This window comes from Streptomyces sp. RLA012 (assembly GCF_056270325.1).
In genome coordinates this window covers 1,998,675-2,460,047 of sequence record NZ_JBWDPA010000002.1, presented here as the reverse complement: position 1 = coordinate 2,460,047, position 461,373 = coordinate 1,998,675, and the positions used below count along the sequence as shown (strand labels likewise).

Sequence of the window (461,373 nt, the reverse complement as noted above, 5' to 3'; positions counted from 1 at the left end):
CTCGCGGGGACCCACCGACGACTGCGCCTGGGCACCCGGCTGGCCCTCGGCATGGGCGTGCTGTCGCTGGTCGTGTTCGCGGTCGTCGGCACGGCCCTGACGACGTACATGCGGGACTACCTCGAACGCCAGCTCGGCGAGCAGATGAAGCTCGTCCAGGTCACCCAGTCCAAGGACGCCCAGATGCACGGCACCGTACAGCGCCGGCCGTACTACGGCTGGTTCACCGCCGTGTACGACGTCTCGGGCGGTACGGCGGTGCTGCGCAAGCCCGCCGACGTGCCCCCGGACACCGCCGAACTGGCCGCCGCCGCCCAGGCACTGCCGGACGAGGGCGACGCGCACCTCGTGCGCACCGCGCACTTCGCGGGCGGGGGCACGTACAAGCTACGCGCCTGCGAGGTCGAACCCGGGGTGGTCCTGGTCACCGCGGCGCCCATGCAGGACATGCAGGCCACCATGCGGCAGCTGATCACGGTCCAGGTCGTCACCTTCGCGCTCGCCCTGCTGGGGCTCGTCGTGATCGGCCGGGCGGTGCTGCGGCGCGGTCTGCAGCCCTTCAGCGACATGGCCCACACCGCACGCGGCATCACCTCGCACAACCTGACCGGCTCCGCGGGGCTGGAGGCGCGGGCCGGGGGAGGACGGGGCGGACCCGAGGTCGAGGAACTGCGCACCGCGTTCAACACCATGCTGGAACACATCGACGACGCGCTCGCCGTCCGCACCGAGGCCGAACAGCGGCTGCGCCGGTTCGTCGCGGACGCCTCGCACGAGCTGCGCACACCCCTGATGTCCGTACGCGGCTACGCGGACCTCTTCCAGTACGCGGCGGCCAACGAGCCCGAGGAACGTGAGAAACACCTGGCCCGGCTGCGCGCCGAGGCCGCCAGGATGGGCGTACTCCTCGACGACCTGCTCCTGCTGGCCCGGCTGGACGCCGCCGAGGTGGAGACACCGCTGCGGCTGGAGGACGCGGACCTGACGGAGCTGGCGCGGGAGGCGGCGGACGCCTTCCGCGCGGGCCGGCCCGACCACACACTGTCCGTGACGGCCGGCCCCGACCCGGTGCGTCTGCGGCTGGACCCGCTGCGCATCCGCCAGGTCCTCGACAACCTGCTCAGCAACGCCGCCGTGCACACTCCGGCGGGGACCAAGGTGCGCCTGGAGGTGTCGGTCTCCTCCGACACGACACTCGCGGGGCGGGTCGGCCCGTCCGGGACGGTGGTGGTGGAGGAGGAGCGGGTCGGCCGGTCCGGGACGGCGGTGGTGCGGGTCTGCGACTCCGGGCCCGGGATTCCGGCCGCCGACCGGGAGCGGGTCTTCGACCGCTTCTACCGCGTCGACAAGGCCCGCAGCCGCGACCGCGGCGGCAGCGGGCTGGGCCTCGCGGTCGCCCGCTCACTGGTCCGGGCGCACGGCGGCAGCATCGAAGTGACCAGCCGCCCCGGCTCGACGGCGTTCACGATCCGCCTCCCCCTCCCGCCCGCGATCCCCTGAAGCAGGCACCCCCTGAGGCAGGCACCCCCTGAGGCAGGCACCCCCTGAGGCAGGCACCCCCTGAGGCAGGCACCCCTTGGCGGCTGGTGGCCCCACAGCGCGGCCACGATCTCGCTCCTGCCGACCGGTTCGTCGGCCCGCGCCGGCAGCACCGGTCGTTACAGCCCGGCGCCCCGCCCCGCCCCGTCGGCCGTCCGGGCCCGCGCGTTAGCCTTGGCTGTGATCCGTTTCCCGTTGCCCGGCCAAGGCTCGTGATGAGCGTCGTCGACTCCTTTCCGCTCGGCGGCGCGACCACGCTCGCCGAACTCGCCCGGGATCCGCACCCGCGACTGGCGCTGCTGCGTGCGCGGGAGCCGGTGTCCTGGCTGTCCGAGCTGGACGGCTGGCTGGTGACCCGGCGCGACCTCGCGCTGAGCGTGATGCGGGACGCCGAGACCTTCACCGTCGACGACCCCCGGTTCTCCACCGCCCAGGTCGTCGGGCCGAGCATGCTGTCCCTGGACGGCGAGGAGCACGCCCGCCACCGTGAACCCTTCACCGCTCCCTTCCGCCCCCGGGAGGTGCGCGAGGGCTTCGCCTCGTTCATCGAGCGGGAGACCGACCGGCTGATCACCGCGCTGGCACCGGCGGGTGCCGTCGAACTGCGACGCGCCTTCGCCGGCCCGCTCGCGGTCGCCGTCGTGACCGAGGCACTCGGGCTGGCCGGCACCACCGCGGCCACGGTGCTCTCCTGGTACGACTCCATCGTGCGGTCGGTCTCGGACATCACCGCCGGACAGGAGGCGGGACCCGCCGGCGCCGCGGCCTACGCGCAGCTGCGGGCCGCCGTGGAAGCCACCGTCGCCGCCGGCGGGTCCTCGCTCCTCGCCTCCGCCGCCGGGCAGCTGGCGCCGCCCGAAGTGGCGTCCAACGCCGCGGTGCTGATGTTCGGCGGGATAGAGACCACCGAGGCGATGATCACCAACGCGCTGCTGCACCTGATGCGCCACCCCGACCAGCTCGCCCTCGTGCGCGCCGACCCCGACCTGCTGGACGGCGCGATCGAGGAATCGCTGCGCCTCGAACCCGGAGCGGCGGTCGTGGACCGCTACGCCACCCGGGACACCGTTCTCGGCCCGGCCACGATCCGCCGGGGTGACCTCGTCACCGTCTCCCTGACGGGCGCCAACCGCGACCCGGCCGTCTTCCCCGACCCCGACCGGTTCGACGTCCGACGCGCGAACGCCCGTCTCCAACTGGCCTTCGCGCACGGCCCGCACTACTGCCTCGCCGCGCACCTCGCCCGGCTGGAGACCCGTATCGCCCTCCAGCGCCTGCTGGAGCGTCTCCCCGCCCTGCGCCTCGACCCGGACCACCCCACCACCCCGCAGGGCCTGGTCTTCCGCAAGCCCCTCACCCTGCACGTGCTGTGGGACAGCCACGTCTGACCGCCGTCGGTGCGCGGGCGAGTGACCAACGGAGCCGGCGGGACCGCGCTTCCGCGCTCGCGGGAGGGCCGGATTTCTCCTCCAGCGGAACCGTTCCTAAGGACTGAGCGGGAGTGAGTCCTGTTGCCAGAACTCATGCTCAGCCGAACGCCCCGAACGGTGTTGGGCGTTCTGGTCCCCCGTGTTCGCTCCGCGTCCGGGCGGCACGGATCGTGTCCGTGGTCCGGGGATGCGGGGGCGGGGTCCCTCACACCCAGAGACCTCCGGTTCGGCCTGGACGGTCCGATGCCCCGCACGATCACTCTGGTCGTGCGGGGGCGGTGCCGCCCTCCCCCAGTGCCTCAAGGGCCTGGGAGGTACCCCCAGCCGGATCGGGTGTCCCTGGGCGCGCCTTCCGATCGCCACCGCTGCCGCGTCGTGGCGAGTCGTCCTACGGTTGCTGCTGGTAAGAGGCTTCTGCCAGTGCTGGGCGCCCCACCGAGAGGTGTAGGCCGGGTCCACGGCGATGATCGCGATGCCGGTCTGGTCGGCCATGGAGGTCAGCCGGGCGCGGAGCCTGCCGGTGGGCATGCCGGAGATGACCTGCCGGAACCACTTCCTGCGGCCGTGCTTCTCGCGGGTCTTGTCCGCGGCGAAGTCCAGGTCCTCGATCGCGATTGCCTTCACCCCGCACGACATGGTCCAGTGCAGGAGCCGGGTGAGGGCGTGGCGGACTTGGGCGTCGCGGTGGTCTCGTGTGCCGGCCAGGTCGTAGCAGAAACGGCGCGGGGCACCGATGGGGTTGCCGTGGACATCCAGGCGCCAGGCGGCGAGGTGGTCGGCGTTCATGTCCACGCCGATCACGCCGTCGGCGAGTGCGGCACGGATGGGGATGGCCGGGGTGGGCGGGATCTGCCAGGAGGCGGTGAGGTACCAGCGGTCCCGGCCCGCATCCAGGTGGATACGGTAGGCGACGGCACGGTTGGTCTCGACGCGGTCGGCCCACTCGGCGCCCCGGTGAGGGAACCTGGCCCTGCAGGCGAGGACGTACCGGCCGTGCCCGGCGTTCGCCAGATGCGCGAGCGGCGCGGGCAGCCTGATGCTCACCTCGCCCTCGGGGCTGACGCGGATCGTCTCGTTGCCGTAGCGCTTGCCGGATTCTCCGTCCGCCTGGCAGAACCAGCGTTCGGCCTCCCACCGCTGACGCCAGTGCGCCTCGGTGAGCCGGGTGGCCTGAAGGTGGTGCCGGGTGCGGGCCAGGTGCTTGCCGCCGCGCACGACATGCACGAGCCCGGCTTCGCGGTCGGCCCGCTCGGCGGCCAGCCGGTCTTCCAGCACGTGCAGGCGGCGCGCCTTGGCGTGCCACTCCTGCCGCGACCGGTAGCCGCCCGGCGCCCCTTTGGAGCCCTTCTGGCCGAGGGGCAGGGACAGCCGGTGAGCGAGGGTCCTGATGCCCGCTTCCAGGTTCTGGACGTGCGCGAGCTGACAGCGGCGGGCCAGCGCCCACTGGTCGTGCGACGCCTTGGTGATCGTCCCGGCCCAGCGTGACGACGACAGAGGCGTCAGCTCCCGCTTGCGGGCCGCCCACGTGTCAGCGGAATGTGCAGGCCGTCACGGCACCGCGCCGCAAGGTCCTTCGCAGCGAGCGCACCCAGATGCGCGCCGACCAGCCGCAGCACCTTCTCGTCCCCGGGCGTCAGGTGCTTGAGCCGTGTACGGATCGCGACACCGGCCGGAGCGGACGCGATGAACGGCTCCGTCAGCTGCCTCAGCCCGCCCACCCCTTCACCCCCGCCTGGTCCCACCCCAAGGAACCCTGTCACCGCATCTAACGAGCACCCCTCGCGAAGGTCACGCATTCGATGCAAGAACGTCAGTTCCCCCCTGGCGCCTGGCACGGCCACCGCCACCGGCACTCACTCCCGCTCACCAGAACATGCTTGAGCCCACTCCAGCGGCAGCAGCTCCAGACCCCCACGGCGACGCGCTCCTGCCGGAACTTGGGGAGCTCGGCGCTCAGCAGGGTTTGGCTCCGGCACTCCACACCATGATCGCCCCACGGGCGTCGATGACGGCCGCGGAGTCCTCCGGTACGGGTTCCTGCGCCGATCCTCCGGCCGATCCTCCGGATGAGACATGCTCGCTCTCCATGGGTTCTTGCCCTCGTTCCCTCCTCGACGGAGCCCGGTCGCCCGCCCGGGGGACCGTGCGCCTTGCCTGCCTCGTGCGTCTGGCGCAGGCTGGTCTGTATGGGTGTTCACGACGGCCCTACTCTCATTACTTCCGTGCAGCGGGCGTTCCGTCTGCTGGAGGCGGTGGGCGCGCACGAGAACGGCGTACCGGCGAAGCAGCTGGCGCGCGAGACCGGTCTGCCCCTGGCCACCGCCTATCACCTGCTGCGGACGATGGTCCACGACGGATACATACAAAAACTGGACGACGGCGGGTTCGTCCTGGGCGACAAGGTGCAGAGCCTGCACACCACGGGCCGCGGGCAGGCGCTGCTCAGCCGTGTCCGTCCCACGCTCGCCGCACTGCGGGACGATCTGGCGACCGCCGCCTACCTCACGTTCTACGAGGACGGCGAGATCCGGGTCGCCGAGATCGTCGACGGCCCCCGGGCGCCCCGGGTCGACCTCTGGGTGGGGTTCGAGGACGCGGGGCACGCCACCGCGCTGGGCAAGTGCGTGCTGCGGGAACTGGACGACGACTCCCGCAAGGACTACCTCTCCCGGCACCCCCTCGCCGGCCTCACCCCACGGACCATCACCAGCCCTCCGGAACTGCTCCGGCGGCTCGACTCCTCACCCGAGGCCCCGGCCGTCACGGACCTGGAGGAGTACGCCCTCGGCACGGTCTGTGTCGCCGTGCCCGTCTACAGCGGGGACACGCTCGGCTCGCTCGGTGTCTCCCTGTCGGCGAACCGGCTCCACCGACTGGAGGAGGTCGTGGAGCGGCTGATCCCGACCGCGGGTCGGGTGACCAGGAGCCTTTCGCTCACTATCTGAAAATCCTCTTCTTGTAACGCCCGCGGCGAACCCGTTTGCTGGATGAAACGGACATATCGGAAGTCCGTCCGGCATACAGGTGAGGACTGCGGACGAAACATGACTCAGGCTCAAGACCATTCCGGCGACCACGGGCCGATGTGGTCGTTGAGGTACCGAGTGGCCGGACCCGGGTGGTCGGCCCGTAGACGCGCCGCCGCGCAGGTGGCCGCCGGTGCGCCCGCCGTGCCTGTACTGATCGTTTTCGCCATCGTGCTCGTCGACCACTTCGGCGGAGCGGGAATGATCTGGCTGCCCCTGCTCGCGGCCGGACCCGCTCTCGCCGCCACCACCAGCGGGCCCCGCGGAGTCCTCTCCGTCGGTTTCCTGGCCACGGTGCTGGCCACGGTGCTGGGCGCCCGGGGCGGAGTCCCGGGCCGTGAGCTGTCGGCCGTGCTGTCCGCCCTGGTGGCCGTCACCCTGGCGAGCGGCCTGGCCAGCGCGCTGCGCGGGCGCCGCGAACGGGTCCTCGCGGCCGTCCGTTCGGTCGCGGAGGCCGCCCAGCACGCGCTGCTCAAGCCCGTACCGGCGACCGTCGGCCCGTTCCAGGCGGCCGTCCGCTACAGCGCCGCGGCGGCGGAGGCCCGGATCGGCGGGGATCTCTACGCGCTCCTGCCCACGCCGTACGGGGTCAGGCTGATCGTCGGCGATGTGCGCGGCAAGGGGCTGCCGGCCGTGGAGACCGCCGCCCTGGTACTCGGTGTCTTCCGCGAGGCCGCCTACGACGAGCCCGATCTCCTCGCCGTCGTCGGCAGGATCGAGCGGAGCCTGGCACGCAACCTCGGGGCCGACGACTTCGTCACCGCCGTGGTCGCCGGACACCCGCGGGCCGGCCATCTGGAGATGGTCAACTGCGGACACGCGCCTCCACTGCTGGTACGCGCCGGCGGAGACATCGACGTAGTGACGGTGGAACCCACCCACCCCGCCCCGCCCCTCGGGCTGCGCGCCCTGACGGGTGAGACTCCCACCCTCCAGGTGCTGCCCTTCACCGACGGTGATCAACTCCTGCTCTACACCGACGGGGTCACCGAGGCCCGCAACCACAGCCGCGAGTTCTACCCGCTCGCCGAAGGGCTGGCGCGCCACGTGTCCGACGAGCCGGCACGCACCCTCACCGCGCTCCACGACGAACTGCTGGCGCACGTGGGCGGGCGGCTCCACGACGACGCGGCGCTGCTCCTGCTCCGCAAACCGGCCGTCCCCGGGCCGGCGTCCGGTACCGGACACGGCAGCGGCCCCGGCGTCGGCTCCTCCTTGCGGGGCTCCTCCTTGTCCGGCTCCCGGTCCTCCGTCACGGGCGCGGCCGCGGGCATGGGCGTCTGCGCGGGCATGAGCCTGGGGACGGGCATGGGCATGAGCACGGGGATGTGCGCGGGCATGGGCCTGGTCGTGGGATGCCAGGCCGCAGACAAGGGCGGCGCAGCGTGGGGCGGCGCAGCGCGGGGCGCTCGGTCGGGCTCTGTGTTCAAGACCTGAGCAGCAGGTCCTGCTCCACCGGGGGTGTGCCGTCGTGCCAGGGCAGGGCCTAGATCGACGCGACCGCGCGGGAACTGTCCGGCCTGCCCGGCACGGTCCGGCTGGGGTGGTTTCCGAGTGCCGGAGCCGTCCTGCTGCCCCGGGCCCTGGTGGCGCTGCGCCGCACGGACCCCGGCCTGCACGTCGTCAGCGGCGAAGGCGGCACCCCGGCGCTGGTACGCGCCCTACGGGCCGGCAGCCTGGACCTCGCCCTCCTGGCGTCGGCACCGCCGTTCCGCCCGCCGGACGCCGAGTCGCCCCCGCCGGCACTGCAGACACTCACCGAACGCGCGCTGTGTCTGGCGCTGCCCGTCACCCACCCGCTCGCCCGCGGCGACTTCGTCGACGTGGCCGACCTGCGCGGACAGCGCTGGATCGCCGGTTCCTCCTCCGGCGAGGACCGGCTGCTGGGGGCATGGCCCGGCCTGGACGAACGGCCCGAGATCGCCCACACCGCCCGCGACCGGCCGGCCAAGCTGCACCTCGTCGCCGCCGGATGCGGACTGACCACCATCCCCTTTGCACTCGCCGCCGCCGCGCCACCGGGCGTACGCGTCCTGCCCGTGCGCGGTGGGCCCCAGGAGCAGCGGCGCCTGTTCCTGGCCCGCCTTCCCCGCCCGCCCGCCGAACCGGTCACCCGCGTGGCAGCCGCCCTCCGTGCCGCGGCTCTCGACCTCGACGCGCCGGCCCGGTGAGAGCGGTCCGGTGAGAGCGGCCCGGGGAGAGCGGTCCGATGAGGGCGGACCGATGAGAGCGGTCCGGCCGACGCGTCGGCTCCTGGCGAAGGGCCGTCAGTCGGAGCAGCAGCCGCTCGTCGCGCCCGCGGTGTCGAGTCGGCAGAAGCACGAGGCCTCGATGGGGACGTCCGCGAGCGCGGTGGCCACGATGAGCTGCTGGGCGACGATGCGGGCTTCCGCAGTCCTGCCGAGCCGCACAAGGCATTCGTGGAAGCCGTGCAGGGCCCAGACGTTTCCCGGATGCCGAGAGGACCTGGGCAGGGTGTCGTCGAGTCCGAGGTCGGCCCGGTAGACGGCCTCGGCCTCCTCGACCCGGCCCTGTTCCAGCAGGAGCGCCCCGTAGGCGTGACGGGTCGGCTGCATCCAGCCCCACGGTTCGTCGTAGGGCAGGTGGTCGTCGAGTTCGACGGAGCGTTCCAGGGAGGCGAACGCCAGGTCGTACTCGCCCTTGCGGTAGGCGAGTTCGCCGTCGAGCATGGCGGCGGCGATCGCCAGGATGTCCCGGCAGGTGTTGTTGAACAGCATCCGCGTCTCTGGAACCCGTGCGGCCGCGCGGCGGAACAGCTCTCGTTCGGCCTCGGCCCCGGCGGTCGCCCCGGTGGCGGAGTACGCCACGCCGCGCGCGTAGTGCCGCATCGCCGTGGTGACGCAGTACAACCGCGGGTCGGCGGGCGCGGGCAGCGCGAGGATCTCCGCCCACCGGCCGAACCGGATCAGTACGTGCACCCGCATGGCGAGGAAGCCCTCCAGCCAGTCGGCCATGGGCGGGCTCTCCACGCGCAGCAGTTCCTCGGGGACGGACGCCTCAAGCTGCGCGACCGCCTCCAGCGCCGTCCCGGACTGACCGAGGAACATCGCACCGTAGATCTTGAAGTGATGGTTGTGCGAGCGGTACAGCGTGTAGAAGTTCAGCGCGCCGGCCCGTCGCACGTACTTCTCGTCGGCCTTGATCGCGGCGTTGTTGGCCGACACGACCCGTCGGTAGTCCCCGCACAGCACATCGAGGTGCGAGGGCATGTGGTGCAGGTGTCCCGCGTCCGGTACCAGTCCCGGCAGCCGGTCGGCGACGGCGAGGGCCTCCTCCGGTGTCGACGACATCTCCATCAGGTGGATGTACATGTGCAGGACGCCCGGGTGACCTGCACCGGACCCGGTCAGCAACGCACGGTCGAGGACGGCCTTCGCCTCCAGGGTGCGCGCACCGGGGGCGGGCTCGCCCGTGCGCAGGTCCCACAGCTGCCACGGGGTGAGGTTCATCAGCGCGTCCGCGTAGAGCGTGGCCACGTCGAGGTCGTCGGGCGCGCGTTCGTACACGGCGCGCATGGCCTCGGCATAGGGCTCGTTCCACACGGAACAGTCCTGCACGGCGCGCGCGGCGGGGTAGCGCTCGCGCAGCGCCTCGATGAGCGCGCGCTCGGTCGGTGTGGCCCCCTCGCTCAGTGCGTGAGCCCGTTCGACGGCGGCATGCGTCCGTTCCACCGTGCGCCGCAGATCGACGTCGTCGAAGAACTCCCAGGGTTTGTTGTAGTTGGGGCCCAGGGCGTACGCGACACCCCAGTACGCCATGGCACAGTCGGGATCCGCGGCCGCCGCCGACTCGAAGCAGGTGACCGCCTCTTCGTGGTTGAACGCGTAACTCCACACCAGACCACGGTCGAACCAGCGCTGTGCTTCCGGAGAACGGGTCGACACGGGCCGGGTCGAGGTCCCGAGGTCGAAGTAGTCCATGAGCATCTCCTGAGGAGGCTTTTTCCTGATGACGCCGGGCACGGACCGTCACCCCCCAGTCTATTTCCGCTGTCCCCGGTCCATTTTCGCGATCTTGCGCACGGAATTTTCGCCCGCCCTGTAAGAACTGGGCCGCCGCGCGCATTGCTTGGTGAGAGAGCCGATACGAGGGGACGGCACGTGACACATGCCCAACATTTCCGGGACGTCTACGAGGAGTGCTACCCGCGCGTCCTCGCCTACACCACGAGCCTGGTGGGACGACAGGTAGGGGAGGACATCACCAGCGAGACGTTCACCGTTGCCTGGCGGCGGGTGCGGGACATTCCGCAACCCGCGCTGCCCTGGCTCCTGGGAGTGGCTCGCAACCTGGTGCGCGAACTGCGTCGCAGGGACAGCCACCAGTACGCCCTCGCCGCCGAGGAGGCACAGCGCATCAACAGCGGTGCCCGGACCGACGACGGCGATGTCGCGGTGGACGTGACCGACCGCGAAGCCGCGCTGCAGGCCCTGGCGAGCCTGTCCGACGCCGACCGGGAACTGCTGACACTGATCGCCTGGCACGGGCTGAGCGCCAAGCAGGCCGCACGGGTCCTGGGCTGCACCACCGCGACGCTGACCGTCCGGCTGCACCGGGCCCGCCGCCGTCTGGAGAAAGCCCTGGACGAGGTGTCCCTGGCGGAGACGGCGCCCGTACCGGAGGCGGTGTCCGTAGCGGAGACGGCACCCGTACCGGTGGCGGTGTCCGTACGAGAGCCGGTGTCCGTACCGGCCGCACAGGCCCCGCACCCCGCACCGCACTGATCGCAAAGGAGTACTCACATGAAGAACACCCACGAACGGTCCGGGCGGCCCGACGTCATGAAGGTGCTCGCGGGCGCCCGGCCCGACGAACTGGACCCGTCCCGGCTCGCGGGCTCCCCGCGCCAGCGCGAGGACCTGGCCCGCATCCTGGCCGGAGCGACGGAAAGCCGTGCGGCACACTCCCGGGTACCGCGCGGCCTCTGGGGCGGGATCCGGCCGCTCGGGACCGTGGCGGCCCTCGCAGCCGTCGCGGCGTCCGCGGTGGTCGTGACCACGCTCGACCGGCAGGACGCTTCGGGCGTGCGGGGCGCACAGCCGCAGTCCTCCGCCACCGCGTCGGGGTCGGGTTCGGCGGCGTCGGACGGCCGGGGTGACGTCCGCGTCGACGGCCGCCTCGAACTGCTCAGCGTGGCCAAGAAGGCGGAGACACCGGCCGCCGAAGGAACGTACTGGCAGACCACCACACGCGGGGAGGACGTGAACGTCGTCGGTGAGGCGGGACAGCTCTTCACCGTGCGCACCACGTCGACCGACGAGTGGTCGGTGGGGGTGCGCCCGGGAACCCAGAGCCTGATGGTCACCGGTCTGCACGGCCTGACCGCGCCGCGCACCGAGGCGGACGAGGCACGCTGGCGGGCCGCGGGCTCACCCGGCACGGTGCAGGCCCAGGTGACGGGAGCGGCCGGAGACGGCACGTTGGGGTACACGATGGGCACCCGGCAGCCGATGGTCATGCGGACGGACGCCAACGACAAGATCTACGCCCTCGGCCCGCGGAACATCACCTACCAGGATCTGCTCGAACTGCCCTCCACCAGCGGGAAGTTGCGCCAGCAGCTGGAGCGGCTGTACAAGGAGGACAACGGGGCCGACACCAGCGCCGGCCGCACGGCCTATGTGCTGCGCGTCGCGGCCGACCTCATCACGATGCCGGTGAAGCCCGGCGTACGGGCGGCCGCGTACCGGGTGATGGCCGAACTGCCCGGCGTCCGGGGGCTGGGGCGTGTCACCGATCCCCTGGGCCGTGAGGGCATCGGTTTCGCTTTCCCCGGCACGGCGCGGACACCGCTGGGGAGCGTGCAGCAGCGGCTGGTCGTGGACCCGGCCACCGGTGCGATGCTCAGCGAGCAGAGCGTGCTGGTCGAACCGTCCGCCAGGGCCCGGGAAGCGGGTCTCGACGCGGGCACGACGGTGAACTACTCGGCGACGACCCGGATGAGCTGGGGCGAGCACCAGATCACGGTGCCGGTGAACGCCGAGCACTGAGCCGGCCGCCCCCTCCAGGACGCGATGGCTGCGTGCTGCCCCGGCCCGTGGGGTGCGGGCCGGGGCAGCGGAGGTCAGCCGGTGGCCCTGACGGCCGATTCGATGAGGCGGGTGGTGGCGGTCGGGTGGCTGATCATGGGGACGTGGGAGGCGCCCGGCACCTCGACGACATGGGCGTTGGCACGCTTGTAGAAGAAGCGTTCCAGGGCGGGTGGGATGGCCTTGTCCTCGGTGGCGACCATGCCCCAGGAGGGGATGGTGCGCCAGGCGGCGGCCTGGGTGACGTCGGTGAGGGAGGAGGCGCTGAAGGGCCGCTGGGTGGCCTGCATGAGCCGGGTGGTGGCGAGGGGCAGGTCGGCGGCGAACGCGGACCGGAATGCGTCCGCCCGCAGATACAGGTCGGTTCCGGCGCTGCCGTCGGGGTTGGTGAAGGGGACTCCCTGGACGGAGTCGGCGATCAGGGAGCCGGGGTAGGTGCTGAGCAGGACACCGAGTTGCTCGCCCTCGGCGGGGGCGAACGCGGCGATGTAGACCAGCGCCTTGACGTCGGGGTTGCCGGCGGCGGCGTTGGTGATGACGGCGCCGCCGTAGGAGTGCCCGACCAGGACGATCGGGCCGCTGATCGACTTGAGGACACTGGCGATGTAGGGGGCGTCCGTGGGCAGGCCGCGCAGCGGGTTGGCCGGGGCGATGGTCTCGTAGCCGTCGTGCTGGAGTCTGCTGATGACGCCGTTCCAGCCGGAGGCGTCGGCGAAGCCGCCGTGCACCAGCACGATCGTCGGCTTGGCCCCGGGTGTGCTGTGGCCGGCGACCGCGGCCGTGGAGCTGCCCGGTGTGACGAAGGCTGCCGTCGCGGCAGCGGCTGCTCCGGTGGTGATCACTCTGCGGCGGGTGAACGTACGGCGGACGGGCATGCGGGAACTCCTGGGTGATGGGCTGGGATGGGTGACTCGTCCGGGCGTCCGGGCGTCCGGGCGTCCGGTCAGACGGGCGTCCGGTCAGACGGGCGGACGGGCGGACGGGCGGACGGGCGGACGGGCGGACGGGCGGACGGGCGGACGGGCCGCGCGGGCGAGGCGGCCGTGTGGCGCGGGAGCGCCCGCGGCTTCTACGACCGGCCGGTGCCGGCCTCGGCGGCCTGGGCGATGACGGCGGCCACCGTGGCCGGGCGGGAGACGTAGACGGCGTGGCTTCCCGGGGTCTCGGTGACGGTCATTCCGGCCCGCTCGGCCATGACACGCTGGACGGGCGGCGGGATCATCCGGTCGTCGGTGGCGATGAGGTACCACGACGGCTTGGTCCGCCAGGCCGGTTCGGAGACCGTTCCGCCGAGCGCGTCGAGGCCCCAGGGAACCTGGGAGTCGGCCAGGAACGCCGCCTCCGCCTCGGGCAGGTCGGCGGCGAAGGACGCCGCGAACTTGTCCCGGTCCAGGAACAGGAACCCGTCCTTGGGCGGCAGGATCGGCGGGACCGGTGCGCCGGGCGCCGGGTCGGCGACCAGAGTGCCGACCGACTCGCCCTTGTCGGGGGCGAACGCGGCGATGTAGGCGAGCGCGGCGACGCCCGGGTGGTGGCCCGCCTCGGTGATGACGGCACCGCCGTAGGAGTGGCCGACCAGAACCGCCGGGCCGTCGAGGCCGTCGAGGACCTGGTGGGTGACGGCGACGTCACCGGCCAGCGACAGGGTCGGGTTCTGCACGACGGCCACCCGGTAGCCGTCGGCGGTCAACTGCTCGTGGACGCCCTGCCATCCCGATCCGTCCACGAAACCGCCGTGCACGAGCACGATGTTCCTGATTGTCGACATGGTCACTCCTGACCTGGATGGACAGGCCCGACGCCTGTCCGGCGCGCCTCAGTCAAGTCGCGGGGGCGCGGCCCGGCCATGCAGAACAGCACGCAGAAGTTCCGCGCTCCGCGGCTTTCGGCGGGTCAGGGTGCGGCGGTCGCCCGGTCGCCGCAGCGGTGGTGCGCGTCGGCGTCGCCGATCGCCTCGTACATCTCCGCGGCACGTGTGTACGCGCGGCGGCTCTCGCCGCTGCGGCCCTCCTCGGCCAGCAGGTCCGCGAGATTCTCCAGGGCGTCGGCGTGCCAGGGGCTGGGATCGAGCTGCTCCCCGGGAGCGGTCGCCTCGGTGAGCGCCGCGATCGCCTCGGCACGACGGCCGAGAAGCGCCAGACACTTGCCGAGCGGGGCCAGTGTGTGCCGCCGGATGAACGCCGCGATGCCCGGTGTCATCCCTGATCCCTCGTCACTTGCCAGCGCGATCACTTCGAGGAAGCGTTGCAGCGCTTCCTCATGGCGCCCCAGGTCACGCAGGCAGAGGCCGAGGTTGATGAGGCTCGACCCGTAGGCGTCGATGTCACCGATGGCCTTGAACGTCTCCGCCGCCCGGGACGCCGACGCGGCGGCCTCGTCGAGCTGTCCGAGCAGGCGGTACCCCGGTACGGCGTAGTGGTGCGACCACGCGACCTGCGCCGTGGCGCCGCTCCGGGTGGCGAGGACCATCGCCTCGGCCGTGTACCGCAGGATGGCTTCCGGCTCGCGGGTCTGGATCCCGTGGACCCAGGCCACATAGTTCAACTGGGCCGCGTGCTGCACCGGATCACCAAGGGCGGCGGCGGCCTCCGCGCCGAGGGTGAAGACCTCGCGCCAGTGCGGCCAGAGCGCCCATCGGTCGGAGTACCAGTGCATCGACTCGGCGCAGTCGAGCACCGCGGCGTGCCGGCCGCTGCCCGCCGCGTGCCGTAACGCGCCCAGCCAACTGTCCACGTTGGCGCGCAGCCACTGGTCGGCCTCTTCCGGAGAGGACAGGGCGACGATGTCGGTATCGGCCCCGTCGGGACGGCCGTACGCGGGTTCGAACCACCGCCCGGCCGTCGTGGCCGTCCGCAGCAGCCACGACGTCGTCCTGTCGGTGAGCGCGTCGCGTTCGGCCGAGGTCTCCTCCTGCTGCAGCCGGTCGCGGCCGAAGAGCCGCACCAGGTCGTGGAACCGGTACCGGCCCGAGGCGCTGTCCTCCAGCAGGCCGAGGTCGACGAGTTCGTCGAGCGCGTTCCAGGCGTCCTCGATCGAGGTCCCGCCGGCAACCGCCGCCAGGGCCGCGTCGAAGTCCCGGCCGGGCACCACGGCCAGCCGGCGGAAGACCTGCCGCGCGGAAACCGCGAGCTGTTCGTACGACATCCCGAACGCATTGGCGATCTTGAGGTCACCGGCCCTGAACTGTTCGAGGCGGCGCTCCTCGTCCGACAGCCGGGCGGCGAGTTCGACGGCGCTCCAACCGGGCCGGCTCACCAGCCGGTTGCCGATGATCCGCAGCGCCAGGGGCAGCCCGCCGCACAGCTGCGCGAGCCGGGAGAGTGCCGGTTCCCCGTCCGAGGCGGAACGTTCGCCGACGATCGCGGTCAACAACTCCGTGGCCTCCGCCAACTGCAGGGGACCCAGGATGAGCCTGCGCACGCCCTCCAGACCGGCCAGCAACCGCCGGCTGGTGACCAGAACCCTGCCCGCGCCCCCTCCCGGCAACAGCGGGCGGACCTGCTCCTCGGACGCGGCGCTGTCAAGCACGACCAGCGCACGCCTGTCCCGCAGCAGCGAGCGGAACAAGGAGGCACGCCCCTGGGTGTCGGCCGGTATCAGCTGATCCGCGACACCGAGCGCACCCAGCAGCAGCCCCAAGGCGTCATCGACGGCGAGGGGTTGCTGGGACATGCCGAACAGATCGACGAAGAACACCCCGTCGGGGAAACTCGACCGCAGGGCGTGGGCAGCGCGGACGGCGAACGTGGTCTTGCCCAACCCGGCGGAGCCGGTGATGAGCCCCACCACGGCGACACCCGGCGAGTGCTCGGTGTGAACGAGATCGTCGATCCAGGCCAGTTCCGCGTCGCGGCCGGTGAAGTCGTCGACGGAGCGGGGCAGTTCACACAGTCCGGTCGGACGCGTCCAGTGATCCCGCAGGCGGCCGTCTCGCGCCAGTTCGATGAACTGCTTACGGGCGCCGCCCTCCAACGCGAGCGCGTCCGCCACAGCGGTGACGGTCCGGTGCTGGGGCCCCTTGCTCCGTCCGCGCTCCATGTCCGACAACGTTCGGGCACTGACCCCTGAGGCCTCGGCGAGTTGCTCCAAGGTCAGCCGCCCTGCGCGCCGATGACGGCGCAGCAACTCCGCGAGGTTCGGACGCTCGGCGATGAGGCCACTCCTTCTCGGCGACACATCAGGACTTGACCCGCTTCGATCGGCTGCCAGCCTACTCGGGAGGCCGAGGCACACGAGGTGTGCGAACGCGCCAGACGCCCCGGCCGGGGACCGCACGCGCCGGAGCGCCCACGGTTCGCCCGGGCAGGCGCGGCGGTCGCGCACGTCGAGGCTGGCCGCGAACCCGGGTCGAACACCCCGTCGTGGACGACGACCGCTACGTGCCTTGGCGGGATCGCTGTCATCCGCGTCGTTTCTGCTGCTGATGTGATCACTGACCACGCTGCAGCAGGACGATCCCCACTCGCTGCGGCATTTCGCCATCTCGCAGTCCGCGTCGGGCCACTGGCTGCCGTGGGGCAGGTTCCCCGAGGCCGTCCGAACGGGCCGGCACCAGGTCACCGCGGCCCATGGCGAAGCGAACATCTTCGACTACTTCTCCAAGCACCTCGACGAAGCGTCCTCCTTCACCGAGTCCATGAGCAACCTGTCACGTGCCGCCGCCCTCGACATCGCCGCCGTGCTGGACACGAAGGACGTCACCCTAGCCCTGGACATCGGCGGAGCCGGCGGTGACGTCATCCGGGCCATGATGAGGGCCAACCCCGAACTCAACGGCGGGGTTTTCGACCTGCCGCACATCGTCCCGGCCGCCGCCGAAGCCGCCAAGGCCGAGGGACTCGACGGGCGTTTCACCACCGCCGGCGGGGACTTCTTCGAGTCGGTTCCCGCAGCGGACCTCTACGTGCTGAAGTACATCCTGCACGACTGGGACGACGCCAACTGTGTCCGCATCCTTCAGACTGGGGAATCCGGTGGTTTCTTCACCTGGAAAGTGCCACCGGACCGCGCGGGAACAAGGAATTCGACGATCCTCATTCTCGCTGGTCAGGGGCACTCTCTGTGTTCCTGATCGGCTGCCGGACAGTCCAAGCCGTGAAAGCGCGAGGCTAGGGCGTCCACACGAACGCGTGCGTGCTGCCGTCCGCCGTGTCGCCGTACCCGGTGACCTGGCCCTGGTCGTTGATCGCACGCCCGGCGCTGTACGTCCCGTCGCTGAGCGTGCCCAGGTCCCTCATCGTCCCCGCGGACAGCGCCGGCGCCGTGGCCTCCGCGGCCCCTGCGACCTCAACAGGCGCCGTCAGCGCCCCGGCCAGGATGGCCACAGCGGCCAGACCACGTCTGCCCCGATATCGTCCAACCAACATGCCTTGCTCCTCCCCCTGGCCGGCCCGTTTGGCCGGCACGTCAAGCAATCACGAGGCTGGACGGGCTTTCAACCGGTTCCCGGCCAACAGTGCCGGGCCGCCAAGGACTCCTGACACATTGAGCTGCGGGCTCATGGGGAACGGCGTATCAGGTTCTTTGATGTTCCTGGAGGTGGCGACGACCGGGACGAAGGCGAGTACGCGAAGGCCGTGGGAGATCGAGGACGGTCCACGGGACCGGATCACACCACTGCCGCGCAGGTCGAGGGTGACCGCGGGTGTCCGGGACGCCCGCACCACTCTGTCTCGGGGCGGGGGATGCGGTCGAGTCCTGGGGTGGCCGGCCCCGCCGCACTTCGCTCGGGGCCGGGGCGCCCGGCGGATCAGTCCTCGGACAGGAGCCAGCCGATGTGCAGTTCTTCCGCACCCGGGCGGCATGTCCGCATGAGCTCGGCGCGCTCGGCATCGTTGGTCTGCTCGGGGTGCGCCGTCGCATCCGCCGGAAAATAGTAGCCATGGACATAGTAGCTATGTACTGTATTTGGCATGGGCAAGGTTTCACCGGGCCCCACGCCCGGCTTCCTGGTATGGCGGCTCGCCAACAAGTGGCGCGTCGCGGTCGATCGCGCGGTGGCTCCGCTGGGTCTCACCCACGCGCAGTACGTACTGGTCGCGTCGCTGCACGGCATGCAGCGCACCGGCGAGCGGCCCAGCCAGCGCCGACTCGCCGACCACACCGGCCTGGAGGCGCTGTACGTCTCGAAGCTGGCGCGCGCCCTGGAGTCGGCCGGTCTGATCGAGCGCACCCGCGACCCCCGCGACCCGCGCGCCGTACAGCTCGCCCTCACCGAGCAGGGCCAGGCCCTCACGCGGCAGGCCATCGGGGCGGTCCAGGAACTGCTTCAGCAGTTGCTGGAGCCGCTCGGCGGCCTCGACGCCCCGCGGACGCGCGCGTTCACCGACGAGCTGACGACCCTGCTCGACGCACCTCTCACTCCATCCGTACCGAACGACGAGAGCACTCAGGGGACAACACCATGACCACGACTGCATCCACCACCACCGAACCCGTCGCCGACGCCCGCGCCCTCGCCCTGGCCCACTACGCCGCCCGCGGCGTCCTGGAGCACGTCCTGGCCCGGCACGGCATCACGTTCCAGCAGCAGATCACCCTGCGCGCCGCCCTCACCGCCGACGCCCCGCAGACGCCGGACGATCTCGTCGCCCAGGTCCAGGGCTCCCTCAAGGCCGATCCGGCCGACATCCGCGTCACTCTCGACGAGTTGCTGGCCAAGCAGCTGCTCGTCGCGGACGGCGCGCACCTTCGGCCCACGGACGCAGGGCGCGAGCTGACGGCCGCCGTCGGCGCGGAGACCGCCCCCGTCAGCGCCCGCGTCTGGGGCGGGATACCCGCCGCGGACCTGGCCGTCGCCGGCCGCGTCCTCGCCCTGGTCACCGAGCGCGCCAACGCGGAGCTTGCGGCGCTGACCGCCTGACCGCGCGAGCGCGGCGTCGGCTTCACCTCGCTGCACGAGAACCTGGACACCACCACACCTGGCGGCAGGCTTCGTCTTCCACGTCTTCGCCGCCCCGGCGGAGTTCATCCGGGAACTCGTCGTCATCGGCACCAACGAGGGCCTGGCCGCCGCCCGCGCCCGTGGCCGGGTCGGCGGGCGCCCCAGCGTCGCCACCGAGGAAGTCATCCGCGCCGCCCGCGATCTGTTGCCCGACCCCGGTGGCTCGATCACCTCGATCGCGAAGCTACGGGGCGTCTCCCCGGGCACGCTCCACAACCACATCCCCGACCTCCGAGAGCTCCGGGCGGGTGCAGTGCCCCGCCGGCTCGAAGCCCCCACGAGGGCGAATCCGCAGATTGATCACGCTCCATACGGGCCCGGGCGCAGGGCGGCGGCCATCCACTCCCGGATTGCCGCCGCCCGGTCCGGGTCCGGGTCCGGCTTGGGCGTACCGTTGACCGTCGCCACCAGGGAGTGGTACCTGGTCAGCAGCTTCAGGCCGGTCGCCTTGGCCCGCCACTGCGCCGCCTTGCCGTTCCGGTCGAACTCGACGATGCCGCGCCGGGCCTTGTCGACGTCGTGCTGCCCTGTCATGGCGGCGACCAACTCGGCCGAGTCGACGGCCACACGCTCGGCGATGTCCCGGGCCTGCGGCGAATCCGCGGGCACGCCGGCCTGCTGGGAGGCCCGTGCCTCCACGAGAAGCTTCCGATGCCTCTCGACGCGGGCCATCATCTCCGGTGAAGCCATCAGCTTGCCCTGCCCGGTGCCGAAGGCGCGGTGGAAGAAGTCCCGCAGCCTCGCCGGACTCCACCTGCGCGCCTCGACGATCCGGATCAAAGACCTCACCCGGACCACCCATTGATCACGACTCGATACGCGCCCTGGCAGAGTCCTGCACGCGATCTTGAAAACTGTCTTCGCAGCGATGTGACCGTGGGTTCACATCCCACACCCACCGCAGATGAACGGCCCCTGACCAGCTAAACCGGTCGGGGGCCGTTCTCATGTGCGCTGTCGGTCAACCACCGTGGTTCCCCGTCAGTCACCGGTCGATCGGGCACGGCAGGGGCACGGGCACCTTCTGATCCGTAGCTCTGGCCGGATCGGTCGGCGACGGTCGTTCCGATCGCTGCCGGGCGGGGTCGTGTTGATGCTGCTGTGGCTGCCGGGGAGGCTATTTCTATCCCCGAAGTCCACGAACGAGGCAACGGTCCGGTCGGCTCATGGACTCATTTCCCCATGTAGGAGGTGTTCATGAGGGACGGCAAGCAGGTTCGGGACGAGGAGTTCCGGAGATTCATGACCGGCCACCGGCCGCGACTGATGCGTACTGCGTTTCTCCTCACGGGGGAGCGGCACGCCGCCGAGGACCTGGCCCAGTCGACGATGGAGCGGGTCTACGCGGCTTGGCGCAGGGTCGGCTCGGCCGACGACCCGGAGGCGTACGTCCGGCGCGTGATGATCAACGCGCATGCCCGCAGGCACAGAAGAAAGCTGAGGGAGTTCCTGGCACCGAGGGACGACTCGGACCTGGCCGACGAGGTGGCCGACACCGACGACCGGATGGCCCAGGCCGACGACCGCCGCGCTCTGCTCGAAGCGCTCGCCCAACTGCCCGCCCGGCAGCGGGAGGCGGTGGTCCTGCGTTATTGGGCGGACCTGACGGAGACGCAGACGGCAGAGGCGATGGGCTGCTCGGTCGGCACGGTCAAGAACAACGCGGCCAAGGGGATCACGAAGCTGCGCGCCATACCGGTACTGGGCGACGCGGTGTTGCAGAGGAGGCGGAAGTGACGAGTACGGACCTGGAGAACGACGACATGGCACAGAGAGAGATCACCCCCCTCCTCACGGACGCCGCGGACGAGTTCGAGGTCGGTGCAGCCCCCGTCCAGGCGGTCATACGGGCCGACAGCAGGCGCAGGGCGCGGCGGCGGACGGTGACGGCGGTCGCGGCAGTGGTGCTGGCGGGGTCGACGGGGCGCTGGCGGTGACCGGCCTGCCCGGCACGGGCGACTCCGCCTCGCACGCGAAGCCGGCCCCGGCGGACGAACGCCAAGTGGATGAACCGCAGATCTCGCACGTGGGCTTCGGTACCTACGGGGGCAAGCAGTGGGGCGTCAACGTGCAGGTGTGGGCAGCGCCGCGCGACAGGACCGAGGCCACCCGGCAGATGGAGGCCATGAACAATTGGGGGCTCACTCCGGCGACCACGGGCGGACCTTCTGACCTGGTCGGCAAGACGAGCTACTTCGTCATCCGCGGTTACGGTGACTCCAGCCCGCGGCTGGTGACGTTCGACACGGTCGGCGAGCTGCCCCGGCCGAAGGGAACCGACATCCGCGCCGTTCCCCAACCCCTCACCGAGGACGGGGACCCGCTGCGCCTGGTCGTCGGCACGGTCGCCAAACCGCGAAGCAGGTCGCCTGCCATTGGACGGACGGCAGCACCACCCTGGCCAACCGGGCTCCCGAGAACTCCGCTCAGCGCAACACGCAAGCCGTGATCCGGTCTGTCCACGGCTACCCCACCGCGAACTGGTTCGTCTGCGTGGCCCCGGGATCCACCACGTACAAGTCCGCGGAGGTGACGAAGTAACCAGATGCTGGGCCCCCGAAACGGATGGGCACAGCAACCTGCTGTGCCCATCCGTTTCGGTGTTCCGCCTCGGCAGCCCACTTTTCTCCGTGCTGACCACCCCTTCCGGATGGCGCCGCAGCGGAGAGGCTCTCGCAGATCAACGCCCGCGATCGAGGCCGCACCTCTCACGGCGGCGCCTCTCGCGGCGACTACTCAGAGCCAGTCCTTCCGCTTGAAGATGACGTACAAACTGGTGCAGACAATCGCCGTCAGGACGATCGCGAAGGGATATCCGAGTGCCCAGTGCAACTCCGGCATGCGCTCGAAGTTCATCCCGTAGATCATGCCGACCAGGGTCGGGGCGAAGAGGATGGCCGCCCAGGAGGAGATCTTCTTGACGTTGTCTACCTGGTGGCGCTGACCTGCGGTGATGCTGCTGGGAACGTCTCTGGCCCGGGCTGATCCGTCTTTCTGGGTCTTTCACGCTCGTGCCCGGTTACGCAGTCGATTCTCCCCACGCGCTCCCCAGAGCCGCTCGTACTCCCCAGATTCTCCCCAGAGAGTGGCCCCGCGCGTGGCCGGTGGGGCGTGCTGGAGAAGCTGCGTCGGCGGGTCCGGTGATCACAGGCGGTTACTGCCGAGGGTTGGGGCAGAAGCCGTCGGCAGTTGCTGCCACCCGTTTTGCGTGCCTCTCCATGATCTCCGGATGAGGCTGCCCATTCGTCAGGGCAGCAGGTGAACGGCCAGGACGGAGCCGTCCTGATGTATCGAGACGGGACCGTCCCACTTCTTGTCCCATGTGCCGGAAGGCCACGTGGAGCGCAGAGCGTAGACATCGCTGCGGTATTGCTCCAGGCGACCGCGGCTCAGGTGGCCGAAGAGATCGGCGTGGACTCCGGAGAGTGCCTCCACGCGTGTTCCGTTGAGTCGGAAGACGTGGTCGGTGCCGACGAACGGGATGCCGAGCAGAGTGTATTCGGCGTCCTGGACGCTGCTGGTGGCCGCGTGGGCGATGCCGGCGGAAAAGCGGCGGCTTCCCTGGCGGGTGGTGAGGTACGGGGCGGTGGAGTTCCCGTCGCCGGCGAAGGCGGTGAGCCCCGCGGCGGATGTGCGTGCAAGGACTCGCTGGAACCATCCAGTGATGGGACTGAACGTTCGTTTGACAGACCCCGGGCGCGAGCTGATCGAGAGCGGCCGGCTTTGTCGGCCTCGTGCGACCAGCGGGCTGGTGGCATGACCGGGGCCTGCTGCTCGCCGGACGACGGTACGCCGCCGATGTCGAGACCGGCACGACCCCGCTGCCCTGGCCGCCCCGCGCGCCCTTCCGGCATCGGAGGCACGCGGTGGCAGCTAGGAGGAGGCTGGGAGTGGAGGTGATGGCTTGTGACGCGCGAGGCCTCCCTGATGGTTGTCAATGGCGGCGGGACAGTGGTGCAGTGGAGCCGCGAGGCGGAGGAGCTGCTGGGGCGCACCGCAGCCGAGGTGGTGGGGCAGCCGGTCGACCGTGTGGTCGGCCGAACGGGGGCAGCCTCTACCCGCCGCGGGGTCCCGCAGCTGCGGGGGAATAGCGCAAGCGTGGACCTACGGGTACGGCCGCTGCTACGCGCTGATGGTTCGGTGGACTGGGCGGTGTTTCAGGGGCGGGCGGACGCGTCCGTCCCGTCGGCAGTCGGTGCGGCCATGCTGGGGGCGCTCTCTGCTCAATTGCCCATGGGCTTGCATGTCCTGGACCAGGAATTGCGCATTGTGCGGGCCACCGCCACCCCACCGATCCTGGGCGACGAGTCTCCCGAACAGCTCGTGGGCCGTCACCTCACCGACGTGTACAACCTGTCGGAGCCGGCCGGGAATGAGGCCATGCTCCGCACCGTGCTGGAAAGTGGCGCTCCCGCCCGCGAGCGCCTGGTGCGCGTGCGCCCCAGGCATGCCCCGGGGCCTGAATACGTGTTCTCGGTTTCGGCATTCCGGCTGGATGATCCGGACGGGCACGTCCTGGGAGTGCTGGCGGTGATTCTCGACGTCACTGCCCGTGAGAAGGCTCGCCGTCGCGTCGGTGTCCTCCGGACAGTGCGCGACCGGGTCGGCCACAGCCTGGACCTGGTGACCACCTGCCAGGAGCTGGTGGACTGCCTCGTGCCACGTTTCGCCGATCTGGCGGTGGTGGAGATGGTGGACTCCGTGGCGCGCGGGGAGGAACCCCCGCTGGCTCCCCTGGGGCGGGATGTGCCCCTCCGCTGTGTCGCTGCCCGCGGCGGCGGTGGCGATCGCCAGGCACAGGCGCATTCGGTCGGAGACCTGCGCAGCATGACGTATCCGACGCCTTATGCGCAGGCCTTGACCGATCTCGAGCCGCGCCTCGTCCTTCTGGATGCCGATGCGCCGTGGTTCGCAGCCGACCCCGCGCGTGCGCAGGCGATCCGCGAATCCGGTGCCCGGGTACTCCTCGCCGCGCCCCTGGTGCTGCGCGGGACAGTCCTCGGACTGCTGAGTCTGTACCGCACCAACGAGGCCGACCCGTACACCGCGGACGATGTCCAGCTCACCCTCGATCTGGCTTCTCATACTGCTTTGAGTATCGACGTCGCGCGGCGCTACACCCGCGAACACACCATCGCCCTGACCCTCCAGCGCCGCTTGCTGCCGTCACGCCCCTCCTCACAGACCGCAGTCGAAACCGCCTGTCTCGTGGCGCTTGGCGACCAGGGCGGAGGTGGCTGGTACGACACCTTCGATCTGCCCGGCGCCCGCACCGCGCTCGTAGTCGGTGATGTCACCGGGCAAGGCCTCCACGTCGCCACGACCATGGGGCAGCTACGGACGGTCTTGCACTCACTGGCCGCGCTCGACCTGGAGCCCGACGAACTGCTCGCACGACTCAACGACGCCGCACTGTTTCTCGCACAGGAACGTGCCGCTCGCCCACCCGGCGACCCTTTGCGCCGCGAAGAGCTCACCGCCCATTGCGTGTATGCGGTCTACGACCCCTTGGCCCGCGCTTGCACCATCGCCCGCGCCGGCCAGCCCCCGCCCGTGATCGCTCACCTCGACGGCTCGACCGAACGGCTCGACTCCAGCGGCGGACCCACGCTGGGCAGCGCTGCGGGGCCGCCCTTCGCCACCACCGGCGTCACCCTCTCCGAAGGCGACGTCCTCGCTCTCTGTACCCCTGCCATCCTTCCGGCGTCCGCCTCCGCACGTACACCGAACGCTCTCCTCCAGGCGCTTGAGGCACCTGACCGGCCGCTGCAGGACCTGTGCGACGAGGTTCTCTATCGCCTACAGGGCAACGCCGGCCCCGGCGACGCCATCCTCCTGCTCGCCCGCACCCGAACCTTCCCCGCCGATCACGTCGCCACCTGGCCTCTGGACCAGGACCCCACAGCGGCAGCCACAGCGCGCACCCACGCTCACAGGCGGCTCACCGACTGGGGCGTGGACGAGGAGGTGGCTTATGAGACCGAACTGATCGTCAGCGAGCTGGTCACCAACGCCGTCCGTTACGGCAGCGCACCGCTGAACCTGCGCCTGATCAAGGACCGCGCCCTCACCTGCGAGGTCCACGACACCGGCCTCGCCACACCGCGCCTGCGCCATGCGCGGACCATCGATGAAGGCGGACGCGGCCTGTTCATCGTCGCCCAGCTGGCCCAGAACTGGGGCACGCGGTACACGCCCGATGGCAAGACGGTCTGGGCGGAACAGGCGCTCCCCTCGGCGACGCCACACCCCGGGTGAGACAGTCCTGCCGTCGACCTCCGGAACACGCCCGGGCGAGCGGCGGGACTTCACCGCGTAGCGAGGGCTCGATGCCGATCTGGGCGGCGACGTAGGCGACCGGGCTCCCGGGGGTGGTCCGGGTGCTCCTCCGCGATGCGGACTCAGCCGCCGTCACGGTGGTTCCGTGGCCACGGTTGTGGCGCCCCCGGCTGCCCGGCCGCGGCTGCAAAGCATGGGTGCCCAGGCTGTTACGGCGGCCGCGAGGTCGTCTCCGCACGTCCTGCCGGGGCGAGGCCGGGCCGCGGTGGCGAGGACGACCCGGTCGGGACGGAGCAGAACGGCACCCGCGGTGCCCATCCAGTGGACCAGTGCGCTTGTGCCCGGATCGACACCAAGGTCGGGGCTGCCTGTGCCGGGCTCCGGTCGCCGGGTGTTTTGCAACTGGATGACGCGGGCGTCCAGCGCTCGTACCAGCGCGTACAGGGCCGGGCTGAGCGGCGCGGTGGCCAGGAGCGCGAAGTCTTCGCCGAGCAGGTCGTCCAGCGGGCGTGGGGTGCCGTCGGTGCCGGGGACCAGGGGCTGGGGGCACAGGGTCCCGGGGCGCGGGTGGCCGAGGCGGCGGCGGGAGCTGACCAGAGGGCCCGGCCTCAGCGGTGGGCTGACAACGGACAGCACGCGACCGGAGGCGCCCGGCAGGCGGGCGATGGCGGGCAGGAAGGCATTGCGGGCCAGTGCGGTGCCCGTTCCGCCCCCGGTCATGAGAGCGCCGACGCCCACGGCGGTGCGGATCAGCTGGCGTGCGTGGCGGTGGCGTTCGGCTTGGTAGCTGTTCAGCAGGGCCTCGTTCGCGCGGCCGGTGAGGACGCGGGCGAGCTTCCAGGCGAGGTTCTGGGCGTCGCGCATACCCGCGCCCATCCCTTGCCCGATGAAGGGCGGTGTGAGGTGGGCGGCGTCGCCGAGCAGGAAGACGCGGCCCTTGCGCCAGAGGTCGGCGACCTGAGCTCGGAAGGTGTACGAGGCGGTGCGCAGGACGTGCAGTTCGTCCTCGGAGATGCCCGGCGTCCAGGGGGCGATCAGCGCGAGCAGACGCTTGCGGTCGGCGAGCTCCTCCGGCTGCTCGCCCGCGCGCAGGCGGAACTCCCAGCGGTAGCGGTCCTCGCTGACGCGCATGTAGGTGGCCGCACGCTGTGGGTCGCATACCTGGTGGACGCCGTCCCAGGCGGGCAGCGGCCGGCGGCAGCGGATGTCGACGACCAGCCACTGCTGGGCGGTGGCGAGGTCCTGCATCCGGGAGCCGATGGAGGCGCGGACCAGGCTGTTGGCGCCGTCGCATCCCAGGACCGAGTCGGCCAGGAGCGTGTGGGAGACACCGGTGTCCTCGTCCCGGAAGGACACCTCCACCGGAGCGCCGCTGTGCGGGGGCGGAGTCACGGCGGTGACCTCGATGCCTCCGCGCAGCGTCACCAGGGGGTGGTTTGCGAGGTTGTCCCGAAGTAGCTGCTCAAGTTCGGGCTGGTCGAACATGTTGGCCTGGGGAAAGCCGTGCCGGCCGCACGGGTTGTCGCGCAGGAACTCGGCCAGCACCCGATGGGAGCCGTCCAGCAGCCGCATACCGCGGGCGGGGCGGCTGATTTCGCTGAACGTCTCATGGATGCCCACGGCCTGGAGGATGCGGTGCACCTCGTCGTCCAGGTGGACGGCGCGCGGCAGCGGATACGGGGCGCGGTGGCGCTCCAGGACCAGGGCGGGCACGCCGCGGCGGGCGAGGAGGGTGGCGGAGATCAGCCCGGTGGGCCCGGCACCGATCACCGCGACGGGCACGTGCTCGGGGGCGGTGGCGGTCACCTGCTCAGGGCTTTCATCAGGCCCAGCAGACGGGCGCAGTCGATTTCGTTGTCCTCGCGCAGCGCGGAGATCGCCTGGAGGAGCATGCCTGGCGAGGGGGCGGTGCCGAGGAAGTCCCGGGTGGCCGGCGGGCCCCACTGGGCCAGGCCGGAGGCGGACATGGCGTCCCAGCCGGGTTCCAGCGTGTTGTCGAAGAGGTCGCCGTCGGCGTAGTGCTCCAGCATGAAGCGGTCCGGGTCGCGCCAGTAGTCGAAGATCTGGCTGCCCTGGATGTGCCTGCCGATGCCCCAGGAGTGGCGGTAGCCGCGCTCGCGCAGGTACTCGCCGCCGGCCGCCAGCGTGTCCAGGTCGGCGACCTGATAGGCGGAGTGGACGTAGCCGGTGTCGGGGCCCAGGTGCATGGCCAGGGTGTGGTGGTCGGCGGGCTCGCTGCCGCGGTCGCAGCGGATGAAGGCCATGGTGGGGCCGCGGTCGCGCTGCCCATCCAGGTAGAGGAAGTCGCTGACGATCAGACCGAGGTGCTGCAGGTACCAGTCCAGGGCGCGCCGGAAGACCCGGGTGGACAACACGACGTGGCCCAGGCGCTGCACCTGGGAAGGTGCGCGGGGTGGGCGCTGGGTGGCGTTGACCCGGGCGGCTGCGGTAGTGGTGCCGGTGTTGAGGACCAGGGGCTGTTGCAGCGGCTGTGCGGGCTCCTCGGTGACGCCGTGGACGACGCGGACCGGGATGCCGGACGGGTCGAGCAGGTCCACCGCGCGGCCGCCGTACTCGGTGAGGGTCCGGACCTTGTGGCCGGTGGCGCGGGCCAGGCGGTCGAGGTCGGCGGCGTCGGCGGCCTGGAAGGCGGGGCCGATGAACCGGGAGGCGGGGCCGCGGCGGATCACCAGACAGTGGGTGCCGGCCATGGCGCCGCGGAGATAGAGGGTGTCGTCGGTACGGGCGGCGGTGGTCAGGCCGAAGTCGTGGGCGAAGGTCTCGGCGCGGTCCAGGTCGGGCTTGGTGAACTCCAGCCAGGCCAGATCGACCACCTTGATGACGGGCTGAGTCGCGCGGCCGGGGTGTTCCCCGCGCAGGGCGCCCTGTTCGCTGTGCAGGCCCTGGTGGGCGTCGGACGTGGGGACGGGGGTGGGTGTGGGGTCGTTCATGGCGGATTCCCTTCCGGTGGCTTCCGCAACAGGTGGCGGTGGTGGGGCGGGTGGCCGCGGTGCCCTGGAGGCGAGTGGGGTGGGGGTGGGGGAGCCCGGCCCGCCGACTGTGGCACGGGTCGGCGGGCCGGGCGTAGCGGCAGATGGCGGGTTCCTACCGGGCGAGCAGGGCGTCCAGCGCGGTGGTGAGTTCGGCGACCGGGTCGGAGGCCGGACCCTGGACGCGCCAGCCGATGAAGCGGTCCGGACGCACCAGGACGGCGCCTTGCGGGGTGTGCCCGCGTGCGGCGGTCCAGGTGGAGCGCAGGTCGCGGTAGTCGCCGTCGAGGTGGCCGACGCGGATCGCGTCCAGCGGCAGCCCGCTCTGGGCGGCGACCTTTTCGGCGGCTTCGCACCAGGCCTGGCCGTCCTCTCCGGCGATCAGCAGGAAGCGGCCGGGGCGGACCAGGCGGGTCAGGGCCACGCGGTTTCCGTCGAGGTCCTCCAGCCAGGCGTGGGGCAGCGGGTGTCCGGGGCGGGCGGCGGGCTTGTAGATGCGGATGGGGTCGGGGTTCTCGGGTGCGGGAGTGCCGTCGGGGACGACGGCGGCGGAGTCGTAGGTGTAGCCGAACTCGACGGCCAGTTCGTTGAACTCCGCGGACTGGGCGGCCACGGTGGCCAGGAAGGTGCGGCGGAAGTCGGTGTCGGCGGGGTCCTCGCTCCACAGGCGGCGGGCCTGCCGCCAGTTCTCCTCCTTGTCGGCCTGGGGCCCTCCGCCGAAGAGGGCGTTGATGGCGATGTGGTTCATGGCGTTTTCCAGCGAGCGCTGGACGTTGGTGGCGTCCGACGGGAGCCGCTCGGGCTCGTAGGTGTCCAGCAGGGCGTCGCCGGCATGGCCGTTCAGGACGGCGGCGATCTTCCAGGTGAGGTTCTGGACGTCGTGCATGGCGGAGGTCAGGCCGAGGCCGCCGGTGGGCGGGTGGCGGTGGGCGGCATCGCCGGCGATCAGGATGCGGCCGGCGCGGTAGCGGTCGGCGACCACTCCCTCCAGGGACCAGCGGGAGATCATGTGGACCGTCAGCTGGTCCTCGGTCAGCCCCAGCGCCGTGCGCAGGTCGGACAGTACGGATTCGTCGTCCAGCGCGCGGCCGTCCTCGGACCCGTAGTTGATGTGGAAGACCCACTCCTCGGACTCGGGGCCCCAGTGGTCGGGGCCCATGGGCACGAGGACGCCGGGGATGCCGAGGTCGGGCAGCCACAGCCAGCGGATCAGCACGTCGGGGTCGGTCGCCACCTGGGACAGGTCGGCGGAGATGTGGAAGGAGACCACGCGGGCGAGGTTGCGCACGCCCTCCTGGACGATGCCCACGGCGGGTCCGACGGTGCGGCCGCCGTCGCAGCCCAGCAGGTAACGGGCCTGCACCCGGTAGGTTTCGCCGGTGTCGAGGTCGGTGACGGTGGCGGTGACGCCCTCGTCGTCCTGGGCGAGTTCGGTCACCTCATGGTGGAACAGGACCCGGCCGGGCGCGAGTTCCTCGGCGCCGGCGCGCAGGACCGGCTCCAGGCGGATCTGGGGCAGGTTGGCCTGCCGCTCGGGGCTGGCCGCGAGCCACTCGGGGGAGTCGCCGCCAGCCCCCCATGCCTCCATCTTGGCGACGCGGCGGCCGTAGTCCTCGCCCTCGCCGGTCAGGCCGACGTACCAGGCGCTGTGGGACATCTGCTCGGCCGGGGTGGAGGCGGCGTAGATGGTGTCGGCCACGCCGGCGTCGCGCATGACCTCCATCGCGCGCTGGTTCAGGACGTGGGCCTTGGGCAGGATCGAGGTCTGCGGCCAGGCGGTGACCAGCAGGGACTCGACGCCAACGCGACTGAGCAGCATCGAGGCGGTCAGCCCCGCACCGCCGCCGCCGACGATGAGGACAGGGATTTCGATGTCGTACATGGGTACTCCGTGGGGTGTCGCGGCTCGGGGCCGGGGGGGGCAGGGGACGGCTCAGGCCGGGCGGGCGAACAGCGCGCGGGCGTTGTCCCGGTCGATGGCGTGGTGGCCGGCGGGGTCGAGGCCAGGTGGCGGTCGTACTCGCCGGTGAAGTGAGCGACGGGGAGTTCGGGTGCGAAGGGCCGGTCGGTTCGGTCGGTTCCGAAGAGCACCCGGTCGGGGTGGGCGAAGGCCGGCAGGCTGGGCAGCGCGCAGCGGCTGCCGGACGGAGCGGTGTCGAACCGGACGCCGCGCAGGTCCTCGAGGATCGCCTAGTCGCCTAGTCGCCTCGAACCTCGGCCGGCTGGTCTCGGCGCCCAGGGCGGTGATGATGCGGTGGGCGGCGTACGTGAGGAAACCGCCCTTCTTCGCGGCGGCCGGGAGCATGGACGCTGTGCTACTTCGGCCACCGCGTGGAGGCGCGAGGCGGCAGGTGCTGGCGGACGTCGATGCGGCTCATGGTGATGCTCCTTGGGTCCCAGGCGGCGGCTGCGCGGTCACGGCGACAGGTCGGCGTCGGCCACGGGGTGTGCGGTCGGCTAGCCGCCGACCAGAAGGACGAGATGGGCTGCGGCCAGGGCGCCCACGACGGCGGCCGGCAGGCAGCGGGCGGCCGGGTCGCCGCTGCGCAGGTGTACGACCACGGCTCCGGCCATGAGCAGGATCAGGCCCGCTGAGGCGGCGGCACCGAGCGCGGTGATCCGCAGGCCGGCCACCAGCCCGGACGCTGCCGCCACCTCCAGAGCGCCCAGCAGACGGTAATGGGTGGTGGTCATGCCGACGTGGGCTGCGGCCTGGCGCATCGCGGGACTGCCGCGAGCTTGGCCGCCCCCAACAGGAGGAAGATCCCGGCGAGGACGACGGCCAGGACGATGGTGGTGGTACTCATGGAGGTTCTCTCTGTGGGGACGGGATGGCTCGCTGCAATCCGGAAGCGGGTCGCCGCGGCCCAGGTCAGGTGGCGGGCTGAGGCGAGTACTGCCAGTTGAGGACGTACCGGTCGAGGGCTGCGGTGACCCGGCGCCGTACCGCCTCGTCGGCAGGGGCGGGCAGCACGACGCGGACACCGCCGTCGTGCGGTCGGCACACGATCCGTTCCGGGTCGCAGTCCGCGCCTTGGGCGGCCAGTTCGGCGTGGACCGCGCGGCGGGCGGCATCCAGGCGCAGGCCGAGCTTGTAGGGCTTGCCGACCGCGGTCAGCGGGACGGCGTCGATCACGAGCACCTCCCGCGGGGCGGCGGCACGCTCGGGGACCCGTTCGGCGGCCCAGGCGAGCAACTCGGCAGGGTCCATGCGGGCGCCGGGAGTGAGGGTGACGTAGGCGACGGGCACCTCGCCGGCGTGCGGGTCGGGGCGGCCGACCGCCGCGGCGGCGGTGACCTCGGGGTGGGAGAGGAGGGCGTCCTCGATCCCGGCGGGGTCGATGTTGTGGCCCCCGCGGATGATCAGGTCCTTGGCGCGGCCGGTGAGACAGATGAAGCCGTCGGCGTCGATGCGGGCCAGGTCGCCCGTCTCCAGCCAGCCGTCGCGGATCTTCCCGGCGGTCTCCAGGCGTGGCCCGTGGGCGGTGTGCTCGGTGACGTAGCCGGCGAAGACCACGGGGCCGCTGATGGCGAGCACCCCGGTGGCGCCCGGCGGCAGGTCGTGCCACTCGCCGGTGTCCGGGTCGATCCGCACGGTCTTGACCTGCTGGTAGGGCAGGCGCCGACCGATGGTGCCGGGCCGGGTGTGACCGGGCAGGCCGAGGGCGGAGGCGCAGGTCGCCTCGGTCAGCCCGTAGCCCTCGCACAGCGGGATGCCGGTGTGCTCCTCGAAGGACTGCCGTACGGCGGGCGGCAGCGGGGAGGCGCCGACGGCGGCGAACCGCATGCTGGAGATGTCCGCGTCGACGGGGACGCGGGCGAGGGCGGAGTACACGGTGGGTACGCCGGACATGGCGGCGATGCGGTAGTGCTCCACCAGCTTCCAGAACACCCCGAACAGTTCGGGCTCGCGGTAGCCCAGCGGTCCGGCCCACACCACCCGCTGGCCGCGCAGCAGCGGGCCGAGCAGGGTGACGATCAGGGCGTTGACGTGGAACAACGGCAGCGCGGCGAACATCACCGAGTCCGTGTCCAGTGGGATGCTCGCGGCCACCATCCAGGCATCGACGACCTCGTTGGCGTTCGTGTGCGCGGCGAGCTTTGGGGTGCCGGTGGTGCCGCCGGTGTGGAAGTAGGCAGCCAGGTCACCGGCGGCCGGGGGCTCGATGTCCACCAGCCGGTCGGCGGGATGGGACGCGGCCAGCTCCGCGAGGTACCCCACGCGTACGCCCTCGACCGGTTCCAGGACCGGGGCGGGGCCGTCGGCCGCGGTGGGGGCCAGGGCCAACAGCGCGTCCAGGCGCAGAGCGGAGGCGACCTCCCGGGCCGTGGCCCACACCTGCGGGTCCAGCTGCGGCCCGGCAGCGATGAGCACCCTCGCACCGCCGCGCCGCAGCAGCTGCTCGACGTGCTCGGCTGCCAGGCCCGGATTCACCGGGGCGGCGATGCCCGCGGCCTGCGCGGCCAGCAGGGCGGCGGGCAGCTCGGCGGTGTTCGGCGCGAGCAGGCCCACGGCGGCGCGGCGGGTGACGCCGAGAGAGCGCAGCAAGTTGGCGGTGCGATGCACCTGGTCGCGCAGCTGCGCGAAGGTCGCGGTGGCGGGGCTCAGGAAGCGCGCGGCATCGGGCAGCACCGTCAGGGCCGGGCGGTCGGGCACAGGCGGGCGGCGCGCAGCAGGGTGGCGTAGGCGGTGGCGGGCAGGCCGCGCTCGCGCAGCGGGACGGCCTCGATGGCGGGCAGGGCCGCGGGGCTGTCGTAGGGGGGCCACAGCAGGTCGGTGGGTGTGAGTGTCACCGGTGCGCCTTTGCAGGGTGAGGGATGGGGTGAGTGGCTGGCCCGGCACGGGGAGCCGGGCCGGCCGGTCCCGGGCGGGGGTCCCGGGAGTCTCAGTGGGCGCGCACCACTGTGCGCTGCTCGCCGAGGTCGAGGACGCCGTCGTCGGTTGCGATGCAGGCCGTGACGACGTCGCCGTCCTTGAGGTAGTCGGGGTTCTGCTGCTGGCGGGCGAAGAACTTCTGCCAGCGCTTGTGCGGGGGCAGCAGGGCGGCAAGCGTGGCAAGGAGCTTGCCCGGGGACTTGAGGGCGGTGCCGCCGGGGGTTCCGGTGAGCAGGACGTCACCGGCCTTCAGGGTCTGGAAGCGGGCCAGCAGGCTGAGGGCGCGCGCGGGCCGGACGATCATGTCCGTGGCGGTGTGGTCCTGCCGGGTGGCCCCGTTGACCTTCAACGTGAGCCGCAGGTCGGCCAGGCGGGCGAGGTCGTCGGCGTCGACCAGGAGCAGGCGGGGGCCGAGCGGGGTGAAGGTGGGGTAGGACTTGGACTCGTAGAACTGGGTCTTGGGCAGCTGCAGGTCGCGGGCGCTGACGTCGTCGGCAACGACCAGTGCGGCGACATATTTCTGCAGGGTGGAGTCGGTGACCTCGGTGCCGACGGGCAGGTCCGCGCCCATTACGAGGCCGATTTCGACCTCGTAGTCCAGGAACCGCACGTGCTGTGGACGCACGATGTCCTGGTAGGGGCCGCTGACGGACCCGGAGGCCTTGCGGAAGAACGCGGGCGGGACGGTGTCCGGGTCGAACCCGGAGTCCACTGCGTGGGAGCGGTAGTTGACCATCTGCGCCACCACCCGGCAGGGGGTGGTGACGGGCGACAGCAGCTCCCCTTCTCCAGCGGAAAGCCCGGCGTCGGGGTCGGCCGCGGCGCGGGCGGCCGCCTCCTGTACGGCGGAGCGGTCGGCGAGCAGGCCGGCGGTGGTGTCCGCATCAGTGGCGATGCGGTGCAGCCTCCCTGTGCCGCTCTCCACCCACCACCCGTCTGCGGTGCGGACGACCTGGATACTCATCGGCTCTCCCGAGTTCTGGACATCGTCGACCGAACTGCTCTCGCAAGCAGCCTCCGGTCACTAGTGATGGAAGCATCAGTCCAGATGGTTATCTCGTCAAGGGTTATTTCAATCACTGATGAAGCAGTCATCGTTGATCCAATGGGTAAAGTGTGGGGATGACTACCGACGGACAGGGCATGGCCAACAGCCGTGGGCCCAACCGCCTGGATCGGCGCAAGGCACGCACCCGGGCCGCGCTGGTCGCCGCCGCGCAGAGGCTTCTCGCCGAGCAGGGGCGGGCCGACGTGAGCATCCAGGAGATCACCGAGGCGGCGGACGTCGGCTTCGGCTCCTTCTACAACCACTTCACCAGCAAGGACGAGCTGTTCGACGCCGCCGTCGCTCTCTCCTTGGAGGAACATGGCGCTCTTCTGGACTCCGTCGTAGGAGACCTGAAGGACCCGGCCGAGGTCTTCTCCGCCAGCGTCCGCCTGACTGGCCGACTGCAGCGCACCCACCCGCAGATGGCCAGGATCCTCGTGCGCACCGGCATGCCGTACCTGACCTCCGAGAGCGGCTTGGCCCCGCAGGCGATGCGGGACCTGCAGGCCGCCGCCGACAACGGACGGCTGGACATCGACGACCCGCACACCGCCGTGGCCATGGCCGGTGGCGCCCTGCTCGGAGTACTGCACCTCCTGGAGACCCGCCCCGACCTCGATGCCGAGCGCGTCACCGATCAGCTGGCCGCCCGCCTACTGTGCATGTTCGGCCTGGCGCGCACCGAAGCACAGGAGATCGCCACGCGGCCCCTGCCCGCCCTGCCCGCGACCTGACCTGGGCGTTCGCGCCGGCCGCCTATGACGCCGAGGCCTCCCGGTCGTCGACCAGGTCGTCACCCGGCCCATGCCGTCGATGCTGCTGTACTTCTGGAACGACCCCGACAGCATGCGCTACCGCGACGCCTGCTTCAGCACCTGTCCCGGCGTCTGGCGGCACGGCGACTGGATCACCCTCACCTCCCACGGCTCATTGATCGTCCACGGCCGTTCCGACTCCACCCTGAACCGCAACGGCGTCCGCCTGGGCAGCGCCGACATTCAAGGTGTCGTCGAACGCCCACCGGAGATCACCGAGGCCCTCGTCATCGGCGTGGAAGAGCCTGACGGCGGCTACTGGATGCCCCTCTTCGTGGTCCTCGCCGACGGCGCCACCCTGGACGACACCCTCCGTGACAAGAGCCGCCACGCCATACGCACCGGTACCTCACCGTGCCACGTCCCCGACGAGAAAGGGCCACGCGCAGTGACCGAACAGCACTCCACTCGCGCCGACCGGCGGCATGACGGAGCTGCCGTTCCCCTGGTGGGCGGCGTTAGCGTGTTCACCCTGAGGCTGGCAGACTGAATTTGTGTTTCCGGTGATGGCCGCTGCTGGTCAGAATGCGTCATCGTCGCTTTCCGGCGCCGCCGTTGTGTCGGTCTGCGCATTGCTCTTCACCGTTGCCTCTTTTTGGTGGCTCAATGCCAGACAAGGGCGCCTGAAGGCTTGGGAGCCTCACTCCTTTGCAGCGATTTTCAACTACTCTCTGGTTCGCCTGCGGCTTCCGCTCGTCCTTCACAACACCGGCGCCAAGCCGATAGTTGTGCAGGATCTCAGGCTCACCTTCCCTGATGAGCCCGCCTCTCATCTACCACTCTTGTGGATGTCTTCGCCGTCTCGTCTCCAACCCGGGCCGGACGAGGAACTGAAGTTGCCGGCCGGATTCGTTGTGGCCGGCAGAGAAGCTCAACAACTTTTCACCGAGTTCGAGGCGCCGTTTCCTGGGCTCCTTCCGGAGGCTCGTGACTACAAGGTCCAAATTCAAGTGAGGGTTGGCCACCGCAAGGGGTGGCGCCCGCTTCTGACGTTCACGTTGAGAACCACCAACATCATTGATCCCGACCGGTACGCCGTCTACAACAACGCACCTCTTGAACTGACGAAGGAGGATCAGCAAAAGGCAGACGCTGCGCTCCTGCAGCTCTTGGACAAGCAGGAGAAGGACGCTTCCGCTCAGGGTGGGACCAAGCAGCGAGACTCTTCGAGCGACGATGGCAATGCCGGTACCGACCTGTAGGCCGGGAAGATGGTCCCGAGCTCAGCCGGGGCGAACGTGTCGGCAGCCCGCCTGCTGAGGTCGGAGCCCGGGCGGCGGGGGTGAAACGCACGACGGGTTTCCTCTCGAAGATCACGGACGGTTTGTGATCTTCGTAGCGGGCGTACATCCCGTCCGTCTGGCACTCTGCCGTCGGCTCACCCGTGCGGCTGGTAAGTCACACCGCCGCCAACGACCTCGCGCGGCTGCGAGGCCACATTGTCTTCGGGTGTGTCGCGGTGCTCAGCCGGCCTGGCACGGGCGCCGGGTTCCGGTGGCGCATGCCGTGCACCCGCAGTCCGGCAATGGCCGTGCCGCCAGGGCGAGCACGAAACGCTGCCCTCGCGTGGGGTGGCCGGAGGGATTCGGGGGCTTCGCGGCCACCTCGGCGACGAACTTGAGCTTGAGGTCCCCGATCTCGGCGACGTGCGGCTCGGTGTTGAGCGTGAACGGTTTCCTGGCCACGAGTGCAGCGTGAACGGCATCGTGGAGTTCATCGCGGAGATGGCGCCGATCTTCAAGCTCGGCAACCTCTTCGCCTTCCGCAAGCTGACGGATATGTACATCGCCGACTCGACAACCGGGACGTGAACTCGCCGGCAGTGCTCATTGGGATAGAGGTCGAGCTGGCCAGACCAAGGGCACCTGAGATGCCATGCCGTAGGTCAACCACCACTAGTACTCCAGCCGGACTTCTGTATTTCTCCTGGTCAACGGCCTGGCGGTGGGGAGTGTAGCGAGGGTTTGGCATGGGTGGGACGGTCTTGGGCCGACCGTCCCACCAACGAGTGCCCGCGCCGCATGCAGTGACAGTGCGACGAGCAGTCCGTTGTCGTGATCCACGATGTACCGACGAACACCTGGGACCTGGAACTCGAAGAACTCTTCCTGCAGACCGGAGCCCGCTTTTGCCGTGTAGAAGCCCGGCGGCGGATGCGGGACTACGTCCGCGGACTGCTCGGCCCGGTAGGCCGAAAGAACAGCTGGCAGCTCGCCGAATACGCCGGCCACGCCACCCCGCACGGCCTGCAGCACCTGCTCTCCCACAGCCGCTGGGACGCCGACGGCCTGCGCGACGACCTGCAGGCCTACGTGGCCGAACAACTCGGCTGTGTAGACGGGGTGTTGATCCTCGACGACACCGGCTTCGTGAAGAAGGGCACCACCTCCGCAGGGGTGCAACGCCAATACTCCGGCACGGCCGGACGGACAGAAAATTGCCAGATCGGTGTCTTCGCCGCCTACGCCACCACCCGCGGCCATGCCCTGATCGATCGCGAGCTCTACCTGCCCAAGTCCTGGACAGGCGACCGGGACCGCTGCCGAGCGGCCCGCATCCCCGACGAGCGCACCTTCGCCACCAAGGGCGAGCTGGCCCGCGACATGATCCTGCGCGCCCTGGCCTCTCCGCTCCCTGTCGCCTGGGTCACTGCGGATTCCGCCTACGGACAGGACTCGTGCTTCCGGCGTTTCCTGGAAGACACCAAGCTCTCCTACGTCGTTGCCGTCCCCAAGTCGCAGCAGGTGAACGGCCCGCGCATCGACCATCTCATCACCCAGGCCCCGCCCGAGGCATGGCAGCGTCTGTCGGCGGGGCCAGGAGCCAAGGGCGAACGGTTCTACGACTGGGCCGCCGCCCGTCTGCCCGCCGTGGCCGAGTCCGACGGCGGCGAGCCGACCCGGCAGCGGTGGATGCTGGCCCGCCGCAGCATCAGCAAGCCCGACGAGATCGCCTACTACCTCGCCTGAACCGTTCCGGGTTTGATCGAGGCTCGATCTTTTGGAAGGATCGAGTCCGTTATGGCGAAGCAATACCCGAAGGAGCTCAAGGAGCGGGCCGTGCGTCTGGTCCTGGAGACGCGTGATCAGTACAAGACGGAGTCCGCGGCGATCCGGTCGATCGGAGCGAAGCTCGACATCGGGCCGGAGTCCCTGCGGAACTGGGTGCGTCAGGCCGAGGTCGACGCCGGTGCCCGGACCGGGACCACGACCGGGGAATCCGCCCAGCTCAAGTCCCTCAGGAAAGAGGTCGCCGAGCTGAAGCGGGCGAACGAGATCTTGAAGGCTGCGGCGAGTTTCTTCGCGGCCGAGCTCGACCGGCCACACACACGCTCGTAGCGTTCATCGACGAGCACCGGGACCGCTTCGGCGGAGTCGAGCCGATCTGCAGGACGCTCACCGAGCACGACTGCAGCATCCACCCGTCCACCTATTACGCGTACAAGAAACGTCCCACGTCGGCCCGTGCCCTGCGAGACGCGGAACTGGCGCCGCTGATCGTCAGCATCTACCAGGACAACTACAGCGTCTACGGAGCCCGCAAGATCTGGGCCGAGCTCAAGCGCCAGGGCCATCAGGTGGCCCGGTGCACCGTCGAGCGGCTGATGAAGGCCGAGGGCCTGGTCGGGGCGGTGCGCGGCAAGAAGGTCGTCACCACCCAAGTGGCGGACAGGGAGGCCGAGCGGGCTCCGGACCGGCTCAGCAGGCAGTTCGTGGCCAGTGCTCCGAACCGGGTATGGGTCGCGGACTTCACCTACGTGGCCACCTGGTCCGGCACTGTCTACGTCGCCTTCGTCGTCGACACCTTCTCCCGCCGGATCGTCGGCTGGTCCGCAGCGACGAACAAGCAGACCCCGCTGGTGCTGTCCGCACTGGAAATGGGGCTGTGGCAGCGTGACCGGGCCGGAAACCCCGTCACCGCAAGGGAGTTGATCCACCACTCCGATGCCGGATCGCAGTACACCAGCTTCCGGCTCGCCACCCACCTGGCCGCCGAACAGATCGCCGCGTCCATCGGCACCGTCGGGGACGCCCTCGACAACGCCCTGATGGAATCGACCATCGGGCTCTACAAAACCGAGCTCATCAAGCCGCAGCGGCCCTGGAAAGCCCTGAGCAACGTCGAGTTGGCCACCGCTGAGTACGTCGATTGGTACAACCACCGTCGACTCCACGGTGAGATCGGCCACGTCCCACCCGCCGAATACGAAACCACCCACTACCAGAACACGCAAAAACAGCAGGTCACAGCCACAATCTAGAGTCTCTACCGAACCCGGAACGGTTCAGTCGACAATGCCCGGAGCCGCCGACGGGTGCTGATTCCCAGGCGGGACTACACCCGCACGGCCTTCGTCCGCTGGCTATACAGAGCAAGACCCATGCAGTCCATCGAATTCGTCAAGACGCCGGGCAGCATCTACCTCGGCGAGCGCCTTCGCCCCGGAGAGATAGGCGAGGCAGCCAGCTACCTCGGAAGCAAGGGCCTGGTCGACTTCATGGACTGGGGAGTCGGCACGCCGTTCGACCCGAGACTGACCGCGCAGGGCACCGACTGCGCAGAGAGTAGGAAAAGCGTGTCGGAATTCTTGACTCCACCTCCGGTCGCACCGGTGTTCAACCAGAACAATTACGGCGGCACGAACGTGCAGGGCATGCACATCACCCAGAACAACGGGGTGTCAGGCCCCGAGTTGGTCGCACTGGTCACGCAGTTGCGATCGCTGGAGCCGCGTGTCGCTGAAGCGCAGCGCCAGGAGTACACCGAGGCAGTGGCGACACTTGATGACCCCGGGCAGGACCCCGAGCAGCGTGCCACCGCTTGGCAGAGGATCAAGAGCGCGCTCATGCAAGCTGGCTCAAGTGTGGCCAGCGCGGAGTTGCTCCATCTCGGGGAACAGGTCGTCCACGCGATCAGCGGGTAATGCCGATGCCGCATCGCTTCATGAATATGCGACACATGAACATGCGGCTTCACCAGTCCCAAGGCCGGGGCAGACGGAGGCGGTCGCCGATGGGTTCGCCGCTCTTGGTCGCCCGGAGGAGGGACAGACCGAGCGGTCAGCGATCGTCCTGCGCCGTCGCCTAGCTAGTGGATGTGGCGCTTGGCGTGTGACCAGCCGAGGGTGTCGGCTTGCTCGCGACTGCCGGCCGGACCGGTCTCGCCACACTGCTCCATTGAGCCCTGGCCAGTGCGCACCCAGGTCGTGCAGACCCAGGCGTATGGGGAGAAGGGCCTGCCCGGGGTCGGGTTGACCGCGTAGGTGCGTTCGGGATGCTGCTCGTTGCTCGCCATGGCCTGCTCTTCTCTCCTCGGGCTCTGTCCTGATCCGGGCGTCGGGTGGCGGGCTCGACGAGGGGAACTCTGATGTCCGTTCTGGCTTCCGACAGTGTTTCGCCGCCGTCTGACCCGAGCCTACCGGTCGGCCCGTGGGAGAACATGAAGCCGCCCAATGCCGAGCCCGCCTTCACCATCCGCGACTCCCGCTGACTCGCCGATCGGTTCCGGAAAGCGCAACACCGTCAGACCATCTCAGGTCCCCGCAGTCTCGACCACGGTCTCGGGGTGCGGCACCTGGGTGGGACTTCGGAGATCACCTACAGTCACCGTCGGGCTGAACATTCCGGAGAACTGGCGATAGTTGAATATGCGAGCTCACCAGTACCAAGTCCCGTATCGGTGGGGAGATCCGCCGAGCAGGTGTGGGGTCACCCCCGAGCAGGGGGTGGTCGCTTTCAAGGGGCGCCATCAACGCTGGTGCATCCCTCCGCGAACCGCCGCTCCAGGTAGGGCTTGTAGGGGTCCAGCCTGCTGGGTCGGGGCTGGTTCTCGCGGATGGTGTCCTGCCAGCGTGCGGCGGTCGCGTATCGGAGCACGGTGTTGAGGCCCCAACCCAGGTGCCGGGCGATCACCCGGCGTGAGTGGCCTTGGGCAAGCAGCTCGTGGACTGAGGCTGATCCTTTGGAGTGGACACCCTGACAATGGATCTTGATGGTCCAAGGAGGGATGTCCAGGTGGGACGCAAGTCTCCGTATCCGGAGGAGTTCAGGAAGGACGCGGTCGCGCTCTACCGCACCGCGGGCGGCAAGCGCACATACGCGGCGGTGGCGGCGGACCTCGGCATCACCGCCGAGTCGCTGCGAACGTGGGTCCGCAAGGAAAACGAGTCCCAGGCACTGCCCGAGCGCCGCGAGGCCGGCGGGAGTCCGGCTGAGGAACTGGCCCGGTTGCGGGTGGAGAACGCCCGGCTGCTGAAGGCGGAGAAGGAGTGGCAGCTGGAGCGCGAGATCCTGCGCCGGGCAGCCGCCTGTTTCGCCCGGGAGGTGAAGTGAGCCCCCGCCGCTGGGACTTCATCTCCGAGAATCGCGCCGCCTTCGGCGTGAAGCAGATCTGCCGGGTCCTGGGGGTCTCCCGCTCCGGCTACTACCAGCACCGGGCCACTGCAGACGCCCGCGCCGAAGGAGCCGTCGAGGAAGAGCGAACGGTGTCGGAGATCCGACAGATCCATGCCGACCACCAGGGCGCCTATGGCGCCCCGCGCGTCCATGCCGAACTCCGCTCCCGCGGGAAAAAGATCAACCGCAAGCGCGTGAGCAGGCTGATGAGGATCAACCGCATCGTCGGACGGCACCTGCGGCGCAAGAAGCGCACGACCATTCAGGACAAGACGGCCCCGCCAGTGCCGGACCTGGTGATGCGTGACTTCACGGCGGACATGCTCAACACCAAGTGGTGCGGCGACATCACGTAGGTACTCGGCTGCGTCCCTCACATTCAGGAACGCTTTACCGACGGCGCCAGGCGCGTCCAGGGCGGTGGAGGGAGCGAGTAGCGGGCGAGCAGCCATGGGAGTCCTATAGAGGGGTGAGGGGCCACGGACGGGGAGAGCGTGAGGCTCCTACCAAACTTCTCGCCCCACACCCTGTACGTCTGGCGGCACCGGCGGCAAGGACCGCCGAGCTTCCGTATGGGACAACGCGGCCGCGTCATGTACCGGCTGGAAGCCCTCGACGTCTGGGTTCGAGAACAGGAGCACGCTGATTCGCGCGCCAACACGTCCCTGAGCCCGCTCAACACAGCACCACGGATGCGCTCGGACTACGACGCGAGCGCCTGAGGGGCCGTCTGCCCCACCTCCTTATCACCTACTGGAAGGAGCCGCTTGGCCGGCTACATCGAAGACCGCTGGCTCACGAAGAAGAAGGACCCTGTCACCGGCAAGCGGGCACGCACGGCCCGCTACGGCAAGGGTTCCCGGTACCGGGTCGCTGGTATCCCCGGGGTCCGGGACAAATCGTTCGATGTCCTCGAAGACGCCAAGGCGTGGCTACGCAGGGCGGGTACCGACAGCGAACGGGGTGAGTTCGTCGACCCGCGCGACGGATCGATCACGCTGGACGACTACGTGACACGCTTCTGGCAGGCGGGAGTCCGTGGCGCGCCAGGTACAGTCAAGCGCATCGACGAGCGGGTCCGTCTACACATCCGGCCGCATCTTGGCACGGTTTCCCTGCGTGACATCACGCCGGCGGTCTTGCGCGGGTATATCGCCGCGCTGGAGGGCGAATGCGCTCCGCGCTACGCACGGCAGATCCCGGGCGAGTCCGTGGTCACGCTCGCTCGGTGGCTTGGCCACTCGACCCCCACCATCACCCCCGACTTCTACGCCCACTTCATGCCCGAGGCCGGCGGAAAGGGGCGCAGTGCCATCGACGCACTCCTCAACCGAAGCGCCCGGGTCGTCACGGCCGGGTAGTGGGCACGCTACTTGGACGCCTACGAGAAGAGGGGCGCAGCATTTGCTGCGCCCCTCTTCGGCGTTCCCGTCCGGAAGTGCGGTTACCCTCCGTGATGTTCGGAGTCCGCCGTTGATGCTGATGCCCCAAGGTTCAGCAAGACCGTTGGCCCGCGGCGGGGAGAACCGGCCGACGCGGAGCACATCTCATTCTCCCCAGATTCTCCCCAGCGGCCCGAGAGCGGCCATGACACGTGTCCTCGATGCTTCGAGTCCGCAGGGCACGCGGTCGTGCGGCCGATTACTCAGAGCCAGTCCTTCCGCTTGAAGATGAGATACAAAGTGGTGCATACGACCGCCATCAGGACGATCGCGAAGGGGTATCCCATCGCCCAGTGCAACTCCGGCATGCGCTCGAAGTTCATCCCGTAGATCGTCCCGACCAGGGTCGGGGCGAACAGGATGGCCGCCCACGACGAGATCTTCTTGATCTCCTCGTTCTGTTCGAAGCCGGCCTCCGCCAGTGCGCGCATTTCGGCGTTCTGCTGTTGGGTGACCAGGGTCGCGTTGACGGTGAGGATGTCGGCGAGGGCCTGGCGGAAGCCGTCGACGCGTTCGCTGGTGTGGGTGACGTGGTCGGCGACGTCGCGGAGGTAACGCTGGAGTTCCTCGTCGGTGCCGTACTTGGCGAAACCCGCCATCAGGCCGTGCAGCATGCCGACCAGGGGCCGGGTGGCGCGCTGGAACTCGACCATTTCGCGGGAGAGTTCGTAGATACGGCGGGACACCTCGGGGTCGCCGCGGAAGACCTCGGTCTCGATCTCGTCGATGTCGTTCTGGACGCCGGACACGACGGGCACGTAGCCGTCGACGACGGAGTCGAGGATCGCGTAGAGAACGGCCTCCGGGCCGAGTTTCAGCAGCTCCGGGCTGTCCTCCAGACGGCTGCGCACCGCCGAGAGGTCCGGTGCCGCGCCGTGCCGGACGGTGATCAGGAAGTCGGGCCCCACGAACACGTGCAGCTCGCCGAAGTCGACCTCCTCCAGCGCGTCCAGGTACCGCGCGGCGCGCAGCACGACGAAGAGCGTGTCGCCGTAGCGCTCCAGCTTCGGTCGCTGGTGCGCCTCCAGCGCGTCCTCGACGGCGAGCGGATGCAGATCGAACTCGGCGGCCAGGGAGTGGAGTTCGGCCTCCGTGGGGCGGGCCAGGCCGATCCATGCCATGCCGGTCGGCTGGTCACGCAGCTCGCGGAAGGTGTCGGCGAGGGAGGCGGGGGTCGAGACGCGTACGCCGTCGCGGTACAGGGACGCCTGTACGACGCTGCCGACTTCGGCGGGTTCCGGCTCCGGCGGGTCGGGGCGCGGCGTCGACGGCTCCACGCCGGCCGTGGCCGGCGCATTCAGGGCACGTCGCCAGACGGACTTCCTGCCGTTCTTGGCGTCGGATCGGGGGCGTCGCTCGGACATTGCGGCTGCCTCCCAGGTCGTACGTACGTCTGTGTGATCGTGGAGGATCACAGGGGATCACGGGGCAGGATATACGGGTCAAATGTCGTGGGCGGGAAAGTGGGCGTACCGCCGGGGTGGACATTCCCCCAGAGGTTCCCAGGAATCGCGGACAGAGGCTGTCCGCAAGCCGCGTTAACGTGCGCGGCATGACGACGAGGACGAGCAGCGGCGAGGGCGACGGCGACAGCGGCGGTGGCACTGGCAGCGGTGGTGGCACTGGCAGTGCTGCGAAGACCGGTGCCGGTGGGCGTGCCGCCCGCCCCGCGGCACCGGTGCTCGACACCCGTGCCCTCAACCGCGCCACCCTCGCCCGCCAGCTCCTTCTGCGCCGCTCCGCCTCCCGCACCGCTGTCGACGCCGTCCGGCACCTCGTCGGCCTCCAGGCCCAGAACGTGCGGCCGCCGTACTACGCCCTCGCCGCCCGGCTGGAAGGGTTCCGGCCCGAGGAGCTGTCGACGGCCATGGCGGACCGTGCCGTCGTCCGCATCGTCACCCTGCGCTCCACCATCCACACTCACACCGCCGCCGACGCCCTCGCCCTGCGCCCGCTCGTGCAGGCCGCCCGCGACCGTGAGCTGAACTCCTTCCGCAAGGGGCTCGTGGGCGTCGACCTGGACCGGCTCGCCGCGATCGGCCGAGAGCTGGTGGAGACCGAGCCGCGCACCATGAAGCAGCTGCGTGCGGAACTGCTCGCCCACTGGCCGGACGCCGACCCGTTCGCCCTCTCGGTCGCCGCGCGCTGCCGGCTGCCGCTCGTCCAGGTCACCCCGCGCGGACTGTGGGGCCGCAGCGGCCAGGTCGCCCTGACCACGGCCGAACACTGGCTGGGCCGCCCCAGCGAACCGCCGCCGGACCCCGACGCGACCGTGCTGCGCCACCTCGGCGCGTTCGGCCCCGCCTCCGTCAAGGACACCCAGACCTGGGCGGGCCTGACCCGGCTGCGCGACACCTTCGAACGCCTCCGTCCGCGGCTGCTCACCTTCCGCGACGAGAACGGCGTCGAGCTCTTCGACCTCCCCGACGCACCCCGCCCCGACGCGGATACCCCGGCCCCGCCGCGGTTCCTGCCCGAGTTCGACAACCTGCTCCTCTCGCACGCCGACCGCTCCCGGGTGGTGCCCGCCGACCTCAAAGGGCGCACCTGGTCGGGCAACCAGGCGCACCGCACACTGCTGGTCGACGGCTTCCTGGCCGGGCTGTGGCAACAGGAGGGGGACGTCCTCACCGTCGAGCCCTTCGCGGGGCTCACCAAGGCCCAGCGCGACGAGGTCGTACGGGAGGCGGAGGGGCTGCTCCGCACAATGTCAGGAGCGTCGGCGTCGTACGACATCCGCTTCGGGACCGTAACCGGGTGAGGCAGGGCGCCCGCGCGCCCGTCCGGGGGCCTCAGTCCGCCCGGCCCGTCACCGCGACCGTCACCCCGAGCCCGATCATCGCGCAGCCGCCCGCGCCGCCGATCAGCGACATCCGGCGGGCATGGGGGTCCCCCCTGTTCGAGCGAAGCCGAGAACTTGGGGGAGGGCGAACCAGGAGCGGGCCGCGGACGCCGTCAGCCCCCACACCGTGTCGCTGACCAGCCCGATGCAGATCGGGATCAGGCCGAGCGTCAGCATCTGCACGGGGACCCGTCCGGCCGAGTGGTCCACGAACTGCGGCAGTACGGCGGCGAAGAACACCAGGCCCTTGGGGTTGGTGAGGCCGACCAGGGCGCCGTCCAGGACGGTCCGCAGATCACCGCGCGGCGCGGTCGTCGGGCCCCGGCGCAGCGCCGAGGCCTTCATCTCCTTGCGGTGCCGGAACGCCTGTACCCCCAGGAAGACCAGATAGACGGCGCCCGCCAGCTTCACCGTCAGGAAGACGACGGCCGAACGTTCGACCAGCGAGCCGATCCCGAAGGCGACCGCGGCCACCAGCAGATACGAGCCGAGGACATTGCCCAGTGCGGTCATCACCGCCGTGCGCCGGCCGTGTGCGAGGGCCCGCCCGATCACGAACAGCACACTCGGCCCGGGAATCACGATCACCAGCAGCGACATCGCCGCGAAGGCCAGGAACCGGTCGGTGGACACCATGCCCATCACCCCCCAATGATCGCCATTCAAACAGGGGCCCCGCGGTCCCGGACCCGGAACCGAGGTAATGCCCTCCTTCGGCGTGGCGACATGGATAGGGGGCGTTGCGGGCCGCTCGTGGAGGCCCGCAACGCCCCCTGGCTTTCACCTGAGGGGTGCTCAGGAGTCTGGAGAAACCTTCAGCACGGTGACTACGAGTTGACCTGGGTCGTCACCAGGTTCGAGAAGGTCGTCAGACGGGTGTAGACGCCCGGGTAGCCGGCCTCCGCACAGCCCTCGCCCCAGGACGTGATGCCCGCCAGGACGCCGCCGAGGAGCAGCGGGCCGCCGCTGTCGCCCTGGCAGGTGTCGACGCCGCCGGAGGTGTATCCGGCGCAGACCATGTCGCTGGCGACGAAGTCGGAGCCGTAGGAGCCGGCGCAGCTGGAGTTGGACACGATCGGGACGGTCGCGGTGCGCAGCTGGTTGGAGGAGCTGCCGTTCTCCGAGGTGGTGCCCCAGCCGATGATGCGGGCGGTGGCGCCGGTCGCGTACACGCTCGTGTCCGTGGAGGCGACGTACGACGCCGGGGTGTACGACATCGACGTGGACAGGGTCAGCACGGCCACGTCGTCACCGTTGGTGGCGTCCGTGTAGTCGGGGTTGATCCAGATCTTGCTGACCCTGCTGACGGTGCCGTTCGTACCGTTGAGGTACGTTCTGCCGCCGACGACGCGGACACTGCTGGTGGTCTCGCCGACCATGCAGTGGGCGGCGGTGACGACCTTCGTGGCCGAGACCAGGGTGCCGCCGCAGAACTGGTTCTGCGAGGCGTCCGTGATCTGCATCATGAACGGGTACGCGGTCGTGGTGGTCGTCGTGCCGCCGACGATCGGCTGGGGGGCGGCGACGGCGCCGGGTGCGCACAGGAGAGCGGTCGCGGCGGCGGCAGCGGTTGCCGTACAGAGGGCGGCGGTCTTCTTGGCGCGGTTGAGGCCGAACATGGATCTCCTCAGAAGTTGCCGGTGGGGGGACGCGCGGGTGTGGGGGGTGTCGCACGGCGTCTGTGGGTGGACGCCGTGTGCCCGAGCGAGCGGCACGACGCTCACGCTAGAAGGGCGGACGCTCCGCTTCCAAGAGGGGAACCCCCTAGGCGAGTTGCGACAGGGAAAACCCTTGCCCGAGGGGTGCGGGGTTTAGCGGGGGATTCTTCGGCTGCGGGGAACTTCGCGTGGTCACCCGCGTACCCGTACGTACCCCGCGCCCCGCTTCACCCGTTTCGGCGCCCCGCCGCCAGCCGCACGATGTCCACCCGCGACCGGATCCCCAGCTTCCGGTACACCCGTGTCAGCGTCGCCTCCACCGTCTTCACACTGATGAACAGCCGCGCGGCGATCTCCCGGTTGGTCGCGCCCTCCATGACGAGCGCGGCGACCTGACGCTCCGTCGCGGCGAGGCTGTCGAGCGCGGCGGGCGCCAGGGCCGCCGTGGCCGAGGCGGCCGGACCGGCCGCCGTCGCCGACTCCACCTGCCGCAGCCAGGGCAGCGCGCGGCACCGCCTGAACAGCCGGGTCGCCTCGTCGTACGAGGTCGGTCCCGGCCGGTGGGTGCGCAGCCCGGCGAGGGCGTACGCGGCACGGGCCTCCTCCAGGCCGTAGCCCAGTTTGCCGAGCCGGTCCTGCGCGGCCGTCAGCTGTCGTACGGCGGGCCCCTGTTCACCGCGCGCGGCCCGTACCAGCGCCTCCGCCCGGTCGAGCACGGCGAGCACGCTCTCGCGCCCGAGCCGCAGGGCCCGCGCCCGTGTGGCGTCGATGACGTCCTGCGCCTCGACCGGCTCGCCGATGCGTACCAGCGCCTCGGCGAGGTCGCCGTGCCAGCGGCCCCGGGCCGGGTCCGTGACCCCCAGCCGTTCCTCCAACTCCCGTACGCGCCGCAGGGATTGCACCACCGCCAGCGAGTTGCCCGCGACCAGCTGGGCGTGCCCGAGGGCGCCCAGGGCGCGCGAGAGATAGACCCAGTCGCCGTCCTCCTCGGCGCGGTCCACGGCCTCCCGGGCCAGTGCCAGCGCCCGGTCCACGTCGCCGCCCGCGGCCTCGGCGAGCGAGGTGAACATGGCGGTGGCGGCCTCGCCGATCCCCGTGTCGCGGGCCAGCCGCAGGCTCTCGCGGGCCAGGTCGAGCGCCCGCCCGCAGTGTCCGGAGCGCAGCTCGGTCTCGGCGAGCCCGCGCAGGAAGTGCACCTCGCTCTCGACCATCCCGCGCCGCCGCACCTCGCGCAGCAGCGCGGTGATCGTGGTGCGTGCCTCGGCGAGCTGGTCGCCCATGATCAGCCAGCGGAAGCGGGCGGCGCCGGCGCCGTTGTGGTCGCACGCCACCCGGGGGTCCTGCGGTTCGCGCATCGCGCGCTGGATGGTCGCGGGGGCGCCCGGGTGCCCCATCAGGGTCTCCATCTGGGCCTGGAAGCCCAGCGCGAGCAGTTCGGTGGGCCGGTCCCCGGCCCGGGCGGCGAGCTGGGCGGCGATGGCGGCCTCGTCGCGGCCCTTGGCCATCTCGCCCTCCACGAGCAGGGCCCGCCAGGCGAGTTGGTAGCGCACGAGCGCGAGCAGCCGTGGGTCGTCGCCCGCGTCCGCGAGCGCCTGCGGGAAGACGGCGTCGACCTCGGCCATGGCCTGCCCGGCGGCGTCGATGACGACCATCCAGGCGCGGACGCGCTCGGCCGGCGCGGTGACCCGGCCGAGCACCTCGCGGGCGATGTCCCGTGCGAGGTCCGACTCGCCGGCGGTCTGCGCGTCCTCGGCGGCCTGCAACCGTCGCTCGTCCGGGCCCGGCACGGTGTCCGGGGGCGTGTGCCGGGCCGCCAGCAGCCCGAGCCCCGCGGCGACCGAGGGCGCGCCGCGGTCCCGGGCCGCGGCCGCCGCCTCCCCGAGCCGGGCGGCGACCCGCGGGTCGGTGCCGGTGGTCGCCAGGGCGAGATGCCGGGCCCGCTCGATGGGATCGGAGGCCGCCGTGGAGAGCGCGGCGTGCGCGGCGCGCCGCTCCTGGGCGCTCGCCTCGGCGTACAGGGCGGCCGAGATCAGCGGATGCGCGAACCGGATGCCCGGTGTCTCACGTTCGGTCGCCAGCAGCCCGAGCGAGGCGGCGTGCGCGGTCTCCGCCTCGGCGTTCTCCCGTCCGGCGGCGTGCAGCAGCGCCAGCGTGGGGCGGGCTCCCGCACTGGCGACGAGCAGGGTGCGACGCGCCTCGGCGGAGAGTATCTCCAGGCGGCTGAGGACGAGCGCGCGCAGCGAGGTCGGCACCGGCAGCGGTTCGCCGGGGCTCGGCCGGGCCGGGTTCTCGGCGAGCGCGCGGCCGAGTTCCAGCGCGAAGAGCGGGTTGCCGCCGCTGGTGCGGTGGATGTCGCGGACGGTGGTGCGCGGCAGCCCGGTGTAGCCGCGGTGGCGGAGGAGTTCGGCGACCTGCGTGCGGGAGAGCGGGTTGAGCCGCACGGCCAGGGTGTCCGGAGGGGACGCGCGTAGATAGCGGTCGTGCTGTTGGTCCCGCGGTTCGGTCTCGGTGCGGACCGCGCACAGCATCCGTACGGGCATCTCACCGAGCCGGCGGGCGGCGAAGCCGAGCAGTTCGGCGCTGGCCGGGTCCAGCCACTGCAGGTCGTCGGCGACGATCAGGACGGGACCCTGGGCGGCCAGGGCGCGGAGCACGGAGAGGACCGCGAGCCGCAGGGCGAGGCCGTCCCTTTGCAGAGTTGATTCGCCACGGCCGGTGAGCGCGGATTCCAGTGCCGTGCGCTGGGGGGCGGGCAGCCGGTCGGAGACCTCGTCCACCACCAGGCCGAGGAGGTCGGCCAGGGCCAGGAAGGGCAGATGGGATTCGGACTCGGTCGCCCAGCAGCGCAACACGGTGTGTGCCGATTCGGCGGATTCCGCGGCCAACGCGCGCAGCACGGTGGACTTTCCTATTCCCGCGGGGCCGTGCACCAGCACACTGCCTCCGCCGGAGAGCTGCTCGCGGGCGCCCGCGAAGAGCTCGTCCCGGCCGATGACCAGGTCGGGGCGGGGTCTCGCAGGCTCCTTGAAGTCCCCTCGCACGGTCACCGCTCCCCTCGTATGTCGTGTCCGGGCCAATATTAGGCAACGACTCTTTGAATTTCGGAGTCTAGGGGTGGTGAGGGAAATAACAGGGAGTTCGCATAAGGCATTTCAGGGCGCGCTGGATTGAATGGAAATCGCCAGGAGAGGGTGCGGCGCGACCGGTGCCGGGGGGCGCGGAGCGCCGGGAGCCCGCTCGGCGCTACGGCAGTAGTCCCGCCCGCCGCGCGGCGACCACTGCCTCCAGGCGGGTGTGCGCGCCGAGCTTGCGCATGGCCGAACGCAGATACCCCTTGACCGTCTCCGGGCGAAGCCCCAACCGCTCGGCGGCGGCCCCGTTGGTCGCCCCGGCCGCGACGCACGCGAGAACGTCCACCTCCCGCGGGGCGAGGCCGACACCGGCCGCACGGGTGTCGGACGACGCCGCACCGGCCAGGCGTCCGCAGGCATCGAGGAGTTCGGCCCTGAGCGCCGGGTCGAGGATGCGTGGCGCCAGCGCCCGCAGCGCCCCGTGCGCCTCGCGCACCTCCTCCCACGCGGGCCCCCCGAGTGCCGGTCCGGGCCGCTGGGCGACGGCCAGCAGTCCCCGCGCCTCGTCCCGCGCCAGCAGCGCCTGCTCCACGTCCCGGGCCGCCGCCACGGCCGCACCGAGCGTGCGGTCACCCAGGGGCTGGGCCGTCCGCAGGGCGCCGTACAACACCCCGCGCACCCGACGGCGTACGACGACGGGTACCGCCAGCACGGAGCACAGCCCCTCCGTGGCGACCGCGACGTCGTACTCGTGGCTGATCTGCCGCGAGGTCGAGTAGTTCGTCACCGCGCACGGCCGGGCGAGGGCCACGGCCTTGCCGCCCAGACCGTTGCCCGACGTCACCGCGAGCGCGCTGAGGGCGGGTGTCGCCGTGCCGCTGAGTTCGCTGATGCGCATCTGCGCGCGCCCCTGCTCGACCAGGCCGCCGAAGGCGACCGGCAGCCCGGTGGCGCGCCGCAGCCGTACCAGCGCACCACGCATCTCCACCGCTTCGGCTGCGTCTGCTGTCACCTGATCGCCCCTTCGCCGCGGCGCACCCCCCGTTCGGGGGTGGTGAGACCTCCATCACGGAAGACACGATGGTATGCGGCCGCGCGGCAACCAGGAGGACACATGACGGTGACGAAGGGCGCGACGGACGAGTTCCGCGCCGCGCGGGACTTCCTGCTGGAGCACCGCGAGGACTACGCCACGGCGTACGAGGGCTTCGGCTGGCCCCGTCCGGAGTCCTTCAACTGGGCACTCGACTGGTTCGACGTCATCGCACGTGACAACGACCGCACCGCCCTGCACATCGTCGAGGAGGACGGCGAGCGCGCCGACTTCTCCTTCGCCGCCCTGTCCGAGCGCTCGAACCGCGTGGCCAACTGGCTGCGCGCGCAGGGCGTCCGCGCCGAGGACCGCATCCTCGTCATGCTCGGCAACCAGGTCGAACTGTGGGAGACGGCCCTCGCCGCGATGAAGCTGCGCGCCGTCGTCATCCCCGCGACCACCCTCCTCGCGCCCGCCGACCTGCGCGACCGGGTCGAACGCGGCCACGTCCGGCAGGTCCTCGTGCGCGCCGAGGACGTGGACAAGTTCGACGAGGTGCCCGGCAGCTACACCCGGATCACGGTCGGCGGCGCACGGCCGGGCTGGCAGTCCTACGAGGACGCGTACGCCGCCGACGCGGCCTTCGAACCGGACGGCGTCACCCACTCGGACGACCCGCTGATGCTCTACTTCACGTCCGGGACCACCGCCCGTCCCAAGCTGGTCGAGCACACCCACGCCTCCTATCCGATCGGCCATCTGGCGACGATGTACTGGATCGGGCTCAAGCCGGGCGATGTGCATCTGAACATCTCCTCGCCCGGCTGGGCCAAGCACGCCTGGTCCAACCTCTTCGCGCCGTGGAACGCGGAGGCGACCGTCTTCATCCACAACTACACGCGCTTCGACGCGGTCCGGCTGATGGCGGAGATGGACCGTGCGGGGGTCACCACCTTCTGCGCCCCGCCCACCGTGTGGCGGATGCTCATCCAGGCCGATCTGACCCAGTTGCGCACCCCGCCGCGCGAGGCCGTCGCCGCAGGGGAGCCCCTGAACCCCGAGGTCATCGAGCAGGTGCGGCGCGCCTGGGGCGTCACCATCCGGGACGGTTTCGGGCAGACCGAGACGGCCGTCCAGGTCTCCAACAGCCCGGGGCAGGAGCTCAAGACGGGTTCCATGGGCCGGCCCAGCCCGGGCTTCCGCGTCGAACTCCTCGACCCGGTGTCGGGCGCGCCGGGCGTCACGGAGGGGGAGATCGCGCTCGATCTGTCGGACCGACCGGTGGGCCTGATGACCGGCTACCACGGCGCCCCCGACCGTACGGCGGAGGCGATGGCGGGCGGTTACTACCGTACCGGCGACATCGGTGCGAGGGACGCGGACGGATACATCACCTACGTCGGTCGCGCCGACGACGTCTTCAAGGCCTCCGACTACAAGATCTCGCCCTTCGAGCTGGAGAGCGCGCTGCTGGAGCACGAGGCGGTGGCGGAGGCGGCCGTCGTCCCCGCCCCCGACGCACTGCGGCTCGCCGTCCCGAAGGCGTACGTCGTCCTCGCGGCGGGCCACGAACCGGGCCCCGACCTCGCGAAGGTGCTCTTCGAGCACTCCCGCACGGTCCTCGCGCCCTACAAGCGCATCCGCCGCCTGGAGTTCGGCGAGCTCCCCAAGACCGTCTCCGGCAAGATCCGCCGGATCGAGCTGCGCGAGGCCACGGCCGCGGGTTCGGACGCCGAGTACCGCGAGGAGGACTTCCGGTGAGTGATCCGGTGAGTGATTCGGTGGGTGTGCCAGTGAGTGTGCCGGTGAGCGAACTCTCCTACGCGCACGGCACCAGCGCGACGACCCTGCTCGGCGACACCGTCGGGGCCAACCTGGACCGGGCCGTCGAGGCCTGGCCGGATCGGGAGGCGCTGGTCGACGTGCCGTCCGGACGGCGCTGGACGTACGCCCGATTCGCCTCCGACGTGGACCGGTTGGCGTGCGCGCTGCTCGCCAGTGGGGTCGCGAAGGGCGACCGGGTGGGCATCTGGGCGATCAACTGCCCGGAATGGGTGCTCGTCCAGTACGCCACCGCCCGTATCGGCGCGATCATGGTGAACATCAACCCGGCCTACCGCACCCACGAGGTCGAGTACGTCCTCAAGCAGGCCGGCATCTCGGTGCTCTTCGCCTCCCTGAGCCACAGGACGAGCGACTACCGGGCGATGGTCGAGCAAGTGCGCCGCGCATGCCCGCAGTTGCGGGAGACGGTCTACATCGGCGACCCGAGCTGGGACGCCCTGGTGAGGCGCGCGAGCCCCGGTCCGCACGACGACCTCCGGACCCGCGGGAGCGAGCTGTCCTGCGACGACCCCATCAACATCCAGTACACCTCGGGGACGACGGGCTTCCCCAAGGGGGCGACCCTCTCCCACCACAACATCCTCAACAACGGCTATTTCGTGGGCGAGTCGATCGCCTACACCGAGCAGGACCGGATCTGTGTCCCGGTGCCCTTCTACCACTGCTTCGGCATGGTGATGGGCAATCTCGCCGCGACCTCGCACGGCGCGTGCCTGGTCGTCCCGGCACCGTCCTTCGACCCGGCGGCCACGCTCCGGGCGGTCCAGGACGAGCGCTGCACCTCGCTGTACGGCGTACCGACCATGTTCATCGCGGAGTTGAACCTCCCCGACTTCGCGACGTACGACCTGTCCTCGCTGCGGACCGGCATCATGGCGGGCTCGCCGTGCCCGGTCGAGGTGATGAAGCGGGTGATCGCCGAGATGCACATGGCGGAGGTCTCCATCTGTTACGGCATGACCGAGACCTCGCCCGTCTCGCTGCAGACCCGGCGCGACGACGACCTGGAGCACCGCACCGGCACCGTCGGCCGGGTGCTCCCGCACCTGGAGGTGAAGGTCGTCGACCCGGTGGACGGCGTGACCCGGCCGCGCGGCACCGCCGGAGAGCTGTGCACCCGGGGCTACAGCGTGATGCTGGGCTACTGGAACGAGCCGGAGAGGACCGCCGAGGCCGTCGACGCGGGGCGCTGGATGCACACCGGTGACCTCGCCGTGATGCGCGAGGACGGTTACGTCGAGATCGTCGGCCGTATCAAGGACATGATCATCCGGGGCGGCGAGAACATCTACCCGCGCGAGATCGAGGAGTTCCTCTACGCCCACCCGAAGGTCGCCGACGTCCAGGTGGTCGGGGTGCCGCACGAGCGCTACGGCGAGGAGGTGCTCGCCTGCGTCATCCCGCGAGACCCGGCCGACCCGCTGACACTGGAGGAACTGCGCGCCTTCTGCGAGGGCCGCCTGGCGCACTACAAGATTCCCAGCCGGCTGCAGGTCCTGGAGTCCTTCCCGATGACGGTGTCGGGGAAGGTACGGAAGATCGAACTGCGGGAGACGTACGCCGACCAGGTGTATTGACCCACAGGGTCGTTCGTCGTCGGACCGGTCGGGCCCTTCTCGCGTGCGCGGTCGGCGGCGTGTGCGAGGAGGGTCCGGCCCCTTCTCCGGATCACCCGCTTCTCCGGATCACCCGCTTCTCCGGATCACCCGGTCCCGTCGGGTCGGCCTCCGGTGGCGACGAGTTCGTCGGCGGGGCCGTTCACCGGCTGCGGGGTGCCCGTGAGGTCGAGGACGAAGAGTGGGACGCCGAGGGTTTCGGCGCGGGCACGGGCGTCGTCCGCGTAACCGGACAGGCAGAAGTAGACGCAGCCCGTCGACTCCGTCATGGCCGTCAGCCACAGGCATTCCACATCGCGCAGTGAGGCCGGGCGGACGGTCGGGTCGACCTGCGCCAGGATTCCCCGGGCCGCGAGTCCGATCCCCGACGGGGGCCGCTGGTCCGCCCTGCGGATGTCGCGGTAGCCGAGCCACCGCAGGTACAGCGCGGCCGCCGTCACGGCGTCCCGGGCGGTGCGGATGGTGACCGGCTGGAAGGCCGGGCGGGGTGTCGGGGCGGTACGGGGCAGCGGGAGACGGTCGGGGATCTCGGGGATCCCGTGGCTCGTGGGGGCGGTGGTGGGCTCCGGTGGTGTCCCGCCCGTGTCGAGTGCCCGGGTGTCGGGTGCGTCCCCGCCGGGCGCCGAGGTCTCGGCGGTGTGCGGCTCGGGGTCCACCGGGGCGACGGTGACCGGCGCGATCCGCGCGCGCAGGGGACGCCGTACCCCTCGTACCGGAATCCGCAGCACGGCTCCGCACGGGCAGCCCAGTTCCGGATGGGGCCACTGATCGGCGCGGCCGCAGGTGGCGCAGGGGACCGTGACCCACTCCTCGTCCCAGGTGCGGTGGGTGACGGGTGCGGGATCGGCGAGGCGGTCGAGCGGGGGTGTGACGGGGGTGCCGCACACGCACGGATACGACGGCGCGGCAAAGAGATGCTCGCGACGACAGGCCGGACACCGCACCGGCACGCTCTCGGCCATGGCCCACTCCAGGACGTCACGTCGGGACAGCGTGTCAATCGTCCTCCAGCGAGGGGGCCCGCGGCAGCGAAACGCTCCGACAAGCCCGCCCCCTTCCCCCTTGCGGACACCGCGCCGTGCCCACCCTTGACGCCCCTCGACGTGCCACCTACATTAATTTCAGATAGCAGAAGTTAGTTTCCGCAATGTGGAATATGTTGTGGAATGTGTGGACTATTGAATGTGTGGCGACAGCCGAAGCAGGAGTACTCCATGGCCCGTATGACCGCTGCCCGCGCGGCAGTCGAGATCCTCAAGCGTGAGGGCGTCAGCAACGCGTTCGGCGTCCCGGGTGCGGCGATCAACCCCTTCTACGCGGCCCTCAAGGCCTCCGGCGGGATCGGTCACACCCTCGCCCGGCACGTCGAGGGCGCCTCGCACATGGCGGAGGGCTACACCCGGACCCACCCGGGCAACATCGGCGTCTGCATCGGCACGTCGGGCCCCGCCGGTACCGACATGATCACCGGCCTCTACTCCGCCCTCGGCGACTCGATCCCGATCCTCTGCGTCACGGGCCAGGCCCCGACCGCCGTGATCCACAAAGAGGACTTCCAGGCCGTCGACATCGCCTCGATCGCGGGGCCGGTGACGAAGATGGCGGTCACCGTGCTGGAGGCGGCCCAGGTCCCCGGAGTCTTCCAGCAGGCCTTCCACCTCATGCGCTCCGGCCGTCCGGGCCCGGTCCTCATCGATCTGCCCGTCGACGTCCAGCTCACCGAGATCGAGTTCGACCCGGAGACGTACGAGCCGCTCCAGGCGTACAAGCCCGCCGCCACCCGTGCCCAGATCGAGAAGGCGCTCGGGCTGCTGAACGCGTCCGAGCGCCCCCTGATCGTCGCGGGCGGCGGTGTCATCAACGCCGACGCCTGTGAACTCCTCGTCGAATTCGCCGAGTTGACGGGCACTCCGGTCGTCCCGACCCTGATGGGCTGGGGCGTCCTCCCGGACGACCACGAGCTGAACGCGGGCATGGTGGGTCTGCAGACCTCGCACCGCTACGGCAACGCGACCTTCCTGGAGTCCGACTTCGTCCTCGGCATCGGCAACCGCTGGGCCAACCGTCACACCGGCCGGCTGGACGTCTACACGGCGGGCCGCACCTTCGTCCACGTCGACATCGAGCCCACCCAGATCGGCAGGATCTTCGCCCCCGACTACGGCATCGCCTCCGACGCCGGGGCCGCGCTGAAGCTGTTCGTCGAGGTGGCCGAGGAACTCAGGGCCGAGGGCAGGCTGCCGGACCGGTCCGCGTGGGCCGCGTCCACGCAGGAGCGCAGGGCGACCCTCCATCGCCGTACGCACTTCGACGACATCCCCATCAAGCCGCAGCGCGTCTACGAGGAGATGAACAAGGCCTTCGGCCCCGAGACCCGGTACGTCTCCACCATCGGACTCTCGCAGATCGCCGGCGCCCAGCTGCTGCACGTCCACCGGCCCCGGCACTGGATCAACTGCGGCCAGGCCGGCCCGCTCGGCTGGACGGTCCCGGCCGCGCTCGGCGTCGCCAAGGCCGACCCGGAGGCCTTCGTGGTGGCCCTCTCCGGCGACTACGACTTCCAGTTCATGATCGAGGAACTGGCCGTCGGCGCCCAGCACCGGATCCCGTACGTCCATGTCCTGGTCAACAACGCCTACCTGGGCCTGATCCGCCAGGCGCAGCGGGCCTTCGACATCGACTTCCAGGTCAAGCTGGAGTTCGAGAACATCAACTCGCCCGAGCTCGGCGTCTACGGCGTCGACCACGTCAAGGTCGTCGAGGGCCTCGGCTGCAAGGCGATCCGTGTCACCGACCCGGCCGAGCTGGGCGCCGCCTTCGAACAGGCCAGGAAGCTCGCCGCCGAGTACCGGGTGCCGGTCGTCGTCGAGGCGATCCTGGAGCGGGTCACCAACATCTCGATGTCCACCACGAACGACATCGGCAACGTCGTGGAGTTCGAGGAGATCGCGACCGAGCCGAGCCACGCGCCCACGTCCATCAGGACGCTGAAGTTCTGACGTACGCGTCCCGCACGTACCAGGGGCGGTCGCGTCCCGTACGTACCAGGGGCGGTTCACCGTTTGGTGAGCCGCCCCCGTGTTGTTCACCCGTTCCCCCGTACCCCCGTTACGGGGCCCGCCGCCCCCGTGCCGGCGGGCCCCGTGTGCCGAGAATGTGCCCGCACCCGGGGGGAGTTGAAGCCCCTGGGGCCGTGTTCAGAGCTTGATTTGAGGGTTGCGTAGGCGGCGTACGACCAGTGGAGTACGCCAGGTGGGTGGGTGCGGGCTCTCAGTCGGGCGGGGGCACGTATTCCGACAGCCCGGGCCAGTCGTCGGGGCCGCCGCCCTGCCAGTCGATGATGTCGCTCTCCTCGACCTCGATCTCGTCGAGGTCGACCTCGGCCCGCCGCAGGATCTCGACGACATCGTCGAGGTGATAGGCGACACCGAGCGTCTCGTCCCCCGCGGTGACCCGCCGCGACCCGTCCAGCGCCGGGGCGTGCACGACGATGCTGGGATAGTCCATGCCCCCAGGCTGCTGCGCCCCGACCGAATCCGCACCCCGGGGGGCGCACGGCGATGCGCCCTGGGGCGACGGAACCGGGGTGCGCCTTCCCTCAGGCCGAGAAGGGGGCATGGTTCCGGGTTCCGGGCGGCGCCACCGCTGGGGCGCGACAGGACAGGTGCCGGCGGTACCGCCACCCGGAGGTCTCAGAGCCGGGCGCCCGAGAGGCGCTCGACCGCCCGCAGCAGGGCCGAGTGGTCCAGTCCGCCGTCGCCCTGGGTGCGCAGCGAGGCGATGAGCTGGGCGGCCACGGCGCCGACCGGCAGCGCGGCGCCGACAGCGCGGGCGGCGTCCGTGACGATGCCCATGTCCTTGTGGTGCAGGTCGATACGGAAGCCCGGCTTGAAGTCGCGCTTCAGGAAGTTGTCCTTCTTGCGCGTCAGCACGGTCGAGCCCGCGAGGCCGCCGCCCAGGACGTCGAGCGCGGCCCTCAGGTCCACGCCGGACTTCTCCAGGAAGACCACGGCCTCGGCGCACGCCTGGATGTTCACGGCGACGATCAGCTGGTTCGCGGCCTTCACGGTCTGTCCGGAGCCGTGCGGGCCGCAGAGCACGATGGTCCTGCCGAGGGCCTCGAAGATCGGCGCGGCCTCGTCGAAGTCCGCCTGCTCGCCACCGACCATGATCGACAGTACGGCCTCGACGGCACCGGCCTCACCGCCGGAGACGGGGGCGTCGAGCACGCGGATGCCCTGGGCCGCGGCCGCCTTCGCGAGGTCCACGGAGGTTCGCGGCGTGATGGACGACATGTCGATCAGGAGGGCGCCGGACCTCGCGTTCTCCAGGACGCCGCCGGGGCCGTACGAGACGGCCTCGACCTGAGGGGAGGCGGGCACCATCGTGATGACGACGTCGGCGTCCCGCACGGCTTCGGCGATCGAGCCGGCGGCGGTGCCGCCGGCGGTGGCCAGCCGCTCCAGCTTGTCCTGCTCCAGCGTGCAGCCGGTGACGTCGTACCCGGCCTTGATCAGGTTCTCCGACATGGGGGAGCCCATGATGCCGAGCCCGATCCACGCGACCTTGGGGAGGTTGCTGCTCATGAGGGTGCCTCTCTCGTGTCCTGGTCAGCGGGCCGGTCGGGCCTCGGGCGGCAGCCAGGCGAAGGAGTCCGCGCTCGGGCGGTCGCCCGGCTTGTACTCCAGGCCGACCCGGCCCGCGTAACCGGCCTTGCGCAGCCGGTCGAGCAGGTCCTCCAGCGGGAGCGTGCCCGTGCCCGGGGCGCCGCGGCCGGGGTTGTCGGCGATCTGCACATGGCCGGTCCCGTCGGCGTACCGCTCGATCACCGACGGCAGGTCCTCGCCGTTCATGGACAAGTGGTACAGGTCCATGAGGAACTTGGCGTTGCCGAGCCCGGTCGCCTCGTTGACCCTGTCGACGACGGCGACACCCGCGGGCGCGGTCACCAGTGGGTAGAGCGGTGACTCGGGCTTGTTGAGCGTCTCGATCAGCAGGATCGCGCCGATCCGGTCGGCGGCCCGCGCCGCGAGGACCAGGTTCTCCAGTGCGAGCGCGTCCTGCTCGGCCGGGTCCACGCCCTCGACACGGTTGCCGTACAGGGCGTTGAGCGCCTCGCAGCCGAGCGAGTGCGCGAAGTCGGCGACCACGTCGATGTTGGCGCGGAACCTCTCCGACTCCACGCCGGGGATCGACAGTGCGCCCCGGTCGGGGCCCGGCAGCCGCCCCGCGTAGAAGTTCAGGCCCGTGAGCCGGACGCCCGCGCCCTCGATCGACTTCTCCAGCGCGTCGAGCTCGGACCGCTCGGGGGTGGGGGAGTCGACCCAGGGCCACCACAGCTCGACCGCGGTGAAGCCCGCCGCGGCGGCGGCCGCGGGGCGCTCCAGGAGCGGGAGTTCCGTGAAGAGGATCGACAGGTTGACGGTGAAGCGCTGCTCCGTGGCGGTGCCCCATTCAAGACCTGGCATCTGGCCCGACGCCCCCTTCGGTTCCGTATTGTGGAAGTTGATTTCTGCTTAATGGAAGACTGCCGTCGGGCCTCGAGCCGTGTCAAGAGGGGGCTGCCGGAAAAACGGCGCCGCGCAGTGGGTCTGTACGGTCTTCGGTGTAACTCCCGATCATGGAAGTAGCACCTGATGAGCGACATGACTGTCTCTGCCGAGGCGGTTGAAGAGGTCCGGCCGGTCGAGTTGTCGGCGGACGTGCTGGACGAGCAGTTGATCGGGCAGTTGGTCGACCGGGCCCGCGCGAGCGGGCTGCAGTTGACCGGCGAGGGCGGGCTGCTGCAGCAGCTGACCAAGCGCGTGCTGGAGTCCGCCCTGGAGGGCGAGATCACCGACCACCTCGGCTACGAGAAGCATGATCCGGCTGGCGCCGGCAGTGGCAACAGCCGCAACGGGGTCCGGTCCAAGACCGTGCTGACCGATGTGGGGCCGGTGGAGATCACGGTGCGCGTGACCGCGACGGCAGCTTCGAACCGCAGATCGTCAAGAAGCGCCAGCGGCGGCTGGCCGGCGTGGACGAGATGGTGCTGTCCCTGTCCGCTCGGGGTCTGACGCATGGTGACATCTCTGCGCACCTGGCCGAGGTCTACGGCGCGAGTGTGTCCAAGCAGACCATCTCCACCATCACCGACAAGGTCATGGACGGGATGGCGGAGTGGCAGAACCGGCCGCTGGACCCGGTCTACCCCGTGATCTTCATCGACTGCGTGCACGTGAAGGTCCGCGACGGGCAGGTGGCGAACCGGCCGATCTACGTTGCCCTCGCGGTGACCGTGGACGGCACCCGGGACATCCTCGGTCTGTGGGCCGGCGACGGCGGCGAGGGCGCCAAGTACTGGCTCCAGGTTCTGACCGAGATCAAGAACCGCGGCGTCGAGGACGTGTGCATGGTGGTCTGCGACGGCCTGAAGGGCCTGCCCGACTCCCAGGGCCATTGCGTGATCGAGATGTGTCCGGGTTCGTCACGTGAGTCCGAGGGCCCGCAGGGGCCGGCGGCAGTCGCGACTTGCGTGGCGGAGGGCGGCGGCGATGTTGGTCTGGCCGTCCTGGCGTAGAACGCTGATGGCGAGGTTGCGCAAGGAGGCCATTGCGCGGGGCAGGGTGCCGGTGCGGACCTTGGAGTCGTCCTCGCGGAAGGTGCGGTCCCGCACGTGGTGGAGGAGGTTCTCGATGCCCCAGTGGCCTCTGATCCAGGTGGCGAGTTCGGCGCAGGTGGCGTCGAAGACGCTCAGGCTCGTGATCAGGTAGACGCGCTCCATGGTCAGCTTGCCGGTGCTCAGATCGCGGCGCCAGCGCACGACTTGGATCGCCTGACGGGCCCCGGGGTAGTCGATATGGCGGAACACTGCGACCTTGAGCCGGCGGATCTCGTCGCGGTGATGGGCGCGGTCGCGGGTGCGGTGCCCGAGCGGGATCTCCTGCCAGGGCAGCCCTTTGACCTGGGCATACAGGCCGGGGTGGTTCTTCTTGACGACAGCCACGTAGTGGGCGCCACGGCCGGTCAGGTAGGCGCCGTGATCGTGCTGAGTGTGCAGGGCGTCGGCGGTCAGCACGGTGTTCTTCAGATCCAGGGTGTCCAGCAGGGGCTGGAAGGAGGGGATGTAGGGTCGGCCGCGCGGCGAGGTGCCAGCGTGAACTGGTCCTTTTCCGCGCGGCCTCCCTCCGAACTCACCGTGCGAGTTTCCCCGCAGTGAGCTCTCCGATGAGCATGTCCGTGATCATCATGCCGGTGTTCCGGGGTGGATGGAGTCGTGGCAGTCGCCGCAGACGATCAGGGTTTTGCGGCGCTTGTCGGCCATGAGCTTCTTCCAACCCGGTGTGGCGGTCCCCGCGCCGGTGAGATCGGCCAGTGTGCGGATTTGGTGGGTTTCCACTTCGCCTCGCTGATGGCAGAGCTCGCACTCGCTGCGGAGAAGTCGTCGGACGACTTCCCGATGACGGTGGGGTGTGGGGTTGGGGGCGCGGTCGTAGGGCACCGCGTTCTTGTTGCGCCGGAGGGGAATCCCTCCGAACCGGGCGACCAGTGGTTTCCTGCCCTGCCGCGGTTGCGTGGCCTCGAAGCACGTGCGGAGCCCGTATGGTGTCTCGGTCTTGACCCTGTGGCGGGTCGTCATCTTCGATACCGACGAGCGGTGCTTGGCGGCCAGGGTCCGCAGCATCGCGGTTCGCATGACCCATTCGAGCCGGTTCAGTTTGTAGACGTCTCCGGCGAGCAGGTAGTACTGGACGAGCCCTCGGTATTCGGCCCCGAATGTCGCGACGATGGTGTGGTCGCTCTCGTTGACCAGGTCGCGGCGGTGGGCGGGTTTGCCTCGCCGCATGTGCCGAGCGCACTTCGCCTTGATCACCGATCGCGGCACGTTCAGCTTGATGAAGCCGTCGGTCCATCTGCGGCCTCGGGCTCCCTTTCGGTGATCGTGGTGAGCGGTGATCTCGTAGCCGAGGAAGCGTGCCGCTTGTGAGCGGGCATGGGTGATCAGTGTCTTGTCGGGGGACAGTTCGAGCTTGAGTTCCTCGCGCAGAAATGTCGCCAGACGTGCCTTGATCTGCTCAGCCTCGGCTTTCGGCCCGGTGAAACCAAGGAGATGGTCGTCGGCGTAGCGGCAGTACCTCAGCCGCCGGTATCCCGAATCGTAGGGGTCTTTGCTGGGCAGCGTTCGCCGCCGTTTGCGCGCCTCCCGTACGACTGCGCGGTCGCCGCGTCGGCGTCCGCGCTCGATGATGCCGGACAGCTTGACGTAGGCCGAGTTGTGCCGCCGCTTTTCTCCTCGGGTGTGTTCGGGAATCAGTGTCTGTTCGATGAACATGTCCAACTTGTGCAGGTAGATCGAGGACAGCAAGGGCGAGAGGACGCCACCTTGCGGCGAGCCGGACAGCGTTGCGTGCCAGACCCAGTCCTCCATGTATCCGGCCGCGAGCATGTTGCGCACCAGCAGCAGGAACCGGTTGTCGTGGATCTTCTCCGACAGAATCGTGATCATGACCTCATGGTCGAAAGATCCGAAGCAGTCGGCGATGTCTCCCTCGATGAACCAGGTTGTCCCGGTCCACGTGTTGGCCACCTCGGTCAATGCCGTGTGGCAACCGCGTCCGGGACGGAAACCGTGAGAACGGTCGGAAAACGTCGGTTCGTAGTACGCCTCCAGTAATAGGCGCATCACCTCGCCGACCAGCTTGTCCGTCCATGACGGCAGGCCCAGGGGGCGCATCTTTCCATTCTTTTTGGGAATATGAGTGCGCCTCACCGGGCTGAATCGGAAGCGCTCGTGGCGCATCGCATCGATGATGCGATCGATCTTCCCGATGGACATGCCGTCTGCGGTTTCTCCCGAGACTCCGGGTGTCATCGCTCCGTGGTTGGAATAGATGCGCCCGTAAGCCAGCAGATACAGCTGCGGATTGAACATCTGTCGATACAGTTCCTCCAACGGCAGGCCACGCCGGCCGCGTTCACGTAGGACACCCAGCACCGTTTCAGCACTCTGCATTTCGCATACCTCCCAGGCATGTGTGTCCGATCATCTGTGCTCCTTCGCCCTGCGGACGGCTCTCCCGTCCTCCCTGGCCGGTCGCGACTCCGACGACTACTACGAGCACTCCGTCGCCCTGGACCTCGCGGTCCGTAGGCGATCCCACGTTCGTCCCTGTCGTACGTTTGCAGCGTGACGTAGGCGCCCCACTCATCCCCTTGAATGTCCTCACTGGACATCGCCCAGCGCTCCGGAAGTTGCGTCGCCAACGAAATAATCCGACGCAGAGCGCGGCACCGGTTTCAGAGATCTTTTCCGGTGGATGAAGAGTTGCATCACTGGAGATTGGGATTCAGGCAGTCTAGCTTTCGCCATATCACGCGGACTCCCCTGTGCACCGTTCCTGATCTCTGGACACGGCCGCAAGTTTCCATGGCATGCTCTTGTCCCCGTCGGCTTTCGCCTCAGGGTTAGCCATTGAGCCCAAGAACCTCCTTCCGAGTTCTTCCCGGCTGAGCCGGGGATACGACAGAGCGCCTCGTGGCGCACTTCGTTGCTCTTGGAGACGATCTGCCGCTGGGCCAGGACCACGCCTTGATGGTCCATCGCCGCCGGCAGCTGGATCGCCGTGGCGGTCTTGGTACGCGAGCCGCGCACCACCTTGCCGTCGACCGCGATTACCCGCCGCACCGGCTGCTTCCCCTCGGGCGAGGGTGGTGGCACCACTCTGGCCTGCAGATACGCACTGATCGCCGCGTCCAGCGCGTCGCCGTCGACGCGTTGCAGCAGACGCCGCACCGTGGCGGCGTGCGGCACGGGCCGCAGGCCGGTGAACGGGTCGATGCCGAAGCCGAGAGTGCCCAGGACGTGCTGCGGAGCATCCGCGATCCACTCACTGATCGCGATGAGCGAGCGGGCCCCGGTCAGCACCGCCGCGACGGCCGCGCACAGCAAAGCGACCGCCGGATACCTCCGCCCCCGCACATCACGGGGATCGGGCACCAGGCTCAGGAAACGACACAGGTCAACAGCATCGCTCGGGGCAAGGGAAGTGGTCTGGGAGCCCAGTTGTTCCATGGCGGAAGGGATGGGCGATGATGTTCGGGCAGGCACGGTCTCGCTCGGTTCTCATGGGTCTCGACAACCACATGATCACCAGCACCGTGCCTGCTCTGCTGCCCCGGCACCCCTGTCTCGCAACGGACATGACACCACGTCACTCACGAGACCGGCGAACCAGACGAATCCCGTTCACGCAATGCCCCTGGGAGGAGGGCGGTGCTGAGGATGTCGATGGCGTCGCGCTGGAGGCGGAGTCGGACGTGGGCGTAGACGGTGGCGGCCACGTCGATGTGGGCGTGGCCGAGGAGTTCCTTGATGACGACGAGGTCGACGCCCTGTTCCAACAGGAGGGTGGTCGCCGAGTGTCGAAGATCATGGAACCGGATACGGCGGAGCCTGGCCCGGCGGAGCAGGGCGGTGAAGTGCCGGGTGAGGGGCGGCTCCCTCAATCGGGGCTCCGTCGGGTCGGGTGAAGGCGTAGCCGCTGTCCTTCCAGCCCGCGCCCGCCGCTCACCGTTCCTGACGCTGGCGGTTGCGGTGTCGTTCGAGGGAGCGGGTTCTGGTCCACAATTCGAATTCTGGACAGCATCCGATGACGCGCGATCCCGGTGTCCTCCAGTAGCTTCTCCAGTGGCCGCACGATCTGCCCGCGTTTCGCGGGTCACCTGGGTGCGGGTCCGGGTCGGGTCCCGCAGTTCATGCACCAGCTGCGGCGGCACGAACGAGGGGCGGACCAGGCCATGGGTGCCGAGCTGGGCCAGCCAGGCGGCTTCGGAGATGTCGGTCTTGCAGCCGGGCAGGTTCTTGACCTGGCTGGCGTCGACCAGGATCACGTTCAGGTCCTCGGCCGGCAGGTAGTGGAATGATTTCCAGCAGTCCGAGGTCGCCTCGATCACGACGAGTGTGACCTCGGCGGCAAGAAGATGGTCCCGCAGGGCAAGGATCGCGCTCGTCGTCGAACCCCAGGTTGTGGTCTCCCCGGTGAAGGACCCCCGCCGCTTCGGGCTCGGGGTGCGCACCCATGCCTTGGCGTCCTTCTTGCTGATGCCCAGGCCGGCGCAGCGTTCATGCAGCACGTCCACGGCCTTGTCCCCTCCTTCACTGGACGGCCGAGCAGTACGCCGTTCCGGGAGGGCCAGGGGGAACAGGAAGTCTGACGTGCGTGCTCGCAGCAACACTCCACTGTTCCCGTGGACGGCCCTCGGCACCTTGCTGACCTGCGCGCTCACTGACGTCACAGAAGCCTCGGCTTCGGCCGGAACGAACCCCACGAGCGTCCCCGACCGGTACTGGTCCGCGTCACGGCGGACAGAAGCGCCTCCGGCGCGCGCCAAGGGATTTACCACGCCCCGGCGCGCACTGAAGGTGCGCTGAGTCGCTGAGCTGCGGTTCAGCAATTTTCGACCCGCAGGTCTTCAAGATCCAGAAGGTCATGAGCCAGGACGAGGGCGCCATCACCGAGCTGTTCAGGTTCGACACGACCGAGCCGTTCAGGTTCGACACGGTCGAGAAGTTCATCGACTTCCCCATGGACATGGTCGTCGACGCGTCAGCCCCGACGGCGGCACGGGCGGCACCTTCCGCACACGCCGACAAACTGGCAGCGCGACCTGTACGGGAACTTGAGGAGCGGTTCCTCGCCGAGGCCGTACTGCGGCTACGGCCGGTGGGAAAGACTGCGGCCGACGTCGCTGCCGCCGAGCAGATCCGGCTTGGCCAGCTCGCGGGCGAACGCCGACGACGTCGGTGCGGCGGCGGATCTTCTTGTCGAGCGCGGAGGCATGTGCTGGTCGGTTAGGGTCGCCTCGTGACGGGCGAACGGGCTCCGCCACCGTGAAATTGATCGGCCTGCGGTGCATTGTGGCTGTGGAGCAGTCGATCGATGCCTCCACGTTGTGCCCTGATGTGCCCTCGCGATGAGTGCTCGGGGTAAAGGTGCAGGTCAGAGACGTATTTTGGGGGGCGCAGTGCGATTGAGAGTGGAGTTCACAACCGAGCCCTTCGATCTCGAAGAGGCGCCCCCGCACGCGCTGGTCGCCCGCGAGGTCATCGAGGCGGCCGAGCTGGACGCCGTGGATGTCGGTCCCTTCGGCAACACCGCGGAGGGCGGCGCGGACGCGGTGCTCACCGCGGTCGACGCGCTGCTGCGCAAGGCTCTGGAGGCGGGCGCCACCAGGGTCTCGCTGCAGGTGAACGTGGTCGGGGAGGGCGGTAGGTGACCGGTATCGGGGACGACCCCTTCGTGACGGCGGTCAAGCCGCTGGTCGACGCCATGGGGGGCGAGATGGTGGCGCCCGACCAGGCAGGCCCCGACGATGTCGTGCTCTCCTGGGAGGGTGCGGACGTGGTCGCCGTACGTCTGCCGCAGTTGGCCGACTCGCTCGATCACATCCTGGCCGCCCTGGAGCGCAAACAGGGCAAGCCCCTGGCCGACCTCGACCGCAAGGCCAAGCAGGAGGTCGTACGGGTGCTGGAGGCCCGCGGCGCCTTCTCCGTGCGGCACGGGGTGGAGACGGTGGCGAGCGCGCTGGGCGTCAGCCGCTTCACCGTCTACAACTACCTGAACCGCGAGAAGCAGGCCTGAGCGCAGGGGCCGGTTGTTACCCCGATTTTTCAACAAAGTGTTGACGTGGTGTTTCCGGGGGCGTTAGCTGGCCCCAGCCCGTCCAGCACAAGGCCACGGAGGCTTCCCGTGACTTCGAGTACGACACCCGGCGGCCTCGCCCGGTTCAACGCCCTGGAGGAGCGCGCCGCCCACGCCGCCCTGCACGAGGTGTGCGCCTCGTCGGCCTGGGTGCGCGGCCTGCTCGCCCGGCGCCCGTACGCCGCCCCCGAGGCCCTCTTCGTCGCGAGCGACGCCGTCATGGCCGAGCTGACCGCCGCGGACCTGGCGGAGGCGATGGCCGGGCACCCCCCGATCGGGCGGCCGAAGCCGGGAGATCCGACCTCCTCCAGGGAACAGCGCGGCATGGCCGGCGCCTCCGCCGAGCTCAAGGCGGAGATGCTCGAACTGAACCTGGCGTACCAGGAGAGGTTCGGCCATGTCTTCCTCATCTGCGCCACCGGGAAGACCGCGGAGCAGATGCGGGACGCGGTCGAGGAACGGATCGGCAACTCGCCGGAGCGCGAGCGGGAGATCGTCCGCACCGAGCTGGGCAAGATCAACCGGATCCGTCTCGCCCGCATCGTCGAAGAGGCCTGCATCGTCGAAGAGGACTGAGAGCAGCAGCATGAGCACCAGCACCACCGCCTCCGTGTCCACCCACATCCTGGACACCAGCGTCGGCCGCCCCGCCGCGGGCGTCGCCGTCCGGCTCTCCGCACGCAGCGGCAGATCGGCCCATTACGGGCAAGGGGGAGACTGGCGGGAGCTCGGCGGCTCCGCGACCGACGCGGACGGGCGGTGCAAGGACCTGCCGGCGCTGCCGGAGGGGACCACCCACGTACGGCTGGACTTCGCCGTCGAGCCGTACTTCGAGAAGAAGCAAGCCGATGCGCAGCAGGACGCCCCCGCGAACCGGGACAGCGGGCGCGGTGTGTTCTTCCCGGAGGTGGCGATCACGTTCGCCGTCGTGCCGGGCGAGCACTACCACGTACCGCTGCTGCTCAACCCGTTCGGCTACTCCGTATACCGAGGGAGCTAGCTAAATGACCGTCAATTCCCGCCCTGCCCAGCCTGCCCACTCTGGCCGCCCTGTGATCCTGGGACAGAACCAGTACGGCAAGGCCGAGAACCGAGTCGTCAGGATCACGCGGGACGGCGCCACCCACCACATCAAGGACCTGAACGTCTCCGTGTCGCTCTCCGGTGACATGGAGGAGGTCCACTACTCCGGTTCCAACGCGAACGTCCTGCCGACGGACACCACCAAGAACACGGTGTACGCCTTCGCCAAGGAGTACGGCATCGAGTCCGCCGAGCGGTTCGGGATCCACCTCGCCCGGCACTTCGTGACCTCGCAGGAGCCGATCAGGACGGCGCGCATCCGTATCGAGGAGTACGCCTGGGAGCGCATCGAGACCTCCCAGGCGAACGCGAACTCCGAGTCCACCGGCGCCGACGACGCCAGGCACTCCTTCGTGCGCAGGGGCCAGGAGACCCGGGTCACCCAGATCACCTTCGACGGTGAGAAGTGGGAGGTCGTCTCCGGGCTGAAGGACCTGGTCGTGATGAACTCGACGAACTCCGAGTTCTGGGGTTACGCCAAGGACAAGTACACGACGCTCCCCGAGGCGTACGACCGCATCCTGGCCACCCAGGTCTCCGCCCGCTGGCGCTTCAACTGGACCGGCGACCAGCAGCGGATGCCCGACTGGGAGAAGTCCTACGACCAGGTCAGGAAGCACATGCTCCAGGCCTTCGCGGAGACCTACTCCCTGTCGTTGCAGCAGACTCTGTACCAGATGGGCGCGCGGATCATCGACAACCGGAGCGAGATCGACGAGGTCCGCTTCTCCCTCCCCAACAAGCACCACTTCCTCGTCGACCTCACGCCGTTCGGGCTGGAGAACGACAATGAGGTCTACTTCGCAGCCGACCGTCCCTACGGCCTGATCGAGGCCACCGTCCTGCGCGACGGCTGCGAGCCGCACATCCCGGTGGACCTCACCAACCTCTGAGGCCTGGGCGAAGGCCCCCCTCCTTCGGCACCCGTGGCGTCGACAGCCGCGGCACTCAAACCTCCCAGGGTCCTGCCGTGGCCCACCCCTCGAAACGAAGAAGGACGCACCATGGCAGCATCGGCAGAAACCCCGTCCCGGCTCCGGCGCACCGTCATCGAGAACTGCGCGATCGCGACGGTGGACGCGGCCGACACCGAGTACGCGTCGGGCCATGTCGTCGTCGCGGGCAACCGCGTCGAGTCCCTCGGCGCGGGCAGGGCTCCCGAGGGCCTGGCGAACGTCGTACGCCGGATCGACGCCACCGGCCATCTGGTGACCCCCGGTCTGATCAACACCCACCACCACTTCTACCAGTGGATCACCCGGGGTCTGGCCACCGACCACAACCTCTTCGACTGGCTCGTCGCGCTCTACCCGACCTGGGCGCGCATCGACGAGCGGATGGTCTCCGCGGCCGCGCGGGGCTCGCTCGCCATGATGGCCCGCGGCGGTGTCACCACCGCCATGGACCACCACTACGTCTTCCCGAAGGGTTCCGGCGACCTGTCCGGCGCCATCATCCGCGCCGCGCGTGAGACGGGCGTCCGCTTCACACTCGCCCGCGGCTCCATGGACCGCAGCGAGAAGGACGGCGGACTGCCGCCGGACTTCGCCGTCGAGACCCTCGAAGGCGCCCTCGCCGCCACCGAGGCGACCGTCGACGAGCACCACGACCCCTCCTTCGACGCCATGACCCAGGTGGCCGTCGCCCCCTGCTCCCCGTTCTCCGTCTCCACCGAACTCCTCCGGCAGGGCGCCGAGTTGGCCCGCCGCAAGGGCGTACGGCTGCACACGCACGGCTCCGAGACCGTCGAGGAGGAGCAGTTCTGCAAGGAACTGTTCGGCATGGGCCCGACCGACTACTTCGAGTCGACGGGGTGGCTCGGCGAGGACGTGTGGATGGCCCACTGCGTCCACATGAACGACTCCGACATCGCCGCCTTCGCCCGTACGAAGACGGGTGTCGCCCACTGTCCCTCCTCCAACGCCCGCCTGGCCGCGGGAATCGCCCGCGTCCCCGACATGCTCGCGGCCGGCGTCCCGGTCGGCCTCGGCGTCGACGGCACCGCCTCGAACGAGTCCGGCGAACTCCACACCGAACTGCGCAACGCCCTCCTCATCAACCGCCTCGGCGCCCACCGGGAAGCCGCCCTGAACGCCCGTCAGGCGCTGCGCCTGGGCACCTACGGCGGCGCCCAGGTCCTGGGCAGGGCGGCCGAGATCGGCTCCCTGGAGCCGGGCAAGCTGGCAGACCTCGTGCTGTGGAAGCTGGACACCCTGGCCCACGCCTCGATCGCCGACCCGGTGACCGCGCTGGTCTTCGGCGCGGCGGCCCCGGTCACACTCTCCCTCGTGAACGGCGAGCCGGTGGTCGAGAACGGCCGCCTGCTGCACGTGGACGAGGACGCCGTCGCCCGCACCACGCGGGAGGAGGCACAGCGCCTCGCGCGGATCGCCGCGCAGGCCTGACCCGCGGAAGAACTCCGGGGGACGGCCCTCGGCCGGCGGCCGTGGACCCGTGCGGGGTCCACGGCGGCCGTCTCCGGGGCGCGCATGGACGTGCGCGCCCCGGAACGGTCTCCGTCGGGCCGTCGGCTTCGAATTGCGCACGCATGTTCGGCAACTTAGGGTGCTCACGGTGTTGCACACAGTGGCATGGAGGAGCTGGTCATGACCGATCGAGCGAGTACCCGTAAGCAACCGCTTCCCCGTTTCGAGGAGGCCGAAGGGCTCGGACCGCAGGACGCGCAGTTCGTGCAGGACCTGGTCGCCGTGCTGGAGAAACACGGAAACCTCGACCGCTTCGGCCTGTGCCTGTTGCACGAGCACTTCCCGCTGGCGGCGGGAGAGGTCATGGTCGAGAGCAGTGACCCGCAGGCCCGCACGCTGCGGACCCGGGTGGAGAAGGCGGACCGGACCGAGCACGTCAAGCCGTCGCAGTGGCGGTTCCTGGCCGGCGTCGACCCCTCACGTGCTCACGAGTTCGAGGGGGGTCCGTACCAGGCGATCCTGCTGTGCACCCCTCTCACGGGCTGTCCCGCGGAGAAGTGATCCGGACACCCCGGTGGGCGCGGTGTGCCGTACTGGTGCTGCTGGCGCTCATCTGGTGGGGATCAGGGCCGACGGCGGAAGCGGTGGCCGCGACCGACGACTGCCATCCGGAGCAGTTGATGCGCGCCACGGTCGACACCTCGATCCGACTCGACTACCACAAGCGGGCCTTGGCCGTGGTGAGGGGGTCCGCAACGGTCAAGGTTCCGAGGGATTGGATCCACGCGGATGACCTGCTGCTGAGTGAGGACTCCGAGCCGTACCGGAGTGCGATGCGCTGTCTCCTGCGTGATCAGGGGAACGGCCTGTACCGCCGCGAAGACGAATGGCGCGCGAGCCATCCGAAGGCGACTGCGGAGGGCCACTGGGTCACGGCGCGGTACGAGACCCTGTCCTGGGTCCAGCATCGTCGGCGCGTGGAGGCGGGGCTGTGGGCCATCGATGTCGGCGCACGCAAGTGGACGCTGACCCTCAACCAGCCACTCGCGCTGAAGAACGCCCAATGGCGGCGGATCGAGACGGATGTGGGCGGGATCGATGTCCTCCATTTCTCGCCCACGCCGAAGTCAGTGCACAACGGGAAGCTGCTGTGGGGGGATCCCGCCGGGCCGCACCCGCCGATCCCACCGATCACGGTGCGGCTCAAGGTGCCGTGGCAGCGAGCCTGGGCGGCGAGCGCGACGAATGAACCATGGAAGATCATCAGCGACGCCGGTCAGGCAAGCCTGTGGTTGGGCGCCTCGGTGGTGATCACACTGGCTGCGCTGCGTGCCCGCAGTTACCCGTCGGGTGCGGTGACCACCGAGCTGGAGGCGGGCGCCGCGCGCTGGCTGTTGCGGTGGGGTCTGCTCAGCGGGGCCATCGGCCTGCTCGTGCTGCTGCTCTTCCAGCACTGGGGCGAAAAGCACTGGGTGGGAGTCATCGGTGTGCTCTCCGGCTGGGCACTCGTGTTCTTCGCCCGTCCACGGCGCTCCGTGCTGCTGGCCGCCTCAGTGGCGGCGATGGCAGGCGTGCTGCTGGAAGCGGCTCCTGGGCTTTTCGACCAGCCCTGGCGGCTTCCCTTGGCGAATCTGCCGCCCGCCTACGGCTTCACCGCGCTGGCGCTGGTGACGGCAGCCGTGCTGTGGCTGTGGCTGGCCGGGCTGGTGGCATGGGCTTGGCGGCTCGCCCGGGAGGGCGGAATGTCCTGGGCTTCCGCGACCCCATGGCGACTGCGTCGCACCGGGGCGGTACTGGCCCTGATCGCGGTGCTCGTGGTGGGCTGGTACGTGTGGTCCGGCGACCAGTCCTGGAAGCGCGTCACTTGGCTCAGTGACCAGACGTCAGCCGAATACGACCTGCAGCATCTTTCGGATATCGGTCATGGCCTGATCGCGTTCCCGCTCCAGATTCCCCTGTGGAGCTACACCCACACCTGGGTGCTGACCGGAATCGGGATCGCGGCACTGTTGCGTGCCAGGGCTCTGGCCCGGACGGAGCCCTGGATGGGGCCGGTCGGGGTCGGGCAGCTGCTGACGGCCGTCTTCTTCGCCGTAGTGGTGATGGCGAGGCAGGTCTCGATCTCGTACGCGGGTAACAGCGCGCTGGCCGGCCTGTGGCTGGCGCTGGGGGTCCTGGCGGTGTACGCCCTGCTGGCGGTGGGGCAACGGTGGGCGGTGCTGAGCCAGCCCCTGGAGGGGGGATCCTTGCGTTCGGCTGTCGGCGAGACCATCACCGAGGCACGCCACGACGAACTGACGGAGCGTGCGCGCCGCTACCGCGAACTGCACAACCAGCTGCACCAACTGGAGCAGGGGAAGAGCGACGGCGGGGCGACGCGGCGCGCCGTGGAGCAGGAACTCGACCAGCTGCACCGCTGGCGGCCGCCCCGCGGGGTGGCCGGCACGGCGCGGCCCTGGCTTCCCAGTCAGGTGACGGTCGTGGACGTCGCCCTGAGCTGGGGCCCCCATACGAACTGGTGGGACAACGCCCGACGTGCCGCATTCCTGGCGTTCTGCTTTGGCGTTCCCTTCAGCCTGGTTCTCGTCTGGATGACGAACGTGACACAGGAGTACTGGTGGATGAAGGTGTCGAAAGACTCCACGGGCATCCCGGACCTGCTGTGGGCGTTCATCGGCTGGCAGGTCACGTGGGCGGGTGTGGGACTGGTACTGGGGGCGCTGTGGCGCCTGCTTCCCGGACGCCAGGGTCCGGTGCGTGCCCTGAGTCTGGTGACCGCCTATGGCGTGCTCATCGGCCTGGCCACGCTGGGCAACCGCCTCACCGACCAGGAACTCGGTAGCGCGGCCACCTACGTCCTGATGATGATGTTGGTGCTGACCCTGACGAGTATGGCGATGGATGCCGACACCTTCCGATGCGAGCGCCACTTCTGGACGAGCAGGATCGGCATGCTGCTCTCGATCTACCAGATGCGCGGCTTCTCGACAGTGATCGGCTGGGTGCTCGTCCAGACGATCGCCGTCGTGTCTCTCCTGAACGCTTTCGGCAACATCAACCCCAGGGGGCATGGCTGACCGCACCTCGGGATACGCCTGCGCAGGCCCGGCCAGGCCTGCGCAGGACCGCCTCAGCCGATGTGGTAGCTGTCCCCGTACACCTTCCAGTCCAGCGGCGGAGCGAGATTCAGGTTCCGGTTCCGCAGGAACACCCGCTGCTCGGTGTCGACCCGAGTGGTGTCGGAGTGCGCCTCCTCCTGCTTCATCGCCCAGACACGGGCGTCGAGGAAGGCGTTGAGGTACGTCACCTCGTCGCCGCCCTGGGCGGGCGGCTTGGCCTTGGTCAGGGCCCGCCTGCGGATGTTGCTGAAGCTGGTGCTGTCGGTGCCGTCGCCGTGCATCACGATGGCGTCGTAGTAGGTGAACTGGCCGAGGACGCCGATGCCGTCGGTCTTGCCCTGCTTGACGGCCGGATTGAAGTAGACCCGGTCGCGCTCGTCGTTCTGGGCCTGCTGGAACGCCGCGTCCTGGGCGGCCTTGCGCCAGTCGGCGGGGAAGCCGGGGTCCAGGCCCTGGTGCGAGTCGCTGCCGTCGACCTCGCGCAGGGCGGGCAGGTACTTGGCGAGGACATTGCCCGGCTTGCGCTGGGCGTACAGCTCGACCAGGTCGAGCATGTCGCCGGTGCCCGAACAGAAGCCGATGATCCCGGCGGTGTAGCCGCGCCCGTCGCCGATGTCCTCGATGTACTTGTACTGCGCCTTCCAGTCCAGCGAGGAGTTCTCCGCGCTGGAGACCAGCTTCATGGCGATCTCCTTCTTCGCCGGGTCGTCGAGACCGCCGGACGCGGCGGTCGCGGACTCGGTCGCGAGGAGGGGGCCTGCCACGAGTGAGGCTCCGATCAGGGTGAGCAGTGTGCGCCGTGAGGTGTGTATGTGGGGGGTGTGCACGGTACCTCCGATGAGGGGAGTGTGGTGAGCACATACTGTTAGGAAAGTTTCCTACCAGAGATTCCGAGCCTCGTACACCCGTCAGTGCAAGGCGAGTTGGTGCTTGCTCCCCGCCGACCGGGCCCCGCTGGGCTACGTTCTGAGCGCACAGTCGTGGCCATGGGGGAGTGCGCGTCATGAACGAGTCGGGCCGTGTGGAGGCCTTCAGCGACGGTGTCTTCGCCATCGCCATCACGCTGCTGATCCTGGAGATCAAGGTCCCCGAGGTCGGCGAGCACGGCGGCCTGTGGCATGCGCTCGGCGCGCAGTGGCCGTCGTACGCCGCCTATGTCGTGAGCTTCCTGGTCATCGGCATCATGTGGATCAACCACCACCAGGTCTTCAGTTACGTCGCCCGGGTCGACCGCACGCTGATGTTCCTGAACCTGCTGTTGCTGATGGTGGTGGCCGCCGTGCCCTGGCCGACGGCGATGCTCGCGGAGTATCTGCGCGAGGACGGGGCGTCGCATGTCGCGGCCGCCGTGTACAGCCTGGTCATGGTCGGGATGGCGCTGTCCTTCCAGGCCCTGTGGTGGCACCTGACCCGCACGGGCCACCTCTTCGACACCCGCGTCGACGTCGAAGCCGCCCGCCGCACCCGTGTCCGGTTCGCCCTCGGCTGCCTCGCCTACCCGGCCACGGTCGGACTGGCCTATGTCTCGGCCACGCTGACCCTTTCCGCCCACGGTCTGATCGCCGTCTACTACGGCTTCAACCAGGTCCCGGTGCCCACCCGGAGCCCTGACGCGACCGCGCGGCCGACAGCCGGCCCGTGAAGAACGAGGTGGGTGCCACGTACGAACAGTGGGCGCGTGATCACGAGGAGGCGTGCGCGCAGACCTGACGACCGTCCCCGGGCGCCGACTTCACGTCGGACGCACGCTCAGCGTCGGACGCACGCTCAGCGTCGGACGCACGCTCAGCGTCGGACGCACGCTCAGCGTCGGACGCACGCTCAGCGTCGGGTGTGCGTGTCGCTCCGGACCCAGGCTCCGCCACAGCCGTGACCTCCGCCCCGGCCGTCCCCTCCGCAACGTGGCCGGATGAGACGCCCCGTGCCCGGGTCGCAGGATCGTCGCCGCCAGTGCCAGGGCCGCCACCGCGATCCCGGTGGCGACCGTGAACGCCAGCCGGTAGCCGTCCGCCGTGGCCGCCACGGTCCGCGCACCCCCGTCGACCAGCCGCTCCGTGCGGCTCGCCGCCAGTGTCGTGAGGACCGCGAGTCCCAGCGAACCGCCCACCACCTGCGTGGTGTTGAACAGCCCGGAGGCCAGCCCCGCGTCCTCCTCCCGGGCGCCCGCCATGGCGAGCCCCGTCGCCGCTGGAGCGTGACGGGCTCCTCACCCGTGCCGTCCACCCCACGGTCCCGCCCAAGGGCGAGTACGAACTCACCCCGGTGGCCCGTGAGTTGCACACGACCCTGCTGTCGCTGACGGACTGGGCCGAGCGGCACCGCGCCTCGATCGCCGGTCACGCGCGGCCTATGATGCTCAGCACCGCCCGGAGCTGCTGGACGCGTAGACCGTGTCACACGGGGCACACGGGGCACACGGGGCACACGGGGCACACGGGGCACACGGGCTCAGAGGCCGAGGAGACCCGGATCGTCGGCCAGCGCGCGGAAGTACTCACGCGGGTCCCCGACCAGTCTGCGCCGAAAATGGTTCAGCCACGACTTTCCCTTCTCCGGCGGTCTGTACGACGGCCGGAACGGATGCCACCCTACTGAGGGGTAGGCGGCTCCTCACGCGCGTCGAGGGGAGGCCAGCACATACCGCGCCCTCGTACGCGGCTCCGTGTGCTCGCCGACCTGCCAGCCCGCCTTCTCCAGCGTGGCCGCGCAGGCGCGCAGCGCCTCGGGATCCGGCTCCCGGACGGCGACGGCCTCCGGCTGCGGGGTCGCACGCACCCGGTAGCCGTCGCCCTGCGCGGCCGCCGGACGATGTCCCGCGGCCTCCAGGGCGAGCGCGGCGGCCTGCACCAGATGCGTACGCTCCCATCCGCACGGACGGTCCACGGCCCCGTCCGGATGGGTCATCCGCCGCAGCTCCAGCAGTCCCTGCCAGGCGCTGCGCACCTCGCGGGTACGGGAGGGGCCGCCGACGGCGTTCTCCTCACCGCCGATCCGCGCGGCGAACACGCCCGAGTCGGAGGCGGCCGGGGCAGGCTCAGGGGCGACGGTGGCCTCCGGAGCCTCACGTATGCGATGCCCGGCGGGTGTCAGGAAGTGGTCGTGCGGCGGACGCGGATGTCGGAAGGCGAGTCCCCGCTTCACCAGCGCGGCGAGCTGCGCGTCCGTCCCCTTCAGCCGCCCGGTCACGGGATCGGCCGCGTCGATGACACGCCGCTGTGCGGCGGTCGGCGGTCGGGTCATGGCGCCCCACTCCTTCGCGTGCTTCGGCTGTGGGCCGGTGGGGGCGGTCGCGCAGTTCCCCGCGCCTCCACAGGCCGCCCTCCACAGGCCGCCCTCCGCAGGTCGCCCTCCGCAGGTCGCTCTCGACAGATCGCCCTCGACCGGTCCACTCGAACACTACGAGGCGGGTCTGACATTCCAGCCGGCCACCACATGGCGGCGATGCTCGGTGCTCAGCCGGCTCACGGTCCCGGTGGCGAGCTGGAACAGCGCGCCCGCCGCGGCGGGCAGGCCCAGCCGCCGTGCGGTCAGCACCCGCAGGAAGTGCCCGTGGGAGAAGAGGACGACGATGCCCTCCGACTCGCCGAGCGCCGCGTCGATCTTGGCCAGCATCCGTTCCGCCCGTGCCCCGACCTCCTCGGGGCTCTCCCCGGGATGCTCCGGCGGCCCCGGCGCGACCCCGTCGTCGAACAGGAACCAGTCGGGCCGCGTCCGGTGGATCTCCACGGTCGTGACCCCTTCGTACCCGCCGTAGTCCCACTCGCACAGGTCGGGGTCGACGCGCGCCCCGTCGATGCCGGCCAGTCGCGCCGTCTCCCGCGCCCGCTGCATCGGGCTCACGAACGCCGCCGCGATGTGGTGCGAGGTGATCAGCGGGGCCAGCCGCTCGGCCTGCGCGCGGCCGTTCTCGGTCAGCGGGACGTCGGTCGATCCGGTGTGCCGCCCGGACAAGGACCACTCGGTCTCGCCGTGCCGCACGAGGAGCAGGTCACCCATCGCCGCGCCCTTCCTGTCCCGCCCGTCCCGCCCGTGCTGTCGTTCCCTCCGTACAGTGTCACTGACCCCGGCCGTTCGCAGGACGGGCTGCGCCAGACGGTCCCGCCGCCGCCCGTACCCGCCGCTGGCCGCTACTGCCGGTACCCGCTGAGGAACCGCCCGATCCGGCTGATCGCCGCGTCGAGGTCGTCGGCGTGCGGGAGGGTGAGGATGCGGAAGTGGTCGGGGCGGGGCCAGTTGAAGCCGGTGCCCTGGACGACCTGGATCTTCTCGCGCAGCAGCAGGTCCAGGACGAACTTCTCGTCGTCGTGGATCTTGTGGACCTTGGGGTCGAGGCGCGGGAACGCGTACAGCGAGCCCTTCGGCTTCACGCAGGACACGCCGGGAATCTCGTTGAGCTTCTCCCAGGCCACGGTGCGTTGTTCGTGCAACCGGCCGCCGGGAGCGGTCAGTTCGTGGATGGACTGGCGGCCGCCGAGCGCGGCCTGGATGGCGTACTGGGCGGGCGCGTTGGCGCACAGCCGCATGGAGGCCAGCATGGTCAGGCCCTCCACGTAGTTCTTGGCGTGCTGCTTCGGGCCGGTGATCACCAGCCAGCCCGAACGGAAGCCGGCCACCCGATAGGTCTTCGACAGGCCGCAGAAGGTCAGGACGACCAGGTCGGGGGCGAGTGCGGCGACCGAGTGGTGCACGGCGTCGTCGTACAGGATCCGGTCGTAGATCTCGTCGGCGAAGACCATCAGGCCGTGCCGGCGGGCGAGGTCGAGGATGCCCTCGATGATCTCCTTCGGGTAGACGGCGCCCGTGGGATTGTTGGGGTTGATGATGACCACGGCCTTGGTGCGGTCCGTGATCTTCGCGGCCATGTCGTCCAGATCCGGGTACCAGTCGGCCTGTTCGTCGCAGAGGTAGTGGACCGCCTTGCCGCCCGCGAGGGTCGTCACGGCCGTCCACAGCGGGAAGTCCGGGGCCGGGATGAGGATTTCGTCGCCGTCCTCGACCAACGCCTGTACGGCCATGGAGATCAGCTCGGAGATGCCGTTGCCGAGGAAGACGTCGTCGACGCCGACCTCCAGGCCCAGCGTCTGGTAGCGCCCCGCCACGGCCCGGCGGGCGGAGAGGATGCCGCGCGAGTCCGTGTAGCCGTGCGCCTGCGGAAGCATCCGGATCATGTCCTGGAGGATCTCCTCCGGCGCCTCGAAACCGAACAGCGCGGGGTTGCCGGTGTTCAGGCGCAGCACGCTGTGGCCCGCCGCCTCCAGTGCGTCGGCCTGCTCGATCACCGGGCCGCGGATCTCGTAACAGACCTCGCTGAGCTTGTTCGACTGCCGGAACTCCATGCGCTGCGCCCCTCCGGTATCTGGTGTTGCTTGGTTTTACCAAGCTTCTGCTTGGAAAGTCCAACAACATGTCTAGACTGCGTCGCATGTCACCTCGCCGAAGCTACGACCAGTACTGTTCCGCGGCCCGCGCGCTCGACGCCGTCGGTGACCGCTGGACCCTCCTGATCGTCCGCGAGCTGCTCGGCGGCCCGCGCCGCTACACCGATCTGCACGCGGATCTGCCGGGCGTGAGCACGGACGTCCTCGCCTCCCGGCTCAAGGACATGGAGCGCGACGGGCTGACGACCCGGCGCCGGCTGCCACCGCCGAGTCCCGCGTACGTCTACGAACTCACCGCTCGGGGCCGCGAGTTGCTGCCTGTGCTGCAGGCGCTCGGCGAATGGGGCGCGGCCTCGCTGGGTGAGCGCGGGGCCACGGACGCCGTACGGGCCCACTGGTTCGCGCTGCCGCTGCTGCGCGGCCTGGCGGGGGAGGGCGACGAAGGGCTGGTCGAAGTCCGGCTGGAGGAAGGGGAGTTCCATGTGTGGCTGGGCGCCGGGGAGGGGCCGGTCTACGGGGACGGGCCGGCCCCCCGGGAGCCGGACGTGCGGCTGCGCCTCGACACCGGGACGTGCACGGATGTGAGCCGCGGGACCTCGACCCTGGTGGACGCGGTGCGTGACGGACGGATCGAGGTCACGGGGGAGAGCACCCTCGCCAAGGTGCTGCGCGGGGACTGAGGCCCCCAAGGGGCTCCCGTAGCTGTAGCTGTAGCTGTAGCTGTAGCTGTAGCCGTAGCGCGCCGCTCGCGCCGGACACTTCCAGCGCGTTCGAAAACATTGCGGGCCGTCGACCGACGGCGGCAGGCTGCACGGCACGGGTGTCGAGAAGCGGACACTTCTCGACACCCCAGCACCTCACCGGACCGGAACCCGGACGGGGGACGAGGCCCGCCGTGCCGAGGGGGACACGGCGGGCCTTCGCCGTCGCGGGGGCCGGCAGGGGCTCAGGCGCCCGGCCGCACCCGGGGAGGCCGCCCCGACCCGCGGGTCAGCGCGTATCCGCCGATGCCCGCGAGCGCTGCCAGGATGCCGCCGATCGCGGTCCACACCCAGCGGTCCGACCACCAGCCGGAGGACCAGCCGTCGTCGGGCTCGATCGACGACAGGACCGCCGTCGAGGAGGTGGAGTCCCCGGACTTCTCGGCGCTCGTCGCGATCCCCGGCACCAGCGGCTTCGCCAGCGAACCGTCCACCGCCGCCGACCCCCCGATGTCCTTGGAGTCGACCTTCACCTCGGCGCCGACCGGCAGCCCCAGGTCCGAGGACTGCAGCCCGGTGACGGTCAGCCGGACGTAGTACGTGCCCGGCAGCGGGTCGTTGGCCCAGGTCTCCGACCAGGCACGGACGGTCCGCAGCGTGCAGGACAGCTGCACGGAGGCCGCGTCCTGGGCCGCCGTCCGCGTCTGCGCGCCGTACTGGCACGCCTGGCGGCGCCGCAGCCCGTCGTACACGTCGAGCTGCCAGGTCTGGCCGGCGTGCCGGGTGGCGGCCTCGGGCAGCTTCACCGTCGCCTTCACGGTGGGCCGCTGCCCGGCGTCCGCGGGGAACGACCAGTACAGGTAGTCGCCCGTGGACCCGCTGGCGGTGGCCCGCTCACCCTGCTCGATCTCGGTCGCCGTACGGAACGACGTACCGGCCTGGGTCGGCGCGGAACTGTCGTCCGACGGGCTCGCGGAGGGCGAGGAGTCGGCCGCGGCGGGTGCCGCGGCGACTCCGAGCAGCAGCAGGGCGGTGCTCAACACTTGTCCGATACGCATCAGTTGGTCCTCCAGACCGCGAACCGCCAACGCGAGATCCAGCCCCACAGCACACCCGCGAGGAAGCCGGTGAGCACGAGGGCGCCGAGCAGCCACCAGCCGCGTCCGAGGCCGAAGGAGGCCACGTCGCCGGACTGGTCCGGCCCGTCCACGACATCGACGGTGAGCTCCACCGGCATGCCCGGCGTGGTCTTCACGCCCGCGGCGGCCGAGAAGGAGTTGGACACCTGCAGGCACACGGTCTCGGCGGCGGCGTCCTCGTCGTCGCTCTCGGCCTTCGGATAGCGCAGACCGGTCGAGATGACATCGGTACGGCCGTTGCCCGCCGCCTCCCCGCGTACGATCTCACGTCCGTGCACGGTGACGGCGCGCAGCAGCACCCCGTAGTCCGGGTTGACCTCGCGGTCGGCCGCGACGCTCACCGAGGCGCGCAGTTCCTGCCCCGGCTCGACGTCCACGCGGTAGTAGCGGTGCTGCCCGAACTCCTCACGGTCGGTGTAGAGCCCGGACTTCAGCGTCGGGGCCTTCGCACAGGCGGCGGCACCCTCCACGGCGACCGGCGTCACCACCGGGTCGGCGGCCCGCTCCACCAACTGTCCGACACGGTCGGTGAGTTCTTCCTTGTGCTGGATCGAGGTGTACGTGCCGCCGGTCGCGTCCGCGATACAGCTGAGCTGGTCGCGGGTCTTGGCGTCGGGCACGAGACCGAGGGTGTCGATGGTGAGACCGATGCCCTTGGCGGCGATCTCGCGGGCCACCTCGCACGGGTCGAGCGGCTGGCAGGTGTCCTCGCCGTCGCTGATCAGCACGATGCGCCGGGTGCCGTCGCCGCCGTCGAGGTCGTCGGCCGCCTTGAGCAGCGCGGGACCGATCGGTGTCCAGCCGGTGGGCGTGAGGGTCGCGACCGCGGTCTTCGCCTCGGTGCGGTCCAGCGTGCCCACCGGGTACAGCTGTGCGGTGTCCTTGCAGCCCGTCTTGCGGTCGTTGCCGGGGTAGTTGGCGCCGAGAGTCCGTATGCCGAGCTGGACCTCCTCGGGTGTCGCGTCGAGCACCTCGTTGAACGCCTGCTTCGCCGCGGACATGCGCGACCCGCCGTCGATGTCGCGCGCCCGCATCGAACCGCTGACGTCCAGCACGAGTTCGACCTTGGGAGCGGCCTGCTCCGCCGTTTCGTCGGCGACCGCTCCGGTCGGGAAGGCGATCCCGGCCGTCAGGGCGGCGAGCAGGGCGCAGACGCCTGCCGCCAGCCGTTGTCTTGTGATCATCGCCGGATCCTATGGAGCAAAGGTGCCGGGCTTCAAAACGATCTACGAACTATTGGGTGGCGAACGGGTGGGGAAGCTGTGCCCAGATGTCCCCCGGAGCCTCCGGAGACAGCCGCATCAGGCTCAACGCCTTGGTCGGCAGCGGCTCGTCGAGCAGCACCGCCAGGTCCGGGGTGCGCGGCAGATCCCGTACGACGGTCCCCAGGGCCTCCCGCAGCACGGCCGACGAACCGGCCGTCGCCCCCAGTGCGCCGCCGATCAGCGAGCCGAACATCTTGCGGCGCAGGGTGGTCTCGTCGTCCGTGACGATCCGTCCGGACAGCGCCGGGGCCGGGATGCCGTGCCGGGCCAGCCGGGCCGGGCCGACGCGGATGTCGGCCAGGTCGCGGTAGACCAGCCGCACCGGGTCGCCGGTGGCGGACAGCACGACCAGCAGGTTCTGGCCGTGCGCCTCCAGGGCCACCCCCAGGTCGAGCAGCCGCAGACAGACGGTGAGCGTGAGCTTGGCGAACTGCGCGAACCAGGAAGGCGACCGGGGCAGTCCGCTGCTCGGCAGGGCGGCCACCGGCAGGACCCGCTCACCCGGGCGCGCGTACACGTCCGGGGCCTCGCGCAGCACCGCCGCCAGGTCGGGGGAGTGGGCCGTCACGGCCCCCAGAGTGCGGGTGACGTGCAGCAGACCGTCCGTGCGGGCCGCCATGTCCGCCGCGAACGCCGAGACCGTCGCCGACGTCTCGATCGAGTAGACCGAGATGTCCCGCACGGAGGACGTCAGCCGGGCACTCAGGGCGGTCTTCACATGCGCGCCGTCGGGGAGGGCAAGGGTGCGCAGCGACATCAACGGGTGTGCGGAGACGACCTCCTGGGGCGCCGTACGGAGTACGTGCGCCGTCTGCCAGGGGTGCACCGGGATCAGGAAACGGCCCTCGTCCCGCAGCCACTTGGGCCACTCGCCCCGGACCAGACAGTCGTCCACGCCCACCAGGCCGAGTTCCACGACCGGCCGGTGCTCCGGCCCGTAGGCGAGCTGCTCGGCTACCGAGAACCCGGGCCGGGAACGGCAGTTGGGGTGGTACGGATGCCCGTCGACCACCCGCTGCTCCCACTCCCAGCTGGTCACGGGCTCATGGTCGACAGCGGGCTGGTTCGCGCGCGACAGCGCCAACGAGGCGACGCTGTCGTCGAGTTCGACGGCGAAGTCGGTCGCGTGCGGTACGCCGAGGGCCGTCATGAGCCGCACCGGACGGTCGTACGCCGTCTCGTCCAGCCGGACCTCGGTGACATACGCGGCGGTCGCGTACGGATCCGGGCGCGGGCCGTGCAGCCGCCGCCCGTCGGTCAGGTGGAGCGTGAGACCGTCGCCGCCCGTCTCGCGGCGCGCGATCCAGGGCATCGGCTCGTACGCCAGGGCCCGCCACAGGCGGGTCAGCACGGCCGCCCGGGCGCCGGGGAGCCCGGCCGCGTACGGCGCCGAGAGGTCGGGGCGTACGGCGCTCAGCTCGTCGGCGAGCGCGGCCTCGGCCTCGGGCATGGGGGGACGGTGCACGGTCGGGCTCCTCGGGTACGGGGACTGTGCGTCGCGGTCGCCCGCGCCGACAGACATACTGATCACCAGTGCACCGTATGGAATGAATGGACCGCGTGGACTCCGTGCCCCCCATGCTCCCCCCGGCCGCCCCGGCCGCCCCGGCCGCCCCGGCCGCCCCGGCCGCCCCGGCCGCCCCGGCCGCCCCGGCCGCCCCGGCCGCCCCGGCCGCCCCGGACGCCCCGGCCGCCCCGGACGACAGCGGACACGCCCTTTCCAGGGACGACAGGGAAAGGGCCGCCGACGCCTACGCCGTCGCGCCGCTGCTCAACTGTCTGCTGCGGGAGGTGGCGCAGCCCGAGCCCGCCGAGGGATCCGGTGTCTTCCGGCTCCGGGCCAGTGGGCGGCTGCTGCGGGTGCGGGGCACCCGGCGGCCGGTGGCGCCCGAGGTGTACGGCGACGGGGCGTGGCACCGGTTCACCCACGCCGAGCTGGTCAAGTTCACCGCCGAGGAGCTGCGCGGCTTCACCGGCCTCTCCAACCCCGAGCTGCCCGCCGAGATGAGCGACAGCCGCGACGCGGTGGCGGCGCTGCTCGCCGCCCGGCTGCACGCGACCCCGCCCGCAGACCCGTACATGCGTTCGGAGCAGTCCCTGATCACCGGGCATCCGTACCACCCGGCGCCCAAGGCCCGCGGCGGCGGCCCCGTCGCCGGCTGGCTGCCGTACGCGCCCGAGGCGTACGCCCGCTTCCCGCTGGAACTGCTCGGGGTGCGCGAGGACGCGGTGGTCGAGGAGGGCGACACCTCGGCGCTCGACGACTTCGGGCCCTCCCCGGCGGGCTACCGGCTGCTCCCGGCCCACCCCTGGCAGCTCGACCTGACCGGCGCCCGCCCGGAGATCCGGGACGCCTTCGCGGACGGCCGGCTGATCCGGCTGGGCCGCACCGCGCGCCCGCTCTGGCCGACGGCCGCCATCCGCACGCTGTACGCCCCCGGGGACGACGTCTTCGTCAAGTTCAGCCTCGATGTGCGCATCACCAATGACATCCGCCGGCTGTGGCGCCACGACCTGCTGAAACTGCGCCGGACGGATGCCGCGACGGCCTCGGCCCTCGCGGCCACGACCACGGGTGCCGCCTGGCTGAGCGACCGTGGCTACCGCACCGCCGACTTCGCCTTCGAGGAACTCGCGGTCCTCGTCCGCGACGGCCTGCGCGAGCACGTCGTCCCCGGCGCGACCCCGCTCCTCGCGGCCGCCCTGGTGGAGGGCTTCGAGGGCAGCCCCCTCGACGGTCTGACCGACCCGTCCGCCTGGTGGACGGCGTATCTGCGCCAGGTCGTGCCCCCGGCCCTGGAGGCGTTCGCGCGGCACGGCGTCGTCCTGGAGGCGCACCTGCAGAACACGGTGGTGGCCGTGGACGCCGACGGCACGCCCGTGCAGGCGCTGTTCCGGGACGCGGAGGGCGTGAAGCTGCTCACGGACGTGGACCGGGCCGCCGGGTGGGAGCGGCTGGTGTACTGCCTGATCGTCAACAACGTGTCGGAACTCGCCGCCCTGCTCGCGGAGGACCACCCCGGCTGGGATCCATGGCCCGCCGTCCGCACCGAACTGGCCCACCACGGCCTGCCCGGGATCGCGCACGAGATCACGGAGCTGCTCGCCGCCCCCACCCTCCCCGGCAAGACGAACCTCCTGCTCCGCTGGACGGGCGCGGACGGCGCGGACGCCCGCTACCTCCCCCTGCCGAACCCACTGGCCCGCCGCGCCTAGTGCCGGGTTCCTCTTCGGTCGGGTAGTCGGGTATATGTCTTTGTGGCGGGGTGGCCGACGGTACTCGGGGGCGGGTGCTGAGTGATGGTTCTACGAACTGGGCCCGGGTGGGGCGAAGGTGAAGGCAGGGTCTCCTGCTCGCCGGAGGAGTGCGCCGGCGCCGCACCTGGCTCAAGGAGCCGCCCTCGCTCAACTCCCGTGCCGACCCCTGGATCTGGGGCAGACCCCCACCACCGACCCGCCGACCACGGAACCGATGGTGCGAGCAGAGCGCTCCTTGCAACGGGGTCGCCGCCATCGGCACGCCGACAGGGCGAGGAGAACAACGGGTGGACGACAAACGGGTGGGCGACAGGTGAAAGTGATGATTGATCGATCTGGCTCGGGCGGCGCCGCGCACACGTCGGCGCCTGCCTCCGGTAAACGACGGTACGATCATCGTCGGATTAGTCCGCTGGGTCGACGCGGGTTCCTCCGCTGTGGGGTCACTCCGTCCGTGCCCTGCTTTCCGGGCAGGCCAGGTGCATGGGCCAAGAGCGATGTCCGCGCTCTGACGAGCAGCTTGTGTATGGAAAGGGAGAATCGCTCCGATGGCCAATGAGGACGCCGTGTCCGAAGAGTCGGGCAGCGAGCGTGTGATTGCCAGCCGTTACCGTCTGCTGTCGCCCCTCGGCGCGGGCGGCATGGGCACCGTGTGGCGCGCCTACGACAAGGTGTTGCACCGCGAGGTTGCCATCAAGGAGGTCCGGGCGCCTGCCGGACTGGCGGCGCCCGACATCGAGCGGATGTACACGCGGCTGGAGCGTGAGGCGTGGGCTGCGGCCCGGGTGGCGCACCCGAACGTGGTGACCGTCTACGACGTGGCCATGGAGGAGGGCCGCCCGTGGATCGTCATGGAGTTGGTCCGCGGCCAGTCGCTGGCCGACCTGCTCAAGTCCGAGGGCCGGCTCTCCCCGCAGCGTGCCGCGTCCATCGGCCTTGAGGTGCTCGCCGCGCTCCACGCCGCCCACGAGACCGGCGTGCTGCACCGCGACGTGAAACCGGCCAATGTGCTGATAGCCAAGGACGGCCGGGTGGTGCTCACCGATTTCGGCATCGCCATGATCGAGGGCGATTCCGCCCTCACCATGACCGGTGAAGTCGTCGGATCGCCCGAGTTCCTCGCTCCGGAGCGGGCGTTGGGCCAGCGGTCCGGGCCCGCGTCGGACCTGTGGTCGCTCGGCGTGCTGCTGTACGCGGCCGTCGAGGCGCGCTCCCCGTTCCGCCAGAACACCCCGCTCAGCACCCTGCGGGCCATCGTGGACGCGGAGTTGCCGCCCGTTCGCCGGGCCGGCGCCCTCACCCCGGTCATCGAGGGACTGCTGCACAAGGATCCGGACCAACGCCTCACCGCCGAACAGGCGCAACAGGACCTGCGGCTCGTCCGCCAGGGCGGCACCCCCGACACGGGCGTCGCGCAGCCGTCTTCTGACTCCCCGACCGTTTCGGCACAGCCCACGACGCGCACGTCTCCCGCGGATCCTCGGGTGCAGCTGACGGTCACGCATTCGTTGGCGAAGGAGGCGGACGCGGATTCTTTGACGCTGGCGGTGGACGCGGATCCTGGGGTGCAGCCCACGGTTACGCATTCGTTGGCGAAGGAGGCGGACGCGGATTCTTTGACGCTGGCGGTGGACGCGGATCCTGGGGTGCAGCCCACGGTTACGCATTCGTTGGCGAAGGAGGCGGACGCGGATTCTTTGACGCTGGCGGTGGACGCGGATCCTGGGGTGCAGCCCACGGTCACGCATTCGTTGGCGAAGGAGGCGGACGCGGATTCTTTGACGCTGGCGGTGGACGCGGATCCTGCGGTGCAGCCCACCGTCACGCATTTCTCGGCGCCGGCGGCGGACGTAGGTCCCTCGGCGCAGCCGCCGGTCGCGGACCCCGCAGTGCCGGATCCGGTCGCCGCGGGAACACCCGCCTCTTCCGTCCCCCCGGTTTCCGCTCGGCGCAGCCGGAGCAGCATCGCCTTCGTCGCCGCGGGCGTGACCCTGTGCGTTCTGGCGCTGGCCGGGGTGGGCTATGCGCTCATGAATGACGGAGACGGAAACAAAGATCGGCAGAGCGCCGGCAACGCCACCACAAGCGCGGGTTCGGCCTCGAAGAACGCCGCGGGCGCCACCGCTGCGAGCACCGAGAACGACGGGCAAGAGGCCTCCGCCACCCTGGGGGTGAAGGTGACGGTGACGGGTTCGCACACGACGTACTCGGGACAGTGCCCGCCGCCGAGCGCGCAGGCGCCCACCTTCACGGCCACGTTCTCGGTGGACCGGCTCCCGGCCCAATTCTCCTACCGGTGGGTGTCCAAGGACGGCTCGGTGACCGATCCGCACTGGAGGACGCTGGTGTTCTCGGACGACGGAGGGCTCAACAAGCAGGACACGGTGAGCTTGACCACGTGGGCGGAAGCCGGAAAGCTCGAGAGCGAAATCGGCGTGGAGCTCAAAGAACCCTTGCAGGGCAAGTCCAACATGGTGCCTCTGTCGCTGACTTGCGAGGCCGGAACGAGCTGAAGCACGTCGTCCGGGCACCGACCGACGGCTCGGACCGCGTTGCCGAGGTCGCAACGGGCCGCCGCGGTAAGGGTTTCACCACTCTTCGCCGCATGTCGAGTGCGTGGATCGGGGCGGTTCTCGGTCCCGGCCGCGCGGCACCGTGCGCCGCGCGTCCCGGCCGTCCCGTGCCCGGAGTTCTCTCAAGCACGGCGAGAAGTCCAGGTCGCGGGCCCGCAACGCGGAACGGGACGAATTTGTCGCAGAGGTTGAACTAAACCAGGCCACGTTCACGTTTGAGTGAAAGCTCCGGCTCCGTGCCGGGTCAGCCGCAGCACGCGGCCTCTCTTTCGCAGTTGGATGTCGTTCATAAGGAGTATGAGTGCCATCGGTCATCTTGGGGCAAACGGGCCCCTTCACTGGTCAAAGCGTGGTCCTGAGCGCTGCTCCACTGACCTTCGGTCGCAAGAGCGACAACGACGTCGTGATCGTCAGCGCCAACGCCTCCCGTCTGCACGCCGAAATCATTGAGGAGGACGCCGGCTTCGTGGTCTACGACCGCAACAGCCGCAACGGTACCTTCGTCAACGACCAGCGCATCACACGGCATGCACTGCGCTCCGGCGACCTGATCCGGATCGGTGAGGAGACCTTCCTCTTCGAGTCGCAGGACGCCATGGAGACGATGATGGATCTCTCCCACCTCGACGCACCCCGGGTGAGCGCCTCCACGGACCCCGGCATTCTCAGGGTCACCATCACCGGCGGTGGCCCGGTGGGCCTCGCCTTCGCGCTGACGCTGGAGAACATGCTGCGCGGGCGGGTCTTCATCACGGTCTACGAAGGGCGGTGGACCAAGAAGGGCTCCACCGTCGTCTGGAAGGACGAGACCCAGGGAAACGTCCGTCGCCAACAGGTCGTGACCATCCAGAGCCGGCAGTACCTCGCTCTGCCCGAGGAGATACGGTCGGCGCTGTTCGACGACGCGGGCGACTATTCGGAAATGTGGCCTGTCGGACCGGACTCCGTGGAAGGCCTGCCTCCCCGCAACATCCGGATCGCCTACGTCGAGGACCGCCTGCTGGAACTGGCGAACAAGAGCGCCGCGATCCGGCTGGTGGCGGAGCGGTTCGACGTGTCGGAGCATCAGGGCCGGCTCTCGCAGGAACACGTCCTGGCGATCTGCGAGGGCGGACGGTCCCGCACGCGGGAGCACTACGGTGACCGCTTCGGCGCGGCCGACGCCTCGATCTACTCCCTTGACGGCGACCACCTGCAGGACGTGGTGCTGGGGCTCCGGGTGAAGTCCCCGCTCTCGGACCAGATGAGCGTCCTGCTGACCGTGTCGCAGAACAGGTTTCTGCTCAACTCGCTGCGCGGCGAAGGCTTCCTGAACATGCGGCTCACCCGCGAGGAGGCCCGAGACGTGATCGGCATCGACCCGGTCCGTCAGGTCTTCGAGGAGTGCATCGCGGCTCGCCCCTGCGTCATGAGCCGCGAAGAGGACCACGAGTTCCGCTGTCCCACGCACGGAACCCTCTTCCTGCCCGCCCTGCTGCGCAGTTCGCCCTTGTGGAAGCGGATCCGCGAGGGACTGAAGCTGTTCGGCGTGCCCGAGAACGACCTCACCGCGATCACGTCGTTCCGACTGGACATGGTGCAGCGCCCGCGGTTCACGGCGCAGCTGAGCCGCCCGACCTCGACGGGCCCCGGCACGTACGGCTTCCTGCTGGGCGACGCGGCCAACGCCATCCACTTCTGGCCGGGTCGCGGTCTCAACAGCGGTCTCGCCTCCGCCACTTCGCTCGCTCGCTCCCTCAGCCGCGCATGGCAGGGAAAGCCGCTGCGCGACGCCGACTTCATCCGGCACGAGGCGGCCATGTCCATGCTTCAGTACCGGCACAAGAGCCGGGCCTGGAACGCCATGGTCACCACCGACGAACAGGGCGTCACCCGCGCGATCAAGGACATCATCGCCCTCAGCATGGAACCGGCCCCCGGCGACGGCTCCGAGCCCGAGCACGCGTCCCTCGACGCCTTGCTGGAGCGCATGAGCGCGATACGCGAGCGCCTGGCACCCCGTCTCCCCGGTATGCCCACGGACGAGGAACTGCGCGACCACCTCTTGACGCTGGACCCGGCTACGCTCCGCACGCTCCAGGAAAGCGGCGCGTGGGACACCCTGATCGTCGGCGGCGAGGAGGCCGACATCGACCTCTTCTACCAGTCGGACTCACCGGTCTACGTCCCGCGCCCCGTCGACCCGCGGAACGACCTGGCGGCCCTCGTGCCGCAGGATTCCGTGCCCTCCAACCCGGCCTGAGGCCGGGCGGGCCCGCATCGAGTACGAAGGCAGTACGGCGCCTGCGCCCCTGTCCCGATCCTCCGCGGCGAGGAGAACACGGCTCCTCTTCTTCCCGAAGAAGAGGGCAGCCGTGTTCTCCTCGCCAGTTGTCACCCACGGTTACTATGCTCACTTCATGCCGGAGGCCGGAAGCAACCGGAGGTAGCCGGAGGTAGCCGGAAGTAAGGGGTGCACCGCCATGTCTGGGGTGGTCACGGATTATAAGGTCAAGAAGATGTATGGCCTGAGAAAATGCTGAACAAGGTTACTGCAACCCGCTATATCGCACCCCTGCGCGGGATCGCCGGTTTGGCTAACCGGTGATCCCACGCTATGTTGCCCCGCTCTTGCGTGCTGATGATCAGCGTGTACGGCTGGCCGCGGGGGTGGCCGGCGGGCTGGTGACGAGGCTCGTGCTGCGTTCGGGGCCCGCGGTCTGTGGGCGGCGAATGCCGGTTTCGTGGGCGAGGGTCTCGGAGAGACCGGCCAGCAGCGAACTCGGGGTGTGCGCGGACACGGTGACGGTCCAGGTGGGCCGGTCTGGGCCGGGACCGGTCCAGACGGTCCCGGTGGCCAGGTTCTGGCTCGGGTGCTGGGCGGTGAAGACATCGAACTGGACGCTTGCGTCCCCGGTGAGGGATGTCCAGCGGATCCATCGACCGTCGACGGTGTGCTTCCATCCGGCTTCGGAGAGGGGCTGCGTGGCCGCGGTGACCGTCTTCTCGTCCACCGGGGCGCCGATGGCCGCGTCCCAGCCGTCGCCGTCGGCGAGGTGATTCAGCAGCTCCTCCAACACTGGGGCGGGGGTGGCGCCGGTCGCGGTGAGGACCCCACATGCGGTCGGAGACGGACGTCTCGTAGGCGGCCACGGTCCACGCGGTCTTGTAGGCCGGGGTTTCGTGGACACGCTCGATGCGCAGGGTCTGGGACTCGTGGATGGCGTGCGTCGTCTCGTCCGACCAGGTCCGTTCCCTGTCAAGTTCTGCGTGGTGAACTGCCGTTCGCCTGTGCCAGTGGCCCAAGGTCCAGCTCCTCCCCTCCTGTCCACGGTCGCGCAGAGCTACTTGAGAAGCTGAAGATGCGGTCTACTGCAGCTGGCGAAGGCGAGCGAGGATGTACAGCCGCGACGGCGTCGCCAGCGCCTGGAGCGATGGCGCTTCGCGGCGGCTTCGGGAGTACCAGCCGGAGCAACGAGTTCTTCCCATCCGTGGGTGTTGTCAGTGCTCGTGGGGCCGGCCCGGTGCCGGCCCTCACCAGCATTGGAGTTGTGCTGCGGCGCTCGGGGCTCAGGCGCGGGGCTGCATGTACTCGAAGACAGAGCCGTCCGGGTGGCGGGCGACGATCCTGGTGCCGTTGGGTACTTCGTTGGGTGCTTCGAGGATCTCGGCGCCGGCCTTGCCGAGGGTGTCGAGAACGGGGGTCAGGGATTCGACGATGACGGTCGCGTTCTGCGAGACGTACTTCTCCAGCGGGCCGGAGTAGAGCAGGAAGGGTCCTACCAGTGCCACCTCCAGTTCGCGGTAGGGGAAGCGGCGGACTTCCGCGTCCCCGGCCAGGTCCTGGTAGAGAGGGATTGCGTCTTCGAGGTTCTCTACTTCGACGTTTGCGATCATTGCTCGGATGTTGCTGCTCACGGGGATCTTCCTGGCTCAGTTGGCGGTGAAGGCGGGGTAGTCGGTGTAGCCCTCGGTGTGACCGGCGTAGTAGGTGTCCCGGTCGCCGTCAGCCAGCGGGTGGCCCTGCGCGAAGCGCTCGACCAGGTCGGGGTTGGCGATGAAGGGGGCGCCGAAGGAGACCGCGTTGACGATCCCGTGGTCGAGGATCTCGTTGCCGAGGGCCTGGGTGAAGCCGAGGTTGGCGACGATGTTGCCCTGGTAGTGGGCGCGGTAGCGGGAGAAGAGGGCGATGCGCTCCTCGATGGTGCCGGGGGTGCCCAGGAGGTGCAGGTAGGCCAGGTTGCTGTCGTTGAGCTTCTTGAGCAGCTGGTCGTAGTCGGCGAGTGTCTCCTCATCCGCGGTGAACGCGGTTCCGCTGGTCCAGCCCGGGGACATTTTCACGCTGATGCGGTCGCTGCCCCACGCGTCACTGACGGCGTCGAGGATGTCGAGGAGGAACTGGGCCCGCTTCTCGCTGCTGCCTCCGTAGGCGTCGGTGCGCTGGTTGAGACGGGGGTTGAGGAACTGCGGGATCAAGTGGGATCCCTGGGCGTGGAGTTCCACGCCGTCGAAGCCGGCGCGGCGGGCGTTCTCGGCCGCATGGCGGTAGTCGGCGATGGTGTCGGCGATCTCAGCGGCGGTGTAGGCGCGCGGGGTGAGGGTGTCCTTCGGGCCGGAGGGGGTGAAGGACTTCTCGCCGGGGTTGATGGCCGAGGGTCCGGCGGGCAGGCGGCCGCCGAGGTGGTCGGGGTGGGAGGCCGCGCCGACGTGGCCGAACTGGGAGACGATCCGCCCGCCCGCCTCGTGGACGGCTTCGGTGACCTTCACCCAGCCGGCGGTCTGCGTGTCGGTGTAGATGCCGGGGACGTTGATGAAGCCGATCGCGCCGGGGCTGACCCAAGTTCCCTCGGTGACGATCAGGCCGGCGCCGGCGCGCTGCGCGTAGTAGGTCGCGTGCAGGTCGGTGGGGGCCAGCTCGGCGTTCTGAGCGCGGGCGCGGGTCATGGGGGCCATGACGACGCTGTTGGGGAGCTCCAGCGCGCCGAGGCGGACGGGCTGCAGCAGGGGCTGGGTGGTCATGAGCAACTTCCTTGTGCCGAGGGGCGGATGAGGAGGAGAGCGAGGAATGGGCGAGGGCCCGGCTCAGTCCTGTTTGAGGGCGTGGAGGCCGGAGAGTGGGCCGTCGAGCTGCATGAGGCGTCCGCCCTCGCGCAAGGAGCCGAGGTCGACGGGGGCGAAGCCGAAGGCGGCGGTGAGGTCCTTGACGGTCGTCTTGGCGTCGGCGTCGTCACCGGCGAGGAACAGCACCTGGCGTCCGGCCTGGTGGCGCGGGTCGGCGGCGATGTACTGGCCGTAGAGGGTGTTGAACGCCTTGACGACGCGGGCTCCGGGCAGCAGTGAGGCGACGTATTCGCTGCCGGTCAGCTCGCCCAGGTCGGCGATCTTCGTGTGCGGGGGCGGGGAGGCGAACTGGTTGGTGGCGTCGATGACGATGCGCCCGTCGAAGGGTGGCAGGCCGGCTACCGCGTCCGGGATCTGGGGCCAGCCGACCGCGAGCACGACGAGTTCCGCCGCGGCGGCTTCCTCTGGGGTGCCGGCGTGGGCGAGCGGTCCGAGTTCGTCGGCGAGCCCGGCCAGGGAGGCGGGGCCGTGGCTGTTGCTCAGTACGACCTGGTGGCCGTGGGCCACGGCGTGGCGGGCGATGGCCTGGGCGACGGTTCCGGCGCCGAGGGTTCCGATCTTCATGGCAGTGCCCTTCGTGGGGTTCAGGATGCGGGGCTGGTGAGCAGGACGGTTCCGCTCTTGCCGGGGCGGCGGACATGGTCGATGGCCTTCGCGAAGTCGGCGAGGTCGTAGCTGGCTGCGACCTCGAAGAGTTCCGGGGCGGTCGCGGCCAGACGGGCGGCGAAGGCGACGTCCTCGGCCCGTTCCTCAGGCGTGCGGGTCATCCACTGGCCGATGGACGCGCCCCGCACGGTCAGGGCCCGCGGGGTCAGCGCGAGCGACTCCAGCGGCGTGCTGCCGGAGCCGAGCTGTCCGTAGGTGATCAGCGTGCCGCCGTCGGCGAGCAGCCCGGCCAGCTCACCGGTCAGGGATCCGCCCACCGCGTCCAGTACGACCTGGGCACCCCGGCCGCCGGTCGCGTCCTGGACCTGAGTGCGCCAGTCCGCGTCGGCCGTCGAGATGGTCGGCAGTCCGGGGAAGCGCTGCCGCAAGGTCTGCGCCCCCGTGGCGCTGCGTACCAGATTGACCAGCGGGATGCCGTGCTTGAGCGCTGCGGCGCTGACCAGTTTTCCCACCGACGAACCGGCGGCCGTCTGCACCACCGCACCTGCCTGGCTGTGCTGGGCGTCCTCGACCGCCCGCAGCAAGGTGAGCAGGGTGAGCGGGTTGACCAGCATCAAGGCCGCGGTCTCGTCGCTGAGGCCCTCGGGCACCGGCACCACCAGATCGGTCGGCGCCGTGACGAGTTCGCTCCACGCGGCCGGCACCGGGAAGAACGCCACCCGCTGACCGGGCCGCAGATCCTGCACGCCCTCGCCGACGGTCTCGATGACGCCCATTCCCTCCACGCCGGGAATCCGTGGCGTGGCGAACCGCTGCCGCGGCCCACCCGGAAGGCCCTCCACTCCCGCCAGGTCGCCGGGGTGGATCGGCCGGGACAGCACCCGCACCTGCACCTGCCCGGCCGCGGGCGCAGCAGGGGCCGGCTGCTCGCTCAGGCGTAGTACCTGCCCGGCTTCTCCGTGCTGGTCGTAGGCGATGGCGCGCATGACGCTCCCCTTCCACGAACTATTGATGATGGGCATCATTGGAACTCCTGTTATGATGAGAGGCATCATCAAAAAGGTCAAATCGAGAGCGACGCGAGAGGACGGCCATGCCGCGGATCACCAAGGAGGACAAGGCCCGCAACCGGCAGAACATCCTCGAAGCGGCGGGCCGCATGTTTCGCTCGCAGGGCATCGACGCGGTCGGCATCGCCGAGCTGATGAAGGAAGCCGGACTCACCCACGGCGGCTTCTACAACCACTTCGCCTCCAAGAACGACCTGGCCGTGGAGGTGTGCGGCGCCTCCTTCGCCGCCTCGCTCGGGGGCCTGGCCCGGACGATCGAGGACGGTCCGGGCCAGGGCGGCTCTCCGCTGGAGCGGGTCGTGGCCGGGTACCTGTCCACCGCGCACCGTGACGCCCCGGACGGCGGCTGCCCCTCCGCCTCCCTGGTCACCGACGCCGGACGGCACAGCGAAGCCGTGCAGAGCGCGTACGCCGAAGGCGTCGAGGGTTATCTCACCGGCTTCGCCGCCGAGTTCCTGCGCGACGCCGAGGACAAGGGCCACGAGCTCGACCCGGGCGAGGCCCGCCACAGGGCCATCCGCCTGCTCAGCGAAATGGTCGGCGCGCTGATGCTCGCCCGCGCCGTAAGCCACGTCGAGCCCGAGCTCTCCGACGAGATCCTGCAGACCGGCCGAAGCCGCGCCCTCGACTGATGCGACTCAGGCCCGCTGCGGGACGTGGAGCTGAGGCGTTCGCGATAGACGGCCCGGCCCCGACGGGCGCAGGAATGGACACGCTCCCTACAAGGCTGTTCGGCCTGACCTGGTTGAGGGCTCTGCTCCTCCGCGCCGTCTTCGTCGAGCTTGATCGCGTCCGGGGCACGCACCGGACGTAGGCCCTCGCACGGAACGGAGGCGTTGAAGCTGTAGCGGCCCAGGACGTTGAAGGTTCTTGCCAACGGCTGTACCGATGTTCCTACCGACGCCAATTGCATCGGATGCGAATAGGCGACACCCATCCTGGAGGTTGGCCTGTGACCGTCTGGAAGCAGTCCCACCAGGGACGCTGACCTCGGAACCACGGTAGCGGCCTCTTCGGCGAACACCAACTCTCCAGCGCACTGGGCGAACAACGAGCAGACAGAATCACGGGAGACCAAGCGAGGGGAAGAGGATGAGTACTGTCGACGAGCAGGACCGGCTACTGCGTGAGCCGAGACGCGCTCTCGAACGAGCCCGGCGGGACCCGGCGACGTGGACCGACCTCGCGTTTCGCGCCCAGGACACCGACGAAGGCCGCGTGACCGACTGCAATAGGGCCACCCGCTTCGGGGTTCTGTGGGCACTGCAGTACGACCGCCGCTCCCAGGACCTACCGCTCTTGCGCTTTCTCCTCCAACAGCAGACCACTTACTACCGGGAGGCCGTCTCCTGGGGCCTGGCCCCCGACCTGACACTGGCGGGTTTCCTGGTCGCCGAGCACAGGCAGGTGGAGGATCTGTGGCTGCACTGGGATGCCAAGAACATCAGCTTCGATACCGCCCTGGGCTACCACCTCTATCACCTCCTCACCGGAGGCGTCGCCGCCACCATAGAAACGGTGCGAGCCGGCTCCCACCCTGACCGCGACCGCATCCTGGGCGACATCACTTCAGCCCGCCATACCGACGCTGCTGTCGAGGAGTGGCTGGATCAGCAACGCGCACGATTCCCTGCCGGGCCGGCCGACGAGGCATTGAAGGCGTGGGCCCACCACGCCGCCCGTCTCGGCGAGCGTGAGGCATCCCGCCTGTTCATGACCGAGTGGGCAGCCGGCGAGCCTCGAACCGACAGCGTGCTCAACACACTCCAGTTCCACCTCGCCCATCTCGGCTACGTTGACGAGGCCGTGGCCGTGCAGAAGGAAGCCATCGCGATCTGCGACAACTCGCCAGGATCAAGTCACATGGCCAGCAAGCTGCTGGGCTTGGTCAGGCTGGAGCGGCAGGCCGGACACTTCACAGAGGCGCGGCAATCCCTGCAGGCTGCCGGACAATCCCTCTCGGCACTCCAGGACTGGCCCTGGATGGGCATGTGGCAGTCGTTCGTCAAGGAGCACTTTCTCCTCGTTCTGGTCGCACCCGACGGGCACATGGGTCGGCTATTGCTGAACGAGGCTGACCAGTACCTACGAGACGCTCCTCAGAAATGGCTGAGCGGAGTACTGGACTCAGCGATCGCGGCAGCAGAACACCTCAACGACGAGGACATGCTCGGCCGATACCAGGCTCTGAGTGACCTCGCTCATCGCCAGCACGAGCAACCGCGGTCACCGGGATCGGCGGGGACCGTATGAAATCCCGGGCCAGGTCCGCGAGACGAAGGCGCCCCGTCGCGTCACCAGGACCCGGCGGACAAGACCGTCTCATCACAGTAACGATCAATCAAGGAGCGGGAGGACAACGATCATCGAGCAGTGCTCCTCGAGCACGTCGTCCTCCACGCAAAGGTCCAGCTCAATGGCTCAGGGAAAGACCAAGCTCAAGATAATCCAGCAACAGGTCGGCCACGACCACGCGTCCACCACCGCGATCTACACCTGTGTTTCCTCCGACTTCCGCACCCGCTCCCTGCGTCGTGTCCTGGACGCCACCATCGATGCCGCTCTGCGGCCGGGAAGAACCTCCTGATGCCACGCCAGATCAGCTACCGGTGGCGCCTGCGCGAGCTGATGGCCGCCCGAGGTATGTTCACCGTCGCCGAGCTCATGCCACACCTGACCGAACGCAGCATCACGCTGTCCTCCTCCCAGGTTCACCGTCTGGTCTCCGGAACCCCGGAACGGCTGTCCCTGCCGGTGCTGGCCACCCTCTGCGACATCCTCGACTGCACGCCCACCGATCTGATCGCCACCTCGGCCCAGAACCTCCCGGCCCGCCGCGTGACCGACGAGGAAGCACCGATCAACCTGGCCGCCCGGCGACCCACACGGGTCCGGCTGACGCCCGAGGGGTGAGCGGTGACGCCGGAGGAGTACGAGCGGTGGATGATCCGCGACTGCGCACGCTGCGGCCGTCGGGCCTCGAAGTCCGCCGAGTGGTCTGACGGTCCGATCTGCCGGACCTGCTACGAACGCGCGATGCGCGTCCACGGCCGCTGCCCCTGTTGCGACACCGACCGACTGCTACCCGGACGGGACACCGACGGCGCACCGACCTGCCGCGACTGCGCGGGCATCGCCCGCGACTTCTTCTGCGATCGCTGCGGCTTCGAAGGGCTCCTGCTTGGTGGGCGCCTCTGCGAACGGTGCACCCTCGCCGACACGCTCGTCCGCCTCCTCGACGACGGCACCGGCCGTGTCGCCCCGGAGTTCCTGCCGTTGATCAAGGTCCTGCTGGAGATGGACCGGCCTAAGAGCCGGGGTAACCGGGAAACGAGAGCGAACCGCCCGCTACGGCAAGGGGAAGCGATACAAGGTCGCCGGCATACCCGGGGTCCGGGACCGATCCTTCGACACCCTGGAGGACGCCAAGGCGTGGCTTCGTCGGGCAGCCACGGACGAGGAGCGGGGCGAGTTCGTGGACCCGCGCGACGGATCCATCACGCCGGCCGACTACATCGCGATGCACTGGGCGCCGGGCAGAGGCGGTGTTCCGAAGACCCAGGACAACCAGGAGCGGAGGGCGCCGCCTTCACATCATTCCGCACCTGGGGCAACTCCCCCTCAGGAACATCACGGCGGCGGATCTGCGAGCGTACATGGCCAAGTTGGAGTCAACCGTCTCCTCGGTCGACTACCAGCGCGGCACCCTGTCCGAACTCTCCTCAATTCTGGAGGCGGCCCTTGATGACAAGCGGCTCGCCGGGAACCCCATGCACGCGAAGTCCGTGCGGTGGCCCAAGGCGCCACAGGAGCGACGCGACGCTTGGCCGTTGGCGACGGCGATGCGAGTCCGCGACGTCATCAACCCGCGCAATCGGATAACCGTCGTCCTCGGTCTGGGATGCGGGCTTCGTCAGGGCGAGGTGTTCGGATTGAGCCCGGAGGACGTCGACTACGCGAGAGGAGTGATTCATGTCCGCCGCCAAGTCCAGGCGATCAAGGGGAGGCTGTACTTCGCCCTGCCGAAGGGGAAGAAGACCCGTGTCGTCGACATGCCCTCCTCGGTGGCCGAGGAGCTGAAGCGCCATGTCGAGGCGTTTCCGCCGGTGAAGGTAGAGCTCCCGTGGGGAAGGCCGGAGGCGGAGGGGCAGCGAAAGAAGTTCGCTCTGCTGCTCACTACACGATTCGGCAACGCCATTGCGGTGAACACGTGGAACACCTACACCTGGAAGCCCGCGTTGGCCAAGGCAGGAATCATCCCGCCGCGCGCCGAGGGGGCGAAGAACTGGCAGTGGGAGGCGGCGCCGAAGGACGGCTTCCACGTGCTGCGGCATACCTACGCCTCCATCATGCTGGAGGCGGGAGAGTCCGTAGTGACCGTGGCGCGGTGGCTCGGGCACTCCTCGCCAGCGATCACCCTCGGTTACTATGCTCACTTCATGCCGGAGGCCGGAAGCAAGGGCCGGACGGCCATTGACGGACTGTTGGGGAGGCAGGGGGATCTGCATGCCAGTGGAAACTCCCCAGATTCTCCCCAGGGCTGATGATGGATACTTCTCGCTGTTGCGCACGCCTGAGGTTGGGCGTGGATTGTAAGGCTAAAGAGACGAATGGCCTGAGAAAATGCTGAGAGAGGTCACTGCAACCCGCTACATCGCACCCCTGCGGGCCGGTGGTTCCGTGCCCGGAGTCGTCGAGGCCGATGACCTGGGGACGTACGTCGTGAAGTTCACGGGCTCCGCGCAGGGCCGCAAGGCGCTGGTCGCCGAGGTGATCGTCGGCGAGCTGGCGCGCGCCCTCGGGCTGCGGTTCCCCGAGCTGGTCCTCGTGCACTTCGACCCGGCGGTCGCCGCGCACGAGCCCCACCAGGAGGTCCAGGACCTGCTGCGCTCCAGCGCGGGCCTCAACCTCGGCATGGACTATCTGCCGGGCGCGAAGGACTTCACCCCGGAGATCGCCAAGACGTTCCCCGTCGACCCGCTGGAGGCGGGCAAGGTCATCTGGCTGGACGCCCTCACGGTCAACGTGGACCGCACGATGCACAGCTCGAACCTGATGGTCTGGCCGACGTTCGGCATCGCGCCCCCGCGGCTGTGGCTGATCGACCACGGCGCCGCCCTCGTCTTCCACCACCGCTGGGACGCGTCGGCACCGGAGAAGGCGTACGACTTCCGCAGTCACGCCCTCGGCGGCTACGCCCCGGACACCCGCGCGGCCGACGCCGAGCTCGCGCCCAAGGTGACGGAGGAGCTGCTGCGCGAGGTCACCGCCGAGGTGCCGGACGCCTGGCTCACGGAGGAGCCCGGCTTCGCTGCCCCGGACGAGGCGCGCGAGGCGTACGTCCGCTACCTCCTCGCCCGCGTGAAGGCGTCCGCGGACTGGCTCCCCACGGACTTCCCGAGCCGCGAACAGCTCGCCGCCGAGGACGCGGACCGCGCGGCGAAGACCCGGCAGGGCCGCCCGAACTGGCTCAAACGGGTCCCGGACCTGCACGGCAAACCGGCGGCGGAACAGGATTGGTCGGTGCACCTCGGATGACCACGATGCCTTTTGAGACCGGTGACGAGAAGGACGAGAACACCCACCGCGTCCAGATCGAGTACTGCACCCAGTGCCGCTGGCTGCCCCGCGCGGCCTGGCTGGCTCAGGAGCTGCTCACCACGTTCGAGACCGAGCTGACGGAGCTCGCGCTCAAGCCCGGCACCGGCGGCGTCTTCGTCGTCCGGGTGAACGACGAGGTCGTCTGGGACCGCCGCGAGCAGGGCTTCCCCGAGCCCACGGCGGTCAAGCGCCTCGTACGCGACCGAGTGGCCCCGGAGAAGTCCCTGGGCCACTCGGACAAGACGACGGACTGAGCGACGGACTGAGCGACGGACTCAGCGACGGACTGGGTCAGCCCGCGAGCTGCTCGTACGCGGGCAGGGTGAGGAAGTCCGCGTAGTCCTCGTCCAGCGCCACCTTCAGCAGCAGGTCGTGCGCCCGCTGCCAGTTGCCCGCCGCGAAGGCGTCCTCGCCGATCTCGGCGCGGATGTTCGCCAGCTCCTCGGCGGCGATCCTGCGGGCCAGCTCGGGGGTGGCCGTCTCGCCGTTCTCGAACACGACCCCCGCGTTGATCCACTGCCAGATCTGCGAGCGCGAGATCTCCGCCGTCGCCGCGTCCTCCATGAGGTTGAAGATGGCGACCGCGCCGAGGCCGCGCAGCCAGGCCTCGATGTACCGGATGCCGACCTGGACGGCGTTGACCAGACCGGCGTACGTCGGCCTGGCGTCCAGCGAGTCGACGGCGATCAGGTCGCCGGCCGCGACCGACACGTCCTCGCGCAGCCGGTCCTTCTGGTTCGGCCGGTCGCCGAGGACGGCGTCGAAGGAGGCCATCGCGATCGGGACCAGGTCCGGGTGGGCCACCCACGACCCGTCGAAACCGTCGCCCGCCTCGCGGTCCTTGTCGGCCTTGACCTTCTCGAACGCGACCTTGTTGACCTCCTCGTCGCGCCGGGACGGGATGAACGCGGCCATGCCGCCGATCGCGTGCGCGCCGCGCCGGTGGCAGGTGCGCACGAGGAGTTCGGTGTACGCGCGCATGAACGGGGCCGTCATCGTCACCGCGTTGCGGTCCGGCAGCACGAACTTCTGGCCGCCGTCACGGAAGTTCTTGACGATGGAGAAGAGGTAGTCCCAGCGGCCCGCGTTCAACCCCGAGGCGTGGTCGCGGAGTTCGTAGAGGATCTCCTCCATCTCGTACGCCGCCGTGATCGTCTCGATCAGGACGGTCGCGCGGACCGTGCCCTGCGGGATGCCGACGTAGTCCTGCGCGAACACGAAGACGTCGTTCCAGAGGCGGGCCTCCAGGTGCGACTCCGTCTTCGGGAGGTAGAAGTACGGGCCCTTGCCGAGGTCGAGCAGCCGCCGCGCGTTGTGGAAGAAGTACAGGCCGAAGTCGACGAGCGCGCCGGGGACGGGCGTGCCGTCCGCGTCGACGAGGTGCCGCTCGTTCAGGTGCCAGCCGCGCGGCCGCATGACGACGGTCGCGAGCTCGTCGTCCGCCTTCAGGGCGTACGACTTGCCGGACGCCGGGTCGGTGAAGTCGATGCGGCGGGTGTACGCGTCGATCAGGTTGAGCTGACCGGTGACCACGTTCTCCCAGGTGGGCGCGGAGGCGTCCTCGAAGTCCGCGAGCCAGATCTTCGCGCCCGAGTTGAGGGCGTTGATGGTCATCTTGCGGTCGGTGGGGCCGGTGATCTCGACGCGGCGGTCGTTCAGGGCGGCCGGAGCGGGAGCCACCTTCCAGGAGTCGTCCGCGCGGACGGCGGCGGTCTCCGGAAGGAAGTCGAGCGTGGAGGTGCGGGCGATCTCGGCGCGGCGCTCCGCACGGCGGGCGAGGAGCTCGTCACGCCGGGGCGTGAACAGCCGGTGCAGCTCGGCCACGAAGGCGAGGGCCGCGTCGGTGAGGACCTCTTCCTGCCGGGGCAGGGGCTCGGCGTCGACGATGGCCAGCGGGGACGGCGCTGGTGCGGACATGAACGGTCACTTCCTTCAGCGAACGTGGCACCGGGTGCCATACGACCCGGGTGGGGCGGTCAGCGCCTACCGGGCAACCGGGCGCTTCTGAGCAGTGGATACTAGTTTCCTCATGGTGGAAGTTCAATGATCTGTTGATGTCGAGATTCTCCGGGCCGAGGCAGGGTGGCGCCCAGTGCCACGCCGTTCACTCGAGGTGTCCCAGATCGTCCTCCGTGTCGATGTCGTACGGCTCCGCCACGTCACCGCACTCGACGAGCGTGATCGCGGCCTCGTGCTCCTTCAGATAGGCACGTGCCCCCCGGTCGCCGGTCGCAGTCGCCGCGATGGCGGTCCAGTGGGCGGCGCCGAAGAGGACGGGATGGCCGCGCACGCCGTCGTACGCGGCCGAGACCAGCGAGGTGTCGTCCTGGTACGCGGCGCGCACCCGGGCGACCGCCCGGGGCCCGATGCCGGGCTGGTCGACCAGCGAGACCAGCGCCGCCCGCGCGCCCGTGCCGGCGAGCGAGCCGAGCCCGGCCCGCAGCGACGAGCCCATGCCGCACTCCCACTCCGGGTTCTCCACGAGCACACACCCGTCGAGCCGCGCCCGCTCCCGTACGGCGTCGGCCCGCGCCCCCAGCACCACATGGACCCGCGTGCACCCGGCCGCGCGCAGCACCCCGACCGCGTGCTCCACGAGCGGCCGCCCCCGGTGTTCGAGCAGCGCCTTGGGCCGCCCGCCGAGCCGTCGGCCCCCGCCCGCCGCGAGGAGCAGCCCGGCGACCTGGTCTTCCCTGTGCGTCATACGTCCTGCATACCTGACCCGGCGTCGGTCGCACGGTTTTTCGGGGGGCTGAATTTCGGTCCGCGCTGTGGCGCCACCGCACCGGGTGGCGTTTACTGACCCGCGTCCCTCGGCGCCCGACCATCGCCACGGGAAGGGGATCGGCGGGTGAAGAACGGTGGTCGCACAACGATGTGCGAGGGGGGAGAGCTGTGTTGCGGAGCTTGGGGCAGAGGCCAGTGACCGGCAGCGACGAGGACCCGAGGGTGGCGGAACTGCGGACGGCCGTGTCCCGGCTGCGCCGTGAACTCGCCGCGCACCCGGCCGAGTTCCCCGACCGGGACATCGCCGAGGACGAGCTTGCCGCCCTCGCCGCGATGGCCGTCAGCGGCATCCCCGAGATACCGCGGCTGCGCCGCTCCCTGCTGCTGATCGCGGGCTCGATCGGCTCGGTCAGCGCACTGGCGAGGCGTCTGGCGGACGTACGCAGTGCGGTGGAGACGTTCGGCGAACCGCCCCGGCGGTAGTGCCCTGGCTGTGGCTGTGGCTGTGGCTGTGGCTGTGGCGGGCCCGGCCCGGGTGGGTGGCTCAGGCGATCCAGTGCGGGCGTCCCGCGTCCGCACCGGCCGTGGTGAGCCCGCCGTCCAGGGCGGTCGCGATCCGGCGTACGGCCTCTTCGAGCACCTCGGCCGACAGGGTGTAGGGGAAACGCAGACGGTGTTCATGGGTGCCGGGGTCGGCGCCGAAGCGGGCGCCGCCCTCGACGCGTACGCCCTGGTCGAGGGCCGCACGGGCCAGCGGTGAGGCGATCGGACGCCCCAGGTCGATCCACAGGGACAGCCCGTCGGGCGGCAACTGCCAAAGCCGGTCCGGGAGATGACGGGCCGGCGACTCGGCGAGCGCGTCCCGCCGGGCGCGCAGCCGCGGCAGCCGCTCGCGCAGCACCTCCTCCGTGCGCGCCGGCAGTCCGAGCCCGACCAACTGGTCCACGACCGAACCGCCCTTGTCCGCGGGCACCCGCGCGGTCGCGAGCTCCGTGATCAGCCGGGAGCCCGCCCGCACTCATCCGACGCGCAGCCCACCCCAGTGCGTCTTGCTCAACGACCCCACGGCCACGACCTGTTCGCCCATCCCGCGCGGCGCGAGCGAGGCGAACGGCGCGGCCCCGGGCACATCCAGCGCGATGTCCGTCAGCGTCTCGTCGATCACCAGCCAGGTGCCGGTCGCGCGCGCCGACTCCAGTACGGCCAGGCGCTGTTCGGGCGGCATCGGATGCCCCGTCGGATGGTGGAAGTCGGGGATCAGATACGCGAGCCGGGGCGCCGCCTGCCGCAGTGCGCGGTCGATCAGCCCCGGGTCCCAGCCGTCCGCCGCGACAGGCACGGGAGTGGTACGCCGTCCGACGCGGCGCATCGCGTCGAGCGCGTTCGGATACGACGGGTTCTCGACCAGGATCCGGTCACCGGGCCGTCCGAGCAGCCCGAGCGTCAGCGAGAGGGACTGCTGCGCCCCGCCCGTGATGAGGATCTGGTCCGGCAGCGTGGGCAGCCCGCGCCGGGTGAACCGCTCGGCGACGACGGCCCTCAACTCCGGTATCCCGTAGGGGCGAAAGCCGGGCGTCGAGGCCCGCCGGGCCAGCAGGACGCCCGCCTCCGCGAAGGCCTCCGCGAGCTCCGCCTCGGGCCCGCCGGGCGACGCGATGGCCAGGTCGATCACCCCGTCGTCGGCCGGGAAGGATGCCACATTGGCCGGGCTGACCCCGAGCGCCGAGGCCGGCTCACGCTCGGCGGGCAGCCGGACGTGCAGGGCGATCCGGCCGTCGAGGAGCAGCTTGCGTACACCGTCGGCCGGCGCGCGACACCCGGGACGGCCGTCGGAGTGGGGCACGGGAGAGCAAGGGGAAATCACCCCACCCCGGTGGCTGCGGAGGCCGACCCCCGCAATGTCCTGGGGCGGGCGCTCCGCCGCCCGGTGGCCCGTAGGGTCGCGGTCCTACGCCGGGTGCCGGCGCACGCCCGGGGTCAGGCTGCCGGGCCCGAGCTCGCCAGCGCCTGCGACAGTTCCGCGGCGACCTGCTGCAGTACGGGCACGATCTTCTCCGTGGCCGCGTCGGTGACACGGCCCGCGGGGCCGGAGATCGAGATGGCGGCGGAGGTGGGGGAGTCGGGAACGGAGACGGCGAGGCAGCGGACGCCGATCTCCTGCTCGTTGTCGTCGACCGCGTAGCCGAGCCGGCGCACCTCCTCCAGCGCGGTGAGGAAGCCGTCCGGCGTGGTGATCGTCTTCTCCGTCGCGGCGGGCATGCCGGTACGGGCGAGCAGCGCGCGCACCTCGTCCGCCGGGGTGTTCGCCAGCAGGGCCTTGCCCACGCCCGTGGAGTGCGGCAGCACCCGTCGGCCGACCTCGGTGAACATGCGCATCGAGTGCTTGGAGGGCACCTGTGCCACGTACACGATCTCGTCCCCGTCGAGCAGCGCCATGTTGGCGGTCTCGCCGGTCTCCTCGACCAGGCGCGCGAGATAGGGGCGGGCCCAGGTGCCGAGCAACCGGGACGCGGACTCGCCGAGACGGATCAGCCGGGGGCCGAGCGCGTACCGGCGGTTCGTCTGCTGACGGACATAGCCGCAGACCACCAGCGTGCGCATGAGCCGGTGGATGGTGGGCAGCGGAAGCCCGCTGCTCGCGGAGAGCTCACTCAGGCCGACCTCCCCGCCGGCGTCCGCCATGCGTTCGAGCAGATCGAAGGCGCGCTCCAAGGACTGGACACCACCGCTCGCGGCGGGTGACTTGGCGGCGTCGGTGGTGCTGGCGCTGGACGTCGGCACGGCACGGTCCTTTCAGGCTGACAGGCAGTGATGCAGCCTACCGGGCTGTTGATTCACTCCTTTGTGGTGCATGAATAAGTTCTGTCCAGTGGAATATTAATTCCATTGCGTGGAAATATCCAGAGGGGTGGGCGCGGAGGGAAAGTGGAGGGGTGGGCCCTTGACGGCGCGAGGGCTGGAGTGAAGACTCCTTCAACAGAACGTTGAATTCCGTTACGTGGAAGTTAACAGCGGCAGCGGGAGCCGACGGCGGCGGAGAGAGGGGTCCGGGTGTCCGGCATCGAACGGGTCGAACTGATGCTGCGCTCGACGCGTGTCATCACTCCCGAAGGGACACGCGCCGCCTCGGTCGCGGTCGCCGCGGGAAAGATCGCGGCCGTACTGGCGTACGACGCCGAGGTGCCCTCCGGGGCCCGTCTGGAGGACTTCGGCGACGACGTCCTGCTGCCCGGCCTCGTCGACACCCATGTGCACGTCAACGACCCCGGCCGCACGGAGTGGGAGGGCTTCTGGACCGCGACCCGCGCCGCCGCGGCGGGCGGCATCACCACGCTCGTCGACATGCCGCTCAACTCCCTGCCGCCCACGACGACGGTCGACCACCTCCGTACGAAACGGGAGGTCGCCCGCTCCAAGGCACACATCGACGTCGGCTTCTGGGGCGGCGCCCTGCCCGACAACGTCAAGGACCTGCGCCCGCTGCACGACGCGGGAGTCTTCGGCTTCAAGGCCTTCCTGTCGCCCTCCGGCGTGGACGAGTTCCCGGAGCTGGACCAGGAGCAACTGGCCCGGTCCCTCGCCGAGATCGCGGGATTCGACGGCCTGCTCATCGTGCACGCCGAGGACCCGCACCACCTGGCCGCCGCCCCGCACAAGGGCGGCCGGAAGTACGCCGACTTCCTCGCCTCGCGTCCGCGCCACGCCGAGGACACGGCCATCGCCCACCTCGTCGCCCAGGCCGAACGCCTCGACGCGCGCGTGCACGTGCTGCACCTGTCGTCCTCCGACGCGCTGCCCCTGATCGCCGAGGCGAAGCGGAAGGGCGTCCGCATCACGGTGGAGACCTGCCCCCACTACCTGACCCTGACGGCCGAGGAGGTGCCGGACGGGGCGAGCGAGTTCAAGTGCTGCCCGCCGATCCGCGAGGCCGCCAACCAGGACCTGCTGTGGCAGGCGCTGGCGGACGGCACGATCGACTGCGTCGTCACGGACCACTCGCCGTCCACGGCCGATCTGAAGACGGACGACTTCGCGACCGCCTGGGGCGGAATCTCCGGCCTCCAGCTGAGCCTGTCGGCGGTCTGGACGGAGGCCCGCAAGCGCGGTCACGGCCTGGAGGACGTGGTCCGCTGGATGTCCTCCCGTACGGCGCGGCTGGTCGGTCTCGACGGCCGCAAGGGTGCCATCGAGGCGGGCCACGACGCCGACTTCGCCGTCCTCGCGCCCGACGAGACGTTCACCGTGGACCCCGCCGCGCTGCAGCACCGCAACCGCGTCACGGCGTACGCGGGCAGGACACTCAGCGGGGTCGTGAAGTCCACCTGGCTGCGCGGCGAGCGCATCGTGGCCGGGGGAGAGTTCGGCGACCCGAGGGGCGAACTCCTCACCCGCCATCCGTAACCGCCCCGCCATCCGTAACCGCCCCGCCATCCGTAACCGCCCCGCCACCCGTACCCGCCCCGCCATCCGTACCCGCCAACCACCCGTAACAGCTGAGCCACCCGCGGCGGCCGACTCCAGAAAGGCAGAACCGATCACAGTGACGGCGATTCCCCGCTTCACCGGCGACGCGAACCCCTACGCGGGCGGCGACCCGTACGCGGACTACCGCACCGCCGACTTCCCCTTCACCCGGTACGCCGACCTCGCCGACCGGCGGCTCGGCGCCGGGGTCGTCGCCGCCAACGACGAGTTCTTCGCCGAGCGCGAGAACCTCCTCGTGCCCGGACGGGCCGAGTTCGACCCCGAGCACTTCGGGCACAAGGGCAAGATCATGGACGGCTGGGAGACACGGCGGCGCCGCGGCGCCTCGGCCGAGCACCCGTGGCCGACCGCCGAGGACCACGACTGGGCACTGGTACGCCTCGGCGCACCCGGCGTCGTACGCGGGGTCGTGGTCGACACGGCCCACTTCCGCGGCAACTACCCCCAGGCCGTGTCGGTCGAGGGCGCCGCGGTCCCCGGCTCCCCGTCGCCGGAGGCGCTGCTGGCGGACGAGGTGAAGTGGACGACGCTCGTGCCGCGCACACCGGTCGGCGGCCACGCCGCCAACGGCTTCACCGTCTCCGTCGAACAGCGCTTCACCCACCTGCGGGTCAACCAGCACCCCGACGGCGGCATCGCGCGCCTGCGGGCGTACGGCGAGGTGGTCGCGGACCCGAAGTGGCTGGAGGCCCTCGGTACCTTCGACGTGGTCGCCCTGGAGCACGGCGGCCGGGTCGAGGACGCGTCGGACCTCTTCTACTCGCCCGCCACGAACACCATCCAGCCGGGCCGCTCCCGCAAGATGGACGACGGCTGGGAGACGCGTCGCCGCCGCGACCAGGGCAACGACTGGATCCGCTATCACCTGGTCACCCAGTGCGAGATCCGCGCGATCGAGGTCGACACCGCGTACCTGAAGGGCAACAGCGCCGGTTGGGCGTCGGTGGCGGTACGGAACGGCGACGACGCCGAGTGGACCGAGATCCTCCCCCGCACACGACTCCAGCCCGACACCGACCACCGCTTCGTCCTCGCCGCGCCCGCCGTCGCGACGCACGCGCGCGTGGACATCTTCCCGGACGGAGGCATCTCCCGGCTGCGCCTGTTCGGCTCACCGACGCGGGAGGGGGCGGCGAGCCTGACGGCCAGGCATCAGGAGCTCGGCGGCTGAGCCGCGCTGCCGCCCGGGGCCGCGGCGGGAAAATCAGGCCTCGTCGTCGGCGGTGTCGCGGGGACGGCTGTCGCGCAGCTGCCGCCAGTGCGTGCGATACAGCACGTAGTACAGGGCGACGGCCACGGCACCCGCCTGCAGGCCCAGGCCCAGCCCCAGGAAGGAGTCCTTGCTCATGAGGCCGTTGGTCAGGTAGGCGAAGTTCATGCCGAAGAACCCGGTCAGGAACGACAGCGGCAGGAAGATCATCGAGACGATGGTGAGTCTGTTGATCACGACGTTCTGCTGATCGGCGACGAGAGACGCGTAGTTGTTCGCGGCTCGCAGGGCCGCTTCCCGCAGCGCCTCGATCTCCACGAGCACCAGCTGCACGGTGTGCTCGTGCAGGCGGTTCATCGCCTGTCGCTTCTCCGAGAGGGCGTGATCCGCCATCCGGCGACGCACGAGGATCTCCTGCGCGACCGCGGAGTAGGGCAGGAACGCGCGATGCAGGTGGGCCGCGCGCCGCCGCAGCTGGGCCAGCCGGTGGACCTGCTGCGGCTGCCGCTGGTCGAACATCGCCTCCTCCAGGTCCTCGACCTCCAGATGGGCCTGCGTGATGGCCCGGCGAAAGGACTCCAGGACGCCCTGCAGAAAGAGGAACAGCGTCGTCACGGCGTCAGGGGGCAGGTCCTGCGGCAACCGGTCGATGAAGTCCTCGATCAGCTCCACGGGCCCATGGTGCACCGTGACCAAGTGCCGATCGTCGGCAAGGACATGGATGTGCGTGACGTGGTTGCCGCAGACCACCGGCACGACGCCAATGGCCGTGCCTGCGTGGTACTCGCCCCTGACGTGCTCCTCCGCTCTGCCGAGCCACTCGAAGGCCGCGCCGTCCAGTCCGAGCCGACGGGAGAGCGGCTCGTCGTCGAGCGGGGCTGGGGCTTCCTCTCCCTGGCCGATTTCTCCTTGGTCGATGTCCACGATCACGAAACCGGAGCCCGCGAGACGCTCTCGGGCCTGCGCCAGCCCTGTGCGAGCGACGACGCCCTCCGGCATCGACACCACCGATACGATCATCGCCCCTCACCGTGGCTGACGTGCTGCGGGCAGGAAGATCAGCTTGCACGCACCGCAATGCCCGTAAATGTCCATAAATCTCCATCGGTACGTTACCGCCGAAGGCCCCGCGAGCAGCCGACCCGCGCCACTTCGGCCCGTCCTGGAACTCTGCCCTCCACCTCCCGCGTTCTCCCGGCGTGACTCTTCAGCAAGAAATCGTCGGCAACGCCATGCAGATGGCGGTCGTCAGCCTGCGCCCCGGCCAGACCGTGTACTGCGAGGCGGGGAAGTTCCTGTTCAAGACGACGAACGTGACCATGGAGACCCGGCTCTCCGGCCCGACGGGGGGCGGCGGACAGCAGCAGGGCGGCGGCACCGGTGGCGGGTCCGGCGGCATGGGCGGCATGCTGCGGCAGGCCATGGGGACGGCCATGCAGGTCGGCCAGCGCGCCCTCGCCGGCGAGTCGCTGGCGTTCCAGTACTTCACGTCGACCGGCGGCGAGGGCACCGTCGGCTTCGCGGGCGTCCTGCCCGGTGAGATGCGCGCGCTGGAACTGGACGGCACGCGCGCGTGGTTCGCGGAGAAGGACGCGTTCGTCGCCGCCGAGTCGACCGTCGACTTCGGCATCGCCTTCCAGGGCGGACGCACCGGACGCAGCGGCGGCGAGGGCTTCGTCCTGGAGAAGTTCACGGGCCGGGGCACCGTCATCATCGCCGGCGCCGGCAATTTCATCGACCTCGACCCCGCCGATTTCGGCGGCCGCATCGAGGTGGACACCGGCTGTGTCGTCGCCTTCGAGGAGGGCATCCAGTACGGAGTCCAGCGAGTCGGAGGCCTCAACCGGCAGGGCCTGATGAACGCCGTCTTCGGCGGTGAGGGGGTGTCCCTGGCCACCCTTGAGGGCAGCGGGCGCGTGATCCTGCAGTCCCTCACCATCGAGAGCCTCGCCAACGCCCTCAAGAAGGCCCAGGGCGGCGACAAGCAGGGCCCGACGGGCGGACTGTTCTCCACGAACGCGGGATGACCCGGTTCTGCACGAGCGCGGGACGCCCGGTCCCCGGGAGACCGATGAGTTGTGGGCGCCGGTGGGGTCTGCCCTGACGACAGCAGACTCCACCGAAGGAAGAAGGCACCCGTCATGGGCAAGCTCACGCTCACCGCTTCGTCACCCTCGACGGCGTCCACCAGGCCCCGGGCGGTCCCGAGGAGGACCCCAGCGGCGGTTTCGAGCAGGGCGGCTGGAGTGTCCCGTACGGGGACGAGGACTTCGGACGGTTCATGACCGACGTCTTCTCCCGCGTCGACGCCTTCCTGCTCGGCAGGCGCACGTACGAGATCTTCGCCGGCTACTGGCCGAAGATCACCGACCCCGCCGACCCCATCGCGGCCAAGCTCAACTCCCTGCCCAAGTACGTCGCCTCGCAGAGCCTCACCCAGGCCGACTGGAAGGGGACGACCGTCATCGGCGGCGACCTCGGCAAGGAGGTCACCGCGCTCAAGGAACGCACCGAACGCGAGCTCCAGGTCCACGGCAGCGGCGCCCTCGCCCAGTCGCTGCTCGCGCTCGACCTGGTCGACACCCTGCACCTGCTGACCTTCCCGGTCCTGCTCGGCGCCGGCCGCCGGCTCTTCGCCGAGGGAGCTGTCCCCACCGCGTTCCGGCACGTCGGGGGCGCCACCACCGCCTCGGGCGTGACCATCCACACGTACGAGCGAGAAGGCCGCCCGACGTACGGCAGCTACTAGGCCCTGTCGCCCGGCCACCCGCCGAACAAAACCGTGTAGCTCTCACGCACCCGCGCCGGTACGGTGATCGTCCCCTGTGAGAGCCGTCGCCGTCTCCACGCCTGACCGCACCCGCACGCCCGCTGGAGACCGCCCCCATGTCATCGATCGCCGTACCCGGCGCGCTCGCGCCCCGCCGTGCCTGGCTCACCGATCTGCCCGTGCTGCTCGTCGCGGTGGTGTGGGGAGCCAGCTATCTCGCGGCCAAGGACATCACCACCACGCGGACGGTGATCGCCGTCCTGGTGCTGCGCTTCGGGATCGTGCTGCCGGCGCTGGTGGCCGTGGGGTGGCGTTCGCTGCGTGCCCTGAGTCCCGCGCAGTGGCGCGGGGCCGCGGTGCTGGGGCTGATCCTGAGCGGGATCTTCCTCCTGGAGACGTACGGCGTCGTGCACACCTCGGCGACCAACGCGGGCCTCATCATCAGCCTCACCATGATCTTCACCCCGCTCGCCGAGGCGGCCGTCACCCGGGTCCGGCCCTCGCGCGACTTCCTCGCCGCGGCCGGGGTCTGTGTGCTCGGCGTCGTGCTGCTCACCCAGGGCGGCGGCTTCACCAGCCCCTCGCCCGGCGATCTGCTGATGCTGCTCGCGGCCCTCGCCCGTACCGTGCATGTGCTCGCCATGTCCCGCATCACGTCGGTCCGGGGCGCGGACGCGCTGTCGCTGACCACGGTCCAGCTGGGCGCCGCGGTCGCCGTGTTCGCGGTGCTCTCGACCGGCGCGGACGCCACGCTGTGGGGTACGGCGGCGGACTTCGGGGCGCGGGAGTGGGGAGGGCTGCTGTTCCTCGCCGCGTTCTGCACGCTCTTCGCGTTCTTCGTGCAGATGTGGGCCGTGCGCCGGACCTCGCCGTCCAGGGTCAGCCTGCTGCTCGGCACCGAACCACTGTGGGCCGCTGCCGCGGGAATCGCCCTCGGCGGGGAACGGCTCGGCGCGACAGGGCTGGTGGGGGGCGCTCTCGTGCTCGCGGGGACCGTGTGGGGGCGCCGGGCGGCAAGTTAACTCCCGGAAAATTCATCGGACTTGGCGGGAGAAATCATCTGCCTTGACATTGACATGCCATGGTCTACGCGCGTCATTCTATAGTCATGAGATTCCCCCCACGAACCACTCGTATCGGCGCCCTGGTCGCCCTCATGTCCGCCCTGCTCATCGGCGGCACCGCCGTGGTCCCCGCGAACGCGGCGGCCACCGCCGTGGGCAGCATCTGCTACGGCAGCCTGCCGTCGCAGGCGTACGACACGCTGGACCTGATCGCGTCCGGCGGTCCCTTCCCGTACTCGCAGGACGGGGCCGTCTTCCAGAACCGGGAGGGTGTGCTGCCCTCCCAGTCCACCGGGTACTACCACGAGTACACCGTCATCACGCCCGGAGCCTCGACGCGTGGCGCCAAGCGCATCGTGACCGGGAAGAAGACGCGTGAGGACTACTACACCTCGGACCACTACGTCACGTTCAAGCTGATCAACTTCAGCTGCTGATCCGATGGTGAACCGTACGACTGCTTCAGCTGTTTCAGCCGTTCCAACCGCTTGAACCGCTTGAACCGCTTTGCAGTAAGGCCTCGTCCCGCGGCTTCCCCCCATCTTTACGGGCCGCGGGGCGAGGTGTGTCCGGCCCGTGCCGTGGGTCCTCGCTGTGGAGCCGGGACGAAAGTCTGAAACGTCGCTACTTTCGTCGGTGATACCGGGCGCGGGGCGGTGGCGGCGGCCGCGGGTGCGTAGATTTGTCGACCGTGAGTAGTGACCATCCGGTGCCGGCGGCACCGGTTCTGCCCGGGCAGCGCTGGCTGTTGCCGTCGGCCGTGATCGCGGAGCTCGACCCCGAGCGGACGGAACGGGGTGGGCGGCCGCGGCGTACCGTGCGTGACTGGGTGGTCGACGTCGGATGCTTTCTGCTGGCCGTCGTCATCGGGGTGCTGGCCGCGGACACGGTGACCCGAGACGCCCACATCCCGCACGACCTCGCCGTCGTGGACCAGTTGCTCGGCGCGCTCGCCTGCGCCGCGGTCTGGCTGCGGCGCCGCTGGCCGCTGGGGCTGGCCGTGGCGATGATCCCCGTCGGCGTGCTCTCCAACACCGCGGGCGGCGCGGGCATGGTGGCCCTCTTCACGCTCGCCGTGCACCGGCCCTTCAAGTACGTGGGCTGGATCGCCGGCCTTCAGGTCGCGTTGCTGCCGGTCTTCTTCTGGCTGCGCCCCGATCCCGATCTGCCGTACATCGCCTCCGTCTCCCTCACCGGCCTGGTGACCGCGGCGGTCGTCGGCTGGGGCATGTTCGTACGGTCCAAGCGGCAGCTCATGCTCAGTCTGCGGGACCGGGCGCGGCGGGCCGAGACGGAGGCCGAGCTGCGGGCCGAGCAGGCGCAGCGGCTGGCGCGCGAGGCCATCGCGCGCGAGATGCACGATGTGCTCGCGCACCGGCTGACGCTGTTGAGTGTGCACGCGGGGGCGCTGGAGTTCCGGCCGGACGCGCCCCGTGAGGAGGTCGCGCGGGCCGCCGGGGTGATCCGGGAGAGCGCGCACGAGGCGTTGCAGGATCTGCGGGAGATCATCGGGGTGCTGCGGGCGGGCGACTCCGACGACGCGGGGCGGCCGCAGCCGACGCTCGCCGCGCTCGACGCGCTGGTCTGCGAGTCGCGCGAGGCGGGTATGAAGGTGGTCCTCGACCGGCGTGTCACCGATCCCGGCGCGGTGCCGGCCTCCGTGGGCCGGACCGCGTACCGCATAGCCCAGGAGGGGCTGACGAACGCCCGCAAGCACGCGCCGGGTGCCGAGGTCGCGGTCCGCGTGTCGGGCGGCCCGGGGGACGGTCTCACGGTGTCCGTGCGCAATCCGGCGCCACCGGGGGAGGTGCCGCATGTGCCCGGGTCCGGGCAGGGGTTGATCGGCCTGACCGAGCGGGCGGCTCTCGCGGGTGGGCGGCTGGAGCATGAGGGTGACGGGGGCGGGGGCTTTGAGGTGCGGGCGTGGCTGCCGTGGGGTGCGTGAGCGAGTGGGTGGGTCGGGGCCGTGCCGGTGCGTCGAGCCCGTCGCCGCCGGATCAGACGTGAGGTGGTAGAAGGAGCCGCTGCCAGATCCGGACGTACGCGACGGGCTTTCGACGCACCGGCACGGCCCCTTCCGTGCGTCCTCGGCTGCCGGTCGACAGTCGTTGCCGGGGAGCAGTCCGCGCGTACTTGGCTGTCGGTTGACAGTCGTTGCCGGGGAGTGGTCCGTGCGTACTCGGCTGTCGGTCGTGGGGGGTGTGTTCAGGGGGTACGCGGGATTACTCTCCGGCCCGCTGTTCCGTACACCCAGGTCGCTGTCTCTTCGATGAACTCTGTGGGGAAGCCGGTGCGGAAGGCGGTGGACTCCTCCAGCCTGGTCAGTAGGTGGCCGGGCAGGGTGAGTTCGGCCGCTCCGAGGTTCTCGCTGAGCTGGGTGACATGGCGGGCGCCCAGGATGGGGTGGACGGTGGGGAAGTGGGCCATGGTCCAGGCGATGGCGACCTGGGCGGGGGTCGCGCCGAGTTCGTCGGCCGCCGACTGGACGGTTTCGGCCACGGTTCGTTCGAGTTCCCCGATCGCCTCGGGGGAGAGGCGGGTCGCCGTGCCCGGTGTCACACCGCCCGGGCGTGTGTACTTGCCGGACAGGATGCCGTTCTGGAGTGGGCTCCAGGCGGCGACCGACATGCCGAACTCCTCCGCCATGGGGAGGAGTTCGCGCTCGGCATCGCGGCTGAGCAGGCTGTAGGGCACCTGGAGCGCGGCGAACGGGGACCAGCCCCGCCACTCGGCCAGGGTGTTGGCCCGCGACACCACCCAGGCGGGGGCGTCCGAGATGCCCACGTACAGGACCTTCCCGGACCGTACGGCGTCGTCGAGGGCGCGCATGGTCTCCTCGACGGGAGTGTTGCGGTCCCAGATGTGCACCCAGTAGACGTCGATGTAGTCGGTTCCGAGGCGCCGCAGACTCGTCTCCAGGGAGAGGGCCAGGTTCTTGCGGTGGTTCCCGGCGGCGTTCGGGTCGGTGCCGTCGCGGGAGACGGTGTACTTGGTGGAGAGGACGAAACGGTCGCGTCGGCCCTTGAGCAAGTCCCCCACGATCTCCTCGCTGGCTCCGCCGCGGTAGTTGACGGCGGTGTCCACCACGTTGCCGCCCGCCTCCGCGTACGCGTCGAGGATCCGTGCGCACTCCTCCCTGGGGGCTCCCACGCCGCCCTGCTCCCCGAACGTCATGGCACCGAGGAACAGCTCCGAGACGCGAAGGCCGGTCCTGCCCAAGAGCCGATAACGCACTGAACTCCTCCGAGAGCCGACTGCTGTGGCAACCGACCGTAGTCGTCGGCCGCGACGCAGGGGCGGTAATGAGTCGGCGCGCACCTACGGTAGGCACCATGAATGCGATCCGACTGCTCCTCGTCGACGACGACCCGCTGGTACGGGCCGGCCTGTCGTTCATGATGGGCGGAGCCGACGACATCGAGATCGTCGGTGAGGCCGCCGACGGCGGCGAGGTCGAGGCGCTCGTGGACCGCACCCGCCCGGACGTCGTCCTGATGGACATCCGGATGGCGGTGGTCGACGGGCTCACGGCCACCGAGCGGCTGCGCGGGCGCAAGGACGCTCCGCAGGTCGTGGTCCTCACCACGTTCCACGCCGACGACCAGGTGCTGCGGGCGCTGCGCGCGGGCGCCGCGGGGTTCGTGCTCAAGGACACTCCGCCGGTGGAGATCGTCGACGCGGTACGGCGGGTCGCGGCAGGTGATCCCGTGCTCTCGCCCGCCGTCGTCCGGCAGTTGATGGAGCACGCGGCCGGCGGGGCGCCGGGTGGCCGGCGTACGGCCGCCCGGGACCGGATCGGCGCGCTCAACGACCGCGAACGCGAGGTCGCCGTGGCCGTCGGCCGGGGTGCCTCCAACGCCGAGATCGCTGCCGATTTGTACATGAGCGTCGCCACCGTGAAGACACATGTCTCTCGTATCCTCGCCAAGCTCGATCTCAACAACCGTGTACAGATCGCCCTGTTGACGTACGACGCGGGACTTCTGGAAGAGGGGCACTGAGGGGGGCGCCCGTGCGTTGGAGGGGCGACGGGAAGGGGAAGCATGATCGATCTGGGTGACTACGGACCGGGGTTCACGAGTGACCCGTATCCGGTGTACGCGGAGCTGCGCGAGCGCGGTCCCGTCCACTGGGTGCGGATGCCGCCGCCCGACTCGTACGAGTGCTGGCTCGTCGTGGGGTACGAGGAGGCGCGCGCCGCGCTCGCCGACCCGCGGCTGTCCAAGGACAACAGCAAGAGAGGGGTCAGCCTGCTCGAAGCGGAGCTGATGGGCCGGTATGTGCTGATCTCCGATCCACCGGAGCACACCCGGCTGCGTTCCCTCGTCACGGGCGCGTTCACCATGCGGCGGGTGGAGGCGCTGCGCCCGCGGATCCAGCAGATCACCGACGAGTTACTGGAGGGGATGCTGCCGAAGGGACGCGCCGATCTCGTCGACTCCTTCGCCTATCCGCTGCCGATCACGGTCATCTGCGAGCTGCTGGGCGTCCCGGACATCGACCGGGCGGCCTTCCGTGCGATGTCGAACGAGATCGTGACACCCACGGACGGGGATTCGGAGCATATCGCGGTCCAGCAACTGGCCGCCTATCTGGATGAGTTGATCGAGGACAAGCGGTGTACGGCGCCCGCCGGCGATCTGCTCAGCGACCTGATCCGCACCCGGGCCGAGGACGGCGACCGGCTCTCCGGCGACGAGTTGCGGGGGATGGCGTTCATCCTGCTGGTCGCGGGGCACGAGACGACGGTCAACCTGATCACGAACGGTGTGCACACCCTGCTCACCCATCCCGACCAGCTCGCCGCCCTGCGGGCCGACATGACCCTCCTGGACGGCGCGGTGGAGGAGCTGCTGCGCTTCGAGGGACCGGTCGAGACGGCGACGTACCGCTATGCGGCGGAGCTGATGGAGATCGGTGGCAGCGTCATCGGGGTGGGTGACGCGGTGATCATCGGACTCGACGCCGCCAACCGTGACGCGGCGCACTGCCCGCATCCGGACCGCTTCGACATCCGCCGTGACCCGCCGGGTCATCTCGCCTTCGGTCACGGCATCCACTACTGCCTGGGCGCGCCCCTGGCCCGTCTCGAAGCCCGCGTAGCGCTGCGCTCGCTGCTGGAGAGATGTCCGGATCTCGCTCTCGACGGACCGCCCGGCGACTGGCTGTCGGGCATGCTGATGCGCGGCCTGCGCACCCTCCCCGTGCGCTGGTGAGGACCCGGTCCGGCGGTGCGGCTCCTCGGGTGAGGGGCCGCACCGCGGGGCTGCTTCGGGGTCAGTCGCCCGCGCCGGGGATCTCCGCCAGGTGGACCGGGCGTCGCTCCAGCCGCGACAGTTCGCAGGCCTCGGCGATGCGCAGCGCATGCAGGGCCTCGTGGCCGTCGCAGGGGTTCGCGCGTTCGCCGCGGACCACGTCCACGAAGGCGGCGAGCTCGGCCTCGTAGGCGGGGCCGAAGCGCTCCAGGAAGCCCGTCCACGGCTTGTCGGCGGGCGGCGGCCCGGCCGGTTCGGTGGAGCCGATCGGCGTACGGTCGTCGAGGCCGACGCCGATCTGGTCCAGCTCGCCGGCCAGCTCCATGCGGACGTCGTAGCCCGCGCCGTTCATCCGGGTCGACGTCGCCGTGGCCAGCGTGCCGTCGTCCAGGGTGAGGACGGCCGCGGCCGTGTCGATGTCGTGTGCCTCGCGGAACATCGCCGGTCCGGCGTCGGAGCCCATCGCGTACACCTCGACGACCTCGTGGCCGGTGACCCAGCGCAGCATGTCGAAGTCGTGCACGAGGCAGTCGCGGTAGAGGCCGCCGGAGAGCGGGAGGTACGCGGCCGGCGGCGGCGACTGGTCGGACGTCATGGCCCGCACGGTGTGCAGCCGTCCCAGTCGTCCCGAGCGCACCGCCTCGCGCGCCGCCGTGTAACCGGCGTCGAAGCGGCGCTGGAAGCCCAGCTGCAGGACCGTTCCGGCGGCGTCGACCTCGGCGAGCGCGGTCAGTGTGCCCGGCAGATCCAGGGCGATGGGCTTCTCGCAGAACACCGGGAGCCCCAGCCGCGCCGCCCGCCCGATGAGTTCGGCGTGGGCCGAGGTGGCCGCCGTGATGACGACGGCGTCCACACCCCAGGTGAAGATCTCGTCCACGCTGGGCGCCGCCGTGGCGCCCAGGCGGTCCGCGAGCTCATGAGCCCGGGCGGAGTCCGCGTCCGTGACGATCAGGGAGCCGACCTCGCGGTGGCGTTGGAGAGCGGTCGCGTGGAATGTGCCGATACGGCCCGTTCCGATGAGTCCGATGCGCATGGGAACAAACTGAGGGCCCACCAGGTGCCGTGTCAATGGTTTGTCCGGACAATCGAACTTCACAACTTCCCGTCAACATCTCCCGGAGCTACGCTCGGCGCGTGCCGAAACCAGATGTGGATCCGACCGTGTCGCTCCAGCTCAGCGTCGACCGCAGCAGTCCGGTCCCGCTGTACTTCCAGCTGTCCCAGCAGCTGGAGGCCGCGATCGAGCACGGGAATCTGACCCCGGGCAGTCTCCTCGGCAACGAGATCGAGCTCGCCGGGCGGCTCGGTCTGTCCCGGCCCACGGTCCGCCAGGCCATCCAGTCCCTCGTCGACAAGGGCCTGCTGGTACGGCGTCGTGGTGTCGGCACCCAGGTCGTGCACAGCCAGGTCAAGCGCCCCCTGGAGCTGAGCAGCCTCTACGACGACCTGGAGGCGGCCGGGCAGCGCCCCGCGACCCGGGTGCTCGTCAACGCCGTCGTGGCGGCGTCCGCCGAGGTCGCGGCCGCTCTGGGGGTGGCCGAGGGCAGCGACGTGCACCGCGTGGAGCGGCTGCGGCTCGCCCACGGGGAGCCGATGGCGTACCTGTGCAACTACCTGCCCCCAGGGCTGCTGGAGCTGGACAGCGCCCAGATGGAGGCCACCGGCCTGTACCGGCTGATGCGGGCCGCGGGCATCACGCTGCACAGCGCACGCCAGTCCGTGGGTGCCCGCGCGGCCACCAGGGAGGAGGGCGAGCGGCTCGGCGAGCCCGCCGGGGCTCCGCTGCTCACGATGCAGCGCACCACGTTCGACGACACCGGACGCGCAGTAGAGTTTGGGACTCATACGTATCGTGCGTCGCGCTACTCCTTCGAGTTCCAGCTCCTCGTGCGTCCGTGAACCTGCAGGTCAGGCCATGATCGGGCGCGGGATCGGCGTGGCCGAGGCTGAATCTCAATCGTAAGAATGTTCTGACAAAGCCATTGACTGGTGTGCGGACCCGGAGCTAGAACTCCCCTCAGCCGCAAAGGGGCGGCGGGAGAGAGGGTGGTCCCACCAATGCGTACAGCCCGAACAGCAGCAGCGCTGATAGCTGTGATCGCGCTTGCGGCCGGGTGCAGCAGCTCCGGCGGCAAGGACTCCGAGAACAAGGCGAGTGACAGCGGGAGCGGCGGCAAGGCCGCCAGTACACCCCGCCTGAAGATAGCCATGGTGACTCACTCCGGCGAGGGTGACACTTTCTGGGACATCGTGCAGAGCGGTGCCAAGCAGGCGGCCGGCAAGGACAATGTCGACTTCCTGTATTCGAACGACAAGGAAGCGAACGGGCAGGCCCAGCTCGTCCAGGCCGCGATCGACAAGAAGGTCGACGGCATCGTCGTCACCCTGGCCAAGCCCGAGGCCATGAAGGACGTCCTTGCCAAGGCCGAGCAGGCGGGCATTCCGGTGGTCACGATCAACTCCGGAGCGGAGTTCTCCAAGCAGTACGGGGCGCTCGCGCACTTCGGCCAGGACGAGTCGGTGGCCGGTGAGGCCATCGGTGAGGAACTCGACAAGCGCGGTCTGAAGAAGGCCGTCTGTGTCATCCACGAACAGGGCAACGTCTCGCTGGAGCAGCGCTGCGCGGGCGTGAAGAAGACCTTCAGCGGTTCGGTCGAGAACCTCAATGTCGACGGCACCAACGCCCCCGCCACCCAGTCCTCCATCGAGGCGAAGCTCCAGGCGACCAAGGGCATCGACGCCGTCGTCACCCTGGGCGCCCCGATCGCCGCCCTCGCGGTGAAGGCCAAGACGGGCGCGGGCAGCAAGGCCGAGATCGACACCTTCGACCTGAACGCCGAGGTGGTCAAGAGCCTCAAGGCCAAGGAGGTCGGCTTCGCCGTGGACCAGCAGCCCTACCTGCAGGGCTACGAGGCCATCGACATGCTGTGGCTCTACAAGACCAACGGCGACGTGCTCGGCGGCGGCAAGACGGTCCTGACCGGCCCGGCCATCGTCACCGAGAAGGACGTTCCGCAACTGGAGAAGTACACCGCGCGCGGGACCCGCTGATGGGGTGCACGATCCCAGTGTTCGATACTTGGGCGTTTGGGGCCGGCGAGATGCCGGCCCCCGGGGCCTACGGAACGGCCCGCCGGGCCGTTCCGCGGGCCCCGGCGCACCAAGGAGCACAGCAAGAAGGGCACGGCCTCGTGGCACGGACTCGGACCTGGGTAGGCATCGCGCTCGCAGGGGCGCTGGGGGCGTCCCTCGCGGGATGCAGCAGCACCGGCGGGAAGCGGGCCGAGGACGCCCGAGAGGCGGCGGAAGCCCAGGGCAGGGCGGCGGTGAACACGCCCAAGTGGACCTTCGCGATGATCACCCATTCGGGCGATGGCGACACCTTCTGGGACATCGTGCAGAACGGCGCCAAGCAGGCCGCGGTGAAGGACAACATCAACTTCCTGTACTCGCACAACGCCGAGGCGCAGCAGCAGGCGCAGCTCGTCGACGCGGCGGTGGACAAGAAGGTCGACGGAATCGTCGTCACGCTGGCCAAGCCCGACGCGATGAAGGCGGCCGTCACCCGCGCCGAGAAGGCCGGCATCCCCGTGATCACGGTGAACTCCGGCTCCGAGCAGTCCAAGGCGTTCGGCGCGCTCACCCATATCGGCCAGGACGAGACGATCGCCGGTGAGGCGGTCGGGGACGAGCTGAACAAGCGGGGCCGCAAGAAGGCCCTGTGCATCCTGCACGAGCAGGGCAACGTCGGCCACGAGCAGCGCTGCGCGGGTGTCAAGAAGACCTTCCACGGCACCGTGCAGAACCTCTACGTCCAGGGCACGAGCATGCCCGACGTGCAGTCCTCCATCGGTGCCAAGCTGCAGGCGGACAGGTCCATCGACACGGTCGTCACGCTCGGCGCCCCGTACGCGGACACCGCGGTGAAGGCGAAGGCCGACGCGGGCAGCAAGGCCGAGATCGACACCTTCGACCTGAACGCGAAGGTGGCCTCGGAGCTCAAGGACGGCACGCTCGGCTTCGCCGTCGACCAGCAGCCCTACCTCCAGGGGTACGAGGCCGTGGACCTGCTCTGGCTCTACAAGTACAACGCCGATGTCCTCGGCGGCGGCAGGCCGGTCCTCACCGGCCCGCAGATCATCACCAAGGAACAGGCCGCCGCCCTGGAGGAGTACACCAAGCGGGGGACCCGATGACCGCTACCGCACCTGCACCCGCGCCGTCGCCCGACACCAAGGTCGACGAGCGCCTCCTGAAGAGCTCACCGCTGCGCAGACTGATGGGCCGGCCCGAGCTCGGTTCCGTGGTCGGCGCGATCGCGGTCTTCCTCTTCTTCGCGATCTTCGCGGACAGTTTCGTCCGGGCCGCGAGCCTGAGCACGGTCCTGTACGCCTCGTCGACGATCGGCATCATGGCCGTACCGGTCGCGCTGCTGATGATCGGCGGCGAGTTCGACCTCTCCGCGGGCGTCATGGTGACCAGCTCCGCGCTGATCTCCTCGATGTTCAGCTACCAGATGACCGCGAACGTCTGGGTGGGCATCCTCATCTCGCTGGTCGTCACGCTGGCGATCGGCGTGTTCAACGGCGTCATGCTGACCCGTACGGACCCGCCGAGCTTCATCATCACGCTCGGCACCTTCCTGATGCTGACCGGTATGAACCTCGGCTTCACCAAGCTGATCAGCGGCACGGTCTCCACGAAGTCGATCGCCGACATGCAGGGCTTCTCGTCCGCCAAGGACGTCTTCGCCTCGACGATCACCATCGGCGGCGTCGACTACAAGATCACCATCCTGTGGTGGCTGGCCCTGGTCGTCATCGCCACCTGGATCCTGCTGCGTACCAAGTACGGCAACTGGATCTACGCCGTCGGCGGCGGCGAGCAGGCCGCCCGCGCGATCGGCGTCCCGGTCAACAAGACGAAGATCGGCCTCTACATGGGGGTCGCCTTCGGCGCCTGGATCTCCGGCCAGCACCTGCTGTTCTCGTTCGACGTCGTGCAGTCAGGCGAGGGCGTCGGCAACGAGCTGATCTACATCATCGCGGCCGTCATCGGCGGCTGTCTGATCACCGGCGGCTACGGTTCCGCGGTCGGCGCGGCGGTCGGCGCGCTGATCTTCGGCATGGTGAGCAAGGGCATCGTGTTCGCCGAGTGGAACCCGGACTGGTTCAAGTTCTTCCTCGGAGTGATGCTGCTCCTGGCGACCCTGCTCAACCACTGGGTCCGCAAGCGCGCGGAGGTGACGAAATGACGACGGACATGAAGAAGACGACCGGCGCGGCCTCCACGGAGCGCGCGGCACTCGTCGAGCTCGACGACGTCAGCAAGTACTACGGCAACATCCGCGCCCTCGAAGGCGTCTCGCTGGTGGTGCACGCGGGGGAGATCTCCTGTGTGCTCGGCGACAACGGCGCGGGCAAGTCCACCCTGATCAAGATCATCGCGGGTCTGCACCAGCACGACGCGGGCACCCTGCGCATCGAGGGCGAGGAGACCCGGCTCTCCAACCCGCGCGAGGCCCTGGACCGGGGCATCGCCACCGTCTACCAGGACCTCGCGGTCGTCCCGCTGATGCCGGTGTGGCGGAACTTCTTCCTCGGCTCCGAGCCGTCGAAGGGCGTGGGTCCCTTCAAGCGCATGGACGTCGACTTCATGCGCAGGACCACCCACGCGGAGCTGCTGCGCATGGGCATCGACCTGCGGGACGTCGACCAGCCCATCGGCACCCTCTCCGGCGGTGAGCGCCAGTGCGTGGCGATCGCCCGCGCCGTCTACTTCGGGGCCAAGGTCCTCGTCCTCGACGAGCCCACCGCGGCGCTCGGCGTGAAGCAGTCCGGTGTGGTCCTCAAGTACGTGGCCGCCGCGCGGGACGCCGGCCTCGGTGTCGTCCTCATCACCCACAACCCGCACCACGCGTACCTGGTGGGCAACCGTTTCGTCCTCCTGAAGCGCGGCGCCATGTTCGGCAGCCACACCCGCGAGGAGATCACCCTCGACGAGCTGACCCGCCAGATGGCGGGCGGCAGCGAACTCGACGACCTCCGCCATGAGCTGGAGCGCACCACGTGAGGCGGCCCCCGTGCCCCGCAAGGGGCGCGGGGCTGTGACATGTCCGGCTCCACCGTGTGGTCGCGACGAGCCCCACAGGACCCGCAGCTGACAGACGGCCCAAAGCTGCCCAGAAGTCCCCGGCGGAGCGCCACGCGGCAGCGTGAGGCAGAATCGGCCCGATGAGCACCTACCGCGACCTCGCACACCGCGGCTCCGCGCGGGCCACTGTCCTGCGGACCGTAGGGACGCGTGAACGCCGTTCCCACCTGACGGCCCCCCGTGTCCCCACGGTCGGCATCGACATCGGCGGCACGAAGGTGATGGCGGGCGTCGTCGACGCCGACGGCAACATCCTGGAGAAGCTCCGCGCCGAGACGCCGGACAAGTCCAAGAGCCCCAAGGTCGTCGAGGACACCATCGTGGAGCTGGTCCTGGACCTCTCCGACCGGCACGATGTGCACGCGGTCGGCATCGGCGCGGCCGGCTGGGTGGACGCCGAACGCAACCGCATCCTCTTCGCTCCCCACCTGTCCTGGCGCAACGAGCCCCTGCGGGACCGGCTCGCCGGACGGCTCGCCGTTCCCGTCCTGGTGGACAACGACGCCAACACCGCCGCCTGGGCCGAGTGGCGGTTCGGCGCGGGCCGCGGCGAGGACAACCTCGTCATGATCACGCTCGGCACCGGCATCGGCGGCGCACTCCTGGAGGACGGCCAGGTCAAGCGCGGCAAGTTCGGCGTCGCGGGCGAGTTCGGTCATATGCAGGTGGTCCCCGGCGGCCATCGCTGCGCGTGCGGCAACCGCGGCTGCTGGGAGCAGTACAGCTCCGGCAACGCGCTGGTCCGCGAGGCCCGCGAGCTCGCCGCCGCGGACTCCCCGGTCGCGTACGGGATCATCGAGCACGTCAAGGGCAACATCGGCGACATCACCGGCCCGATGATCACCGAGCTGGCCCGCGAGGGCGACGCCATGTGCATCGAGTTGCTCCAGGACATCGGCCAGTGGCTCGGCGTCGGCATCGCCAACCTGGCGGCGGCCCTCGACCCCTCCTGCTTCGTCATCGGGGGTGGCGTCAGCGCGGCCGACGACCTTCTCATCGGCCCGGCCCGCGACGCCTTCCGCCGCCATCTGACCGGCCGCGGCTACCGCCCCGAGGCCCGCATCGCCCGCGCCCAGCTCGGCCCCGAGGCCGGCATGGTCGGCGCCGCCGACCTCGCCCGTCTCGTCGCCCGCCGCTTCCGCCGTGCCAAGCGCCGCCGCGTGGAGCGCTACGAGCGGTACGAGCGCTTCACGGAGTCCCGTCGTACGACCCAGGGGACGCCGTGACGGCCTCGCTGCCGCGCCAGGCGGCGCCGCCGGACGAGCCCCGGCGGCCGCCGGAGGACCCGCGCCGCAAGTTCCGTCGGCGTGCCCTGACGCTGCTGATCATCGGGCTGCTCATCGGAGTCCCGGCCGGCTATCTGGTGATCTCCGCCAACCAGAGCCGCGACAGCGGAAAGCAGAAGGAGGAGAAGTACTCGGCGACCGGCCTCACCGCGGGCTGGCCGTCGCGCGTCCAGCGCCGTCTGTACCAGGTGCCGATCCCGCAGAAATCCACCGCCGTCGCCTACTACGAGACGAACAACTGGAAGACCAGCCGCCTGTACGTCCAGTTCGGCACCGACGGTCCGGGCCTGGAGAAGTTCCTCGCGGGCGTCGGCACCACCCGGGACACCCTGCGCAAGAACGACATCACCATCGGCTCCCGCGACCAGAAGGTGGTCGGCTGGGAGTTCACGGCCCCCGGTACGTGGTGGGGCCTCGTGCACGACCAGAAGGATCCGGCGCCCACCCAGGACATCGTCGTGAACTGGCCCCGGCCCGGGCACGCCATGGTCTACGTCGTCTCCCGCACGATCCCCTGACGACGGCACCGGCGCCGTACTCGTGCCGCACCGGCACCGCCGCCGGGACCGGTTGTCAGACCCCGCCCGTAGAGTCGAAGACAACTGATTCGACCGAAGGGCGGGAGGTGACCGGGCGTATGGGCGAGGGAGCCGTGAGCATCGACGGGGCCGTGCCGGTACGGCTTGCCGCCGTTTTCCTGCCCGCACCCCTGCCGCGCGAGGGGTGCGTCGCCTTCTGGGACCCGGACGGCGGCCCGCTGTCGTCCGGCGACGGCACCGAGAGCGCGTCGTCCGCCGAGCCGACCGAGCTGACGGTGGTACGACAGCACGGTTCCGGAGCGCGCCGGGGCACCGTCCCCGCGCTGACCCTCCCGATCGCCGAGGCCCTGCCGCTGCTCGCCGGGGCCCGCCGCGACCGCGCGGCGCATCCGGCCACGGCCTGCTGGGGCGCGGCCGCGCTGCACGCGCTGCGGCTCGTCGCGCGAGGCCGGCTGCTCCCGGGGCTCACCCCCGGGGGGCACGACGCCTGGCGCGCGGGCCCGCTGGACCCGGACGACATCGCCCACCTCCGGGCCGTGGCCGCCGCCCTCCCGTACGAAGGGCATGCCGTCCCGCTCCCCGGCAAGGGCCCCCTCCGGCTGCCCGACCCGGAAGCGCTGATGCGCTCCTTCCTGGACGCGGTCGCCGACACCCTGCCCCGCACCCCCGCCGCTCCCCACACCTCCGGGAAACCCTTCGCCGCCAGGGAGCCGCAGCGGCTGCCCGGAGCCCACGACTGGGCCGCCGAGGTCGCCGCCGGCATGGACGCGGGCGTACGGATCTCGCTGCGCCTGGACCTGTCCGCATACCAGCTCTTCGACGACGGCGAGGGCGCGCATCGCGCGGGCGCCGCCGTCGTCCAGGTGCACAGCCTCGCCGACCCCACCCTCGTCGTCGACGCCGCGGCCCTGTGGTCGGGCACTGCCGACGCCACCTTCGGGCCCCGCGCGCGCGTGGACGCCGCGCTCGCCGTGCGCCGCGCGGCCCGCGTCTGGCCGCCCCTGGACCGCCTGTCCGAACAGGACGTGCCCGACGTCCTCGCACTCTCCGAAGAGGAGCTCACCGACCTGCTCGGCATCGCCGCGACCCGCCTCGGCGGCGCCGGGGTCGCCGTGCACTGGCCCCGCGACCTCGCCCACGACCTGAGCGCCGCCGCGGTGGTGCGCCCCGCGCCCGGCTCCGCCACGGACGGCACCGGATTCTTCGAGAGTGAGGAACTCCTCCAGTTCCGCTGGCAGCTGGCCCTCGGCGGCGATCCGCTCACCGAGGCCGAGATGGACACTCTTGCCGAGGCCCACCGCCCGGTCGTCCGGCTGCGCGACCAGTGGGTGCTCGTCGACCCCGCCCTCGTCCGCAAGGCCCGCAAGCGGGAACTGGGCCTGCTCGACCCGGTCGACGCGCTGTCCGTATCGCTCACCGGCACCGCGGAGGTCGACGGCGAGACGGTCGAGGCGGTGCCGGTCGGCGCCCTCGCCGCCCTTCGCGACCGCCTCACGGCCGGGATCACCCCCGTCGAGCCGCCACCGGGCCTCCAGGCCCGCCTGCGGGACTACCAACTGCGAGGCCTCGCCTGGCTGGACCTCATGACCTCCCTCGGCCTCGGCGGCTGCCTCGCCGACGACATGGGCCTGGGCAAGACCATCACCCTCATTGCCCTGCATCTGCGCCGGGATCGCGGGGAACCCACCCTCGTCGTCTGCCCGGCCTCGCTGCTGGGCAACTGGCAGCGGGAGATCACCCGGTTCGCGCCCGGCGTCCCCGTCCGCCGCTTCCACGGCCCCGACCGCACCCTGGAGGACCTCGACGGCGGCTTCGTCCTCACCACCTACGGCACGATGCGCTCGGCCGCGCCACGCCTCGCCCAGCAGACCTGGGGCATGGTCGTCGCCGACGAGGCCCAGCACGTCAAGAACCCCTACTCGGCGACCGCGAAGGCCCTGCGCACCATCCCGTCCCCCGCGCGCGTGGCCCTCACCGGAACCCCCGTGGAGAACAACCTCTCCGAACTGTGGGCCCTGCTGGACTGGACGACCCCCGGTCTGCTCGGCCCCCTCAAATCCTTCCGCGCCCGCCACGCGCGCGCGGTGGAGAACGGCGAGGACGACGAGGCGGTCGCCCGTCTGGCCCGGCTGATCCGCCCCTTCCTGCTCCGCCGAAAGAAGTCCGACCCCGGGATCGTCCCCGAACTCCCGCCCAAGACGGAGACCGACCACCCGGTCCCGCTGACCCGCGAACAGGCCTCCCTCTACGAGGCCGTGGTCCGCGAGTCGATGCTCACGATCGAGACCGCGGAGGGCATCGCGCGCCGCGGCCTGGTCCTGAAACTCCTCACCTCCCTCAAGCAGATCTGCAACCACCCGGCGCTGTTCCTGAAGGAGGACGCCCGCGCGGCCGCCCACGGCCCCTCCGCCCGCTCCGGCAAACTCGCCCTGCTCGACGAGCTGTTGGACACGCTGCTGGCCGAGGACGGCTCGGCCCTGGTCTTCACCCAGTACGTGGGGATGGCCCGCCTGATCACCGCCCACCTCGCCGCGCGTGCCGTCCCGGTGGAGCTGCTGCACGGCGGCACCCCGGTCGCCGAGCGCGAACACATGGTGGACCGCTTCCAGAGCGGGGCGACCCCGATCCTGGTGCTGTCCCTCAAGGCCGCGGGCACCGGCCTGAACCTCACCAGGGCGGGCCACGTCGTCCACTTCGACCGCTGGTGGAACCCGGCCGTCGAGGAACAGGCCACCGACCGCGCCTACCGCATCGGCCAGACCCAGCCGGTCCAGGTCCACCGCCTCATCACCGAGGGCACGGTGGAGGACCGCATCGCCGAGATGCTCGAAGCGAAGCGGGCGCTCGCCGACGCCATCCTCGGCTCCGGCGAGGCCTCCCTGACCGAACTGACCGACCGCGAGCTGTCCGACCTGGTGTCCCTGCGGAGGTCGACATGAGCGGTCCCGACGAGGAGACACGGCCGGTGACGGGGAGCCCGGACGCGCCGGACGCCGAGCCGTCGCCTCCGGCGGGCGGAGCGCGCTCCGCCGACGAGGCGCGTCCCGCCGACGAGGCGCGCCGCGCGCTGAGAGCCGCGCGGGAGCGCGACCCGCGGAGTGCCGCCACCGAGGACGAGCCGGCTTCGCCGCCCAGGAGGGCCGCCTCCCCCGGGGCCCGACCGGGCGACGCGGCACGGGAGGCCTTGCGCCGCGCCGCCACAAGGGGGAGCGCCTCGGACGAGCGCGCCCAGGGCGCTGTCGAAGCCGTGCCGGATCCGCAGGCCGACGCGGCCGTCGAATCCGGAGCCGTACGGCCGCCGGATCCGGCAGGGGCGACCGGCACGGCCGATCCCGTCGAGGGGACCGCGGCCGACACGCGCCCCGGTGACATCGCCCGCGAGGCGCTGCGTGCCGCGCGCACGGAAGCCAGGCGGGCACGGACGGCCGCCGAGACCCGAGGGGTCGAGTCCGTACGCCGGTCGCCCGACGCCGCACACGGATCCGCCGACCCCGCGCCCGCGCAGACCGGTTCCCGGGCGGGGCGGGACCCCCGGAGCCGTGACCGGGGAACCGCGGCCCGTGACGTACGGGACCTGCTCGCCGGTGCCTTCGCGCTGCCCGACACCGCGACGCCGCGCGACACGACCGCCACCGGCAATGACACAGACACCCTCATTGGCACCGGCACCGGCACCGGCACCGGCACCGGCACCGACGTCGACGTCGACGTCGGCGCCGGGAGCGGAAGCCCCCGGGAGGCGCACCCGGACGCGGCGTCACCCCCGGCGCCCTCGGACTCGCCTCCCGCCCGGACCCGGCGCACACCCGGGGCACCCCTTGACCCGTATCCGGCGCAGCCCCGGCTCGGGGAACCGAGCACACTTCCGCCGCCCGGTGGCGTGCCGCGTTCCATGGGATCCCCACGGCGCGACGGCGAACTGCGCCGCACCTTCGAAGCCCTCCCCGCCCGCGCTTCGCACGCGGACACCTTCGCGGACACCTGGTGGGGCAACGCCTGGCTGAGCGCCCTGAAGGAGGGGGCCCTGGACGCGGCGCGGCTGGCGCGCGGACAGGCGTACGCCGACACGGGGCGCGTGGACGCCATCACGGTCACGCCGGGGCTGGTGCTGGCCTATGTGCACGGGAGCCGCCCGCGGCCGTATCGCGTACAGGTCAGGCTGCGGACGCTGGACGACGGCGACTGGGACCGTTTCCTGGACGCGGCAGCCGAGCGTCCCGGACACATCGCGGCCCTGCTCGACAAGGAGATGCCCAAGTCGCTCGCGGACTGCGGGGTCGACCTGCTCCCCGGCCCCGGCGACCTCGTACCGCAGTGCAGCTGTCCCGACTTCGGCCACCCCTGCAAACACGCGGCCGCCCTCTGCTACCAGACGGCACGCCTGCTGGACGAGGACCCCTTCGTGCTGCTCCTGCTGCGCGGCCGGGGCGAGCGCGAGCTGCTCGACGCGCTCTCCCGCCGCAACGCCACCCGTGCGGCCCGGGCAGCCCAGGAACAGCCGCCGGCGCCGCTGCCCGGCGTACGGGCCGGTGACGCGCTCGGGCGCCGGGCGCTGCCGCCGCTCCCCGCGCCGCTGCCCGTTCCCGCGCATCCCGAGCAGCCGCCGACCTATCCGGGTGCGCCGGGCGGCCCGGACCCGTTCGCGCTGGACCAGCTGGCCACGGACGCGGCGGCCCGCGCGCACGCGTTGCTGACCACGGGCCGCGACCCGGTCGCCGAGCTGACGCTCTGGCAGGACGCGGTGCGGCTCGCCGCTGTCCGTCCCGGTTCCGGCCTCACCGCCGCCACCCGCGCCCTCTACTCCTCGCTGGCCTCCGCCGCCGGCCGTACCCCCGCGGACCTGGCGCGCGCGGTCGCCGCCTGGCGGCAGGGCGGACTCGAAGGGCTCACGGTCCTGGAGGAGCCCTGGGACCCGCCGGCGGGTCGTTTCGACCGCGCCCGTCCTCTCCTGCTCGCCGCCGACCTGCCGGCCTTCCGCCCCTGGCGCAATCACCTCACCCACCCGCGCGGCCATGCCCAGCTCCGCCTGGGCCACGACGGCCTCTGGTACGCCTATGAATCGGAACCGGGTCAGGACGACTGGTGGCCCCGGGGCACCCCCGACCTCGACCCGGTGGGCACCCTCACAGGCCTCGGTGCCCCCGGCGAGCTCTGATGCGCCCCGCGTGGGCGGAGCCGCCGGTCGCCCGGTGCCGGCGGCCGGAGACAGCCTGACCACGCACGCGAGCCCCGTCCGCCGCCTTCGGCGTCCTCATTCGACGGCGGAGACGAGCGCCCACACCACGCAGCCGGGACCGCCGTCCCGTTCCCGGACCCCCCACTCCTGCGAGAGTGCCGCTACCAGGTACAGGCCTCGCCCGTGCATGTCATCGGCGGCAGCCTGGACCGGCGCGACGGGGGTGCCGCCCTCGCCCTGGTCCTCCACCTCGATACGGACCTCGTCCGCCTCCAGTCCGACGGAGCACTTCACCAGGGGACTTCGTGCGTGCCGTACCGCGTTGGTCACCAGTTCGCTGACCAGCAGGACCGCGGTCTCGCACGTGTCGTCGCAGCAACCCTGACGTCGGAGGTGGGCACGGACGTGGCGCCGAGCCTCACCTACGGAGGCTCCGTGCGCCGCGAGTTCGAAGGTCAAGTCCGCGGGGGAGGGAGCGCGTTGGCAAGTCGTATCGGTGATGGTCACGGATTCCTCATGATGGGGGGTGAGTGCCGCATGTGTCCCGTCCAGGGGCTGAACCCCACAAGCGCGGACGCCTCCCGGGCCGAGGCCCTGCGGCAGCGGCACACGTCGGCGCCGCACAGGGGACGTCCGATGGGGGACTTCGCGGAGAGACCCGGTGCCCAGGTCTGCGCGGCGGCAGGCTGCCGCGCTTGAGCGAACACGGTCACCAGGCCACTATGGTCGGCGTCATGGTCACGAAGCAAGATGCTCCGTGATAATTTCACGGAGACATGGCCAGGAAGTCGATATCACCAGGGAGTGGCACACTGCTCCTATGGATGCTGTGCAAGGAGGCGGGATGTGACCCCAGCTCAGTCCGCGGCCGGCGCCTCGACCGTCCGACTGATGGTCCTGGGCAGGCGGTTGCGCGATCTGCGGAAAAGCGCCGGGATGTCGTTCGACGAGGCCGCGGTCGTACTCGACGTCAATCCCCTGACGATCCGCCGGATGGAACTCGCCAAGGGCAAATGGAAGCTCCCGTACATCCAGACGCTGCTGGGGGTGTACGGAGTCCCCGCGGACGAGGCCAGGACCTTCCTCGCCCTGGCGAAGGAGGCCAACCAGCCGGGATGGTGGCACCGCCACCGGGACGCCATGCCCGCCTGGTTCAGCGCTTATGTGAGCCTGGAGGAAGAGGCGAGTCTCATCCGGGTCTACGAACCGCACTACGTCCCCGGACTGCTCCAGACCGAGGCCTACGCGCGGACCGTCCTGCGGGCCGGCCTCCACGGTGCGGACGAGGAGGCCGAGCGAAGAGTCGTCGTCCGTATGGAGCGCCAGAAACTGCTCAGCGGGCCCCAACCGCCCGAACTGTGGGTGGTGATGGATGAAACGGTGCTGCGCCGCCCCATGGTTTCGCCCGATGTCATGCGGATGCAGATCGACCGCCTCATCGAGGCGAGCGAGCTGTCGCACATCAAACTTCAGATCATGCCGTTCGCGCTGTGCGCGCACGAGGGCATGTACGGGCCGTTCCACATCTTCCGGTTCCCGCACGAGGAAATCTCGGACATCGCATACATCGAGAATCTCGTCGGCGCGGTATATCTCGACGAGTACGACGATGTGACGAATTATCAGGCGGCCCTGGACCGGATGTGCGCGCAGGCCCTACCAGTACAACGTACCGGGGAATTCCTCGGTAATATTCGCAAGGAGCTGTAGTCCCGTGAATCGCATACACAATGCTGTTCAGGAACTGGGGACGGAAGGCTGGCACATGCCGTGGAGCGGAAGCAACGGCGGCGCCTGCGTCGAAGTCAGGAAACTGTCCGACGGCCGTTTTGCAGTCCGTCAGTCCACCGATCCGGAAGGGCCGGCGCTGATCTTCACGCAGGTTGAGCTCGATGTCTTCGCCCAGGGCTGGGAGGCGGGGCAGGTCGGCCTGTTGGCCTCCTGACGACGCTCGGGTCTCGGCACAGGAATCGTTGGCGAAGCGCCATGGGGCGACTTCGTCCGCACCATACGCAGCGTTCTGCCGCAGGCAATCACGGCGCAGGCAATCAAGAGGAGTACGCGAGTGCCCGACGATACGACCTGGACAAATCGACCTCTGGGGTATGAACCCCCGCAGATCGATACGAGCGTTCCGCACTCGGCGCGGGTCTACGACTACATACTGGGCGGAAAGGACAACTATCCCCCGGACCGCGCAGCGGCGGAGCAGATGCTCACCGGCTGGCCCAGCCTGCAGATATCCATGCGTGAAAACCGTAAGTTCATGCACCGGGCCGTGCGTTACCTGGCCGAGCAGGGAATCGACCAGTTCCTGGACATCGGCACCGGAATTCCCACCTCCCCGAATCTTCACGAGGTTGCTCAGGGGGTCATTCCGGACGCCCGAGTCGTCTATGTCGACAACGATCCCATCGTCCTCGCGCACGCCGGAGCACGGCTTACCGGCACCCCTGACGGCCGCATCGCCTATATCCACGCCGACATGCACGACCCGGATGCGATCCTGCGCGCACCGGAGCTGACCGAGACCCTCGACCTCGACCGACCGGTCGCGCTGTCGATCATCGCGGTACTGCAGTTCGTCCTCGACGACCACAAGGCATACGACCTGGTCAACCGGTACCTGGAGCTGTTGGCGCCCGGTAGCTTCCTGGCGATGTCCACGGTCACCACCGATTCCAGCCCGAAGCCGATCGGCACCGTGGTCGCCGAGTACACCAAACGCGGCATGCCCGCCCGAAACCGCACCAGGGCCGAAGTCCAGCCTTTCTTCGACGGCCTGCGACTGGTCGAGCCGGGAGTGACACTTGTGCACCAATGGCGGCCCCTCCCCGGCACCGAGGGAGACGTCAAGGACTCGGACGTCGCCATGTACGGGGGCGTGGCACTGAAGGCATGACCTCGGTGTCCGAGGGCGCGCGTCCGACGACCAGGCGACGCAGTGTCCGTACCCGGCGGGGGGTGTTCCAGCCGAGTACGCCGACCACCCTCCCGTGGTGGCCGTACACGGCGGCGAAGTGGCCCTCGGCCGGGTCGCCTTGGACGATCCGCAGGTCCGCGTCGGGTGGGAAGACGCCGTACGCCTGGATCCTGGTGTCGTACTGGTCGGTCCAGAAGTAGGGCACGGGAGTGAACGGGGTGGCATCACCGAGCAGGTTGCCGACCGCGGCCGTGGCCTGTTCGGTGGCGTTCATCCGGTGTTCCAGTCGCATGCGGGTGCCGAAGTGCGGGTTGTGCCAGGAGGCGACGTCGCCGGCGGCGTAGACACCGGGTGCGGCCCGGCACAGCGCGTCGCACTCCACTCCGTTCCCCAGGCGCAGGCCCGAGCCGGTCAGCCAGCCGGTCGCGGGGGCGGATCCGAGGGCCAGGACGACGACGTCGGCCGGCAGCGTGGTGCCGTCACCGAGTTCCACCCCGGTCACCCGGCCGCCGGTACCGCGCAGGCGGCGTACCGGTGTCCCGCAGCGCAGGCGCGTGCCGTGGTCGCGGTGCAGGTCGGCGAGGAGCGCGCCGATGCGGTCGCCGAACGGGCGACGCACCGGGACGGCCTCCGGCTCGACCACGGTCACCTCCAGGCCCATGGTCCGGGCCGCCGCGGCGACCTCGGTGCCCAGGAATCCGGCGCCGACCACGGCCACCCGGGTTCCGGTGAGCAGTGCGGCGCGCAGGGCGAGAGCGTCGTCGAGCGTGCGCAGGACGTGGACCCCGGCCAGATCGCTGTCGGGAAGGTGCCGGGGGGTCACACCGGTGGCGATGATCAGACCGTCGAAGCCGATGCTCTCGCCGTTGTCCAGGCGCACCTGGCGGCCCGCCAGGTCGAGGGCGGTGGCACGCTGTCCGAGCCTCAGGTCGGCCTCCAGTCGCGCCAGGTCCCGCGGGAGGCGCAGGGTGGCCCGTTCGGGCTCCCAGGCGCCGGTGAGGATCTGCTTGGACAGCGGCGGCCGGTCGTACGGCGGACGCGGCTCCTCGCCGATCAGGGTGAGGTCGCCGTCCCAGCCTCGGCGGCGGAGGGTCTCGGCCGCGGTCAGGCCCGCGGCCGAGGCTCCGACGACGACGACCCGCTTCACCTCTTGTCCCCTTGCTTGTCCTGTTTCACGTGCTTCTCGTGTCCTTCCACCCAGATCGCCCGGGCCGGGCAGAGGACGGCGGCCTGCCGGACGTCGTCCGCCAGGTCCTCGGGCGGGTTCTCGGCGAGGAGGACGACGATGCCGTCCTCCTCGCGCTGGTCGAACACCTCCGGTACGGCCAGCACGCACTGGCCGGAGGCGACACACCTGTTCTGGTCGACGATTACCTTCATCGGATCTACCTTCATCGGATCTACCTTCATCGGATTCTCCGTTCCCGCGTGGTCCTTGGCCGCGGTCACCAGGTGACGGGCAGCTCGTAGACGCCGTGGACGAGCCCGTCGTGCTTGAACGGGATCTCGTCGAGGTCCACCGCCGGCCGCAGGGTCGGGATGCGGCGGTAGAGGGTGCTGTAGACGACCTGCAGCTCGACCCGGGCCAGCGGCTGGCCCAGGCACTGGTGCACGCCGAAGCCGAAGGCCACGTGATGGCGGGGGTTGCGGCCGACGTCGAGCAGGTCGGGGTCGCGGAAGGCGGCGGGATCGCGGTTGCCGATGTCGTTGGCCATGACGACGCCGTCGCCGGCGCGGATGGTCACCCCGCCGATCTCGATGTCCTCCAGGGCCACGCGGCGCCGTCCGCTGTGCGCGATGTTCAGGTAGCGCAGGAGTTCCTCGACCGCCGAGGCGACCACCTTCGGGTCGTCGCTCGCGCGCAGCCGGGCCAACTGGTCGGGATGCTGCAGCAGGGCCAGGGTGCCCAGCGCGATCATGTTCGCGGTGGTCTCGTGTCCGGCGACCAGCAGCAGGAGTCCTATGTCGGCCGCTTCACCGCGGGAGAGCTCACCGGCCCCGACCCGCGCGGCCAGCGTGGAGAACAGGTCGTCCGCCGGGTGGGCGAGCTTGTCGCCGATCAGCCGGTCCAGGTAGTCGAGCAGCCGCCGGGTGGCCGCCCGCCCCTGCTCCGGCGTGGTGGTGCGTTTGGTCAGCACCTTGCTGTTCGCCTGGAAGAAGGCGTGGTCGGTGTACGGGACGCCGAGCAGCTCGCAGATCACCAGCGAGGGCACCGGCAACGCGAACGCCTGGACCAGGTCCACCGGCTTCGGCCCGGCGAGCATGGCGTCGATCAGGTCGTCGACGATCTTCTGGATGGCCGGCCGCAGCGCCTCCACGTGCTTGATGGAGAAGGCCGCGGTGGCCATCCGGCGCAGCCGGGCGTGCTCCGGATCATCCATGGCGACGAAGCTCCGCGACTGCCTCCGGCGCTCCTTGTCGCCCGCGCCCCGATACGGGTAGTGCGGGCGAGTGCTGTCCGCGCTGATCCGCGGATCGGCCAGCAGCGCCCGCTGGTCCTCGTAGCGGGTGACCAGCCACGGGGTGCTGCCGTTCCACAGCCGGACCCGGCTGATCGGGGCTTCGGTCTGCAGGGTGTGCAGGGCGCGGGTCGAACGGGCAGCCGGCCGCTCGGGTCATGGGGTAGTCCGGTACCTCCGTCGACGGCGCGTCGGTGCCGGGTGTCGAGATGGTGCTCATGGTTCTCCGCCCTTTCCGGAAGTCCGATGCGGGAGGAGACATCGAAGAGCGGACCCGGGGGGTCAGACAGCCGATCCGCCGTCGCTGGTGCGGGGTCGCGGAGCCGCCCGGAGCATGCGCCGGACGATGGGCAGGGCCGTGTGCACGGCCTCGCCCAGCGCCCGCACCTCCTGCTCGGACAACGCGGCCAGCAGGTCGGCCACCCGGGCATCCCTCGCCCGGCGGCGCTCGGCCAGCAGCTCGCGCCCGGCATCCATGAGGGCGACGAGGCGGACCCGTCCGTCTTCGGGATCACTCACTCGCGTTGCCAGGCCCTGGGCTTCCAGCCGCTGGACCAAGACGGTCATCGACGGTTGGGCGATGCCCTCCGCCGCCGCCAGCGCGGTCATCCGGATCGGACCCTCGCGCTCCAGCCTGCCCAGCGTCGCGACCGTGGTCAGACTCATGCCCTGCCGGTCCGACATGAGATGGCCGACCATCCCGGTGGCCAGCTCGTCCAGAGCCGCGGCCACCTCCTGGGGGCTCCCTTCAGGTGTCTCATCCATACCACCATTTATATCACTTCTCTATATAGAAAGTCTATATATACTGCAGCAACGGCCGAGGCCTGCGATATCCAGGAGGCGGGTGTCCTCATGGTGCTGGCCGCCGGGGTGTCGGTCGTGCTGGCGCTGACCTCGGGTGGCGAACTCGCGGTGGTCAGGGTCAGAGGACCCGCCGGGAGGCTCCCGCGGAGGGAGGCGTACAGCGGCAGCGGGTATGTGATCGTGAATGAACTCGGCGCCGCACTGAATGGTCGAAGTTGTGCGTGAGGGCGTACAAGACCCTGGATGGGAACGGCTCTCTCAGGGTCCTTTTATACGATGCATGCGCGTCGTGCTTGACGTGCTTCGCGGACAGCGGTGTCCCGGATCACATCCCGGCCCGGTGGGCGGGGCACACCAAGGTGGGACGACCAAGAAGTGGTAGGTGAAACCGGACGTGGAGGATCTGCGTCCGGCGGCGGAAGCCTGGGGAGGTTTGGCGAGCGTAGCGACCCCCTCCCGTGAGAAATCGTGAGATGTGGGAGCGTGAGCGGGTGAGTGACACGAACGCCGAAACCCTGCAATACCGCTTTGACGGGCCAGAACACGCCCCGGTCCTGATCTTGGGACCGTCCCTCGGTACCACATGGCACATGTGGGACCGGCAGATCCCGGAGCTTTCGAAGAACTGGCGGATCTTCCGGTTCGACCTGCCGGGCCACGGCGGCGCCCCCGCCTACCCCTCGGGTTCGGTCACCGAACTCGCGGCCCGGCTGCTCGCCACGCTCGACGGGCTGGGCGTGCAGCGCTTCGGATACGCGGGCTGCGCGTTCGGCGGGGCCATCGGGATCGAGCTGGCGCTGCGCCACCCGGAGCGGATCGCCTCACTCGCGGTGATCGCCTCCTCGCCCCGCTTCGGCTCGGCCGACGAGTTCCGCCAGCGCGGTGTGATCGTACGGACCAACGGGCTGGACCCGATCGCCCGCAGCTCACCCGAGCGCTGGTTCACGAGCGGGTTCGCCGCCGCGCAGCCCGCGATCACCGAGTGGGCCGTGCAGATGGTGCGCACCACCGACCCCGGCTGCTACATCGCCGCCTGTGAGGCGCTCGCCGCCTTCGACGTACGCGCCGAACTGAGCCGGATCGGTGTCCCCACCCTCGTCCTCGTCGGCTCCGACGACCAGGTCACCGGGCCGGCCGAGGCCCGCACGCTGGTGGCCGGAATACCGGACGCCCGGCTCGCGGTCGTCCCCGGCGCCTCGCACCTGGTCCCCGTGGAGCAGCCCACCGCCGTCACCGACCTGCTGGTACGGCACTTCTCCACGGCCTGGCAGCCCGCGTACGACTCGACCACCGGTCAGATGGCCATCCCGGCGACCCCGGTCAAGCCGGTCCTCGCGGCGCCCCCGACGGTCGCTCCGGTCGCCGAGATCGCCCCGGCCGCGGCGCGGCCCGAGGGCCTGGGCAGGCCCGACCCGTACGACGCGGGGCTCAAGGTCCGCCGGGAGGTGCTCGGCGACGCGCACGTGGAACGGGCGCTGGCCTCGGCGGACGCCTTCTCCGGGGACTTCCAGGAGTTCATCACCCGGTACGCGTGGGGCGAGATCTGGGACCGGCCCGGCCTCGACCGCCGGGCGCGCAGCTGTGTCACGCTCACCGCGCTGGTCGCGGGCGGCCACCTCGACGAGCTCGCCTTCCACACCCGCGCAGCCCTGCGCAACGGCCTCACCCCGGTCGAGATCAAGGAGGTGCTCCTGCAGGCCGCCGTCTACTGCGGTGTGCCGGCCGCGAACAGCGCCTTCAAGGTGGCGCAGGCGGTCATCCGGGAGGAGACCACGCCCCAGGAGTGATCATCATCCTGGCAGTGGGAGCACCAGTCTCAGCAGCCCTCCGCGGCCCCGGCGAGGGCAGGATGGACCCATGAAGCTCACGAAGAAGTCGCACGCCTGCATCCGCCTGGAGAAGGACGGACGCACCCTCGTCATCGATCCGGGCACCTTCAGCGAGGAGGACGCGGCCGTCGGCGCGGACGCGATCCTGGTCACGCACGAGCATCTCGACCACTTCAACGAGGAGCGGCTGCGGGCGGGCCTGGAGTCCAACCCGGGCGCCGAGATCTGGACCCTGAAGTCGGTCGCGGAGCAGATCTCCGCCGCCTTCCCCGGCCGTGTGCACACCGTCGGCCACGGCGACACGTTCACCGCCGCGGGCTTCGACGTCCAGGTGCACGGCGAACTGCACGCCGTGATCCACCCGGACATCCCGCGCATCACCAACGTCGGCTACCTCGTCGACGGCGGCCGTGTCTTCCACCCGGGCGACGCCCTCACCGTCCCCGACCACCCGGTCGAGACGCTGATGCTCCCGGTCATGGCCCCCTGGAACAAGATCTCCGAGGTCATCGACTACGTCCGCGAGGTCAAGCCGCAGCGCGCGTACGACATCCACGACGCCCTTCTGACGGACCTCGCCCGCCCGATCTACGACCACCAGATCGGCACCCTGGGCGGCTCCGAGCACCTGCGGCTCACGCCGGGAGCGTCGGCGGAGATCTGAGCACCGGCACGGACGGACGCGGGGTACGGCCACGGCGACCCGTTGTCGTACCCGCCCGGTAGGTTGTGAAGCATGCGCATCGCGACCTGGAACGTGAACTCGATCACCGCCCGCCTGCCGAGGCTGCTGGCCTGGCTGGAGAGCAGCGGCACGGATGTGCTGTGCCTCCAGGAGGCCAAGGTCGCCGCCGAGCAGTTCCCCGTCGACGAGCTGCGCGAGCTGGGTTACGAGACGGCGGTGCACGCGACCGGGCGGTGGAACGGCGTGGCGGTGATCTCCCGCGTCGGCCTCGACGACGTGGTCAAGGGGCTGCCCGGCGACCCCGGTTACGAGGGCGTCGAGGAGCCCCGGGCCGTCTCCGCGACCTGCGGCCCGCTCCGCGTCTGGTCGGTGTACGTGCCCAACGGACGCGAGGTGGACCACCCGCACTACGCGTACAAACTCCAGTGGTTCGAGGCCCTCAGGGCCGCGGTCGCGGGCGACGCGGCGGGCAGCCGGCCGTTCGCCGTGCTGGGTGACTACAACGTGGCGCCGACGGACGACGACGTCTGGGACATCTCCCTCTTCGACGGTGCCACCCATGTCACCCCCGCCGAGCGCGCCGCCCTCACCGCGCTGCGCGAGGCAGGCCTGTCGGACGTGGTCCCGCGCCCCCTCAAGTACGACCACCCGTTCACGTACTGGGACTACCGTCAGCTCGGCTTCCCCAAGAACCGCGGTATGCGCATCGACCTGGTCTACGGCAACGAGACGTTCTCCAAGGCGGTCACCGACTCCTATGTGGACCGTGAGGAGCGCAAGGGCAAGGGGGCGTCGGACCATGCGCCGGTCGTGGTGGACCTCGATGTGTAGGGGCCCCGGCCGAGGCGCCGCCGAGGAGGCGGTTCCGCGCGCCTGTGGTGCGACCGGGAGTGCGAATGTCAGGCTGGGCTTATGAACATCCCTTTCCTGGGCAACTGGCGCAAGAAGCACGGTCTCGCCTTCGGCGTCGCGGTGTTCTCCGACGGCGGCCGCGACCCCGAGGGCGTCGCCGAACTCCTCTCCGAATGCGAGCTGCTGCGCTCGCAGGCATACCAGGCGGGCATCGAACTCGACGACTCCACGGCCTCGTTGGAGGCGCTGGACCAACTGCTGCCGCGCTGGCGCGACGACGAGGAGAGCCTGCCGTGGCTCGGCAACGACGCCGGTCTCTATCTCGGTTCGGTGATCGTGCGCACGGTCCCCGGCGCCGTCTGGGAGATCTGGCCCAACGGCCATCCCGTGGTGCGGCTGACCTCGGGCCGTGAGGTCGATGTCGTCGACTCCGGCCACACCTGGGCGTCCAGCGGAGCCCCGGAACTCTCGCAGCTGTACGCGGAGGTGTCGGAGGGATAGCCGGACCGTCGCGGTGGACCCTTATCTTCAAGAAACATCATAAATACGGCTAGTGCCCGAAAAGTGCGTGTCGAGTATCAAGTCCATCCATGCCCGGATAGTTTGCGGCTTCTGCGACACAGCTGAGAGTGGGTAGGGCCGGGCATGGCTGTCGATCCGTTGATCGAACTGCAGGGCGTGAACAAGTACTTCGGCGAGTTGCATGTCCTCCAGGACATCAACCTCACCGTCGGCAAGGGGGAGGTGGTCGTGGTCATCGGCCCCTCGGGGTCGGGAAAGTCGACCCTGTGCAGGACGATCAACCGGCTGGAGACCATCGAGTCCGGTTCGATCAGGCTCGACGGTCAGCCGCTGCCGGACGAGGGCAAGGCCCTCGCCACACTCCGCGCCGAGGTCGGGATGGTCTTCCAGTCCTTCAACCTCTTCGCCCACAAGACGGTCCTGCAGAACGTCTCACTGGCCCAGACGAAGGTCCGCCGCCGCAAGAAGGAGGAGGCCGACCGGCGCTCCCTCGAACTCCTGGACCGGGTGGGGCTCGTCTCCCAGGCCCCGAAGTACCCGGCGCAGCTCTCCGGCGGCCAGCAGCAGCGTGTGGCCATCGCCCGTGCCCTCGCCATGGACCCCAAGGCGCTGTTGTTCGACGAGCCGACCTCGGCGCTCGACCCGGAGATGATCAACGAGGTCCTGGAGGTCATGCAGCAGCTCGCGCGCGAGGGCATGACCATGGTCGTCGTCACCCACGAGATGGGCTTCGCGCGCTCCGCCGCCAACCGCGTGGTCTTCATGTCCGACGGCCGTGTCGTCGAGGACCGCAGCCCCGAGGAGTTCTTCACCAACCCGCGCAGCGACCGTGCCAAGGACTTCCTCTCCAAGATCCTCAAGCACTAGGCGGGGGAGTACCACCGTGATCCGTACGACAGGTACGCGCCTGGCCGTGCTCGCCCTCGTGTGCGTCGCCCTGCTGACGGCCGCCTGCGGCAAGGAGGGCAGCCCGCCCACCAAGGGACCCGCCACCGAAAAACTGCCCCGCTACCAAGTGGCACACGACTTCCGGCTCCCCTCCTCGCCCACCTGGGAAAGGGCCAGGAAGCGCGGCTATCTCACCATCGGCGTCAAGGAGGACCAGCCGTACCTGGGCGAGAAGGACCCGGCGAGCGGCACCTACTCCGGCTTCGACATCGAGATCGCCAAAATGATGTCGGCCTCGCTCGGCTTCGACCCGAGCACCGTCCGCTTCAAGACGATCGCCTCGGCCAACCGCGAAACCGCCCTGCAGAACGGTCAGATCGACTTCTACGTCGGCACCTACACCATCAACGACAAACGCAAGAAACTGGTCGGCTTCGCGGGCCCCTACTACCTGGCCGGTCAGTCGCTGCTCGTACGCAAGAACGAGAACGACATCCACGGCCCTCAGGACCTGGCCGGCAAACGCGTCTGCTCGGCGGCCGGATCGACGCCGTACCAGCGCATCCGGACCGACTACCCGAGGGCGAAGCTCGTCGCGTACGACACCTACTCGGTCTGCGTCGACAACCTGCTCACCTACCAGGTCGACGCCGTCACCACCGACGACGCGATCCTGATCGGCTACGCGGCGAAGGTGCCCGACGAACTCAAGGTCGTGGGCAAGCCGTTCTCGAAGGAGCCGTACGGCATCGGCGTCCCGCGCGGCGACAACGCGCTGCGGTTCGCGCTCGACGACGCGCTGCAGGCCCGCGAGAAGAACGGTGACTGGAAGAAGGCGTACGAGGCGACTCTCGGGCTCTCCGGAGTGCCCGCGCCCACCCCGCCGGCCATCGACCGCTACCCGGCGACCTGAGCGAGGCCGATGTGAACGTACTGACAGACAACTTCTCCACCTTCGTCCACGGATTCCTCGGCACGGTCGAACTCACCGTCTACGCCTCGGCCCTGGCTCTCGCCCTGGGCTTTCTGATGGCGTCGTTCCGGGTCGCGCCGGTCGGCTCCCTGCGGGCTTTCGGCACGGCGTGGGTGGCCGTCCTGCGCAACACCCCGCTCACCCTGCTGTTCTTCGCGGTGCTGCTCGGCCTGCCGCGGTTCGGACTCGTGCTGCCCTTCGAGGTGTTCGCGGTCCTGGCGCTCGGCTGCTACACCTCCGCGTTCATCTGCGAGGCGCTGCGCTCCGGCATCAACACGGTGCCCAAGGGACAGGGCGAGGCGGCCCGCAGCCTCGGCATGACCTTCGGCCAGACCCTGTCCCTGGTCGTCCTGCCGCAGGCCTTCCGCTCGGTGATCCCGCCGGTCGGTTCCACGCTCATCGCCCTCGCCAAGAACTCGGCGATCGCCGGGGCGTTCAGCGTCAACGAACTGCTCGGTACGTACAAGACGCTCAGCGAGCTCGGCTACAACATCGTCTGGACCTTCTTCTGGATCGCCGTGGGCTACCTGATCATCACCCTCACCATCAGCGCGATCTTCAACTTCCTCGAACAGCGCTGGGGAGTCGCCCGATGACCGCCACCGCCCCCGAATCCACCGCCCTGTACGACGTTCCCGGGCCCAGGACCCGGCAACGGCACCGGCTGTACGCGGTCGTGGCCACCGCCCTGATCCTCGCCCTGGTCGGCTGGATCCTCTATCTGCTGTTCGACACCGACCAGTTCACGTACACGAAGTGGATGCCCTTCGAGTACAAGGGCATCCAGGAACTGCTGCTGCGGGGCCTGGGCAACACGCTCAAGGCCTTCGCGCTGGCCGCGGTGCTCTCGCTGGCGCTGGGCACCGTGCTCGCGACGGGGCGCCTGTCCGACCACCGCCCGGTGCGCTGGATCTCCGCGCTGGTCGTCGAGTTCTTCCGTGCCATGCCCGTACTGGTGATGATCTTCTTCATCTTCGTGGCCCTGAAGGTGCAGCCGCTGCCCGCGCTGGTCGCGGGGCTCACGCTCTACAACGGCTCGGTGCTCGCCGAGGTCTTCCGCTCCGGCGTCAACTCCGTCGAACGCGGCCAGCGGGAGGCCGCGTTCGCGCTCGGCATGCGCAAGACCCAGGTCATGACGTACGTCCTCGTACCGCAGGCCGTGCGGGCCATGCTGCCCGCCATCATCAGCCAACTCGTGGTGGCCCTGAAGGACACCTCGCTCGGCTATCTCATCACCTATGAGGAGTTCCTCCACGCCGGGAAACTGATCGCCTCCAACCTCGACTACGATTTGCCGTTCATCCCCGTGGTGATGGTGATCTCGCCGATCTACATCGGGATGTGCATGCTGCTCTCCTGGTTCGCCCAGTGGGTGTCCCGGCGGGAGCAGCGAAGTCCCAAGACCGAGGCCGTGAACGTGGCACCGGCCGAACCAGGGACGCTGCTGCCGGGTGGGGGTCCCCCCACAGCCCCGCGACTGTAGGGGGAGCAGCAGCTCACAGGGCCAGGCCCGGCCGGCGGCAGCCGGAGATCACTGCTCGCGCAGGGGAACGGACACGTAGGACGGGTCGTTCGCCGGTGAGGAGAAGGTCAGCTGCGCGCCGGACGGGTTGTGCTCACGGCGGACGTGCGCAGGGCATGACGGTGACATGCCACGGGCCACTCCTCACTCGTGTCGACGGAGAAAGTGGCCAGGCGGTAACCTCGCCGCCTTACCGTAGGTAACCCGTGAGTAAGTTACGTGCGAGTAACGATTGTTGAATGATGATGAAACCTAGGACGAGCGAGGGGAGTCGTGGGCCGGCGCGGGGGTCGGCAGCGGGGTCCGGGCGGCCCGGGTCACATCCGCGACGAGTTCGACGACATCGGGGCCGTACGCCTGCGAGTTCACGACCTTCAGCAGCAGCACGAAGGAGTTCCCGCCGTGCTTGCGGGCCAGCCGCTCGTGGTTGCGGGCGAGATAGCGGGTCGCCGCCTGGTTGGTGATCGCCCGCTGCCCGCAGAAGAGGAAGACCGGCCGCGTTCCGCGGTCCTGGCCCGCGACCAGCCGGGCCAGCAGCACGTACTCGCCCTTCCCCGGATCCAGCCGGTAGTGCTCGCTGCCGATCTGGAACGCGCCGCGGTCCGGGCCCGGTTCGGCGTCGGTGTTCACATGGATGCCCGGGAGCAGCGAGTGCAGATGTGCCGCCATGCGCCGGTTGGACGACGGCCCGCCCACGCAGAACTCCGTCCGCTCGCCGAACCCCTGCTGGGCCGCGTCATGGGCGACGACCTGGGCGTGCGCGCCGCAGTCCTTGATCAGTGCGGCGAGTTCGAGCAGCGCGAACACGTCGAAGCGCATCACCGTGAGCTCCGGGCCGCCCGCCTCGCGGTTCACCACCAGGAGTGACTCGGAGTTGTCGGGCAGTCCGAAGAACGCCTGCTTGCGCCGGAGTCTGCGCTTCCAGAGGTAGGTACGGGCGACCCAGCCGAGTGCGGCGCTGATGGCGGCCGCGACCATGCCGAGGACGATGTTGCGCACGTCGTCATTCATGTGCGCGCATGGTAGCGGGAGTGCGGACCGGTGTTCGAGGGGGTCCTGACGGGAGGGCGGCGTTGAAGTTACGCTGCGCGGACGGCTGTTGACTGGAGGTAGGGATGCGTCGCCCTGTTGCGCGGAATCTGGCGGTCTTAGCGGTTTCGGCCGCGGTGGTGTCGGTCGGCGCGGCGGCGCCGCCGCCCACCGCCGCCACCGCGGCCACCCCGGCGAAGGTGCCGGTCGCCGTCGGCTACGGCGGCGCCGTGGCCAGCGTCGACGCGGACGCCACCGCCGCCGGGATCGAGGTCCTGAAGAAGGGCGGCAACGCGGTGGACGCGGCGGTCGCCACCGCCGCGGCCCTCGGCGTCACCGAGCCCTACTCCTCCGGTATCGGCGGGGGCGGCTACTTCGTCTACTACGACGCCAAGTCCCGTACGGTGCATACGATCGACGGCCGCGAGACGGCGCCGCTGACCGCCGACTCGGGGCTCTTCCTGGAGGACGGCCGGCCGCTCGCCTTCGCGGACGCCGTCACCAGCGGACTGGGCGTGGGCACGCCGGGCACACCCGCCACCTGGCAGACGGCACTGGACAGCTGGGGCAGCAAGCGGCTCGGGACGGTGCTGAAGCCCGCCGAGCGGATCGCGCGCGAGGGGTTCACGGTCGACGCGACCTTCCGCTCGCAGACCGAGTCCAACCAGGCCCGCTTCAAGAACTTCCCCGACACCGCGAAGCTGTTCCTGCCCGGCGGCTCGCTCCCGGCGGTCGGCGCCACCTTCACCAACCCCGATCTCGCGCGCACGTACGAGGAGTTGGGCAGGAGGGGCGTCGGCGCGATCTACCACGGCGAGCTCGGCAAGGACATCGTCGCCACCGTGAACAAGCCCCCGGTGGACCCGAGTTCGGGCTACAACGCCAGACCGGGCAAGCTGTCGGCGAGGGACCTGGCGGCGTACGGGGCGAAGAAGCAGGCGCCGACGAGGACGACGTACCGCGGACTCAAGGTCTACTCGATCGCCCCCTCCTCCTCCGGTGGCACCACGGTCGGAGAGGCCCTCAACATCCTGGAGCGGACCGACCTCGCCAAGGCGAGCGAGGCCCAGTACCTGCACCACTACATCGAGGCCGGCCGGATCGCGTTCGCGGACCGGGGGCGCTGGGTGGGCGACCCGGCGTTCGAGGACGTCCCCACGAAGGAACTCCTCTCGAAGAGGTACGCCGACTCGCGGGCCTGCCTGATCAAGGACGACGCCGTGCTGACCAGCCCGCTCGCGCCGGGCGACCCGCGCGACCCGGCGGCCTGCGCCACCGGCGGAACCGCCGCCCCGACGACGTACGAGGGCGAGAACACCACCCACCTCACGGTCGCCGACAAGTGGGGCAACGTCGTCTCCTACACGCTGACCATCGAGCAGACCGGCGGCAGCGGCATCACCGTCCCGGGCCGCGGGTTCCTCCTCAACAACGAGCTGACGGACTTCTCCTTCACCCCGGCGAACCCGGCCGTGCACGACCCGAACCTGCCGGGTCCGGGCAAGCGGCCGCGCTCGTCGATCTCACCGACGATCGTGCTGGACCGGCACAACGAGCCCGTGGTGGCGCTCGGTTCGCCCGGCGGAGCGTCCATCATCACGACGGTGCTGCAGACGCTGACGGAGTTCGTCGACCGGGGGCTTCCCCTGGTCGACGCCATCGCCACGCCGCGCGCCAGCCAGCGCAACGCGGCCCAGACCGAGCTCGAACCGGGCCTGTACGACAGCGCCCTGAGGGCCCAGCTGGAGGCCCTCGGCCACTCCTTCAAGGTGAACCCCGAGATCGGCGCGGCCACAGGCGTCCAGCGCCTGCCGAACGGCCAGTGGCTGGCGGCGGCCGAGAAGGTGCGGCGCGGGGGCGGGGCGGCGATGGTGGTACGACCGGCGTCGTGAGGTCGTAGGCGTATACCGCCGCAGGCCGGCGCGTGGCGCGGGCGCCGCGCGCCGGATCGGGTCCACCGGGGGCGCGCGGCGGGGCCGCGCGCGCGGCGCGTTCGCGTCAGCGTGCCGTCAGGATGCGGGGGCCCGCGTCCGTGATCGCCACCGTGTGCTCGGCGTGGGCCGCGCGGGAGCCGTCGTCGGTGCGCAGGGTCCAGCCGTCGGGGGCCGGGTGGTAGCCGTCCGTGCCGCCGCCGATGAGCATGGGCTCGATGGCCAGCACCATGCCGTGGCGGAGGGGCAGACCCCGGCCGGGGCGGCCCTCGTTCGGAACGGGCGGGTCCTCGTGCATACGACGGCCCACGCCGTGCCCGCCGAAGCCGTCCGGGATGCCGTACCCCGCCGATCGGCACACCGTGCCGACGGCGTGCGCGATGTCCCCGATGCGGTTGCCGACGACGGCCGCCTCGATGCCCGCCGCGAGGGCGCGCTCGGCGGTCTCCACCAGGCGTACGTCGGCGGCACGCGGCTCGCCCACGATGAAGCTGATCGCCGAGTCGCCGACCCAGCCGTCCAGTTCGGCGCCGAAGTCGATGGAGACCAGGTCGCCGTCCCGCAACCGGTAGCCGGTCGGGATGCCGTGCACGATCGCGTCGTTCACGGAGGCGCAGATGACCGCCGGGAACGGGGTGGGGGCGAAGGAGGGGCGATAGCCGAGGAAGGGCGAGCCTGCGCCCGCCTCGCGCAGCACCCGGTGCGCGACCTCGTCCAGTTCCAGCAGGGAGACGCCGATGCCGGCCGCTTCCCGTACCGCCGTGAGCGCCCGGCCCACGACCTGCCCCGCCTCGTACATCGCGTCGATCGACGTGTCCGTCTTGAGTTCCACCATGACAATTACTATACCGGTATTAGAATGGGGTCATGGTGCGTAACCCCCTGACCCCCGAAGAGCGCGAACGCGGCGAACGCCTCGGGCAGTTGCTGCGCGAGGCCCGCGGCGGCCGGAGCATGGTGGAGGTCGCGGCGACCGCCGGGATCTCCGCCGAGACCCTCCGCAAGATCGAGACCGGGCGGGCGCCCACCCCCGCCTTCTTCACGGTGGCGGCGCTGGCGAGAGCGCTCGGATTGTCCATGGACGAACTCGATCACAGGACCATGGGCGACCTGGGACACAGGACTCTGCGTCCAGTCCGAAAACTGCCTGTAGCCATTCCGTAACACGGAGGGTGTTTTCTACCGGACCGGAGTACTCCAGTCGGGCGGGGAGTTGTGTGATGGCTGTGGAACAACTCCCGGGACAGGTACGGGAGTTCGCGAGTTATCTGAGCGGGCTGATGAAACGGCTCGATCAGGACGGCGGTTGGTGCGGAGTCTTCTGGCAGCGCGACCCCGACGGGATGCGGGCCTGCCTGGACGGCTGGGAAGTACCGCCGTGGGACGTCGTGGAGGCGCTTCTCCATGACCTCGCCGCGGAGTACGGCGCCCAGATCGCCGGGCAGGAGGCCCGGCGGGCCCGGTCCCTGCACGGCGCCTCGCTCGCCGCGTACGACGCCCGGCCCGGTGGCCGGGACGCCCTCGGCGACCGTCTCGACGTCATGCTCCGCGAACAGCGCTACGCCGCGGAGCGCCAGGCCGAGTTGAACCGGCAGTTCCACGCGGCCGCCACCCAGGAGGAGGCCGACGCCGTCCGGCTCGACCTCGCCTGGGCCCACGACGACCACGAACGGGCCACGGCCCGCTGCACCGAACTCCGCCACCGCATGCAGGATCTGGACCGCCGCGCCCTGCGTACCCACGCGCCGGGCGCGCTCGACTTTTCGGGGGGTGCGGCCGGGGACGTCTTCCGGTCGAAGGAGCCGGCCGGGGGCGGTGGGCGCGAGGCCCGACGAGAGGCCGGGGAGCGAGCGCTTGAGGCAGGGGCCGAGGTGTCCGGAGCGGGGGCTCAGCACCGCGCGACGATCCCGGAGCGGACGGGCCCGCGCTCGCGCTTCGCGGACCCGGCGGCACCCGACCGCTCCGTGACCGCTCCCTCGGCCTCCCAGGGCTCGACAGCCGCCGCTGCCGCCTCCGGCGCCGCTGCCGCCCCCGTGGCACCTTCTGCGCCTTCTGCCCCTTCAGGGTCCTACGGCCCGGAGACCGCCCGTCCCGGCGCGTACGACCCGGCGGCCCAACGTCCCGGCGCGTACGACCAGGCCGGTGCCGGCTACGGGACGCGCGCCGGTGGTGACGCGGCCGCGCCCGTGCGCCTCGGCTCCGACGACGACGTCTTCGCGCCGGGCCGCCCCGGCTCCGGCGGCGACGCGTACGCCCCCGCCGACCTGTTCGACGATCCCCAGCCCCCGGCCCCTGCCCCCGCTCCTGCCTCCGCCCCTGCCCCCAAGCAACGCTCCAAGCGCCGCCCGCGCGGCAGCGCCCGCTTCGCCGGGATGGAGGCGCAGGCGGCCCCTGTGGCCGTCCCGGAGACGGCGCCGCCGCCCGTGCCCGCCCCGGCCGCGCCGACCGGCCGTACCCCCCGTGGCGCCCGTTTCGCGGGTGCCGCCGCGGAGCCGGCGCAGCCGCGGACGCAGGCCTTGGACGACGGCGCCCGGCGGGCCACCGCCGAGACCGTCCAGACGCTGATCCGGCTGCGCAGGGACGGCCGCAGCGGCGAGGCCCATGCCGTGCTCGTGGAGGCCGCGTACTGGCCCGCCGCCCGCTTCCCGCTGCTCGCCGCCGAACTGCACCGGGCGGGCCTCGACGCGGACTGGGCCAGCCTGCTGTGGGAGGCGGCCTCACTGCCCGCCGACCGGCTGGTCGGCGCCGCGGACGCGCTCGTCGCGGCCGGTCGCAGCGCAGACGGCCGCCAGATGCTGCGCCAGGGTGTCGTCCGCCCCGCGCCGGAGATCGGGACCGCCGTGCTGGCCCTGGCCGACGAGGGCCGCCGGCGTGAGATCCAGGCGCTGCTCGACGCGTACGTACGCGTCCGTACGCCGGAGGAGGCGGCCCGCAGTGTGGAGGCGGACCCGGCGCGTCTCGTGCCGTTGCTGCTGGCGGCAGCCAAGGGCGTCTCGGAGGAGCGCCACTGGGATCTGGTGCACGCCATCCGGGTGGCCGGTTTCACCGCCTGAGTCACCCGGGCAGTCTTTCCCGGACCCCCCGGCAGCTGTTCACCAGGTCAACCGCTCCCCCACAGGGGTGCGAAACGTGATCGACTCAGCGGGTTAACCCCGATGGTCTTGGCAAGGCTGTCCAGGGGGCTTACTTTCGAGCCTCTAAAGCCTTTGTCTACGGGCGTAGAAGCTCTCTGACGTCCCGTCGAAGGAGCAGCTCATGGCCAACGTCGTACGCGCCGCTCTGGTCCAGGCCACCTGGACCGGTGACACCGAATCCATGGTCGCCAAGCATGTGGAGCACGCCCGCGAGGCGGCCCGGCAGGGCGCCAAGGTGATCGGGTTCCAGGAAGTCTTCAACGCCCCCTATTTCTGCCAGGTCCAGGAGCCCGAGCACTACCGCTGGGCGGAGCCGGTCCCGGACGGGCCCACCGTCACTCGTATGCAGGAGCTCGCGCGCGAGACCGGCATGGTCGTCGTCGTGCCGGTGTTCGAGGTCGAGCAGTCCGGTTTCTACTTCAACACCGCGGCCGTGATCGACGCCGACGGCACCTTCCTCGGCAAGTACCGCAAGCACCACATCCCGCAGGTGAAGGGCTTCTGGGAGAAGTACTACTTCAAACCGGGCAACCTGGGCTGGCCGGTCTTCGACACCGCGGTGGGCAGGATCGGCGTGTACATCTGCTACGACCGGCACTTCCCCGAGGGCTGGCGGCAGCTCGGTCTGAACGGCGCCCAGCTCGTCTACAACCCCTCGGCGACCTCCCGCGGCCTCTCCGCCCATCTCTGGCAGCTGGAGCAGCCCGCCGCGGCCGTCGCCAACGAGTACTTCATCGCCGCGATCAACCGGGTCGGGCAGGAGGAGTACGGCGACAACGACTTCTACGGGACCTCGTACTTCGTCGACCCGCGCGGACAGTTCGTGGGGGAGACGGCCAGTGACAAGACCGAGGAACTGGTCGTCCGCGACCTCGACTTCGACCTGATCGAGGAGGTCCGCCGGCAGTGGGCGTTCTACCGCGACCGGCGGCCCGACGCCTACGAGGGGCTGGTGCAGCCGTGACCGACCTGTACGCACGGCACAAGGCCGTCCTGCCCGACTGGCTGGCCCTCTACTACGAGGACCCGATCGAGATCACCCACGGCGAGGGCCGCCATGTCTGGGACGCCGAGGGCAACAAGTACCTCGACTTCTTCGGCGGCATCCTGACGACGATGACCGCGCACGCCCTGCCCGAGGTGACGAAGGCCGTCAGCGAGCAGGCCGGGCGGATCATCCACACCTCGACGCTCTACCTCAACCGGCCGATGGTCGACCTCGCCGAGCGGATCGCCCAGCTGTCCGGCATCCCGGACGCCCGCGTCTTCTTCACCACCTCCGGCACCGAGGCCAACGACACGGCCCTGATGCTCGCCACCGCCCACCGGCAGAGCAACCAGATCCTGGCGATGCGCAACAGCTACCACGGCCGCTCCTTCAGCGCGGTCGGCATCACCGGCAACAAGGGCTGGTCGCCGACCTCCCTCTCGCCGCTCCAGACGCTGTACGTCCACGGCGGCGTCCGCACCCGCGGCCCGTACGCCGATCTCCGCGACGCCGAGTTCATCGCGGCCTGCGTCGAGGACCTGAAGGACCTGCTCGGCCACATCCGTCCGCCCGCCGCCCTGATCGCCGAACCCGTCCAGGGCGTCGGCGGCTTCACCGCGCCGCCCGACGGTCTGTACGCGGCCTTCCGCGAGGTCCTGGACCAGCACGGCATCCTCTGGATCGCGGACGAGGTGCAGACCGGCTGGGGCCGTACCGGCGAGCACTTCTGGGGCTGGCAGGCACACGCCGCGTCCGGCCCGCCGGACATGCTGACCTTCGCCAAGGGCATCGGCAACGGCATGTCCATCGGCGGTGTCGTCGCGCGCGCCGAGATCATGAACTGCCTCGACTCCAACTCCATCTCCACCTTCGGCGGTTCGCCGGTCACGATGGCGGCGGGGCTGGCGAATCTCTCGTACCTCCTCGAACACGACCTCCAGGGCAACGCCCGGCGCGTCGGCGGTCTGCTCATCGAGCGGCTGAGGGCGATCTCCGTGCCGCTCGACGGGGTACGGGAGGTCCGCGGGCGCGGCCTGATGATCGGCGTGGAGCTGGTCAAGCCCGGCACGGACGAGGCGAGCCCCGAGGCGGCCGCCGCCGTGCTCGAAGCGGCCCGCCGAGAAGGCCTGTTGATCGGCAAGGGCGGCGGTCACAACACCAGCGTGCTGCGCATCGCGCCACCGCTCTCCCTCACCGTCGCGGAGGCGGAGGAGGGCGCGGCGATCCTGGAGCGCGCGCTGCGGGGCTGCGTGTGATCCCCGGTCGGCCCGGCGCACGTCGTCCGGTGCGTGCCGGGCGGCGGGTGCCCGGCCGGGCGGCACACGCGGGCCCGGGTACCCGGTAGGACACCGAGCAAGGGAACGCGCCATGACCACCGCCACCGCCTGGGAACCCGCCCTGTCGGTACGCCAGGTCCTCGCCCTGGACCGGGTGCTCGCCGGAGAGCCCGAGGTGGTGGCCGGCGCGGGCCATCTCGACCGCGCCGTGCGCTGGGTGCACGTCGCCGAGGCCGCCGATGTGGGCGTCATGCTCAGCGGCGGCGAAATGGTGCTCACCACCGGGGTGTTGCTGGCCGGGAACCCGGACGCGCAGGCCGAGTACATCCGTTCGCTGCACCGCGCCGAGGCCGCCGCCGTGGTGCTCGGGCTGGGCCGGGCCTTCCCCGCGCCGCCGGACGTGATGCGCCGGGCCGCCGAGCGGTGCGGGCTGCCGATGGTCGTACTGCACCGCCCCTTCCCCTTCGCGGAGTTGACCGAAGAGGTCCAGTCCCGCCTCGTCCGCAGCAAGTTCGCGGCCGTCAGCCTCTCCGAGGCCGTACGGACGACGCTCACCGGGCTCATCACCTCGGGCGCGCCGCTGCAGCGGATGCTCGACGAGATCGCCGGGCACGCCGCCTGTCCGGTCGTCGTCACCAACCTCGCGCACCGGGTGCTCGCCACGGCGGGGGAGCGGTCCGCCGTCGACGATGTACTGCGCGACTGGGAGCGCATCGCCCGACAGGCGGGCGGCACCGAGGGCGACGGCTGGGTCCGCGCCGAACTGGGCGGCCGCGGCGAGCGCTGGGGCCGCATCGTGCTGTGCGGCTACCGCGGCGACGCCGCCACCGGACGGCTGCTCGCCGACCGCGCCGCCGAGGCCCTGGTCCTGCACCGGATGCTCGGCGGCTCCGCGCACACCTGGGAGGAGGAGTCCGCGCAGAGCCTGCTCATCGACCTGGTGAGCGGGGTCGTACCGGCCCGGCAACTGCTTCCGCGGGCCCGGGCGGCCGGACTGCCCGTCAACCGGCGGACCTTCGTGCCGCTGGTGGTGCGGGACGGCGATCCCGCCCAACTCGACCGGGTGCTACGGCTGTTGGGGCTTCCCGGGCTGGTCGCAGAGCTGGCCGACGGGTCCACCGCGGTGCTGCTCAGCCTGGCCCGCGACCAGGACGCGGAGGCGCTGGCCGCGCACTTCGCCGTACGGCTGCGGCACGAGAGCGGGGTCCGTACGACCGTGGCCGCCGCCCCGCCGCGTACCGCGTGGGACGACGTGCCCGGCGGTCTGCGCGAGGCGCTGCACGTCGCGGAGGCTGCCGCCGACACACCCGCCGACCAGGACCAGCCCGTGCTGGTACGGCTGCGGGACGTCCATCTGCGCGGGCTGATACGGCTGTTGCGCGACGATCCGCACGTCCAGTCCTTCGCCGAGCGGGAGTTGGACGGGCTGCTGTGCGGGGCGGACGCCGAGCCGGAGCTGCTGCCCGTGCTGCGGACCTACCTCGCGACCGGCCGCAACAAGTCCCGCACCGCACAGCTCCACCACGTCAGCAGGCCCGCGCTGTACCGACGTCTGGAGGCCATAGAGGGCCGTCTCGGCGTCGACCTCGACGACTTCGAGCAGGCCGCGTCCGTACACATCGCACTGCTCGCGCACGATGCGCAACAACGGTGAAACACAGGACGACTCAGGTGAAACATGGGACTACGTGGGGGTGACACCGTGGAACGGCACAGCGCTTCAGACGTGACACGGTGCACCTCAAACCCACCCTCAGGGCTTCCTAGGCTCCTCGCACACCGAGCGACCGGAGGTCCCGATGAGCAGAGTGATCCGCGCCGCCGTCTTCCAGACTGCCTGGACGGGCGACAAGGAGTCGATGATCCAGGTGCACGAGCAGGCGGCCCGCGACGCGGCCGCGCAGGGCGCACAGGTGCTGTGCTTCCAGGAGCTCTTCTACGGGCCCTATTTCTGCCAGGTCCAGGACAAGGCGTTCTACGAGTACGCCGAGCAGATCCCCGAAGGCCCGATCGTCCGGCGCTTCCAGGCGCTGGCCAAGGAGCTGGGCCTCGTCCTCGTACTGCCGATGTACGAGGAGGAGCAGCCCGGCGTCCTCTACAACACGGCCGCCGTGATCGACGCGGACGGCTCGTACCTCGGCAAGTACCGCAAGCACCACATCCCGCAGGTCGAGGGCTTCTGGGAGAAGTTCTACTTCCGTCCCGGCAACGTCGGCTGGCCGGTCTTCGACACCGCCGTCGGCAAGATCGGCGTCTACATCTGCTACGACCGGCACTTCCCGGAGGGCTGGCGTGCGCTGGGCCTCGCGGGCGCCGAGATCGTGTTCAACCCGTCGGCCACCTCGCGCGGGCTGTCCGCCTATCTGTGGCAGCTGGAGCAGCCGGCGGCGGCCGTCGCCAACGAGTACTTCGTGGCCGCCATCAACCGCGTGGGCGTGGAGGAGCTGGGCGACAACGACTTCTACGGAACGTCGTACTTCGTCGACCCGGAGGCCCAGTTCGTCGGGGAGGTGGCCGGCGACAAGGAGACCGAACTCGTGGTCCGCGACCTCGACATGGCCAAGCTGCGCGAGGTGCGCGACCGCTGGCAGTTCTACCGGGACCGCCGTCCCGAGGCGTACGAGCCGCTGACCGCGCCGTAGCCCCGGCGGCGCCCTGGAGTCCGCCGGGCTTCCCGCGCCCCCCGAAGGGGCGCGGGGCTGTGGCATCGCGCGGCCCCGCCGCGTGGGCGCGACCAGCCACGAGTGACCCGCAGTTTTCAGCGCACGGCAGGAGAGAGGGAGCATGAGCAGTCGTACCGTCATCCGTAATGGCCTCGTCATCACCGCGTCCGACGAGATGCACACCGATGTCCTGATCGCGGACGGCCGGGTCGTCGCCCTCGCCGCGACCGGCACCCCGACCGCCGAGTCGTGGACGGCCGAGCGGACCATCGACGCCACCGGCAAGTACGTCATCCCGGGCGGCGTCGACGCCCACACCCACATGGAGCTGCCCTTCGGCGGCACCTTCGCCTCGGACACCTTCGAGACGGGCACCCGGGCCGCGGCCTGGGGCGGCACCACCACCATCGTCGACTTCGCGGTGCAGAGCGTCGGCCACTCGCTGCGCGAAGGCCTCGACGCCTGGAACGCCAAGGCCGACGGCAACTGCGCCATCGACTACGCCTTCCACATGATCGTCTCCGACGTCAACCAGGAGACGCTCAAGGAGATGGACCTGCTGGTCCAGGAGGGCGTCACCTCCTTCAAGCAGTTCATGGCCTACCCCGGCGTCTTCTACAGCGACGACGGCCAGATCCTGCGCGCCATGCAGCGCTCCGCCGAGAACGGCGGCCTGATCATGATGCACGCCGAGAACGGCATCGCGATCGACGTCCTCGTGGAACAGGCGCTGGCGCGCGGCGAGACCGACCCGCGCTACCACGGGGAGGTCCGCAAGGCGCTGCTGGAGGCCGAGGCCACCCACCGGGCCATCAAGCTCGCGCAGGTCGCGGGCGCTCCGCTGTACGTCGTGCACGTCTCGGCGCAGGAGGCGGTCGCCGAGATCGCACGGGCGCGCGACGAGGGCCTGAACGTCTTCGGCGAGACCTGCCCGCAGTATCTGTTCCTGTCGACCGACAACCTCGCGGAACCGGACTTCGAGGGCTCGAAGTACGTGTGCAGCACGCCCCTTCGGCCCAAGGAGCACCAGGCCGCCCTGTGGCGGGGCCTGCGCACCAACGACCTCCAGGTCGTGTCGACGGACCACTGCCCCTTCTGCTTCGTGGGCCAGAAGGAGCTCGGCCGGGGCGACTTCTCGAAGATCCCCAACGGCCTCCCCGGCGTCGAGAACCGCATGGACCTGCTCCACCAGGCCGTCGTCGACGGGCACATCTCGCGCCGCCGCTGGATCGAGATCGCCTGCGCCACCCCGGCCCGGATGTTCGGCCTGTACCCGAAGAAGGGCACCATCGCGCCGGGCGCCGACGCCGACATCGTCATCTACGACCCGCGCGCCGAGCAGGTCATGTCGGTCGAGACCCACCACATGAACGTCGACTACTCGGCGTACGAGGGCAAGCGTGTCACCGGGCAGGTCGAGACCGTGCTCTCGCGCGGCGAACCGGTCATCACCGAGCGGGAGTTCACCGGACGCGCGGGTCACGGCGTCTACACCCCCCGCTCCACCTGTCAGTACCTTCTCTGAGCGACTAGGAGTGGCGCCATGGACTTCGGACTCGTCCTGCAGACCGACCCCCCGGCCTCCCGCGTCATCGACCTGATGAAGCGCGCCGAGGGCAACGGCTTCACCTACGGCTGGACCTTCGACTCGGCCGTGCTGTGGCAGGAACCCTTTGTGATCTACAGTCAGATCCTCGCGAACACCGAGAACTTGACGGTCGGCCCGATGGTCACCAACCCGGGCACCCGCACCTGGGAGGTCACCGCCTCCACCTTCGCGACGCTCAACGACATGTACGGCAACCGCACGGTGTGCGGCATCGGGCGCGGCGACTCGGCGATGCGTGTCGCCGGACGCAAGCCCAACACCCTCGCCCGGATCAGCGGCGCGATGAAGGTCATCCGCGCCCTCGGCCGTGGCGAGGAGGCCGATCTCGGCGGCACCGTCATCAAGTTCCCCTGGGTCAGGCCGGGTGCCGAACTCCCGGTCTGGATGGCCGCGTACGGTCCCAAGGCGCTGAAGATGACGGGCGAGGAGGCCGACGGTTTCATCCTCCAGCTCGCCGACCTGTACCTCACCGAGTACATGGTCAAGGCCGTGAAGGACGCGGCCGTCGAGGCGGGGCGCGACCCCTCCGAGGTGAAGATCTGCGTGGCCGCGCCCGCGTACATCACCGAGGACGACTCGCCGGAGGCACTCGCCCACGCGCGTGAGCAGTGCCGCTGGTTCGGCGGCATGGTCGGCAACCACGTCGCCGACCTGGTCTCCAAGTACGGCGAGCACTCCGCCGCCGTACCCGAGGAACTCACCGACTACATCAAGGCACGCGAGGGCTACGACTACTCCCACCACGGGCGCAGCGACAACCCCGACACCAAGTTCGTGCCGGACGAGATCGTCGACCGGTTCTGTCTGATCGGCACGGCCGAGCAGCACATCGAGAAGCTGAACGCGCTGCGCGAGCTGGGCGTCGACCAGTTCGCGGTGTACGACATGCACGACGCGCAGGAGACCGTGATCGACGTGTACGGGACGAAGGTCATCCCCGCCGTCAACGGTCACTGACACCGCAGTAATCACCGCTGGGACAGCGGCCGTCGAGGCCTTGTCCACTCTCCCCAGTACCCCCCTTCCCGCCGTCCCGGGAAGGGGACCGGGGCGCTCCCCGCGCACCCCCCCACGATGCCCGCACGGCCTTTCCCGTCACTCCTCACTTGATTGGCCTGCCCATGACCGAGACTGTCCCCAGCGAGGGCCCGCCCGTCGCTCAAGTCACGCTCGCCGACGGCCGGGTGGAGATCGCCCCCGACGCGCCCGCACCCAGCGGCCCCTACGCCAACGAGGACCTGCTGCCGGTCCCGGTGGAGAAGCGCACCTGGACCACGTACAACTTCTCGGCGCTCTGTGTCGCGCAAGAGGAGACACGAACATCGGCGTGGGGTGCTGACCTGCGGGTTCGTGGGAGTGCGCGCCGGACGAGAGGCGCAAGGTGCGGTTCGTCCGGGTTCAGCCTGTCGCTGTGGGCTGCTGTTGCGTCCGGTTGAGCCGGTTCCTGCGGCCTCGGCCCCCCTTTTCCGCGAGACAGCACCAGGGACTGACTGTCGTCCCGCTCCGTCGTATGCCTCCGAGGGCCCGGTGTCGAGCCCTCGGGAAGGTCACGTTCCCCCGCACGAGACTCCGCGAACCGAGGTGGCTTCGATGTCCTCCAATGCACCGTCAAGACCCGATGCCTTCACGATGCAGCAGACCTATCCCGATGGGCGAGTCGCCCTCGCCGAGGGGGTCGTCCTGGACGACGCCCGGTTCACCAACGACGACCTGGCGCCGGTGCCCGTCGAGATACGTACGTGGGGTGTCTACAACTATTTGAGTCTTTGGGTGGGGATGGCTCATAACATCCCGTCCTGGACCCTGGCCTCCGGGTTGGTCGCGCTCGGCATGGACTGGAAGCAGGCGGTCTTCACCATCGGGCTGGCCAACCTCATCGTGCTGGTGCCCATGCTGCTCACGGGGCATGCGGGGACGAAGTACGGGATCCCGTTCCCGGTGTTCGCGCGGGCGTCGTTCGGGCTGCGGGGTGCGAACCTGCCGGCGCTGATCCGGGCGGCGGTGGCGTGTGCCTGGTTCGGTATCCAGACCTGGATCGGCGGCGAGGGGATCTTCCTGCTGGCCGGGAAGCTCTTCGGCGGAGGTTGGCAGACCGCCGGTCATGTCGCCGGGCAGCCGTGGACGTTGTGGCTGTCGTTCGGTCTGTTCTGGGCGTTGGAGATCGCCGTCATCGCCCGAGGGATGGAGACCCTGCGGCGGTTCGAGAACTGGGCGGCGCCGTTCGTGATCGTGGGCGCGCTGGCGCTGCTGGTGTGGATCGCGGTGAAGGCGGGTGGGTTCGGTCCGCTGCTGTCGCAGCCGTCGGCGCTGGGGTGGGGGAGCGGCTTCTGGAAGGTGTTCTTCCCGTCCCTGATGGGCATGATCGGCTTCTGGTCCACGCTGTCGCTCAACATTCCGGACTTCACCCGCTTCGGCGGCAGCCAGCGCGCGCAGATCCGGGGCCAGGCGCTGGGGCTGCCGACGACGATGACGCTGTTCGCGCTGCTGTCGGTGCTGGTCACCTCGGGTTCACAGGCTGTTTATGGCGTGCCGATCTGGGACCCGATCGCGCTCGCCGCGAAGATGGACAGCGTTGCGGGGACGCTGTTCGCGCTGTTGGTGGTCCTGGTCGCGACCCTGTCGGTGAACATCGCGGCGAACGTCGTCAGTCCGGCGTACGACCTGGCGCATCTGGTGCCACGGTTCATCAACTTCCGGACCGGCGCGCTGATCACGGGTGTGGTGGGGATCGTCATCATGCCGTGGAAGCTGATCGCCAACCCGCATGTCTACATCTTCACCTGGCTGGGCGTCGTCGGCGGTCTGCTCGGCACCGTCGCGGGCATCCTCATCGCCGACTACTGGATCATCCGCCGCACCCACCTCGCCCTCGACGAGCTCTACCGCCCCGCCGGCCGCTACTGGTACACAGCCGGCTGGAACCTTCGCGCCCTCCTTGCCCTCCTCGTCGGTGGCGTCCTCGCCATCGGTGGCTCCTACTCCACCGTCGACGCCCACGGCACCGCACAGGGGCCCTTCCCTACCGACGGCCTCATCCCCTTCCTCAAGCCCCTCGCCGACTACGGCTGGGCCGTCGGCCTCGCCTCTTCCCTCCTCCTCTACACCCTCCTCAGCCTCGGGTCGCGGACCAGGGTCTGACAGCCCCCGCAGCCGCCCCTGCCTCGCGGCGCCTCGACGCGAGGCAGGGGCGGGCACGCCATCCGCAGGGCGAGGACCCGAGGTGATCTCCTGCGGCACGGGGAGCCGGCACCGGCCTTGCCGCAGTGACACCGGAGTGGGAAGCCTGTGCCAGGAGAATCTCCGTCACGGGGTGCCACAGGACGACTTCAGCAAGCTCACTGATCCTGATCACTGGCTTGGCTGGCTCGGCGATGATCCCGCGACCGCCGTCCGGAAGGGCATCGAAGAGTCCTTGCGCGCCCAGGTGGCAGACGCAGTGGTCGAGTGGGTCAAGATCCTTGAAACGCCCCGGTTTCTCACGGGTGGGCGTCGACATTCTGAGGACGAACAGGTCATGTTGGTCACCCGCGCGGCACTCGCCGCGCCGTTTGCGTTGTCCGTGCGCACAACGCAGCACGGGCGTTCCATCCTCCTGGGGGTGTTCTCCTGGGCGGCGGTGAACCTCTCAACGCCCCAAGTCCGCAAGGATCGGCACTGGTTTGACCTGGGCGTCGGGCTGGACTGGGCCGGTGAACGACTTCAAGGGCGGATCTACGAGATTGACGGTGCGGACGGCACCGCCGAGCGGTAGAGCGGCAATGCCACGCCGTACCGGCGGTCAGAGCGGATACCTGACGCCGTAGGCGCACTTGACGGGGAGGAGCGGTCCGAACCCTCAACTGGCGGGCGAATCCGGCCCTCCGTTCACCGCGCAACCAAGTAGGGAACGCGAGCAGCCCTGGGAATTTCAGGGCTCTGGCCGCAGTTCCGTGATGCTCTTGAGCGTTGTGGCCTGATCGGTTGCGGCGCGTGGGATCCGAGCGACTCTGGTTGATAGACAATCAGCATGACCTACTACGCAGACCTGACTCCGTACACGTACGACAGGGACAATTGGGACCCAGAAGCATCAGGCCGCTGGCGAGGTGTCCCGCTGCTGAACGTGGGCTGGCTCAGCCGCAGCGAGAACTACTCAAAAGGGGAGCCGCCTGCGGGGTTGGTAGACGTGCTGCAGCGTATGACTCAGACGCATCGGGCCCAGCAGACTCGCGGCTATCACTTCTGCCCTTGGTGTGCCTCGAGACTGTTCGGACCGCGTGGCGACTGCCCGCGGGGCAGTTCAGAGGTGCGCGTCATGGGGAACGACGTCGCCTACGCTGCTCCTGAACTGGTTGCTCACTATGTCGAAGCCCATAGCTACTTGCCGCCGACCGACTTCGTAGATGCTGTGCTGTCGCCCAGTGCCTTTTCCTGACGCCGGGACTCATGGCTGGGTGAGGATGCGGGTCCGGAGGAGTTCGAACGAGGCCCGGCCATACATGGCTCGCTTGAGCGTTTTCACCCTGTTTACGTGGCCTTCGACGACGCCTGAACTCCACGGGAGGGTGAGGCCGGCGGTGACGGCGTCGAGGTCCTGGCGGAGGGAGCCGGCGAAGCCCTGCATCGGCTTGGGGGCGTCCTGTTCGGCCTGGCGGATCCACTCCAGAAAGGTATCCGCGCCGGTGACGGACGAGGTCGGCGAACGTGCGGGCGAGGTCGCAGGCGCGGGTGATGTCCGGGCAGGCGAGCCGGACTTCCAGCAGGCGCTTGTCCTGGCTTTCTGTGAGGGTGTCGCGGGGCCGCATGATCCATGAGGTGATCTTGCGGGGGCTGGGGATGTCGGCCCGGACCGGTTCGGCGGTGCCCGCCCGCAGGGCGGCGAGGTGCTTGCGGACGACTTGGCGGCTGCCCTGGTAGCCGCGTTCGTGGATCTCCTGGAACAGGCGGGTGCCGCTGACCTGGCCCTGGGTCTCGGTGAAGCGGGCGTTGAGGTATGCCTTGAACGGCTCCAGCACGCCGTTGGGGCGGCGCTCGCGTGCGGAGGCCAGGAGTTCGTCGAGGTCGGTGTCGCGGAAGCGGCGTACGGTCTTGCGGTCGAGGTTCAGGCGGCGGGCGATGGCGCTGATCGTCCAGCCCTTCTCCACCAGGCGGTGGACGTCCTCAAATCGGTGACGGGTCCTTTCGATAATCTGGGTGCGGGGCAGTTCCGGCACCGGCAGTTCCATCGGGACCGGTTCCGGCACGGTCGGCTCCGCCTCCTGCTCGGTGTGTTTGCGCAGGCAGTCGCGGTGCTGGTGACAGGTCTTTTCCACCGCGGCGGACAGGTTCTGCAGCAGGTGCCAGCGATCTGCGACTTCGAGGGCGTCGGGGGCGGCCTCCTTGACCGCCTTCGTGTAGGCGGTGGCTCGGTCTCTGCAGATGATCTCCGCGCCGGGATGGTCCTTGAGTCAGGCCGCGAACGTCTCCGAGGTGCGGTCGGGTAGCACGTCGACGACCCGGCCGGCCTCGACGTCGACCAGCACGGTGCCGTAGGTGCAGCCCTTGCGGAAGGCGAACTCGTCGACCCCCAGCACCCGCGGGGCCCGGCCTTCAACCGGCGGCGCCGTCAGCAGCCTGAGCAGCCGGGTCCGGCCCTCGACCAGTCGCAGACAACGACACAGCCTGGCGGCCGGACGGCCGCCCAACTCCACCACGATCGACCGCAGCCACCCCGTCAGCCCGGTGCTTGAGCGGCGGTGCCGCTCGGTCAGGCCCGGCACCTGCTCGACGAACGTCTTCCGGGAGCACCTCTTCCGGTCGCAGAAGTACCGGCGCACCCGGAGCCGGACCACGACTGGCCGCGAGCCCAACGGTCTTTCGTCCAGGGTGCGTTGGTACGTGCTGTGCACGCGTCTCGCCTGCTTCCGGCAGTCCGGGCACCGGCCCGGCCGACCGGTGGACACCGCCTCCACCACCAGGGCGCCGGAGGAGTCGCTGACATGCTCCACTCGCACATCGATCCCGGGAAACAGCACATCCTCAACCGTCTTGCTCGCCACGGCAGGAAACACACTGCTGAAACGATCCCTCGTTCCCGCCCCTGACCTGGGGATTCACGGAACTGCGGACAGAGCCGAACCGGCTCTGGCTCTCGTTGTGTGGAGCGTGACGCTGCGTACACGACGTCGTGGGCAGCGCAAAACTGTTGATGTCGCCGGGAGCCGCCGATATCTAGTGGTCGCCGGACATCTGCGCAGTTCAGCGATGGTCTCGGTCGTTGAGACACGTGAGGCACGTCCTCATGCGGTCCGAGGCGAACCGTGGGCGAGGCCCAGGGCTATAGTCTGCGGCGAGAAGCGGGAGCGCGAGAGATCGCGTCGGGAGTGGGGGACTCATGACCTTCGACTACGGACGGGCCGTGGCCACCGCCGCACTGGCACTCGCAGCCTGTTTGGGCCTGGCGGCCTGCAACGACGGTTCCGGCTCGGCAGCGAGTGCGAGCGCCGCGGCTACGGCTGCCCGGAGTGCGTCGGGATCCGCAACGTCCTCGGCCTCGCCCACACCGACGGACTCGCAGGCGGTGACGGCATCCGTCAGCCCGACCGCGGTGGCGAGCACCTCTCCGGCTCCCACCGCCAAAGCGATGGCCGGCACCTCCCGGCCGACGGCAACGCCGAGTGCCGCCGCTGCCTTCCCTGCCGCATGTAAGAACCTGGCGGTCCACGCTGACGTGAAGTCTGCAGTGACCCAAACCTGGGAGCACGCCAAGAGGGTCAGCCACATCCAGCCGAAGCCCGGCAACTTCTACTACGGCAGCTGCGGCACCACGCTATATGCAGCCGTCCGCTTCGAAGCTGGTGCCGGCGCGACAGGCGACGACCGGGTCCAACTCCAGGACGAGGGCTCGGGCCTGCAGTTCTTCCGGTTCACCCCCAGCACCGGGTGGTGGTTCGTAGGCTCCGACGCCTATCCGGCCACCGATGATTGCTCGCGATTCGCGCCCGTCGCCCTGGCACGCCAGTGGAACTGCTCCTGAGCGGAGCCTCACCCAGCAGCCGAGCAGTGCAGCCCTGGCGGGGGTGCAGTTCTTCTTGACGGAGTCAGCCCAGGCGATCGCGACCTCGGGATGTTTGAGGCGGAGCCGGAGCATCGGCTGGCACTCGCCGCCGAACCGGTCCCGTCCCCGTACCTTCCGGCAGGCAGGCAGAACGTCTACCGGCCTGGATCGCCCAGTTCATGACGATGACCTACCCAGCCTGCACCGCTTCGCATCCCACCTCGAACGCGACCTCGACGCCGTCGTCGCTGGACTCACCCTCCCCTGGGACCCCGGCGTCCTCGAACGACACGTCAGCCGGATCAAGATGCCCAAGCGCCAGATGTTCGGCCGGGCCAGCTTCGCTCTGCTCCGCAGGCACGTCCGGCTGTACTCGTGAAGCAGAGCCGGATCCTCAACGAGTCCAAAGCCCTCCGGGAACCCTTCCAGGAACTCCCGCCGAGCCGGATCCGTCTCCGCTGAAGCCATCGCCCCCCAACAGCTCCAGAAGCTCGCTCCGCTGATCACTCGACAGCTGATCCGATCACCGGGGTCTTCGCCGCGGTGATCGACGGCACTACCAGCGTCCCGGACGCAGCCGCCGCGCTCATGTCACGGACACCGAAGCCCGAGCAGTACAGCGCCTGATCGCCATCCATGCAGGTCGCGCATATGTACGCACGACTCGAACGTGCGGCTACGACCGGGCCGCAACCGTCACAGCCTGGTGACCGCTCACCCGGCCGGCCGCCTCTTCCCGGCAGCCAGGCCCATGATCGCCCCTCCGAATCCACAGCAGGGGGAAGCTCTGATACTGACCACATTCCGGAGCGCAGTTGCGGCAGCCGTACCGGCGGCCACGCTCGTTGCCCCGGTCGCGGCGGCGACCGGGGCAGCAGCGGCAACGTGCGCCCGGCACACCACGGGCGTCTGCAAGGCCAACCCGCCGCATCCGCGCGGGGCACCGGCGAAGCGCAAGGACAGCACCTGGTCCTACAGCGCCCACGCCCGCGGCACCTGCTCGCACCACCGGGGCGTCAAGTACTGGTACCGGTAGATCCCAGTCCCCATGAAGCCCCCGGCCGTCTCTTGAGTTCTAGGGCGTGTATCGAAAGCGGATGGCGAGACCTGGAATTACGGGATGGGTCACGTGGCTGGGTCGTGTGGTCGGGCACCTGCCGCGAGAAGCACGGCGATCGTCTCGGGGTGGGGCCCGGTCGTCGCCCATTGAAGCGGCGAACGGCCCATGCCGTGATCTTCGTGGAGATTGGGATCGGCGCCGTGGGTGAGGAGTGCACGCACCGTTTCGGTATGGCCCCAGCATGCTGCCGCGCACAGGGGTGTGCCTTCCGCGCCGCGTCCGCTTTCGGTGTTGGGCAAGGCCCCGGCTGCCAGCAGACAGAGGACGTTGTCGGTGGCTCCGTGGACTGATGCCGCGTATAGAGGCGTGGTGCCCTCGGTGTTGCTTGTCTCCGGGCAGGCCCCGGCTCGCAGTAGTGCATTGATATGGGCGCTGTCGCCGAATGTCGCTGCCCCGACGAGACGCTCCGACAGTTTCTTTTGCCGCCGCCTGTTCACAATCGCTCAGACTAACGAGGAGGTGAGCGAAGGGCTCGGTCACAGCCACTCGTTGATGGCTGCAACCAGGACGGTCGCCTCGTAGCGGACCGCGAGTTTGTCGTACCTCGTGGCCACGGCGCGGCGGAGCCTGTCAACGCGATCAAGGCAGGTAGATCGTTCTATCCCTGTGCCGGGATCGTTTGATCGTCGTGTCGGAGGTCGGCGGGCTTGTTGATCCAGGCGGCCTCGGGGAGTTTCGGTGGTTCGGGTGCCCCGCGGACGAATCGTTCGGGGTGCTGGCGGTAGACGCTCGTGAGGACGTCGGCGCGCATCTCGCGGAGCTGGTCGGCGAGGCCGAAGTGCACGTCGAAGGGGGTATGCATGGCTATTCCGGAGTGCCGGTGGGCGAGGTTGTACCAGTCGAAGAAACCGGTGCACCAGGCGCGGGCGTCCTCGATGCAGCCGAACCGCCCGGGAAAGTCGTGCCGGTATTTGAGGGTCTTGTACTGACTCTCCGAGTACGGATTGTCGTTGGACGTCTTGGGCCGAGAGTGCGACTTGGTGACACCCAGGTTGTTCAGCATCTGCGCGACGTTGTGGGCGATCATCGGCGAACCGCGATCCGAGTGGATCGTCAACTTGCCTTGCCGGACGGGGTACTTGGCGATCGTCGAGGACAGGAACTGCTCGGCCAGCTCCTTGTTCTCCGAGGCGGCGACCATCCAGCCGACCGTGTAGCGGCTGTAGATGTCGATGATCGTGTAGAGGCAGAAATAGCTGCCCTTGACCGGGCCCTTCAGCTTCGTGATGTCCCACGACCACACCCGGTTGGGTGCGGTGGCGATCAGCTCGGGCTTCTTGCGCGGCGGATGCGTGGCCTGCCGGCGCCGTTCGCGGACCTCGCCGTGCTTGCGCAGGATCCGGTACATCGTCGCCTCCGAGCACAGGTAGATGCCGCGGTCCAGCAGCACCGCGCAGATCTCGGCAGGCGCCATGTCGACGAACTCGGCCGAGCGCAGCACGGCCAGGACCTTCGCCTCCTCCGTCTCTGTCAGAGCCCGCGGATGCCGCTTGCGCTCCCGCTTCTGCCGCACCGGAGCCGGGGACCTGCGGTGGTGCCGATACCAGGTCGCCCGGCTCAGGCCGAGCGCGGCGCACGCCTGCACCCGTCCCACCAGCAACGACAGCGATTCCAGGGCCTTGGCGCGGGCGGCCTCGAAGACCCCTCCCGCTGCCGTCACGGCTTCTCGCCCGTCGTCCCGTCGCTGCCCGTGGCGAGTTGATCCAGCAGCGCGGAGAGTTTTCCCTGCACCTCAATGACGGTGCGGGCCTTGCCCAACTCGCTGCGGAGCCTGGCATTTTCGGCTTCGAGCCGGGCGATCTCCTTCTCTCTGGGATCCGCCTTCGGCCGGCCCGCAGGGGCGGCGAGCGCCGCCTTCGCGCCGTTGTCCCGCTGCTGGCGCCAGTTCGTGATCAGCGACGAGTACAGACCCTCCCGCCGCAGCAGGGCACCCTTGCCCTGCTTGTCGAGCGTCTCGTACTCGGCCAGGATCCTCGCCTTGTACTCCGCCGAGTACCGCCGCTGCCCGGTCGACCGGGGTGTCACCTGCGGATCCGGGGCCCCGTGGTCGTTGGTGCCGGCCACTACGGGCACTCCTCCTTCTCCGCCCTCGACTCAATGAATCATCCAGTATGCCTGGCTTGAGTCACTTTGACAGAGAGGGCCGTGCTCTTCTTCCTGGCCGAGCTGTCCTTCCCGCGGAACTATGGTCTCGCCATACTGTTCGTCACGCCGATGGTGCTCCTGACGATCCACGGCTCCAGTTCCGTCCCGCTCGACGCCTCGGCGCTGTCCTGGGATCGCATCGCCACGACTCTCATCGGCTGCGTATTCGGTGTGTTGGGGGTGCTGGTTCTCCTGCCGTCCCCCAGCACCCACCTCCTCGCAGACTGCATCGCTCACTCCGTGAATCTCCAGCAGGCCCTCCTCACCGAGATACTGGCCACGCCTTCGGACGGGCATGCGCGCCTGTGCGCCCTCGTCCGACGGGACTTGGTGGAACTGGACATACTCACAGCGGAGGCGCTCGGAGAGGCACGTAGTGGCGATCAAGCCCGAGCATTGTGGCCTGTCGGCGTGTCTGTAAAACACCTGGGGTACCTGCTGCTCGCTTTGTCGGCGCTCAAGCCCGAGTGCTGGCCAGAAATGGGTCAGAGTGACCCGCGGCGGCGCGGGCTTGAGGAAGCGGCCGCCGCCTCCCTCAACGAGTTGTCAGCTCCGCGCCCCGATCTGCAGCCGATTCTCAACCGAGAACTGCAGATGGTGCGCTCTCTCCTCTTGCCCCACCTGGCATAGAGCTGCCGGTGAGAACGTGACGCCGCGCAGTGAGGAGCCCCCCTTTCGTCGCGAGGGTGGAGTTATCGACATGCGTGGTTCTGTTCGACTACGATCGGTGTCATGGCAGGTAAAACACCGGGGAAAAGCGGCGTCGCGGCGAAGAAAGAGGCTGCGTCGAAGGAATCGGACACACCGCGTCGTAGTACAGCGCGGCGTAGCCTCGTCACCCGAGACCTGCTGGAGAAGGCAACGCGCCTCTTTGCGGAGAAGGGGTACGAAACCACCACCCTCCAGGACGTTGCCGCAGCCGTCGGCGTTTCCCGTACAGCCCTCTACCACTATGTGACGAGCAAAGAAGAGCTGCTTGCCATGCTGGTCGAGCAGATGAGTCTCGGGTTGGCCGAGACTCTGGCGGCGTTGAAGGCTCGTACGGACCTCACGCCGGAGGGGAAGCTGCGCGAACTGACTGACAATCTGGTGCGGCAGAGGGCGGAGTCGCCGCAACAGTTCCGCGTCCACGATCAGACTGAGTCGGCACTGCCGGAACCGCTGCGCTCTCGCCACCGACAAGCACGACGAGACGTGCTGGCTGCCCTCTCCGGTGTGATCGAGGAGGGTATCGAGCGGGGGGAATTCAAACCGCTCGATCCGCGGGTCGCGGCGTTCAGCGTCCTTGGCATGTGCAACTGGGTGGCCTGGTGGTACCACCCGGGTCCGGACTACGACATCGATTCGGTGGCCCGCCAGATCAGCCAGTCCGCCATCGACATGGTTGCTGCCGACGATGCCCCGCGGGGACCGGCGGATTCAGCGAAGTCGGCGCTGGCCATGGCGCGCTCCAGTCTTGATGCGCTTGAGCGCCTCCTGCCCGGGGAGGGGTGACCGCCGCCTCTGGCGCCCTGCGCTTGCCCCTCCCGGGGGGTTCGATCCTGGGGTGACTTGGCGGGCGGCCCCTGTGCGGGGGCGTCCGTCCGCCGATGGCCCTCGGGGTCGCCTGGCTTTGTCGGTTGGCGAGGCGGGAACAGGGCCTGGGCATTGCGGCGGTTGATCGTCTCGGCCTGGCCGGAGGCATAGTGGGGAAATGCCTCCGGGAAGCCGTGTAGTAACGCCCGCTTCCTGTGGGGCGAACGGCCGATCGCTGCCGTACAGGGTTGAGTGCTGTGCGGGTCGTGTCGAAGACGTAGTCGGCCAGTGGTGCCGACGTGCCCGCCAGTAGCGGCATCGGTGGCGGGGCGGGTTGGATGAATACGACAGCCTCGCGGCGGTCGGGCTCGGCCCGGAGCGATTCAAAGTCAGGGTCTCCCAGATATCGGCTGTGGGCATTGGACAGAAACACCACACCGTCCGCGTCCAAGTCGTCCAGCGCATAGACCGGTTCGTCGACGACGGCGTCCGTGTCAGGCAGCGGAATGTCGGCGAACAAGCCGAAGCGATCTGGACGATCCTCGACCATCTCGGCCCCGTATTCGTCGACAGTGCGGGCCGGCACTCGGGTCTCCGCCTGGTCGCCGAGGTGGACCCCGGGTGCGGTGACCGACAGGGTGCCGGTGGCAGTGCCTTGCTCATCCACCATCGCCATGGCCTGCGCCGGGTTCCAGCACTGGAATCGTCCACCCGCCGGCGTCCAGGCCTCGGCCCTCCAAGGCGCGTGCCCATGTGGCCCGAACGTGGCCCGAACCATGTGCTGGTGGACGTCGATGCGCGCCGGAGTCCATCACCGCGGTCCTGTCGATATGTACCACTGCCGATGCGGGCGCTGACAAAGCAGCCCGGTGCCCGTCCTGCTCCCGCGTCCGGGCATGTCAGGACTTGGGTCACACGCTGAGGAGCAGCGCAGTGATGCACCGGCACCGGCCAGGGATCGGCGCGCACTAACCAAGTCATCATATGTGCTGAATTGTCAGTGCATAGGGCACTTGTCAAAGTCTCCACGTGGCGCCGACCTGCTTCGTGCATGTGATGCGACCTCAAGGTCTGGGGCCGCGGCCGGGCGGGTCCGTGTGGGGGCGTCCTGGACCCCGGTCCGCCGCCAGGGTGAGCTCCGACTCTTGACAATCTGACACGAGTGTCGAAAAATAGTCACCAAGGTCAATCAAAAGGGGAGCATCTCATGCCCGGACCGATTCGGATCGGCCTCGTCGTACCCAGCTCGAACGTCACTGTCGAGACCGAGATGCCGCAGCTGCTCGGTCGGCACCCTGAAGCGGCCTTCTCGTTCCATGCCAGTCGCATGCGCATGCACACGGTGTCGCCCGAGCAGCTGCGAGCGATGAACGCGCAGCGTGAACGCTGCATCTTGGAACTTGGTGACGCCGGAGTCGATGCCATCCTCTACGCCTGCTTGGTAGCGGTGATGGTGGGTGGGCCGGGAGAGCACGAGCGCGTGGAGTCGGCGATCGCCGAGCAACTCTCCACCGGCGGGGCCGGCGCCGCGGTGCTGTCCAGTGCCGGCGCGCTGTCGGAAGGCCTGAAGGCGTTGAATGTGCGCCGAATCGCGCTGGTCACCCCCTACACGCTCCCGTTGGCGAAGCAGGTGGTGGCCTACCTGGAGGCAGAGGGATTCGACGTCGCCGACTGGCGAGCTCTGGAAGTCGATGACAACGAACAGGTCGGCCGGATCTCGGGTGACCGCGTGATGGGTGCGGCACGGGATCTCGACCTGACCGGAGTCGATGCCCTGGTCATCTCGGCGTGCGTGCAGATGCCCTCGCTCGACCTTGTACAGGCCGCCGAGGACGAGTTCGGGATTCCCGTTCTCTCCGCTGCAACCGCCGGCACCTACACCCTGCTCCGGAAGCTCGGGCTGGCAGTCGACATACCTGCCGCAGGGAGGCTGCTGAGGGCGGACGCGCCCGTCGCCGGATGACTCGCCTCCGGGAACCGATCCGCCACTAGTACGAGGAGGTCAGACATGAACCAGCCCGAGCACCGGGTCAAGGGTGTCGACCACGCCGCATTCCCCACGTTCGATCCCGTTGCCACCGTGCACTTCTACCGTGACGTACTGAAGTTTCCGGTCGTTCACTCGATCTGCGCGGCCGGCTGGGGCCCCGAGCGGCATCCGGACTTCATCCACTTCTTCTTCGACATCGGCAACGACGACCGTATCGCCTTCTTCTACTACTTCGGATTCGAGCCCCCGGCCGGAGCCGGTGACGCGGGAGATGTCTACGCGAAGTTCGCCGATGACGTGCCCGAGTTCTTCATCAACTCCCGCCACCTGGCTATTCACGTCGACAACGAGCAGGATCTGCTCGAATATCGCCGCCGGCTCGACGAGTCGGACTGGCCGGTGGAGATGCAGGTCATGCACGAGACGATCGAGTCGATCTATACGCACGATCCGAATGGCTACATGGTCGAGATCACCCGTGCGCTGCGGCCGGTCACGCTGCAGGAGGACCTCGACGCACACCTCACCGTTGACGCCCTGGTCGACGTCGCCTCGGGACCCGAGCCGAGCATGGACAAACTACTCACTCGCAAGGCGGAGTTGATTGTTCAGCGCGCCGCGCAGTGGGAGGAGGTCCAGGTCGGTGCCGCGGAGGAGCTGACCCAGGGATGAGTACCTTCTACGTCCTCGATGTTCCGGAAAACACCACCATCCCGCAGGTCGCCGCGCAGGACCCGGCGGTGGAAGTGGAGAAGATCGGACCCTACTTCCGGATCACGTCTTTGGGCACGATCATCGTGGACCGCCGCGCCACTGGGTGTCGACACGCTGTGTGGTACAGCGCGGTGGCAGGGCTCGAGGACTCGCGCATTACCCAGCAGGACAAGGACGCACTGCGCGTGGAGGCACGATGAGCTCAACCGTCCGTCTGGGAGCCGGCCGTTACATCACTGCCCGTGAGATTCCGGACACGACTGTCTCTTCTCTGCATGAACTGACCACTGCAGACGGCGCGAAGGTGACGGGAGTGCTGCGCATGATTCCCGGTGCACGCACGGTCGTCTGTCTGATGCACCCCCGCCAGGACTTCACCCACCATGTTCTGGTGCCGGAGCTGCTGTCCAGGGGCGTGGCCGTGTGGACTCAGGGAACCCGCTCGGTCAACAACGACCTGAACCTCGTGCACGAGCAGGCTGTGCTCGACATGGCCGCAGGCCAGGTATTTCTGCGAACCGGCGGCTTTGATCACGTCGTGACCCTCGGGCACTCAGGCGGCGGCACGCTCGCCGCGCTGTACCACCAGCAGGCTGAGCTGCCTCCGGGCCAGCGCATTTCCCGAACGCCTGCCGGCCGCCCTGTGGATCTTGCCGGCGCCGACCTGCCGGCCCCGGACGCCGCCGTCTTCATGGCACCCCATCTGGGTCAAGGAGCACTGCTGCAGCGCCTGATCGACCCCTCGGTGACCGATGAGGCCGATCCCCTGTCCATCGACCCAGAACTCGATCCCTACAGCGCGGCCAACGGCTTCGCCGAGGCTCCTCAAAGCTCCGCCTACGCGGCCGAGTTCGTCGACCGGTACCAGGCCGCCCAGCGAGCCCGCATCGAACGTATCGACGCTCACGCTCACGAGCTGGCCGCTGAAGCCACGGCCGCACGCAAACGCTTCAAGCAGAGTGCGGACGTCGCCGACCGACGCCGGGCACTGGCGCCCAGGATCATCACTGTCTACCGCACCGATGCGGATCTGCGCAGTGTCGACCAGTCACTGGATGCCAATGCACGGCCCTACGGGTCGCTGTTCGGCAGCCGGCCGGACCTCATCAACTACGGACTCCTGGGATTCGGGCGCCTGTCCACACCGGAAGCCTGGCTGTCCACATGGTCCGCCGCGTCGACCAACGCAGACTTCCTTCGCTGCGCGCCCGGCGTCAGCGCGCCCACGCTGCTCGTCGAACTCACGGGTGACCAGGCGTCCTTCCCTCAAGATGCCGTGGCGATGATGAAGAGCTTCGGCTCAGGCGACGCCACGCACCGTAGCGTCCGCGGCCTGCATTTCGGCGGCCCGCTCTCTCCGGGTGAGCCGACGGGCAGCCGTCTGGCTGCTGAGGTGATCGGTGCGTGGATGGCCGAACGGTTCCCCCTCGCTGTTTGACGGGGCTGCCTGACCACCCTTGAGGGCTCCGACCGCGAGACCAGTGGTCGGAGTTCTTCGAGGTGCCTCCGCCGATGCGGTCATGGTGCACGTCGAGTCCGCCCTGCACCGGTTTGGCCGCTCAACGGCTCGTCGGTCACGGGTTGCGCCCTGGGAAGTGGTGTACGGGTTCGACCTGATCCAGGGGTTGGCTCCGGCATCGGGATGGTGCCCGCATGGATGAACGGCCACCGACTGATCTTCGAAGTGTCGAAGCCTCGAAGGAGATCAGCACGATGACCGCACCTGACAGTGTGTCCCTGCATGCCCTCGCGGAAGACAATTTCGCAGCGGCAAGTCCGGATCTGCTGCGTGCGATGGTGAAGACGTTCGCCGACGCGCTCATGTCCGCGGAGGCCGACACCCTCTGCAACGCTGAATACGGGCAGGTCAGCGATGAACGCGTCGACCATCGCAACGGCTACCGCCCACGCGAGTGGGACACCCGCGCAGGCACCGTCGAACTGGCCATCCCCAAGCTGCGCCAGGGCAGTTGCTTTCCGCACTGGCTCCTCGAACGACGCCGCCGGGCCGAGCAGGCCCTCATCAGCGTCGTCGCCACCGCCTACCTGCTCGGCGTGTCCACCCGCAGAGTCGAGAAGCTCGCCGAGTCCCTCGGCGTCACCCAGCTCTCGAAGTCCCAGGTCTCGGCGATGGCCCGGCATCTGGACGAGCAGGTCGCCGCGTTCCGCAACCGGCCCCTCGACCAAGGGCCTTACGCATTCGTCTGGGTCGACGCACTGACCCAGAAGGTCCACGAGGGCGGGCGCAGCATCAACGTCCACGCGCTGATCGCGGTCGGCGTGAACGCCGATGGACACGGCCCTCTCTGTCAAAGTGACTCAAGCCAGGCATACTGGATGATTCATTGAGTCGAGGGCGGAGAAGGAGGAGTGCCCGTAGTGGCCGGCACCAACGACCACGGGGCCCCGGATCCGCAGGTGACACCCCGGTCGACCGGGCAGCGGCGGTACTCGGCGGAGTACAAGGCGAGGATCCTGGCCGAGTACGAGACGCTCGACAAGCAGGGCAAGGGTGCCCTGCTGCGGCGGGAGGGTCTGTACTCGTCGCTGATCACGAACTGGCGCCAGCAGCGGGACAACGGCGCGAAGGCGGCGCTCGCCGCCCCTGCGGGCCGGCCGAAGGCGGATCCCAGAGAGAAGGAGATCGCCCGGCTCGAAGCCGAAAATGCCAGGCTCCGCAGCGAGTTGGGCAAGGCCCGCACCGTCATTGAGGTGCAGGGAAAACTCTCCGCGCTGCTGGATCAACTCGCCACGGGCAGCGACGGGACGACGGGCGAGAAGCCGTGACGGCAGCGGGAGGGGTCTTCGAGGCCGCCCGCGCCAAGGCCCTGGAATCGCTGTCGTTGCTGGTGGGACGGGTGCAGGCGTGCGCCGCGCTCGGCCTGAGCCGGGCGACCTGGTATCGGCACCACCGCAGGTCCCCGGCTCCGGTGCGGCAGAAGCGGGAGCGCAAGCGGCATCCGCGGGCTCTGACAGAGACGGAGGAGGCGAAGGTCCTGGCCGTGCTGCGCTCGGCCGAGTTCGTCGACATGGCGCCTGCCGAGATCTGCGCGGTGCTGCTGGACCGCGGCATCTACCTGTGCTCGGAGGCGACGATGTACCGGATCCTGCGCAAGCACGGCGAGGTCCGCGAACGGCGCCGGCAGGCCACGCATCCGCCGCGCAAGAAGCCCGAGCTGATCGCCACCGCACCCAACCGGGTGTGGTCGTGGGACATCACGAAGCTGAAGGGCCCGGTCAAGGGCAGCTATTTCTGCCTCTACACGATCATCGACATCTACAGCCGCTACACGGTCGGCTGGATGGTCGCCGCCTCGGAGAACAAGGAGCTGGCCGAGCAGTTCCTGTCCTCGACGATCGCCAAGTACCCCGTCCGGCAAGGCAAGTTGACGATCCACTCGGATCGCGGTTCGCCGATGATCGCCCACAACGTCGCGCAGATGCTGAACAACCTGGGTGTCACCAAGTCGCACTCTCGGCCCAAGACGTCCAACGACAATCCGTACTCGGAGAGTCAGTACAAGACCCTCAAATACCGGCACGACTTTCCCGGGCGGTTCGGCTGCATCGAGGACGCCCGCGCCTGGTGCACCGGTTTCTTCGACTGGTACAACCTCGCCCACCGGCACTCCGGAATAGCCATGCATACCCCCTTCGACGTGCACTTCGGCCTCGCCGACCAGCTCCGCGAGATGCGCGCCGACGTCCTCACGAGCGTCTACCGCCAGCACCCCGAACGATTCGTCCGCGGGGCACCCGAACCACCGAAACTCCCCGAGGCCGCCTGGATCAACAAGCCCGCCGACCTCCGACACGACGATCAAACGATCCCGGCACAGGGATAGAACGATCTACCTGCCTTGATCGCGTTGACAGGCTCCGCCGGATGAAGTCGACGGCGAGGACGGGCGGGGAAGGGCTGCCGGTCCAGAGCCCCTGGGTGATCCGGTAACCGCCCGGGTCGTCCTTCCGCCGAATGGCGTCCTCACCGTCACGAGCGCGAGCGGCCCACGTCAGCTGGGTTGATCTTGTGCTGGGTCCGGTCGCATCCGTGCTGGCCGGCCGAGTCGGAGCGGGCTCGGCCGGCTCGGAAGGGTTCAGTCGACGCCGAGTACCGCCTTGCCCCGCAGGCGGCCTGCTGCCATCTCCTTCAGCAGCGAGTCCGCGCCGGCCCAGTTGTCGCGGCGACCAATCTCGACCTGGAGTTTCCCCTGCGAAGCCAGGTCCAGTAGCGCGTTCATGTCCTGGGCGTCACGACTCCCGTCACCGTCGCCGTAGACGAAGTGGCGCAAGGTCAGAGAGGCGCCCCCCTGGACCTGCCGGAAGAAGTCCAGAGTGATGGGGCTGCCGCTGGCCTGACCGAACCAGAGGAACTGGCCGCCGGGGCGCAGCTTGTGGGCTGTCTTCGACCCCAGGTCGCCACCCACGGACTCCAGGACGATATCGAAGGCAGTGTCCTCGACGGCATCAATGTCGAGGGCGATCTTGGCGCCCAGCGCCGCCATGTGGTCGGTCGGCTGGCCCTGCGCGGCAACGGCGGTGATCTCGGCTCCTTCCGCGACAGCGAGCTGGATGAGGACCTGGCCGACTCCGCCTCCCACGCCCGTGGCAAGAATCCTGCGCCCCTTCAGAGGGCCGGCGAGGGCGAGGAGTCGCTGGGCGACCAGCCCGCCCAGGGGGAGCGCGGCCGCGGAGGCGGAGTCCACGTTGTCGGGGATGACCGCGAGGCGGTCCGCCGAGGCGGCGACGTACTCGGCGGCGCCTCCTCCTGAGGGCAGGTGGAGGGCCACCCGGCTGCCCTCCGACGGTCCGCTGCCGTCCACTGCGGCCTTCGCGACCACCCCGGCCGCGTCGATACCGGGGCGGAACGTGGTCGAAGGGTCGCTCAGGTACAAGAAGTCCGCCCGGTTGAGTGCGACGTCGGTCACCCGGATCAGCGCTTCGTGGCGCTGCGGGGTGGGGAGATCGACCTCCCCCAGCTCGGTGAGGGTCTCCGGGTTGCCGGTCGGGATGAGCGCGCGCATGAAAGTACCTTCCTGGGAAATGGTAGTGCGGCTACCGCTTCACCGTAACTCACGAAACGGTAGTGGAACAACCGGATCGGTCTGCAGTGTGACTGCCGGAGGATGGCCTCACCCGCCGCGAATCCCGGGGATCGGGGCGTGCTGCCCGGGTGGCGGGTCTGCTTTGGCGAGGATGGTGCGGGCGCCTGGCGCCGCGCGTCTGCACTCTGGTGGGCGGGACCGGACGGCCGCACCTCTCGGAAGAAGCGGTAGCATCACTACCGAATCCATCGTGCTGCCGAGGCGGGGCAACCACTACCGCCTCGGTGGGTGTCCCGATCAGGAGCCTGGATTGACCGCCACGTCACCGCGTGCACCGCGCAAAGATCAAGTTCGCAACCGGCGGCGGCTGCTCGATGCGGCCCGCCTGGCCTTCGCCGAGCAGGGGCCCGACCTGAGCATCGAGGCCATCGCCCGGACCGCGGGAGTGGGAGCAACCACCTTCTACCGGCACTTCGCGACCAAGGACGACCTTGTCCTCCAGCTGCTGGAGGACTTGGCGCGCGGCGCATGCCAGGTCGCGGAGGAGGCCGCTGCCATCGCCGACGACTGGGAGGCCTTCTGCGCGGTGTTCACCCGCGGGTGCGTACTCGATGACGCGGGGCTGCGGTTGTTCGACGCTCTGTGCAAGACGAGCCCGCAGGCGGCCGAGCGGGGGAGGACTCTCACCGCCTCCTTGATCACCCCGGTCGCCGACCGAGCCCGGCAAAGCGGCCGACTGCGCGGGGACGTCACCGCCGAAGACGTGGCGGCGTTCATGCGCATGGCCGACTCGGCCTCAACTCCCCGGCAGCGTGAGAGCGCGCACGAGGTGATGCTGGCCGGCCTGCGCACCCCGGCCGAGTAGCGGCATCCTGTTCCCGGCCTTCGGCGGAGGCCGCCTGGCGAGCCGGGCTGATTGCCGCCCGGTTCCTCGCTGGTGGTCGACTCCGGCCGACAACTGGGTGGCGTTGGATACGCGCGATGATCGCGGAGATCTGCCGCTTGCTGGATGAGGTGCCCGAGAGGGCGAGGTCTTCGACCGGCTCGCCAACGATCTTGATGCCGTTCCGTTGGGTGTACTGCTCGCAGCTGTAACGCTGTTGCTCGGGGCTCTGCATTTCCTCGCGCTCAGTGCTGAGGCGGATATAGATGATTGCCCGCTGGAGCGACTTGGAACTGGCAGGTACAGCCACGACGGGCACGTCCCCTTCAATGTGGCAGCAATGAAGGCGTGCGAATCTGATTCCGATAGATATATGTGTTCTATCAAGAGCGACATGGGTCGGCATGGCCCACAACACCGCTTCCTGGACCCTGGCCTCCGGCCTGATAGCCGTGGGCATGGACTGGAAGCAGGCCGTGCTCACCATCGCCCTGGCCAACCCGATCGTGCTCCTTCGGTGTCCGCGGCGCCAACCTGCCCGCCGTCGTACGGGCGTTGGTGGCGTGCGGCTGGTCCGGCATCCAGACCTGGATCGGCGGCGAGGCGATCTACTTCCTCGCCGGGAAGCTCTTCGGCGACGGATGGAAGAACGCCTCCGAGGTCGGCGGCCACGCCTGGACCATGTGGCTGCCGTTCGCGCTCTTCTGGGTGCTCCAGGTCGCCATCATCTACCGGGGCATGGAGACGATCCGCCGCTTCGAGAACTGGGCGGCGCCCTTCGTGCTCCTCGGCGCCGGCGTGATGCTGTGGTGGATGAGCGACAAGGCGGGCGGCTTCGGCCCGTTGCTCGACCAGCCCTCCAAGCTCGGCTGGGGCGGGGACTTCTGGAAGCTGTTCTGGCCCTCACTCATGGGCATGATCGGCTTCTGGTCCACGCTGTCGCTGAACATCCCCGACTTCACCCGGTACGGCAAGAGCCAGAAGGCGCAGACCTGGGGCCAGGCGCTCGGTCTGCCCACCACGATGACGCTCTTCGCGTTCCTGTCCGTCATGGTCACCTCGGGTTCGCAGGCCGTGTACGGCGAGGCCATCTGGGATCCGGTCCAGCTGGCCGCCAAGACGGACGACGTCGCCGGCATCCTCTTCGCGCTGGTCACCGTGCTGGTCGCGACCCTGTCCGTGAACATCGCGGCCAACCTGGTCTCGCCGGCCTTCGACTTCTCCGACATCGCACCGCGGAAGATCAACTTCCGCACCGGTGCGCTCGCCACCCGTGTCCTCGGCGTGCTGATCTTCCCCTGGGCGCTGTACTCCGACCCGCAGGGCTACATCTTCACCTGGCTCGGCCTCGTCGGCGGTCTGCTCGGCACGCTCGCGGGCATCCTCATCGCCGACTACTGGATCCTGCGCCGTACCAAGCCCGACCTCGCCGACCTGTACCGCACGGGCGGCCGCTACTGGTACGACGGCGGCTGGAACTGGCGGGCCGTCGTCGCCTTCCTCACTCAAGGGCAAGGACGAGGGCAAGGACGAGGGCAAGAACGAGGGCAAGAACGAGGGCGACAAGGAGAAGGCCGCCGTCCGACGCGCGGATGTCGGGGAACGGTCAGCCCTTCTGGCCGTTCCCCAACGTCGCCGCCGCGTCCTTGGCGGCCTTGATGGCACCCTTGTTGATTTCGTCCGTGCCGGGTGCCTTCTTCGTCTCGAAGTCACTGCCGTTGTAGGTGACGACCACCAGCGCGTTGGACGCGCGGACGATCACCACCCCCTCGCGGGTCTGCTGCTTGTTCTCGGTGGTGAGGTTCACGACGGAGTAGGCCGCGTCGCCCAGGCCGGGTACCGTTCCGCCGCCGCTCTTGTCCGTGACGCGCTCGGTATAGGCCTTCTGTGCCGCTTCGTCCGACCCCTTGATCTCGTACGAGACGTCGAGCCAGCGGTAGTCGAAGCCCTTGAGCGCGTTCCAGGAGCAGGTGCGGCGCACGGTCTTGTCGGTCGACGGGATCTCCTGGCCGGCCGTCTTGGCGCCCGGAACAAGGGAGGTGACCGTCTTCGTCGCCACGCCGGTGCAGGGTGCGGGAGCCGTGGTGTACGTCTTGGTCACCGCCGCCGTCGCCGCTCCCGTGGGAGTCTGCGTGGCCTGCTGGCCCGACTTGTGTTCCTTGGCGGCCGGAGTCGTGGCCGACGAACCGGACGACATGGCCCAGCCCGTACAGGCGAGTACGGCGACCGGCATCAGGCGCGCGGTGAGGGCGAGCGGCAGAGGAAGAGAACGCAAGGCCACTTCTCGTGGGGACGGTGCGGAGAGAGTCCGCACTGCGGACGGGACGCCAGTGTCACATGACTCCCTGTGGGGCGGAAGTGTGAACTCGCTCCGTGCCTGTGTGGTGACTGTCGCTCACCGGTCGGCCGTACACCGCGATCCGCCCCAAAGGAGTGCAAGGTGTCCTCCGGTTCGTCCCCGCCGGGTCACGCGGTCTCCTTCCTCGCGAGGGCGGGCAGCGCGCTCTCGATCCGGTCGACGGCGGCGAACGCGCCGTATGCGACGAGATGCACCAGGCAGTGGTCGGTATGGATGGGTTTACGCCAGGCTGTCACGTCCTCGTCGGTGATCCGGTACGGAGCGAGCGCGGCCAGCAGCGCGAGCCGCGCCCCGGGCCGCGAACGGTCGGGCAACCCGTCCCACGCGAGCGGCGGGTGCGCACCGTCCCACGCCCGGAGGGTCTCCCGTACGAGGATCCGGTCGGCCTCGTCGAGCAGGCCCGCCCCCGCGCCGGCGGCGGTCCGCAGCGCGGCATAGGCCGGGCCGACGGTGGTCCCCCGGGCCCAGTCCGGGCCGGGCCCGGGGGAGTCGAGTAGTTCCAGGCCCGCACCCGGCGCGGCGCGTCGGCGCACCGTAGCGGCGACGGACCGCCCGGCCAGACTCCGCACCGCCCGGAACCGCTGGGCCCCGTAGGGCAGCAGACTCTCGCTGAGCAGCGCCGACACCACGCTGTTGATGAAGTGGAAGGAGAGCGCGGTGCCGATGTAGGCGGGGGCGTGCGGGGCGGGGAAGGGGTAGGGCGTCAGCTCCGGCGCGCCCGGGGTCCGGGTCGCCCTGCCCCACGCCAGCACGCGCGCGTGGCCTTCGTCGGCGGGGGTCTCGCCGCGCGCCACCGTCTCCGCGAGCCGGTGGTCCCCGGTCGCGTGCAGCAGCATCGTGTGCGCGGCCACGCAGAAGGGACACCGGTTGGCGAGGGACACCCCGAGCGCCGCGAGCTCCTTCCCGGTTCGGCCGCCCTCGCCCGCGATCAGTGATTCGCGCATCAACGCCCAGGCGGGGGCCATGATTTCGGGAGCGGAGGAGAGCACGACGAAGGTGGGCGCCCGCTCGATACCGAAGTCGTCGGCGAGTTGGGCGTAGACGGCGGCGGTGGGGCCGGTGGCGGACGTGGGCGGGGGCGGGGTGGTGTAGCGGAAGGGGCTGGGCATGGGGCTCCTCCTGGTGGTGAGAGTTCGTGCGTCGACGGCCACGGGGGCGTTGGGCTGGGCGCCCGGCGCCGTGTCCCGTGTCCCGTGTCCCGTGTCCCGTGTCCCGTGTCCCGGGTGGCGGGTGGCGGGTGGCGGGTGCCGGGTGGCGGGTCACGTCGCAACAGTGGTCCGGAGCAGCCCCGCGGACGTCGTACGCCCGAAGGCAATCCCCGCTACGGCGCACAAGCCGGCGCGCGGCCCGATCTACTCCACCCGGAGTACGCCGGACCCCGTCCACAGGTCTGACGCGGCTGTCCGAACGGCCGTCTATCGTGCCGGACATGACGCTGGACCAGGTGGACCGCAGGCGCCTGGCCGACGTGACCCTCGCGGTCGTGGTCGGCGCCCTCGTCATGGCCGCGGCCGCGTTCGACGACGGCACGACCCCCGTCGACTACGCCCTGATCGCCGTGGGTTCCCTGGTCCTCGCGGGCTACCGCCGGGCCCCGCGCCCCGTACTGGCGGTCAGCACGGCCACCGCGACGGCGTACGTCCTGCACGCACACCCGGGCCCGCTGTCCGCCCTCCCCGTCCTGAGCGCCGTCCACACGGCGGCGCGAGCGGGGCACCGCAAGGTGGCGGCGCTTGCGAGCGCCGTGTACCTCGCGGGGTTCGTCGCCACCGGCCCGACGCGGCACGACATCGTCGAGCGCGCGCTCCTGCTGGCCGGCTGGTTCCTGTGCGCCGTGGTCACGGGCCTCGCCGACCGCAACTGGCAGGCCTATCTGCGCCAGACGGAACAGCGCGCGATGGAGGCGGAACGCACCCGCGAGGAAGCCGCCCTGCGCCGAGCGGGCGAGGAACGGCTGCGGATCGCCCGCGAGTTGCACGACTCGCTCACCCACAGCATCTCGATCGTCAAGCTCCAGGCGGGCGTCGCCGTCCACCTCGCCCGCAAGCGCGGCGAAGAGGTGCCGCCCGCGCTGCTCGCCATCCAGGAGGCGGGCGGCGAGGCCATGCGCGAGCTGCGGGCCACACTGGAGGTGCTGCGCACCGACGAGCCGACCGGCACCCCCGCGCTGCTCGTGGAGCGGGCCCGCGCGGCCGGTCTCGCCGTCGAACTGGCGGTCACCGGCGACGAACACCCGCTCACGGCGACGGTGGACCGCGCCGCGTACCGCATCGTCCAGGAAGCCCTGACGAACGCCGCACGCCACGCGGGCCCCGCCAAGGTGTCCGTGCAACTCACCTACAGGACGGACGAGTTGACGATATCCGTGGACGACGACGGCGAGGCCCGCCCCACCTGCCCGCCCACGTTCGGCATCGGGCTCACCGGCATGCGCGAACGCGTCGCGGCCCTCGGCGGCACCCTGCACGCCGCGCCACGCGCCGAGGGCGGCTTCTCGGTGCGCGCCCAACTGCCGCTGGGCATGGCCGAGGACAGGTCGTGATCAGGGTCGCGCTCATCGACGACCAGGCGCTGATGCGCGCCGGTTTCCGCGCCCTGCTGGACGCGGAGGACGGAATCGAGGTGGTGGGCGAGGCCGCCGACGGGGAGCGGGGTCTCGCGCTGGTGCGCGCGTCGATGCCGGACGTCGCCCTCATCGACGTACAGATGCCGGTGATGTCGGGCATCGAGGCGACCCGCCGCATCGCCGCCGATCCCCGGCTGGCCGCCGTACGCGTCGTCATCCTCACCAACTACGGCCTGGACGAGTACGTCTTCGAGGCTCTGCGGGCGGGCGCCGGCGGCTTTCTGCTCAAGGACACCGAGCCCGCCGACCTGCTGCAGGCCATCGAGGTCGTCGCGCACGGGGAGGCGCTGCTGTCCCCGTCCGTGACACGGACCCTGATCGGCGAGTTCGTGGCCCGGCCCCCGGACCGGGCCACCGCGCCGGGTCTGGAGTGCCTCACACGCCGCGAACGCGAGGTCACCGCGCTCGCGGCGCGGGGGCTGACCAACGAGGAGATCGCCGCGCACATGGTCGTCAGCCCCTTCACCGCCAAGACCCACATCAGCCGGGCGATGACGAAGCTGGGCGCCCGCGACCGGGCCCAACTGGTCGTGTTCGCCTACGAGTCGGGCTTGGTGACGGCGCGGGGGAGCGCGAACTGAGGGGCGGGCGCAGGTGCGGAGAGGTGCGGAGAGGTGCGGAGAGGTGTGGAGGCGGCGGAGGCCACGGAGGTGGTGAAGGCCACGGAGGCCATGGCGGCGGCGTGCGATGATCGCCGGGTGATCGCGAAACGTCCGAGGCCGTCCCGCGCCATCGTCCTCGCCGGTGTGCTGACGCTCGCCGCGAGCGGCTGCGGGTTCTTCACCGAACCGGATCACAGGCCCACGTCCCGGCCCTCGCCCGCCGTCGCGTACCAGCGGGCGGGCGAGTGCCCGCCGTCCGGTGTGCGCGTCGACACCGGACCCGTCGACGGGGCCATGGGGTTGCGGGCCATGACCCTCACCCTCACCAACTGCTCCGAGCGGCCCTACCAGGTGAACGGCTACCCCTCCGTCCGCGTCCTCGACAAGAAGGGCACCCCGCTCACGGGCGTGCGGACCGTCGAGGGGACGGACGAGGTGTTCATGGCGCCGGACGACCCCGGCGCCGAGCCGTTCACCCTCGTCCCCGGCGCGAGCGCGCAGGCAGCCCTCTACTGGCGGATGGCGGCCGAGGAAGGCACGTATCTCCGGATCGTCCCGCAGAAGGGACAACAGGCCCTGAACATACGCCCCCCGCAGCCCCTCGACATCGGCCCCGAGAACGCGCTCGGGACGACGGCCTGGGCGGACTTGGTGCCATAGTCGGGCCCGAGGCTGATCGCTCGGTGCAGCTCCGTACCACTGCCCACGGCTCCGTACAGCGAGGTGACACGGCATGTTCACGACCCGACCGACGCTCCAGGGCACCTTCGGGATGGTGTCCTCCACACACTGGCTCGCCTCGCAGTCGGCGATGGCCGTCCTGGAGGACGGCGGCAACGCGTACGACGCGGCTGTCGCCGCGGGCTTCGTCCTGCACGTCGTCGAGCCGCACCTCAACGGCCCCGCCGGCGAGGTCCCGATCATCCTCGCCCCGGCCGGCGGCGAGGTGCGGGTGCTGTGCGGACAGGGAGTCGCACCCGCCGGAGCGACGATCGCCCACTACAGGGGACTCGGTCTGGATCTCGTACCCGGCACCGGGCCGCTCGCCGCCGCCGTGCCCGGCGCCTTCGACGCGTGGATGCTGCTCCTGCGCGACCACGGAACGAAGTCCCTGGCCGACGTCCTGAAGTACGCCATCGGGTACGCGGCGGACGGGCACCCGCCCGTGGAGCGCGTCGGCGAGACCGTGGAGTCGGTGCGCGAGCTCTTCGAGACGGAGTGGACCTCGTCGGCCGAGGTGTATCTGCCCGGCGGGAGGGCCCCGCGCCCCGGCGAGCTGCTGCGCAACCCCGCCCTCGCCGCGACCTGGCGGCGACTGCTCGCCGAGGTCTCCGGGGAGACCGGCCGCGTGGCGCAGATCGAGGCCGCGCGGCGCGTCTGGCGCTCCGGCTTCATCGCTCAGGCCCTGGTACGGCAGGCACAGCGGCCCACCATGGACACCAGCGGAGAGCGCCACAAGGGCACCCTGACGGCCACCGACCTGGCCTCCTGGTCCGCGGGCTACGAGGCCCCGGCGACGTACGACTGGCGGGGCTGGACCGTGTGCAAGGCGGGCCCCTGGAGTCAGGGCCCGGTCCTTCTGCAGCAGCTCGCCCTGCTTCCGCCGGAGCTGCCGCGGTACGGCTCCGCGGCGTACGTCCATCTGCTCGTCGAGGGCTGCAAGCTGGCGATGGCCGACCGGGAGGCCTGGTACGGGGACGCGGCCGAGGTACCGCTCGACGAACTGCTGTCGGACGCGTACAACGCCGAGCGGCGCTCCCTCATCGGCCACCGGGCCTCGTACGAGCTGCGGCCCGGCAGTCCGGGGGGACACACGCCGAGAATGAGCGGGCACGCGCGCGTGGTGGCCAGCGGGGAGCAGGGCTTCGACGCTCTGGCGGCACCGGGCGCGGGCGAGCCCACCGTCGCCACCCTCGCCGGGGCGGCCGCGGAGCCCGAAGTGGCCCGGGACGGCGGAACCCGGGGCGACACCTGCCACCTGGACGTCGTCGACCGCTGGGGGAACATGGTCGCGGCCACTCCCAGCGGCGGCTGGCTGCAGTCCAACCCGGTCGTCCCCGAGCTGGGCTTCCCGCTCGGCACCCGCCTCCAGATGGCCTGGCTGGACGAGGGACTGCCCGACTCCCTCACACCGGGCCGCCGCCCCCGTACGACGCTGACGCCCTCGCTGGCGCTGCGCGACGGAGTCCCGGTCATGGCGTTCGGAACCCCGGGCGGCGATCAGCAGGACCAGTGGCAGACCCACTTCTTCCTGGCTGTGGCACTGCGCGCCGAGGTACGCGGCGGGCTCGACCTCCAGGGCGCGATCGACGCCCCGAACTGGCACAACGACAGCTTCCCCGGTTCGTTCCACCCGCGCGGCATGCGCCCCGGCAGTCTCACCGTCGAGTCCCGCACGGACGCGGCGGTCGTCGAGGAACTGCGCCGCCGCGGCCACGACGTCCAGGTCGGCGACGCCTGGTCCGAGGGGCGGCTGTGCGCCGTCGCCCGGGACCCGGAGACCGGCGTGCTGTCGGCGGCGGCGAACCCTCGGGGGATGCAGGGGTACGCGGTGGGACGGTGACCCGCGGGCGACGCGAGGGCACCCGAGCGGGTACCGATCCCCACGCCCCGGGAATTCACGGCGATTCCACCTGGAGTGCACCGGACGGGTGGGGATTGTCAGTGACGCGTGCTGTCATGGAGCCATGATCGAAGACATCGAAACCATCGACGAGTTTCTCGCGCACCGCACGTCCGACGTGGAAGAAGCGGTCCGGCAGGCGGCCGCCGCCGAGATCATGCCGCGCTTCCGGCAGTTGGCGGCGGACGAGATCGACGAGAAGAGCGGTCCGCACGACCTGGTCACGGACGCCGACCGCAAGGCCGAGGAGTACCTCACCGAGGCACTCGCCAAGCTGCTGCCCGGCTCGGTCGTGGTCGGCGAGGAGGCGGTGCACGCCAACCCGGCGACATACGAGGCGATCCAGGGCGAGGCCCCGGTCTGGATCGTCGACCCGGTCGACGGCACCCGTCAGTTCGTCCACGGCGACACCGGCTTCTGCACGCTCGTCGCGCTCGCGCTGGGCGGAGTCGTCCGGGCGTCCTGGACCTATGCCCCGGCCCGCGACCAGTTCGCCGTCGCCGTCCGCGGCCGGGGTGCCCGCCTGGACGGTGAGCCGCTGCGCTCGGGTTCGCCCACGCCCGGCCGCGACCTCGAAATAGCCACCTCCCACCCCGACTACACCACGGACGAGCAGAAGCGCGCTCTCCTCGCCCTGTACACCGAGGGCGTCCGGCCGCGTGCCTGCGGCTCGGCGGGGCTGGAGTATCTGGCCGTCGCCCGCGGCGAGTTGGACGCGACGGCCTTCTCCTGGGAAGCGGCCTGGGACCACGCGGCGGGGCTGCTGCTGGTCGAGGAGGCGGGCGGCGCCCACCTCACCCTCGCGGGCGAGCCGTTCCGCATCACCGGAGGCAACGCACTGCCGTTCACGGCGGCCCGGGACGAGGCCACGGCCCGCCGCGTGATGGGACTGCTGACCGCCGGAACGCCGTACGGATCCTGACGGTACCTGGCGCACCGTACGGATCGGATCCTGACGGTGCAGACGGTGCCGACGGGCTGTGGGGGTGTGACGGTGGCGAACGGTCGCCGAGGCGTGACGGTGTTGTACGGACCCTGACACCGCCGTCGCGCGTATGTACGGTCTGGTACCGCTGGTACCGCTGGTACCGCTGGTACCGCTGGTACCGCTGGTACCGCCGGCACCACCGGCGCGCTGTCCGAGCTGGACGGTTTGTCCCGAGGCCCCCGTTCCTGCGGCTCCGGCGGCTCCGGCGCCCGGTGCTGCCGACCGCCGGCGTCTGAGCGAGTGGGTGACCCCGGCCGCCGCGACGCCCCCGGCTACCAACCCCCCGCGCCGCCAAGGCTGTCAGTCCTCCGGCATATCCTGATGTCCAGTGGCCGTCGGCTGACAAAGGAGTCCGAAGGTGCCGTCGATGCTCGATGCGGTCGTAGTGGGTGCGGGGCCGAACGGACTGACGGCTGCCGTGGAGCTGGCCCGCCGGGGCTTCTCCGTGGCCGTGTTCGAGGCACGGGACACCGTGGGCGGCGGCGCCCGCACCGAAGAGCTGACGCTGCCCGGCTTCCGGCACGACCCCTGTTCCGCGGCCCATCCGCTGGGCATCAATTCGCCCGCCTTCCGCAGGATGCCCCTGGAGCGGTACGGCCTGGAGTGGCTGCACGCGAAGCTCCCCATGGCGCACCCGTTCCCCGACGGCACGGCGGCGGTGCTCGCGCGCTCGGTGGCGGAGACGGCGGCCTCGTTCGGCCCCCGCGACGCGGGTGCGTACCGCAGGCTCGTCGCCCCCTTCCTTCCCAAGTGGGACACACTGGCGCAGGACTTCATGTCCCTGCCCCTCACCGCGCTGCCCCGTGACCCGGTCACCCTGGCCCGCTTCGGCCTCGTCGGGCTGCCGCCCTCGACCTGGCTGATGCGCCGCTTCCGCGACGAGCGGGCCCAGGCGCTGTTCGCCGGACTCGTCGCGCACGTCATCGCCCCGCTCGACGGCATCGCCACCGGAGCCGTCGGCCTGGTCTTCGCGCTGGCCGCGCACGCCCGCGGCTGGCCCGTCGCGCGCGGCGGCTCCCAGTCGATCTCCGACGCGCTCACCGCGTACCTCAAGGACCTCGGCGGCACCGTCCACACCGACTACGAGGTCAAGCGTCTCGACGACCTGCCGCCCGCGCGCGCCTATGTCTTCGACACCTCACCCACCGCGCTGTCCCGGATCGCGGGCTTCGGGCGCTACTACGACGACTACCGGTACGGGGCGGCCGTCTTCAAGATCGACTACGCCCTGGACGGGCCGGTCCCCTGGACGGCCGAGGAGGCCCGCACCGCCGGGACCGTCCAGGTGGGCGCGAGTCGCGCCGAGATCGGCACCGCCCTGCGCGCGGCCTCGCGCGAGGGCCGGGCACCGGACGCCCCCTTCCTGATCACGGTGCAGCCCAGCGTCGTCGATCCCTCCCGGGCGCCCGAGGGCAAGCAGGTCTTCTGGGCGTACGGACATGTTCCGAACGGCTGGACGGGGGACCTGACGGACGCCGTCGAGCGGCAGCTGGAGCGGTTCGCGCCCGGCTTCCGCGACCGTGTGCTGGCCCGCGCCACCGCCGGCCCGCGCGAACTCGCCGCACGCAACGCCAACTACGTGGGCGGCGACATCGCCTGCGGCGCCGCCTCCGGACTCCAGCTCCTGCTGCGTCCCAAGCTCTCGCTGTCCCCGTACAGCACTCCGCACCCGGCCGTCTTCATCTGCTCCTCGGCCACCCCGCCGGGCCCCGGCGTGCACGGGATGTCGGGGCACAACGCGGCGAAGGCCGTGTGGCGGCGTCTGCGCCAGTCCTGACCAAGGTCTGACCAGAGGCGGCACCGGGGCCTGACCAGAGGCGGCACCGGGGCCTGGTCGGAGGCGGCACCGGGGTCTGACCGGGGGCGGCACCAGGGCCTGACCGGGGGCGGCGCGGGCCGTCACGTCCGTACCCCGTTTCACAGGGAGAAAGCGCTGTCACGCGTCTCGACAACGTCCCGCCCCGGCCCGATCATGCGATGGGGCCGTGGCATGACCGTGACAGGAGAGTCGACATGATCAAGCGCAGATCGGTGCTGGCCGCGGCGGGTGGTGCCTTGGTCGGCAGTGCGCTGGCCACGGGCACCGCCCGGGCCGACGCGACCATCGGGGTCAATCCCGGTACGACGTACGGAAGCTGGGAGGGCTGGGGCACCTCCCTCGCCTGGTGGGCCAATGTGTTCGGCGCCCGGGACGACTTCGCCGACATCTTCTTCACCACCAAGTCCGTCGCGTACGGCGGCAGGACGCTGCCGGGCCTCGGCCTGAACATCGCCCGCTACAACCTGGGCGCGTCCAGCTGGAACAGCGTGAGCGGCACGAGCATGGTCGCCTCCGCCAACATCCCCGCCTTCAAGCAGATCGAGGGGTTCTGGCAGGACTGGAACAACGAGGACCCCACGTCCTCCGCCTGGGACTGGACGGCCGACGCCAACCAGCGGGCGGCCCTGGTCAAGGCGACCCAGCGCGGCGCGGTCAGCGAGCTGTTCGCCAACTCGCCGATGTGGTGGATGTGCCTCAACCACAACCCGTCCGGCGCGTCGGGCGGCGGCAACAACCTGCAGTCCTGGAACTACCGCCAGCACGCCTCCCATCTGGCCGCGGTGGCCCTGTACGCGAAGAACAACTGGGGCGTGAGCTTCAGCTCCGTCGACGCGTTCAACGAACCCTCCTCCAGTTGGTGGACGGCGACGGGCACCCAGGAGGGCTGCCACATGGACGCCACCGTCCAGGCGGCCGTCCTCCCGTATCTGCGCAGCGAACTCGACAAGCGCGGTCTGACCGGCACCTTGATCTCCGCCTCCGACGAGACCAGTTACGACCTGGCCCGTACCACCTGGAACTCCTTCAGCTCGACCACGAAGGCCCAGGTCAACCGCGTCAACGTGCACGGCTACCAGGGCTCCGGCGGCCGCCGCGACCTCCTCTACACCGATGTCGTCAGCACGGCGGGCAAGCGGCTGTGGAACTCCGAGACCGGCGACTCCGACGCCACCGGACTCACCCTGGCGAGCAACCTATGTCTGGACTTCCGCTGGCTGCACCCGACCGCCTGGGTCTACTGGCAGGTGATGGACGCCAGCACCGGCTGGGCGATGATCGCCTACGACCAGAGCACCCTCCAGCCGACGACCGTCCAGACCAAGTACTACGTGATGGCCCAGTTCAGCCGGCACATCCGTCCCGGCATGACCATCATCGACACCGGTGTCGGATACGCGGCAGCGGCGTACGACGCGAGCGCGAAACGCCTGGTCATCGTGGCCGTCAACTCCGGTGCCGCGCAGAACCTCACCTTCGACCTGTCCAAGTTCAGCCAGGTCGCCGGGGGCAGCGGCGGACTCGTACGACGCTGGAACACCCTCACCTCCGGGAGCGGCGACCTCTACACCGCGCACTCGGACACCTATCTGAGCGGCAAGACGCTGAAGGCGGCCTTCTCCGCCGCGTCCGTACAGACCTTCGAGATCGACGGAGTGGTGATCTAGGGAGTGGTGATCTAAGGAGGGGTGATGTAACGAGGGGTGATGTAACGGTCGGCGGTCGAAGTGGCGGCCGGGGCACAATGCGGTGAAGAGCGAGACCGAAGACCGCATACGGGGAAGCCGAGGCCGTCATGACCACCATCACCCTGGTCCAGGGCGACATCACCCGACAGAGCGCCGACGCGATCGTCAACGCGGCGAACTCCTCGCTGCTCGGCGGGGGAGGAGTGGACGGGGCCATCCACCGCCGTGGCGGCCCCGCCATTCTCGACGACTGCCGCAAGCTCCGCGCCTCCCACTACGGCAAGGGCCTGCCCACGGGCCAGGCCGTCGCCACCACCGCGGGCGAGCTGGACGCACGGTGGGTGATCCACACCGTGGGCCCCGTCTTCAGCCGTGACGAGGACCGCTCGGAACTGCTCGCCTCCTGCTACCGGGAATCGCTGCGCGTGGCCGACCGGCTCGGCGCCCGCACGGTCGCGTTCCCGGCCGTGTCCGCCGGTATCTACGGGTGGCCGATGAACGACGCCGCCCGGGTCGCGGTGGAGACCGTACGGTCCACGGAGACGACGGTCGAGGAGGTCACGTTCGTCCTCTTCGACGAGCGGGCGTACGAGGCGTTCGCCGGGCAACTCCGCTGACCGGACCACGGGCCGGTGCGCCCCGTACGGCCCGAGCGTTCGATGCGGCCGTGCCGGATGCCCGGGCCCGTCCGGTCACCGTGGGTGAGGAATCCCGTGAACCGTGACTCATGCCCGTGATGACCGTATTCTCATGAATATCGGATTGTTTCCGAATTGATGGTTGTCTGAAGCGGGAGTGAGGCGAGGAGTGGCTCGGTCCGGCGTGGAACACAGGCGGATGGGCCGTGCGCCAGGCGGCACAGGGCCCGCCGGTTTCCGTGAGCGTTTTCTGCAGGGTGAGCCGGTGGAGAGAGGCGTGCGGACGCCGATCTTGAATTCGTGGCAGCGCTGCCGGTCCCTGGGCCTGTCGCCGGATCAGGCGGGCCTTCCCTTCCGGGACGACTTCGATCCGGACAGTCGGCTGGTCCGCGCGGCAGGGCCGGTGCTCGACCGGCTGCGGTCCGCGTTGGCGGGCAGCGCGATGAACATCTCCGTCGCGGACGCGAGCGGGACGGTTCTGATGCGTCGCTTCGGAGAGGCGTCCCTGGCCAGAAGCCTCCCGGCGTTCCAGCGGGTCCCGGGGTTCGTGTTCGCCGAGCGGGTCGCCGGTACCAACGGCATCGGTCTCGCTCTGGCGGAGCGGCGACTCATCAGGGTCTACGGTGCCGAGCACTTCGCCGAGCGTTCCCAGGCGAGCGCTTGCCGCGCGATTCCCGTCCGCGACCCTCTCAGCGGGCGCATGGAAGGCGTCCTGTGCCTCGGCTACCCCCGCAGAGCCGAGGATCCGGCGCTCGCCGTCGTGATACGCAAGGCGGCCGAAGCCATCGAGCGGCGGCTGCTGGAGCAGAGTTCGCGGCGTGAGCGGGCTCTGCTGCGGGCCTACCTGGACTGCGCCGCCGATGCCGGCTTCAGCCGGAGCGTCGGGGTGGACGAGCTGGCCCTTGAGCTGCACCCCCGTGACCGGGCGATCCTCACGGAGAAGGCCACCGAGCTGATCTCCGGTGCGCAGCTGGCCGCCGCCGACGTGTTGCTCCCCGACGGCCGGAGGGTGACGCTCGTGAGTCGTCCGATGACGAGCCCCTCCGGGGTGGAGGGCATCGCCATCGAGGCACTCCTGCCCGGCCCCTCGCCGCGACAGCTCCTCTCCGTCCCGAGCTGGTTCGCCGACCCGCTCGGTCGTACCGCCGAGACCGGCGCCATCCCGGTCGTCCCGTCGTCCGGGCACGCTCCCGTCGCCCAGGCATCCGGACATCTTTCCGTCGCCCCGCTGCCGGGGCGGCGCTCCGTCACCCCGCTGCCCGGCCACCTTCCCGAGGCCGCGACCGGCCAGGGCGCCGCGGTGGGCGAAGGTGCCATGACCGCCCGTACTGCCGGGGCTGCCAGGGCTGCCGGGACTGACAGGACTGACGAGACAGACGGGGCTGCCGGGACTGACAGGACTGACGAGACAGACGGGGCTGCCGGGACTGACAGGACTGACAGGACTGGCGGGGCAGGCGGCGCAGGTGGCGCGCCGGGCGACCGCCCCGACTCCCGGCCCCCGGCGCGAGGGCTTGTGCTGGTGGGGGAGCCGCGCGTGGGGACGTACGCCCTGGCCGCGCGCCGCCGTCTGGAGCTGCTGTCGGAGGCCAGCGCCCGTATAGGCACCACCCTGGACCTGCGCCGCACCGCCGAGGAACTCGCCGAGATGGCGGTCCCGCTGCTGGCCGACTTCGTCACGATCGACCTGCCCGAGGCCGTACTGCGCGGCCAGGAGGCCGCCGACCCCTGCAGCGACCTGTGCCGCACGGTGGTGCACGGCATCCGTGACGACCTTCCCTTCACCCCGGTCGGCAAGCGGCTCGAATTCGGCCCGACCACGCCTCAGCTGCGCTGTCTGACCAGCGGGCAGACAGTCCTGGAGCCGGACCTGAAGGCCGCCGCGGGATGGCTCGCCCAGGACCCCGAGCACACCGAGCGGCTGCTGGCCCACGTCCACTCCCTCATAGCGGTCCCCCTGGTCGCCCGTGGTGTCGTGCTGGGCATCGCCAGCTTCTACCGCTCGCGGGATCCCGCCCCCTTCGGGGACGACGACCGCTCGCTGGCCCAGGAGCTCGCCACCCGCGCCGCCCTGTCGATGGACAACGCCCGGCGCTACACACGCGAGCGCACCATGGTCCTGGCCCTGCAGCGCAGCCTGCTCCCGCAGGGTCTGCCCGATCAGGACGCCGTCGACATCGCCCATCGCTACCTGCCCGCCGAATCCGACGTGGGCGGTGACTGGTACGACGTCATTCCCCTGTCCGGCACCCGTATCGGCCTCTTCGTCGGCGACGTGGTCGGCCACGGCATGCTCTCCGCCGCCGTCATGGGCCAGCTGCGCACCGCCGCACGCAGCTTCGCCGAACTCGACTTCCCCCCGGACGAGGTCCTCACCCACCTCGACAACGTCGTGGCACGCCTGGACCGGGAGGAGTCCGGCGCCGACGGCGCCGGCATCATCGGCGCGACCTGCCTGTACGCCGTCTACGACCCGACCTCGCAGCAGTGCTCCCTGGCCCGCGCCGGTCACCCTCCGCCCGCGCTGGTCGATCCCGACGGCACCGTGTCCTTCCCCGACCTGCCCGCCGGGCCCCCGCTCGGCCTCGGCGGCCTGCCCTTCGAATCCGTGGAGATCCACCTTCCCGAGCACAGTCAGCTGATCCTCTACACCGACGGACTCATCGAGGACCGTCGGCGTGACGTCGACGTGGTGCTCGACCAACTGCGCGGCGCCCTGGCCCACCCCGAGCGCACACCCGAGGAGACCTGCCAGGCCGTCCTGGACGCCGTGGCACCCGCCCACCCGAGCGACGACATCGCACTGCTCGTCGCCCGCACCCATGTCCTGGACCCCCACCGGATCGCCACCTGGGACCTGGCCGCCGACCCGGCCCTCGTCGGCGAGGTCCGCGCCGCCGCCCTCCGCCGGCTGGCCGACTGGGGCCTCGACGAGGTCGCGTTCGCCATGGAGCTGGTGCTCAGCGAGCTGGTCACCAACGCCGTCCGCCACGGCGCCGGGCCCATCCGGGTACGGCTGCTGTACGACCGCACCCTGATCTGCGAGGTCTCCGACACCAGCAACACGGCCCCGCACCTGCGCCGGGCGGCCGTCACCGACGAGGGCGGCCGTGGCCTCTTCCTCGTCGCGCAGCTGACACAGGGCTGGGGTACCCGCTACACCTCGGAGGGCAAGGTCATCTGGGCCGAATGCGCGCTGGCCTGACCACGGGAACACGGGGGAGTGCCCTGGCGGCCCACTCACCCGTTGGGGTCACGCAGCAGCGCAAAATGCCTCAAATGCTGTGATTTGACCCGCTAGTATCCCTTATGAACGTCGGGAAGAACTCGCCAGGCCGACCTCCGGGAGATGTCCGTGCACGACGCTCCCGACCCCTCTGAGCAAGCGATCCCGCCCTTCGGAGCGGAGCCGCTGGTCCGTATCCGCGGTCTCGGCAAGCGGTTCGGCGGGACTCTCGCGCTCGCCGGGGTCGACCTCGACATCCATGCCGGCAGCGTCCTCGCCCTCCTCGGCCCCAACGGTGCCGGGAAGTCCACCCTCATCAAGGTGCTCGCCGGCGTCCACCGCGCCGACGCGGGGCGGATCACCGTGGCCGGGCATCCGCTCGGGACGCATGCCGCATCCCGCGGCATGTCCTTCATCCACCAGGACCTGGGCCTCGTCGAATGGATGACGGTCGCCGAGAACATCGCCCTGAGCACCGGGTACGCGCGGCGCGCCGGACTGATCTCCTGGCGGCGGACCCGGGAGCGCTGCACCGACGCCCTGCGGATCGTCGCCGGACATCTCGACCCCGACGCACCCATGGCCCGACTCGCCCCCGCCGAGCGCTCCCTGGTCGCCATCGCCCGGGCCCTGGCGGCACGGGCGAAGCTCATCGTCCTCGACGAGCCGACCGCCCGCCTCCCCGCCACGGACTGCGCCCGGCTCTTTCACGTACTGCACGACCTGCGCGACCGGGGGCACGGCATCCTCTACGTCAGCCATCGCCTGGACGAGGTGTACGAGGTCGCCGACACCTTCGCCGTCCTGCGCGACGGCCACCTCGTCAGCCACGGCCGGCTGGCGGGCCGCAGCCCCGCCCGGCTGGTGCACGACATCGTCGGCGAGGAACCGACCGGCTACCGCCCCGCCAGGGTCCCCGCCGCCGCCCCGCCCGTCCTGACCCTCGACGGTGTACGCACCACCGGCGCGGGACCGGTCGGCCTGGAACTCGGGGCCGGGGAAGTCCTGGGCCTGGTCGGCCTCTCGGGCGCCGGGCCCAGGGAACTGGGCCGAGCCCTCGCCGGCTCCCGGCCCCACCTCGACGGGCGGGCCCTCCTCGGCGGACGGCGGTACCGCCCCCACAAGGTCGCCGACGCCGTCGACCTCGGCGTCGGCTTCGTGGCCGGCGACAGACAGCGGGAGGGCTGCGCCGCCGAGCTGACCGTACGGGAGAACCTCCTGGCCAACCCCCGTGCGGGAGGACTGCCGGCGTTGCGCTGGATCAGCCCCCGACGCGAACGCGCCGAGACGGCCACGCTCATCGAACGGTTCTCGGTGCGTCCCCGCGACGGCGAGGCCCCCATCGCCACCCTGTCCGGCGGAAACCAGCAGAAGGTCATGATCGGCCGGTGGCTGCGGGTGGGCCTGCGCCTGCTGATCCTCGAAGAGCCGACCGCGAGTGTGGACATCGGTGCCAAGGCCACGATCTACCGCCTGCTCGACGAGGCGCTGGCCGACGGCCTCGCGGTACTGCTGATCTCCACCGACTTCGAGGAGGTCGCGGGTGTGTGCCGGCGCGCCCTGGTCTTCGTCCGCGGGGCCGTGACGGCCGAGTTGAGCGGTCCGGCCCTCACGGTCGCCGGGCTCACCCGGGCGGCCTCGGCGCTGCCCCCCGCCCCCACCGCGACGAACCCATGACCGCCTCGCCCTCCCCGTCCTCGCCCGGATCCCGACCACACCGACCGCACCGACCGGATCGACCGGATCGACCGCACCGACCGGGCCTGCTGAACCGATTCGGCCGCCCCAGCCGCCCCAGTCGACCGAGCCGCCCCAGCCGCCCCAGCCGCCCGCGGCGGCTGCGCGGTCCCGGCGGGCATTTCATCGGCAGTTACGGCCTGCTGGTCTTCACCGCCCTGCTCTTCCTGGTCTTCTCCCTCATCCTGCCGCGCACCTTCCCCACCCGGGACACCATCGACTCGATCCTGTCCAACCAGTCGATCCCGGCCGTCCTCGCGCTCGCCGCCATGGTCCCCATCGTGACGGGCGCGTTCGACCTCTCCATCGGCTACGGCCTGGGCCTGGCGCACGTCATGGTGATGCAGCTCGTCGTCAACAACGGGTGGCCCTGGCCGCTCGCCTGTCTCGCGGTGACGGTCGGAGGGGCGGCCGTGGGCGTCCTCAACGGTGTCGTCGTCGAGTACGGCCGGATCGACTCCTTCATCGCCACGCTCGGGACCGGCAGCATGCTGTACGCCGTGACCGGCTGGATCACCGACGGCGGCCGGATCGTCCCCGGCCCGCAAGGCCTCCCGGTCGCCTTCACCGACGTCTACGACTCCACCTTCCTCGGCCTTCCGCTCCCCGCCTTCTACGTACTCGCCCTCGTCGTCGCCCTCTGGCTGGTGCTGGAGCGGCTGCCGCTCGGCCGGTACCTGTACGTCGTCGGCTCCAACCCCCGCGCCGCCGACCTCGTCGGCATCCCGACCCGCAAGTACTCCGTCTACGCCTTCGCCGCGTCGGGGCTGATCGTCGGCTTCGCCGGGGTGCTGCTCGCGGCCCAGCAGCGGATCGGCAATCCGAGCGTCGGCCTCGACTACCTGCTACCCGCCTTCGCGGGTGCCCTCCTCGGCTCCACCGCGATCAAGCCCGGCCGCCCCAACGCCATGGGCACCCTCGTCGCCGTCGTCGTCCTCGCCGTCGGCCTCACCGGCATCGGCGAGCTGGGCGCCGACTTCTGGACGATCCCGCTGTTCTACGGCGGCACCCTGCTCCTCGCCGTCGGGCTGGCCGGCTACTCCGCCCGCCGCCGGCTGCGCATCGGTGCGGGCCCGGCCCGCGACGCGCCCGCCCCGCCGCCCTTCCCCCCGACGCGGGACGGCGGCACAGCGGGCACCGTTCCCTGACCCACGCCACGGGCACCACCTCCGTGACCCCGGCGGCATCCTCCCGCTCATCCCTCCGCGAGGAGCTTCCGTGCACCGCGACCGCAAGGCCACCCCCCGCGCCTTCAGAGCTCGGTTCGCCTGCACCGCCCTGCTGGCGGCGGCAACCGTCCTCGCAGGGTGCGAACGCGGTACGCCGAGCGGCCCGGGAGACTCCACCACGGGCCCCAGCGGCTGCCCCGCGGTCCAGGCCAGGGCCCGGGCAGCCGTCGGAGAGGCGGAGAAGACCGGCATCTCCTGGAACGGACCGACCACCGGCCCTACGGCGGTGTCCGGCAAGACCATCGTCTACGTCGCCCAGACCATGACCAATCCCGGAGTCGCGGGCGCCGCGAGCGCGGTGAGAGAGGCCGCGCGGGTCATCGGCTGGAACGTCCGGGTGATCGACGGCGGGGGCACCCCCACCGGCATCCGGGCAGCCATGAGCGGGGCCGTGGCACTCAAGCCCTCGGGCATCGTCATCGGCGGCTTCGACCCCGACTCGACCGCGCAGCTGGTCTCGCGGGCCAACGCGGAGCGCATCCCGCTCGTCGGCTGGCACGCGGTCGCCTCCCCCGGCCCCAGCCGGCGGCCCGAGCTCTTCACCAACGTCACCACCGAGGTCGCGGACGTGGCCCGACTCAGCGCCCAGTGGGTCATCTCGCGCTCCAACGGAAACGCCGGGGTCGTGGTCTTCACCGACGCCTCGATCCCCTTCGCCAAGAACAAGTCCGAGCTGATCCGGAAGGCACTCGCCACCTGCTCGGGCGTGCGGCTGCTGGCATACGAGAACATCCCGATCTCGGACGCGAGCAGCCGTATCCCCCAGGAGATCGCCTCCCTCCTCTCCCGCTTCCGGAGCGAGTGGACCTACTCCGTCGCCATCAACGACCTGTACTTCGCCGACGCCGCCCCCGCCTTCCGCGCGGCCGGCAAGGAGGGCTCCGGCCCGCCCTACAACATCGGCGCGGGCGACGGCGACCCCTCCGCCTTCCAGCGCATCGACAGCGAGCACTACCAGGCCGCCACCGTCCCCGAGCCGCTGTCCCTGCAGGGCTGGCAGATCATCGACGAGTTCAACCGCGCCTTCTCCGGCCGGCCCGCCAGCGGATATGTGGCCCCCGTCCACATCGCCACGGCCGCCAACAGCGCCGGGGCCACCGCCTGGAACCCCTCGGGCTACCAGGAGGCGTACCGGAAGATCTGGGGCAGGCAACAGCGCTGACTCAGCGCGCGGACGGTGACGCCGGAGCCGTCCGCCAAGCCGGGGAAGGGGAGTACTCGGTGAGCAGGAGCGCGATGTCGTCCGCCCTGTCGGCGGACTCGCGGGCCTCCCGCAGCAGCCCGTCGGCCAGGTCCTCCAGCCGGCCCCCGCCCAGATGGGCCAGTGAGGCCCGCAGCCGGTTCATGCAGGAGCCGATGTCCGAGCCGCGCCTCTCGATCAGTCCGTCCGTGTACAGGGCCAGGACCGATCCGGGCACGATGCGCAGCCGCGTCTCCGGATACTCGGCCGTTCTCACCACGCCGAGCAGCGGACCGCCGGGCACATCCAGGATCTCGGCGCTTCCGTCGGGCAGGAGCAGCAGGGGCGGGCAGTGGCCCGCGCGGACGATGCGCAGGATCCCCGAGCGGGGGTGGAAGCAGGCGTAGCAGCAGCTGGCGAGCGGGGTGGGGCCGAGGTCGAGGAGGAGCCGGTTGGTGCTGGCGACGACATCGCAGGGTTGGTGGCCGGCGGTGACGAACGCCCGTACCGCGCTGCGCAGTTGGCCCATGGCGGCCGCGGCGGGGACGTTGTGGCCCTCGACGTCCCCGACGATCAGCGCGACCTCTTCGCCCTCTTCGCCGGTGGGGATGACGTCGTACCAGTCCCCGCCGATGTCCATCCCCCGGGTGCCCGGAAGATAGCGCCCGGTGACGCGCAGGCCCGGCACCGAGGGCAGCCGGTGCGGCAGCAGCGCGTTCTGCAGACCGCGGGCGAGGGCGAACTCGGAGTCGTAGAGCCTGGCACGTTCGAGGGCCTGGGCGACCAGGCCTCCCAGCGCGGTGAGGAGCCCACGCTCCTCGCTGGGGAAATGATGGACGTCGTCGAAGCCGATCATGCAGGCACCGACCGGGTGGTTGGAGGCGATCAACGGCAGGAACGCCCAGGAGTTGCAGTCGCCGGTCGGGATCCCGGGGTAGGTGTCGAGGAGTTCCTGCCGTGACTCGACGAACAGCGGGGCCCCGGAGGTCAGCGCGTCCGTCACGGGCAGCCGGGCATGCAGCGGGGTGCCTTCGAACCGGGCGAGAAAGCGCTCCGAGTAGCCGCGCTGCGAAAGCATGCGCAGGCGCTGCTCCTCCACCACGGAGATGGCCAGCCTGTGGCCGCCGACAGCGGGCAACAGTTGGTCGGCGACGGCATCGCACACCTCGCGCGCGGTGACCGCCTCGGTGAGGGCGCTGCCCAACTGGAGCACACGGTAGAGGGCACCCAGGCGCGGGGCCACGGGCGCGGGCGACAGGGAGATGGGCGGGTCCTCCACCGGGACGGGCGTCCCGGGTCCGGTCCCGGCCAGAACCGGCTGCTTCACGGGTGCCACCCATCCCGTCATGCCCTGCGCGCCCGGGTGCAGGGAGAAGACGAGCCACTCGTCGGGCGGTCGGCGGACCAGGAAGGAGACCGGTTGCTGGGAGACCACGGCGGCCTGGAAACGGTCCTCGTAGACGGGATCGGCCAGCCAGGGCAGTACGTCCCAGGGGCGACGGCCGAGCAGTTCGTCCTGGCGGGCCCAGAGCAGACGCTCCAGGCTGTGGTTGGCATAGGTGAGACGCCCGTCCGGGGAGAGCGCGAAGAAGCCGTCCGCGAGCCGCTCGATCGCCGCCACCGCGGCCATACCGCTCCCGGAGTCGAGCACCGCGCCGACCAGATGGGACGAGGACTGCGAGGCGCCCGGGCCCTCGGGCACCCGGCCCCACAGCTCGACCATGTGGTCACCCGTGTCGCTGTCGCGGATGCGCAGGCAGTGCGCGAGCACTTGGCCCTCCTCGACCGCGGTACGGGCGGCGGACCGGAAGCCGGGCAGATCCGAGGGCTCGATCCTGTCCGCCAGGGTGGCCGCCTGTCCGTCGAACTCGCGGGGCGGGATCCTGAAGATCGCACACAGCTCGTCGTCCGCGGTGAGGGCTCCGGTGTCGAGGTTCCAGTCGAACAGGCCGACCCGTATCACCGGAGCGGACGGCAGGGGAACCACCACCGGATCGATCAGGTCCTCGCAGTCACCGAGCGCTTGGCGGGCGCTCAGCCCGGCAAGCACGGTGCCCAGACGGTCGGCCGCCGAGCGCAGCTGCCGGCGCTGCGCATTCGACAGCCCCGCCCCGTCCGGCCTGGGTGTCCACAGCACGGCCATGGCTCCGAAGGTCTGCTCGCCCGCTCTCACGGGCACCGAGGCGGAGCCGAAGGCGTAGGGGACGGCGACCGCGAGCTGGGGGAAGCGCCGCATGGTCTCCTCCGCGCCGGTCAGGTGGACCATGCGTCCGGTGCGGTACGCCTCCGCCACCGGGACACTGCTGTTGACCGGGATCCGGCGCCACCCGCCGAGCAGGGAGGGCGGCGTTCCGCACGCGCCGGTCAGTACCAGCGAGCGACGGTCGCGGGAGATCAGGAACACACTTCCGGCATGCGCTCCGGTCACTTCCATGGCATTGATCACGGCACGGACCAGGGCGTCGTCACGCTCGGGCGCCGCGCCGGCACTCGCGGCGCCGAGCGGGTTCGGGATCGTTGCCTCACCGTGGGCCAACACGCTACCTCGATCATCCGTGGAGCATTTTGTCTATTTTAAGGCGTCTTGCGACCTCTTATGGGTGGATGTTGGGTTTGATGCCGGATCGGACGTTCATCGGCCGCCGAAGGTTCTGGCGGTGGCGGTGACGGCCGGGCGGTGGTCGTCGCCGGAGTCGTGCAGCTCCACCTGGCCGAGCCCGCTGTGCGGGCGGGCGGTGGCGACGGCCGGTCCCGCGCGCACGGCCTGCAGATAACGCAGCCCGAGCGAGCCAGCGTGTCTCCCGGAGCCAGGGACAGCACCGCCCGTACGTCCGACGGCGGCGACGAACACCGTACGGCCGGTCCTGACCGTCCTGTCGACTCCCCGGACCACCCCGGCGGCGGGTGCCGGACGGTACAGGTGCACGTCGAGTTCCAGGGTGACCGGTGCTCGGGGCGTCATGGTGCCTGCCGTCAGGATGCCCGCGAGGTGATCGGCCCGCGCCGCCAGTACCGACGTCCGCAGCCGCCTCGTACCCGGTACATGCATCTCCGGTGTGATCGAGGCGGTCCCCCGCAGCTCATCGCCGACCCGCCTGATCGTGAACCCGAGTTCGCCGAGGATGTGCCGCCGACGTGCCTGGTCGCCGTTGACGCCCACCATGACGGCTCCTCCGGCTCGGAGAAGACCCCGCCGCCGACCGCGTCACCGGGCCACCCGATCACAACGACGGCGCCGCCACGGTGGTGGGCTTCGTACCGTCCGCGGCGACCGCTCGCCGGCCAGGCCCTAGTCGAGCCGCGACACCTGATAGTGGCTGATGCGCCAGCCCTCCTCCACGCGCCGCACCAGCACGCCGAGGTTGACGCCGAGAGTGGGACGGTCGGTGAACGAGAAGTCGACGCTCAGGTAACCGAGTACGAGGTCCTCGGCGAGGCGCCGGGTCTCAAGAATCCGGTACTCGGCCGCCAGGCCGATCGGCTGGGAGTCGTAGTACGCGGCGATGCCCGGCTTTCCGACGCTGTACGGGTGCAGTCCCTGGAAGATCGCGTCCTCGGTGAACTGGGCGGCGACCTGGTCCGGTTCGTGCCGGTCGACCGCGGCCTTCCACCGGTCGAGGACGCCCCGCAGGACCTCTTCGTTCTCCGTCGAACTGTTCATGGAAGTTCTCTCTCGTCGTGTTCCGTCGTCGTGTTCGGTCAGTGGCCGGCGTTCTGGCCGCCGTCGACGTGGAGGATCTCGCCGGTGACGAACGGAGCGTTCTCCAGGTAGATCACCGCGTCGACGATGTCGCTGAGTTCGCCCATCCGGCCGACCGGGTGCAGTCCGGCGAGCGCCTCGTGGGTCTCCTCGGGGTGCATGGGGGTCTTGATGATGCCCGGGGAGACGGCGTTGGTGCGGATGCCGCGCGTGGCGTACTCGATGGCGAGGGACTTGGTGGCGGACTGCAGGCCGCCCTTGGTCAGCGAGGCGAGTACGGAGGGGACGTTGGAGTTGGCGTGGTCGACCAGGCTGGTGGTGATGTTGACGATGTGTCCGCCGCCCTGGGCGAGCATGTTCTCGATGGCCAGCTGGGTGATGCGGAAGAAGCCGGCCAGGTTCACGCCGGTCGCCGCGGCGTAGTCGTCCTGGGTGTACTCGTGGAAGGGCTTGGCGAGGAAGATGCCCGCGTTGTTGACCAGGGTGTCGACACGACCGAACCGCTCGATGGCGGCGGCGATCACACGCTCGGCGGCAGCGGGGTCGGCGGCGTCGGCCTGAATGGTCAGGACGCCCGCGTCGTTGGAGGGGGCGATCGTGCGCGAGGTGGCGACGACGGCGTAGCCGAGCTTGCGATAGGCGTCGACGAGACCCGCGCCGATACCCTGCGAGGCGCCGGTGATGACCGCGACCTTCTGGTTCTGAGCGTTCATGATGATCTTCTCCTGGTTCGAAGGGACTGCTCGACCGGTTTCCGATGGTCACTGGACTGACTGTCCACTAGCCGACCGGTCGACTATCTGGAAGTTAGGTGAGTCCGTGAGGAGAAGTCAAAGGTCGGCGGGGTCCTGGACAGGACCGGCTTCCTAGCAGGTGAGAGGCGCAGCCTCCCAGCCCATGTCAGCGGGCCGGTGCCTCTTGCCGGTGCGGGTCGCCGTCGGGCAGCCAGGCGTCCGGGGCGTGGATGCCCAGGTCGCTCACGCCGGCGCAGAGGGCGTCGACGACGGCGAGCACCGCCGGGCGGTCCTCGCCCTCGCGCCGGACCAGGGACCAGGTCCAGTGGATCTCCGGCCCGGTGACCGGGCGCTGGACCAGGTCGGGCGGCAGCGGGGTGGTCTGGCCCTTGGGGGAGTTGATGATCGGGCGGTCGCTGTGGCGGACGTGATCGAAGAAGGCGGGCCCGGTGATGCCGCCGTCGGAGACGCGTACCGCTCGGGCCCCGGTGTCCTTGGCCAGCAGTTCGGCGTAGGCGTTCCAGGACGACCAGGACGTGGTGTCGTCGTCGACGAGGACGGCGGTGTCCCGGGCGGGCACCTCGCTCGTGTCCTCGCCGGTGGCCACGGCGTAGAGCCGGTCGGCGCCGATGAGCCGGGCGGACAGGCCGCGTCCCTCCAGGTCCTCGGTCCGCACCCAGCACACCGCGAGGTCCAGGCTGCCGTCGGCGACCCGGGCGGCCTGGGTGTGCGAGGGTGCGACCCACGCGTCGATGTGGAGCCGGGCCACCGCGGCGGTGCGGGCGGTCAGGTCCGGCGGGAGCCAGTTGACATAGCCCAGCCGTACCGATTCCGATCCGGCCAGCCTGCCGGCGCGCAGCTGTAGGTCGTCGGCCCGCTGGAGCAGGGCCCGGGTGTGGGGGAGCAGGGCCGAACCGGCCGCGGTGAGGGACACCGAACGGCGGTCGCGGTCGAACAGCCGTACCCCCAAGTCGCGTTCCAGCGCCTTGATCTGCTGCGACAGCGAAGGGCCCGCGATCAGTAGGCGCTCGGCGGCCCGGCCGAAGTTCAGCTCCTCGGCGACCGTGACGAAGTACCGCAGTTGGCGCAGCTCCACGCCCGTCATGCTACGTCGGTGCGAGGCCACGCCTCCCAGCAGGGAGGCAGCCAGTCGTGGCATTGCCCTCGGGGCGGGCGGAGGATGAGGGCATGGAAGTACGACGGCGGGCCGCCCCCCCTGTCTGAACGCGCCCCTGAAAGCACCTTTGAACGCGGTTGTGGACACATCCCTGAACGCAGTTCTGAACACACCGCTGAACACACCGCTGAACACACCCCTCACACCCGACGACCACCACCCGTGGCGCTCCGGTCCTGGCCGGACGTCCGACCGAGCGGAGCAGGACCATGCGAGAGTTCCTGGTCGAGATCACCACCACTGTTCCCGAAGGCACCAGCCAGGACGAGGTCGACCGGCGGCGCGCCGCCGAGGCCGACCGTGCCCGGGAACTGGCCGGCACCGGAAACCTGGCGCGGCTGTGGCGCCCGGTCGGCGAGATGCGCAGCATCGGCATCTGGCGGGCCGCCGACGAGGAGGAACTCCACGAGAAGGTGCTCGGCACGCTGCCGCTGCGCCCCTGGATGACTCTCACCGTCACCGCCCTGGAGTCCCACCCCAACGACCCGGGCCGGACCGACGCCGCACGGTGACCGCCGTCGTGGTCCTCATGGCGGTCGTGGCGGTCGTGCTGCGCATCCGCTTCCCGCACCACATGGTGGAAGGGCCACAGGCCGCCCGGGTACGCCGGTCTCCCCAGGTACGCCGGTCCTCCCGGGCGCGCCGGTCCGTACCGGCGGAAACCGTTCCGGACCCGGGCGGCCATCGATGCCTCTGACGCGGAGCCCGTCATGACCACACCGCAGGACCTGATGATCACCGCCCTGGACGTTGCGCCCAGCCGCCCTGTCGAGCAGGGCGACCTCTCGCTGGCCCTCGCGGGAGCCGAGCTGGTCGACCTCCTCGAAGCCCAGGCACTCACCCTGGAGGGCGACCGCATCGTGCCCGGCTCGCAGTGGACCCTGGGCGATCGTCTGCTGGACGGGGCGGTGGCGTCGCTCGTCCGGGAGGCGCCGTACGAGTCCGTCGAGGACTGGCTGTGGCGCCGGGGCCGTGGCCTGTCGACGGCCTATCACGCGCAGTTGGAGGCGGAAGGACACCTCACCCGGCCACGGCACCGCTGGGGTCCGCTCCGGACCGGCCGAACGGAGTGGGCGGACTCACCGGCACGTCGCCACGCCGCCGACCGCTGGACGTCGCGCGAGCCCGTCCTCATGGTCCTCGCGGCCGCCGTGGGCATCCACGACGAGCCGACCGAGGAGGTGACGGGCCTCGTCGACGAGGCGGTCGTGACCGTCCTGGCCGCCGTCCATGACGCGGTCACGGAACTGGAAGCCGTACGGCAGCGACGCGGCATCGAACAGGCGGCCTTCGACAACGTCTGGCGAGGCGAGTGACGAAAACGCGCAGTCGCATCGCCGCCGTGGGGAGTCCAGGCGGCGAAACCGTCTGATCGGGTGGTGTGGGAGTGCGGGGGCCGACAACGGCGCGAGGCCGTGCCGCGACGAGGCGTGAGTGAGCCTTTCCGGCGCCGGGGCGGGTCTGCTGGGGTGGGTGTATCGCCACGTTCACGCAAGCGGGTGGGTGACGGGGGAGCCTCCATGACCGAACAGCCCCGAGCGGACCCCTCACCCGTACCGGGCCCCGCTCCCACCCACAAGCCCGGCCGAGCCCCCGGCCCGAGCCCCGAACATGGCCCCGCGGCCGCCCCCGCCTCCATCCCGACCCACCGTTCCCACCCCCACGTCGAGTTCGCCGGTCTGCTGGAAGGGGAGTTCGCGCGGCGGTGGCCGGGGTGGGCTTCGGGGCTGGATGCCGTGCACCGTTACGCGATGATGCCGCCGGGCAAGCTCCTGCGGCCCTCGCTGGTCCTGCACACGGCGCTCACGGTGGGCGGGGAGCTGAGCGCGGTGCTGCCCGCCGCGGTCGGTATCGAGGGCGCGCACGTCGGCAGCCTGCTGCACGACGACATCATCGACCGGGATGCCGAGCGGCGCGGTCGCGCGGCCGTGCACACGGAGTTCGGGCCCGCCCAGGCCGTCGTCGCGGGCAATGCCCTGTTCTTCTCGTGGTTCGCGGCGCTGGCCGAGTGCCGTCGCCAAGGGGTACCCGCCGACCGTGTCGAACGCGCCATGGCCGTACAGGCCGAGGCCGGGGTCGCGATGTGCCGGGGCGCCTTCGACGAACTGGCGATGCGGGGCGACCTGGATCTGGCCGTCGGCGACTACGTGGCGATGGCCCGGGCGAAGACGGCCGTGCTGCTGGAGGCCGCCTGCCGGGTGGGCGCCATTCTCGGCGGCGGCGACACCCCGACGACGGACCTGCTCGGCGGCTTCGGCGACCACCTCGGGGTCTGCTTCCAGATCCGCGACGACGTACTGCCGTACGACCCGGTCACCGCGCGCGCCATGGGCAAGCCCGCCGACAGCGACGTCCGCAACCGCCGCCCCACGCTGCCCGTCCTGATCGCCCACCGGCGCGCGGACCCCGCGAGCCGCGCCGCGCTGCGTCACGCCCTGCTCGACGAGGCCGAACCGCCGGTCGCCCTGCGCCGGATCCGCGCCGTGCTGGAGCGGACCGGCGCGCTGGACGCCGCGCACGCGATGGCCGACGACTACGCCCGCAGGGCCCGCGAGCTCCTGACCCGCCTGCCCGCCACCGTCCAGGCCGCCCACGTCCGCGCCCTGGCATTCCTGACCCGGCCCGCTTCCTGAACGGCGCGCTGCTCGTGGTCCTCGGCGCGCTGATGCGCGTACCCGTGGTGCGGGAGGCCGAGGCACTACCCCGGCAGTGACTCGCCGAGGAGACGGAGCAGATCGCCGGTGGCGTCCAGCGCGCCGAGCGCGGGCAGGGCGCCGAGGACGAGGACGGCCACGCCGATGGGCCACAGGTTCGGCGGCGGGGCCGTCTGCAGGGCGGCGATCCGGCGGGTGACGGCGTGTTCGGAGAAGCTCATGGCGCAGCCCGGCCGTGCGCGCTGGGCGACGAGGGCGGCCCGGGCGAGGGCGCGGGCGGTGGTACGACGGTCCCCGACCGACCGCGCGGCCTCCTCGTCGGCCCAGCGCTCCACGAGGAAGGTGACGGTGGTGCGCACCGGCGCGAGCACCGGGTTGGCCGCGGCGGCCAGGGTCACGGCGGTCGACAGCACCGAGTGGCGGTGGGCGAGATGGGCCCGCTCATGGGCCAGCAGGACGCGGCGCTCCTCGGGTTCCAGCGCGCCCAGCATGGCCGCGGTGACCAGGATCCGGCCCGGTGTGCCGGGGATCGCGAAGGCCCGGGGCGTCGAGGACGCGGCGACGACGAGTTCGCTGTCGGGCGGGTGTCCCTCGCACAGCCGCCGCAGGACACGGCGGGTCGCGTAGTGGGCCCGCAGAGCGCGGACGAGCCGGTGGGCGATCAGCCAGAGCAGTGTGATCGCGGCGACGGCGATCGCCACCGGGACCGGTTCGGGCAGCCGCCGGCCGTCCTCGCCCGCCTCCGTGGCCACCTGCGGCGTCTCGTTGACCAGCGTGGCGGCGAGCAGCAGCAGCGCCCAGGTGGAGGCGACCGCGGTCAGTACGGCGGCGATGGTGAGGACCCGGGCGGCCAGCGCGGGGGAGACCCGGAGGCCCACCTGCGGCGCGACGGCCGTCAGCAGCAGCGGCAGGAAAAGGGGGATGTAGACGTCGATCCTCACATCCCGCTCCCCCTGAGGAGGTCACGCAGGGCCTCTTCCTCCTGGGGGCTCAGCCCGGTGACGAACTGCTGCAGCGCGGCGATCGGGTCCGGGCCGCGGTCCAGCGCCTCGTGCATGGCCTCGGCGGTCAGCTCGGCGGCGTTCTTGGCGGGCCGGTACGCACCGCGCCGCCCGTCGACGTCACGCAGGACCAGACCCTTGTCGTACAGGCGTTTGAGGATGGTGTGGACGGTGTTGTAGGCGAGGTTGCCGCCGATCTCACCCTGGATGTCGGCGGGGGTGAGGGCCTTGTCGGTGGCCCAGAGGGCGGCGAGTACTTCGCTCTCCAACTCACCGGCGCTGCGCCGTTCCGCTCTGCCGCCGGGGCCCGTGCCAGCCATGTTCGTCACCTTACAGCGCGTAGGGGTGAGGGAGGTGGTGAGGGCGTGCGCAGGGCGCCCCCCGACTGCGCCCCTTGGGCGGCACCTTCGTCCCGGTCGCGGTAATTTGACCATGTTTTGCATGACTTCCACCTTCACCCTACGTCTTGTAGGGTGAAGGACCCTACAAACTGTAGGGTGAAGGGTGGGCGATGGCCAAGACCGTGAACTCTCCGCTCGCCGGCGCCGATCGCCACAGCCGGCCCTCGACCGGGCGCGTCTGCCGACACCTGGACGGCCGGCGGTGGCCGGCCCTGGTCGCGGGCGCCTTCACCCTGGCCCAACTCGTCCTCGTACGACCGGGCATGGGACTCGGCTGGGACGAGACCGTCTACGTCAGCCAGATCGGCTCGGGCGCCCCCGCCGCCTTCTTCAGCGCGCCGCGCGCCCGCGGGGTCTCGCTGCTGGTGGCTCCGATCGCGTCCTGGTCGTCGTCCACCGCGCTGCTGCGTGTCTATCTGGCCGTGCTGTCCGGACTCGGCCTGTTCCTGGCACTGCGCGTCTGGCGCGGGCTGCTCCCCGTGCGGGTGCTGGCATCCGCGGGCGCCCTCTTCGCCACGCTCTGGGTGACCCTGTTCTACGGCCCGCAGGCGATGCCCAACTACTGGGTCGCGATCGGCGCGCTGGCCTGCGTCGGCTGCTTCCTGCGCGCCCAGGCGGACCGTTTCGACCGGGCGGCGCTGTGGGGCGTGGGCCTGAGCGCCGCGCTGATGGCGTGGATGCGGCCCACCGACGCGGTCTATGTGACCCTGCCGTTGCTCGTCCTCGTCGTCTGTGTACGCCGCCGGCGGCGCCCGAGGCTGCTGGTCGTGCTCCTCGCGGGGCTGCTGGCCGGCGGCGCAGAGTGGATCGTCGAGGCGTACGTCAGCTACGGCGGCCTCGCCCAGCGGCTCTCCGACGGCTCCAGGATCCAGGGCGGCCTGGGCTGGAACATCGCCATCGGCGACCAGCTGCGCAGCCTGGGCGGGCGTACCCTGTGCCGCCCCTGCACCGGCGCGCTGCCCGCCCCGCCGGTGATGCTGTGGTGGTTCGCGCTGCCCGTGGTGGCCGCCCTCGGCACGGTGATCGCCGTCAAGGCCCGCCGCGGGGCGGCCACCCTGCTGCTCCTGGCCTGCGCCACGACGGCGGGAATCCCGTACCTGTTCATGATCGGATACGCGGCGCCGCGCTTTCTGCTGCCCGTGTACGCCCTGCTGGCCATTCCGGTCGCCGACGCCCTCGTCCACCTGGTGACCGCGTCGAGCCGGGCCTGGCGGCCGCTGGCCGTCACCCTGGTGGCGGTCGGCCTCGTCGGGCATCTCGCGGTCCAGTTCGCGGTGCTGGAGCACACGGTGCACGGCGCCACCGTCTCCCGCCGGGACTGGGCCGAGACCGCGGCGGAGCTGCACCGGCTGGGCGTGCGGCCGCCCTGCATGCTGACCGGCTACGAGGGTGTCCCGGTCGCCTTCTACACCGGCTGCTCCTCCGTCGACACCAGCGGCCACAACGCCAACACCACCACCGGAGCCATCGTGCGGGCCGGGCAGCGGATACCGGTCGGCGTGCTCACCACACAGGGCGGCAGGCCGCCCGCGTACGCCCGTACGTGGGAACCGCACCGCGTCGGCCGGCTGATGGTGTACGTCGCGCCCGCCGTCCGGGGAGGCGCAGCGGCATGACCACCCGTCCGCCCGGCGCCCCCGCGACCGCTGTGAGCATGAGCAGGCGAGTCTCCCTGCACGCCGCGGTGACGCTCGTCGTGGTGGTCTGCGCGGTCTGTCTCGTACAGCGGCACTGGCCGGTGATCGAGACCGGCGCGGACCGGCTGGCCGTCGCCGACCGTGGCTGGCTGCTCGTGGCGGCCCTCGCCACCATGGCGACCTGGGTGTGTTCGGCTCTCGCCCAACAGGGGGCGGTGATCCGGCCGTTGCCCGCCGGGCGGCTGGTCGTGGTGCAGTTCGCGGCCTCCGCCGCCAACCATGTGCTGCCCGCGGGCCTCGGCGCGGGCGCGGTCAACCTGCGCTTCCTGACCCGGTGCGGTCTGCCGGTCGTCCGGTCGGCGACCGCGCTCGGGGTGAAGGCCACCGCGGGGGCCCTCTCGCGCGGCTTCCTGATCGCCGTGCTCGCGCTGACCTGTCCCGGCCTGCTCCGCCTTCCGCACATCTCCGCCACGCCGGTCGCGATCGCGGTCGCCGCCGTGGTCACGGGCGCGGTGCTCCTGCGGGGACCGCTGCGGCGCGTGCTGCGGGCCGTACTCGCGGACGTCCACGCCGTGCACGAAGTACCCGCGCGAGCGGCCGCGTTGTGGGGCGGCTCGCTGGCCTTCGCCGCGCTGCACGCCACCGTGGTCGTCGCGGTCGCCCAGGCCCTCGACCTGCCACTGCCACCGGCCCAGGTGGCACTGGCGTACCTCGCCGCGAGCAGCGCCGCCGTGCTGCTGCCCACCCCCGGCGGAATCGGCTCCCTGGACGCGGCGCTCGCCCTGGCCCTCACCCTGGCCGGAGCACCGGGCAGTGCGGCGGCGTCCGCGGTCCTCGGCTATCGACTGCTGACGGTGTGGCTGCCGTTGGTGCCGGGGCTGGTGGCACTGGGCGTGCTGCTGCGCCGTCGGGTGCTGTGAAGCCGCGGGGAAGCCTCAAGCCTCAAGCCGCGGGGACTTGGGGGATTCGGCATGGCATGGCGAGCAGCTCGAACTCCTCGGGCCGCAGAAACAGTTCACGCTCCTGCGGGCCGCACCGGCGCACGGCGACGCCGATGACGAGATCACCGAGCCGGATCGGCCCCCGCGACGGGACGGCGACGGCCCGTCGCCGCATGGGCCCGGGGCGGAGCCGTCGAGCGGCGATCCGTTGAACGCCGGGATCATCTCTGAGCGCCCTTCTCGGCGGCCGGGGTCGCGGCTGCGGCCGCAGCCCTGCGGGATCGGCGGAGCTCCGCTGCGAGGGGGATCAGCGACACGACGACGATCACGGCGATGATCGGGAGCAGATACCGGTCGACGTTCGGAATCGACGAGCCCAGTGCGTAGCCCGCGAGGGTCAGGCCCAGGCTCCAGACGAGACCGCCGACGACCTGCCACACGGTGAACGTGCGGACCGGGACCCGGAGGGCGCCCGCCATCGGGTTCAGCACCGTGCGCACCACCGGAACGAAGCGGGCCAGCACGATCGCCTTCGCGTGTCCGTACCGCTCCAGCAGCTCCTCGGCGCGCTCGGCGCCCGCGTGCAGCCGGGGCGAGCCGCCGCGGGCGAGCAGCGCGCCGCCCGCCTTGCGACCGATGAGGTAGCCGCACTGGGAACCGGCCAGCGCGCCCACGGCGGCGCAGACCAGGAGCGGCCCCAGGGAGAGCTTCAGGCCGCCGTGGCCCGACCCGGTGCAGAGCAGGCCGGCCGTGAACAGCAGGGAGTCACCGGGCAGGAAGAAGCCGATCAACAGCCCTGTCTCCGCGAACATCACCACACCGACGCCCAGCACACCGAAGGCGGCGAGCAGCGACTGGGCGCTGAGAACATTCACGGCGAGCTCCGACCCGAGATGTGCTCCGAGCGGTGAACCGAGCGGTGAACCGAGCGGTGAACCGAGCGGTGATCCGAGCTGTGATGCTGCGAACAAAGGTGCGGCCATCGTCGGGAGCCCTCTCATACTGGACGCGCGGGCGCAGTCGAGACGGCACCCGAGTGACTACAATCCTGTAGACGGTCTACTGAACTGTAGACGATACCGGGGTGAGGATCGTTCCCATGACCAGCGCGAAGGACGAACGCCGACCGGCGGGTGAGCTGGAGGCCTCCGTCATGGCCGCCCTCTGGGCAGCCGACGCTCCCCTTACTCCCGGCCGGGTGCAGACCGAGCTCGGCTCCGGCCTGGCCCGTACGACGGTGACGACCATCCTGTCCAGACTGCACGAGAAGGGGATGGTCGGCCGGGAGCGACAGGGGCGCGGCTTCGCCTACTTCCCCGTCCAGGACCCGCACGGACTCACCGCCCGGCGGATGCACACCGAGCTCGACCGGGACGAGGACCGCGGGACGGCGCTGGCCCGGTTCGTCGCCCAGCTCAGCCCGGACGACGAGCGTCTTCTGCGCGACCTGCTGGAATCGGGTGATCAACCGGAAACGGGTGAGCAATGACCGCTCTGCTGCTCATCCCGCTGCTGGTGCCCTTCGTGGTGCCGCCGCTCGCCCGGCGCTGTCTCGACCGCCTCGCGCCGGTCACCGCGCTGTGGTCGCTGACCCTCGCGGTCCTCGTGCTGGCCGGCGCCTCGGCCGCCGCGCTCGGCGCGCTGGTCCTCACCGGTCTGTTCAAGCTGCCGCTGCTGGCGGGCCTCGGTGACCTCGTCCATCCCCTGCGCACCCCGTCGGACATGGTCGTCCTGCCCCTGGCGGCGGCCGCCACCGGCCTGCTGACCGTCGGCGCCGCGACCCTCGTACGCTCCGTCCTGCGCCAGCTGCGCGCCTTCCGCACCGCGCGCACCGAGGCCGATCGCCGCCCCGCCGCGGGCGACCTGTGCGTGATCGAATCGCCCCACCCGGACGCGTACGCGCTGCCGGGCCGCCCGCACCGCATCGTCGTCACGACCGCGATGCTCCGCAGCCTTGGCCCCGCCGAGCGCGAGGCGCTGTTCGCCCATGAGCGGGCCCACAACGCGGGTGGCCACCACCGCTTCCTGCTCGCGGCCGAGCTCGCGGCGCACTGTCATCCCGGGCTGCGCCCGGTCCGCGCGGCCGTCGCGCTCGCCGCCGAGCGCGTCGCGGACGAGGCCGCCGCCGACGTGGTCGGGGACCGGCGGCTGACCGCCCGCGCCATCGCCCGTGCCGCCCTCGCCACCACGGCCGCCCGCTCCTCCCGCCCCGACTTCGCCCCCGCGGCGACCACCGGGCCCGTTCCGCAGCGGGTCGCGGCCCTGCTCGCGGTACCCGGGCACCGCCCCCGTACCGCCGTCTGGATCGCTCTCCTCCTCGCCGTCTGCGCGACCGTCTCGGCCGGTGCGGCGGTCACCGGCGTCCTCGACTTCCATCACGAGGTGGAGGTCGCCCAGGGTGAAGAGCCCCGCTGACCGTCACCGATCCGGCGGCGCGAGAGCGGCCCGGCGGTCGTACAGGAAGTCGTACGGGTACGCGCGCCGGACCCGGGTGGGCGGTGTCGAGCCCTTCGAGCTGCTTGCCGTCGAGGCGTACGGCGAGCGCCCCGAGGTTGTCGTGCAGCTGGGCGACGGTGCGGGTGCCGAGCACCGGCAGCAGCCCCTGGTGCAGCACCCGGGCGAGGGCGACCCGCGCGGGCGTCGGACCGGCCTCGGCCGCGCTCTCCGTGACGGTGTCCGGGGCCCGCCGACGGGAGGCGGAGAGCGGGGAAGAGGGGCGCTTGCCGGCCGGCAGACCGCGCGCGAGGGGGTTTCACGCCGTCACGGTGAGCCCGAGCGCCCGCGCCATGGGCAGGAGTTCGCGGTCCGGGGACCGCGCGGCGAGCGAGTACTCGATCCGCAGGCCGCAGTAGGCGCTCCAGCCACGGAGTTCGGCGATGGCCCGGGAGCGGGCGATCACCCAGGCCGGGGTGTTGCTCACCCGACGGCCAGCACCTTCCCGGACCGTACTAGGTCGTCGAGGGCCCGCAGTGTCTCCTCGGCGGCGGTGCACTCGTCCCAGGCGTGCACCCACAGCAGGTCCACGTGGTCGGTGGCCGGCCGGCGCAGTCTCTCCTCGACGCTGCGGCGCAGGTTCTTGCGGTGGCTGCCGCCGGAGTTCGGGTCGTTCCGGTCGGTGGGCAGCGTGAACTTCGTACCGAGGACGACCGTGTCGCGTTCGGCCGCGACCAGACGCCCGACGATCCGTTCGCTCGCGCCGTCGTTGTAGACGTCGGCGGTGCCGAGGAAGGTGCCGCCCGCCTCGCGCAGCCCGTCGACCGCCTCGCGCAGCTCGCCCGGCACCTTCGGCCCGCCCTCGGAGGCGAACTCCCGCCCCATGCCCAGCCGTTCGTACAACAGCGTGCAGAAGCGGCCGACCTGCTCGATCCAGCCGTCGACGTCCTCGACGCCGGACACGTCCACGCCGGTGACCGGGTGCCCCGGTGCCCCGGTGACCCGGTGACCCGGTGTGCCGAGAGCGAGTCCAGCCAGCGGTTCAGCGCGTCCCGACGGCCCTTCGTGACCAGGGACTCCGGATAGCTCTTGTACGTCGTGTGCGGGAAGAGCAGCGGGATCATGTCCTCGGGCGAGCGGATCGTCGTGACGGCTCGGCCCCGGCGCGCTGCACCGGCACCGGCACCCGCGCCCGCCGCTCCTGGAAGCGCCGGTCCAGCGCCTCGATCGTGTCCCGCGGATTCACGTGCGTCATCGCCGTCCCTGGCAGGTGCGCCTCCGGTCGTGGTAGACGTGCGTCCTGGCGAACTTTCCGCATGACGCCGCCGAGCCCGCCCCCGCAGCCGGACACCTCCCGGCCCCGCAGAGGCGGCCGGCCCACGCTGGAGCAGGCCGCCCAACTGGACCGGAGCGTCAGGGAAAAGGCCCTCGAACTGTTCCTGGAGCACGGCTCCCCGGCAAGGAGGCCGTCTTCCGCTCGGTGCTCGCGTGGGCGATGGGGCGCACGGACTGGCCCGTACCGGAGCCGGCCGAGCCCGAGCCGGCCGAGCCCGAGCCGGCCGAGCCCGAGCCGGCCGAGCCCGAGCCGGCCGAGCCCGAGCCCGACGACCTGGAAGCCGCGCTGACCGCGATCGCCGACGCGGCCCCGCGGCGCGCGCTCGACCCGTCGATGGTCAGGCTCGGGCAGATCGCGATCGCCCACGCGTCCCGCTTCCCCGAGATCGCCCACCTCGTCCCTCACCTGTCCGCTCGCGGAATCTTCGTTTACGCTCAGTGAGAGGGATGTTCTCCCTAGAGGAGAGTCCCGCATGTCCGTGTGTCACGACCACTGGATCGGCGGCAAGACCGTCAGCCTGCCCCTCACCCGACCCGCCGCCTGCTGCTCTGCCTAGTGCCCTCCGACTACCGCCCGACCTGCTGCCCCTGTCCATCACCCCTGTCCATCACCCCTGTCCCTGGGAGAACCCATGGAAGAGACCGACGAGTTGCGCGCCGCCCGCGCCGTGCGCCGGGCCGTGCTCGGCGACGCCTACGTCGACGGCGCGACCGCCGACCCCGACCAGGCCGGCCGGGAGTTCCAGGACTACGTCACGGCGACCGCGTGGGGTGTCTGGGCGCGGAGCGGTGCCCTCAGCCCCCGTGACCGGAGCCTGCTGGTGATGGCGATGACGGCGGCGCTGGGCCGGATGGACGAGTTCCGGGTACACGCGAGCAGTTCGCCGCGCACGGGTGTCACCGACGAGGAGATCGACGAACTGCTCTTCCAGATCTCCGCCTACTGCGGCGTCCCCGCCGCAGTGGCCGCACGGCGCGGCGTCAAGGCCGTACGGGCGGAGCGTGAGGGCGCATGACCGCCGAGGACGCCACCGTGACGGTCGGCTTCGTGGGCCTCGGCAACATGGGCGGGGCCCTGGCGGCGAACGTGGTCGGGGCCGGTCTCGGCCTCGTGGCCCACGACGCCGCGGGCCCCGGGCGCACACCCTCGGGCGCCACACACGCCGCCGACGTGACCCAGGTCGCCCGCCGGGCCGACGTGGTGGTGCTCAGCCTCCCCGACGGCACGGCGTCGCAGGACGTGGCGCGCGAACTCGCGGCCGCCATCGACCGCCGTACCACCCACGTCGTCGACACCTCGACGATCGGGGTGAGCGCCGCCCGGTCCGTCGCGGCGCTGCTCGCCGAGAGCGGTGTCGCGTACGTCGACGCGCCGGTCTCCGGCGGAGTGGCCGGTGCCCGGGCCCCCACCCTCTCCGTGATACGCCGGGAGCGACGAGGCCTGCGCCCGCGTCGAACCGGTCCTCGCCGCCCTGAGCGACCGCCGCCGACGGGTGGGCGACCGCCCGGGACTCGCCCAGGCACTGAAGCTGGCCAACAACTTCCTGGCGGCCACCACGCTCGCCGCGACGAGCGAGGCGATCGCCTTCGGGATGTCGGTGGGCCTCGACATGGCCACCATGCTGGAGGTGCTGGACGGGGCCGGCGGGCGGAGCGCCGCGACACACGACAAGTTCCCGAACCACGTCCTCACCGGCCGCTACGCCGCCGGTTTCACCAACACACTGATGACCAAGGACGTACAGCTCTACCTGCGCGCCGCCGCGGAGCAGGGCCGCCCGGCACCGATCGGGGCCGCCACGGGCTCGCTCTGGGAGAGCTTCGCCACGAAGGAACCCGGCGCCGACTTCACCCGCGTCTTCCCCTACGTCGAAGGAGCGTGACACCCTCGACGAGGTCTTGACCTCGGGCCCGGTGAGGTTGATGTCGGATTCTCGCCAGCCCCGGCCGCGTGCGTGTCCGATGCTGGAGCCATGCGGAACGCGATGCACACCGACACCGAGCGCTGTGTACGCGCCGTCCGGTCCAAGGACGCGCGCTTCGACGGATGGTTCTTCACAGCGGTCCTGACCACCCGGATCTACTGCCGGCCCAGCTGCCCTGTCGTACCGCCCAAGCCCGAGAACATGACGTTCTACCCCAGCGCGGCCGCTTGCCAGCAGGCCGGATTCCGGGCCTGCAAGCGGTGCCGCCCGGACACCAGCCCCGGCTCGCCCGAGTGGAACCAGCGCGCCGACCTGGTCGCCCGCGCCATGCGCCTGATCGGTGACGGCGTCGTGGACCGCGAGGGCGTACCGGGTCTGGCGGGCCGGCTCGGCTACAGCACCCGCCAGGTCGAACGGCAGCTGCTGGCCGAGCTGGGCGCGGGACCGCTCGCGCTCGCCCGGGCCCAGCGGGCCCAGACCGCGCGGCTGCTCATCGAGACCACCCCGCTCCCGATGGCGGAGATCGCCTTCGCCGCCGGGTTCGCCTCGATCCGCACCTTCAACGACACCGTGCGCGAGGTCTTCGCCCTCTCCCCGAGTGAGCTGCGCAGCCGCACGCCCAAGAAACAGGCGGCGGCCACACCCGGTGTGCTGTGCCTGCGGCTGCCCTTCCGCGCCCCCCTCAACCCCGACAACCTCTTCGGCCACCTCGCGGCGACCGCCGTACCCGGTGTCGAGGAGTGGCGCGACGGCGCGTACCGGCGCACCCTGCGCCTGCCGTACGGCCACGGCATCGTCGGGCTCACCCCGCTCGCCGACCACATCGCCTGCCGTCTCACCCTCAGCGACCTGCGCGACCTGCCCGTCGCCATCAGCCGCTGCCGCCGCATGCTCGACCTGGACGCCGACCCGGTGGCCGTCGACGACCAGCTGCGCACCGACCCGCTGCTCGCCCCGCTCGTCGACAAGGCGCCGGGCCGCCGGGTGCCGCGCACCGTCGACGAGGCGGAGTTCGCCGTACGGGCCGTGCTCGGCCAGCAGGTCTCCACGGCCGCCGCCCGCACCCACGCGGCCCGCCTGGTCACCGCGCACGGCGACCCCGTCGACGACCCCGAGGGCGGCCTCACCCACCTCTTCCCGTCCCCGGAGGCCCTCGCCGCGCTGGACCCGACATCGCTCGCGATGCCGAACACCCGACGCACCACCTTCACCACCCTCGTGCGCCAACTGGCCGACGGCAGCCTCCACTTGGGGGTGGAGAGCGACTGGGCGGAAGCCCGCGCCCGCCTCCTCGCCCTCCCCGGCTTCGGCCCCTGGACGGTCGACGTCATCGGTATGCGCGCCCTCGGCGACCCCGACGCGTTCCTCCCCACCGACCTCGGAATCCGGCGCGCGGCCCAGGAGTTGGGCCTGCCGTCGACCCCGGCCGCGCTCACGGCACGCGCGGCCGCGTGGCGCCCCTGGCGGGCGTACGCGGTCCAGTACCTGTGGGCGACGGACAGCCACCCGATCAACTTCCTCCCCGTATGAGCCCCCCATATGAGCCCCCCCCGCATGAGCCCCAGGACGCACAGTGAAACAACACACGGTCATCGACAGCCCCTACGGCCCCCTCACCCTCGTCGCCGACGACGGCGTTCTGCGCGGCCTCTACATGGCCGGGCAGCGCCACCGGCCGCCGGAGGAGACCTTCGGCGAGCGCGACGAGACACCGTTCGGTGCGGCGACGGACCAACTGCGTGCCTATTTCGCCGGCGAGCTCAAGGAGTTCGACCTGCCGCTGCGCCTCGACGGCACCGACTTCCAGCGCAGCGTCTGGGACCAGCTGTGCCGGATCCCCTACGGCGAGATCCGCTCGTACGGCGAACTCGCCGACGCCCTCGGCAATCCCAAGGCCTCCCGCGCGGTGGGCCTCGCCAACGGCAAGAACCCGATCGGCATCATCGTTCCCTGCCACCGCGTGGTCGGCGCGAACGGCAGCCTCACCGGATACGGCGGCGGCCTGGACCGCAAGCAGCGGCTGCTGGACTTCGAGAGCGGCACGGCTCTCTTCTAGCCGTCTGTCTTCTCTAGCCGTCTGTCTTCCAGTCGCCCAGCCTGTCCAGCAGTTTGGGCAGGGAGGTGCCGATCGGCTCCCGTACGACCTCCTCCGCCCGGTCGTCGTACGGCGTCGGCTCGGCGTTGACGATGATCAGCCGTGCCCCGTGGTCGGCGGCGAGACCCGCGAGTCCGGCGGCGGGCTGCACCTGCAGGCTGCTGCCGACCGCGATGAACACCTGACACGCCTTGGTGATCGCCATCGCTTCACCGAGCACCACCGGATCGAGCCGCTCCCCGAACATCACCGTCGCCGACTTCAGGATCCCGCCGCACTCCAGGCACGGCGGATCGTCCTCCCCGGCCTCGACCCGCGCGAGGGCGTCCTCCATGGGCACCCTCGCGTGACACTTCGTGCACACGACGGTACGTGCGGTGCCGTGCAGTTCGAGCACCTTGCGGGCCGGCATCCCGGCGAGCTGGTGCAGGCCGTCGACGTTCTGCGTGATCACCCGCACCGGCACCCCGGACCGCTCCAGCTCGGTCACCGCCCGGTGCGCCGCGTTCGGTTCGGCCCGCAGCGTCCGGTTCTTCCGCCGCATCTGCCACGAGCGGCGCCGGATCTCCGGGTCGCCCATGTAGTACTCGTACGTCACGAGCTTCTCGGCCTCCGGGTCGCGCCGCCACAGCCCGTTCGGCCCGCGATAGTCGGGGATGCCGGAGTCGGTGGAGATGCCTGCGCCACTGAGAAGGGCGACGAGGGGCTTTTTCATGCTGCCGAGGGTAGGTCGCGCCGAGCGGCACGGCGAATGGAATTCGGAGGGGGAGGATGCCGGAGAAACCGGGGAAGGACGCGACCTAGCCGACCCGGTGCCCGTTCTCCAGTTCCGCCGTGCCCGGGCCCTCGGCCAGCACGTCCAGGGCGGCGAGTACACGGCGGCCGAGCGCGCCCGGCAGGTGGTCGGGCAGTTCCTCGCGCGCGACCAGGCGCCAGGACAGCAACTCCTCCTCCTGCAGGCGGATCGCCTTGAGTTCCTGTTCGCTCAGGACCCCGCCGTCGTAGAGGTAGGCCACCAGCGGGGGGCGTGCCGTGCCGTGCACCCAGTCGACCGCGAGGAGGCGGCCCAGCGGGACGTCGAGGCCGATCTCCTCGGCGGTCTCGCGGCGGGCGCCCTGGCGCGGGGTCTCACCGTCGTCCGATTCGATGGTGCCGCCCGGAAGGGCCCAGCCCTCGCGGTAGTTCGGCTCGACGAGCAGGACGCGGCCGTCGCCGTCGCGGAAGAGGGCGGCGGCACCGGCGATGACACGGGGGAGGCCCGCGATGTATGCGGCGAAGTCTGGAGTGGTCATCCCCGAAGCGTAACGAGCCCGCGCGGCCGTTCCTCGGACATGCCGCCCGGCTCGACGGAGGGGGACGGCGGACGGCGGAGCGGAACTCGACGACCTCCAGCCGCTGTTGAGTTCCCGGCGCGACCGCCCGCCGGCCGCTCGGACCGCTCGCCCCCGCGGCATCCGTCCGGTCCTCCTCCGTCAGCCCTCGGCCACGGCCTCGGCCTCGGTTTGCGCCTGCGTCAGCGCGACCGTGCGCGCGGCCAGCTCACTGATCCGTACGCCGTCGAAACCGAACACGGCGCTGCGTACGGTGTCCTCCAGGGGGTCCTTCCACTGCGCGGGAATGGCCGCGGCCCCGCACAGGACCCCCGCCACCGAGCCCGCCGTAGCACCGTTCGAGTCGGTGTCCAGGCCGCCGCGGACGGTCAGGGTGATGGTCCGGGTGAAGTCGCCGTCGCCGTACAGGAGTCCGGCGGTGAGCACGGCGGCGTTCGGGATCGTATGGATCCAGCCGAGCCCGGCGGTCTCCTCGGACACCGTGGTGAGCGTGTCCTCCCAGGTCATCCGGGTCTCGTGCAGCGTGAGCACCCGGCGTACGGTGCGGGCCAGCCGACTGCTCGCCGGGATGACGGTCAGTGCCGTGTCCAGCGCGTGCCGGACCGTGGGGGCGGTGAACGCGGCCGAGATCAGCGCCGCGGCCCACATCGCGCCGTACACGCCGTTGCCGGAGTGGGACAGCACGGCGTCCCGGCGGGCGAGGGAGGCCGCCCGGCGCGGGGCACCCGGACAGGTCCAGCCGTAGACGTCGGCGCGGATCAGGGCGCCGATCCACTCCTGGTACGGATTCTCGTACGTCGCCGTCAGCGGCGGTTTGAGGCCGTTGGCGAGGTTGCGGTACGTGGCCCGCTCCGCGGTGAACGTCTGCAGATACGGCAGCCGCAGCAGCCACAGGTCGCCGACCTGCTCCGTGCTGAAGCCGAACCCGTGCGTCTCCAGCAGGTCCAGCCCGAGGATCGCGTAGTCGACGTCGTCGTCACGGCAACTTCCGTGAATACGACCGCGCACGCACTGCCGCCACTCGGGCCGCAGCTGGAACTCGTCGCTGTCGCCGGCACTGCTGCCGGTGGTGGCGGTGGAGGGTTCGGGAAAGTAGTCGGTGAGCGGCAGGGCGGCGGCCTGTCGCAGGTAGCGGTCGATGCGGTCCCGCGTCCAGTGGTCGCCCTGCTCGACCGGCTTGCCGAGCATGTTGCCCGAGATCCGGCCCAGCCAGCCCCCGAGGACGCGGTCCGCGAGCTCAGTGCCCACAGGGGTCATGGCTCCGGTTTACCCAATTCCGGGCCCGGCCGCGCGCTGTTGCGCCGTCCGGTCGGGGCATGACGGCGAGGCCGTCCTCCGGTTAAGGTCACAGCGGCGCGACTGCCTTGACGTGTGCAAGGCCGGAAAGCAAGGGGAATGCAAGGTGGCGGACTCTGCTGTGAAGTCGACACGTGCGGGCACCGGGCGCGTTCCGCGGGTACTGATCGCCGCGGACAAGTTCAAGGGCTCGCTGACCGCCGTGCAGGTCGCGGAGCGTGTCGCGGCCGGGCTGCGGCGGGTCGCGCCGGGCGTCGAGGTCGAGGCGCTGCCCGTGGCCGACGGCGGCGACGGGACCGTGGACGCGGCGGTCGCGGCCGGTTTCGAACGGCGTGAGGTACGGGTCGCCGGGCCGCTGGGCCACGAGCTCACCGCCGCGTTCGCGCTGCGCGGCGACACCGCGGTGGTGGAGATGGCGGAGGCGAGCGGGTTGCAGCGACTGCCCTCCGGGGCGTTCGCGCCGCTCACCTCGTCGACGTACGGGTCCGGGGAACTGTTGCGGGCCGCGCTGGACGCCGGGGCGCGGACGATCGTGTTCGGGGTGGGCGGGAGCGCCACGACGGACGGTGGGGCGGGGATGCTGTCCGCGCTCGGGGCGCGGTTCCTGGACGCGGAGGGGGAGCCGGTGGCTCCCGGCGGTGCGGCGCTGAGCGACTTGGCGACCGCGGATCTGTCCGGGCTGGACCCCCGGCTGGCCTCCGTGGACCTCGTTCTCGCCAGTGACGTGGACAACCCGCTCACCGGGCCGAAGGGTGCGCCCGCCGTGTACGGGCCGCAGAAGGGGGCGAGCCCCGACGACGTGGAGGCGCTCGACGCGGCCCTCGTCCACTTCGTCACCGTCCTGGAGAAGTCGTCGATCGGGCTCAGGGCGGTGGAGTACGCGCAGGCGCCGGGGGCGGGGGCCGCGGGCGGTATCGGTTACGGTGCGCTGGTCCTGGGCGCGCGTTTCCGTCCCGGCATCGAGGTCATGCTCGAAGTCCTCGGCTTCGGGCCCGCGCTGGACCGGGCCACTCTTGTGATCACCGGCGAGGGGTCGCTCGATGAGCAGACCCTGCACGGGAAGGCTCCGGCGGGGGTGGCGGCCGCGGCTCGTGCCGCCGGCAAGGAGGTCGTGGCGGTCTGCGGGCGCCTCGCTCTTCGCCCGGAGGCGCTCGGCAAGGCCGGTATCCGGCGGGCGTACCCCCTGACCGAGGTCGAGCCCGATATCGTCCGCTGCATCTCCGATGCCGGGCCGATCCTGGAAACGGTCGCGGAAAACATCGCCCGCGACTTCCTGACCTGACCCACCCCACTCTTGGGATGCGGCCTCCGCCCTGTCCTCAATCCCCGGACGGGCTGAATGACATGGGCCCGCACCCCGTCAGGGGCGCGGGGAACTGCGCGCCCAGCCCCCACCGTCCGTCAGGCCGAGCGAATCCGGGCAGGCGGATATTCGGGGCGCAGCCCCGGCCCGAGGGGCGCGGGGAACTGCGCGAGCAACCCCACCCACCCGCAGTCGAAACGGAGCCCACCAGGGTCGGTGGGCGGAGCTCCCCGCTACGCCGAAGGGCCCCGAACCGATATCCCGGTTCGGGGCCCTTCAGGCACATACAGACAGACGAACAAACAACACTTCAAACGCTACGGCAGCTGCGCGGCCCGCGCCTCACGCCGGTTGTCGCGGAAGTTGTTCACCCGACGAGCCGTGGCGAAGAGCGGAATCACCGCCCCCATGACGAGCTGCAGCGCACAGCCGGTCTGGAGGAGGAGCTGCCCGCTGGGGGCGTCGAAGGCCCACGCGGCCAGGAGTCCCATCGAGAGGACGATCCAGGAGAGCATCGCCACCGCGAGGCGCCCCCGCGGCTTCGGGTACTCCACCCGGCTCACCATCAGCCAGGCCGTACCGAGGATCGCCATCAGCGTCGCCGCGAAGGGAAGCTCCAGGAGCACGATCGAGACGACCGTCAGCGCTCCGAACGGCGACGGCATGCCCTGGAACGTACCGTCCTTCACCGTGACGCAGGAGAAGCGGGCGAGGCGAAGGACGACCGCGAGCAACACCACGATCGCGCCGACCGCGGCCACTCTCTGGTGCGCGTCGTCCGCGACCATGCCGTAGACGAGGACGAAGTACGCCGGCGCCAGACCGAAGCTGATCAGGTCCGACAGGTTGTCCAGCTCCGCGCCCATCGGGGAGGAGCGCAGCTTCCTCGCCACCAGGCCGTCGAAGAGGTCGAAGACCGCGGCGCAGAGCATCAGGATGACGGCCGTGGCGGCGCTGTGGCGCGCCATGCCGGACTCCTGGCTGCCGGTGAGGTGCGGGATCAGAATGCCCGTGGTGGTGAAGTACACCGCCATGAAGCCGCACGTGGCGTTGCCGAGGGTGAGGGTGTCCGCTATTGAGAGGCGGAGCGAGAGGGGCATCTCCTCCTCGTCGTCCACCTCGTCGGCCTCCGGCACCCAGCCGGCCTGTGTCTCAGGATCAATCACGGTCAATTCGAGTCACCCCAGCCACGGTCTTCTGACCGACCTCCACATCGGCCTCGACACCCTCGGGGAGGTAGATGTCGACGCGCGAGCCGAAGCGGATCAGACCGATCCGCTCGCCCTGCTCGACCTTCGTACCCTGAGGGATATAAGGAACGATACGACGGGCGACCGCGCCGGCGATCTGGATCATCTCGATGTCACCGAGCTCGGTGTCGAAGTGCCAGACAACGCGTTCGTTGTTCTCGCTCTCCTTGTTGAACGCCGGAACGAACCCACCGGGGATGTGCTCGACCGAGGCCACCGTGCCGGAGAGCGGGGCGCGGTTGACGTGGACGTTGAGCGGGCTCATGAAGATCGCGACGCGGGTGCGCCCGTCCTTCCACGGCATGATGCTCTGCACCACACCGTCGGCGGGCGAGATGACTCTGCCCTGGGCGATCTCACGCTCGGGGTCGCGGAAGAACCACAGCATGCCCGCCGCGAGCGCGGTGGCGGGTACGGCCACGGCCTTGGCGGCGCCGGAGTGGCGCGCCCTGGCCAGGCTGAGGGCTGCGGTGGCAACGGTCGGGAGGAGCCACGGCGATGCTCCGCGCGCAAGGCGTACGCCGACCAGGCTGTCGCGAGGTGCAGAGGTTTGGCTGTGGGGCATGGATGACCTTCGTAGCGGATGATGCCGCGCTGTAACGGGGGACGGCGGCTTTCCCGGGATCGTACCGGTCGTGGGCCGCAACTCGGCAAGCCAGGAAGCCGAGTCGGCAGCCGAAGAGTGCTGACGGGGTGTGATCTTCTTCTCGAAGAAAACACCCCGAAGCAGGACATCCAACCCTGGTTAACCCTGGAGTCGATACTCTTCGAGCAGTCGACGCCCGATGATCATTTTCTGGATTTCGGCGGTGCCTTCGCCGATCAGCAGCATCGGCGCCTCGCGGTAGAGACGCTCGATCTCGTACTCCTTGGAGAAGCCGTAGCCTCCGTGGATCCGGAAGGCGTCCTCGACCACTTCCTTGCAGTATTCGGAGGCGAGGTACTTCGCCATCCCCGCCTCAAGGTCGTTTCGTTCACCGGAGTCCTTTTTGCGTGCAGCATTCACCATCATTGCATGGGCCGCTTCGACCTTGGTAGCCATTTCGGCCAGCTTGAACTGGATGGCCTGGTGCTGCGCGATCGGTTTGCCGAACGTGTGACGCTGCTGGGCGTAGGAGACGCCCAGCTCAAATGCGCGCTGCGCGACACCGCAGCCGCGTGCCGCCACATTGACGCGGCCGACCTCGACTCCGTCCATCATTTGGTAAAACCCTCGGCCCGTGGTCCCGCCGAGTACCCGATTGGCCGGAATACGCAATCCGTCCATGATGAGCTCGGTCGTGTCGACGCCCTTGTAGCCCATCTTGTCGATCTTCCCGGGGATGGTGAGGCCGGGGCGGACCTCTCCGAAGCCGGGCTCCTTCTCGACCAGGAAGGTCGTCATCGACTTGTGGGGCGCCGTACCCTCGGGGTGTCCTTCGTCACTTCGTACGAGTACGGCCACCAGGTTCGACGAGCCGCCGTTCGTCAGCCACATCTTCTGACCGTTCAGGACGTACTCGTCGCCGTCCCTGACCGCCTTCGAGGTGATCGCGGAGACGTCCGAGCCGAGACCCGGCTCCGACATCGAGAACGCGCCGCGCACCTCGCCCAGCGCCATCCGGGGCAGGAAGTGGTCCTTCTGCTCCTGTGTGCCGTGCTGCTTGAGCATGTACGCCACGATGAAGTGCGTGTTGATGATGCCGGAGACCGACATCCAGCCACGGGCGATCTCCTCCACGCAGAGCGCGTAGGTGAGGAGGGACTCGCCCAGGCCCCCGTACTCCTCCGGGATCATCAGACCGAACAGACCCAGTTCCTTGAGGCCGTCGACGATCTGCTGGGGGTACTCGTCGCGGTGCTCCAGCTCGGTGGCGACCGGGAGGATCTCCTTGTCCACGAAGTCGCGGACGGTGGAGAGGATCTCCTGCTGGACGTCGGTGAGACCGGCGGTCTGGGCGAGTCGCGCCATGGCTACTTCTCCGTCTTCTTTTCCGCAGGTGCGGTCAGCTCCGGGCGGCCGGGCTGCTCGCCGCCGCGCTCCTTGATGTATGTCTCGGTCGGCACCATGACCTTGCGGCGGAACACGCACACCAGGGTGCCGTCCTGCTTGTAGCCCTTGGTCTCGACGTGCACGATCCCGCGGTCGCTCTTCGACTTCGAGGGCGTCTTGTCCAGGACCGTGGTCTCGCCGTAGATCGTGTCGCCGTGGAAGGTCGGTGCCACGTGCTTCAGCGACTCGATCTCCAGGTTGGCGATCGCCTTGCCGGAGACGTCCGGGACGGACATGCCGAGCAGCAGCGAGTAGATGTAGTTGCCCACGACGACGTTCCTGCCGAAGTCCGTCGTCCTCTCCGCATAGTTCGAGTCCATGTGGAGGGGGTGGTGGTTCATGGTCAGGAGACAGAAGAGGTGGTCGTCGTACTCCGTGACGGTCTTTCCGGGCCAGTGCTTGTAGACCGCGCCGACCTCGAACTCCTCGTACGTGCGTCCGAACTGCATGGGGCTCAGGCCTCCGGGGCTTCGAACTTGCTGGTGCGCTGCATGCCGGCCGCCCGGCCCTTGCCCGAGATGACCAGCGCCATCTTGCGACTGGCCTCGTCGATCATCTCGTCGCCGAGCATCGCGGAGCCCTTCCTGCCGCCCGCCTCGGACGTGTAGTACTCGTATGCGTCCAGGATCAGCTCGGCGTGGTCGAAGTCCTCCTGGGAGGGCGAGAAGATCTCGTTGGCGGCGGCGACCTGGTCCGGATGGAGCACCCACTTGCCGTCGAAGCCGAGCGCGGCGGCGCGCCGGGCGACCTCGCGGTAGCCCTCCTGGTTGCGGATCTGGAGGTAGGGGCCGTCGATCGCCTGCAGGTCGTGCGTACGGGCGGCCATCAGGATGCGCATCAGGATGTAGTGGTAGGCGTCCGCCGGGTAGCCCGGCGGCTGCTCGCCCACGACCAGCGACTTCATGTTGATGGAGGCCATGAAGTCGGCCGGGCCGAAGATGATGGTCTCTACACGCGGCGAGGCGGCGGCGATGTCGTCGACGTTGACGAGCCCCTTCGCGTTCTCGATCTGCGCCTCGATGCCGATCTTGCCGACCTCGAAGCCCATGGTCTTCTCGATCTGGGTCAGCAGGAGGTCGAGGGCGACGATCTGCTGGGCGTCCTGGACCTTCGGCAGCATGATGCAGTCGAGGTTCTGGCCGGCCCCCTCGACGACCGTGACGACATCGCGGTACGTCCAGTGCGTCGTCCAGTCGTTCACGCGTACGACCCGCGTCTTGCCCGTCCAGTCGCCCTCGTTGAGGAACTTCACGATGGTGTGCCGCGCCTCGGGCTTGGCGAGCGGGGCGCAGGCGTCCTCCAGGTCCAGGAAGACCTGGTCCGCGGGGAGGCCCTGGGCCTTCTCCAGGAAGCGGGGGTTCGAGCCGGGGACGGCCAGGCAGGAACGCCGCGGGCGAAGGCGGTTGACGGGCGTGGTCATGCGGGGACCTCCAGAGGGTCGAGCTTGTTTGCTTTCCGGATCTCGTCGACGATGCGGCCGATGATGCCGGTGATGTCGAAGTCCTTCGGAGTGAAGACCGCGGCCACTCCGGCGGCCAGTAGCTGCTCGGCGTCACCATTCGGGATGATGCCACCGGCGATCACCGGTATGTCTGTGGCACCGGCCACATGGAGGCGTTCCAGGACGTCCGGCACGAGCTGGGCGTGCGACCCGGAGAGGATGGACAGGCCCACCGCGTGCACGTCCTCGGCGACCGCCGCGTCCACGATCTGCTCGGGCGTGAGCCGGATGCCCTGGTAGACCACCTCGAACCCGGCGTCGCGGGCCCGCACGGCGATCTGCTCGGCGCCGTTGGAGTGCCCGTCCAGGCCCGGCTTGCCCACCAGGAAGCGGAGCTTGCCGACGCCGAGTTCGCGGGCGGTCCCCTCGACCTTGCGGCGCACCAGCGCCAGCGCGGTGCCCTCCGCGGCGGTGACGGCGACGGGCGCGGACGAGACACCGGTGGGGGCGCGGAACTCGCCGAACACCTCGCGCAGGGCCCCGGACCACTCGCCGGTCGTGACCCCGGCGCGGGCACACTCCAGGGTGGCCTCCATCAGGTTGCCGGTGCCCTTGGCGGCCTCCTTCAGCCGCTCCAGCGCCTTGCAGGGGCGCGGGTGATTGAACGGCGGCTGATAGCGGGTGTCGCGCCACTGCTGGAGCGCGGCGACGACGCGGGCCTCGACCGCCGGGTCGACCGTCTGGATCGCCGCGTCCAGGTCGGCGGTGAGCGGGTTCGGCTCGGTCGACTCGAAGATGTTGACGCCGACGATCTTGTCGGTGCCGCCCTCGATCCGGGCCCGGCGCTCGGCGTGCGAGGAGACGAGCTGCGACTTCAGATAGCCCGACTCGACGGCGGCCATCGCCCCGCCCATCTCGTCGATCCGGTCGATCTCGGCGAGCGACTCCTCGACCAACTGGGCGACCTTCGCCTCGATGACGTGCGAGCCCTCGAAGATGTCCTCGTACTCCAGCAGGTCGCTCTCGTGCGCCAGCACCTGCTGGATGCGCAGCGACCACTGCTGGTCCCAGGGCCGGGGCAGCCCCAGCGCCTCGTTCCAGGCGGGCAGCTGCACGGCACGCGCGCGTGCGTCCTTGGACAGAGTCACGGCCAGCATCTCCAGCACGATCCGCTGGACGTTGTTCTCCGGCTGGGCTTCGGTCAGGCCCAGGGAGTTGACCTGGACGCCGTACCGGAAACGCCGCTGCTTGGCGTCCTGGATGCCGTACCGCTCGCGCGTGATCTCGTCCCAGATACGCCCGAACGCGCGCATCTTGCACATCTCCTCGATGAAGCGGACGCCCGCGTTCACGAAGAAGGAGATACGCGCGACGACATCGCCGAACTTCTCGGCGGGGACCTGCCCGGAGTCCCGGACGGCGTCCAGCACGGCGATGGCCGTCGACATCGCGTACGCGATCTCCTGGACCGGGGTCGCCCCCGCCTCCTGGAGGTGGTACGAGCAGATGTTGATGGGGTTCCACTTGGGCATGTGGGAGACCGTGTACGCGATCATGTCCGTGGTCAGCCGGAGCGAGGGCACCGGCGGGAAGACATGGGTCCCCCGGGACAGGTACTCCTTGACGATGTCGTTCTGGGTCGTCCCCTGGAGCTTGGTGATGTCGGCGCCCTGCTCCTCGGCGACGACCTGATAGAGCGCCAGCAGCCACATGGCGGTGGCGTTGATGGTCATCGAGGTGTTCATCTGCTCCAGGGGGATGTCCTGGAACAGCCGGCGCATGTCACCGAGGTGCGAGACCGGTACCCCGACCCGGCCGACCTCGCCGCGGGCGAGGATGTGGTCGGGGTCGTAGCCGGTCTGCGTCGGCAGGTCGAAGGCCACGGAGAGGCCCGTCTGCCCCTTGGCGAGATTGCGCCGGTACAACTCGTTGGACGCCTCGGCGGTGGAGTGACCGGCGTACGTGCGCATGAGCCACGGCCGGTCCCTTTCTCGTCGCGTCTGGGCAGACGCGGGCTGGCGCTCTGTCATGGGTGAACCTCAGACGTTCCGGAAGCGGTTGATGGCATCGATGTGCTGGGCGCGCTTCTCCTCGTCGCGCACGCCCAGCCCCTCGCCGGGCGCCAGCGCGAGCACGCCGACCTTGCCCTGGTGGAGGTTGCGGTGCACGTCGTACGCGGCCTGCCCGGTCTCCTCCAGGGAGTACACCTTGGAGAGCGTCGGGTGGATCTTGCCCTTGGCGACCAGCCGGTTGGCCTCCCAGGCCTCGCGGTAGTTGGCGAAGTGCGAGCCGATGATGCGCTTCAGGGACATCCACAGGTAGCGGTTGTCGTACTCGTGGTTGTAGCCCGAGGTCGAGGCGCAGGTGACGATGGTGCCGCCCTTGCGGGTGACGTAGACGGAGGCGCCGAAGGTCTCGCGTCCGGGGTGCTCGAAGACGATGTCGACGTCCTCGCCGCCGGTCAGCTCACGGATGCGCTTCCCGAACCGCTTCCACTCCTTCGGGTCCTGGTTGTGCTCGTCCTTCCAGAACTTGAAGTCCTCGGCGTTGCGGTCGATGATCGCGTCGGCGCCCATCGCCCGGCAGATGCCCGCCTTCTGCTCGCTGCTCACGACACAGATGGGGTTGGCGCCACCGGCGAGCGCGAACTGCGTGGCGTACGAGCCGAGTCCACCGCTCGCGCCCCAGATGAGCACGTTGTCGCCCTGCTTCATCCCGGCGCCGTTGCGGGAGACCAGCTGGCGGTACGCGGTGGAGTTCACGAGCCCGGGGGCGGCGGCCTCCTCCCACGACAGATGGCCGGGCTTGGGCATCAGCTGGTTGGACTTCACGAGAGCCATCTCGGCGAGACCGCCGAAGTTGGTCTCGAAGCCCCAGATGCGCTGCTCGGGGTCGAGCATCGTGTCGTTGTGCCCGTCGCTGGACTCCAGCTCGACGGACAGGCAGTGCGCGACGACCTCGTCACCGGGCTTCCAGGCGTTGACGCCGGGGCCGGTGCGCAGGACGACGCCCGCGAGGTCGGAACCGATGATGTGGTACGGCAGGTCGTGGCGCTTGGTGAGCTCGCTGAGCTTGCCGTAGCGCTCCAGGAAACCGAAGGTCGCCATCGGCTCGAAGATCGAGGTCCAGACCGAGTTGTAGTTGACGGAGGAGGCCATGACGGCCACCAGGGCCTCGCCCGGGCCGAGCTCCGGCACCGGCACGTCGTCCAGGTGGATCGACTTGCGGGGGTCCTTGTCGCGGGTGGTGAGCCCGGCGAACATCTCCGTCTCGTCCTTGTGCACGGTGATCGCGCGGTACGAGTCGGGGAGCGGCAGAGCGGCGAAGTCGGCAGACGTGGCCGTCTGCGACTGAATCGCGTCCAGGATGTCCTTCATGGTGTTGCCTCCGGCGACGAGCGTCTTGAGGGGAGACGCTGAGGGTTACGTCGGTGCTGCTGCTGGGAGTGAGGGGTGTGCCGTCGGTTCGGCGGAGGGGGTGGTGCGGTGGCGGCGCCGGGTCGGCGCACGAGGGTGCCTGTGACGCAGGCGTCCGGGCGCGCTCGCCTGGGAGAGGCTTGCGGGGACAGCCGGCGTACGAAGGGTCTCTGCACGCCGGCCGCCCGGACAACATCAACGTATGGCACGCCGTGTCACCTCGCAAGGCACGGAGTGCCATGAGTTTCGCTCAGGTGAAATCTTTACGTAACACGTGAGCGATGATCGATCAGATCGACCGATGATCGATCAAAAACCGCTGCTCAGAGGCGGTATCGCGGGTCGCTTCGGGGGCCCGGTACGGCGGGCGGCGCAGCCGCGGAAGCGAACGCCGGGTGTCGGGTTCGGGGCACACGGGCGCCGGGTCGGCACCGGGAGGCGCGGGTGTGGGTGTGGGTGTTGTGGGATCGGGGCGGTGCGGGATCGGGGGGCGCTGCCCTACGACCGTTCCCGCAGCGCCTTCTCGATGGTCCGCATCACCTGGTCCAGGGGTGCGTCGACCCGAGCCACGGTCACCAGCACGTCCCCCTCCGTGAAGGAGGACGCCGGCGTCGACCGGGGCGTGGCGTCCCGCCCGGCCCCGATGCCCGTCCCGAACGTCTTCCGGACGATGGAGAAGGCGTGGTCCAGCTGCGCCTCGACGTCACCCTGGCCCCCGGCCCGCAGCCAGCGGCGTAGGACATGGTTGTGCGCCGTGACCACGGCGGACGCGGCGACCTCCGCGAGCAGCGGATCGTCGTTGGCGTCGTCGTCGTGCGCGTGCTCGTCGAAGTGGCCCAGGAGGTAGCGGGTGAAGAGCCGCTCGTACCGGGCCACGGAGGCGATCTCGGCCTCGCGCAGCGTCGGTACCTCACGCGTCAGCTTGTAGCGCGAGACGGAGATCTCGGGCTGGGCCGCGTACATCTTCATGACTTCCTTGATGCCGCGGCACACCGTGTCGAGCGGGTGCTCGTGCGCCGGCGCCGCGTTCAGGACCGCCTCGGCACGGATCAGGGTGTCGTCGTGATCGGGGAAGATCGCCTCTTCCTTGGAGCGGAAGTGGCGGAAGAACGTACGGCGGGCCACCCCGGCCCGGGCCGCGATCTCGTCGACGGTGGTCGCCTCGTACCCCTTGGTCGCGAACAGCTCCATGGCCGCGGCCGCCAGTTCCCGGCGCATCTTGAGCCGTTGGGCGGCGGCGCGACTGCCCGCGGCGCTCTCCGGTGCGTCGGGCGTGGCAGGTGTACGTGAGGACTTGGCGGGCTGGGACATGCCCCGAACGTACTGCATGTGCGCAGGGGAACGTGCATGTCCGGGGAACCCCCCGCCCGCCAGGGACGGGGGGTTGCCGGTCGGGTCGAGCAGTCCGCCCCAGTCGGCGCTGTCTCGCAACCGGTCGCCGGAACGCTCAGCGGCGGGCATGTTCGCGGAAGCCGCGGCCCGTCTTGCGGCCGAGGCAGCCCGCGGCCACCAGGTGCTCCAGGAGCGGCGCCGGGGCGAGCCCGGGGTCGCGGAACTCTCGGTGGAGCACCTTCTCGATGGCCAGGGAGACGTCCAGGCCGACCACGTCCAGGAGCTCGAAGGGCCCCATCGGGTACCCGCCGCCCAGCCTCATCGCCGCGTCGATGTCGTCGAGGGAGGCGTAGTGCTCCTGCACCATCTTGATCGCGTTGTTCAGGTACGGGAAGAGCAGCGCGTTCACGATGAATCCGGCGCGGTCCCCGCAGTCCACCGGGTGCTTGCGGATCTTCCCGCACAGCTCGCGGACCGTGGCGTGCACATCGTCCGCGGTCAGGACGGTCCGGACCACCTCGACGAGCTTCATCGCCGGGGCCGGGTTGAAGAAGTGCATGCCGATGACGTCCTGCGGGCGCGAGGTGGCGCGGGCGCAGGCGACGACGGGCAGCGAGGAGGTGGTCGTGGCGAGGATCGCGCCGGGCTTGCAGACCTTGTCGAACACCCCGAACAGCTGCTGCTTGACCTCCAGGTCCTCGGCGACCGCCTCCAGGGCGAGATCGACCTCGGCGAAGGCGTCGTACGAGCCCGCCGGGACGATCAGGTCCAGGGTGCCCGCGGCGGCCTCGGCGGTCATCCGGCCCTTGTCGACCGAGCGGGCCAGGGACTTGCCGATACGGGCCTTGGCGGCCCGGGCCTTCTCCTCGGTGCGGGCGGCGAGGACGACCTCGTACCCGGCCTTCGCGAAGACCTCGGCGATGCCCGACGCCATGGTCCCGGAGCCCGCGACACCGACGGAGCCGATCGTACGGCCGGGGAACTCGGGTCCGCCGGAAAGGGGAGTCAGGGCGTCCCGCACGACCGTCGCGCTGCCGGACGCCTCGTACGAGTAGAAGCCGCGCCCCGACTTCCTGCCGGTCAGGCCCGCCTCGCTGAGCTGCTTGAGGATGGGGGCGGGCGCGTGCAGCCGGTCACGGGACTCGGCGTACATGGCCTCCAGGACCGTACGGGCGGTGTCGACGCCGATCAGGTCGAGCAGCGCGAGCGGCCCCATGGGCAGTCCGCAGCCGAGCTTCATCGCGGCGTCGATGTCCTCGCGGGAGGCGTACTTGGCCTCGTACATCGCGGCGGCCTGGTTCAGGTAGCCGAACAGCAGCCCGTCGGCGACGAAGCCGGGGCGGTCGCCGACCGCGACGGGCTCCTTGCCGAGGTCGAGCGCGAGGTTGGTGACCGCGCTCACGGCCGTGGGCGCGGTCAGCACGGACGACACGACCTCGACCAGCTTCATCGCCGGGGCCGGGTTGAAGAAGTGCAGGCCCAGGACGCGCTCGGGGCGGGCCGAGTCGGCGGCCAGCCGGGTCACCGAGAGGGCGTTGGTGCCGGTGGCCAGGATGGTGTCCGGGCGCACGATGCCGTCCAGCGCGCGGAACACCTGCTGCTTGATGTCGTACGACTCCGGAGTCACCTCGATGACCAGGTCGGCGTCGGCCGCGGCCACGAGGTCGGTGAAGGTGCGGAAGCGGGCCAGGGCGTCGGCGCGCTCCTGCTCGGTGAGCCGCTCGCGCCGCACGGCACGGGCGGTGGAGGCTTCGAGGGCGCTGACGGCCTGAGTGGCCGCGGCCTCGCTGATGTCGATGCCGATGACGTCGCGGCCGGCCCGGACGAGGACCTCGGCGATGCCGGTGCCCATCGTGCCGAGGCCGACGACGGCGACGGTCCTGAGCGGGGACAGAGGGGTGTCGGACAGGGGAGTGGCCATCGCGGGACTCCAGGAAGAGGGTGACGACTGAGGAGCGCACGCAGGTACGCCGAGGGGGCGCACGGAGTGCGGAGAGTGCGGGTGTTGCCGGGCTGACGAGCGCACACGCCCGGTGCCGTCCGAACGGGGTGCCCGCGAGGGCGTGCCCGGTGAACGGTGAAGCCGACCGGCTCTGTCCCGGAGCCATGTCGTACTGAGGTACCTGAGGCACCGAACCGACTGCTCTCGCGGCGGCTGCGTCACCAGGCCACCGCAAGCAAGACACGAGTGGGTAACTCGCTCGTCTGAGCTTAACCCGCCAGTAACGAGCGCGCCAGCCCCCGAGTTTGTGATGTAGGTCCCGGAGCCACGGGAGCCGCGCCTAGGCTCGGCATCATGGACGAAGAGTTGCGATCACTCACGGAGCGTTTACGAAACGAGGCGGGAGCGTCGTCGGAGTACGAGCGACTCGTGGCGGCCGAGGACCCGGATGCGCTGGCCGACGCGCTGACCGCGGCCGGACAGCCCTTGTGGGCGCGGGAGTTGGTCGCCTTCCGGCTCGGGCTCGCCGGCGACCGGCGGGCCTTCGAGGCGCTCGTCCTGCTGCTCAACCACCGCGACCCGCAGCGCTGCGCGTCCGCGGCGTACGCGCTCGCCCGGCTCGGCGATCCCCGTACGGCCCGCGCGGCGGCCGCGCTCGCCACCAATGAACTGCGCGTCGCCTACGCGCTCCATCCGGTACGGCTCCTGGTCGAGCTGCGCGCTCCCGAGGCCGTACCGGCGCTGATCACCACGCTGCGGCGCAGACTGCGCCCGCACGACCCCTACCGCAGAGTCGCGCTCGCCTGTGTGGAGGGGCTCGGAGAGCTGGGCGACGCCCGCGCCAGACCCGTCCTGGACGAGGCGCTCGCTCATCCGGCCCTCGCCGAGGCGGCCGTACGCGCGCTGGCCCGACTGCCCGGGTGACACGGCGGGCGGCCGACGGGCCGCCTCCCGCAGCGCCTCGTCGACCGTGCTCACCGGTGTCGTCGCGCTCCGGACCCAGCCCTTCGAGCGTAGTCCGTGACGTCCGCGCGGGAGCGGTCGGAACCGGAAAGATGTTCCCGAGCTACCGGCGGGCCCCGGTGTCGGCGCCGGAGCGGGTGAGGATGCGGGCGTATCGGACCTCGGGCACCGCGACACCCTCCACCTCGAACGGCTCCTCGGCACCGTCGGGGCCGAACCCGGCCCGTTCGTAGAACCGACGCGCCCTCTCGTTCCCCTTGAGCACCCACAGCAGCATCCGCTCGTACCCGGCAGCGGCGCACCGGCCCGTCGAGGCGGTGAGGAGTGCGCGCCCCGCCCCGGCTCCGGCCCGGTCGGGATGGACGTAGATCGCGTACAACTCGGCCGCCCCGGTGTCGTCGGCCCGGACTTCGTCGTCCCGGTACGGACCGTGACAGGCCCAGCCGACCACCTCGCCGTCCCGCTCCGCGACCAGGTTCACGACCGTGCCGTCGCTCCGCTCGAAGTGCTCACGCCGTCGCTGCGCGTCCTGCTCCACACCGAGCGCGTCGAGGTACGACTGGGGAATCAGCCCCTTGTACGCGCTCTGCCAGCCGCGGACGCGGATCTCGGCCACCCGCTCGCAGTCCGGGAGGACCATCTCCCGGATCCGGACCGGCACCGCGCTCACTCGCCCACCACCGCGTACGCCTCGATCTCCATCAGGAACTCGGGGCGCACCAGCGCGGCGACCTGGACCGCCGACGCGGCCGGGAGGCGGTCCGCGGGTATGTGGGCGTCGCGGGCCGCACGGATCGCCGGCATATGAGCCATGTCCGTGACGAAGAAGGTGAGTTTGACGACGTCGTCGAAGGTCGCGCCGGCGGCGGCCAGACAGCGGCGCAGGTTCTCGAACACCTGGCGGGCCTGGGCCCCGGGGTCGCCCTCGCCGACCAGCTTGCCGTCCTCGTCCAGGGCGAGCTGCCCCGAGACCGCCACGAAGCGGCCCGTACCGAGGACGACATGCGAGTACGCGGCGGCGGGGGCGACCCCGTCGGGGGCGGGAATGCGGGTCAGCTCACTCATGCGTCCATGGTGGACCATGGGTCTGACAACGCCCCCGACGGGCCGTCAAGGCGTGTTCAGTACGTGTTCAGTACGTGCTCAGTACGTGCTCAGTACGTGCTCAGCGCGTGCTCAGCCGCGGAAGCCGAGCAGACCGTGCAGCGTCGCACCGTCCGAGGCCGCGTCTCCCGAGACCGCACCGGCCGAGGCGGTGGACAACGCCGCCTTCGCGCTCTGCGGCTCCGGGTCCGGCAGCTTCTTGCACACCGCGTCGGCCTCGCCACCGCCGTGCGGCACCTTGCCGTTGGTGAGATACGCCGCCAGGTACTTGTCCAGACAGGCGTTGCCGCTCAGCGTGATGCCGTGGTTCCCGCCGCCCTGTTCGACCACCAGGCTGGAGCCGCGCAGTTGGTGGTGGACCGTCACACCGCCCTCGTAGGGAGTGGCCGCGTCGTTCGTGGCCTGGAAGAGCAGGGTCGGCGGCAGCGCCTTGTTGGCGATGTTCACCGGCCGCAGCGTGTCCGTGGGCCAGAACGCGCACGGCGCGTTGTACCAGGCGTTGTTCCAGGCCATGAACGGCGCCTTGCCGTACACCGCCCAGTTGTCCTTGCGCCACTGGTTCCAGTCGCGCGGCCAGGACGCGTCCCGGCACTGCACCGCGGTGTAGATGCTGTAGCCGTTGTCGCCCGAGGCGTCGATCGCGGCGAAGTTCTCGTAGGCCGCGACGAGCGGGGCCGTCTTCTTGTCGTTCGCATAGGCCGCGAACGCCTGGGCGAGGGTGGGCCAGTAGCCGTTGTAGTAGCCGCCCGGGATGAAGGTGTCCTCCAGTTCGGAGGCGCCCACCTTCTTGCCCGCGGGGTTCTTGGCCAGGGCTCCCCGCATCGCGTACCACTTGGCCTCGACCTTGGCCGGGTCGGTGCCGAGCCGGTAGGTCGCGTTGTGCTTCGCGACCCACGCCATGAACGCCAGATGGCGGTCGTCGAAGGCGTAGTCCTGGCCGATGTTGTCGTCGTACCAGACGCCGGTGGGGTCGACGATGGAGTCGAGCACCAGGCGGCGCACGCGCTGCGGGTAGAGCTTCGCGTACACGGCGCCCAGGTAGGTGCCGTACGAGTAGCCGAAGTAGTTGATCTTCTTGGCGCCGAGCGCGCCGCGGATCGAGTCCATGTCCCGGACCGCGCTCACCGTGTCGATGTACGGCAGCAGGCTCGCGTACTTCTTTCCGCAGGCCTTCGCGAAGGCCTTGGCGCGGTCGAGGTTGGCCCTCTCGATCGCCGGGGTGCCGGGCACGGAGTCCGGCCGTACGGGATCGAAGTGGCCGGGCCTGCAGTCCAGGGCGGGCTTGCTCGCGCCGACATCGCGCGGGTCGAAGCCGATGACGTCGTACTGTGCCGCCACCGCCTTCGGCAGCGCGGAGGCGACGAATCCGGCCAGGGTGAGCCCGCTGCCGCCGGGGCCGCCCGGGTTCACCAGCAGCGGCCCCTGGTACGTCTTCGCGGTGTGCGGGACGCGCGAGAGGGCGAGGGTGATCCGCCGGCTGCGGGGGTTCGAGTGGTCCAGCGGTACCTGCAGGGACGCGCACTGGAGCGTCGGGTAGTCGCTGGTGGCGCACTTCTTCCAGGTGAGTTTCGCGGTGGTCCGGGTGGTGCGCGGTGCGGTCGCGGAACCGGCGCTCGCGTCGGCGGGGATCGACGTGATCATCCCGGCCAGCACGGCGACAGCACCGCACAGTGCAGCTGCGCGTTTCTTCACAAGCCCTCCCAGGGCGGAGGAATTTGAGCCGTGCACGCCACGGCCTTCGCCGTATCGTCCCGGAAAGGGGCCCCGGAAGAACGCGTTCTGGCAGGACTCGACCCGATTGACCGGAGGATCCGCTCGGATGCCGTGGTCAGAGCAGCGTGAGCTGCGTCGGCTCCGGGACCGCCGGCTCGGCTTCGGCGGGCGCGCCGATCCTGCGGGGCATGCCCGCGCGCGTGGGACCGATGCCGTACTCCTGGGCCAGCTCGTGGACCTGACGGGTGATCCGGCGCTGGTACCACTTCGGGGCGTACGCGCCCTCCGCGTACAGCCGCTCGTAACGCCGGACGAGATACGGGTGGTGGTGCTCCAGCCAGGCCATGAACCACTCCCGGGCGCCCGGCCGCAGATGCAGCACCAGCGGGGTCACCGAGGTCGCCCCGGAGACGGCGATCGCCCTGACGGTGGCGCGCAGTTGGGCCGGGCTGTCGCCCAGGAAGGGGATCACGGGGGCCATCAGGACCCCGCAGCCGATGCCGTGGTCCGTCAGGGTACGCACGACGTCCAGGCGGCGCTCGGGGGCCGGGGTGCCCGGCTCGACGGTGCGCCACAGCTCGGGGTCGGTGAAGCCCACGGAGACCGAGATCCCCACGTCGGTGACCTCGGAGGCCTGCTTCAGCAGATCGAGGTCGCGCAGGATCAGGGTGCCCTTCGTCAGGATCGAGAAGGGGTTCGCGTGGTCGCGCAGGGCCGCGATGATGCCCGGCATCAGCCGGTAGCGGCCCTCGGCCCGCTGGTAGCAGTCGACGTTGGTGCCCATGGCGATGTGTTCGCCCTGCCAGCGGCGTGAACCGAGCTGGCGGCGCAGCAGCTCCGGCGCGTTGACCTTCACCACGATCTGGGAGTCGAAGTCGAGTCCCGTGTCGAGGTCCAGATAGCTGTGGGTCTTGCGCGCGAAACAGTAGACGCAGGTACTGCTTCTCCCGCGGTGTCTTCTCGTGCCTGACGCGGGAGGCATGAGGCAGGGTCGTTTCAAAGTCCTGTTTGCGGGTGATCGTGCAGGTCAGGCGATGCCGCGTAGGTCGAGCGGCCTGTTGAAGGGGTCGTGGCCGCCGCGGTCCGGGCTTTAGGCCTGAGCTGGGAGTGCTTCACGTCGAGGTGCAGCTGACGGCGAGCGGTCCCCGCGTGATCGAGGTCAACGGTCGGCCGGCGGGGGACCTCGTACCACTCCTCGTCGAGCGGGCCACCGGCATCAACATCCCCCAGGCCCTGGCCACCCTCGCCACCGGCGAGACGCCCGACCTGAAGGCTGTCCCGCGCGGCAGCTGCCGCGATCGGTTTCCTCTACCCCCGGCACACGGGCCACATCCAGCGCCTCGATGTGCGCGGCTCCGTGCACGACCAACTGTGGCTGGAATGGCTGGTGTGGACACGGGGCGTCGGCGAACAGGTCAGCGCCCCGCCACGGGCCAGCATCGACGACAGCCTCGCCCACTGGGTCGTCACCGGCTCCACGATCGCCACGTGCGCCCGCCGCCTGGACCTGGTCGCCGACCACCTCACGGTTCATATCGCCAGCCCCGCGCACACCACGAGCTGCACACGATGATCCCTACCGTGCCCCTGTACCAGTCTCCCCAGGAGGGGATTTGATGGCCACCGGCGACGCCGATGGTGCGGCAACGGTTCCGCGTACGGCGGCGGCGGTCGCGGTCATCGCCCCGCACGCCGGCTCCCGGTTCCCCGACGCGCTGAGGCGCCGGGCACGGGAGGCCGTCGCGGTCACCCTCGCTCCCGGCACAAGGCCCCCCGCCTACAGGGACGTTGGGACCGGCGAGGCGTTTACGGACGTCATCGCGTACACCGGCGACCTGCCCCGCACCGTCGAGAAGCTGCTCACGGCCGGCGCGGATGCGGTGATGGCCGCGAGCCCGGTCGGCGTGGAGCTGGCCGAGCGGATCGCCTGGCAACTCCGCCTCCCCGGCAGCGGCAACCCTGCCTCGGCCCGTGTGCGCACCGACCACGGCATACAAGCAGAAATCCTGTCCCGGGCCGGAATCGCCGCGCCCCGCACGCTGCGTACCACCCTCCTCGCCGAGGCTCTGGCCTGGGCCGACGCCTGTCGGCCGGCCGCTTGTCGGCTGGCCACTGCCACGATCGGTGTGCCCGGGCAGTCCGTCCTGTGCTCCACCCGCAGGAGATCGCGACTGCCTGGCTGCGGATCCAGGAGGCCGCCTACCGCCACAGCGCCGATGCCGCCCTCGTCGTGCAGGAACGCGTGGAGGGGCGCCAGTACCTGGTCAACAGCATCACCCGGCCCGGTCCGGACGGCCCCAGCCACACGGTGACCGGCATCTGGGCCCACGCCCACACCCCGACAGGAGTCCTTGACCGAACCGACCTCCTGCACCGGCAGGACCTGCTGGCCCGCCGGCTGACCCTCTACACGCGCCGCGTTCTCCACACCCTGGGAGTGACCTCAGGGCCGACTCAGGCGCACATGGCGTTCGATCCTGAGCGCGGCCCGGTCCTGCTGTCCGGGACCGTCGTCACTGACCGGTCGCACGCCGATGAAACTGTCTGGACGATCACCGGCCACGACCCGATCGACGCAGCCCTTCAGATGAACGCTCCCTTAGAGGGCGTCGGCTTCGATCAGGTAGTAGGGCGAGCGGAGGGGAACCGCTTGTGTCCGGCGCAGTCCGGCGGCGGTGAGCAAGGTGTCGAACTGGGGGAGGTCCCGCTCCTGTCCTGTGGTGGCGAAGAGCATCGCCATGTCCATGAGTGCGGCAGCGGAACTCGCGCCGCTGTCGCTGACGAGCATCTCGATGATGAAGAGCCGGGCACCGGGACGCATGGCACTGCGGATGTTCGACAGGATCGAGCGGCATGACGTGTCGTCCCAGTCGTGCAGCACGTGCTTGAGGAGATAGATGTCGGAAGCGGGCACGGCCTCGAAGAAGTCGCCGGCGACGCCTGTGATGCGGCCTCCCAGTCCGCGTTTGCGTGCTTCGTCTTCCACGGTCGCCGCGACGTGGGCGAGTTCCAGGACCGAGCCGGTCAGTTGCGGATTCCGTTGCACCAACTCGCTCACGAAAGCGCCGTGCGCGCCGCCGACGTCGATGACGGTTTGTGCCGTGCCGACGTCGATGACGGCTGCGGCCTCGCGAATCACAGGTGCCGAGAGATCGGTCATCGCGGCACTGAACTTGCGCGCCTCCTCGGGGTTCTTGCCGAGGTACTCGAAGACATTCGACCCCAGCGCCTGAGCTGCCTGGTGGGAGCCCGCAGCCACCGCTTCGGGCAGGAGAACCGCGGGAAGCCAGAACGCGGGTCCGATGGCGGCTTGCGCGTAGTGCTTGAGGGAGGTGGGGGAATCAGCGTGCAGCACAGCGAGCATCGAGGTCGACGTGAAGGTCCCCTGGCCGGCGTCGTAGGAGAGTAGGCCCAGGGCTGCACCCGTCCGCAGCACCCGGTAGGTCATGTCCGGGTCGCTCGACTCCCTCAGGGCTATGTCGTGAGCGGAAAGCGGACCCCTGTCCAGGTGTTCGGCCACCGACAGGGAGGCGATCGCTCTGACGGCCTGGCTTCCCCATGCGGCCATGATCAGGTGATAGACCTGGGAAAAGTGGTCCTGCTCAGGCGTTCCGTGCTCTGGCATGCGTTGACTCCTCATCGATGTCGTCAAGTCCTCCCCGTGCCTTGCCGCGGGCCCGGCACGCTCGAGCCTTCGCTGCTGTCGCTCGTCGGCCGGTATCGCGGCTCGGGGTTCTTTCGTGTTCTGGTGGGCCGCGCAGTGAGCTGGTCCGCTCACGGCCCGCGTCCTGGCCATGCCCTGAAACGCTCACGTCCGGGAAGTAATCAGACTCGGTCCAGGCGGGCTGCCAGCCCAGGTCGCCGAGAAGGCCGGCGTGCCTGCGTGTCGTGCAGTCGGTCAGTGCACTCCGTGATCGTGCTGTCCAGTGCTCGAGCTTCGCGGATCGCCATCGCCCGTTCGGCAACATCCTGGTGTCGGCGGTTGAGCGCGAGCGCGTTTGGACCTGCCCCCCGCGGCGGCCTGAGTTGCCTCAGGCTTTCAGCGGGTGATCGAGACGGCGAAGGGTGTGAAGCCGCTGGACCGGATCACGTGGGGGACGAACAGGATCGCGGCCTCCGTGGCGCGGGCGGTTTCGATACCGCCGAGGTCGGTGATCCACTCCTGCTGCCAGCCGAGGTCGGAGAGAAGTCCCCGTACGACCTGTTTGGCCTCCGGGTCCGCGGCGGAGAGGAAGACGGTCGGCGTCTGGGTGAGCGTGGCGGGCGCGGTCATCACCGGGAAGAGCATGGTGTTGAGTGTCTTGACGACGCGCGTTTCGGGGAGGGCTTCCTGGAGTTGCTCGGCGAGGCTTGAGCCGGGGTAGATCAGGTCGGCGGGCAGTCCGTCCGGTCCGTCGACGGTGGCGTTGGAGACGTCGATGAGGATCTTGCCCTGCAGTTCCTCGCGCAGGGCGACGAGCGTCTCCAGCGAGCCGGCGCCCGGGGTGGCGTTGATGACGATCTGGGCTGTCCGGGCGGCGTCGGCGGCGGCGCCCGGCGCGCGGTCCACTGCCGTCACCTCGTGTCCTGCCCGGGTGAGGGCTGCGGCCAGGTTGCCGCCGACGCGGCCGTTTCCGAGAACTGCGATCGTGGTCATGTTGATCAGGTTCTTTCGTGTGTGCGGTTGTGGTGTGTGGTCAGCGGGAGAGCGTGGTGACGGCCTGGGCGTGGACGCCGGGCGCGGCGGCCAGGAAGCTCTCGCTCTGCGGGGTCCAGGGGCGGCCCTGGGCGTCGGAGATCTGTCCGCCGGCCTCGGTGACGAGCAGCGCCCCGGGCAGCAGGTCCGCGCGGGCCCCGGCGAACTGCCAGAAGGCGTCGAGCCGGCCGGCGGCCACGTTCACCAGGTGCAGGGTCGCGGGTACGGAGGTGCGCACGACGAGCGTGTCGAAGAGCATCGCGGTGATCGAGGACCCGATGCGGCGCACGACCTCATCGTTCTCGTCCGGCCGGGCCTGGCTGGTGGCCACGAGCCCCAGGCCCAGGTCCGTGGTCGGCGAGACGCGTAGCGGGCGGCCATCGAGGTGGGCGCCCCCGCCGGCGACCGCGGTGTACGTCTCCCCGGTCAGCGGCACATGGACCACGGTGAGCACCGGCTGGTTGTCGCGTACGAGGGTGGCGGTCACCGCCCACTCCGGCAGGGCGTGCAGGTGGTTGACGTTGCCCTCGGCCGGATCCACGACCCACCACTCGCCGGACGGCAGCGCCCCGCCGGCGAGCTCGTCCTCCACGAAACGGGCATCCGGGCGAAGGCGCGTGAGGGCGGGGCGCAGGATGTCGAGGGCCGTGTCGTCGTTGGCGGCGAGCGCGCTCATCAGCTCCTCGCGGGTCTGGTAGCGGACCACCTCGCCGAAGCGCTCGCGCAGCGCCGAACCGGCCGCGCGCACGGCGTTCGCGGTCTGGTCGAGCAGGTCGGCGTCGGAGGCGGCGACGTCAGTGGTCTGAAGCGTTTCGGACATGGTGGTACTCCCGTCTGAGAGGGGGATGGTGAGGCCGGTCTGGCCGAAATATGCGGTCCGTCCTGCGCGTTCGTCTCAACGGTAGGCAGCCCGGTTATTAACTTCAAATGCATGTCAAGCACGGCTAGGATTACTCGCGTGCAATTGGATTTGAATCTGCTCGCCGCGCTCGACGCGCTGCTGGAGGAGGGAAGTGTGGCCGGGGCGGCCGCGCGCCTGCACGTCACTCCCCCCGCGATGAGCCCGAGTCTGGGCCGAATCCGGCGCACGACCGGGGATCAGATCCTGGTGCGCACCGGCCGCACGATGACCCCGACGCCGTACGCGATCGCCGTCCGGGAGGAACACCTGAAGGCCGCTCGCTCCAACCTGCGCTTCCAAGACCGCCGCGTCGCCGGCCTGGAGGTCAAACTCGTCGATCCGACCGCGATCACTGGACCTCGACGTTCCACTTCGTCCGAACCTGGCCTGGCCACCGGACCCGGCGGCCAGGCCGTGTCGGCGAACGACCGGTTCGCGGCACGAGAGTGCCTTCGGCGGTCGCGTGCTCAGCGGTATGACAGGACGTTTCTGATCGGCTGGCCAGCGACGATCTCTCTTGCCTGCGGCTTGATCGACTTGTGTTCTGGAATGGTGATCGACTTTGGTCTTCACGCGTTCGCACCGCCGTCCGGCAGCGCGCGGTGGGGTTGGACTCGATGCGCTGTGTCGGGGAGCGGTGCCGCCTGGCTCGTGCCGGTTGACGACGGGTCGATCGCCCTCAGTTGCATCGTCTCGGCGACCGGCGGCGGCGGGAGCTGTTGGGGAGGCGGGCTCGGCTGGACGCTGAGGGCTCTGAGGCGGACGGTGTCCGCGAAGGCGTTGTGGGAAGGCGGCGTGAGCAGGGCGTCGGTGTGTGGGAGCGGTGGCGGCTGGGTGGGTACGGTCTGCCAGGTGGTCGAACGGCGTGGACGCCATCGGAAGTGAAGTGCCATCAGGCGGAACGTGAAGGCGGCGAGCGCGGCGACAGTGGCTGTGACAAGGTTCAGGGCTCCCGCCGTGTGCAGCGCGGCGGCCGTTCCCGCGCCGGTGATGGAGGGCATGGCGTACCGGTCGCTGTCCCAGCGCAGCATGGAGGGCAGTTCTCGCGCTACCGCGCTGGCGAGGATGCCGCCGCCCATGGCGGTGATCACGCCGAGTGCGGCTGAGGGGACGGCGTCCATGCCGTGCTGGAGTCCTTTGATCGTGCCGGTGACGCTGAACAGGCCGAGACCGACTGTGTCCAGGACGTCGAAGAGGTAGGGCGGGCGGGCAAGGGGCCTGCTGATGTAGACGATCAGTGCCGCGGCGACCGGTGCGATGGGGTAGCCGGGGTCGGTGAACGCGATGGACGGGACGTCGAGTACGAGATCCCTCAGCAGGCCGCCGCCGAGCCCGGCGGCTTCGGCGAGGACGACCGTTCCGAAGAAGTTGAAGTCCTTGCGTACGCCGAGAAGGCCGCCCGACAGCGCGAAGCCGAAGATGCCGAGCAGATCGAGTAAGTACTGTGCCGTGGCGGTCAGTTCGGGCATGACGAGAGGTGCTCATTTCGCTAGGGCGGGGGAGTTCGGCCGCGTCACTGCTGTCGGCGGCATTCGGATCGTCGGTGGATGCTGACTCAGCCTTCGCGGTGATCAGGATGGATCCGCCGGCCTGACGCTCGGTCCTGGTGCTCAAGGAAATGTCGTGGGCGCCGCAGGTCTGCCCGGCCTGGGCACGCTCGCCATTGCCGGTGTCGGCACCGGAGCCGACGCCGTCCTTGGTCTCCGGTGGTCGGATCGGAAACGGCCGGGCCGCCGGCCGGATTCGAGGAGGAGACCTTGGGCGGCGCGGCGTCCTTGTCTGTTCCCTGACAGGCGGTCATCAGCGTGACGCTTGCCGCGAGCGAGACGGAAATGAGCAACGCTCTTCGGCAGGCGCTGTTCATCACGTTCAATTCTCCCCGGACATAAGGCCGTTGAGTCGGTGGAGCTTCCTGGTTTCACAGTCGGCCGGTCGGGCGTCCCCGGCCTTGTCGCCGGGGACGCCCGACGGCGGTCCGCGCGGGCATGCGCCGGGTCGCCGCCCCTGGTGATCCAAGCGCGCAGCCACCGGCGTTCCTGACAACGGAGTAGCCAAGCCCATGGTTCAGCCCGCCGCGTTGGACGCAGTGGCGTCCGCGGGGGACGTTCCGAACAGCGTGTTGGCGAGGTCACGGGTGGCGTCGGCCCAGGGCGCGGATCCGAGCGAGGCCATGTCCACGTTGACCTCGGCGCGGCTGCCCTCGGCGTGGACCGTTTCCCCGTCCTCGGAGAGCACGCGGAACGCGTAGACCATGCTGCTCTTCCCGAGGTGCTGCAGCCGGAAGCACACGTTGACACGGACGACCCCGCGAACCGGGCTGCGGTACCGGAAGGTCTGCTCGCGCACGGCGTGCATCACGTCCGGATGTGTCGGCACACCCTCGACGAACGAATACCCCGCCCGTGCCCAGATCCGCACCTGAAGGCCGCTCGCTCCAACCTGCGCTTCCAAGACCGCCGCGTCGCCGGCCTGGAGGTCAAACTCGTCGATCCGACCGCGATCACTGGACCTCGACGTTCCACTTCGTCCGAACCTGGCCTGGCCACCGGACCCGGCGGCCAGGCCGTGTCGGCGAACGACCGGTTCGCGGCACGAGAGTGCGTTCGGCGGTCGCGTGCTCAGGGGTATGACAGGACAACTCTGATCGGCTGGCCAGCGACGATCTCTCTTGCCTGCGGCTTGATCGACTTGTGTTCTGGAATGGTGAGCGCGTACCGGTCATCAGCGACGGCGAATTCACGAGCTGATCCCTTGGCGGGACCAGGCGAGTGCGGTGGCGGAAAGCTTGCCGCGTGGTGCGGCGGCGTCCGCGGTCCCCAGGCATTGTCCGCCGTCGAACAGTCCCAGTTCGTAGTGCACGGTGTGCTCGTCGTGTCCGCTGACGGCGATCCCGATGTCGTAGGAGCGAGGGTGAAGGACTTCGCCGAGGTAGGTCACGCGGTAGCGCCAAGGGAGGTATCGGGGGAGCTTCCTGGCAGCGTCGTCTCCCAGCAGACGGTGTGCGTAAGACGCGATCGCCTCGTCGTACCAGCCCAGTTGGGCGATGTAGTTGACGTGCTGGTTGAGGTCGACGTCCCCGACGCGGCTGTGGACGGTGGCAGCGGCCAGGTAGTACTGCCGCTCGCGGCGACGCGGGTCGGGTTTCGACGCGACTGCTGCACTGGTTTGCGGCAGTTGCAGCTCCTCAAGATCGGCGCGCAATTCGTCCCGCAAGGTGATCGGCCCGGACTCGTCGGCGAGGACGATGGTGGCCTCAGCCGTGGCGACGAGGTGCCCGTCGACGAACATGCCTTGACCGTAGGTGTACGAGGTCCGTCCGATCGTGCGGATACCAGTGCCGATCCGGACGGTCGCGCCGACCTTGCCGAACGCCGTCTGCCGTTCGACACGCTGGCCGACAAACAGGATCCGGTACGGCTTGAACCCGCCGTCAGCCGTGAGCTTGTCGAAGCGCGAGAAGCGCAGACCAACCCGGGGATGCTCGAACAGACGCGACAATGCCACCGTGCTTGTCGTGCCGTCCGGTGAGAGGTCGCCGAACCGTTGCACCACCTGCTGGTGGTCAGGAAAGTCGTCCTCGGCCAGTAGCGCGGCGTTGGACTGTTCGTCGATGGTCAACGGTTGTTCCTTTGAGGATGGTCACCAGGTTATGGGCAGGGATCGCAGACCGTAGATCAGTGCACGGTGCTTGAAGGCGGGTCTGGCGGCGGGGTCGGCGAGGCGCAACCCGGGGAACCGCTGCAGCAATGCCGGAAGCGCCAGCTGTAGTTCGAGGCGAGCCAAAGTCGCGCCGAGGCAGTGGTGGATGCCGTGGCCGAAGGCAACATGCGGACAACGGCCACGGGTGACGTCAAGGTCGTCTCCGCCATCCAGCAGCGCCGGATCGCGGTTCGCCGCGGGCAGCGAGGTAACCACGTGTTCGCCACGCCGGACCAGGTGCCCGCCGATGGTGGTGTCCTCGACAGCTACCCGCACGAAGCCGGCGTGCAGGACCGAGGTGAAGCGCAGCAACTCCTCCACCGCGTCTTCGACCGCGCTCGGATCGTCGCGCACCAGCGCGAGCTGGTCGGGGTGGCGCAGCAATGCGAGCGTTCCGAGTGAGATCACGTTCGCAGTGGTCTCGTGGCCGGCGATCAGCAGCAGGTCCGCCAGGCCGACCAGCTCTTCGTCGGAAAGCGCGCCCGTGCCGTGCTCGCGGATCAAGAGACTCAACAGGTCGTCCCCTGGCTTTTCCCGATGCCGTGCCACCAGGGTGTGCATGTAAGCGTCAGCTTCGGCGTCCAACCGCAGCCGTTCCTGCGGGGACATGGTCGTGTCGAAGAACCGGTTGCTGCGCGCACCGAACTCGGCCCGGTCGGCGAACGGCACCCCGAGCAACTCGCAGATCACCAGTGAAGGCACCGGTAACGCGAACGCGGAAACCAGATCGACCGGCGGACCGGCGGCCTCCATCGCGTCCAGGTGCTCGTCGACGATCTCCTGGATCCGCGGGCCCAGCGCCTGGGCCCGCCGGACCGTGAACGTCGCCGTCAGCAGCCGCCGCAGACGGGTGTGCTCGGGTGGATCCAGCATCAGCAGCCGCCCGGCACGGCGTTGCTTCATCTCTTCGTCGTCCACGCCCTCGGCTGCCAAGCCGGGTGACGGGCCGATCGCGTCGAGTCGGAGCCGTTCGGCATCACTGTGCACGGCCCGGACATCGTCGTAGCGGCTGAAGAGGGTGGCCTCGTGCCCCAGCGGCGATCGCACCCGGTAGACCTCGCCGGAGTCACGCCGGCTCCGCACGCCCGGGGCGATGTCGAACCCGTTCCGCAGGGTGACCAGCTCGTGCAGGTCTGTCATGGCCTCATTGAACCTTATGCACGCACTGCGCGCAACACCGCGTTCAACGCCGCTCTCGTCATTTTGGTGGAGCGCCCGCACCGCTCGACTAAGCTGTCGCCATGCGTCAGCGGTGGAGTAGGCAGACCATCTTGGACACTGCCGTGGAGCTGATTTCCGGCTCCGAGAAGGACGAGTTGTTCAGCATGCGCAAGCTGGCCGCCGAGCTGGGTACCGACTCCTCCAGCCTGTACCGCCACTTCCGCAACCGCACCGAGCTGATGCTCGCGATCGTGGACCATGTGCTCGTCCAGGCCATGCACGGCTACCGGCGGCAGGGGACCTGGCGTGCGCGGCTCGTCGACCTGATCCTGCGCTCATGGGATGCGTACGCCGCGCTGCCGCAACTGGCAAAGGACGCCAGCCACTATCCGGGCACCGGGCCCGGCAGCCAGCTGGTGATCGAGGAGACCCTGCAGGCCCTCAGCGACGCCGGAGTGCCCGAGGAACTCATCCCCGAGTGGTACCACCGGCTGGTGACCTTGTCCGTGTCCCTGATCTCCGCGCACGCGGCCAGCCAATCCTCCAGCCTGACCGAGCAAAAGCGGAGACTGGAATCCTTCCGAGTGATCACTCTCGGCGCCGACCCGGCAGACTTTCCCGCGCTGGTTCACTACGCTCGCCGCATCGAACCCATCGGTTTCACCCGCGACAGCTTCCTCGCCACAGTGGAGCTGGCGCTGGACGCGGTGCCTGCACGCCAAGAACGAACCTGAACCTAGCGCTACAGCCCAGAAGGCCAGTGCTGAACCTCGCGGCTGGGCGGTGCTGCGCGCTCTGAGCGGCATCCTCATCGGGGAGGCCGGCGTTCACGGGCGCCCCGGCGGCAAGGCCACCTGGGGTCCACCCGCCACCGCCGCGTTGCGACGCCTCGTCGCAACGTCCGCCGGCCTGGTGAGCAGGGCCCGGCGGTCTACGTCACCGACGCGTGTCGCCCGGCGTAAGCAGACTATGGACTTAACTCCCTCTCCCCTCCGGCGATCTCGCTCACTCGGTCGACTCCTGGCCGATGAGCAGGTCGAGCAGGCTGGCGGGGGCGTTGTCGCCGAAGATGAGCTGGTGATTCTTGTCGGATTCGGCGGCGAACTGGGCACTGCGGGGAAAAAGGGCCTGCTCGTACTCCGCAAGGGCGGCTTCGACGTCGTCGGGATGTGCGGCGATGGCTGTGCCGAGTTCGGCGCCGTCGAACATGGCGAGGTTGGCGCCCTCCCCGGCGAACGGTGACATGAGGTGGGCGGCGTCGCCCAGCAGCGTCACTCCGGGAACGCGGTCCCAGCGGTGGCCGATCGGCAGGGCGCTGATCGGGCGCGGGGCGAGGGCTGTTTCCCCGTCAGTGATGAGTGCGGTGAGTTCAGGCGCCCATCCGGCGAATTCTGCCGCGACCTGGGCCGCCGCCGTTTCGGGACTGGCGAGGATGGCGGCGATCCAGTCCTGCGGCTTGTTGAGCGCGACGTAGGTGTGAAGAACGGCGTCGGCCTCTCGGTGGCCAAGGATCCCCTTGCCGGCTGTGACGGCGAACAGGGAACCGTCGCCGGCGGCCTTGGCCACTGCGGGGTGGCGCTGGTCGGCGTCGTACAGATAGGTCTCGATGAACGACGTGCCGACGTACTCGGGCTTCGCGTCGGACAGCAGCGGCCGGATCCTCGACCAAGCGCCGTCCGCGCCGACGAGGAGGCCGGTCGTCACGGTTGGCCCGTCGGCGAAAGGTCAGCTCGTGCCTGCCGTCTCCGAGGGGGCGGACACTGGTGACCTTGTGTCCCCACTGGATCATCTCGTCGGGCAGCGAGTTGATCAGGATCTGACGCAGGTCTCCGCGGAGCACCTCCGGGCGACCGCCTGTGCCGTCGTCGGGCTGGTCGAGCAGAACCGCGCCGTGCTGGTCGAGCACGCGCAGAGCCTCGCCGCCTTCGTGGATGATCGCGCGGAACTCGTCGGTGAGGCCGGCCGCTTCGAGGGCGAGCTGCCCGTTGTACTCGTGGAGGTCGAGCTGACCGCCCTGCGTGCGGGCGTCCGCCGATATCTCGGCTTCGTAGATGGTCGCGGGGGTGCCGTGCAGGTGCAGGACCCGTGCGAGGGTCAGGCCGCCGAGTCCGGCGCCGACGATCGTGACGGGAGTGGGCATGGTGGTTTCCCTTTCGCATGGACACCGCTCTACTGCGATACGGTGTTCGCAGTACCGGCCGCCACGATAACACTACTGCGAACAGTGAGCGCAGTAGTGGGGAGGGAAACCGATGGATGACGCTCACACGGTGATCTGGAACCGGCCGGAGCGGGCTGCGAAAGGCCCCGCGCCGTCACGCACGCGGGCGGAGATCACCAGCGCTGCTATCGCGATCGCCGACGCCGAGGGCATCGAGGCACTGTCCATGCGGCGCGTCGCCAAGGAACTGGGAACGGGCACGGCCTCGCTCTACCGCTACCTGGCGTCCAAGGACGACCTGCTTGACCTCATGCTCGATGCCGTAGCGGCCGAAGACGGCGGCCCGCCTGCCCCTACCGGCGACTGGCGCGGCGACCTGCGAGGCCTGGCCCATCGTTCCCGGGCCGCCTTCCACCGGCATCCCTGGATGGCCTCCCTCGCAGCAGGGCGCCCATCGCTTGGACCGAACTCCCTCGATGCCATCGAACACGCACTCGCCGCCCTCGATCCCCTCGGCTTCGATATCGACGTCATGATCACCGTCGTCGACACGCTGCAGGCCTTCGTCCGCGGCTACGCCATCGGCGAGCTCGCCCAGCAGGAAGCCGTCCGACGCTCCGGAGTCGGCATCCAGCAATGGATGGACGCCCACGCGCCCTACCTCGACAAAGTCGTCAAGAGCGGGCGCCATCCACTCCTCGCCCGGGTCATTCGTGATGCCGAGCTTCCCCACGCGGCCGACAGCGCCGAGCGCGGGTTCGAATTGGGACTCGAACGGCTCCTCGACGGATGGGAGGCCAACCTCCCGGTCCGGTCCTGACGATCCGGCAGCGTCACCTGGCGGGTCATCGGGGAACTCCACACCCCGACGATGGCCTCCGCGCGCCCAACCCCCGACACAACGCGATTCCTAGAAGCGCCCTCTGCCCGGGCAAGATCAAGAACCGCGCCAGAACGTCGCGCCGGTCCGCTTCACCCCCATCCATGGGGCGCCCGGCCAGTAACCGGCCGATACCGAACGCGAGGGATTCGGCGGTCTCTTCCACCTGCTTGTCGAACTTCGTCTGCGCCATGCCGTGCCCCGGCGGTGCGCTGGGTGCGGGTCAGCGGGTGATCGAGACGGCGAAGGGTGTGAAGCCGCTGGACCGGATCACGTGGGGGACGAACAGGATCGCGGCCTCCGTGGCGCGGGCGGTTTCGATACCGCCGAGGTCGGTGATCCACTCCTGCTGCCAGCCGAGGTCGGAGAGAAGTCCCCGTACGACCTGTTTGGCCTCCGGGTCCGCGGCGGAGAGGAAGACGGTCGGCGTCTGGGTGAGCGTGGCGGGCGCGGTCATCACCGGGAAGAGCATGGTGTTGAGTGTCTTGACGACGCGCGTTTCGGGGAGGGCTTCCTGGAGTTGCTCGGCGAGGCTTGAGCCGGGGTAGATCAGGTCGGCGGGCAGTCCGTCCGGTCCGTCGACGGTGGCGTTGGAGACGTCGATGAGGATCTTGCCCTGCAGTTCCTCGCGCAGGGCGACGAGCGTCTCCAGCGAGCCGGCGCCCGGGGTGGCGTTGATGACGATCTGGGCTGTCCGGGCGGCGTCGGCGGCGGCGCCCGGCGCGCGGTCCACTGCCGTCACCTCGTGTCCTGCCCGGGTGAGGGCTGCGGCCAGGTTGCCGCCGACGCGGCCGTTTCCGAGAACTGCGATCGTGGTCATGTTGATCAGGTTCTTTCGTGTGTGCGGTTGTGGTGTGTGGTCAGCGGGAGAGCGTGGTGACGGCCTGGGCGTGGACGCCGGGCGCGGCGGCCAGGAAGCTCTCGCTCTGCGGGGTCCAGGGGCGGCCCTGGGCGTCGGAGATCTGTCCGCCGGCCTCGGTGACGAGCAGCGCCCCGGGCAGCAGGTCCGCGCGGGCCCCGGCGAACTGCCAGAAGGCGTCGAGCGGGCCGGCGGCCACGTTCACCAGGTGCAGGGTCGCGGGTACGGAGGTGCGCACGACGAGCGTGTCGAAGAGCATCGCGGTGATCGAGGACCCGATGCGGCGCACGACCTCATCGTTCTCGTCCGGCCGGGCCTGGCTGGTGGCCACGAGCCCCAGGCCCAGGTCCGTGGTCGGCGAGACGCGTAGCGGGCGGCCATCGAGGTGGGCGCCCCCGCCGGCGACCGCGGTGTACGTCTCCCCGGTCAGCGGCACATGGACCACGGTGAGCACCGGCTGGTTGTCGCGTACGAGGGTGGCGGTCACCGCCCACTCCGGCAGGGCGTGCAGGTGGTTGACGTTGCCCTCGGCCGGATCCACGACCCACCACTCGCCGGACGGCAGCGCCCCGCCGGCGAGCTCGTCCTCCACGAAACGGGCATCCGGGCGAAGGCGCGTGAGGGCGGGGCGCAGGATGTCGAGGGCCGTGTCGTCGTTGCCGGCGAGCGCGCTCATCAGCTCCTCCCGCGTCTCGTAGGAGACCACCTCGCCGAAACGTTCCCGCAACGCCGACCCGGCCTCGCGCACGGCGCTCACGGTCTGGCTGAGCAGGTCGGCGTCGGAGGCGGTGACACCGGCGGCCTGAAGAAGAGTTTCGGACATGGCTGTACTCCCGTGTGCAGAAGGTGAGTTGAGGCTGCCGGTCCGAGCTGTTCGCTCCGTCCCGCGCTCTGCTCTCGAAGGTATAGAGGCAGCTGATTAACTACAACTGCATGTAAAGCACTGTTGGGATGACTCCCATGCAATTGAACCTGCTGTTTCCCCGGGCGGAGCCGATGCACGCCGAGGGGGCAGATTTTGACCTCGGAACTCCACTACGAGGTTCGCGCCCAGCGCGGCGCCGACGATCCCGAGGATCGGGGGTCCACAGACCGGTTCCCGCTAGCGATCCCAGCAGCGTCCCTTCGACTGCTTCGGCGGCCGTGAACCGGGGTCCGGGCTTCGCCGTCGGTCGGGCGAGGTGCGCACCGAGGCCGATCAGCAGTCCGGTGCCGGGTACCACCACGACCGGGCCGGCGATGAACCATCCCGGCGCCGGCGTCCGGGTGAACAGGGCCCCCAGGAACCAGCCGGCCAGGCCGAGCGGCATCATGGTCAGCGCCCGGATCCACCGGTTCGCCTGGCGACTGGGCGCGCCGCGACACAGGCGCCTGCGAGCAGCAGGCCGAGTACCAGCACACCGATCAACACCCCGCCGGCGGGGACGCCGATGAGGAGAGCGGCGACGGTCGACATGCTCAACGGCACAGCGTCGAGGGCGACCGGACGCCGGTCGAACTGCGTGCGGTCGACATGACCGGCGTCGAAGAAGGTGGTCGGCAGGTGCTTGCCCGCCTCGGGCCGGCGCTCCCAGGCGTCGTGGGTGTGGCCGAGACCGGGCACCAGTTCGTTCGTCGCGTTCACCGGCGGTGCGGAGAAGTCGAGTTCGCCACCGACGAGCAGAGTCTCGACCGCGCCGGGCTGGACCGTGCGGTACTCGGCGTTGCCGGGGCTGTCCGGCCAGACGCTGTGGAAGCCGGCTGCGCCGGGCCGTCCGGCTTGTGACGCGATCACGTCTGCGCGTCACACGGGCGACGAAGCAGCCGCCCGCCCCGGATGCCGGTTCGGATCATCGGCATTCATGTCGCGGGACGCAACAACCGGCGGGCCGACGGCAGGGAGACCGGCGCCGGCCCCGCCCAGGCCCGGAGGAGCTGGACGCGTGCTCGACGCCGTCGCCCCGACGAGGCCGGCACGGTGACGCGCGCGCCGGCTCGTGGAGAAGGAACTGGGCACCCGGGAGACGTCAGCGGGTGCGTTCGTAGTGACGGCGCGCTTTTGCGCGGTTGCCGCAGACGGCCATCGAGCACCAGCGGGCACGGTTGGCGCGGCTGCGGTCGAGCAGGAACAGGAATCCCGAAGTCACGCACCCGTACCGCTGTCACGAGCGACACCGGGCGCGGCGAGCTGTGTCCAGCAACCGCTGTGCGACGGTCAGTGGATGTCGTTGGTCGGTTCGCGGGAGTCGGGCGGTTCACGCCGGGGGTGGAGGTGGGTGCGCTGTCCGTCGTGGTCGAGGATGACGAGGATCTCTGCCGGACTGCCGTGTGCCTTGACGGCGTGCGGGATCATGGTGGAGAACTCGGCGGCCTGGCCGGTCTCGACCCGTACGGCGCGTTCGCCGAGGATCAGCGTGACGGTTCCGGACAGGACGGTGAACCATTCCCTGCCGGGGTGCACTCCGAGCTGATCGATCCCCGGTCCTTGTGCCTCGTCGGTGATGCGCATCTTGGCGACGCTGACACCGGCGGGCGCGGATCCGCGGCTCAGCAGCCAGGTGGTCAGCCCACGCTGTTCGTCACGCTCGGGCCTGATCACGACATCGTCGTCGTTGACGGTTTCCACCAGATGGTCGATCGAGGTTCCCAGAGCACGTGCCAGTGAGGTCAGCTGGTCGAGGCTGATGCGCTGGCGGCCGGTCTCGATGCGGCTCAGGCCGGAGGGACTCATCAGGGCGCGCTCGGCGAGGTTGTCCAGAGACCAGCCACGTGCCCGCCGCAGACTCCGGATGCGCATGCGGACCGTGCTGTCCAAGTCACTTTCTTGCATCATACGCAAGAGGGTATGTGATTCATGCAAGGCCGCGTTACGGTCGAAGCATGAACGCGAACCCCACCGAAACCAGCGCTTTTCACACGCACCAGGACCACGCCGGAGCCGACGCGGACACGGCCGCCATGGCCGAACTCCTGGAGCTGGACGCCGAGGTCCTGCAGCCCTACCTCGTGCAGCTGACCAGCTGGCTGGGCGAGCTGTCCGACCGGGAACCCGGTCACATCGTCGATCTGGGCAGCGGGACCGGCACCGGCGCCCTCGCCCTCACCCGGCACTTCACGCAGGCCGCCGTCACGGCGTTGGATCTTTCCCCCCAGCTGCTCCACCGACTGGCGAAGAAGGCATCCGCGCTGGGCCTCGCCGACCGGGTCCGGGGCATCCAGACGGATCTGAACGAGGGCTGGCCGCATCTGGAGACCAGCGACCTGGTCTGGGCGGCCGCCTCGCTGCACCACATGGCCGAACCCGACCGCGTGCTCGCCGGAGCGTTCGACAACCTGCGGCCGGGCGGCCTGCTGGCGGTCACCGAAATGGACTTCTTCCCCCGCTTCCTGCCCGACGACATCGGCGTGGGGCGTCCCGGTCTGGAGGCCCGCGTCCACGCCGCACTGAACCCGGGTCCGTCCGTCGACTGGACCGAACACCTGGCCCGCGCGGGATTCGTCCTGGAAGCCAAGCGGCCGTTCGCCGTCGATCTGCCCGCACCGCTTCCGCCGGCCACCGGCCGCTACGCGCAGATGTGCCTGCAAAAGCTGCGCTCCCACCTCGACGGCCACCTGACCGCCGACGACATGGCCGCACTCGACGCCGTCATCGACAGCGACGGCCCCCACAGCATCCTGCGGCGCGCCGACCTCACCGTCCGGACGACTCGCACCACGTGGGCCGCCCGCCGCCCATGATCCCGGGCACGGGGTGTCGGCGGCGATCCGGTCGACGGACAGCAGGGTGCCGTCGAGGATCACGAAGCCGTGGTTCGGGCGACACGCATCGCGTCCAGTGGGCGCGAGGCGGCCAGTACTTCGACGACCTCGCGTATGCAGGTACACGTTCGCGATGCCGATGCCGAACCCGGCGACGAGCTGGGCGTAGGTGTCACCGCACCGCAGATGAGCCAGGGCGGGGAGTGTGCCGCTGGGGGGCAGGACTCAGCAAACGCTGAGTCGCCGGCCGCGCCCGGTCGGTCGGTCCGGGTGAACAAAGTCTGGTCCATGGAAGATTCAGCGGAGGCGGGTCAGGTCTGGCGGACACGGTGGGAATGACATGCCTCCCGGACCAGGTCGCGGTGGACGTCCGTCACCGCCGCGCGGGGGCGTCGAGGAGACCGACGCCGCGCCGGCCGGCCGGGAGAGGGAGACGCTCACCGCGGGCATGGAGGCGCTGACGACGATCGTCCAGGGGCATGCATACTTCGTAGCGCGATATATACTCGGTGCATGACACGGCAGAACCCGTCATTGACGGAGCCGCAATACTTCATCCTTGCTGCGCTCATGGATGGACCTTTGCACGGTTACGGCATCATCAAGGCCGCCGAGCGGGCCACCGACGGGCGGCTCAGGATCGCTGTCGGCACTCTCTACGGCGCGCTGGAGCGGTTGGAGCGGGCCGGGCTCATGATCGCCGACCATGAGGAGATCGTGGACGGGCGGGCGCGACGCTACTACCGGCTCACCGAGAACGGCACCGCGGCGCTCGCCCGGGAGGCGCTGCGGATGCAGCATGCGGCGGCTGTCGTCATCAAACGCTCGCGGGATGCCGGAGCGGCCCCGGCATGAACCGCTTGCTGCTTGCGGCCTATCCCAAGTCCTACCGTTCCCGCCAGGGAGAGGAGTTGCTGGCCTGCCTGGCCGAGGCGTATCCCGGCCGTTCCTGGCCCCCGCCGCGGGAAGTCGGCGCCTTGGCGTGTGCCGGGGTGCAGGCCCGCGCCCGTGCTGTCGTCGACGACGCGGCTCGTCCATGGTGGCTGGAGGGCATCCATCTGGCCGCCCTGGCCCTCGCCGCCCTGGCGCTGGTTCCGTACCTACAGGACGTGTGGCACTGGGCACTGCACATCGACCCCGGACAGCAAGCCATTGCGTTCCACTTCTCCGGCTGGTTTCCGTGGGCCGGAGGTCCCACGCAGATACGGCTGCTGCCCTACGGGCTGCTCCCTCTGACCTGCCTGATCGCTCTGCTGCGGGGCAAAGCGTGGATCGCGCTGCCGGCCGCGGCAGCCATGATCTGGGCCGGCACCACGGCCCACGGCCGCACCCTCTTCGGCAGCGAGGGCAAGGCGGGCTTGAGCTACTACGGGTTGGGCGCCCCGCTGACGGCTCGTGACCTGGTGCTCTCGGGGACACTGAGCGCCGCGTGTGCCGTGTTGGCGCTCTGCCGTCCCAGCCGCCTGCGCCGCCACTCCTACCGCTGGCTGGCCCCTGTCGTGCTCGCCATGTTCATGGCCGGGGGCCTGCACATCATCTCCGTCAGTCCGGCTTTCCAGCGCGGGCTATTCGTCCTCGAAGCCGCCGCGCTGCTCGGCGCGTGGGTTGCAACGGCAGCAACCGGCGACCACCGGTGGCTGATACCCGTCGCGGCGGTCGCGATCGTCCGCACGGTGGCGATCGTCGCCCAGCCGGACGCGTTCATGCAGTCCCTTCCGCACATGGTCGTTCTCCTCCTGCTGATCGCGCCCCTACCCGCCCTGGCGATCACCGCCCAGTACCGACAGGGGCAGGCACTCCCCGAATAGGAGCAGACCCCGGTGGGCCGGCCGAGCCCAGCGGTCCGCGTCGTGCCACAAGACGTTCGTGACCTGACTCCCCTCGACGAAGAAGCAGAGCGATGACTTCATACGATTCTGCGGCCCTGCCCGCGCACCGTCCCGGGGCCTCAAGGCAGGCCCCCGCTGACCCCGGCCCGTCACGTGCGATACGGCCGTGGACGCCGGTGCTGCTCTACACCTTGGGATTTCTCGCGCTCTACCTGCTCGCCATCTGCACCCCGTGGGGGCAACGAGCTGAGAACGCCCTGTTCGGCTTCGGTTCGGAGGGCAGCGAAGACGCATGGATCTACCCCCTGTCAGGATCGGCCTACGGCTCGACGCCCCTGCCGCCGCTGGAATTGAGCGCCAAACCCACCCTGATGGTGGGCCTGGCCGTCATCATGGTCCTCACCCTGGTGCGGCGGCGCTGGTGGCCGGGGTGCGCAGCACTCGGCGTCGTCATTCTCACGACCGGAAGCAAGGAAGTGCTCAAATCGACCCTTCCCCGCCCCGATCTGGTGGGCGCGCCCGAGAATCTCCTTGATCAGGGTTTCCCCAGCGGGCACACTGCCATCCCCGCCTCGCTGACTCTCGCCGCCGTCCTCGTGGTTTCCCCCCGCATCCGCCCCTACGTGGCCACAGCCGGGGTGCTGTGGCTCGCCTGCATCGCCGCCGCCAGCGCGACGATGGGGGGCCACCGGCCCAGCGAAGTGCTGGGGGCCACACTGCTGGCCTGTGCCTGTTACAGCCTCGCAACCTGGCTGCTGCCGCCGGCCGCCGCGCCAGACGCCACGCGGAGCCCGCGCGCGCTGCCCGTCATCACCCTGACGCTGGCATTGGCCATCGCTCTCGTTTCCGGCGCACGGAGCGACACCCTCACAAGGTCACTGGCCTCCGCAGCGACGGCCTTCATATGCGCGGCCCTGGTCTGGAACGCCGTAGTCGGGCTGCCCGCACGCCGCACGCGCCCCGAACCGGGCTGACCACGCGGTCGGCTCTCACCTTCGACGGCCGACTCTCAGCGACCCGTCAGTAAGCCAACCATCCCGGATAAACCGCTCGTTTGACAGATCTCGACTGAGCCCCCGGACTGGGCGCCGAACATCCCAAGGAGTAGGAGCACACCATGAACTTACGCTCATCGGGCTCGAACACGGCCCCGCGCTCTACCCGTATGTGCTGCGCATGCTGGGCGTACCGCACGGAGACATCATCCAGAAGACCTGCTGCGGGCCTGGAACAAGCAGAACCTGGTCGACGACGACGAGAGGATGGCGGTGCGCCCGTGGATGTTCCTGGTCGCCCGCAACTACGTCATCGACGGGCATCGTACGAGGATGGCGCGGACGTTGGAGATTGGCGGCGCGACCTGGCTGACCGAGCAGGGTGCCGAAGTGGACGACATTGACCGGCTGTTGTCGACCATGGTGGTGCGGGACGTCCTGGAGATGCTGACCCCCGCACACCGTGAGGTGATCGGGGCGACGTTCTTCGAGGACCGAACAACCCAGCAGGCGGCCGACGCCCTGGGCGTCTCGCAGAGAACGGTCAAGTCCCGCATGTACAACGCCCTGCTGTCTGAGGACCGCCCTGGAGGAACGAGGAGTGCAGTGAGGTGAGGCTCGGCTGCGGGCCTTCGAACGTGGTGCGAATGACGATGGGCTCGGATATCCGGGCCGGATACCGAGAGGGGTGCCGACGCTTGGTGGCATCCCGCGAGACAGCCACGCTGACGATCCTCCCGCATGTCAGGAGCGCGTCAGCAAGGCGGCCGGGCATGGTGGGGATCAGAACCATGCCGGGGGCAATTATCAAGATTCAGCGAAGGGCCGGTTGTGGATTCTCAGAAGATCATCGTCGTCACCGGAGCGAGTGACGGCATTGGCGCGGCAGCCGCACGCCAACTGCACAGGAACGGTCACCGAGTCGTCGTCGTGGGCCGTTCCACTGAAAAGACGCAGGCGGTGGCGGCCGAACTCGGCACCGACCACTTCGTCGCTGACTTCGCCCGCCTCGACGAGGTCCGTCGGCTTGCCGCGGACCTCGACGCCGAGTACCCACGGATTGACGTGCTCGCCAACAACGCGGGTGGTCCCTTCGGGGACCCGACAAAGACCGTCGACGGATTCGAGAAGACTTTCCAGATCAACCACCTCGCACCGTTTCTGCTCACGACGCTGCTGATCGAGAAGTTGGTCGAGTCCCGGGCTTCCGTGATCCAAACCACGACCCTGCACGGTGGCAACGTCCGGAAGTTGGATCTCGATGACCTCAATTACGACCGCGCCGGTCTGCAGCCGATACGCGCGTACAATGCCGCGAAGCTCGAGAACGTGCTCTTCACCAAGGAGCTGCACCGCCGCTACTACGACCAGGGGCTGTCGGCCGCAGTGTTCTATCCCGGCATTATCGCGGGGACGAACTTCGGCTCCGAGACGACCAGCGCACTGTTCAAGTTCCTGACCAAGAACCGCCTCGCCAAAGCCTTGCTCGGCGGCACGCCCGAGGAAGGTGCCGATCAACTCGTCTGGCTCGCCGAGGGAAGCCCCGGCAATGACTGGGAATCTGGAGAGTTCTACGTCAAACGCAAGGCCGGTGCGCGCCTGAACAAGCTTGCTGGCGACGCCGAGCTCGCGCGTGGCCTATGGGATCGATCCGCACAGCTCATCGGCTGAACCGGGGACCACCACAAGGGCGCCGGACAAGGAGATACCGGTGGGGCGGATCGGGCAGGAGTTCAGTTCGGCCGGGGGCGGCGAGGCGGGGCAGGAAGTGAGGCGACGGTGCATACCAGCGCATTCTCACCGCCGCAGGCGGGATTGCCCCTGGGTCGCAAGGTCGAAGCGGCGCGGCTGGTGACACGGTCGCCTGCGCGTTCCGGACCGGCACGCGGTGGGTGCGCCTGTCGGAGAAATACGGCAAGTGGCGGGTGTGCGCGACAGCCTGCGCGTTCCTCGCCGGCGTGGACGGCTACCCACGCACAGAGCCTGGCGTACCCCCGTGAGTGAGCAGAACGGCGGGCAGGATCTCGTCGAGCCACGCCACGGACTCGTCCAGGGGGGGTGACCCCGGCCGGGTGCGTGCCGTTCAGTTCGCTCCCATCGGGCAGCTGCTGGACCGGGTCCAGGCGGTGGTCGCCGCCGGCGGTTCGGGGACCGCGCTCGCCACGCTCTCCCGCGGCCTGCCCATGGCGTTCGTGCCGCGCATCGCGAACCAGCCGATCGTGGCTGCCGCGGTCACGGACTTCGGAGCCGGTTTCGTCTCCGGTGAGGATTCCGTCGCCGTGACCTCGGTCGTACGGAGGTTGCTGCACGAGCAGGGCCCGCGAGCACGAGCTCAGGCGGCCTCCGAACGGCTGGGTCAGCGCCCCTCGCCCGACGAGGTGTGGTCGGCACTGCGGCATCGCGTCCACGCTTCCACTGTGCGCTAGGTGTATTGGGCGGATTCAAGTGGTCGTCGCAACACCTCGATCATGGAGGTGTCCGATGGGGCGGCCGGCAGGGTGGACGACGGCGGTGACGGGACGTCCGGCGATGCGGTCGCCGGGCAGACCGCCGGTCCGCCGGGACGTGGAGCGTGCCTTCTGGAAGAAGATCGCCGAGGGTTGACCAGTGAGGACGCGGCGATCGCCTGCGGCGTGTCGGGGCCAGTGGGAAGTCGGTGGTTCCGGGAACGTGGCGGCATGCCGTCAATCCAGCTCGGCCCGGTGTCGGACAGATATCTCTCCTTCGAAGAACGCGAAGAGATCTCTCTGCTGAAGGCCCAGGACACAGGGGTGCGGGAGATCGCCCGCAGGCTGCGCAGGCAGCCTTCGACGATCTCGCGGGAACTGCGGCGCAACGCCGCCACGCGCAACGGACAGCTCGCCTACCGTGCCTCGACCGCGCATTGGAAGGCCGAACTGGCCGCGCGACGGCCGAAGCCGTCCAAACTGGCCGTCAACGAGAGGCTGCACGAGTACGTCCAGGAACGCCTGGCCGGAGAGCTCCGCCGCCCGGACGGCACCACGGTGCCGGGACCCGCGGCGCCGCGGTGGAAGGGACGCAACAAGCCGAGGCGTCAGGACCGTCGTTGGGCCACGTCATGGAGCCCGCAGCAGATCTCCCACCGGCTGAGGGCCGACTTCCCCGATGATGAGTCCATGCGCATCTCGCACGAGGCGATCTACCAGGCCCTCTACATCCAGGGCCGCGGAGCGCTGAAACGCGAGCTCGTCGCCTGCCTGCGCACCGGCCGGGCACTGCGGGTTCCCCGGGCCCGCACCGCCGGCCGGGGCAAGAAGTTCGTCACCGAGCAGGTACTGATCAGCCAGAGGCCGGCCGAGGCGGAAGACCGGGCGGTCCCCGGCCACTGGGAGGGCGACCGTGCGACACGGAGTTGCACGAATTTGAGTGGACTGACCGATGGGAGAGGCGGCTGATGGTGGGGCCGTAGGTACAGTCACGGGTCCGTGTCCGTATGACCCGTCCCCGCCCTTGACGTGCGACGCCGGTAACGGCGTGGTGCGAAGCTCAGGGGAAAGCCCAAGGACTCCCGTTCCATCCGGAAGTCACCGGCAAGGGGAAGACCGGACGGGTGAAGTCACATGAACTCCCGATGATGCCTCGTGATCCCAAGCCCCGCCGATGGGAAGTTCCAGCGGGGTGCATGGCTGGCCGCTGAGAAGCGGCAGGCGCTGGCCGGCAGAGGTCACTCCGGCCAGGTGGACACCGCCGCCTCGGGGTAAAGGGAGCACCCACCCCGGTCGTATCTCATTCGTGTGGAACGTGGAAACCCCGTTGAGGTCCGGGCCGTCGTGGCCCGGTCGGCCGACTGCGAGGAAGGCTCAACTCCCCAGCGGGAACAGGATGGCCCAAGAAGCCAATGCCGGAAGCCGAAAGGAAACGGGAACCCGGGCACGATGACCGGCCTCTCCGCCGGTAGCCCCGCATAACCGTCCGGATACGGGTGTGCTGCCCGGACTCGAAAGGGTGCTGACGTGGGCCAGGTGAGCCTGTGCGGACTCACTGGACAAGGATGACGGAACCGAGGGGCAAGTTGGACACCATGACGGATGTCAACGGTCATTGAGATGCCCAGGTAGGTGGCCGTTGGAGGCCCAGGCTGGTGGCCATCAGAAACCCAGGCGTGTGGTCAGTGGTGTTCCCGGGGTGGGGTGTCGGCGTACACGTGAACGTGGCCCTGGCACGGATTCCGTGAAGTGGATCAGCTTCCCTGAGGATTCGTCACGGTCAGTGGTCGGCGACTCGCGGCGGTCAGCAGAGCCGTTGCGCGATGGCGTCCGGGACACGGCGGGCGGACAAGGTCGTACAGGGTGCTGTAGCTGCAGCTCATGGATGGTGCGAGCATCATGACCTGAGCGCTGACTGGCATCGTTGCTTTCCGGTGACCCAAGGCCGAGCGCCAGGCGCCGTGCCCGGCCGGACCAGTGGCGGCAGGCGGCCGGAACGCAATACAAGGAGTTGATGCGCGATCACCCTCGGCTTGCCGTCGCCTTCCTCGCGAATTCTGCTCTCCGGCCTGCCACGGAACCTCCGGCATTGTTCCTACGTAAAATTCCAGGCTGCAGCCGAATCCTTTTCCTGGCTGGTGGCTCTTATGGTCGAACGGCCGTGAGGCCGGCGTACTGGAGGAGGTTCGGTGACTGTAGTCGTTGTCAGCGTGGTGGCCGTTGCGGTGCTGGTGTGCAGTCGCATGGTGTTCCTGCGGCTGCGCAGGGGGGCGAGTCGGCGTGGCTAGCTCCATGGCACGGTCCTGGCCGGATGACCGGCTCATCGTGGCAGCGCAGGCCGGCGACGAGGCATCGATCGCCTTGCTGGTGTCGGGTGCATATCCGCATGTCCGGCGTTTCGCGTTCTCGCTGTGTGCGAGCAGTCAGGATGCTGAGGACGCGGCGCAGGACGCGATGATCGTCCTGTTCCGCAAGGTCGGAACGCTTCGAGCGACCGCCGCGCTCGCTTCGTGGATGTTCCGCATCGTGCGTAACGAGTGTCTGCGTCGTGCACGCGCTCTCGCGCGCGGTGGCGAGCCGCTCACCGAAGTGGCTGTTCCCTCGGCCGAGGACGACGTGCTGGGCAAGCTGGAGATCGAACGTGTGGCCGCTGCCGTCGCGTCGTTGCCCGATGACCAGCGTCGCGTGCTGATCATGCGAGACGTCCGGGGCCTGCCGGGCAAGACCGTTGCCCAGTCCCTCGGGCTGAGCACATCGGCGATGAAGTCACGGCTGCACCGCGCCCGCGCCGCCGTGCGCGAGCACCTGAACACCTTCCCCGACGAGAACGCCTCACGATGAACAGCATCCCCAACTCCGCATTGAGCCACGCCGAGCCCAAGATGGACGACGACGCGTTCGCAGCAGGCGCCACGGCTGCGGCGCCGTCGTTCGCCAGCAAGTCCCTGCCCGTTCATCTGGCGCGTGGAACCGTCGGCTTCGGGTCCATCGCTGCCTCGATCACACTGGCCCCGGTCATCGGCTGGGTCAGCTTGCTGCTCCTGCCCGTGGGCTTGGTCGCGTTGCGCGGCTGCCCGGCCTGCTGGGCGATCGGGCTGGTGCAGACGATGTCCCAGGGACGTCTGAGGCGGGAGTGCGCGGACGGGCGCTGCCAGCTGACCTCGACGCCACCTCCGTCGTAGGCGGCGCCCGCCGCTGTCCCGTGCCGCCGGCACTCGCGCGACTGGTGCCGTCCGCGTGCCACCCCCTGTTCCTCAGTCGATCGAGCACCGAGAGGCCCCTCATGACCCTTTCCTCACCCTCGTCCGCATCCCGAGGGGTGCTGCTGGTGCACGGCGCGTGGCACACCGGTAATGCCTGGGCCGGTGTCGCGGCCGGGCTGCGGGCACGTGGTGTCGCCGTGGCCGTCGCCGAACTGCACCGTGGATCGCTGGCAGCTGACATAGCCGCGGCCGAGACCGCACTGGACCAGATTCCCGAGGTCGGCCACGCCATCGCGTGCGGTCATTCCTACGGCGGTGCCGTCATCACCGGCCTTCCGCCGCGCAGGATCGACCACCTCGTGTACCTCGCCGCGATGATGCCCGACCGTGGCGAGACCGTCCTCGGCCTTCTTGCCAGTGCACCGTCCACCGATCTGAGGGCCAGCATGATCGGTGACCTCGCCGAAACCACCACCCTCGACCCGAAGACCGCGGGAGATCTACTCCATGCCCAACTGAGCGAAGAAGAACGCGCCCGCCACACCGCCGAACTCGTCCCCCAGGCGATGACCCCCGGCCACCAGCCGACAATCAGCGCCGCCTGGCACCAACTGCCCAGCACCTACGTTCTGTGCACCGAGGACCGCGTCATTCACCCAGAGCTGACACACCGATTCACCACACGCGCAACCCGCACACTCACCTGGCACAGCGACCACGGTGTCTTCGCGTCACACGAAGAAGAAACCGTCGAGCTACTCCACCAACTGGCCACCAGAAGCTGCCTCACCCCGGCCGATTAGCACGGCTTGTCGGCGTACACTTCAGCTCCTACGCCGACATGGGGGTCAGTTCAAGGGGACCACTCCCTTCCCGGCGAGGGCCTCGGCGAGGCGATGCGAGTCGCCGGAGGTGGTCACGAGGTGAGCGTGATGCATGAGACGGTCGGTGCTCGCGCCCGCGAGGGTCTTCGGCATGATCGTGTCGAAGCCCGAGGGATGAATGTTGCTGGTCACCGCGATGGACCGGCGCTCGTAGGCGGCATCGATGATGCGGTAGAACGCCTCGGCGGCGTCCTCGCCGACGGGCAGCAGGCCGATGTCGTCGATGACGATGAGGTCCGCGCGGCAGATCCGGGCGACGGTCCGTGCGGTGGACCCGTCGACCTTCGATTTGCCGATCGCGGCGCTCAGCGTCTCCAGGGTGAACCAGGACACCCGCAGGTCCTTCTCGATCGCGGCCTGGGCGAGTCCCTCAGTGAAATGACTTTTCCCTGTGCCGCTCGGGCCGGCGATCACCAGGTTCTCGGCGCGGCCGATCCATTCCAGGGTGGTCAGGACGAACGCACGCCGGCCGCCGCGGCCAGCCGGTGGCCGGCGGACCTGGATCTCGGTGGCGTCCAAACGCAACTCGACGCCTTCGGCCTGGGCGTGGGCAAACACATCCGTCAGAGTTCGAAGCCGCAGGCCGGGACGGTCCGCAACCGCGCACCCCCGCTCCGCCAGGAGCGTGCGCACCTCTCCGATCGCCCGGGTGACCGTGGAACGGTCGACACCGAACAGCAGCCCCAGCACAGAGTGCGGCAGGTCGTGCCGCAGGTGGATCAGTGTGGCCACCAACCGGTCGACGAAAGCCAGCTGATGGCGGGCACCGGCATCTTCAGCCCGCTTACGGGCCCCGCCTCGCGCAGCATGGCGCCGCCGACCGCCTCGCGGTCAGCGGCGCGCCGAAAGGATGACGCTCCCATAAACCTCGCGGGCAAGACCATCGTGCTGACGGGGGCGAGCTCGGGTCTGGGCGCCGAGGCCGCCCGCCTCCTCAGCGCCCAAGGCGCCGCACTGCACCTCGTGGGCCGCGACGAGAAACATCAAGGGCCATCGGCGAGGAACTGCACGCACCCACCTACACGGCCGACTTCACCAGCCTGTCCGAGACCCGCCGTCTGGCCGCGCAGCTGGCCCACGCCGCGGCGAACATCGACGTACTGGCCCTCAACGCCGGAGGCGTCATGCCCCCGAGCCTCACCGACGACGGGATCGACGCCACCTTCCAGGCCAACGCCCTGGCGCCGTGGCTGCTAATGACACAGCTGGCCGGGAAGCTCGGCACCGGCCGAGTCTTGCTGACCAACTCCCGGGCCCACAACAACGCCGTCCTCTCCCTGCACAACATCGCCGCCGGAGTGCTGCTACGCGAGTTTCACCGCCACAATCCGGGGGTGGACGCCGGCGACTTCCACCCCGGCCTCATCGCCTCAGACTTCGGCCGGTACATGGGCCGCACCGGCAGCCTCCTGAAGACCGCCACCCGCCAGCAGGCCCTTGACGGCACCTACTTCGTCCACGCCCGCCCCGCCAAGGGTTCTGCCCAGCTCCACAGCGAGGAACTCGGCACGGCTCTGTCGGAAGCCGCCGACCGCGCGACCGCATCCGCCTCGAACTCGGCGGGGTAGTGCTTCATGATCACGGCACGTCCATGCCCGCAACCGGTGGGCACGGGTGTTCTGTGCGCGGGCCGTCGAACGCCTGGGTGATGTCGGGGCGGCCGGCTGGCGGCGCTGGTGGTCGTGGAGGGCACCGAGGACGGCGCCGTACTGCTGGCGCTGCTCAAGGGGCCTCCAAGATTTCGTAGCGTCGGCAGATCGCCGGGCCTTCCTTGAACAGGTCGACGGGCTGACCCAGTGTTTCGCTCGGCGCACGGCCTCGCTGCACCGGACCCTGGAGGTGTGCGGTAGCCGGTGTCGCACCATGCCTTGGTCACTCGAGGGGTTGCGGCGGAGATCTCGGAGAGCCGGTGGATGCCGCAGAAGTACTGGCCGAAGTCGCCGCGGGTGTTCAGCGACAGCTCGCCACCGTAGACGTCCTGGTAGAACTCCAGCGCGTGCCGGGCGTCACCGGTGAAGCCGACGTACGGGTTGAGTCGCGAAGCCATGGAACCCTCCCTGAAAGGGGTGGGCATTCCGGGAGGGCAGACCGGAGATGTCCGCAGGATTCATCGGCGGTGGCGATGCCGGGTGGATCCTCATGTCGCCCGGATCGCGTCCGCCGGGGCCGTGCGCAGGGCCTGGCGGGTGGGGAGTTCGATGGTGAGGAAGGCGGTCGTCACGATCGTCGCCGCGACGGCGGGGAGCAGCCAGGCCGGGCCCGCCGGCCAGGGGCGGTCGAGGAAGCTTTGGCCGAGGAGGGCGAGAGGGAGGGCGGAGAGGAACAGGCCGGAGACGAGCGCCGCCGCGGCGATCACGGCCGCCTCGCGGCGCATCATCGCCCGGATCTGCCGCGGCGTCGTGCCGACCAGCCGCAGCGCGGCGATCTCTGTACGGCGCTGGGCCGTGGCCGCGACCAGCTTGTTGGCGATGCTGAGGAGGAGGTAGCCGAGGAGTACGACGATCGTCGCCAGGTTGATCCACACCTCCGGTGGAGTGTCCTGCTTGCCACCGAAGGCCGTTCCGGACGTGTTCTCCAGGACCAGGCCTGGGCGTGACGCCGTCAGATCGGCCAGCGCGCGCGCCGCCGCCGTGCCGTCCGTGCGGACGAGGAGACTCTGGGTGAGGCCCGAGGTGGTATGGCCCGCCGCGAGGTCCCCGGAGACGATCAGCGAGCCGAAGCCGAGGCCCCGGTCGTACACGGCCGCCACCCGCGCCTCGGTCCGCGTGCCGTCGCCGAGGACCAGCCGGATCCGCCGGCCGAGTCCGGCGTCCCGCGAACCCGCGACCTCGCTGCTCACGGCGACCGTGGCGCCGGTCAGGCCGGCCAGCCCGCCCTCCCGCACCCCGGGGTCGAGGACCCCGGCCGCGTCCGGCGTGGCGATCAGCGCCGGCACCGACTCCACATCGGGTTCGCCGAACATCTCGTACGGCCAGACGACAGTCGTCGAGCCGACGGGTGCGGCGGACCGCACTCCGGGCAGCTTGCGTACAGCGTCCCGCGTGCCGGCCGGCAGGCCACCGAGGGCCGGTGCGCTCAGCCGGTACTGGGCGAGTGTGCCGGTGCGGGTGTCCTGTGCGGTCGCCGCGAGGACGGTGGTCTGCGCGAGGGTGTAGGTCAGGACGAACACGACCGCCATTGCCAGCGGGCTGACCACTGAGGCGACCCGCAGCGCGTACGCCCGTACGTTGGCCAGGGCGAGCCAGGTGGGGGCGGGCGTCCCGGGCCGCAGCCGTCGTACGGCCCGCTCGCCGAGCGACCGGACGAGGGCCGGGCCGCACAGGGCCAGGCCGATCGCGGCGACGATCCCGGCGATGGAGGTGGCCGACGCGCCGATCACCGTACGGGTCAGCAGCGGGGTGACGGACAGAGCGCACGTGGCGGCGATCAGCAGAACTCCGGTGAGAGTACGGCCCTTCGACGGCTTGCGCGGTTCGCTGCGGGATTCGGCGACGGCCTCCGTCGCGGGCATCCGGGAGGTGCGCCAGGCCGCGCCCCGGGCGGAGATCTGCACTGTCAGCGCGAGCAGGAGGAGGGTGGCGACGGTGGGCAAGGGGCCGACGGTCAGGGGGAGTTCGGGGGGCAGGACACCGCGGTCGGCGAGCATGTCGTGGAAGCGGCCCGCGAGAAGGTAGCCGAGGGCCACTCCGGGGGCCAGGGCCACGGCGGCCACGACGGAGGACTGCGAGGCGGCCAGACGGCGGATCTGCCGCGGGGTCGCCCCGACCGCCCGCATCAGCGCCAGGTCGCGGCGCTGCCCGGCGATCGACACACCCAGCGCGCCCGCCGTGACGAACCCGGTGATCAGCAGCACGATCCCGCCGAGCGAACCGGCCAGCAGGACCAGCAGCGAGCGGGCCGTGCCGACGCCCGGCGCCACGGTCTCGCCGATGTCCGCGCCGGTGCGGACGGTCAGCCCGGTGCCGGCCACCCGGCCGCGCACCGCGTCGGCGACCCGCTCGTCGCTTCCGGGCGCGGTGCGCAGGCCGACCAGGTCGTATCGGCGCGCGCCGTCGCGACCCGCGAGCCGTACGGCCGTGGCATCGGCGAAATAGACGCCCGCTCCCGGTGCGTCGACCACCGCGGCGACGCGATACCGCACGGCGGGGCGGCCGCCCGCCACGACCTGGACCCGGTCCCCGGTGCGCAGCCCGGCTGCCGCCGGAACGGCGATCTCGTCCACCCCGGCCGGCGCGCGGCCGGTGACGCGCGGGCGGGCCAGCAGCTTGGTGGAGGACCAGCCGTGTCCGGTCGCCGCGGGGTCGTCGGCGGTCGGTACGACCCCTCCCCGGGCGTCGACCAGCGCGGCCGGGAAGCCGAGGTCGCCGACCACGGCCGTCACTCCGGGCAGGCCCGAGAGCCGGTCGACCAGCGATGACGGGACCCGGGCGCGCTCGGGGAGGGCGAGCGGCAGGTCGCCGTCCGGGTGGTACTCCTGGTCGGCCGCGACGACAATGTCCGCGCCGCCGAGCCGTCCCGGCGGCAGCTGCGAGCGCAGCCCGGACTCGGCCAGCACACCGGTGCCGGTGATCAGGGCGGCCCCGCCGAGTACCGCGCACACCACGGCGAGCAGCGCGGTGATCCGGTGCGCTGCCATACGCAGGGCGATCGGGAAGAGGGGAAGGCGGGAAGGGGTGCGGAAGTGCTCGGACATGGGTCAACGGTCTCCCAACGCGACGAGTCGCTCCGCCAGTTGGGGTGCGGTGGGGTGGTCGAGGGCCTCGACGACCCGGCCGTCGGCCATCACCAGCGCCTTGTGGGCGCGGGATGCGGCGGCCGGGTCGTGGGTCACCATCATCACCGTCTGGCCCAGTTCGTCGACCAGGGCGCGCAGCAGCTCCAGCACCTCGTGCGCGCTGCGCAGATCCAGCGCGCCGGTCGGCTCGTCGGCGAACACGACGGCCGGCCTGGCCGCCAAAGCCCGTACTACGGCGGCGCGTTGCTGCTGGCCGCCGGAGAGTTCGGCGGGGCGTCGGCCGAGCCGGCCGGCCAGGCCGACGCGCTCCACCAGCGCCGCGATCCACTCCCGGTCCGGGGCCCGGCCGGCGAGCCGCAGCGGCAGCGTGATGTTGTCCTCGACGGTGAGGGACGGGATAAGGTTGTAGGCCTGGAACACGAACCCGACGCGCTCGCGCCGCAGTTCGGTACGGCGGGTCTCGTTCAGGCCGGCGATCTCGTGTCCGTCGATGCGGACGCTGCCCGAGGTCGGCGAGTCCAGCCCGGCCGCGCAGTGCATCAGGGTGCTCTTGCCGGAGCCCGAGGGGCCCATCACGGCGAGGAAGGTGCCGGGCCGGACGGTCAGGGACACCTCATCGAGGGCCTTCACATCGCCCGGGTAGGTCTTGGTGAGGCGCTCCAGCGCGGTGGCGGGCGCGGTGGCGCGTACGGCGGTCGACGCGAGGTTCACCGGCTGCCGCCCTTCAGGCGGCGTACGACCAGGGCGATGGCCGCGAGTCCGGTGACCGCGCCGCAGGCGAGGTTCACGGCGACACCGACGGCGGAGTAGGAGGCGACCATGTTGGCGACTGCGCTGATCACCAGGACCAGCCAGAGGAGGACGCGGGTGACCTCGCCGCGGGTAACGGACGGGGTGGGGGCGTCGTGGTGCGAGTCGTGGACGCTGAGTCGGTGGGGGTCGATGGTCGCCATCGCGGGCTCCTTCGGCGGGGATTCGGCTGATGTCTCGGCCGGCGTCCCGGCTGATGTCTGCGACGCTACGGACCGTGCCCCCCTCGGCCGATCCCGCCAACAGCCGGATCGGAAGTACAGCCTGCTGTACTTACGGCGAAGCGGTCCTGCCCCTAAGGTCGTTGGCGCACATCAGAAGCGGAGTGAGCATGACGACCACCGAGCCCACCGGCACCGCGGACACCACTGACGCCGACCCCAGCGTCGAGCGTCCGCGGGAGATCGTCGTCCGGGCCCTGCGGGCCTCCGGTGCCGCGCTCGGGCAGCTTGTCGGTGGGCTCGGGCACGGCGGCGATGGCGCTGGGCGTGCTGGTGCTGGCGGCCCTCGCCGCGGTGACCACGCCGGCCGGCGCGGGCCTGCTGCTGGCGCCGGTCGTCGTCCGTGCCCTGCACGCGCTGGCCGAACGGGAGCGGGGGCGGCTGGCTCGCTGGGGGCCCGAGATCGTCGCCCCGGACCCGCCGCCGACGTCGCTGCGGGCCGCCCTCGCCGACCCCACCACCCGGCGCGAGCTGCGCTGGGCGCTGCGTCACGCCAGCCTCGGGTTCCTGCTGGGGCTGCTCGGGGTGTGGCTGCCGCTGGCAGCGTTCCGGACACCCTCTTTCCGCTCGTGTGGCCGTTCACGCCGGCGAACACGAGCGGTACGTCCTTCGGGTTCGGGGTGGCGCACACCTGGCCGGAGGCGCTGTCGGTGAGCCTGGTCGGCGTCGGCTGGATCGCCGTCATCCTGGGCCTGACACCCGGCATGGCGCGCCTTCAGGCCCGTGCCGGGCGGACGTTGCTGGCGGCCGGGCCGGACACCGACCTGTCCCTACGGGTGGCCGAGCTGACCGCGACCCGGGCCGCCGCGCTCGACGCCCACGCCACCGAACTGCGGCGCATCGAGCGGTCGTTGCACGATGGGACGCAGAACCGTGTGGTTACGGTGACGGTGCTGCTTGGCGCCGCCCGGCGGATGGTCGCCCGCGATCCGGAGCGCGCCGACGAACTCCTCGAACGCGCCCAGAGCGCCGCCGAGCAGGCGCTGGCCGAACTGCGCGCGGTCTCCCGCTCGATCCTCCCGCCGGTGCTGTCCGACCGGGGGCTGGCGGGGGCGTTGTCCGGTCTCGCCGCCGAGTGCGCGGTGCCGTGCCGGACGGACGTGGAGGCCCCGGAGCGGTGTGCGGCGTCCGTGGAGGCCACGGCGTACTTCGTGGTCGCGGAGGCGCTGACGAACATCGCCAAGCACAGCGGGGCGCGCGGGGCGGCGGTCACCGTGCGGGCGCGGGGCGGGCGGCTCAACCTGCGGATCGAGGACGACGGGCGGGGCGGCGCCGACGAGGAGGGCGGCTCCGGGCTGACCGGCATTCGCCGGAGGGTGGCGGCCCATGACGGTACGCTCCGCGTGACCAGCCCGGCGGGCGGGCCGACGGTGCTCGACGTGGACCTGCCCTGCGGCACGTGACGTTCCGCAAGGCGCGGGCCGGACCGCCGAACTGCCCTTTCCTACAGATGAGTTGGTTGCCGGTATGCGAATAGTGATCGCCGAGGACGACCCGTTGCTGCGCGAGGGGCTTGCCCTGCTGCTGGGCGCCGAGGGCCTCGACGTGGTGGCGAAGACCGGGACGGCCGAGGAGGTCCTGGACGCCATCGAGGAGCACAAGCCGGACGTCGCGATCCTCGACGTACGGATGCCGCCCACGCACACCGACGAGGGCATCCGCGCAGCGGTGGAGGCCCGGCGCCGCCGCCCCGACCTCGCCGTGCTCGTCCTGTCCGCGTACGTCGAGCAGAGCTTCGCCACCGAGTTGCTCACGGGCGGAGTGGGCGGACTCGGCTATCTGCTCAAGGAACGGGTCGGCCGGGTCGAGGAGTTCCTCGACGCGCTGCACCGGGTGGCGTCCGGCGGTACCGCCATCGACCCAGAAGTGGTCGCCCAGCTGTTCACCCGCTCCCGCCAGGACACCCGGCTGGAACGGCTCAGCCCACGCGAACGGGACGTCCTCGCCCTGATGGCCGAGGGCCTCGGCAACAGCGCGATCGCGGAGCGGCTGGTGGTCACGGACGGCGCGGTCCACAAGCACATCCGCAGCATTTTCGCCAAGCTCGACCTCTCCCCGGCGGACCAGGTGGACCGCCGGGTGGCAGCGGTCCTGCACTACCTGGAGGACGCGAGGCGACGGGGGTAGTTGTACTGACCCGAGAGGTTGGGGGACGCGGCTGGCGGGTGGTACCCCTTTCAGGGCGATGTGTCTTCGGTGGTGGTTGTAGTTGTGCAGCCACGCGGGGAACGCGTCGCGGCGATCCTGTTCACTGAGGGAGGGCCTGGCGTAGGCCCAAGCGTCAAGGAGGGTGCGGTTGAAGCGTTAGACCGTCCCGTTGGTCTGTGGGCGATAGGGTCGGGTGCGTTTGTGGGTGATCCCCGCATCGGCCAGCCTGATGGCCCAAGTACGTGAGCGGCAGCAGGAGCCGTTGTCGGTCAGGACGCGCTGGACGGTGGAGGGATTGAAGCCGAGCAGGTAGGCAATCCGAGCTGGGCCCCAGCGGCGCATAACGCGGACGTCGATGATGCGCGCTCATCCCGGTCGGTGTATGACGCGGGCTGACGTGCGGGCGGCTTGAGCGATCCGCCATCCCGGCAGGGCCGCTCTCCCGGTACCGGTCCGCCACCGTTTCGCCGTGGTGGGCGCGACCTGGAAGCGTTCAGCTGCACGACGAAGTGGGCATTGATCGTCGACCACACACTTGGCAGGGCGCAGGCGGCCAGTCTCGGTCCGGGGTGCGTTGCGGCGGACCATGCGGTCTTTCTGGTTCTGAGGATGACGATGGTCGGGGCGCGGGTGACGTACCGCGTCCCCGGCTGTGATCCGGGCGCTGACGAACGGTGAGGTTCGGGAGTGTCCGATGTTCAGCGATCACGAACCAGCGAGTCGCCGTAGCTGCCGAAAGCCTGGCCCAGCGGCCCGAGATGACCCCGGATGACCCCGAACCGCAGATCGCCGCGACCGCCCTGCTCGCACTATGGCCCATCCAGTTCCGGGCGCTCCGCAAGCACCTGAACCGCGCCCAGACCTTCGAGGAACTGCACGACGCGGTCAGTGCAGATGTCCAACGCGCGGCCCAACTCATCGCCACCGGATTTAACTCACTTGCCCCGGGCAGCGCAGTTAGCGAAACACCCGCCCGTCCCTGGGCCGCGGTGAGCGACAACGCCCACTACCCGAGCTCGTCGGGCGACGGCCCCGTCACCAACCTCTGTGGTTGGAACAGGTAGTACGGGGGGCGGCAAGGGGTGGTACAGCCTGCCGTACCCGGGGTTGGGGTGTGCGCGGCAGTGATCGGGGAGCTCGGCGCTGGTGTGCTTGAGGCATCGCAAGGGCGGCGCTCGGAAGGCCGCTCAGCCGCCGCCGAGCCACCGCTCGGCCTCCCCGAAGGGACTCCCCGGTGACGATCACCAGCCTCCCCCAGCAGGACTCGGCACCACGCCACTCCGCCATCCGCCGCCGCCCGCTCACCTGGTTCTTCGCGCTGGCCCTGGGACTGAGCTGGCTGGCCTGGACGCCGTACATCCTCTCCGAGAACGGTGTCGGCCTGTGGCACTGGACCTTCCCCGGCGGCGCGCTCGGCAGTCAGCTGTTCGGCGTCCTGCCCGGCGCCTACCTCGGCCCGATCGGCTCGGCGCTGCTGGTCACCGCCGTCACGGAGGGACGCGCCGGACTGCGGGCGTGGCGGGGCCGGATGACCAGGCTGAGGGTGAGCTGGCGCTGGTTCCTAGTCGTGGCGCTCTCGGTGCCGGCCGCGCTGACGATCACCAGCGCCGCGTTGACCAACCAGAATCCGGTGATTCCGCCGGTCACCGTGCTCGCCGCGTACGTCCCCGGGCTGATCATGCAGATGATCACCACGGGTCTGGCCGAGGAGCCGGGCTGGCGCGAGTTCGCGATGCCGCACATGCAGCGCCGCTTCGGTCCGCTGGTCGCCACCATGGTCGTGGGTGTGCTGTGGGGCTCCTGGCACCTGCCGCTGTTCCTCACCGAGTGGGGCGGCGGCCCGGACGCCGGCCCCTCCCGCCCGCTCGCCTTCATGGGGACGACGCTCGCGTTCAGCTTCGTGATGACCTGGGTGTTCAACCGCTCCCGGGAGAGCATGCCGCTGGTCATGCTCCTGCACACTAGCGTGAACAACTTCTTCTCCGTCGCGTGGTCGGACCTGTTCCCGTCGGCGGAGATCGAGACCACGACCTACGCCTTCCTGATCGCGTCGGCGCTGGCGGCGGCGGTGATCCTGGTGGCGACGCGGGGGCGGCTGGGGCTGCGCTGACAAGACACGGTGCCGACCGAAGCCCCCTCACCACGGGAGGCTTTTTCATGACCTCACCCTCATCAGCATCCTCATCGACATGGCGGCTCGGCGATCTGACCGTCAACCGCGTCGGCCTCGGCGCACTCCGCCTCACCGTGACGCCCCATCGGCCTCGGAGCCCCGGGCGACCGAGCCCGCTCGCTCCAAGTCCTGTAAGTGACCAGCCTGTTCGCACTCCCGGGGCCGCGCCGCGCTGGGTCGGCACGGCCCGTAGGCGGTTCAGCTCCGGAGGGTGGCAAGCCATTCGGTCAGCAGGTTGTTGACCTCGTCGGGGCGTTCCTGCTGGATCCAGTGGCCGCAGCCGTCCAGGAGGTGGGAGGCGGTCAGGGCGGGCAGGGTGGTGGGGTAGGCGTCGATGGCGTCGGCCATCCAGGTGGTGGAGGCGTTCAGGGCGCCGCCGATGAACAGGGCGGGCTGCTTGAGTGGGGCGCCGCGGTGCGGGGCGAGGTCCTCCCAGTCGCGGCAGCGGTTGAGGGCCCCGGTCAGCCCGGTGCGCTCGAACTCCCCGGCGTAGACGTCGAGGTCGTCTTCGGTCAGCCAGGCGGGCAGCGCACCGGCGGGGAAGCGGTCGCGCAGCCGGCCGCCGCGGGCGGCGAATCGCGGGTCGGGCTCGGCCCGGGCGGGCATGGTGTCGGCGGACAGGGCCGCGTAGAAGCCCGCGAGCCAGCCCCGCACGTCGGGCTCGATCTCCGCCTCGGCGCGGCCGGGCTCCTGGAAGTAGGAGACGTAGAACTCCTGCTCAGGGCCGCCGATCTGGCCGAAGATATCGGTGGGGCGGGGACCGCCGGGCGGCGCGTACGGGACGCTCAGCAGGCCGACGGCGCGGAAGACCTCGGGGTGGAGCAGAGCGGAGGCGGCGGCGATGTTGGAGCCCCGGCGTTCGTGATCCTGGACGGCACCCTCATGCCGATCGCCCAGGTCGCCGCCGACACCCCGTACTACTCCGGCCGGAGCCGCATAGCGCGTGTTCCGGATCAGGGGCAAGGCCCCTACCCTGGCCGCACCGCTCGTTCAGGCCCGGCGTTCGTGATGGCGGTGAGGGTGGTGGTGATCAGGTCGCGGAGCCAGCGGTGGGCAGCATCGCGATCGTGGCGGGCGTGCCAGGCGAGGACGAGGGGAATGGAGGGGGTGGGCTCCGGCAGGGGGTAGCTGCGTAGGCCCGTGGGGAGTCCGTGCGTGCCGAGCAGCGCCGGGGCGACGGTGATCAGGTCGTGGGTGGCCACCATGCGCAGTGCCAGGGACAGTGTCGGCACGGTGAACGCGACGGTCCTGCGCACGTTGTGGCTTTCGGTCAGGTCGGCGAGGCGGTCACGGGTGCGGCCACGCCGGGACACCACGACGTGCGGCACGGCGGTGAAACCCTCCCAGGTCGAGGGGGTGTACGGCAGGTCGTCGCGAGCGACGACGGCGAGGCTGTCGGTGAGTACGGTGGCCGTGCGCGTGTCGCCGTGCTGCGGGAACTCGTCGGAGATCTGCAGGTCGACGGCACCCTGGCGCAACTCGTCGACCGTCGTGGGGGACTCACCGAGCACGCGCAGGCAGACGCCGGGCGCGGCGGTGGACAGCGGAGCGGCAAGGCGCGGCAGCAGCGCGTCGGCCACGACATCGTTGCACCTCAACGTAAAGGTGCGCTCCAGCGTGCCCGGGTCGACCTCGGTGGTCGGTACGAGGACGGCCTGGGCACGGGTGACGATCGCATGCACCTCCTCGCGAATCTCCTCGGCGTACTGCGTGGGCAGCATCGCCCGCCCGGCGCGGACCAGGATCTCGTCGCCCGTCGCCCGTCGCCCGCCGGATCCGGCCCAGGGTGCGGCTCATGGCCGGTTGTGAGAGATGCAGGCGGTGGGCCGCGGCGCCGACGTTGCCCTCGTCGAGCAGCGCGTCCAGCGCGATGAGCAGGTTCAGATCCAAATGCATGAAGGTAATGCTAAAGATCAGAATCATGCATTTGAAGTTATCTCCCGTTGCTTCTTCACTGGATGCAGGCGCCGGACGGCGCCAGTGACGAGAGGAACGGGTCTTGCGTACTGTCATCGTCGGGGGCGGCCTGGTCGGGCTCACCACCGCGGCGTCTCTCCGGCTGATCGGCCATGACGTCACGGTCCTGGAACAGGCACCCGCCATACGTGCCGCCGGAGCGGGGATCGGCCTGTGGCCCAACGCCCTGCGCGAACTCGACCGCATCGGCGTGGGTGCCGCGGTGCGCCGCATGGGCCGCGAAGTCGACACCTGGTTCTACGACGCCGCCGGGCACCCGGTCCGCGCCGCCGCATTCGGGGCGCGCGAGCACCGCTTCCTGCTCGTACAGCGACCCGCGCTGAACAATCTGCTCGCCGACGCCGTCGGCCGGGACCGGATCCGCCTCGGCGCGCACGTGGCCGGGTACACCGAGAACGAGACGGAGATCGTCGTCCACCTGGCCGAAGGTGAAGAGCTCCGGGCGGATCTGCTGATCGGCGCGGACGGGGTGTACTCCCGCGTGCGCGCCCAACTCGTACCCGGCAGCGACGCCGCGGTGCACGCCGGGCACTACGCCTGGCGTGCGATGGTGCCCGCCGGGAACGAACGGCCCGAGGGCACCGTGCTCACGGTGGGACGGGACGGTACCCGCGGCGGGTACGGGCGCGTCGCGGAAGGCACGACGATGTGGATGATCAATCAGTTCGAGGCCGGTCCGCTCAGCGGCGGCAAGCGGGAGCGTGCCCTGCGGCGTGCCCGGAACCTCGCGGAGGGGGGCTGGCACGACGACCTGCTGGAGATGATCGCCGGCACTCCGGAAGAGGACATCCTGGAGAACCGGATCATGTTCGTGCCCCCGCTGCCGCACTGGACGAGCGCGCGGGTCGCGCTGATCGGAGACGCCGCGCACGGACTGTCCCCGCACATCTCCGCAGGCGGCACTCTCGGTATCGAGGACGCCGGTGTCCTGCGCGACTGCCTGGCCCACGAAAGCGACATGGCCAAGGCCCTTGCCCGGTACGAAGCCGCCCGCACCACCCGGTTCGACGGCGTCCGTGACCACGCCGCCGCCGTTGAACGGGCCTCCGATGCCGCCGAGTTCGCGCACCGGTATGCCACGTTCAGCCACTGGATGCTGACCACGGCCCCCGCCACCTGAGCCGGCGGGGCGGCCGACGTCATCGGCCCGCGCAACTGGACCGACTGGCCGCTGCCGGCCTTCACCGGGTTCGCCCCACCGACATCCTTGTCGTCGGCTCCTGGCCTCGCCACAGTCCGGCAGCACGACCGGCGCCGGATTTTCCGACGACTTGGGCTCCCCAAAGCTCTTTGCTCTCCCCTCACTCAGGCCGCACTTCCGCACCTGCTCATCTGGGCATCTGTGACCAACCAACCTTCCCTGGAGGGACGCACCATGACAGCCCATCCGCACTTACCCACGAAGGCCGGTGCCCTGTGATCGACTGGCTGGAGCTGGCCGAGTCGGCCATCGCCTCACCGTGGTTGTACGCCGTGCTCATCGCGGTCTCCTTCCTCGACTCCTTTCTCCCACTCATCCCGAGCGAACCCGTTGTGATCGTCGCAGGCGTCTATGCCGCCACCGGGCAGACCGACATCGTGTTCGTCGTGGCTGCCACGACGCTCGGCGCCCTTCTCGGCGATCTCGTCCCCTACGCAGTGGGGCGGCTGCTGGGGGTGCGCATACTCAAGCGCCTGCCGTCCGGCAGCAAACGCCGGGCGGCACACGACTGGTTCACCCGCGAACTCGACGCCCGCGGCGGCTTCATCCTGGTGACCACACGGTTCATCCCGGTGGGCCGATACCTGGCCACCCTGTCCACCGGGCTCGTCCGCTACCCGTTGGGCAAGTACCTCCTGTTCATCGCGTTCGCCACCGCCACCTGGAGCGCGTACACCGCACTCACCGGCTACTTCGGCGGTGAGCGCGTACACCGCACTCACCGGCTACTTCGGCGGTGTCGTTTTTCAGGAGAACACGCCGCTGGCCATCGCCGTCGGTGTCGGACTCGCCTTCGTGGTGACCGGCGTCATCGAAGGCCTACGCCGCATCCACCGCGGGAAGGCCGACGCGCCGAAAACAGCCCACGACCTCCAACCGGAAGGCGGGTCGGGATCGTGAATCCATGTCGACACACCCAGCCGCGCTTGAAGCCCGTCGAGGAGTGCCCTGCCGGAACGCTACTGGTCAGAGGCGTCGGGACTGGTGAACAGGTCCTGGAGGGTCTGGGTCGCCAGGTTGAGCAGCCAGGTGTGGGCGGGGTCGTTGTCGTAACGCTGGTGCCAGAGCAGATAGAGAGGTACGGGTGGCAGGTCGAATGGCAGCGGCAGCGTGATCAGGCCCAGCTGGTCGCGGGCGGAGCGGGTGACCGCGTCGGGGAGGGTGACCACGACGTCGGCGTCACGGGCGAGCTGCAGCGCGGTGTCCGTCGCGGGGGCGGAGACGATGACACGGCGCTCGTGGCCGAGGGCGGCGACGACCTCGTCGACCCGGTCGCGGAGGCTTCCACGCCGGGAGACGGTCACGTGATCGGCCGCCGCGTACCTCTCGACGGTCACCGGCCCTTCGGTGAGCGGATGACCCGCCCGGACAGCAAGGATGATCCTGTCCTGGCCGATGAGGCGGTGACGGATGTCGAGCTGGGACGGCGGTCCGGCACTGGAGGCCACATCGACCTCGCCGCGACGCAGCTCGGGGGTGTCGTGGCCGGGCTCGACCGTGAGACGCACCTTCACCTCCGGGGCCTGGCGGTGCACCGCGGCGACGAGGGCGGTCCCGCAGGCGGTGGTGAGGGCGTCGTGCAAGCGGACGGTGAACACCCGCTCCAGGCCTGCCAGGTCGAGGTCCGTATGGGCGGACAGCAACTGGTGAGCTTGCTGTACCAGAGCGTGGACCTCGGTGCGCATGGCCAGCGCACGGGGGGTGGGCGTCATGTGGCGTCCGGTGCGGACCAGGATCTGATCCCCGGTGGCTTTGCGGATACGGCCCAGCGAGCGGCTCATGGCCGGCGCGGTGACGTGCAGCCGGTCCGCGGCTCCAGCCACGCTGCCCTCCTCCAGCAACGCGTCCAGGGCAGTAAGCAGATTCAAATCCAGTTGCATGACAGTAACTATACAAATGAATATCATGCAACTGTCGTTAACAGTGGTGGCTTCTACCTACGAGACGCGGGGCCGAGAGGAACACCCAACACCGGCCCGCTACTACCGACTTCAGGGAGCACCCCATGGCCACAGCCATGCCTGGCCTCGGCGCCACGCTTCTGACCGCGGTGACCACTGTGGTGGAGGACGCCGGAGCCACCCTGCGGGAGCGCTACACACCCCACGCCCGGGGCGTGAGCCTGAAGGAGGTCGTCGAGGAGACCTGCGCGAACGACGACGCGGTCCTGTCCGTCCTGCGCCAGCCGCTGCTGGAGCTGCGTCCGGGGTCGCGGTGGGTGGAGGACGGTGCGACACGAGGTCGCTCCAATCAAGTGGGGGCAACCCTCAGAGAGCGAATACAAGGGTCGCCCCCCTGACAAGTGTCTGGATGTCAGTCCCCAGGTCCGCATGCGTCGCTGGTAATGGTGGGGTGTGAAGCCGGACTGGAAAGCCCAAGGTGTCCTGAACCGTCCGGGAAACACAGGTGAGGGGAAGACTGGGATGGGCGAGCACGTGCGAATCCCCGGCAATGCCTCGAAAACCCAACGGCCAGGAGACGGGACGTGGTACTGGCTGACAGGCCCTCGGCGTAGAGAAGCGCCAGGTGATCCCTCTGGACGTTCTTGGGGGGAGTCTGACACCACCGGGCCCGGGGTATAGGGGACGCCCTGCTCAGTCGAATCTTGAGGGAGCGGAACGTGGGAACCCCGATGTGGTCTGCCAAGCGGCAGTGGGTGGCCGTAAGGGAAGCCGATGCCATAGCGGGAACAGGATGGTCCAAGAAGCCAACGCCGACAGGCCGAAAGGCCAGGGGAAAATGTGGATGCCGACTCTGGGGCGCCACACATAACCCATCGGATACGGGCAGTTGCCCGGCCTGAAAGGGAGCTGACGTGGATCGGGTGGAACTTTGAAGAGCAGGTGGGGAGGGACCCGAACCGATGGGCAAGTTGGACGCCGCACCAGCCGCAATGGCCACCGTGGTGAACGGACCTGAGAAGCCGTATCTCAACCGACCTTGGAACGTGTGGATCGAACGGAGTTCCTGGTCGGGTGATCTTCCGGCGGTACGCGCATGAAGGCAGACACCTCACGATGCCAACGAGTCAAGCTGCGGCGACGAGTTCGGTGGGGAACGCGGTGTGTTCGTCGAACAGCTGGCGGTGTTGTAGGCAGTGGTAGAGCTGGCCGATCATGCGGTTGAAGAGGTTGCGCTGGGCGGCGGCGTGCCAGTCGCCGTGCTCGCGTCGTCGCCGGTAGTGGGCGTTGGCTCCGGCGGATGCCCGGAGTGAGGCGAAGGCCCAGAGGTAGCCGGCGTGATTGAGCCGGTCGTTCTTCACCCACCGCCGTGTGATGGACGACTTCTTGCCGGAGGCCCTGGTGATGGGCGAGGAGCCGGCGTATGCCTTCAGGCCGCGGGCGTCGGCGAAGCGGCTGTGGTCGTCCCCGATCTCAGGTTCGTTCCGCCCAGTCGATTCCGCAGTAGATCAAGGTAGTTCCCTCCCCGATGTGCAGGTCTTTACGCTGGTCACGAGCGCATGCGGGCCACGCGAGCGACCTAATCCCAGGCATCAACCGTCCTGCGGATGTGCCTCCACCTCACTAGCCGTTCGTGGCACCAGCGCACCCCACGGGCCTCGGTCTGCGCGGGAGCTCGGACGGCTCGGGCGTATCAAGAGGTCACCGTGCGGCGGGCTCGCACCACCAACACCAACGAGTGATCAAGCGGCGGGTGTTGACGCTCGACGACCCTGGACGGCGCCGCTCTGGCTGGAGGCATCAAGGCCCAGACCTGCACAGGTGTCCGTCCAGTGCCGACGAGCACCAACAGCCGTCGACAGGGGTGGCGGCCACGCTGCACCGTATGTCGCCGCTCTGCCTTGAGGCATCACACGCCAGGGCCTCTTGGGGCATCCGTACGGCGCCCACGTGACCGCCACCACCATGAGCACCAGGACCGTGCACGCTGTCTAAAGCGAGGCGTTGCCCGCCCGGCAGCCACGAGGTGTCACGGTCCGGCACTCGAACATCCCGGGAACCAACCGCTTCCTCGGAACGCCCTTAGCAACGGATTAGGGCCTCCTGGTAGCTCGGGGGTGCGATCCCATTCCGAGCGGTTCCCGGAGGCCCTGTTGTCGTTGTTGTACGCGCCCGACCCCGTTGCCTTCAACTCGCCCGCCGTGTCGTGCGATTGCCTCGCGCACGTGTACGGCAACGCGGCCGATCATCCCGATCGGGTGCGCCGGTATCCGTCGGACATGTCGGACGCTGAGTGGGCAGCCATCCGGCCGTTGTTGCCGGTGCCGGCCTGGCTTCAGGGGCGGGGCGGCCGGCCTGAGGGCAATTGTCACCGGCAGCTGCTGGACCAATGCCACGAAGTTAAGGCCCTGTTGGCGGTGTCAAGGCGTCAGGGAGAGTGATCTTGTATGTGCTTGGCGCGGTGCGGATGAGTCGGTCGTTGCGGGCCCAGTAGCAGAGTTGCGCGGTGAGGCTGCTGAGGGGGCGCCCCGAGGTGGGGAGCCCGAGATGCCGTGCGATGTCCCGGGTGTGCATGGCCTGGTTGGAGTTCGCGGCCAAGAGCTGGCAGACCTGGCCCCAACGGCCGGAGAGGGCCCGGCTCGGGTCCTGCGTGCTGGGCAGGGCTGGTGGGTGCACGGTGATCTCGATGGCGGTGATCGGTGTGCTGGCGCGTGGACGGCCGTCACGGTTCCAGATGTTGCAGCGGGAGGTTCCGCACTTGACGATGCGGGCGGACAGGCGCATCCGGCGCCCGGGGAGCAGCGCGTGCAGAACGCGGGTGCCGATGTGTCCCACCAGGTCGGAGGGGCTGCTCGGCCCTGAGGTCGCGGTCGTTGCGACCAGGCTGACCACCGTGTCGCGGGCGGCTTCCAGAGCGACGGTGAAGCCGGCTCGGTCGGGATCGCAGCCGGGCATTGTCTCCACCGCGGTCACCATGACCGAGCGCAGGGCTTGGTAGAGGGTGAGTAGTCCCCACATCTCCTGGTTGAGGCCCACCGGGTCCTTCGAACGTAGAACTCGGCCTTTGAGCAGGGTGTGACGTAGAGCCAGGTAGGTGATCTCGATCTCCCAGCGCTCGTGGTAGAGACGCACCAGGTGGTCGGCGGGATCGGTGCGGTGGTCGTTGAGGGTGGTCAGCAGGCGGTAGGTCCCGCCGAAGTCGCCGCCGTCGGCGGTGCGGGAGTGGATCTCGGCCTCGATCACCCGCAGCGGGAGGCCGCCGATCCGGGTCAGGTAGGAGCCGTCGGGCAGCAGCGCCAGCACCGGCGGTCGTCGGGTGCTGGTAGCACGTATCAGGAACTGAGTCCCCTGAGCTGCGATGTCTGCGAGCAGGTCGTTGCTGTCGATGGCGCGGTCCGCCAGGAGGAGCATGTCCGGGGTCAGGTGGCCGGTCAGGTCGTGGGCGTAGTCGGTCTCGCCCTTGGAGGCGGGGCCGAAGACCGCTGCGATCAGGCCGCGGGTGCCTGTTTCGCACAGGGTCATGAGCATCAGCCGGGGGTGGCCAGTCGGGCCGTAGCGGCGTTCGGTGCGGCCGAGCCAGGACCGGTTGCGCTCGTGGTCGGGAACGGACAGGCTCCCGCAGCCGTCGAAGGCGACCGTGCGCCAGCGGCGGTAGCGCACTCCCGGTGTGGACGGCTGGGCCAGCGGGCCGGCCAGCACGTCGAACAGCCGCTTGAGCGGGGCCACCCCGACCCGCCGACGCAGATCGCGAAGTGCCTTCTCCGAGGGCTGCGGCACCCGGGCGGCGAGTCCGGCTGCGAGTTTGCCCCACACCAGTCCGGTGCCCAGATGCTCGAACAGCCCGAGCGCGAGCACGAAGTACACCCCAACGCGAGAGGGGAGGCTCCGAAGTCGTCGCTCGCGCGCCCCGGTCTCGTCCAGTACCGCATCGACCAACTCGGGTGGGATGACCTGTGTTAACTCACCAATATGACCAGGCGCGAACACGTCATCGGTTCCGCCCATGACAGACTTGGCCACTGGGCCTCTGCTTTCTCAGGAAGATCTTGGTCGATCCCCTGGATAGCAGAGGTCCCTTCTGTCTCCCGCCACGCTTGACACCGCCAACAGGGCCTTAACTTCGTGGCATTGGCTGCTGGACGCGATCCGCTATCTGGTCGCGGGCGGGATCTCGTGGCGGGCGATGCCCGCGGACTTCCCCGACTGGGGCCGGGTTTACGCCTTTTCCGCCGCTGGCGCGAGCACGGGCTGATCGCAGAGTTCCACGACCGGCTGCGCGGGAAGGTCCGTGAGCGCGAGGGCCGCGAGGCCGAGCCCACGGCGGGGATCATCGACGCGCAGTCGGTGCGGGCTGCCGCGACGGTGCCGGCGCCGCCTCCCGCGGCTACGACGGCGGGAAGAAGGTTCCGGGCCGCAAGCGGCACATCGTGACCGACACGCTCGGTCTGCTCCTGGTCGTCGCGGTCACCGCGGCGAACATCGGCGACCGGGACGCCGCGGCGGGCCTGCTGACCCGGCTGCGCCGTCTGCACCGCGACATCACCCTCGTCTGGGCCGACGGCGGCTACACCGGCTCCCTCGTCGGCTGGTGCCGGGACAAACTTGCCCTGACGTTGGAGATCGTCAAGCGCACCGACGACATGGAGGGGTTCGTGGTGCTGCCGAGGCGGTGGGTGGCAGAGCGCACGTTCGCGTGGTTGATGAACTCACGCCGTCTGGCCCGGGACTACGAGACGCTGCCCGCCACCAGCGAGGCGATGATCCGCTGGTCGATGGTCACGCGGATGAGCCGGCGTCTGGGACGGCCACGGGCCGCCGGCCGGCACTGAATGCCCCGGACACCTCCAAGAGGAGCCAACCGCGCTCCGCCAGGCGCCGGGCTTTCGACCGCACCCCCTCGACCTTCGCCGGCGTCGCGCCAAGGCCCAGCTCCACCGCGATCTGCTTGGCTCGAAGCGGCCCGTGACCCGTGGATCGCTGCTGTTCCAGCACGCTCAGAATGCGCTGATAGTCCGGCGCCAGAACCGTCACCGGCAGCCCTTCCCGCCAGCGCGGCACCGTCGAGCCCGGCACCGGCGCGAGCGACGGCTCCGCTTCCTCCCCGGCCTCGGCCTGGGTCACGGCGGTGGTCTCGGCAGCCGAGGCTGCCAGGGCCTCGACCAGCTCTTCCCGCGCGATCACCCGCCGGTCCAGACCGATCTCGGCGGCCTCCAACACCTCAGCCAACCGGGCGACTTCCTCCCGCAGCCCTTCCACCCGCACACGGGCCGCTGTCTCCCGCTCCTCCAGCATTCCCAGCACCGACGCCATCGCGCACCCCTCGCTCACGGAGCGGAAACAAGACGCCGGATGCCTCTCTCATTCCCAGCCACACCATGCCTGACCAGCAGAAATCAAGCGATCACGTTCGGTTGGGATACGGCTTCTGAGCAAAACCGACCGAGTTCCACCGTTCGCTACACAGACCCGTGTCCGGCGGATCTTGTGACTGCCGCAGCCTTGGTTCGTTGGCATGCTCATGGGGCGCGGAGATCTCACAAATGAAGAATGGGCCCGGCTGAAGCCGCATCTGCCGAAGTCCGGTCAGCGCGGGGGCCGTTGGGAGAGTCATCGCAGGGTGATCAACGGGATTCTGTTCCGGCAGCGCACCGGGGTACCGTGGCGGGATCTGCCTGCGCGTTTCGGTCGGTGGAAGACCGTGTACGAGCGGCATCGGCGTTGGTCAGCGGATGGCACATGGGACAAGCTCTTCGCGGCTGTACTCGCCGATGCTGACGCGGAAGGCCGCATCGACTGGTCCATGGTGAGCGTGGACTCCACCTCCTGCCGGGCCCACCAACACGCTGCGGGAGCACGTAAGAAACCCCCGCGGCTTCCGGGAAAAGACACACGCCCCTGCAGCACCGCCCCGATGAGGGCCTGGGACGCTCACAGGGCGGCCTGACCTGCAAGATCCACCTTGCCGGTGAGGGCGGACGCCGCCCACTCGCCTTGCTGATCACCCCGGGGCAGTGGGGCGACGCTCCGCAGCTCATCCCGGTCATGGAGCGTGTCCGTGTCGCCCGCCGGGATGGCGGGCGACCGCGGACTCGGCCTGGCCACCTCGGCGGAGACAAGGCTTACTCATCCCGCCGCAACCGCCGCTACCTGCGGCGACGCCAGATCAAGCACACGATCCCCGAACCGAAGAACCAGCGGGCCAACCGACAGCACAAAGGCAGCAAGGGAGGTCGGCCCGCCGGCTTCGACAGGACGATCTACAAACGCAGGAACGAGGTGGAGCGGACGATCAATGCCCTTAAGGGCTTCCGGGCTGTGGCGACGAGGTTCGACAAACGCGCCTACGTCTTCTACGGCACCGTCACCGTTGCCTCGATCCGACTTTGGCTCCGGTCGTGACCCACCGGAGAGACCTAGTAGTACCCCTTCGCCCCGTCAGGCAGCTCCCTCACGATGTCCGCGTGCCCCGCGTGCCGTCCGGTCTCCTCGACGAGATGGATGAGCACCCAGCGGAGGCCGGCGTTGCCGGACCGGCAGTCGGGGTGGCGGCCGACGTCATCCAAAGCGGCCGCGGCCACGATCTCGTTGCTTCGAGCGCACTGGGCCTCGTACGACGCACACGCGCGGCCGGGAGTGCGCCCCATCGCTTCGAGGGAACCGGATGCGCACCACCGGCCGTCGTTCAGGCCCGGGTGTAGCCGCCGTCGACGAAGAGTTCGGCGCCGGTGACGAACGACGAGGCGGCCGAAGCCAGGAAGAGGGCGGCCTCGGCGATTTCCTCGGCGTCGGCCAGCCGCCCAAGTGGCACGACGGCCTCGGCGAACCGGTCGACGTCCGGCCCCGCGGCGCGCAGCAGGGCAGGGGTCCGCGTGGGTCCCGGGCTGAGGACGTTGACCCGGAATCGACGCTCTCGCGATTGCCGGGCCCAGTTGTGCACGAGGTTGCTCAACGCTGCCTTCGAGGCGCTGTAGACCTCGAGGTGCTCATTGGGGCGCACGCTGTTGCTTGAGCCGATGACCAGGATGGAGGCGTTCTCCGCCAGCAGCGGAAGCGCCTTCTGGACGGTGAATAGTGGGCCCTTGACGTTGACGGCGAGTGTCAGGTCGACGTTCGCCTCGGTGTGGGCGCCGAGCGCGGCGTCCGCGACGATTCCCGCGTTGGCCACCAGCACGTCGATGCGTCCGGCCTCCTCGCGGACTCGCGCGTAGAGCGCGTCCAGGTCGGCCAGGACCGAGACGTCGGATCGTACGCCGGTGGCCGCAGGACCCATCTCCTTGACTGCCGCTTCGAGGCGGTCGATGTCCCGGCCGGTCACGAAGACCCGTGCGCCCTCCCGGACGAAGCGGTGGGCGATGGCCAGCCCGATCCCGCTGGTCCCTCCGGTGATCACGGCCACCTTCTCCTGCAGCACGCCTGGCATGTCGAACCCCTTCAGTTGTGGAATGGATCGTCCATAACATAGCCAGTAATGGACGATCGAGTCAAGAATGGATAGGCTGAGACCATGCCGAGACCACGCGCATTCGACGAACGCCAAGTCCTGGAGCGGGCCCGGGAACAGTTCTGGGCGACCGGCTATGCAGGAACCCGGATGGACGACATCGCCCAGGCGACCGGCCTGGGCAAGGGCAGCCTGTACGGCGCATTCGGCGACAAGGGCAAGCTGTTCCACCGTGTGTTTGGCGACTGGTGCACCGCAGTCGTTGAGGTGGCCGAAGGGCGGCTGGCAGGTGGCCCGGACGCAGAGGCCTTGGTCCGGCTGTCGGGATACGTGCACCTAATGGCGGAGAACACCGCCTCCGACACCGAGCGCCGCGGGTGCCTGTTGGCCAAGGGCGCGGCGGAACTGGCCCAGCATGATCCGACGGTCGCCGGACGGTCGGCCGAGACCATGACGGCACTGCTGACCCTGCTGCGGACGGAGATCAGCGCCGCCCAGCGCCACGGCGACATCGATAGCGCTGCGGATCCGGAGCGGTTGGCGGCACTGCTGTTGACGGTGGTCCGCGGTATCGAGGCGGTAGGCAAGGCCGGCCTGGACCCGGAGACGCTGCGGAATATTGCAGACACCGCACTGGCGGTCCTGCCCATGCCCGAGGGGCAGAAACGCCTCGCAAGCGGGCGCAGTCCGGCCCGCGAGAACTAACTTGGTGCCATCACGGCCACATGATCCGCCGGACACGGCCTAGAGACAATGCTGTTGCGTTACGGGTCTGTCGGTTGGGGTCGTTTGATGAGGATGGCTTGGGCGCCGGTGCGGGTGGGCTGGGGCCAGGCGTGGTGTTCGGGCCGTTTGAGCCGGTAGTTGGACATCTTGCGTTTGACGACACGGGGCTGGCTGCGGAGTCGCCTGACGGGCAGGAGTCGTTCCAGGAGGTCCTCCTGGAGTAATCGCAGTGCTTTGACCAGGAGATCGACCCTGTTGCCCATTCGGCTACGCGGCGAGGCTGAGTTCGAGTCGGGCGAGGTGGCTGGTGTGGCGGCGGTCGAGTGGTTTGCCGTTCCACCAGGCGTTCAGGCGGATGAGGTTGAGGGCGACGGCGCTGTGGACGTGTTCGAGGTGGGTCTTGGCCAGGCCGCGGTAGCGGGCCCGGCGGCTGTCGGTGACGGCGAGGGCCTGTCGGATGGTGCCCTCGACGCCGGAGCGTAGGGCGTATGCGTCCTGCCAGTGCCGGTCGGCCTGCTCGGCGCGGGCGGTACGCAGGGCTTCGGTCAGCGGGCGCGGGTTCAAGGTGAGCTGGCGGAAGCCCCGGCGGCTGGTGGTGCACAACTCGCGGACCGGGCAGGGGCCGCAGGCCGGTTTGGTGAAAGCGACCACGATCATCGGATAGCCGTGCTGGGTGCACGGGCTCCAGGAAGAGCTGGTCTGCCCCTGGGGGCAGGTGACCTGCTGGTACTTCCAGTCGATGGTGAATGCGTCGGCCTGGAAGCCGGCGTTCTCGCGGGCCTGGCGGGACTGGTCGAGCAGAACCGGGGTGATCAGTGCGATGCCGTAGGTCTGGCGGGACTTCACGATCAGGTCGGCGCTGGGGTAGCCGGAGTCGAGGTAGTGCTCGCCCGGGAGCAGGCCGCGGCGCTGCAATTGCTGGTGGATGCCGTCCAGGGCCTTGGTGTCGGGGACGGTGGAGGCGGTGGTGGCCACGTTCGTGATCAGGTTCGGGGCGGTGCGCTCCTTTTCAGGCGCGCCCGTGCAGCTCTCGCTCACGTGCAGCTTGAACCCGTTCCAGAACGTGTCGCGCTTGGCGGACCAGCGGGTGTCGAGGTCGTAGGGGGAAGCGATGCGCAGATGGCCGGGCGGAAGCCCGTCACCACCCTCCTCGGTCCTGGTGCGCCGGGCCACGACCTCGCGCCCGCCCCGTGCGGTGGTGCGGGTGTAGTTCTGCAGCAGCACGGTGCGCAGGGTCTGCACCGCGGGCAGCTCTCGCAGCCAGGGTTCGGAGCGTGGATCGTAGACGGCGCTGAGCAGGGCGAAGCCGTCGCGGGCGTAGGTCAGCGCGAGCTGGTCGCGCTTGGTGGCGGAGGAAGGCATGCGCCAGGTGTCGATCCGGGTGTCGTAGCGGCGCGACCAGCCGGGCACGTCCAGCACGCCGGCGACCCAGTGCGGCGCGGCCACCGTCAACGCCTCCACCGCCGCCCGCACGCTCTCCCCTGCCAGCTCCAGGCGGTTCAGGTCCCGCACCGCGGAGACGATATGGGTGGAGTCGGTGCGCTGCTTGCCCCCGGCACCGGCCAGACCCTGCTCCGTCAGCCTGGCCAGCAGCAGGTCCAGGACCTTCTCCTCCAGATGGTGCTCGACCACCCGGGTACGGAACTGGGACAGCACGGTGAAGTCGAAGCCGGTGTCGGTCAGCTCCAACCCGAGCGCGTAGGCCCACGAAAGCCGGTCACGCACCGCCTCAGCGGCTTGGCGGTCCGTCAAGTTCTCCGCCATCTGGAACACCGTCACCAACGCGAGCCGACCCGGGGACCAGCCCGCCGCCCTGTCGCGCCAAAAGCCTCCGCGAACTCCTCGTCCGGGAACAGTTCCCCCAGCCGGTCGCGCACCGCCACCGGCAACGGCACCTGCCGCCCGTAGTTCTTCGCCCGTACCGCCCGCGCCACCACGGGATCCGGCTCCGGCCACGACCGCGGCTCCATCGACACGCCCATCCCACCCCACGACCGGGGACCAGGAAAGAACCGACCGCACCACCAACCCTGCCAGCACCACCAAGCCGCTGTCAGCCTTCAACTGCCAATAGGCAACAGGGTCCCGGAACGGTTCAAAGACCGTGCGCTACCTGGCTTGGAGGCTGTAGGATGGCAACGGTAGCTGATCTCAGGGCTGTTGGAGACTCTGCCCTGTCGGTTACTTGGCGTACGACTGCTTCCAGTGTGCCCGGTGGCGGGAATCTCCCTGGCCGTGGCCGTTCACGCCGCTCAGCGACAAGAGGGAAGTACCTTTGTTCCACAGTCCGAGGTGATCCCGGTGTACGGCGAGGATTTCGTGCCCCACCGCGAACTTCTCCGAGGGACGACTGAAGCGCGTGGTCGTCACGAACACGGCCACATCGGCCCGGAAGTGCACCTTGGCTCCCAGCAGATCGCGCAACTCCCGACTCGCGATGGTGCTGCTCGGTGCGTACCGTTTGCATTGGACGACCATGGTCCGCCCGTCCGGGAGACGCCCGAGAACGTCAGCACCGTTGTCGTGCGAACCACCCACCCGCCGGGTGATCGAGGTAGTGGTGGCGAACCGGCTGACCGCTCCCGCGCCTCTGTTCAGCGTCGGGCACTGGGCGTACTCGTGTGAGGCCGTCAAGGGTCTTGGTGGAGGCCGATGCGTGTCCCGGCTGGTGCATTGACGGGTCTCGTTGGTGTCTTGCTGGGGGCTTGGGCGGTCAGCGTCGTTGTCGCGTCCGACCGGTGGCGACAAGAGTCTCCTCAGGGACGCCACCGGAACCCGGGGATGCCCATGACGAGACACCGACGTACCAATCGGGTAGGAGGGCTGCGTCGCCCGGCCCTCCTACCCGATTGATACTCCGTCAGAGGAGCAGCTCAGGCGCAACTTCCGAGAAGCATCCCTGAAGTGTGGCTGCTGCTGGTGCGTCGGTTACGGGCGCTTCGCTGTGCGGTCGCGCAGCAGCAGCCACTGACTCGCGTCGGCGCCGCCTGAGCGCGCGGCCGGTCCGTGCAGCAGCACGGCGTAAGCCGTCCTCTCCGCCTTGCTGGGGGCTGCGCACTGGCCTGGCGCCTCCGGGGTCGGGAACGACCTCGTCATGCCTTTCCAGGCCTTGTCCGCGTTCGGAGTGCTGAGCATCGGCCCTCCTGGGCTCAATAGGGTCAGGCAGTGCAGTACAAACACGCGTGTGTGCACCCCCGATAGGGGTTCACCGTCCACTCGAAGGGGATGCGGGAGGCCCCCGGCACCCGGTTCACGATCGAGCGTGCCCGGATCTCGTGGAACGTGATGCCACGGAACTCAGGGGTGTCGAACGTACGGGTGGTCACCGCGTCCGCGCCGAACAGCGCGGCGTCCCGGGCGCGGTCCCGGGTGGGGTCCCCGGTGGGGTCCGCTGTGAGGTTGTCCCAGCGCATGACGCCTCCTCGATAGCACTGGCCACAGAATAGAACACATGTTCCCTTGATCGTGCGATCCGGTTTTCCGTGCACTTCGGAGCACCCCTTCCACGCCTTGACGGGGCTCCTTCCCGGCCCCCGCGGGGGTCTCGATTTGGGGGCTCGGGCCGCCTGGTGGTTGGCTGGCCGCACACCCCGAGACACCGAGTGCTGGAGGAAGTGCAATGGCGCAGGTCGAGGCCACGACGGAGCGGGTCATCGCGGCGGACGCGGAGGCGGTGTTCGACGCCCTGGCCGACTACAGCGGCACGCGCGCGAAGCTGCTGCCCGAGCACTTCAGCGAGTACGAGGTGCGCGAGGGGGGCGACGGCGAGGGCACCCTCGTCCACTGGAAGCTCCAGGCCACCAGCAAGCGCGTCCGTGACTGTCTGCTGGAGGTCACCGAGCCCACCGACGGCGAGCTCGTCGAGAAGGACCGCAACTCCTCCATGGTCACCACCTGGCGGGTCACCCCGGCCGGCGAGGGCAAGTCCCGCGTCGTCATCACCTCCGTCTGGAACGGTGCGGGCGGCATCGGCGGCTTCTTCGAGAAGACCTTCGCGCCCAAGGGCCTCGGCAGGATCTACGACCTGGTGCTCGACAAGCTCGCCACCGAGACGGAGAAGTAGCGCAGGCCCCCGGGCGCCCGGGAACGCCCCAAGAGGCAACTCCCCAGGGCGCGTTGTCTCCCTCACCGGTTCGAGTGGATCTCCTCGTGACGCGGCGGTACGCCGTAACTCGTCGCGCTTGCTCGCAGTTGTCGCGATAAGCGGGAATTGTGCGGTGGGCGCGACGAGGGGAGCGGTACGTGGGCGGGATCACTCTGGTGCAGGACGAACCGGCTGCCGCACCCCCGCAGCACACCCCTCCGACGGCACCCGGCGGCGCCGCGCCGAGCCCACGCCAGGTGCGCTGGGTCTTCTTCGGGCTCATGCTCGCCCTGCTGCTCGCCGCCCTGGAGCAGATGATCGTGGCCACCGCGCTCCCGAAGATCGTCGGTGAGCTGCACGGCCTGGACCGGATGTCCTGGGCGATCACCGCCTATCTGCTCACCTCCACCGTCGGCCTCCCGGTCTACGGCAAACTCGGCGACCTCTACGGCCGCAAAGGCGTCTTCCAGTTCGCCATCGTCGTCTTCGTGGTCGGCTCGGCGCTCGCCGGACGGGCGCAGACCATGGACCAGTTGATCGCCTTCCGGGCGATCCAGGGCGTCGGCGCGGGCGGCCTCATGATCGGCGTGCAGGCGATCATCGCGGACATCGTGCCGCCCCGTGCACGCGGCCGCTTCCTGGGCGTGATCGGCGCGGGGTTCGGTCTCGCCTCGGTCGCCGGGCCCCTCCTGGGGGGCTATTTCACCGACCACCTCTCCTGGAGGTGGTGCTTCTACATCAACGTGCCCTTCGGCCTGGTCACCCTGGCCGTCGTCACCGTCGTACTGAAGCTGCCCAGGCCCACCGCACGGGGGCGCGTCGACGTGCTCGGTGTGCTGCTGCTCGCCGCCGCGTCGACCTGCCTGGTCCTGCTGACCAGTTGGGGCGGCACCGAGTACGCCTGGGACTCACGGACGATCCTGGGTCTCGGCGCGGGCGCGCTCGTCGCGACCGCCCTCTTCCTCGTCGCCGAGCGCTTCGCCGCCGAACCCCTCATCCCCTTGCGGCTGTTCAAGGACGGCGTCTTCAACATCACCGCCCTGGTGGGTCTCGTCATCGGTGTCGCCCTGTTCGGAGCGGCCAGCTATCTGCCGACCTTCCTGCAGATGGTCGACGGCGCCAGCGCCACCGAGTCCGGACTCCTCATGCTGCCGATGATGGCCGGGATCGTCGGCGCCTCGGTCGTCTGCGGACAGCTCATCAGCCGCACGGGCCGCTACAAGGTCCACCCGGTCCTGGGCAGCGCCCTCTCGGTCCTCGGCATGTGGCTGCTGTCCCGCCTCGAAGCGGACACGCCCCGCCTGCAGTACAGCGTCTGGATGGCCGTCCTCGGCGCAGGCATCGGCATGGTGATGCCCGTCCTGGTCCTCGCCGTGCAGAACTCCGTGCCTCCCGCCGATCTCGGCACCGCGACCAGTGCCAACAACTACTTCCGGCAGATCGGCGGCAGCGTCGGCGCCGCCGTCTTCGGCACGCTGTTCGCCCACCGGCTCTCGGACGAGCTCACCGACCGCCTGCCCGCGCGCGCGGGCGCCGGCCTGCCGGACCCCGAGTCCCTCACCCCGCAGCTCGTCCACACGCTGCCCGCCCCCCTGCGCGACGACTACATCGGCGCCTACGCGGACGCCATGCCGCGGATCTTCCTCTACCTCGTACCGGTGCTCGCCCTAGGCCTACTGATCGCCTGCTTCCTCAAGGAGAAACCGCTGGTGTCCCACAACGCTCCCACCGCCGGCCCGGAGACCGCACAGGTGAACACCCCGATCCCGCAGGCCCGTTCGGGGTACGCCGCCGGGATCCCCGTCTGCGGCACCGTGCAGCACCCCGACGGGACCGTCGTGCCGCGTGCTGCGCTCACCCTCATCGACGTCGCGGGACAGCAGATCGGGCGGGGCGCCAGCGGTGAGGACGGGCGGTACGCGCTGTCCACGCCCGGATCGGGGTCGTACGTCCTGATCGCCGCGGCCGGCGGCCATCAGCCGCAGGCCGTCTCGGTGACCGTCGGCGAGCGCCCCGTGGAACTGGACGTCGTCCTCGGCGGCGCCGGACGCCTCGCCGGGAGCGTGCTGACCGCGGACGGCACCCCCGTGCGCGACGCCACCGTCACCCTCACCAACGTGCACGGGGAAGTCGTGGCCACCACCCGCAGCGGTCGCGAAGGGGGCTATGTCATCACGGAGCTGGTGGCGGGCGAGTACACCCTCGCCGCCAGCGCGCCCGCCTTCCGCCCGGCCGCCCTCCCCGTCAGCGTGCAGGCCGCCCGCGAGACCCGCCAGGACGTCGAACTCGCGGGCGGCGCCGTGCTGCGCGGCACCGTGCGGGCCGGCGGCGGACGGCCGGTGGAGGACGCGCGCGTGACGCTCCTGGACGCCGCGGGCAACGTGGTGGACACGCTCACCACCGGCCTGGACGGAACATTCCGGTTCGTCGACCTGTCCTCCGGCGAGTACACCGTCATCGCGGCGGGCTATCCGCCGGTCGCCACGGTGCTGCACATGGCCGGTGGCGGACGTACGGAGCGGGATCTGCAGCTGAGCCACGAGGACTGACCGCGTCAGCCCCGGATCGACGTGGATCGACGTGGATCGACGTGGATCGACGTGGATCGGTGTGGACCGACGTCGGCCGGCCGGGATCGACCTGGACCGGCGGAGATCGGCCGCCCGCCGCCGAAGCCTGTGGCGAGAGCCTCTGCCGGGACGGGACGTGCGCCGGAGCCGCCCGGGTGAGGTCAATTCCCGTATTGCCACACATCGCGACCGACCGCAGCCGTACGGTAGTGGAGGCGGCACAGATCTTGCGGAGCCGTGGGGAGAAAGGGCCTGGGGGATGGACCGTGGCATCGAAGTGGGCGCACCGCTCAGCCACGGAGCTGAGAACGGCGCGACGGCGCACACCGACGCCGGGCGGATCCCGCTGGCCGTGGTGATCGTCGACCGCGACGGCCTGGTGTCGCACTGGAGCACCGGCGCCCGTCGACTGTTCGGCGTGCCCAAGGAAGGCGCGGTGGGCCGCCCCGCCGTCGACCTGCTCCCGGTCTCCGGCGCGCTCCCCGAGCCGGACGAGGAGGCGCCCTACGGGGCGTACGCGGCGTACGACGGGCTCGGCCCCGACCTGGAGTCCTCCCTCGACGGACGGCTCTCCTACCCGGCCGCCGGGCGCGCCCGGCTCACGGTGCCCGACCGGGATCGCGACCGCATCGACGTCCTGTGGTGGGCGTACCCACTGGTCGGGCCCGGACACGAGCGGCTGCTCGTGCTCGCCGCCGACGCGGACGCGATGCGCCACGACGACGAGGTGGCCGTCGAGCGCATCGCCCCCGGCTTCGCGCTGCACACCGACTTCCCCGGTGCCGAGGAACTGGCCCGCAGACTGCCCGAGATCCTCCCCAGCATGAGTGTGGGCGAGGGCGCCCGCATCGTCGCGCAGGTCCTCGAACTGGGCTATCCCATCCTGGAGTTCAGCCAGAACGACCGGGTGCCGGTCACCCCCGACTGGGGCGTGCCCCGGCGCGCCGAGCGCAAGGCGCGCCGCGAGCGGGCGGCCCGCGCCGTGGCCTCCGGCGAGCCCCTGCCGCAGCAGTTCCAGGGCGAGGAGGGCGAGGACAGCGAGGATCTCGAATACGTCGCCGTCCGCGAGCGTCTGGAGTTCCTCAACGAGGTCAGCGGACGCATCGGCACCTCCCTCGACCTCGCACAGACCATCCTGGAGGTCAGCCGGGCCGTGGTGCCGCGCTTCACGGACGTGGCCGGCACCTATCTGCGCGAACAGGTCGTCGCCGGTGAGGGCTTCCCCGACGGTGTGCCCGACACGACCACCATGTGGCACCGCGTCGCCATCGAGCACACGGACGAGCCGGGGCGCTGGGACGACGTCGTACCGGTCGGCGAGGCCATGCCGTTCCCCGCGCACACCCCGTTCTTCCAGTGCATGACCAGCGGTCAGCCCGTCCTGGTGCCGCGCATCAGCGAGCAGATGGGGCACATGATCGCCGCGCAGTTCGAGAAGCGCGACATCAGGCCGCTGATCACCCACCGCTCCATGCTGGTGGTGCCCCTGAAGGCCCGCAATGTGGTCCTCGGGTTCATGATCCTGCTGCGCCACCCGGAGCGCGTCGAGTTCAACGACATGGACCGGGTCACCGGCGCCGAACTCGCCGCCCGCGCGGGCCTCGTCCTCGACAACGCGCGCATGTACACCTACCAGGAGAGCGTCGCCGAGACCCTCCAGGACAGCATGCTGCCGCACATAGCGCCCCGCATGGCCGGCTGCGACATCGCGACCCGCTATCTGCCCGGCACCCTGCTGGGACGCGTCGGCGGCGACTGGTTCGACTCGGTGAAGCTGCCCGGGTCCCGCACCGCCCTCGTCGTCGGCGACGTCATGGGGCACGGCCTCAACTCGGCCGCGATGATGGGGCAGTTGCGTACGGCGGTGCAGACGATGGCCGCGCTCGACCTGCCGCCCGCCCAACTGCTGCGCAACCTCGACGACCTGGCCCAGCGGCTCGGCGAGCACTACCTCGCGACCTGCCTGTACGCGGTCTACGACCCCATCGTCGGCGAACTGCACCTCGCCAACGCGGGTCATATCCCGCCCGTCCTGGTCCGCGCCGAGGACGGCCGCAGCGATCTGCTCGACCTGCCGACCGGTGCGCCCATCGGCGTCGGCGGCGTCCCCTTCGAGACGATACGCGTGCGCGTGGAACCCGGCGACCGGCTGGTGATGTGCACCGACGGCCTGGTCGAGGTGCGCGGCGAGGACATCGGTGTCGGCCTCGCCACCCTCTGCGAGTCCGCCGCCCACCCGGCCGCGTCCATGGACGACGCCTGCGACACGATCATCCGCGCGCTCAACACCCGCGGCGGCCGCAAGGACGACGTGGCCCTGCTGATGGCACGGCTCAACGGCATCGCACCCGAGGACGTCGCCGAATGGCGGCTCTCGCTCGACCCCGTCGAGGTGGGCCGGGCCCGCGCCGTGGTCCGCGAACAGCTCCACGACTGGGGCCTGGCCCGGCTGGCCGACCCCGCCGAGTCGATGGTCAGCGAGCTGGTGACCAATGCCGTACGGCACGCGCACAGCCGGCAGATCGAGCTGCGACTCGTACGCGGCGACACCCTGATGTGCGAGGTGGCCGACGACGACCACAACCTGCCCACGCTGCTCAGCGCCGGCCCCGGCGACGAGTTCGGCCGCGGTCTGCGCGTGGTCAGCACGCTGGCCCGCGAATGGGGCACGAGCCGCACAGGCGCCGGCAAGACCGTGTGGTTCGAGCTGACGCTGCCGAGGCGCTGACACGGCGCCAGGTCTCCGCGCCGGCCGACACACCGTCAGGCTGCCGGGTTTCCGGGGGCGCACGGGGCGCGTGTCGGCGTACACGGTTCGAAAGAGTCTCTGTGGGAACGCGCCGCACGCTTGTCGCTGCACGCCGGGCGCGATAGACCGATCTCGCCCGTCATCCTCGGCGGGCTGCGGTGGCGACCTGGGGAGCGGGCATGAGCGTGACGAGTCGGTACAGGGAGGCCTGGGAGGGCTTCTGGAGCGAGGCCCCCGAGGAACAGGGAGCCGTCTTCTGGGACGCGGACCCCGCACTGACCGCGGGCATCCATCTCGCCCTCTTCGAGCCGTATGTGACGGCGCACGACCTGCCCGTGGTGGACCTGGGCTGCGGCAACGGCACCCAGACCCGCTTCCTGGCCGACCGCTTCCCGCATGTCGTCGGCGCCGACCTCTCGGCCGCCGCGCTCGCACACGCCCGTCTCGCCGACCCGGCCGGCCAGGCGACGTACCGGATGATCGACGCGGCCGAGAAGACCGAGGCCCAGACCCTGCACGCGGAGCTCGGGGACGCCAACGTCTATATGCGGGGTGTGCTCCACCAGTGCGAACCGGGCGACCGCCAGCCGCTGGTGGACAGTCTCGCCACCCTGGTGGGGGAGCGTGGCCGGGCCTTCCTCGTCGAACTCTCGGAGGCCGCCCGGCCCGTCCTGATGGGCCTGGCCCAGAGCTCCGACGGCCCGCCGCCCAAGCTGGCACCGGTCTTCCGGCACGGCATCGCCCCCGGTGAGGTGTCCGACGACGCGGTCCCCGACTACCTCGGAGCCGCCGGCCTGACCGTTCTCGCGAGCGGTGAACTCCCGCTCGTCACCACCGAGCGCACAGCCGACGGCGCGCGGATCGAGCTGCCGTCGAAGTGGCTGGTGGCCGGGCGTACGGCCGGCTGACTGCGGAGACACGGGTACGGCGTCACCGGCCGATTCGGTGACGCCGTACCCCTTCATGGTGGTCGTTCGGTCAGCGGCCGGGCCAGCCGTCCAGATGGCGGTGGACCGCGACGGCGGGCTGGTCCGGGGTCTTGGGCGCGTTCGCCACGGCGTCGTGCAGGACGCCGGTGACCTCGGCGGCCAGCGAGTCGACCTTCGTCCTGAGGTCGGTGGCCGGGATCCCGGACCGGGACAGGTCGTCCAGCCTGCGGTGGATGTCCGCGAGCTTGCTCCGCGCGGTGTCGTCCAGGGCGAACGGACGGGCGGTGGAGACGACGAACTGGTAGGCACCGGCGAGGGTCTGGCAGCCGTCGCAGTGGTTGTTGGCCGCGTCGCTGAGGTTCACCGCGTTCAGCCGGGTGTGTTCGCCCGCTACGGTGACGATCTGGAAGGACAGCGCGACCGAGCGGCAGTGCGCGTCCACCGAGCAGCCGACGGAGACGGCGTTGGCCTGGTTGCGTACGCCGACTGCTTTCACCGTGCCGAGCTGACGCACACTGAAGGAGTCCTTGACCTGGGTCGGATGCGCCCGGTCGGCGTGACTGAAGGTGTGGTCCTCCGCGACGGCGGCGTTGCGTGTCACGGCGCCCGCCGCGGCCGTGGCGGCCTGGGCCGGGACGGCCGCGGCGATACCGGCCGCGCCGGCCGCGAACAGTCCTATGCGTACGGCCCGTTGGCTGAGCAACCGGCCGCCGGGGCGGGGCTTTCGATGCGTGTTCACATGGGTACTCACATGGGTCTCCTGCGGTGATGGTTCGGCGGGACGACGGCCACGGTGGTGCGGTGATCGCCGAGGGCGGTCACGGGGTGGCCGGGCTCGGTGCGCCGGTCGCGCTGACGGTGTCCGTCGGGGCCGGCGGATCCGTCGAGGGCGCCGGCGCGGACGTCGAGACGGACGGCGAGGGACCGGGCGCGTCGGACGGACCGGCGGGCGGGCCGACCGAGGCGGAACCCGTCGCGCTGGGACCGCCGACGGGCGTGGTCGGCTTCTTGGACGGATCGGCGCCGGGTGATGCGGAGGCCGTGGCGTCCGCGCTGGGCGAGGCCGACGCGCTCGGCGCCGCGGTGGCCGAGGAGCCGGGGGACGCGACGTCGGACGGCTGGGGCGCCGAGGTGTCGGACGGGGACGTGTGCGGCCGGGGTGCGGTGGCGGGCCGGGCGGGCGGCTCGGCCGTGGACACGCCGGGCTGGAGGATCGGTGCGATCGGCGGCCGTTTCGGCAGCGGCTCGGGCGTCACACCGGACACCCACGCATAGCTCAGCGAGCCGAGGCCCAGCAGCGCCAGCGCGCACAGGGCCACCCGCAGCCGGGGCTTGTCGGCCGTCGACCGGGTGGCGGCGCGGAAGAGCCGGCCACCCAGTTTGACCGACAGATAGATCACGCCCACCATCGGGCACAGCAGCATGAAGCAGCCGACCACGCCCATCAGGGCCGCGGCGATCTGACCGTCGGCGAAGGCGTCGCCGGTGCCGGTGATCTGGTCGGTGAGCGAGCGGACCATCGTCGCGACGATCCGCGGCAGGTTCCACAGCGCGTACCCGAGCTCGCCCACCAGCAGCGGCACCATGGTCAGCACCCAGGTGGTGATGATGGTGCGGGACGACTTCTTGAGGCCGACGACCTCGGCGCGGGCCGCCTTGCCGCGCCGGCCCGGCACCGTGCTCAGCAGGATCGGTTTGATCTTGCCGTAGAGGTCCGGGACCCCGGCCAGGTCGCCGAGGATGTAGTAGCCGTCCAGCCGTACGGCCGGCATCAGCTGCTCCAGGATCTCGAAGTGTCCGAGATAGACCGCGGCCAGGAAGAACTGCTGCCCGGTGGCGAAGTAGGCGCCCGCCATCGCGAGCATGAAGACGACGTTGAAGTACACCCCGCCCAGATCGGTGCGGAGCCGTCCGGCCCGGCCGATCCGGTAGATGTCCGTCACGTCGGTGTACATGGACGGCCAGATGAGGAAGAGCCCGCAGCCGATGCACCCCGGCCGGGCACCCCCGTATCTGCAGGCCGAGGCGTGGCCGAACTCGTGGAAGACGAGCGAGGCCACGGTCAGCGCGAACACGACGAGCATCAGCACCGGCTGGTCGAGGACCTGCAGCACGGGTTCCACCGCGCCGAAGAAGCCGAACAGCCAGACGTCCATGGCCACGGCCGCCGAGAGCATCAGCACGACCACCGTGGGGCGGTGCAGCCAGGCCAGCGAGCGGGCGATCCGGCCCGACCTGCGCTCGTTGAAGATGATCCGGTGCCCCTTGAGGGCGAGGAGCAGATCGGAGCGCGGCGCGGAGACCTCGTCCTCCTCCTTGCCCTCCGGCACGGTGACGCCGAGCGGGTCGAGTTTCTCCTCGACCAGGTAGCGCACGTTGTCGGCGCTCAGTTCACGGCCGTAGCGGGCGCTCACCCGGTGCGAGATGGTCTCGATGTCGTTCACACCGTCGATCGCGGAGGCGACCAGGTACAGCAGCCGTGACAGCTGCACGACCTGGCCGTCCCCGCGGCGCGCGATGTACTTGGGCTCGGTGAAGCCCGATCCCTGGTACTCCCCGTGCAGTTTGAGCCCGGAGCTGAGCCGAGGCACCGGCAGTACCTCGGCGCCGGCGCCGGCGCCGACGACCGGCACGCTCCCGGTGGCGAACTGCTCGTAGGTGACCGGGATTCCCCCCGGCCCCGGCACCGGGGACCCGGTGTCGTACAGCAACGCGGGCCCGTCCCCCAGTGCCGTCATTTCTGGTCCTTCCCCCCCAAGGGCGGACCGCGCCCGCCCCCGGGCGCGGTCCGCCGAACAGCCGTTGTGCGCGGCGGGTGTTACTGCGTGACGTTGATCGCCTGGTTGGCGCTGGACTCGGCCACCGACCAGCTGGAGTGGTCGTTGAGGGCGGCCGACTCGTTGTGGGCGTCGATGTTGGCGACGTGCTTGGTGACGTTGACCGTCTTGCCGAAGCTGAACTTCAGGCGGCCCAGGGCCTCACGGCCGGGGAGCAGCTCGGCGGACTCGGACTGCAGCTCGTTCATGTCCATGCTCATGGGATGTCCTTTCGGGACGTGGTTCGTTGATGCGGGTGTGGTGGTGGCACAGAGGCGGATGCGCGGGTGTGTCCGGTGACGCGGACGCGGGCGGGCATCCGATGACACGGAGGCGGGCGGGCCTCCGGGGCCGACTACTGGTGGACGTTGATGGCCTGTGCGGCGCTGGACGAGGCGTCCGACCAGCTGGAGTGGTCGTTGAGGGCGGCCGACTGGTTCGAGGCGTCGATGGTGGCGACGTGCTTGGTGACGTTGACCGTCTTGCCGAAGCTGAACTTCAGTCGACCGAGGGCCTCGCGACCCGGCAGCAGCTCGGCGGTCTCGGTGTCGAGTTCACGGTTGTCCATCATGATCAATTCCCCCTCAGGGATGGGCATTTCCGATCGGACAGGGGCAGGTTCCCCCCAGCTTCTGTCCAATCTGGTCGGACGTGCTGTCCAACGAGATTGGACAGTAGTAGCCCTGGAGCTCACCGCGCAAGCGGTTCGGGGAAAGACTTCTGGGGCTGTCGCGAAGCCCCCCGTAGAATCGATCCCGCTTGGAAGAGTTCCGCCCGGCGGCGAGCAGGAAGTGACCATCGGTGGCCAACGCACTGCAGCAGATCATCAGAGATCGCCTCGACCGCGAAGGCTGGTCCTACGGCGAGGTGGCGCGGCGGGGCGGCATTCCGCGCTCGACGGTCCACCACCTGGCCACGGCCGAGCGGGTGGTACGGATGCCGCAGCCCAGCACGCTCGAAGGGCTGTCCAAGGGACTTGGACTGTCGTTGGACACGGTGCGCCGGGCCGCCGCGGAGGCCTGTGGCATCCATGTCTACGCGGCCGACTCGACGTCCGCAGCCGCCGGGTCCGGCGCGGCGCCCGACCCCGAGGTGGACCTGCTGATCGCCAGTGTCCAGCAGCTCTCGGCCGACGACCGCCGCCATGTCGCCGCGCTCGTCGAGTCCCTGCTGGGCCGCGACGCGCGGCGCGGCTAGCCCCCCCCGGCCGGGGCGCGGTGCCCGTCGCGGGTGCCGTGTCGCGCGGTGGCGCGGAGGGCTGCGGAGGGCGGTGGTGCCCGCGTTGCTCGGCGGCATCGGCGCCCGCGTCTACGCGGCCGACCCGAAGTCGGCCCACGGGGGCCGGTGCGGCAGCGGGTGCGCGGGTGGACTCGCTCGTCGCCGGTGTCCCACGGCTCTCCGCCGGACGCCGGACGCCCTCGTCAAGGGGCGTTGACCTCGGTTCGGACCGTACGGCCGCCCTGCCGGCGGCGCCCCGCGGGCTTTGGCCCGGTCAAGGGCCGTACGGCGAAGACGCCCGTCCGAGTGCTCCGGTTCCGCTTCCCGGGCTTCCCGGTAAAAGAATCCAGAACGGCCGAAACCCCCAAGATCCACAGCTAGTCTCTCATTCTGCTCGGGGCACGTGAGCCGCACGACCCCTGTGTCACCCAGGGGGAGATGTGCTGTTCGTGCACGGAGGACCCACCACCGCAGTGGTCCGGGGCAGTTCGGGCGAGTCCGTCGTCCTGCTCTCCGGGGAGCTGCCCGGCATACTGACCGAGGGCGCGCTCACCGAACTCCTCGATCTGGCCGCGGCCGTCCTCACCGAGCAGGAGCTGACGCTCTTCCGGCGCTGTCTGGATGCCCTGGTGCGCGGCGAGGGCGGTACCCCGCGCCGCATCGAGCTCGACGGTGTCGTCCTCACCGTCTTCGAGGACTGACTCGACCTCGGCCGGCCCGTCGCGGTCATGATGCCGGGCATCCTCGCTCGTCGCCCCCGGCATCGTCTCGTGCTCCGAGTGGCGTGCCGAGCCCGCCTCCGCCGTCCCTCTCCCGCAGTTCGGCGCGGTGGCCGTGAACCCCTGAAGTAACGTGACGCGACATGGAGACAGCCTCTGACCTGTGCCGGAAGGGTGTGTCATGAAGATCCTCATCAGCGCCGACATGGAGGGCGCCACCGGGGTGACCTGGCCGGGCGACGTGTTGCCGGGGACACCGCAGTGGGAGCGGTGCCGGTCGATGTTCACCTCCGACGTCAACGCCGCCGTCCTCGGCTTCTTCGACGGCGGCGCCGACCAGGTGCTGATCAACGAGGCCCACTGGTCCATGCGGAACCTGCTGCTGGAGCGGCTCGACGAGCGGGCCGAGATGATCACCGGGCGCCACAAGACGCTGTCCATGGTGGAGGGCGTCCAGCACGGCGACATCGACGGCATCGCGTTCGTCGGCTACCACACGGGCGCCGGTACGGAGGGCGTCCTCGCCCACACCTACCTCGCCAACTCCCTCACCGGCGTGTGGGTGAACGACGTGCGCGCCAGCGAGGGACTGCTCAACTCCCATGTCGTAGCCGAGTACGGAGTACCCGTCGTGCTCGTCACCGGCGACGACCTGACCTGCGAGGACGCGCTCGGCTACGCGCCCGAGGCACTCAAGGTCGCCGTCAAGGACCATGTGTCGCGTTACGCGGCGGTCTGCCGTACGCCCGCCAGGACCGCCGCCGACATCCGGGCCGCGGCCAAGGCGGCGGCTGCCCTGGCGGTACGTCAGGAACCGCTGGTGGGCGGCCCGTTCACCGTGGCGCTGGAGTTCGACGCCGAGCACCTGTCGATGGCGGCCACCGTCGTGCCGGGTGTGCGGCGCGTCGGGGAGCGGAAGGTGCTGTACACCAGCGACACCATGTACGAGGGCATCCGTACCTTCAAGGCGGTCACCACGATCGTCTCGGCCGCGGTGGAGGAGCAGTATGGCTGACCAGCGGGTGGTGGAAGATCAGACGGCGGAAGATCAGACGGCGGAAGGTCGGACGGTGGAAGAGCAGAGGGTGGACGAGCAGGCCCTGGACGAGGTCGTGCGGTTCACCTCCGACCTCATCCGTGTCGACACCACCAACCGGGGCGGCGGCGACTGCCAGGAACGCCCCGCCGCCGAGTACGCCGCCGCACGGCTGGCCGAGGCGGGCCTCGAACCCACGCTCCTGGAGCGCACCAAGGGCCGTACGAACGTCGTCGCCCGCATCGAAGGCACCGATCCCTCCGCCGACGCGCTGCTGGTCCACGGGCATCTCGACGTGGTGCCGGCCCAGGCCGAGGACTGGAGCGTGCACCCGTTCTCCGGGGAGATCCGCGACGGGGTCGTCTGGGGGCGCGGCGCGGTCGACATGAAGAACATGGACGCGATGATCCTCGCGGTCGTACGCCTGTGGGCGCGCCTCGGCGTCCGGCCCCGGCGGGACCTGGTGATCGCGTTCACGGCCGACGAGGAGGCCAGCGCCGAGGACGGCTCCGGGTTCCTCGCCGACCATCATCCGGGGCTGTTCGAGGGCTGCACCGAGGGGATCGGTGAGTCCGGGGCGTTCACCTTCCACGACGGCGGCGGCCGGCAGCTCTACCCGATCGCGGCGGGGGAGCGCGGCACCGGCTGGCTCAAGCTCACCGCGCGGGGCCGGGCGGGCCACGGCTCCAAGGTGAACCGGGCCAACGCGGTGACCCGGCTGGCCGGGGCGATCGCGCGGATCGGCGCACACGAATGGCCCCTGCGGCTCACCCCGACCGTTCGCGCGGCACTCACCGAACTCGCCGCGCTGTACGGCATCGACGCGGACCTTGACGATGTCGACGGGCTGCTCGACAAGCTCGGCCCCGCCGCCGCGCTCGTCGAACCCACGGTCCGCAACAGCGCCAACCCGACCATGCTCAGCGCCGGTTACAAGATCAACGTGATTCCCGGGGAGGCCGTCGCGTATGTGGACGGCCGCTATCTGCCCGGCGGCGAGGAGGAGTTCCGTACCACCCTCGACCGGCTGACCGGCCCCGATGTGGAGTGGGAGTTCCACCACCGCGAGGTGGCCCTCCAGGCGCCGGTGGACTCGGCGACCTATGCCCATATGCGCGCCGCCGTCGAGGAGTTCGCGCCGGACGGGCATGTGGTGCCGTACTGCATGTCGGGCGGCACGGACGCCAAGCAGTTCTCCCGGCTCGGCATCACCGGCTACGGCTTCGCCCCGCTCAGGCTCCCCGAAGGTTTCGACTACCAGGCCCTCTTCCACGGCGTCGACGAACGCGTGCCCGTGGATGCGCTGCACTTCGGTGTTCGTGTCCTCGACCGCTTCCTGCGGACGACCCAGGGGTAGGGAGAGGGGATGCGGACCTTGGCGTACGGATCGTGGCCCTCACCCATCGACGCGGCACTCGCCGCCGCGCACGACGGGCATCCCGAGTTCGTGGGCTTCGTCGGCGACGAGGTGTGGTGGACCGAACCCCGGCCCGCGGAGGGCGGACGGCGCACGCTCGTACGGCGACGGGCCGACGGCACGGAGGAGTCGGTACTGCCGGCCCCGTGGAACGTCCGCAGCAGGGTCATCGAGTACGGCGGACAGCCATGGGCCGGCGAGATGCGCCCCGAGGGGCCGTTCGTGGTGTTCGTGAACTTCGCCGACCAGCGGCTCTACGCGTACGAGCCCGGCGCCGCGGAGCGAGAGCCGCGCCCCTTGACCCCCGTGTCCCCCGTGGGCGGCGGGCTGCGCTGGGTGGACCCGCAGGTGCACTCCGGCCGGGGCGAAGTGTGGTGCGTGCTGGAGGAGTTCACCGGGGACGGGCCCACCGACGTACGACGGGTCCTGGCCGCGGTGCCGCTGGACGGGTCGGCGGCGCAGCACCGGGAGGCGGTGCGTGAACTCACCGACGCCAGCCACCGTTTCGTCACCGGACCGCGTCTCTCGCCGGACGGCGGACGGGCGGCCTGGCTCGCCTGGGACCATCCGCGCATGCCGTGGGACGGCACCGAACTGATCCTCGCGGACGTCACCGATGACGGCACCCTGCGCGCCCCGCGGCCGGTCGCGGGCGGACCGGAGGAATCGATCGCCCAGGCGGACTGGGCCGCCGACGGCACCCTGTTCTACGCCAGTGACCGCACCGGCTGGTGGAACCTGTACCGGTTAGGGGAACAGACGCCCGTCTGCCCCCGGGAGGAGGAGTTCGGCGGGCCGCTGTGGAAGATCGGGTACCGCTGGTTCGCGCCGCTGGAGAACGGGCTCGTCGCCGTCGTGCACGGGCGGGGCGCCACCGCGCTCGGCGTCCTGGACCCGGAGAGCGGCGAGGTCGTCGACGCGGCCGGCCCCTGGACCGAGTTCGGCCCCACGCTCGCCGTGCACGGCAGCCGGATCGTGGGCGTCGCGGCCAGCCCCCGCAGCGCCTACGAGGTCGTCGAACTGGACGCCCGCACCGGCCGCGCCCGGGTGGTGGGCGCCGCCCATGCCGACCCGGTGGACCCCGCGCACTACCCGGAGCCGCAGATCCGCACCTTCACCGGCCCCGCCGGACGCGAGATCCACGCGCACATCTACCCGCCGCACCACCCCGACCACGGCTCACCCGGCGACGAGCTGCCGCCCTACGTCGTGTGGGCGCACGGCGGACCCACCGGCCGGGCGCCCCTCGTCCTCGACCTGGAGATCGCCTACTTCACCTCGCGCGGCCTCGGCGTCGTCGAGGTCAACTACGGCGGATCGGCGGGGCACGGGCGGGAGTACCGCAACCGGCTGCGCGAGCAGTGGGGCGTCGTCGACGTCGAGGACTGCGCGGCCGTCGCGCTCGCCCTCGCGGCGGAGGGCACCGCCGACCGGCGACGGCTCGCCATCCGCGGCGGCAGCGCGGGCGGCTGGACCACCGCCGCGTCCCTGACCAGCACCGACGTCTATGCCTGCGGTACGATTCTCTACCCGATCCTCGACCTCACCGGCTGGGGTTCGGGGGAGACCCACGATTTCGAGTCGCAGTACCTGGAGACGCTGATCGGACCGCTCGCCGAGGTGCCGGGCCGGTATGCGGAACGGTCGCCCGCCGAGCGCGCCGACCGCATCACCGCACCGTTCCTGCTCCTCCAGGGCCTGGACGACGTCATCTGTCCGCCCGCGCAGTGCGAGCGGTTCCTCGCCCGGCTGACCGGGCGCCGGGTGCCGCACGCCTACATCGCCTTCGAGGGCGAGGGGCACGGATTCCGCCGGGCCGACACCATGGTGCGGGTCCTGGAGTCCGAGCTCTCGCTGTACGCCCAGGTCTTCGGCCTGAATCCGCCCGGCATCCCCACCTTGGAACTGCGCAGGTGAGGCCCGTCGCGGCGACGACCGGGTCCGACCGCCCACCGACCACGACCGACCGTGGAGTCCGTACCGTGCAGCCCCTGACCCGTCCCGCCCGTCTCGCCCCCGGGGCCCGCGTCGCCGTCGTCGCGCCCAGCGGCCCCGTGGCCGAGGAGCGACTGGCAGCCGGCCTCGACATGCTGCGCGGCTGGGACCTCGACCCCGTCGTGGCCCCGCACGTCCTGGACCGGCACCCCGATGTCCCCTACCTCGCGGGCACCGACGCCGACCGGGCCGCCGACCTCCAGGCCGCCTGGTGCGACCCGGACGTGGCCGCGGTGCTGTGCGCCCGCGGCGGCTACGGCGCCCAGCGCATCGTCGACCTCCTCGACTGGGACGCGCTCCGGGCCGCCGGGCCCAAGGTGTTCCTCGGCTTCAGCGACATCACGGCGCTGCACGAGGCGTTCGCGAACCGCGCCGGCCTGGTGACGCTGCACGGGCCGATGGTCGCGGCCGTCGACTTCATCAAGAACGCGCGGGCACAGGAGCACCTCCGGGCGACGCTCTTCGAACCGGAGACGGTACGGGTGATCGCGTCCGGCGGCGCGGCCCCCCTCGTGCCGGGGCGCGCCGCGGGAGTCCTGCTCGGCGGGTGCCTGACCATGCTCGCCACGGAGCTGGGCACCGCGCACGCCCGGCGCTCCGCACGCGGAGGCCTGCTCTGCCTGGAGGACGTGGGCGAGGAGACATACCGCCTGGACCGTGTGCTCACCCAGCTCCTGCGGGCCGGCTGGCTGGACGGGGTCGCCGGGATCCTGCTCGGCTCCTGGGCGAGGTGCGCGCCCTACGAGCAGGTGCGGGCGCTGCTCACCGACCGGCTCGGCGGGCTCGGGGTGCCGATCGTCGAGGAGTTCGGGTTCGGCCACGGTGAGGGTGCGCTGACGATTCCCTTCGGGGTGCGGGCCGGGCTCGACGCGGACGCGGGGACCTTGACGCTGGACGAGCCCGCGCTCGCCTAGGGCATGATCCGCCGGACAGGCCCTTGGGTCTGTCGGCGGGGGCCGGGTCACCCGGAGGAACCGCCCGGCGCGCGGGGCGCCGACGCGCGATCCAGGCTGGTGGCATGAGTCCGAAGAGCTCCGAACGCTCCGGCAGCTCCGGCGCGAGCGGTGGTAAGAGCGGCGCCGGTAAGAGCGGTGGTGGCGGGAGCCGGGGTGAGTTGGTGACGCCCGCCAGGGTCACCGTCGCGGTGCTGGCCGTCCTCGGGCTGGTCTTCGTCTTCGAGAACACGAGGAGCACGAAGATCCGGCTGCTGATCCCCGAGGTGACCACGCCCTTGTGGATGGCTCTGCTGGCCACCGGGGTGATCGGCGCGCTGTGCGGGGCCTACGCCATGAAGCGGCGGCGGTGAGGAACGCGTACTGTGTCCGAATGCCTGAGAACGCCCCCGCCCACCTCGCAGAGGGCCCCCGCGTGGGCATACGGCACTTCACCTACGAGGACGGTGCCGAGTTCATCGCACGGGCCCGGGAGAGCAAGGCGCTGCACCAGCCCTGGCTGTTCCCGCCCCGCAGCGCCGACGCCTACGCCGCGTACGCCGGGCGGCTCATCGAGGACCGTACGAAGGCCGGGTTCCTGGTCTGCGAGCGGGACGGCGGAGCCATCGCGGGATTCATCAACATCAACAACATCGTCGAGGGCGGCTTCCTGAGCGGGGCACTCGGGTACGGCGCCTTCGCGCACGCCGCGGGGCGCGGGCTCATGGCCGAGGGGCTCGACCTCGTGGTCCGCCACGCCTTCGGCGCGATGCGGCTGCACCGGCTGGAGATCAACGCCCAGCCCGGGAACACGGCCTCGATCGCGCTCGCCCGGCGGTGCGGTTTCCGGCTGGAGGGGTTCTCGCCGGACTTCATCCACATCGACGGGGCATGGCGCGACCACGAGCGGTGGGCGATCACCTCGGAGATGCTCTCCGCCCGCTGAGCCCTCTCGGGGCGGGCCGCGCTTCCGGTCGCGCCGCCCACCGACACCGTCCTGGCCGCCTTTGCGCAATCCTGACTGGATCCTGATGGGCGGAGACCCTGGTCAGGTGGTCGATGTGGCTGTTCCATGGTCGTCGTGACGACGATCCGACGTGACGTACTGACGCTGCCGGTGGCGGAGTTGGGCCCGGACAACCCGCTGCCGCCGCTGCGGCCGCTCGACGAGACGCACCGTATCGACGACCGCGCTCGTGCGGATCTGCCCCGCGACATGGCGCGGCAGATCGGCTACGAACCGCTGCGCGGCATCCTGCCCGAGCGCATCCGGGACGGATACGACAGACGGCGCGAGCCAGGCGGGATCGACACGATCGTGCTGGAGAACGACCGCCTGCGGGCGGTGGTGCTGCCGGGCTACGGCGGCCGCGTGGTCTCGCTGTTCCACAAGCCGTCCCAGCGCGAACTCCTCTACCGCAACCCGGTGATGCAGCCCGCCTGCTTCGCGCTCAACGGAGCCTGGTTCTCCGGCGGCATCGAGTGGAACATCGGCGCGACGGGCCACACCACCCTGTCCTGCGCCCCCGTCCACGCGGCCCGGGTCCCCGCTCCCGACGGCGGCGAGATGCTCCGCCTGTGGGAGTGGGAACGGCTGCGCGACCTGCCCTTCCAGGTCGACCTGTGGCTGCCGGACGGCTCCGACTTCCTCTACGTCGGCGTCCGCGTCCGCAACCCGCACGAGAGGCCCGCGCCCGTGTACTGGTGGTCCAACATCGCCGTCCCCGAGGAACGCCGGGTGCTGGCCCCCGCGGACGAGGCCTGGCACTTCGGGTACGAGCGGCGGCTGCGCCGGGTGCCGGTACCGGAGTGCGAGGGGGTGGACCGTACGTATCCGTCGCGCGGTGTCTTCCCCGCCGACTACTTCTACGAGGTGCCCGACCGGCGGCGCCGCTGGATCGCCGCGCTCGACGAGGCGGGCGACGGGCTCGTGCAGACGTCCACCGACGTGCTGCGCGGCCGCAAGCTGTTCGTCTGGGGTTCCGGTCCGGGCGGACGGCGCTGGCAGGAGTGGCTCACCGAGCCCGGCACCGGCGGCTACTGCGAGATCCAGGCCGGGCTCGCCCGCACCCAGCTGGAGCATGTGCGGCTGGAGGCGGAGAGCGAGGTGTCGTGGCTGGAGGCCTACGGGCCGCTGGCGACGGACGCGGGGGCGGTACGCGGGGCGGACTGGGCGGCGGCGCGGGCGGAGGTGGAAGGCCGGCTGGCGGGCGTCCTGCCGAGGGGCGAGGTCGACGCGGCGTACGCGGCGTGGCTGCCGCAGGCCGATGCCGAGCCCGGTGAGGTACTGGCCGTCGGGTCCGGCTGGGGTGCGCTCGAAGTGCTGCGCGCCTCCTACAAGTTGCCGGGGACGCCGTTCGACGAGTCCACGCTCGGGGAGGCACAGGCGCCGTGGGTGGAGTTGCTGCGGACCGGTGCCTTTCCCGAGGCCCGGCGGGTCGGGCCGCCCGGTGAGACGCTGGTCGCCCCGCACTGGCGGGACATGCTGGAGACGGCGCCCGCCAAGCCGCTCACCGAGTACCACCTCGGTGTGGCCCAGTGGCACGCCGGAGACCTGGCTCAGGCCGTGCGCAGCTGGGAGCGGGCGCTCGGACTCGCCCCGTCGCTGTGGCCGTTGCTGCGTTGTCTGGCTGTCGCGGACCAGGAGGCCGGCAACCGGGAGCGGGCCGCCGACCGGTACGCCGAGGCCTTCGACGATCTGTGTCAGGAGCGGCGTGACGACGGTGCGGCCTGGACCGCGGCCATGGCCGCGCTCGGGCGGGAGGCCGTGGGGGCGCTGCTCGCGGTACGGCGTACCGCGGGTGCGCGGGCGGTGTGGGAGCGGTTGCGGCCCGTCACGCGTTCTCGGGGGCGGTTCCGGTTGATCGAGGTGGAGTTGCTGCTTGCGGAGGGGGATCGGGGCGGGGCGCGGGCCGTCTTCGACGAGGGCTTCGAGGTGGCCGACCTGCGGGAGGGGGCGGAGGTGATCGGTGACCTGTGGTCCCGCCTGACGGACGAGCCACTTCCGCACCGCTACGACTTCCGTATGCGACCGCCGGTGACCTGACCACACCCCGATCGGCCTCGTCCTCAGACGCCGGACGGGCTGAAGAGGGTGGGGCGGTCGTGTCGGGCTAGTGTGCGGTACCGCGGTCGACGTACTCGTACACCACCCCGTCCGGATGCATGGCGATCAGATTGCGCCCCGCCGGCGTACCCACCGGCCCCGCCAGAATCCGTGCCCCCAATGAGCTGAGCACCCGATGGGCCTCCTCGACGTCCTTGACGGCGATGGTCGCGGCGACCTTCCGCAGGACTTCCAGTTCGGCCTCGGGTCCACTCATCAGCAGGAAACATCCCACCGCGGCGACCGACACGCCGCCGCGCTCGAACCGCAGGGCCTGCCCGCCCGCCAGTCTCTCGTAGAAGGGGACCGAAGCCTCCAGGTCGTCGACGCAGATACGCAACGTGGCTCCCAGAATCTCCATGCGACGAGCCTAGTTGGGGCCGCCCGAGGACGAGATCTTTTCGGACGGATCGTTCACGACGGGCGGCGAATCCCCGGGGGGCGCGGGGTTCGTCCGGCGCTCCGGGTTTGGGCGCCCCGGCCCGGGGGACGCGGAAAGCCCGTACGAGGGCACAAGCTCGTACGAGCGATACCGCCGGGTGCCCGGATGGCTACTTTCCGTATCGGCATCCTCATCTGCTCGGCTGTCCGGAAGGATCGGCATGAATACCCCGCAAACCCGTCAACTCGTCGAGATCGCCCAGCAGTTGCGTGTCGACAGCGTGCGCGCGGCCGCTGCCGCAGGCTCCGGGCACCCCACGTCCTCGATGTCCGCCGCCGATCTGATGGCGGTCCTGCTGGCCAAACACCTGCGGTACGACTTCGAGCGCCCGCAGCATCCCGGCAACGACCGTTTCGTCCTCTCCAAGGGCCATGCGTCACCCCTCCTGTACGCCGCGTACAGGGCGGCGGGGGCGATCAGCGAGGCCGAGCTGCTCACCTTCCGCAAGCTCGACAGCCGGCTGGAAGGGCACCCGACGCCCCGGCGGCTGCCGTGGGTCGAGACGGCCACCGGCTCGCTCGGTCAGGGGCTGCCCGTGGGGGTCGGCATCGCGCTGGCCGGGAAGCGGCTGGACCGTACCGGATACCGGGTGTGGGTGCTGTGCGGCGACAGCGAACTCGCCGAGGGATCGGTCTGGGAGGGCGCCGAGCACGCCGGATACGAGCACTTCGACAACCTCGTCGCGATCATCGACGTCAACCGGCTGGGCCAGCGCGGGCCGACCCGGCACGGGCACGACCTGGACGCCTACGCGCGCCGGTTCCAGGCCTTCGGCTGGCACACCGTGGAGGTCGACGGACACGACGTCGACGCCATCGACCGCGCGTACGCCGAGGCCGAATCCGTCGCCGGACAGCCGACCGTGATCATCGCCCGCACCCTCAAGGGCAAGGGTGTCGAGTCCGTCCAGGACCGCGAGGGCCTGCACGGCAAACCGCTGCCGGACGCCGAGGAGGCCATCGCCGAGCTCGGCGGGGTGCGCAACCTGCACGTGGAGGTCCGACAACCGCCCCTGGCCAGGGTGTCGCACGCCCTCCGCTCCGGCCACCTCGAACTGCCCCGGTACGACACCGGGGACAAGGCCGCCACCCGCGACGCCTACGGGCAGGCGCTCGCCGCGCTCGGCACCGCCCGCGGTGACATCGTCGCCCTGGACGGCGAGGTGAGCGACTCGACCCGCGTCGAGTTCTTCGCCAAGGAACACCCCGACCGCTTCTTCGAGTGCTACATCGCCGAGCAGCAACTGGTCGCGACCGCGGTCGGCATGGCCGCGCGCGACTGGGTGCCGTACGCCTCCACGTTCGCGGCGTTCCTCACGCGGGCCCACGACTTCGTGCGGATGGCCGCGATCAGCGGCTCCGGCATCAACCTCGTCGGCTCGCACGCGGGCGTCTCGATCGGCCAGGACGGTCCCTCGCAGATGGCCCTGGAGGATCTCGCGATGTTCAGGGCGCTGTACGGCACGACCGTGCTGTACCCGTGCGACGCCAACCAGACGGCCAAACTCGTCGCCGCGATGGCGGACCGCGAGGGCATCCGCTATCTGCGTACCTCGCGCGGGGCCACCCCGGTGATCTACAGCCCCACCGAGGAGTTCCCGGTCGGCGGCAGCAAGGTGCTGCGCGCGAGTGACGAGGACCGGCTGACGCTCGTCGCCGCGGGCGTCACCGTGCACGAGGCGCTGGCCGCGGCCGAGTCGCTCGACCGTGAGGGCATCCGGGTCCGGGTCATCGACCTCTACTCGGTCAAGCCCGTCGACCACCGCACCCTGCGCGAGGCCGCCGAACAGACCGGCTGCCTCCTGACCGTCGAGGACCACCGCGCGGAGGGCGGCATCGGCGACGCGGTTCTCGACGCCTTCACCGACGGCCGCCCCGTGCCGCGTCTGGTCCGCCTGGCCGTCCGTACGATGCCGGGCTCGGCGACCCCCGCCGAGCAGTTGCACGCCGCGGGCATCGACGCCGAGTCGATCGCGGCGGCGGCACGACTTCTGGTGGAGACGGCGACCGTACGCTGATTCATTCTCGGAAGCTGATTCATTCTCAGAAATGGAATCGGCGCATGCTCGGACATGATTCGGCGCACGCCTATTGCGCGGAGTTCTCCCTCCGCGCAATGGGCGTGCAGTGAAAGTGATTACGGGAATGGCTTTACCAGCGGTACCAGCGGCCCCTGGTTCCCGCGCCGCTCGTTCCGCGTACCAGGAATCCCAGGAGCCACAGGACAATAACGACCAGCGCCACCCACCAGAGCAGCTTCACCGCGAATCCCGCACCGAAGAGAATCAGCGCCAGAAGCAGTACCAGCAGAATCGGAACCATGATGTGTACCTCCTGCTGTCCGGGTGTCCCGAAGCGGGCGGATCAGGCTTCCTTTCGGCAGAGAATTTCTCCGTGCAGGACGGAGAACCAGCCGTCCTCCCGCCGTCCCCACTCCCGCCACGCCGCCGACACGGCTTCCAGCTGGGCCGTGGTCGCGTGGCCGCCCTCCGTGGCGCGGTCCGCGTACGCCGAGGCCAGCGTGCGGTCGGCCCACAGGCCGCCCCACCACTCCCGTTCGCCCTCGGTGGAGAAGGTCCATGTGCTCGACGTCGCCGTGATGTCCTTGATGCCGGCCGCCAGTGCCCACGCCTTGAGACGGCGGCCGGCGGCGGGCTCACCGCCGTTGGCGCGGGCGACACGCACATACAGGTCCTGCCATTCGGCCATGCCCGGCACCTCGGGATACCAGGTCATCGCCGAGTAGTCCCCGTCGCGGGCGGCGATGAAGCCGCCCGGCCTGGTGACCCGGTACATCTCGCGCAGCGCCTGCACCGGGTCGCCCACGTGCTGCAGCACCTGATGGGCGTGGACGACGCAGAAGGTGTTGTCCGGGAACTCCAGCGCGTGTACGTCCGCGACCCCGAACTCGACATTGCCCAGGCCGCGTTCGACGGCCACGGCCCGGGCCTGGTCCAGGATCTCGGGCGCGTGGTCGACGGCGGTGACGTGCCCGTCGGGGACCAGTTCCGCGAGGTCGGCGGTGATGGTGCCGGGGCCGCAGCCGATGTCCAGGATCTTCATGTGGGGCTTCAGCGAGTCGAGCAGGTAGGCCGCCGAGTTGGCGGCGGTGCGCCAGGTGTGCGAGCGCAGTACGGACTCGTGGTGGCCGTGCGTGTAGACGGCGGTCTCCTGCGACTTCGACATGGCCGTTCCCCTGTTCGCTCATTCGTCTTCTCGTCGGGTGTCACCGTACGCTCGCATGTCGCATGATGAGACCCTCGTCTTGAATTGTGGACAGTCCCGGGTCGGCGTTCCGGGACAGCAGACCGCGTACGGCGTACGCGGCCGCCGTGCCCAGCGCCGCGCCCGCCAGGACGTCGCTCGGGAAGTGGGCGCCGGTGTAGACGCGGGACAGGGCCACCGCGGCGGCGAGCGGCACCACCGCGGTGCCCCAGCCGCGCGACTCCAGCGCCACGGCCGTGGCGAACGCGGCGGCCGAGGCGGAGTGGCCCGAAGGGAACGAGGTGGTGATGGGGTGGCGCTTCAGCCGGCGGGCCAGGGGAACCGGATCGAGGGCAGGGCGGGGGCGGCGCACCGTGCGCTTGCCCACGGTGTTGATCGTGGCGGAGGCGAGGGTGAGTGAGGCCAGGCCCCTTGCCGCGGCTCGGCGTGCGCCGGGGGTGCGGCTCGCCGTGAGGGTGGCCGCCGTGGCGAACCACAGCAGGCCGTGGTTCGCGCTGCGGCTCAGTTTCGGCAGGAAGCGGTCGCCGCCCGGCCAGTGCCGGGCGGCGACCGCTTCGAAGAGGCGGGCGTCCACGGCCAGGAGACGGTTGCGGAGTGCGTGGTGGCCGGGGGGCCGGGCGGTCAGGTCGACGTCTGGGGTGGCGGTCATGCGGTGCGCGTACCCGGCCGACGGGCATTCCACCTGGGGGGGGTGTGTCGGGTGCGCGTGGGTGGGGGCTGGGCGCGCAGTTCCCCGCGCCCCTCAAGGGCGCCGGCGCGCATCTTTCGGCCCGTCCGGCGATCGAGGACGAGGATATGGGTTTGCTCGTGCGCCCGGAGCCCCGGAGAATGCCTCCCCATGGGACATCTCGAAGCCGCACATCTTGAGTACTACCTCCCCGACGGGAGGGCGCTGCTCGGCGATGTGTCGTTTCGGGTGGGGGAAGGGGCCGTCGTCGCGCTCGTGGGACCCAACGGCGCGGGCAAGACCACCTTGCTGCGGCTGATCTCGGGGGAGCTGAAGCCGCACGGGGGGACCGTCACCGTGGGGGGCGGCCTGGGCGTGATGCGCCAGTTCGTGGGATCCGTGCGGGACGACACGACCGTACGGGAGCTGCTCGTCTCCGTGGCGTCGCCCCGCATACGGGAGGCCGCCAGGGCGGTGGACGCCGCCGAGCACGCGATGATGACCGTCGACGACGAAGCCGCCCAGCTCGGCTACGCGCAGGCGCTCTCCGACTGGGCCGAGGTCCGCGGATACGAGTCCGAGACGCTCTGGGACATGTGCACCACGGCCGCGCTCGGCGTCCCGTACGAGAAGGCGCAGTGGCGGCTGGTGCGGACCCTCTCCGGCGGCGAACAGAAGCGGCTCGTGCTGGAGGCGCTGCTGCGCGGCACCGACGAGGTGCTGCTCCTCGACGAGCCGGACAACTATCTCGACGTACCGGGGAAGCGCTGGTTGGAGGAGCGGCTCAAGGAGACCCGCAAGACCGTTCTCTTCGTGTCGCACGACCGGGAGCTGCTGTCCCGCGCCGCGGAGAAGATCGTCAGCGTCGAACCCAGCCCCACCGGCGCCGACGCCTGGGTGCACGGCGCCGGCTTCGCGACATACCACGAGGCGCGGCGGGAGCGGTTCGCCCGGTTCGAGGAGCTGCGCCGGCGCTGGGACGAGAAGCACGCGCAGTTGAAGAAGCTCGTGCTGAACCTGCGGCAGGCGGCTTCCATCAGCCATGAGTTGGCGTCCCGCTACCAGGCGGCGCAGACCCGGCTGCGGAAGTTCGAGGAGGCCGGCCCGCCTCCGGAGCCGCCGCGCGAGCAGGACATCAAGATGCGCCTGCACGGCGGGCGCACGGGCGTACGGGCCATCACCTGCAAGGGACTTGAGCTCACCGGGCTGATGAACCCCTTCGACCTGGAGGTCTTCTACGGCGAGCGGGTCGCCGTGCTCGGCTCCAACGGCTCCGGCAAGTCGCACTTCCTGCGCCTGCTCGCCGGCGACACCGTCGCGCACACGGGCGAGTGGAAGCTCGGCGCGCGCGTCGTGCCCGGACACTTCGCCCAGACGCACGCCCATCCGGAGCTGCAGGGCCGCGCGCTCCTCGACATCCTGTGGACCGAGCACTCCCAGGACCGTGGCGCCGCCATGTCCCGACTGCGCCGCTATGAGCTGACGGCCCAGGCCGAGCAGCGCTTCGAGAAGCTCTCCGGCGGCCAGCAGGCACGCTTCCAGATCCTGCTGCTGGAGCTGGAGGGATCCACGGCCCTGCTGCTGGACGAGCCGACCGACAACCTCGACCTGGAGTCGGCGGAGGCCCTTCAGGAGGGTCTGGAGGCGTACGAGGGGACGGTCCTCGCGGTCACCCACGACCGCTGGTTCGCCCGCTCCTTCGACCGCTATCTGGTCTTCGGCTCCGACGGCCGGATCCGCGAGACGGCGGAGCCGGTCTGGGACGAGCGGCGCGTGGAGCGGGCCCGCTAGGGCCTGTCCGGTGGACGAGGGGCGACCGGGAGTCCGGTCTTTCCGGGGCTTCCCGGAGGACCGGGAGCCCGGATGTTCGTAAAGTGGAGGGAGGACGGCGAGATCCATGGCCCCCTCCCCGCCGCCGCCCGGGCGTCGCACAGGGCAGCGCCCGCCCGGCGGGCACCCGGACCGCGCCGCAGGCCACGACGAGCGGGGTACCACCATGACCGGAGTCGACCCGGACCGGCTGGACGACCAGCAGCTGATGAAAGAGCTGGAGACGATCCACCGCACCCGCCACGACACGCTGCTCCACGGTTCGAACGACGCCCTGCGGACCCACAACATGCGCATGGCGCAGCTGGAGGGCGAGTACCTGCGCCGTCATCCACGCCGTCGGGTCGCGGCGGGCCGGACACGTGAGGGAGCCCGGGAGCGGGGCCTCGCGGCGGAATGACGGATCAACGGATCCGGAGGGATGAACCGGGCGCCGCCGCTCACGTCGAGGCGCCCCTGGCCGTGAAGATCGACCGGGCCACCTGGGACGGGCAGTTGGTACGGCTGCGGGCCGTTCGGTGCGTACGCCGGTGAGGTGGGTGAGGTGACGTGCGGGCCCGACGTCGACACCTCGGCCGGTCGACACCTCGGCCGGACCCGGACCCGGACGCGGTCGGCGGGACCAACTCGCCGGACCCGCGCACACGTTGCGGCCCGCCCCCGTCGGGCGTGCCCTCGCCACTGCGGGAGGCCGCGCCCGAGGAGGGGGCGAGCCGCCGGCGCGTCAGGCGCTCTGCCGGGCGAACGCCTCCAGCAGCGCCGTGTCGAACGCCTTGAGATCGGCCGGCTTGCGGCTGGTGACCAGCGTGCTGCGCCCCTGCTCGCAGACGTGCACCCGCTCGTCGACCCAGGTGCCGCCCGCGTTGCGGATGTCGGTGCGCAGACTCGGCCAGGACGTGAGGACGCGGTCCCGGACCACGCCCGCCTCGACGAGCATCCACGGGGCGTGACAGATCGCGGCGACCGGTCGGCCGCGCTCGAAGAAGTCGCGGACGAACGACACGGCGCGCCCGTCGAGGCGCAGTACGTCCGGGTTGGCGACGCCGCCCGGCAGGACGAGCCCGTCGAAGGAGTCGGCCGACACATCGGCGACGACCTCGTCGACGGGGAACGTGTCCGCCCTGTCGAGATGGTCGAAGGCCTGGACCCGGCCGGGCTTCGTGGACACGAGGACGGGCTCGCCACCCGCGTCCCTCACCGCCTGCCAGGGATCGGTGAGTTCGATCTGCTCGACGCCCTCGGGCGCCGTCAGGAACGCGATGCGCATGATTCCTTCCTCTCCTCTCCTCCGGGGGCCTGTCCATGCCCGCTCACGGCCCCCGTCGACCCGTACGACCTCCCGTGTCCGTCGACACGTACGACCTCACGGCGTGCCGCGTACGACCGACTCGGCCAGCTCGTGCACCGTGGTGTAGCGCGCCTTGTGCGGCAGCCGCTCCACGGAGGCGATCAGGGGGTCGGGCACGTGTTTGTCGCGCAGGACGCCGGCCAGCTCGCGGGGACCCGCGGGGAACGCGGTACGGCTCAGGAACCGAGCCAGTTCCAGGCGCACCGTCTCCACGGACGAGGGCGCGCGGTTCGGTGACACGGGTCCGCGCACGAGCTCCGGGTCGTCGTCGGCCGTCGGCTCGGGGTCGTGCCACTCCTCGGTCCGCGTGGGGTGCCCGGACCTGAGCAGACCCCGCAGCTCGTGTTTCATCTCTTCGTCCCGGTGGACGCTCAGCCGAGCGCTGCCTCGCTGCATGACTCTCTCCAGATGTTCGGGGCAGTGATCGCGTACCCGTGCACCCGGAGTCGACACGTCGCCGTGCAGGCCGGTCGGCCGGTAGGCCGGTAGGCCGGTAGGCCGGTAGGCCGGACGGACGGACCGGGGGAGGGGCCCGCGGGCGTTTGTCCCGCATGCGGCGGGGCAGACGCAGTTCCAGTGCTTCGGACAGGAGGCACGTCCGTGGGAGCGGGAATTCCTCGCCACGGGTGTGCCCGTTCGGCGCACCCGTGCGCTCCCACGGTGACCGTCCAACCCAAGGCACCTTCAAGGGAGTTGCGACGCACCATGCGAAACCAAGTGAGCGCGAAGCGCCACCCGCACAACGATGCTCCCGACACCACGGAGGCGTTCCGCAGGCTCGCCTCGCTCCCTCCCGGCCGGCCGCGCGCCATGCTCCGCGAGGAGATCGTCGAGGCCTGGCTCCCGATGGCGGACCGGCTCGCGGGCCGGTTCCGCAACCGCGGCGAGAACCTGGAGGATCTGCGCCAGGTCGCGGCGCTCGGCCTGGTCAAGGCCGTCGACCGGTACGACCCCGAGCTCGGCCACGCCTTCGAGAGCTATGCCGTGCCGACCGTGACCGGGGAGATCAAACGGCACTTCCGTGACCACATGTGGACCCTGCACGTGCCGCGCCGCGTCCAGGACCTGCGCAACCGGGTGCGGACCGCCGGCCAGGAACTGTCGCAGACCGTGTCGGGCCGCAGGCCCACCGTCGCCGAGATCGCCGAGCACGCCCGGATGAGCGAGGAGGACGTCAAGGCCGGCCTGGAGGCCCTGGAGAGCTTCACCGCGCTCTCCCTCGACGCCGAGGTCCCGGGCAGCGACGACGGCTACTCGCTCAGTGACACCCTCGGCTCGGCCGACCCGGCCCTCGACATCGTCATCGACCGCGAGGCCGTCAAGCCACGGTTGCGGGCGCTGCCCGAGCGGGAGCGCACCATCCTCTACATGCGGTTCTTCGGTGACATGACGCAGAGCCGTATCGCCGACGAGCTCGGCATCTCCCAGATGCATGTCTCGCGGCTCATCAGCCGGTGCTGCCATCGGCTGCGCGACCAGGTACTGCGCGATCAGGTACTGCGGGACGCGGCGTAGGCGCGGGCCGCCCGGGAGGGGTACCGAGGGTGCCCCGTCACGGCGCGCTCATCGCCAGGGCCGGGCCGCGCTCGCCGAGCTCGACCAGCTCGGCGCCGCGCCCCCGGCCCGTCGTCGACCAGGCCTGCGGGATCGTCATGCCCGTACTGGGCTGCGACGCGGACGCGGCCTTCGACGTTCTGCGCCGCATCTCGCAGGGGACCCGGCGCAAGCTGTCCGACGTCGCCTCCACCGTGGTGGACAAGCGCGGACGCGGCCTGGAGGGGGAGCTGGTCTCCCTGTCGAACTGAGTCGAACCGGCCGGCCGGGACGCTCACGGTGTCACCCGCCCGGGCGCCCGTGTCGCGCGAATGGTGTCCGGCCGCGCGCGCCCGGCGGCCGGGCGGGCTGTGATGGGATCGGGGGCGCGACGGCCGTGCCCCCTTCAGACAGTGCCTTGTCGAAGGAGCCCGCCCCATGCGCCGTACCGTCCGTGCCCTGTCCGCCACCGCCCTGGCCTGTGCCGCCCTGGGGGCGGTCGCCTCGGCCGCGTCCGCGGATCCGGGCGCGGAAGTCGAGCCGCGCTCCGTCGAACCCGGTGGTCTCGTCACCGTCTCCGTCACCTGTGACGCGACCGGCGGATCCCCGCCCGAGTCCCTCGACGCCCGCTCACAGGGCTTCGAGGGGGGCAAGGTCCAGCTGCGCCGCGTCACCGGCACCGGGGAGAAGACGGGGCGCGCCCCCTCCTACCGCGGTACGGCCCGGATCCCGTCCGGCGGGACCTTCGGCTCCGGAGGCGGAGCGACCGGCGCAAGCGGTGGGCAGCCCGTCGGCGGCTCCGAAGCCGGGGGCCGCGCATCCGAGTGGGGCGTCGACGGTGTGTGTCCCGTCGCCCAGGGGGGCCGGGAGCGAGCGTGGAACGCCTCGTACACCGTGTCCCGCGACACCGACACCGGCCCTAGCACTAGCACCGGCACCGGCGCCGGTCGTGACACGGGCAGCGGTATTCCTGGCACTGGGGCAGGCACCGGCACTGGGGCTGGCACCGGAGCCGGAGCCGGAGCTGGGGCTGGCACTGGAGCTGGAGCTGGGACTGGGGCTGGTCGTGACACGGGCGCCGGTTCTGACACGGGGACCGGTTATGACGGCGGTGCCGGTCGTGACACCGGTACCGGTGCTGACACGGGTACTGGTCGTGACACCGGCAGCGGTCGTGACACGGGGACCGGTTATGACGCCGGCACCGGTTATGACGCCGGCACCGGTTCCGACACAGGGACCGGTCATGACACCGGCAGTAGCCATGACCCGAGTACCGGCCGTGACAAGGACAGCGGTCACGACACCGGTACCGGTCATGACACGGGAACCGGCCGTGACACCGACGCCGGTGCCGACCATGACACCGATGAGCCCCCCGTCGGTGTCCAGCACGGCGTGCACGGTGGTGAGGGCGGTGCCTTCACCCAGTCCGTCCCGGCGCTGATCGCCGGAGGCGTCCTGATCGCGGGCGCGCTGGGCGCGGCCGCCCACCGGCTGCGTCACCGGGGCTCCTTCACCCACCGCTGACGTGGTGACGGGCGCGACCGGACCGGCCATGGCGGGGCGGGAGCGTGGGTAACGACAGGGCACGGCACCACGGACTGCGCGGAGGCACGGATGCGGCGGATGCTTCCGGAAGGGCACGGCCCGGTCCGCTACGGCCCGCCGCTTCCCGACCAGGGCCTGCCGGTGCTGCCGGAACTGCGCGCCGTGCTCGCCGACGCGGCGGGCCACGCCCACGCCGAGCCCTCCGGCGGTGGCCCCGCGCTCCTCGACGCCGCCTGCGGCTACTGGACCCGGCGGGGCCTGGCCGCCGACCGCGACCGGGTCGTCGCCGCCCCCGGCGCCCCGGCGCTGCTCCTCGCGCTGACCGGCGCGCTCGGCGGTGACGTCCTGGTGCCGCGCCCGTGCGCCGCCTGGTGGGCGCCGCAGGTCCGCCTGCTGGGCCGGTCCGTGTTCCATGTGGCGACGCCCGCGGAGTGCGGCGGCCTGCCGGATCCTTACGCCCTCCTGGAGACCGTCCGCCGGGTCCGTGCCGAGGGCGGCGAGCCGCGTCTGCTCGTGCTCTCCGTCGCCGACGACCCCACCGCGACCGTCGCACCGCCCGAGGTGGTGCACGAGACCGTGGAGGCCGCGGTGGGCGAGGGACTGCACGTGGTCAGCGACGAGACCTGGCGCGACACCCTGCACCGGCCGCACGACACCGTGCTGTTCAGCCCCGCCGAGATGCTCCCCGGCGAGGTCACCGTCGTCACGGACCTCGCCGGGGCCTTCCTGCCGCAGGGCTGGCCGGCCGCCGTCGCCCGCTTCCCGGACACCGACGAGGGACTCCTGCTGCGCGCCCGCGTCCTCGACGTGCTCACCGTGCTCGGCGCCCGGGTCGCCGAACCGGTCGCCGCGGCGGCCGCGTACGCGCTGGGCGAGCCGGACGCGGTCACCGAGCGCCTGACGGCCGCCGTACGCCTGCACGCGCGCGTGGCGCTCGCCGCGCACCGCGCGGTGGTCGGCTCCGGGGCCCTCGCGCGGCCGCCGCAGGCCGGGCGGCATCTGTACGCGGATCTGGGCCCGTTGCGGTCCGCGCTGACCGCGCTCGGGGTCGGCGACGCACAGGAACTGGAGGACTTCCTCACCACCCGGCTCGGTATGCCCGCGCCGGGCGGCCACCGCTTCGGGGACGACCTCGGGGCGCTGCGGGTGCGGTTGGGCACGGGCCCGCTGCTCGGCACCACCGACCGGGAGCGGGCGGAATGCCTCGTGTCACCCTCGCCGTTGGAACTGCCACAGGTGCAACGCGCGTTGACCCTGTTGGGGTCGGCCTTCGACGATCTCCGTGACGACGCTCAGCGATGGGAGCCTCCTCGATGACGCAGCAGTCCCAGTCGACCACGAGCACGAGTACGGCCACCAGCACCAGCACGTCCACGAGCACCGGCGCCAGTTCGTCCACGAGCACACAGGAAGCCGATGAGCCGGCGTCCTCCACGGCCCCGGTGGTGGGGCGTTCCTCGGCCGCCGTTCCCCTTCGCCCTCTCGCCGAGCCCCGTCCGCTCGGCGAGAGGCGTGCGTGGCCCCGGTCGTTCGCCGACCGGCTGACCGCACCGCTGCCGGGACTGCGGGCCTTCGCACGGTTCGCGCGCGAGGGAGCGCTGCGGCCGGGACCCGAGGGGCTCACCGACATCCCGCTGCTGCCCTTCGAGCCTGGGCCACTGCCGAAGGGGGACATACGTACCGTCGCCGTCTCCTGGGCGGGGCACGCGAGTTGGGTGATCCGGGCGGGCGGGCTCACCGTCCTCACCGATCCGGTCTGGTCCCGCAGGATCCTCGGCACCCCCGCCCGGATCACACCGGTCGGCGTGGCCTGGAGCGCGCTGCCGCGCGTCGACGCGGTCGTCATCAGCCACAACCATTACGACCACCTGGACGCGCCGACCCTGCGCCGGCTCCCGCGCGCCACACCGGTGTTCGTGCCGGCCGGGCTCGGGCGCTGGTTCCGGCGCCGCCGGTTCACCCGTGTCACCGAGCTGGACTGGTGGGAGGCGGTCGAACTCGACGGTGTGCGCTTCGACTTCGTCCCCGCGCACCACTGGTCCAAGCGCGGCCTCACCGACACCTGTCGCACGTTGTGGGGCGGCTGGATGCTGACGGCACCCGAAGGACAGCGGGTGTACTTCGCGGGGGACACGGGGTACGGGCACTGGTTCGCGGCCATCGGGCAGCGGTACCCGGGGATAGACCTGGCCCTGCTTCCCATCGGCGCGTACGGCCCCCGGTGGTGGCTGAGCGACGTCCACTGTGACCCGGAGGAGGCCGTTCGGGCCGCCGTTGACCTGGGGGCCCGCCGGATGGCGCCGATGCACTGGGGGACGTTCGTGCTGTCCGCGGAGCCGGTGCTGGAGCCCTTGACCCGGGTGAAGGTGGCTTGGGAGCGGGCGGGGTTGGAGAGAGGGGACCTGTGGGATCTGGCGGTGGGGGGTTCTCGGGTTCTGGGGTGAGGACGGGACGGTGGTGGGTGGTCGGGTGCGGGTCGGTCGTGGTTGCTCGCGCCCACACGGCGGACCCGCACAATGTCACAGCCCCGCGCCCCTAGCGGGGCGCGGTTCCGCGCACCCTCCGCCACACCCCCGGCGCCACACTGATCGCCAGCGTCAGCACGACCGCCGCCACCACTCCCTCCCACGGCTCGTCGAAGAGGGAGCCGCCGAGGATGCCGATGACCTGGTAGGTGGCCGCCCAGGCCAGGCAGGCGGGGATGTCGCCGCGGGCGAAGGTGCGCAGGGGCATCTTCGCCAGCAGACAGGCGAGCATCACCGGGATGCGGCCCGCCGGGACGAGGCGGGACAGGACGAGGACGGCGACGCCGTGGTCGTCCAACTTCTCCTGGGCCTGGGCGAGACGGTCCTCCGGGGCACGGACACGGATCGCCTCCAGCCAGCGCGAGCCGTTCTTGGAGCCCATGCCCCGCCGGCCCAGCCAGTAGAGCGCCACATCGCCCAGGAACGCCGCCAGCGAGCCCACCACGAAGACCACCAGCAGCGCGAACGGCGTCGTCTGGTGAAAGGCCACCACGGCCGCCGAACTGACCAGCGCACCCGTCGGCACCACCGGCACCAGCGCGCCGATCAGCACCAGCACGAACAGCGACGGATAGCCGATCGCCTGCTGGGTGGTCTCCGGCGTCACGGCCGCACCGGTGGCGGACAGGAACACCGCCGGGGCACTGCTCCTGGCGGACAGGACTATCACCGGGGTCGCGCCCGCGGCGGTCAGGGGTATCACCGCGCGACCTCCGGCCGTACGCTCTCGCCCTGGTCGAGCCGGTGCACCGCCACCTGGGGCGCACGCTCGGCGGCCAGGCGCACGAACTCATCGCCCGGCGCATGGAATTCATGGGGGCGCACGCCATCCATCCCGATGGGCCAGTACGTGCCGTAGTGCACCGGCACCGCGCTCCTCGGCATCAGCTGGGCCAGTGCCTCGGCGGCCCGGCCCGCGTCCAGGTGCCCCTCCCCGAGGAACGGCCCCCATCCGCCGACCGGCAGCAGTGCCACGTCGACCGGTCCGACCTCCTCGGCCATCGACTCGAACAGCCCGGTGTCCCCGGCGAAATAGGTCCGCGCCTCGCCCTCGACCACGAAGCCCAGCGCGGGGGAGCGGTGCGGTCCGACCGGCAGCCGGCGTCCGTCGTGCCGTGCCGACACCGTACGTACCACCAGGTCACCGACCTGAGTCCGGTCCCCGGGTGCCACCTCGACGAGCCGCAGATGGTCCAGCCCGCGCAGGGCGGGCACCACCCGCGGCGCCCCCGTGGGCACCAGCAGCAGCGTGCCCGGCGCGAGCCGCCGCAGGGAGGGCACATGCAGATGGTCGGCGTGCAGATGCGAGACCAGCGCCACGTCCGCGACCGCGGCTTCGGGAGGGGGCGGCGCCCCGCGCCTGCGCCGCAGGTGCGCGAGCCGGCGCGCGAAGAGCGGGTCGGTGAGGACGCGTGTACCGGAGTCCTCCAGCGTGCAAGTGGCGTGTCCCCACCAGGTGATCTCCACCGGCACTTCTTTGCCTCCTCCGTGCGACTCCCCCCGAGCCTACGTGCAGGAGTAGGGTCGGCGACGAAACCCGGAGGTGAGGGGGACGCCATGGGACACGCGCGCAGCGCCTCCGCCGTGCCGCCCCCCGAGTTCTCGGCTTCGCTCGCGCAAGGGGGACCTCCGTCGGTCCGCGTCACGGCCATCGCGAGCCTGACGCCCCTGGAGGAACTGGAGGCGGACCCCTTTCTCGTCGACTCCCGCAGCCAGCACGCGATGTGCGCCCGCTGGGCCGCCGAGCGCGGGTACGTCGTCACCCGCGAGCTCCTGGTCCGGGGACTGCGTCCCGACCACCGCACCCTGTGGGCGGACGTCGAGGCGGGACTCGTCGACCTGTTCGTCGCGCCGAGCCACCGGGTCCTGGAGCGCGCCCTCGCGTCCGTCGACGAGTTCACCGCCGAGTGCGCCCGCCGCGGCGTACGGATCGAGACGGTGGGCTGCGCGGAACCGTCGTACGACGCACAGATGAAGGCCCGGGTCCACCGCCGGCTGTCGATGCCGACCGCGGGGTACGACGGCCGCTGAACCGTGAATCCCGCCGCACCGTGATCCAGAACACGGGTACGGGGGGACACATCGGCCCGCTCGACCGTTGTGACAGGGTGGGAGGAGGCCTCGCGCACCGGGCGGGCCAGGACGTGAGGTGGACGGGGCGTGGGCGGCGGGCGTTGGCGGCGGATGCTCAGCGGAGTGTGGCGGAGCATCGCGGTGTGGGCCGTGTCCACGGTCACGATGCTCGTCCTCGCCGGTGCGCTGCCCGACTTCCAGCTGCAGGCGGGCGACGGGGAAAGCGCCACGCGGATCGCGGTCACGGCGGGGGTCGGCGCGGCCGTCTTCGGTCTGCTGTCGTCGCTCGTGTGGCCGTTGCTCGTACGCGCGCTGCTCCTGGTGCCCGCGCTCGTGCTCGGTCTGCTCGTCTTCTTCCTGAACGGGTCCTTGCTGCTGGTCGCCCTGCGCATCACCCCCTCCGGACAGGGCGAGGCCGGGCCCGAGACCGCCGTGGTCGTCGCCGCCGTGATGTCCGCGGTCGCCTCGGCCACCGGGGGTGCCCTCGCCGTCCGGGACGACGACGCCTACCGGCGACGGCTCTACCGCCTCGCCGACCGGCGCCGCAGACGCGGCGACGGGCAGGCCGGGCCCTCGACCCCCGCCGCCGTCTTCCTCCAGCTCGACGGCGTGGGTCACGACGTGCTGGAGGAGGCGGTCGGCAAGGGGCTCATGCCCACCGTCGCGCAGTGGCTCGACAGCCCTTCGCGGACCGGCAGCTTCATGAACGGCGGCCGCCCCGCCGAGAACGCCCGCCCCGCCAGGAGCGGCTGCCCCACCCACCGGCTCACCCCCTGGCGCACCGACTGGTCCAGTCAGACCGGCGCCAGCCAGCTCGGCATCCTGCACGGCAGCAACCACGACGTGCCGGCCTTCCGGTGGTACGAGAAGGACACGCACGAGGTCATGGTGTGCAACCGGCCCTCCAGCGCCGCCGAACTCCAGCGCCGGGCCATCGAGCACACCGGTGACGGGGGACTGCTCACCGTCGACGGCGCCAGCCGCGGCAACCTCTTCAGCGGCGGCGCCGACCAACTGGCCCTCGTCCTGTCCATGGCCGCGAGAAGGGGCCGGGAGAACCGCTCCCGCGCGGGCTACTTCGCGTACTTCAGCGACCCCGCCAACGCCGTCCGTACGGCCATGTCCTTCCTGGCCGAGGTCCTCCGCGAGATGGGCCAGTCCGGTTGGGCCCTGCTGAAGAAGCGGCGGCCACGCGTCGGGCGCGGCGGGCTGTACCCCCTGGTCCGCGCCTTCGCGACCGTCGTCGAGCGGGACGTCGTCGTCGCCGCGGTGATCGGCGACATGCTCGCCGGACGCAACGCGGTCTACGCGGACCTGGTGGCCTACGACGAGGTGGCGCACCACTCCGGGCCGCGCAGCCGGGACGCCGAGAAGGTCCTGCAGCGCCTCGACCGGTCCCTGGCCCTGATCGCCAAGGTCGCCGAGCACGCCCCACGGCCGTACCGGATCGTCGTACTGTCCGACCACGGCCAGAGCCCCGGCGAGACCTTCCTGACCCGCTACGGCCTCAGCCTCGGCAACCTGGTCCGGGCCGGCTGCGGCCTGCCCGTGCCGCGGAAGGCGCAGCACACGCACAGCGGCACCGAGGCACGGGCGGCGGTCCGGGCCGCGCTGCGCAGGCCCGTCGAGGAGCGCGGCGAGCGCCACCGCCCCTCGCGCCGCTCCGAGCCCATCGTGCTGGCCTCCGGCAACCTCGGCCTCGTCTCCTTCCCGGACGTGCCGCACCGGATGAGCCGCGAGGAGATAGACCGCCGCCACCCCGCGCTGCTGTCCACCCTCGCCAACCACCCCGGCGTCGGCTTCGTGCTGGTCCGCAGCGAGGAGTACGGCGGACTCGTGCTGGGCGCGAACGGCGCAGAGGTGCCGGTCGACAAGCTGGACGACACACACCCGGGGCCGCTCGCCGACTTCGGCCCCGGCGCCGCCGACGCCGTACGGCGTACGCACTCCTTCCCGCACGTCGCCGACATCATGGTCAATTCCTGGTACGACCCGAAGGAGGGCGAAGTCCTCGCCTTCGAGGAGCAGATCGGCTCGCACGGCGGACTCGGCGGGGCCCAGGCACGCCCCTTCCTGCTGTCGCCGGTGGCGCTGTCCGTGCCGGTCGAGGACGACGCCGGCCTCGTGGGCGCCGAGCAGGTGCACCGCGTACTGCGACGCTGGCTGCGCGAGTGCGACGGTCCCCAAGTGCCACTGGTGGCACCCGCGGACGAGCGGGCCGCCTGAGCCACCGGGGCCGGACCGGCGCGGCGCGGCGGAAAATGGGCTGCGGTCGACGCGCCTCGCGCACACACTGTTCGCATGGAGCACCGCGTGTCCGCGGGCCCTTGTCGACCCCGAGGATGTCGCGCGTGCAGGCAGTCGTCACTGTCACCCCCGCCCGTATACCGGAACTGCTGCTCGGCCTCGCGACCGTGCGGCCGGTCTTTCTCTGGGGCGCACCCGGCATCGGAAAGTCCTCCCTGGTGCGGGAGTTCGCCGAGTCCCTGGGACTGGAGTGTGTCAGCCTGCTCGGCACCCAGCTCGCGCCCGAGGACCTCATCGGGGTGCCGCAGATCCGCGACGGGCGGTCCGTGTTCTGCCCGCCGGAGGCGATCGCCCGCGACGAGCCGTACTGCCTCTTCCTGGACGAGCTGAACGCGGCGACCCCGGATGTGCAGAAGGCGTTCTATTCGCTGATCCTGGACCGCCGTATCGGCAACTACGAACTGCCGAAGGGCTCGATCGTGATCGGCGCGGGCAACCGCGCCACGGACAACGCGCTGGCCCGCCCGATCGCCTCCGCGCTGATCAACCGCCTCACGCATGTGCACCTGGAGGCCTCCTCCAAGGACTGGCTCGGCTGGGCCGCCGCCAACGGCATCCACCCCTGGGTCGTGGACCACCTCACCGACCGGCCCGACCACCTGTGGTCCAAGCCGCCGAAGACCGAGGAGCCGTTCTCCACGCCCCGCTCCTGGCACATGCTCTCCGACGCGCTGCACTCCTTCGGGCCGTCCCTCGACGAGCCGACCCTGAAGGTGATCGCGCACGGCACGCTGACGCCGACGCACGCCGTCGCGTTCTGCGGCTACGCCAAGATCGTGCGCAGCCAGTTCGGCATCGAGGCCATCGTCAAGGGCGACGCCCGCTGGCCGCACCGCCCCGAGGACCGCGACCTCCTGTACTACCTCGCCGAATCCTTCCGGGGCCGGCTCGTCAAGGAGCTGCCCGCCAGCAAGGAGCACCTCTCGGCAAGCGGGCAGCAGACCGCGTACCGCGCCAAGTCGCTGCTCGTGCAGCTCGCCGAGATCTCCGTGGAGGTCGCGCAGAGCGTCATCGCCCCCGACACCGACGGCAACCCCCTCCTGCCCGCCTGGTTCCTGGTCGAGGCGGCCCGCGACATGCCCCGGCTGGTGGAGGCGCGCCAGTGAGCCGTACCCCGAGCCGCAGTAAGGGACAGCCGAAGAAGGACCTGGCGGCGGAGGCGTTCGCGGAGGGGATGCGGCTGGTACGCGCCAACCGGGCGCTGGCCGCCATCGGCTTCAGCACCTGCCGCCAGGAGGACTGCCCCGACTCACCCCGCGACGGACTCGTCCGCGTCGACTCCAACGGAGTGCTGCACATCCACCCCACCCGCCGCGCCGAACCCGTGGAGTGGGCCTGGGCGGTCGCGCACGCCATCATCCACCTGGGCTTCGGCCATGTCCCGGCGGCGCCGAAGATGCGCGACCAGCCCGACCGCCACGACCTCGCCGCCCGCTGCGCCGTCGTCAACCGCTTCCTGCTCGGCTTCCCCATCGGCCTCACCCCCGAGGACCTGCCGCCGTCGTACCCCGACGGCGACGAGGAGCAGCTCGCCGCCCGCTGGCGGCGCGAGGGAATTCCGGCCCCGTACGAGCGCTGCGGTACGGCCGGCGGTGAACCGGACCAGCTGCTGGTGCCGTGGGACACCTGGAAGGGCGGCCAGGCCCCTGACTGGCAGCTCAACTTCGCGCACGCCCTGACCCGCACCGTGGCCACGGCGATGGACGTGGCCGGTGGCCGCCGCGGCTCGATGCGCGGCGGGCCCACCCGGCTGCAGCCGTGGGAGCGGGCGCTGAGCTGGTTCATCTCCTCCTACCCGCTGCTCGGCGGCATCGCGGCCGGCATCACCCTGGTCGCCGACGCCGAACTGGCCCGCGCGTACGACATCTCCGTCGCGGCCGTGAACGCGGAGGCCGGCGAGATCTACGTCAACCCGCTGCGCCGGTTCGAGGACGAGGAATGGCGCTTCGTCCTCGCCCACGAGATGCTGCACGCCGCCCTGCGCCACGGCGACCGCTGCGGCACCCGCGACCCGTACCTGTTCAACATCGCCGCCGACTACGTCATCAACGGCTGGCTGTGCGAGATGCAGGTCGGCACGATGCCCGAAGGGCTGCTGTACGACGCGGAGTTGAAGGATCTGTCGGCGGAGGAGGTGTACGACCGGATCGCGAGGGACCTGCGCCGGATGCGCCGGCTGTCCACCCTGCGCGGCAAGGGCGTGGGCGACATCCTCGGCGGCCCGCTCGGCTCCCCGCGCGACTATGTGGACCTGGACGAGTTCTACCGGCGTGGTCTGAGCCAGGGCTTCGACCTGCACGAGCAGCAGCAGCGCGGCTATCTGCCGGGCGGGCTGGTCGAGGAGATCCGCGCCCTCAACCACCCGCCGCTGCCCTGGGACGCCCGACTGGCCCGCTGGTTCGACGAGTTCGTGCCCCGCCCCGAGCCCGTACGGACCTACGCGCGCCCCTCGCGGCGCCAGGCCTCGACCCCCGACATCCCGCGAGCGGGGCGCTACTTCCCGCCCGAGGAGATCGCCCGCTGCACCTTCGGCGTCGTCCTCGACACCTCCGGCTCCATGGAACGCACGCTGCTCGGCAAGGCGCTGGGCGCCATCGCCTCGTACGCCGAGGCCCGGGACGTACCGGCCGCGCGGGTGGTGTTCTGTGACGCGGCGCCGCACGACGCGGGCTATCTTCCGGTCACCGAGATCGCCGGTCGGGTACGGGTGCACGGGCGCGGCGGTACGGTGCTGCAGCCCGGCATCGATCTGCTGCAGCGCGCGGACGACTTCCCGCCGGGCGCGCCGGTGCTGGTCATCACGGACGGCTGGTGCGACGTGCTGCGGGTGCGGCGCGAGCACGCCTATCTCATTCCGCAGGGCGCCCGGCTCCCCTTCACGGCGCGTGGACCGGTCTTCCGGGTGCGGTGAACGGCCTTCGCGGCAGCGGGGAACCTTCTTCGCGGTCCCGGTGAGCCGTCATTCTGGGTAAGTCGCGTGCGGGTGTGATCGGATGGGGCGCACGGACCCCGAAAACGGGACCTCATCGAAGGGATTCATCGTGGCAACCACGCGCACCGCACACACCGTGTGGGAAGGCAACCTGCTCGAGGGCAACGGCGTCGTCACCTTCGACTCCTCCGGCATCGGCCAGCAGCCGGTGACGTGGGCGTCGCGGGCGCAGGACGCCAACGGCAGGACCAGCCCCGAGGAGCTGATCGCCGCCGCCCACTCCAGCTGCTTCTCCATGGCGCTGTCGCACGCCCTCGCGGGCGCCGGCACCCCGCCCACCAAGCTCCTCACCAACGCCGACGTCACCTTCCAGCCCGGCGAGGGCATCACCGGCATCCACCTCACCGTCGAGGGCACGGTGCCGGGCCTCGACAACGACGGCTTCGTCGCGGCGGCCGAGGACGCGAAGAAGAACTGCCCGGTCAGCGCGGCGCTGACGGGTACGACGATCACCCTCTCGGCCAAGCTGGCCTGACGTCCGGGAGCAGTACGGCGCCGCGGTCCCCGCGCAGGGCCCGCGGCGCCGTCATGTCCGGGCCGCCTCGGCACGCCCCTCCCCTTGACACGCCCGCCCCATTGACAAGAACGCACTCAAGTTTTGTGCTTGGAGGTGGGCAGCGCCCTGGCGGAAGGGGACGGACATGGCACGTGCGGTCGGGATCGACCTCGGTACGACGAACTCGGTGGTGGCCCTGCTCGAAGGCGGCGACCCCACCGTGGTGACCAACGCGGAGGGCGCGCGCACCACCCCCTCCGTGGTGGCTTTCGCCAAGAACGGCGAGGTGCTCGTGGGCGAGGTCGCCAAGCGGCAGGCCGTGACGAACGTGGAGCGCACCGCGCGCTCGGTCAAGCGTCATATGGGCGACGCGAGCTGGCGTTTCCCGGAGAACGGCACCGTGGACGGCACCCGCTACCGCGCCCAGGAGCTGTCGGCGCGCGTGCTGCAGAAGCTGAAGCGGGACGCGGAGGCCTACCTCGGCGAGGACGTCACGGACGCCGTGATCACCGTGCCGGCCTACTTCGACGACGCCCAGCGCCAGGCCACCAAGGAGGCGGGCGAGATCGCGGGCCTGAAGGTGCTGCGGATCGTCAACGAGCCGACCGCCGCCGCGCTGGCGTACGGGCTCGACCGGGGCGAGGAGCAGACCGTCCTCGTCTTCGACCTGGGCGGCGGCACCTTCGACGTCTCGCTCCTGGAGATCGGCGACGGCGTCATCGAGGTCAAGGCCACCAACGGCGACACCCGGCTCGGCGGCGACGACTGGGACCAGCGGATCGTCGAACACCTCGCGCAGCGCTTCAAGAGCGCCCACGGCATCGACCTCGGGCACGACAAGATGGCGCTGCAGCGGCTGCGCGAGGGCGCCGAGAAGGCCAAGGTCGAACTGTCCAGCTCCACCGAGACCACCGTCAACCTGCCCTACGTCACCGCCACCGCCGACGGCCCCCTGCACCTCGAAGAGAGACTGACACGGGCCCAGTTCCAGGAGCTGACCGCCGACCTGCTCGACCGCTGCAAGCAGCCCTTCCACCAGGCGGTCAAGGACGCGGGCGTCAAGCTCGCCGTGATCGACCACGTCATCCTGGTCGGCGGTTCGACCCGGATGCCCGCGGTCACGGACCTGGTCAAGGAGCTCACCGGCAAGGAGCCGCACAAGGGCGTCAACCCGGACGAGGTCGTGGCGCTCGGCGCGGCTCTCCAGGCGGGTGTCATCCGGGGGGACGTGAAGGACGTCCTGCTTCTCGACGTCACCCCGCTGTCCCTCGGCATCGAGACCAAGGGCGGCATCATGACCAGGCTCATCGAGCGCAACACGACGATCCCGACCCGGCGCTCGGAGATCTTCACCACGGCCACCGACAACCAGCCGTCGGTCGGCATCCAGGTCTACCAGGGCGAACGCGAGATCGCCGCGTACAACAAGAAGCTCGGCGTCTTCGACCTCACCGGGCTGCCGCCCGCGCCGCGCGGGGTCCCGCAGATCGAGGTCGCCTTCGACATCGACGCCAACGGCATCATGCACGTCTCCGCGAAGGACCTCGCCACCGGGCGCGAGCAGAAGATGACCGTCACCGGCGGCTCCGCGCTGCCCAAGGACGACATCGACCGCATGATGCGCGAGGCCGAGCAGTACGCCGACGAGGACCGTGCGCGCCGTGAGGCCGCCGAGACCCGCAACCAGGCCGAGCAACTCGTCTACCAGACCGAGAAGTTCCTGCGCGACAACGACGAGCGCATCCCGCCCGGGACGAGGCCGGAGGTGGAGTCCGCGATCGCCGACCTCAAGCGCCTCCTGGCGGAATCCGACACCGACACCACCGCCCTGCGGACCGGAGTGGAGAAGCTGGCCGCCGTCAGCCAGCAGATGGGCCAGGCCATGTACGCACAGGCCCAGGAGGCACCCCGGGACGAGCCGGGCGCGGCCGAGCACGCGGCGGCGGCGGAGGGCGTGGTGGACGCCGAGATCGTGGACGAGGACGAGGGCGAGGACGGGGAGGCGAGGGGCGGCGAGGCGTAGCAGTCCCTTCATGGGCCCGGCCGGAGTGTGCCCGGTGGGCGCGGCAGGATCGCCCGCCGGGCTCAGTAGGAGTCCCGGACCTCCCGCAGGATCTCCTTCGTACGGGGCACCGAGGCGGCGTGGGCCGACATGTGGTCCAGTACCTCCAGATGCATGGCCACCTCGTGCCGGGAGTCGAGGTAGACCGCACCGGTCAGGTACTCGCTGTAGACCATGTCGGGCAGCTCGGGCTCGGCGAAGCGGAACAGGGCGAAGGAGGTGTACGTGCCCGGGTGCGGGCCGCTCGCGTACTCCGCGACCTGGACGGTGATGTCCTCGCTCTCCATCTCCCGCAGCAGCCGGTCCATCTGGTCCCGCATGACCTCGCCCCGGATGCTCACCGGCCGCCGCAGCGCGGTCTCGTCCATGATCACCCAGAGGTGCGGCCGGTGTCTTCGGCTCAGCAGCAGCTTCTGCCGGGTCATGCGCAGCGTCACATGCCGCTCGATGGCCTCGGGTCCCGTCTGCCCGACCGTCCCGGCCTCCAGCACGGCGCGCGCGTACTCCTCGGTCTGCAGCAGCCCGGGCACGAAGTGCGGCTCGTACGACCGGATCATCCGGGCGGCGCCCTCCAGGCTGACATGCATGCTGAACCAGTCCGGCAGCACATCGTGGAACCGCTGCCACCAGCCCGGCTGGTTCGCCTCCTCGGCCAGCGCCACGAAGGCGGCCACCTCGGTGTCCGCCACGCCGTACGTCGTCAGCAGCACCTGGAGGTACGGGATCTTGAGGGAGACCTCGGCCATCTCCATCCGCCGCACGGTCGCCGGGGCGACGCGCAGCACACGCGCGGCCTCCTCACGCCTGAGGCCCGTGGCCTCCCGCAATTCCTGCAACCGTCGCCCGAGCACCACCTGGCCCACGGTGGGCGCTGCCCGCCGCTCACTCACGCCACGCCCTCCCCAAGCGCCGAAGGCTCCACTCAAACGGATCGACGACGCTCCGTCAAGGCATCAGTGACTGAAGGTATTTGACCGTGGCCGGGTCCGCGGGCAGAAAGGTCTCGATGGCCAGCTCGGCGACCGTGACGTCCATGGGGGTGTTGAAGGTGGAGATGGAGGAGACGAAGGACAGGACGCGCCCGTCGTGCTCGATCCGCAGGGGCAGCGCGAAGTACGGGGTCACCGGTGCGTCGGCCGTCTCCCCGGCCGGCTCGGCGGCCACGTCCGGAACGGGGTACGCGGCCACCTCCTCGTACAGCTCGCGCAGCGGCTCGGAGCGGTCCAGGGCGATCTGCCGCTCCATCTGCGCGAGCAGGTGGTCCCGCCACTCGCGGTGGTTGCGGATGCGGGGCGCCAGGCCCTCCGGGTGGAGGGTCAGCCGCATCGCGTTCAGCGGCGGCACGAGCAGCGACTCGGGGACGCCCTCCAGGAGCATCGCGATGCCCCTGTTGGCGGCGAGCACGGTGTACGTGGCGTCGACCACCAGGGCCGGGTAGGGCTCGTAGCCCTGGATCAGCCACTCCACGCCCTGGCGCAGGGCGTCCATCGACGGGGCGTCGAGCGGGGTCTCCGGGTAGTGGGGCGCGTAGCCGGCCGCCAGGAGCAGCGCGTTGCGTTCCCGCACGGGGACGTCGAGGTGTTCGGCGAGCCGCAGCACCATCTCCTCGCTCGGACGGGAGCGGCCGGTCTCGATGAAGCTGATGTGCCGGGCCGAGGAGTCCGCGCGCAGCGCCAGCTCCAGCTGGCTGACCCGGCGGCGTTCTCGCCAGTCGCGCAGCAGGGGGCCGATGCCCTTGCCTGCGGGGTTGGTCGAGGGTCTGCTCGGACTGGACGCGACGATGGGCATACGCCGACCGTAACCGAGGAACGCCCCCGAACGAACGCCGGACGACCGGGGCTCTTGGGGGCGGAGCCCCCAGGGACGGGACGGGCGTCGGAGAGCCCTGGTCGGGGGAGTGTGGCAGGCTGAACAACAGCCCCCACCGCATCCCCACCGTACGAAGAACGGAGCGAGGTCATGCCCGTCGGACCCCTGTCGCAGAAGGAGATCGAGGAGCAGCTCGCGGAGCTGCCCGGCTGGTCGCTGGACGGCGACCGCCTCGCCCGCTCCTACCACCTCCTCCCACTTCGCCGCGACCGCGATGGTCGTACACATCGCCCAGGTGCAGGAGGAACTCGACCACCACTCCGACCTCACCCTCGGCTACAACACGATCTCCCTCACCGTGAACACCCACAGCGTCGGCGGCGCCGTCACCGAGCTCGACCTCAAGCTCGCCCGCAGGGTGGAGGCACTCGCTCCGGGACATGGCGCACACTGATCCGCATGCTCGACTACGACAAGGAAGCGGAGGAGTACGACGCCACCAGGGGCGGTGAGCCCAGAGCCGCCGCGGCCGCGGACGCCGTACTCGGCCTCGTCCCCGACGACGTACGGGCCCTGCTGGACGTCGCCTGCGGCACCGGAATCGTCACGCGCCGTCTCGCCGCCGCCCGCCCGGCACTCCGGGTGACGGGCGCGGACGCCGCGCAGGGCATGGCCCGGATGGCGGCGGCCCGGCTCCCGGGCGCGGTGATCCGCGCCGACAGCCGCCGACTGCCCTTCCCCGACACCTCGTTCGACGCCGTCACCAGCGTCTGGCTGCTCCATCTGGTCGACGGCACCGAGGACGTCCGCGCCGTCGTCGCCGAGTGCGCACGGGTGCTGCGCCCGGGCGGGGTGTACGTCACCACCGTCGACAAGGCCGCCGCGCACGACGTGGGCAGCGACATCGACGCCGTCCTCGCCGACCGCCCGCGCCGCCCCGCCCGGGACCGCGCCGAGGATGTCGAGGCGTACGCCGTGGAGCACGGCCTCACCCCGGCCGGGCGGGCCCGTTTCCGGGGCCACGGTCAGGGCCGCAGCCCGCGCAGCACCGTGGCGGACCTGCGCCGCGGCTGGTTCACCCGGATCGCCCCGGACGACCCGCTGGCCGAGCGTTTCGTCACGCTGCTCGAAGCGCTGCCCGATCAGGAAGTCCCGCGCCCCGACCCGCGGTTCACGCTCCGCGCGTTCAGGAAGATCCCCGCCGCACGAACTCCATGACCCAGTTGGTCACCCACGTCTTCTCCCCGTCCACGGAGAAGGCCTGCTCCCAGCGGGCCGTGGTCGGGGAGATCCCCGACCACACGAACCGCACCCGCACGTCCTTGCCGTCGTGCGTGTCGTCGCCGTGGAACTCACCGCGCCCGTCGGGCCCGAACCGCCCCACCACCGGCGGAAACAGCTTCCCGCTGCGGCTCGACGACCAGTTCAGCGACCACGCCCGCGCCGCGGGGTCGAAGAGCCGCAGGGTGAGCCCCTGCCAGCCCTGACCGGGCACCGTCATCTCGTCGATGTTCGCGGCCCCGTCGAACAGGCTCCAGCAGCGGTTCGTGGCCCCGAACTCCTCCCAGCCGCCGTCGGGGTCGAGGAAGTCGGTCAGACGCCTGTGGCGGACGTCCCACTCGCCGTGGAAGAAGTCGAAGTCGTGCGGGCTGCTCATGAGCGGTCTCCGGTCGTGCCCTCGGGGAGGGAGTCGGCAAGGTAGGCGTCGAGGTCGGGGGCGTCGGGCACGAGCATGTGCCGCACCCAGGCGTCGCGTTCGTGCAGGATCGGCGGCAGCTCCCAGACGCAACCGATCCAGGGGAGGTCGGGTGTGATGAAGTGCGTGGGGTCCCGGTCCGGGCAGCCCAGGACCGGCTGGCCCGCCGACGCGCCGCGGAAGTGCAGGACGTTGTCCCACACCCAGCTGTACGCGTTGAGGTAGGCGCCGTCGTCGCCGCCCCGGTGCAGTACGACGAAGGTCGCGGGCGGTGTGCCGTCGGGCTCCGGCAGCAGTTTCGGCAGCATCGCGTACGCCGCCGCCTCGACGTCGGGTGCGATACCGGCCGGGTCCGCGGTGACGTGGTAGCGCTTGATCCGTCGCCCCGCCACCTCGATGGGCGGCGGCACGGTCAGCAGTTTTTCCCTGAAGTCCGAGGAGTTCGGTTCATTCCGTTCGTTCCGTTCGTTCCGTTCGTTCCGTTCGTTCGGGGAGTTCGGCAAGGTCGTGGAAGCCATGACGCGCACGCTAGGCCGACTTCACTGACATCCTGTGTCAGTGAAGTCCAGCCGACTCGTCTCGATCCTCCTGCTGCTCCAGACCCGCGGCCGGATGACCGCCGCCGACCTCGCCGAGGAACTCGACGTCTCGGTGCGCACGGTCTACCGGGACGTCGAGGCACTGAGCGCGGCGGGCGTCCCGCTGTACGGCGACGCGGGGCACGCCGGCGGCTACCGTCTCCTCGACGGCTACCGCACCCGTCTCACCGGCCTCACGGAGGGAGAGGCCGAGGCCCTCTTCCTCGCCGGCATCCCCGGCCCCGCCGCCGAGCTGGGCCTCGGCCCGGTCCTGGCCGCCGCCCAGCTGAAGGTGCGCGCCGCCCTCCCGCGCGAGCTGCGCACGCACGCCGACCGGATCAGCGGCCGCTTCCACCTGGACGCTCCCGGCTGGTACGCGGACGCCGAGGACACCCCGTACCTCCCCGCCGTCGCCGACGCCGTCTGGAACGCGCGGGTGCTGCACGTCCTGTACCGCCGCTGGCGTGAGCCCACGGATGTGCGGCGCCGCCTGGAGCCGTACGGCCTGGTCCTGAAGGCGGGCCGCTGGTACGTCGTCGCGGGCCCTGGTCCGCGCACGTTCCGCGTCGACCAGATTCTCGAACTCACCCCAATGGAAGAGGAGTTCAGCCGCCCGAAGGCGTTCGACCTGGCCGCGTACTGGACGGCGTACCAACAGGAGTTCCACGACCGGCTGCACCGCGCCGAGGCCCTGATCCGGATCGCGCCGGGAACCGTTCTCACCGGCCCGGCGGCTCGGGCCGTCGAGGCCAACGGCCATACAGATACGGATGGTTGGACACATGCCACCGTCCCCATCGAGTCCATCGGCCAGGCCCACGACGCATTCCTCGGACTGGGAGCGGCGATCGAGGTCCTGGAGCCCGCCGAACTGCGGGAGCGCGTCGCGCGCACGGTGGCGGCACTGGCCTGCCTGTACGCGTAGAGAGCGCTTGCGGATGCTTGCCGAAAGGCGGCAACTCGGCTGCCTGCGGCGGCAACTGAGGGAACAGAAGCAGTCTGTCCTCCCAGGAGGTAACCATCGTGCAGCACCCGCACAGGCAGCACCGCAGACGCGCCATCGGCTCGGCCCTGGTGGCCTCGGCCGCCCTGATCGCCGCCGGGCTCACCGCCCTCGGCACCGGAACGGCCCATGCGGCCACGGCCCGGCAGGTGGAGTTCCTCGACCGGGGCGTCGTCAGTGTCCACACCGACAGCGGCAACCTGGTCAGCTGGCGCTGGATCGGCACCGACCCGAACGACGTGTCGTTCAACGTCTACCGGGCCGGTACGTTGGTCAACCCGACGCCGATCACCGGCTCCACGAACTACTTCCACTCGGGGGCGCCCGCCCAGGCCGACTACACGGTCCGCGCGATCGTGAACGGCGTCGAGCAGGCCGACTCCGTCCACGCCGTCCAGTTCCGTACCGGATACAAGGACGTGCCCCTCACCCCGCCCGCGGGCGGCACCACGCCCGACGGAGTCGCCTACACCTACGAGGCCAACGACGCCTCCGTCGGCGACCTCGACGGGGACGGCCAGCTCGACTTCGTCCTCAAGTGGCAGCCCACCAACGCCAAGGACAACTCCCAGTCCGGCTACACCGGCAACACCGTCATCGACGGCGTCAGGCTCGACGGCACCCGCCTCTGGCGCATCGACCTGGGCAGGAACATCCGCTCGGGCGCGCACTACACACAGTTCCAGGTGTACGACTACGACGGCGACGGCCAGGCCGAGGTCGCCATGAAGACGGCGGACGGGACGACGGACGGCCGGGGCACGGTGATCGGCACTTCCTCCGCCGACTACCGCAACTCCAGCGGATACGTGCTGTCCGGGCCCGAGTACCTGACCATGTTCAACGGGCAGACGGGCGCCGCCATGGGCACCGTCGACTACGTCCCGGCGCGCGGCACGGTCTCCTCCTGGGGCGACTCGTACGGCAACCGCGTCGACCGATTCCTCGCGGGAACGGCCTACTTGGACGGCTCCCGGCCCTCCCTCGTCATGGCGCGCGGCTACTACACCCGTACCGTCATCGCCGCCTGGGACTGGCGGGGCGGCGCCTTCACCCGCCGCTGGACCTTCGACACCAACTCCTCGACCAACAGCGGCAAGGGCTACGACGGCCAGGGCAACCACCAGTTGTCGGTCGCGGACGTCGACGGGGACGGCAAGGACGAGATCGTGTACGGCTCGATGGCCGTGGACGACAACGGCAACGGCCTGTGGACCACCAAGAACGGGCACGGGGACGCCATGCACGTCGGCGACCTCGACCCTTCCCGCCCCGGCCTGGAGGAGTTCAAGGTCGACGAGGACTCCTCGAAACCGGCGTCCTGGATGGCGGACGCCAGGACGGGCGCGATCCTCTGGTCCACGGCGGCCGACGGCGACAACGGCCGAGGCGTCTCCGGTGACATCTGGGCGGGCAGCGCGGGCGCCGAGTCCTGGTCCTCGCACGCCGACGGCGTCCGCAACCCGCAGGGCACGGTGGTGGCGACCCGCAAGCCGGGCAGCATCAACTTCCTGTCCTGGTGGGACGGCGACCCCGTCCGCGAACTCCTCGACGACACCCACATCGACAAGTACGGCACCTCGTCCGACCCCCGCCTGCTGACCGGCTCGGGCGTCCACTCCAACAACAGCACCAAGGCGACTCCGTCACTGTCGGGCGACATCCTCGGAGACTGGCGCGAGGAGGTCGTCTGGCCGACGACCGACAACACGGCCCTCAGGATCTACTCCACCCCGTACGAGACGACCACAAGGATCACGACCCTCCTCCACGACACCCAGTACCGCACGGCCCTGGCCTGGCAGAACACGGCCTACAACCAGCCACCGCACCCGAGCTTCTTCATCGGCAACGGGATGGCGACGGCACCCCGGCCGACGGTGTACGTGCCCTGAGCAGCGTAGACAGCGCCCACAACTGAACGAAAAGGCGGCCGTTCATCACCTCGGGACGGCCGCCGACGCGCACCATTTTCCCCTCGTAGACAGCTGACCGGAGGGATCAGGAGGGATAACGACGAACATCCTGCCGCCGTTGCCCGGCACCCCGCCGCCCGCCCCCTCAGGGCCGACCCCGGCACGTTCGACGGCGTGCCCGAGGGGAAAGACTTCTACAAGGTCGAGGTCTCCCACCGGGGCACTGTGCAGCTCACCGCCGATGAGGCGAAGAACGGGCTGTTCAACGCTTTCCTCGGCTGACACGAAGCCCGGTGTGGTGGCGGGGGCAGTGGCAGTCGGTCCTGCGCGCGGGCTGCCTCTTCTACGGGCACGTCTCCTCGAACTTGACCGCGTTCAGTGTCACCGGCTGCCCCTTGAGCGCCGTGCCCGTGGACGGCGACTGCGCGCACACCTTCCAGTTGCTCTCCACCAGAATCCAGCGACCAGAGCCCGAAGCGTCGTTGACGGTGAGCGACGTGCTCGGGTCCAGGGCGGCTCGGGCCGCCTTCACGGACTTGCCCCCGAAGTCCGGCATCGTGCCCTGGGCGGCCTCGGGCGCCTTCTCGTCCTTGGCAGGGCAGCTCTCCGCGAGCTTCACTGCTGCGAAGTCGAGCCGCGTGCTGATCGGGATCGTCTTGCCCGCCTCGTAGTTCTGGCCACACACCTTCCAGTTCCGGTCGAACACCTGGAGCCGATCGCGGCCGAGCGCGTCATGCGACGTGAGCGCGTAGAAGCCCGCTGCCTGCGCCGCGTCCTGTGCCGACTGAAGGCCCATGCCGACGAAGTGCGGCACCGCCTTCCGCTCGGCTTCGGTCGGCTTGTCGTCCGTCGTCTCCTTGGCCCCAGTGGCCCCAGTGGCCGATGCGGTGGGTGTGGAGTCGGCCCGCGCGTGGCCGGTCGTGTCCGGATTGCAGCCGACGAGCGCGCCGGCGGCGGCACACAGCACGGCGGCACTGATGATGTGGAAACGCATGGTTTTCCCCAGGGTGATGCAGGTGCAGGCGGATCGTGGTGGACCACTCGTGAACGGGTAACGAACGCTGTGCCGCATTGTGACGGCGCGCCGCGCTCCGGCCGAAGACGCGGCAGCGCCCCGCTCTCCATGGCGGGCGGGGCGCGGTGCTGACCCTGCTAGCTCCAGCCGCCGAAAAAGTCGCTGCTCAGCTGCGCGGAGCAGATGTTGTAGCCGCCGGACGCGTGCCCCTTCTTGGTCTGACCATCCACCGTCACCGAACAGTTGATGTCGCCGCCCCCCTGCAACTGGGCGGTCACCTGGAAGTACATGGCATCCGCGTCCGCGGTCAGGGTCTTCGTCATCGGCAGACCGGACCCCTGACGACTGTCGCTGTCGCTGCCGTAGGTGATGTCCGTTCCGGACGGGGCCGATCCCCAGACTTTGAACACGACCTTGCCGTCCGCGGCCACGTCGTCCGAAGTCGTTGCTGCCTTCTTCGGTGTCGCCTTCGGTGTCGCCTTCGGTGTCGCCTTCGGTGTCGCCTTCGGTGTCGCCTTCGGCTTCGCGGTCTTCGTGACCGTCACCGTCGGAGCGGGCTTCGCCTCGGCCGCCTTCGTGACGGTCACCTTGGGCGTCGGTTTGTCGCTCGCCGTCGCCTTCTGGTCGCTGCCCGATGAGCCGATGCCGACACCGACGAACAGCAGAACGATCGCGGCGGGTATGGCTACCCGCTTACGCGCCCACCGCGGCCGAGCTGTCGTCGGCGGCTGCGGCGGTACGGGTGCCCAGCCCGGCTGTTCGGGCATCGGCGGCTGGTTGTGCGACATACGTCCCCCTGAGTGGTTCATGGAGAGATGACCGTAACGGGGGAGGTAAGGGAAGTGTGAGAGTAGCGAGGAGAGAGTGATGAAACCGTAATGAAATGTGAACGTTCAATAAAAGGAGCCTCGATCAGTGGGCCCGCATGCCGTACGAAGTGGGGGCGCGTGACTCGCGCCCCCACCCGTCGTCAACTCACCGAGCAGGCCTGATCTCCCAGCTTGAAGGTGGTGGGTTTGGTGTTCGCACCCGTCCAGCTGCCCGTGAAGCCGAAGCTCACCGATGAACCCGCCGCCACGTTCGCGTTCCAGGTCAGGTTCTTCGCAGTGACCGTCGTCCCCGACTGGGTGACGTCGGCGTTCCACGCCTGGGTGATCTGCTGTCCGTCCGTGAAGGGCCAGCTCAGGGACCAGGTGTTCCAGGCGGTGGTACCGGTGTTGGCGAGTGCCACGTCCGCCTGGAAGCCGCCCGACCACTGGTTGGTGATCCGGTACGTCACGGCGCAGGCGCCCGTCGGCGGGGGCGTCGGATCCGTACCGCCACCCCCGCCCCCGGTGTCCGAACTGTCGCCGTAGATGATCCCGCGCCCGTTGGTCGTGATGTACACACGCCCGTAGATCCGCGGGTCTCCCGTGATCGCGCCGCCGGTCCAACCCCACTGGTGGGCGTCGTCGTTGATGCGGGTCCAGCTCGCGCCCTTGTCCGTCGAGCGGAAGATGCCGCGCACTCCGCCGATCTTCGCGCTGGTGTAGAGCGTCTGGTACGAGGCACCGGTCGCCGCCTTGCCGAAGCCGATGGTGTCGGCCTGGTCGACGTTCGACAGCCTGGTGAAGCTCACGCCGCCGTCCGTGGAGTGCCACAGTCCGTACGCGCCGTCGCTCGCGCCGCCCGCCAGCCAGATGTCGCCCTTGGTACCGGGCAGCGCCTTGAAACGCACGCTGTCACCGCTCGGCAGACCGCCGGCGGCGGAGGCGGTGAAGGTGGCGCCGCCGTCCGAACTCACGTAGAACCTGCCGGACTTGAAGCCGTAGAAGGTCTTCGGGTCGACCCGGTCCGACTCCACGATCGCGCCCGCGGGGATACCGCCGGACGCCGACCACGACGTACCGAATCCGGTCGTGTACTGCACGCCCGCGCCCACCGGGCTCCACACGAAGCGGCTGCCGTCGGACGCGGACGCGACCGTACCGCCGCCGCTGACGCCCGAAGGGTCGGCGCCCGCGAACCAGTTGGCGCCGTTGTCCGTCGAGAAGGCGACATGCGGACCCGAGTCGAGGTTGCCGACCCGCACCACCGTGTTCGGGTTGGTCTCGGCGTAGTCGAGGCTCGTCGTCGTGGTGAGGTTCGGCGAGGTGTACATCATCGACGGCACCTTGGTGAGATCGGTGTGCCGGAAGCCGCCGATGTCGCCGAGGGCGCTGAGGAGGGTGGCCCCGGAGGGGGGAGCGGCGAGGTCGTTGACGGCCGTCTCCTCCAGGCCCTGGACCATCGGCCGTATCGTGAACCGGCCGCCGCTGTCCCAGTTGGTGAGGTTCTCGGTGCCGTAGACCGTCGCGCCCGTTCCGTACATCATCCGGGCGGAGTTGAACGGGTCGATCTCGAACCCCTCGGTCATCCAGCCGAGTTTGGGGGTCTGTTCGGGCGGTGAGGGGTTCGCGCCGAAGGTCAGCCAGGGCACGGACGACACATCCATCGTGTAGCGGTTCGAGCGGTTCGGGTACGAGGTGTAGTCCCAGGCCTTCGTCCAGGTGCCGCCGCTGTCGGTGGAGCGGAAGATCTGGGTGTCCGGCCACCAGGAGCTGTACGCCGTCGTCATCACCGTGCCGGGGTGCTGCCGGTCGACGGTCAGACCGCTGAAGCCGTAGTAGGTGTCGGCCTCCGCGACCGGGCTGATGTTCGTCCAGGTCCCGGTCTTCGTGGCGTACCGCCACAGCTGGCCCTTGCCGCCGTCGTACGGGCCGCCCTTGTCGCTGTAGGCGAGGTAGAGGTAGCCGTTCGTGGCGTCGAGGACGCCCTTGTGGGCGAGGTAACCGGTGGGCTGCCCGGCGAGCCGGGACCAGGTCGCGCCGCCGTCCGTCGAGCGGTAGACCGCGTTGTCCTTGTCGGCGACCCCGACGTAGATCGTCCGTGTGGTGCTTCCGGAGGTGCCCGTGGACTCGTCGAAGGTGACCCAGACGATCCCCTGGTTGTCGGAGGCGTAGCCACTGGTGTCGGTCGCGTCCTGCACGTAGTTGCCGACGTTCGGGAAGCCGGTCACCTGCGACCAGGTGACGCCCGAGTCCGTGGACCGCCACAGGCCCTTGCCGCTCGGCGCGCCGAGGTACAGCACGCTGTTCTTGTTGGGGTCGATCGCCAGGCGCTCGCCCATGCCCCGGCCCGGCATGTTCCCGCCCAGCTTGAAGGGCAGATCGGTCCGCTGCCAGCTCGCGCCCCGGTCGGCGGAGCGCAGCACGGCGCCGTTGCCGGGGTCCCAGCTGTTCGTGTACGTGCCGACCGCCGCGTACACCTTGTTCGGGTCGACGGAGTCGGACGCGAGGCTGACCACCCCGGTGTGGCCCCACCGGTCCCAGCCGACCGAGTCCGTGAGCGGGGTCCAGGTCTTCGTCGACTCCTGCCAGCGGTAGGCGCCGCCGATGTCCGTACGGGCATAGGCGAGGTTCTTCTCGGAACGGTTGAAGACGATGCCGGGGACGAAGCCGCCGCCGTCGATCCGGGCGTTCTTCCAGGTGTACGTGTCGGCGGCGAGCGTCGTTGTCGGGGTGTTCGCGGCGAGGGCGGACGGGCCGCCCGTCAGTAGGCCGGCGGCGAGGGCCAGTACGGCCGTGAGGATGCGGGTTCTTCGCACGGTGGGGTCCTCTCTGAAGGAGGGCACGGCTACCGGGCGGCCCCCAGTGCGGGTGAGGGCCGCCCGGCCAGGTGGCCTCGTCGTCGGGTGACGAGACCGCGCACGCGGAGCTTTCAAGTGGTTCCGGTGAAGCGCGGCGAGCTACCGCGCCCCTTCAGGGGCGCGGGGAACTGCGCGACCAGCCACAACCGGCCCGCAGCTCACCTACCGCCCGACCCGCGGAGCGCTTGGCGGGGACTATTCGAGTAGCTCCGCGTACGAGCCCATGGCCAGGGCGATGTCCGCCTGGGCCCAGAACCGGTGGTACGTGAAGGAGGGCGCGGCTCCGCCCGCCAGATAGGCCTGGATCTTCGACCAGTTCGGGTCGTTCTTGTAGAAGGACCTGAGCGAGGTGAAGGTCGAGGTGGAGTTGATCGTGTCGCCGTTCGGCATCGTGCCGCTCCAGCCGCTCGGGACGTAGACCGTGTCGTCGAAGCGGTTGTAGTCCGCGCGGGTCTCCGGGACGGCGATGCCCAGGCTGTCCTGGTAGTTGCTCCACATGCCGTCGAGGAGGGCCTTCGCCGTCGTCTTCGCCTGGGCGTTGCCGGACTTGGCGGCGTAGTACGACAGGGTCTTGGCGTACGCGGCCGCCACACCGACGTCGTTGGTGTAGTCGGCGACGGTGACGTGAAGTCCCGTGTTGGCTCCGGGACTCGACGCGTTCCAGGTGTCCGGCGCGCCGGACCACTGGAGCGTGGAGGGGATCCGGTAGGTGCCGTCCGGGTTGATCGTGGTCTTGGACAGCGCCCAGGAGACCCACTTGTCGAGGATCGCCTTCGCGCTCGCGTTCCCCGTCTGCTGGTAGTACTCGGCGACCCGCTCCATGGACCAGGCCTGAAAGCCGAACCACTGGTTGGACGGCGGGTCGTGGTACACCGGCTGCTGGTCGTAGTACATGCCGTAGAAGGTCGGCGTCCCGGCCGGCGGGGTCGCGTAACGGCCCGCCCAGCTGTTGGTCGCGCCGCCCGCGATGGCGCCCTCGCTGGACTGCAGCCAGCGGTAGAACTCCAGCTGCCGGGTCAGCGAGGTACCCCAATCGGCCGCCCCGGTCGAGGACTTGGGCTTCAGGTCGGCGTACGAGCTGAGCGCGTACGCGGCCAGCGGGTTCTGGTAGCCGCCGTGGACATGGCTGGAGCCGATGCGCCAGGCCCAGCCCGCCGAGGCGTCGGTGGCGCCGCCCCAGGCGTAGTACCAGGAGAGCAGATAGTGCGAGGCGTCCTTGCCGGTGCCGGCCGCGCAGGTCGACGGGCCGACACAGTTGCCGATCTTCTTGAAGTACTTGTCGTACATGGCGTAGCGCAGATAGTCGCCCATCTTCGCCGCCTTGCCGACGGTCGTGGACACATCACCGCCCTTGCCCTGCGCCTTGGCCCAGACGTCGGCCCAGTAGGCCGCCTGCACCGCCCGCGCGTCGGCGTCCGGCGCGTCGGTGTACTTCCACTGCCTCGCGTACGAGGAGTCCCCGGTGAAGAGGTCCAAGTACCCGTTCGTGGAGCCGTACTTGAAGGCGTCGCAGGTCGGCTGCGGCACGGTCTCCCACACCGACTCCTGGGCGCCGCGCTGGAAGGTGTTGATGTACGACGGTCCGGTCGCGGTCGGTCCGGCCTCGCACTTGCCCGGCTCGTCGCCGTAGCCGTAGACGTTGTCGACGTCCTGCAGCCAGTGCATGCCGTAGACGTCGTCCGTGCCGTACGCGCTCTTCAGCTCGCCCGCGATCGGGTCCGAACCGACGGAGACGCCCGTGTCGAGCCTGGCCGGGTACTCGTTCGGGGTGTCGAGCTCCGGCGCGTAGGTCGCGGGCTTCGAGGCGTTGTAGAAGGAGTTCGTCGGCTGGTCGGCGTGGGTGGGGATCATGTATGTCTCCATGGTCGTCCACGCGGCGTTGAACTTGGACCAGTCGCCGGTGACCTTCCCGTACATCGCCTGCAGCCAGATCAGATAGCTGTACGCCTCCGACGTCGTCTCATGACCCTGGTCCGGCGCCTCGACGATCAGCGTCTCCACCGAGTGGTAGGGGATGCCCTCGGGGGAGAAATAGCCGTTCGCCGGGTTGGTGATCCTGCCGTAGAGGTCCAGGAAACGGGCGTCGTACGTCTTCGACGCGGCCAGCTCCGTCACCGTGACCGTCGCCTTGGCGTACCCGGTCGCCGCGGCGGTGAAGGTCGCGGCGCCGGTCCCCGAGGCATCGGCGGTGACGGTCACGTTCTGCGCCGTGTTCCAGGTGGACGGGGTGAAGGTGAGCGAGGCGCCGCCGGTGACGGACAGACCCGTGTTGCCGTCCGTGCGAGTGGTCGTCACCGTCACGTTCGCGGCCGGTTGTTTCGAAAGTCGCACCGCGAACGTGCCCGACTTCGACTGCTGCACGCCGAGTTGGGCCGGCGAGGCCACCACGGCGGGACCCGCGGCGACCGTGATGCCGACCGGTGTGGACGCCGCCGACGCGCCCAGGCTGTCGTACGCCTTGGCCACCAGCGAATGACTGCCCACGGCCAAGCTGGAGGTCGACAGTGTGTACGGGGAGCTGGTGTCCGTTCCCAGCAGGGTCGTGTCGTCGTAGAACTCGACCTTGCCGATCGTCGCGTTGTCGGCGGCCGCCGCGGTCGCGGCCAGCCCAACCGCGTCGCCCTGCGTGTAGACCGCGCCCGCGGCCGGACTGGTCAGCACGGTGATCGGCGGCTGGTGGGCGCCGGTGCAGGTGGTGCCGTTGACGGCGAAGGAGGCGGGTGCCGTGTTGGTGCCGCTGTAGGTGAACTGCGCGCCGGTGGAGACCGCGGCCCCGGCGGCGATCGTCCCGTTCCAGGACGCGTTCTTCGCGGTGACCGTCCTGCCGGACTGCGACCAGGTGCCGTTCCAGCCGCTCGTCAGCGTCTGGTTGCCCGTGTAGTCGTACGTCAGGGTCCAGCCGTTGATCGGGTCCGTGCCCCGGTTGGTGAGGGTGAGGTCCGCGGTGAAGCCGGAGCCCCAGTCATTGGTCTTGTAGTCGACACTGCACTGAACTACCGCTGCCTGTGCGGGAGTTGAGCCGGTCGTGAGGGTGGTGAGCGTCGCGAGTGGAAGGGCGAGGGCCGTCACCACGGCGGTCCACAGCCGCCGCGGCCCGGACAGAAGTGCGCGGTGTCTCCTTCTGGGACTGGGGTGCATGTGCTGGTCCCTCCTTGCGGCTCGGAGAAGTGGGGGCGGAGCAGCAACAAGCTGTGAACCAGTGGGAGCGCTCCCATATTGAGGAGGGGGGTCGAAGGGGTCAAGGTGCTTGAAGAGTCGAAATTGTTCGATTGATCAACACTGCGACACCTCTGTCCTTTACCGACACTTGGCGCTAGCTTCATCCGCACCAGTGGGAGCGGTTCCATCAGTCGACGCGTCAGCCACGACGCGCCCGAGCTGCAAGGAGTCGCTCATGCGACACCCTCCGCGTTCAGGTCTTTTAGTGGTCGGCGCCGCGGTCGCCCTCGTGGGCACCGCGATCGCGCCGGTCGTCACGGCTTCAGGAGCCGCACCCGCGTGCACGGTGGACTACTCCGTCACGAGCCAGTGGGACACCGGCTTCCAGGGCGCCGTGAAAATCACCAACAACATGGCAGCGCTGAGTAGTTGGAGTCTCACCTTCGACTTCGCGGGCGGCCAGAAAGTCAGCCAGGGCTGGAACGCCAAGTGGTCCCAGTCCGCCACCACGGTCACCGCCTCCAACGAGAGCTGGAACGGCTCGCTGGGCTCGGGGGCCAGTGTCAGCGCCGGGTTCCTCGCCTCGTGGTCGGGGAGCAACGCCGTACCCACGACGTTCAGGCTCAACGGGACGACGTGCAACGTGGATGCGGAACCCTCGCCGACCCCGACAGAGCCGCCCCCGGCCGGCGCGGCGCCCAAGCTGCACGTCTCCGGGAACAAGCTCGTCGACGCCGACGGCAGAACCCGCCGCCTGCTCGGCGTCAACCGCTCCGGCGGCGAGTTCATGTGCGTCCAGGGATACGGCTTCTTCGACGGCCCGGTCGACGACGCCTCGGTGAAGGCGATCGCCGACTGGAAGGCCAACACGGTCCGCATTCCGCTGAACGAGGAGTGCTGGCTCGGCCTGTCCAACATCAAACCCGAGTACGCGGGCGCCAACTACATCGCCGCTGTCAAGGATCTGGTGGCCAAGGTCGAGGCGCACGGCATGACCCCACTCGTCGAACTGCACTGGAGCTACGGGCAGTACACCGGGAACTCGGCGGGCTGCTCCGACGTGCACGCCACCTGCCAGAAGCCGATGCCGGACGCGCAGTACACCCCGGCCTTCTGGGCCTCGGTCGCCGGTGCCTTCAAGGACGACCAGGCCGTCGCGTTCGACCTGTTCAACGAGCCCTACCCGGACCGGGCGACGTCCACCACCGCGCAGGCGTGGGCCTGCTGGAAGGACGGCGGCAGCTGCCCGGGCATCGGCTACGAGGTCGCCGGGATGCAGGACCTGGTCGACGCGGTACGCGGCACCGGCGCCAAGAACCTGATCCTGGCCGGCGGGCTCGCGTACTCCAACGACCTCAGCCAGTGGCTGACGTACCGGCCCAGTGATCCGACGGGCAATCTCGTCGCGGCCTTCCACACCTACAACTTCAACACCTGCGCGAGTGAGAGCTGCTGGAACTCGACGCTCGCCCCGGTGGCGGCCCAGGTCCCGCTCGTGGCGGGGGAGATCGGTGAGAACACCTGCTCGCACGGCTTCGTCGACACCGCGATGAAGTGGTTCGACGACCGGGGGCTCTCCTACCTCGGCTGGACCTGGAACACCTGGGACTGCTCCTCCGGTCCCTCCCTGATTTCCAACTACGACGGCACTCCCACGTCGTACGGGATCGGGCTGCGTGATCATCTGCGCGCCCTCAACGGATGACCGATGCAGGGAGCGAACGGTCGGCCGGCGCGAGAAGCCACGCACACCCGCGCTGGAAGGCCATGCACACCCGCGCAAGAACGCAACGGACACCCGCGCAAGAACGCAACGGACACCCGCGCAAGAACGCAACGGACACCCGCGCAAGAAGAGATGGGAACCCGCACTCATGAGTCGTACCAAAACCGCGCTCCTAGGGGCGCTCGTCCTGCTCGCCGGGGCCTCGGGCACCGCCGTGGCGGCCGTCCCGGCGGACCCCGCCGGTATCGCCGCCATCCCCTGCACCGTCGACTACAAGGTGCAGAACCAGTGGGACACCGGCTTCACCGCCGCCGTCACGGTTACCAACAACAGTGCCGCCAAGACCTCTTGGGCGGTGAAGTGGGCGTACGCCGGGAACCAGAAGGTGACCTCGGGCTGGAACGCGAAGATCAGCCAGAGCGGCACCGCCGTCACCGCGGCCAACGAGACCTACAACGGGACGCTGGCGACCGGCGGTTCGGTGAGCTTCGGCTTCAACGCCTCCTACAGCGGCACCAACGCACTGCCCAGCACCTTCACCCTCGACGGGGTGACCTGCAATGTGGACGACGGAAGCGGTGGCGGAGGAGGGGGCAGCGACCCCTCCGGGAGAGTCGACAACCCGTACACCGGAGCCAAGGTGTACGTGAACCCCGAGTGGTCCGCGAAGGCCGCGGCGGAGACCGGCGGCAGCCGGATCTCCAGCCAGCCCACCGGCGTCTGGCTGGACCGGATCGCCGCGATCAACGGGGCGAGCGGCAGCATGGGCCTGCGCGCCCACCTCGACGCGGCGCTCGCCCAGAAGGGCAGCGGCCAGGAGGTCGTCCAGCTGGTCGTCTACGACCTGCCCGGACGTGACTGCGCGGCCCTCGCCTCCAACGGCGAGTTGGGCCCGACGGAGATCGACAAGTACAAGACGCAGTTCATCGACCCGATCGCGGCGATTCTCGCGGACAGCAAGTACGCGAGTCTGCGGATCGTCACGACCATCGAGATCGACTCGCTGCCGAACCTCGTCACCAACACGGGCAGCCGGGCCACCGCCACCCCGCAGTGCGACACCATGCTCGCCAACGGCAACTACGTGAAGGGCGTGGGCTACGCGCTCGCCAAGCTGGGCGCGATCCCGAACGTCTACAACTACCTCGACGCCGGCCACCACGGCTGGCTCGGCTGGGACGACAACTTCGCTCCCTCCGCCACCCTGTTCAAGCAGGCGGCCACGAGTGAGGGCGCCACGGTCGACGACGTCCAGGGCTTCATCACCAACACGGCGAACTACAGCGCCCTGAAGGAGAACAACTTCACCATCAACGACACGGTGAACGGCACCTCCGTCCGCCTGTCCAAGTGGATCGACTACAACCGCTATGTCGACGAGCTGTCCTTCGCCCAGGCCTTCCGCAACCAGCTCGTCTCGGTCGGCTTCAACTCCGGCATCGGCATGCTGATCGACACCTCCCGGAACGGCTGGGGCGGTACGGCGCGGCCCACCGGTCCGGGCGCGACGACCAGCGTGGACACCTACGTCAACGGTGGACGCTACGACCGCCGTATCCACGTCGGGAACTGGTGCAACCAGGCCGGTGCCGGCCTCGGCGAGCGCCCGCAGGCCTCCCCGGCCACCGGGATCGACGCCTATGTGTGGATGAAGCCTCCGGGTGAGTCCGACGGCTCCAGCTCGGCCATCGCCAATGACGAGGGCAAGGGCTTCGACCGGATGTGCGACCCGACGTACACCGGCAACCCCCGGAACAACAACAACATGTCCGGCGCGCTGCCGAACGCCCCGCTGTCGGGGCACTGGTTCTCGGCGCAGTTCCAGCAGCTGATGACGAACGCCTATCCGCCGCTGTAGGACGCCTGACCTGGTGATTCGCCGGGGGCGGGCCTCCTGGGCCGCCCCCGGCGGATCGCGAACTCCACTGCCGAGCAGCCGCCGTCCGCGGGTTCCAGCTCGGAGGGCGCCGCCGGGTACACGGCGACCGCCGTTTTTGCTGTTTGCGCAACATCGATGGCCGTTTCCGGGAGCTGGAGAGCACGCTGTGTACGCACCCGGACGAGAGGCTGGCCACCATGGCGCACGATCACGAGCACGAGCACGAGCAGCGGCACACTCACGACCACACCCACGACCACACCCACGACCAGACGCACGACCACACGCACATGGACTTCGCCAAGATGGTCCCCATGCTGGAGCAGGAGGCGGAACTGTTCAGCCCGCAGTACATCGAGGCGGCGGCCTGGCTGCGGGAGCAGCGGCCCGAGCCGGGGCTGATCGTGGACGCGGGCAGTGGCCCCGGTGTCATCTCCTGTCTCCTCGCGGACACCTTCCCCGCGGCACGGGTCGTCGCCGTGGACGAGGTGGAACCCCTGCTGGAGCGGGCCCGCGCCCGCGCCGACCGGCTCGGCGTCGGCGACCGCTTCAGCACCCTGCGGGCCGAACTCGGCAACGGGCTGGGGGGCTTGGAATACCCGGCCGACCTGCTGTGGGCCAGCAGGTCCCTGCACCACGTGGGTGACCAGCGCGCCGCGCTCACCGGTTTCGCGCGGGCTCTCGCGCCCGGCGGCACCCTCGCCCTCCTGGAGGGGGGTCTGCCCACGCGCTACCTCCCGCGCGACTTCGGCATCGGCCGCCCCGGCCTGCAGTCCCGTATCGACGCGGTCCACGAGGAGTGGTTCGGCCGGATGCGGAACGAACTGCCCGGAGCTGTGGCCGAGACGGAGGACTGGCCCGCCCTGCTGACCGCCGTCGGCCTGCGCCACACCGCGACCCGCACCTTCCTCGTCGATCTCCCCGCCCCGGTGTCGGAGGAGACCCGCGCCTTCGTCGTCAGCTCCCTCACCCACCGCCGGGACTCTCTGGCCGTCGGCCCCGCCGCCGCCCTCGACGCGGACGACCTCGCCACCCTGGACCGTCTCCTCGACCCGGACGACAAGGCGAGCGTGCACCACCGCCCGGACCTCTTCCTGCTGACGGCGCACACGGTGTACGTGGCCGTGAAGCCGGAGTAGTCCGGAGCGGTCCGGAGCAGTCAGGGCCTGTCCACAGGCCCTGGGCGGGCTGTTCGGACGTTCCGGGCGGGGCCGGTCGGAACGTCCCGCGGACCGAGGCCCCCGTGGCGATCGATCCGGCCGGGCGCACGGTCCCGACCCACGAGGGAGTCCTGATCGACGTCTCGACGGGCGGCCGGCGCAAGGCAGCCGGCGGCGAGGACCTGCTGCGCACGGCGGTCTTCAGCCCCGACGGCGGTGGAGCACCCCGCGGCGGCCTTTGGGCGTGCGCACGGGCCGAGGGCGGAGCGACTCGGGCCGAACGGCGTGGACATCTGCCCAACGTGCCCCACCGGCAGGCGTGTTGAGGGAGACCGGCGGTGTCGGCCTTGACTTCGAGAGTGCTCCAAGTGATGTACTCCCGCTGTTCATCGCATACATACGGGGGTAGCCATGACCGACTCGCCTGTCGCACTCATCACCGGTGGCGGAAGCGGCATCGGAGCCGCGGTCGCGCGGAGGCTTCTCGACAGCGGTCACCGGGTCACCGTCACCGGGCGGGGTGCGGAGCGGCTGCGCGCCTTCGCCGAGGAACTCGGCCGTCCCGAGGGGCTGTTGACGGTCGTCGGGAACGCGGCCGAGTACGACCAGGTACGGGCGGCGGTCGACCTGACCCGCAAGGAGTTCGGGCGCCTCGACACCGTCGTCGCCAACGCCGGCTTCGCCACGCACGACACCCTCGCCGAGGGCGACCCGGCCGGCTGGTCCGAGATGGTGCTGACCAATGTGCTGGGCCCCGCACTGTTGATCAGGGCTTCCATCGACGCCCTGAAGGAGACGCGCGGCCGGATCGTGCTGATCGGGAGTGTGGCGGGTCATGTCCACACTCCCGGCAACATCTACGGGGCCACCAAGTGGGCCGTGACCGGCCTCGCCGAGAACGCCCGCCGCGAGGTCACCGAGTTCGGTGTCGGCGTGACCCTGATCTCGCCCGGCCGGGTGGAGACCCCGTTCTGGGACAGCAACGGGAGCCTGCCGCCCGGCCGTCTGCTGACGGCGGATCAGCTCGCCGAGTCGATCGTCTGGGCGATCCGCCGGCCGGAGGGCGTCGATGTGAACACCGTGGTGGTACGCCCGATCGGCCAGCCGAACTGAGGTGTCCCGCAAGGGGCGCGGGACCGTGACGTAGGCGGCTCCGCCGTGCGGGCACGACCGGTCACACCCGGCCCGCACCTTCCGAACCGACCGGCGGCAGCCCTCAGTTGCTCTGCAGGAACTGCTTCGCCAATGAGTCTCCGAGAGACACCGCCGCGCTGTGACTCTCGATCGGCGACACCTGCGAGTTCTTGAACAGGATGTACGTCACCCCGGAGTCGGCCCCGCCCGTGGCGGGGTCGGGGTCGATGCCGAGGGCCTTCGCCGTGGCGTACGACGCCTCGCCGATGATCTTCGTGGGTCCGGTGTCACCGACGACCGCGTACTCGACCTTGTTGTTGTAGATCACGGCGACGACACCGCCACCCTTGATGCCGTAGCTCGTGTACTTCCAGATGCTGCTGGTGCTGGGCACGACCACGTACGGGAGCGACTCGGCCCGCAGCGGCTTCCCGTCGGACTGGTGGAACGCCGTGTCGTCCTGGAACCAGGGGTCGGCGTCGCCGTTGCACTGGCCGGTGACCTGGCCGTCGCAGTCGATGTCCATGTCGGCCTTCCAGAACACCGCGCCATTTTTGCCGCACACGGGGATCGTGGCCGAGGTCTCGTCGTCGGTCTTGTACTTGCCGCTCGAAATCTGCGAGCAGGACGTCACCTTGGCGAGCAGGTCGGCCGCGCTGACCGAGCCCTCCTGGGCGGAACGGGGTGCGGCGGTGCCGGACGCGCTGGCCGGGAGTGCGGAGGTGGCGAGGAGCGCGGCACCGGCGACGGCCGCGAGGGTCAGTGTTCGAGAGCGCACTGTGGGGGACCCTTCTGTTAGGAAAGTTTCCTTACCGGGTTGCCGTACAAGGTGGACCTGCTTGCATGACCGCGTCAAGCCCTTCGGTGGAGTTGGTCTGGTCCAGGAGCTGGAACAAGAAACTCAAACGGGCGCCGGGGAACGGGGGGCGGGCGGCGGAAGGCCGGAGGTCGGAAGCCGGAGGTCGGAAGCCGAAAGCCGGAAACGGGAGCGGAACCCTGGTCGCCGAACGCCGCCTGCCCGGACACGCGGTGTGTGTCCGGGCCGGCGGGTGGTTCGGGGCGGCGGGTGGTTCGGGGCGGGTCAGCCCATGTCGAACGTCGCCGGGTCGGGACCCAGACGACGGTCCTCGTTCAGCGCGCTGATCGCCGCGATGTCCTCGGTGTCCAGGGAGAAGTCGAAGACCTGGATGTTCTCCTTGATCCGGGACGGGGTCACGGACTTGGGGATCACGATGTTGCCCAGCTGGATGTGCCAGCGGAGCACGATCTGCGCCGGGGTGCGGCCGTGCTTCTGGGCGATGGCGACGATCGCCGGGACCTCCAGCAGACCCTTGCCCTGGCCGAGCGGGGACCAGGCCTCGGTGGCGATGCCCTGCTCCGCGTGGTACTCACGCGCCGCGCGCTGCTGCAGGTGCGGGTGCAGCTCGATCTGGTTGACGGCCGGGATGACCGACGTCGCCTCGATCAGCTTCTCCAGATGCTCCACGGGGAAGTTGGAGACGCCGATGGCCTTGGCGCGACCGTCCGCGTGGATCTTCTCGAAGGCCTTGTACGTCTCGATGTACTTGCCCCGGGACGGCAGCGGCCAGTGGATCAGATACAGGTCCAGGTACTCCAGGCCCAGCTTCTCCAGGGAGGTGTCGAACGCGCGCAGCGTCGAGTCGTACCCCTGGTCGCTGTTCCAGAGCTTGGTGGTGACGAAGAGGTCCTCGCGGGGGATTCCGGAGGCGGCGACGGCCTTGCCGGTGCCCTCCTCGTTGCCGTAGATCGCCGCGGTGTCGATGCTGCGGTATCCGGTCTCCAGTGCCGTGGCGACGGCCTGCTCCGCCTCGTCGTCCGGGACCTGCCAGACACCGAAGCCCAGCTGCGGCATCTCGACGCCGTTGTTCAGGATGATCGGGGGGACCTTGCTCACGAGCTCTCGATCCTTCAGTCGACGGGTGGTACTCCCATCGTCAACGATCACGGGCCGTGCCGCATTCCTGACCGGCGATTTCCCTGTGGATTCCTGGTGTGAGTCGGAGATTGGCCGGAAATGGATCCGACCTTATCGGTCCGGACCATTGACCAGGTCCCGTCATCCGACCACTCTGTAGGGCGTCACCGAACGTGTTGATGAACTCGGTGCATGCATGTGAACACCAGCACCTGTCTGGGCACTACACCCCCCACCCATCAGGGAAGCAGGTACGCACACATGAATGAGAAGGTTCCCGACGTTCACTGTATGGAACAGGTCATTCGGGAAACATCGGAGGAAAGGGTCTGGGAGACCCCCGGCTATCTGGTCGTAGAGACCGCTCTGGAGGTCACCGCGTACGCCCTCGGCGGGCGGCTGGGCCCGGTGACCGGACGGACGCCCGCCGGGCTGCGCCGGGCGCGTACCGCCTAGCCCCGCGGTGGTCGAACTGTGACCGCGACACCCGTGTGCGGCGACGGTGCCGCGGCCCCTTGGGGAACCGTCGAGTTCACCGAGCGGCTGCGTGCCGTCGCCGAGGAGCGATACCACGACCGACATCCCTTCAACCTCCGCATGCACCAGGGCGAGTTGACGCCCGCGGAACTGCGCCGCTGGATCGCCAACCGCTTCCACTACCAACGCCACATCCCCGTCAAGGACGCCCTGATCCTCGCCAAGTTCGACGAGCCCGCGCTGCGCCGGGTCTGGCTGCGCAGGATCCAGGACCACGACGGCACGGCCGCCGGGGAGGGCGGCATCGAACGCTGGCTGCGGCTGGGCGAGGCCGCCGGTCTTGACCGGTCGGTGCTGTGGGACACCTCCCGGGTGCTCCCCGGCGTCCGGCTCGCGGTCGAGGGATACGTCAACTTCTGCCGTCTGCGCCCGGCGCTCGACGCGGTCGCGGCCTCGCTCACGGAGTTGTCGGCGCCCGGGCTGATGCGCAGGCGGATCGCCGCCTTCGAGCGGCACTATCCCTGGATCGAGCCCGAGGGGCTCGCCTACTTCCGGTCCCGCGTCGGGCAGGGCGGCCGCGACAGCGAGGAGGCGCTCGCCCTCGTCCGGACGTGGGCGCGCACGCGGGAGCAGCAGGAGCGGGCGGTGACGGCGCTGACGTTCAAGTGCGAGGTGCTGTGGGCGCTGCTCGACGCGATCGATCGCCCGGGAGGCCCCGCGCCGACGAGCCCGCCGACGCACCACCCACCGAACGCCGTGCCGGGCGGCGCCTCGCGGGGCGACCGCGGTGTTGTGCCGGGCGGCACGTCGCGGGGCGGCCCCGGCGCCGTGCCGGGCGGCGCCTCGCGCGGCAGCCGCAGTTTTGTGCCGGGCGGCACCTCGCCGGGTGGCCCCGATGCTGTGCCGCGGGGCGCCCTGCCGGGCGTGCTGGACATGGCGGGCACGTCGGGTGCGATGAGTGCGCCGGGCACGTCGCACGTGCCGGGCGCGTCGCACGTGCCGGGCAGGTCGGATGCGCCGTGCACGCTGGATGCGCTGGACGCGGCGGGCACGTCGGGCGCGCCGGGTGCGTCGGGTGCGTCGCGCATGCCGGGTGCGCTGGGTGCGCCTGACACGCCGAACGTGATGGGTGCGCCGGACGTGATCGGTGCGTCACGTACGCCGGATGCGTCGGGCGTGCTGGACATGCCGCGTGTGCCGGGCGTGCCGGATGCGTCACGCACGCCGGGCCCACCGGACGCACTGGGTGCAGCGGGCGCACCGTACGCAGCGGGCGCACCGGATGCACCAGACGCGCCACGCACGCCAGACGTACCCGGCCGCGTGTGCGCGGATGCCTCGGTGCGTGGGACGGATCGTCCGCCGGGGGGCGCCGGGCCGGTGGCGTCCGCGGATGCGGGGGGTCGGCCATGAGGTGGCGTCCGGTCCTCTCCCCGCCCGTGATGCTCCGGCACGATCCGGTTCGCGCGAGCGACTTGCTGCTTCTGCCCGAGCGGGTCGTCGTGCTGCGCGGGCACGCCGGCAGTGTCGTCCGGCTCTGCGACGGCAGCCGCGAGGTGCACGAGATCGTCGCCGCGCTCGGTGAACGGTTTCCGGGGGCTCCGGTCGCGGAGGAAGTCCCGCGATTCCTCTCGGCACTACGCGAGGAGGGCTGGCTCAGATGACCGTGACCGTCGAACCGCCCTGGGCCCTGCTGGCCGAACTCACCCACGGCTGCCCGTTGCGCTGCGCGTATTGCTCCAACCCCGTCGAACTGATCAGTCGGTCAAGAGAGCTGACCGCCGGACAGTGGTCCGACGTACTGCGCCAGGCCGCTGACCTGGGCGTCGTCCAGACCCACCTGTCCGGCGGCGAACCCCTCCTCAGACGCGATCTCGCCGAGATCGTCACCGCCGCCGACACCGCGGGCCTCTACACCCAGCTCGTGACCAGCGGTGTGGGCCTGCACGAGCGACGTCTGGCGGAGCTGCTGGACGCCGGACTGCGCAGCGTCCAGCTCTCCGTGCAGCACATCGAACCCCGAGCCGCCCAACTCATCGCGGGAGCCCGCGCGTTCACCGCCAAGGAGCGGGCCGCGCGGCTGGTGCGGGCCACCGGACTCCCGCTCGGACTGAACGTCGTGCTGCACCGGGCCAACATCGACGCCGTCGACGACCTGATCACCCTCGCCCTCGCCTGGGGCGCCGACCGGATCGAGCTCGCCAACACCCAGTTCTACGGCTGGGCGGCGCGCAACCGCACGGCCCTGCTGCCGACCCGGGACCAGGTCGAACGGGCCCGCGCCACAGTGCGACTCAGGAGTGAACAACTCGCCGGGAAACTGGAGTTGGTCTGGGTCGCCCCCGATCTGCTCGACGGCACCGCGAAACCCTGCATGGGCGGCTGGGGCGCCGTCTCGCTCACCGTCGCCCCGGACGGCACCGTGCTCCCCTGTCCGTCCGCCGCGGCGCTGCCCGGACTCGACGCGCCGAACGTGCGCGAGCACCGGCTCGACCGGATCTGGCGCGACTCGAACATCTTCAACGCCTACCGGGGCGAGACCTGGATGCCGGCCCCCTGCCGTGGCTGCGCCCTGCGCTCGACCGACTTCGGCGGCTGCCGCTGTCAGGCGTACGCGCTCACCGGCGACGCCTCCCGCACCGACCCGGCCTGCCGCCACGCCCCCGACCACCACCTCGTCCGCGCGCTCGTCGACGAGGCCCCGCGCGGAAACTCCGCCTTTGCCTACCGAGAGGGAGGATCATGAGACGACGACGTCTGCGAGCCGCGCTGATGGCGGGTGTGCTCACCACCGCAGGCCTGACCACGGTGGCCGCCACCGCCCCGCCGGCTCCCCAGCCCCACACATCCCTGGGCCGGCCGGCCGCCGCCACGGACTGGTCCGTCGCCCTTGTCGACTCGACCATGGCCCGCTATACCCCGAGCACGATCGGCGGCTGGTCGTACCCGGTCGGGCTGTACCTCTACGGCCAGTACCTCACGTACCAGCGGACGCACGACGCGCGCTATCTCGCGTACATCAAGAGCTATGTCGACCGTTTCGTGGCGAGCGACGGTTCGATCGGCCAGAGCTTCAACAGTCTCGACAGCATGCAGGCGGGGCGGCTGCTGACGATCCTGCACCACGAGACGGGCCTCGACCGCTACCGCAAGGCGGCGAAGAAGATCCGCGACCGTCTGAACACCTACCCGCGCACCTCCGACGGCGGCTTCTGGCACGCCGACACCAGCAGCCGTGCCCATCAGCTCTGGTCGGACGGCGTCTACATGGTGAACCCGTTCCTCGTCGAGTACGGCAAGGAGTTCGGGGACGCGACCTACGCGAACGACGAGGCCGCCAAGCAGCTGTACGTCTACGGCAACCACCTCCAGGTCGCGAGCGGTCTGTTGAAGCACGCGTACGACGAGTCGAAGACCGCGAGCTGGGCGGACCCGCAGACGGGGCTCGCCCCCGAACACTGGTGCCGGGCGGTCGGCTGGTACGCGATGGCGATCGTCAACGTCCTGGACGCGATCCCGGTCAACCATCCGCGACGGCCCCAACTGGTCGGCATCCTCAGGAGGTTGGCCACCGGCCTGGAGAAGTACCAGGACCCGGCCACCGGCCGCTGGTTCCAGGTGATCGACAAGGGCGGCCGCAGCGACAACTGGACCGAGACGTCCTGCTCCAGCATGTTCACCTACGCGCTCTCGCGCGGCGCCCAGCAGGGCTACCTCGACCCGCACTACGCGTCCGTCGCACAGCGCGGCTACCAGGGCGTCCTCGCCAGGATCTCGGTCGGTTCCGACGGCCGCACCGACCTCACCGACATCTCCATCGGTACGAACGTCGGCGACTACGCCTACTACATCGCCCGCGACCGGGCCACGAACGACTTCCATGGCCTCGGTGCCTTTCTGATCATGAACGAACAGCTCACAGCCCACCCACTCAGGACGAGGTGAGTCAGTCATGAGCACCACCAGAAGGACCCTGCTCGGCGCGGCGCTCGGCGGCGCCGCCGGAGCCGCGGTCGGCATCCCCGCGACCGCCACCGCCGCCCATGCCGCCTCCTGGCAGCTGAAGTGGTCCCCGACGGCGAGCGGCGACAAGCTCGGCGCCTTCGAGACCATCGAGGACGACCGTGCCGACTCGCACCCCGCGGGCCAGCCGCACATCTTCGCCACCGGCGACAACTGGCGCTTCAACATGCACACCGTCGACCGCGACACCTCGACGGACCGCCAGCGCCAAGAAGTCACTGGCCTGCGCAACGGCAGCGGCAGTGACTACCTCAAGTGGACCGAGGGCCAGACCTGGCGGCTCACGTACTCGATGTACATCCCCACCTCCCTCAAGGCGACCACCACCTTCACCCACATCATGCAGATGAAACAGCCCGGCACCGGCACCTCGCCGATCGTCGTGCAGTCGCTGCGCCGGGTGAACGGGGTGCAGACCATCGAGCTGAAGCTGGCCATCGACGACATCCTCATCGGCCGCACCGATCTGGAGCCGCTGCAGAACAAATGGATCGACGTCGACTTCCAGATCAAGGTCGGCAACGGCTCCGCGGGCACCGTCCGCTGGATCCTCAAGAACGGTTCGACCACCGTCATCGACGCCTCCAAGTCGGGCGTCGACACCTTCCTCGCCGACCGGGTGCGCCCCAAGTGGGGCATCTACCGCTCTCTCGGCGACACCTCCGGGTCTCTGCAGGACTGCTACCTGCTGCTGACCAACCTGCGCGGCTACCAACTCGTCTAAGGAGCCGGCCTCATGCAGCAGCGCAAGCGATGGGCGGCGACCGTGTTCTTCGCGTTCGCCATCGTGCTCGGCCTGACGCACCCCTCCGCGCTGGCCACCCCCCAACCCCCGGCCAAAGCAGCGGAGTTCAACGTACGCGCCTACGGAGCCAAGGGCGACGGCTCCAGCAACGACACCCCCGCCATCAACAAGGCCATCACCGCGGCCAACACGGCGGGCGGCGGCACCGTCCGCTTCCCCGCCGGCCAGTACAAGTCCAAGAACACCATCCACATGAAGAGCGAGGTCACGCTCCAGGTCGACAAGGGAGCCACGATCCAGGGCTCCAGCGCGGACACCTACGACCCGCCCGAGGCCAACCCCAACGACGCCTATCAGGACTACGGGCACAGCCACTTCCACAACGCGATGATCTACGGCGACCGGCTGACGAACATCGGGTTCGTCGGCGGGGGTGTCATCGACGGCCTCGGCAACCTCATCACCGGCAACCCCAAGTCCGGCGAGGCCGACAAGATCCTCTCCCTGACCCGCTGCGACGGTCTGCGCCTCGGCGACGGCCTGACCCTGCGGCGCGGTGGTCACTTCGCGGCCCTCGTCAACGGCTGTAAGAACGTCACCTCGGACCACCTGACCATCGACACCGCGAGCGACCGCGACGGCTGGAACATCATCAGCACCACCGACGTCACGGTCACCAACGCCACCATCAAGGCCAACGACGACGCCCTCGTCTTCAAGAGCGACTACGCGCTCGGCGCCAAGCTCCCCAACGGCCATGTGCGGGTGAGTGATTCGTATCTGTCGGCGGTGTGCTGCAACGCGCTGATGTTCGGCTCGGAGACCTGCGGCGACTTCTCGGACTACCAGTTCGCCAAGATCCGCATCGAGGGCTCGAACAAGTCCGGGCTCGGCATGGTCTCGATGGACGGCGCGAAGATCTCGGACGTCCACTACCGCGACATCACCATGACGGGCGTCCACTCGCCGATCATGCAGAAGATCGGTACCCGAAAGCGCTGCGGAAACAGTCCGGGCGTCGGCTCGATCAGCGATGTCACCTACGACAACATCACGGCCACCGGGGCGAGCCCGTCCTTCAGCCCGACGCTGTGGGGCGAGAGCGGACACCGGATCAGCGGGGTCACCTTCACCGACGTCAACATCACCGTCCCCGGCGGCAACGGCACCATGTCCACCGCCGTGCCGAGCAACGACCCCAATGACTACAACCCGAAGGCCATCGGCACGCGCCCCGCGTACGGCTGGTACCTCCACAACGCGGACAACGTCAGCTTCACGGACAGCTCGGTGAAGTACGCGGCGGACGACGGCCGCCCGGCCGTCATCGCGGACGCCGCGAGCGGGATCAGGTTCACCCGGTTCACGGCCCAGCGGGGCAGCGACTCGCCGCACGACATGGGCTTCCAGAACGTCACCGGCTACTGCCTGACGGACAGTCAGAACACCTCGGGCGGAGCGCTGCGGGTCTCCGACAGCGGCTCCAGCGAGAACTGCGGTACGGCGACGAACAGCGCGGCGGTGAAGACCGCGGCGGTGAAGACCGCGGCGGTGAAGAAGTCCGCCCCGAAACCGCTCGACCTCGACAACCCCCGCCAGGAGTTCCTGCGCGGTTCCGTCGGCGGACTCTTCCTGCACTGGGGCGAACGCACCGCCCCCGCCCACACCAGCTGCACCGCCTGGGAGAACGACGTCACCAGCGGCGGCTGGAGTCCCGGCTACTGGGTGAACGAGGCCCAGAAACTGCACACCCAGTACCTCGTCCTCGCCACCTTCCACAGCCGTCTCGGCTACGCCCGCCCCTGGCCGTCGACGATCCCCGGCAGCTGCTCCACCAAGCGGGACTTCCTCGGTGAACTGATCACGGCGGCCAAGGCCAAGGGGCTCAAGGTCATCCTCTATATGACCGACGACCCGCAGTGGCACGACGAGGGCGGTCACGAGTGGCTCGACTCGGCCGCGTACTCCGCCTACAAGGGCACCGACGTCGACCTCACCACCCGCGACGGCTTCGGCCGCTTCAGCTACGACAACTTCTTCGAGGTCATGGACCGCTACCCGGACCTCGGCGGCTTCTGGATCGACAACGACAACGCGTACTGGGAGAGCCATGACCTCTACGCGCAGATCCAGCAGAGGCGCCCGAACTACACGCTCAGCAACAACAACGAAGACACGCCGATCATGGACATGATCAGCAATGAGCAGAAGACGGGCATGACCCCGTCCTACGACTACCCCCAGGCCGTCTACACGGCCGGGCCCCGCCTCACCGAGGCCGACTTCAAGCTGCCGTCGAGCGGGGCGTGGTGGTACGACGGCTCCAACCCGTCCGTCGACAAGACGCTCACCCTCGGCCGGCTGATCACCAACGCGGGCTCGTCGGTCAAGGCACTGATGGCCGAGACCGCCCAGGTCAACGGCAAGTTCCCGGCGAACCAGGAGGCCTTCAACACCTTCGCCAACTCCTACCTCGGCCCCATCTGGCAGTCACTGCACGGGACCGAGGGCGGCGGCTACATGTACGGCGGCCTCAAACCCGGCTTCTGGAACGACGGGGCGCACGGCGTCACCACGGTCAGCAAGACCGACCCCGACCTCCAGTACGTCCATGTGCTGACCCCGCCCAGCACCAGCACCCTGCGCATCCGTGACAACGGCTACCGCATCGGCTCCGTCACCAACCTCCGTACGGGCGCGGCCGTTTCGTGGACGCAGTCAGGTGGCGTGCTCACTCTCAACGGCCTCGCGAACTGGGACCCGTACGACACCGTCTTCAAGGTCACCACGGCCGGTCGCCAGGGCATCGCCTCCGGCGTCACGATGTCCGCGAGCGCCTCGGCGAGCGGTCACGGCGCGGCCGCCGCGGGCGACGGCGACTACCTCACCTACTGGGACAGCAACAAGACGCTGCCCGTCAACCTCACCTTCGACCTCGGCAGTGCCAAGAAGGTGCAGTACATCGGCCTCAACCAGCGCGAGGACTCCGTCGCCTACGCGCGCTCCGACACCGAGCAGTCCGCGCGCATCAAGGACTACAAGGTGTTCCTCAGCAACGACGGGTCCACCTGGGGCAGTGCGGTCAAGACCGGGCAGGTCCCAAGCCGACGCGGCATTCAGGGCATCGACCTGACCGCCGCCAACGCCCGGTACGTACGCCTCGAAGTCGACTCCACCTGGGCCGCGTCCACCGACACCACCCGCTACAAGCGGCTGCGGATCGACGAGGCCTGGATCGGCACGTCGTACGCCACCCCGGCGGCCACCGTCCACACGTACTCGGACAACGGCCAGGCCCTCCGCCCCGCCATGGGCTGGAGCAGCTGGAGCTTCGTGCGCCGCTGGCCGACCGAGGCGAAGATCAAGGCGCAGGCCGACGCGCTGGTCGCGAGCGGACTCAAGGACCACGGCTTCGTGTACATCAACCTCGACGACTTCTGGCAGAAGTGCGACGCGAACGGATTCGTCGTCGACTCCTACGGTCGCTGGACCGTCGACACCGCCAAATTCCCCTCCGGGATCAAGGCGTTGGCCGACTACCTCCACTCCAAGGGCCTGAAGTTCGGCTTCTACGTGACGCCGGGCATCGCCAAGAACGCCGTCACCAAGAACACACCGATCGAGGGGACCTCGTACCACGCGGCCGACATCGCGGACACCTCGAAGACCGAGAAGAACTACAACTGCAAGAACATGTACTACATCGACTACGGGAAGCCGGGCGCCCAGGAGTTCGTGAACTCGTGGGCCAAGCAGTTCGCCTCCTGGGGGGTCGACTACCTGAAGATCGACGGGGTGGGCAGCGCGGACATCCCCGACGTCCAGGCCTGGGACAAGGCGCTGCGGGCCACCGGCCGGCCCATCACCTTCGCCCTCTCCAACAACCTGCCGATCGCCAATGCCGCCACCTGGAAGTCCTTGGCGAACAGCTGGCGCACCCAGGGCGACGTCGAGTGCTACTGCGGCTCGGGTGAGAACGGCAGCGGCTATCCGCTGACCGACTGGTCCCATGTCTCCGCCCGCTTCACCTCGGCCGCAAACTGGCAGCAGTACGCGGGGCCGGGCGGCTGGAACGACCTGGACTCGCTGGAGATCGGCAACGGCGACCAGGCGGGCCTCACCGCGGACCAGCGCCGCTCGCACTTCACCCTGTGGGCGATGGCGGGCGCACCTCTGCTGCTCGGCACGGACCTGACGAACCTCGACTCCGTCGACAAACCGATGCTGACCAACGACCGGCTCATCGGCGTCGACCAGGACGGCGTCGCCGCGAAACGGATCGTGAGCAGCGGCGTCAAGCAGGTCTGGAGCAAGAAGGAGAGCGACGGCCAGTACGTCGTCGCCCTCTTCAACACCGGTACGTCCGGCAACTCCACGGTGAGTGTGAACTGGTCGCAGGTCGGCTTCACCGGCTCCGGTGATGTCACGGACCTGTGGTCGGGCTCCCACAAGGGCACGATCGCGGACTCGTACAGCGCGACCCTGCGCCCGGGGGAGACACGCCTGATCCGGGTGAAGCCGGTGAGCACCACCCTGAAGACCGCCGCGGCCGCACCGGGCATGGCGGTGGCGCCCTACGAGTACCTCGGCTGGGGCAGCCCGCAGAACCCGACCTCGGTCATGTCGGCCACCGGGGTGAAATGGTTCACACTCGCGTTCATCCTCTCCGACGGCTCCTGCAACCCGAAGTGGGACGGCTCCCGCCCGCTGACCGGCGGCAACGACCAGTCGAAGATCAACGCGATCCGCGCGGCCGGCGGTGACGTCGTCGTCTCCGTCGGCGGCTGGAGCGGCGCCAAGCTCGGCGAGAAGTGCTCCAGCGCCGCGGCGCTCGCGGGCGCCTACCAGAAGGTCATCGACGCCTACGGCCTCAAGGTCATCGACATCGACATCGAGAACACCGAGTGGAGCAACGCCACCGTCCGACAACGCGTGATCGACGCGCTGAAGATCGTGAAGGCCGACAACTCCGGCCTCAAGACGATCATCACCTTCGGTACGACGACCAGTGGCCCGGACTCCACCGGCGTCGACATGATCAAGCGCGGCGCGAGCTCGGGCCTCGCGAACGACATCTGGTGCATCATGCCGTTCGACTTCGGCGGCGGCACCACGAACATGGGCACGCTCACCACCCAGGCCATGGAGGGGCTGAAGGCACGGGTCAAGTCGGCTTATGGATACAGCGACGCGACGGCGTACGCGCACATCGGCCTGTCGTCCATGAACGGCAAGACCGACGACTCCGGCGAACTGGTCCGCGTCGCCGACTTCAAGACCATGCTCGCCTACGCCCAGCAGCACCACATCGGGCGCCTCACCTACTGGTCGGTGAACCGCGACCGGGCCTGCGGCTCCGGCTCCGACGGTGACTCCTGCAGCGGCGTGTCGCAGCAGCCGTACGACTACCTCAAGGTCTTCGCCCAGTACACGGGCTGAGGGGACGAACCCATGAAACCCAACCGAGCGCTGCCCTGGTGCCTCTCGCTCGTCCTGGCTGTGCCACTCGTCGCACTGACCGGCACGGCGGCGCAGGCGGCCACCGACTACCAGGCCGAGGACGCCACGATCTCGCAGGGCGCTATCGCCACCAACCACACCGGATACACCGGCACCGGCTTCGTCGACTACACCAACATCACCGGCTCGTACGTGGAGTTCACGGTGAGCGCGGCCACGGCCGGCAGCTCCTCGCTCGCCCTGCGCTACGCCAACGGCACCACCGTCGACCGCCCGATGGACCTCTCCGTCAACGGCACGGTCGTCGCCTCCGGGGTCTCCTTCCCGGCCACCACCGACTGGAACACCTGGGCGACGAAGAGTGTGAACATCCAGCTCAACGCGGGTTCCAACAAGATCCGCGCGACCGCCACCACGGCGAACGGCGGCCCCAACCTGGACCGTGTCGGCGTCGGCGCCGCCGCCGACACCCAGGCACCCTCGCGGCCGGGCCAGCCGAGCTGCTCGGCCATCGGCGAGGACAACCTCACCCTCTCCTGGGGCGCCGCCACGGACAACGTCGGCGTGGCCGCGTACGACCTCTACGAGCACGGCAACAAGCTCGGCGAGGCGGCCGGTGACGCGACCTCCAAGGTGCTCACCGGCCTGAGTCCGAACACCACCTACAACCTCACCGTCATCGCCCGCGACGCGGCCGGCAACGCCTCCCAGGCCAGCCCGGTCGTCGACTGCACGACTCGGCCCAGCTCCGACACCACCCCGCCCGGCAAACCCGGCACCCTCGCCTCCTCGAACGTCACGGCCACCAGCGCCGACCTGAGCTGGGGCGCCTCGACCGACGACAAGGCGGTCGTCGGCTACGACGTGCGCAGCGACACCACGGTCTACAAGAGCGTCACCGGTACGTCGACCACCCTCACAGGGCTCGCCTGCAACAGCCCGTACACCCTGAACGTGGTGGCGCGCGACGCGGCCGGCAATGTGTCGCCGCAGAGCAACACGGTCACCTTCACGACCAAGGCCTGTGCCACCGACGGCGGGGTCCCCTCGTCCATCGGGACCGTCTCCAGCGGCTGGACGATCCCGTGGGGCACGTACTGGATGCCCGACGGGCAGACGGCGCTGGTCACCGAGCGGGACGACTTCCGGGTCTGGAAGGTCACCAAGGACGGCACGAAGACCCAGGTCGGAACCGTGCCGAACGCCGTGACGACGAACGGCGAGGGCGGACTGCTGGGTGTGGCCGTCGACCCGAAGTGGGCGACCAACCACTACGTGTACTTCATGCACACGGCCGCCGAGGGCAACCGTGTCGTCCGCATGACCTACGACGGCAGCTCCCTCACCGACTACACGGTCCTCCTCCAGGGCATCAAGAAGAACCGCTACCACAACGGCGGACGCCTCGCCTTCGGCCCCGACGGCTATCTGTACGTCTCCACCGGCGAGGCCCAGACGCCCGAACTGGCCCAGGACAAGACCTCGTTGAACGGCAAGATCCTGCGGATGACGACGGACGGCAAGGCCGCCCCCGGCAACCCGTTCGGCACCTACGTCTACAGCTACGGGCACCGCAACCCGCAGGGCCTCGCCTTCGACCGCAACGGCCGCCTGTGGGAAGCGGAGTTCGGCAACAGCTCCAAGGACGAACTCAACCTCGTCAAACCGGGCGCCAACTACGGCTGGCCGACCTGCGAGGGCAGCTGCAGCGTCTCCGGGATGACCAACCCGAAGGCGACCTGGAACGTCTCCGAGGCGTCTCCCAGCGGCATCGCGATCGTCCGCAATGTCGTCTACATGGCGTCCCTGCGCGGCGAACGGCTGTGGCGCATCCCCATCACCGGCGACACGGAGAACGTCGGCACGCCGACGGCGTACTACGTCGGCACCTACGGCCGCCTGCGCACGGTCACCAAGGTGCCCGGCGCCGACCAGCTCTGGCTCTCCACCACCAACTGCGACAACAACGGAGGAGCGGCGGACGGCTCGGACAAGCTCTTCAAGGTGAGCATCGGCTAGCCCCGTACTTCGCGGGTCACCGTTTCAGGTCATTGGCCAGTGGGTTTGGGTGACTTCGATGCCGAGGAGGTCCAGGAGGTGGAGTTGGACGCCGCGGGTGATCTGGACGGTGGGTGGGTCGGTGACGTTTCCGATCCGCAGGGTGAGTTCGCCGAGGTGGTAGAGGATCATCCGGCCGGTTGGCCGCACTCGGCGGTTGTCCGGGTAGAGGCCGACCATGGTCTGCTCGGGGCCCAGGGCTTGTCTGACCTGGCGTTCGATCAGGCTGAAGACCAGCAGGGCCAGGCAGATGACCTGGATCAGGGCGGCGACGCGGTGGTTGTGCTGCACGAACAGCGGGGTGACCGCCAGGGGGCCCTTGAAGTCCGCGTAGCGGCGCTCGACCGATCCCTGGCCCTTGTACTGGATCAGGACCCGGCTCGGGGATGCCTGCTCGGCAGTCAGCGCCGTCAGCAGGGCGTACCATCCGTCGGCGGCGGCTTCGGTCCGCAGGACGTCCTGGTCGAAGTGCCAGGCCAGGGTGGGCCTGCCGTGGTCGTCCTCGCTGATCTCGGTGCGCAGGCAGGAGACGACCCGGCGGGTCCTGGCGATCACCCCGACACGGGCGGCGATCTTCTCGGCGGTGTTGTAGTACCTGCCGCCGGCTCCGCGCCGGACCTTGTCCAGGTCCTCGGTGGCGCGGGTGAGGCGTTTGGTGCGGGCGGCCTGCTGGCCTGCGGCGTTGCCGGTGGAGTGGACCAGGATTCGGCGAACTTCCAGGACCGGGTCGCGCTTGCGCGGGCCGTTCAGGGTGTGGACGTCTTCCAGTACCCGGTAGACCTCGCGCTGGGCGGGGTCCTTGTCCGCGTCGCGGCCGGGCACCCAATCCACGACGGTGGCGGCCTCCAGGTCCAAGGCGGCGTAGAAGCCGTCCTTGACCTGGGCTGCCGGGACCGGGGCGATGAACGCCGTCCCGGCTTCCAGCAGTGCGGCGACGTTCGGGTAGGAGACGAGCTTGGAATCGGCGACCAGCAGGAACTCCTGCTCGCCGGCCAGCTTCTGCAGGTCCTTCATCGCCCCGACGACCTGGGACACCTCGGCCGCGCCGCCGCCGAAGACCCGGGCGTGGACCGGGATGCCGCCGTCACCGGTGACCGCGAGCCCGGCCTGGACCTGCTTCAGGTCCACCCTGCGGTCCTTGGGATGCCCGTGCTTGATCACCGGGAACGCGTCGTCCTGGTCCTCCAGGGGGTAGGTCCCGTGGACGGACATCGACGTCATGTCCCAGTGCAACCGGGACACGTCGATGCCGAACTCGGTGATCGCCCGCGCGCCGGCCGTGCCCGCGATCTGCTCCAGTTTCGGGGCGATCGCGTCCAGTGCCCGCGCGAGGCGGTCGTCGTTGAGCAGGCCCGCCTCGATCCCCAGCACTTCCTCCACCGCCCAGGTCCGGGCCCAGTCACCGACCCGGAACAGGGGCATCGGCGAGGTCAGCCGGTTCGCGACCAGCGCCTCGATGACCTGCCCGTGCGTCAGGTGCGCGCTCGGCGCGGACGGGCACAAACCGTCGACGATCCCCGCCACGTCCAGCCGGCGCAGAAACTCGGCAGCGACAGGCAGAGCGCCCAGACGCTTCTCCACCACAGACGTCACCACACACTCAAGACGCTGACGCTGGGACCGAGGCCGCGGAGACCGGGAAGTCATCGACACACCCGGCTAACGCCCACAGCCCCGACCCGGACACGACCGAACCCTCTACTCCAACCGATTCAACGACCCGCGAAGTACAGGGCTAGCCGGACCGAGGCGTTGTACCGGGGTCACGTCACGTCCCGTACAACGCCTCCACCTCCGTCGCGTACGCGCTCTCGATGGCCTTCCGCTTCAACTTCAGCGAAGGCGTCAGCAACCCGTGCTCCTCGGTGAACTGGTGCGCCAGTATCCGGAACGTACGGATCGACTCGGCCTGCGAGACCAGGGTGTTCGCGGCGACCACCGCCCGCCGCACCTCGGTCTCCAGGTCCGGGTCGCGCACCAGGTCGGACGGGGACAGCCGGGTCTTGCCCCGCATCTGCAGCCAGTGCTCGACGGCCTCGGAGTCGAGGGTGACCAGCGCCGCGATGTACGGCCGGTCGTTGCCGACCACGATGCACTGGGCGACCAGCGGATGGTCGCGGACGCGCTCCTCCAGGACGCCCGGCGAGACGCTCTTGCCGCCGGAGGTCACCAGGATCTCCTTCTTGCGCCCGGTGATGGTGAGATAGCCGTCCTCGTCGAGGGACCCCAGGTCACCGGTGGCCAGCCAGCCGTCGTGCAGGGTGGCGTCGGTGGCCTTGGAGTCGTTCAGATAGCCCTGGAAGACGTTCTCGCCGCGCAGCCAGACCTCGCCGTCGTCCGCGATGTGCACGGTGGTGCCGGGGATCGCCTGGCCGACGGTGCCGAACCGGGTGCGCTCGGGCGGGTTGGCGGTCGCGGCGGCCGTGGACTCCGTGAGCCCGTACCCCTCGTAGATGAAGACACCGGCGCCCGCGAAGAACAGTCCGAGCCGCCGGTCCATCGCCGAACCACCCGACATCGCGTGCTTGACCCGGCCGCCCATGGCACCCCGGACCTTGGAGTAGACGACCTTGTCGAAGAACTGGTGCTGCATCCGCAGACTCGCCGAGGGGCCGGGTCCGATGCCCCAGGCCTTCTCCTCGACGGCGTCCGCGTAGCGCACGGCGACGTCGACGGCCTTCTCGAACGGGCCCGACTTGCCCTCCTTCTCGGCCTTGCGGCGGGCGGCGTTGAAGACCTTCTCGAAGATGTACGGCACCGCGAGGAAGAACGTCGGCCTGAACGCGGCCAGGTCCGGCAGCAGCGCCGCCGCGTTGAGCTGCGGCTGATGCCCGAACTTGACCTTCCCGCGGACCGCGGCCACCTGCACCATCCGCCCGAAGACATGCGCGAGCGGCAGGAACAGCAGCGTGGCCGCCTCGTCGCCGCGCTTGGAGTGGAAGACCGGCTCCCAGCGCTCGATGACGGTGTCCGCCTCGAACATGAAGTTCGCGTGCGAGATGACACAACCCTTGGGGCGCCCGGTGGTGCCCGAGGTGTAGATGATCGTGGCGATCGACTCGGGGGTGACCGCGCGCCGGTGCCGGTGCACCACCTCGTCGTCGAGGTGCGCGCCCGCCTCGTACAGCTCCTGCACGGCCCCCACGTCGAGCTGCCACAGCTTGTGCAACTGCGGCAGCCGGTCGACGACCGTGGCGATCGTCATCGCGTGGTCCTCGTGCTCCACCATGACCGCCGACACCTGAGCGTCGTGCAGCATCCAGAAGACCTGCTCGGCGGACGAGGTCGGGTAGACGGGGACGACCTGGGCGCCGATCGTCCACAATGCGAAGTCGAAGAGCGTCCATTCGTAGCGCGTGGGGCACATGATGGCGACCCGGTCCCCGAACCGGATGCCCTGGGCGAGCAGCCCCTTGGCGAGGGCGAGGACCTCGTCGCGGAACTCGGCGGCCGTCACGTCGCGCCACTGTCCCTGCTCGTCCTTGCGGCCGAGCGCGATGTGCAGCGGATCCTCCTGGGCATGGTCGAACACGACGTCGGCCAGGCCGCCCACCGGCGGCGCCGACGCCAACGGGGGGTTGGTGAACTCGCGCAATCCAGCTCCTAGTGGCGCTCCGCACAGCGCCGTGAAAGCTACCCCACCCCGCCGCCGGGCGGGAGGGGTGCCGGAGCGGGGGTCTGCGCGGCATATGCACAGGTCAGCCGAGAAAATGCCCGCACATGGGGAAGGGCCGGACAGAATCCCGTACGGTTCCGTAGGTTTCCATCCCGTAATCTCCACGGAATCTGTACGACCCGGCTACGGGGCACGGCACCCCGAATACCGGACACGGAAGGTCCGCTTCCCCACTGTGCGGCTACCGCCGAAGCCGGTCCCGGTGGCTCCGGAACCGGCCCCGGCGGTCATGACCGGGCCCTCACCGGTGTCATGGGCGGGACGCCGCCGCGCGCTCCGCCGGCGCCTCGCCCGCGTCCGTCACAGCGCGTGGCGTCCGCACCAACACCAGTACCAGCGCCCCGGCGATCATCCCCGTCACACCCGCGGCCACCGACGCCGAGTCGAGCCCCGCGGCGAACGCGGTCCGCAGGGCGTGCTCGGAGAGCGTGCCGCGCAGCGCCCCGGCGCCGCCGCCGGCCAGCGTGTGGGCCGCCTCGTGCGACAGCGTGTCCTGCATACGGGAGGTCAGCACCGTGCCGAAGACGGCGACCCCGAGCGCGTACCCGAGCTGGCGGACCGTGTTGACCGCGCCGCCCGCCATGCCCGCCCGCTCCGGCGGCACGGCGGCGAGCGCGGCCCCCGCGATCGCCGGGGACACCAACCCCGTACCGATGCCGACCAGCACCAGGCCCGGCACCAGCACCGGCCAGCTCGTGCCCGAGTCGAGCACGGCCTGGCAGAACGCGCCCGAGCCGACCAACAGCAGCCCGCCGCCTATCGTCAGCCGCGCCGGAACCCCGTGCAGCAGCTTCCCGGCGAGGATCGCGACCACCATCGTCGCGCCGGTGAGCGGCAGCAGCGTGAGCCCACCGCGCACCGGGCTCATGTTCAGCACGGTCTGCATCCAGATGGAGAGGTACGGCAGCACACCGAACGCCACCCCGTTGAACGCGAGCGCGCCCGCCATCACGCCCACGAACGCCGGCTTGCGCAGCAGCGACAGATCGAGCAGCGGATGGGCGACCCGCCGCTCGACGAGCACGAAGGCGAGCAGCGCCGGCGCCGCCAGCCCGAACGAGCCCGCCGTGACCCCCGAGGTCCAGCCGTCGGACCCGGCCCGCACCACCCCGTACGTCGTCGCACCGGCGAAGCACGCGAAGGCCGCCGTGCCCGCCCAGTCGATACGCATCCCCCGCGGACCCCGCGACTCCGGCACCACCCGCAGGGTCAGCCACACCGACGCCACGCTCACCGGCAGGTTCACGAAGAAGATCCACCGCCAGCCCGGCCCTTCGGTGAGCAGCCCGCCGAGCACCGGCCCGACCGCCGCCGCGCCCCCGCTGACCGCGCCCCACACCCCGAGCGCCGTCGACCGCTGCCGGCCCTGGTAGACCGAGCCGAGCAGCGGCAGGGTCGTCGCGAACATCGCCGCCGCGCCCACGCCCTGCAGCCCCCGCGCGGCCACCAGCATCCCGGGACCGGACGAGAGCCCGCACAGCAGCGAGGCCACCGCGAACAGCACCACGCCCGCCACATGCACCCGGCGCCGTCCCAGGAGGTCGGCGGCCGCCCCGACCCCCAGCAGCAGCGCGGCGAGCGCCAGCGCGTATCCGTCGATCACCCACTGCAGATCACTCAGCGACGCGTGCAGTGCCCGCGCCATGTCCGGCAGCGCGACGATCGCGATCGTCACGTCCAGCAACAACATGAACGTCCCCAGGCACACCGCCGTGAGCGGCCCCCATGTACGCATGTCCTCAACTCCTCATGAACTCCTGTGCCACGGATGCGTGTGCCTCCGTACGATGGGCTTCTGCTGGGTGATCACAGTGGTTCCGGGCGCTGGATCGACGGATTCCGACGAGGGTGGGTCTCATGGAGATGGAATCCAACATCTTCGACAAGCTCGATCTGCAACTGCTGGCCGCGCTGGAACTGGACGCCCGGGCGCCCTTCAGCCGGCTCGCGGCGGTGCTGGGCGTCTCCGACCAGACGATCGCCCGCCGCTTCCGCAGACTCTCCGCCGAGGGCGGGCTGCGGGTGGTCGCGGTGCGCGACGCCGAGCGCCTCGGCCAGGGACAGTGGATGCTGCGGCTGCGCTGCGCCCCCGACAGCGCGGACACCATCGCTCAGGCGCTGGCCAAGCGCTCCGACACCGCCTGGATCGGGCTCGCCTCGGGCGGTACCGAAGTGGTCTGCATGACGCGCCCGCGCAGCGCCGGCGACCACGACGACCTGCTGCTCGGCAAGCTGCCGCGCACCCCGAGCATCATGGAGATCCGCGCCCAGCAGATCCTCTACCGCTTCTTCGGCGGACCGAACGGCTGGCTGGGCAAGTTCGAGGTACTCACGGACGACCAGATCGCCGCGCTGCGTCCACCGCCGCCCGACACCGCCGGGCCCGCCCGGATCGACCCGCAGGACGAACCGCTGCTCGCCGCCCTCGAACGGGACGGACGCGCCACCTACCCGGAACTCCAACGGGCCACCGGGCGCTCCGAGTCCGTCGTCAAGCGCCGCCTCGCCGGTCTGCTCGCCTCCGGAGCCGTGTACATCGACGTCGAGTACCACTCCGAGCACCTCGGCTACGCCTGTGCCGCCGTCCTGTGGATCACCGCGGCCCCCGCCGCCCTGCACTCCGTCGGCGAGGCCCTCGCCACCCACGACGAGATCGCCTTCGCCGCGGCGACCGCCGGCCCCTCCAACATCGTCGTCACCGCGGTGGCCCGCGACACGGCGGGCCTCTACGCCTATCTGAGCGGCCGCCTCGGTGCCCTGGAAGGCGTCCAGTACGTGGAGGCGACGCCGTTCCTGCGCCGGGTCAAGCAGCTCACCTATGCGGGACCGACGCGCTAGCCCCGCCGCCCCGGTGCAGCCGGTCACCGCCGCGCAGGATCGTCGCCGCCAGCGCGTCGGCCGCACCCTGGGCGGAGGTGCGGCGCCGCCCGTGCACGAGGACGAAGTCGACCTCCCCGAGTTCCGGCAGCCCGGCCCGCTCCGGGACGCGGACCAGCCCGGGTGGGATCAGCCCCCGCGAGTGGGCCATCACGCCGAGGCCCGCGCGGGCCGCCGCGACGAGGGCGTTCAGGCTGCCGCTGGTGCAGGCGATGCGCCACGCGCGGCCCTGGCGCTCCAGCGCTTCGAAGGCCAGGGCGCGGGTGATGCCCGGCGGCGGGTAGACGATCAGGGGGACCGGGCGGTCGGGGTCCAGGCGCAGCCGCTCCGCACCGATCCACACCAGGTGGTCGTGCCAGACCAGCTCGCCGCGCGGGTCCTCGGGCCGCCGCTTCGCCATCACCAGGTCGAGCTTCCCCGCCGCGAGCTGCTCGTGCAGGGTGCCGGACAGTTCGACCGTCAGCTCCAGGTCGACCTCGGGATGGTCGTACCGGAAGCCCTCCAGGATCTCCGGCAACCGGGTCAGCACGAAGTCCTCCGACGCGCCGAAGCGCAGCCGGCCGCGCAGCCGCGTACCCGTGAAGAACGCGGTGGCCTGCTCGTGCACCTCCAGGATGCGGCGCGCGAAGCCGAGCATCGCCTCCCCGTCCTCGGTGAGCTCCACGGAGTGCGTGTCCCGTGCGAAGAGCTGACGTCCGACGGAGTCCTCCAGCCGGCGTACGTGCTGGCTGACCGTGGACTGGCGCAGGCCGAGCCGGCGGGCCGCCTGTGTGAAACTCAGGGTCTGGGCCACGGCCAGGAACGTGCGCAGCTGGGAAGGGTCGTACACGGCTTCACGGTACCCGCCTTCACGTTATCGCGAAACGCGATGACAGTCAGAGCGGTATGACGGATTCCCGATCGCGGGCCGGAAGAGGACGATGGAGAGGGCACGCCCCGCACCAGCACGACGATCTACGACAAGTGAGCAGTGGAGCACCGTGAAACGCCTGCAGTGGCCCAGTCGGATGCCGATCGACCCGTACATCCTGCTGCTGCTCGGGACCGTGGGCCTCGCGGCCCTCCTCCCCGCGCGGGGCATCGGCGCCGACGTCGCGTCGAGCGCGTCCACGGCCGCGATCGCCTTTCTCTTCTTCCTCTACGGAGCCCGGCTCTCCACCCGTGAGGCGGTCGAGGGCCTCAAACACTGGCGACTCCACGTCACGGTCCTGGCCTGCACCTTCGTCGTCTTCCCGCTGCTGGGTCTGGCCGCCCGCGGACTCGAACCGGTGTTCCTGACGCACAACCTCTACACCGGCCTCCTCTTCCTCACGCTCGTCCCGTCGACCATCCAGTCGTCGATCGCCTTCACCTCCATGGCGCGCGGCAACGTACCCGCCGCGATCTGCGCCGGCTCCTTCTCCTCGCTCGCGGGCATCGTCATCACCCCGCTGTTCGCGGCGGTGCTGCTGGGCAGCAGAGGAGGCGGTTTCTCCCCGGACTCGCTGGTCAAGATCCTGCTGCAGCTGCTGGTGCCGTTCATGGCCGGGCAGGTGCTGCGCCGCTGGATCGGCGGGTTCATCACGCGCCACAAGAAGGTCCTCGGGTACGTCGACCGCAGCTCGATCCTCCTGGTCGTCTACACCGCGTTCAGCGAGGGCATGGTGCAGGGCATCTGGCACCAGGTGAGCGCGGTCCGGCTGGCCGGGCTGCTCGCGGTCGAGGCCGTGCTGCTCGCCGTGATGCTCACGCTCACCTGGTACGGCGGGAAGGCGCTGCGCTTCAACCGGGAGGACCGCATCGCGATCCAGTTCGCCGGGTCGAAGAAGTCCCTCGCCTCCGGGCTCCCCATGGCCAGTGTGCTGTTCGGCGCGCACGCCTCGCTCGCCGTGCTGCCGCTGATGCTCTTCCACCAGATGCAGCTGATGGTGTGCGCGGTGATCGCCAAGCGCCGCGCCCACGACCCCGAGGCGGTCACGGCCCCGGGCCCGCCAGCCGCAGCGTCACGAATCGCGGTCGGTACAGCGCCACGTTCCGACTGATGTTCGCCTGCGCCGCGGCGCCGCCCGTGGTGTCCAGCCAGTTCACGTCGTAGCTCAGGACGAGCCGGTCGCCGTCGCTCAGCGCCGGGTGCACCTGCGGGTTGTACGCGGCCACCTGCCCCTGCGGCAGGGCCGGGCCGAAGCTCCGGGTGGGCCCCTGCCAGGGGCCGGTCGGCGCGCACGCCCAGTACGAGGTGATCGTGGTCAGACCCGCGGCGCCCGCGGCCATCGTGAACAGGACGTACGTCCCGCCGTCGCGCACCACGGAGAACGCGCTGCCCACGCCCGTGCGCCGCCCGTCCCCGAGAACCGGCCCCGGCCGGGCACGCGCGGCCCACCCCGCGCCGTCCCAGTACTCCCAGGCCGCCGGTTCCCCCAGCCGGCCGCGCGGCACACGGGCCAGGTACGCCTGCGAGGCGGGGCGCGAGGCGGCCTGGCCGTCGTCGCCGCCGAAGACGTACGTCCACGCGCCCGCGTCGACCGTCGAGGTGCCGAACAGCACCCGCCGGGAAGGATCGGCGACGGAGCTCTGGTCCAGGACCGTGGTGATGCCTTCGAGGCGCAGATCGGGCAGCGAGAGTGTGGCGACCTCGGTGGACGTGGGCACACCGTAGATCCAGGGCGCCTGGCCCGCCGTACGGGTCCACAGCAGGACGCGCACGACCTGTTCGGACGAGCCGGGGGAGCGGGGCTCGACGCGGGCGGCGACCGGCCAGCGCCACCGCTGCGGACCCGGGTCCGGGAACACGGGCGCCGGCAGCGTCGTCTTCAGCCGCCCGCCCTTCGACATCACCACGGCCGAGTTGCGCACCAGGGGCGCGCTCGTGTCGCGCCAGACGTACGACTCGCCGACCGGGTTCGGTGGCCGGTGCACCTGGCCCAGATACGTGTCCGAGAACAGCCACAGCAGCCGCCCGTCCGGCAGCCGCACCGAGTGGGTGCCGTCGCCGCCGGTCCAGTCGTCGGCGCGGGTCTCGTCGTCGCCGTACCGCGCGAACTCGCCCGTGAGCCGTGCGTCCGCGCTCCAGGACCGCGGCGTACGGGCCGCGCACGCACCGCCGCCCTCCCGGTCGTGGTCGGGGAGGGCGGTGAGCAGCACGGCCGCGCAGACCAGGGCGAGCAGGACACCGAGGCCGGCCCCGGTCCGCCGCCGTCGTCGTGCTCGTGCGTCGTCGGGCACGGACGGGACGTTAGTGGCCGCCGCCCACGTGGTCCATGGGCAGATACAGGACGGTGTCCGGGGTCACGTCCCGGGAGGGCGCCGCGGACAGCTCGTCGTCGCTCAACACCCTGTCGTGGACGCGCACTTCGTCGATCGCTCCCGTGAAGTACGCCCGGCTGTCGGACAGGTCATCGGGAAGCCCGACGGTGTCCATGGATTCAACGATCTCCAGGCCGCGGATCTGGTCCTGCGTGAACCCGACCCCAGGGACCGCCGCAAGAACGCGGTGTCGATCACCGAGGAGAGCTCCCGCCTCCTCGTCCGTTGCGGGGATGCGGCGCGCGCGGCGAGCGACGCGCTCCCGTCCCCGCTCTCCGCCGCCGAACGGGAGCAGTTCACCGGCCTGTTGATCCGGATTTCCGGTACGGACGGCTAACGCGGGCTAACGTTCCGTCATGACCGCTTCCGAAACCGAACCCCCGCTCGCCCTCGACCCCGCGCGCACCGCCCTGGTGCTCGTGGATCTGATGGAGCGCATTGTCGGGCTGCCCGTGGAACCCCGCGGCGGCACCGAGGTCCTCGCCGCCGCCGAGGAGTTGGCGGCCGTCTTCCGGAAGGCGGGCGCGCTCGTCGTGCTGGTCAGGGTGGAGCGGTCAGGACTGCCCGAGCAGCCGCCCGGCAGCGGACTCGTCGCCGGGCTGGCGACGGAGGGCGACCTCGAAATCGTGAAGCGGACCATCGGCGGGTTCCAGGGCACCGGCCTCGACGAGCGGCTGCGCGAGCGCGGCATCTCCACCCTCGTGTTCGGCGGTATCGCCACCAACCTCGGCGTCGAGTCCACCGCCCGCGCCGCCGGAGACCTCGGTTACGACCTCGTCTTCGCCGAGGACGCGATGGCCGCCCTCACCGCCCCCGAACACGAGGCATCGGTTCGCCTCGACTTCCCCCGCCTCGGCACGGTCGTGACCGCCGCCCAGGTCCACTTCACCGCGGGCTGACCACCACCCCGAGCGAGTGAGCCAAAGGGGCGCGCCTGTGTTGAGAGTGTGAGCGCGCGGAGGCCCGACGGAGGAGGGTCGAGCACGGTCGCGCTCTCGACACAGGCTGTGGCGCCCCGGAGGCGAACCGAGCGCAAAAAAAGGCCGGTCGGGGCCCCTGCGGCGCAGGGGGCGCTCCCCGCCGGTCGGGGCCCCGCCGCCGTGTCGCGGGGAGCCGGTCAGCCCTGGGCGGCCGCGGCCCGCAGGGCGATGCGGTGCTCGCCCGCGTACACGTTCATGGAGGGGCCGCGCAGGAAGCCCACCAGCGTCAGCCCGGTCTCGGCGGCGAGGTCCACCGCGAGCGACGAGGGTGCCGAGACCGCCGCGAGCACCGGGATGCCCGCCATGACCGCCTTCTGCGCCAGCTCGAAGGAGGCCCGCCCCGACACCAGCAGGATCGTGCGGGAGAGCGGGAGGTCGCCGCGTTGCAGGGCGCGCCCGACCAGCTTGTCGACCGCGTTGTGCCGGCCCACGTCCTCCCGTACGTCGAGCAGCTCCCCGTCCTCGGTGAACAGGGCCGCCGCGTGCAGACCCCCGGTCCGGTCGAAGACCCGCTGAGCCGCGCGCAGCCGGTCGGGGAGGCCGGCGAGGAGGGCGGGTTCCAGCCGGACCGGGGGAGCGTCGGCGCCGTCGTCGATGGCCCAGCGCGCGGTCGTACGGACCGCGTCCAGGCTCGCCTTGCCGCACAGGCCGCAGGACGAGGTGGTGTAGACGTTGCGCTCCAGCGTGATGTCGGGCATCACGACGCCCGGCGCGGTCCGTACGTCCACCACGTTGTACGTGTTCGAGCCGTCCACCGTGGCACCCGCGCAGTACACGATGTTCTGCAGCTCCTCGGCCCGCCCGAGCACCCCCTCGCTGACGAGGAAGCCCGCCGCGAGCGCGAAGTCGTCGCCCGGGGTGCGCATGGTGATCGCGAGCGCCTTCCCGTTGAGCCGGATCTCCAGTGGCTCCTCGGCGACGAGCGTGTCCGGGCGGGTGGAGATGGCCCCGTCCCGGATGCGGATCACCTTGCGTCGTTCCGTGACTCGTCCCATGTCCTGATCAGTCCCGGTTCTGTACGTGCTGGTAGCCGAAGCGGCCCTTGATGCAGAGATTGCCGTGGGTCACCGGGTTGTCGTGCGGGGAGGTGACCTTCACGATCTCATTGTCCTGCACGTGCAGGGTGAGGTTGCAGCCCACTCCGCAGTACGCGCACACCGTGGTCGTCTCGGTCTGCGCCGACTCGTCCCATGTACCCGCCGCGCGCATGTCGAACTCCGACTTGAAGGACAGTGCTCCCGTCGGGCACACCTCGATGCAGTTGCCGCAGTACACGCAGGCCGAGTCGGTCAGCGGGGCCCCGTGCTCGACGGCGATCCGGGCGTCGAAACCGCGCCCCGCGACCGAGATCGCGAAGGTGTTCTGCCACTGGTCGCCGCAGGCGTCGACGCACTTGTAGCAGAGGATGCACTTGTCGTAGTCGCGGACGTAGAGGTCGTTGTCGATCTTCGGTTGCTCGTCGAGACGGGCCGCGCCGGGGCCGAAACGGTCCGGCTTCGCCTCGTACTCCTTGATCCACTCGGTGACCCGGGGGGTCGTCGACAGATCGACCGAGGACGCGAGGAGTTCGAGGACGAGCTTGCGGCTGTGGCGGGCGCGCTCGGTGTCGGTGCGGACCTCCATGCCCGCCTCCGCCGCGCGGGAACAGGCCGGGACGAGCGTCCGGGCGCCCTCGACCTCGACCACACAGACCCGGCAGGCGTTCTTGGGGGTGAGCGTGTCGCCCTGGCAGAGGGTGGGGACGTCCTTGCCCGCCGCCCGGCAGGCGTCGAGGATCGTCGAGCCCTCGGGCACCCTGGTCTCCTGCCCGTCGAGGGTGAACTCGACGAGCCGACGCGGCACTCCCAGCGGTATCGCGGTCATTCGTAGGCCCCCAAGCGGTCGATCGCGGATTCCACGGCGTTCCACGCGGTCTGTCCGAGACCGCAGATCGAGGCGTCCCGCATCGCGCGGCCGACCTCCCTGAGCAGGGCGATGTCGTCGGCCGCGGCCGCGCCCGTCCGCTCGGCGATCCGCTGCAGCGCCTCCTCCTGCCGTACGGTCCCGACCCGGCACGGCACGCACTGCCCGCAGGACTCGTCGCGGAAGAACTCGGCGATGCGGAGCAGCAGGCGGGGCAGCGGGACGGTGTCGTCGAAGGCCATGACCACGCCCGAGCCGAGGGTCGTACCCGCCGCCCGGGTGCCCTCGAAGGTGAGCGGGATGTCCAGCTCGTCGGGCCGTACGAAGCCGCCCGCCGCGCCACCGAGCAGCACCGCGCGCAGCCGTTCGCGCACGCCCGCCGGCTCCAGCAGCTCGCCCAGGGTCGCCCCGAACGGCAGTTCGTAGATCCCGGGCCGGTCCACACTGCCCGACACACAGAAGAGCTTCGGGCCGGTGGACTGCCCGGTGCCGATCGCCGCGTACGCCTGCGCACCCATCGTCAGGACGGGCAGCACGTTCACCAGGGTCTCGACATTGTTCTCGGCAGTGGGTTTGCCGAACAAACCCTTCTCCACGGGGAAGGGCGGTTTGGAACGCGGCTCTCCTCTGTACCCCTCGATGGAGTTGAAGAGGGCGGTCTCCTCGCCGCAGATGTACGCGCCCGCGCCCCGCCGGATCTCGATGTCGAAGGCGTACCCCTGGCCGAGGACGTCCGCGCCGAGCAGGCCACGCGCGCGTGCCTGCCCGATGGCGTGCTCCATGCGGCGCAGGGCACGCGGGTACTCGCCGCGCAGATAGACATAGCCCTTGTGTGCGCCGACCGCGTACGCCGCGATCGTCATCGCCTCGACGAGCGCGTACGGGTCGCCCTCCATGAGCACCCGGTCCTTGAAGGTGCCCGGCTCGGACTCGTCGGCATTGCACACCAGGTAGTGCGGATGATCGGGCCGGGACGCCGTGGCCTGCCATTTGCGGCCGGTGGGGAAGGCGGCGCCGCCCCGCCCGACCAGGCCAGCGTCGGTGACCTCGCGGATGACCCCGGCGGGCCCGAGCGCGAAGGCCCGCCGCAGCGCCGTGTACCCGCCGTGCGCCCGGTAGTCGTCGAGCGAGGCGGGGTCGACCACGCCGACCCTGCTCAGCAGCACGAGGGAGGGATCGCCCGCCTGGGGCACCGCGCAGGCCGCGGGCGGCTCCTCGGGCGCCGAGTCCGGGGCGCAAGCCGCCTCCGCCGCCCGCTCGACGGTGGTGGGCGCCGACACGGCCGTACGCACCGGATCGCCCGCTTTGACGGCCAGCGCGGCCGGAGCACGCTCGCACAGGCCGAGGCAGGGGCTGCGCTCGACCCTGACGCCGACCCCGACGTCGCTGCCGGGCCCGAGGCGGGCCTCGACCCCGGCGCACAGCTCCGCCGCCCCCGCCGCCGCGCAGGCGAGGTCCGTGCAGATGTGCAGCACGGTCGCGGGGCGCGGCTGCACCGAGAACATCGCGTAGAAGGTCGCGACGCCGTACGCCTCCGCCGGCGGCACGGTCAGCCGCCGGCACAGATAGTCGAGCGCGCCCTCGCTGATCCAGCCGAGCCGGTCGTTGACGGCGTGCAGCCCCGGCAGCAGCAGATCGCGGCGTTCGCGTGCCTCCCGGCCGCCGCGTGCCCACCTGAGGTCGGCGGCCCTCATCTCATCGCGCGCGGCGCCCTCCCACGAGGACTCCGGAGGACCGAGCAGCGCGTCGACCGCCGCCCGCTCCTCGTCCGTCGGCTTGCTGTCACCGAAGTGCAGATCCACCACATCACCTCACTCGTGTCGCGACCGGCAGCTTCTCGATCCGGATCGCCGACGCCTTGAACTCCGCCGTCCCCGCGATCGGGCAGTTCGCCTCGATCGTCAGCTGGTTGGTGTCCACCTCGTCGGGAAAGTGCATGGTCATGAAGGCCAGCCCGGGCCGCAGCGCCGTGTCGATCCACACCGGTGCCACGACCGATCCCCGGCGCGAGGAGATCCGGACTTCCTCGCCCATCACGACCCCGTAGTGCTCCGCGTCCTCCGGACACAGCTCGACGTACTCGCCGCGCCGCAGCGGCGAGGCGAAACCGCCGCTCTGCACACCGGTGTTGTACGAGTCGAGCCGGCGCCCGGTGGTGAGCCGGACCGGGTACTCCTCGTCCGTCAGGTCCACGGGCGGGTCGTGCCGGACCAGCCCGAAGGGCGCGGGCCGGCCGCGCTCGGCGGGGTCAAAGGCCCACAACCGGCCGTGCAGATAGGTCGGTTCCAGCCGTGCCGGGTCCGGGCAGGGCCACTGGATGCCCTGGTGTTCCTCCAGGCGTGCGTACGTCATCCCGTGGTGGTCCGGCGACATCGACCGCAGCTCGTTCCAGACGGCCTCGGCGTCGGCGTACTTCCACTCGTGCCCGAGGCGCGCGGCGAGGTCGCAGAGGATGTCGATGTCCTCGCGGGCCTCACCGGGCGGTGTGACCGCCGCGCGTACGCGCTGCACGCGCCGCTCGCTGTTGGTGGTGGTGCCCTCGGTCTCCGCCCACCCGGCGGTCGCGGGTAGCACGACGTCCGCCAACCGGGCCGTCTTCGTGAGGAAGATGTCCTGGACGACGAGGAAGTCGAGGGCGCCGAGCCGCCGTACCGCCTGCTCGCTGTCGGCCTCCGACTGTGCGGGGTTCTCGCCGATGCAGTAGACCGCCCTGAGCGTGCCCTCCTCCATGGCCTCGAACATCTCCGTCAGGTTCAGCCCGTAGTGCGGCTGGATGACGGTGTTCCAGGCGGACTCGAACTTCTGCCGTGCCTCGGGATCGAGGATGTCCTGGAAGCCGGGGAGGCGGTTGGGGATGGCGCCCATGTCGCCGCCGCCCTGCACGTTGTTCTGGCCGCGCAGGGGCTGCAGCCCGGAGCCGTGCCGGCCGACATGCCCGGTCAGCAGGGACAGATTGATCAGCGCGCGGACGTTGTCGGTGCCGTTGTGGTGCTCGGTGATGCCGAGGGTCCAGCACAGCTGGGCACGCTCGGCGCGGGCGTAGGCGTGCGCCAACTCCCGTATCGCGGCGGCCGGTACGCCCGTCACCTTCTCGGCGAGCGAGAGCGTCCACGGCTCGACGAGCGCCTTGTACTCCTCGAAACCGCTGGTCGCCCGCTCGATGAAGGCGTGGTTGGCGAGCCCCGCGTGGATGATCTCGCGGCCGATCGCGTGCGCCATCGGGATGTCGGTGCCGACGTTCAGGCCGAGCCAGCTCTCCGCCCACTCGGCCGTGGACGTACGGCGCGGGTCGACCGCGTACATCCGGGCGCCGTTCCTGATCCCCTTCAGGACGTGCTGGAAGAAGATCGGGTGCGCGAAGCGGGCGTTGGAGCCCCACATCACGACGAGGTCGGTCTCCTCGACCTCCGCGTACGAGGAGGTCCCGCCGCCGGAGCCGAAGGCGGCGCTCAGGCCCGCGACGCTCGGGGCGTGGCAGGTGCGGTTGCAGGAGTCGACGTTGTTCGTGCCCATCACCACCCGGGCGAACTTCTGGGCCACGTAGTTCATCTCGTTGGTCGCGCGGGCGCAGGAGAACAGGCCGAAGGCGCCGCGGGCGGCACTCAGTCCCGCCGCCGCGCGGGTCAGGGCCTCCTCCCAGGTGGCCCGTCGGAAGGGCTCGTCGCGCGTGTCACGGACCAGGGGGTGGGTGAGCCGGGTGTAGGTCTTCGGGGTTCGGTCGCGTTTCCTCATGCGGCGCTCCTCGACGCGAGCAGGTCCGAGATGGCGTGGACGGTGCGCAGGGTGGGCACCTCGACGCCGGTGATGTCCGCCAGCTCGACGACCGCCGCCAGCAGTACGTCCAGTTCGAGCGGCTTCCCGCGCTCCAGGTCCTGGAGTGTGGAGGTGCGGTGGTCGCCGACCCGCTCGGCGCCGGCCAGCCGCCGTTCGATGGAGACGCCCACCTCGCAGCCGAGCGCCTCGGCGACCGTGAGCGTCTCGGTCATCATGATCTCGATGACCTTGCGGGTGCCGCCGTGCAGGCACATCTGCCGCATCGTCGCGCGGGCCAGCGCGCTGATGGGATTGAAGGAGATGTTGCCGAGCAGCTTGAGCCAGATGTCGTTGCGCAGGTCGCCTTCGACGGGGCACTTGAGTCCGCCCGCCCGCATGGCCTCGCTGAACGCCCCGCACCGCTCGGAGAGGGAACGGTCGGGCTCACCGATGGAGAACCGGGTGCCTTCCAAGTGCCGTACCACGCCCGGTCCTTCCAGCTCGGTCGCGGCGTACACGACACACCCGACGGCCCGTTCGGGCGCGAGCACCGCACTGACCGCGCCGTCCGGGTCCACGCTCTCCACGCGGTGACCGTCGTGCGGGCCGCCGTGCCGGTGGAAGTACCACCAGGGGATGCCGTTCTGGGCGGCGATCACCGCCGTGGTGTCGTGCAACAGGGGCTCGATCAGCGGCCCGCACGCCGCGTACGAGTTGGCCTTCAGGCCGAGCAGGACGTAGTCGACCGGGCCGACCTCGGCCGGGTCGTCGGTGGCGTGGGCGTGCGCGGTGAAGTCGCCGCGCGGGCTGCGGACCTGGACTCCGTGCTGCCTCATGGCCGCCAGATGCGGTCCACGGGCGATGAGGTGCACATCGGCGCCGGCGCGGTGCAGCGCGGCGCCGACGTAGGCGCCGATCGCACCGGCGCCGAGAACGGCGACTTTCACTGGGGCTCGCTCCGTTCGGTCGAGGGTACCGAGGAACTGCCGAACTCTGTCGACGAAATATTGTCTACAGTATGGAACTTGGACCAGCAAGACTTCGCGCAGCACTACCAAGGCTTCGGCCGCCCATGGCTCGTCCAGCACTTCTGACCCCATGGCGATCGGCGCGTGCGTCACAAACCGGCCGCGCAGCCCGGTTCGACCGTTCGTCGCGCCGTGGATACCGCTCACCGCATACCGTCGACGAGTTGGCGTCGAACGGCTTCACAACCGGGCAACCGCTTCCTATCGTCCGGGATCATGAGTCCCCCTGTCGCGCCACCCGGCTGGAGCCGCTGGCTCGTCCCGCCCGCCGCACTGTCCGTCCACCTCTCCATCGGCCAGGCCTACGCCTGGAGCGTCTTCAAGCCGCCGCTCGAATCCGCGCTCGGCCTCAGCGGCACCCAGAGCGCGCTGCCCTTCCAGCTCGGCATCGTCATGCTCGGTCTGTCGGCCGCGTTCGGCGGCACGCTCGTCGAGCGCAACGGGCCGCGCTGGGCGATGACCGTCGCCCTGGTCTGCTTCTCCACCGGCTTCCTGATCGCCTCGCTGGGCGCCGCCACCGAGCAGTACTGGCTGATCGTCTTCGGCTACGGCTTCGTCGGCGGGATCGGCCTCGGCATCGGGTACATCTCACCCGTCTCGACCTTGATCAAGTGGTTCCCGGACCGGCCCGGCATGGCCACCGGCATCGCCATCATGGGCTTCGGCGGCGGTGCGCTCATCGCCTCGCCGTGGTCCGCGCAGATGCTGAAGTCCTTCGGCTCCGACTCCTCCGGGATCGCGCTCGCCTTCCTCGTGCACGGACTCTCGTACGCCGTCTTCATGACGCTGGGGGTGCTGCTGGTGCGGGTGCCGCGCGGCGACAAGCCGCCGGTGAAGGCCGGACCCGGGCCGCTCGACGGGGTGCAGGTGTCCGCGAACAGCGCCGTGCGCACCCCGCAGTTCTGGTGCCTGTGGGTCGTGCTCTGCATGAACGTGACGGCGGGCATCGGGATCCTGGAGAAGGCCGCCCCGATGATCACGGACTTCTTCGCGGACACCTCCACACCGGTGTCGGTCTCCGCCGCCGCGGGCTTCGTGGCGCTGCTCTCGGCCGCGAACATGGCGGGCCGGATCGGCTGGTCCTCCACGTCCGACCTGATCGGCCGCAAGAACATCTACCGTGTCTACCTCGGCGTGGGCGCGGTCATGTATCTGCTGATCTCGCAGTTCGGGGACTCCTCCAAGCCCCTGTTCATCGTCTGCGCGCTGGTGATCCTCTCCTTCTACGGCGGCGGTTTCGCGACCATCCCCGCCTACCTGAAGGATCTTTTCGGCACCTACCAGGTCGGCGCCATCCACGGCCGGCTGCTCACCGCCTGGTCCATGGCGGGCGTTCTCGGCCCGCTGATCGTCAACTGGATCGCGGACCGGCAGAAGGGCGCGGGCAAGCACGGCGCCGCGCTCTACGACACCTCGTTCCTGATCATGATCGGGCTGCTCGTGGTCGGCTTCGTCGCCAATGAGTTCGTGCGTCCCGTCGATGCCCGCCACCACATCCCCGCCCCGAGGGAGGCCGCCGATGACGACTCCGTCCAGCCCCAGCAGTCCGCCTGACCTCCCCCACTCTCGGCTTCGCTCGAGCGGGGGGACCCCCATTCCGCTCATCGCCTTCGCCTGGCTGTGGGTGGGCGCGCCCCTGTGCTACGGCCTGTACGAACTCGTACTCAAGGCGAAGCAGTTGTTCACGGGGTAAGGGGTGTGCGTGTGCGGACGGTATTCGGGCGTCCGAGGGTCTGACAGAAGCCGACAAGCCTGACGCCCCTTTCCTGTGGCAACACCTGCCGTCGTACCCGTGAGTCACTGATCAGACTGGAGGATCCCGCTACCCAAGGCAACGAGGGGGACCCCCCAATGAACGGCTCACGCATCGCGGCCGTCGGCCACTACCAGCCCGCCAAGGTACTCACCAACGAGGACCTGGCGGGCCTGGTCGACACCAGTGACGAGTGGATCACGAGCCGGGTGGGCATCCGCACGCGCCACATCGCCGGGCCCGACGAGCCCGTCGACGAACTGGCCGCGCACGCCGCGGCCAAGGCGCTCGCGGCGGCGGGGCTGGCCTCCGGAGACATCGACCTGGTCCTCGTCGCCACCTCCACGGCGATCGACCGCTCCCCGAACATGGCCGCCCGGGTCGCCGCCCGGCTCGGCATCCCGTCCCCGGCCGCGATGGACGTCAACGTCGTCTGCGCGGGCTTCACACACGCGCTCGCCACGGCCGACCACGCCGTGCGCGCAGGGGCGGCGACACGGGCCCTGGTCATCGGCGCGGACAAGATGTCCGAGGTGACGGACTGGAGCGACCGTACGACCTGTGTGCTGGTCGGGGACGGCGCGGGGGCCGCCGTGGTCGAGGCCGCCGCCCCGGGCACCGAGCCCGGGATCGGGCCGGTGCTGTGGGGGTCGGTGCCCGAGATGGGGCACGCCGTGCGCATCGAGGGCACGCCCCCGCGGTTCGCCCAGGAAGGGCAGAGCGTCTACCGCTGGGCGACGACGCGGCTTCCCGCGATCGCCCGGCAGGCCTGCGAGCGGGCCGGGCTCGCGCCCGAGGAGCTCGCCGCGGTCGTCCTGCACCAGGCGAACCTGCGCATCATCGAACCCCTCGCCGGGAAGATCGGCGCCGTGAACGCGGTGGTCGCCCGCGATGTCGTCGACTCCGGGAACACCTCCGCCGCCAGCATCCCGCTCGCCTTCTCCAAACTCGTCGAACGCGGCGAGATCCGCACCGGCGACCCGGTCCTCCTCTTCGGCTTCGGCGGCAATCTCTCGTACGCCGGGCAGGTCGTCCGCTGCCCGTGACGTGCGCGGACGGCGGGGTGTGACGCGATCGACTCCTCGCGGGCCTGGCCTTGGTGCGCCGTAGACTGTAGACGAAAGACAATCGATACTGTCTTTTGACACGTGCCTTCGGCGCCTTCGGTGGCTTCGGCAGGACGGCTCGGCAGGAGGGGACCGCGATGTTGTCGACAGGACTGCCGCAGGGGGCGGTGCCCAGGCTCGAACGGCCCGGCCCACTGCGCGACCGCGTCTACGAGGCGTTGCTCGAACTCATCACGACCCGCGCGCTCCGGCCGGGCCAGCACCTCGTCGAGAGCGAGCTCGCCGGGCATCTCGGGGTCTCCCGGCAGCCCGTGCGCGAGGCCCTGCAGCGGCTGAACACGGAAGGGTGGGTCGATCTGCGGCCCGCCCAGGGCGCGTTCGTGCACGAGCCGACGGAGGAGGAGGCCGACCAACTCCTCACGGTCCGTACGCTGCTGGAGGCCGAGGCGGCCCGGCTCGCCGCCGCCAACGCGGGCACCGTCGGCATCACCGCGCTGGAGGAGCTGTGCGCCGAGGGCGAGCGCGCGGTCGCCGCCGACGACGTGGACGGCGCGGTCGCGCTGAACGCCCGGTTCCACGCGAAGATCATGGACCTCGCGGGCAACGCGGTACTCGCCGAGCTGGCGGCGCAGGTCGACCGCAGGGTCCGCTGGTACTACACGCCCGTCGCCCGGCAGCGCGGGCAGCAGTCCTGGATCGAGCACCGCGATCTCATCGCGGCGATCGCCGACCGCGACGAGCCGCGCGCCACCCAGGTCATGCGCGCGCACACGGAGCACACCCGCAAGACGTATCACGAGCGCGAGCGCGACCCGTCCTGACGACCGGTTTCCCGCCCCCTCCGGTACGGATGCCGTTGGCGAATCCGGTCGGTCATGTCGGCTGCCCAGCATGTGTGTCGGAAGTCGTGAGCACTAAATCGATTTGGTGCTCACGACTTCCGCGGAGGATGGCTCCGCTGCGGATTTGCAGTCGTCGGCCGCCCTTTGTCCACTCAGTGGAGAAAGTTGACGGCAATCTCTACGTAACTTCTTCCCAGTTCCGGCAGCCACTGCTACTTTCCACTCGAAAGCAAGCCGCAGCGATGTGGCCAGAACTCGATGGACGCAGGCCGGCAGAGGCGGGGAGGGGCTCGTGAGACGTATGACGGCACGACCCGCGAACGCGCACCAGGCGCGGCTGCTGCGCCTGTTGCGGGACGGCGGCCCCAACTCCCGTGCCCAGCTGGGCGATCAGATCGACCTGTCACGGTCGAAGCTGGCCGTCGAGGTGGAACGGCTCCTGGAGACCGGCCTCGTGGTCGCCGACGGACTCGCCGCGTCCCGCGGCGGCCGCCGCTCCCACAACATCCGGCTGGCCCCGGCGCTGCGCTTCCTCGGCGTCGACATCGGGGCGACCTCGATCGACGTGGCCGTCACCAACGCGGAGCTGGAGGTCCTGGGGCACATCAACCAGCCCATGGACGTCCGCGAGGGCCCGGTCGCCGTCTTCGAGCAAGTCCTGTCCATGGCCGCCAAGTTGAGGTCCTCGGGCCTCGCGGAGGGGTTCGACGGCGCCGGGATCGGCGTCCCGGGTCCGGTCCGCTTCCCCGAGGGCGTTCCGGTCGCGCCTCCGATCATGCCCGGCTGGGACGGCTTCCCGGTCCGCGAGGCGCTCAGTCAGGACCTGGGCTGCCCCGTCATGGTCGACAACGACGTGAACCTCATGGCGATGGGGGAGCAGCACGCGGGCGTCGCACGCTCCGTGGGCGATTTCCTCTGCGTCAAGATCGGCACCGGTATCGGCTGCGGCATCGTCGTCGGCGGTGAGGTCTACCGCGGTACGACGGGCAGCGCCGGCGACATCGGGCACATCCAGGCCGTGCCCGACGGGCGTCCGTGCGCCTGCGGCAACCGGGGCTGTCTGGAGGCCCACTTCAGCGGGGCCGCGCTCGCCCGTGACGCCACGGACGCCGCTCAGCAGGGACTTTCGGCGGAGCTCGGCGCCCGGCTGGCGGCGGCGGGCAGTCTGAGCGCCGTCGATGTCGCCGCCGCGGCCGCCGCGGGCGACGCCACCGCGCTCGAACTGATCCGTGAGGGCGGCAACCGCACCGGTCAGGTCATCGCGGGACTCGTCTCCTTCTTCAACCCGGGCCTGGTGGTGATCGGCGGTGGGGTGACGGGGCTCGGCCACACCCTGCTCGCCGCGATCCGCACCCAGGTGTACCGCCAGTCGCTGCCGCTGGCGACCGGCAATCTCCCCATCGTGCTGGGGGAGTTGGGCCCGACCGCCGGGGTCATCGGAGCGTCCCGGCTCATCAGCGACCACCTGTTCTCGCCCGCGTAACCCCGTCAGAGCCGCACCAAGAGTCACTCCGCCGAAGTCACCTCACCTGCACAGCGCTCTGCTCTGCCCTGCCTGAAAACGCCTGCTCCGCGGGCGCCCTGCCCTGAAACCGGCCCGCACGCCCGCCAAGGGGAACCGCCATGGCACCAGAACCACCGCTCCTCACCATGTCCGGCATCACCAAGTCGTTCCCCGGAGTCCGGGCCCTCGACGGTGTCGACCTCGACGTCCAGGCCGGCGAAGTCCACTGCCTGCTCGGCCAGAACGGGGCCGGCAAGTCCACCCTGATCAAAGTCCTGGCCGGCGCGCACCAGCCCGACGGCGGCACGATCGGCTGGCGCGGCGCACCGGTCACGCTCCGCTCCCCGATCGCCGCCATGCGCCTCGGCATCGCCACCATCTACCAGGAACTGGACCTGGTGGAGGGTCTGTCGGTGGCCGAGAACGTCCACCTCGGCCATGAACCCACCACCGCCGGCTTCGTCGTACGGGGAAAGGCGGCCCGAACCTCGACATCCCTTCTCCTCAAGCGACTCGGGCACCCGGAGATCGATCCCGCGCGGCCGGTCGGTGAGCTGTCGGCCGCGCAGCAGCAGATCGTCTCCATGGCGCGGGCGCTCTCCCACGACGTACGCCTCATCGTCATGGACGAGCCGTCCGCGGCCCTCGACCCCGACGAGGTCGACAACCTCTTCCGCATCGTCGGCGGCCTCACCGCGGAGGGCGTCGCCGTCGTATACATCTCGCACCGGCTGGAGGAGATCCGCCGCATCGGCGACCGCGTGACCGTGCTGAAGGACGGGCGGGCGGTGGCGGGTGGACTGCCCGCGAAGTCCACACCGACGCGCGAGGTGGTGGCGCTGATGACGGGCCGCAACGTGGAGTACGTCTTCCCGGAGCGGCCCACCCGACAGCCGTCCTCCGAACCGGTGCTGAGGGTCCAGGGTCTGTCCCGCGCGGGCGAGTTCGAGCGGCTCGACCTCGATCTGCGCCCCGGCGAGATCGTCGGCCTGGCCGGACTTGTCGGCTCCGGGCGCTCCGAGATCCTGGAGACGATCTACGGGGCGCGCAAACCGACGGCCGGTCGGGTCCTGGTCGACGGCAGCCCCCTGCGGCCCGGCAGCGTGCGCGCCGCCGTCCGCGCCGGACTCGGGCTCGCCCCCGAGGAGCGCAAGGCGCAGGCCCTGCTGATGCTGGAGTCCGTCACCCGCAATGTGTCCGTGTCCTCCATGTCCCGCTTCTCGCGCGGAGGCTGGATCGACCGGGGCGCCGAGCGGGGTGCCGCGCGGGCGGCGACCCGTGAGCTGTCGCTGCGCCCCGACAACCCGTCCGTCCCGATCCGGACACTGTCCGGCGGCAACCAGCAGAAGGCCGTCCTGGCCCGCTGGCTGCTGCGCGGCTGCCGCGTCCTGCTGCTCGACGAACCGACCCGCGGCGTCGACGTGGGCGCCCGCGCCGAGCTGTACGCGGTCATCCGCCGCCTCGCCGACGAGGGCCTCGCCGTCCTGCTCGTGTCGAGCGAGGTGCCCGAGGTGCTGGGGCTCGCCGACCGCGTACTGGTGCTCCGGGAGGGCCGCGTCGTGCACACGGCACCGGCCCAGGAGCTCGACGAACACCGCGTACTCGACCTGGTCATGGAAGGAAGTCCGGCGTCATGACGCAGCCCGTGTCCCCGCCCCGGGGCAGCACCGACAAGGTGCCGCCGATGGGCGAACTCCCCGCCTGGCGCACCCTCGCCGCCCGCGCCGACGTCCGCACCCTCTCGTTGCTCGGTGTGCTCGTCGCCCTGATCGTCATCGGCGGCATCACCAAGCCCGACGAGTTCCTCGACACCCGCAATCTCCAACTCGTCCTCACCCAGGCCTCGGTGATCGGTGTCGTCACCGTCGGCATGACCTTCGTCATCACCTCCGGCGGCATCGACCTGTCGGTCGGCGCGATCGTCGCGCTGTCCTCGGTGTGGGCGACGACGGTGGCCACCCAGGAGTACGGCTTCGCGGGCATCCTCTTCACCGCGGTGCTCGTCGGCGTGGGCTGCGGTCTGGTCAACGGGCTGCTGATCGCGTACGGCGCGATGGTCCCGTTCATCGCGACCCTCGCCATGCTGGCCTCGGCGCGCGGCCTCGCCCTCCAGATCACCGACGGCAAGACCCAGATCGTCACCGTGGACGGGATCCTGAAGCTCGGCGAGCGGGACTCGTACGTCCTGGGCATCCCGCCGCTGGTGCTGGTCTTCGCCGTCGTCACGATCATCGGCTGGCTGATTCTCAACCGCACCACGTTCGGCCGCCGCACGGTCGCCGTCGGCGGCAACGCGGAGGCGGCCCGGCTCGCGGGCATCGACGTACGACGCCAGCGGCTGTATCTGTACCTGCTCTCCGGACTGTGCTGCGGCATCGCCGCCTTCCTGCTGGTCATCCTGTCCGGCTCGGGCCAGAACACCAACGGCAACCTGTACGAACTCGACGCCATCGCCGCCGCGATCATCGGCGGGACCCTGCTCAGCGGGGGCCGCGGCACCATCACCGGCTCGGTGCTCGGTGTCCTGATCTTCACCACGATCACCAACATCTTCGCGCTGAACAACCTGCAGAGCGACGTCCAGCAGATCGCCAAGGGCGCGATCATCGTCGCCGCGGTCCTGGTCCAGCGGCGCACCGCAAGCACGACCTGACACGGGAAGGGCCCACCGCCATGCCAGAAACCACCCGCTTCACGAGCCGTAGAGGACTGCTCTTCGGGACCGCCGCCGCCTCGGCCGGCGCCCTCCTCGTCGGCTGCACCAGCAACGACACCAAGGACGAGAAACCGGCCGCGAACGACCAGCCGGCCGCCACCGACAAGCCCGGCAAGCACGTCACCATCGGCTTCGCGGGCCCGCAGGCCGACCACGGCTGGCTCAACGCGATCAACGACAACGCCAAGAGCCGCGCCAAGAAGTACACCGACGTGTCCCTGGAGATCACCGAGGGCTCCAACGACACGGCCGCGCAGATCGGCCAGATCCAGACACTGATCAACAAGAAGGTCGACGTCCTGGTGGTGCTGCCGGCGGACGGCAAGGCCCTCACCCAGGTCGGACTGCAGGCGATGCGCGCGGGCATCCCCGTCGTCAACCTCGACCGGATCTTCAACTCCCCGCAGGCGTACCGCTGTTGGATCGGCGGCGACAACTACGGCATGGGCCTCAGCGCCGGCCACTACATCGGCGAGAAGCTGAAGGACAAGCAGGACGCCAAGGTCATCGAACTCGCCGGGCTCGACAACCTGGAACTCACCAAGCAGCGCACGGAGGGCTTCGACGCGGCCCTGAAGAACTACCCGAACATCAAGAAGGTCGCCCGCCAGGCCGCCGAGTTCACCGTCGAGTCGGGTCAGGCCAAGATGGCCCAACTCCTGCAGGCGCAGTCGAAGTTCGACGCCCTGTGGAACCACGACGACGACCAGGGCGTGGGCGCGCTGCGCGCCATCGAGCAGGCCGGGCGGGACGACTTCCTGATGGTCGGCGGAGCGGGCGCGCTCTCCGCCTTCCAGGCCATCGAGTCCGACAACAGCGTCCTGAAGGCCACCGTCCTCTACCCGCCGACCATGGCCGCCTCCGCGATCGACCTGGCCCGGGCGCTCGGTCAGGGCAAGGGGGTGAGCGGGCTCTCCGAGTTCGAGATCCCGGTCTCGCTCACGCTCTACTCGGCCGTCGTCGACAAGGACAACGTCGGCCAGTACATGGCCACCGGCTTCAGGTGATCCACCCCGCTCACACCCCCCACAGCACCACGACGACGAGGAGGACATCCGTATGGGACAGCCGCACCAGGGCGAGGCAGCCGGGGTGGAGGCGGGGTTCGCTTCCGGGCCCGGGGCCGAGGCGGGCAAGCCGCCGCTCGGCGTGGGCATGGTCGGTTACGCGTTCATGGGCGCCGCCCACTCCCAGGGCTGGCGCACCGCGGGCCGCGTCTTCGACCTGCCGCTGCGCCCGGTCCTCGCCGCCGTCTGCGGCCGGGACATGAGCGCGGTGCGGGCCATGGCCGACCGGCACGGCTGGGCGGCGGCCGAGACGGACTGGCGTGCCCTGATCGCCCGGGACGACGTCGACATCGTCGACATCTGCACCCCCGGAGACAGCCACGCGGAGATCGCGCTCGCCGCGCTGGCCGCCGGCAAGCACGTGCTGTGCGAGAAGCCCCTCGCGAACACGGTGGAGGAGGCGGAGGCGATGACGGAAGCCGCCGAAGCCGCCTTCACCCGCGGACAGATCTCCATGGTCGGCTTCAACTACCGACGGGTGCCCGCGACATCACTCGCCCGGAACATGGTCGCGGAGGGGCGGCTCGGCGCCCTGCGGCACGTACGGGTGACGTACCTTCAGGACTGGCTGGTGGACCCGGAGTTCCCGCTCACCTGGCGGCTGCGCAAGGAACACGCCGGGTCGGGAGCGCTCGGCGACCTGGGTGCCCACATCGTCGACCTCGCGCAGTATCTGGCGGGCGAGCCGGTCGTCGGGGTCTCGGCGCTCACCGAGACCTTCGTACGGGAACGACCGCTGCCCGGCGGTGCGTCGCGCGGACTGGCCGCCGGGCCGGCGACGGGGTCGCGGGCCGCTGGGGACACGGGTTCGCGGACTGCTTCGGAGCCTGGTTCGCAGACGGGTTCGTGGACTGCCTCGGAGACGGTTTCGCGGACAGGTCGCGTCGGCACGGTCACCGTCGACGACGCGGCCCTGTTCACCGGCCGCTTCGCCTCGGGCGCCCTCGCCTCCTTCGAGGCGTCCCGGTTCGCGACCGGACGCAAGAACTCCCTGCGCATCGAACTCAACGGCGAGCGCGGCTCGTTGGCCTTCGACCTGGAACGCCTCAACGAACTCTCCTACCACGACCACACCGAGCCCGGCACGCACGCGGGCTTCCGCCGGATCCTCGTCACCGAGCCCGACCACCCCTACCTGGACGCCTGGTGGCCGCCGGGCCACGGCCTCGGCTACGAGCACACCTTCACCCACCAGGCACGCGACCTGGTACAGGCCATCGCGGCGGGCCGGCGACCCGAGCCGTCCTTCGCCGACGGGCTGCGGGTGCAGCGCGTGCTGGCGGCGGTGGAGGAGAGCGCCGAGAAGAACTCCGTCTACACACCCGTCGCACTCTGAGGAGGCCCCGGAAATGCCACGCACCTTCACACTCTTCACCGGCCAGTGGGCCGACCTGCCCCTCGAAGAGGTCTGCCGCCTGGCCCGTGACTTCGGCTACGACGGACTCGAACTCGCCTGCTGGGGCGACCACTTCGAGGTCGACAAGGCGCTCGCCGACCCCTCGTACATCGACTCCCGGCACGCGCTGCTCGACAAGTACGGCCTGAAGTGCTGGGCGATCTCCAACCACCTGGTCGGCCAGGCCGTCTGCGACGCCATCATCGACGAGCGCCACCGGGCGATCCTGCCCGCCCGGATCTGGGGCGACGGCGAGCCCGAGGGCGTACGGCAGCGGGCCGCCGCCGAGATCGCCGACACCGCGCGCGCCGCGGCGGCCTTCGGCGTCGACACCGTCGTCGGCTTCACCGGCTCGTCGATCTGGCACCTGGTCGCGATGTTCCCGCCCGCCCCCGAGTCGATGATCGAGCGCGGCTACGAGGACTTCGCGACGCGCTGGAACCCCGTCCTCGACGTCTTCGACGCGCAGGGCGTGCGGTTCGCGCACGAGGTCCACCCGAGCGAGATCGCGTACGACTACTGGACGACGCAGCTCGCCCTGAAGGCGGTCGGCCACCGACCGGCGTTCGGCCTGAACTTCGACCCCTCGCACTTCGTCTGGCAGGACCTCGACCCGGTCGGCTTCCTCTACGACTTCCGCGACCGCATCTACCACGTCGACTGCAAAGAGGCCCGCAAGCGACTCGACGGCCGCAACGGCCGCCTCGGCTCGCACCTGCCCTGGGGTGATCCCCGGCGTGGCTGGGACTTCGTGTCGGCCGGGCACGGCGACGTTCCCTGGGAGGACGTCTTCCGGATGCTCCGCTCCATCGACTACACGGGCCCCGTCTCGGTCGAGTGGGAGGACGCGGGCATGGACCGGCTCCAGGGCGCACCCGAGGCCCTGACCCGCCTCAAGGCATACGACTTCGAGCCGCCGTCGGCATCCTTCGACGCGGCGTTCGGCGGCAACGACTGACTTCTCCTGTGTCTCCGGGGTGACGGCGCACCCCGGCGCAAGCACCCGCCCGTACAACCAGCCCCTTTCTGGAGGCATTCGTGCACGGGAAAGACCGCGGCACCCGCTCCGACAGAACCGAGACCCACAGAACCGGGACCCACAGACGACGCCCCGTATTCCGCCGAGCGCTCGCCCTGTTGAGCGGCGCGCTGCTGGCGGGCGCGTCGCTCACCCTCACCGCACCCCCGGCCGGCGCAGCCGTCGCCGACCCGGGGAGCGTGGCAGCGGCCGAGGACTTCCAGCAGGTCACCCTCGCCAAGGGAGAGGCCGAGGTCGGCGAGCCCATGTCGCTGGCCGTGCTCCCCGACCGCTCGGTCCTGCACACCTCGCGCGACGGCGAACTCCGCCTCACCGACGCGGCCGGCAACACCAGGCTCGCGGGCAGGCTCGACGTCTACACGCACGACGAGGAAGGCCTGCAAGGCGTCGGCATAGACCCGGGCTTCGCCGCCAACCGCTTCATCTACCTCTACTACGCGCCGCCCCTGAACACCCCGGCGGGCGACGCCCCCGAGACGGGCACGGCGGCCGACTTCGCGCCCTTCGACGGCGTCAACCGCCTCTCCCGTTTCGTCCTCAGGACGGACGGGACCCTCGACACCGCCAGCGAGAAGAAGATCCTCGACGTCCAGGCCACCCGCGGCATCTGCTGCCATGTCGGCGGCGACATCGACTTCGACGCGGCGGGCAACCTCTACCTCTCGACCGGGGACGACTCCAACCCCTTCCAGTCCGACGGCTTCACCCCCATCGACGAGCGCCCCGACCGCAACCCGGTCTTCGACGCCCAGCGCTCGGCCGGCAACACCAACGACCTGCGCGGCAAGATCCTGCGCATCAAGGTGAACGCCGACGGCTCGTACTCCGTCCCCGACGGCAACCTCTTCCCGCCCGGCACGGACGATACGAATAAGACACGGCCCGAGATCTACGCGATGGGCTTCCGCAACCCGTTCCGCTTCAGCGTCGACAAGGCGACCGGCATCGTCTACGTCGGCGACTACGGCCCCGACGCGGGCGCGGCCGACCCGGCCCGCGGCCCCGGCGGCCAGGTCGAGTTCGCCCGCGTCACCGGCCCCGGCAACTTCGGCTGGCCGTACTGCACCGGCAAGAACGACGCCTACGTGGACTACGACTTCGCGACGAAGACCTCCGGCGCCGCCTTCGACTGCGACGCCCCGAAGAACACCTCCCCGCACAACACGGGGCTGACGGACCTGCCCCCGGCCCAGCCCGCCTGGATCCCGTACGACGGCGCGTCCGTCCCGGAGTTCGGCAGCGGCTCGGAGTCCCCGATGGGCGGCCCGGTCTACCACTACGACGCCTCGCTCGACTCGCCGGTGAAGTTCCCGCAGGCGTACGACGGGAACTTCTTCGCCGGGGAGTTCGGCCGCCGCTGGATCAAGCGGATCGCGAGCGACGCCTCCGGCACGGTGCAGTCCATCAACTCCGTGCCGTGGACCGGCACGCAGGTGATGGACATGGCGTTCGGACCGGACGGCGCGCTCTACGTCCTCGACTACGGCACCGCCTGGTTCGGCGGTGACGAGAACTCGGGCCTCTACCGCATCGAGAACGCCACCGACGGCCACTCGCCCGTCGCACAGGCCGCGGCCGACCGCACCTCCGGGCAGGCCCCGCTCAAGGTGAGCTTCTCCTCGGCCGGTTCGTCCGACGCCGACGGCGACGCCCTCACCTACAGCTGGGACTTCGGGGACGGCGGTACGTCGACGGCGACGAACCCGTCGCACAAGTACAGGACGAAGGGGACATACACGGCGACGGTGACGGCCAAGGACGCGACCGGGCGCACCGGCAGCGCGAGCGTGCAGGTCGTGGTCGGCAACACCGCCCCCAAGGTGGTGATCGAACAGCCGCGTGACGGGCAGCTGTTCAGCTTCGGCGATCCCGTGCCGTTCAAGGTCAAGGTCACCGACCCGGAGGACGGCCGGACCATCGACTGCGCCAAGGTGAAGGTCACCCTGATCCTCGGCCACGACAGCCACGGGCACCCGTTCACCTCGGCGAACGGCTGCTCCGGCACCCTGCAGACCAGCGCCGACGGCGGCCACGACGAGGACGCCAACATCTTCGGGGTCCTCGACGCCGAGTACACCGACGGCGGAGGCGGCGGCCAGGCCCCGCTGACCACCCACGACCAGAACGTGCTGCAGCCCAGGCACCGCCAGGCCGAGCACTACGGCAACGCCTCCGGCATCACCGTCCGGTCGAACGCCACCGCACACGGCGGGAAGACGGTCGGCGACATCGACAGCGGTGACTGGATCTCCTTCACGCCGTACTCCCTGAGCGACGCCAGGACGATCACGGCGCGAGTCGCCTCGGCCGGCGCGGGCGGCACCCTGGAGATCCGCGCGGGCTCCTCGACCGGCCGGGTGCTGGGCAGGGCCACGGTGCCGGTGACGGGCGGACCGGACACCTTCCAGGACGTGACCGCGTCTCTCAGGTCCGCACCGCGCGGCACGACCACGCTCTACCTCGTCTTCAAGGGGAACGGCACCGGAACGCTCTACGACCTGGACGACTTCACCTTCACGACGAGCTGACGGGGGGGACGGTCATGCGCACATCGGTACGCATGCTGACCGCGGGTGCCGCTGCCGCCCTGCTCCTCGGCTGCGTGTCGGGACCGGCGGCGTCGAAGGGCGCGGCCGGTACCCACGGGAGCCGGGTCCTGGTCTTCTCGAAGACCGCCGGCTTCCGGCACGACTCGATCTCCGAGGGGATCGCGGCCGTACGGGAGCTGGGGACCACGGGCGGCTTCGCGGTCGACGCCACGGAGGACGCGGGCGCCTTCACCGCACGCAACCTGGCGCGGTACGACGCCGTCGTGTTCCTCTCGACGACCGGTGACGTCCTCGACACCACCCAACAGGCCGTCTTCGAGCGGTACATCAAGCGGGGTGGCGGCTATGTGGGCATCCACGCGGCCGCCGACACCGAGTACGACTGGGCCTTCTACGGCGGCCTCGTGGGCGCGTACTTCCAGTCGCACCCCGCGATCCAGCCCGCGACGGTCACCGTCGAGGACCGGTCCCACCCGGCGACCTCGGGGCTCCCGAGATCCTGGGAGCGCACGGACGAGTGGTACGACTACCGCTCGAATCCGCGCGACAGGGTCCACGTCCTCGCCTCGCTCGACGAGTCCTCGTACACCGGCGGCACGATGAGCGGCGACCATCCGATCGCCTGGTGCCAGGAGTACCGGGGCGGCCGCGCCTTCTACACCGGGGGCGGCCACACCAAGGAGTCGTACGCCGAACCCGCCTTCCGCCGGCACCTGCTGGGCGGCATCCGGTACGCCATCGGCGCCGCCCGGGCCGACTGCCGCCCGGAGAACGGCTACCGGCCGCTCTTCGACGGCACGGCCGAGTCGCTGGCGGCGTGGAAACAGGCGGGCCCGGGCTCGTTCTCGCTGAGCGACGACGGCACGCTGACGTCGTCCGGCGGCCTGGGGATGCTCTGGTACGCCGGTTCCGGGTTCGGCTCGTACTCGCTGAAGCTGGACTGGCGAGTGGCCGGGGACGACAACTCCGGAGTGTTCGTCGGGTTCCCGGAGTCCGACGACCCCTGGTCGGCCGTCGACAACGGCTACGAGATCCAGATCGACGCGACCGACGCCCCCGACCGCACCACCGGGGCCGTGTACAGCTTCCAGTCCGCCGACCTGAAGAAGCGCGACCGCGCGCTGAACCCGCCGGGGGAATGGAACACGTACGAGATCCGCGTGGAGGGCGAGCGCCTCCGCGTCCGGCTCAACGGCGTGAAGATCAACGATTTCACCAACACCGATCCGGTACGGAGCCTGCGCGACGGACACATCGGCCTCCAGAACCACGGAGCCGACGACCAGGTGTCCTTCCGCAACATCCGGTTCAAGGAACTGCCCGCCAAGGGCGACTGACCGGCGGCGGGCGGGGGACGCCGGACCTCCGCCCGCCGTCTCGCCCCTGCGCGACCTTCCTCCTCCGTGCTTCTTTCCTCCTCTCCGCTCTCCGCTGTGGCTGACGTATGACAAGGAGGCTGCCCATGTCACCCATGCCCGCGTCCCTTTCCGAGCCTCGGGTGGGGGTATGGCTGATCGGAGCCCGAGGCTCCGTCGCCACCACCGTCGTCGCGGGCTGCGCGGCCGTCACCGCGGGCCTGCACCCCCCGACGGGCTTGGTCACCGAGACCCCTCTCTTCGCCGAGTGCGGCCTGCCCACCCTGTCCTCCCTCGTCTTCGGCGGCCACGACACCATCGACTGCCCGCTCCCGAAACGCGCCGAGGCCCTGGTCGCCGGTGGTGTGCTCCCGCACGGCCTGCCCTCGGCGATCGCGGCCGAACTGGAGGCCGCCGACGCGGAGATCCGCCCCGGCGGGCCCGCACCCGACGACACACGGGACGAGCCTGAGCTCGTCGACACCTTCGCGGCCGACCTACGAGACTTCGTACGACGACGGGGGCTGACCCGAGCCGTCGTGGTGAACGTCGCCTCCACGGAACCCGCCCCGCTGGGCTCCGCCCTGCCGCCGAGCTCGCTGTACGCGGCAGCGGCGCTGGCGGCCGGCTGCCCCTACGTGAACTTCACCCCGTCGACCGGCCTGCACCACCCGGCACTGGCCTCCGCCGCACGGTCCAGCGGCCTGCCGTACGCCGGCCGGGACGGCAAGACGGGCCAGACCCTGCTGCGGTCGGTACTCGGGCCGATGTTCGCGCAGCGCGCGCTGGCGGTCCGCGCCTGGTCCGGCACCAACCTGCTCGGCGGCGGGGACGGTGCCTCCCTCGCCGACCCGGCCACCGCCGCGGCCAAGAACGCCGGCAAGGAACGGGTCCTCGTGGACACCCTGGGCGCCGCCCCGGAGGGCGAGGTCCACATCGACGACGTACCCGCCCTCGGCGACTGGAAGACGGCCTGGGACCACATCGCCTTCGACGGGTTCCTCGGCACCCGGATGATCCTCCAGACCACTTGGCAGGGCTGCGACTCCGCGCTGGCGGCGCCACTCGTTCTCGACCTCGCACGCCTTGTGACCCGCGCCCACGAGGCCGGCCTCACGGGTCCGCTGGGCGAACTCGCCTTCTACTTCAAGGACCCGGTGGGCGACGGTCCCTCGGCGCTCGGGGAGCAGTACGCGGCCCTGACGACACTCGCGCACCGACTGCGCGCCCTCCCGGGGAAGGCGGCACGATGAGGCGGAGGTGGCATCCGGGTCAAAAGGAACACACGGGCGGCCTGCCCACCGCGCCCCCGAAAGCGACGCTCCGAGCGGTAGCCAAGGGCGAAACTGGCTCTGGCTCTGGCTCTGGCTCTGGCTCCGGACCCGGACCCGGATCTGGCTCTGGATTTGGCCCTGGACCTGGACCCGGACCTGGACCCGGACCCGGATCTGGACCGGAACCTGGACCTGGCTCTGGCTCTGGCCCCGGACCGGAACCTGGTGCTGGTGCTGGTGCTGGTGCTGGTGCCCGTTCCGGTTCCGGTTCCGGTTCTGGTTCTGGTTCTGGTTCTGGTTCTGGTTCTGGTTCCCAACCCTGTCCCGGCGCCCAGGCCAGCGCCCATGGCCGTGCGCATGCCCGTGCCCAGGCCAGCGGCCATACCTATGCCAGCGCCCGCGCCCGCGCTCACGCCTGGGCCGAACTCCTCCGCCTGCCCGCCCTGTTCACCCTCCCCGGCGACGCCCTCGCGGGAGCCGCCGCCACCGGCGCCCGACCCAACCCCCGCACCCTGCTCGCCATCACCTCCTCCCTGTGTCTGTACGAGGCGGGCATGGCCCTCAACGACTGGGCCGACCTGGCCGAGGACGCCGTCGACCGCCCGCACCGCCCGCTGCCGTCCGGGCGCGTCCCCCCGGCCGCGGCCCTCGCGGCGGCGGGTGCCCTCACCGCGGCGGGCCTGGCCCTGGCAGCCCGCGCCGGACGCCCGGCTCTCGCGGCCGCCGCGCCCCTCGCGGCCACCGTGTGGGCATACGACCTCGCGCTGAAGCGAACCCCCGCGGGACCGGCGGCGATGGCCACCGCCCGAGGCCTCGACCTTCTCCTCGGTGCGACGGCCACCGACGGCAGCGTCCGCCCGGCCCTGCGCTCCGCCATGGCCCTGGCCACCCACACGCTCGCGGTCACCGCGGTGTCGCGCGGCGAGACCCGGGGTGGTTCGCCGCTCGTACCGCTGGCCGCACTCGCCACCACGGGCTCGCTGACCTGGGGCCTGACGAGGCGACGGCGGCCACACGGCTCCGCCTCCTCGCGCGCCTCCACCGCGCACGCCCTGCGCACGGCCCTGACCGTCACCTACGCCGTCACGTCCGCCCGCCCCCTCCTCCACGCCACGCTCAACCCCTCACCCCCGCTCACCCAACGAGCCGTCGGCGGCGGAATCCGCGCCATGATCCCCCTCCAGGCCGCCCTCGCGGCCCGCTCGGGCGCTCTCACCTCCGCCCTCCTCACGGCCGCACTGGCTCCGGCGGCCCGCAGGTTCGCGAGGAAGGTGAGCGTCACATGACCCCGACACCCCACCGCACGAACCCCCGGCCCCATGCCACGAACGCCCACCCTCTCCGCTTCGGCTACGGCACCAACGGCCTCACCGACCTCCGCCTCGACGATGCCCTCGGCCTCCTCGCGGACCTCGGCTACGACGGCGTCGGCCTGACCCTCGACCACATGCACCTGGACCCCCTGGCCCCGGATCTCGCCGCCCGTACCCGGAAGGTGGCCCGCAGGCTGGACACCCTCGGACTCGGCGTCACCGTCGAAACCGGCGCCCGCTATGTCCTCGACCCGCGCCGCAAGCACGGCCCCTCGCTCCTCGACCCGGACCCGGCCGACCGGGCCCGCCGCGTCGACCTCCTCATCTGCGCCGTGCGGGTCGCCGCCGACCTCGGCGCCCACGCCGTGCACTGCTTCAGCGGCGTCCTCCCGGCCGACACGGCTGGCATGGCTGGCATGACTGACCCGGCCGACATGGCCGACATGGCCGACACGGCAGGGGACATCGCCTGGAAGCGCCTCGCCGAGGCACTCACCCCCGTGCTGGACGCGGCCACCCACGCCGGCATCCCGCTCGCCGTCGAACCCGAACCCGGCCATCTGCTCGCCACGCTCGCCGACTTCCACCACCTCCGGCACATCCTCGGCGACCCACCCGCGCTCGGTCTCACCCTGGACATCGGCCACTGCCAGTGCCTGGAACCCCTCTCTCCCGCCGACTGCGTACGCGCCGCCGCCCCCTGGCTGCGGCACGTCCAGATCGAGGACATGCGCCGCGGCGTCCACGAACACCTCCCGTTCGGGGACGGGGAGATCGACTTCCCGCCCGTACTCGAAGCCCTGGCCACCACCGGCTACCAGGCGCTCACCGTCGTCGAACTGCCCCGCCACTCCCACGCGGGCCCCCACTTCGCCGAACAGTCCCTCCCGTTCCTCCACCGTGCCACCCGGGCGATCCCCGACGGCGCCGAAGGGAGCACCCCGTGAACCACCACCCGCACACACCCCACGGCACCGGCACACGTACCGCCGCCACCCGGCCCGCCCCCCTCGCCGCCCTGCACGCCCGCCTGAACACCTCCCTCGACGCCGCCGCCCGCGCCTGGCTCCACCAGGCTCTCGACGAGGCCGCCGCCCACCCCGGCATCCACGGACCCATCTCCGTCTGGGAGCTGCGGATCGCCGAGGCGGGCCGCCGCTGCGGGCCCGAGTACGCCGACGCCGCCCGTGTGCTCCTCCTGCACGCCGCCCGCGCCGACCCGGACGCCCTCGCCCGTGTCTACCGGCAGGGCACCGCCGCCGAACGCCGGGCCGTCCTGCACGCCCTGCCCCACCTGCTGCCCGGCCCCGACGGGCTGCCCCTCGTCGAGGACGCCCTGCGCACCAACGACACCCGGCTCGTGGCCGCCGCCCTCGGCCCGTACGCCGCCCGCCACCTGGACGCCCACACCTGGCGGCAGGCCGTCCTCAAGTGCCTGTTCACCGGTGTGTCCGTCGACGTCGTGGCCGACCTGGTGGGGCGGGCCCGCGCGGACGCCGAACTCGCCCGGATGCTCGGCGACTACGAGCAGGAGCGCACCGCCGCGGGCCGTCCCGTTCCCGGGGACCTCCACCGCGTCCTGGCCCTGACCGAGCCCACCGCCACCCCCACCGGGACGTACGGCAGCCGCGGCGGTTCCAGCAGCTCGCGCCCATCCGGCAAGGAGTCCTGATGCGCATCTTCGACCCCCACGTCCACATGACGTCACGGACCACCGACGACTACGAGGCCATGTACGCGGCGGGTGTCCGCGCCGTCGTCGAGCCCTCCTTCTGGCTCGGCCAGCCCCGCACCTCGCCCGCCTCCTTCCTCGACTACTTCGACTCGCTCCTCGGCTGGGAACCCTTCCGGGCCGCCCAGTACGGCATCGCCCACCACTGCACACTCGCCCTCAACCCCAAGGAAGCGAACGACCCCCGCTGTGTCCCCGTCCTCGACGAACTGCCCCGCTATCTCGTCAAGGACCAGGTCGTGGCCGTGGGCGAGATCGGCTACGACTCGATGACCCCCGCCGAGGACACCGCCCTCGCCGCCCAGCTCCAGCTCGCCGCCGACCACCAGCTCCCCGCACTCGTGCACACCCCGCACCGCGACAAGCTCGCCGGCCTGCGCCGCACCCTCGACGTCGTCCGGGAGTCCGCACTGCCCCCGGACCGTGTCCTGGTCGACCACCTCAACGAGACCACCGTCAAGGAAGCCAAGGACAGCGGCTGCTGGCTGGGCTTCTCCGTCTATCCCGACACCAAGATGGACGAGGAACGGATGGTCGCGATCCTGCGCGCCCACGGCCCGGAGCGGGTGCTGGTCAACTCGGCGGCGGACTGGGGCAGAAGCGATCCCCTCAAGACCCGCCGGGTCGGCGACGCCCTGCTGGAGGCCGGGTTCACCGAGGACGACGTCGACCGGGTCCTGTGGCGCAACCCCGTCGCCTTCTATGGGCTCAGCGGGCGGCTGAACCTCCATGTCACGCCCCCGGACGTCACCCACGAAGGCAACTCCGTCCTGCGCGGCGGGGAGTGATCCATGCGCTTCCGCCACCCCGACGGCTCCACCGTCCACCTCGCCTACTGCACCAACGTCCACCCGGCCGAGACCCTCGACGGCGTCCTCGCCCAACTCCGCGACCACTGCGAACCCGTCCGCCGGCGCCTCGGCCGTGACCGCCTGGGCATCGGCCTGTGGCTCGCCAAGGACGCCGCCCAGGCACTCGTCACCGACCCCTCCGCCCTGCGCGGTCTGCGCGCCGAACTCGACCGCCGCGGCCTCGAAGTCGTCACCCTCAACGGCTTCCCGTACGAGGGCTTCGGCGCCGAAGAGGTCAAGTACCGCGTCTACCGGCCGGACTGGGCCGACCCGGAACGGCTCGCCCACACCACCGCCCTCGCCCGCGTCCTCGCCCAGCTCCTCCCCGACGACGTCACCGAGGGCAGCATCTCCACGCTGCCCCTCGCCTGGCGCACCGCGTACGACAGCGAGCGGGCGGCCGCTGCCCACGAGGCGCTGACCACGCTCGCCGAACGCCTCGACGCCCTCCACGAGCTCACCGGCCGCTCCCTGCGCATCGGCCTGGAACCGGAACCCGGCTGCACCGTCGAGACCACCCGTGACGCCCTCGCCCCGCTCGCCGCGATCGGTCACGACCGCATCGGCCTCTGCGTCGACACCTGCCACCTCGCCACCTCCTTCGAAGACCCGCACACCGCCCTGGACGCGCTCACTCAAGCCCACGTCCCCGTCGTCAAAGCCCAGCTCTCAGCCGCCCTGCATGCCGAACACCCCCACCTCCCCGACGTCCGCGCGGCCCTCGCCGCCTTCGACGAACCCCGCTTCCTGCACCAGACGCGCACCCTCACCGCCGCGGGCCTGCGAGGCACCGACGACCTCGGCGAGGCACTCACCGGGGACGCCCTGCCCGACGCCTCCCCGTGGCGCGCCCACTTCCACGTCCCGCTGCACGCGGCCCCCACCGCACCCCTCACCTCCACACTCCCGGTCCTGAGGACCGCACTGACCCGCCTCGTCGGCGGCCCGCACCCCCTCACCCACCACCTGGAGGTCGAGACCTACACCTGGCAGGCACTCCCGCCCGAGCTGCGCCCCCGCGCCCGAGCCCAGCTCGCCGACGGCATCGCCGCCGAACTCACCCTCGCCCGCGACCTGTTGACGGACCTCGGCCTCAAGGAACTGCCGTGACCCCACTACCGCAGACCCACACGGGCCCCACTCCTCTCCTCGTCCTGGACGTCGTCGGCCTCACCCCCCGTCTCCTCGACCACATGCCCCACCTCAAGGCCCTCGGCCGGTCCGGCTTCCGTGCCCCGCTCGGCACCGTCCTGCCCGCCGTCACCTGCGCCGCCCAGTCCACCTTCCTCACCGGCACCCACCCGTCCGAGCACGGCATCGTCGGCAACGGCTGGTACTTCCGCGAGCTCGGCGACGTACTCCTGTGGCGGCAGCACAACGGTCTGGTGTCCGGCGACAAGCTGTGGGACGCCGCCCGGCGCGCGCACCCCGGCTACACGGTCGCCAACATCTGCTGGTGGTACGCCATGGGCGCCGACACCGACATCACCGTCACCCCCCGTCCCGTCTACTACGCCGACGGCCGCAAGGAACCCGACTGCTACACCCGGCCCCCGGCCCTGCACGACGAACTCACCGCGAAGCTCGGCACGTTCCCCCTGTTCCACTTCTGGGGTCCCGGCGCCGACCTCGTCTCCAGCCGCTGGATCATCGACGCGACCCGCCACATCAACCGCACCCGCCGACCCGATCTGACGCTCTGTTACCTTCCTCATCTCGACTACGACCTCCAGCGCTTCGGCCCCGACGACCCGCGCTCCCTCCAGGCGGCCGCGGACCTCGACACGGCCATGGCTCCTCTCCTCGACGACGCGAAGGCGGAAGGCCGCATCGTCGTCGCGCTCTCCGAGTACGGCATCACCCGCGCGGACCGCCCCGTCGACATCAACCGCGCCCTGCGCCGCGCCGGACTCCTCGAAGTGCACACGCAGGACGGCATGGAGTACCTCGACCCGACGGCCTCCCGCGCCTTCGCGGTCGCCGACCACCAGATCGCCCATGTCTATGTGCGCCGCCCCGAGGATCTGGAGGCCACCGAGGCGGCACTCGCCGACCTGCCCGGCATCGAGCGACTCCTCGACGACGAGGGCAAGAAGACCCACCACCTCGACCATCCGCGCTCCGGCGAACTCGTCGCCGTCGCGGAGCCGGACGCCTGGTTCACGTACTACTACTGGCTCGACGACGCCCGCGCGCCCGACTTCGCGCAGCTCGTCGAGATCCACCGCAAACCCGGCTACGACCCGGTCGAACTCTTCATGGATCCCCTCGACCCCTACGTCAAGGTGAAGGCGGCCACCGCGCTGGCCCGCAAGAAGCTCGGTCTGCGCTACCGCATGGCGGTCGTGCCGCTGGACCCCTCACCTATTCGGGGCAGCCACGGCCGCCTTCCCGCGAGCGACGACGAAGGTCCGCTCCTCATCTGCTCCACCCCCCGCACCGTCCCCGGCCGCATCGCGGCCACCGAAGTGAAATCCCTGCTGCTCGACCTGGCCGGCCTCACCTGACGAGACCTGACAGGGCATGACGAGCAACTACGGAAAGTGAAGCACGCGCCACTGACAACGGGTCCGGCGAGCGCTTCGCACGCCTCTGACCTGCGCATGAGCAGCAGACCCCGCGGCACCCGTAGACCCAGCGGCACCCGTCAAAGCCGTACACCGATCCGAAAGAGAGAAACCGTGACCGCCTTCAACGACGAACCCGCCACCGGCGAAGCCCTGCGCCGCACTCTCGGCGTCGACCGCCGCCGTTTCCTGAGCACCTGCACCGCAGCCGCGACCGCGGCGATCGCGGCACCCGTCCTCGGCGCCTCGCCCGCCCTGGCCCAGGACCGGGGCAGAGGCCACGACCATGGCCATGGCCACGGCCACGGCGGTGACGTCCTCGTCCCCGCGAACAAGCGCGGCATCATCCTCTACACCGTCCGGGACGCCACGGGCCGCGACCCGCTCGCCACCGACCTGCCCTCCGGGTTCCGCGAGGTCTTCAAGCAGCTCTCGCGGTTCGGCTACCGGCAGGTGGAGTTCGCCGGGTACGGCCAGCACGCCAACGCACCGGGCGGCGCGAGCCTGGAGTCCGTGGCGGGTGCCAAACTGTTGCGCTCCTGGCTCGACGAGTACGGGCTGCGGGCGCAGGGCAACCACGGTTTCATACCGCCGTCCTGGCCCTTCACCACGGCCGACCTGGACACCTTCAAGAAGCACCTGGAGATCGCCAACATCCTCGGCATGGCGCACATGGGCACCGGCGGCGATCCCACCGGCAGCGCCTATCGGGCCGACTGGGACGTGGCCGCCGACAAGTGGAACGCGCTCGGCGAGATCGCCCGCCGTGAGGGCCTCAAGCTGTACACCCACAACCACGACGCGGCGTACGGCTTCCTGCTCGACGGGGGCCCGCTGGACGCCCAGGGCAACCCGACCCGCAGCTCCGGCATCCGCAAGCTGGAGTACTTCCTGAAGATCACCGACCCGAAGGTGGTCTGGCTGGAGATGGACATCTTCTGGGCGCACGTGGCCCAGTACAAGTTCCACACGTACACCGCCCACGACGGCTCCACCCGGGAGAAGGTCTTCGACCCCGCCGGGCTCGTCGTCCGCAACAACAAGCGCTACCCGCTCTTCCACGCCAAGGACGGCAGCGTCAACACGACGAACGGCATGGGCTACGACATGGTGCCGTTCGGCACCGGCGTCATCGACTACACCACGTTCTTCTCGCGCGTCGGTGACCGGAACCACCACAACCCGATGGTCGAGCAGGACAACGCCCCGAGCGCCACGGACCCCGGGCAGTCACTCACACACGCGAAGATCGGCTACGACAACCTCGCGGCCCTCCGTAAGCGACGTCACTAGCATCGCGGCAGTGCACCGGGCGGCCCTCCCCACAACGCGCCACGTGGGGAGGGCCGCCCGATCCGTGCTCCGTGCCGGTGAGAGACCTCTCACCCCGTTGGCCAGGAGACCTCTCAGCCGGCAGGCTGCGGCTGAGGAGTGCCTACCCCGCCCTCGCGCCCCGGCTGCTTCAGCAGCAACGCGATCGCCGCCGCCAGCATCGAGATGCCGCCGGCCAGCGCGTACGCGCCGTTGTAGCCCCAGGCCGCGACCACCATCGAGCCGAGACCGCCGCCGAACAGACCGCTGATCAGCTTGCCGCTGTACACCAGGCCGTAGTTGGTGGCGTTGTAGTTCTCGCCGAAGTAGTCCGGGGTCAGGGCCGCGAACATCGGGTAGAACGCGCCGCCGCCGAACCCGGAGAGGAAGGCGAAGAACAGGAACAGCCACTCGCTCTTGATGTCACCGGCCCAGATCACCCCGAACTGCGCGAGCCCCAGCACGAGGATGACGAACACCAGGGTCAGCTTGCGGCCCCAGGTGTCGGACAGCCAGCCCACCACGGCCCGGCCGACGCCGTTGATGACGGCCATGATGCCCATGGAGGACGCCGCCACCAGCGGGCCGAAGCCCACCTCCTCGGCGAAGTCGACCTGGAAGGAGATCCCGAAGATCGACACGCCCGCGGTCATGACCAGCGTGATCCACATCAGGGGGAGCACACCCGTCCTGATGGCCTCCTTGGGCGTGTACTGCTTCACCGCGGGAGGGTTCTTGGCGAGGGCGGCGGCGGTCCTGCCGTTGCCGCCGTACGTCAGTGGGTCGATGTCGGCGGGCCACCAGTTCTTCGGCGGGTCCTTGAGGAAGAACGCGCAGGACAGCACGACGATCATCACGTAGCAGCCGATGAGGTCCAGGACGCGGTGGTAGTTCCCGGTGTCGAACGCGTAGTTGAAGATGAAGATGAACGGCAGGGAGCCGTAGGCGAATCCGCCGTTGACGAATCCCGTCCTGGCGCCCCGCCGCTCGGGGAACCACTTGCCGACCATGTTGATGCAGGTCGCGTACACCAGCCCGGAGCCGAGGCCGCCGATGACGCCGAAGCCCAGGATGGCCAGCAGCACGTTGCTCAGGTGCGAGAGGGCCAGGAAGCCGATCACACACATGACCGCGCCGATGTACATGGCCCTGCGGGCGGTGAGGATGCCCCGCTCCCGCAGCCAGCCCGCCGGGAAGGCTATGCCGGCCTGGAAGAAGACCCAGACGCTCAATATCCAGAAGGTGTTGCTCTGGGTCCAGCCGTGGGCGTGGGACAGCGTGTCCTCGGCCGAGCCGTACGCGTATTCGAAGACGCTGATGGCCATCATGGCGATCCACGGCAGGTACACCATGAACGTGCGGGAGTGGCCCAGGATGTCCCGGTCCGTCTCGCCGATCCGGTAGACACGGCCCCGGGCGTCGGTGACTTCGCGGTAAGAGCGGTCGGAGGCGCCGGTTCCGGTCGATGCGCCCTGGGTGGCGATGGGGTCCGCCGTCATGTCACGCCATCTCCTCGCCGAGAGGTTGCGGATTGGGGACGATGCTCCGGGCCTTGGGGGTGCCCGGTGATTTCAGGAACAGCGCCAGTACGGCGGAGGCCAGGCCGATGGAGCCCGCGAGCACGAAGGCCCCGTGGTAGTCCCACGCGCCGACGACGACCGCGCCCATGCCCGAGCCCACGAGGCCCGAGATCAGTTTCGAGCTGTAGACCATTCCGTAGTTGGACGCGTTGTTGTTCTCGCCGAAGTAGTCCGCCGTCATGGCCGCGAAGAGGGGGAAGATCGCCCCGCCGCCGAATCCGGAGACCATGGAGCAGATCAGGAAGAACGGCATGCTGCCCATCTGGCCGGAGATCAGCACACCGAACTGGGCCGAGCCCAGCACCAGACAGACGATGATCAGTGTGTTACGGCGTCCGAAGCGGTCGGAGATCCAGCCGATCACACCGCGCCCCGTGCCGTTGACGATCGCCTTCAGGGACATCGCGGTGGCCACGATCCCGCCCGCGAACCCCATGTCCTTGCCGAACGGCACCTGGAAGGCGATGCCGAAGATGTTGATTCCGGCGGTGCACAGCAGGCAGAACCACATCATCCAGAGAACGGGTGTACGGGCGGCCTCCTTGGGGGTGTACTGCTTCACCGCCGGCGGGTTCTTCTCCAGCGCCCGGCGGATCCTCGGGTCGTCGGACACCTTCAGCGGGTCCACGTGCGGGGGCCACCAGCCCTTGGGCGGGTCCTTGAAGAACCAGCCCGCGAAGGCGACCACGCAGCAGCAGACCACGCCCACCGCCACCAGGACGCCCTGGTAGTTGCCGAGGTCCATGTACGAGGTGAACAGGAACACGAAGGGCACCGAGCCGTAGGCGAAACCGCCGTTGACCAGGCCCGTCTTGCCGCCCTTGCGCTCCGGATACCACTTGCCGACCATGTTCACGCAGGTCGCGTAGACCAGGCCGGCGCCGATGCCGCTGAACATGCCGAAGCCGATGTACGCGACCACCACATGCGGCGCGAACGCCAGGGAGAGATACCCCAGGACCGTGCCCAGCGCGCCGAGCATCATGGCGTACCGCGCGGGCAGCCGTCCGCTCTCGCGCAGTTGGCCGGCCGGGAAGGCGACGGCGGCCTGGAAGAATATCCAGACGCCCATCAGCCAGAATATGTGCCCGCTGCCCCAGAGATGGGCGTCGTGCAGGGTGTCCTCGGCGGAGGTGAACGCGTACTCCGAGGAGCTGATGCCCAGCATCCCCATCCAGGGGAAGAGCACCATGGTCCAGCGTGGTCGCCCCATGATGTCCCGGTCGGTCTCGCCGATGCGGTACAGGCGGCCGTTGCGATCCGTCACCTCCCTGTAGGGGACGGATGTCGATAGGTCGGTGGTTGTCATGTCGGTTCAGCACCCCTTGCGTCGAAAGATCTGGCCAGCGCCCCCTGTCCAAATGCCTTTCGTGTGCGCACGGGTCCTGGGGGCGGCCGACGCGCACCGTCGGCCGCCCCCGCCCAGGTTCACCTCATGAACCGCCCTCCCAACAGCCCTGCCGCCCGCGCCCAGCGGTACTTCGCGCCGAGCACGGCCACCGGCTTCTCGGTCGTGTACGGGTACGCCACGACCCCCCGCTCGTACAGGTACTGGCAGGCCTCCTCGACCTCGACGTCGCCCGCGAGCGACGCCACCACGGGCTTCTCGATGCCGCGTTCGCGGAATTCGGCCACCACGCGCGCGGTGAGCTCGGCGAAGACCATGGGAGGGGTGACGATGGTGTGCCAGTAGCCGAGGACGAGCGCGTGGATGCGTGGGTCCTCCAGACCGAGCCGGATGGTCGCCTCGTAGGTCGAGGGCGGCTCGCCCCCGGTGATGTCCACCGGGTTGCCCGCGGCCCCGAAGGGCGGGATGAAGGCCCTGAAGGACGCGTCCAGGTCCGGTGGGATCTCCATCAGGGACAGGCCGTTGTCCGTGACCGCGTCGGACAGGAGGACACCGCTGCCGCCCGCGCCCGTGATGATGACGACGTTGTCGCCCTTGGGGGTGGGAAGCACCGGCAACGCGCGCGCGTACTCCAGCATTTCGTTCAGCCCGGGAGCCCGGATGACGCCGGCCTGCTTCAGGATGTCCTCGTACACGGCGTCGTCGCCCGCGAGTGCGCCCGTGTGCGAGCCGGCGGCCTTCGCCCCGGCCGCCGTACGACCGGCCTTCAGGACGACGACCGGCTTCCTCGGGACCGTGGCGCGCGCCGCCTCCACGAAGGCGCGGCCGTCCTTGAGGTCCTCCAGGTGCATCGCGATGCACTCGGTGTGCGGATCCTCGCCGAACCAGGTGAGCAGGTCGTCCTCGTCGAGGTCCGACTTGTTGCCGAGCCCGACGATCGCGGAAACGCCCGTCTTCGTAGTGCGCGCGAAGCCCAGGATGGCCATCCCTATGCCACCGGACTGCGAGGTGAGCGCGACGCCGCCCTTCACGTCGTACGGTGTGCAGAACGTGGCACAGAGGTCCTGCCACGTCGAGTAGTAGCCGTAGATGTTCGGCCCGAGCAACCGGATGCCGTGGCGCTCGGCGATGGCCACGATCTCGTCCTGGAGCGCCTGCTCACCGGTCTCCGCGAACCCGGAGGGGATCAGTACGGCATTGGGGATCCCCTTGCGTCCCACCTCCTCCAGGGCCGAGGCCACGAACTTGGCGGGGATCGCGAAGACCGCCACATCCACCTCACCGGGAACGTCGGTGACACTCTTGTACGCCTTGCGGCCCTGAATGTCATCGGCCTTGGGGTTCACCGGGTGGATCTCGCCGGAGAAGCCGCCGTCTACGAGGTTGCGCATGACCGAGTTCCCGATCTTGCCCTGCTCGTTGGAGGCACCGATCACCGCCACGGACGAGGGCTCCATCAGCCGCCGCATCGAGGTGAGGATCTCCTCGCGCGTGTACTTGCGCCGCTCCTTGGGGACCGAGTCCGCCAGGATCACGCGGATGTCCGCCGCGACGGCGCCCTCCGGGGTGGCGATCACCGGGTTGAGGTCCACCTCGGCGATCTCGGGGAAGTCCGCGACGAGTTCGGAGACCCGGCGGATCTGCTCGGCGATCGCCCACCGGTCCACCGGCGGCGCCCCGCGCACCCCGCGCAGGATCTCGGCCGCCCTGATCGAGTCCAGCATCGACAGCGCCTCGTCGGCGTCCACGGGAGCGAGCCGGAAGGTGACGTCCTTCAGGACCTCCACCAGGACACCGCCGAGCCCGAAGGCGACGACCTTCCCGAAGGTCGGGTCGGTCACCGCGCCGACGATGACCTCCTGCCCCTGGGGGAGCAGCTCCTGGACCTGGACGCCCTCGATACGGGACCCCGGGTCGTACGCCCGCGCGTTCTCGACGATCTTGTGGAAGGCGGCGCGTACGTCCGCCGCGCCCTCCACACCGACGATCACACCGCCGGCGTCGGTCTTGTGCAGGATGTCCGGCGAGACGATCTTCATCACGACGGGCCCGCCGAACCGCGCCGCGTACGCCACCGCCTCGTCGACGTCCGTCGCCAACTCCTCGCCGGGAACGGCGATCGCGTACGCGTCGGCGATCACCTTTCCCTCGGGCGCGGTGAGCGCGGTCCGCCCCTCGGCTCGCACGGCGTCGAGGAGCGTGCGCACCCTCAGCACCCGGTCTTCGGCCATCACTCAGATCACTCCGTTCGACTTGAGCAGGCGAAGTTCCTCGTCGCCGAGGCCGAGCTCGCCGATGTAGACCTCTTCGTTGTGCTCGCCGAGCAGCGGCGAACTGGTTACGTCCACGGGGGAGTCGGAGAGCTTCAGGGGGCTGCCCACGGTCACGAACTCGCCCCGCTCGGGGTGCGGCACCGTCACGACCATCTCGTCGGCGACCAGCGACTCGTCCTCGATGATCTCCTTGGTGGACAGGATCGGGCCGCACGGGATGTTGTGGGCGTTGAGCTTCTCCAGCACCTCCCACTTGGGGAGCGTGGTCGACCACTCCTCGATGAGCTGGAACATCTTGGTGAGCTGCGGCAGCCGGGCTTCCGGGGTCGCCCAGCCGGGGTCGTCCGCCAGCTCCGGCCGTCCGATGAGCTCGGTGATCGGCTTCCAGCCGACGGGCTGCACGATGACGTACACATAGTCGTTGGGGCCGCCCGGAGCGCACTTGACCGCCCAGCCCGGCTGGCCGCCGCCGGACGCGTTGCCGGACCGGGGAACCTCGACGCCGAAGTCCTCGTTGGGATATTCGGCGAGCGGTCCATGTACCAGTCGCTGCTGATCGCGCAACTTCACCCGGCAGAGGTTGAGCACGGCATGCTGCATGGCGACGTTGACCCGCTGCCCGCGCCCGGTGTTCTCCCGCTGGTACAGCGCCGCGAGAATCCCCGCCACGGCGTGGATGCCCGTGCCCGAGTCACCGATCTGGGCCCCCGTCGCCAGCGGCGGTCCGTCCTCGAAACCGGTGGTCGACATCGACCCGCCCATGGCCTGCGCGACGACCTCGTACGCCTTGAAGTTGGTGTACGGGCCGTCCCCGAACCCCTTGATGGAGGCATAGACGATCCGCGGATTGATCTCCTGGATGCGGTCCCAGGTGAACCCCATGCGGTCGACCGCGCCCGGTCCGAAGTTCTCGACCATGACGTCGGAGCGCCGGATCAGCTCGGTGAGGATCTCCTTGCCGCGCTCGGTCTTGGTGTTGAGGGTGATGCTCCGCTTGTTGCAGTTGAGCATCGTGAAGTAGAGGGAGTCGACGTCCGGGAGGTCGCGCAACTGCCCCCGCGTGATGTCACCGGTCGGCGCCTCCAGCTTGACGACGTCCGCGCCCAGCCAGGCCAGCAGCTGTGTGGCGGACGGGCCCGACTGGACGTGCGTCATGTCGAGGACGCGGATGCCTTCGAGAGCCTTGGTCATGCCAGGGTCACCTCACTTGTACATCGTCTGGTTCATGGTTCCGGGGGCGTACGCGTCCGGGTCGACCCAGACGTTGATCAGCGACGGCCTGCCCGACTCCCGGGCGCGCCGCAGCGCCGGGCCGATGTCGGCGGGGTCGCGGACCTCCTCGCCGTAGCCGCCCAGCATCTGCGCGAACTTGTCGTAGTGGACGTCGCCGAGGGTGTTGCCGACCCGCTCGCGCTCCAGGCCGTACTTCTGGGCCTGGCCGTAACGGATCTGGTTCATGGAGGAGTTGTTGCCGACGATGCCGACGAAGGGGAGGTTGTAGCGGACGAGGGTCTCGAAGTCCCAGCCGGTCAGCGAGAAGGCGCCGTCCCCGAAGAGGGCGACGACCTCCTTGTCGGGCCGCGCCTGCTTGGCCGCGAGCACGAAGGGGATGCCGACGCCGAGTGTGCCGAGCGGTCCCGGGTCCATCCAGTGCCCGGGTGACTTGGGCTGCACGACCTGCCCGGAGAAGGTGACGATGTCGCCGCCGTCGCCGATGTAGATCGAGTCCTCGGTGAGGAAGTCGTTGATCTCGCCGACCAGACGGTACGGATGGATCGGCGAGGCGTCCGACTTCAGGCTGGGCAGCCGCTTCTCCAGGGCGGTCTGCTCGGCGGCGCGCAACTCGTCCAGCCACTCCTTGCGCTTCGACGCGCCCCCGTTGACGCGCCCCGAAGCAGCCTCGGTCACCGACTTCAGGATCAGCCCCGCGTCGCCGACGATCCCGAGGTCGATGTCCCGGTTCTTGCCGACGGTCCGGTAGTCGAGGTCGATCTGCACGACGGTCGCGTCCGGGGAGAGCCGCTTGCCGTAGCCCATCCGGAAGTCGAAGGGCGTACCCACGATGACGATGACGTCGGCGTTGGAGAACGCGTACCGGCGCGAGAGCTGGAAGTGGTGCGGGTCCCCGGGCGGCAGGGTGCCGCGCCCGGCGCCGTTCATGTAGGCGGGGATGTTGAGGGTGCGGACGAGGTCGATGGCGGACGCCGTGCCGCGTGTCGTCCAGACCTGGCTGCCCAGCAGGATCGCGGGTTTCTCGGCGTGGACGAGGAGGTCGGCGAGCTTTTCGATCGCCTCGGGGTCACCGGCCGAGCGGGTCGAGGCCCGGTAGTGGCCGGCGGCCGGGATCCGGGCCTTCTCCACCGGCACCCTGGCGTCCAGGACATCGCGCGGGATCTCCAGGAAGGAGGGGCCGGGCGCGCCGTGATAGCACTCCCGGAACGCCATCGACACCATGTCGGCGGCGCGCGCCGTGTCCGGCACGGTCGCCGCGAACTTGGTGATCGGCGTCATCATGTCGACATGCGGCAGGTCCTGAAGGGACCCCATCTTGTGCTGGGTGTGCGCTCCCTGGCCGCCGATCAGCAGCATCGGTGACTCGGCGCGGAAGGCGTTCGCGACGCCGGTCACGGCATCGGTCGTACCGGGACCCGCCGTGACAACGGCGCAGCCGGGTTTGCCGGTGATGCGTGCGTAGCCGTCGGCGGCGTGTGCGGCGACCTGCTCGTGACGGACGTCGACGACCTCTATGCCTTCGTCGACGCAGCCGTCGTAGATGTCGATGATGTGGCCGCCGCACAAGGTGTAGATGACCTCCACACCCTCTGCTTTGAGTGCCTTGGCGACCAAGTGCCCACCGGAGATGGAGTCCTGGCTGATGTCGTCGGGCATGGCGAAGTCCTGTCCCTTCGTAGGGGGTTGGAACGCTCTCGCGGTACATTGCATACAGTCGACGAATACTGTATGAAGCTTGTTATCCCGCATCCGGTGGGTGGTGTCCAGGGGGCGTGCGGCACTTTTCGGGGGTCCGGGGGTCGCTGCCCGGACAGACACAGCAGTCAGGAGCCGGTGATGGACCTGTACGAGCACCAGGCAAGGCAACTCTTCGAGGAACACGGCATCTTGGTGCCGAGGGCCGAGGTCACGGACTCGTCCAAGCGGGCGCGCGAGATCGCCCGCGGGCTCGGCGGCCGGGTCGTCGTGAAAGCCCAGGTGAAGACCGGCGGACGAGGCAGGGCGGGCGGCGTCAAACTCGCCGCCGACCCGGCCGCCGCCGAGCTCACGGCGCGCCAGATCCTCGGCATGGACATCAAGGGCCACACGGTCCGCAAGGTGATGCTGGCCCAACCGGTCGACATCGAAAGCGAGTTCTACGTCAGTTATGTCCTCGACCGTGCCGCGGGCCGCTTCCTCGCGATCGCCTCGGCCGAGGGCGGCATGGAGATCGAGGAGGTGGCCGCGAGCCGTCCGGAGGCGGTGGCGCGTGTCCCCGTCGACCTGGCCGAGGGTGTCACCGCCGCGAAGGCGGCCGAGATCGCGGCAGCGGCCGGACTGCCCGCGCAGACCGTCGACGTTCTCGTACGCCTGTGGGAGGTGCTGACCCGCGAGGACGCGCTGCTCGTCGAGGTGAACCCCCTCGTGCGCACCGCCCAGGGGCAGCTTCTCGCCCTGGACGGCAAGGTCACCCTCGACGACAACGCCCGCTTCCGCCAGACGCGTTGGGGCGCCGACGCCGCGGAACACGACGATCCCCTGGAGGCGGCGGCCGCGGCCAAGGGCCTCAACTACGTGAAGCTGGACGGCGAGGTCGGCATCATCGGCAACGGCGCGGGCCTGGTCATGTCGACCCTCGACGTGGTCGCCGGCAACGGCGCCCGCCCCGCCAACTTCCTCGACATCGGAGGCGGAGCCTCCGCCCAGATCATGGCCGACGGCCTGTCGGTGATCCTCTCCGACCCGGCCGTGAAGTCGGTCTTCGTGAACGTCTTCGGCGGCATCACGGCCTGTGACACGGTCGCCGACGGCATCGTGCGCGCCCTGGACACCGTGCGACTGACCAAACCGCTCGTGGTCCGCCTCGACGGCAACAACGCAGCCCGCGGCCGCGCCATCCTCGACGGCCGCGCACACCCCCTGGTCCAGCAGGCCACCACCATGGACGACGCCGCGCGCCGCGCGGCCCGACTCGCCACCGCCGGCTGAAGAAGGAGCAGGACATGGCCGTCTTCCTCACCAAGGAGAGCAAGGTCCTCGTCCAGGGCATGACCGGCGGCGAGGGCATGAAGCACACCCGGCGGATGCTCGCTGCCGGCACGGACGTCGTCGGCGGGGTCAACCCGCGCAAGGCGGGCCGGAGCGTCGACTTCGACGTCCCCCAGTGCCTCAAGGGCCTGGGAGGTACCCCCATGACCGTGCCCGTCTTCGGTTCGGTGCGCGAGGGGATGGCGGCGACCGGCGCCGACGTCACCGTCGTCTTCGTGCCGCCCGCGTTCGCCAGGGCCGCCGTGGTCGAGGCCGCCGACGCCGGCATCGGCCTCACCGTCGTGATCACCGAGGGCATCCCCGTCCACGACGCCGTCGCCTTCCACGCGCACGCCGCCACGAAGGGCACCCGCGTCATCGGCCCCAACTGTCCGGGCCTGATCACCCCGGGGCAGTCGAACGCGGGCATCATCCCCGCCGACATCGCCAAGCCCGGACGTATCGGCCTGGTGTCCAAGTCGGGCACGCTGACCTACCAACTCATGCACGAACTCCGTGACACAGGGTTCTCGACCTGCGTGGGCATCGGCGGCGACCCCGTCGTCGGCACCACCCACATCGACTGCCTGGCAGCCTTCCAGGACGACCCCGACACCGAACTCGTCGTCCTCATCGGGGAGATCGGCGGCGACGCCGAGGAACGCGCGGCCGCGTACATCCGCGAGCACGTCAGCAAGCCCGTCGTCGGTTACATCGCCGGGTTCACCGCGCCCGAGGGCAAGACGATGGGGCACGCGGGCGCGATCGTCTCCGGCTCGGCGGGCACCGCCGAGGCGAAGAAGGAGGCACTGGAGGCGGCCGGAGTGCGGGTGGGCGGCACACCGACCGAGACGGCGCGGCTGGTGCTGGCCCAATTGGAGGCGGGGCGCGACATCACTCCCGGGTGAAACATCACCCATGGGCGAGACGTCGCTCATGGGCGAGATGAGACGTCACTCATAGTTGGCGCGAGGTGACTGTCACGAACACAGCCGCCTCACTACCTTCAGCTCGGCACGAGCTAGGCACCTCCCGCCCCCGACTGTGCACCGAGAGCGGAGACACCCGAATGGCATCCACCCTCGACACCCCCCTCGTCACCCCCCGCGTCCTGAAATCCGGTACCTCCTGGGCCGACGCCTGGCGGCGCTGCCTCGCCGTCGCGCCCGAGGCGTTCCAGGAGGACCGCGTCCGCAACCTCTGGGGCGCCTCCTGGCAGGCGGACGGCCGGGCGCTGCCCGCCACCAGCCCCGTCGACGGACGTCCCGTCGCGGGCCCGCCCCGGCTGAACGCCACCACCGCCCAGCAGGCCGTACGCGCCTCGCTCGACCAGCACCGTGCCTGGCGTCACGTCCCGCTCGCCGAGCGCCGGGCGCGCGTCGCGGCCACCCTCGACGCCCTGACCGAGCACCGCGAACTGCTCGCCCTCCTGCTGGTCTGGGAGATCGGCAAGCCCTGGCGGCTCGCGCAGGCCGACGTGGACCGGGCGATCGACGGCGTGCGCTGGTACGTCGACGGCATCGAGCCCATGGTGGAAGGCCGGGCTCCGCTCGACGGACCCGTGTCCAACATCGCGAGCTGGAACTACCCGATGAGCGTGCTCGTTCACGCAATGCTGGTACAGGCATTGGCAGGGAACGCGGTCATCGCCAAGACCCCGACCGACGGCGGCGTCGCCTGTCTCACCCTGGCCGGCGCGCTCGCCGCGCGCGAAGGGATCCCCGTCACCCTCCTCAGCGGCAGCGGAGCCGAGCTGTCGGAGGCGCTGGTCCGCGCGCCCGAGATCGGCTGCGTCTCCTTCGTCGGCGGCCGGGACACGGGCGCCGCCGTGGCCACCGCCGTCGCCGACCTCGGCAAACGGCACGTACTCGAACAGGAGGGACTCAACACCTGGGGCATCTGGAACCACACGGACTGGGACGCACTGACGGCCGTCATCCCCAAGCTCTTCGACTACGGCAAGCAGCGCTGCACCGCCTACCCGCGCTTCGTCGTCCAGCGCACGCTGTTCGACGAGTTCCTCGCCGCCTACCTCCCGGCCGTCCGCACCCTGCGGGTCGGTCACCCGCTCGCGGTCGAGCACCCCGAAGACCCCTACCCCGCGCTGGACTTCGGGCCCGTCATCAACGCGGCCAAGGCGAAGGAGCTGCACGACCAGGTCGCCGAGGCCATCGATCGCGGCGCCGTCCCGCTGCACCGCGGCAAGCTGTCCGACGCACGCTTCCTGCCCGGCCAGGACACGGCGGCATACGTCCAACCGGTCACGCTCCTCAACCCGCCGCCGTCCTCACCACTCCACCACGCGGAACCCTTCGGCCCGGTCGACACCATCGTCCTGGTCGACACCGAGGCGGAGCTGCTCGCCGCGATGAACGCGTCGAACGGCGCGCTCGTCGCCACGCTGTCCACGGACGACGAGGCGACGTACGCCCGACTGGCACCGCAGATCCGCGCGTTCAAGGTCGGCCGGGGCAAGCCCCGCTCCCGCGGCGACCGCGACGAGCTCTTCGGCGGCCTCGGCGCGTCCTGGCGCGGCGCCTTCGTCGGCGGCGAGCTGCTTGTGCGCGCCGTCACCCAGGGCCCGGTGGGGGAGCGGCTGCCGGGCAACTTCCCCGAGTACCAGCTCGTTCCGTGAGACGGGGGTGGGCGGCGCGGGTTCCGGGGCGCCGCCCACCCGGCCGTGCTCTTCTCTCCGCTCACCCTTCTCTCTCTGCCCAGACCGCTCACACTTCGGAAATGATCTCGTCCACCAGCCAGTGGGCGACCCCTTCCGGGTAGGGCTGGGGCAGGCCGAGCACGACATGGTGCACGCCGATGCCGATGAGGTCGGTGACCGTGGCGCGGGTGGCGGCGGGATCGTCGTACGAGACGACGACCTGCACGGATCGTGCGATCTTTCGTGGATCGCGCCCGATGTCGGCGCAGTGCGCGTCCAGCACCCGGCCGCGTTCGGCGATGAACTCGACGCTGTTGTGCGGCGGTCCGGGGATGTTCCAGATGTCGGCCCGTTCGGCGACGAGTCGGAGCAGTCGTGTGCCCCAGCCGCCGATCAGCAGGGGAGGCCCGGGGCGCTGCACGGGCTTGGGTTCGTTCCGTGTGCCCCGGAGCCGGTAGTGGCGCCCGTCGAAGTCGAAGACGTCCTGCGTCCACATCCGGCGCAGGATCTCGACCGTCTCGCCGAGCCGGGCGATCCCCTCACCTGGCGGGACGAGCGAGAGCCCGTACGCCTCGTACTCGGCGATCGCCGGGTTCTCGCCGGCGATCCCGCCCGCGCCGGGCGGCTGGTGGGTGCCACCGACGCCGATCCCCATGACGAGCCGCCCGTCGGAGATCACGTCCACGGTCGAGGCGATCTTTCCGAGGACGGCGGGCGGGCGGACACGGTTGCTGGTGACGAGGATCCCGAGCCGCAGCCGCTCGGTCTGGGCGGCCAGGGCGGCGAGCAGGGTCCATCCCTCGTGTGTCCGGCCGTTCGCGGGACCGCGCAGGGGAAGCAGATGGTCCCAGAGCCAGGCGTCCTCGATCTCGGGCAGGGCGTCGGCCTCCCGCCATACGCGGCGGATGTCCTCGTAGGAGACATGCATGGGGGTGGTCTTGATACCGAAGCGCACACGTTGATCGCTCATATCGATCAGGGTAGACAATCATCAGTATGGCTGACAATCAGCTTTCAATCAATCTTGGGTACAGTCCGGGCATGACCGGTGAGCGCCCTCTCGTACCGCCCGTACTGCCCGTTGCGCCCGTACCGCCAGAACCTGCCGAACCCCCCGTGCCCCTTGGATCCCGGCTCGGTTATCTGCTCAAGCATGCCCAGCAGCGTCTGGCGCGGGCGTCCGCCGAGGCGCTGGCACCCTTCGGGATCGACGGGCACGAACTCGCCGTGCTCGCGGTACTTGCCGCCGAGTACCCGCTGTCGCAGGTCGAGGTGGCCGGACGGCTCGGTGTCGACCGCACCACGATGGTGGCGCTGGTCGACGGGCTTGAGGACCACGGGCTGGTCGAACGGCGCCGCAGTCCGCAGGACCGGCGCAAGAACATCGTGGAGCTGACGGCCGCGGGCCGCGACTGCCTCGACCGGGCCGAGCGGGCACGCCGGGCGATGGAGCACCGCTTCCTCGCTCCGCTGGACGAGGAGGCGGCGGCCATGTTCGTACGGGCGTTGCAGATTCTGGTGGTGGACGAACGGCGGGCCGAGGAGTGAGGAGTGAGGGGTGAGGAGTGCGGGCGGGGTGGCGTGCGTGCGCGGCGAGGAGGTGCTCGCCGGGTTCCCTGGTAGTCGCGTGATCACCCATGGTGAGGGCGTGGACGGATCCGTCATCCGGCCCTGTGGAGCCGCCTCCGGGGCCCGGATATGCAAGTGAAAGGCACTCCGAAACCTTGGTATTGTTGTCCATGTCGCCGCGGGGAACACCCCCGGTCAGGCGGCAGACACCTGGTCCGGGTGGCGGAATGGCAGACGCGCTAGCTTGAGGTGATAGTGCCCTTTATCGGGCGTGGGGGTTCAAGTCCCCCCTCGGACACACTTTCTTCATACGCATGCGACGTTGTTCGGTGCGGATCGATTCGGCCCACCTGGTGCGGGTGTTGGCAGTGAATGTCTCCGGCCTGAGGAACGTCCAGTCCATGCCGGACCGTTGGATGAGCTGCTCGATCGTGCGGTTCACGAGGGGGACCGAGGACACCTTGTCGGCGCCGTCGAGTGCTGCGGGCAGCGTCTAGGGACGCTCCAGGTCGGCGGCGACAGTTTCCAACCCGGGCGTCACGGGACCTCCTGTTGGTTGTGGACGTGAATTGCTGTAGAGCCTGCGGCGTTGCCGGCGGAAATCCACTCGCGGCACGGGTCTTTCGACAGTGCGGGACGGTTGCCACGCGGGTGGCGGTCCGGCGTCAGCGGGCCTGCCCGATCTTCCCCCCCCCCGCCGGTCAGGGCTGGATGTTCTCCAGGTCCTCCAGAAGGCTGGGGTGCTTCGGCTCCCAGCCGAGCGCTTGCCGGGTGTGGGTGCTGGACGAGGGCTGGTCGGCCGCGAAGATCGGGCCGAGAGGGCCGTAGGTCTCCGCCGGTACCGACTCGACCGGCAGGCCCAGCCGTCGGCCGATGACCGCCGCGATGTCACGCACCTTGTCTCCCTCGTCGGCCACGGCATGCCAGGAGGTACCGGCTTCCGCCTGCTCCAGGGCGAGCCGGAAGAGGATTGCCGCGTCGAGTGCGTGCACGGCCGGCCAGCACTGTGCGCCGTCGCCCGGGTAGCCGGACACTCCGGTCCGGCGTGCGATGCCGGTCAGCAAACCGGCGAACCCGCCCGTGCCCTGGTTGTGAACCGTGCGCGGCAGGCGTACGGCCGTGCTCCGGACCCCGCGCGAGGCCAGGCCCAGGACCGTCGTGACCGCGCGACCGCGACCACCGACCGGCCCGTCGGTCGGCAGCGGGTCGGCCTCGGTGGAGACGCGGCCCGGCACATAGGGCGTACCCGAGCAGGCGACGAAGGGGCGGTCGCTGCCGACGAGTTCCTCGCCGAGGGTCGCGAGGGCGGCACTTTCCTCGGCGACCGCCTTTGCGACGGCGTCGGGGCTGCTGAAGTCGTTCGCGAATGCCAGGTGGATCACCCCGTCGGCCTGAGCGACGCCGGCGCGAAGGACGTCCAGATCGGCGAGACCTCCCCGGAGCGGCTCGGCGCCGGCCGCCTCGGCGACCAGTGCGGACGCGTCGGAGCGGGCGAGCGCGAGGACGGTGTGGCCGTTGCCGAGCAGTTCGGCGACGACGGCGGAACCGATCAGACCGGTGCCACCGGTGACGAAGACGCGCATGGAACTCTCCCTCAAGTGATGGGACTCTTGTCCCGTCACTCTAGCAGGGTGATGGGACAAGAGTCCCATCATGTAGGATGGGCCCATGGGTCGATGGGAACCAGGCGCACGCGAACGCCTCGTCGTGGCTGCCGTCGACCTGTTCACCGAACAGGGGTACGACGCCACGACGGTCGCGCAGATCGCCGAGCGCGCCGGGGTCACCAAAAGCACCTTCTTCCGGCACTTCCCCGACAAGCGTGAGCTACTGGTGGCCGGACAGGAGACACTGAGCCGGCTGCTGGCCGAGGGGATCGCCGAGGCGCCCGGTAACGCCAGCCCGCTCGAGGCGGTCGCAGCCGGTCTCGTGCGCGCCTCGACCGCGATGGGTCCCATGAGTCGCGAGTTCGTCCCTCGCTTGAAGGCGGCCGTCGCTGCCAGCGCCGAACTTCAGGAGCGTGACGCCCTCAAGAGCGTCAGCCTCGCGGCCGCCATGACAACCGCCCTGGTCGCCCGCGGCGTGCCCGATCCGACCGCGGCTCTCGCGGGCGAGCTGGGCGTCCTCGCCTTCAAGCGTGGGTACGCCGAATGGTCCGAGGCCGACCGTGATGCCGAAGACGAGCTCGCCGGGTACACCCTGGCGGCCCTGGACGAGCTGCGTGCGGCGAGCGCATCGCTGGGCTGACCGGACAACCTCACCCGTCGTTCACGGAACTGATGCTGTTGGTGATCTCTGGGCCGTGAGCCTCAACTCCCGCAGGCCAGGTGGGGCATCGTCGTGACGGACGGCGCGCAGGACGTGCAGCCCGTCCTCACCCACTCGCAGCACCCAGGCGATCAGTGCGTCCCCGCCGTGGGGAAGCCGGTCATAGCGCACCGGCCGGCCGTACCGGTCCGCCCGGTCAGGAGTCACGAGAGCGGCGGGCCACCCCTCGCCCTGCAGCGCGAGGTCCTCGGCTACGACCAGCGGGGGCACGGAGCGGCGCCGACCTCTTCGGACATGGGTGATGGAGCTCGGGCCATCCCTAGGGGAGGATGGAATCGACGTACCCTCCATCGACCCGCAGTGCGCCGCCCGTGGTGGCGGACGCCTGGTCGGAGCTCAGGTACACCACCATGTTGGCGATCTCCTCGGGTTCGATCAGGCGTTGCAACAACGACTGTGGGCGGTGCTTTCGCATGAAGGCTCGCTGTGCCTCGTCCCAAGGAAGGTCACGGTCGACGAGTTGGTACACGAAATCCTCCACACCAGCGGTGTGGGTAGGTCCGGCGATGACGGAATTTACGGTGACGCGGGTCCCTGCGGCATGCTTGGCGAAGCCGCGGCTGACCGCGAGCAGGGCGGTCTTCGACGTGCCGTAGTGGATCATCTCGGCGGGGATCACCACTGCAGAGTCACTTGCGATGTATTGGACGCGGCCCCACCCCCGTTGGATCATCTGCGGCAGGTAGGTACGGGTGAGACGGACGGCGGCCAGTACGTTCACTTCGAAGTAGCGACGCCATTCGTCGTCCGTGATCTCCAACGGGTCCTTGGCGCCGAAGATGCCGAGATTGTTGATGAGGATGTCGACGTCCGGCAGGGCTTCCCGGGCGCCGGCGGCGCCCTCCTCGGACGCGACATCGGCGGTGACCGGAAGGAAATTGCCGTCCGGCACGTCGGCTTTGAGCTGTTTGATGGACTCCTCGACCCTGCCCCGGTCGCGTCCATTGACTCCCACCCGGGCGCCGGCTCGCGCGAGTCCGGCCGCGATCGCGGCTCCGATGCCTTGGGTGGATCCCGTCACCAACGCGGTCCGTCCCGTGAGGTCCAGGCGCATGTCCTTCCCTTCCCGACGTAGGTTCGGCGGCTGTCAGCCGTCATGGCACTTCTTCTCCCCGGAGTGCCCGATCATGTCCGGAAACCCTGGGATGGGGCAGTACGGGTGACTGCCGGCGGCTCGTTCTCAGCTTGTTCTTCATGGTCTGGCCTGGTCGCGATCGGTGATCGTCGCGGGGCGCCGGGTGGCCTTCCGGGACCTGGCCGGGTGGGTTTCGGCGCATGAGCGGGGCAGCTCAAGGCGGTGCGGTGCGGTGCGGTGCGGTGCGGTGCGGTGCGGTGCGGTGCGGATGTTCCGGAACCCTCGCCGGACCCGGGCCGGGGTGAGCCGGCCGGTCTCGGCGGGCTTCTCCCGGGGGCGGCGGAGGTCTTCGGCGAGAGGGCGGGTGAGTTGGAGTTGGGTGGGGCCGGTGTTGACCAGACACGTCCGGCGGTCCGCCGCCTCGGAAGTACGGATCTTCGGGCGGGTCCAGCCGGGCGTCTGCTTGATCATTCTGAAGGCGTGTTCAAGATTGAATCCTCGTAGGAACGACTGCCGGCGCAGATCGACGTCCGCGCCGGTCATCCCGGTCTTGGAGGACCACAGCCAGACCGGCAGCGGATCTCCGCCGCCGGGCAGGTGGTCGACCTGGAGGCGGATCAACGTGCCCTCGATAAGGGGGAGTTCGCCGTCGTGGTCGATACTCCTTGCCGTGCTTGGGCGGTCGTCCAGCCTGGCGCGGCGAGATCAGCGGTAGCAGGACCGGCTTGCGCATCACCCGGTTCGAACGCAGTCGGTCGAGTACCTCCACCGGCAGGCCGGACGGGAGATGGGCCATGGGCGGGCGTCGTTTCCGGCGTCGAAGACGACGAGGATGTCCGCGTCGCCCCGGCTGCACTGCCTGCCCGCGATGAGGTTCTGCGCCACGCGGCGGACCGGGGCAGCGGTGACTTCGCGGCGACGAAGGAGTTCCGGCCGGCCGGGGATCACCAGGTGCTGGTTCCGGCCGCGGCCGCAGGTGTGGCAGAACAGCCTGTCCGCGCACTTGCTGTGTGACGAGGCCGACGAGATACGCCCGTGGGTGTCACGCACCTGTGAGTGGTCGGGTCGGCCCACCGCAGTCAGGACTCCTGCAGTACGTCCTCCATGTCGGCCGCCGACCCGAGCATCTCCTAGGCGACCGTGGACAGCAGGCTGCGATGGGCGGCGAACGGGCCCTCGGTCACGACGTCATGAGTCGTGAGTCATGAGTCGTGAGTCATGGGTCATGCGTCATGGGTCATGTGTCATGTGTGGTGGGTCATGCCGTTGACGCCGCCCGGGACTTCTCGGGACGCGCGGCCAGTGGAATCTCGCACGCGTCGGAGTAGCCCTGCGACGTGATCCCGTGCGCCGTGTTGGTCCTGGTCGACAGGTTGGCGAAGCCGATGAACACGGTGAGTTCGACCATCGCGGCCGGGCCCAGCCGGTCGAGCAGCCGCGCGGACAGCTCGTCGGTGACGGTTGACGGCGTGTTGGTCATGGCCTCGGCGTACTCCAGTACGTCCCGCTCCAGTGGCGTGAACACCTCCGACTCCCGCCAGCGCGGCACCTGGCTCGCCTTGGTCAGGTCCAGGTTCTGGTTCAGCGCCGCGAAGTAGTTGATGTCGAGGCACCAGCTGCAGCCGACCTGCGCCGCAACGGCCATGTGCGCGAATGTCTTGAGGCTCGCGTCGGCCGCATCCCACGCGCCTGCCTTTGCCGAGAACTCCTGGTTGGCCGCGGCGACGTCGGGGTTGTTGAACACCACCTCGACGGGCTCGGGCACGGCACCGAGCTGCTTGATCAGGTTTTCCCTCATCTCGGTGGGGAGCTCTGCCTTCGGAATACGCGGTGTCATGGTGTTCTCCCTGTCCGGTTCATCTGGCTTATTCGGTGGCCTGTTGGCCTGTTGGCCTGGTGGCCCGTTGGCCCGTTCGGCATGAAGACACCGCTGGGTCCGCGAATGTGACAACTACTGTCACCGCGCATCGACCGTCAGCACGCGCGGGCCCGCGCTCGCCGGCCACCTGACCGCCCAGGGCCTGGTCCTGGAGACGCTTGCCGGGACGCTGCCGGGGACGCACGGCCCGAGAGGCCCGCAAGGGCAAGCAGTGCGGCCGGACCCGGTCATCGCCGACGGCATGCTGCACACCGAGATCCGCCGCCGCGCGGCGGAAGACCTTCACCGAACTGGCGCCGCTCGCTTCCCGAGTTCTCCGTCGCCGTCGGTCAAGGCTTCGCCATGGGGCGCCGAATGCTGAGCGGGCGGGAGTTGCCCGACGTACTTACGGAGTGAGTAGAACGAACGCCCGGCGAAGGGAAACTCCGTGATCCAGCAACGCATCGTCCTCCTCTCGGCCGCGGGGCTCGTCTCGGCTCTGCTCCTGGCGGCGTGCGGCGGCTCGACGGACCAGGCCTCCTCCGGGACGAGCGGGACGAGTAGTACGAGCGGGACGAGTGGTTCGAGCCCCGGCAGCGTTGTTCCGGTCGCCACGGCCGCCGCGGAATCCGCGACCTCCACACCGGCCGGCAGCGGTGACTCCGGCAGCGGGCACACGGCCACGACCGCCATGCTGATGGCCAAGGCGCTCCAGGGCATGGGCAGCGTGGTGACCGACGACAAGGGGATGACCCTCTACCGCTACGACAGGGACCAGGCGACTCCGTCCAAGTGGACTTGCTCCGGTGAATGTACGAAGACGTGGATGCCCGTCATCGTGCCGGACTCCGTACAGACCATGGGGGTGGAGAAGAGTCTTCTCGGCACGGTCCACCGGGACGGCATGAAGCAGCTCACCCTCGGCGGCTGGCCGATGTACCGGTACGCGGGCGACACGGCGGCCGGACAGGCGAACGGCCAGGCCAAGGACAAGATGTGGTACGCCGTCACCCCGTCCGGCGAGAAGTCCACCGTGACGGGGTGAGCCCAGCCGCACGGCTGTCCGGTTCTCCCGTACGGCGGTCCGCGGCCGCCGCCGCGCCCATGACTCGCGAGACCCGGGCCGCGGCGTCGGTGACACGGCCGACCACCCGCATGTGCACGAGCGACAGAACCGTCGCCCACCACATTGATCAGCCGCTTGAAAACTGCCACTCGTCAGGCCCAAGGCCCACAGCGGCGAGGACCGTGGTCGGGGGGTGTCCCCGGGCACCGTCCGCGGCCGCGCTCCGGTGCCCGGCCCTACCGGCCGCTTCCTGTGCGTTGCCGGGCCATACCCCCCGCCACACAGACCGTCGCGAGACCCGCGAGCGCGATGGCCACGCCGGCGTCCGTGAACTCGGCGACGGTTCCGAACACAAGCGGTCCCACCCCTTGCGCGGACATCAGCCCGGCGGAGAGCAGCCCGAACGCCTGGCCGCGGTGGGCCTCCGGGACCGCGTCGAGGAACGGGCGCTGGAGTCCGAGTGCGTACGCGAATCCGGTGCCGCTGACGACGAGGAGCCCGGCGCAGACGACCCAGGGCGGATCCAGCGCGAAGCCGGCCAGCGGCAGGCCGAGGACCACCACCAGCGTGGCGACCAGGCGTTCCCGCACAGCGGGACGGACGAATCGGCCGACGGCCAGGTCACCGGCGAGCATTCCGACCGGCAGGCCGGCGAGCAGCGGTCCGGCGGAACCGTCGGGCATGTGGTGACCGCTCACGAACGGGACCATCAGGCTCTCGGCGCCGGCGATGAACAGGGGCGGCAGCCACTGGACGAGCAGGAGAGCACGGACCCTCCGGTCGGCGAGCAGCCCGGCGCTGCTGGACCAGCTGTGGCGCAGTACCGACAGGGAGCCGGGCCGCTGTCCCCGCCGTACCGCCTGTTCGGGGGCGGACAGGTCGGGCAGCCGGACGCGGACGGCGACCGCGGCGGTCAGGTAGGCGCCCGCGCTCAGCAGCAGCGTGGGCCGAGGGCCCAGGACGGCGACCGCGGCACCGCCGACGGCCAGGCCCAGCAGTTGGGCCGCGGACGCGGAAATGTTGGAGAGCGAGCGTCCCAGGACGTAGGCGTCACCGGTGAGCGTCTCGGCCACGAGCCGGTTGGTCACGCCGCTGAAGACGGGGGCCAAGCCGGCCACGGCGGCGATGAGGACCAGGACGGCCGCCACCGGCAGATGGGTCACCCCCATGGTGGCGGCCACCGCGCACTGCAGTGCGTGGCCCGCGACGAGGAGTCGGCGCGGCCGTGCCCGGTCGGCGAGCGAGCCGAGGAAGAACGAACCGGCGAGTTGCGGCAGGAAGCCGATGCCGAACGTCAGGGCGCCCAGCAGTGGTGAGCCGGTCGTGGCGAAGACCAGCACCGAAAGGGTCATGATGCGCAGCGCGTCGGCCGTGACCGTGAGCGTCCGGGTGGCCAGCAGCAGGCGGAAGTGCCGGTTGGCGAGTACTTCCCCGTAGGTGGTACGCCGCTCCCGGGTGGAGGCCGGGGCCGAGTCGGGGGTCACGGGCAGGAGTGTGCTGGACGCGCCGCGCCCCGGTCCCGCTGTTACGCCCGGGGCGTAAGTGGCCGGTGCGGCTGCCGGGGCGCGGGACAACATTCGGGGCAACGGTCCCATCAGCTCGGGACACGAGGTGCCGGAGAATGGTGCGCTCGGGTGCGGCACACCATGCCCGGGCCCGCTCCGTCCACCAACGACCGAAGGGACTGGACATGCTCGTAGACCACATCGAGACCCCCGACCTGGCTCCGGACGCGTACCTCGACGACGAGGCATCAGAGGTTGCCGTCGACGCGCCGGAGGAGCGCGCCTGGCTCCCCTCCTACCAGGCAGCCCTGACCGCCGCCTGACGCGCGGCGTCTCCGGTCGGGCGCCGGGCCCTGAGGAGGGCCCGGCGTCGGCGTCTCACGTGCAGTCCCGCTGTCCGAACCGCTGAACCCGAAGGACGGTCCGTCGTTGTCCGCTGTGACGTCCGCCGGTGCGCCGGCCACCGAGGTGGTGGCCCGGGCCGACACCATGCTCTGCGCCGACCGGCAGTTCGGCGACTCCGCCGCCATCGGCGAGCGCAACCTCGCCCGGTTCCGGCTGGGCCTGACCATGCTGGCACGGCAGGACGGCGAAGGGGCGGACGCACTGCTGGCGACGGCCGCGGCAGCCGACGAGCAGCTGCGTCCGCTGCTGTACGACCCGGTGCTGCGCAACTGCTTCGAGGTCGACCTCGTGCAACTGGAGCGCGGCCGGCTCGAACGCAGTTCGCTCGGCGCCTACTTGAGCGGTTGCACGGCCGGTCCGGCGGCGGACACCCCGTCCTCCACGGGGCCCTGTGAAGCCCTCACCCATCCGCACCGGCCTGCCTGGCCCGGTCTCGGGGACGCCTGGGTGCTGACCGAGCTGACACCACGGGGCAGTGCACAGGAGATGCTGGCCGGGCGTCTCATGGAGCTGTACCGGGACGCGCTCGGCGACAACCGGGCGGCAGGACCGGTCAATCCGTCGGACGAAGTCCTTGGCACCCTGCGGGAGGGCGCGGAACTCCTCGCGACACTGCTGCCGTCCGCCGGGGCCGGTGTGCTCGAACACGTCACCGTGGTCGGGTTCACCCGCCGGGAGAGCGAGGAGGGCCCTCTCCAGTCCATGTCCGGTGGAGACCCGCTCCCTTCCGCGGTGTTGCTGGCGCCGGAACGCTGCGCTTCCCCGTGGCTCGCCGCGGAGAGCCTGCTCCACGAGGGAGCTCACCTCAAACTCTTCGACGCGCTCCGGACGGGTTCCCTGGTCCGGAATCCCACCGCACGCGTGCCGATTCCATGGCGGATCGGTTCGTGGACGGTCATCCGTGTGTTCGTCGCCCTGCACTTCTACGTGCATCTGTTGGCCTTCCGGGCCGCTGCGGCCGGCGCGGGCGAAGCGGTCCGCGAGCGGTTCGGCCCGCCGCCGTCGGCCGAGGACCTCGACGAGCCCAGTCCCGGTACCCCCGCCGCCCGCAACGGGGAATACCGGACCAGCGTGGAACGGGCCCGCTACCTCGCGGAGTCCGTGCTGTCCCTGCCGGAAGAGGCGCTGACCGAGAACGGGCACCGCTTCGCCCGCTGGCTCCTCGGCGTGCTGCGCCTCCTGGACGACGACGCGCCGCAGTCCCCCGACCGGGCCGCGGCGAAGGCCGGGCGCGAAGAACCGTGTGAACGGGAACGGGAACTGCCCGAGGTGCCGGCAGGAGGTGCCCTTCGGCAGGTCACGCCGGTGGACGCATGCGTCCTGCCCGGCCTCGGGCAGCTCGTCGTCAGCACCGCGAGCTCGGCCCGGATGCACTGGCTGAACGCGCGCTCGTGGACGGTCTACTCCCTGTGCGACGGACGTGACGTCGCCTCCGTGTACACGGCCTACGCCCGCGCGGCCGGTCTCCCGGCCGGCTCGGAGGAGGTGGGCCGACAGGTGGGCGAGAGCCTGCGCCGACTCCTGGCCGTCGGCCTCGTCACCAACGGCGGATGACCCTCCCCGCTCGGGCCTTACTTAGGTCCCCCACGGGGGTTGCCCACTCGCGGGCCCCGCTCGGGTCGTCGGCCCGGTCGGTCACCGCTGCTCCGCCTGGGTACCCGTGAGCCCCGTGTCCGTGCCGTGGCCCGCGGTTTCCAGTCCGGCCAGCCGGGCGGAGACGATCGCCTCCGGCCGGCTGGACACCTGGATCTTGGGCAGGATGGCCGAGATGTAGTTGCGTACGGTCTTCTCCGACAGGAACAGCTCCTGGGCTATGCGACGGTTTCCGTAACCGAGCGAGACCAACCGCAGCACATCCCGTTCCCGGTTGGTGAGCGCGGGGAAAGGAAGCCTCTCGCGGGATTCCGCCCAGCGCAGCAGGAGGGTGGAGAGTTCGCCGCCGGCCCGCGGTCCCAGCATGACGTATCCCCTGCGCACGGCACGTACGGTGTGCAGCAGGTCCGCTGTCTCCGTGGTCTTGAGCAGGTAGCCCGTGGCCCCCGCCATCAGCGTGCTCAGCAGCAGGCTGTCGTCGTCGTGCCCTTGGGACACCGCGGCGATCAGCCGAGGCGCCGGGTGCTGCCGGCGCAGCCGCTCAAGCAGCCCGATCCCCGTACGGTTGGGCAGATCGAGGTCGACAATGACCACGTCGGGCTTCTCGTCCCGGACCGCCAGTACGCCCTTGTGCGGGTCCCGGGTCCCCGTGGTGACGGTCATTCCTCCGCTTGCGAGCGCGGAGCGTAATCCATCCAGAATCAGCGGAATGCTCTCTATTACCACCACACGGATACCGGTGTCGCCTACCACATCGGCCATGCTGACCCATCCTCACCTCGGGGTGGCGTGAGGCATGTTGAACCACTTGCCTCACGCCATCTGGACAACATTTTGCGTGGTGGCGTGAGTTGGTGTTTGAGCGGCCCCGTCGGTCACGGTTGGTGAATGTTGGTGACAGTTGGTGTCATGTGGTGGAGTGCGGCGGCCGCCGGGCATGGAGATCCGATGTAGGGGGTGCGGAGGGCCGGGCGAAGACCGCGTACGGCCGGAGGGCCCGTCCGGCCGGGTTTGGGGGTGGCCGGACGGACCCTCCGGCGTACTGTCCCGGCTTGCCGAGGTCTGGCACGAGGCTTCGAAGCCGTGAAGCCGTGAAGCCTTGAAACCTCGAAGCCTCGAAGCCTCGGAGCCGGAGAAGGTCAGGCGGTGACGAGCGTCAGACCGTAGGTGCTCAGGATCTCGTTCACGGGCTGGAACCATGTCTGGCCGCCGCTGGTGCAGTTGCCCCAGCCGCCCGAGGTCACACCCTGGGCCTGGTCGCCGGTGATGAACGAGCCGCCGGAGTCGCCGGGTTCGGCGCACACGTTGGTCCCGGTCAGTTGGTAGACGGATCCCTGGCTGTAGTTGACCGTCTCGTTCTGGGTCAGCACGGTGCCGCAGTGCCAGTGCGTCGTCGAACCGGAGCGACAGATGGACGAGCCGACGGGCGCCACCGCCGAGCCGCGGACCAGGACGTCACTGACGGTGCCCCAGCCGAGCACGACCGGGACGGTCCACCAGCCGTTGCCTATCCGGATGAAGGAGTAGTCGTTGCCCGGGAACGACGAGCCGGCGAAGGTGCCCATCGCCGAACCGTCCCAGCCGGCCACGGAACTGCCGGGTGTGCCGCAGTGCCCGGCGCTGACGAAGCCGCCCACCACGGAGAACCCTATGGAGCAGCGGGTGTTGCCGTTGATGTAGTACGGGTCGCCGCCGACGGTGCCCGCGGCGAAGGTCCGCGGTGCCGCCTGGGTGGCGGAGCTGTGCACGGTGAGCAGGCCGGCCTTGCGTGCGGGGGCCAGGAACGCCGTCACGGCGGCGCTGCGCTCCGCGCCCTTGCGGACCTCGGCCACCACGCTGCTCGTGCGCGGGTCGACATGCCAGCTGCGGACGGCCGTGGGGGCGCCGTCCGCCTTGGCGGCCTTGTCGAGGACGGCCTTCGCCGCGTCGAGGGTCCGGGCGCTGTGCGCGACGCGTACGACCGTGGCGCCCGAGGACCGTACGGAGTCGGCCGCGGCGGTGCCGGTGTCGGTGAGGCCGACGACGAGGGTGCCGCGTTCCGGGTCGTACCAGGAGCCGCCGAAGGCCGGTCCGGCCGCCCGCTCCGCCCGGGGCGCGAGTTCCGCGGCGGCGGACTCCTGCTTCAGCCGTGTGCGGGCTTGGGTTGCGCTGAGTCCCAGGTCCCGCTGCAGGGCGGTGGCCAGGCCGGGGGAGAGGGGGCCGGTCTCCGTCGGCTGTGCCGGTGCGGCGGAGACGGGAGACAGTCCCAGGGCGCAGGTGCCGAGGGCCAGGAGGACGGACAGGCTCCAGCGAAGACAGGTGCTGCTTCTCATGGTGCGTTCCTTCCATGGGTGACTACCCGAAAGGTGTGGGCCTTTGGGGGTGGGGTCGTGCGGTTGCGTACGGACGGTTGTGTACATGTCAACCACGTAGTGTCACAACCACGTAGTGTCAGATGAGCCTCCAGAGATGGTCGGACGTGCCGTTGTCGTTCCACTGGGTCACCTGGGCGCCGTTGGCCTGGGACGCCCCGGCCACGGCCATGAGCTTGCCGCTGCGTACGTTGACGATCTTCATCCAGCCGTCGCCGTTGTCGACGAGGCGCCAGAGGTGGTCCTGGGTGCCGTTGTCGTTGTACTGCTGGACATGGGCGCCGTCGTCGGTGCTCTGGTCGTGGACGGCGAGCAACTTCCCGGAGTTGCGGTTGTAGATCTTGACGGTGCCGTCGCCGTTGTCCACCACGGTCCACAGGTGGTCGGCCGTGCCGTTGTCCTCGTACTGGGTGACCTCGGCGCTGTCGGCGAGGGACATGTTGCTGACGGCGAGCAGCTTGCCGGAGTTCTTGTTCTGGATGCGCGACCAGGTGACGGAGGCGGCCGCCGGGGTGTTGAGGAGGGCGAGCGTGCCGCCGATGACGGGGCGGTCGGCGAAGCCCTGCTGGGCGCCGGTGGCGACGACGTACCAGTCGGTGAACGGCACCCGTGACGGCGAGCTGTTCGCGAAGCCGTAGACACCGTTGACCAGCATGGAGCGCACGTCGGCGTGATCGGCGAGCCAGGCGGCGGTCCACAACTCCCAGTCGGTCTTGGTGTAGTTGTTGCGCGGGTCCAGCGGCACGCCGTGCGTCCCGGCCTTGGACACGTACCAGGCGGCCTCCTGCGCGGCGACCCCGCTGGGCACCAGGTCCAGGCCCAGCAGACGGTCGGCGAAGCCGTTGTACTTCAGGCTCCAGGTGCCGTCCTGGTCGTAGGCGAGTCTGAGATGCGTACCGGAGGAGTCCTGGGCCAGCGTGACCCACCGGCTGGCGTAGCCGCGGGCGACCGCGAGGTAGTGGTCGGCGTCCGAGGTGTGCGACGCGGCCCGCGCCACCACGCTCATCGCGCCGATGCCGACGATGCCCTTGAGCGCGAGGTTGGCGCTGTGCGCGATGAAGCCGGTGAAGTCGTCGGTCTGGTTCTGGTAGCCCGGGTCGAGGGCGTTGGCCACCAGGTACTCGGCCCATTGGCGCAGGATCGTGTAGTGGGCGGTGGCGAAGGCGGTCGCTGCGGCCGACGGCAGGCGCTGGATCACGGCCGCCGCCATGACCAGCATGTTGGCGGACTCCTCGACGGGCATGGCCTCCTCGTTGCCGTCGAGGTGCCCGGTCGCGTTCGGGTAGCTCGAACCCAGGTCGTGCTGGGCGTACTGCATGGGCCAGCCGGCCTGCTCCGCGTAGTGGAAGTGCGGTTCGAGCAGCAGCCGCAGATACGCGGGCGAGAGGTGGAGGTAGGCGGGGGAGGCCGGGTAGATGACGTCGACCGTGGAGAAGTTGCCGTTGGAGGAGATCTCCTTGAGCATCGCCCAGGGCGAGCCGTTCCGGTCCACGAGCTCCGTACCGGCGACGGCCTGACGCAGCGCCAGCGCGCATACGGCCGCGTAGTGCTCGCCGGTGTCCCCGCCGCCCGCGACGCGCACGGCGTCGTCATGAATGCGCTGGTCGAGGGCGGTGGCGGAGGCCAGGGCGGTGGCGCGGTCGCTGTCGAACCAGTCGAGCATGTCGGTCCATGAGCTCCAGTAGTGCGTCCACCACGGGTTGAGGTTGCTCCCCAGGTAGCTCACGGCAGGAGTGCGCACGTGGCCGATGACGGCCTGGAACACCGACGACGGGTTGCCGGAGGTGACGGTGCCCAGGTTCTGGTTGAGGCCCAGCACGGGCCAGCGGTCGTTGATCGCGCGCGGCTGCGCCGGGTCGGAGGTGCCCGCGAGCACCCCGCCCGAGGCGGATGCCGCCCGTACGACGGTGTCCTGACCGATCTGCCAGGTCAGCCCGCTCATGGTGGGAGCCGCCAGCACCAGCGAACCCCACGACGCCTGGTCGTTGTTCTCGGCCAGCACCCCGGGGTTGGCGGGACGGCAGGTCAGCGCGGTCATGCTGCCGGTCTGCTGCGGGGCCCAGGTGACCTGGGTGGAGTTGTTGCCGTGCACCCATTCGGCGGAGGCGTCCAGATGTACGTCGACGGTGTGGCTCCCGCCGTCCGTACTGGCGGCCTGGACGCTGACGTAACTCATCGGCACGCACTGGCGCTTGAGGTCGCCCAGGTCCACGGGGGAGAAGAAGGTGACCGTGAGGGTGACGCCGCCGCCGGTGAGGGCGAAGACCGAGCGGGTGGCGGTCAGGTGCAGCGAGGTCTGCGTCATCGTGGCGAGCGCCGGGCCTCCCGGCAGTGCCGGATTGCCGAGGAAGACGTACGGGGTGCCGTCGATCCGTGCGATGCCGCACAGCGCGGTGATGTGCCCGTTCCAGAAGGTGGGCCAGGTGCCGGCCAGGTTGTCCCCGGCCAGCCAGGTGGTCAGGTACGGGGAGCGCACGGCGAGCGGGGTGGCCGGCGGGCGCAGCGGGCTGAACGTCGAAGCCGCGGCTTCCACGGCCGGGGTGGCGGCGTGAGCGGCCCGGACGAGTGGCCCGCCGATGCCGCCCAGGACGCCGACGGCGGCCGCACCGCTCCAGAGCAGCAGGTCACGTCTGGACGGCGGAGACGGTTCGGTGGGGAGCGCGCGGTCTTCGTCGTCTTGGGGGAGGGACATCGGGGCTCCTTCGGTGGGGGGATGTCCGGGGCGGCGGCGGTCAGGTCGTGCGGTGGCGGGACTTCGCGCCGTCGGGCAGCGGACCGGCGCCGAACGCCGCCGTCGTGCACGCGACACCGCCCAGGAACGACTTGTGGAGCAGGCGGCGCCGGGCGGCGCCGGGCGCGACCGTCCGCGCTCCGCCGAAGCCGCCCGCGCAGCACGAGCCGCCGGAGTCGCCCGCGTCGGCGCACGCGGTGTAGCCGTCGGCCGTGCTCTCGGGGCCGACCGTGGCGCTGTGGTCCCACGCCGGAGAGGGCGGCGGCCAGGCCCGGCCCTGTCCGGAGGCGGTCGTGTCGAACCGCGCGGTGCGGGGGCCCGAGTAGCGGGGGCCCGCGTACCGGATGCGGTTCGGCAGGTCGTCGCCGGAGTGGAAGCGGTTCGCGTGGTCGGCCGGGTCGGACTTGCCGGGTGCCGCCGTGAAGTCGAGGCCGGCGCCGCTCGGGTCCACCCGGCCGGAGGAGTCCGGAAGGACCGTCAGGTACCTTGATTCGCCGGGGTTCAAGTACCTTGTTCCGCCGCGGAGTTGAGTCATCGGCACGGTGTACGTGCCAGGCGCGGGCGCCGAACCGTCGTACAGGGCCCCGTCCTCGCCGTCGCGGCCACCGCTCTTGTCGCTGTCGGCGCCCATGCACAGGGACGACTCGCCGAAGGCCGGGCCGGCCCGCTGGCCGGAGTCACTGGCACCACCGGAGGACAACGTTGTCACGGCGCCGACGCCCTGGCCGAGATCGCGCGTGACGGCGGACCGGGATCCGACCGGGGGTTCGCCGGGGGCCCCGGCCGGGGCGCCGGTCCGGGGGGTGGGACTCGTGCTCGGCGGGGTGGTCGGGGGTGCGAGGCGGCCGACGGTGTGCCGCGGATCGGTGCGTCTGTTCCGTGTGGGGCGGCGACGATGCACGGGGACCTCCCGGGTCGGTGCTGCCGGTCGGAAGGGGCTTCGCGGGGGATTCACGGAGGAGTCGACGAAAAAGTGGTGAATCGATTCAATCCACTCACCGGACGGGGGAGGCTCTTCGGGTGGCCGGAAGTGCGGGGCGGCCCACCAGAGTTGCACCGATGATGGAGGGCCGGTAGTGGGGTGTCAACCCGCCGCGTGTGTCACGTTTCAAGGCAGGGCGAATGCTCCGCAGGTCATATTCCGGTTGACGGGCGAGGCCGTCGCGCGTCGATGCGCAGGCTCGCGTCGGCGCCGGCCCCGTCGGAGCAGTTCCCGAGCGGGCAGACGGCTCCTTGCTTCCCGGCCGCCGGTGCGATGGCCGGCCGTGACTCGGACCTTGATTGGTTCCTCGCGCGGCGGTGTGCCGTGGACCGTGCGTCGGTCACTCGGTGGGGCCGCGCGTGGGACGGGGCGTAAACGTGTGGAGCCGTGCCGAGGCCGATGGCTAGGGTCGCGGCATGAGTACTCGTACGTTTCGCATCACCGTCCGTGGAGTCTTCGACGGACTCGGCGCCGACCAGCGGGCCGAACTCCTGGCGCGGGCCGCGGAGCATGACGTTCTCCGCGCGGCGTTCACCCCTGAAGGTCACCTCAGCTACGACATCGCCGCCCGGCCCGCCTTCACCTTCCGCTTCCTGGATTCCGGAGAGGCCGAGGAGGACATCCTGGAGGCGACCGAACGCGCGGAGGAAGCGGCGAAGGCGTGGCTGGGCCAGCGCGGCTACGGCCACAAGAACCTGAGGTCGCACGCCGAGGACCTGTCCCAGGCTCCTTTGGGCAAGCGGCAGCGCCGCGAAGCCGCCCGGAAGGATGTCTGATCGCGCCGGGTGATCGGTTCCGGCGTTACGGCCGACCGGCCGGTGCCCCGCCCGTTTCGTACGAGCCGACCGGGCTGCATTCGGTGCCGCGGCGGCAGAAAACCGTTCCCGTCGGGCAATGATGGAGCACTTGGACATGGTGGATCGGCGGAAGGGAACCTCTCATGGGTCTGATCGGATCGATCGGGCTGATCCTGCATCCCAGGCGTCATCCGGGGCCGGTCATCGAGTCGATCGTGGAGTGGGCCCGGAAGAATGACACCGAGGTCCTGGGGCTGCCGGACGAGGTGGGCCGCATCGCCTGCAGTGCCGTGTCCGTGTCGGCGGAAGCTCTCGTCGCGCGGGCCGGTCTGATCGTGAGTCTCGGCGGGGACGGGACCATGCTGCGTTCCATGCGGCTGCTGTCCGGCAACACCACCCCGGTGCTCGGCGTCAACCTGGGCCGGCTGGGCTTTCTCGCCGAGATCGATGTCGACGATCTGCCGTCCGCGCTGGACCGGATCGACAGTGGTCAGTACACCACCGAGCCGCGGATGGCCGTACGAAGCCGACTCCCGGACGGGCGGGAGTTCCGTGCCTTCAACGACATCGCGCTCGTACGGGTGCCCGGCAGCGGCATGGCCGCGATCGCGATCCGTCTGCAGGGCGAGGAGTTCATCCGTTACGCGGCCGATGCCGTCGTCGTCGCCACCTCGACCGGATCGACGGCGTACAGCTTCGCCGCGGGCGGTCCGATCCTCTCGCCCCGGGTGGAAGCCATCCTCGTCGTCCCCGCGAGCGCGCACTCGTCGTTCGACCGGGCGCTCGTCCTGCCCGCGGACGAGGACGTCACCCTCGAACTGCTGCCCACGACGGGGCGGCTGGCCGTCGAGGTGGACGGCGAGGTGGTCGGCTACCTCGGAGCGGGCGACCGGATCACCGTGGCGGCCTGTCCCGCGGCGGCTCATGTCGTGCGTCTCGGCGGTACGACCTTCTACCAGCGGGCGCGCCGAAAACTCGGCATCAAAGGAAGCATCGAAGCGGGCCCCCGGACTCCCCGGGACCACGACGGTCCGCCCGCACTGTCGTGACGCGTGGGCAGTTGTGACGTGTGGGCAGTCGTGACGCGTGGGCAGTCGTGACGCGTGGCAGTCGGGCCGGACGGTGACGGAGCCTCAACGGGCGCGGAGCTCCGGGGGTTCCTTGTCGGTGCCGAGGTCGGAATCGATGTCGTAACCAACGGGGTTGTGCCCCACCGTGGGGTGGCCGATGTCGCTGCCCAGATCGAAGGCGGCGGTCTCGGCGGCCAGAGTGAGGGCTTCTTCCTCGTGGCGACGTGCGGCCTGCTCGTGGTGCTCGGTGATCCGCTCGACGATTTCGTGGACACCGTGGTGGGGGTGGGGCCGCTCGGCTTCACTCATGATTTCCATCGTTGGCGTGTCCACCGCATTCCGACAACCAATGCGGTGTGAACGGACGATGACGCCAGGGGCCGGGAGGCTGCGCGATTCAGGCTTCTTGTCCTGCCCCCTGGAGGGCGGCCCGTTCACGCGCGGCGCGTACCGCCGCGGACAGGGTGGCGATGTCGTAGGCGCCGTGATGGCGACGGCCGTTGACGAAAAACGTCGGTGTGCCCGAGACGCCGCTGAGGTCGGCGGACTCGACGTCGGCCGCGACGCGGGCGGCACCCGCGCCGACCCGGAGGTCGTGGAGGAAGCGGTCGGTGTCGAGTCCGATCTCCTCGGCGTAGCGGAGCAGGTCCTTCGGCCGTAGGTCGCCCTGGTGCTCCATCAGCAGATCGTGCATCTCCCAGTACCCGTCCTGGTGGTCCGCGGCCTCGGCGGCCTCCGCCGCGAGCTGGGCGTTCGGGTGTACGTCGGTCAGCGGCAGATGCCGCCACACGTAGCGCACGTCACCGAAGTCGGCGAGCAGCTCGCGGATCACGGGCTCGGCCAGTCCGCAGTACGAGCACTCGAAGTCCCCGTACTCGACGAGTGTCACGTGCGCGTCGAGCGGGCCGCGTACGTGGTCGCGTGCCACGTCGACGGGGTCGCTGAGGTCGACGATGGCGTTCCCCGTGCCGAGCAGGGCCCGGGTGCGTGAACGCCTGGGGAGGGCGCCGATCAGCCAGGTGACCAGCCAGGTGAGGAGGAACGAGCACAGCACGGCGGCGAGGATGCCGATCTTCGCCTCCGCCAGCCGGGCCCCGTCGAAGGCGAGTGTCGCGATCAGCAGGGAGACGGTGAATCCCACCCCGGCCAGGGTGCCGCCCGCGGTGATGGCGCCCCAGCCGACCGGCGGCTGCAGGCGTCCTCGGCCGACGCGTGTGGTGAGCCAGGTGGCGCCGATGATGCCGAGCGGTTTGCCGAGCACGTAGCCGAGGAGGATGCCGAGGGCGATCGGCGAGGTGAAGGCGTGGGCCAGCTGGTCGGCGGTGATGGGGATGCCGGCGTTGGCGAGGGCGAACAGCGGCACGATCACATAGCTCGTCCAGGGGTGGAAGGTCTGCTGGAGCCGGTCGTTGGGCGAGAGCGTGGAGGAGATCCCGCGTCGTACGGTGCGTTCGAGTTCCGGGGTCGGCTGTTCACGGAAGCGCAGGAAAAGCCGGCTGGCTCGTTCCAGGTCGCCGCGCTCGGCCGGGTAGGCGTAGGTCAGCAGGCCCATCGCGAGGCCGGTCACGACCGGGTCCACACCCGACTTCAGGAGGGACACCCAGGCCGCCGCACCCAGCACCGCGTACAGGACGGGGATACGCACGCCCAGGGTGCGCCGTACCACCAGGATGAGCGCGAAGAGGCCGAGTGCCGTCAGCAGCGCGGGCAGGGCGACGGCTCCGCTGTAGGCGACGGCGATCACGGCCAGCGCCACGAAGTCGTCGACGACGGAGACGGTGAGGATGAAGACCCGGAGTCCGTCGGGCAGCCGCGCTCCGAAGAGGGCGAGCATGCCCAGGGCGAAGGCCGTGTCCGTCGACATGGCGGCGCCCCAGCCGTGCGCGGAGTCGTGGCCCCCGTTGAGAGCCAGGTAGATGGCGACGGGTACGAGCATGCCGCTGAGCCCGGCGAGCACCGGCAGGGTGACCCGTCGGCGTTCCCGCAGCTCGCCCATGTCGAACTCGCGGCGCGCCTCCAGGCCGACGACGAAGAAGAACAGCGTCATCAGGCCGCTGTTCACCCACTCCCGCAGGTCCAGGGAGACTCCGCCCCCGCCGAGGCGGACCGACAGTTCGGTGTCCCACAGGGTTTCGTAGGTGCCCGGTGCGATGTTGGCCCAGGCGAGCGCCGCGAGCGTGGCGGCCAGCAGGACCGCGGCACTGCCGGTCTCGGTCTGCAGGAAGGCGCGCAGCGGACTGCGCGCGTCCTTGCCGCACACGGTCTGCCCCGACAGGGGTGAGGTCTCAGGTGGCACAGTCACTTCCTGATTCTCACCCCGTGTGTGGTCCGGCACGCGGTGAAGTGGCGGTGAAGCCACTCGGGCGGTGTGCGTGGCGCCGCGGGTGGGGTAGGGAAGCCCCGTGAGTATCGAGGAGGATCCCGGTGTCACGGACCCGGGGGAGGCGGAGCGTCGGCTGCGGGCGGCCGAGGCGGCGGGGGCGGGCGGTGCTGTCCTCGGACGGCTGTTCGGCGATGCCGCCGCGGCCTACCGGAAGCGCTTCTGGGACACGGGCGATCCACAAGACCTGAACCGGGCCGTTTCCCATGCCCGGCACGCTCTCGATGCCGATGCCGATGCCGATGCCGGTGTCCACGCCGACGCCGGAGCCGGTGCCACCGACCCGCTGAAGCGGGCGGCGCGGGCGAACGACCTGGCCGTCGTCCTCACCGACCGCTACGACCTGACCGGCGACCCGGACGATCTCTCCGCGGCCCTGCTCGCCGCCCGGGAGGCAATGAACCGCTCAGTGGAGGGAACGGAGGAGTGGGCCCAGTACGCGGCCACGACGGCACTGTGCCTGTGGGACCGCTACGACGCCACCGGGGCGCTCGACGATCTCGACACGGCACTCGACCTCGCCACCGGGGCCCTCGCCGCTGTCGCCGACGGCGCCCTGGCGTGGGCCAGGATCTGCAGCAACGTGGGCATGATGCGGATGGACCGCTACGAGCGACTCGGCGAGGAGGACGACCTGCAGGCGTCGGTCCGTTACGCGCAGGACGCGGTCGCCGGTGCCCACGCGGACGATCCGGAGCTGGGCGGGTGGCACAACAACCTCGGGAGCGCGCTGCTGACCCGCTTCGACGCCCAGTTCCCCGAGCGCGCGGTGCCGCAGCCGGGCGATCGGGTCGTCCTCGGTGACATCGAGGCGGCGATCGTGGCGTACCGCAAGGCCATCGACGTCTCCCCGTGGGGCGTCGCCGGGCGTGCCACCTTCCTGGCCAATCTCGGCAACGCCCTGGCGGAGCTGGCCGAGATGTATCGACTGGGCGGGCGGCAGGAGCGGAGCGAGGCGGCTCTGCGGGAGGCGGTCGGCGCGCTGGCCGAGGCCGTGGACATGACCGCGGCGACCGCGCCGTATCTGGCGAGCCGGCTGAACGTCCTGGGAGAGGCCCAGCGAGCGGTGGCGGAGCGGACCGGCGAGGCCGAGGACATCGACGCGGCCCGGACCTCGCTGCGTCGGGCCTGCGGAGCGGGGCTGACGATCGCCCCGGAGATGACGGTGGCCGCCGCCGACAACTGGATGCGCTGGGCGGTGCGGCGTTCGGCATGGGACGAGGTGCACGAGGCCGACGCGTACCTGCTGCGGGCCGCGGAGACGCTGCACCGTGCCCAGGCACTGCGCCGTCACTCCGAGGCATGGCTCATCGCCTCGCGCGGGCTGGCCGAGGAGGCGGCGTACGCGTTGACCGGACAGGGCCGTGCCACGGACGCCGCGCTCCGGCTGGAACGTGGGCGTGCCGTCCTTCTCAGCGAGGAACTCGGCCTGGTCTCCACGTCGTTGGCGCGACTGCCCGAGCCTCTGCGACACCGTTACGCCGAGGCGGTGCGGCGCGTCGAGTCGGCCCGACGACAGGCTGGTTGACCGGCCCGGGAGCCCAGGAGCCAGGTCGCCCAGGAGTCAGGCCGCCCGGCGGCTGCCGCGCAGCCGATGACGTCGAGCCCCGGCAGTGTCGTTCACGCCGAGCCGTCGGGCCCGTTCGGGGGCTGTGCTCCCTCCACATGGGCGCGCAGGCCTTTTGCGAAGGCGAGGAGATCGCCCGCGCGGAGGCGGTGCGGCTGGTCCCCTTCGAGCGGCCGGCCGTTGAGGCGGGTGACGTTGGTCCCCCCGATGTGGCGGATCCATGTGCCGACGGCGTCGGACCAGACCACGGCGTGGGCGCGGGAGATGTTGCGGTAGTCGTTGCCGGTCCATCTGCCGTACTCGATCATGCGTTCCGCCAGTTCGCCCGCCTCGTCCGTCGACCGCCCGACGACCAGCGGGGCACGCCCGACCGCGTGCGCCCCCCACGGGAAGACCAGGGACAACGCGTGTCCCCCGGACCCGGAGGGGTCGGCGGACGTCGGAGTTCCCGGATGCCGGGGCGGCGCCGAGGGCCGCGGCACGGTGCCGCCGTGCAACGGGCAGCCGTCCTCGTCGAGTTCCAGATCGCAGCCCGGTTCCTCGCATGTCAGCGGGGCAGGAGCCGCGCGGCGGGAGCCCTGCCGGGGCTCGTCCCGCGGGGACTCCCGGGGTGTCTCGTCGGCCGTCGGCCCGGTTGCCGGGGGCGGCGCCTTGCGCAGGTACTCGCCGCAGTGCGCGCACATCGTGCCGTCGCCGGGATCGTCGTGGCCCCGCGGGCAGATCAGGGCCGCCATGTCACACCGTCCAGGGAGATACCGCGCTCGGCCAACGCCCGCTGGATACGGGCCGGATCACCGGGGCGGGGGACCCCGATGAGGAACATGCGGTCCGCCTCCACCTGGAACTGCAGCTCGGCGGGATGCCCGGGCCCCGATCCGTCTCCCGCCCAGGGACCGTAGCGCTGCCGGCCGAGTTCGGTCAGCGGCACCAGGCGCTGGTTCGCCGAGCCGCGCCAGCGCCCCCCGCCCGCCTCCGCGGCCCGGTACGGTCCGGTGACCAGCCCGTCCAGCAGCGCATGGGCCTCGGGACAGCGCGCGGCGAACGGCTCCTCCTCAAGGCCCGTCCAGCACAGCAGGTCCCAGCCGTGCAGCTCCCGGCGCTCGGCGAGGCCCGTGAGCAACTCGGTCAGCGCGTCCGGCTGTTCGGACGGTTCGCCGCCGCTGAGCGACACACCGTCGATGCCGGCCGGATCCTGGCGGTCGCACCAGTCGAGGACCGCCCCGGTGTCCACGCCGTACTGGGAGCCGGTGTCCCAGGTGTCGCGGGACAGACAGCCCGGGCACTCCAGCGTGCACCCCTGGGTCCAGATGCCGAGCCGGGAACCCGGACCGAGAGCGGTCACCGGATGGTGCAGGCGTGCGATCCGAATGATCATCCCGTCACCAGTTTCCAGTTCTGCCCGTCCGGTTTGAGACCCGTGATCCGTAAGGTGCTCCCCGGCTGCCTGGGCTGCAGGAACAGCTCCCGCGCCAGCGGGTTGACCAGAATGGTCTCGATCTCCGACACGATGCCCCGGCCGCCGTTGCGCAGATCGAAGGTGGCCAGTTCGCGGAACCGGTCGCGGGCCTCGGCGGTGTACTCCAGGGTCACGCCGTGCACCCGCCGGACGGTCTCGGCCACCCGGTCCAGGGCGCGGTCGGCGATCCGCTCGGTGACCGGTGGGCGCAGGAAGTCGAAGACCACGATGTTCTGCTGGATACGGTTGTACAGCTCGGGCCGCCCCAGCAGGTAGCGGAAGTACAGCTGGAGATGCTCGCGCACCCTGCTCTCGATGGTCTCCAGGTCGTCGTCCGGGGTGACGTTCTCCTTCGGTTTCCCCTCCTCGTCGGCCGTGATCACACCGAGATTGGTGGTGAACACCAGCAGCGTCTCGGTGAAGTACACCGTCGCGCCACGCCCGTCGGTGAGCCTGCCGTCGTCGAGGATCTGCAGGAACTTGTCCATCAGCCGCGGATGGGCCTTCTCGATCTCGTCGAAGAGCACGACCCGGAAGGGCTGTTCGCGAATCCCGTTGGTCAGTTCGCCGCCCGCGTTGTGGCCGATGTAACCGGGGGGCGCGCCGATCAGCCGGGCCTCCGAGTGCTCCGCGGAGAACTCGCTCATGTCGAAGCGCAGATAGGCCTGTTCGTCGCCGAAGAGCAGCCCGGCCAGCGATTTGGCCAGCTCGGTCTTGCCCACTCCCGTCGGCCCCGAGAAGAAGAGAACCCCGCGTGGCTTGGTGCCCGTGCCGCCGGTCTGCGCTCCCGCGAGCCCGGTCACCGACCGCGCCACGATGTCCACGGCGCGACGCACGGCGTCCGGCTGACCGAGGACCCGGTGCCCCAGCACCTCCTCCGCGCCGGCCAGCCGGGCGCGCAGCGTCGGATGCTGCCAGGGGTTGTCCGGTACGCCGACGCGGAAGGTGCGTACGGCGTCCTCGATGCGCGCGGCCGGGATGTGCGCCGCGCGTGCCAGTTCCACCACGTCCCGCATCTGACGCAGCCGCATGCCGTGCGTCGCCTCGGCGAAGCGTCGCGCGAGGGCCGCCCGCTCGGCCGGCTCCGTCGGGGTCTGAAGCATCCGGGGCGCGTACTGGGCCGCGGCCCGTTCGCGGGTGCCGAGATCGGGTTCGGGAACGGCGGTCACCCGCAGGGTGTGATTGCCGGTGGTGAACCAGCTGGGCAGGTCGTTGATTCTGTCGAGCACCCAGAACACCACCGGGTAGCCGGCCGAGGAGGGGAGCGCGCGGTAGGCGAGACGGTCCGCGACCGACAGGAACAGCCGCTCCTCCGCCGTGACCTGCTCGCCGGACAGCAGCCGCGACGCGTCCGTGACGATCAGCGCGACGGGGGCCGCACCCGGCGGCTGGTCGGCGGCCACGGCCGTGAGCACCTCCCGCAGCTGTCCCAGCGACAGATGGTGCCCGAGGTCCACCTCTGCCCGGTCCAGGATCTCCCGGACCACCGGGGGATGCGCGCCGCCCTCGGGCCGTACGACCCGCAGCCCCTCCCCGCCGGCGGTGCTCAGGACCGCCGCGTAGCCGCGTTCGGCCAGGACGGTGCCCAGCACCTCCACCAGTTCCATGTACCGCGGACGGAAGTCGAGTTCGGGGTCCGGCAGGAGGTACTGGTCATGGACGTTGCCGGTGAGCAGGATCTGCGGATGGGCACGGACGGCGAGGGCCACCTCCCGTACCCAGGCGGGCCGGGGATCCGCCGCGCGGGCCCCGGGCCCTTCGTCCCCGCCTCCGGAGCCGGGTCCCGGCTCACCGTGTCCCTGCGGACCGTCCTGGCCGTATGTGGTGGTCATGCCTGTGCCTCCCGTTCCTGACCGCCGCCCTGCTCACGACCGGGGATCAGCCCCGGGCCCACCCGGGGCACCGGCCGCTGCCCGGGTTCCTCCAGCTGGGACGCGCTCAGCCGCACATGGTGCCGGCCGAGCCCGTTCACCAGGGCGGGAAGGCCGGCGCAGAACGCCTTCTGCGCCCGCCGGTCGGCGATACCGCCGCCGTCGGCCTCCGCGTCGCGTACGACGATGTGGCGCAGCACGGAACTGCCCCGGTCGAAGAGGACCTTCAGGCCGTACCCCGGTTCGCCGGGCAGCCCCGCGAGCGCCGTGCCCCGGTCGGCGAGTGCCGTCTCGAACCCCTCGTCGACGTGGTAGTCGAGATCGGCCAGCACCCGGGCGAGGGCCCGGGCGGCGACCCGCCGGGAGCGCTCGATGTCGGCCTCGGCGACGGCCGCCTCGACCTCCGCGACCAGGGCCGCCGGGACCTCCGCGCGCCGTTCCTCGCCCACTTCGGCCAGCCGCCGGGTGAGTCGTTCGGCGACCGCGCCCGGCACGTCCTCCAACCGCGCCGCGAGTGCCGCGGCATGCTCCGCGGCCTCCTCGACGGCGCGCTGGGCCCGTATCGCCCGGCTCACCCGTTCCTCCAGTGAGGCCAGCACCCGCCGGGCCTTGTCCTCACCGGCGGCCGAGGCCACTTCGGCGGCGTTGGCCCGGCACAGCTCCCGCAGCTGCGCGGGAGCGGCGGCGGGCAACCGTGCCAGCAGGTCGGCGGCGCGCCGGGCCAGGGCCTCCCGGCGCGCCGCGGCCTCCTGCTGTTCCCGGGCGCGTGCCGCCGCGGACTCCTCGGCCGAGGGACCCGCCGCCGTGGTCCTGCGGTGGTGCACGCGGGGTGCCGGACGCGCCGCCAGTGCCGTCAGCTCGTCGCGGAACACCTGGGCCAGCTGGGTCTCAAGAAGGACACGTGCCTGCCCCGTCGCCGCTTCCAGCCGTTCGGTCTCCGCGTCCAGCTCGTCCGCCGTGGCCCGTGCCGCGGGTGCGGACGCCCGCCGCAGCGCGGTGACGCCGCGGCCGTGCGCGGCGCGGCAGGACGCGGTCTCGGTCACCAGCGCCCCGTGCCGGACCGCGGCCTGGCGGTATCGCTCCAGTGCCGCCCGTCGGCGGCGCGCCTCGATCTCCTCCGGTGTCTCCACCCGGTACGAGGCCGCCCCCATCGAGCTCATGAGGGCACCTCCCGGATGGTGGCGGACCCGGTCCATCGCATGTGCGTGCCGTGCGGTCCGGCAGCCCTGTCGGGTCGGTCCGTCACCACAACTCCTTGGGTTCGGTGGGCACGAACGGAGGCACCCACCAGGCGAGGGCGGGGAAGACCAGCAGGATCACGACCGCCACGATCACGAGTCCGCGCACCCACCCGGCGTCGACGCCGAGGCCGCCCCGCGTGGCGCGGTAGCCGTTCGCCTTGACGACGGCCACCAGGGCGATCGTCGCGCCCACCGCCGCCCAGCAGGCGGCGGCTCCCGGATGGTCCCCGGCGAGCCGGTCCGTCTCCAACAGGCTCTGCCTGAAATCCGTTCCCGGTACATAGGGAAAGCGGATCCTGGAGCCGAGGTCGTTCCAGAGCGTCAGGGCCACCGCCGCGCCCGCGACCAGCACGAGCCAGACGGCGAGGACCGCGGCCCGGACCGGGGGCCGATGAAGGAGAACCACGGAGAGCAGCGCCACGGTCAGGGGTACGGCCAGGGTGTACTGGACGGCCGCGGCGACCTGCGCGTAGCGGTCGACGCGGGGGTCGGGTTCCTCCCCGGCCCACTGCAGCCAGGCCACCGTCGAGACGTACAGCACGGTGAGCGAGGTGAGGAGCAGGACGGCCGCCGTGGCGAGGTCGGCCGACACGGCCAGCACCGCCGAGGTCGTGCGGTCCGCGGCGTCCCTGGCGCGCTCGCGCCGTTTCTTGTTCCTTCCGCCCGGCTTGGTGAGTTCCTCCAGGCCCTCCGCCGCGGCGAAGGACATGAGGACCCGGGCGAGCAGCAGGCGGGCCGGAGCGTCCCGTTCCCGCAGGGCGTCCGCGGACAACCGCATCCACCACCGGCAGGCCCGCAGCCGCGACGTCCGGCGCCGTACCATCAGGCGCAGCCGCTCCCGCCGTACGCTCGCCGGGTCGAGAACACTGCGCAGGCACAGCACCCGAAGCTCACGGTTGTTCTGCAGGGTGGCCAGGGCGTCCCGCAGCGCGGCGGACGCCTCGTGCCCGAACTGCGCGCGCAGTCCGGAAATCGTCTGCCGCAGCCGGTCCTCGGCGATCGGCAGGGCCTCGGCCGCCTCCGCCAGCACCTCGCAGCGGCTGCCGCAGCGCCCGTGGCCGCGGACGGCCGGAGTGGCGCACGGGTGGTAGGCGAAGACGCGTAACAGGTCCCCGCTGATGAGCGCCGCCACCTGTTGGTCCTGCGTGGCGGAGGACGCCGCCAGAGCGCACAGCCCCGGTGCGTCGGCGGGGTGGCCCGCGAACACCGGTGGCGCGTCCGTCAGGACCGCCGCCCGGAACGCCGCGATCCGCACGGCGGCCGCCCGCGCGTCCTGCGCCGGTGTCCCGACCAGATCCGCCGGGATGCCACCCCCGTCGAACTCCTGGTCGAGCCAGGTGCGCAGCGCCGCGAGCCGCTCGGCGGAGAGGAACAGGTCCCGGGCGTCCTGCCAGGACGGCCCGGCCACCATGGCCTCGGCCAGCTCCTCCAGCCGATGGTGGCCCTGGCCGCCCAGCCGCAGCGGCCGGCCCGCATGGGGATCGGGTGCTTTGCGCCGCACGGGCGGGCTGCCGCCCCGAAGCCAGGTGCTCACCTGTTCGTAGCCCCAGCGATGTTCCAGCTCCCGGGTGAGCAGGCCCTCGCACAGCAGGAGCCAGCGCGCGTCCGCCACGGCGGACAGGTCCACGTCGTGGGTGATCAGGATCTCCTGGAGCGCCCTCGTGCTGCTCCAGCCACCGCTGCCGGCGGCATTCGGGTTCTCCCCGGTCAGCATCTCGGCGACCACGACGCCGAGGGACCACCAGTCCTGCGTGGGCCGCCGGTCCGCCCGCAGGAAGGTCTCCGGGGCCTGGTAGGAGGCGCTGCCGGCCGCCACGTCCGTCTGCCGGGTGTGGCGCGCCTCGGCGACCAGCCCGAAGTCGGCCAGCACCGCCTCGACGGGATCCCGGGCACTGCGCAGGAGGACGTTGGCGGGCTTCACATCGCGGTGCGCCGCCCCCCGGTGCTCGCCGATGCGCAACTCGGTGTGGAGGTAGTGCAGTCCCGCGGAGAGCTGTTCCAGTACCGATCGCACCTGCCGCTCCGGCAGGGCTCCGCCCTCGTGCAGCAACTCGGCGAGCGAGCCGTCGGGTACGTACTCCATCACCTCCCAGGGCCACTCGGCGCCGCCGTAGGGGTCCGGCTCGGCACCGAAGTCGCGGAGCCGGACGACGTTCGGGTGATCCGCCTCCCGCAGCCCCCGCATCACGTCGTCGTTGCGACGGGCGGAGCCGTGGTACAGCTTCACCACCCACAGCGAACCGTCGGCCTTGTCGCGGGTGAGCAGGACGCGGTACGCCTCACCTCCGGTGGGCAGCGCCCGCACCACTTCGTACCGCTCCGTGACGGCGGCGGGCACCTGGTTCCAACCGCCCGCCCCGCCGTCCGCCGCGGTTCCCGCGCCGTCGGACTTCCGACGGGTGTCGAAACGGGTGCCGTCCGTGGGACCGTCGTCCTCGGGGGCACCGGTGTCCCGGCGGGTCGAGTCGGACGAGCGGTCGTACGCGCCGTCGTGTGCGCGGTTGTACGCGCGGCCGTCGTGGGCCGGGGAGTCGCGCCGGGTCAGATCCTCGTCCAGGTCGGCCGGCTTGTCCCGCGGTGGCGGTCCCGCTGCGGACCCCTTACCGGACGTGTCGCTCATATTCTCCCCTGTACTGCTGTTTCGTACGGTGGTGCGTTTTTGTGCTTCCCCGGCGCGCACTGTAGCGGTCGGGGAAACCTCTCCGTCCCGCTTTGCGGATAACTTCCCCCCTCCCGGTGAGAGTTCGCCGTTCAGGGAGCGCACGCGCCGTCGCTGGTCCACACTGGGCTCGCTCTCCGCCCGGAACGCGCCCCGCCGGGGCCGACCGCGCCCGCTCGCGCGCCCCGCGCCGTTCACCGGAGGACAGCGATCCCGATCCACGACCGAGGGAGCCGATGTGGACCTGGGCCGGTTGCCGGTCGAGCAGATCCCCTGCGACCGCGTGCCGGAACTGCTGCGTCGGGCCCGCGCGTCGCTGCCGGGCCCCGGCAGTCCGGCACTGCGACGGGCGGTGGCCCTGTCGGAGGTGTCCGAGGCGTATCTGGCCATGTACCGCTGCACCGGGGAACACCGGGACCGGGAGAACGCCGTGGCCTTCGCCCGGGAGGCGGTCGCCCTCGTCCCCGAGGGCCGTCCGGAGCGCCGTAGGGCCGACGGCAACCTCGGCACCTGTCTGTCGTACCACCGCACCGTGGTCGCGCAGGACGAGGCCATCGCGCTGTGGCGGGGCGTCCTCGACGGGCTGCGCGCGGGTTCCAGGGAGCACGCGGCCGCGCTGGGCGAGTCAGGGCTCGCCTTCCTGACGCTGTACGAACTGCGCGGCCTTCCCGAGGACCTCGAACGCGCCGTGGACCATCTCGACCGGGCGCTCGCGGGGCCCCGGCTGGAGGAGGCGGTCCGTGCCACCCTCACCATGGGACTGGCCCTCGCCCTGGTGGAGCGATGCCGCAGGATCAGCACCGACCCCGCGGACGCCCGGCGGGCCGTGGATCTGCTGGAGGAACTGGAGGCGGCGGGCACGGCTGCCGCGATCGTCGGCTTCCGGGACGCGTTGCGCATCAATCTGGAGGCAGCGCGTCAGGAGCTGTTCCGGGTCGGCAGCGATCCCGGCGCACTGGACACGACACCCGACCCCGGAACCGGACCGCATGCCCCGCGGCCGCTTCCCGGCCTCGACGCCCCGGGGCACACGGATCAGCTGTCCGCCGTGCGGTCCGCGGTGTCGGCGGCGGTCACCGGCCGGCTCCACGAGACCGACCGTGCGATCCGCCTGGCCGACCGTGCGCTCGACGGGGTCGCGCCCGGCGATCCGTCCCGCGCCCCGCTGCTGTGCGACGCCGCCCATCACCGGCTCGCCCGGGCACAGCGGCGCCGGCGCACCGACCCGGCCGCCGCCGGCCAGGACGTCGCCGCCGCCGTACAACTGGCTCGTGAAGCCGTCCGAGTGGCCCTCGGGGTGCATGTTCCCGGCGCCGCGGTACAGCTCGCCACCGGTCTGCTGCACCGGTACACCGAGACCACCCCGCGGGCACCGCGTGACCTCGACGAGGCGGTCACCCTGCTGGAACGGGTACTGCGCTCGCCCGACCGGCGCCCGGACATCCTTCCGGCCGCCCGTGACCGCTACGCCGACGCCCTGCTGCTGCGCGCGGCCAGGGACCACCGCGCCGAGGACTTCGCGAAGGCGCTGGAACTGCGCACCACGGCCGTCCGGCGGCTGGCCGGCGGGACCGCTCAACGGGCCCTCGCCTCCGCCGCTCTCGCCCAGGTGCTGCTCGTCCGTGCGGGGGCCACCGGCCTGAGCGACCACGGCGCCGAGGCCACGAGCTGCTCCCGGCAGGCGGTCCGGGCCCTGGAACAGGTCATGCCGGGTGCCGCCCTCGACGCGGCCCGCCGCTGGGCCGACTGGGCGTGGGCGGGCCGCCGGCTGCGCGACGCGGGAGAGGCGTACGACGCGATGCTGGCGCTGCTGCACCGGGTGACGGTCACCCAGGTCACCCGCGAGGACAAGGAGACCGTGCTGGCCGACGCCTCCACGGTCGGACGGCGGGCGGCCTACGCCCACGCGGTGGCGGGAGATCCGCGGCGTGCCGCCGTCGCCGTCGAAGGGGGGCGGGCCGTCATCCTCGCCGAGGCACTGGACCGTGAGCGGTTCGCCCTGGACACGCTGCGGGCGGCCGCCCCCGCCCTGGCCGACCGCTACGAACAGGCCCTGCTCCGGCTGGAACAGGCCACGAACGCGCTCGTACCGGCTGCCGTATGACCGACGAGAAGACCGCGACGGACGGGACGGACGGACGGGATGGGCGACGGGACGGGTGCCCGCAAACAGGCAAACAGAAGGAGGAACAGCCGTGACCCACGACGAGCGCGTCGAGGAGATCCGCGCCGCACGCCGTGAACTGGACCAGGTCGTCAAGGACATCCAGAACGTCGAGATCGACGGCGTCCGGGAATTCGCCTCGTTCCTCGCGCCGCCCACGATGGACGACATCGCGGCCGCCGCCTCCGGTCCGCCGCTCGTCTACCTCGCGGCGGCCGAACTGGGCGGCGTGGCTCTGATCGTGCGGGGGACGGACGTCGAGCACGTGCCCCTGCCGCTGTTGACGGCGCAGGATCTCCGCGAGCGCGTGACCGCCTATCTCGCCGCTCACGGCGACGACAAGGACACCGCACCCCGCGCCGCGGTCGCCTGGCGTACGGAACTCGACGACATCACCCGCTGGCTGTGGCCCGCCGTGATGGAACCCGTCCTGCTACGGATCCCGCCGGGCGGCGCCGCCACCCTCGTCGCGGGAGGGCGCCTCGGTCTGCTGCCCCTGCACGCCGCGTGGACCGACGACCCCGCCGGACCGACCGGACGCCGGTACGCGCTCGATCACCTCACCCTCAACTACGTACCCAACGCCCGCGCCCTGAGCGCCGCCCGGGCCATGGCCCAGGGCCCGGCGGAGCGGCTGGTCACCGTCGCGGACCCGCTGCGGACACCGCCCGCGAGGCCGCTGGAGTACGCCGGTACCGAGGCAGCGGCCGCCCGGGCCGCCTTTCCCGCGCACTGCGAACCGCTGGAAGGCGCCGCGGCCGACTCACCGGCGGTCTCCGCCGCACTGCGGCGCGCCGATGTCGCGCACCTGGCCTGCCACGGCGAGGTGGACCTCGCCGAACCGCTGAACAGCCATCTGCTGCTCGCCGGGACCGACCGGCTGCGGCTGAGGGACCTGCTGGCCATGCGGCTGCGGTTGCGGCTCGCCGTACTGTCGGCCTGCGAGACCTCCGTCCCGGGCACGGACCTGCCCGACGAGGTCGTGTCCCTGCCCACCGGGCTGCTCCAGGCCGGGGCCGCGGGGGTGCTCGCCTCCCTCTGGGAGGTCGGGGACGTGGCCACGGCGATGCTGATGACGGAGTTCTACCGCCGCTGGCGCCACCAGGACAGCCCCGTGCCGCCCCCGCGGGCGCTCATCGGGGCACAGGTGTGGATGCGGGACACCACGAACGAGGAGAAGCAGCGCCGGTACGCCGACGCCCTGGCCGCGGACGAACCCTGGCTGCCGCGGAAGGCCGGCAGACGCTTCTCGCTCGCCCTGACCCTGCACGGTGATCCGAAGGCACGCTCCTACCAACACCCCGACCACTGGGCCGGCTTCGCCTACGTGGGGGTGTGACCCGCCGTCACGAGCGGCCGGGCCGGGGTGACCACCGGCCCGCCGCCACCGGCCGCATGGGCGGCCATCCGCGGGGGTATGCACGTTTTCGGACTGCGGATCGGCTGCTCCGGGGACGCGGACCGGTGGGAGGAGGCAATGGGCCATGGCGCACTGCTGGTGCTCTTCGACAAGTACAGCCGCCGCGCGCGGCTGCGACCGGTACTGATCGCCCTGCTTCCCGTCGCGCTGCCGCTCGCCGCGGGAATGCCCTCCCTGCCGCGCGCCCACTGGCTGTGGGCCCTGCTGCTGTGCAGTGGACTGCCGCTCTGCGCCGACCAGTTGGGACGCAGCCGGGGCAAGCGGATCGAGCAGGAGCTGTTCCGGTCCTGGGGCGGGAAACCCACCGTCCAACTGCTGCGGTGGCGCGGCCCCGGCGACCCGTCACGGCGCGCGTTCTTCCGCGCCGCCGTGCAGCGGATCACGGGACCCCCGCTGCACCTGCCCACGGAGGAGGAGGAACGCGCCGACCCCGAGGCGGCCGACCGTGTCTATGACACGGTGGGCATGGTGCTGCGCTCACGGGCCCGTGGCCTGCCGGGCAGCGAGCTGGTCGTGGAACAGAACTGCGAATACGGCTTCCGGCGCAACGCCCTCGGCCTGCGCCCGTACGCGCTGGTGACGGCGGTCCTCGGGCTGTCGCTCACGGTGGCGTGGCTGTTCACGCCGGCCGGATACCTGGGACGGCCCGCGATGCCGCTGCTGGCGGTCCTCGCCGTCGTCCAGGCCGGCCTGGTCGCCTTCTGGGCCCTGCTGGTCAGGCCTCTGTGGGTGGAGTCCGCCGCCTGGCTGTACGCCGAACGGCTGCTGGAGACCTGCGCGCTGCCGGACGCGGGCGCCGTTCCCGGGCCCACGTCGGCGAACCGACCCGACGGGCCGCGAGCGCCCGTCAGAGGGGACCGGCGCCGCGTGTCACCCTCCCGCCGGAGACGAGCACGGTGATGCCCTCGCCGCCCTCGCCGCCCTCGTACGGGTACTCGGTGCGCAGACCCAGCGCACGCAGGGACGGCCGCGCGTACCGCTCGGTGCTCGGCGAGAGATGGTTGAACCAGAAGGTGGTGTGCGGTGCGTCGACGCCCTCGGGGTGAGCCGCCGCGTTCCTGACCATGATGCGTGCGGCCGCCTCGGGATCGGGGTGTGTGGAGCGTCCGGCCTCCGTCCGCGACCTGTGGGCCCGCCCGCCGTTGGTGGAGAACAGCCAGTCGTGGCAGCTCAGCGCGCCGGCCAGCGCGGGGCTCATATTGTGCGCGCTGCCGTGGTGCGGCACCTTGACCAGGGACACCGGGAAACCGTTGCCGTGCCACAGCCGGCGCAGTGAGGCGACCAGGGTCTCCGCGTGGGCGTCGGCGCCGAACAGCACCCGGCTGCCGTCCGGGTGCTCGGCGAGGAAGGCGATGCTGGAGCCGTTCGCGGCATTGCGGTCCGCACGGTAGGGACGGGCGGCGAGCTCCGCGAGCCGCTGTGCGTCCACGTCGTCGAGGGGGACGGAGGCGCCCAGCACATCCCGGTCGGCGCGGAGCCGCTGAGGCGCGGGCTTCTTCCACACCGTACGCAGCCGTTCGAGCTGTGTCGGCCCCGGCGAGAGCAGGGTCAGCGTGAGGCCGCGCAGTCGCACCTCGGGCAGCTCGCCCTGCGTGGGGACCGCGATCGCGTCGCCGTTCATGAGGCTGTTCCACGGGAGGCGGTCACGGCTCAGGCACTCCACCAGACGGTTGGCGCTGCGCACGCCCAGCGTGTCGGCGGGACCCGTGTGCTGGAGCGCGTTGAACCAGATGTCGTGGGCGCGGAAGTTCTCGGGGGGCGCGGTCAGCAGCGGAAGCAGCCCCGCGATGTGGTCGTCGTCGATGTGGCTGCACACGACGAGTTCGAACTCGCGCTGATCCTCGGGCTGTCGGGCGAAGCGTGCCGCCAGACCGACGGGCAGGGCCCGCGTTCCTCCCGGGCCGCCGTCGATGAGCATGCGGCGCCGGTCGGGGCCGTGGTCCCACTCGACCCACAGACAGTCCCCGTGCGCCGCGGGCAGCGCCTCGACGCTGATCACGGGGCCACCAGCCGTACGTTCCCGGTTCCGAAGGCCGTGTAGAGCAGACACAGCAGGTTGCGGTGGCCTTCCAGCAGGTCGCGGGCCGTACGGTGCAGGGCGGTGGTGACGGGCACCCCTGCCAGCAGCCGGTCGAAGAAACGGCGGGCCCATTCGGCACCGAGCTCCGTGGGGACCTCGATGTCCGTGCAGATCACACCGCGTGCCCCCTTGCCGAGGAAGTACGGCGGGAAGCCGGCGCGGAGCGCGGCCCCCGGTGTCGCCGAGGTGCAGGCGTTGAGGACGACGAGCGGGGCGCCCGGCAGGGGTACGTCGGACGGGGCGTCGATCTTCGCGTCTCTGAGCCGTAGATGCCGTTCACCGGTGAAGACCAGGGCGGCGTCGTCCGTCCGCCGGTCCGGCTCGTCGGAGGTGAGATGGCAGTAGAAGTACCAGAGGGAGTCGGGACGCTTCGGCTGCCGAAGGGCCTCGGTCACCTTCTCCTCGTCGTCCAGGACCTCCGCACGGTCCGCGATGCGCCGCCGCCAGTAGTCGACCTGCCCGGACACCAGGGCCCGCGGACGGTCCTTGTCCCTGCG

General features: G+C 70.4%; 391 protein-coding genes, 1 tRNA gene and 43 pseudogenes (2 of these 435 running past the window's edge). 244 read left to right on the top strand and 191 right to left on the bottom strand.

The genetic code is table 11. The features are described from left to right. Positions 1 to 1,500 carry the 3' portion of a sensor histidine kinase gene (locus RV986_RS11575; protein ID WP_475917304.1) on the top strand. 12 nt of this gene lie to the left of the window's left edge, so the window shows 1,500 of its 1,512 coding nt (coding positions 13-1,512); its start codon lies beyond the left edge, outside the window; it ends in the stop codon at positions 1,498 to 1,500. 254 nt (positions 1,501 to 1,754) lie between these two features. Next, positions 1,755 to 2,927: a cytochrome P450 gene (locus tag RV986_RS11570; RefSeq protein WP_475917303.1), complete on the top strand. Its 1,173-nt coding sequence runs from the start codon at positions 1,755 to 1,757 to the stop codon at positions 2,925 to 2,927. 96 nt (positions 2,928 to 3,023) lie between these two features. Here RV986_RS11570 and RV986_RS11565 read toward each other — a convergent pair. After that, positions 3,024 to 4,687, bottom strand: a pseudogene (locus tag RV986_RS11565) (nuclease/transposase family protein). Between the two features lie 468 nt (positions 4,688 to 5,155). On the opposite strand from RV986_RS11565, the gene RV986_RS11560 reads away from it, so the two are divergent. From RV986_RS11560 to RV986_RS11550, 3 genes and pseudogenes are all read left to right on the top strand, one after another. Further along, on the top strand, positions 5,156 to 5,914 hold the full coding sequence (locus tag RV986_RS11560; protein WP_475917302.1) for an IclR family transcriptional regulator: 759 nt from the start codon (positions 5,156 to 5,158) through the stop codon (positions 5,912 to 5,914). Positions 5,915 to 6,052: 138 nt separating this feature from the next. Then, positions 6,053 to 7,171: pseudogene (locus RV986_RS11555) on the top strand (PP2C family protein-serine/threonine phosphatase); the annotation flags it as partial. Positions 7,172 to 7,485: 314 nt separating this feature from the next. After that, positions 7,486 to 8,166: pseudogene (locus tag RV986_RS11550) on the top strand (LysR substrate-binding domain-containing protein); the annotation flags it as partial. Between the two features lie 96 nt (positions 8,167 to 8,262). Here the strand turns inward: RV986_RS11550 and RV986_RS11545 are convergent. Next, positions 8,263 to 9,936 carry a hypothetical protein gene (locus tag RV986_RS11545; protein ID WP_475917301.1) on the bottom strand — a complete coding sequence of 558 codons (1,674 nt, stop codon included), beginning with the start codon at positions 9,934 to 9,936 and terminating at the stop codon, positions 8,263 to 8,265. 180 nt (positions 9,937 to 10,116) lie between these two features. Between RV986_RS11545 and RV986_RS11540 the strand changes: the two genes are divergently transcribed. Both RV986_RS11540 and RV986_RS11535 read left to right on the top strand, forming a co-directional pair. Beyond that, on the top strand, positions 10,117 to 10,740 hold the full coding sequence (locus tag RV986_RS11540; RefSeq protein ID WP_475917300.1) for an RNA polymerase sigma factor: 624 nt from the start codon (positions 10,117 to 10,119) through the stop codon (positions 10,738 to 10,740). Positions 10,741 to 10,758: 18 nt separating this feature from the next. Continuing rightward, the gene (locus tag RV986_RS11535) at positions 10,759 to 12,006 is read left to right on the top strand and encodes a CU044_5270 family protein (RefSeq protein ID WP_475917299.1); all 1,248 of its coding nucleotides are present in this window, start codon (positions 10,759 to 10,761) and stop codon (positions 12,004 to 12,006) included. Positions 12,007 to 12,080: 74 nt separating this feature from the next. On the opposite strand, the gene RV986_RS11530 is transcribed toward RV986_RS11535, so the two are convergent. From RV986_RS11530 to RV986_RS11520, 3 genes are all read right to left on the bottom strand, one after another. Next, complete coding sequence (locus RV986_RS11530; RefSeq protein WP_475917298.1) at positions 12,081 to 12,920, bottom strand: alpha/beta fold hydrolase; 840 nt, start codon at positions 12,918 to 12,920, stop codon at positions 12,081 to 12,083. Between the two features lie 194 nt (positions 12,921 to 13,114). Beyond that, on the bottom strand, positions 13,115 to 13,813 hold the full coding sequence (locus RV986_RS11525) for an alpha/beta hydrolase (RefSeq protein WP_475917297.1): 699 nt from the start codon (positions 13,811 to 13,813) through the stop codon (positions 13,115 to 13,117). Positions 13,814 to 13,938: 125 nt separating this feature from the next. Then, positions 13,939 to 16,527 (bottom strand): ATP-binding protein, encoded by a 2,589-nt coding sequence (locus tag RV986_RS11520; protein ID WP_475924252.1) that lies wholly within the window; start codon positions 16,525 to 16,527, stop codon positions 13,939 to 13,941. Between RV986_RS11520 and RV986_RS11515 the strand changes: the two genes are divergently transcribed. Next, positions 16,478 to 17,116, top strand: coding sequence for a methyltransferase (locus RV986_RS11515; RefSeq protein WP_475924251.1), 639 nt, complete (start codon positions 16,478 to 16,480; stop codon positions 17,114 to 17,116). The genes RV986_RS11520 and RV986_RS11515 overlap by 50 nt on opposite strands. A 37-nt stretch (positions 17,117 to 17,153) precedes the next feature. Here RV986_RS11515 and RV986_RS11510 read toward each other — a convergent pair whose 3' ends face one another. Beyond that, entirely contained in the window at positions 17,154 to 17,411 is a 258-nt protein-coding gene (locus RV986_RS11510) for a hypothetical protein (protein ID WP_475917296.1), read from the bottom strand. Positions 17,412 to 17,957: 546 nt separating this feature from the next. Here RV986_RS11510 and RV986_RS11505 point away from each other — a divergent pair. Both RV986_RS11505 and RV986_RS11500 read left to right on the top strand, forming a co-directional pair. Beyond that, entirely contained in the window at positions 17,958 to 18,452 is a 495-nt protein-coding gene (locus RV986_RS11505) for a MarR family winged helix-turn-helix transcriptional regulator (protein WP_475917295.1), read from the top strand. Next, positions 18,449 to 18,907, top strand: coding sequence for a MarR family transcriptional regulator (locus RV986_RS11500; protein ID WP_475917294.1), 459 nt, complete (start codon positions 18,449 to 18,451; stop codon positions 18,905 to 18,907). The genes RV986_RS11505 and RV986_RS11500 overlap by 4 nt, the downstream gene beginning before the upstream one ends. Before the next feature lie 381 nt (positions 18,908 to 19,288). Here the strand turns inward: RV986_RS11500 and RV986_RS11495 are convergent, their stop codons facing one another. Then, positions 19,289 to 19,777 carry a hypothetical protein gene (locus RV986_RS11495; protein ID WP_475917293.1) on the bottom strand — a complete coding sequence of 163 codons (489 nt, stop codon included), beginning with the start codon at positions 19,775 to 19,777 and terminating at the stop codon, positions 19,289 to 19,291. Between the two features lie 408 nt (positions 19,778 to 20,185). On the opposite strand from RV986_RS11495, the gene RV986_RS11490 reads away from it, so the two are divergent. From RV986_RS11490 to RV986_RS11480, 3 genes are read left to right on the top strand one after another with little or no spacing between them, the layout of a single operon-like run. Beyond that, complete coding sequence (locus tag RV986_RS11490; RefSeq protein ID WP_475917292.1) at positions 20,186 to 20,725, top strand: SigE family RNA polymerase sigma factor; 540 nt, start codon at positions 20,186 to 20,188, stop codon at positions 20,723 to 20,725. Further along, positions 20,722 to 20,925 carry a hypothetical protein gene (locus RV986_RS11485; RefSeq protein WP_475917291.1) on the top strand — a complete coding sequence of 68 codons (204 nt, stop codon included), beginning with the start codon at positions 20,722 to 20,724 and terminating at the stop codon, positions 20,923 to 20,925. The genes RV986_RS11490 and RV986_RS11485 overlap by 4 nt, the downstream gene beginning before the upstream one ends. Further along, a complete protein-coding gene (locus RV986_RS11480; RefSeq protein WP_475917290.1) occupies positions 20,922 to 21,437 on the top strand; it encodes a hypothetical protein in 516 nt (171 codons plus the stop codon). Before RV986_RS11485 ends, RV986_RS11480 begins: the two co-directional genes overlap by 4 nt. 287 nt (positions 21,438 to 21,724) lie before the next feature. Here RV986_RS11480 and RV986_RS11475 read toward each other — a convergent pair. Beyond that, positions 21,725 to 21,922: pseudogene (locus RV986_RS11475) on the bottom strand (CorA family divalent cation transporter); the annotation flags it as partial. 312 nt (positions 21,923 to 22,234) lie between these two features. Continuing rightward, positions 22,235 to 22,423 carry a hypothetical protein gene (locus RV986_RS11470; protein WP_475917289.1) on the bottom strand — a complete coding sequence of 63 codons (189 nt, stop codon included), beginning with the start codon at positions 22,421 to 22,423 and terminating at the stop codon, positions 22,235 to 22,237. Positions 22,424 to 22,894: 471 nt separating this feature from the next. Here RV986_RS11470 and RV986_RS11465 point away from each other — a divergent pair, with 471 nt between their 5' ends. Further along, positions 22,895 to 25,246: a SpoIIE family protein phosphatase gene (locus tag RV986_RS11465; RefSeq protein WP_475917288.1), complete on the top strand. Its 2,352-nt coding sequence runs from the start codon at positions 22,895 to 22,897 to the stop codon at positions 25,244 to 25,246. 153 nt (positions 25,247 to 25,399) lie between these two features. Here the strand turns inward: RV986_RS11465 and mhpA are convergent, their stop codons facing one another. The 7 genes from mhpA to RV986_RS11430 form a co-directional block, all read right to left on the bottom strand. Continuing rightward, positions 25,400 to 27,073, bottom strand: coding sequence for a bifunctional 3-(3-hydroxy-phenyl)propionate/3-hydroxycinnamic acid hydroxylase MhpA (mhpA, locus tag RV986_RS11460; RefSeq protein ID WP_475917287.1), 1,674 nt, complete (start codon positions 27,071 to 27,073; stop codon positions 25,400 to 25,402). Then, positions 27,070 to 28,218: a VOC family protein gene (locus RV986_RS11455; RefSeq protein WP_475917286.1), complete on the bottom strand. Its 1,149-nt coding sequence runs from the start codon at positions 28,216 to 28,218 to the stop codon at positions 27,070 to 27,072. The genes mhpA and RV986_RS11455 overlap by 4 nt, the downstream gene beginning before the upstream one ends. A gap of 154 nt (positions 28,219 to 28,372) precedes the next feature. After that, the gene (locus RV986_RS11450; protein WP_475917285.1) at positions 28,373 to 30,139 is read right to left on the bottom strand and encodes an FAD-dependent monooxygenase; all 1,767 of its coding nucleotides are present in this window, start codon (positions 30,137 to 30,139) and stop codon (positions 28,373 to 28,375) included. Between the two features lie 575 nt (positions 30,140 to 30,714). After that, positions 30,715 to 30,951, bottom strand: a complete 237-nt coding sequence (locus RV986_RS11445) for a DoxX family protein (protein ID WP_475917284.1) — start codon at positions 30,949 to 30,951, stop codon at positions 30,715 to 30,717. 178 nt (positions 30,952 to 31,129) lie between these two features. Beyond that, on the bottom strand, positions 31,130 to 32,914 hold the full coding sequence (locus RV986_RS11440) for an acyl-CoA synthetase (protein ID WP_475917283.1): 1,785 nt from the start codon (positions 32,912 to 32,914) through the stop codon (positions 31,130 to 31,132). Continuing rightward, positions 32,893 to 33,051 carry a hypothetical protein gene (locus tag RV986_RS11435; protein WP_475917282.1) on the bottom strand — a complete coding sequence of 53 codons (159 nt, stop codon included), beginning with the start codon at positions 33,049 to 33,051 and terminating at the stop codon, positions 32,893 to 32,895. The genes RV986_RS11440 and RV986_RS11435 overlap by 22 nt, the downstream gene beginning before the upstream one ends. 92 nt (positions 33,052 to 33,143) lie before the next feature. Beyond that, positions 33,144 to 34,097: a fumarylacetoacetate hydrolase family protein gene (locus RV986_RS11430; protein ID WP_475917281.1), complete on the bottom strand. Its 954-nt coding sequence runs from the start codon at positions 34,095 to 34,097 to the stop codon at positions 33,144 to 33,146. 158 nt (positions 34,098 to 34,255) lie between these two features. On the opposite strand from RV986_RS11430, the gene RV986_RS11425 reads away from it, so the two are divergent. The 3 genes and pseudogenes from RV986_RS11425 (at position 34,256) to RV986_RS11415 (ending at position 36,198) form a co-directional block, all read left to right on the top strand. Next, positions 34,256 to 34,915 carry a TetR/AcrR family transcriptional regulator gene (locus RV986_RS11425; protein WP_475917280.1) on the top strand — a complete coding sequence of 220 codons (660 nt, stop codon included), beginning with the start codon at positions 34,256 to 34,258 and terminating at the stop codon, positions 34,913 to 34,915. Between the two features lie 11 nt (positions 34,916 to 34,926). Then, positions 34,927 to 35,369, top strand: a pseudogene (locus RV986_RS11420) (acetoacetate--CoA ligase); the annotation flags it as partial. Positions 35,370 to 35,490: 121 nt separating this feature from the next. Next, positions 35,491 to 36,198 (top strand): hypothetical protein, encoded by a 708-nt coding sequence (locus RV986_RS11415; RefSeq protein WP_475917279.1) that lies wholly within the window; start codon positions 35,491 to 35,493, stop codon positions 36,196 to 36,198. 261 nt (positions 36,199 to 36,459) lie between these two features. On the opposite strand, the gene RV986_RS11410 is transcribed toward RV986_RS11415, so the two are convergent. Beyond that, positions 36,460 to 36,681 carry a hypothetical protein gene (locus tag RV986_RS11410; protein WP_475917278.1) on the bottom strand — a complete coding sequence of 74 codons (222 nt, stop codon included), beginning with the start codon at positions 36,679 to 36,681 and terminating at the stop codon, positions 36,460 to 36,462. A gap of 369 nt (positions 36,682 to 37,050) precedes the next feature. Here RV986_RS11410 and RV986_RS11405 point away from each other — a divergent pair. The 3 genes and pseudogenes from RV986_RS11405 to RV986_RS11395 all read left to right on the top strand — a co-directional run. Further along, positions 37,051 to 37,959 (top strand): annotated as a pseudogene (locus RV986_RS11405) (IS701 family transposase); the annotation flags it as partial. 57 nt (positions 37,960 to 38,016) lie between these two features. Continuing rightward, a protein-coding gene (locus RV986_RS11400; protein ID WP_475917277.1) for an IS3 family transposase occupies positions 38,017 to 39,257 on the top strand; the annotation gives its coding sequence in 2 pieces (ribosomal slippage) (positions 38,017 to 38,290 and positions 38,290 to 39,257; 1,242 coding nt in all). Between the two features lie 120 nt (positions 39,258 to 39,377). Further along, positions 39,378 to 39,920, top strand: coding sequence for a hypothetical protein (locus RV986_RS11395; protein ID WP_475917276.1), 543 nt, complete (start codon positions 39,378 to 39,380; stop codon positions 39,918 to 39,920). 164 nt (positions 39,921 to 40,084) lie between these two features. Here the strand turns inward: RV986_RS11395 and RV986_RS11390 are convergent, their stop codons facing one another. Both RV986_RS11390 and RV986_RS11385 read right to left on the bottom strand, forming a co-directional pair. Then, positions 40,085 to 40,291, bottom strand: coding sequence for a hypothetical protein (locus RV986_RS11390; protein ID WP_475917275.1), 207 nt, complete (start codon positions 40,289 to 40,291; stop codon positions 40,085 to 40,087). 440 nt (positions 40,292 to 40,731) lie between these two features. Further along, complete coding sequence (locus RV986_RS11385) at positions 40,732 to 40,908, bottom strand: hypothetical protein (protein ID WP_475917274.1); 177 nt, start codon at positions 40,906 to 40,908, stop codon at positions 40,732 to 40,734. A gap of 102 nt (positions 40,909 to 41,010) precedes the next feature. Between RV986_RS11385 and RV986_RS11380 the strand changes: the two are divergent. The 3 genes and pseudogenes from RV986_RS11380 to RV986_RS11370 form a co-directional block, all read left to right on the top strand. After that, a pseudogene (locus tag RV986_RS11380) lies at positions 41,011 to 41,744 on the top strand (IS3 family transposase); the annotation flags it as partial. A 141-nt stretch (positions 41,745 to 41,885) separates the two neighbouring features. Beyond that, entirely contained in the window at positions 41,886 to 42,113 is a 228-nt protein-coding gene (locus RV986_RS11375) for a helix-turn-helix transcriptional regulator (protein WP_475917273.1), read from the top strand. Positions 42,114 to 42,158: 45 nt separating this feature from the next. Continuing rightward, positions 42,159 to 42,752, top strand: a complete 594-nt coding sequence (locus RV986_RS11370; RefSeq protein WP_475917272.1) for a hypothetical protein — start codon at positions 42,159 to 42,161, stop codon at positions 42,750 to 42,752. 284 nt (positions 42,753 to 43,036) lie between these two features. On the opposite strand, the gene RV986_RS11365 is transcribed toward RV986_RS11370, so the two are convergent. Further along, a complete protein-coding gene (locus RV986_RS11365) occupies positions 43,037 to 44,197 on the bottom strand; it encodes a magnesium and cobalt transport protein CorA (RefSeq protein ID WP_475917271.1) in 1,161 nt (386 codons plus the stop codon). 188 nt (positions 44,198 to 44,385) lie between these two features. Between RV986_RS11365 and RV986_RS11360 the strand changes: the two genes are divergently transcribed. After that, a complete protein-coding gene (locus RV986_RS11360) occupies positions 44,386 to 45,594 on the top strand; it encodes a winged helix DNA-binding domain-containing protein (RefSeq protein WP_475917270.1) in 1,209 nt (402 codons plus the stop codon). Positions 45,595 to 45,625: 31 nt separating this feature from the next. On the opposite strand, the pseudogene RV986_RS11355 reads toward RV986_RS11360, so the two are convergent. From RV986_RS11355 to RV986_RS11340, 4 genes and pseudogenes are all read right to left on the bottom strand, one after another. Next, positions 45,626 to 46,311 (bottom strand): annotated as a pseudogene (locus RV986_RS11355) (LysE family translocator). A 191-nt stretch (positions 46,312 to 46,502) separates the two neighbouring features. Further along, entirely contained in the window at positions 46,503 to 47,294 is a 792-nt protein-coding gene (locus tag RV986_RS11350; protein ID WP_475917269.1) for a S1 family peptidase, read from the bottom strand. A 266-nt stretch (positions 47,295 to 47,560) separates the two neighbouring features. After that, a complete protein-coding gene (locus tag RV986_RS11345) occupies positions 47,561 to 50,380 on the bottom strand; it encodes a helix-turn-helix transcriptional regulator (RefSeq protein WP_475917268.1) in 2,820 nt (939 codons plus the stop codon). Between the two features lie 196 nt (positions 50,381 to 50,576). Next, on the bottom strand, positions 50,577 to 51,416 hold the full coding sequence (locus tag RV986_RS11340; protein ID WP_475917267.1) for a helix-turn-helix transcriptional regulator: 840 nt from the start codon (positions 51,414 to 51,416) through the stop codon (positions 50,577 to 50,579). A 102-nt stretch (positions 51,417 to 51,518) separates the two neighbouring features. Here RV986_RS11340 and RV986_RS11335 point away from each other — a divergent pair, with 102 nt between their 5' ends. Together RV986_RS11335 and RV986_RS11330 are read left to right on the top strand one after the other, a co-directional pair. Further along, the gene (locus RV986_RS11335) at positions 51,519 to 53,198 is read left to right on the top strand and encodes an AMP-binding protein (protein ID WP_475917266.1); all 1,680 of its coding nucleotides are present in this window, start codon (positions 51,519 to 51,521) and stop codon (positions 53,196 to 53,198) included. A 44-nt stretch (positions 53,199 to 53,242) separates the two neighbouring features. Then, positions 53,243 to 54,859, top strand: a complete 1,617-nt coding sequence (locus RV986_RS11330) for an AMP-binding protein (protein ID WP_475917265.1) — start codon at positions 53,243 to 53,245, stop codon at positions 54,857 to 54,859. Between the two features lie 125 nt (positions 54,860 to 54,984). On the opposite strand, the gene RV986_RS11325 is transcribed toward RV986_RS11330, so the two are convergent. Further along, a complete protein-coding gene (locus RV986_RS11325) occupies positions 54,985 to 55,860 on the bottom strand; it encodes a hypothetical protein (protein ID WP_475917264.1) in 876 nt (291 codons plus the stop codon). Between the two features lie 252 nt (positions 55,861 to 56,112). On the opposite strand from RV986_RS11325, the gene gcl reads away from it, so the two are divergent. After that, positions 56,113 to 57,897, top strand: coding sequence for a glyoxylate carboligase (gene gcl / locus RV986_RS11320; RefSeq protein ID WP_475917263.1), 1,785 nt, complete (start codon positions 56,113 to 56,115; stop codon positions 57,895 to 57,897). A 271-nt stretch (positions 57,898 to 58,168) separates the two neighbouring features. Here gcl and RV986_RS11315 read toward each other — a convergent pair whose 3' ends face one another. From RV986_RS11315 to RV986_RS11305, 3 genes are all read right to left on the bottom strand, one after another. Beyond that, positions 58,169 to 58,405: a hypothetical protein gene (locus tag RV986_RS11315; RefSeq protein WP_475917262.1), complete on the bottom strand. Its 237-nt coding sequence runs from the start codon at positions 58,403 to 58,405 to the stop codon at positions 58,169 to 58,171. A 185-nt stretch (positions 58,406 to 58,590) separates the two neighbouring features. After that, a complete protein-coding gene (locus RV986_RS11310) occupies positions 58,591 to 59,484 on the bottom strand; it encodes a 2-hydroxy-3-oxopropionate reductase (protein ID WP_475917261.1) in 894 nt (297 codons plus the stop codon). A gap of 24 nt (positions 59,485 to 59,508) precedes the next feature. Then, positions 59,509 to 60,366, bottom strand: coding sequence for a TIM barrel protein (locus RV986_RS11305; protein ID WP_475917260.1), 858 nt, complete (start codon positions 60,364 to 60,366; stop codon positions 59,509 to 59,511). A 168-nt stretch (positions 60,367 to 60,534) separates the two neighbouring features. Here RV986_RS11305 and RV986_RS11300 point away from each other — a divergent pair. Continuing rightward, a pseudogene (locus RV986_RS11300) lies at positions 60,535 to 61,325 on the top strand (IS256 family transposase); the annotation flags it as partial. A gap of 39 nt (positions 61,326 to 61,364) precedes the next feature. Here the strand turns inward: RV986_RS11300 and RV986_RS11295 are convergent. The 5 genes and pseudogenes from RV986_RS11295 to RV986_RS11275 form a co-directional block, all read right to left on the bottom strand. Beyond that, a complete protein-coding gene (locus RV986_RS11295; RefSeq protein WP_475924250.1) occupies positions 61,365 to 62,093 on the bottom strand; it encodes an ISAs1 family transposase in 729 nt (242 codons plus the stop codon). A gap of 30 nt (positions 62,094 to 62,123) precedes the next feature. Beyond that, a complete protein-coding gene (locus RV986_RS11290) occupies positions 62,124 to 63,890 on the bottom strand; it encodes a reverse transcriptase domain-containing protein (RefSeq protein WP_475917259.1) in 1,767 nt (588 codons plus the stop codon). A 210-nt stretch (positions 63,891 to 64,100) separates the two neighbouring features. Next, the gene (locus RV986_RS11285) at positions 64,101 to 64,949 is read right to left on the bottom strand and encodes a transposase family protein (RefSeq protein WP_475917258.1); all 849 of its coding nucleotides are present in this window, start codon (positions 64,947 to 64,949) and stop codon (positions 64,101 to 64,103) included. A 143-nt stretch (positions 64,950 to 65,092) separates the two neighbouring features. Beyond that, positions 65,093 to 65,489 (bottom strand): annotated as a pseudogene (locus RV986_RS11280) (tyrosine-type recombinase/integrase); the annotation flags it as partial. 107 nt (positions 65,490 to 65,596) lie between these two features. Then, positions 65,597 to 66,010, bottom strand: a pseudogene (locus RV986_RS11275) (IS110 family transposase); the annotation flags it as partial. 356 nt (positions 66,011 to 66,366) lie between these two features. Between RV986_RS11275 and RV986_RS11270 the strand changes: the two are divergent. The 9 genes from RV986_RS11270 (at position 66,367) to RV986_RS11230 (ending at position 74,164) form a co-directional block, all read left to right on the top strand. Continuing rightward, a complete protein-coding gene (locus RV986_RS11270; protein WP_475917257.1) occupies positions 66,367 to 66,732 on the top strand; it encodes a hypothetical protein in 366 nt (121 codons plus the stop codon). 169 nt (positions 66,733 to 66,901) lie between these two features. Then, positions 66,902 to 67,153 carry a YkoF family thiamine-binding protein gene (locus RV986_RS11265; RefSeq protein WP_475917256.1) on the top strand — a complete coding sequence of 84 codons (252 nt, stop codon included), beginning with the start codon at positions 66,902 to 66,904 and terminating at the stop codon, positions 67,151 to 67,153. Next, entirely contained in the window at positions 67,150 to 67,518 is a 369-nt protein-coding gene (locus RV986_RS11260; RefSeq protein ID WP_475917255.1) for a helix-turn-helix domain-containing protein, read from the top strand. The genes RV986_RS11265 and RV986_RS11260 overlap by 4 nt, the downstream gene beginning before the upstream one ends. A 108-nt stretch (positions 67,519 to 67,626) precedes the next feature. Then, complete coding sequence (gene uraD / locus RV986_RS11255; RefSeq protein ID WP_475917254.1) at positions 67,627 to 68,154, top strand: 2-oxo-4-hydroxy-4-carboxy-5-ureidoimidazoline decarboxylase; 528 nt, start codon at positions 67,627 to 67,629, stop codon at positions 68,152 to 68,154. Positions 68,155 to 68,164: 10 nt separating this feature from the next. Beyond that, a complete protein-coding gene (gene uraH, locus RV986_RS11250) occupies positions 68,165 to 68,578 on the top strand; it encodes a hydroxyisourate hydrolase (protein WP_475917253.1) in 414 nt (137 codons plus the stop codon). A 4-nt stretch (positions 68,579 to 68,582) separates the two neighbouring features. Then, positions 68,583 to 69,554: a factor-independent urate hydroxylase gene (gene pucL / locus RV986_RS11245; RefSeq protein WP_475917252.1), complete on the top strand. Its 972-nt coding sequence runs from the start codon at positions 68,583 to 68,585 to the stop codon at positions 69,552 to 69,554. Positions 69,555 to 69,665: 111 nt separating this feature from the next. Next, positions 69,666 to 71,066, top strand: a complete 1,401-nt coding sequence (locus RV986_RS11240) for an 8-oxoguanine deaminase (protein ID WP_475917251.1) — start codon at positions 69,666 to 69,668, stop codon at positions 71,064 to 71,066. Between the two features lie 201 nt (positions 71,067 to 71,267). Next, a complete protein-coding gene (locus RV986_RS11235) occupies positions 71,268 to 71,648 on the top strand; it encodes a hypothetical protein (RefSeq protein WP_475917250.1) in 381 nt (126 codons plus the stop codon). An 83-nt stretch (positions 71,649 to 71,731) separates the two neighbouring features. After that, positions 71,732 to 74,164 carry a DUF6185 family protein gene (locus RV986_RS11230; RefSeq protein WP_475917249.1) on the top strand — a complete coding sequence of 811 codons (2,433 nt, stop codon included), beginning with the start codon at positions 71,732 to 71,734 and terminating at the stop codon, positions 74,162 to 74,164. A gap of 53 nt (positions 74,165 to 74,217) precedes the next feature. Here RV986_RS11230 and RV986_RS11225 read toward each other — a convergent pair whose 3' ends face one another. Beyond that, positions 74,218 to 75,033: a chitosanase gene (locus tag RV986_RS11225; RefSeq protein ID WP_475917248.1), complete on the bottom strand. Its 816-nt coding sequence runs from the start codon at positions 75,031 to 75,033 to the stop codon at positions 74,218 to 74,220. Between the two features lie 176 nt (positions 75,034 to 75,209). On the opposite strand from RV986_RS11225, the gene RV986_RS11220 reads away from it, so the two are divergent. Beyond that, positions 75,210 to 75,848 (top strand): TMEM175 family protein, encoded by a 639-nt coding sequence (locus RV986_RS11220; protein ID WP_475917247.1) that lies wholly within the window; start codon positions 75,210 to 75,212, stop codon positions 75,846 to 75,848. Between the two features lie 285 nt (positions 75,849 to 76,133). On the opposite strand, the pseudogene RV986_RS11215 reads toward RV986_RS11220, so the two are convergent. After that, a pseudogene (locus tag RV986_RS11215) lies at positions 76,134 to 76,397 on the bottom strand (MFS transporter); the annotation flags it as partial. Between RV986_RS11215 and RV986_RS11210 the strand changes: the two are divergent. Beyond that, positions 76,394 to 76,593 (top strand): annotated as a pseudogene (locus RV986_RS11210) (winged helix-turn-helix transcriptional regulator); the annotation flags it as partial. The pseudogenes RV986_RS11215 and RV986_RS11210 sit on opposite strands and share 4 nt — an antisense overlap. 223 nt (positions 76,594 to 76,816) lie before the next feature. Here the strand turns inward: RV986_RS11210 and RV986_RS11205 are convergent. From RV986_RS11205 to RV986_RS11195, 3 genes are all read right to left on the bottom strand, one after another. Then, positions 76,817 to 77,446: a hypothetical protein gene (locus tag RV986_RS11205; protein ID WP_475917246.1), complete on the bottom strand. Its 630-nt coding sequence runs from the start codon at positions 77,444 to 77,446 to the stop codon at positions 76,817 to 76,819. A gap of 156 nt (positions 77,447 to 77,602) precedes the next feature. Beyond that, positions 77,603 to 78,202, bottom strand: coding sequence for a histidine phosphatase family protein (locus tag RV986_RS11200; RefSeq protein WP_475917245.1), 600 nt, complete (start codon positions 78,200 to 78,202; stop codon positions 77,603 to 77,605). Positions 78,203 to 78,333: 131 nt separating this feature from the next. Next, complete coding sequence (locus RV986_RS11195) at positions 78,334 to 79,542, bottom strand: pyridoxal phosphate-dependent aminotransferase (protein WP_475917244.1); 1,209 nt, start codon at positions 79,540 to 79,542, stop codon at positions 78,334 to 78,336. Between the two features lie 86 nt (positions 79,543 to 79,628). Here RV986_RS11195 and RV986_RS11190 point away from each other — a divergent pair, with 86 nt between their 5' ends. Then, a complete protein-coding gene (locus RV986_RS11190) occupies positions 79,629 to 80,264 on the top strand; it encodes a winged helix-turn-helix transcriptional regulator (RefSeq protein WP_475917243.1) in 636 nt (211 codons plus the stop codon). A 266-nt stretch (positions 80,265 to 80,530) separates the two neighbouring features. Here the strand turns inward: RV986_RS11190 and RV986_RS11185 are convergent, their stop codons facing one another. Genes RV986_RS11185 through RV986_RS11175 form a run of 3 tightly spaced genes read right to left on the bottom strand, consistent with a single transcriptional unit; the run spans position 80,531 to position 84,211 of the window. Next, a complete protein-coding gene (locus RV986_RS11185) occupies positions 80,531 to 81,343 on the bottom strand; it encodes a hypothetical protein (protein WP_475917242.1) in 813 nt (270 codons plus the stop codon). Further along, complete coding sequence (locus tag RV986_RS11180) at positions 81,343 to 82,608, bottom strand: VWA domain-containing protein (RefSeq protein ID WP_475917241.1); 1,266 nt, start codon at positions 82,606 to 82,608, stop codon at positions 81,343 to 81,345. The genes RV986_RS11185 and RV986_RS11180 overlap by 1 nt, the downstream gene beginning before the upstream one ends. 49 nt (positions 82,609 to 82,657) lie before the next feature. Then, on the bottom strand, positions 82,658 to 84,211 hold the full coding sequence (locus RV986_RS11175) for an IucA/IucC family protein (RefSeq protein ID WP_475924249.1): 1,554 nt from the start codon (positions 84,209 to 84,211) through the stop codon (positions 82,658 to 82,660). 38 nt (positions 84,212 to 84,249) lie between these two features. Here RV986_RS11175 and RV986_RS11170 point away from each other — a divergent pair, with 38 nt between their 5' ends. The 3 genes from RV986_RS11170 to RV986_RS11160 all read left to right on the top strand — a co-directional run bounded on the left by RV986_RS11170 (position 84,250) and on the right by RV986_RS11160 (position 90,762). After that, the gene (locus RV986_RS11170) at positions 84,250 to 85,905 is read left to right on the top strand and encodes an IucA/IucC family protein (protein WP_475917240.1); all 1,656 of its coding nucleotides are present in this window, start codon (positions 84,250 to 84,252) and stop codon (positions 85,903 to 85,905) included. A gap of 590 nt (positions 85,906 to 86,495) precedes the next feature. Next, positions 86,496 to 88,460 carry a serine/threonine-protein kinase gene (locus tag RV986_RS11165; protein WP_475917239.1) on the top strand — a complete coding sequence of 655 codons (1,965 nt, stop codon included), beginning with the start codon at positions 86,496 to 86,498 and terminating at the stop codon, positions 88,458 to 88,460. A 361-nt stretch (positions 88,461 to 88,821) separates the two neighbouring features. Further along, the gene (locus tag RV986_RS11160; RefSeq protein WP_475917238.1) at positions 88,822 to 90,762 is read left to right on the top strand and encodes an FHA domain-containing protein; all 1,941 of its coding nucleotides are present in this window, start codon (positions 88,822 to 88,824) and stop codon (positions 90,760 to 90,762) included. 382 nt (positions 90,763 to 91,144) lie between these two features. Here the strand turns inward: RV986_RS11160 and RV986_RS11155 are convergent, their stop codons facing one another. The 5 genes from RV986_RS11155 to RV986_RS11135 form a co-directional block, all read right to left on the bottom strand. Then, the gene (locus tag RV986_RS11155) at positions 91,145 to 91,579 is read right to left on the bottom strand and encodes an SPDY domain-containing protein (protein WP_475917237.1); all 435 of its coding nucleotides are present in this window, start codon (positions 91,577 to 91,579) and stop codon (positions 91,145 to 91,147) included. 490 nt (positions 91,580 to 92,069) lie between these two features. Continuing rightward, entirely contained in the window at positions 92,070 to 92,417 is a 348-nt protein-coding gene (locus tag RV986_RS11150; protein ID WP_475917236.1) for a VOC family protein, read from the bottom strand. A 15-nt stretch (positions 92,418 to 92,432) separates the two neighbouring features. After that, on the bottom strand, positions 92,433 to 93,518 hold the full coding sequence (locus RV986_RS11145) for an alkene reductase (RefSeq protein ID WP_475917235.1): 1,086 nt from the start codon (positions 93,516 to 93,518) through the stop codon (positions 92,433 to 92,435). A 63-nt stretch (positions 93,519 to 93,581) separates the two neighbouring features. Then, entirely contained in the window at positions 93,582 to 94,184 is a 603-nt protein-coding gene (locus RV986_RS11140) for an NADPH-dependent F420 reductase (protein WP_475917234.1), read from the bottom strand. 20 nt (positions 94,185 to 94,204) lie between these two features. Next, complete coding sequence (locus RV986_RS11135) at positions 94,205 to 95,212, bottom strand: zinc-binding dehydrogenase (protein ID WP_475917233.1); 1,008 nt, start codon at positions 95,210 to 95,212, stop codon at positions 94,205 to 94,207. A 107-nt stretch (positions 95,213 to 95,319) separates the two neighbouring features. Here RV986_RS11135 and RV986_RS11130 point away from each other — a divergent pair, with 107 nt between their 5' ends. From RV986_RS11130 to RV986_RS11100, 7 genes are all read left to right on the top strand, one after another. Then, positions 95,320 to 95,928 carry a TetR family transcriptional regulator gene (locus RV986_RS11130; RefSeq protein ID WP_475917232.1) on the top strand — a complete coding sequence of 203 codons (609 nt, stop codon included), beginning with the start codon at positions 95,320 to 95,322 and terminating at the stop codon, positions 95,926 to 95,928. Between the two features lie 460 nt (positions 95,929 to 96,388). After that, a complete protein-coding gene (locus RV986_RS11125; RefSeq protein WP_475917231.1) occupies positions 96,389 to 97,549 on the top strand; it encodes a hypothetical protein in 1,161 nt (386 codons plus the stop codon). A gap of 163 nt (positions 97,550 to 97,712) precedes the next feature. Further along, positions 97,713 to 97,883 carry a hypothetical protein gene (locus RV986_RS11120; protein ID WP_475917230.1) on the top strand — a complete coding sequence of 57 codons (171 nt, stop codon included), beginning with the start codon at positions 97,713 to 97,715 and terminating at the stop codon, positions 97,881 to 97,883. Beyond that, complete coding sequence (locus tag RV986_RS11115; RefSeq protein WP_475917229.1) at positions 97,883 to 98,209, top strand: helix-turn-helix domain-containing protein; 327 nt, start codon at positions 97,883 to 97,885, stop codon at positions 98,207 to 98,209. The genes RV986_RS11120 and RV986_RS11115 overlap by 1 nt, the downstream gene beginning before the upstream one ends. A 743-nt stretch (positions 98,210 to 98,952) precedes the next feature. After that, complete coding sequence (locus RV986_RS11110) at positions 98,953 to 99,840, top strand: tyrosine-type recombinase/integrase (RefSeq protein WP_475917228.1); 888 nt, start codon at positions 98,953 to 98,955, stop codon at positions 99,838 to 99,840. Between the two features lie 79 nt (positions 99,841 to 99,919). Then, positions 99,920 to 100,834, top strand: coding sequence for a HipA family kinase (locus tag RV986_RS11105; protein WP_475917227.1), 915 nt, complete (start codon positions 99,920 to 99,922; stop codon positions 100,832 to 100,834). Positions 100,835 to 100,839: 5 nt separating this feature from the next. After that, the gene (locus RV986_RS11100; protein ID WP_475917226.1) at positions 100,840 to 101,151 is read left to right on the top strand and encodes an Rdx family protein; all 312 of its coding nucleotides are present in this window, start codon (positions 100,840 to 100,842) and stop codon (positions 101,149 to 101,151) included. A gap of 37 nt (positions 101,152 to 101,188) precedes the next feature. Here RV986_RS11100 and aceB read toward each other — a convergent pair whose 3' ends face one another. Together aceB and RV986_RS11090 are read right to left on the bottom strand one after the other, a co-directional pair. Further along, positions 101,189 to 102,814, bottom strand: coding sequence for a malate synthase A (gene aceB, locus RV986_RS11095; protein WP_475917225.1), 1,626 nt, complete (start codon positions 102,812 to 102,814; stop codon positions 101,189 to 101,191). 187 nt (positions 102,815 to 103,001) lie between these two features. Further along, complete coding sequence (locus RV986_RS11090) at positions 103,002 to 103,601, bottom strand: nucleotidyltransferase family protein (RefSeq protein ID WP_475917224.1); 600 nt, start codon at positions 103,599 to 103,601, stop codon at positions 103,002 to 103,004. Between the two features lie 191 nt (positions 103,602 to 103,792). Here RV986_RS11090 and RV986_RS11085 point away from each other — a divergent pair, with 191 nt between their 5' ends. Continuing rightward, a complete protein-coding gene (locus RV986_RS11085) occupies positions 103,793 to 104,107 on the top strand; it encodes a DUF5955 family protein (protein ID WP_475917223.1) in 315 nt (104 codons plus the stop codon). Between the two features lie 61 nt (positions 104,108 to 104,168). On the opposite strand, the gene RV986_RS11080 is transcribed toward RV986_RS11085, so the two are convergent. The 3 genes from RV986_RS11080 to RV986_RS11070 form a co-directional block, all read right to left on the bottom strand. Then, the gene (locus RV986_RS11080) at positions 104,169 to 104,642 is read right to left on the bottom strand and encodes a hypothetical protein (RefSeq protein WP_475917222.1); all 474 of its coding nucleotides are present in this window, start codon (positions 104,640 to 104,642) and stop codon (positions 104,169 to 104,171) included. Further along, complete coding sequence (locus RV986_RS11075) at positions 104,643 to 105,467, bottom strand: aminotransferase class I/II-fold pyridoxal phosphate-dependent enzyme (RefSeq protein WP_475917221.1); 825 nt, start codon at positions 105,465 to 105,467, stop codon at positions 104,643 to 104,645. 134 nt (positions 105,468 to 105,601) lie between these two features. Continuing rightward, positions 105,602 to 106,405 (bottom strand): IclR family transcriptional regulator, encoded by an 804-nt coding sequence (locus RV986_RS11070; protein WP_475917220.1) that lies wholly within the window; start codon positions 106,403 to 106,405, stop codon positions 105,602 to 105,604. Positions 106,406 to 106,702: 297 nt separating this feature from the next. Here RV986_RS11070 and allB point away from each other — a divergent pair, with 297 nt between their 5' ends. Beyond that, the gene (gene allB, locus RV986_RS11065) at positions 106,703 to 108,025 is read left to right on the top strand and encodes an allantoinase AllB (protein ID WP_475924248.1); all 1,323 of its coding nucleotides are present in this window, start codon (positions 106,703 to 106,705) and stop codon (positions 108,023 to 108,025) included. 139 nt (positions 108,026 to 108,164) lie between these two features. Further along, complete coding sequence (gene alc, locus RV986_RS11060) at positions 108,165 to 109,280, top strand: allantoicase (RefSeq protein WP_475917219.1); 1,116 nt, start codon at positions 108,165 to 108,167, stop codon at positions 109,278 to 109,280. 33 nt (positions 109,281 to 109,313) lie between these two features. On the opposite strand, the gene RV986_RS11055 is transcribed toward alc, so the two are convergent. Further along, on the bottom strand, positions 109,314 to 110,339 hold the full coding sequence (locus RV986_RS11055) for a magnesium transporter CorA family protein (protein ID WP_475917218.1): 1,026 nt from the start codon (positions 110,337 to 110,339) through the stop codon (positions 109,314 to 109,316). Positions 110,340 to 110,518: 179 nt separating this feature from the next. Between RV986_RS11055 and RV986_RS11050 the strand changes: the two genes are divergently transcribed. From RV986_RS11050 to RV986_RS11030, 5 genes and pseudogenes are all read left to right on the top strand, one after another. Further along, positions 110,519 to 111,346 carry an AIM24 family protein gene (locus tag RV986_RS11050; protein WP_475917217.1) on the top strand — a complete coding sequence of 276 codons (828 nt, stop codon included), beginning with the start codon at positions 110,519 to 110,521 and terminating at the stop codon, positions 111,344 to 111,346. Between the two features lie 114 nt (positions 111,347 to 111,460). Next, positions 111,461 to 112,068: pseudogene (locus tag RV986_RS11045) on the top strand (dihydrofolate reductase family protein). Positions 112,069 to 112,205: 137 nt separating this feature from the next. Beyond that, entirely contained in the window at positions 112,206 to 113,111 is a 906-nt protein-coding gene (locus RV986_RS11040) for a DMT family transporter (protein WP_475917216.1), read from the top strand. An 86-nt stretch (positions 113,112 to 113,197) separates the two neighbouring features. Further along, entirely contained in the window at positions 113,198 to 113,590 is a 393-nt protein-coding gene (locus tag RV986_RS11035) for a guanyl-specific ribonuclease (RefSeq protein WP_475917215.1), read from the top strand. A gap of 245 nt (positions 113,591 to 113,835) precedes the next feature. Beyond that, complete coding sequence (locus RV986_RS11030; RefSeq protein WP_475917214.1) at positions 113,836 to 115,098, top strand: sensor histidine kinase; 1,263 nt, start codon at positions 113,836 to 113,838, stop codon at positions 115,096 to 115,098. A 260-nt stretch (positions 115,099 to 115,358) separates the two neighbouring features. Here the strand turns inward: RV986_RS11030 and RV986_RS11025 are convergent, their stop codons facing one another. After that, on the bottom strand, positions 115,359 to 116,387 hold the full coding sequence (locus RV986_RS11025; RefSeq protein WP_475917213.1) for an aldo/keto reductase: 1,029 nt from the start codon (positions 116,385 to 116,387) through the stop codon (positions 115,359 to 115,361). 98 nt (positions 116,388 to 116,485) lie between these two features. On the opposite strand from RV986_RS11025, the gene RV986_RS11020 reads away from it, so the two are divergent. Then, entirely contained in the window at positions 116,486 to 117,154 is a 669-nt protein-coding gene (locus tag RV986_RS11020) for a response regulator transcription factor (RefSeq protein ID WP_475917212.1), read from the top strand. Positions 117,155 to 117,196: 42 nt separating this feature from the next. After that, positions 117,197 to 118,369, top strand: coding sequence for a cytochrome P450 family protein (locus RV986_RS11015; protein ID WP_475917211.1), 1,173 nt, complete (start codon positions 117,197 to 117,199; stop codon positions 118,367 to 118,369). A gap of 61 nt (positions 118,370 to 118,430) precedes the next feature. Here the strand turns inward: RV986_RS11015 and RV986_RS11010 are convergent, their stop codons facing one another. Further along, positions 118,431 to 119,441 (bottom strand): Gfo/Idh/MocA family protein, encoded by a 1,011-nt coding sequence (locus tag RV986_RS11010; protein WP_475917210.1) that lies wholly within the window; start codon positions 119,439 to 119,441, stop codon positions 118,431 to 118,433. Positions 119,442 to 119,569: 128 nt separating this feature from the next. On the opposite strand from RV986_RS11010, the gene RV986_RS11005 reads away from it, so the two are divergent. The 9 genes from RV986_RS11005 (at position 119,570) to RV986_RS10965 (ending at position 131,541) form a co-directional block, all read left to right on the top strand. Beyond that, the gene (locus RV986_RS11005; RefSeq protein ID WP_475924247.1) at positions 119,570 to 120,307 is read left to right on the top strand and encodes a GntR family transcriptional regulator; all 738 of its coding nucleotides are present in this window, start codon (positions 119,570 to 119,572) and stop codon (positions 120,305 to 120,307) included. 159 nt (positions 120,308 to 120,466) lie between these two features. Further along, entirely contained in the window at positions 120,467 to 121,459 is a 993-nt protein-coding gene (locus tag RV986_RS11000) for a sugar ABC transporter substrate-binding protein (protein WP_475917209.1), read from the top strand. Positions 121,460 to 121,599: 140 nt separating this feature from the next. Further along, on the top strand, positions 121,600 to 122,604 hold the full coding sequence (locus RV986_RS10995) for a sugar ABC transporter substrate-binding protein (RefSeq protein WP_475917208.1): 1,005 nt from the start codon (positions 121,600 to 121,602) through the stop codon (positions 122,602 to 122,604). Continuing rightward, positions 122,601 to 123,662: an ABC transporter permease gene (locus RV986_RS10990; RefSeq protein ID WP_475917207.1), complete on the top strand. Its 1,062-nt coding sequence runs from the start codon at positions 122,601 to 122,603 to the stop codon at positions 123,660 to 123,662. Before RV986_RS10995 ends, RV986_RS10990 begins: the two co-directional genes overlap by 4 nt. Then, a complete protein-coding gene (locus RV986_RS10985; protein ID WP_475917206.1) occupies positions 123,659 to 124,480 on the top strand; it encodes an ATP-binding cassette domain-containing protein in 822 nt (273 codons plus the stop codon). The genes RV986_RS10990 and RV986_RS10985 overlap by 4 nt, the downstream gene beginning before the upstream one ends. 161 nt (positions 124,481 to 124,641) lie before the next feature. After that, positions 124,642 to 125,787, top strand: a complete 1,146-nt coding sequence (locus RV986_RS10980; protein WP_475917205.1) for an ROK family glucokinase — start codon at positions 124,642 to 124,644, stop codon at positions 125,785 to 125,787. After that, complete coding sequence (locus tag RV986_RS10975; RefSeq protein ID WP_475917204.1) at positions 125,784 to 126,365, top strand: sugar kinase; 582 nt, start codon at positions 125,784 to 125,786, stop codon at positions 126,363 to 126,365. The genes RV986_RS10980 and RV986_RS10975 overlap by 4 nt, the downstream gene beginning before the upstream one ends. A gap of 119 nt (positions 126,366 to 126,484) precedes the next feature. Continuing rightward, positions 126,485 to 129,325, top strand: a complete 2,841-nt coding sequence (locus tag RV986_RS10970; protein WP_475917203.1) for a DEAD/DEAH box helicase — start codon at positions 126,485 to 126,487, stop codon at positions 129,323 to 129,325. Continuing rightward, positions 129,322 to 131,541, top strand: a complete 2,220-nt coding sequence (locus RV986_RS10965) for an SWIM zinc finger family protein (RefSeq protein WP_475917202.1) — start codon at positions 129,322 to 129,324, stop codon at positions 131,539 to 131,541. The genes RV986_RS10970 and RV986_RS10965 overlap by 4 nt, the downstream gene beginning before the upstream one ends. A 96-nt stretch (positions 131,542 to 131,637) precedes the next feature. Here RV986_RS10965 and RV986_RS10960 read toward each other — a convergent pair whose 3' ends face one another. Beyond that, positions 131,638 to 132,069, bottom strand: coding sequence for an ATP-binding protein (locus RV986_RS10960; RefSeq protein WP_475917201.1), 432 nt, complete (start codon positions 132,067 to 132,069; stop codon positions 131,638 to 131,640). A 339-nt stretch (positions 132,070 to 132,408) separates the two neighbouring features. Here RV986_RS10960 and RV986_RS10955 point away from each other — a divergent pair, with 339 nt between their 5' ends. The 3 genes from RV986_RS10955 to RV986_RS10945 all read left to right on the top strand — a co-directional run bounded on the left by RV986_RS10955 (position 132,409) and on the right by RV986_RS10945 (position 134,464). Further along, a complete protein-coding gene (locus tag RV986_RS10955; protein WP_475917200.1) occupies positions 132,409 to 133,272 on the top strand; it encodes a helix-turn-helix domain-containing protein in 864 nt (287 codons plus the stop codon). A 4-nt stretch (positions 133,273 to 133,276) separates the two neighbouring features. Continuing rightward, entirely contained in the window at positions 133,277 to 133,507 is a 231-nt protein-coding gene (locus RV986_RS10950; RefSeq protein ID WP_475917199.1) for a DUF397 domain-containing protein, read from the top strand. Positions 133,508 to 133,627: 120 nt separating this feature from the next. Further along, on the top strand, positions 133,628 to 134,464 hold the full coding sequence (locus tag RV986_RS10945; protein WP_475917198.1) for an SAM-dependent methyltransferase: 837 nt from the start codon (positions 133,628 to 133,630) through the stop codon (positions 134,462 to 134,464). On the opposite strand, the gene RV986_RS10940 is transcribed toward RV986_RS10945, so the two are convergent. The 4 genes and pseudogenes from RV986_RS10940 to RV986_RS10925 form a co-directional block, all read right to left on the bottom strand. Further along, positions 134,415 to 135,632, bottom strand: coding sequence for an NAD(P)/FAD-dependent oxidoreductase (locus tag RV986_RS10940; RefSeq protein WP_475917197.1), 1,218 nt, complete (start codon positions 135,630 to 135,632; stop codon positions 134,415 to 134,417). The two genes, RV986_RS10945 and RV986_RS10940, sit on opposite strands and share 50 nt — an antisense overlap. Further along, the gene (locus tag RV986_RS10935; RefSeq protein WP_475917196.1) at positions 135,629 to 135,865 is read right to left on the bottom strand and encodes a ferredoxin; all 237 of its coding nucleotides are present in this window, start codon (positions 135,863 to 135,865) and stop codon (positions 135,629 to 135,631) included. Before RV986_RS10935 ends, RV986_RS10940 begins: the two co-directional genes overlap by 4 nt. Before the next feature lie 65 nt (positions 135,866 to 135,930). Next, a pseudogene (locus RV986_RS10930) lies at positions 135,931 to 137,164 on the bottom strand (cytochrome P450). A 62-nt stretch (positions 137,165 to 137,226) separates the two neighbouring features. Continuing rightward, positions 137,227 to 137,709 carry a MarR family winged helix-turn-helix transcriptional regulator gene (locus RV986_RS10925; protein WP_475917195.1) on the bottom strand — a complete coding sequence of 161 codons (483 nt, stop codon included), beginning with the start codon at positions 137,707 to 137,709 and terminating at the stop codon, positions 137,227 to 137,229. Between the two features lie 515 nt (positions 137,710 to 138,224). On the opposite strand from RV986_RS10925, the gene pcaDC reads away from it, so the two are divergent. The 8 genes from pcaDC to RV986_RS10885 all read left to right on the top strand — a co-directional run bounded on the left by pcaDC (position 138,225) and on the right by RV986_RS10885 (position 144,983). Next, positions 138,225 to 139,538 carry a bifunctional 3-oxoadipate enol-lactonase/4-carboxymuconolactone decarboxylase PcaDC gene (gene pcaDC / locus RV986_RS10920; RefSeq protein ID WP_475917194.1) on the top strand — a complete coding sequence of 438 codons (1,314 nt, stop codon included), beginning with the start codon at positions 138,225 to 138,227 and terminating at the stop codon, positions 139,536 to 139,538. A 70-nt stretch (positions 139,539 to 139,608) separates the two neighbouring features. Further along, positions 139,609 to 140,244: an MBL fold metallo-hydrolase gene (locus tag RV986_RS10915; protein ID WP_475917193.1), complete on the top strand. Its 636-nt coding sequence runs from the start codon at positions 139,609 to 139,611 to the stop codon at positions 140,242 to 140,244. A gap of 72 nt (positions 140,245 to 140,316) precedes the next feature. Next, complete coding sequence (locus tag RV986_RS10910) at positions 140,317 to 141,096, top strand: exodeoxyribonuclease III (RefSeq protein ID WP_475917192.1); 780 nt, start codon at positions 140,317 to 140,319, stop codon at positions 141,094 to 141,096. Between the two features lie 81 nt (positions 141,097 to 141,177). Next, the gene (locus RV986_RS10905; protein ID WP_475917191.1) at positions 141,178 to 141,618 is read left to right on the top strand and encodes a DUF6278 family protein; all 441 of its coding nucleotides are present in this window, start codon (positions 141,178 to 141,180) and stop codon (positions 141,616 to 141,618) included. A gap of 144 nt (positions 141,619 to 141,762) precedes the next feature. Next, positions 141,763 to 142,506 (top strand): amino acid ABC transporter ATP-binding protein, encoded by a 744-nt coding sequence (locus RV986_RS10900; protein WP_475917190.1) that lies wholly within the window; start codon positions 141,763 to 141,765, stop codon positions 142,504 to 142,506. A 16-nt stretch (positions 142,507 to 142,522) separates the two neighbouring features. Beyond that, the gene (locus RV986_RS10895; RefSeq protein WP_475917189.1) at positions 142,523 to 143,440 is read left to right on the top strand and encodes a glutamate ABC transporter substrate-binding protein; all 918 of its coding nucleotides are present in this window, start codon (positions 142,523 to 142,525) and stop codon (positions 143,438 to 143,440) included. Positions 143,441 to 143,451: 11 nt separating this feature from the next. Next, a complete protein-coding gene (locus RV986_RS10890) occupies positions 143,452 to 144,096 on the top strand; it encodes an amino acid ABC transporter permease (RefSeq protein WP_475917188.1) in 645 nt (214 codons plus the stop codon). Continuing rightward, positions 144,093 to 144,983: an amino acid ABC transporter permease gene (locus RV986_RS10885; protein WP_475917187.1), complete on the top strand. Its 891-nt coding sequence runs from the start codon at positions 144,093 to 144,095 to the stop codon at positions 144,981 to 144,983. The genes RV986_RS10890 and RV986_RS10885 overlap by 4 nt, the downstream gene beginning before the upstream one ends. Positions 144,984 to 145,274: 291 nt before the next feature. Here the strand turns inward: RV986_RS10885 and RV986_RS10880 are convergent, their stop codons facing one another. Further along, positions 145,275 to 146,033 carry a hypothetical protein gene (locus RV986_RS10880; RefSeq protein ID WP_475917186.1) on the bottom strand — a complete coding sequence of 253 codons (759 nt, stop codon included), beginning with the start codon at positions 146,031 to 146,033 and terminating at the stop codon, positions 145,275 to 145,277. A gap of 104 nt (positions 146,034 to 146,137) precedes the next feature. Between RV986_RS10880 and ggt the strand changes: the two genes are divergently transcribed. Further along, positions 146,138 to 147,943 carry a gamma-glutamyltransferase gene (gene ggt / locus RV986_RS10875; RefSeq protein WP_475917185.1) on the top strand — a complete coding sequence of 602 codons (1,806 nt, stop codon included), beginning with the start codon at positions 146,138 to 146,140 and terminating at the stop codon, positions 147,941 to 147,943. A gap of 106 nt (positions 147,944 to 148,049) precedes the next feature. Here ggt and map read toward each other — a convergent pair whose 3' ends face one another. Continuing rightward, positions 148,050 to 148,817, bottom strand: coding sequence for a type I methionyl aminopeptidase (map, locus tag RV986_RS10870; protein ID WP_475917184.1), 768 nt, complete (start codon positions 148,815 to 148,817; stop codon positions 148,050 to 148,052). A gap of 32 nt (positions 148,818 to 148,849) precedes the next feature. Here map and RV986_RS10865 point away from each other — a divergent pair, with 32 nt between their 5' ends. The 12 genes and pseudogenes from RV986_RS10865 (at position 148,850) to RV986_RS10810 (ending at position 162,067) form a co-directional block, all read left to right on the top strand. After that, entirely contained in the window at positions 148,850 to 149,146 is a 297-nt protein-coding gene (locus RV986_RS10865; protein ID WP_475917183.1) for a helix-turn-helix domain-containing protein, read from the top strand. 56 nt (positions 149,147 to 149,202) lie between these two features. Beyond that, complete coding sequence (locus RV986_RS10860) at positions 149,203 to 151,035, top strand: hypothetical protein (protein ID WP_475917182.1); 1,833 nt, start codon at positions 149,203 to 149,205, stop codon at positions 151,033 to 151,035. 202 nt (positions 151,036 to 151,237) lie between these two features. Next, entirely contained in the window at positions 151,238 to 152,080 is an 843-nt protein-coding gene (locus RV986_RS10855; protein ID WP_475917181.1) for a nitrilase-related carbon-nitrogen hydrolase, read from the top strand. Next, positions 152,077 to 153,360, top strand: coding sequence for an aspartate aminotransferase family protein (locus RV986_RS10850; RefSeq protein WP_475917180.1), 1,284 nt, complete (start codon positions 152,077 to 152,079; stop codon positions 153,358 to 153,360). The genes RV986_RS10855 and RV986_RS10850 overlap by 4 nt, the downstream gene beginning before the upstream one ends. Before the next feature lie 112 nt (positions 153,361 to 153,472). After that, a complete protein-coding gene (locus tag RV986_RS10845) occupies positions 153,473 to 155,035 on the top strand; it encodes a PucR family transcriptional regulator (RefSeq protein ID WP_475917179.1) in 1,563 nt (520 codons plus the stop codon). A 145-nt stretch (positions 155,036 to 155,180) separates the two neighbouring features. Further along, positions 155,181 to 156,023: a nitrilase-related carbon-nitrogen hydrolase gene (locus RV986_RS10840; RefSeq protein WP_475917178.1), complete on the top strand. Its 843-nt coding sequence runs from the start codon at positions 155,181 to 155,183 to the stop codon at positions 156,021 to 156,023. Between the two features lie 142 nt (positions 156,024 to 156,165). Then, complete coding sequence (gene hydA, locus RV986_RS10835) at positions 156,166 to 157,569, top strand: dihydropyrimidinase (protein WP_475917177.1); 1,404 nt, start codon at positions 156,166 to 156,168, stop codon at positions 157,567 to 157,569. An 18-nt stretch (positions 157,570 to 157,587) separates the two neighbouring features. Continuing rightward, the gene (locus RV986_RS10830) at positions 157,588 to 158,610 is read left to right on the top strand and encodes a TIGR03842 family LLM class F420-dependent oxidoreductase (RefSeq protein ID WP_475917176.1); all 1,023 of its coding nucleotides are present in this window, start codon (positions 157,588 to 157,590) and stop codon (positions 158,608 to 158,610) included. 164 nt (positions 158,611 to 158,774) lie between these two features. Then, positions 158,775 to 158,984, top strand: a pseudogene (locus RV986_RS10825) (nitrate reductase); the annotation flags it as partial. Between the two features lie 259 nt (positions 158,985 to 159,243). After that, the gene (locus tag RV986_RS10820) at positions 159,244 to 160,791 is read left to right on the top strand and encodes an NCS1 family nucleobase:cation symporter-1 (RefSeq protein ID WP_475917175.1); all 1,548 of its coding nucleotides are present in this window, start codon (positions 159,244 to 159,246) and stop codon (positions 160,789 to 160,791) included. A gap of 172 nt (positions 160,792 to 160,963) precedes the next feature. Further along, a complete protein-coding gene (locus RV986_RS10815; protein ID WP_475917174.1) occupies positions 160,964 to 161,404 on the top strand; it encodes a hypothetical protein in 441 nt (146 codons plus the stop codon). A gap of 255 nt (positions 161,405 to 161,659) precedes the next feature. After that, the gene (locus RV986_RS10810; protein ID WP_475917173.1) at positions 161,660 to 162,067 is read left to right on the top strand and encodes a DUF7919 family protein; all 408 of its coding nucleotides are present in this window, start codon (positions 161,660 to 161,662) and stop codon (positions 162,065 to 162,067) included. A 9-nt stretch (positions 162,068 to 162,076) separates the two neighbouring features. On the opposite strand, the pseudogene RV986_RS10805 reads toward RV986_RS10810, so the two are convergent. From RV986_RS10805 to RV986_RS10795, 3 genes and pseudogenes are all read right to left on the bottom strand, one after another. Then, a pseudogene (locus RV986_RS10805) lies at positions 162,077 to 162,301 on the bottom strand (transposase); the annotation flags it as partial. A 649-nt stretch (positions 162,302 to 162,950) separates the two neighbouring features. Beyond that, positions 162,951 to 163,574, bottom strand: a pseudogene (locus RV986_RS10800) (ISL3 family transposase); the annotation flags it as partial. A gap of 442 nt (positions 163,575 to 164,016) precedes the next feature. Next, positions 164,017 to 164,265 (bottom strand): hypothetical protein, encoded by a 249-nt coding sequence (locus RV986_RS10795; protein ID WP_475917172.1) that lies wholly within the window; start codon positions 164,263 to 164,265, stop codon positions 164,017 to 164,019. Positions 164,266 to 164,353: 88 nt separating this feature from the next. Between RV986_RS10795 and RV986_RS10790 the strand changes: the two genes are divergently transcribed. Both RV986_RS10790 and RV986_RS10785 read left to right on the top strand, forming a co-directional pair. Beyond that, positions 164,354 to 164,647: a hypothetical protein gene (locus RV986_RS10790; protein WP_217565981.1), complete on the top strand. Its 294-nt coding sequence runs from the start codon at positions 164,354 to 164,356 to the stop codon at positions 164,645 to 164,647. A 176-nt stretch (positions 164,648 to 164,823) separates the two neighbouring features. Beyond that, positions 164,824 to 165,047: pseudogene (locus tag RV986_RS10785) on the top strand (ISL3 family transposase); the annotation flags it as partial. Between the two features lie 124 nt (positions 165,048 to 165,171). Here RV986_RS10785 and RV986_RS10780 read toward each other — a convergent pair. Beyond that, positions 165,172 to 165,306: a hypothetical protein gene (locus tag RV986_RS10780; protein ID WP_475917171.1), complete on the bottom strand. Its 135-nt coding sequence runs from the start codon at positions 165,304 to 165,306 to the stop codon at positions 165,172 to 165,174. A gap of 113 nt (positions 165,307 to 165,419) precedes the next feature. On the opposite strand from RV986_RS10780, the gene RV986_RS10775 reads away from it, so the two are divergent. After that, positions 165,420 to 165,704 carry a DUF3761 domain-containing protein gene (locus RV986_RS10775; RefSeq protein ID WP_475917170.1) on the top strand — a complete coding sequence of 95 codons (285 nt, stop codon included), beginning with the start codon at positions 165,420 to 165,422 and terminating at the stop codon, positions 165,702 to 165,704. An 89-nt stretch (positions 165,705 to 165,793) separates the two neighbouring features. On the opposite strand, the gene RV986_RS10770 is transcribed toward RV986_RS10775, so the two are convergent. Then, positions 165,794 to 166,225 (bottom strand): ankyrin repeat domain-containing protein, encoded by a 432-nt coding sequence (locus tag RV986_RS10770; RefSeq protein WP_475917169.1) that lies wholly within the window; start codon positions 166,223 to 166,225, stop codon positions 165,794 to 165,796. 161 nt (positions 166,226 to 166,386) lie between these two features. Further along, positions 166,387 to 167,861 (bottom strand): IS3 family transposase gene (locus RV986_RS10765; protein WP_475916898.1). Its coding sequence is split into 2 segments (ribosomal slippage): positions 166,387 to 167,513 and positions 167,513 to 167,861, totalling 1,476 coding nucleotides; the frame shifts between segments, so codons are not numbered across the junction. Positions 167,862 to 167,933: 72 nt separating this feature from the next. Here RV986_RS10765 and RV986_RS10760 point away from each other — a divergent pair. The 8 genes and pseudogenes from RV986_RS10760 (at position 167,934) to RV986_RS10725 (ending at position 175,997) form a co-directional block, all read left to right on the top strand. Beyond that, a complete protein-coding gene (locus RV986_RS10760; RefSeq protein ID WP_475917168.1) occupies positions 167,934 to 168,563 on the top strand; it encodes an FUSC family protein in 630 nt (209 codons plus the stop codon). 102 nt (positions 168,564 to 168,665) lie between these two features. After that, positions 168,666 to 169,427, top strand: a complete 762-nt coding sequence (locus RV986_RS10755; RefSeq protein WP_475917167.1) for a TetR/AcrR family transcriptional regulator — start codon at positions 168,666 to 168,668, stop codon at positions 169,425 to 169,427. A 1,228-nt stretch (positions 169,428 to 170,655) separates the two neighbouring features. Next, complete coding sequence (locus RV986_RS10750; protein ID WP_475917166.1) at positions 170,656 to 171,411, top strand: maleate cis-trans isomerase family protein; 756 nt, start codon at positions 170,656 to 170,658, stop codon at positions 171,409 to 171,411. Between the two features lie 45 nt (positions 171,412 to 171,456). Beyond that, a complete protein-coding gene (locus RV986_RS10745) occupies positions 171,457 to 172,110 on the top strand; it encodes a VOC family protein (protein WP_475917165.1) in 654 nt (217 codons plus the stop codon). Beyond that, positions 172,107 to 172,352, top strand: coding sequence for a hypothetical protein (locus tag RV986_RS10740; protein ID WP_475917164.1), 246 nt, complete (start codon positions 172,107 to 172,109; stop codon positions 172,350 to 172,352). Before RV986_RS10745 ends, RV986_RS10740 begins: the two co-directional genes overlap by 4 nt. Continuing rightward, a complete protein-coding gene (locus tag RV986_RS10735; RefSeq protein WP_475917163.1) occupies positions 172,349 to 173,590 on the top strand; it encodes an alpha/beta fold hydrolase in 1,242 nt (413 codons plus the stop codon). The genes RV986_RS10740 and RV986_RS10735 overlap by 4 nt, the downstream gene beginning before the upstream one ends. 275 nt (positions 173,591 to 173,865) lie before the next feature. Beyond that, a pseudogene (locus RV986_RS10730) lies at positions 173,866 to 174,450 on the top strand (transposase); the annotation flags it as partial. A 72-nt stretch (positions 174,451 to 174,522) separates the two neighbouring features. Then, positions 174,523 to 175,997 (top strand): IS3 family transposase gene (locus tag RV986_RS10725; protein ID WP_475916898.1). Its coding sequence is split into 2 segments (ribosomal slippage): positions 174,523 to 174,871 and positions 174,871 to 175,997, totalling 1,476 coding nucleotides; the frame shifts between segments, so codons are not numbered across the junction. Positions 175,998 to 176,249: 252 nt separating this feature from the next. Here the strand turns inward: RV986_RS10725 and RV986_RS10720 are convergent. Continuing rightward, positions 176,250 to 177,176: a zinc-binding dehydrogenase gene (locus RV986_RS10720; protein WP_475917162.1), complete on the bottom strand. Its 927-nt coding sequence runs from the start codon at positions 177,174 to 177,176 to the stop codon at positions 176,250 to 176,252. A 331-nt stretch (positions 177,177 to 177,507) separates the two neighbouring features. On the opposite strand from RV986_RS10720, the gene RV986_RS10715 reads away from it, so the two are divergent. Then, positions 177,508 to 178,062: a TetR/AcrR family transcriptional regulator gene (locus RV986_RS10715; RefSeq protein ID WP_475917161.1), complete on the top strand. Its 555-nt coding sequence runs from the start codon at positions 177,508 to 177,510 to the stop codon at positions 178,060 to 178,062. On the opposite strand, the gene RV986_RS10710 is transcribed toward RV986_RS10715, so the two are convergent. Next, positions 177,971 to 178,486 carry a recombinase family protein gene (locus RV986_RS10710; RefSeq protein WP_475917160.1) on the bottom strand — a complete coding sequence of 172 codons (516 nt, stop codon included), beginning with the start codon at positions 178,484 to 178,486 and terminating at the stop codon, positions 177,971 to 177,973. The two genes, RV986_RS10715 and RV986_RS10710, sit on opposite strands and share 92 nt — an antisense overlap. Here RV986_RS10710 and RV986_RS10705 point away from each other — a divergent pair. Then, positions 178,470 to 179,739, top strand: a pseudogene (locus RV986_RS10705) (NCS1 family nucleobase:cation symporter-1); the annotation flags it as partial. The gene RV986_RS10710 and the pseudogene RV986_RS10705 sit on opposite strands and share 17 nt — an antisense overlap. Here RV986_RS10705 and RV986_RS10700 read toward each other — a convergent pair. Continuing rightward, positions 179,687 to 180,355 (bottom strand): hypothetical protein, encoded by a 669-nt coding sequence (locus tag RV986_RS10700; protein WP_475917159.1) that lies wholly within the window; start codon positions 180,353 to 180,355, stop codon positions 179,687 to 179,689. The pseudogene RV986_RS10705 and the gene RV986_RS10700 sit on opposite strands and share 53 nt — an antisense overlap. Positions 180,356 to 180,546: 191 nt before the next feature. Beyond that, the gene (locus tag RV986_RS10695; RefSeq protein ID WP_475917158.1) at positions 180,547 to 181,548 is read right to left on the bottom strand and encodes a carboxymuconolactone decarboxylase family protein; all 1,002 of its coding nucleotides are present in this window, start codon (positions 181,546 to 181,548) and stop codon (positions 180,547 to 180,549) included. 320 nt (positions 181,549 to 181,868) lie between these two features. Between RV986_RS10695 and RV986_RS10690 the strand changes: the two genes are divergently transcribed. From RV986_RS10690 to RV986_RS10635, 12 genes are all read left to right on the top strand, one after another. Next, entirely contained in the window at positions 181,869 to 182,981 is a 1,113-nt protein-coding gene (locus RV986_RS10690; RefSeq protein ID WP_475917157.1) for a sensor histidine kinase, read from the top strand. After that, positions 182,978 to 183,646, top strand: a complete 669-nt coding sequence (locus RV986_RS10685; RefSeq protein ID WP_475917156.1) for a response regulator — start codon at positions 182,978 to 182,980, stop codon at positions 183,644 to 183,646. The genes RV986_RS10690 and RV986_RS10685 overlap by 4 nt, the downstream gene beginning before the upstream one ends. A 33-nt stretch (positions 183,647 to 183,679) precedes the next feature. Next, on the top strand, positions 183,680 to 184,327 hold the full coding sequence (locus RV986_RS10680; protein ID WP_475917155.1) for a DUF4232 domain-containing protein: 648 nt from the start codon (positions 183,680 to 183,682) through the stop codon (positions 184,325 to 184,327). Between the two features lie 73 nt (positions 184,328 to 184,400). Next, the gene (locus RV986_RS10675; protein WP_475917154.1) at positions 184,401 to 186,230 is read left to right on the top strand and encodes a gamma-glutamyltransferase family protein; all 1,830 of its coding nucleotides are present in this window, start codon (positions 184,401 to 184,403) and stop codon (positions 186,228 to 186,230) included. 124 nt (positions 186,231 to 186,354) lie between these two features. Next, complete coding sequence (locus RV986_RS10670) at positions 186,355 to 187,212, top strand: inositol monophosphatase family protein (RefSeq protein WP_475917153.1); 858 nt, start codon at positions 186,355 to 186,357, stop codon at positions 187,210 to 187,212. A gap of 433 nt (positions 187,213 to 187,645) precedes the next feature. Next, entirely contained in the window at positions 187,646 to 189,055 is a 1,410-nt protein-coding gene (locus RV986_RS10665; protein WP_475924246.1) for a phytoene desaturase family protein, read from the top strand. A gap of 236 nt (positions 189,056 to 189,291) precedes the next feature. After that, positions 189,292 to 190,764, top strand: a complete 1,473-nt coding sequence (locus tag RV986_RS10660) for a glycoside hydrolase (protein WP_475917152.1) — start codon at positions 189,292 to 189,294, stop codon at positions 190,762 to 190,764. Between the two features lie 128 nt (positions 190,765 to 190,892). Continuing rightward, positions 190,893 to 191,402: an O-acetyl-ADP-ribose deacetylase gene (locus RV986_RS10655; RefSeq protein WP_475917151.1), complete on the top strand. Its 510-nt coding sequence runs from the start codon at positions 190,893 to 190,895 to the stop codon at positions 191,400 to 191,402. Between the two features lie 190 nt (positions 191,403 to 191,592). Further along, positions 191,593 to 194,628 carry a SpoIIE family protein phosphatase gene (locus RV986_RS10650; protein WP_475917150.1) on the top strand — a complete coding sequence of 1,012 codons (3,036 nt, stop codon included), beginning with the start codon at positions 191,593 to 191,595 and terminating at the stop codon, positions 194,626 to 194,628. A gap of 150 nt (positions 194,629 to 194,778) precedes the next feature. Further along, entirely contained in the window at positions 194,779 to 196,326 is a 1,548-nt protein-coding gene (locus RV986_RS10645) for a sugar ABC transporter ATP-binding protein (protein ID WP_475917149.1), read from the top strand. Beyond that, entirely contained in the window at positions 196,323 to 197,534 is a 1,212-nt protein-coding gene (locus RV986_RS10640; protein ID WP_475917148.1) for an ABC transporter permease, read from the top strand. The genes RV986_RS10645 and RV986_RS10640 overlap by 4 nt, the downstream gene beginning before the upstream one ends. A 70-nt stretch (positions 197,535 to 197,604) precedes the next feature. Beyond that, on the top strand, positions 197,605 to 198,777 hold the full coding sequence (locus tag RV986_RS10635) for a substrate-binding domain-containing protein (protein ID WP_475917147.1): 1,173 nt from the start codon (positions 197,605 to 197,607) through the stop codon (positions 198,775 to 198,777). 1 nt (position 198,778) lies between these two features. On the opposite strand, the gene RV986_RS10630 is transcribed toward RV986_RS10635, so the two are convergent. The 5 genes from RV986_RS10630 to RV986_RS10610 all read right to left on the bottom strand — a co-directional run bounded on the left by RV986_RS10630 (position 198,779) and on the right by RV986_RS10610 (position 204,334). Continuing rightward, on the bottom strand, positions 198,779 to 201,334 hold the full coding sequence (locus tag RV986_RS10630; RefSeq protein ID WP_475917146.1) for a SpoIIE family protein phosphatase: 2,556 nt from the start codon (positions 201,332 to 201,334) through the stop codon (positions 198,779 to 198,781). A gap of 93 nt (positions 201,335 to 201,427) precedes the next feature. Then, positions 201,428 to 201,958 carry a hypothetical protein gene (locus RV986_RS10625; RefSeq protein ID WP_475917145.1) on the bottom strand — a complete coding sequence of 177 codons (531 nt, stop codon included), beginning with the start codon at positions 201,956 to 201,958 and terminating at the stop codon, positions 201,428 to 201,430. A 126-nt stretch (positions 201,959 to 202,084) separates the two neighbouring features. Beyond that, on the bottom strand, positions 202,085 to 202,456 hold the full coding sequence (locus tag RV986_RS10620; RefSeq protein ID WP_475917144.1) for a YybH family protein: 372 nt from the start codon (positions 202,454 to 202,456) through the stop codon (positions 202,085 to 202,087). A 38-nt stretch (positions 202,457 to 202,494) separates the two neighbouring features. After that, on the bottom strand, positions 202,495 to 203,208 hold the full coding sequence (locus tag RV986_RS10615; RefSeq protein WP_475917143.1) for an SDR family NAD(P)-dependent oxidoreductase: 714 nt from the start codon (positions 203,206 to 203,208) through the stop codon (positions 202,495 to 202,497). Positions 203,209 to 203,395: 187 nt separating this feature from the next. Further along, positions 203,396 to 204,334, bottom strand: coding sequence for a LysR family transcriptional regulator (locus RV986_RS10610; RefSeq protein ID WP_475917142.1), 939 nt, complete (start codon positions 204,332 to 204,334; stop codon positions 203,396 to 203,398). A gap of 281 nt (positions 204,335 to 204,615) precedes the next feature. On the opposite strand from RV986_RS10610, the gene RV986_RS10605 reads away from it, so the two are divergent. From RV986_RS10605 to RV986_RS10595, 3 genes are all read left to right on the top strand, one after another. Next, positions 204,616 to 204,918 carry a muconolactone Delta-isomerase family protein gene (locus RV986_RS10605; RefSeq protein ID WP_475917141.1) on the top strand — a complete coding sequence of 101 codons (303 nt, stop codon included), beginning with the start codon at positions 204,616 to 204,618 and terminating at the stop codon, positions 204,916 to 204,918. 198 nt (positions 204,919 to 205,116) lie between these two features. Next, positions 205,117 to 205,722 (top strand): GOLPH3/VPS74 family protein, encoded by a 606-nt coding sequence (locus RV986_RS10600; protein ID WP_475917140.1) that lies wholly within the window; start codon positions 205,117 to 205,119, stop codon positions 205,720 to 205,722. A 204-nt stretch (positions 205,723 to 205,926) separates the two neighbouring features. After that, positions 205,927 to 207,039: a polyprenyl synthetase family protein gene (locus RV986_RS10595; protein WP_475917139.1), complete on the top strand. Its 1,113-nt coding sequence runs from the start codon at positions 205,927 to 205,929 to the stop codon at positions 207,037 to 207,039. Between the two features lie 65 nt (positions 207,040 to 207,104). Here RV986_RS10595 and RV986_RS10590 read toward each other — a convergent pair whose 3' ends face one another. Both RV986_RS10590 and RV986_RS10585 read right to left on the bottom strand, forming a co-directional pair. Then, complete coding sequence (locus RV986_RS10590; protein WP_475917138.1) at positions 207,105 to 208,001, bottom strand: M56 family metallopeptidase; 897 nt, start codon at positions 207,999 to 208,001, stop codon at positions 207,105 to 207,107. Continuing rightward, positions 207,998 to 208,381 (bottom strand): BlaI/MecI/CopY family transcriptional regulator, encoded by a 384-nt coding sequence (locus RV986_RS10585; protein WP_475917137.1) that lies wholly within the window; start codon positions 208,379 to 208,381, stop codon positions 207,998 to 208,000. The genes RV986_RS10590 and RV986_RS10585 overlap by 4 nt, the downstream gene beginning before the upstream one ends. Positions 208,382 to 208,572: 191 nt before the next feature. Between RV986_RS10585 and RV986_RS10580 the strand changes: the two genes are divergently transcribed. Then, positions 208,573 to 210,078, top strand: a complete 1,506-nt coding sequence (locus tag RV986_RS10580; protein ID WP_475917136.1) for a DUF2142 domain-containing protein — start codon at positions 208,573 to 208,575, stop codon at positions 210,076 to 210,078. A gap of 38 nt (positions 210,079 to 210,116) precedes the next feature. Further along, positions 210,117 to 211,019: a lysylphosphatidylglycerol synthase domain-containing protein gene (locus RV986_RS10575; protein WP_475917135.1), complete on the top strand. Its 903-nt coding sequence runs from the start codon at positions 210,117 to 210,119 to the stop codon at positions 211,017 to 211,019. A gap of 242 nt (positions 211,020 to 211,261) precedes the next feature. Here RV986_RS10575 and RV986_RS10570 read toward each other — a convergent pair whose 3' ends face one another. Beyond that, a complete protein-coding gene (locus tag RV986_RS10570; protein WP_475917134.1) occupies positions 211,262 to 212,041 on the bottom strand; it encodes a DedA family protein in 780 nt (259 codons plus the stop codon). 98 nt (positions 212,042 to 212,139) lie between these two features. Here RV986_RS10570 and RV986_RS10565 point away from each other — a divergent pair, with 98 nt between their 5' ends. Continuing rightward, the gene (locus tag RV986_RS10565) at positions 212,140 to 212,529 is read left to right on the top strand and encodes a BlaI/MecI/CopY family transcriptional regulator (RefSeq protein ID WP_475917133.1); all 390 of its coding nucleotides are present in this window, start codon (positions 212,140 to 212,142) and stop codon (positions 212,527 to 212,529) included. Beyond that, a complete protein-coding gene (locus tag RV986_RS10560; RefSeq protein ID WP_475917132.1) occupies positions 212,526 to 213,455 on the top strand; it encodes a M56 family metallopeptidase in 930 nt (309 codons plus the stop codon). Before RV986_RS10565 ends, RV986_RS10560 begins: the two co-directional genes overlap by 4 nt. On the opposite strand, the gene RV986_RS10555 is transcribed toward RV986_RS10560, so the two are convergent. The 3 genes from RV986_RS10555 to RV986_RS10545 are packed head-to-tail and all read right to left on the bottom strand — an operon-like array spanning position 213,394 to position 214,442. Continuing rightward, a complete protein-coding gene (locus tag RV986_RS10555) occupies positions 213,394 to 213,774 on the bottom strand; it encodes an aldo/keto reductase (protein ID WP_475924245.1) in 381 nt (126 codons plus the stop codon). The two genes, RV986_RS10560 and RV986_RS10555, sit on opposite strands and share 62 nt — an antisense overlap. A gap of 18 nt (positions 213,775 to 213,792) precedes the next feature. Next, positions 213,793 to 213,960, bottom strand: coding sequence for a hypothetical protein (locus tag RV986_RS10550; RefSeq protein ID WP_475917131.1), 168 nt, complete (start codon positions 213,958 to 213,960; stop codon positions 213,793 to 213,795). Continuing rightward, positions 213,957 to 214,442: an aldo/keto reductase gene (locus RV986_RS10545; RefSeq protein ID WP_475917130.1), complete on the bottom strand. Its 486-nt coding sequence runs from the start codon at positions 214,440 to 214,442 to the stop codon at positions 213,957 to 213,959. The genes RV986_RS10550 and RV986_RS10545 overlap by 4 nt, the downstream gene beginning before the upstream one ends. Before the next feature lie 511 nt (positions 214,443 to 214,953). Between RV986_RS10545 and RV986_RS10540 the strand changes: the two genes are divergently transcribed. The 6 genes and pseudogenes from RV986_RS10540 to RV986_RS10515 all read left to right on the top strand — a co-directional run bounded on the left by RV986_RS10540 (position 214,954) and on the right by RV986_RS10515 (position 218,789). Next, on the top strand, positions 214,954 to 215,250 hold the full coding sequence (locus RV986_RS10540) for a hypothetical protein (RefSeq protein ID WP_475917129.1): 297 nt from the start codon (positions 214,954 to 214,956) through the stop codon (positions 215,248 to 215,250). 190 nt (positions 215,251 to 215,440) lie between these two features. Beyond that, a complete protein-coding gene (locus RV986_RS10535; RefSeq protein ID WP_475917128.1) occupies positions 215,441 to 215,824 on the top strand; it encodes a carboxymuconolactone decarboxylase family protein in 384 nt (127 codons plus the stop codon). Next, a pseudogene (locus tag RV986_RS10530) lies at positions 215,821 to 216,219 on the top strand (NAD(P)-binding domain-containing protein); the annotation flags it as partial. The gene RV986_RS10535 and the pseudogene RV986_RS10530, both read left to right, overlap by 4 nt. An 82-nt stretch (positions 216,220 to 216,301) precedes the next feature. Beyond that, entirely contained in the window at positions 216,302 to 216,691 is a 390-nt protein-coding gene (locus RV986_RS10525; protein WP_475917127.1) for an NAD-binding protein, read from the top strand. Positions 216,692 to 216,793: 102 nt separating this feature from the next. After that, entirely contained in the window at positions 216,794 to 218,263 is a 1,470-nt protein-coding gene (locus tag RV986_RS10520) for an AlkA N-terminal domain-containing protein (RefSeq protein ID WP_475924244.1), read from the top strand. A gap of 43 nt (positions 218,264 to 218,306) precedes the next feature. Then, positions 218,307 to 218,789, top strand: a complete 483-nt coding sequence (locus RV986_RS10515) for a methylated-DNA--[protein]-cysteine S-methyltransferase (RefSeq protein WP_475917126.1) — start codon at positions 218,307 to 218,309, stop codon at positions 218,787 to 218,789. Between the two features lie 13 nt (positions 218,790 to 218,802). Here the strand turns inward: RV986_RS10515 and RV986_RS10510 are convergent, their stop codons facing one another. From RV986_RS10510 to RV986_RS10500, 3 genes are all read right to left on the bottom strand, one after another. Then, positions 218,803 to 219,543 carry a Sir2 family NAD-dependent protein deacetylase gene (locus RV986_RS10510; protein ID WP_475917125.1) on the bottom strand — a complete coding sequence of 247 codons (741 nt, stop codon included), beginning with the start codon at positions 219,541 to 219,543 and terminating at the stop codon, positions 218,803 to 218,805. Positions 219,544 to 219,628: 85 nt separating this feature from the next. Beyond that, positions 219,629 to 220,120, bottom strand: coding sequence for an NUDIX domain-containing protein (locus RV986_RS10505; protein WP_475917124.1), 492 nt, complete (start codon positions 220,118 to 220,120; stop codon positions 219,629 to 219,631). Between the two features lie 180 nt (positions 220,121 to 220,300). Then, complete coding sequence (locus tag RV986_RS10500; protein ID WP_475917123.1) at positions 220,301 to 221,416, bottom strand: ADP-ribosylglycohydrolase family protein; 1,116 nt, start codon at positions 221,414 to 221,416, stop codon at positions 220,301 to 220,303. 145 nt (positions 221,417 to 221,561) lie between these two features. Between RV986_RS10500 and RV986_RS10495 the strand changes: the two genes are divergently transcribed. Then, positions 221,562 to 222,737 (top strand): glycerate kinase, encoded by a 1,176-nt coding sequence (locus RV986_RS10495; protein ID WP_475917122.1) that lies wholly within the window; start codon positions 221,562 to 221,564, stop codon positions 222,735 to 222,737. A 338-nt stretch (positions 222,738 to 223,075) separates the two neighbouring features. Here the strand turns inward: RV986_RS10495 and pssA are convergent, their stop codons facing one another. The 9 genes from pssA to RV986_RS10450 all read right to left on the bottom strand — a co-directional run bounded on the left by pssA (position 223,076) and on the right by RV986_RS10450 (position 234,150). Further along, complete coding sequence (pssA, locus tag RV986_RS10490) at positions 223,076 to 223,894, bottom strand: CDP-diacylglycerol--serine O-phosphatidyltransferase (RefSeq protein WP_475924243.1); 819 nt, start codon at positions 223,892 to 223,894, stop codon at positions 223,076 to 223,078. A 22-nt stretch (positions 223,895 to 223,916) separates the two neighbouring features. After that, positions 223,917 to 224,573, bottom strand: a complete 657-nt coding sequence (locus tag RV986_RS10485) for a phosphatidylserine decarboxylase (RefSeq protein WP_475917121.1) — start codon at positions 224,571 to 224,573, stop codon at positions 223,917 to 223,919. Positions 224,574 to 224,753: 180 nt separating this feature from the next. After that, positions 224,754 to 225,959 (bottom strand): acyl-CoA dehydrogenase family protein, encoded by a 1,206-nt coding sequence (locus RV986_RS10480; RefSeq protein ID WP_475917120.1) that lies wholly within the window; start codon positions 225,957 to 225,959, stop codon positions 224,754 to 224,756. Between the two features lie 2 nt (positions 225,960 to 225,961). After that, positions 225,962 to 226,489, bottom strand: coding sequence for a MaoC family dehydratase (locus tag RV986_RS10475; RefSeq protein WP_475917119.1), 528 nt, complete (start codon positions 226,487 to 226,489; stop codon positions 225,962 to 225,964). Between the two features lie 5 nt (positions 226,490 to 226,494). Further along, positions 226,495 to 227,460, bottom strand: coding sequence for an HpcH/HpaI aldolase/citrate lyase family protein (locus RV986_RS10470; protein WP_475917118.1), 966 nt, complete (start codon positions 227,458 to 227,460; stop codon positions 226,495 to 226,497). Further along, positions 227,457 to 229,511 (bottom strand): protein meaA, encoded by a 2,055-nt coding sequence (locus RV986_RS10465; protein ID WP_475917117.1) that lies wholly within the window; start codon positions 229,509 to 229,511, stop codon positions 227,457 to 227,459. Before RV986_RS10465 ends, RV986_RS10470 begins: the two co-directional genes overlap by 4 nt. A 9-nt stretch (positions 229,512 to 229,520) precedes the next feature. Then, positions 229,521 to 230,858 carry a crotonyl-CoA carboxylase/reductase gene (gene ccrA / locus RV986_RS10460; protein WP_475917116.1) on the bottom strand — a complete coding sequence of 446 codons (1,338 nt, stop codon included), beginning with the start codon at positions 230,856 to 230,858 and terminating at the stop codon, positions 229,521 to 229,523. A gap of 537 nt (positions 230,859 to 231,395) precedes the next feature. Further along, positions 231,396 to 232,208 (bottom strand): TetR family transcriptional regulator, encoded by an 813-nt coding sequence (locus RV986_RS10455; protein WP_475917115.1) that lies wholly within the window; start codon positions 232,206 to 232,208, stop codon positions 231,396 to 231,398. Positions 232,209 to 232,344: 136 nt separating this feature from the next. After that, complete coding sequence (locus RV986_RS10450; RefSeq protein WP_475917114.1) at positions 232,345 to 234,150, bottom strand: 3-hydroxyacyl-CoA dehydrogenase family protein; 1,806 nt, start codon at positions 234,148 to 234,150, stop codon at positions 232,345 to 232,347. 375 nt (positions 234,151 to 234,525) lie between these two features. On the opposite strand from RV986_RS10450, the gene RV986_RS10445 reads away from it, so the two are divergent. Beyond that, entirely contained in the window at positions 234,526 to 235,095 is a 570-nt protein-coding gene (locus RV986_RS10445) for an adenylosuccinate lyase (RefSeq protein ID WP_475917113.1), read from the top strand. Between the two features lie 142 nt (positions 235,096 to 235,237). Here RV986_RS10445 and RV986_RS10440 read toward each other — a convergent pair whose 3' ends face one another. The 4 genes and pseudogenes from RV986_RS10440 to RV986_RS10425 all read right to left on the bottom strand — a co-directional run. Next, complete coding sequence (locus RV986_RS10440; RefSeq protein WP_475924242.1) at positions 235,238 to 235,774, bottom strand: N-acetyltransferase family protein; 537 nt, start codon at positions 235,772 to 235,774, stop codon at positions 235,238 to 235,240. Between the two features lie 26 nt (positions 235,775 to 235,800). Then, positions 235,801 to 236,199, bottom strand: coding sequence for a RidA family protein (locus RV986_RS10435; RefSeq protein WP_475917112.1), 399 nt, complete (start codon positions 236,197 to 236,199; stop codon positions 235,801 to 235,803). A 111-nt stretch (positions 236,200 to 236,310) separates the two neighbouring features. Then, positions 236,311 to 237,930 (bottom strand): alpha/beta hydrolase, encoded by a 1,620-nt coding sequence (locus RV986_RS10430; protein ID WP_475917111.1) that lies wholly within the window; start codon positions 237,928 to 237,930, stop codon positions 236,311 to 236,313. 136 nt (positions 237,931 to 238,066) lie between these two features. Further along, positions 238,067 to 238,975, bottom strand: a pseudogene (locus RV986_RS10425) (radical SAM protein); the annotation flags it as partial. A gap of 333 nt (positions 238,976 to 239,308) precedes the next feature. Between RV986_RS10425 and RV986_RS10420 the strand changes: the two are divergent. Continuing rightward, entirely contained in the window at positions 239,309 to 239,524 is a 216-nt protein-coding gene (locus tag RV986_RS10420) for a hypothetical protein (protein WP_475917110.1), read from the top strand. Positions 239,525 to 239,567: 43 nt separating this feature from the next. Further along, positions 239,568 to 240,263 (top strand): hypothetical protein, encoded by a 696-nt coding sequence (locus RV986_RS10415; protein ID WP_475917109.1) that lies wholly within the window; start codon positions 239,568 to 239,570, stop codon positions 240,261 to 240,263. Between the two features lie 287 nt (positions 240,264 to 240,550). On the opposite strand, the gene RV986_RS10410 is transcribed toward RV986_RS10415, so the two are convergent. The 3 genes from RV986_RS10410 to RV986_RS10400 form a co-directional block, all read right to left on the bottom strand. Then, complete coding sequence (locus RV986_RS10410) at positions 240,551 to 241,576, bottom strand: methyltransferase (protein ID WP_329375642.1); 1,026 nt, start codon at positions 241,574 to 241,576, stop codon at positions 240,551 to 240,553. Between the two features lie 414 nt (positions 241,577 to 241,990). Then, positions 241,991 to 242,587: an NADPH-dependent F420 reductase gene (locus tag RV986_RS10405; RefSeq protein ID WP_475917102.1), complete on the bottom strand. Its 597-nt coding sequence runs from the start codon at positions 242,585 to 242,587 to the stop codon at positions 241,991 to 241,993. Between the two features lie 40 nt (positions 242,588 to 242,627). Beyond that, positions 242,628 to 243,446, bottom strand: coding sequence for an inositol monophosphatase family protein (locus tag RV986_RS10400; RefSeq protein ID WP_475917108.1), 819 nt, complete (start codon positions 243,444 to 243,446; stop codon positions 242,628 to 242,630). A 138-nt stretch (positions 243,447 to 243,584) separates the two neighbouring features. On the opposite strand from RV986_RS10400, the pseudogene RV986_RS10395 reads away from it, so the two are divergent. Next, positions 243,585 to 243,791 (top strand): annotated as a pseudogene (locus tag RV986_RS10395) (helix-turn-helix domain-containing protein); the annotation flags it as partial. A 305-nt stretch (positions 243,792 to 244,096) separates the two neighbouring features. On the opposite strand, the gene RV986_RS10390 reads toward RV986_RS10395, so the two are convergent. The 4 genes from RV986_RS10390 to RV986_RS10375 all read right to left on the bottom strand — a co-directional run bounded on the left by RV986_RS10390 (position 244,097) and on the right by RV986_RS10375 (position 248,366). Next, a complete protein-coding gene (locus RV986_RS10390) occupies positions 244,097 to 244,996 on the bottom strand; it encodes a trimeric intracellular cation channel family protein (protein ID WP_475917107.1) in 900 nt (299 codons plus the stop codon). 595 nt (positions 244,997 to 245,591) lie between these two features. Then, the gene (locus RV986_RS10385; protein ID WP_382339841.1) at positions 245,592 to 245,978 is read right to left on the bottom strand and encodes an acyl-CoA thioesterase; all 387 of its coding nucleotides are present in this window, start codon (positions 245,976 to 245,978) and stop codon (positions 245,592 to 245,594) included. A 285-nt stretch (positions 245,979 to 246,263) separates the two neighbouring features. Then, the gene (locus RV986_RS10380; protein ID WP_475917106.1) at positions 246,264 to 247,145 is read right to left on the bottom strand and encodes a hypothetical protein; all 882 of its coding nucleotides are present in this window, start codon (positions 247,143 to 247,145) and stop codon (positions 246,264 to 246,266) included. 21 nt (positions 247,146 to 247,166) lie between these two features. After that, complete coding sequence (locus RV986_RS10375; RefSeq protein ID WP_475917105.1) at positions 247,167 to 248,366, bottom strand: cytochrome P450; 1,200 nt, start codon at positions 248,364 to 248,366, stop codon at positions 247,167 to 247,169. A 101-nt stretch (positions 248,367 to 248,467) separates the two neighbouring features. On the opposite strand from RV986_RS10375, the gene RV986_RS10370 reads away from it, so the two are divergent. Together RV986_RS10370 and RV986_RS10365 are read left to right on the top strand one after the other, a co-directional pair. Continuing rightward, complete coding sequence (locus RV986_RS10370; protein ID WP_475917104.1) at positions 248,468 to 249,121, top strand: TetR/AcrR family transcriptional regulator; 654 nt, start codon at positions 248,468 to 248,470, stop codon at positions 249,119 to 249,121. Between the two features lie 37 nt (positions 249,122 to 249,158). After that, positions 249,159 to 249,290 (top strand): annotated as a pseudogene (locus RV986_RS10365) (aminoglycoside phosphotransferase); the annotation flags it as partial. 102 nt (positions 249,291 to 249,392) lie between these two features. Here RV986_RS10365 and RV986_RS10360 read toward each other — a convergent pair. After that, positions 249,393 to 250,527 (bottom strand): annotated as a pseudogene (locus RV986_RS10360) (FAD-dependent oxidoreductase). Between the two features lie 112 nt (positions 250,528 to 250,639). On the opposite strand from RV986_RS10360, the gene RV986_RS10355 reads away from it, so the two are divergent. Beyond that, positions 250,640 to 251,368 carry a TetR/AcrR family transcriptional regulator gene (locus RV986_RS10355; RefSeq protein ID WP_475917103.1) on the top strand — a complete coding sequence of 243 codons (729 nt, stop codon included), beginning with the start codon at positions 250,640 to 250,642 and terminating at the stop codon, positions 251,366 to 251,368. A gap of 283 nt (positions 251,369 to 251,651) precedes the next feature. Here RV986_RS10355 and RV986_RS10350 read toward each other — a convergent pair whose 3' ends face one another. The 5 genes and pseudogenes from RV986_RS10350 to RV986_RS10330 all read right to left on the bottom strand — a co-directional run bounded on the left by RV986_RS10350 (position 251,652) and on the right by RV986_RS10330 (position 255,099). Next, entirely contained in the window at positions 251,652 to 252,248 is a 597-nt protein-coding gene (locus RV986_RS10350) for an NADPH-dependent F420 reductase (RefSeq protein WP_475917102.1), read from the bottom strand. 40 nt (positions 252,249 to 252,288) lie between these two features. Next, a complete protein-coding gene (locus RV986_RS10345; protein WP_475917101.1) occupies positions 252,289 to 253,110 on the bottom strand; it encodes an inositol monophosphatase family protein in 822 nt (273 codons plus the stop codon). Positions 253,111 to 253,602: 492 nt separating this feature from the next. Next, the gene (locus tag RV986_RS10340; protein WP_475917100.1) at positions 253,603 to 254,061 is read right to left on the bottom strand and encodes a hypothetical protein; all 459 of its coding nucleotides are present in this window, start codon (positions 254,059 to 254,061) and stop codon (positions 253,603 to 253,605) included. Positions 254,062 to 254,293: 232 nt separating this feature from the next. Next, a pseudogene (locus RV986_RS10335) lies at positions 254,294 to 254,398 on the bottom strand (CGNR zinc finger domain-containing protein); the annotation flags it as partial. Between the two features lie 83 nt (positions 254,399 to 254,481). Then, positions 254,482 to 255,099, bottom strand: coding sequence for a helix-turn-helix domain-containing protein (locus RV986_RS10330; RefSeq protein WP_329375638.1), 618 nt, complete (start codon positions 255,097 to 255,099; stop codon positions 254,482 to 254,484). Between the two features lie 47 nt (positions 255,100 to 255,146). On the opposite strand from RV986_RS10330, the gene RV986_RS10325 reads away from it, so the two are divergent. After that, positions 255,147 to 256,004 (top strand): class I SAM-dependent methyltransferase, encoded by an 858-nt coding sequence (locus RV986_RS10325; RefSeq protein ID WP_329375637.1) that lies wholly within the window; start codon positions 255,147 to 255,149, stop codon positions 256,002 to 256,004. Between the two features lie 9 nt (positions 256,005 to 256,013). On the opposite strand, the pseudogene RV986_RS10320 reads toward RV986_RS10325, so the two are convergent. Then, positions 256,014 to 256,229, bottom strand: a pseudogene (locus tag RV986_RS10320) (transposase family protein); the annotation flags it as partial. Between the two features lie 309 nt (positions 256,230 to 256,538). Here RV986_RS10320 and RV986_RS10315 point away from each other — a divergent pair. From RV986_RS10315 to RV986_RS10280, 8 genes and pseudogenes are all read left to right on the top strand, one after another. Next, positions 256,539 to 256,880: a PadR family transcriptional regulator gene (locus tag RV986_RS10315; RefSeq protein ID WP_329375636.1), complete on the top strand. Its 342-nt coding sequence runs from the start codon at positions 256,539 to 256,541 to the stop codon at positions 256,878 to 256,880. Continuing rightward, positions 256,877 to 257,833 carry a hypothetical protein gene (locus RV986_RS10310; protein ID WP_329375635.1) on the top strand — a complete coding sequence of 319 codons (957 nt, stop codon included), beginning with the start codon at positions 256,877 to 256,879 and terminating at the stop codon, positions 257,831 to 257,833. Before RV986_RS10315 ends, RV986_RS10310 begins: the two co-directional genes overlap by 4 nt. 92 nt (positions 257,834 to 257,925) lie before the next feature. Then, positions 257,926 to 258,828: a phosphatase PAP2 family protein gene (locus tag RV986_RS10305; protein ID WP_329375634.1), complete on the top strand. Its 903-nt coding sequence runs from the start codon at positions 257,926 to 257,928 to the stop codon at positions 258,826 to 258,828. 288 nt (positions 258,829 to 259,116) lie between these two features. Then, positions 259,117 to 259,464: a sigma-70 family RNA polymerase sigma factor gene (locus RV986_RS10300; protein ID WP_329375633.1), complete on the top strand. Its 348-nt coding sequence runs from the start codon at positions 259,117 to 259,119 to the stop codon at positions 259,462 to 259,464. A gap of 216 nt (positions 259,465 to 259,680) precedes the next feature. After that, positions 259,681 to 260,520 carry an SDR family NAD(P)-dependent oxidoreductase gene (locus tag RV986_RS10295; RefSeq protein WP_329375632.1) on the top strand — a complete coding sequence of 280 codons (840 nt, stop codon included), beginning with the start codon at positions 259,681 to 259,683 and terminating at the stop codon, positions 260,518 to 260,520. A gap of 401 nt (positions 260,521 to 260,921) precedes the next feature. Next, a complete protein-coding gene (locus RV986_RS10290; RefSeq protein ID WP_475917099.1) occupies positions 260,922 to 261,275 on the top strand; it encodes a glycosyltransferase in 354 nt (117 codons plus the stop codon). 55 nt (positions 261,276 to 261,330) lie between these two features. After that, positions 261,331 to 262,208: pseudogene (locus tag RV986_RS10285) on the top strand (transposase); the annotation flags it as partial. Between the two features lie 1,380 nt (positions 262,209 to 263,588). Next, positions 263,589 to 264,137, top strand: coding sequence for an RNA polymerase sigma factor (locus RV986_RS10280; protein ID WP_329375630.1), 549 nt, complete (start codon positions 263,589 to 263,591; stop codon positions 264,135 to 264,137). 112 nt (positions 264,138 to 264,249) lie between these two features. On the opposite strand, the gene RV986_RS10275 is transcribed toward RV986_RS10280, so the two are convergent. Further along, positions 264,250 to 264,540: a hypothetical protein gene (locus RV986_RS10275; RefSeq protein WP_329375629.1), complete on the bottom strand. Its 291-nt coding sequence runs from the start codon at positions 264,538 to 264,540 to the stop codon at positions 264,250 to 264,252. A 39-nt stretch (positions 264,541 to 264,579) separates the two neighbouring features. Between RV986_RS10275 and RV986_RS10270 the strand changes: the two genes are divergently transcribed. Further along, positions 264,580 to 265,302 (top strand): alpha/beta hydrolase, encoded by a 723-nt coding sequence (locus tag RV986_RS10270; protein WP_382339853.1) that lies wholly within the window; start codon positions 264,580 to 264,582, stop codon positions 265,300 to 265,302. A 45-nt stretch (positions 265,303 to 265,347) separates the two neighbouring features. Here the strand turns inward: RV986_RS10270 and RV986_RS10265 are convergent. Next, positions 265,348 to 265,827, bottom strand: a pseudogene (locus RV986_RS10265) (ATP-binding protein); the annotation flags it as partial. Between the two features lie 9 nt (positions 265,828 to 265,836). Next, positions 265,837 to 266,199, bottom strand: a pseudogene (locus RV986_RS10260) (helix-turn-helix domain-containing protein); the annotation flags it as partial. Positions 266,200 to 266,507: 308 nt separating this feature from the next. Here RV986_RS10260 and RV986_RS10255 point away from each other — a divergent pair. Continuing rightward, positions 266,508 to 266,951, top strand: coding sequence for a Rossmann-fold NAD(P)-binding domain-containing protein (locus RV986_RS10255; protein WP_475917098.1), 444 nt, complete (start codon positions 266,508 to 266,510; stop codon positions 266,949 to 266,951). Between the two features lie 569 nt (positions 266,952 to 267,520). On the opposite strand, the gene RV986_RS10250 is transcribed toward RV986_RS10255, so the two are convergent. From RV986_RS10250 to RV986_RS10240, 3 genes are read right to left on the bottom strand one after another with little or no spacing between them, the layout of a single operon-like run. Continuing rightward, positions 267,521 to 270,076, bottom strand: a complete 2,556-nt coding sequence (locus RV986_RS10250) for an FtsX-like permease family protein (RefSeq protein ID WP_475917097.1) — start codon at positions 270,074 to 270,076, stop codon at positions 267,521 to 267,523. Positions 270,077 to 270,079: 3 nt separating this feature from the next. Next, the gene (locus RV986_RS10245) at positions 270,080 to 270,829 is read right to left on the bottom strand and encodes an ABC transporter ATP-binding protein (RefSeq protein ID WP_475917096.1); all 750 of its coding nucleotides are present in this window, start codon (positions 270,827 to 270,829) and stop codon (positions 270,080 to 270,082) included. Beyond that, positions 270,826 to 271,071: a hypothetical protein gene (locus RV986_RS10240; RefSeq protein ID WP_475917095.1), complete on the bottom strand. Its 246-nt coding sequence runs from the start codon at positions 271,069 to 271,071 to the stop codon at positions 270,826 to 270,828. Before RV986_RS10240 ends, RV986_RS10245 begins: the two co-directional genes overlap by 4 nt. Before the next feature lie 188 nt (positions 271,072 to 271,259). Between RV986_RS10240 and RV986_RS10235 the strand changes: the two are divergent. Both RV986_RS10235 and RV986_RS10230 read left to right on the top strand, forming a co-directional pair. After that, a pseudogene (locus tag RV986_RS10235) lies at positions 271,260 to 272,552 on the top strand (sensor histidine kinase). Between the two features lie 64 nt (positions 272,553 to 272,616). Beyond that, a complete protein-coding gene (locus tag RV986_RS10230) occupies positions 272,617 to 273,276 on the top strand; it encodes a response regulator transcription factor (RefSeq protein WP_475917094.1) in 660 nt (219 codons plus the stop codon). Here RV986_RS10230 and RV986_RS10225 read toward each other — a convergent pair. Further along, positions 273,246 to 273,885: pseudogene (locus RV986_RS10225) on the bottom strand (integrase core domain-containing protein). The gene RV986_RS10230 and the pseudogene RV986_RS10225 sit on opposite strands and share 31 nt — an antisense overlap. A 170-nt stretch (positions 273,886 to 274,055) precedes the next feature. Between RV986_RS10225 and RV986_RS10220 the strand changes: the two are divergent. Further along, a complete protein-coding gene (locus tag RV986_RS10220; protein ID WP_475917093.1) occupies positions 274,056 to 274,361 on the top strand; it encodes a hypothetical protein in 306 nt (101 codons plus the stop codon). Between the two features lie 170 nt (positions 274,362 to 274,531). Continuing rightward, positions 274,532 to 275,407, top strand: coding sequence for a CPBP family intramembrane glutamic endopeptidase (locus RV986_RS10215; RefSeq protein WP_475917092.1), 876 nt, complete (start codon positions 274,532 to 274,534; stop codon positions 275,405 to 275,407). Between the two features lie 261 nt (positions 275,408 to 275,668). Here RV986_RS10215 and RV986_RS10210 read toward each other — a convergent pair whose 3' ends face one another. From RV986_RS10210 to RV986_RS10200, 3 genes and pseudogenes are all read right to left on the bottom strand, one after another. Further along, a complete protein-coding gene (locus RV986_RS10210; protein ID WP_475917091.1) occupies positions 275,669 to 276,433 on the bottom strand; it encodes an alpha/beta fold hydrolase in 765 nt (254 codons plus the stop codon). A gap of 5 nt (positions 276,434 to 276,438) precedes the next feature. Next, a complete protein-coding gene (locus RV986_RS10205) occupies positions 276,439 to 277,191 on the bottom strand; it encodes a LysR substrate-binding domain-containing protein (RefSeq protein ID WP_475917090.1) in 753 nt (250 codons plus the stop codon). A gap of 49 nt (positions 277,192 to 277,240) precedes the next feature. Continuing rightward, positions 277,241 to 277,366, bottom strand: a pseudogene (locus tag RV986_RS10200) (helix-turn-helix domain-containing protein); the annotation flags it as partial. A gap of 103 nt (positions 277,367 to 277,469) precedes the next feature. On the opposite strand from RV986_RS10200, the gene RV986_RS10195 reads away from it, so the two are divergent. The 3 genes and pseudogenes from RV986_RS10195 (at position 277,470) to RV986_RS10185 (ending at position 279,548) form a co-directional block, all read left to right on the top strand. Beyond that, entirely contained in the window at positions 277,470 to 278,567 is a 1,098-nt protein-coding gene (locus tag RV986_RS10195) for an FAD-dependent oxidoreductase (RefSeq protein ID WP_475917089.1), read from the top strand. Between the two features lie 296 nt (positions 278,568 to 278,863). Beyond that, positions 278,864 to 279,328 (top strand): annotated as a pseudogene (locus RV986_RS10190) (DedA family protein); the annotation flags it as partial. 19 nt (positions 279,329 to 279,347) lie between these two features. After that, complete coding sequence (locus RV986_RS10185) at positions 279,348 to 279,548, top strand: hypothetical protein (RefSeq protein WP_475917088.1); 201 nt, start codon at positions 279,348 to 279,350, stop codon at positions 279,546 to 279,548. A 59-nt stretch (positions 279,549 to 279,607) separates the two neighbouring features. Here RV986_RS10185 and RV986_RS10180 read toward each other — a convergent pair whose 3' ends face one another. Then, positions 279,608 to 280,528, bottom strand: a complete 921-nt coding sequence (locus RV986_RS10180; RefSeq protein ID WP_475917087.1) for a LysR family transcriptional regulator — start codon at positions 280,526 to 280,528, stop codon at positions 279,608 to 279,610. Between the two features lie 125 nt (positions 280,529 to 280,653). Here RV986_RS10180 and RV986_RS10175 point away from each other — a divergent pair, with 125 nt between their 5' ends. After that, positions 280,654 to 280,947: a hypothetical protein gene (locus RV986_RS10175; RefSeq protein ID WP_475917086.1), complete on the top strand. Its 294-nt coding sequence runs from the start codon at positions 280,654 to 280,656 to the stop codon at positions 280,945 to 280,947. Between the two features lie 729 nt (positions 280,948 to 281,676). Here RV986_RS10175 and RV986_RS10170 read toward each other — a convergent pair. Both RV986_RS10170 and RV986_RS10165 read right to left on the bottom strand, forming a co-directional pair. Further along, positions 281,677 to 282,024 (bottom strand): annotated as a pseudogene (locus tag RV986_RS10170) (transposase); the annotation flags it as partial. A gap of 925 nt (positions 282,025 to 282,949) precedes the next feature. After that, the gene (locus RV986_RS10165) at positions 282,950 to 284,554 is read right to left on the bottom strand and encodes an IS4 family transposase (RefSeq protein WP_475924241.1); all 1,605 of its coding nucleotides are present in this window, start codon (positions 284,552 to 284,554) and stop codon (positions 282,950 to 282,952) included. Between the two features lie 422 nt (positions 284,555 to 284,976). Here RV986_RS10165 and RV986_RS10160 point away from each other — a divergent pair, with 422 nt between their 5' ends. Continuing rightward, positions 284,977 to 285,378 carry a transposase gene (locus RV986_RS10160; RefSeq protein WP_475917085.1) on the top strand — a complete coding sequence of 134 codons (402 nt, stop codon included), beginning with the start codon at positions 284,977 to 284,979 and terminating at the stop codon, positions 285,376 to 285,378. On the opposite strand, the gene RV986_RS10155 is transcribed toward RV986_RS10160, so the two are convergent. Then, the gene (locus RV986_RS10155; protein ID WP_475917084.1) at positions 285,326 to 285,859 is read right to left on the bottom strand and encodes a hypothetical protein; all 534 of its coding nucleotides are present in this window, start codon (positions 285,857 to 285,859) and stop codon (positions 285,326 to 285,328) included. The genes RV986_RS10160 and RV986_RS10155 overlap by 53 nt on opposite strands. A 208-nt stretch (positions 285,860 to 286,067) precedes the next feature. On the opposite strand from RV986_RS10155, the gene RV986_RS10150 reads away from it, so the two are divergent. After that, a protein-coding gene (locus RV986_RS10150) for an IS5 family transposase (RefSeq protein ID WP_475924240.1) occupies positions 286,068 to 286,948 on the top strand; the annotation gives its coding sequence in 2 pieces (ribosomal slippage) (positions 286,068 to 286,428 and positions 286,428 to 286,948; 882 coding nt in all). Between the two features lie 14 nt (positions 286,949 to 286,962). On the opposite strand, the pseudogene RV986_RS10145 reads toward RV986_RS10150, so the two are convergent. Then, positions 286,963 to 287,190 (bottom strand): annotated as a pseudogene (locus RV986_RS10145) (mycothiol transferase); the annotation flags it as partial. A gap of 41 nt (positions 287,191 to 287,231) precedes the next feature. Further along, positions 287,232 to 287,969 carry an SDR family NAD(P)-dependent oxidoreductase gene (locus RV986_RS10140; RefSeq protein WP_269249756.1) on the bottom strand — a complete coding sequence of 246 codons (738 nt, stop codon included), beginning with the start codon at positions 287,967 to 287,969 and terminating at the stop codon, positions 287,232 to 287,234. 84 nt (positions 287,970 to 288,053) lie between these two features. Here RV986_RS10140 and RV986_RS10135 point away from each other — a divergent pair, with 84 nt between their 5' ends. After that, the gene (locus RV986_RS10135) at positions 288,054 to 288,695 is read left to right on the top strand and encodes a TetR/AcrR family transcriptional regulator (RefSeq protein WP_475917083.1); all 642 of its coding nucleotides are present in this window, start codon (positions 288,054 to 288,056) and stop codon (positions 288,693 to 288,695) included. A 59-nt stretch (positions 288,696 to 288,754) separates the two neighbouring features. On the opposite strand, the gene RV986_RS10130 is transcribed toward RV986_RS10135, so the two are convergent. From RV986_RS10130 to RV986_RS10105, 6 genes and pseudogenes are all read right to left on the bottom strand, one after another. Continuing rightward, positions 288,755 to 288,979 carry a hypothetical protein gene (locus tag RV986_RS10130; protein ID WP_475917082.1) on the bottom strand — a complete coding sequence of 75 codons (225 nt, stop codon included), beginning with the start codon at positions 288,977 to 288,979 and terminating at the stop codon, positions 288,755 to 288,757. A 4-nt stretch (positions 288,980 to 288,983) separates the two neighbouring features. After that, a complete protein-coding gene (locus RV986_RS10125) occupies positions 288,984 to 290,480 on the bottom strand; it encodes a transposase (RefSeq protein WP_475917081.1) in 1,497 nt (498 codons plus the stop codon). Positions 290,481 to 290,491: 11 nt separating this feature from the next. Next, positions 290,492 to 290,692 carry a hypothetical protein gene (locus tag RV986_RS10120; RefSeq protein WP_475917080.1) on the bottom strand — a complete coding sequence of 67 codons (201 nt, stop codon included), beginning with the start codon at positions 290,690 to 290,692 and terminating at the stop codon, positions 290,492 to 290,494. A gap of 205 nt (positions 290,693 to 290,897) precedes the next feature. Then, positions 290,898 to 291,350, bottom strand: coding sequence for a restriction endonuclease (locus RV986_RS10115; RefSeq protein WP_475917079.1), 453 nt, complete (start codon positions 291,348 to 291,350; stop codon positions 290,898 to 290,900). Between the two features lie 294 nt (positions 291,351 to 291,644). Further along, the gene (locus RV986_RS10110) at positions 291,645 to 291,851 is read right to left on the bottom strand and encodes a hypothetical protein (RefSeq protein ID WP_475917078.1); all 207 of its coding nucleotides are present in this window, start codon (positions 291,849 to 291,851) and stop codon (positions 291,645 to 291,647) included. A gap of 26 nt (positions 291,852 to 291,877) precedes the next feature. After that, a pseudogene (locus RV986_RS10105) lies at positions 291,878 to 292,129 on the bottom strand (Rv2578c family radical SAM protein); the annotation flags it as partial. Between the two features lie 206 nt (positions 292,130 to 292,335). Here RV986_RS10105 and RV986_RS10100 point away from each other — a divergent pair. The 4 genes from RV986_RS10100 (at position 292,336) to RV986_RS10085 (ending at position 299,027) form a co-directional block, all read left to right on the top strand. After that, entirely contained in the window at positions 292,336 to 292,779 is a 444-nt protein-coding gene (locus tag RV986_RS10100) for an SRPBCC family protein (RefSeq protein ID WP_475917077.1), read from the top strand. 179 nt (positions 292,780 to 292,958) lie between these two features. After that, positions 292,959 to 295,349 carry an MFS transporter gene (locus RV986_RS10095; RefSeq protein ID WP_475917076.1) on the top strand — a complete coding sequence of 797 codons (2,391 nt, stop codon included), beginning with the start codon at positions 292,959 to 292,961 and terminating at the stop codon, positions 295,347 to 295,349. Between the two features lie 280 nt (positions 295,350 to 295,629). Beyond that, positions 295,630 to 298,098 carry an ATP-binding SpoIIE family protein phosphatase gene (locus RV986_RS10090; RefSeq protein WP_475917075.1) on the top strand — a complete coding sequence of 823 codons (2,469 nt, stop codon included), beginning with the start codon at positions 295,630 to 295,632 and terminating at the stop codon, positions 298,096 to 298,098. Between the two features lie 200 nt (positions 298,099 to 298,298). Next, positions 298,299 to 299,027, top strand: coding sequence for a methyltransferase domain-containing protein (locus RV986_RS10085; RefSeq protein WP_475917074.1), 729 nt, complete (start codon positions 298,299 to 298,301; stop codon positions 299,025 to 299,027). A gap of 70 nt (positions 299,028 to 299,097) precedes the next feature. Here the strand turns inward: RV986_RS10085 and RV986_RS10080 are convergent, their stop codons facing one another. The 4 genes from RV986_RS10080 to RV986_RS10065 form a co-directional block, all read right to left on the bottom strand. Beyond that, entirely contained in the window at positions 299,098 to 299,799 is a 702-nt protein-coding gene (locus RV986_RS10080) for a hypothetical protein (protein ID WP_475917073.1), read from the bottom strand. A gap of 67 nt (positions 299,800 to 299,866) precedes the next feature. After that, positions 299,867 to 301,786, bottom strand: coding sequence for a zinc metalloprotease (locus tag RV986_RS10075; protein ID WP_475917072.1), 1,920 nt, complete (start codon positions 301,784 to 301,786; stop codon positions 299,867 to 299,869). An 80-nt stretch (positions 301,787 to 301,866) separates the two neighbouring features. Continuing rightward, on the bottom strand, positions 301,867 to 302,085 hold the full coding sequence (locus RV986_RS10070) for a hypothetical protein (protein WP_475917071.1): 219 nt from the start codon (positions 302,083 to 302,085) through the stop codon (positions 301,867 to 301,869). Between the two features lie 134 nt (positions 302,086 to 302,219). Then, positions 302,220 to 302,435: a hypothetical protein gene (locus RV986_RS10065; RefSeq protein WP_475917070.1), complete on the bottom strand. Its 216-nt coding sequence runs from the start codon at positions 302,433 to 302,435 to the stop codon at positions 302,220 to 302,222. 230 nt (positions 302,436 to 302,665) lie between these two features. Between RV986_RS10065 and RV986_RS10060 the strand changes: the two genes are divergently transcribed. From RV986_RS10060 to RV986_RS10020, 9 genes are all read left to right on the top strand, one after another. After that, a complete protein-coding gene (locus RV986_RS10060; RefSeq protein ID WP_475917069.1) occupies positions 302,666 to 303,061 on the top strand; it encodes a helix-turn-helix domain-containing protein in 396 nt (131 codons plus the stop codon). A 470-nt stretch (positions 303,062 to 303,531) separates the two neighbouring features. Beyond that, positions 303,532 to 303,783: a hypothetical protein gene (locus RV986_RS10055; protein WP_475917068.1), complete on the top strand. Its 252-nt coding sequence runs from the start codon at positions 303,532 to 303,534 to the stop codon at positions 303,781 to 303,783. A gap of 199 nt (positions 303,784 to 303,982) precedes the next feature. After that, positions 303,983 to 304,816, top strand: coding sequence for a M55 family metallopeptidase (locus tag RV986_RS10050; RefSeq protein WP_475917067.1), 834 nt, complete (start codon positions 303,983 to 303,985; stop codon positions 304,814 to 304,816). A 55-nt stretch (positions 304,817 to 304,871) separates the two neighbouring features. Further along, positions 304,872 to 306,194 (top strand): M20/M25/M40 family metallo-hydrolase, encoded by a 1,323-nt coding sequence (locus tag RV986_RS10045; protein ID WP_475917066.1) that lies wholly within the window; start codon positions 304,872 to 304,874, stop codon positions 306,192 to 306,194. Between the two features lie 9 nt (positions 306,195 to 306,203). Then, positions 306,204 to 308,171 (top strand): prolyl oligopeptidase family serine peptidase, encoded by a 1,968-nt coding sequence (locus RV986_RS10040; RefSeq protein ID WP_475917065.1) that lies wholly within the window; start codon positions 306,204 to 306,206, stop codon positions 308,169 to 308,171. Between the two features lie 65 nt (positions 308,172 to 308,236). Beyond that, a complete protein-coding gene (locus RV986_RS10035) occupies positions 308,237 to 309,163 on the top strand; it encodes a S66 peptidase family protein (RefSeq protein ID WP_475917064.1) in 927 nt (308 codons plus the stop codon). A 104-nt stretch (positions 309,164 to 309,267) separates the two neighbouring features. Beyond that, positions 309,268 to 309,555 (top strand): LapA family protein, encoded by a 288-nt coding sequence (locus RV986_RS10030; protein ID WP_475917063.1) that lies wholly within the window; start codon positions 309,268 to 309,270, stop codon positions 309,553 to 309,555. Positions 309,556 to 309,575: 20 nt separating this feature from the next. Next, a complete protein-coding gene (locus tag RV986_RS10025) occupies positions 309,576 to 310,127 on the top strand; it encodes a GNAT family N-acetyltransferase (protein ID WP_475917062.1) in 552 nt (183 codons plus the stop codon). A gap of 126 nt (positions 310,128 to 310,253) precedes the next feature. Further along, positions 310,254 to 312,227, top strand: a complete 1,974-nt coding sequence (locus RV986_RS10020; protein WP_475917061.1) for a DUF5107 domain-containing protein — start codon at positions 310,254 to 310,256, stop codon at positions 312,225 to 312,227. A 67-nt stretch (positions 312,228 to 312,294) separates the two neighbouring features. On the opposite strand, the gene RV986_RS10015 is transcribed toward RV986_RS10020, so the two are convergent. Further along, positions 312,295 to 312,648: a VOC family protein gene (locus RV986_RS10015; protein WP_475917060.1), complete on the bottom strand. Its 354-nt coding sequence runs from the start codon at positions 312,646 to 312,648 to the stop codon at positions 312,295 to 312,297. 241 nt (positions 312,649 to 312,889) lie between these two features. On the opposite strand from RV986_RS10015, the gene RV986_RS10010 reads away from it, so the two are divergent. Further along, positions 312,890 to 314,746: a transketolase gene (locus RV986_RS10010; protein WP_475917059.1), complete on the top strand. Its 1,857-nt coding sequence runs from the start codon at positions 312,890 to 312,892 to the stop codon at positions 314,744 to 314,746. Positions 314,747 to 314,879: 133 nt separating this feature from the next. On the opposite strand, the gene RV986_RS10005 is transcribed toward RV986_RS10010, so the two are convergent. The 3 genes and pseudogenes from RV986_RS10005 to RV986_RS09995 all read right to left on the bottom strand — a co-directional run. Beyond that, a complete protein-coding gene (locus RV986_RS10005; protein ID WP_475917058.1) occupies positions 314,880 to 315,050 on the bottom strand; it encodes a hydrophobic protein in 171 nt (56 codons plus the stop codon). Between the two features lie 42 nt (positions 315,051 to 315,092). Beyond that, a complete protein-coding gene (locus RV986_RS10000; RefSeq protein ID WP_475917057.1) occupies positions 315,093 to 315,914 on the bottom strand; it encodes a class I SAM-dependent methyltransferase in 822 nt (273 codons plus the stop codon). Between the two features lie 115 nt (positions 315,915 to 316,029). After that, a pseudogene (locus RV986_RS09995) lies at positions 316,030 to 316,602 on the bottom strand (phosphatase PAP2 family protein); the annotation flags it as partial. Positions 316,603 to 316,791: 189 nt separating this feature from the next. On the opposite strand from RV986_RS09995, the gene RV986_RS09990 reads away from it, so the two are divergent. Together RV986_RS09990 and RV986_RS09985 are read left to right on the top strand one after the other, a co-directional pair. Next, positions 316,792 to 318,411 (top strand): ATP-binding cassette domain-containing protein, encoded by a 1,620-nt coding sequence (locus RV986_RS09990; RefSeq protein ID WP_475917056.1) that lies wholly within the window; start codon positions 316,792 to 316,794, stop codon positions 318,409 to 318,411. Between the two features lie 205 nt (positions 318,412 to 318,616). After that, complete coding sequence (locus RV986_RS09985; RefSeq protein ID WP_475917055.1) at positions 318,617 to 318,850, top strand: DUF6158 family protein; 234 nt, start codon at positions 318,617 to 318,619, stop codon at positions 318,848 to 318,850. Between the two features lie 324 nt (positions 318,851 to 319,174). Here RV986_RS09985 and RV986_RS09980 read toward each other — a convergent pair whose 3' ends face one another. Both RV986_RS09980 and RV986_RS09975 read right to left on the bottom strand, forming a co-directional pair. Next, complete coding sequence (locus tag RV986_RS09980; RefSeq protein WP_475917054.1) at positions 319,175 to 319,717, bottom strand: type 1 glutamine amidotransferase domain-containing protein; 543 nt, start codon at positions 319,715 to 319,717, stop codon at positions 319,175 to 319,177. A 96-nt stretch (positions 319,718 to 319,813) separates the two neighbouring features. Continuing rightward, a complete protein-coding gene (locus RV986_RS09975; protein ID WP_475917053.1) occupies positions 319,814 to 320,194 on the bottom strand; it encodes a DUF2795 domain-containing protein in 381 nt (126 codons plus the stop codon). Positions 320,195 to 320,503: 309 nt separating this feature from the next. On the opposite strand from RV986_RS09975, the gene RV986_RS09970 reads away from it, so the two are divergent. The 5 genes from RV986_RS09970 to RV986_RS09950 all read left to right on the top strand — a co-directional run bounded on the left by RV986_RS09970 (position 320,504) and on the right by RV986_RS09950 (position 325,326). After that, the gene (locus tag RV986_RS09970; RefSeq protein WP_475917052.1) at positions 320,504 to 321,313 is read left to right on the top strand and encodes an RNA polymerase sigma factor SigF; all 810 of its coding nucleotides are present in this window, start codon (positions 320,504 to 320,506) and stop codon (positions 321,311 to 321,313) included. Positions 321,314 to 321,450: 137 nt separating this feature from the next. Continuing rightward, complete coding sequence (locus RV986_RS09965) at positions 321,451 to 321,603, top strand: ANTAR domain-containing protein (protein WP_475917051.1); 153 nt, start codon at positions 321,451 to 321,453, stop codon at positions 321,601 to 321,603. A gap of 166 nt (positions 321,604 to 321,769) precedes the next feature. Then, positions 321,770 to 322,861, top strand: a complete 1,092-nt coding sequence (locus RV986_RS09960; RefSeq protein WP_475917050.1) for a hypothetical protein — start codon at positions 321,770 to 321,772, stop codon at positions 322,859 to 322,861. Positions 322,862 to 322,951: 90 nt separating this feature from the next. Next, entirely contained in the window at positions 322,952 to 324,199 is a 1,248-nt protein-coding gene (locus tag RV986_RS09955; RefSeq protein WP_475917049.1) for an aminotransferase class I/II-fold pyridoxal phosphate-dependent enzyme, read from the top strand. Further along, complete coding sequence (locus RV986_RS09950) at positions 324,196 to 325,326, top strand: MBL fold metallo-hydrolase (RefSeq protein ID WP_475917048.1); 1,131 nt, start codon at positions 324,196 to 324,198, stop codon at positions 325,324 to 325,326. Before RV986_RS09955 ends, RV986_RS09950 begins: the two co-directional genes overlap by 4 nt. Positions 325,327 to 325,417: 91 nt before the next feature. Here RV986_RS09950 and RV986_RS09945 read toward each other — a convergent pair whose 3' ends face one another. Together RV986_RS09945 and RV986_RS09940 are read right to left on the bottom strand one after the other, a co-directional pair. Further along, positions 325,418 to 326,041 (bottom strand): DedA family protein, encoded by a 624-nt coding sequence (locus RV986_RS09945; RefSeq protein ID WP_475924239.1) that lies wholly within the window; start codon positions 326,039 to 326,041, stop codon positions 325,418 to 325,420. 65 nt (positions 326,042 to 326,106) lie between these two features. Next, positions 326,107 to 326,880 carry an MBL fold metallo-hydrolase gene (locus tag RV986_RS09940; RefSeq protein ID WP_475917047.1) on the bottom strand — a complete coding sequence of 258 codons (774 nt, stop codon included), beginning with the start codon at positions 326,878 to 326,880 and terminating at the stop codon, positions 326,107 to 326,109. An 84-nt stretch (positions 326,881 to 326,964) separates the two neighbouring features. Between RV986_RS09940 and RV986_RS09935 the strand changes: the two genes are divergently transcribed. From RV986_RS09935 to dnaK, 6 genes are all read left to right on the top strand, one after another. After that, positions 326,965 to 327,438: a hypothetical protein gene (locus RV986_RS09935; protein WP_475917046.1), complete on the top strand. Its 474-nt coding sequence runs from the start codon at positions 326,965 to 326,967 to the stop codon at positions 327,436 to 327,438. 153 nt (positions 327,439 to 327,591) lie between these two features. Continuing rightward, positions 327,592 to 329,706, top strand: a complete 2,115-nt coding sequence (locus RV986_RS09930; protein WP_475924238.1) for a phage holin family protein — start codon at positions 327,592 to 327,594, stop codon at positions 329,704 to 329,706. Between the two features lie 125 nt (positions 329,707 to 329,831). Then, a complete protein-coding gene (locus RV986_RS09925) occupies positions 329,832 to 330,893 on the top strand; it encodes an ATP-binding protein (RefSeq protein WP_475917045.1) in 1,062 nt (353 codons plus the stop codon). Between the two features lie 68 nt (positions 330,894 to 330,961). Continuing rightward, the gene (locus RV986_RS09920; protein ID WP_475924237.1) at positions 330,962 to 332,698 is read left to right on the top strand and encodes a vWA domain-containing protein; all 1,737 of its coding nucleotides are present in this window, start codon (positions 330,962 to 330,964) and stop codon (positions 332,696 to 332,698) included. Positions 332,699 to 332,828: 130 nt separating this feature from the next. Next, a complete protein-coding gene (locus RV986_RS09915; protein WP_475917044.1) occupies positions 332,829 to 333,254 on the top strand; it encodes an OsmC family protein in 426 nt (141 codons plus the stop codon). A 166-nt stretch (positions 333,255 to 333,420) separates the two neighbouring features. Beyond that, positions 333,421 to 335,298: a molecular chaperone DnaK gene (gene dnaK, locus RV986_RS09910; RefSeq protein ID WP_475917043.1), complete on the top strand. Its 1,878-nt coding sequence runs from the start codon at positions 333,421 to 333,423 to the stop codon at positions 335,296 to 335,298. Between the two features lie 62 nt (positions 335,299 to 335,360). On the opposite strand, the gene RV986_RS09905 is transcribed toward dnaK, so the two are convergent. After that, positions 335,361 to 336,227: a helix-turn-helix domain-containing protein gene (locus RV986_RS09905; protein ID WP_475917042.1), complete on the bottom strand. Its 867-nt coding sequence runs from the start codon at positions 336,225 to 336,227 to the stop codon at positions 335,361 to 335,363. A gap of 55 nt (positions 336,228 to 336,282) precedes the next feature. Further along, positions 336,283 to 337,125, bottom strand: coding sequence for a helix-turn-helix domain-containing protein (locus tag RV986_RS09900; RefSeq protein WP_475917041.1), 843 nt, complete (start codon positions 337,123 to 337,125; stop codon positions 336,283 to 336,285). 171 nt (positions 337,126 to 337,296) lie between these two features. Between RV986_RS09900 and RV986_RS09895 the strand changes: the two are divergent. Together RV986_RS09895 and RV986_RS09890 are read left to right on the top strand one after the other, a co-directional pair. Further along, positions 337,297 to 337,600 (top strand): annotated as a pseudogene (locus tag RV986_RS09895) (4a-hydroxytetrahydrobiopterin dehydratase). 5 nt (positions 337,601 to 337,605) lie between these two features. Continuing rightward, positions 337,606 to 338,364: a class I SAM-dependent methyltransferase gene (locus tag RV986_RS09890; RefSeq protein WP_475917040.1), complete on the top strand. Its 759-nt coding sequence runs from the start codon at positions 337,606 to 337,608 to the stop codon at positions 338,362 to 338,364. Here RV986_RS09890 and RV986_RS09885 read toward each other — a convergent pair. Together RV986_RS09885 and RV986_RS09880 are read right to left on the bottom strand one after the other, a co-directional pair. Then, a complete protein-coding gene (locus tag RV986_RS09885; RefSeq protein ID WP_475917039.1) occupies positions 338,333 to 338,803 on the bottom strand; it encodes a hypothetical protein in 471 nt (156 codons plus the stop codon). The genes RV986_RS09890 and RV986_RS09885 overlap by 32 nt on opposite strands. Continuing rightward, entirely contained in the window at positions 338,800 to 339,252 is a 453-nt protein-coding gene (locus RV986_RS09880) for a hypothetical protein (RefSeq protein WP_179436813.1), read from the bottom strand. The genes RV986_RS09885 and RV986_RS09880 overlap by 4 nt, the downstream gene beginning before the upstream one ends. A gap of 148 nt (positions 339,253 to 339,400) precedes the next feature. On the opposite strand from RV986_RS09880, the gene RV986_RS09875 reads away from it, so the two are divergent. Further along, entirely contained in the window at positions 339,401 to 340,345 is a 945-nt protein-coding gene (locus RV986_RS09875) for a helix-turn-helix transcriptional regulator (protein ID WP_475917038.1), read from the top strand. A gap of 98 nt (positions 340,346 to 340,443) precedes the next feature. After that, on the top strand, positions 340,444 to 342,318 hold the full coding sequence (locus tag RV986_RS09870) for a rhamnogalacturonan lyase (protein ID WP_475917037.1): 1,875 nt from the start codon (positions 340,444 to 340,446) through the stop codon (positions 342,316 to 342,318). Positions 342,319 to 342,682: 364 nt separating this feature from the next. On the opposite strand, the gene RV986_RS09865 is transcribed toward RV986_RS09870, so the two are convergent. From RV986_RS09865 to RV986_RS09850, 4 genes are all read right to left on the bottom strand, one after another. Continuing rightward, a complete protein-coding gene (locus tag RV986_RS09865) occupies positions 342,683 to 343,333 on the bottom strand; it encodes a PASTA domain-containing protein (RefSeq protein WP_475917036.1) in 651 nt (216 codons plus the stop codon). A 158-nt stretch (positions 343,334 to 343,491) separates the two neighbouring features. Beyond that, positions 343,492 to 344,142: a hypothetical protein gene (locus tag RV986_RS09860; protein WP_475917035.1), complete on the bottom strand. Its 651-nt coding sequence runs from the start codon at positions 344,140 to 344,142 to the stop codon at positions 343,492 to 343,494. Positions 344,143 to 344,324: 182 nt separating this feature from the next. Then, the gene (locus RV986_RS09855; protein ID WP_475917034.1) at positions 344,325 to 346,979 is read right to left on the bottom strand and encodes a cellulose binding domain-containing protein; all 2,655 of its coding nucleotides are present in this window, start codon (positions 346,977 to 346,979) and stop codon (positions 344,325 to 344,327) included. Between the two features lie 237 nt (positions 346,980 to 347,216). After that, positions 347,217 to 350,159 carry a glycoside hydrolase family 48 protein gene (locus RV986_RS09850; protein ID WP_475917033.1) on the bottom strand — a complete coding sequence of 981 codons (2,943 nt, stop codon included), beginning with the start codon at positions 350,157 to 350,159 and terminating at the stop codon, positions 347,217 to 347,219. A 256-nt stretch (positions 350,160 to 350,415) separates the two neighbouring features. On the opposite strand from RV986_RS09850, the gene RV986_RS09845 reads away from it, so the two are divergent. The 5 genes from RV986_RS09845 (at position 350,416) to RV986_RS09825 (ending at position 356,058) form a co-directional block, all read left to right on the top strand. Beyond that, positions 350,416 to 351,885 (top strand): cellulase family glycosylhydrolase, encoded by a 1,470-nt coding sequence (locus RV986_RS09845; protein WP_475917032.1) that lies wholly within the window; start codon positions 350,416 to 350,418, stop codon positions 351,883 to 351,885. 169 nt (positions 351,886 to 352,054) lie between these two features. Continuing rightward, a complete protein-coding gene (locus RV986_RS09840) occupies positions 352,055 to 353,764 on the top strand; it encodes a glycoside hydrolase family 6 protein (protein WP_475917031.1) in 1,710 nt (569 codons plus the stop codon). A 218-nt stretch (positions 353,765 to 353,982) separates the two neighbouring features. After that, positions 353,983 to 354,924 (top strand): class I SAM-dependent methyltransferase, encoded by a 942-nt coding sequence (locus RV986_RS09835; RefSeq protein WP_475917030.1) that lies wholly within the window; start codon positions 353,983 to 353,985, stop codon positions 354,922 to 354,924. 104 nt (positions 354,925 to 355,028) lie between these two features. Further along, positions 355,029 to 355,271: a hypothetical protein gene (locus tag RV986_RS09830; RefSeq protein ID WP_475917029.1), complete on the top strand. Its 243-nt coding sequence runs from the start codon at positions 355,029 to 355,031 to the stop codon at positions 355,269 to 355,271. Positions 355,272 to 355,356: 85 nt separating this feature from the next. Then, entirely contained in the window at positions 355,357 to 356,058 is a 702-nt protein-coding gene (locus RV986_RS09825; RefSeq protein WP_475917028.1) for an SDR family oxidoreductase, read from the top strand. A 103-nt stretch (positions 356,059 to 356,161) separates the two neighbouring features. Here the strand turns inward: RV986_RS09825 and RV986_RS09820 are convergent, their stop codons facing one another. Then, a complete protein-coding gene (locus RV986_RS09820) occupies positions 356,162 to 356,857 on the bottom strand; it encodes a glycoside hydrolase family 75 protein (RefSeq protein WP_475917027.1) in 696 nt (231 codons plus the stop codon). 303 nt (positions 356,858 to 357,160) lie between these two features. After that, positions 357,161 to 357,952 carry an aldo/keto reductase gene (locus tag RV986_RS09815; protein ID WP_475924236.1) on the bottom strand — a complete coding sequence of 264 codons (792 nt, stop codon included), beginning with the start codon at positions 357,950 to 357,952 and terminating at the stop codon, positions 357,161 to 357,163. A gap of 354 nt (positions 357,953 to 358,306) precedes the next feature. On the opposite strand from RV986_RS09815, the pseudogene RV986_RS09810 reads away from it, so the two are divergent. The 8 genes and pseudogenes from RV986_RS09810 to RV986_RS09775 all read left to right on the top strand — a co-directional run. Then, positions 358,307 to 358,414 (top strand): annotated as a pseudogene (locus tag RV986_RS09810) (pyrroloquinoline quinone precursor peptide PqqA); the annotation flags it as partial. A gap of 90 nt (positions 358,415 to 358,504) precedes the next feature. Next, positions 358,505 to 359,197 (top strand): annotated as a pseudogene (pqqC, locus tag RV986_RS09805) (pyrroloquinoline-quinone synthase PqqC); the annotation flags it as partial. 704 nt (positions 359,198 to 359,901) lie between these two features. Beyond that, positions 359,902 to 360,156, top strand: a complete 255-nt coding sequence (gene pqqD, locus RV986_RS09800; RefSeq protein WP_475917026.1) for a pyrroloquinoline quinone biosynthesis peptide chaperone PqqD — start codon at positions 359,902 to 359,904, stop codon at positions 360,154 to 360,156. Next, on the top strand, positions 360,153 to 361,238 hold the full coding sequence (gene pqqE / locus RV986_RS09795; RefSeq protein WP_475917025.1) for a pyrroloquinoline quinone biosynthesis protein PqqE: 1,086 nt from the start codon (positions 360,153 to 360,155) through the stop codon (positions 361,236 to 361,238). Before pqqD ends, pqqE begins: the two co-directional genes overlap by 4 nt. Beyond that, positions 361,235 to 362,437, top strand: coding sequence for a glycoside hydrolase family 88/105 protein (locus RV986_RS09790; RefSeq protein WP_475917024.1), 1,203 nt, complete (start codon positions 361,235 to 361,237; stop codon positions 362,435 to 362,437). The genes pqqE and RV986_RS09790 overlap by 4 nt, the downstream gene beginning before the upstream one ends. 7 nt (positions 362,438 to 362,444) lie before the next feature. After that, positions 362,445 to 363,239, top strand: coding sequence for a Tat pathway signal sequence domain protein (locus tag RV986_RS09785; RefSeq protein WP_475917023.1), 795 nt, complete (start codon positions 362,445 to 362,447; stop codon positions 363,237 to 363,239). Between the two features lie 12 nt (positions 363,240 to 363,251). Next, the gene (locus tag RV986_RS09780; protein WP_475917022.1) at positions 363,252 to 368,699 is read left to right on the top strand and encodes a glycosyl hydrolase family 28 protein; all 5,448 of its coding nucleotides are present in this window, start codon (positions 363,252 to 363,254) and stop codon (positions 368,697 to 368,699) included. 12 nt (positions 368,700 to 368,711) lie between these two features. Further along, a complete protein-coding gene (locus tag RV986_RS09775; RefSeq protein ID WP_475917021.1) occupies positions 368,712 to 370,739 on the top strand; it encodes a PQQ-dependent sugar dehydrogenase in 2,028 nt (675 codons plus the stop codon). 24 nt (positions 370,740 to 370,763) lie between these two features. On the opposite strand, the gene RV986_RS09770 is transcribed toward RV986_RS09775, so the two are convergent. The 3 genes from RV986_RS09770 to RV986_RS09760 form a co-directional block, all read right to left on the bottom strand. Next, positions 370,764 to 372,362, bottom strand: a complete 1,599-nt coding sequence (locus tag RV986_RS09770; RefSeq protein ID WP_475917020.1) for an IS1634 family transposase — start codon at positions 372,360 to 372,362, stop codon at positions 370,764 to 370,766. Positions 372,363 to 372,546: 184 nt separating this feature from the next. Then, positions 372,547 to 374,373 (bottom strand): AMP-dependent synthetase/ligase, encoded by a 1,827-nt coding sequence (locus RV986_RS09765; protein ID WP_475917019.1) that lies wholly within the window; start codon positions 374,371 to 374,373, stop codon positions 372,547 to 372,549. Positions 374,374 to 374,704: 331 nt separating this feature from the next. Next, positions 374,705 to 376,189 carry an MFS transporter gene (locus RV986_RS09760; RefSeq protein ID WP_475917018.1) on the bottom strand — a complete coding sequence of 495 codons (1,485 nt, stop codon included), beginning with the start codon at positions 376,187 to 376,189 and terminating at the stop codon, positions 374,705 to 374,707. A gap of 122 nt (positions 376,190 to 376,311) precedes the next feature. Between RV986_RS09760 and RV986_RS09755 the strand changes: the two genes are divergently transcribed. After that, positions 376,312 to 377,292, top strand: a complete 981-nt coding sequence (locus tag RV986_RS09755) for an Lrp/AsnC family transcriptional regulator (RefSeq protein WP_475917017.1) — start codon at positions 376,312 to 376,314, stop codon at positions 377,290 to 377,292. Here RV986_RS09755 and RV986_RS09750 read toward each other — a convergent pair. After that, a complete protein-coding gene (locus tag RV986_RS09750) occupies positions 377,267 to 378,160 on the bottom strand; it encodes a LysR substrate-binding domain-containing protein (protein ID WP_475917016.1) in 894 nt (297 codons plus the stop codon). The genes RV986_RS09755 and RV986_RS09750 overlap by 26 nt on opposite strands. A gap of 178 nt (positions 378,161 to 378,338) precedes the next feature. On the opposite strand from RV986_RS09750, the gene RV986_RS09745 reads away from it, so the two are divergent. Next, positions 378,339 to 379,352, top strand: coding sequence for a bile acid:sodium symporter family protein (locus RV986_RS09745; protein WP_475924235.1), 1,014 nt, complete (start codon positions 378,339 to 378,341; stop codon positions 379,350 to 379,352). Here the strand turns inward: RV986_RS09745 and RV986_RS09740 are convergent. Next, the gene (locus RV986_RS09740) at positions 379,285 to 380,532 is read right to left on the bottom strand and encodes a DUF4185 domain-containing protein (RefSeq protein WP_475917015.1); all 1,248 of its coding nucleotides are present in this window, start codon (positions 380,530 to 380,532) and stop codon (positions 379,285 to 379,287) included. The two genes, RV986_RS09745 and RV986_RS09740, sit on opposite strands and share 68 nt — an antisense overlap. A gap of 115 nt (positions 380,533 to 380,647) precedes the next feature. On the opposite strand from RV986_RS09740, the gene RV986_RS09735 reads away from it, so the two are divergent. Next, complete coding sequence (locus tag RV986_RS09735; RefSeq protein WP_475917014.1) at positions 380,648 to 380,950, top strand: MarR family winged helix-turn-helix transcriptional regulator; 303 nt, start codon at positions 380,648 to 380,650, stop codon at positions 380,948 to 380,950. A gap of 19 nt (positions 380,951 to 380,969) precedes the next feature. Next, positions 380,970 to 381,512 (top strand): isochorismatase family protein, encoded by a 543-nt coding sequence (locus tag RV986_RS09730; protein WP_475917013.1) that lies wholly within the window; start codon positions 380,970 to 380,972, stop codon positions 381,510 to 381,512. Positions 381,513 to 381,730: 218 nt separating this feature from the next. Here RV986_RS09730 and fdhD read toward each other — a convergent pair whose 3' ends face one another. From fdhD to RV986_RS09705, 5 genes are read right to left on the bottom strand one after another with little or no spacing between them, the layout of a single operon-like run. After that, positions 381,731 to 382,588 (bottom strand): formate dehydrogenase accessory sulfurtransferase FdhD, encoded by an 858-nt coding sequence (gene fdhD, locus RV986_RS09725; RefSeq protein ID WP_475917012.1) that lies wholly within the window; start codon positions 382,586 to 382,588, stop codon positions 381,731 to 381,733. A gap of 7 nt (positions 382,589 to 382,595) precedes the next feature. Next, positions 382,596 to 383,456 carry a 2Fe-2S iron-sulfur cluster-binding protein gene (locus RV986_RS09720; RefSeq protein ID WP_475917011.1) on the bottom strand — a complete coding sequence of 287 codons (861 nt, stop codon included), beginning with the start codon at positions 383,454 to 383,456 and terminating at the stop codon, positions 382,596 to 382,598. After that, positions 383,453 to 385,297, bottom strand: a complete 1,845-nt coding sequence (locus tag RV986_RS09715) for an NAD(P)H-dependent oxidoreductase subunit E (RefSeq protein WP_475917010.1) — start codon at positions 385,295 to 385,297, stop codon at positions 383,453 to 383,455. Before RV986_RS09715 ends, RV986_RS09720 begins: the two co-directional genes overlap by 4 nt. 4 nt (positions 385,298 to 385,301) lie before the next feature. Further along, positions 385,302 to 387,227, bottom strand: a complete 1,926-nt coding sequence (locus RV986_RS09710; protein WP_475917009.1) for a molybdopterin oxidoreductase family protein — start codon at positions 387,225 to 387,227, stop codon at positions 385,302 to 385,304. Then, a complete protein-coding gene (locus RV986_RS09705; RefSeq protein ID WP_475917008.1) occupies positions 387,224 to 388,195 on the bottom strand; it encodes a 2-dehydropantoate 2-reductase in 972 nt (323 codons plus the stop codon). Before RV986_RS09705 ends, RV986_RS09710 begins: the two co-directional genes overlap by 4 nt. 297 nt (positions 388,196 to 388,492) lie before the next feature. Between RV986_RS09705 and RV986_RS09700 the strand changes: the two genes are divergently transcribed. From RV986_RS09700 to RV986_RS09605, 20 genes are all read left to right on the top strand, one after another. Continuing rightward, positions 388,493 to 389,830: an OFA family MFS transporter gene (locus RV986_RS09700; protein ID WP_475917007.1), complete on the top strand. Its 1,338-nt coding sequence runs from the start codon at positions 388,493 to 388,495 to the stop codon at positions 389,828 to 389,830. After that, on the top strand, positions 389,796 to 389,969 hold the full coding sequence (locus tag RV986_RS09695; RefSeq protein WP_403407630.1) for an MFS transporter small subunit: 174 nt from the start codon (positions 389,796 to 389,798) through the stop codon (positions 389,967 to 389,969). The genes RV986_RS09700 and RV986_RS09695 overlap by 35 nt, the downstream gene beginning before the upstream one ends. A 158-nt stretch (positions 389,970 to 390,127) precedes the next feature. Then, complete coding sequence (locus RV986_RS09690; protein ID WP_475917006.1) at positions 390,128 to 391,075, top strand: beta-ketoacyl-ACP synthase III; 948 nt, start codon at positions 390,128 to 390,130, stop codon at positions 391,073 to 391,075. A gap of 158 nt (positions 391,076 to 391,233) precedes the next feature. Beyond that, a complete protein-coding gene (locus RV986_RS09685; protein WP_475917005.1) occupies positions 391,234 to 391,917 on the top strand; it encodes a GntR family transcriptional regulator in 684 nt (227 codons plus the stop codon). 322 nt (positions 391,918 to 392,239) lie between these two features. After that, on the top strand, positions 392,240 to 393,421 hold the full coding sequence (locus RV986_RS09680; RefSeq protein WP_475917004.1) for an ROK family transcriptional regulator: 1,182 nt from the start codon (positions 392,240 to 392,242) through the stop codon (positions 393,419 to 393,421). A 140-nt stretch (positions 393,422 to 393,561) separates the two neighbouring features. After that, entirely contained in the window at positions 393,562 to 395,079 is a 1,518-nt protein-coding gene (locus RV986_RS09675; RefSeq protein WP_475917003.1) for a sugar ABC transporter ATP-binding protein, read from the top strand. After that, positions 395,076 to 396,095 carry an ABC transporter permease gene (locus tag RV986_RS09670; RefSeq protein WP_475917002.1) on the top strand — a complete coding sequence of 340 codons (1,020 nt, stop codon included), beginning with the start codon at positions 395,076 to 395,078 and terminating at the stop codon, positions 396,093 to 396,095. Before RV986_RS09675 ends, RV986_RS09670 begins: the two co-directional genes overlap by 4 nt. Positions 396,096 to 396,115: 20 nt before the next feature. After that, entirely contained in the window at positions 396,116 to 397,165 is a 1,050-nt protein-coding gene (locus tag RV986_RS09665; protein ID WP_475917001.1) for a substrate-binding domain-containing protein, read from the top strand. 52 nt (positions 397,166 to 397,217) lie between these two features. After that, positions 397,218 to 398,561: a Gfo/Idh/MocA family protein gene (locus RV986_RS09660; RefSeq protein ID WP_475917000.1), complete on the top strand. Its 1,344-nt coding sequence runs from the start codon at positions 397,218 to 397,220 to the stop codon at positions 398,559 to 398,561. Positions 398,562 to 398,574: 13 nt separating this feature from the next. After that, complete coding sequence (locus RV986_RS09655; RefSeq protein ID WP_475916999.1) at positions 398,575 to 399,579, top strand: sugar phosphate isomerase/epimerase family protein; 1,005 nt, start codon at positions 398,575 to 398,577, stop codon at positions 399,577 to 399,579. Positions 399,580 to 399,659: 80 nt separating this feature from the next. Beyond that, positions 399,660 to 402,188 (top strand): PQQ-dependent sugar dehydrogenase, encoded by a 2,529-nt coding sequence (locus RV986_RS09650; RefSeq protein ID WP_475916998.1) that lies wholly within the window; start codon positions 399,660 to 399,662, stop codon positions 402,186 to 402,188. 14 nt (positions 402,189 to 402,202) lie between these two features. Next, positions 402,203 to 403,546: a ThuA domain-containing protein gene (locus RV986_RS09645; RefSeq protein WP_475916997.1), complete on the top strand. Its 1,344-nt coding sequence runs from the start codon at positions 402,203 to 402,205 to the stop codon at positions 403,544 to 403,546. 134 nt (positions 403,547 to 403,680) lie between these two features. After that, the gene (locus tag RV986_RS09640; protein ID WP_475924234.1) at positions 403,681 to 404,817 is read left to right on the top strand and encodes an inositol-3-phosphate synthase; all 1,137 of its coding nucleotides are present in this window, start codon (positions 403,681 to 403,683) and stop codon (positions 404,815 to 404,817) included. A gap of 455 nt (positions 404,818 to 405,272) precedes the next feature. Then, entirely contained in the window at positions 405,273 to 406,124 is an 852-nt protein-coding gene (locus RV986_RS09635) for an SCO3242 family prenyltransferase (protein WP_475924233.1), read from the top strand. Further along, on the top strand, positions 406,121 to 407,098 hold the full coding sequence (locus tag RV986_RS09630; protein WP_475916996.1) for a sugar phosphate isomerase/epimerase family protein: 978 nt from the start codon (positions 406,121 to 406,123) through the stop codon (positions 407,096 to 407,098). The genes RV986_RS09635 and RV986_RS09630 overlap by 4 nt, the downstream gene beginning before the upstream one ends. After that, positions 407,095 to 407,823 (top strand): EboA domain-containing protein, encoded by a 729-nt coding sequence (locus tag RV986_RS09625; protein ID WP_475916995.1) that lies wholly within the window; start codon positions 407,095 to 407,097, stop codon positions 407,821 to 407,823. Before RV986_RS09630 ends, RV986_RS09625 begins: the two co-directional genes overlap by 4 nt. Next, entirely contained in the window at positions 407,823 to 408,671 is an 849-nt protein-coding gene (locus RV986_RS09620) for a TatD family hydrolase (protein ID WP_475916994.1), read from the top strand. Before RV986_RS09625 ends, RV986_RS09620 begins: the two co-directional genes overlap by 1 nt. Positions 408,672 to 408,674: 3 nt before the next feature. Next, complete coding sequence (gene eboE, locus RV986_RS09615; protein WP_475916993.1) at positions 408,675 to 409,844, top strand: metabolite traffic protein EboE; 1,170 nt, start codon at positions 408,675 to 408,677, stop codon at positions 409,842 to 409,844. Next, positions 409,841 to 411,241, top strand: coding sequence for an alkaline phosphatase family protein (locus RV986_RS09610; RefSeq protein ID WP_475916992.1), 1,401 nt, complete (start codon positions 409,841 to 409,843; stop codon positions 411,239 to 411,241). The genes eboE and RV986_RS09610 overlap by 4 nt, the downstream gene beginning before the upstream one ends. Before the next feature lie 174 nt (positions 411,242 to 411,415). Further along, the gene (locus RV986_RS09605; protein WP_475916991.1) at positions 411,416 to 412,594 is read left to right on the top strand and encodes a sugar phosphate isomerase/epimerase family protein; all 1,179 of its coding nucleotides are present in this window, start codon (positions 411,416 to 411,418) and stop codon (positions 412,592 to 412,594) included. A 113-nt stretch (positions 412,595 to 412,707) separates the two neighbouring features. Here the strand turns inward: RV986_RS09605 and RV986_RS09600 are convergent, their stop codons facing one another. The 5 genes from RV986_RS09600 to RV986_RS09580 form a co-directional block, all read right to left on the bottom strand. Then, positions 412,708 to 414,111, bottom strand: coding sequence for an OFA family MFS transporter (locus tag RV986_RS09600; RefSeq protein ID WP_475916990.1), 1,404 nt, complete (start codon positions 414,109 to 414,111; stop codon positions 412,708 to 412,710). Between the two features lies 1 nt (position 414,112). Next, positions 414,113 to 415,501 carry an OFA family MFS transporter gene (locus tag RV986_RS09595; RefSeq protein WP_475916989.1) on the bottom strand — a complete coding sequence of 463 codons (1,389 nt, stop codon included), beginning with the start codon at positions 415,499 to 415,501 and terminating at the stop codon, positions 414,113 to 414,115. Between the two features lie 119 nt (positions 415,502 to 415,620). Next, entirely contained in the window at positions 415,621 to 417,771 is a 2,151-nt protein-coding gene (locus tag RV986_RS09590) for an acetate--CoA ligase family protein (protein ID WP_475916988.1), read from the bottom strand. A gap of 3 nt (positions 417,772 to 417,774) precedes the next feature. Continuing rightward, positions 417,775 to 419,004, bottom strand: coding sequence for a formyl-CoA transferase (gene frc / locus RV986_RS09585; RefSeq protein WP_475916987.1), 1,230 nt, complete (start codon positions 419,002 to 419,004; stop codon positions 417,775 to 417,777). A gap of 12 nt (positions 419,005 to 419,016) precedes the next feature. After that, positions 419,017 to 420,702, bottom strand: coding sequence for a thiamine pyrophosphate-binding protein (locus RV986_RS09580; protein ID WP_475916986.1), 1,686 nt, complete (start codon positions 420,700 to 420,702; stop codon positions 419,017 to 419,019). 180 nt (positions 420,703 to 420,882) lie between these two features. On the opposite strand from RV986_RS09580, the gene sucC reads away from it, so the two are divergent. The 3 genes from sucC to RV986_RS09565 all read left to right on the top strand — a co-directional run bounded on the left by sucC (position 420,883) and on the right by RV986_RS09565 (position 424,687). Then, positions 420,883 to 422,013 (top strand): ADP-forming succinate--CoA ligase subunit beta, encoded by a 1,131-nt coding sequence (sucC, locus tag RV986_RS09575; RefSeq protein WP_475916985.1) that lies wholly within the window; start codon positions 420,883 to 420,885, stop codon positions 422,011 to 422,013. Between the two features lie 14 nt (positions 422,014 to 422,027). Beyond that, complete coding sequence (sucD, locus tag RV986_RS09570; RefSeq protein WP_475916984.1) at positions 422,028 to 422,960, top strand: succinate--CoA ligase subunit alpha; 933 nt, start codon at positions 422,028 to 422,030, stop codon at positions 422,958 to 422,960. 161 nt (positions 422,961 to 423,121) lie between these two features. After that, positions 423,122 to 424,687: an aldehyde dehydrogenase family protein gene (locus tag RV986_RS09565; RefSeq protein ID WP_475916983.1), complete on the top strand. Its 1,566-nt coding sequence runs from the start codon at positions 423,122 to 423,124 to the stop codon at positions 424,685 to 424,687. A gap of 88 nt (positions 424,688 to 424,775) precedes the next feature. On the opposite strand, the gene RV986_RS09560 is transcribed toward RV986_RS09565, so the two are convergent. Next, positions 424,776 to 425,678 (bottom strand): LLM class flavin-dependent oxidoreductase, encoded by a 903-nt coding sequence (locus tag RV986_RS09560; RefSeq protein WP_475916982.1) that lies wholly within the window; start codon positions 425,676 to 425,678, stop codon positions 424,776 to 424,778. A 146-nt stretch (positions 425,679 to 425,824) separates the two neighbouring features. On the opposite strand from RV986_RS09560, the gene RV986_RS09555 reads away from it, so the two are divergent. Together RV986_RS09555 and RV986_RS09550 are read left to right on the top strand one after the other, a co-directional pair. Continuing rightward, complete coding sequence (locus RV986_RS09555; RefSeq protein WP_475916981.1) at positions 425,825 to 426,256, top strand: MarR family winged helix-turn-helix transcriptional regulator; 432 nt, start codon at positions 425,825 to 425,827, stop codon at positions 426,254 to 426,256. A gap of 234 nt (positions 426,257 to 426,490) precedes the next feature. Next, a tRNA-Leu gene (locus tag RV986_RS09550) sits at positions 426,491 to 426,575 on the top strand. 403 nt (positions 426,576 to 426,978) lie between these two features. On the opposite strand, the gene RV986_RS09545 is transcribed toward RV986_RS09550, so the two are convergent. Continuing rightward, positions 426,979 to 427,860, bottom strand: a complete 882-nt coding sequence (locus RV986_RS09545) for an SDR family oxidoreductase (RefSeq protein ID WP_475916980.1) — start codon at positions 427,858 to 427,860, stop codon at positions 426,979 to 426,981. Between the two features lie 85 nt (positions 427,861 to 427,945). Here RV986_RS09545 and RV986_RS09540 point away from each other — a divergent pair, with 85 nt between their 5' ends. Then, a complete protein-coding gene (locus RV986_RS09540) occupies positions 427,946 to 428,524 on the top strand; it encodes a TetR/AcrR family transcriptional regulator (RefSeq protein WP_475916979.1) in 579 nt (192 codons plus the stop codon). A gap of 21 nt (positions 428,525 to 428,545) precedes the next feature. On the opposite strand, the gene RV986_RS09535 is transcribed toward RV986_RS09540, so the two are convergent. The 4 genes and pseudogenes from RV986_RS09535 to RV986_RS09520 form a co-directional block, all read right to left on the bottom strand. Further along, entirely contained in the window at positions 428,546 to 428,815 is a 270-nt protein-coding gene (locus RV986_RS09535; protein ID WP_475916978.1) for a hypothetical protein, read from the bottom strand. Positions 428,816 to 428,864: 49 nt separating this feature from the next. Further along, positions 428,865 to 429,659 carry an SDR family NAD(P)-dependent oxidoreductase gene (locus tag RV986_RS09530; RefSeq protein ID WP_475916977.1) on the bottom strand — a complete coding sequence of 265 codons (795 nt, stop codon included), beginning with the start codon at positions 429,657 to 429,659 and terminating at the stop codon, positions 428,865 to 428,867. A gap of 71 nt (positions 429,660 to 429,730) precedes the next feature. Next, a pseudogene (locus RV986_RS09525) lies at positions 429,731 to 430,679 on the bottom strand (transposase); the annotation flags it as partial. Positions 430,680 to 430,938: 259 nt separating this feature from the next. Beyond that, on the bottom strand, positions 430,939 to 431,517 hold the full coding sequence (locus tag RV986_RS09520; RefSeq protein ID WP_475916976.1) for a carboxymuconolactone decarboxylase family protein: 579 nt from the start codon (positions 431,515 to 431,517) through the stop codon (positions 430,939 to 430,941). Between the two features lie 469 nt (positions 431,518 to 431,986). On the opposite strand from RV986_RS09520, the gene RV986_RS09515 reads away from it, so the two are divergent. Beyond that, positions 431,987 to 432,583 (top strand): hypothetical protein, encoded by a 597-nt coding sequence (locus RV986_RS09515; protein WP_475916975.1) that lies wholly within the window; start codon positions 431,987 to 431,989, stop codon positions 432,581 to 432,583. Between the two features lie 257 nt (positions 432,584 to 432,840). Here RV986_RS09515 and RV986_RS09510 read toward each other — a convergent pair whose 3' ends face one another. After that, positions 432,841 to 434,088: an MFS transporter gene (locus RV986_RS09510; RefSeq protein ID WP_475916974.1), complete on the bottom strand. Its 1,248-nt coding sequence runs from the start codon at positions 434,086 to 434,088 to the stop codon at positions 432,841 to 432,843. A gap of 206 nt (positions 434,089 to 434,294) precedes the next feature. On the opposite strand from RV986_RS09510, the gene RV986_RS09505 reads away from it, so the two are divergent. Then, on the top strand, positions 434,295 to 434,432 hold the full coding sequence (locus RV986_RS09505; protein WP_475916973.1) for a hypothetical protein: 138 nt from the start codon (positions 434,295 to 434,297) through the stop codon (positions 434,430 to 434,432). A gap of 115 nt (positions 434,433 to 434,547) precedes the next feature. After that, positions 434,548 to 436,068: an aKG-HExxH-type peptide beta-hydroxylase gene (locus tag RV986_RS09500; protein WP_475924232.1), complete on the top strand. Its 1,521-nt coding sequence runs from the start codon at positions 434,548 to 434,550 to the stop codon at positions 436,066 to 436,068. Positions 436,069 to 436,149: 81 nt separating this feature from the next. Here RV986_RS09500 and RV986_RS09495 read toward each other — a convergent pair whose 3' ends face one another. The 4 genes from RV986_RS09495 to RV986_RS09480 all read right to left on the bottom strand — a co-directional run bounded on the left by RV986_RS09495 (position 436,150) and on the right by RV986_RS09480 (position 441,898). Further along, positions 436,150 to 436,869 carry a response regulator transcription factor gene (locus RV986_RS09495; protein WP_475916972.1) on the bottom strand — a complete coding sequence of 240 codons (720 nt, stop codon included), beginning with the start codon at positions 436,867 to 436,869 and terminating at the stop codon, positions 436,150 to 436,152. A 377-nt stretch (positions 436,870 to 437,246) separates the two neighbouring features. After that, on the bottom strand, positions 437,247 to 438,419 hold the full coding sequence (locus RV986_RS09490; RefSeq protein ID WP_475916971.1) for a S1 family peptidase: 1,173 nt from the start codon (positions 438,417 to 438,419) through the stop codon (positions 437,247 to 437,249). Between the two features lie 118 nt (positions 438,420 to 438,537). Next, positions 438,538 to 441,150: a glutaminase domain-containing protein gene (locus tag RV986_RS09485; RefSeq protein WP_475916970.1), complete on the bottom strand. Its 2,613-nt coding sequence runs from the start codon at positions 441,148 to 441,150 to the stop codon at positions 438,538 to 438,540. Between the two features lie 40 nt (positions 441,151 to 441,190). Beyond that, complete coding sequence (locus RV986_RS09480) at positions 441,191 to 441,898, bottom strand: hypothetical protein (protein ID WP_475916969.1); 708 nt, start codon at positions 441,896 to 441,898, stop codon at positions 441,191 to 441,193. A 689-nt stretch (positions 441,899 to 442,587) separates the two neighbouring features. Here RV986_RS09480 and RV986_RS09475 point away from each other — a divergent pair. Next, positions 442,588 to 442,947 (top strand): DUF6204 family protein, encoded by a 360-nt coding sequence (locus RV986_RS09475; RefSeq protein WP_475916968.1) that lies wholly within the window; start codon positions 442,588 to 442,590, stop codon positions 442,945 to 442,947. 164 nt (positions 442,948 to 443,111) lie between these two features. Next, positions 443,112 to 444,017, top strand: a complete 906-nt coding sequence (locus RV986_RS09470; protein ID WP_475916967.1) for an NAD(+)/NADH kinase — start codon at positions 443,112 to 443,114, stop codon at positions 444,015 to 444,017. 84 nt (positions 444,018 to 444,101) lie between these two features. Here RV986_RS09470 and RV986_RS09465 read toward each other — a convergent pair whose 3' ends face one another. Both RV986_RS09465 and nhaA read right to left on the bottom strand, forming a co-directional pair. Next, entirely contained in the window at positions 444,102 to 444,347 is a 246-nt protein-coding gene (locus RV986_RS09465; protein ID WP_475916966.1) for a hypothetical protein, read from the bottom strand. Positions 444,348 to 444,435: 88 nt separating this feature from the next. Continuing rightward, entirely contained in the window at positions 444,436 to 446,334 is a 1,899-nt protein-coding gene (nhaA, locus tag RV986_RS09460; RefSeq protein ID WP_475924231.1) for a Na+/H+ antiporter NhaA, read from the bottom strand. A 106-nt stretch (positions 446,335 to 446,440) separates the two neighbouring features. On the opposite strand from nhaA, the gene RV986_RS09455 reads away from it, so the two are divergent. Then, positions 446,441 to 447,946 (top strand): tetratricopeptide repeat protein, encoded by a 1,506-nt coding sequence (locus RV986_RS09455; protein ID WP_475916965.1) that lies wholly within the window; start codon positions 446,441 to 446,443, stop codon positions 447,944 to 447,946. Positions 447,947 to 448,038: 92 nt separating this feature from the next. On the opposite strand, the gene RV986_RS09450 is transcribed toward RV986_RS09455, so the two are convergent. The 5 genes from RV986_RS09450 to RV986_RS09430 form a co-directional block, all read right to left on the bottom strand. Continuing rightward, a complete protein-coding gene (locus tag RV986_RS09450; RefSeq protein WP_475916964.1) occupies positions 448,039 to 448,719 on the bottom strand; it encodes an FHA domain-containing protein in 681 nt (226 codons plus the stop codon). Then, positions 448,707 to 449,360 (bottom strand): 4Fe-4S single cluster domain-containing protein, encoded by a 654-nt coding sequence (locus tag RV986_RS09445; RefSeq protein WP_475916963.1) that lies wholly within the window; start codon positions 449,358 to 449,360, stop codon positions 448,707 to 448,709. The genes RV986_RS09450 and RV986_RS09445 overlap by 13 nt, the downstream gene beginning before the upstream one ends. After that, positions 449,357 to 451,273 carry an AAA family ATPase gene (locus tag RV986_RS09440; RefSeq protein WP_475916962.1) on the bottom strand — a complete coding sequence of 639 codons (1,917 nt, stop codon included), beginning with the start codon at positions 451,271 to 451,273 and terminating at the stop codon, positions 449,357 to 449,359. Before RV986_RS09440 ends, RV986_RS09445 begins: the two co-directional genes overlap by 4 nt. Next, a complete protein-coding gene (locus RV986_RS09435; protein WP_475916961.1) occupies positions 451,270 to 452,472 on the bottom strand; it encodes a hypothetical protein in 1,203 nt (400 codons plus the stop codon). The genes RV986_RS09440 and RV986_RS09435 overlap by 4 nt, the downstream gene beginning before the upstream one ends. 82 nt (positions 452,473 to 452,554) lie before the next feature. Further along, a complete protein-coding gene (locus tag RV986_RS09430) occupies positions 452,555 to 455,173 on the bottom strand; it encodes a protein kinase domain-containing protein (RefSeq protein WP_475916960.1) in 2,619 nt (872 codons plus the stop codon). Between the two features lie 277 nt (positions 455,174 to 455,450). Here RV986_RS09430 and RV986_RS09425 point away from each other — a divergent pair, with 277 nt between their 5' ends. From RV986_RS09425 to RV986_RS09415, 3 genes are all read left to right on the top strand, one after another. Then, a complete protein-coding gene (locus RV986_RS09425) occupies positions 455,451 to 457,316 on the top strand; it encodes a hypothetical protein (RefSeq protein WP_475916959.1) in 1,866 nt (621 codons plus the stop codon). A 91-nt stretch (positions 457,317 to 457,407) separates the two neighbouring features. Beyond that, complete coding sequence (locus tag RV986_RS09420; RefSeq protein ID WP_475916958.1) at positions 457,408 to 458,715, top strand: CHAT domain-containing protein; 1,308 nt, start codon at positions 457,408 to 457,410, stop codon at positions 458,713 to 458,715. 78 nt (positions 458,716 to 458,793) lie between these two features. Then, the gene (locus RV986_RS09415) at positions 458,794 to 459,696 is read left to right on the top strand and encodes a hypothetical protein (RefSeq protein WP_475916957.1); all 903 of its coding nucleotides are present in this window, start codon (positions 458,794 to 458,796) and stop codon (positions 459,694 to 459,696) included. On the opposite strand, the gene RV986_RS09410 is transcribed toward RV986_RS09415, so the two are convergent. Beyond that, positions 459,644 to 460,795 carry a ComEC/Rec2 family competence protein gene (locus tag RV986_RS09410; protein WP_475916956.1) on the bottom strand — a complete coding sequence of 384 codons (1,152 nt, stop codon included), beginning with the start codon at positions 460,793 to 460,795 and terminating at the stop codon, positions 459,644 to 459,646. The genes RV986_RS09415 and RV986_RS09410 overlap by 53 nt on opposite strands. After that, positions 460,792 to 461,373, bottom strand: partial view of a CHAT domain-containing protein gene (locus RV986_RS09405; RefSeq protein WP_475916955.1) — the 3' portion only. It continues 1,341 nt past the right edge of the window; 582 of the gene's 1,923 nt are visible here — the last part of the coding sequence; its start codon lies beyond the right edge, outside the window; the stop codon is at positions 460,792 to 460,794. The genes RV986_RS09410 and RV986_RS09405 overlap by 4 nt, the downstream gene beginning before the upstream one ends.

Coding starts and splice junctions, on each gene's coding strand:
- RV986_RS11570 (WP_475917303.1), top strand. CDS start 1,755: ATGAGCGTCGTCGACTCCTTTCCGCTCGGCGGCGCGACCACGCTCGCC.
- RV986_RS11560 (WP_475917302.1), top strand. CDS start 5,156: ATGGGTGTTCACGACGGCCCTACTCTCATTACTTCCGTGCAGCGGGCG.
- RV986_RS11545 (WP_475917301.1), bottom strand. CDS start 9,936: ATGGACTACTTCGACCTCGGGACCTCGACCCGGCCCGTGTCGACCCGT.
- RV986_RS11535 (WP_475917299.1), top strand. CDS start 10,759: ATGAAGAACACCCACGAACGGTCCGGGCGGCCCGACGTCATGAAGGTG.
- RV986_RS11530 (WP_475917298.1), bottom strand. CDS start 12,920: ATGCCCGTCCGCCGTACGTTCACCCGCCGCAGAGTGATCACCACCGGA.
- RV986_RS11525 (WP_475917297.1), bottom strand. CDS start 13,813: ATGTCGACAATCAGGAACATCGTGCTCGTGCACGGCGGTTTCGTGGAC.
- RV986_RS11520 (WP_475924252.1), bottom strand. CDS start 16,527: ATGGCGAAATGCCGCAGCGAGTGGGGATCGTCCTGCTGCAGCGTGGTC.
- RV986_RS11510 (WP_475917296.1), bottom strand. CDS start 17,411: ATGTTGGTTGGACGATATCGGGGCAGACGTGGTCTGGCCGCTGTGGCC.
- RV986_RS11505 (WP_475917295.1), top strand. CDS start 17,958: ATGGGCAAGGTTTCACCGGGCCCCACGCCCGGCTTCCTGGTATGGCGG.
- RV986_RS11500 (WP_475917294.1), top strand. CDS start 18,449: ATGACCACGACTGCATCCACCACCACCGAACCCGTCGCCGACGCCCGC.
- RV986_RS11490 (WP_475917292.1), top strand. CDS start 20,186: ATGAGGGACGGCAAGCAGGTTCGGGACGAGGAGTTCCGGAGATTCATG.
- RV986_RS11455 (WP_475917286.1), bottom strand. CDS start 28,218: ATGAACGACCCCACACCCACCCCCGTCCCCACGTCCGACGCCCACCAG.
- RV986_RS11450 (WP_475917285.1), bottom strand. CDS start 30,139: ATGTACGACATCGAAATCCCTGTCCTCATCGTCGGCGGCGGCGGTGCG.
- RV986_RS11445 (WP_475917284.1), bottom strand. CDS start 30,951: ATGACCACCACCCATTACCGTCTGCTGGGCGCTCTGGAGGTGGCGGCA.
- RV986_RS11430 (WP_475917281.1), bottom strand. CDS start 34,097: ATGAGTATCCAGGTCGTCCGCACCGCAGACGGGTGGTGGGTGGAGAGC.
- RV986_RS11425 (WP_475917280.1), top strand. CDS start 34,256: ATGACTACCGACGGACAGGGCATGGCCAACAGCCGTGGGCCCAACCGC.
- RV986_RS11395 (WP_475917276.1), top strand. CDS start 39,378: ATGCAGTCCATCGAATTCGTCAAGACGCCGGGCAGCATCTACCTCGGC.
- RV986_RS11390 (WP_475917275.1), bottom strand. CDS start 40,291: ATGGCGAGCAACGAGCAGCATCCCGAACGCACCTACGCGGTCAACCCG.
- RV986_RS11365 (WP_475917271.1), bottom strand. CDS start 44,197: ATGTCCGAGCGACGCCCCCGATCCGACGCCAAGAACGGCAGGAAGTCC.
- RV986_RS11360 (WP_475917270.1), top strand. CDS start 44,386: ATGACGACGAGGACGAGCAGCGGCGAGGGCGACGGCGACAGCGGCGGT.
- RV986_RS11350 (WP_475917269.1), bottom strand. CDS start 47,294: ATGTTCGGCCTCAACCGCGCCAAGAAGACCGCCGCCCTCTGTACGGCA.
- RV986_RS11335 (WP_475917266.1), top strand. CDS start 51,519: ATGACGGTGACGAAGGGCGCGACGGACGAGTTCCGCGCCGCGCGGGAC.
- RV986_RS11325 (WP_475917264.1), bottom strand. CDS start 55,860: ATGGCCGAGAGCGTGCCGGTGCGGTGTCCGGCCTGTCGTCGCGAGCAT.
- gcl (WP_475917263.1), top strand. CDS start 56,113: ATGGCCCGTATGACCGCTGCCCGCGCGGCAGTCGAGATCCTCAAGCGT.
- RV986_RS11315 (WP_475917262.1), bottom strand. CDS start 58,405: ATGGACTATCCCAGCATCGTCGTGCACGCCCCGGCGCTGGACGGGTCG.
- RV986_RS11310 (WP_475917261.1), bottom strand. CDS start 59,484: ATGAGCAGCAACCTCCCCAAGGTCGCGTGGATCGGGCTCGGCATCATG.
- RV986_RS11305 (WP_475917260.1), bottom strand. CDS start 60,366: ATGCCAGGTCTTGAATGGGGCACCGCCACGGAGCAGCGCTTCACCGTC.
- RV986_RS11290 (WP_475917259.1), bottom strand. CDS start 63,890: ATGCAGAGTGCTGAAACGGTGCTGGGTGTCCTACGTGAACGCGGCCGG.
- RV986_RS11285 (WP_475917258.1), bottom strand. CDS start 64,949: ATGGAACAACTGGGCTCCCAGACCACTTCCCTTGCCCCGAGCGATGCT.
- RV986_RS11270 (WP_475917257.1), top strand. CDS start 66,367: ATGAGCCAGGACGAGGGCGCCATCACCGAGCTGTTCAGGTTCGACACG.
- uraH (WP_475917253.1), top strand. CDS start 68,165: ATGAGCACCAGCACCACCGCCTCCGTGTCCACCCACATCCTGGACACC.
- pucL (WP_475917252.1), top strand. CDS start 68,583: ATGACCGTCAATTCCCGCCCTGCCCAGCCTGCCCACTCTGGCCGCCCT.
- RV986_RS11240 (WP_475917251.1), top strand. CDS start 69,666: ATGGCAGCATCGGCAGAAACCCCGTCCCGGCTCCGGCGCACCGTCATC.
- RV986_RS11235 (WP_475917250.1), top strand. CDS start 71,268: ATGACCGATCGAGCGAGTACCCGTAAGCAACCGCTTCCCCGTTTCGAG.
- RV986_RS11220 (WP_475917247.1), top strand. CDS start 75,210: ATGAACGAGTCGGGCCGTGTGGAGGCCTTCAGCGACGGTGTCTTCGCC.
- RV986_RS11205 (WP_475917246.1), bottom strand. CDS start 77,446: ATGACCCGACCGCCGACCGCCGCACAGCGGCGTGTCATCGACGCGGCC.
- RV986_RS11200 (WP_475917245.1), bottom strand. CDS start 78,202: ATGGGTGACCTGCTCCTCGTGCGGCACGGCGAGACCGAGTGGTCCTTG.
- RV986_RS11195 (WP_475917244.1), bottom strand. CDS start 79,542: ATGGAGTTCCGGCAGTCGAACAAGCTCAGCGAGGTCTGTTACGAGATC.
- RV986_RS11190 (WP_475917243.1), top strand. CDS start 79,629: ATGTCACCTCGCCGAAGCTACGACCAGTACTGTTCCGCGGCCCGCGCG.
- RV986_RS11185 (WP_475917242.1), bottom strand. CDS start 81,343: ATGCGTATCGGACAAGTGTTGAGCACCGCCCTGCTGCTGCTCGGAGTC.
- RV986_RS11180 (WP_475917241.1), bottom strand. CDS start 82,608: ATGATCACAAGACAACGGCTGGCGGCAGGCGTCTGCGCCCTGCTCGCC.
- RV986_RS11175 (WP_475924249.1), bottom strand. CDS start 84,211: ATGTCTGTCGGCGCGGGCGACCGCGACGCACAGTCCCCGTACCCGAGG.
- RV986_RS11165 (WP_475917239.1), top strand. CDS start 86,496: ATGGCCAATGAGGACGCCGTGTCCGAAGAGTCGGGCAGCGAGCGTGTG.
- RV986_RS11145 (WP_475917235.1), bottom strand. CDS start 93,518: ATGACCACCCAGCCCCTGCTGCAGCCCGTCCGCCTCGGCGCGCTGGAG.
- RV986_RS11140 (WP_475917234.1), bottom strand. CDS start 94,184: ATGAAGATCGGAACCCTCGGCGCCGGAACCGTCGCCCAGGCCATCGCC.
- RV986_RS11135 (WP_475917233.1), bottom strand. CDS start 95,212: ATGCGCGCCATCGCCTACGACCAGCACGGAGAAGCCGGGCAGGTACTA.
- RV986_RS11130 (WP_475917232.1), top strand. CDS start 95,320: ATGCCGCGGATCACCAAGGAGGACAAGGCCCGCAACCGGCAGAACATC.
- RV986_RS11125 (WP_475917231.1), top strand. CDS start 96,389: ATGAGTACTGTCGACGAGCAGGACCGGCTACTGCGTGAGCCGAGACGC.
- RV986_RS11120 (WP_475917230.1), top strand. CDS start 97,713: ATGGCTCAGGGAAAGACCAAGCTCAAGATAATCCAGCAACAGGTCGGC.
- RV986_RS11115 (WP_475917229.1), top strand. CDS start 97,883: ATGCCACGCCAGATCAGCTACCGGTGGCGCCTGCGCGAGCTGATGGCC.
- RV986_RS11110 (WP_475917228.1), top strand. CDS start 98,953: ATGGCCAAGTTGGAGTCAACCGTCTCCTCGGTCGACTACCAGCGCGGC.
- RV986_RS11105 (WP_475917227.1), top strand. CDS start 99,920: ATGCTGAGAGAGGTCACTGCAACCCGCTACATCGCACCCCTGCGGGCC.
- RV986_RS11100 (WP_475917226.1), top strand. CDS start 100,840: ATGCCTTTTGAGACCGGTGACGAGAAGGACGAGAACACCCACCGCGTC.
- aceB (WP_475917225.1), bottom strand. CDS start 102,814: ATGTCCGCACCAGCGCCGTCCCCGCTGGCCATCGTCGACGCCGAGCCC.
- RV986_RS11090 (WP_475917224.1), bottom strand. CDS start 103,601: ATGACGCACAGGGAAGACCAGGTCGCCGGGCTGCTCCTCGCGGCGGGC.
- allB (WP_475924248.1), top strand. CDS start 106,703: ATGCTGCGCTCGACGCGTGTCATCACTCCCGAAGGGACACGCGCCGCC.
- RV986_RS11055 (WP_475917218.1), bottom strand. CDS start 110,339: ATGATCGTATCGGTGGTGTCGATGCCGGAGGGCGTCGTCGCTCGCACA.
- RV986_RS11040 (WP_475917216.1), top strand. CDS start 112,206: ATGTCATCGATCGCCGTACCCGGCGCGCTCGCGCCCCGCCGTGCCTGG.
- RV986_RS11035 (WP_475917215.1), top strand. CDS start 113,198: ATGAGATTCCCCCCACGAACCACTCGTATCGGCGCCCTGGTCGCCCTC.
- RV986_RS11020 (WP_475917212.1), top strand. CDS start 116,486: ATGAATGCGATCCGACTGCTCCTCGTCGACGACGACCCGCTGGTACGG.
- RV986_RS11015 (WP_475917211.1), top strand. CDS start 117,197: ATGATCGATCTGGGTGACTACGGACCGGGGTTCACGAGTGACCCGTAT.
- RV986_RS11010 (WP_475917210.1), bottom strand. CDS start 119,441: ATGCGCATCGGACTCATCGGAACGGGCCGTATCGGCACATTCCACGCG.
- RV986_RS11000 (WP_475917209.1), top strand. CDS start 120,467: ATGCGTACAGCCCGAACAGCAGCAGCGCTGATAGCTGTGATCGCGCTT.
- RV986_RS10990 (WP_475917207.1), top strand. CDS start 122,601: ATGACCGCTACCGCACCTGCACCCGCGCCGTCGCCCGACACCAAGGTC.
- RV986_RS10985 (WP_475917206.1), top strand. CDS start 123,659: ATGACGACGGACATGAAGAAGACGACCGGCGCGGCCTCCACGGAGCGC.
- RV986_RS10980 (WP_475917205.1), top strand. CDS start 124,642: ATGAGCACCTACCGCGACCTCGCACACCGCGGCTCCGCGCGGGCCACT.
- RV986_RS10970 (WP_475917203.1), top strand. CDS start 126,485: ATGGGCGAGGGAGCCGTGAGCATCGACGGGGCCGTGCCGGTACGGCTT.
- RV986_RS10965 (WP_475917202.1), top strand. CDS start 129,322: ATGAGCGGTCCCGACGAGGAGACACGGCCGGTGACGGGGAGCCCGGAC.
- RV986_RS10935 (WP_475917196.1), bottom strand. CDS start 135,865: ATGAAGGTAATCGTCGACCAGAACAGGTGTGTCGCCTCCGGCCAGTGC.
- RV986_RS10925 (WP_475917195.1), bottom strand. CDS start 137,709: ATGGATGAGACACCTGAAGGGAGCCCCCAGGAGGTGGCCGCGGCTCTG.
- pcaDC (WP_475917194.1), top strand. CDS start 138,225: ATGTGGGAGCGTGAGCGGGTGAGTGACACGAACGCCGAAACCCTGCAA.
- RV986_RS10915 (WP_475917193.1), top strand. CDS start 139,609: ATGAAGCTCACGAAGAAGTCGCACGCCTGCATCCGCCTGGAGAAGGAC.
- RV986_RS10910 (WP_475917192.1), top strand. CDS start 140,317: ATGCGCATCGCGACCTGGAACGTGAACTCGATCACCGCCCGCCTGCCG.
- RV986_RS10905 (WP_475917191.1), top strand. CDS start 141,178: ATGAACATCCCTTTCCTGGGCAACTGGCGCAAGAAGCACGGTCTCGCC.
- RV986_RS10900 (WP_475917190.1), top strand. CDS start 141,763: ATGGCTGTCGATCCGTTGATCGAACTGCAGGGCGTGAACAAGTACTTC.
- RV986_RS10885 (WP_475917187.1), top strand. CDS start 144,093: ATGACCGCCACCGCCCCCGAATCCACCGCCCTGTACGACGTTCCCGGG.
- RV986_RS10880 (WP_475917186.1), bottom strand. CDS start 146,033: ATGAATGACGACGTGCGCAACATCGTCCTCGGCATGGTCGCGGCCGCC.
- ggt (WP_475917185.1), top strand. CDS start 146,138: ATGCGTCGCCCTGTTGCGCGGAATCTGGCGGTCTTAGCGGTTTCGGCC.
- map (WP_475917184.1), bottom strand. CDS start 148,817: ATGGTGGAACTCAAGACGGACACGTCGATCGACGCGATGTACGAGGCG.
- RV986_RS10865 (WP_475917183.1), top strand. CDS start 148,850: ATGGTGCGTAACCCCCTGACCCCCGAAGAGCGCGAACGCGGCGAACGC.
- RV986_RS10860 (WP_475917182.1), top strand. CDS start 149,203: ATGGCTGTGGAACAACTCCCGGGACAGGTACGGGAGTTCGCGAGTTAT.
- RV986_RS10855 (WP_475917181.1), top strand. CDS start 151,238: ATGGCCAACGTCGTACGCGCCGCTCTGGTCCAGGCCACCTGGACCGGT.
- RV986_RS10845 (WP_475917179.1), top strand. CDS start 153,473: ATGACCACCGCCACCGCCTGGGAACCCGCCCTGTCGGTACGCCAGGTC.
- RV986_RS10840 (WP_475917178.1), top strand. CDS start 155,181: ATGAGCAGAGTGATCCGCGCCGCCGTCTTCCAGACTGCCTGGACGGGC.
- hydA (WP_475917177.1), top strand. CDS start 156,166: ATGAGCAGTCGTACCGTCATCCGTAATGGCCTCGTCATCACCGCGTCC.
- RV986_RS10830 (WP_475917176.1), top strand. CDS start 157,588: ATGGACTTCGGACTCGTCCTGCAGACCGACCCCCCGGCCTCCCGCGTC.
- RV986_RS10820 (WP_475917175.1), top strand. CDS start 159,244: ATGTCCTCCAATGCACCGTCAAGACCCGATGCCTTCACGATGCAGCAG.
- RV986_RS10810 (WP_475917173.1), top strand. CDS start 161,660: ATGACCTACTACGCAGACCTGACTCCGTACACGTACGACAGGGACAAT.
- RV986_RS10780 (WP_475917171.1), bottom strand. CDS start 165,306: ATGGATGGCGATCAGGCGCTGTACTGCTCGGGCTTCGGTGTCCGTGAC.
- RV986_RS10775 (WP_475917170.1), top strand. CDS start 165,420: ATGATCGCCCCTCCGAATCCACAGCAGGGGGAAGCTCTGATACTGACC.
- RV986_RS10755 (WP_475917167.1), top strand. CDS start 168,666: ATGGCAGGTAAAACACCGGGGAAAAGCGGCGTCGCGGCGAAGAAAGAG.
- RV986_RS10750 (WP_475917166.1), top strand. CDS start 170,656: ATGCCCGGACCGATTCGGATCGGCCTCGTCGTACCCAGCTCGAACGTC.
- RV986_RS10745 (WP_475917165.1), top strand. CDS start 171,457: ATGAACCAGCCCGAGCACCGGGTCAAGGGTGTCGACCACGCCGCATTC.
- RV986_RS10740 (WP_475917164.1), top strand. CDS start 172,107: ATGAGTACCTTCTACGTCCTCGATGTTCCGGAAAACACCACCATCCCG.
- RV986_RS10735 (WP_475917163.1), top strand. CDS start 172,349: ATGAGCTCAACCGTCCGTCTGGGAGCCGGCCGTTACATCACTGCCCGT.
- RV986_RS10720 (WP_475917162.1), bottom strand. CDS start 177,176: ATGCGCGCGCTCATCCCGACCGGCAACCCGGAGACCCTCACCGAGCTG.
- RV986_RS10710 (WP_475917160.1), bottom strand. CDS start 178,486: ATGCCGACCCATGTCGCTCTTGATAGAACACATATATCTATCGGAATC.
- RV986_RS10695 (WP_475917158.1), bottom strand. CDS start 181,548: ATGCCCAGCCCCTTCCGCTACACCACCCCGCCCCCGCCCACGTCCGCC.
- RV986_RS10690 (WP_475917157.1), top strand. CDS start 181,869: ATGACGCTGGACCAGGTGGACCGCAGGCGCCTGGCCGACGTGACCCTC.
- RV986_RS10675 (WP_475917154.1), top strand. CDS start 184,401: ATGTTCACGACCCGACCGACGCTCCAGGGCACCTTCGGGATGGTGTCC.
- RV986_RS10670 (WP_475917153.1), top strand. CDS start 186,355: ATGATCGAAGACATCGAAACCATCGACGAGTTTCTCGCGCACCGCACG.
- RV986_RS10665 (WP_475924246.1), top strand. CDS start 187,646: ATGCTCGATGCGGTCGTAGTGGGTGCGGGGCCGAACGGACTGACGGCT.
- RV986_RS10660 (WP_475917152.1), top strand. CDS start 189,292: ATGATCAAGCGCAGATCGGTGCTGGCCGCGGCGGGTGGTGCCTTGGTC.
- RV986_RS10655 (WP_475917151.1), top strand. CDS start 190,893: ATGACCACCATCACCCTGGTCCAGGGCGACATCACCCGACAGAGCGCC.
- RV986_RS10640 (WP_475917148.1), top strand. CDS start 196,323: ATGACCGCCTCGCCCTCCCCGTCCTCGCCCGGATCCCGACCACACCGA.
- RV986_RS10625 (WP_475917145.1), bottom strand. CDS start 201,958: ATGGTGGGCGTCAACGGCGACCAGGCACGTCGGCGGCACATCCTCGGC.
- RV986_RS10620 (WP_475917144.1), bottom strand. CDS start 202,456: ATGAACAGTTCGACGGAGAACGAAGAGGTCCTGCGGGGCGTCCTCGAC.
- RV986_RS10615 (WP_475917143.1), bottom strand. CDS start 203,208: ATGAACGCTCAGAACCAGAAGGTCGCGGTCATCACCGGCGCCTCGCAG.
- RV986_RS10610 (WP_475917142.1), bottom strand. CDS start 204,334: ATGACGGGCGTGGAGCTGCGCCAACTGCGGTACTTCGTCACGGTCGCC.
- RV986_RS10605 (WP_475917141.1), top strand. CDS start 204,616: ATGCGAGAGTTCCTGGTCGAGATCACCACCACTGTTCCCGAAGGCACC.
- RV986_RS10600 (WP_475917140.1), top strand. CDS start 205,117: ATGACCACACCGCAGGACCTGATGATCACCGCCCTGGACGTTGCGCCC.
- RV986_RS10595 (WP_475917139.1), top strand. CDS start 205,927: ATGACCGAACAGCCCCGAGCGGACCCCTCACCCGTACCGGGCCCCGCT.
- RV986_RS10585 (WP_475917137.1), bottom strand. CDS start 208,381: ATGGCTGGCACGGGCCCCGGCGGCAGAGCGGAACGGCGCAGCGCCGGT.
- RV986_RS10580 (WP_475917136.1), top strand. CDS start 208,573: ATGGCCAAGACCGTGAACTCTCCGCTCGCCGGCGCCGATCGCCACAGC.
- RV986_RS10575 (WP_475917135.1), top strand. CDS start 210,117: ATGAGCAGGCGAGTCTCCCTGCACGCCGCGGTGACGCTCGTCGTGGTG.
- RV986_RS10570 (WP_475917134.1), bottom strand. CDS start 212,041: ATGAGAGGGCTCCCGACGATGGCCGCACCTTTGTTCGCAGCATCACAG.
- RV986_RS10565 (WP_475917133.1), top strand. CDS start 212,140: ATGACCAGCGCGAAGGACGAACGCCGACCGGCGGGTGAGCTGGAGGCC.
- RV986_RS10560 (WP_475917132.1), top strand. CDS start 212,526: ATGACCGCTCTGCTGCTCATCCCGCTGCTGGTGCCCTTCGTGGTGCCG.
- RV986_RS10535 (WP_475917128.1), top strand. CDS start 215,441: ATGGAAGAGACCGACGAGTTGCGCGCCGCCCGCGCCGTGCGCCGGGCC.
- RV986_RS10520 (WP_475924244.1), top strand. CDS start 216,794: ATGCACACCGACACCGAGCGCTGTGTACGCGCCGTCCGGTCCAAGGAC.
- RV986_RS10510 (WP_475917125.1), bottom strand. CDS start 219,543: ATGAAAAAGCCCCTCGTCGCCCTTCTCAGTGGCGCAGGCATCTCCACC.
- RV986_RS10505 (WP_475917124.1), bottom strand. CDS start 220,120: ATGACCACTCCAGACTTCGCCGCATACATCGCGGGCCTCCCCCGTGTC.
- RV986_RS10500 (WP_475917123.1), bottom strand. CDS start 221,416: ATGACCCCTGTGGGCACTGAGCTCGCGGACCGCGTCCTCGGGGGCTGG.
- RV986_RS10485 (WP_475917121.1), bottom strand. CDS start 224,573: ATGCCCCACAGCCAAACCTCTGCACCTCGCGACAGCCTGGTCGGCGTA.
- RV986_RS10480 (WP_475917120.1), bottom strand. CDS start 225,959: ATGGCGCGACTCGCCCAGACCGCCGGTCTCACCGACGTCCAGCAGGAG.
- RV986_RS10475 (WP_475917119.1), bottom strand. CDS start 226,489: ATGCAGTTCGGACGCACGTACGAGGAGTTCGAGGTCGGCGCGGTCTAC.
- RV986_RS10470 (WP_475917118.1), bottom strand. CDS start 227,460: ATGACCACGCCCGTCAACCGCCTTCGCCCGCGGCGTTCCTGCCTGGCC.
- RV986_RS10465 (WP_475917117.1), bottom strand. CDS start 229,511: ATGACAGAGCGCCAGCCCGCGTCTGCCCAGACGCGACGAGAAAGGGAC.
- ccrA (WP_475917116.1), bottom strand. CDS start 230,858: ATGAAGGACATCCTGGACGCGATTCAGTCGCAGACGGCCACGTCTGCC.
- RV986_RS10455 (WP_475917115.1), bottom strand. CDS start 232,208: ATGTCCCAGCCCGCCAAGTCCTCACGTACACCTGCCACGCCCGACGCA.
- RV986_RS10450 (WP_475917114.1), bottom strand. CDS start 234,150: ATGGCCACTCCCCTGTCCGACACCCCTCTGTCCCCGCTCAGGACCGTC.
- RV986_RS10445 (WP_475917113.1), top strand. CDS start 234,526: ATGGACGAAGAGTTGCGATCACTCACGGAGCGTTTACGAAACGAGGCG.
- RV986_RS10440 (WP_475924242.1), bottom strand. CDS start 235,774: ATGGTCCTCCCGGACTGCGAGCGGGTGGCCGAGATCCGCGTCCGCGGC.
- RV986_RS10435 (WP_475917112.1), bottom strand. CDS start 236,199: ATGAGTGAGCTGACCCGCATTCCCGCCCCCGACGGGGTCGCCCCCGCC.
- RV986_RS10415 (WP_475917109.1), top strand. CDS start 239,568: ATGGCCACCGGCGACGCCGATGGTGCGGCAACGGTTCCGCGTACGGCG.
- RV986_RS10410 (WP_329375642.1), bottom strand. CDS start 241,576: ATGCCAGAGCACGGAACGCCTGAGCAGGACCACTTTTCCCAGGTCTAT.
- RV986_RS10405 (WP_475917102.1), bottom strand. CDS start 242,587: ATGACCACGATCGCAGTTCTCGGAAACGGCCGCGTCGGCGGCAACCTG.
- RV986_RS10400 (WP_475917108.1), bottom strand. CDS start 243,446: ATGTCCGAAACGCTTCAGACCACTGACGTCGCCGCCTCCGACGCCGAC.
- RV986_RS10390 (WP_475917107.1), bottom strand. CDS start 244,996: ATGCCCGAACTGACCGCCACGGCACAGTACTTACTCGATCTGCTCGGC.
- RV986_RS10375 (WP_475917105.1), bottom strand. CDS start 248,366: ATGACAGACCTGCACGAGCTGGTCACCCTGCGGAACGGGTTCGACATC.
- RV986_RS10370 (WP_475917104.1), top strand. CDS start 248,468: ATGCGTCAGCGGTGGAGTAGGCAGACCATCTTGGACACTGCCGTGGAG.
- RV986_RS10355 (WP_475917103.1), top strand. CDS start 250,640: ATGGATGACGCTCACACGGTGATCTGGAACCGGCCGGAGCGGGCTGCG.
- RV986_RS10350 (WP_475917102.1), bottom strand. CDS start 252,248: ATGACCACGATCGCAGTTCTCGGAAACGGCCGCGTCGGCGGCAACCTG.
- RV986_RS10345 (WP_475917101.1), bottom strand. CDS start 253,110: ATGTCCGAAACTCTTCTTCAGGCCGCCGGTGTCACCGCCTCCGACGCC.
- RV986_RS10330 (WP_329375638.1), bottom strand. CDS start 255,099: ATGATGCAAGAAAGTGACTTGGACAGCACGGTCCGCATGCGCATCCGG.
- RV986_RS10325 (WP_329375637.1), top strand. CDS start 255,147: ATGAACGCGAACCCCACCGAAACCAGCGCTTTTCACACGCACCAGGAC.
- RV986_RS10315 (WP_329375636.1), top strand. CDS start 256,539: ATGACACGGCAGAACCCGTCATTGACGGAGCCGCAATACTTCATCCTT.
- RV986_RS10310 (WP_329375635.1), top strand. CDS start 256,877: ATGAACCGCTTGCTGCTTGCGGCCTATCCCAAGTCCTACCGTTCCCGC.
- RV986_RS10305 (WP_329375634.1), top strand. CDS start 257,926: ATGACTTCATACGATTCTGCGGCCCTGCCCGCGCACCGTCCCGGGGCC.
- RV986_RS10300 (WP_329375633.1), top strand. CDS start 259,117: ATGGCGGTGCGCCCGTGGATGTTCCTGGTCGCCCGCAACTACGTCATC.
- RV986_RS10280 (WP_329375630.1), top strand. CDS start 263,589: ATGGCACGGTCCTGGCCGGATGACCGGCTCATCGTGGCAGCGCAGGCC.
- RV986_RS10270 (WP_382339853.1), top strand. CDS start 264,580: ATGACCCTTTCCTCACCCTCGTCCGCATCCCGAGGGGTGCTGCTGGTG.
- RV986_RS10255 (WP_475917098.1), top strand. CDS start 266,508: ATGCCCCCGAGCCTCACCGACGACGGGATCGACGCCACCTTCCAGGCC.
- RV986_RS10250 (WP_475917097.1), bottom strand. CDS start 270,076: ATGTCCGAGCACTTCCGCACCCCTTCCCGCCTTCCCCTCTTCCCGATC.
- RV986_RS10240 (WP_475917095.1), bottom strand. CDS start 271,071: ATGGCGACCATCGACCCCCACCGACTCAGCGTCCACGACTCGCACCAC.
- RV986_RS10230 (WP_475917094.1), top strand. CDS start 272,617: ATGCGAATAGTGATCGCCGAGGACGACCCGTTGCTGCGCGAGGGGCTT.
- RV986_RS10220 (WP_475917093.1), top strand. CDS start 274,056: ATGACCCCGGATGACCCCGAACCGCAGATCGCCGCGACCGCCCTGCTC.
- RV986_RS10205 (WP_475917090.1), bottom strand. CDS start 277,191: ATGCTGCCCACGCAGTACGCCGAGGAGATTCGCGAGGAGGTGCATGCG.
- RV986_RS10180 (WP_475917087.1), bottom strand. CDS start 280,528: ATGCAACTGGATTTGAATCTGCTTACTGCCCTGGACGCGTTGCTGGAG.
- RV986_RS10175 (WP_475917086.1), top strand. CDS start 280,654: ATGGCCACAGCCATGCCTGGCCTCGGCGCCACGCTTCTGACCGCGGTG.
- RV986_RS10165 (WP_475924241.1), bottom strand. CDS start 284,554: ATGGGCGGAACCGATGACGTGTTCGCGCCTGGTCATATTGGTGAGTTA.
- RV986_RS10155 (WP_475917084.1), bottom strand. CDS start 285,859: ATGGCGTCGGTGCTGGGAATGCTGGAGGAGCGGGAGACAGCGGCCCGT.
- RV986_RS10140 (WP_269249756.1), bottom strand. CDS start 287,969: ATGCCAGGCGTGCTGCAGGAGAAGGTGGCCGTGATCACCGGAGGGACC.
- RV986_RS10135 (WP_475917083.1), top strand. CDS start 288,054: ATGCCGAGACCACGCGCATTCGACGAACGCCAAGTCCTGGAGCGGGCC.
- RV986_RS10130 (WP_475917082.1), bottom strand. CDS start 288,979: ATGGGCAACAGGGTCGATCTCCTGGTCAAAGCACTGCGATTACTCCAG.
- RV986_RS10125 (WP_475917081.1), bottom strand. CDS start 290,480: ATGGCGGAGAACTTGACGGACCGCCAAGCCGCTGAGGCGGTGCGTGAC.
- RV986_RS10110 (WP_475917078.1), bottom strand. CDS start 291,851: ATGCTCAGCACTCCGAACGCGGACAAGGCCTGGAAAGGCATGACGAGG.
- RV986_RS10100 (WP_475917077.1), top strand. CDS start 292,336: ATGGCGCAGGTCGAGGCCACGACGGAGCGGGTCATCGCGGCGGACGCG.
- RV986_RS10090 (WP_475917075.1), top strand. CDS start 295,630: ATGGACCGTGGCATCGAAGTGGGCGCACCGCTCAGCCACGGAGCTGAG.
- RV986_RS10085 (WP_475917074.1), top strand. CDS start 298,299: ATGAGCGTGACGAGTCGGTACAGGGAGGCCTGGGAGGGCTTCTGGAGC.
- RV986_RS10075 (WP_475917072.1), bottom strand. CDS start 301,786: ATGACGGCACTGGGGGACGGGCCCGCGTTGCTGTACGACACCGGGTCC.
- RV986_RS10070 (WP_475917071.1), bottom strand. CDS start 302,085: ATGAGCATGGACATGAACGAGCTGCAGTCCGAGTCCGCCGAGCTGCTC.
- RV986_RS10065 (WP_475917070.1), bottom strand. CDS start 302,435: ATGATGGACAACCGTGAACTCGACACCGAGACCGCCGAGCTGCTGCCG.
- RV986_RS10050 (WP_475917067.1), top strand. CDS start 303,983: ATGAAGATCCTCATCAGCGCCGACATGGAGGGCGCCACCGGGGTGACC.
- RV986_RS10040 (WP_475917065.1), top strand. CDS start 306,204: ATGCGGACCTTGGCGTACGGATCGTGGCCCTCACCCATCGACGCGGCA.
- RV986_RS10030 (WP_475917063.1), top strand. CDS start 309,268: ATGAGTCCGAAGAGCTCCGAACGCTCCGGCAGCTCCGGCGCGAGCGGT.
- RV986_RS10025 (WP_475917062.1), top strand. CDS start 309,576: ATGCCTGAGAACGCCCCCGCCCACCTCGCAGAGGGCCCCCGCGTGGGC.
- RV986_RS10020 (WP_475917061.1), top strand. CDS start 310,254: ATGGTCGTCGTGACGACGATCCGACGTGACGTACTGACGCTGCCGGTG.
- RV986_RS10015 (WP_475917060.1), bottom strand. CDS start 312,648: ATGGAGATTCTGGGAGCCACGTTGCGTATCTGCGTCGACGACCTGGAG.
- RV986_RS10010 (WP_475917059.1), top strand. CDS start 312,890: ATGAATACCCCGCAAACCCGTCAACTCGTCGAGATCGCCCAGCAGTTG.
- RV986_RS10005 (WP_475917058.1), bottom strand. CDS start 315,050: ATGGTTCCGATTCTGCTGGTACTGCTTCTGGCGCTGATTCTCTTCGGT.
- RV986_RS10000 (WP_475917057.1), bottom strand. CDS start 315,914: ATGTCGAAGTCGCAGGAGACCGCCGTCTACACGCACGGCCACCACGAG.
- RV986_RS09990 (WP_475917056.1), top strand. CDS start 316,792: ATGGGACATCTCGAAGCCGCACATCTTGAGTACTACCTCCCCGACGGG.
- RV986_RS09985 (WP_475917055.1), top strand. CDS start 318,617: ATGACCGGAGTCGACCCGGACCGGCTGGACGACCAGCAGCTGATGAAA.
- RV986_RS09980 (WP_475917054.1), bottom strand. CDS start 319,717: ATGCGCATCGCGTTCCTGACGGCGCCCGAGGGCGTCGAGCAGATCGAA.
- RV986_RS09975 (WP_475917053.1), bottom strand. CDS start 320,194: ATGCAGCGAGGCAGCGCTCGGCTGAGCGTCCACCGGGACGAAGAGATG.
- RV986_RS09970 (WP_475917052.1), top strand. CDS start 320,504: ATGCGAAACCAAGTGAGCGCGAAGCGCCACCCGCACAACGATGCTCCC.
- RV986_RS09965 (WP_475917051.1), top strand. CDS start 321,451: ATGCCCGTACTGGGCTGCGACGCGGACGCGGCCTTCGACGTTCTGCGC.
- RV986_RS09960 (WP_475917050.1), top strand. CDS start 321,770: ATGCGCCGTACCGTCCGTGCCCTGTCCGCCACCGCCCTGGCCTGTGCC.
- RV986_RS09955 (WP_475917049.1), top strand. CDS start 322,952: ATGCGGCGGATGCTTCCGGAAGGGCACGGCCCGGTCCGCTACGGCCCG.
- RV986_RS09950 (WP_475917048.1), top strand. CDS start 324,196: ATGACGCAGCAGTCCCAGTCGACCACGAGCACGAGTACGGCCACCAGC.
- RV986_RS09935 (WP_475917046.1), top strand. CDS start 326,965: ATGGGACACGCGCGCAGCGCCTCCGCCGTGCCGCCCCCCGAGTTCTCG.
- RV986_RS09930 (WP_475924238.1), top strand. CDS start 327,592: ATGCTCAGCGGAGTGTGGCGGAGCATCGCGGTGTGGGCCGTGTCCACG.
- RV986_RS09920 (WP_475924237.1), top strand. CDS start 330,962: ATGCGGCTGGTACGCGCCAACCGGGCGCTGGCCGCCATCGGCTTCAGC.
- dnaK (WP_475917043.1), top strand. CDS start 333,421: ATGGCACGTGCGGTCGGGATCGACCTCGGTACGACGAACTCGGTGGTG.
- RV986_RS09900 (WP_475917041.1), bottom strand. CDS start 337,125: ATGCCCATCGTCGCGTCCAGTCCGAGCAGACCCTCGACCAACCCCGCA.
- RV986_RS09890 (WP_475917040.1), top strand. CDS start 337,606: ATGCTCGACTACGACAAGGAAGCGGAGGAGTACGACGCCACCAGGGGC.
- RV986_RS09885 (WP_475917039.1), bottom strand. CDS start 338,803: ATGAGCAGCCCGCACGACTTCGACTTCTTCCACGGCGAGTGGGACGTC.
- RV986_RS09865 (WP_475917036.1), bottom strand. CDS start 343,333: ATGCGTTTCCACATCATCAGTGCCGCCGTGCTGTGTGCCGCCGCCGGC.
- RV986_RS09860 (WP_475917035.1), bottom strand. CDS start 344,142: ATGTCGCACAACCAGCCGCCGATGCCCGAACAGCCGGGCTGGGCACCC.
- RV986_RS09850 (WP_475917033.1), bottom strand. CDS start 350,159: ATGCACCCCAGTCCCAGAAGGAGACACCGCGCACTTCTGTCCGGGCCG.
- RV986_RS09845 (WP_475917032.1), top strand. CDS start 350,416: ATGCGACACCCTCCGCGTTCAGGTCTTTTAGTGGTCGGCGCCGCGGTC.
- RV986_RS09840 (WP_475917031.1), top strand. CDS start 352,055: ATGAGTCGTACCAAAACCGCGCTCCTAGGGGCGCTCGTCCTGCTCGCC.
- RV986_RS09835 (WP_475917030.1), top strand. CDS start 353,983: ATGGCGCACGATCACGAGCACGAGCACGAGCAGCGGCACACTCACGAC.
- RV986_RS09825 (WP_475917028.1), top strand. CDS start 355,357: ATGACCGACTCGCCTGTCGCACTCATCACCGGTGGCGGAAGCGGCATC.
- RV986_RS09815 (WP_475924236.1), bottom strand. CDS start 357,952: ATGCCGCAGCTGGGCTTCGGTGTCTGGCAGGTCCCGGACGACGAGGCG.
- pqqD (WP_475917026.1), top strand. CDS start 359,902: ATGAGGTGGCGTCCGGTCCTCTCCCCGCCCGTGATGCTCCGGCACGAT.
- pqqE (WP_475917025.1), top strand. CDS start 360,153: ATGACCGTGACCGTCGAACCGCCCTGGGCCCTGCTGGCCGAACTCACC.
- RV986_RS09790 (WP_475917024.1), top strand. CDS start 361,235: ATGAGACGACGACGTCTGCGAGCCGCGCTGATGGCGGGTGTGCTCACC.
- RV986_RS09785 (WP_475917023.1), top strand. CDS start 362,445: ATGAGCACCACCAGAAGGACCCTGCTCGGCGCGGCGCTCGGCGGCGCC.
- RV986_RS09780 (WP_475917022.1), top strand. CDS start 363,252: ATGCAGCAGCGCAAGCGATGGGCGGCGACCGTGTTCTTCGCGTTCGCC.
- RV986_RS09775 (WP_475917021.1), top strand. CDS start 368,712: ATGAAACCCAACCGAGCGCTGCCCTGGTGCCTCTCGCTCGTCCTGGCT.
- RV986_RS09760 (WP_475917018.1), bottom strand. CDS start 376,189: ATGCGTACATGGGGGCCGCTCACGGCGGTGTGCCTGGGGACGTTCATG.
- RV986_RS09755 (WP_475917017.1), top strand. CDS start 376,312: ATGGAGATGGAATCCAACATCTTCGACAAGCTCGATCTGCAACTGCTG.
- RV986_RS09745 (WP_475924235.1), top strand. CDS start 378,339: ATGCCGATCGACCCGTACATCCTGCTGCTGCTCGGGACCGTGGGCCTC.
- RV986_RS09730 (WP_475917013.1), top strand. CDS start 380,970: ATGACCGCTTCCGAAACCGAACCCCCGCTCGCCCTCGACCCCGCGCGC.
- fdhD (WP_475917012.1), bottom strand. CDS start 382,588: ATGGGACGAGTCACGGAACGACGCAAGGTGATCCGCATCCGGGACGGG.
- RV986_RS09720 (WP_475917011.1), bottom strand. CDS start 383,456: ATGACCGCGATACCGCTGGGAGTGCCGCGTCGGCTCGTCGAGTTCACC.
- RV986_RS09710 (WP_475917009.1), bottom strand. CDS start 387,227: ATGAGGAAACGCGACCGAACCCCGAAGACCTACACCCGGCTCACCCAC.
- RV986_RS09700 (WP_475917007.1), top strand. CDS start 388,493: ATGAGTCCCCCTGTCGCGCCACCCGGCTGGAGCCGCTGGCTCGTCCCG.
- RV986_RS09695 (WP_403407630.1), top strand. CDS start 389,796: ATGACGACTCCGTCCAGCCCCAGCAGTCCGCCTGACCTCCCCCACTCT.
- RV986_RS09690 (WP_475917006.1), top strand. CDS start 390,128: ATGAACGGCTCACGCATCGCGGCCGTCGGCCACTACCAGCCCGCCAAG.
- RV986_RS09685 (WP_475917005.1), top strand. CDS start 391,234: ATGTTGTCGACAGGACTGCCGCAGGGGGCGGTGCCCAGGCTCGAACGG.
- RV986_RS09680 (WP_475917004.1), top strand. CDS start 392,240: ATGACGGCACGACCCGCGAACGCGCACCAGGCGCGGCTGCTGCGCCTG.
- RV986_RS09675 (WP_475917003.1), top strand. CDS start 393,562: ATGGCACCAGAACCACCGCTCCTCACCATGTCCGGCATCACCAAGTCG.
- RV986_RS09670 (WP_475917002.1), top strand. CDS start 395,076: ATGACGCAGCCCGTGTCCCCGCCCCGGGGCAGCACCGACAAGGTGCCG.
- RV986_RS09665 (WP_475917001.1), top strand. CDS start 396,116: ATGCCAGAAACCACCCGCTTCACGAGCCGTAGAGGACTGCTCTTCGGG.
- RV986_RS09660 (WP_475917000.1), top strand. CDS start 397,218: ATGGGACAGCCGCACCAGGGCGAGGCAGCCGGGGTGGAGGCGGGGTTC.
- RV986_RS09655 (WP_475916999.1), top strand. CDS start 398,575: ATGCCACGCACCTTCACACTCTTCACCGGCCAGTGGGCCGACCTGCCC.
- RV986_RS09645 (WP_475916997.1), top strand. CDS start 402,203: ATGCGCACATCGGTACGCATGCTGACCGCGGGTGCCGCTGCCGCCCTG.
- RV986_RS09640 (WP_475924234.1), top strand. CDS start 403,681: ATGCCCGCGTCCCTTTCCGAGCCTCGGGTGGGGGTATGGCTGATCGGA.
- RV986_RS09630 (WP_475916996.1), top strand. CDS start 406,121: ATGACCCCGACACCCCACCGCACGAACCCCCGGCCCCATGCCACGAAC.
- RV986_RS09620 (WP_475916994.1), top strand. CDS start 407,823: ATGCGCATCTTCGACCCCCACGTCCACATGACGTCACGGACCACCGAC.
- eboE (WP_475916993.1), top strand. CDS start 408,675: ATGCGCTTCCGCCACCCCGACGGCTCCACCGTCCACCTCGCCTACTGC.
- RV986_RS09600 (WP_475916990.1), bottom strand. CDS start 414,111: ATGACGGCGGACCCCATCGCCACCCAGGGCGCATCGACCGGAACCGGC.
- RV986_RS09595 (WP_475916989.1), bottom strand. CDS start 415,501: ATGACAACCACCGACCTATCGACATCCGTCCCCTACAGGGAGGTGACG.
- RV986_RS09590 (WP_475916988.1), bottom strand. CDS start 417,771: ATGGCCGAAGACCGGGTGCTGAGGGTGCGCACGCTCCTCGACGCCGTG.
- frc (WP_475916987.1), bottom strand. CDS start 419,004: ATGACCAAGGCTCTCGAAGGCATCCGCGTCCTCGACATGACGCACGTC.
- RV986_RS09580 (WP_475916986.1), bottom strand. CDS start 420,702: ATGCCCGACGACATCAGCCAGGACTCCATCTCCGGTGGGCACTTGGTC.
- sucC (WP_475916985.1), top strand. CDS start 420,883: ATGGACCTGTACGAGCACCAGGCAAGGCAACTCTTCGAGGAACACGGC.
- sucD (WP_475916984.1), top strand. CDS start 422,028: ATGGCCGTCTTCCTCACCAAGGAGAGCAAGGTCCTCGTCCAGGGCATG.
- RV986_RS09565 (WP_475916983.1), top strand. CDS start 423,122: ATGGCATCCACCCTCGACACCCCCCTCGTCACCCCCCGCGTCCTGAAA.
- RV986_RS09560 (WP_475916982.1), bottom strand. CDS start 425,678: ATGAGCGATCAACGTGTGCGCTTCGGTATCAAGACCACCCCCATGCAT.
- RV986_RS09545 (WP_475916980.1), bottom strand. CDS start 427,860: ATGCGCGTCTTCGTCACCGGTGGCACCGGTCTGATCGGTTCCGCCGTC.
- RV986_RS09540 (WP_475916979.1), top strand. CDS start 427,946: ATGGGTCGATGGGAACCAGGCGCACGCGAACGCCTCGTCGTGGCTGCC.
- RV986_RS09530 (WP_475916977.1), bottom strand. CDS start 429,659: ATGCGCCTGGACCTCACGGGACGGACCGCGTTGGTGACGGGATCCACC.
- RV986_RS09520 (WP_475916976.1), bottom strand. CDS start 431,517: ATGACACCGCGTATTCCGAAGGCAGAGCTCCCCACCGAGATGAGGGAA.
- RV986_RS09505 (WP_475916973.1), top strand. CDS start 434,295: ATGCTCGTAGACCACATCGAGACCCCCGACCTGGCTCCGGACGCGTAC.
- RV986_RS09495 (WP_475916972.1), bottom strand. CDS start 436,869: ATGGCCGATGTGGTAGGCGACACCGGTATCCGTGTGGTGGTAATAGAG.
- RV986_RS09490 (WP_475916971.1), bottom strand. CDS start 438,419: ATGAGAAGCAGCACCTGTCTTCGCTGGAGCCTGTCCGTCCTCCTGGCC.
- RV986_RS09485 (WP_475916970.1), bottom strand. CDS start 441,150: ATGTCCCTCCCCCAAGACGACGAAGACCGCGCGCTCCCCACCGAACCG.
- RV986_RS09475 (WP_475916968.1), top strand. CDS start 442,588: ATGAGTACTCGTACGTTTCGCATCACCGTCCGTGGAGTCTTCGACGGA.
- RV986_RS09470 (WP_475916967.1), top strand. CDS start 443,112: ATGGGTCTGATCGGATCGATCGGGCTGATCCTGCATCCCAGGCGTCAT.
- RV986_RS09465 (WP_475916966.1), bottom strand. CDS start 444,347: ATGAGTGAAGCCGAGCGGCCCCACCCCCACCACGGTGTCCACGAAATC.
- RV986_RS09450 (WP_475916964.1), bottom strand. CDS start 448,719: ATGGCGGCCCTGATCTGCCCGCGGGGCCACGACGATCCCGGCGACGGC.
- RV986_RS09445 (WP_475916963.1), bottom strand. CDS start 449,360: ATGATCATTCGGATCGCACGCCTGCACCATCCGGTGACCGCTCTCGGT.
- RV986_RS09440 (WP_475916962.1), bottom strand. CDS start 451,273: ATGACCACCACATACGGCCAGGACGGTCCGCAGGGACACGGTGAGCCG.
- RV986_RS09435 (WP_475916961.1), bottom strand. CDS start 452,472: ATGAGCTCGATGGGGGCGGCCTCGTACCGGGTGGAGACACCGGAGGAG.
- RV986_RS09430 (WP_475916960.1), bottom strand. CDS start 455,173: ATGAGCGACACGTCCGGTAAGGGGTCCGCAGCGGGACCGCCACCGCGG.
- RV986_RS09415 (WP_475916957.1), top strand. CDS start 458,794: ATGCACGTTTTCGGACTGCGGATCGGCTGCTCCGGGGACGCGGACCGG.